Genomic DNA, 411,272 nt, shown 5'->3' on the forward strand with positions numbered 1-411,272 from the left:
TCTGGCTCAGTTTCTCTTTGCCCTGCAACTCGGTTACCTCAATCTCAAACGCGACAATGCCACGGGTTAACCCGGTTTTAAAGGCATCGGGTAACTGGTGCCACTGCGCTTTATAGGCAGGCTCATAGGCGTCTATCATTTTCTCCAGCAGGGCCTGTGCCTGGTTTAGCGGTTCTACTAAGGTCAGGTGGCCATAGGCATGCACGGCGGTATAGTTCCAGGTGGGCACATTCTGCAATTTGTTGTAGTGCGAAGGTGAAATGTAGGCGTGCGGCTCCTGGAAAATCACCAGCACCTGCTGCGTTTGCGCTTCCTTCCACTGCGAGTTGGCCCGGGCCATGTGCGACAACAGGAAGATTTTTCCGTCCCTTTCTTCGGTGACAAACGGCAAATGCGTGCCAAAAGGCCTGTTCTCCTGTACACTTACAAGGGTGGCAAAGCTGTATTCCCGCATAAAGGCCAGTAGTTTTTCCTGGTCTTTCTGATGGTAGTGCGCCGGAATGTACATAAAGCGTGAGTGGTATTTAGTGGTTGAATGTTTAGCTTGCCTGATCGCAGGAAGACAGTTGAATGCTCCCCGTACCAAAGGCAGATACAAGACAGGTAAACCTGGGTTTACCCTCTGTAGCTTCTGTCTTTTATGCAGCCAAACAGAGTAGAAGACAAAAAAAGGGGCCTTAAAGGGCCCCTTGGATAATTTCATCTACCACCGGCGGATCCAGAAGGGTGCTGGTGTCTCCCAGGTTGGAAACATCGCCCTCGGCCACTTTCCGGAGGATGCGACGCATGATCTTGCCCGAGCGGGTCTTTGGCAAACCACTCACCACCTGTATTTTGTCTGGCTTCGCGATTTTTCCGATCTGGTCTACCACCGTCTCAATAACCTCGGCCCGTAGGTTATCCTGGTTTTCAGGCGCCTCTTCGCCGCACACCACAAAGGCGTAAATGCCCTGACCTTTCACCTCGTGCGGGTAGCCCACCACGGCACTTTCTACAATGTGCCTGTTCTGGTTGATGGCGTTCTCAATCTCGGCGGTGCCAAACCGGTGCCCCGATACGTTGATCACGTCATCTACCCGGCCAATGATGCGCCACAAACCATTGGCATCCCGTTTAGCGCCATCGCCGGTAAAATACATGTTTTGGTACGTGCTGAAATAGCTTTGGCGGCAGCGCTCATGATCGCCGTAGGTAGTCCGGATGATGCCCGGCCACGGGAACTTCATGCAGAGGTAGCCTTCTACCTCGTTCTCGGTGATCTCTTCACCGTTCTGGTCCAAAAGAATAGGCTGCACCCCCGGAATAGGGAATCCGGCGTGGCTAGGCTTCATGGGGGTAACGCCGGCCAGCGAGGTCAGCATAATGCCGCCGGTCTCGGTTTGCCACCAGGTGTCTACCACCGGGCAACGTTCTTTCCCCACGTGGATGTGGTACCAGTGCCAGGCCTCCTCGTTGATGGGCTCGCCCACAGAACCCAATACTTTCAGGGAATCTAAACTGTAAGAGAGTACGTGGTCCAGCCCGGCCGCCATCAAAGACCGGATAGCGGTAGGGGCGGTATAGAAAATGTTCACCCCAAATTTGTCAATCACCTGCCAGAAACGGCCGGCATCCGGGAAAGTGGGAACCCCCTCAAACATGAGTGTAGTGGCCCCGGAAAGAAGCGGCCCGTACAGCAGATAGGAGTGACCAGTGATCCAGCCAATATCGGCGGTGCACCAGTAGATGTCGCTCTCGTTGTACTGGAACACGTTCCGGAAGGTGTAGTCTGTGTAAACCATGTAGCCGCCGCAGGTGTGCACCACGCCTTTGGGTTTGCCGGTTGAGCCCGAGGTATACAGGATGAAAAGCAAGTCCTCCGCGTCCATTTCCTCGGCGGGGCAGTGTTTATCAACGTGCTGCAGTTCCTCATGGTACCACACATCGCGGCCTTCCACCATGTTCACGGCCCAGCCAATGCGGTCTACCACAATCACTTTCTCCACGCTGGGGCAATCGGCGATGGCTTCGTCTACCACGCGTTTCACCGGAATCTGCTTAGGCCCGCGGTTGAGACCGTCTGAGGTGAGTACCACTTTGGCCTGGGCATCGTTGATGCGGTCGGCCATGGCGGTATGGGAGAAACCCGCGAAGATCACCGAATGCACCGCGCCAATGCGGGCACAAGCCAGCACGCTGAACGCCAACTCCGGAATCATGGGCATGTAAATGCACACACGGTCGCCTTTCTGCACGCCGTTGCGCTTGAGAATGTTGGCCATCTGGCACACTTTCTCGTGCAGCTCACGGTACGTGAACCGGATGAAGCGCTCCTTGGGGTCATTGGGCTCCCAGATCAGGGCCAGTTTGTTGCCCCGGGTAGCTAGGTGCCGGTCCAGGCAGTTTTCGGTGATATTGAGCTTGCCATTGACAAACCATTTCACGTTGGGTTCCTCGAAGTTCCAATCCAATACCTTGTCCCACTTCTGACGCCAGGTGAAATTCTCGGCGATGCTGGCCCAGAATTCCTCCGGCTGCTCCACACTTTTTCGGTAGGTGTCTTGGTACTCCTCAAAAGATTTTATGCGGTAATCCATTTTGTCAGTTAGTTCGGTTTATGGGCCTAAATATAGAAGTTCTGTTGAGGGAGCCAAGAAATAGACCAAGAAGTGGAGGGTTAAAGGTGTTTTTGGTGTGATTTTTTGAAAATATGGTAAAATTGGTTAGAAATGATGTAGTCGATGTCTTTGAAGCTTCTAACTAATGCGTACGTTTTTTTCTGCTGATGCTAGCGATTTGGCCGCTGATCCAGTGGCTCATGAACTGCTCGTTTCATAGGTACCCTCCGTGCGCTCACGGCCGCGAGGCCCCGTCTTCCCGCATCGCGCTGTACCAGCTTCCTTTGCTCCCTGGCGGTCGCAATGCCTGCGGCACCGGAACCTGCTAAGGCGCTCAACGGAAAGACTGGAATTGGGGAAAGATGCAGAAGCAGTAATGATGGAATCTTGTGATGTTGGAACCGTAGAGACAAGGCACTGCCTTGTCTCCTGCACGCATTGCCTTTCTTCATGGTTCAAGTCTGTGACTTGGACCTACTATGGTGGCAGTTTGTAACTGCCGTGAGGCGCTAGCCTCAATTTCAGTTTTGCTGATCCACTGGCGCGAGCCTCCGGCTCGTGTCCGCACGTATTCCAGAACGACTTCTTCTACTGGATTCCTCACCAATCAACCTCTTCCTTTTCAATATTTCTTGCCCATCAACCCAGAGTCTTTTATTTCGGAGGACAGATGGATGTTTACCTCTGCAGAGCAGGATGCAAATGAAAAAGCCGTTTCGGGGCTGCTTTTCTGTAAACAGCCCCGAAACGGCTTCCTTTAAACTACAGATTGAGGTCTATTCAGCACCCACGCCCAAATACGTTCTCAATTTTTCGGACTCAAATTTGGCGGCGGCGGTGGATTCTGGTTTTAGGATAGAAACCAGAATTCCCATCAGAAACGCACCTGACATAGAGACCATGGCCGGGTTCTTGAGCGGGAAAATAGCTTCCTCGTAGCCCATGATGTCTACCATAATGGTGGGGCTCAACACAATCAAAATGAGGGACAAAGCGGCACCGGTGGCAATGCTCCAAACCGCACCCTGCGTGGTGAAGCGCTTCCAGATGATGGACATGAGCAGGGCCGGAAAGTTGGCGCTGGCTGCAATGGAGAAAGCCAGACCCACCATGAAAGCCACGTTCTGGCCTTTGAACACCAAGCCCAGCAAAATGGAAAGGATACCCAGCGCAATGGTGGCGCGCTTGGCTACTTTAATTTCGCCTTTCTCGTCAGACACACCGTTTTTGAACACGTGCACATACAAGTCATGGGAAATACTGGAGGCCCCCGATAAGGTAAGTCCGGCTACCACGGCCAGAATGGTGGCGAACGCCACGGCGGCAATGAAGCCCAGGAAGGCAGTGCCGCCGGTTTGCTCCGCTAAGAGCAGCGCAGCCATGTTGCCGCCTTTGTCAATGCCTTCGATGGCCGGTTTGCCCACCAATGCCATCGCCGAGAACCCGATCAGAAACGTGAGCAGATAGAAGTACCCGATAAACCCAGTAGCCACGAAAACCGATTTACGGGCGGCTTTGGCATCTGGCACCGTGTAGAAACGCATGAGGATGTGGGGCAGTCCGGCAGTTCCCAGCATCAGGGCCAGCCCTAAAGAAAGCGCATCAAAGGGATTACTGATATAACCACCCGGGGCAAGCATCTCCTGGCCGTAGTTGGTGCTCACGGCTTCTAGCAAATAGGAGGGTCTGAAATCAAATTTAGAAAGCGAAAGCAGCACCAATACCGTGGCACCGCTCAGCAGCAGCACCGCCTTGATAATCTGCACCCAGGTAGTGGCAATCATACCGCCAAACAGCACGTACAGGGTCATCACGCAGCCTACTACCAGCACCGCAATCTCATAATCCAGCCCGAAGAGCGTTTTGATCAAGCCGCCCGCGCCCACCATTTGGGCAATCAGGTAGAAAGCGATGGTCATAAGCGAGCCCACTGAGGAAACAATCCGGATGGGGCGCTGCCGCAGGCGGAAGGCCACCACATCGGCAAAGGTGTATTTACCCAGGTTACGGAGCGGCTCGGCAATCAGGAACATGATCAAAGGCCAGCCCACCAGGAAGCCAATGGAATAAATCAGGCCGTCGTAGCCTTTGGTGGCCACCATGCCGGCAATGCCCAGGAAAGAGGCGGCGCTCATATAATCGCCGGCCAGGGCCAGCCCGTTTTGGAAGCCCGAGATGCTGCGGCCGGCGGCGTAAAACTCAGAGCCGGTCTTGGTTTTCTTGGCGGCCCAGTACGTGATGTAGAGCGTGACGGCCACAAAAAGGAAAAACATGCCAATGGAAACCGGGTTGGCGGTGCCCAGCGTGGACACCCCCGCAGATGCTTGCAGGAGAAGAGACAATAACATGGAAGTAGAGGCTAATTTTAGAGGTAGAAGGGAGACTATTGGATCTTGTTTTTCAGGTTTTCCACCGAGGTGTCATACTTGTTATTGGCCCAAAAAACGTAAACTCCGGTCAAAAGCCAGGCAAACAGAATGATGCCCAGCCCCACCGGAATAGCCAACGTGGTGTATTCTCCAATCCTGGTAGCCAGCACTTCCTTGTTAAACGCCACCAACAGCAGAAACCCGAAATACACCACCAGCATGGTGAAGGTAAGGACCAGCGAGACCGACCATCGCTGCTTTACCAGTTTCTTAAAATCAGGGCTCTCCAATAATTCATGAGTGGTACGGGGCTGTTGGTTCATAAGGCTAAGTGTTACATGTTAGGGTTAAAAGGAAAAAGGTAAGAGAAATAGAAAGCGTTATCTAGATTCCCGATGGAGAAAAAATCAGGAAACAGACCGCATAATTTAATGAGTTATCTCTAAACAGTAATATAGTTTAACCGAATTATTTGCCTTCTTTGCCTGTTTGTTTAAAGAATTGATAAAAATGTTTTACCATGCTAATCGCAAATCATAGCGGAAACCTGTTGGAGGTGGGTCTGGACGAGGCTGGCCGAGGATGTCTGGCCGGACCGGTGGTAGCCGCCGCGGTGGTATTGCCCCTGGATTTTTTCCACCCCTTGCTCACCGATTCCAAGCAGCTGAGCGCGAAACAGCGGGAGCAATTGCGGGAAGAAGTATGCAAGGAAGCCCTGCACTGGGCCGTGGCCGAGGTGAGCCCGCAGGAGATTGACGAGATCAACATCCTGAACGCTTCCTTTCTGGCCATGCACCGCGCCTTGGACCAGTTAACGATTACCCCGGAGTACCTGCTGGTAGACGGCAACCGGTTTAAGCGCTACAAAGAGGTGCCGCACGCCTGCATGGTGAAAGGCGATGGCCGTTTTTACAGCATTGCGGCGGCTTCCATTCTGGCCAAAACGCACCGCGATGACCTGATGAGCACCCTGGGGCTGGAGTTCCCGCACTACAAATGGCACCAGAACGCGGGCTACCCCACCAAGGCGCACCGGAACGCTATCTCGGAGCACGGCGTGTCCCCGCACCACCGGGTATCTTTCAAACTTCTGGCCGAGGACCAACCCAGCCTTTTCGCGGAGCCGTTTTAGGGCTAGTTTCTGAAAATTACTACCGTAGAGACAAGGCACTGCCCTGTCTCCCCACGTATTGCCTTGTTTCACCACGTTCCGCTGGCCTCACGAGAAAAGGAGCAGTTTTAAGGTTCGTTTGAAGAAACCAGATAAAAAGCCGAGAGGCGTTTCAGAGCCGATTTCCCAGAATCAGCCCCGAAACGCCTCTCGGCTTTAAAATAGAAAGATATTACTGGGGTTTCAGTTTCAGCAGGTCAAGGAAGAGGCTGAAGCTATCCAGGCTGGAGGCTCCATCGTTGAAGGTGTCAAAGGTGAGCGGTTTTACAATGTAACCGTTCACGCGCAGGTTCTGGGCGGCAAATCTGTCTGAGTCCTCGTTGGAGGTGGTCATGATAAATACATTCAGGTGAGAAAGCAGAGGGTCTTGCCGGATTTCGGTCAACAACTCAATACCGTTCATTCTGGGCATATTTATGTCTAACAGGATAATGCTGGGCAACGGATCTAACTTTGGGGTGCCGGGCTCACCCCGTAACATAGCTAGGGCCTCGCGTCCGTTTTTGGCTTTGTGTAGCGGCACCATCACCTTGAGTTTTCTTAACTCCCGTTCCACACTCATGGCGTCAAGGTAATCGTCTTCCACTAACAAAATACTAGGTTGCGAATCACTCATAGTTACTTTTTTAGGTACAGGTAAATTCAAATATAAAAGGTAATCAGGCGTTGGCCAACTTTACTTTTGGCCAGGTAAAGGTGAAGGTAGAGCCTTTACCTACTGCAGATGAGACTCTTATGGAGCCCCCGTGGCTGTCAATTATTTTTTTCACAATGGCCAGGCCCACCCCGGTACTCTCCACGGCATCGCGCTCCTGCAAGGTCTGGAATAGCACAAAAATGCGGTCATGGTACTCTTCTTCAATGCCGGGCCCGTCATCGGTCACTGAGAATTCATGGAAATTTTCCAGTTCCTGGTAGCCAATGGTCACGTGGCCCCGGGTGTTATGGTGGTACTTGATAGCGTTACTGATGAGGTTAGAGAAAACCTGCTGCAACTCTACCTTAGCTGCCTGCACCACCGGTAACCGTTCCGGAATGTGTACCTGGAACCCGGCGGGAGGGCTGACCATGTCTATGACTTCATACAAAATCGCCTGAACGTCTACTATTTCCTGGGGCAGGCTGGTACGACCAATGCGGGCCAGGGCCAGAATTCCGTTAATGAGGTTTTCCATGCGGTGCACCCGTATGCGCATCATCATGAGGTACTCCTGAATGTGGCCGGGCAGTTCTTTGCCCATGTCTTCCTCAACCCAGCGCGAAGCATTCTCAATGCCACGCAACGGGGCTTTCAAGTCATGGGAAACAACGTAGGCAAACTGGTCCAGCTCTTTGTTTTTGCTCTCCAGGGCCGTAATGGTCTTGTCAATGGTAGAGGCCATGCGGTTCAGGGAGTTGGTGAGGCGGGTGAGTTCGTCGTTGGCATCGTCCTCAATCTGGGTTTTGTATTCGCCGTGGGAGATTTTATCGGCCAGGTTCACCATCTTCAGGATACGGCGCGAGATAAGGCGGGTGATGTAGTACGCCCAACCCAGGCCCAGTAATACTGAGATAACCGTTAGCGTAGTGGAGATGCGGCGGGTGTTGGCAATACTTTTCTGCAGCCGTTTGTTACGCTCCTCGCGCACCTTGTATTCTATGCTGTTGAAGTCTTTGAAGTAAATGCGCATCTGGTCTGTGATGCGCTTGCCTTCTTCGTTCAAGACCAGAAAGCCGTGTTCCAGAGAGTTGATGCCCGTAATGGTATGGCCTTTCTCTACTTCCTTGGTTTTTTCCTGAATCAGGAGCTCAGAGAACTCATTGAGCCATTTCTTGTGAAGGTCTTCTATCTGTTTCACCCGGCGCAACTGCTCGGGTTCATCCTGCATGTACTTCTTGAGCAGATCAAACTGGGCGGGCAGAAGCGGGGCGGCAGTGTAATAGGGCTCCAGAAAGGTTTTGTTGCCGGTGAGCAGGTAACCACGCATACCGGTTTCCATGTCAATCAGGTTCCGGTGCAAAGAAGCCGAGGTGCGCGTAATATTCTGAGATTCTGTCACGAACGCCGAGTTGGCAATCACGTCTTCAGACAACTGGTAATTGACAATGGCTACCGAGGTAAAAAGGAGTGAAATAAGAACAAAGCCTGCGAAGAGCTTGGTTGATAGATTCATGTAGTGTGCGCTAGGAATGACGTTTCCGTCACTCGGGTAGTATACAGAAACAGCCGTTCTTTCCTGGTCTGGGAAAAGCCGGCTGCGCAAAAATAGATTTTTTACGGTACTTACACCGCCATAGGTTTATAAGAGTACTCTTCCAGCAAGGCCTGCCCAGTAGTTGTGGCGCAACCGCGCAGGTAGTAGACAATCACCCCTTTAAACAACTCCTGGTACTCAAACGCCAAAGAGGGAAACAGTTGCGGGTTAAGCAATCCCTGGAGCAGGTTCAGAAGCACCCGTACCACAATCTCCGGCCTAAGGTCTTGCTGCAGGTATCCTTCCTTCATGCACTGGGTTAGTAACGGAAGCATATAGTCCTGGGCTAGCTGCCGCATGAACAATTCCAGCCGAGACCAGGACCTAGGGTAGAAATCGCGCAGATCCTGCACAAACACGGGGCTGAAAGAATAGACCTCCTCCACGCTGAACTGAAGCAACTGCAACAAGGCTTCCATAGGGTTTTCGGCCTCTTCTACCACACTTTCGGCCACAGCCTGGCGTACATGCAGAGAGTGGGCAATGCACCGCTGCACCAGGTCTTTCCTGGAAGTCGCAATCTCATGCAAAGTGCCCCTGGAGATATCCAGCGCTTCTAACAAAGCTTCTGTTGAGGTGTTCTGGATTCCCTTTTGCTCAAAGAGGATCAACGCCTCGTTTAGTATCGTTTCCCTGAAACTCATGCCGCCACCATTAAACGTACCAGTGCGTTACCACAGAATTCCTTTGCCTTACAACTGAGAAAAGAAGATTGAAAACCAACCAGACAGATAGGGTATGCAGGAATCGTACTAACTAGAAAAGCATACGGGAGCACCTCTTGTTACGTTTTATACTATAAGGGAAAATGCTGTAACATTAAGATGAAAATCAAAGGGTTATGAAGCTGTTTTGCTACTAAAGGAGGATTTTCAACCATTGGGAGGGTATTTTACACTTGAAATGAGTTGATCTGAGAAACGCGGCCGTTGTACTTTTCTATGGAGATTGTAGCAGCGAAATCTCTTGTAATCCAACGGTTTTGGAACTGGCCCGGCACAGAGGCCGAAGGTTTAGAAACCCAACCTTATTTCATACTTTTGCCTTTCTATTACCGAGTTTCCTAAATCAATTATACATGGAATTGAAGAAAATTGCCCTGAATGATGTGCACGAAGCCTTGGGTGCTAAAATGGTGCCTTTCGCGGGTTACAACATGCCTGTCCGTTACAGCTCTGACCTGGATGAGCACCATACCGTACGGAAAGCAGTTGGTATTTTTGACGTGTCGCACATGGGCGAGTTCCTGGTTTCCGGTCCGCAGGCCCTGGACCTGATCCAGCGCATAACCACCAACGATGCCTCCAAGCTCACCCCGGGTAAAATCCAGTACTCCTGCCTTCCAAACGCTGAGGGCGGCATTGTGGATGACCTGTTGGTGTACTGCCTGGCCCCCGAGGAATACATGCTGGTGGTGAACGCCTCCAACATTGAGAAAGACTGGAACTGGATAAACCAATTTAACACCAATGGCGCCGAGCTGAAGAATGTCTCCGATGAGATGTCTTTGTTTGCCGTTCAGGGCCCTAAAGCCGTTGACGCGCTGCAAAGCCTGACTCCGGTAGACCTGAAAAACATGGTGTACTACACCTTTGACAAAGGCACCTTCGCCGGACAGCCCGACGTGATTATCTCGGCTACGGGTTACACCGGTGCCGGCGGATTTGAGATCTACGTACCCAACGAGAGCGCCAAAGAGGTGTTCCAGAAGATCATGGAAGCCGGTGCCGAATACGGTATTAAGCCGATTGGCTTAGGTGCCCGCGATACCCTCCGTCTGGAGATGGGCTACTGCCTCTACGGCAACGACATCACCGATTCTACCTCGCCCCTGGAAGCCGGTCTGGGCTGGATCACCAAATTCAACAAAGACTTCACCAACGCGCAGAACCTCAAAACCCAGAAAGAGCAGGGCGTGAGCCGGAAGCTTATCGGGTTTGAGATGATGGAGCAGGGCATTCCGCGTAGCCACTACGAGATCGTGAACGCCGAGGGCGCCACCATCGGCGAAGTGACCTCGGGCACCATGTCGCCGTCGTTGGGCAAAGGTGTGGGCTTGGGCTACGTGCAGAATGAGTTCACCGCTCCCGGCAGCGAGATCTTCATCAAGGTGCGTAACAAACAGCTCAAAGCTCAGGTAGTGAAACTGCCTTTCTACAAACCAACTGTATAAGTTCTGAGTCTTGAGTCATGAGTCCTGAGTCAATTGATTTTTCCGGCTCAAGACGCAGAACCCTCTATTGGCGTTTAGCGGCTGTTTTCCCAGAAACAGCTCCTAAACGCCAACTTTTTTAAAGACTCAGGACTCAGAACTCAAGACTCAGAACTCTTTTCCCATGCCTTCTTTAGATGTTTGTTTCAGCCCCGAGCTGTTGCACCTGTATAATTTAACCGGCAAGATTGCCGTAGTAGTGGATGTGCTGCGGGCCACCTCCAGCATGGTGACTGCGCTGTCGCACGGTGTTGCCCACATTACGCCCGTGAGCGAACTGGAGGCTTGCCTCGCTTACCGCGACCAGGGCTACCTGGTGGCCGCCGAGCGCGAAGGCCTCAAAGCCGATGGGTTTGACCTGGGCAATTCCCCGTTCCATTACCTGGAGGAAGACCGCACCGGCCGTTTCCTGGCCATCACCACCACCAACGGCACCAAAGCCATGCGCCTGTCCAGCTCCGCCGATGAAGTCCTGGCCGGCGCTTTCCTCAACGTGGGCGCCATCGCCGACTACGTGCGGAAAGCCGGGAAAGACGTGGTAGTAGTCTGCGCCGGATGGAAAGGCCTCTTCAACCTGGAAGACACCCTGTTTGCAGGCGCCCTTGCCGACCGCCTGCAAGGTGATTTCACGTTTGACCACGATGCTACCCAAGCCGCCTGGCACCTCTACACCACCGCCAAGCCCGATATGATGGGCTTCCTGGCCAATGCCTCGCACGTGCAGCGCATGAAGCGCCTGGACATCCTAAAAGACACCGAGTTCTGCCTGCAGGAAGACGTGTACACCGTGGTGCCCATCCTGAAAGGCGATTTCCTGGTGCCCGCTGAGCTCGCGTAATCACCAAGGAGCACGCGTTTGTGCCTTCTTTCTGTTTTCGGGCTGATTTTTAGAAATCGGTCCGAAAACAGAAAGAAGGCATTTTCATTTGAAAGGAAAGTGCGGGTTTCTAATGCGCCGAATGCTTTCCGAAGGGATCCTGCAACTGCACATCAAAGGCCAGGTAAGAAGTTTTGTGCCCATGCGGCTTGAACTGTTCCATCAGACCTAAATCCACACTCAGCGGCGAATGGGCGAACACATGCCGGAAATAAAGGGATAACCGGTCCTCGGTGAAATGGTAAGCAGACCAAGTGTTCTCCTTGGTTTTATCCGTCACGGTCAATACCTCGTTTCCCCCGATCAGGAAATTGCTGTGGGCCTGGTTCAGGGGAATACTGGCTTGCGCCTTCAGCCTGATCCTGATTTCCTTGGGCGTTGCGAGGGGCGTTTCTGAAGACTGATAGAAACTGCGCCACTCGGGCCGGAAAGTATAGGTTATAGCCACCCGCTTCAACTGATGCTTGTACTGTAGCCGGCTGTAAAAGCGCACTTCCTTCTTATGGGCCGGGTCCTCCCGTTCATAGGGCGGCTCCGATGAATACTCATTCTGCCGCCGAAAACTTCCCGCCACTGAGAATTGCCAGTGGGAGTTTACGCCATAACTTATTTCCTCGTTCAGCACCAGCAATCCCTGCTTCTTGAACAAAGCCCAATTGTCAGGGTCGCTTTCCCGGGCCACTCCTACATAAGTGCTGGACACCCACCGTGTTCCCAGATGTTGCGTCAATCCAATGGCTCCCCAACTGACGCCCTTGGTGGAACCTACGCCCGGCGGAGAAATCTGGGCATGCGCTGAGCTAATGAGAAGAATAAATAGAATGGCTACCAATCCCGGGCGGAGAAAGGTTAAATGTGCCGAGACGCGGTAATAGGGAGTAGGGGAGGTGTTGTAAGGAGTGGAGGTTTTACGCATAGTTTCTTTCAGTTAAAGGTTATCTCAAGGACCTTGCAAAGTCAGGTCAAAGAGACAGCCTAATACTGGAAGAAATTGGGAAGAAATAAATAAGCTTTAAGACGTGGGTTTGCCCTCTTCACAAGAACCCGTTTCAAGGCTGGTTTCAGGAAAAGCAGCCTTGAAACGAATACTTTGCTTTAAGTAAACACTTACCCTCGCTCGCGTCCCGCGAGTGTGAGTTTTCTTGCGGCCTCTGGCCGCGTTGAAGATGTACACAGCAGTTTTAGCACAGCGGCGGGACGCCGCGTAAAAGCTCACACTCGCGGGACGCGAGCGAGGACCATTAATAACTACCGCAGTTTGGGGTTGTTCTGGTGCCGGTCTTTGTCGCGGGAGGTGCGTTTCTCCATGCCTTTGGCGAAGGCCTCGGTGAGGTTTACGCCGGTTTGGTTCGCCAGCGCGATGAGCACGAACAAAACATCGGCCATCTCCGCGCCCAGGTCCACGTCCTCGTCGCTTTTCTTGAACGACTGATCGCCGTAGCGCCGTGCAATGATGCGGGCCACTTCGCCCACTTCCTCAGTGAGAATGGCCAGGTTGGTCAGTTCGGAGAAATACCGCACGCCCACGTCTTTGATCCAGGTATCTACGGCTTGTTGTGCTTCTTCTAAGGTCATTTTTTTTTGTACTAATTTGAAAATGTGCTAATGTGCTAATTAGGGAATGTGCTGAGGTGTTGATGAAGGTTGTTTTGAGGCTATTTTCTAAAAACAGTTGAAATAGAGTTCTAAAAACAATCAGCAATGAACAATCAGCAATCAAATTACTCCCGGTTCTGCGAATCCATTGTGATGGTCACAGGACCGTCGTTGACCAGAGCCACTTTCATGTCGGCACCGAAAATGCCGGTGGGGATGGGTTTGCCCAGTTCTTTTTCCAATAGCTGGTGAAACTGCTCGTACAGCGGGATGGCTACGGTGGGTGGGGCGGCGTTGATGTAGGAGGGGCGGTTGCCTTTCTTGGTTAGGGCGTACAGCGTGAACTGGCTGATGAGCAAGATGCCGCCATTTACGTCCTGCACACTCAGGTTCATTTTGTCCTCATCGTCAGAGAAAATCCGGAGCTGGGCAATCTTTTTGGCGGTCCAGGTTAGGTCCTCTTGGGTATCTGAATTGGTGAAGCCGGCAAGTACCAGCAGGCCCTGGCTAATCTGGCCGTTTATGTTTCCTTCAATGGTGACAGATGCCTCAGACACCCGTTGAATCACTACGCGCATAATCAGTTTTTAAGAGGAAGGACGATTGGTTGGTTTCACATAGTTTAAGAAAAAGAGGTGAAAAAACATTCACTTCTTCCCTCAATCACTCCTTCACTCATTCATAAAAGGGGCAAGTTAAAAAGAAAACCGGCAGGCAAGCGGGTTGGAGCGGTATTCTTCATTTTTAGGGGCAGAAAGCTGAAGCGGAGGTTTTTCCATTATTTTTGTGTTCCTAACCCTTCAAGGATGCCGAAAAAAACGATTTACTGGCTGTGTGGTGTGGTAGTGCTGTTGGCGCTGGGATTCTATGGGTTCTCAAAATGGACGGAGGCACGCGAAAAGGTGAGCCTCTGGACGCTGGTACCCGATAATGCCGTTTTCGTGGTAGAAACCAACAATGCACCTCGGTTCATTGACCACCTGAAGCAAACCGATCTGTGGACAACGGTGTCGCAGATGCCCTATGTGCTGCGGCTGGATGACCAGATAAAACTGCTGGATAGCCTTTCCACCGGGCGTAATCAGCTCCGTAATTTCCTGACCAAGAAGAACGTGCTGGTGTCTATGCACGTGTTGGGCCGCTCTGAGTACGAGGTAATTTATTACGTGCCGGTGAGTACCGTGGCGCAGCACCGTTACATCCGTACGCTGGTGGAGAACCTGAGCAAAAGCGGCGAGTACCGGCAGGAGATCAGGGATTACCAGGGCTTCCAGATCACAGACATCACCCACGTCAGCAATAACAACAATCTATCGTACTTCAGTTACCATAATAACCTGGTCATCAGCCCCAGTCCGGTGCTGGTGGAGGAGATCATCAGAAAGATCAACCGGGGGCAGCTGGAGTCGCCGGCCAAAGATTACAAGAACACCAATTACCTCACACAGCCAGACGTGTACGCCAACGTCTTCATCAACTACCAGCACCTGCCCGATTTATTGGGTGTTTTCCTGAAAAAGGACCTGATGGACGATGTAAACCTGCTCAGCAGCCTCTGCCGCAACAGCATGCTGGAGTTGAAGCTAGACAACAACCGGTTGTTCATGAACGGTTTCTCGCACCCAGAAACGGTGGAGGGCTCTCTGTTCAGCCGGGTGAAGGGGCACCAGGCTAGGTCCTTTGCCATGCGCGAGGTATTGCCGTTGCGGGCGGCTGTGGTGCTGCACATGGGCTTAAACCAGATGGGGTCTTTGCGTAAAGAACCTGGCCAACCTCAGGGTACTTTCTTGGATTCTTTGTCGGGGTCCTTTGCCGGCGAGTTGGGGCTTTGCTACCTGGAAGCCTATGATACCAAGACCAGCCCGGAGAAAATCCTGTTCGCCCAGGCGTCTAACCCGGCGTTTACCCAGCAACTGCTCAACCGACTGCAACCGGGCCGTACCGCCGGAACCGAGGAAAAACACGGAAACAAGGTCATCAGGCTGCTTACCACCAAAGAATTGCCGCAGCAACTGTTCGGGAATCTGTTCAAGGGCTTTGAGCAAACGTATTATACCACCCTGGGGAATTACATTCTGTTCACCGATGACGTGGCCACCATGCGTACCCTGCTCACCGATGTGGATGAGGGCAAAGTGTGGAGCAAATCAGAGGCCATGGAGCCTTTGCTGACCCAGTCACAGCAGGAAGACAATGTAGGGCTGTTCATCAACACCAGCCATGCCTGGAATTTGCTTTTGCGCGCCATGAGCCCGCAGCAGCAGGTGAGTTTGGTGAGGAACAGCTCGGTTATCAAGAAATTCAACTACTTCAGCGTTCAGTTCAGCGCGGCAGAGAACCGGTATTATACCAGCTACCTGATAAGGCACCAGACCGAATCGGCGGTGAAGAAAGTGCTGGCTAACCAGGGCATCCGGCAGGAGAGTGCCTTCAATTTCACTAGCCGGTTGGTGTCAGCCCCGTTTTTCACCAAGTTCCCCGTAGATAACAGCGAGGAAGTGGTGGTGCAGGACTCGGCCAATGTGCTGTACGGCATAGGCGCGGAGCAGGGCCGCCGCAACTGGACCGATTCCCTGGAGGCGCGCATTATGGGGCCGGTGCTGCAATTACCGTATGGGGCAGACAAACGGCAGAAATACTTTTTTGCCACTACTACCAGCATCCACTGCATTGATAAGAACGGAAACGAGCAGGAAAACTTCCCTTTTATCTTAGGTGATACAATCCGGTTGCAGCGCCTCACGGTGTTTGACTATGATAAGAACGGCAACTACCGCCTGGCCGCCGATGATAACCTGGGCAACCTTTTCATTCTGGACATGCAAGGCAACCTGCAGTCAGGTTGGAGCCCTATGCGCCTGGACGGTCGCTTGGCCGCTGCCCCGCAGCATGTAAAGGTGAACGGCCGCAATGTGTTGCTGGTGGTACTGGAGAATGGCCTGGTTTACGCCTTTGGCGAGCAGGGAGAACCTTATCCGGGCTTCCCGATCAACCTGAATGCGAGCCTGCGGTCCGGGTTGTTTCCTAAGTTGGGCATTTCCTTCCGCCGTTCGCTCTTCACTACTGTTACCTTGAGCGGGGAAGTGATCACGTTTGATTTGACCGGAGAGATTCTGCAGCGCCAGCAGTTATTACGCCCAGACCGACGCAGCACCTTTAAACTGGTGCCCGAGGCTAACGGAACGTCTTACATCATTGCCCGCTCAGATCCGGGTAGGGTAGCGCTCTTCGCGCAGGATGGGAAACTGCTGCTGGACCGGCGCTTTGTGACGTCTTCGGCCAAGGAGGTGCAGTATTTCCATTTCGGGGGAGACCGCAAACTGTACGTGATCTGGGAAACCGGAACGCGCAAAGCGTACCTGTACGATGTGCAGGCTCAGCCCTTGGGCCAGGACCCTATCAATACCAGCTATCCGGTGAGCGTGCGCTACAACGAGGTACAGAACCAGTTCACCGTTTTCTCCTCTTATAACAAGCTTCTGCAGAAAACCATTGTGCAAGGCCGGTAACCCAACCGCATTAGGTGGGTTGAAGCCTATCCGTTCAAGTTCTGTTTCCGGGCTGTTTTAGAGAAATCTGGCTGGAAACAGAGCAGTAGGAGGCATCTGCCTGATGGTCAGGTTTCCGGGGTTAAAAAGTCTTGTTAGAAGCAGATTTCCCGGCAGGAGAAAGGAGATAAAAATTTTTTCGATAAAAATGTATGTATATACATTAGTTGTTTATACATTTGCATCAACTTAAATACTAAGTCAAAAGAAATGAAACTGAGAAACACAGTATTATTGGCGCTGGTAGCGTTAGTAACATTTGCCTTCGCTGGTAAAGGCGTTAATTACAAAGTAGTAACCAACCAGTCTAAAGTGAACTGGAGAGGCACCAAAGTAACTGGTGAGCACTCTGGCGCCATCAACGTGGCCGAAGGTACCCTGAACAGCGACGGAAAAAACATCTATGGTGGTACGTTCACCATTGACATGAACTCCATCACTTGTACTGACATCACCGATGCCAAAATGAACGGCAACCTGGTAGGTCACCTGAAGTCTGATGATTTCTTCAGTACTGCCAAATATCCTAAGTCTACGCTGGTGATCACCAAAGTGACTCCTAAAGGAAAAGGCCAGTACCAGTTCACTGGTGATCTGACTATCAAAGGTATTAAAAACCAGGTGCAGTTCCCTGCTACTGTTTCTTTTGCCGGCAACCAGATCAAAGCCAAAGCAAACATCACCGTAGACAGAACCAAATATGACATCAAATACGGTTCAGGTAGCTTCTTTGACAACTTAGGCGACAAAGCCATCAGCAACGAATTTGAGCTGAAAGTTGATCTTGTGGCGCAAAAAGATGCCGTAGCCCAAAAATAAGCTTACCCGTTTTTCATGATTGATTGCCCCGTGGCAAGAGCGAAAGCTCCCCACGGGGCATTTTTTTGTTTCAGCCCTTCAGCAATCGGCTTTCTCCGTTTTCGGGCTATTTTGGTCATTTCCCCGCTAAACTGATTTTTCCAGATGAAAGTCAAAACAAAATAGTAATGGTTTTGTTGATGATAGTAATGCTATTATTGTAAATAGTGTTTGTATATTTGTGGGGAATTCACTGATATAGCCATGAGCGCCACCATTACCATTAAGCTAAACGAGAAGCTGTTCCTGCGGGACCCCGAACAAACGGAGTTGGGCAAAGCCATTGTAAAAGAAAGCATCAGGCTAATTGATGAACTGGGCTTTGAACAATTCACTTTCAAGAAACTGGCCCAGCAGATCACGTCCACGGAGGCATCGGTGTACCGGTACTTTGAGAACAAGCACAAGCTGTTGCTCTACCTGGTGTCCTGGTACTGGAACTGGCTGGATTACCGCATCAGCTACCATACCCACAACGTGACCGATGCCGCGGAGCGACTGCAGGTGTTCATCAAGATTCTGGCGGCCGATCCCATGAAAGAGCCGTTGACCACCTTCTTTGACGTGGAAGCGCTGGCCCGCATTGTGGTGGTGGAGGCCTCCAAAGCCTACCTGACCAAAGAGGTGGACAATGATAACCGGGCGGGCTTGTTCCGCGATTACAAGAGTCTTTGCCACAAAATGGCGTTGGTGGTGCTGGAAATAAATCCTGAGTACCCGTATCCGCATGCCCTGGTGAGCACCCTTTTTGAAGCCACCCGCAAGCACCTGTTTTTCGCCCAACATCTGCCTTCCCTCACCGAGGTGAAACTGGAGCAAGCCGGTTTAAACAGCCTCACCAGCTATTTGAACCACCTGGCTTTCTCAGCTATTGGTACTGCAGTTGTAAATACACGGGCAAATGATTAAAAAGAGAAAGATGAGCGAAATACCTGCAAAAAGAAGTCCCCTGAGCCGTTTCCTGGAGTTGCTGGCCTCAGAGAAAAAAGTGATCGGCTTCATTTACCTCTATGCCGTTTTCTCAGGATTGGTCAACCTGTCTTTGCCGCTGGGCATTCAGAGTCTGATTGGGTTTGTTTCCGGGGGGCAGTTGGTTACTTCGGTTTCGGTCCTGATTATTTTCATTGTGGTGGGGGTGTTGGTAGTAGGAGGCCTGCAAGTCATGCAACTTTCCCTGGTAGAGCACATCCAGCAGCGCATTTTCGCGACCAAGGCTTTCCAGTTTGCCACCCACCTCACCAAGATCAAAGGAAGCCAGCTGGCAACCCAGAACCTGCCCGAGCTCATGAACCGGTTCTTTGACGTGGTCTCCCTGCAGAAAGGCCTGGCCAAAATGCTGACTGATTTCTCGGCGGCCGCCATCCAGATTCTGTTTGGGCTCATCCTGCTTTCCTTTTACCATTCTTATTTCATTTTCTTCGGTTTGGTGCTGGTTTCCCTTTTAGTCTTGGTGCTGCGCCTCACTAGTCCGCAAGGCATGCGCACCAGCCTGGAGGAGTCTAAATACAAATACCGGCTGGTGCATTGGCTGGAGGAGATGGCCCACAATATCTCCGTGTTCAAGTCTGCCTCCCACGAGAAACTCTCCCTGGAGAAGACGGACTACTACACCAGCGGCTACTTAAAGGCGCGGGATGCCCACTTTAAAGTGTTGATCACCCAGTACATCAGTTTTGTGGGGTTCAAGACCATCATCACGGCGGGTTTACTGCTCATGGGGAGCCTGTTGCTTATAAACCAGGAAATCAACCTGGGGCAGTTTGTGGCCTCGGAAATCATCATCATTCTGGTCATTAACGCGGTTGAGAAGTTGCTGGTGAAGCTGGACGTGGTGTATGACGTACTCACCAGCCTGGAAAAACTGGGCGCCGTCACTGATCTGCCCATGGAAGAGGAGAAAGGCCTGGCCCAAGAAACGCCTTCTGGCAAACCCGGGGTCTCCTTGAAGGTGGAGGAGCTGACCTTCCAGTACGCGGGCTCTCCCAAACCTGCCCTGCGGGGCGTTTCCTTCTCCGTGAATGCCGGCGAGAAAGTTTGTCTGATGGGTTCTGAAGAGGCCGGGAGATCTACCTTGCTGCAGGTGATTGCGGGCATCTTAACCGATTATGAAGGCACCGTGGTCTGCAACGGCTTATCGCTGCGGGACTATACCCCGGAGGCCATCCAGAACCAAACGGGCTATTTTCTCTTTCCCAGCCTCTTGTTTGAAGGAACCATTCTGGAGAACATCTCCATGGGGCAGCCAGACGTGAAACTGGAAGATGTGCTCTGGGCGCTGGAGACCGTGGAGTTAACCGACTATATTCACGCGCAGCCCCAAGGCCTTTATACGCCCATCCGCAGCCATGCACCCAATATTCCGGCAGGAGTGGCCCAGCGCCTGGCCCTGGCCCGCAGCATTGCCCGCCGGCCCAACCTGCTCTTGCTGGATTCTTTCCTGCCCAATGTCAATAAACATCTGCGGGAGCGGATAGGTAAGCGGCTGCTTGGGCAAGAGACCACCTGGACCGTGCTTTTGATCTCCAATGACTCCGCCATCATGCGCCTGTGTAAGCGGGCTGTTTTACTGCGGAATGGCCGGGTAGAACGCGATGAAGTGGGTGAATTTACCAATGCCGAGGAGTTAACCAGTTTGATGTCATGATAAGGCAAGCGAAAAAGTATCCGTTTACCCAGGAGTTGGAGCAGTATGAATCTTTTCGGCTGGTAGGCAAGCCGCGGCTGGGCAAAAGCGTGGCGTATTGGTGCGTGGGGCTGTTCAGTCTCCTGTTTCTGGCCTCCTGGCTACCTTGGACCCAGAATATCCGCTCGGCGGGCAGCGTCACCACGTTGCAGCCCCAGGACCGGCCGCAAACGGTGCATAGTACCATTGCTGGTCGTATTGAGCAGTGGCGGGTGCAGGAAGGGCAGAAAGTCAAAAAAGGCGATACCCTGGTGCTGCTCTCGGAGATAAAGGAGAAGTATTTTGATCCCCAGCTGTTGCCGCGCATGCAGGAGCAATTGCAGGCTAAGGAAGGAAGCCTGCAGGCCACCCAGGCCAAAGCCGAGGCGCTCACCCAGCAGATTGCCGCCTTACAGGAAGGGCTTCAGTTCAGTTTGCAAAAAGCCCGGAACAAGGCCCGCCAGGCGTATCTGAAAGTCCAGAGCGACAGTGCTGATCTGGTGGCTATCAAAGCCGAGTATGAGGTGGCTCAGGCGCAGTTCGGCCGGCAGGAGAAACTGTATGCCCAAGGCCTGAAATCCCTGACCGAGCTGGAAACTCGTAGGCTGAAATTCCAGGAAGTCCGGGCCAAGCTGCAGAGCACCCAGAACAAACTAAGCATCAGCCGCAACGACCAACAGAACGCCCGCCTGGAACTAGCCTCATTGCAGGCCGAGTACCAGGACAAAATCTCCAAAGCCCAGTCTGACCTGAACGCCACCCTGGCCTACGTCAATGACACCAAAGGTGAGATCTCTAAGGTGAAGAATGAGTACGCCAACACCCAGATACGGAACTCCTTTTACCAGATCACGGCCCCGCAGGACGGGTACGTAGTGCGGGCGCTTAAATCTGGGTTAGGGGAGACCATCAAAGAAGGGGAGGCGGTGTGCAGCATCATGCCCGCCAATCCGCAGCTGGCTGTGCAGCTCTACGTGCACCCCATGGATATTCCGCTGTTGGACGTGGGCCGACCGGTGCGGCTCCAGTTTGAGGGATGGCCGGCCTTGGTTTTCTCGGGCTGGCCCAACGTCGGATTCGGGACGTTTGGCGGAAAAGTGGCCGTCATCGATAACATTGACAGCCAGGGCAAATACCGGGTGCTGGTGGTGCCCGAGAACGCGGAGACTCCCTGGCCAGAGGCTATCCGGATTGGGTCCGGGGCTTACGGGTGGGCCATGCTCAATGATGTGCCCATCTGGTATGAGTTGTGGCGCCAGTTGAATGCTTTCCCGCCAGATTTTGTGGGAGCCGTGGACGGAGCGCAAAAGGGCAGCAATAAAGAGACAACACCAAAGGCAGAAGACAAGAAATGAAAGCGAAACTCGTCCTTCTCGTTTTTCTGATGGGGTGCCCGGCGGTATTTTCCCAGGCCGCAGCCCAAGAGGCTGACAGCACGGCCGTATTCACCATCCGAGATCTCATGGAGCAGCTGGTGGTGCACCATCCCGTGGCCCGTCAGGCGCAGCAGCTAACCGAGCAGACCCGGCAGGAAGTCCGCATGGCCCGTGGCGTTTTTGACCCGGTTTTGGCGTCTAAGTACTATAACAAGGAACTGAGCGGCAAGAACTACTTCACCCTCTGGGACAACGTGCTCAAGGTTCCGCTTTGGGTAGGGGAACTGAAAGCCGGGTATGAGCGCAACAGCGGCGTCAATGTCAACGGAGAGAACATCACACCTCCCTCGGGGCTGAGCTATTTTGGGGTTTCGGTACCGCTGGGGCAAGGCCTGTTGATTGATGAGCGGCGGGCCATGCTTCTGCAGGCCAGGCAGGCGCAGGACCTCGCCGAGGCCGATCGGGTGAAAATGATCAACAAATTACTTTTGGAAGCCGCCAAAGCCTACTGGGACTGGGCCGCTACTTATGAGCGTTGGCAACTGCTGGAGCAAGGCTTTCAACTGGCCCAGGTACGGTTGCAGGCGGTGAAGGAGCGGGTAATTCAGGGCGATCTGGCTGCTATAGATTCAGTGGAGGCCCAGATTGAGGTTCAGAACCGACTGGCTTTGTTGCAGCAGGCCAGAACAGAATACCAGAACGCGGCCCTAGTGGTCTCCAATTTCCTGTGGGGCGAAAACGCTACGCCCCTGGAGATACCAGAGAATGTCAGGCCTTCTTTGCGGGGCTCCGAAACCGAGCCTCTGGCTTCTGATGCCCTGTCTGAATTATTGGCAACGGCCCGGGAGCAGCACCCCGAGGTTCAGAAACTGGAGATCAAAACCAGGCAACTGGAAGTGGAACGCAGGTTCACCCAAAACAAGCTTCTGCCTAAGCTCAACCTGGAATATAACCTCATAGGGCCAGGAAATTCTTTAAGCGGCCAGTGGCTGGAGGGAGGTTATGCCTCCAATAATTTCAAGGTGGGAGCCAGTTTCAGTGTGCCGATCTTTTTGAGGCAGGAGCGGGGAAAGCTGCAGGTAACGCGCCTGAAACTGAATGCCACCCACCTGGAACTACAGCAAACCACCCGTGAGAACCTGAACCTGGTACAGGCGGCCTACAATGAACGGCAGATGCTGGAAGACCAGATCAGCTTGCAGGAGCAGATCATTGCCAACAGCACCCTCATGCGGAACGGCGAGCAGCAACGCTTTGAAAACGGCGAAAGCTCTCTCTTCCTGATCAACACCCGCGAATCGAACCTGATTAGCCAGCAAATCAAACTCTACGAACTGAAAGCGAAGTACGGCAAAGCCAAATACTACCTGCAGTGGACCGCCGGCAACCTGAGCAGCACCCTGAACCAGTCAGCCAGTTCTAGGTAGGGGCTCTCAAACGAGGTAGGTTTTGAGAGCAGTCTTGCAGACGTCAGGGAAGTACTACGCCTGCAACCGAGCCTAATAACAATTTAAGGCTCTTTTACCGAAAACAGCTTAAAAACGGCTTCTGCCTGTTCTCTTCTTGCAGAACAGAAGCTATCTCTGCTTAGTGAATCCCGCAGAAGCAAAGGTTTGTCGCCCAAAGAGAATCAGTCCGTCATCTAAAAAGTTGTTTTTAGAAAATTAGTCTTTCGTGAGCCAGCCTTTTCGGTAGAAGTAGTACACCATGCCAATCACCACCAAAGCCATGAAGCCTAACAGAGTGACATACCCATAAGGTTGGTAGAGTTCCGGCATGTTCAATGGGTTGATGCCGCCCTCAGGGTCTTCCCGGGAGAAGTTCATGCCGTACACCCCCACAATAAAGCTCAAGGGAATGAAAATAGTGGAGATCATGGTGAGTACCTTCATGACCTCGTTCATGCGGTTGCTCACGTTGGAGAGGTAAAGATCGGTGAGGCTGCTGGTGGTCTCGCGGTAGTTGTCTACCAGGTCCATCAGCTGCACGCAGTGGTCATAGATGTCCTTGAAATACAGTTTGAGTTCATGCGGCACCATCTGGTCATCCATGCGCAGGATCTCGTTGATTTTATCGCGCTCAGGCCAGACAATGCGCCGGATTTTTACCACTTCGCGCTTTAGGTCCAAAATCTGGCTGAGCAGCTCTTTGTTCGGGTTCCTGAAAAGGCAATCTTCCAGATCCTCGGCGTACTCGCCCATTTGGGCCATGGCAGGGAAATAGTTGTCCAGGACCACATCCAGGATGGCGTAGGCCAGGTACATGACCGGTTTCCGGCGGATGGCGCCCTTGCCGCCTTTGATCCGCTCCCGCAGAATATCCAGGCAATCTTCATAATCGCTCTGGAAGGTAAGCACGTAGTTTTCGCCGGTGAAAAGCGAGAGCTGGTCGTCGTCAATCTTTTTGTCGGGGGTGAACGTGATCATGCGGGAGACGATGAACATGCGGTTGCGTTCTTCCTCTATCTTAGGCCGCTGGTAGTCATTCACCACGTCTTCCATCTGCAAGGGGTGGATCTGGAAATCTACCATCATGCGCTCCAGCAATTCACGGTTGCCATAACCCCGCACATCAATCCAGTGCCGGGCCTCGGGAGCTTCGCGGTACGCTTCCATGAGTTCATCATAGTCTGAGAATTCCCGGGCCTCATACCACTCTTCATCAAAGGAAACCAGGAAAAGGCGGGGCACCAGCGCCTCCGGCGATATGTTAAGCGACCCGGGTTTTTGGCCAACGGTTCTTTCTAAAATGCTCTTGGTGGGCTGTTTGGAAGCTGGTATGGTCTGCATGGAGCTTTGAAAAACTAACTAATCTGAAAGGTACGTAAGTTGTTGCAATTACCTCTGAAAGGTAGCCTGATGGTTCGCCTGTTTTAGACCTGTTTTCTCTGAAAAAGGCCAAAAACAGACGGGGCAACCTTATTACGGCTACAGGATAGTTCCGTTTTTCTGAAGCAAGGCAGCGGCCTGCGGAGCCAGACTGGTGCGCACTTCCACGGTGAGCCGGCAGTCCAGCCCGAAGTCCTGCTGGCGCACGGGTAAGTCCAGGTCTTTGACCACTTTCATGATGTCATTCATCTGTTCGTAGGAGAACTGAACCGTCAGCAGCGTGGTTTCGTGGCGTTCAATAATCTGGGCTTGGTCCAGGGCATCGGCGGTGGCGGTTTTGTACGCATGAATGAGGCCGCCCACGCCCAGCTTAATGCCGCCGAAGTACCTGATCACCACTACCAGCACGTTGCTCAAGCCCATTGATTTGATCTGCCCCAGAATAGGATCGCCGGCCGAGTGGTTGGGCTCCCCGTCGTCATTGGCTCGGTAAATGGCCCGGGCCGCACCTAGCAAATACGCATAGCAATGGTGTCGCGCATCATAATACTCTTTCCGTAACCCGACCAGGATTTCCTTTATCTCTTCTTCAGAGCGCACCGGATAGGCCTTGGCGATGAACTTGCTGCCTTTCTCCTTGTACAGTCCCTCTACGGGCGCGGCGATGGTGCGGTAGGTATCCTCCATGGGCTGCAAAAGTACGAAAGGTTTTACAATGGGTGTAACGGCCGTTTCAAGCCTCTTTCCCAGAAAACAGGCCTGAAATAACTTATGCGGCTCGGTTCATTATCGGTCTGGCTCGGGAAGACGGTATCCATTTCCGGGGCTTTGCGTAACTTCGCGGTAATGAATTACACTGAGCCTTACCTCTTACCATTTCTAAGATTGTCTGATGCCTCTGGCACATTAATCTCCACCCAAGATGAGAAAGGGCTTCCTTTCCCGGCCAAGCGCATTTTCTGGGTCTTTGCCTCAAGCCAGGGAGATGAACGAGGCGGACATGCGCACCGCACCACTGAGGAAGTACTAGTAGTTCTGCAAGGAACCGTAAAGGTGGTAACCGAGACTGCCCAAGAAAAGCAATGCTTTGAGTTAGGTGCCGCAAATCAGGGGCTTTACATTCCGCCGTTTTGCTGGATCACAGTCCATCCCTCTCCCGGAGCTATTCTGTGCTGCATAACCTCCACCGTTTTTGAGGAAGCCGATTATATTAGAGACTACGCCGAGTTCAGAGCTTTAACATCAGGTAGTTATCAGGAATAACTTGATGTAAGATAATCTATGAATATAAGGTAGAATGGAAGTTATAAGATACAGTGCAATTTTGGAACATGACTGGGATAGATTCGTGAGCTCAGCGAAGAATGGCCATTTCATGTTTCTGAGGCGGTATATGGAATATCACTCTCATCGTTTCAAGGATGAATCTATTTTGTTTTATCACAAACAGAAATTGGTAGCCGTACTGCCCGCTCATTTGGAAGATGACATGCTTGCTACTCATAAAGGACTCACCTTTGGAGGAATTATATGCGATGAGGCAATGACATTTTCATTGATGCAAGAAGTGTTCAGAACTTTGCTGAGTTACCTTCAGAGTAAAAGAATTTTCAAAGTTCATTATAAAGTAATACCTGTTTGTTATCATCAGATTCCAGCTTGCGAGGATGTTGCGGTATTAACAAGACTAAGGGCAACGCTAGTAGAAAGAGATTTGGTGAGTGTAATTAACCTGGCTGCTCCTAAGATTGAATACTACAGGGGAGTTCGTTGGTCAATCCGGAAAGCACATAAACTGGGCCTGATTGTTCGGCATAGCGATGATTGGGAAAGCTTCATGAACATTATGAAAAATCTGCTTGAGGAAAGATATGGACTAAGCCCAGTGCATACTACTGAGGAGATTATCAAGCTTGCCAACCTGTTCCCAAGTAATATTTTGTTGTATGGAGTTTATAATGAGGATACACTATTGGGAGGAACCATCCTTTATGTTTCAGATCAGGTTGTTCACGCCCAATACATGGGAATGGGTTCAGAAGGCAAGAGATTGAGAGCCCTTCCCTTTCTACTTGATACTCTATTTAAAAAGTACAGAGGTAAGAAGCAATATTTTAGTTTTGGTACATCCCAAGATGGAGACTATATCAATGAAAGTCTATATTATTTCAAAGAAAGCTTAGGAGCTAGGGCTATGCTGCAGGACCAATACTTACTTTCATTCAACTAAAATAGAAGTAAAGGTATGCGCATTCCTTTTTTCCAATTCAGAGATTTTCCCGTAGGCCTTCATAGCCGAGTGGAGCAGGCGTTAATAGAGGAACTCCACAGAAATCAACTGATTTTAGGACCAACCGTTACAATGTTTGAGCAGGAGTTCAGCCGATTCTTGGGCGGTGGTGAGGTCATTGGGGTAGGAAATGGATACGATGCCTTGGTTTTGAGTCTGAAAAGCCTGGGAGTGGGACCAGGCGATGAAGTGATTGTTCCAGCCAATGGGTACATTGCCACCATCAATGCGGTACAGCAACTTGGTGCCAAACCAGTGTTTGCAGAACCAGATCGGCAGTCCTTTAACCTCACAGCCGCTTCTGTTGCCCCAATGCTCACACGCAAAACCAAAGCAATTCTGCCTATTCATTTGTACGGGCAGAGTTGCGAGATGGAGGAACTGCTGCAGCTTTGCAAAGCGAACGGTATAGATCTGGTAGAGGATTTTGCCCAGGCGCAAGGGGCCTTGTACAAAGGAAACCTCGTGGGTACATTCGGGAAGATCAACGCTACCAGTTTCTACCCGACGAAGAACCTGGGCGCTGCCGGTGACGGAGGGGCAGTGGTCACCCAGGATGAAGAGTTAGCTCATTGGGTACGGCAGCACCACAATTACGGTCAGTCAAAGAGGTATGAGTACGCACAGGTAGGGGTGAACTCACGGTTAGATTCGCTGCAAGCTGCGGTGTTACGTGAAAAGCTTCAAAGTCTGCGGGAATTGAATACGGAGCGAAGAAGACTGGCCAAACGCTACCACCAAGCCTTGACAGAAATAGGTGATATTGCCGTTCCAACGGCCTCGTCCGCTAATATTGAGCACATTTATCACTTGTACGTAATCAGGACCCAGCGGCGCAATGAACTTAAACAATTATTAGCCCAGCAGCAGGTTCAAACTCTCATCCATTATCCAATTCCGCCCCATTATCAGAAGGCATACGAGCATCTTGGCTACAAAAAAGGCGATTTTCCCATCGCTGAGGAATTGGCTGAGACTTGCCTTAGTTTACCGCTTTTCCCCGGAATGACCGATTCAGAACAGGACTACGTTATTGAGCAAATCCAAAGGTTTTTCGCTTCCTGATGTGAAGGCACGAGCCCCGTTCCTGGGCCGTTTTTCTAAAATCAGCGGTAAACCAGATGCTGGAAGGTTCGCGTTGGTCAGGGGTGTACAGCCTGAATTGAAGTAATTTCTTTGTAGTTTGCGAAATGGCTCGAAAGCAGCACGTGCGGCAATTTCTGGGGAATTCGGTTTGGTCGGGGCTTTCCACGGTGGCCCGGGCAGGCAGTTCGCTTCTCATCAACAAGTTGTTTGCCGTTTATTATGGCCCACTTGGGATTACGCTGTTAGCCCATTTCCAGAACCTCATCGCGCTGCTTACCACTCTTCCCAACAGTGGCATCAATGTGGGACTCATCCGGCATCTGGCCCCACATGAGCCGAATTCCCCTGAGTATCGCTCTTACTTTTGGACGGGCCTACTCCTTAATGCACTCACTTTCCTAGTTGTATTGGGTACCGTTTTCTTATTCCCAAGCTTTTTTCTGGAACGTTTCGGGGAGCAACTGCTGGCACAAAAAAGCCAGTTCAGCCTTTGGTTGTTTTTGGGCTTGTTTGTCCTGCTTTTACTCCAATTGTTTTGGTTAGCGGTGCTACTGGCCCGCCAAGCGCTGCAACCCTACGTCTGGCTGGGTTTGTTGACTAGTCTCACCAGTATTGCCGTGACGTGGTGGGCCGTGGGGCGGGTGGATTTGACCACCGCGTTGGTTCTTTTCCTAACTGGCCAGTCTTTTAGTGGGTTGGTGGGAATGGGTGTGGTTTTCTACAAAAGACTGATACCTGGCTGGCAGATTAGTTTTCCTTCTGGTGTGCTGCGGGATTTGGGCAAGTTCCTTGTAATGGCGCTCTCCACGTTGGTAGGTGCCAAATTGGTTGACTTTATGGTGAGGGAAATGGCCATTCAGCAATTCTCTTTGGTGGAGACAGGACTCTGGCAAGCGGTAGCCAAGATCTCTGATAGCTATACCATGGTTTATATTTCCATTCTTGGCATGGTGTACTACCCAAAGATTGCAGCGTTGCTACCCCAGCCTGAGCTGCTAAGAGAATATGTTAGAACAGTGTTTTTCCTGCTGGTGCCTACGGTGGGCCTTGGATTGCTCACCTTTGGGTGGCTGCGGGATTTCTTTATCCAATTCCTGTTTCATCAAGACTTCCTGGCCGCCCGGGAGCTCATGGACTACCAGTTGGTAGGCGATTTCCTGAAAATGACGGCTTGGGTGCTCTCGTATATCGTGACGGTGCAGGCCCGCGTGAAATTGTATGTCTTTACGCAGTTGGCTTCCGGGGCGGTTTATGTGGCTTTAGTAGCTTGGCTGATGCCCCTGCTGGGCGTGGAAGGTTTGCCTCTGGCGCATGCACTCCGGTATGTTTTGTACCTGTTGTTTCACTTATATCTCTTTCGGTCGTATTTCTCTGCGTCATGAATCAGCCCTTGGTTTCTATCATCTGCCTCTGCTATAATCACGCGCCTTTTTTGCGGGAGGCCCTGGATTCGGTTCTGGCTCAGACGTATTCCAACTTGGAGATATTGTTGGTGGATGACCTGAGTACCGATGACAGCGTTACCATCATTGAAGAATATGTGCGGCAATATCCTCAAATCCGCTTCATCCGGCACCAAGAGAACAAAGGGAATTGTGCCTCCTTCAATGAGGCCCTGCAACTGAGCAAAGGCGAGTTCATCATTGATTTCGCGACCGATGATGTTCTGGCCCCGGAGCGGGTAGCTAAGCAGGTAGAGGCCTTTCAACAATTGTCCCCTACATACGGCGTAGTCTACACCGATGCCGAGTTGATTGACGAACAATCTGTTCATTTGGGGTACTTTTACAGTAGAACCGCCAATGGCCACCCGCAGCCTGCGCCTGCGCAAGGCGAGGTATTCTCAGAGGTATTAGGGCGTTACTTCATTTGCCCGCCCACCATGATGATGCGCCGGCAGGCGTTGGAAGAGTTGAAGGGCTATGATCCCGAGCTGGCTTATGAAGACTTTGACTTTTGGGTGAGATCTTCCCGAAACTTGCAGTACCATTTCTTGGATCAGGTTCTTTGCAAACGGCGGATGCACCCGCGTTCCCTCTCCAGGCAAGTATACCAGAAAGGCGACAAGCAACTGGCATCTACCATCAAGGTGATTCAGAAAGCCCAAAGGTTGGTCCGTACCCCGCAAGAAAAAGAAGCACTACGGGACAGAATCAGGTACGAGGCCCGGCATGCCTACTTCACCGGTAATTACCCTGAGGCTGCTCAATTGTTAACCCTGCTGAAGGAGGAACAGGGAATGACGGTTACTTACCAGGTGCTCCAGGTGCTGGCGCAGAAACGGGTGCCGCTGCAATTCCTGCGGAAGTGGTATCACCACTGGAAGTACGGCAATACCGTTGCATGAAATTCTGGATCAACTGCGTGAACACCCTATCGGTACCCAGGCCTGACCCGCTTTGGATGGAGCCAGTGTTCAGGACGGCATGCTTGTTTGAAAGCTCTGTCAGGGTGATTTCTCCGCCGCCCGAGCCATTCCAGGTAGGATCTCCGGCCACGTAAGTGTGAGGGACCGTGGCTTCGGTTTTGTTCAGGCCTTTGGCGATGACCACGGTTTGGGCAGGAGAACTCCAGGTGGTTTTGTCGGTTTCATCCCCGCAGATGGGCAAGCCATCTAACCCATGTTCCCCAAAGAGATCGCCTTCTTTTGTTTCTGTGCCCTCAAAAAGCCAATGGAAAGGAGCCAGTACCTTGTACGGAGCGAAAGTGCCTATGCCCGGTTCAGAGAAGTGGGCCCCCAATAATTGCGCCTCCGGGTGGGGAGTATGGCGCCAGAGGCAACCTCGTTTTGCCTCATTTTGGAAAAAAGAGCCGTTTTTCCGGCATTCCAATTGGGTGAAATTCTGGTGGCAGCGCACTTGCCAATACACCTGGTTGCCTCCCAACGCTAGCAATGATTTTTGTTTCTGAAACACCAGTTCCCGCAGGGCCTGGTACATTTTGTCAGAGAAGTACTCAGCGTGGTAAGCCAGTACCAGCACCTCGTACTCTTGGAAAAGTTCTGGGTGCGCCTCCAGGTAAAAATCAGGGTAAAGGTCTGCCTGGTGGTGCCGGGAAAACCACTGAAAAATGTTGGCTTCTATCTGTAGGTTATGCTGATAAGAGGTTGTGCATTGATAGGAGAGGGCCGTGTTGGGCCGCAACGCCGAGGCAAAAGGCACATACCCGTCAAAGATGGCATTCCGGTACAGAGACTGACCGCCGTAGGCATTGTAGGCCAACCAAGTAGTCATCGGAGCAAGAACGGCAACTTTGCTTCCGGAAACAGGAGAACCCACCAGAAAATGGATTTCAGAGGTTTGCTCCAGGGCACGGCTTGAGAGCAACGCCCGGTAATACCCTGCAGGACTTTCCGGAGCCAGTGCGTAGTGCCAGCCAACCGCCCAATGGCAGCCACTCTGAGCCTCATCTATGGTTTCTTCCTGAGGTAGTTCGTCAAAGGAATGGATAGCCAGGTCTTCCCATTTGCCATGTGCCACGTAACGCTGCACCAGGAGCTGGTTCTGGGGCTGAAGGGCTTTGAGGTGGAACGAGACAGTTTCCCCGGGTTTATAGTACAGTTTGTTGGTGTAGCCTTCCAATGGTTGGGGCACCATGTCGGGGGTGACTTCATCAACGGTGAAGGTGGGTCTGGTTCTGAGTCGCCAGAGAAGGTGTTTCAGCGGACCCACGGTTTTAAGCAGAATTGGCAAAAGCGCCGGGAAAACGTGGCTAACTCTTCTAGCTAACCTCATGTGGCTCTGGTGAGGCTACAAAAATCACTTCTTTCTGGCCCAAGCCTAGCCGCGCCTGATCTTCGGGGGCAAAGGTTTGGGCGTACTCCACGGCTTCCACCTTAAAGCCTTCAGCTGCTACCCGCTGGGCAAAATCCTGCCCGTAGTTCCGGTAGCGGTCGGCCTGGCCGTAGGCCTGCAGGCGCTGCTGGGGAGTAACGGCATCGGGCTTTTCCAGGGTAGCGGCAGATAAAGTGAGCCGGGCTTGCAGCAGAAGCCTACCTGTGGGTTTTAATACTCGCCTGAGTTCACGCAGCGCTTTTTGGTCATCTGGCACGTGGGCCAGCACATGAGAGCAAAGGATGAGGTCAAACGTCGCATCGGGGTAGGGCAGGGCCTGGATGTCCACGTGGTCCATGGCTACGGGTGAGGTAAGATCGGCGCTGCGGTATTTCAGGTTCAACAATCTTTTCAGGCGCTGCTGCAAAATAGGTTCGGGGGCCATGTGCAGTACTTCCAACGGGCGTTCCGCAATGCTAACCTGCTCCTGTAAGTAAAGCCACAAGAGCCGGTGCCGCTCTACGGTGTGGCAGCGGGGGCAAAGGGCCTGCGGCCGGCGCTCTGAGCCAAACGGCAGAAACGTTCTGAAAGAGCCTTCGCAGAGAGGGCAATACACCTTGTTGCCCAGATACAGCCAGCTTCTGGAAAGCCAGAACAGCTTCCGTAAAGAGAGCCGGGTGTGGGCCGGAAGGATTTTCTTCAGCAAAAGCAAAGACATAGAGGCAGGCAAGGTCTGTCCAAAGATAAAAATTACTGGTTGTTTTTCTAAGTGCCGGCAAATACTGACACCCTGCCCGCCGATTTACGTAGGGATAATTCTACTAATAGGTGTTGAGGAGACAGTTGGTTCACCACTCGGGAACGCATCTGTCGGGCATTCTGCGCGAAAAGTGATATATTTGTTCTTCCATATCTAACAGACATATGATTGAAAAGGCCATACACACCCGTACCGAGGTGATGAAATACTTAGAGAACTTCCTGGATAAAGCTCTTCCGGAGTTCCTAAAATCTGTGGAGGATAGCTGGCAACCCGCCGATTTCTTGCCAGATGCTCGCCTGGACTCGTTTTTTGACGAGCTGCGTGATCTGCGGGAGCGTGCCCGCGAGCTTTCTTATGACTTGCTGGCCGTCTTGATTGGCGACACCATCACGGAGGAGGCCCTGCCTACCTACGAGAGCTGGATCATGAGCATCAAGGATGTGAACCGCGACCCAGACTCTTCCTGGATGAAATGGAACCGCGGCTGGACCTCTGAGGAAAACCGCCACGGCGATCTGCTCAATCGTTATCTGTACCTGACCGGCCGCATTGACATGCGCCAGATGGAGGCGTCTACCCAGTACCTGATCGCCGACGGCATGGACATTCAGACCGATGACGACCCGTACCGCAGCTTTGTGTACACCTCGTTCCAGGAAACGGCTACCAACGTATCGCACCGCCGGGTGGGCGCTTTGGCCAAGAAAGCCGGCGAAACCACGTTGTCCCGGATCTGTAACTACATCGCCGCCGACGAAGGACGCCACGCCAAGGCGTACAAAACCTTTGTGAAGAAAATCTTTGAGGTAGACCCGTCTGAGATGATGATCGCCTTTGAAGACATGATGCGCAAAAAGATTGTGATGCCGGCGCACTACCTGCGCGAACTGGGCATTGACCAGGGGCAGACCTTCGGGCATTTCACAGACGCCGCCCAGCGTATTGGGGTGTACACCTCCTCAGACTACGTGGAAATTATGGAAACCCTCATCAGAGAGTGGAAAATCTCCAGCATCACTGGGCTGAACGAAGCTGGTGAGCGCGCCCGTGACTACTTAATGGCCTTGCCAAACCGTTTGCGCCGCGTGGCAGAACGCCTGCGCGTACCAGAACTGCAGTACAAGTTCAAGTGGATTGACAGCTAAGAAACGCCATTTCTGGCCTCTTTTCAGGAAAATAAAACAAAAACGCCCTGCAGAAATCTGTAGGGCGTTTTGCTTCCAACTTCACCATTTATGTAAGAACGGCAGGTGCTACCAGTGGTTTTAAGAATAGGAATTTAATTGGTTCCCACCACTTGTACTCCTTTCCAGAAAGCAATAAACCCTTCAATTCTCTTCGCTTTCTCTTGGGGGTGAGGGTAAGTCCAGGCAGCATCTGGGTTCTCAAAATGCCCAACCTGTACTGAATAATAAGAGGCTTCTCCTTTCCAGGGGCACATAGAATGCCTGCTGCTGGGCTTAAAGAACTCCCAGTTCAAAGAAGACGGCGGAAAATAGTGGTTCCCTTCAACTTCAATGGTCGTTTCACTCTCCGCTAGAACTGTATTTCTCCAAATGGCACGCATACTGGTAAGTAATTTGTATTTTTATTATAAATTGATAGGATTAATTATTCTTGTTTACTCGTTTACGGATAGAAGGTTACCTTTCATAAGAACATTTGCGTTTACACGTTGTTAAAGGAATAGACAATTAAAGCCCATGGCAGCCGGATATAGATTCACCAATTTTGTACCGGAGGAGCCCCAAGACAAGGGGTTTGAGTCTTTGCTCAAGATTTTCCTCCAATTGATTACCCTTACCTCCGGAGACGTAGCCGAAGCCATGTCCTGGATGAGCGAGCTGGACAAGCGCTACAAGCTCACCGATGACTCCTATGGCTTAGGAGACTTCTTCGAGGACCTGAAAAAGAACGGGTACATAGACGACAAAGGCCCAGACGGGCAATTCAAGCTGCAAGCCAAAGGTGAGCAGAAAATCAGGAAAGACGCGCTGGAAGAAATCTTCGGGAAACTGAAGAAAGGCGGCAAAGGCAACCACACCACGCCTAAAACCGGCATTGGGGATGAGCCCTCCGCTGACCGCCGCGAGTTCCAGTTCGGAGATGCGCTGGAGCAGATTGAATTGACTGAGTCCATCCGCAACGCGCAGGTACACCACGGCCTGGAAGATGACTTTTTCCTCACCGAAAGGGATCTGGAGGTAACCGAGCGCGAGCACAAAAGCCTTACCAGCACCGTGCTCATGATTGACATCTCGCACTCCATGATTCTGTACGGCGAAGACCGCATCACGCCCGCCAAAAAAGTAGCCATGGCCCTGGCCGAGCTGGTCAAGATCAAGTACCCCAAAGACAACCTGGACATTATTGTGTTTGGGAACGATGCCTGGCAGATCAGCGTGAAAGACCTGCCGTACCTCATGGTAGGGCCGTACCACACCAACACCGTAGCCGGTCTGGAACTGGCCATGGATTTGCTGCGCCGCCGCAAAACCGCCAACAAACAGATTTTCATGATCACCGACGGGAAGCCAACGTGCCTGAAAGAAGGCCTGAAATACTACAAGAACAGTTTCGGGCTGGACAGAAAGGTGGTCAATAAGACCCTGAACCTGGCCGCCCAGTGCCGCCGCTTAGGTATTCCTATTACCACGTTCATGATTGCCTCAGACCCGTATCTGCAGCAGTTTGTGGAGGAGTTTACCCAGGTGAACAACGGACAGGCCTACTACAGCAGCCTGAAAGGATTGGGGAACCTGGTGTTCCGGGACTACGGCCGAAACAAAAAGAAGCGGTTCTAGTTAACTAGAAAGCCTGTGTTTCGGGGCTGTTTTCTCAAAAGCGAGTTCAAAACGGACTTTGGGGCTTATCGCTTGGAGCCAGATTCCAGTTCTCGCTTGCGCAGCAGGTTGCCTACGGTTCCCAGGACAATACAGACGCCCATCAGACTGTAAAAGAGGGACTGATCAATCATGTGGGTGATGCGCAGGAAAGCGCCTGTAATGGCAAGGACAGTGGCTCCAAAATAGGCAAGAGAGGAACGTTTCATGTGTGTTAAGTAAACGTAAGATTTGATTTGAATGCGTTTCAGGGCTGTTTTATGAGAAATAGGCGCGAAACAGAAAAGGCTATTACGCAGGTTTTCTGTGCTGAACAAGGTAAGAGACAAGGCTGAGCGCACCTCCTGTCATGATGAGAAACAACGCTAGATACGCAGGAGCAGCCTTAAACAGGCACAGACCAAGACCCAGGAATACCAGCAAACGAGCCAGTACCATAAGCCAAACCGAAGACCTGAGAACGCGCATACCAAGTTTATTTTTGTTTTCTTCAAGGTACTCATTTTAACTTAAAACAAATTCACCACTAGACATCAACCAGATGCTTTATTCAGATATACCGGCAGAACAACTGCAAAAAATCAAGACCCTTGGCCAACTGAAGGCCGCCGGCTATGAGCCGCGTTCTGTGAAAGAAGAATTACGCGCCAACCTCATCCAGAAGCTGAGCAGCGGCGAGGAGGTGTTCCCGGGCATTTACGGCTACGAGGAAACCGTGATCCCAGACCTGCAACGCGCCATCCTGAGCCGGCACCACATCAACCTGCTGGGCTTGCGCGGTCAGGCTAAAACCCGCATTGCCCGCCTTATGGTGCAGTTGCTGGACGAGTACGTGCCCGTAGTGGCCGGCTCTGAGCTGAACGATGACCCCTTGCAGCCGCTTTCCCGCTATGCCCTGGACCAGATTGCCCACCACGGCGATGACACGCCCATTGCCTGGATTCACCGGGACGAGCGATACACCGAGAAACTGGCCACCCCAGACGTATCAGTTGCAGACCTGATTGGCGATGCCGATCCTATCAAAGCCGCCACGTTGAAACTGCCTTACTCAGACGAGCGCGTGATCCACTTCGGGTTGATCCCGAGGGCCCACCGTGGTATTTTCGTGATCAACGAGCTACCCGATCTGCAGGCCCGTATCCAGGTATCCTTGTTCAACATTCTGCAGGAAGGCGATATCCAGATCAGGGGTTTCAAAATCAGGTTGCCGCTGGATATCCAGTTTGTGTTCACGGCCAACCCAGAGGACTACACCAACCGTGGTTCTATTGTGACGCCGCTCAAAGACCGGATAGATAGCCAGATTATCACGCACTATCCTAAGAACATTGAGATTGGGAAGCGTATCACCAAGCAGGAGGCGCGTATCACTTCGGCGCAGAAAGACCGCGTGAAAGGCCATGAACTCATCCATGACCTGGTAGAGCAGATTGCCTTTGAAGCCCGCGAAAGCGAGTACGTGGATGCCAAGTCCGGCGTATCGGCTCGTTTGACCATCTCCGCGTACGAAAGCGTGATCAGCGCCGCCGAAAGACGCGTGCTGCTGAACGCTGAGCCCAAATCGCACATCCGCATCGCGGATTTTTTGGCGGCGGTTCCGGCCGTGACGGGTAAAGTGGAACTGGTGTACGAGGGCGAGCAGGAGGGAGCCGGCGGCGTGGCTTATCGCCTCATGGGCAAAGCCATCCGCACGCAGTTCCTCAACTACTTCCCGGACCCCGATAAGTTCAAGAAGCAGAAAGACAAAGACCCGTACAAGAAAGTGACGGCGTGGTTCTCAGACGGCCACACCCTGGACCTGCTCAACGATGCCTCCGATGCCGAGTACAAGCGTGTGCTGAACCAGGTGCCGGGCCTTTCAGACGTGGTGAACAAATACCAGCCTACGCCCCAAAGCGAGGCCGAGCACCTCTTCTGGATGGAGTTCTGTCTGCACGGCTTAGCCGAGTACAGCCTCATTTCCCGCAACCGTCTCACCGCGGGGCTGCAGTTCAAAGACCTGCTCAGCAGCATGTTCTCCGGCGGCAGCTTCAGTCTGGATGACGATGATGATGAGGAAGACAACCGCCGTTATTAGGCTGTTTTCCGTACACCAGCCCTAAAACGAAAGTTAAAGGCCCGGACCAACCTTGGTTCGGGCCTTTAACTTTTAAGCGGCGTAGAGAGTACAAACCATACCCGTTTGTTTCACGCTAAGCCTATTCTATGCCCCATTTCATAGCAACTCTGCTGCCCCTGCTGGGACTCATGGTAGTTCATGTGTTCGGTTACCGATTGAAGTTCCTGGAAGGGGTGCCGCGGAGCGTTTGGTTGTCTGGGGCGGGAGGTGTTTCGGTGGCGTATGTGATTCTGCACCTGCTGCCCGAACTGCAGGAAGGGCAGGGCCACGTGGAACGGGCGGCCGAGAGCGGAGGCCTGTATTTCCTGAAACACCACATGTACCTCATGACCTTGGTGGGGCTGGTGGTGTTTTACGGCATAGAGCGGATGGCCGTCACTTCCCGCCGGGGTGGCAAAGGCACCGAAGACAGCACCCCGCCTTCGGTGTTCTGGATTCACATCGGGTCTTTCGCGCTGTACAATGCCCTCATTGGGTATCTGCTGCACAAACGCGAAGAACAGGATGCCGAGGAGCTCTTGTTTTACTGGGTAGCCATGGCACTTCATTTCCTGGTCAACGATTTCGGACTGCGCGAGCACCACAAAGAACGCTACCAGGCGGCCGGCCGATGGTACCTGATCATCGCCCTGGGTCTGGGTTGGACTTTAGGATTACTGGTAGAATTCTCAGAGGCAGCCACGGCACTTCTGCAGGCCTTTCTGGCCGGTGGCATTGTGCTGAACGTGCTCAAAGAAGAACTGCCCGAGGAGCGCGAAAGCAGGTTTTCTGCTTTTCTGGTAGGAACGGCGGTGTACGCGTTTGTACTGCTTTTGCTCTGATTTCCTGAAAACACCCGCAAATCACCCTAGCCTCAATAACCACTCCAGGGTACGCCCGTACTTCTGAAAGGCTCAGCCTGGAGTTTGGAGTTTTCACCTAAGAATAAACAGCATGCCAGTTTGGTTACAAGCTACTTTGTGGGGCTTTTTGGGCGGCGCAGCCTTGCTCATCGGCTCGGCGATTGGGTATTATGCGAAAGTATCGGCGAGGGTGGCCTCCAGCGTAATGGCTTTTGGGGCGGGCGTGCTGATCTCGGCGCTGGCCTTTGACCTGATGGAGGAGGCTTTCTCAGAAGGAGGGTTTTGGGCTACGGCCATCGGATTTCTGGTGGGCGCTGTGGTGTATACCGGTGCCAACTGGTTTCTCAAAACGCAGGGAGCCCATAACCGCAAACGGTCCGGCGATCAGCAGGCCACCGAGGCCGAAGACGAAGGGAGCGGTCTGGCGTTGGCCATTGGCGCGCTCATTGACGGCGTACCGGAGTCTATCGCCATCGGTATCAGCATGATCTCGGGAAGTAAGGTGAGCTTTGCGGTGGTAGCGGCGGTGTTCCTGTCCAACGTGCCCGAAGGCCTGTCCAGCGCGGTGGGGATGAAAAAGGCCAACCGGAGCAAGGCCTATATTTTTGGCGTGTGGGGCGGTATTGCGCTCATCTCCGGGGTGGCGGCGTTGCTGGGTTACACCGTTTTCAGCGGACTTTCCCCCGAAGTGATTGCGGCTACCACAGCCCTGGCCGCCGGGGCCATCCTGGCCATGATCTCAGATACCATGATTCCCGAGGCGGCGGAGGTAACCCATGAACTCACGGGCCTCATTACGGTACTGGGCTTCTTAACGGCCTTTCTGCTCAGCCATTTGGGCGGGTAAAAAAAGAACTCCGTTTTGCAGCTGTTTTCAAAAAAGCAGCCGCAAAACGGAGTCTTAATTGCTGATTGTTGATTGCTCATTGTTTTAACAATCAGCAATCAACAATCAGCAATATTACGCCTCGTTCACCACGATTTTCTCAATGCGGTCACCGGCGCGGATGTCATCAATCACGTCCAGGCCTTCTACCACTTTCCCGAAGCAGGTGTGGTTGCGGTCCAGGTGCGCGGTGTTGTTGCGGCTGTGGCAGATGAAGAACTGTGAACCGCCGGTGTTACGGCCAGCGTGCGCCATAGACAGCACGCCACGGTCGTGGTACTGGTTTCCGCCGGTTAGTTCGCAGTCAATTTTGTAGCCGGGTCCGCCGGTGCCGGGCATGCCTTTGGCGCCTTCGCGAGAGTTAGGGCAACCGCCCTGGATCACGAAATCAGGGATCACACGGTGAAACGTAAGACCGTCATAGAAGCCTTCCTTGGCTAGTTTAGTGAAGTTCTCAACGGTTTTAGGAGCGTCTTTCTCGTAGAATTCTACTTTCATCACGCCCTTCTGGGTATGGATTTCTGCGGTTTTCATAGATGATTTTTGTGCTGTTTGTTTGAGTTCCTGGGCTGCGTTCATGTACAAGTAGGCAGCGCAGCAACAGTTTCTGCTGCAAAGGTACGTATTTTTTACACCTTAGTAGGAGGTTGGGTTTACTTCCTGTTTTGCCGCTGTTTCTGGGAAAACAAAGCCAAAACGCCGGTCACGTACGGCCGGAAGAAATTGATCAGGTGGTTCAGGAATATCATCTTCTGTTGAATTATGCCTTTGGGCCCGGCAGGAATCTGTAAATTGCCGGCATGGAGTACCTCGCCTTATTTGACCAAGATAACCAACCTTTAGGAAAAGTTCTGCCTCGCCGCGAAGTGCACGTCCTGGGCCACTGGCACCGGACTTCCCAGATTTACGTGCTCCATCCGCAACATGGTTATCTCTGCCACCAGCGCAGCGCCTTGAAAGATCTGTTCCCGTCGCTGTGGGATATCAGCATTGGGGGGCACCTTGCGCCGGAGGAGACGTATGAGACGTGCGCTTTGCGGGAGTTGTCTGAGGAATTAGGGATTGAAGTACAGCCCGATAGATTGGAGTTTGTAGCGGTGGTATCGGTAGACGGGAAAGACGAGCGGGCTCAGTTGCTGGACCGGGAGCACGCCGGCATTTTCCTGTACAAAACAGAGTTGGAGGTAACTGGATTCAATATTCAGCAGGAGGAACTGGTAGAAGTGGAGTACATCCCTGTAAAGCAATTACAGCAGGATTTGCAGAACTCAAACCCCAGCAGGGCTTACATTCCAATGCAGCAGCATTACGCTGAGATTCTCTCTTTGTTGGAGCAATACCAGCAGAAGGAAGCGAATTAGACCAGAAACGCATCTACGCCGTGGCTGGAAAGCAACTCCAGTTGCTGGGTAATGAGGGCGTTCAACTCTATTCTGTGCTGCGGATACTGCGCCCAGAAACTGGAACTGACTTTTCTGGTAGCCTGCAGGAGATCGCCTTGGTGAGAATCGCCCTGGGCCAGGATGTTCTCCTTGAGCTTCTCAATGGCGAAAGGGATCAGGTACCGCAGACCAATTCCCTGGCTGATCATCAGCCGAAGGTCCTCTATCTTGAATTTGGCCAACGGAAGTTTGCGCAGGGCATGACAGCGGGTAAGCAGATCGCTGTCATTCTCGGGTCGGCTCCATTTGTGCTTCTCCAGGGTTTCCAAGCTTTTGTTTAGCCAAGTTGTTTCCATAAGTAAACGTGGAAAGAAATGAAGTTGTAAGGCTAATTTGGCGAAAATGGCTTCAAAACGCCATTACCGATGGGTGTCTTCGTCTTGCAGCAGGCTAAGATAACTCTCGTAACGGGGCAATGCAATCTTTCCTTTTTTTACAGCCTCCTGCACGGCGCAGCCGGGTTCGTTTACGTGTACGCAGTTGTGGAAACGGCATTTGTTCAGGCGTTCACGCATCTCGGGGAAGTAGTGAGCAATTTCCTCGCGCTTCATCTCCACCACGCCCAGTTCTTTTATGCCGGGCGTGTCAATGAGGTACGTGCCGGGCGCCACTTCAAACATCTCCGCGAAGGTGGTGGTGTGCACGCCTTTGTCTGAGAACGCTGAGATCTCGGAGGTTTTCAGATCCAGGTCCGGTACCAGGACGTTCACTAACGTACTTTTCCCCACGCCGGAGTGACCCGAGAAAAGCGTCACTTTATCGGCCAGCAAGCTTTGCACCTGGTCCAATCCTTCGCCAGTGTGCGCCGAGAGGGCGTAGCACGGGTACCCGATCTGCTCATACAACTGCGCTACCTGTTTCAGGTAACCCAGGGCTTCCTCATCGTACAAATCAATCTTGTTGAAGAGCAGCGTGGCCGGAATGTCATACGCCTCGGCGGTGACCAGAAACCGGTCGATAAACCCGAACGAGGTACGTGGCGACACCAAGGTGACCACCAGAAACGCCTGGTCCAGGTTGGAGGCCACAATGTGAGCGTGGTGCGCCTTGTGCGTGGATTTCCGGATGATGTAGTTGCGGCGCGGCGTGATCTCAGTGATGACCGCCTGCTGCTCGCCGCCCTCGGGTTCCAGCGTCACTTCATCGCCCACGGCAATGGGGTTGCTTACTTTTAAGCCCTTGTTTTTGAATTTACCGCGCAAACGGCATTTGTACAGCTGCCCGTCTGCGTGCGAGCGTACCAAATACCAGGAGCCGGTTGATTTTACTACTGTGCCTTTCATGCTTGGGGCGAAGGTAACCAATATTCCAACGAAGTTAAGATACGCTCCGTAGCCCCAGCCTGTTTTTGTAGATACGCCCGCGTCGCCGATTTGATTTTCTCCCGCTTGGCCGGGTTCTGGTGCAGCTCAGTGAACGTTTTGGTCAATTCCTGGGTAGAACGTACCGAAAACGCCACGCCCGCCTCTATCAAGTCCTGCGCCTCCTGGAACTTGGCATACTTAGGCCCAAAGAAAATAGGCGGACCAAATGCAGCAGGTTCCAGCGTGTTGTGCAACCCTTTCCCGAAAGCCCCGCCCACGTAAACATAATCACTGTACTGGTAGAGGCTGGAGAGCATACCAATGTTATCAATGAGCAGAATGCGGTACTTGGCAACCGTAGCAGCATCTGCCTGGGAGTAGCGAATGGCTTGGCCGGGGAACTGCGTTTCTATTTCGCTCAGCTCTTTGTCTTTGATTTCGTGCGGCGCCAGAATGTACTTGAGCGTGGGCAGCTGTTCCTGCATGAAGGGGAGCAGCACCTCCAAGTCCTCGGGCCAGCTGCTGCCTATGACCATCATGGGAGCATTGGCTTTGAAGGCCTGCGCAATGGGAATCTGCTTCGCGTTTTGGGCGTTCTGCAGCACGCGGTCCACGCGGGTATCGCCGGCCAGGCTCACGTTGGTGAAGTTGATACCAACCAGCAGCTCCGCCGATTCCTGATTCTGCGTATAAATGTGCGTGAAGCGTTCCAGAATGCGCCGGTAGAACGCTCCATTTTTCCTGAAGTAAATCTGGTTAGGCCGGAAAATGGCCGAGATGGAAAACAGCGGAATGTTCTGTTGGCGCAGCGCACGGGTGTAATGGTGCCAGAACTCGTATTTTACAAAGACCGCCAGCTTGGGTTGCACCAGCGAGACAAAACGTTGGGCGTTCTCCTTGGTGTCCAGCGGCAGGTAGAAGATGTAATCGGCGTGGGCGTAGTTTTTCCGGACTTCGTAGCCCGAAGGCGAGAAAAACGTCACCAGAATCTTATAGGCAGGAAAACGCTGCTTGAAGGCTTCTATCAACGGACGGCCCTGCTCAAACTCCCCCAGACTGGCGCAGTGGAACCACGCCACGGGGGCGGTGTTGCCCTCCATTTTCCGGCCGATTTCCTCAAAAACCTCTTTCCGTCCATTCACCCACTGGGCGGCTTTAGGTAGAAATGGAGCCGCCAGGCGTACTCCCAATCCGTAGGCCCTTACCCCAACTTCGTACAGAATCTTTGACATCTTTTACCGGGTTAAATCTGGTGCTAACGTGGAACGCAGGGCAGCTAAGCCAATAAGAGCGGGCTGCCGATGCCGTAAAGATACGGCGGAAACTCAAGGTTGAGGCAGGAGCAACGTTATTTAACCTTGTTGTCACTCCTAACGCTATCGTTTCAGGCACGTGCAACCAACTTATTTTCGGCCTCCTTTCTGAAAAACAGCCCCAGAACAGAAGCCAAGCAAGGGCCAGAATCAGCCTCTCTGTTTCTGACCTGGTTTCGGGAAAAGGGCATGAAAAAAGCCCCCGCTGAGGGCGGAGGCTTTCTGGTTCATATACCGGGGAGGCTTAGTGTTTCGCCAGGTAGTTGGAAACTCCCTCGTGGGTAGCTTGCATGGCTTCTTTGCCTTCTTCCCAGTTGGCAGGGCAAACTTCGCCTTTCTCTTCAAAGTACTGCAGGGCGTCTACCATGCGCAGGGCTTCGTCAATGCTGCGGCCCAGTGGCATGTCGTTCACTACCTGGTGACGTACCACACCTTCTTTGTCGATCAGGAACAGACCGCGGTAAGCAACTGGCTCACCCACGAAGATCAGTTCACCGGCCTCGTTGTAGTCATAGTGACCAGCCAGCACGTCGTAGTTCGCAGAGATGGTTTTAGCAGCATCAGCTACCAGCGGATAGGTTACGCCTTCAATACCGCCTTTGTCGCGAGGGGTGTTCAACCAAGCCCAGTGCGACTGGTGGGTGTCAGTAGAGCAACCTACCACGGCCACCCCTTTGCGGGTGAACTCTTCCAGACGGTCCTGGAACGCGATGATTTCAGTAGGACACACAAAGGTGAAGTCCATTGGGTAGAAGAAGAACAGCACGTGCTGCTTTCCTACGTATTGGTCTAGAGAGAAATCCTCTACAAATTCTAGATCTGCTACCGCAGTAGCTTTGAAAGAAGGTGCTTTTTTACCTACTAAAACTGCCATGTTTACTTAAATAAAATTTAAAGTGTTGTCAGAAAAAGCGTTATGGTCCATTTGAACCATCTCCGATTTTGCGAGTGCAAAGGTACGGCACCACTGCTTACCCTGCAATAAAGAAAAAATATGAGTGCAGCGTTGGCAAACTGCCCGTGGTTTCCTCTATGAAAGCAAGGTGTGTACCTAAAGGTTTGAGTTTCGTTGGTTCTCTCACTGAACTAACCCTGTTTTAGGCCCAGTTTCGGGAAAACAGCCCCAAAACGATGCCGGTAGACAAAGAGTCAAGAGCGTAGAAGCCTCAATGCGGAAAGTCTTCGGTGGGGCGGCACACAAACTGGAAAGTGTTTCGGCTGCGCTGCTCCAGCAGAATTTCTTTTCCGTTGGTGAGTTTCTCCAGGCTGGGCTGATCGTAGTTCTTGATGGTGAACAGGTGCAGCGGTTGGTTGTAGAGGATCACGAACTCATCGGCCAGGTGAGTTTTTAAGGCTTCCAGTCGGTCGTCGTCGGTGTCCACGCAGGTGGAGAAAGAAATGGCCGAGTTCTGCATCATGTTGATCTTAAGCCGGTGCTGGCTGAGGGCCTGGAAGATGCTGCTCAGGTGCTGCTCAGAGATAAACCCGAAATCTTTGGTATGAAAGGAAAGCAGACTTTGGTTCTGTTTCAGGATGAAGGACGGCGCAATGCGGTCGTGCTGGCAGTTCCAGATCACGGTGCCGGGCTCCTGCGGGTGCAGAAAGGATTTCACGTACAGCGGAATGCACTTTTTGGCCAGTGGCTGCACGGTTTTAGGGTGAATGACCGAGGCCCCGTAATACGCCATCTCAATGGCTTCCTGGTAGGCAATTTCCTCGTAACGTATGGTGTCCTGGAACAGTTTGGGATCAGCGTTCAGCAGGCCGGGCACGTCTTTCCAGATGGTGAGCGACTGCGCCTGCAAACAATACGCGAAAATGGCAGCGCTGTAGTCTGAGCCTTCACGGCCCAGCGTGGTGGTTTCGCCTTGGGCGGTTGCGCCAATGAACCCTTGGGTAATGATGGGCTTCTCCTGTAGAATAGAGGGAATGTGCTGGCTGATCTGCTGCTCGGTCCAGGCCCAGTCAATACGGCCTTCGCGCCAGGTGTCATCGGTGCGCAGGTAGTCACGGCAATCTAGCCAGTGGTTATGGTAACCCTGGCTGCACAGGTAATAATGCAAAATCTGGCTGGAGAGCAACTCCCCCCGGCTGATGATCTGGTCATATTGCCGGTCAAAGTCCTGTGAAACCACCTCTTTCAAAAGTCGCTCTAAATCACTATATTGTTGCTGAAGGGCAGCATACACCGGATGATCTTCCTCCGGAAACAACTCCTTTACAATGCCCCCGTGGTAGTCCTTTATCTCTTGTAAAGTGCCGGAGTAGTCTTGGTTCCGGTACGCTTCTTTGAATACTTTTTCCAGTGCATTGGTGGTTTTTCCCATAGCAGAAACCACCACCAACGGTTTTTCACTACTGTCTAACCCAGAGAGGATATGAAAGATATTCCTGAAAGCTGCCGCATCTTTCACAGATGCTCCTCCAAATTTAAAAACTGTCATTTGTGAGTAGGTATTTTGATGTTTTGTTAATGATGGTGGTTTTTATTAGGTCTAAATTATTAAGTTTGTAAATAATTCATTCCGTTTATCTTTATTCTACCCATTTATCTACCTAATCCTATGACACTAAAAGAAAACCTGGCCTTACCAGTAGGCACCACCCTGGACCGTTTTATCATGCGGAAACAAGAGGATTTTCCGTTTGCCACTGGTGAATTATCTCAGTTGCTCCGCGACATCGCGTTGGCTGCGAAGATTGTGAACCGTGCCATCAATCATGCCGGCCTGACCGACATTGGAGGTGCGTACGGGAAACAGAACGTGCAAGGCGAAGACCAGCAGAAATTGGATGTGGTGGCAAATATCAGGTTCATACGGGCATTAAGGAATGGGGGAGAAGTGTGTGCCATCATTTCAGAGGAGGAAGATGAAATGATCTTGACCGGCAACAACAAAGGTAAATACATTGTGGCCATTGATCCGCTGGATGGTTCCTCTAATATTGATGTAAACGTATCCATCGGGACCATTTTCTCTATTTACCGCCGCATATCAGAGCAGGGCACAGAACCTACCCTGGAAGACTGCTTCCAGCGAGGCACCGAGCAGGTAGCGGCTGGGTACATTATCTACGGCTCCAGCACCATGCTGGTGTATACCACCGGTAACGGCGTGAATGGATTTACCTATGAAACCTCGCTGGGGGAATTCTTTTTGTCACATCCCAATATCACCATTCCGCAGAACGGCAGCATCTACTCAGTGAACGAAGGTGGTTTCAACCATTTCCCCGAGGGGATCAAGCACTACGTGGAGCTTTGCCGCGTGCGCAACTATGCCGCCCGCTATATTGGCTCTTTGGTAGCCGATTTCCACCGGAACCTCATGAAGGGCGGGATCTACATGTACCCGAACACCCTGAAATCGCCGGGCGGAAAACTGAGACTGTTGTATGAGTGCAACGCCCTGTCTTTTATTGTAGAGCAAGCCGGCGGGAAAGCCTCTGACGGAAGAAACCGCATTCTGGAGCTGCAGCCTTCTGACCTGCACCAGCGCTGCACCTTCTACATCGGCTCCAAAGAAATGGTAGACGAGGTAGAATCTTTGTTGGTAGCCAGAGAAAGAACCAGCAGAAGAACTGCCCTCTTAATGGAAGAATAGAATAACCCTGAATAAAAAGAGAAGGCCCTTGTTCATTGAACAAGGGCCTTCTCTTTTTATCTTAATAACAATTACTCGGCAGACTCAGCAGGGGCGTCTTTCTCCTCCGTTGCCGGAGTTGCCTCAGTGGCTTCTGCTTGGGTGTAAGGCACAAACTGGTTCACCAGTTGGTACCACTGCACCAGTTTCTTCATGTCTGATGCATATACGCGGTCCTCGTCATAATCTGGAAGAACCGATTCCACGAACGAAGCTAATTCTTGGGTGCTGGATTTAGGGTTCACTGGCAAATCAGAGCCGTATTTTGTTCTGATTCTGTCAAAAACCTCCGCCAGCGGAACAGTGTGGTCTGCGTCGTTGGTGTACATGGAGATTTCCTGCAGAATAGAAACACGGTTCCGGGCCTGAGCCACGCTCCGAACTGGTTTTTCGGCAAGGCTTTCTACAATGATTCCATTGCGGGTTGGCGCTACAATCTTGTAAAGGCCCGGCATACCGGAAATGGAAGCGATATCTTTCAGGTCAAATGACATACAAATAAATGAGGTTATGTTGATTGATTAGAGTTTGAAGTTTACGGGTACGCTGTACTGTTGGCTGTACCCCGGGGCGTTGAACTTAAGCAGTTTTACCACCCGCAGTGCTTCCTGGCCGGTACCGCCGCCAAATTCTTTCAGGATCTTGGCATTGGTGATGGAGCCATCTTCCTGCAGGGTAAACCCAATGATGCACTGCCCTTGCATGCGGTTACGCTTGGCTAAAGCCGGGTACTGGATGTTGCGCTGGATGTGCGCCACCAGAGAATCCTGACCGCCGGTGTAATGCTCTGCTACCGGTAATTTACCGTTTTGCGCAGCCGCTGGTTTGCCTGTCTGTGCCTGTGAAGTGAATGCGCCTGCGGTGCAGAAAGCGAAAAAGGCGCCTACTAGAATGTGTTTTACTTTCATTTTGTAAAAATAAGCTTAAAGATGCGTTACGCTTGACGCTCCTCGTGGTACCGTTTGTTTACGTCACTTATGAACTGCAGAATCTCCTCCCGGCCTTCTTTGGTAGAAGAAGAACTCTTCATGTACATAGGTAACTCCTCCCAGGTCTCCCGCAGCGACTTCATATAGAAAGCAATGTTCGCATCAGTTTTCGTGCCAGATTGCTTATCGGTTTTCGTGAAGATAAGCACAAAGGGAACACCCATGGTTCCCAGCAGTTCCATAAATTCCAGGTCGGGCTTCTGGGGTGGGAGCCTGGAGTCAATCAGCACAAAGACGCACGCCAGGTTAGATCTGTTTTGCAGGTAGTAAATAATCATTTTCCGCCATTGCTCCCTGGACTCCTTGCTTACTTTGGCCCAGCCGTAACCCGGTAAATCCACCAGGAACCATTCATCGTTGATCAGGAAATGGTTAATGAGCTGGGTCTTGCCCGGGAACGAGGAGGTTTTGGCCAACTTGAGCCGGTTGGTAAGCATGTTGATCAGAGAAGACTTACCCACGTTTGAACGGCCAATAAACGCGTATTCTGGTAGGTCTGTCTGAGGGCACAGGTCAGCACGGGTGTTGCTGGTAATAAACTTCGCTTCTTTGATGACCATATTCACTACATACGTTTATTGATAAATACAAAGGTACCAAATAAACGCGAACCCTATTAAATTAATGGAACAGGTCAATTGTAGCGGTAAATACGCAAGAAATAGTAACCATTTAGTACGTTTTGGAGTATCGTAGGGCGAATACGGCCAGTAAATATGATTATAAAAGAAGTACCTTCCGGGGCCTAGCAGGACTAAACTAATATCTTTGTTGTAATAATTTTGATATAGAAAATTAGAATTTTACGATTTTTGAATATTATTGTAGTTCTATTTACCAGAACAGGCAGCTGAAACAAAAGTAATTATAGACCTTACACATACATATTTCTCGTTTTTGCGCTCATTAGAAGCTACTATACCTAAACCTTTACACTATGAATCACTTAGACAGGCGGTTGTTTAGAACATCTTTTTTATTTCTGACACTGTTTCTCATGGCTTCCACAGTCATGGCTCAGAGTACGCGTAAGCTTATCCGGAGTGGAGATAAATTTTTTAACCAAGCAAATTTCCGGGCGGCGCTTCCTTACTATGAGCGTGCATTGGAGCGTGATCCAAATAATGCCAAGGCAATGTATCGGGCGGGTATCAGCTTGATCGCTTTTGATAAAGAGAAAGCAAGCGAGTACATCTACAAGGCTTACAGAATGAAGCCAAAAGTGGAGAAAGACGTGCTGTACTGGCTTGGCCGCGTTGACCTGGTGAACTACGAGTTTGACAACGCCATCAAGAATGCCCAGGCTTACCAGGCCACCCTTGGCAAGCGTGACGATGAAGGAAAAGAGCAGGCTGCCTTGCTTATTCAGCACGCCCGTAACGCCAAAAGAGAAGTTGGTAACCCTAAAGATGTGTTCGTGAAGAACCTGGGACCAACGGTAAACACTCCTTACTCAGAGCACAGCCCGGTTATCTCTTCAGATGATAACTACCTACTTTTTACATCTCGTAGTGCCAGCGTAACCGGTGGTAAAGAAGCAGAAGATGGTGAGTATTTTGAGGATATCTTTGAAACCCGCCGTTTAGGTCAGGATTCATGGGAAACTCCTAAATCTTTGAGCGGCCGTTTGAACGGTACCGGTCACGACGCTTCTATCCAGTTGTTTGACAATGACACCAAATTGTTGATGTACCGCCAGGATGAAGGTGGTGATATCTTCATGACCAGCCGCGATGGTGGCGACTGGGGCCAGCCACAAAAGCTGAACAGAAACATCAACTCTAAAGGTTTTGAAAGCGATGCCTTCATCACCAGAGACGGTAGCACCCTGTACTTCTCAACCAGCCAGTTCTCTCAGAACGGTGACCTGGACATCTACTACGCTAAGCGTCAGCCAAACGGTGAGTGGGGTACACCTAAAAACTTCGGTAACGGTGTAAACACTCCTTACGATGAAGACAGCCCTTACTTCACGCCAGATGGTTTGACTATGTACTTCAGCTCACGCGGTCACAACACCATGGGTGGTTATGACATCTTCACCATGAAGTTTGACACCGTGGCCCGCCGTTGGAGCAGACCTCAGAACATGGGTTATCCAGTGAATACGCCAGATGATGATACGTACTACCGCTTAAGCCCAGATGGTTCTTACGCGTACCTGTCTTCTTACCGCATGGGTGGTTACGGCGAGAAAGATATCTACACCATCAACTACATCCGCAACGCTACGGTGCGTGGTCATGTGTACAGCCTGCGTGACTCAACTATCATCCCAGGTGTAGAGCTTGTATTCTCTGGTAAAACCGCTAACAACACCCCATTGGAGTACCGCGATGTAACCAAGCCAGATTCTGGTAACTATCAGGTAAATGTGCTTTCTGCCCGTCCGTACCAAGTAACGTTGTCTAGAGACGGCAAGACTATCGCTACTGAGCAGTATGAAGTGCCTTTGTCTTTGAGCGATACCACTGTATTTGAGAAAGATTTCTACATCGCGTTTGAAGACACCACCGGAGTTGGAGTTGGCGCTTACGCCTTTAAGCGTATCTACTATGACACTGACAAATACAACCTGCGCCCTGAGTCTATCCGGGAGTTGGATAACATTGCCAGAGTCCTGAAAGCGAACCCAACCCTGCGTATCTCCATTGACGGTCACTGCGACTCTCGTGCCTCAGATGAGTACAACATCACTCTTGGTGAGAACCGTGCGTTGGCGGCTTACAACTACCTGATTCAGCAAGGTATCCCAAGCAACCGCATGATTACCGTGAGCTACGGCGAGCGTCGTCCGGCTGCTCCAAATACTTCACCTGAGAACATGCAGTTGAACCGTAGAACTGAGTTCAACGTGATCAAACGTGCTGACGAGCAGCAATAAAAAGCGTTTCTGAGCTGTTTTTCAGAAAACTGCCCATAAAAGAGCCCCGGCCAAATGGTCGGGGCTCTTTATTTATGAGGGGGCAGAACACAACATAATGCAGAAAATGTAGTTTATCCATAGTAGCTTTGCCCTCTACAATTAAACTAGTACATGTCAGTAGTTCCATATAAAGACCAGGAAGCCGGAAAGAAAACGCAGGTGGCCCAGATGTTTAACAGCATTGCCAAACGCTATGATTTTCTGAACCACTTCCTAAGTGCGGGGGTAGACATTTACTGGCGCAAAAGGGCGGTGAAACTATTGGCGCGGGTTAAACCGCAGGTGATATTGGACATTGCTACTGGTACCGGTGATTTCGCCCTGGAAACGCTTAAACTCAAACCCAGGCAGATTGTGGGCATTGATATCTCGGAGGGCATGCTGGAGGTAGGCCGCGAGAAAATCAGCAAGCGCGGGGTAAGCAATGTGATTCAGCTGCAGTTAGGCGATTCTGAGAACATCCAGTTCCCGGACAATCATTTTGATGCCATCACCGTTGCCTTTGGGGTACGTAACTTTGAGAACCTGGAGAAAGGCCTGTCTGAGATGCTGCGGGTGTTGAAGCCCGGCGGCATGGCCGTGATCCTGGAGTTTTCTAAGCCGCAAACCTTCCCCATGAAACAAGGGTATAATTTTTACTTCAAGCATATCTTACCGGTTTTCGGGAAACTGATCTCAAAAGATAATTCCGCCTACACATACCTGCCTGAGTCTGTTCAGGCGTTTCCAGACGGAAAAGACTTTATCAGCATTTTTCAGAAAATCGGCTTTAAAAACACAGAATGGCACTCTCTTACCTTCGGCATCAGCTCCATCTACATAGGAACAAAATAATTGCCTGCCTTCTTTTGGTCCTGGCAGGATTTAGCCAGCAGGCAGCAGCGCAAGGAAAACTGAAAAGCGAAAACCTACCCGGGTACGAGTTCAAAAGACTTCGTTGGGGATTTTCTCTGGGCGTGAACCATTCCTGGTATCAGTTGGAGCATTCCGATTACTATGTACAAAGGATTGATCCAAAGTCAGAAAACTATTCACCCTATTCAGCAAATCAGAAACCGGGCATTGGTTTCAATGTGAACTTTATTACAACCTATAGGTTATCTTCTCATTTTGTGTTACGGGCACAGCCTGGAGTTGGGTATCATAGCAGGGCTGTACAGTATAAGGGTCTTCCACCTGATCCAAGAATTGGTTTTGCTGGAGGAGATACGCTGCAAGAAGTAAATACCTTCTCCGGGGAGTTCCCTATTTTGGTAAAGTATGAGGCTAAACGCCGGAAGAACACCCAAATGTATTTCATTGCGGGTGTGAAGCCCTTGTTAGCAATTGGAGGTCAGAAGAAGACCGATGATGCTTTGCAAACCCGTTCTTTTGATTTTACTATTGAGTATGGAGTGGGATTAGATATGTTCTATCCGTTCTTCAAATTTGCGCCGGAGTTACGTTACTCAAGAGGAATCAGCAATATTCATAAGCCCGCTGATAACGCTTTCAACAACAGCATTCAGCAACTCAATACCAACACCATCACCCTTTACCTCAACTTTGAATAAGCTTTTATGGCGCAGAAAATAGCATTGGTAACCGGAGCCTCGTCAGGCATTGGCTGGGCAACTGCCGTTCAACTGGTACAGAAAGGATACAAAGTCATTGCCGCCGGTCGTCGGGCCGAAAGACTTCAGGAACTGATTCAGCAGTTGGGGCAGGAGAATGTATATCCCTTGCAGTTTGACGTGCGCGACAAAGACGCGGTGCACGCCGCCATTGCCGGTTTACCCGCCGAGTGGCGCTCCATTGAGGTGCTGATTAACAACGCGGGTAATGCCCACGGGCTGGCCCCCATCCAGAGCGGAAACGTGGAAGACTGGGATGCCATGCTGGACATCAACGTGAAGGGCTTGCTCTACGTGACCAAAGAGGTGCTGCCTATCATGATTGAGCGCAAAGCGGGCCACATTGTGAACATCGGCTCCATTGCCGGGCAGGAAGTGTACGCCAACGGAAACGTGTACTGCGCCAGCAAGTTCGCTGTGGATGCTTTGTCCAAAGCCATGCGCATTGACCTGGTGCACGAAGGAGTGAAAGTCTCTGAGGTAAACCCGGGCGCCGTGGAAACCGAGTTCTCTGAGGTACGGTTCAAAGGCGACAAAGCCCGGGCCGCCAGTGTGTACCAGGGTTTCGAGCCCTTAGTCGCCGATGACATCGCCCACCTGATCTTATTCATGGTCACTCGCCCCAAGCACGTGAACATTGCCGAGGTGACCATTCTGCCCACCGCGCAGGCGGCAGCTACCGTCATCAACAAACGGTAAACTCTCCCTACAAAACAAAAAGCCTCCGTTGGTTCAAATCAGCGGAGGCTTTTTGTTTTAAAGCTGTTTTGCCTAAAAGAGGCCAAAAACATTCCTGAAAAGATTTGCGTTGCAGAACCAATAAACCCCATCGCATGGAATTCAGGAAGATTAAGGAAACGTGCCTCTACGTGCAGGATTTAGACCGCACCACCGCCTTCTACACCCAGGTGCTGGGGCTTCCCGTGATTGGGCAGGTGGCCGGCCGGCACGTGTTCTTCAGGGCAGGTACCTCGGTGCTGTTATGCTTCAACTCCCAAGTGACCCGTGAGATTAAAAACCTCCCGCCCCATTACGGAGAGGGACACTTGCATCTTGCTTTTGAGTGCGAACCAGAGGAGTACCAACCCTGGAAAGACAAACTTACCCAAGCCGGAATTTCCATTGAGCACGAGCAATCCTGGCCGCACGAGCGCAAATCCTTTTACTTCCGGGATCCCGACCAGCACCTGTTGGAGATTGTGGTGCCCGGCATCTGGGGCGATTAACCCACTCTCATTTTAAGGCTATTTTCTTGAGAACGGGCCCGAAACAGCTACAAATTTTTCTTGATTTGCTGTAGAACCTCGGGGTTGATCTCGTGCTTGCCCTCAAAGGTGATGATCTCGGGTTCCAGTCCTGCGGCCCGCACGCGGGTTAACTGCTCCTGCACTTTTTCATCGGCCACGAAAGGATCTTGGAGGCCATACACGTAGGAGAGTTTGGTGTGGGCCAGTGCTTGCCGGGCCGAGGCCATTTCCATATCCTCGGGGAACATGCCGGCCCAGAGCACCAGCCTGGTAACCGGCCATTGGGCTTGCGCCAGCCAGCGGCACACAGTGGCCCCGCCTTGCGAAAAGCCCAGCACGTGCAGTGTTGCGTTGGGAGCCTCCTGCAGCGCCGTTTCCCGCACCAGATTCAGATAAGAGACGTAATCCGAGATCTCGTGCAGGCGCTCCTCCTTCGTCATCCAGGTGGCACCTACTCGGCCTGAGACGCCTTCCAGGTAAAATCTGGAGTTCGCCTCCGGGGCCAGCACGGCGGTGTGTTCATCCACCAGTCCTTCAAAGTGCCGGATGAAATAACGCGCTAACTGGCCGTAGCCGTGGCAGACTATCCAGAGGTGTTGGGTTTCGGCGGAAAGCGTTCCGGCCTGGTACAGATGCGCGGTGCGGGGTACTTGCAGCGTTCGGTGTTGAGCAGCCACTTTACAGGTTTTCTTTGGTGAAAGTAAACGGCAGCAGGTCACCGGCTGATTGGAACCGAACTACCTTGCCGTCATGGGACTGCATCAATAGTTTAAAGGGCGAGTTCTGCCGATGTTCGTACTCCGCCATTACTTGGCGGCAGGAACCACACGGACAAGCAGGCACAAAATAATCTTCATGCCGACGCCTGGCCGTCACCGCCAGGATTTCTATCTTCTGTTTGGGATAATTGGAGCCTACGCCAAACAGCAGCGTCCTTTCGGCGCAAAGCCCCGAGGGGTACGCAGCGTTTTCCTGGTTGGTGCCCTGGTGGGTACTTCCGTCTGAAAGGAGCAGGGCCGCGCCTACCAGAAAGTTGGAGTAGGGGGCGTAGGCGTTATCGGTGGCTTGCTGGGCAAGTTGCAGGATGTGGCGTTCCTGCGGAGTTAATTCTTCGGGGGAAGACACTACCTCATAGGTAATGGTAAGCTGTACTTGTTCTATCATAAGGTGCGGTTTCCGCACGGTATCGTACGGGAGCCAAAGATAATAAGTGGCTTGGAAAATGCAACCAGGGTTGTCTGGCCCGCAAAAAATGCCCATTTTAGGACGCAAACCCTTTCCCGCACTATGAAACGAATCCTGCTCCTGGGCGCTGGCCGCTCTGCCTCGGTCCTCATTGACTACCTGCTTTCCAATGCGTCGCAGCACAACTGGCAAATCGCCATTGGCGATGTTTCAGTGCATCACCTGGAAACCAAGCTGCGGCCGTACCCACAGACCAGGGCTTTCGCGTTTGATGTGCAGAACCAGGACCAGCGGATTGAGGAGATCGCCCAGGTGGAGGTGGTCATCTCTATGTTGCCCGCCTTGTTTCATCCTCTGGTGGCCGAGACGTGCCTGGCGCTGGGCAAACACCTGATCACGGCGTCGTATGTGCCGCCTCAAATCAAAGCGATGGAACCCGAGGTGAAAGCCAAAGGGCTCACTTTCCTGATGGAGTGCGGCCTGGACCCGGGCATCGACCACATGTCGGCCATGAAGATCATCCACCACATCAAGGGGCAGGGCGGCACGGTTACCTCGTTCAAATCGTTCACCGGCGGGTTGATGGCCCCGGAATCGGACACCAATCCCTGGCACTACAAGTTCACGTGGAACCCGCGCAACGTGATTCTGGCCGGGCAGGGCACCGCCCGCTACATGGAGAACGGCGCCTACAAGTACATCCCGTACCAACAGTTGTTCCGCCGCACCCAGACGTTTCAGGTAGACGGGTTCGGGGCGTTTGACGGCTACGCCAACCGCGATTCCCTCAGCTACCGCGATCCCTACGGTTTGCACAAGATCCCAACCATGCTACGGGGAACGTTGCGCCGGCCCGGCTACTGCCAGGCGTGGCAGGTGTTGGTGCAACTGGGCCTTACGGATGACTCTTATCCGCTGGAAGACTCGGTGAACATGACCTACCGGCAACTGGTGGAGAGTTTCCTGCCCGTTTCGGCTGATTCCCTCTCCTTAAGAGAACGCGTGGCGCATTACGTGGGCCTCGCCCCAGATGCTCAGGAATTGCAACTGGTGGAATGGACCGGTTTGTTTGACGAGGTACCGATAGGGGTGGAGAATGCCACACCGGCCCAGGCCCTGGAGAAACTGCTGGTACAACGCTGGAATCTTAGCCCCGGCGACAAGGACATGATTGTGATGCTGCACCAGTTTGAGTACGAACTGAACGGCGAACAAAAGAAACTGACTTCCTCGCTGGTGGTATTGGGCGATGACGAGGTGCAGACCGCCATGGCCAAAACCGTGGGCCTGCCCGTAGGCATCGCTACCAAACTGCTGCTGGAAGGGAAACTGACCTCCACGGGCGTAGTAGTGCCCCTGCAAGCGGACCTCTACGAACCCATTCTGACGGAACTGGAACAGCACGGCGTCACCTTCACCGAAAAGGAAGAATAGGATAAACCATTTCGGGGCTGATTTCTGCAAACGAGGCCCAAAATGAGGATCAGAAAATAAGGTAATAGTCTTTAAGCAACTCCCGGAAAGCCTGGGTGTAGGTATGGTCTTTTTCTCTTACCGCCAGCGTGCTTTCACTCATCGTGCTTCGTAGCCGCGAATAGGTGTGAATGGTCCGCAGCAGCTTACCACCCGGTGTAGCCTCCAGCCAAAGGATATTGTTTGTGTAAAACCCGTTGGCGTGGGCTTCCTGCTCAAATACCCGGGCCTCGTGCGGCGGCAGCAGAATGTGCAGTTTCCCTTCAGATGAGAGAAATCGGGCCGAAAACGAGATCACCTCCGTGAAAGAAAGTGTCTCGGTGTGTTTGGCCTGGTTCTTCACCGCATCCGATGATTTCAGCGAGGCCTGGAAAAACGGGGGATTGCTGATGATAATATCGAACTGACCCGGGTTGATTTGGGCAAACTCCTGCAAGCTCATCGGGAACAGGCGCACCCGGTCTGCCCACGGACTGAGGCAGATGTTTTCCTGCGCCTGCGCCGCCGCGGCCGGGTCAATCTCTACCGCTTCAATATGGGCCTCCGGTGCCCGCTGCGCCACCATCAAGCTCAGCAATCCGGTTCCAGCGCCGATGTCCAGAATGCGTTTGGCCCCGGCAACCTGGGCATAGGCCCCCAGTACGCAGGAATCGGTGCACACTTTCATGGCGCAGCGGTCCTGCCTGATGAGAAACTGTTTGAACTGGAAGTAATCGTTGGCCACGGGTTAATGTGCTAATGAATTAATGTGCTGATGTGCTAATGGCTGGATGGATGATAGAAAAGGTGCTGAGAAGCTTGGGGAATGCAACATAAGAATTAGTGCATCAATATAAGTTCATTGATTTGCTTGAACGTGCTTTCTTTAAGATAGCACATTATCTAATTAGCACATCAGCACATTATCTAATCAGCACATTAACCCATTAGAACATTACCCTGCTGTAGGGTTGGCTTCAAATCCGGCGTCGGGGGGGAGGTTGGGTTGCAGGGCGGCGGCTACGGCTAGTCTGTCGCAGCGCTCGTTCTCGGGGTGGCCGGCGTGGCCGCGTACCCACACAAATTTCACCTGGTGCTGGCGGTAGATTTTGAGAAAGCGTTGCCACAGATCGGGGTTGGCCTTGCCGGTGAAGCCCTTTTTCTCCCAGCCAAACACCCATTTTTTCTCCACGGCATCTACCACGTATTTGGAGTCTGAGTAGATGGTCACGGGAATGCCGGGCCGGGTGATGGCCTCCAGACCTTTGATCACGGCCAGCAACTCCATGCGGTTATTGGTAGTCTTGCGGAAACCTTCGCTTAGTTCTTTCACGTGCGGACCGTAGCGCAGAATCACGCCGTAGCCGCCAGGACCCGGGTTGCCTCTAGAGGCACCATCGGTAAAAATCTCAATCAAAACGTGTTGGGTTAGTGTGCCGCAAAAATACCCAATGCCCGGCAAGCGGCAGCCCTACAGGAAGAATATTTTCCAACAATACCGCAGATGTGTGTGAAGAACCTCACCCGTTTTGCGCCTGTTTTTCAGAAATAGAGCCTAAATCCCAAAGCAAATTGAAGCATCAAGCAAATTGAAGCAAGTTCTCACCTCCATTCACTCAATCACTCATTCTCTCAATCATTCATTTCGCATAACTGATGGTGGCGTTGAAGCCCAGGCCCACGATGGGGACTTTCTGCCAGTTGCTTTGGCTTGTGTGCCGGAAATAACAGTCTACGTTGAGGAAACCGCCGCTGAAGGTGAGGCCGCCTTTGCCCAGGTCGCGCACCAACTCAAGCGAAAGGAGCACATCAGACTCCAGGTAGATGTTGCGGTCGCGTAGGTCCAGGGAGACTCCGTCCCCGATGTCTTTTTTGGCCACCTGCAGGTAAATGGGTTCGCGCAGGATGTTTTCAGCGGGGCCGTCCTTGGTCATCCGGTAGACGTTGATGCGCAGGAAAAGGGTATCGTATTGGTTATGGGCCACGTTGAAGGTGACTTTCTCCAGAAAAGAAGGCTTCTTGATGTTCAGCGCGATGCCCACCTCGTGCCCCAGGTTGTTGGTTTTAAAACCCGCCATAATGGATTTGGAGGTGGTGGTATTGCCTACCACTTTGGTCACGAACTTCTGCGGACGCACCACTACTTCGCCCAAGGCTACAGCCTGTTCCTCCAAAGAGATGGTGGCGTTAGGGCCGGTGAACTGCTGTTTAAAGTCCTTGACTTTCCATTTGCGGGTGGCGTAGCCAATGGCCGAGATCTGCAGGGTTTCCTCGTCTAAAGTTGCCGGAAGCTGAATAAAAAAGGCTCCGTTGGCCGCGGAAACGGTGCCCACGTCTTTGCCCACCACGCCAATGTTCACGTACGGCAGTGGTTTGGCGTGTGCATCGGTGATGCGGCCTCTCAGGTGTTGGGCCTGGGCCAGAAATGAAAGAAGAATGAGCAAAAGCGTGAGGCAGCGGGTCATAGAGTTGGGTTTGCCAGGTAGATGCTGAAATCCCAATCTTGGTTGCCTGCTTCCCGTTTTTCTGCTCTTTTCCTGAAATCGGCCTGAAAACGGTTAGATGGAAACGTGCGTCTTGAACAGCTTAATGGCAATGGCCAGCAGAATCACGCCGAAGACCTTGCGCAGCACCTCGGTGCCGTTCTGGCCCAGTTTGCGCTCCAGCCAGTTAGAACTCTTGAGCACGATGTACACAAACAGCAGATTCAGGAGAATGCCCACAATCACGTTAGGCAGCGCATACGCCGCCCGCAGCGAAAGCAGCGTGGTCATGGTACCGGCCCCCACAATCATGGGGAAGGCCAACGGCACAATAGAACCGGTTTTGGTGTCTGGGTTGGAGTGGAACAGGTGAATGCCCAGCACCATCTCCATCCCAATCAGAAAGATGATGATGGCCCCCGCCAGCGCGAACGACTGAAAATCTATGCCGAAAAGTTTCAGGATGGCATCTCCCAGGAACAGGAACGCGATCATAAGAACCCCGGCCACCAGGGTAGCTTTCTCAGATTGAATGATGCCCTCGCGCCGGCGCAGTTCAATAATAATGGGAATAGAACCCAGGATGTCAATGATGGCGAACAGAATCAGGCTGACCGATGCAATCTCTTTAAAGCTGAATTGGAGCATAGTGGAATCTGGAAACAACGGTAGTGAGCTGTTTCCGGCACGAAATTAATGATAATGGGTAGAAATGAAATTACGCAGCACGTCATATTCGGCGTCTACAATGGCCGGGAAGTTAGCCACCCTGAAAGTGCTTTTGGCCCATTGCCCGTAGCCGTTGCCCAGGGTTATGTTCTGCGCAGCCGCGTTCCGCTTTATTTCCTGGATCCACTTATCGGTGCCCCGTACGGCAATGACGGTGTGAGCCCGTACCTCGGGGTTCTCCACCAGCAGCTGCATCTCAGTGAGTTCCTCAAAGAACGCGTACAATTCCTGCGCCCGTTGCACCAACAGTTGGTCTACGTTCTTAATGAACGGCTTATTCTCCAGCGTGCGGCGCATGAGGTACAGATTCAGTACGTTAGGCGTGTGCCCGGTCTGGTAATTGAGCATTTTCTCGTGCAGAAACAGCAGGCTGTTGTAGTGGTTGCGTTCATTCAGCACCTTGGCGCGGTGAATGGTACGCGGCGAGCACACCAGTACGCCCATGCCGGCCGGCAACCCGAAGCATTTCTGCACCGAGGCAAACCAGATATCGGCACGGATGAACTTTAAGTTGATGCCCGCCATGCTGGAAGTGGCGTCTACGGCCAGCAACGGATCTTTGAACTGGTTCTGCAGCTTAAGCAGGGTATTCATGTTCACCTGCGTACCGTTGGAGGTCTCGGTCTGGGTCACGCAGATCACATCGGTATCGTCTTCTACCGGAATGTTGGGCACGTCCAGCACATCGTCCACGCCAAATTGCTGTCCGTAGCAATCGGGCCGAAGGCGTTTGGCATATTGGCACCATTTCTCCCCAAAAGCCCCGTTGTACAAATGAAGGCTTTTGGTGGGGGTGAGGCTTTGGGCAATGATCTCCCAGCACTCCGTGGCCGAGGAGGTGAAGTATATAAAATAGTCCTGCGGAATATTCAGTTTGGTACGTAGCAGCCCTACCAGGTCGCGCATCATCTGTACAAAGCGATCGCCGCGGTGCGGAATACTGAGCATGCCTTCGTCATAAGCCATGGTCATGTATTCACGAACCTCGGGGTAAACTTTGGACGGACCCGGATAAAAGTTTAGCATGGGCAGGAAGGTGGTTGTAGTGGAACGTTGGTGAGAAAGCGGCACAAGTGCCGGTCCATTTCAGCGGCCGCAGCAGTTTTAAGGCTGTTTTCTGAAATTTAGCCCCAAATTAGGAAAACCAGGGCCATCTGAAATGTCCTACACGTTAAAAACGATGGCTGGTTACGCTTTGGTGTAACTAAATCCTACCTTATTGGGCTTTTGGCGCTCAAAGTACTGCAACGCAAGCCGATAACTTTCCAGGCCAAATCCGCTGATGCTGCCTTTGCACCGGCCCCCAATGTAGGTGACGTGGCGGGTGGCCTCGCGGGCAAACACGTTGGAGATGTGCACCTCAATCACGGGAGTTTCAATGGCGGCAATGGCATCGGCCAGGGCCAGGGAAGAATGGGTGTACGCGCCGGCGTTGAACACAATTCCCTGGTAATGGAAACCCACTTCGTGGAGTTTATCTATGAGCACGCCCTCTACGTTAGATTGGAAATACTCCAGCTCCATGTCTGGGAAAGCGGGAATCAGGTCCTTCTCCAGGTAGTCTTCAAACGAACGGGAGCCATAGATAGACTTTTCGCGGCGGCCCAGCAGGTTCAGGTTGGGGCCATTGAGTATCAATATTTTCATAATGTTAAGAATAGAAGTCTCTTTAAAAAAAAGAGCAGAACAGCATGACCAAATGTACGGAATAACTACCTTTGGGCAGTAGGCAGTTTTTGTCTTTTATAAGTTGCCTGCAAAAGGTTTTCCCCCAAACCACTGTGCCCCCATGAACTGGTCACTAAGTCTTACCCAATTTCAAGGATACCTTCAGGTTGAGAAGTCGTTATCCAGCCACTCCGTAGAGGCTTATCTGCGGGATGTCCGCAAACTGGTGCAATTTTTTGAAGTCACAAACCAGAAGGTAGGTCCGCTGGCTGTTGAGGCCAAACACCTGCAGGGTTTTCTGGAATGGATCAATACGCTTGGTATGACCGCGCATTCGCAGGCCCGCACCATCTCCGGCATCAGGTCGTTCTACAAGTTCCTGATCATGGAAGAAGTACTGGACGCCGACCCCACCGAGACCATTGAGGGTCCTAAACTGCAGCGCAAACTCCCCGATACGTTAAGCTACGAGGAAATCACCACGCTCTTTGACGCTATTGATGTGAGCACCCCAGAAGGTACCCGCAACAAGGCCATGCTGGAAACGCTCTACAGTTCTGGCTTACGGGTAACCGAGCTGATAGAGTTGAAAATCACCAATCTGTACGAAGACCTGGGTTTCCTACGGATTATGGGAAAAGGCAACAAAGAGCGTCTGGTGCCTATTGGCCGCGATGCCCTCAAATACATCAGGGTGTACTTAGATGGGGTGCGCCGGCACCAAACCATCAAAAAAGGCCACGAGGACTTTGTGTTTGTGAACCGCCGGGGCACCAGCCTGAGCCGCGTGATGGTGTTCAACATCATCAAAGACCTGGCCGCCAAAGTAGGTTTGCAGAAGAACATCAGCCCGCACACTTTCCGGCACTCCTTCGCCACCCACCTCATTGAAGGCGGCGCCGACCTGCGGGCCGTGCAGGAAATGCTGGGGCACGAGTCCATCACCACCACCGAGATCTACACCCACCTGGACCGCGATTACCTCAAGCAGGTGATTCAGGAATTCCACCCGAGGAGTTAGGGAGAAATAGGCCGTAATACATTAATGAAAAGTATGAAATATGGGTGCTGTATCCTTTTACTTTGCTTGTACCTATTGTCCTGCCAGGAAAAAGAAGTAGAAAAAAAACCTTCGTCTGGCATTAGAGAAAAATCTGGAGTAACTGAGAAAGTGGTTCCTGAAAGCCCCAAAAAATCAGCGTTTGATTTCAAGAGGTTTGAAATTGGAAAAGGCAGGATAGGGGCAATTAAAGTAGGTCAAAATATCTCCGATTTTGAATCTGAATTAACTAGTTTGACAAAGGAGGTAATTGAATCCTATGATGTTGGTTTCGATGGAGGTGGTGAGGTATATCTCTACCAATATAACAAAGAACCTATTTTAGCAATAGTACCATTTTATGACACAGATTCCATTATTGCACTTGTAGGCTTTCACAAGGAATTAAAAACATCTAGTGGCATTCATCCAAAGATGACAGCAAATGAATTGTCCAAGAAGTATCCTCAAGCTCTTTATTATCTGGACTTAATGAATGGAGGCGAGTTGTTAGAAGATACTGAAAAGGGCTGGATCTTTGTCTTCAACACAAATGAGAAGAACCAAATTGGGGTATATAAGGAAATTGAAGATGGTTCTAAGGTAAGAAATGGGAACGTTCAAATGGATTGGATTACCATTAGGTAGAGTTTGAAAATCATTTGAGTAAATCTGATTACTGTAGGATAACACAGCTTTAAGCCTACTTTTTCTAAAAATAAAGTCTAAAACAAAGGACTGTAAGAGAGCATTACCTTCTATGGCGCGGAAGTTACTTCCGTGCCTTGCATAGCAGAATAGAAAGGCACGGAAGTAACTTCCGCGCCATAGTGAGCTATAATGAACGTCAATCGTGTTTATAGGCCGATTCTCTAAAATTAGCTACAAAAGCAAAAGGCCTGCGGTACTACCGCAGGCCTTTTGCTTTTGTTATAGAATAGAAATTACTTCAACGCCAACTGGCGGGCATCGGCGGCGATTACTTTTTTGTAGAATGCTTCAAACTCGGCCATGTCTTTGGGTTGGATCATGTCTTTGGTGAACCTGAGTTCGCGGGTGAAGACCAGTTGGTTGTTCACTTTCTTGAAGGTAAGCGAGTACTCGGCTACGGGGCAGGTCAGTTTCACCTGTTGTGGGAGCTCGGCCAATACCTTTTTAGTGGGCAGGGTCATGGTGATGGTCTCGCGGTCATGGTCGGCGTACATGATCTGGGTGAGGTCCAGTGGGGTGGTGCGGGCCTCGTGGAAGGTGAAATCCCGGGCAGTGGCTTTGCTGGTCCAGGGCAGGGAGAACAAAGACATGCCGCCTACGTGCTTCACCACATCATTGGCCTGGTAAGCCAGGCGGCAACGCACCGTGTCTTTGGAGCCTTCCAGGCCCTGGAAAGATAACTCCGTCAATTTTACGCTGGGCAGTTCGGCGTGGATGGCCTGCTGCACAATGCGCTCCCGCTCCTGTTGCCCTACATCGCGGTAGCGTTGTTTGGCTTCGGCGGCCATGGCTCCGGTTTTGTAGTTTTCCTCCGTTACGGTCAAGCCGTTGCCTTCCAGTTTCAGCGTCACATCGCGGTGGATGATGTTCAGAGGGCGGGTAGTAGGATTCAGGTGCGACAACGTGCGGCTGGCCTGGCTCTGCTCATCATCGATTTCCAGAATACCCGACTGCAGCATGCCCTGATACAGACTCCCGAAGGGCAGGAAGTTAGACGTCAGCTCCACGTACATTTCTTTCTCCGGCAGGTTGATCTTGGCGATGCAGTGGTTGAAATCAATGGATGGCAGCACCAGGTCATCGTAGCCGTTGTCGCGGGTGTTTACCAGCACCAGTTGGGCCGGAACGCCAACCTCGCGACACATGGCCACAAACAGCGTGGAAACGTCTTTGCAGTCGCCAATCTTGGTGCTGAGCACGTCTGAAGGGCGTTGCGGCACAATTCCGCTCTGGCGGAACGGGATGGAGCTGTAGGTGATGTTACTGGTGATGTACTCGTAAATGGCCTGGGCTTTCTGCACAGGCGTGAGGTTCTGCTTACCCGCGAACACTTCTTCCACGGCCTGTTTCACCTCGTAATCGGGGCGGGCTTTGGAGGCGGCCAGATCGGCGTACCAGTTGGAGATGAACTTCCAGTCGGGGAACGAGGAGATGTACAGGGTCTGGCTCACGTCTGAGAGCACCGGCATTTTGTCCTCGGTTTTCAGGCCGGGCTGGTCTTTCTGCTCCCACACGTACAACTTGAACTCATCGGCGTTCTGCACCTTGGGCTCCATTGCTTTCTGGGTCACTTTGTACTGGAACTTGGTATCCTGATCCACCAGCAAACTGTAGCGGGTAGTCTGGTACGGCAGGAAATGGGTGAAGAAGTGGCGGTCCCAGAAGTGCGAGGCTAGTTTGCCCAACAGGTGGTTTTCCAGTTTATAGGTGATGTGGATGGCATCGCCGGGCTCCAGGTTGGTGAACACCAGTTGGCCTTCGTTGTTCTCGGCGGGTACTTTGCTGCCGTTTTGTTTCACCACCTCGGCTTTTTCCAGGAGCTGGCGCTGCATGTTGTGGTAGCCAATGGAGTACTCTTTCCAGAACTCCACGCCTTGCTGGTTAAAGGTCTTCACCACCAGCGTGCGTTTCTCCTCAGAGGCGCCGCCTTTGTAGACCACTTTCTGCACCTCGTCCAGCAAGACCAAACTGCTGTGTTCCGGGAAGGCCGCTGCGGCCGGGGCTTTCTTGATCAAAGAATACACATCGGTCTGCGGGAAATAACTGAACACTTCCTTTTTGTTCTCCAAAGCGCGGAGTTCCTTGAGACTGGTGTAATCGGTGGGGTCCAGGTGCACGGCTTTGCGATAGGCAGTAAGCGCTTCCTCTTTCTTTTGCTGGGCATTGAAGGTTTTGGCCAGATCGGCCCAGTATTGACCAATGTACGGCGATAATTGCAGGGTTTTGCGGTAGGCTTCCTCGGCCAGTTTGTGGTTCTGCGCCTGGGCGTAGATGTTGGCCAGGCTGTGCTGAATGCCCACGGCCACCGGCTCTTCCTGCAAGTACTGCTGGTACAGTTTGATGCCGTTGCTCATGTCCCCTTTGTCAAAATACAGGGACGCCAGCCGCTGCGACACCGCGAATGATTTGTTTTCCTTCAGGTACTTCTTGAGCACGTTGGCTGCCCCGCTCTGATTTTTGTTCACGTTCTTCTCAATCATGTACTTGAGCTCAATGAACGCCGGGTTCTCGGGGTAGGTGGTGTAGCCGCGCTCGGCCAGTTTGATGACCTCATTGTACTGTTCTTTCTTGGACAGCACTTTGATGCGCTTGGCCAGGATGGTTTCGTCAAGGCCTTGCTGGGCTTCCATCTGATCCAGCAACGCAAGGGCCTGGGTATAGTTCTCTTTCTCCAGTTCCTCTTCAAACCGAAGATCCAGGGAGAACGACAAACTAGGATCGTGCTCCTTGAGCCACTCCAAAGTGGTAGTCACCGAGGTGCGGTTTTCTTCCCGTTGATACGCTTCTAGTTGGCGCAATACCACGTAGCTGCTGTTGGGCACCAGTTTCTGGGTTTGGCGGTACACACGACGGGCATCGGCGGTTTTGTCATTGCGCAGGTAGGTTTGGGCCAGCAGTAGTTTAGGCAAAATCTGGCTGGGGTTTTCCTGCGTCTGCTTCTGGAAGAACTCCTCTACCGAGAGCGTGAGGGAAGCCGGGGTGGCGCCCGAGTCTTTGGAGTACGCTTGGTACTCTGCGGTAGAAGTCAAGCCCGAGATAGGATTGCCTTTCTCATCGGTGAGGCGCGCCAGGAAGTTTGACCGGCCGGCGTAGCTTTCGCCTACCTGCACCAGAATGCGGTTTTGGCCTTTTTTGAGCGAAACAGGCGTTAAATAGGTGTCCAGGTCGTTGTTGCGTTCCACGTCATCGGCGAAAACCAGACGGTCGTTCACCCACGCTTTCAAAGAGCCCGAAACGCCCAGGCGCAGCTGCACCTGCTGCTCTTTGGGGCTGTTCACGAAGGTCTGGGCGTAGATGGCCGCATCGTTAAAATAGAAGTGGTAAGTAAAGTCAATCCACTTATCATTACGGGTGGCCGGGGGCGTGAACCAGGAAACCGTGGCACCGTGCTTGTTGGTGAAGGTGGCGGTGCCCTCCGGCTTGGTTAACGGCCCGAATTCCTTGTGGAACCCGCTTCCTGACATGTTCTCGAACTCACCTACCACCTGCCACTTGTCCAGCGCTCCAATTCTGGCGTACGCTTCTTTGGCAGCGGCGGGCTGGTTGCTGTTTTCATAGTGGCCGCCCAGCATTGAGTACGCCATCGCTTTGAGCGTACCATCTGCCTTAGGGTCAGAAATCAACTGCTTGAGAAACGCCAACTGCGCCTCAGATTTCTTTCCGGCACCCGCCATCAAAGACGGAGTGGTCCAGAGCGCATACACGTACGGGTAAGGGTTTGAGGAGGCCTTGAAGAACTCCTGAAACTGTGCGAAGGCTTCTTTCTCGGGTTTATCCAGCGAAGCCAGCAAAGACAAACCTAAGTGCGCCTCGGCTTTGGAGGCGGGTTCCAAAGAGGCTTTCTGGAAAAGCTCCCGTGCCTCTGCCCGTTGGTTGGCGTGGAATTTCTCCCAGGCCTGGTCCAGAGTGGAGGGGGCTGCCGCAAACGTTGGGAAAGACGGTAAAAGGTAAACAAATAAGAGCACAAGGGCCGCAAGTCGGCGGGCGAAAGGGGTAGTGGTACGCATAGGCGGGTAACTGACAAAATTGCCCCTGAATTTCTGTAGAATATAGTACTGAAGCAAGAAAGCCTTAGGATTTAAAGAAATGATTATCCAAGAAGGTGTTTTTAGGCTGTTTTTCAGAAACAGAACCCAAAGGAAAGGCTGCTTCTGACTACCATTCAGTGCCTCTCATTAGTGTTAAAATAGACTATCTTGGTTGGTTCTCGGAGGAAAGTAGGATAGAACCGAGGTTTTGAACATATATACCGAGAGTCCGGAAAAGCTCACTCTTCCCAAATACAGGCCAGGAAAGTTCTGTTTCCTAAGAGAGCAACCCAAACAACTCCGCTGCGGCCGCGAAAGGAGACTTTTGGCCCTGGGTTACTTGCTGAGAGATCTGGCTCCACTGCACTTGTACGGCAGGGTTTTGGTAAAAACGTTCTTCCAGCTGCTGGCGGATGCTGTGTTTAAGCCAGTGCAGGTTCTGTTCCTGCCTGCGTTTCTGGAAATAGCCATTGCCTTGCGCAAGCTGTACGTATTCCTGCACCAATTCCCAGATGGGCTGTAAACCGGTTTTCTCGTAGGCGGAACAAACGGTTACTTTGGGGCTCCACTGTGAAGGCCCCAGCGGAAAGAGATGCAACGCGCCCTGGTACTCGGCCTGGGCGCTGGTGGCGGGATGCAGGTTGGGTCCGTCGGCTTTGGTGATGGCAATGGCATCGGCCATTTCCATGATGCCTTTCTTGATGCCCTGCAGTTCATCGCCGGCCCCGGCCAGCATCAAAAGCAGGAAGAAGTCTACCATCTCATGCACCGCTGTCTCGGACTGACCAACGCCCACGGTTTCCACAAAAATAACGTCAAACCCGGCGGCTTCGCAGAGCACAATACTCTCACGGGTACTTCTGGCTACGCCGCCCAGCGTTTTCCCGGCTGGCGAAGGCCGGATGTAGGCCTTGGGGTTTGAGGCCAGTGTTTCCATGCGGGTTTTATCACCCAGAATGCTGCCACCGGTGCGCTGGCTGGTAGGATCAATGGCTAATACCGCCAGCTTTTTGCCGTGCTGCTCCAGCAGGTGATTCCCGAAAGCCTCAATAAACGTGCTTTTGCCCACGCCCGGCACCCCCGTAATACCCACCCGCACCGAGTTGCCGGTATGCGGCAGCACCAACTCCATTACCCGGTGGGCCAGGTCCTGGTCTGAGGGGAGGGTACTTTCCACCAACGTGATGGCGCGGCTCAGCAGTACCCGGTTCCCGGACAATACTCCGGCGGCATACTCGTCTGGGGTAAATCTTTTAGGCACTCGTTTCGGGCTATTTTCTGGAAAGTACGTGAAAAATAAGAAAAGGAGGCCTAAGAATTTCAGAACGCCATGAAGGAAGCTTAACCGGAAAGCAGCATTGTAAGGTCTATAGCCTACGAACAGGCAAGGTATACATGGAGAAACTCCCTAGAAATAGGGGTAAGCATCGGTTGCCTTATCTTATTGCAAACAGATTATACCAACTATGAAAATAGCAATTATTGGAACCGGCCGCATGGGCAAAGGCCTGCTCAAAACGTTTTACCAAGCCTACGGGCAACAAGTCTTGTTTTCGGGCAGGGACGTAGCGCACGCCCAGACGGTAATAAACGAACTGGACCTTGCCCTGCAGGCGGTTCCGCTTGAAGAGGCGTTACAGGCGGATGTCATCATCCCTACCCTTTGGTTCAAAGACCTGTTGCCTTGGGCGGAGCAGCACAAAGAAATCCTGAGAGGGAAAATAGTCATTGACATCTCCAATCCCTTTAATGAGAAATTCGATGATTTCACCACTGCTTATGACACTTCTGCGGCGGAGGAACTGCAGAAGGTAATCCCAGACAGCCAGGTAGTGATTGCCTTTAAGAATACGTACTGGGTGGTGTTTGATGCGCCGGTGCTGCAAGGCCTGAAGAGCGACGTGTATGTAGCCTCCAACACTAACCAAGCCCGCGAAACCGTGATGCAATTGCTGAAACCACTGCCTTTCAGAGTTCTGGATGCCGGTCTCCTGAAAAATAGCCGCATCATTGAGCGCATGACCTTGCTGTCCTCAGAACTGGCCAGAAAAGCCGGCAATCATCCCAGAATCGCGTTTAACTTGTGGGGCCTGGAACACGAAGGCTTACCGAAAGAGCAGCAAAACGAACCTACCCACCTGGCGCAGGTTCATTAACGGAGAGCATCAGACCAAAAGCTCAAAGCCGTTTACTTGCTTGAATTCACAGCCGTGGTGGTCTGGGGCACGTTCTGGAAATAGAACCCGGGGAAGTTAGGCAGACCCAAGGCACTCTTCTGCTTGTCCAGGCTAATGCCGCTGTCTTTATAGTCGCAGGCCTCGCCCAGGGCATTGGGGTTCCGGATCACGCCCAGCCAATTGCTGTTGTTGCGGGCCACGTAAATGCGGCCGTCTGGGGCGAGTTGCAGGGCTCCAATCTTGCGGCTGATGCTTTTGGCTACCTGTTTCCCGGAATGGATGATGGCATCTGGCGTACCGGCGCTCAGATCGAACTGGAAGATGCGGGCCTCTCCGCCGGCAATTCCGTTTTTGCCGCCGTACAGCTTGGTACCGTCTGGCGAGAACTCCACACCGTAAGCCTCGTCAAACTTGCCTAAATCTACCGCCAAAGCCAGTTTGCCGTTTTCATTGTTGAAATCAAAGACCTCAATTTTGTTTACGGCGGCCCAGGTAGCTACGGCCAGTTTGTTTCCGGTGGGCGAGGCTTTCATGTAGCCAATGGTAGCGCCATTATCGCCGGCGTGGATGCTGCCCAGGTGGCTTTCCACGGGTTTGAACGTGATACCCTCGGGGCTGATGAGAAAAGCATAGAAAGCCGAGCTGTTCCAGCGGTGCGTAATCACCCAATAATCGCGGCCGTTGCGGTGCCTGATGGCCGTGAGCTTCTCGGTGACAGGGGCAAAAATGAGGTTGTTTTTGGAGACCACTTCGCCCAGGCCGCCGTTCCGGCTCAGGTCAATGAGGTGGTACTGCAAGCCGTGGCTTTGGCCTTGGAAATCAGTGGTGAAGAGATAGTACAGGTGTGGCGAACCGGGTTTAGGCAAGATCAAGGCCGATTGGGTAGACGACTCATGGCCCTTCAGGGAATCGCCGTTGGCCATGATCTGCTTGTTGCGGTTCCAGACCTGCATGCCGTTGCTGTAAAACAACAGGTTGCCCAACGCGTCTGACAATACCGCACAGCCTTCCTCGCTGAACATTTTCCCGTCTTTAAGCGGCTGCGGGTTGCTGGGATCAGCGAAAGACAAACCGGCGTTATGCCCGAAATACCAGATAGTAGCTTCTTTCTGGGCATTGGCAATGAAAGACAGCAGCCCGAAAGGAAGCAGGAGCAAAAGTTTTTTCAGTCTCTTCATCAAACAGAAAACGTTGAATCTGCCGGAAGATTTCAAAGATTAGGCCAGAATATTTTTGCTTCTCTTCGGGCCGGAGCATGCTTGTGTAAGGGTGATGTTCTTCCGTTTTCGCCTTTCTTTGCTATAAATAGCCAAGAATCAGAAACTTGCCACAACTGAGCTTAGAGCCATTGCTATCCAAGTAGAAGACGTTTTAAAGCTGCTTTGGCAAAATCTGCCTCAAAACAAATGGGAAAGGGTTTACTGCTTTTCTTGAGAAGAGAAGGTAAGGGAGGAGGTGCGGGCTGTATCCTTAGCCAGGCATTGGAGTTGGGACGCATGAAAAGGTAAATCAGAAGCATTGCTTCCGTCTGCCACGTGGGTTGCGCAACTTAAAAAGAGCATCCCTGTTAAGAAAATTGCAACCATCTTCTTCATGCTTCCTGATACTTTCCTTTGGATGAAACTAAAATGGATCAATTATCAAGCAAAAGAAAGGAATACAGTATGTAGAATTTAACTTGTACTTTGCTATATTTTGTATGATTTATTTGATGTAAGATGCCGTAGGAAGAGCTTAGCAGCAGTAAGACATTTGTAAATACTGGCCAAAAGCCATCAAGGTATCATTGGTTTGTTTCGGCTTTTCCCTTGTAAATAAAAGTAGTTGCTAGAGCTTTAGCGTTTGGAGGAAAGTTTTTGGCCTGAAAACAGGAAAGCCGCACCAAACTGGTGCGGCTTTCCTGTTGTGGGTTAGATGGAACCTAAGAATTAGCCTCTTGGATTCAGGGCTTCGTTGATGCGGTCAGAAAGATCCAGCAAGTGGTAGTTGCTTAAAGAATCTGACTGAGACGCCGCCGCCGATTTGATCAGGTTGTTGATGTTGCGCAGCTCGGCTTTGGCTACGGAGATCACGTCGCTGTCATTGATGTCCATGGCAGGAGCGGTGTTGCCGCCTCTGCCACCCATGGCAGCCTGAGCCGCGGTAGGTGCCGGAGCGGGTTTCACCAGGTCAATCAACTCCTGCACGTAGATCTTCTGCAGGTTACGGCGGTACACGTCAATGGCCTGCTTGTTTTTCACTTCCCTGAAGATAGAGTTGTTCATATCATTGAAGAAGTCGGTCACTTTGTAGGCTTTGGCACCGTCCAGGGCTTCACCGGCGATGAGTTTGGTCAACGTGGCGTTGCTGATGAGGCGGTTCAGTACGTTTTCCTGGCTACGGGAAACCACTACCATGGGGTTGGTACCAATGTTGTTCAGCACGTTAGGCGCCAGTAACCAGGTTGGCGTAGTGAACAATTGCTTGTCCAGGAACGCCAAGGCCTCTTTCTGGGTAGCCGCCGGAGTGCGCTCGTACACCGTTCCTTCCTGCTCCACGGTTTTAGGGTTCTCGTAGATACCGCCAATGTTCTTAGCCACGTGGCCCATGTAGCGGTTGAACTGACCGGTCAGCTGACCGTACATGTTCTCCAGGTTATCGTAGCCTTCGTTTTCCTCGCGGGTCCACTCAGGGAGTTTGGCCAGGATGCGCTGCAGGTTCTTAATGCCGTACTCAGAGGCTTTCATGGCGTTGTCGCTGAGGTCCTCGTTCTGTGAGTGCGGATCATCTGGGTTGGTTTCGGTCCCGAACCAGTTGCGGCGATTCTTCAGTTTCTCCACCGTCATTTTGTTCAGGACAGGTATCTCAGCCTGCGCACTCTTGGCGTTGGGCAGAACCCGGTAACCCCATTCAATCGCCCACAGGTCATAGTCACCAATCCTTGGGTAGATGCCTTTAGACGAGATGTTGTCTTCTGGCTGCGCTACGTAGTTGAAACGGGCGTAGTCCATGATAGACGGCGTGTGGCCGTGCTCTTCCACCCACTTCTTGTTGCGCAGGTTCTCTACCGGCACGGTAGAGCTGGAACCGTAGTTGTGGCGCAAGCCCAAAGTGTGGCCTACCTCGTGCGATGACACAAAGCGAATCAAATCACCCATGAGTTCATCAGAGAACTCCATTTTACGGGCGCGTGGGTCAATGGCGGCTGCCTGCACAAAGTACCAGTCGCGCACCAGTTTCATTACGTTGTGGTACCAGTTGATGTGGCTTTCCATGATCTCGCCGCTGCGTGGGTCAGAGATGCTGGGACCGCTGGCGTTGGAGATCTCAGACGGCTTGTACACGATGGCCGAGTGACGGGCATCGTCCAGGCTCCAGTTTGGGTTCTCTTTGGGAGAAGGAGCCTCTTTTCCGATAATCGCGTTTTTGAAACCGGCTTTCTCAAAGGCTTTCTGCCAGTCGTTCACCCCGGCAATGAGGTACGGCACCCACTTCTTCGGCGTGGCCGGGTCAATGTAGAACACGATGGGCTCTTTTGGCTCCACCAGCTCGCCACGCTTGTACCTGGCCATGTCTTTTTCCTTCGGCTCCAGTCTCCAGCGCTTAATCATCTGGATTTCCTTCACACCCTGTGGATTGGCGTCAAAGTCTGTATAACCCACCGTGAAGAAACCAACGCGCGGGTCAAAGTAACGCGGCTGCATAGGTTTCTTAGGTAGTACTACCATAGAAGTATTGATCTCAATGGTAGAGGAACCGTTCAGGTTAGAGTTTCCTCCGGCTCCACCGGCAGGAGCGGCCCCGAATCCAGTGGTAGGAGGGGTGAGCACGTACGTTTTCACGGTGGTCACTTCCACGTTCTGCGGAAAGCTGCGCACGTTCTGGATATAGCTGCGGTCCCCGATGAAGTTCCCCAACCGGAAACGGGTTTTGCCCGCGGCATTGCTGAAGGAGAAGATTTCGTTCTCGCCTTTGATGTAATCTGTTACATCAATAACGCTGCTCTTGTTGTTAGGTCCGTAGGCCGACACGTTGAACGCCGCCACAATGGCCTGCACGTTGGACCGCTGCACCGCCTGGTACATAGACTTGGTGCTGTCTGGGCTGTAGGTGGCGTAGGAGATCTTGCGCATGAAAATGCGGTCATCGGGACCTTTCTCAAACATGATCACGGCGCTCCCGATTTGGTCCCCGGCGTAGCCTGAGGCAGAGCGCACCTCGGCCCCTGCCTTGGAAATACGGTTCACCACCAGAATCTCACGGCCCAGCACCGAGTCTGCCAGTTCAAAGAAGTACTTGTCTTCTACTTTGTGGGTCTTGAAAAAACCAGATTTGGACTGGGCTTTGTCGGTGATGACTTCGGCGTAAGGCTTTGGCTTGGATGATCTGGCAGCGTTGCCCTGCAAGCCGGCGGCTCCGGCTACCCGGCGCGTGGAATCGGCGGGTTGGGTACGACTCTGGGCCATGGCTACTCCGGCAAAGGTAGACACCAGCCCCAGCGTCAATAAGAACTTCTTCATTCTGATGTAAGCTTGTTAGTTGTGTAAAGGGTTGCGTGTAGTGTGTGATTCACGCAGGCTTAGACCAACAGAAGGGAAGAAGGTTTAAAGAGGATAAGAGAAAAATAGAAAAATTTTGAGCAGGCGTTTTGGGCCTGTTTTTGGGAAAGAGGGTAAGAAGTAGAGATAAACCCCTGGCGCGAGTCTCCAGACTCGTGACACGGGATGGGGGTAGTCTCCAGACTACCCTCGCTGCACCGCAGCGATAGTACGCATTGTTGTTTCCAAGCATTTCCGGTTCGTGGTTCCCGGCGAGTCTGGAGACTCGCATTATCCCAAGGCACGAGTCTGGAGACTCGCGCCAGCTTTTCCTTGTGAGATTCCCTGTACTGTTTTTCTGCTGTTTTTGGGAAACAGGCCTAAAACAAGCATTTTCCTTCTGTTGCCAAATTTCGTATAAGTTTGCCATGAGCACCAAATACAAAACCCGCAATCCAGAAGGTATTTACTTTCTAAGCATGGCCGTTGTGGAGTGGGTGGATGTATTTACCCGAAGGGAGTATTGTGAGCTACTAGTGGATAGCCTCAGGTATTGCATTCAGCAAAAGGGACTGGTGCTGCATGCCTGGGTCATAATGCCAAATCACTTGCACTTGATTGCATCCTCAACAGAAAAGAGCTCTTTGCCCAATATTCTGAGAGACTTCAAGAAATTTACTTCCAATAAGTTGATTCAAGCTATTCAGGACAACCCGCTGGAAAGCCGGAGGCGGTGGATGCTTTGGATTTTCCAGAGCAATGGTCAACACAACTCTCAGAACACTCACCATCAATTCTGGCAGCAGAGTAATCATCCTATAGAGTTGGATAGCGCCCATTTGATGGAGCAGAAATTGACCTATTTACACCAAAATCCGGTAGAACTGGGCTTGGTGGAAGAACCAGAACATTGGCGGTATAGCAGCGCAGTAGATTAAGCGGGCGGCAAAGGCTTGCTTCCTCTGGTATATTTGGATTAGCTAATGTCTTGTTTCTACAACTTCTACGCTGGCCTACACTGGCGCGAGTCTCCAGACTCGTGCCTTGAGATAATGCGAGTCTCCAGACTCGCCGGGAACCACGAGCAGAAAAGCAGCCTCTTTAATCCTTCAGGCTCCTCTCCAACTGCGTTAGCAACGAGATAAACTTGCCCGATTTTTCTTCAATGGTGCTGAGGCCCTGTTGGGCCAGGTCAATCTTACCTGCTTTGTAAAGGTCAAACAGGTGGCGGGAGGTGCGTTCAATGTCTTGCTGCAGGTCATAGAGACTTACCAGGGCGGGCTGATGGCGGTACTTCTTAAGGCCGATGGTGTTGAACCACTCCGTGACGGGGTTCGCCGAGGAAAAGAACGCAGCATCATACTCCCCGCCACTCACATAAAGCACAGAACGTACTTTAGATTTGTAGAGGATATGCTTGATCCTGAGTTGCTGTATATCAATCTCGGCGTTTGTCATGCAGGGTTTACGCGCGCGTTAAGAGGCGCTGCTCTTGCTTTGGTGTTCCAGTTCCTGTAGTTTCTGGGTGCATTTTACTTGCTCTGTTACCTCATAACCAAACACCAGAATGCCCTCAATCTGCTGCGTCTCAGAGTAAATAGCCTGGTAGGTGAAGTTAATATAAATCTGTTCTAATTCATGGGCGTTGGTGCGGCCAATTAAAATGGGTACTTCTTTGGCCACAAAATCCTCGCCAGTCTGATACACCTTGTCCAAAATCTGCACGAAACCCTGCTCGGCTACTTCGGGCAGGGCCTCGGCTACGGTTTTGTGGAGCAGGTCGCGGCCGGGGAACAGCTTCTGGTATTCTGGGTTGATGAGGTCGTAGCGGTGCTCGGGCCCTTTCAGGATGCAGAAGAAAGCGGGCGCTTTCATGATGAGGCGCTCCAGGGTAGACCGTTCGGCCTGGGCTTTTTGCAGGGCCAGCTGTATCTGGTCAGACAAGAGGGCCATCTGTTCGTTGCTTTCCAGCAGTTCCTGCACCATCAGCTTGGTGTCATGAATATCGGTGTTGCTGCCTACGCGCAGTTCCACACCGCCCTCCAGGTTCACCAGCGGCAGGCTTTTCACCACATGCCACCGGTAATTGCCTTCTTTGTTTTTGATGCGCACCTCGGCCTGAAACTCCTGATTGCCGGGCAAGGCATTGTTCATTTTCTTCTGCACCGCCGTCAGATCATCGGGGTGGAAGGTATCGCGCCAGCCTTTGCCCAGGAGCTGATCAGACGTGAGGCCGGTGTAATCCAGCCAGCGCTGGTTCACGTAGGTCACGTTGCCCTGCGTATCGGCGGTATGGATGAGTTGCGGAACGGCATCGGTCATGAACTTGAACTTGTTCTCAGACTCCATTTGCGCCCTCTTTGCCAATTCACGGGCAGTCACGTTGGCTGTGCGCCGGATGATGTATTTCACATTGCCTTCCTGATCCAGCACGGGCGTGTGCGAGGCCTCCCAGTAGCGTGTTTCATAGCCGCCGCCTTCGGCCTCTGGCCGGGCAATGTCATACCGAAGCACGTCAAAGTAAATGGTCTTTTTCTCCCGGAAAGTCCGGTCAATGGATTGCCGCAGCAACGATTCGTTTTTTGAATCTTCCTCGCTGGGACTGTCTGGGAACGCTTCCAGCAGGTTCCTGCCAATCAACTGCTCCCGGGTGCGCAGCACCAGGCCCAGGTACTTATCTGTAGCTTCCAGCACCGTGTAGTCTGGTGCAATGGCAACCAGTGCCTCGGGGATATGAACAAACAGTTCGTGTAAATCCATGCGTCTTCTAAGGTTGAGCCAATGTTACGTGTACTCTGAATGAAAGTATTATAAACAAGAGTTATTCTTCTTCAAAGAAGTCTAAATCAAGTTTCTTTATCTCATATGATTTAGCCACGGAAACACCTAAGTTGTAGTCAATCATGTACTGGGCTAACTGTTGACCATCAATTAAAACAATCTTGGTTTCATTTCTTGGGGTATAGGCTTTAGCATCTGCAGAAAACCGGGAAGTAGTAATAAAGACTCCTTTCTTGGCTCCTTGCTCTGCCAATGCGCCTACGAAGCTTTGTATGTCAGGCCTGCCAACTGGGTTGTTGTCCCATCGTTTTGCCTGAATGTAAATGACATCCAATCCAAGAATATCTTCTTTGATTATACCATCAATACCGCCGTCACCAGATTTACCAAGTGCTTTTCCGGCCTCCCTGAAAGAACCACCATATCCCATCTTAACTAGCAGTTGGACTACTAGTTTCTCAAAGAAAGCCGGAGACAAGGCTTTTATTTTGCTAAGTATTTCCTCCACCAACTCTTGTTTGATTCCTTGGTAGGCGTTCTCCAGTATTTCTTCTGGAGTTGCAGTTGATTCAGTAATAGATGATTGTTGTGCTGAGCCAGATCCGTTTGAATTTGTAGCTAATTTAAATTCTATGAATTCAGGAAATTGATTTAAGAACTTGACATTGATTGCAGACGGATTTTGAGCTAAAACTTTCCTGCCTCTTTCAGTGATGTTGAAGAAAGATTTCTTTGAAGATTCTAATAATCCAGCCTTCTTAAGGTAAGTAGTTGCCCAGCCTACTCTGTTTGAGAAAGTAGGCTGGGTACCACTTGGTAAAAGTTCTGTTAAATCCTCTTGAGATAAGTTGAAATAAGTAGCAAGTGCCTCTACAGCTTCTCTTGTTTTATGTTCTTTGCTATCTGAAGTCAACTTCAGAAGTGGGAGCATGATTGACTGGTAATCAGGAATAGCCATTGTTCTTCTTTAGAACCTCAATATAGCTTTATTCCACTATCCCTTCAACAACTTCTCTAGGATCTCCTGCGCGGCCACGCTGATCACGGTGCCCGGTCCGAAAACCCCGGATACGCCGGCATCATACAGAAACTGGTAATCCTGCGCCGGAATCACGCCTCCGGCAATGACCATGATGTCCTCGCGGCCCAGTTTCTTCAACTCAGAAATCAAAGAAGGGATTAGCGTTTTGTGGCCGGCAGCCAAGCTGCTCACACCCACCACGTGCACATCGTTCTCGGCGGCTTGCAGGGCTACTTCCTCCGGGGTCTGGAACAGCGGGCCCAGGTCCACGTCAAAGCCTAAATCCGCGAAGGAGGTAGCGATGACTTTGGAGCCGCGATCATGGCCGTCCTGGCCCATTTTGGCGACCATGATTCTGGGTCGGCGACCTTCCTGCTCGGCAAATTGGTCGGCGAGCGCCTGGGCCTTGCCGAAGTTCTCGTCGTCTGAAATCTCTGAACTGTACACGCCGGATATGGATCTGATGGTGGCCCGGTGGCGGCCGAATACTTTTTCTAAGGCATACGAAATCTCGCCAAGGCTGCAGCGCACGCGGGCGGCGTTGATGGCCAGTTCCAGCAGGTTGCCTTCCCCGGTCTCAGCGGCCAAGGTAAGCGCATCCATGGCGGCGAACACAGCGTTTTCGTCCCGGTTTTCCCGAAGCTGGGCTAAACGGGCCAGCTGGGCCTCCCGCACGGCGGTGTTGTCAATGTCCAGAATCTCCAGGTGCTCTTCCTGCTCCGGACGGAATTTGTTCACGCCCATAATCACGTCTTTGCCCGCATCAATACGCGCCTGCCGGCGGGCAGCGGCTTCCTCAATGCGCATTTTGGGCAGACCCGTTTCTATGGCTTTAGCCATACCACCCAGCCGCTCCACTTCCTGGATCAAATCCCAGGCGCGGTGCGCGAGTTGGTGGGTGAGGGCCTCCACGTAGTAAGAGCCGCCCCACGGGTCTACTGTTTTGGTGATGTGCGTCTCCTGCTGCAGGTAAATCTGGGTATTGCGGGCAATGCGCGCCGAGAAATCAGTAGGCAAAGCGATGGCTTCGTCCAGGGCGTTGGTGTGCAAACTCTGCGTTCCGCCCAGGGCCGCGGCCAGGGCCTCCACGGTGGTACGGGCCACGTTGTTGAACGGGTCCTGCTCCGTTAAGCTCCAGCCCGAAGTCTGGCAGTGGGTACGCAAGGCCAAAGATTTATCGCTTTTCGGGTTGAACTGCTTGATGAGCTTGGCCCACAGCATGCGGGCGGCACGCATCTTGGCAATCTCCATGAAGTGGTTCATGCCAATGGCCCAAAAAAACGACAAGCGCGGTGCGAAGGTGTCAATGTCCATGCCCGCGGCCAGGCCGGTGCGTACGTATTCCAGGCCATCTGCCAGGGTGTAGGCCAGTTCCAGATCGGCGGTGGCGCCGGCTTCCTGCATGTGGTAGCCACTGATGGAGATGGAGTTGAACTTGGGCATGTGCTGGGAGGTGTACGCGAAGATATCGGCGATAATCTTCATGCTGGGCTCCGGCGGATAGATGTAGGTGTTGCGCACCATGAACTCCTTCAGGATATCGTTCTGGATGGTGCCGCTCAGTTGCTCCGGTTTCACGCCCTGTTCCTCGGCGGCTACAATGTAAAACGCTAGGATGGGCAACACCGCTCCGTTCATAGTCATGGAAACGCTCATCTGGTCCAGCGGAATCTGATCGAACAGAATCTTCATGTCCAGAATGGAGTCAATGGCGACGCCGGCCTTGCCCACATCGCCCACCACGCGCGGGTGGTCTGAGTCGTAGCCCCGGTGCGTGGCCAGGTCAAACGCCACGGAAAGGCCTTTTTGCCCTGCAGCCAGGTTGCGGCGGTAAAAGGCGTTGGATTCCTCGGCGGTACTAAAGCCGGCGTACTGCCTGATGGTCCACGGATTCTTCACGTACATGGTGCTGTACGGTCCGCGCAAAAACGGCGGCAGTCCGGCCGCAAAGTCCAGGTGCTCAAACGCGGCCGTGTCTTCTTTGGTATAGAAGTTCTGCAGCGGCAGGCGCTCGGCGGTTTTCCAGGTTTTCGGTTCCGTTTTTGGCTCATTCCCGAAAAAAGAGCCCTGAAACGTGAAAGGTATCTTGGTGAAATCTGGTTTCATTTTGTTCTATATCATGTAGCAGGTATCAGGTGTTTAGATTCCTGCATGAATTATCATTGATTAAGCAACTGCCCCGTGCTTCCCATTGTCATCCTTAAAGGATCTTGTGGGCAAGCTGTTATTCCGTTTGGTATGTGCAAATTGCGCATTTCAGGTTTCGTGTTGGGTAGCCCTTCTGTTTGAAAGCGAATTGCTCTTTCATCGTCTCAGTTAATCTAGTTCTGCCACAAGATCCTTTCAGGAGGACAATTGGGTGACTCAAGACTCAGAACTCCTCAAGAAGCATGCTCAGACGTAACCACCCAATGTCCTTCTATTTTCTTCCAGATCTGGGAGGAAACCCCGCCCATCAGGCGTTTGCCCACTAACTCAATCTTCCAGCGGATCACGTAGAGTACCACCTCCTCAGAAAGCTGTTCCAGGTGCAAGGCCTCGTAGGTGTACACGCCCATGGTGCTGCGGTCCTGGAAGTCTTTCTGGAACATCTCCAGCACGGGTGTGTAGCCTTTCTCTACCCCGTGCTTGTTGATCCAGAGCAGTTCGGGCGAGTTCCAGTAGAAAGCCATGGCCTGTTCCAGGTCTCCGGCGTTCCAGGCATTTACCTGGCCATCCAGCCCGTTCTTTACAGCATCAAGTGGGTTTTCAGCGTGGTTTTCCAAATGGGTGCGATTTCTGTTTTGCGTTAAAAGTAGTACTGGAAGGCTGGTGCGCGAAGGCTTACACGCCCAACCGTTCCTGAATGCGGGTGATGATTTCCTTGGTGTCACAGCCCCTGAACAGGAACTCGTCAAAGCCGTTGGCCTGCAGTTCTTCTTTCAGTTGCATGGGGTCATCGGCCAGAATCAGGGACGGACCCTGGCGGTGCTGGGCACGCATTCCCCTGGCAAAGGCTTCGGCAAAATCATGGAACTGTTTCTCGGGGGCCGCCATGACAATCACCTGCACATCCAGGCTTTTCACGCCGTTGAGCGCCTCAGGGACCGAGTTGAATTTCACCACCTGGGTAGTGAAACCGGAGCAAGTGAAGAACTCCCGGGCAAACGAGGCGTGGATGTGTTCCTGCAGGGCATTGCCCATGTGCACCACCAAAGCGTGCGGCCGGCGTTTCTTTTTCCGGAAATGCAGCTCGGTGGCCAGGCGCATCACCTCGTAGGAGTAAGCCCCGCGGGTATTGTCAAACTGCCGACTCTGGATGAGCTGCTCGGGGTCATAGTCCAGCTGCTCGTTGGGGTTGGGGAACTTGTTGGTGCCCACCAGTACTTCTTTGCCGCTGGCAATGTCTTTGAACTTCTGGTTGCTGGTGTCTTTGAGGATGTCCTGGATGTAACCCGCGTTGGAAGCCGGAATAAATCCACCTCTGGATTCAATGTCCTGGAACAGCGCCCAGGCTTTGAGGGCAATCTGCCGGGTAAGGTATTCCAGGTAATAGGAACCTGCGGCGGGGTCAATGGCTTGCTCCAGGTAGGCTTCTTCCTTCAGGATAATAGGAATGTTACGGGCGATGCGCTCGCTGAATTCATTGGCCTGCCGGAAGGTGCTGTCAAAAGGTTCTACTTCTACAGAGTTCACGCCGCCAATGATGGCGCTCATCATCTCGGTGGTATGGCGCAACAGGTTGGTGTGCGGGTCTAAGGTAGTCTGGTGCCAACGCGACGTAGAGGCGTGGATCCGCAGCGCCGAGGCCACCTCAACGGGTACCTCGTACGCTTCTACCACCTTGGCCCAGAGCAAGCGCGCCGCCCTGAACTTGGCAATCTCAAAAAAGTAATTGGTGCCTGCCGTGAGGTGGAACTGCATGTTCCGGAAAATGCTCTCGGGGGGCAAACCCTGCTCAGTGAGGCTGTTGGTATAGCATACCGCAATGGCCAGGGTGAATGCCAGTTCCTGCACCAGCGTAGCGCCTTTGTTGCTGAAGTGCGAGCCGTTGATGGTAAGCGCGTAGAAGTTGGGCGCCTCAAGGGTTTGCTCCAGCAAATGGAAAGCGTGCTCCATGTCTAACTGCTTGTAGCTCTCAGAAGACAGGATAGGCGAGCACTTCAGGAAACCGTTTAAGGCGGCAAACGACAATCGCTTGCGGTACAGCCCCGTAGTGAGGTGATGGAGGAAATTAGCGGCCTCCGTGGAAACGGTGTAAGACACCGGAACCTTGGTCAGGTCTATCTGCTGAATCAGGTAATCGGCGTCAAAGTCATGGCCGTTCTCCATGATGAAATGGATGCCATCGGCTCCGCGGGTGAGCGACTGTACCGCTTTGTTTACGGCCTCGTGGCCCTTCCCCGAGGAGAAGATAGGCTGCAGGTTAACCCAATTGTTCTTGTCTTTTTTAGCGGTACGCAGGTAAGGGAATTGCCCAGGAGTAGTATTGATGGTCTTACTCTGGGGCACCTGGTCTTTGGTATAGAAGGGGGCAACGGTGATTTCCTCATAGCTCTGCCAGTGCAGATCCGCTAGGTCGCCGCCTTTCAGGTCTTGTTTTATTTTGGCAAGCCATTGCTCAGCCGTTACCGGCCCGAACTCCGGGAATAATGCCTCTGATGAGGTAAAGTCAGTCATACAATCGCAGGCGGATGTTTGGGTAAAGATACTCTTTTGCAGAAACTGTTCTACGGCTATTCCCGGAATTACGCCACCAGTTTCAGGCCTGTTTTCAGGAAAACCCCTTAGAAACAGCTTCCATTTGCCAGGTCCTGCAGTAAAATGGATGAAAAGGCTCCTTTCGGTGGATTTCTGAGGCTCTCGCCTCAGGGCAGTTGCAAACTGCCATCATGGTAGGTCCAAGTCACAGACTTGAACCATGGAGGAAAATGCGTGCAGGAGACAAGGCAGTGCCTTGTCTCTACGGTTCCACCATCACCGTCACTGCTACTGCCTCTTTCTTTGATTCCAGTCTTTCGAGCGAGCGCCTTAGCAGGTTCCGGTGCCGCAGGCATTGCGACCGTCAGGGAGCAAGGGAAGCTGGTACAGCGCGAGCGCGGAAGACGGGGCCCCGCGGCCGTGAGCGCATATCGCTACCTATGCAAAGAGTCGTTCATAAATCCATAGACAAGCAGAAGCTACGCCAGCGAAAGCAAAGAATCCTACCAGAAAACCTCCGGCGCTTTTCTGCGTCTCTATGCACCATGAACATTCCCCAAAACCATCTGTACATCGGGACCTCGGGCTGGAGCTACGCCTGGCGCGGCATCTTTTACCCGGAAGACATTAAATCGGCGGAAATGCTGCCGTTCTATGCCCAGCACTTCAACTGCACCGAAGTCAACAGCAGTTTCTACCACTTCACCATGGAGAAAACCATTCTCAAGTGGCTGGAGCAAACCCCTGCGCATTTCAAGTTCGCGCCCAAGCTGCACCGCAGCATCACCCACGAGAACCGGTTGCAGAACATTGAAGACCCGTTGCGCAAGTGGATGGACCGTTTCCTGCTCATGGGCGACCGACTAGGGCCGGTGCTGGTGCAGTTGCCCGGTTCCTTCCACTTCAACGAACTCATCGCGAAGCACTTTTTCACCCTCCTCCGGAAATTGTACCCAGAAACGGTCTTTGCGCTGGAAGTTCGGCACGCCTCCTGGCATACCGAGGAAGTGCTGGAACTGCTGGAGGAATTCCACATCTCCTTGGTAGTGATCAGTGCCGGGAAAAAGTGGCCTGCGCTGGCAACGGCTACCACAGACACCGTTTACATGCGCCTGCACGGCCATGAACAACTTTACCGCGGTTCTTACCCCGAGGAAGAAATTGAACGGTTTGCCTACATGGCGCAGGATTGGCTGCAGGACGAGAAAAAAGTCTGGTGCTTTTTCAACAACACCATTGGCGGGAATGCCACGGCAGACGCGGCAAGGCTACAACAAGCACTGCTGAACCTTTAACTTTTCACAAACCGAATCCAAAACCAACGGCTCAGCACCCACACCAATAAAAGCCATATCAGGAGGATGATGCCTGCTGCCCATAGATTATGCTTCAGGCTGGGTCTGCCTTCGGTTGCTATTCTGTGGCGGTACTCCTGCATGAGCCCGGTAGGCAGCATTTTGATGGTGAGCCAGACGCCCAGGGGAATCAATAAGAGATCATCCAGGTAACCCAGCACCGGTATGAAATCCGGGATAAGGTCGATGGGGCTTAAGGCGTAGGCTACAGTCACCGCGCCCATGATTCTGGCCGCCCAAGGGGTTCTCGCATCTCTGATCGCCAAGGCCAGAGCCCACATCGATCTTGAGCTGTTTCGCCCACGTTTTCAGTTTCTGATACATGAGCCTTTCTTTAAAAGAACAGTTTTAGAGTCTAAGGCTGGAATACTATTGGATAAAATTAGGAGCCATTCATTTTTTAAATGAAATCCTGACACCTAAATAAAGTAGCTTTAACAGTGTATACGCGCCGATGATGACAATCGCTACGGTAGGAGCAATTAAGGAATAAACAAAGAATGGTGGAAAAATTGGTGTATGCCAGCCTGGTATAATACTGTAAGAAAAGCCTCCGGGCAGAACTTGAAAAGTTAAAAACAATTGAGGCAAAATGGAAAGTAGAAGAAGAGCTAGCGCCGCATTTTTCTCCTTGTTTGTTATTAGCTGCATGGGGGATTGGCTAGAATGTTTTTGACATGCAGGTCAGTTCATAAATACCCAACCAAAAAGACTGCTTTTCGCTTATTTTCTGGAAAGCAGGCCAAAAACGGTTTTCTTTTTAATGTCAATCGTAGGGGCAATCCCTTGTGGTTGCCCTTCTGCGGTGACAAACCTTTAAGGGCAGCCACAAGGGATTGCCCCTAGGTATTTATTTTACAAATCAGCCATTACACAAAGATTTCGGCCAGCATGCAGCGGGCGCTTCCGCCGCCGTGGGCTTCAATGGTGCGTAGATCGGCGCGCACCATTTTGGTGAGGCGGTTGAGTTCCTCAAACTGGTCTTTGCGCAGGGCTTTGTAGGCTTTCTCAGACATGACCAGTACCGGTTCCCCAACCTTATTGCGCACTTGCAGCATGTTGCCGGCCATTTTCTTCACCTGGGCTAAACTCAGGTCAATGATGTCTTTGCCGGTGTCTACCAGCGCTTCCAGCAGAAGGCCTTGCTCTTCCTCGTCTTGGATGGCTTCCAGGCACACCAGCGCGAAATCTGCGCCAATGCTTAAGATGACGTTGGTGTGGTAGATGGGCAGTCCTTTCTCATCGGTGGCGTGGAACACAACGGGCCGGAAGCCCAGTTTGTCGCAGAACTCCTGCAAGGGCTCTGGGTGGGTGCGCTCAGACAGGCAGGCGTACGCAATCTTGTGCTGGCGGTCCAGCACCAAGCTGCCGGTGCCTTCCAGGAACTTGCCTTCGTTCTCAAAGTGGGTAAGGTCAATCACCTCGGTGAAGGGTAGGCCATGCTCCTGCTGCAGTTGGGCAAGTAAGTCTGGGTGGCGCTCCAGGCGGCGGGTAGGGGAGAGCATGGGGTACAACACCACCTTGCCTCCTTTATGGAAAGAGATCCAGTTGTTGGGGAAAACGGCGTCTGGGGTGATGGGGTCCTCCACGTCGTCTAAAACAACGGCTTCAATGCGGGCGGCCCATAATTTCAACAGAAACTGATTGAACTCGTCCAGCGCTTTCTGTTGCACCTTGGCCTCGGTGCCGGCCGGAACTTCCTGCTGGAAGGCGTTGGTGGCAGCAGTCTCGGGGTTTGAGCCGAAGCGGGCGGGGCGCACCAGCAATACCTGCGTAGCGAGCGGAGCGTTGGGGTGCGTGGGGAGTTTGTTTTCAGTTTCCATAAGCCAGACGTTTGTTTGGGCGTTGCAAGATACTTTAAAACAGGAAAGCGCACACCCTTTGTGGTTAAGAACCGCGCCCCCGTTTTATGGCCGATTTTCTGAAAACTGCCTGAAAACAAACTCCCCGTTCCTGGTTTACAAGAACGGGGAGTGAGCTGTTAAACTTATTTTACTGGTTTTACCTGAGAAAAACTGCTGCTGAAAAATCAAGCAGAGGGTGCGGTTCTGTTCCGCCAGAAGTACCGGAAGCACCGTCCCATGATGCCCCTGAACCTTTTAGGAAACGTGGCCCGGCACCAGCGCTTCAGTTCCCTTATCTCATGGATGAGAAGCAGACGCAGGCATTTCCGGAATTCTTTTTCAAACAACACTACATCAAAACTAACTTTTAACAGAATGAATTTACTGTACTGCAAATAGGATGTGGTCATAGTAATGATGATTTAGGATAAGTGTTTGCGTATAACTGGTTGAAACTAAAATACCCCTTCGGGGGGAGGAGGGATAAGTGAACAATTGGTAAACGCACCTGCTGTGCCAGCTAGGTTAACATTCGCCGGAGATGCAGGTACAGCAAGGTTAGCTCGGTACGGGAAAGAGGCAGGACAGTTCCGCTGGCTGCCCTTGCCGTAACCTGCGGCGAGAAGAGAGGGAGCAACGTACCAGAAACAGATATCTGAGTAGAAGACAAATGCCTGGATCTGTTGGTCGTTCCGCCCCAGCATGATAGCGCAGCTTGTGGAAGTTGAGCCCCGGAAAGATGCAGCCACGGGTTTGCCGGCCTCAATAGGCATACGCGGCAGAGCAACCAAGCGGTTTGTGACAAGACATCTATTCCCATGAACTAACTTCAACTGGCTGTGGAGCTGAAGTGTAACAATTTTATTTAAAAACCTATTAAAAGTCAAGGGGTTAAACAAAGGATTTAAAGCTCCAATAGGCGGTTTTTATAACATTTCCGGTGCCATTATGGGCCCGGGGCCTTTAAACCGTGGTTGGTTTTTTAAGCCTACCCCTCGTATCTTTGATAAAATCAGTATTTACACATGTCTTTATTTTCTTACCTCCGTACCCGCAGCGTTGCCCTGAGTGTAGGAGTAACCCTGGCGCTGGTTGGGTGCCAGAAAGAATTAGTCCCTTCGGTTAGCCTTACCGCCCCTACTGATATTCCGGTCACTACCCAGATTACGCCAGACCCTACCGCTGAGAGCACCATTACGCCTTACCGTACCCGCGTGGACCAAACCATGAACCAGGTGATTGGGCAGGCGCCGGTGGCTCTGGAGAAAGGCGGACCAGAATCTATCCTGGGAAATTTTGTGGCCGATCTCACCCGCACCCAAACCATGGCCGCGTACGGCAAGCCCATTGACATGGGCGGCATGACCGAAGGCGGCCTGCGCAACCCCATTGACCAGGGCCCGGTGACCGTGGGCGATGTGTTTGAGTTGATGCCCTTTGAAAACGAGATGCTGGTGCTTACCCTCTCCGGGGCCACCGTGCAGGAGATGTTTGATTTTGCCGCCCGCACCAAGATTCTGACGGTAGCCAACACCACCTACACCATCCGGGACAACAAGCCCGAGAACATCACCATCGGCGGCAAACCCTTTGATCCTTCCAAAACCTACACGCTGGCCATCTCAGATTACCTGGCCAACGGCGGCGATAACATGGGTTTCCTGAAAAACGCCCTGAAAACCGAAAAAGTAGGTCTGCTGGCCCGCGATGCCATCATGAACGAGATAAAGCAGCTGACCGCCCAAGGCAAACCGGTGACCGCCCAACGAGACGGGCGGGTGAAAGTGATAAAGTAGTAGCTCGTATTGCGTATCACGCAACGCGAAATTTTTTAAAAACCTTCAGTATCGTGCTACATGCTACGCGATACTTGATACCGAATAGAAAATGAACCGCAGGGATTTCATCAAAAATACATTGGCCGGAACGGCAGGTTTGGCGGTGTTGGGCTTGCCCAGCCTGGGAACGGCCGCCTCGGGACCCATTAAGTTAACCATTCTGCACACCAATGACATGCACTCCCGCATTGATCCGTTCCCCAATGATGGGCGCAAGAACGGTGGCATGGGCGGCATGGCCCGTAGAGCAACGTTGGTGAAGCAGATCAGGGCGCAGGAACCCAACGTGCTCTTGCTGGATGCCGGCGACATCTGGCAGGGAACGCCGTATTTCAACTTCTTCGGGGGTGAGCTAGAGTACAAACTCATGACCCAGATGGGCTATGACGCCGCCACGCTGGGAAACCATGACTTTGACAACGGCCTGGAAGGACTGCAGAAACAGTTGCCGCACGCCGGTTTCCCGTTCCTCATCGCCAACTATGATTTCTCAGACACCATTCTCAAAGGCCGCTTCAATCCTTACAAAGTGTTTGTAAAAGAAGGCGTGCGCGTGGGCGTGTTTGGGTTAGGCATTCAGCTGGCCGGCCTGGTAGCCGATAACAACTTCAAAGGCACCAAGTACCTGGATCCGGTGGCTACGGCCCAAAACATGGTAAAAACGCTGAAGGAGCAGGAAAACGTGGATCTGGTTATCTGCCTCTCGCACCTGGGCTACTCCTATGAGTACGACAAGATCAGCGACCGCAAGCTGGCCCAGCAGGTGAGCGGCATTGACCTCATCATTGGCGGCCACACCCACACGTTCCTGGATGAGCCCGAGAAAATCACCCACGCAGACGGCCACGTGACCCTGGTGAATCAGGTGGGCTGGTCGGGCATTAACCTGGGCCGGATAGATTTTACTTTCAACAGAAAAACCAAGTCAAAAACGGCTACAACGGCCTCTGTGCTGCCTTTGAATGACCGTGTCATAAATTCGTAATCTTCAAGTTTTTTTCTCTGTAGTTTTTTTTCATTTTTGTAACCCCCTGAAAAATTCTACACTCAAAAAAACGCGGGATTGGAAGAAGCGATGTTAATGGTAAAAGACTGTACAACCGTCTGGAATAACTGTTTACAGGTTATCAAAGACAACATTGGCGAGCAGAGCTACAAGACGTGGTTCGAGCCCATCGTGCCGTTGTCTTTGGCTAATAACGTTCTCACCATACAGGTGCCCAGCCAATTCTTCTATGAGTGGCTGGAAGAGCATTATGTGGGCCTTCTCAAGAAGGTGGTGTTCCAGGAACTGGGCAGCGAAGGCCGCCTGGAGTATTCCATCATTGTAGACCAGGGCAACGACCACAGCAAGCCCCAGACGGTCAATATTCCCACCAAGAAGGTGCCGGCCGCGGTAGCCAACTCCTACCGACCGGAGCAGAGTTTCCTGAAGAACCCGTTTGAGTCAAAAGCCATTGACCGGCACTTCTTCAACTCGCAGCTGAACCAGAGCTACACCTTTGAAAACTACATTGAGGGTGACTGTAACCGTTTGGCGCGCTCAGCGGGGTACGCCGTGGCCAACAAGCCGGGTACCACGTCTTTCAACCCTTTGATGGTGTACGGCGGCGTAGGTTTGGGCAAGACCCACCTGGTACAGGCTATTGGGAACCACATCAAGGGCAACAACCCAGATAAATTCGTGCTGTACGTTTCCTCAGAGAAGTTCGTGAACCAGTTCATTGAGTCTTTGAAGACCAACAGCGTGCAGGACTTCGCCAATTTCTACCTGCTGGTAGACATCCTCATCATTGACGACGTGCAGTTCCTGAGCGGCAAGGAGAAAACCCAGGAGATGTTCTTCCACATCTTCAACCACCTGCACCAGAGCGGCAAACAGATTGTGATGACCTCAGACTGCCCGCCGCGCGACCTGAAAGGCCTGGAAGAGCGATTGTTGTCCCGCTTTAAGTGGGGTTTGACCGCCGATCTGCAGAGCCCGGATTTTGAGACCCGGATGGCTATCATCCAGAAGAAGATGCAGAGTGACGGCATCCATATTCCGGATAACGTGATTGAATACCTGGCCTACAGCGTGGATACCAACGTGCGGGAACTGGAAGGGGTACTTATTTCGTTGATAGCACAGTCCTCCTTGAACCGCAAAGAGATTGACCTGGAATTAGCGAAAGCTGCGCTCAAACACATCATTGAAGATGTGGAGACGGAGGTGAACCTGGATTTTATCCAGAAAACCGTAGCCGAGTACTTCCAGGTAAGTTTGGATTCTCTCAAAGCCAAGACCCGCAAGAAAGAGATTGTGACGGCGCGCCAGGTGGCCATGTATTTCGCAAAAGAGTACACCAGCCACTCGCTTAAGTCCATCGGGTACCATTTTGGCGGCAGAGACCATTCAACGGTGATTCACTCTGTGCAGACCGTATCTGATCTGATTGATACCGATAAAAAATTCAAGGCTTCTATTCAGGAGCTGCAGAAGAAGTTCAAGGTGAAGGCGGTTTAAATAACGCGTTTTCTCTTACAGACCATATGATTTCAAAAAAGGCCAAGTACGCCCTAAAAGCACTTCTTTATTTGGCAAAGCAGCATGACCGCGGTCTGGTGCTTATCTCTGAGATTGCCACCGCAGAACGGATTCCGCGCAAGTTCCTGGAAGCCATTCTGGTAGATTTGAAAGTACAGCAGATTGTGCAGAGTACCCGCGGCAAAAACGGCGGCTACACGCTGGTGAAAGACCCGGCGCAGCTTTCGGTGGGCAACATCATCCGGATGGTAGACGGCCCCTTGGCTCCGGTGCACTGCGTAAGTCACCTGTATTACCGCAAATGCGAAGAGTGCGTGGATGAGGCCACCTGCGAGATCCGCCTGCTCATGAAACGCGTTCGTGACGCCACCTGTGACATTCTGGATACCACTTTCCTGGCAGATTTCACTAAAGTGTCGGCGTTGGTAGTGGAGGAAGAAGCCAACCAGATTTAACTTTCCTTAAGATAGTTGTTGCTGCCGTTTGGGGGCTGTTTTCTGTAAAACAGCCCCCAAACGGCAGTTTCTTTTTCCGGTAGTAGGTTCCTTGTTTCAATACGAGTTGAAATCACTTGAGCGTTGATTCTCCTGATCTCTATTTTCCTGGATTTTTCTGGTTCAAGTCTGAGACTTGGACCTACCATGAACTGAAATTTGCAAATCAGTGGTCGTTAGCCCCCTTCTATGGCCTTCTATGGCGCGGAAGTTACTTCCGTGCCTTTCTTTTTTAATTGCTACTTCGCCACCAGCTATTGTCAGGGGCCTCACCAATGACTCAGCCACCATCTCCCGCCCGCCGTTGTTGGTGTTCTCACCAACAACCCAATCTGCCTCTCAAGCCGCTACTTTCTATTTCCAGACTCAGAACTCGCTCTGCGGACGTTTGTCACTTTTCTCCTTGATGTTCAACCTAACCAAAAGAATCAAGAAGAAAAGAAACTCGCTGACGTCTAGACAATCTTTTCTTCACTGTTTTTGACTCCTGGTAAAAGCTAGCTGCTGTGTAGGGAGCGTGAGCCGCTGCCACTAGGTGAGCCACTGATTGTCCCGCGCCAGGGCAAGAGACTTCTAAGTGCTTCAATTCTGGTGTTTAGAAGGATCTTGAGAAGCCGTTTAACTATAAGGCTGAATTAGTTAGTAAGTTGTCAACTTTCTCCTTAGTTAGTTGGATTTCTAGCAATTGAGTTCTTTATTTGTCTACTTCATCTATAGAGTTTACCTATGCTGTAGAGTATTTGGCGTTGTTTTGGGTGCTCCTAAAGAGAAGAAGACAGATAACCAGTAACAAACTTTCAAAATATAAAGACAAGATCATGGCATTAAGATTAGGCGATATTGCTCCGGACTTTACTGCAGAAACCTCACAAGGTACCATCAATTTCCACGAGTGGATTGGCGACGGGTGGGCGGTGCTTTTCTCGCACCCGCGTGATTATACCCCTGTTTGTACCACTGAACTGGGCGCGGTAGCCCGCATCAAGGAGGAGTTTGACCGCAGAGGGGTAAAAGTGGCGGCGCTGAGCGTAGACCCGCTTGATTCTCATCACGGCTGGATCGCAGACATCAACGAGACGCAGAACACCACCGTGAACTTCCCCATCATTGCCGATGCGGACCGTAAAGTGTCTGACCTGTATGACATGATCCACCCTAATGCCAGCGATACTTTCACCGTGCGCTCAGTGTTCATTATCGGGCCAGACAAGAAAGTGAAACTGATCTTCACGTACCCGGCTTCTACCGGTCGTAATTTCGCCGAGATCCTGCGCGTGATTGATTCCCTGCAACTGACTGCTAACCACAGCGTGGCTACGCCGGCTAACTGGGAAAACGGCCAGGACTGCGTGATTCTGCCTTCTGTGAAGCAGGAAGAAGTGGAGTCTAAATTCCCGAAAGGCCACGTGGTCATCAAGCCTTACCTGCGCTTAACGCCTCAGCCAAATTTAGACTAGTCCTTTGAAAAGCATTCTGCTCTTAGGTGAGCAGAAACACCATAAAAACAGAAGCGGCCATTCTGCAAAGAATGGCCGCTTCTGTTTTTATGGTGTTTCTGGAAAGATAGCCCTAAAACGGTGCCTATCTGCGGTTACTGGTGGTTTCGGTTACCGGAATCGCGTGCTTATCGGCTACTTCCAGAAGTTTCTCCCTTGCTATCTTCTGTCCTTTGCGGGTACTGATCAGCCTAAGGTTCACGTGGCATTTGCTGCCGTCGCGCATGGCAAAACGGGCCTGGGCTGGGCCAAGGGTAATGCCCATCACATCCTGCAGGTGAATCGCGGTTTTCTGTTTGAAGTGCCCGCGTTTCTCTACCACGTAAGCCGGCGTAATTTCCAGGTAAGACTGGCGGCCAAACAAAGAGGTATTCTGGGCCAGAATGAACAGCAAATAGCCAAATGCCAGAATCAGGAACACATAATGGATAAAGTGGCGGTCGTTAGTGGAATCAACCGGTTCGGTCAAAATCAGAAACAAGCCGTACGCCAGCCACAACAATACCAGTGCCAACTGCACCCCGAAGGAAATTTTGTGGTCACGTGACGGCCGTAACCCAACCCTAGCCAATGATTTCATGCAATAAAATTATTGGGCAAAGATAGCGAAATTTTGATATCCGCCGGAAAGTCCCGTGGGTAGAGCTTAGGCGCTTTTCAACGTGGCTTTCAAGGTCATCTCTGGCACAGAAGCCAGGGCTCTGGAGATTGGGCAACCTTCTTTCGCTTTCTGGGCCAGTTGCTGCAGTTCGTCATCAGACAGACCGGGCGCCTCCACTTCAGTGGTAAGGTCAATCTTACGGATGTACGGACCATTTTCCTGCCCTAAAAACACTTTCGCCTCGGTTCTCACCGAGGTGGCTGTTTTGCCGGCGCCTTCCAACAGGCTGCTCAGGAACATGGAGAAACAGCCCGCGTGGGCCGCGCCAATCAGTTCTTCTGGGTTTGTGCCGCTAACACCTTCCTCAAAGCGTGATCCAAAAGAGTAGCGCGCATCTAAGGTGCCGCTTTGGGTAGATACGGTTCCTTTGCCATCTTTCAGGCCGCCTTCCCAGACGCCTGTACCAGTGTTTGTTGCCATAGTTTTATCTTTTTGGTTTGGTTTCTTCAAAGTACTAAAAAAACCGGATATGGTTTTATACGGATGGTGTAAGGGAGTAAACCCATAACCTGTTTCTGGCAACCTACTGTGCGGAATAGGGCAGAGCCAACGGGTGCTCTGGTAGACGCCAGTCTGTTTTAAAGCCATTCTTCTAAAATCTGCCCAAAAACGGCTGCGCCGCCACATGAAGAGAACTAACGTAAGATTGCTATCTTTACCGCCATCAGGTACTGACCTATTCTGCGTTGTAAGCGTAGGAGGTGCCTATTTCTTTGAATGTCATTGCATGGGAATTAAAGCGTTCTTGAGTAAACCTTTGGCCGCCTGGACAGTTGCCCAGCAGAAAAGCTGGATGGAACAACCCGGCCAGGCACAACAACGGGTTTTTGAGTCGATTATCCGGAAAGGGGCTAACACCGCTTTCGGCAGAGATCACCATTTCAAGGACATTCAGACACCCAAGGATTTTGCCCAGGCCGTACCCGTGCGGGACTACGAGGCCCTGAAACCCTACTTTGACCGACTCAAGAAAGGCGAACGCGACGTGCTCTGGCCCGGTTTGCCCTTGTACTTCGCCAAAACCTCGGGCACTACCTCCGGTACCAAGTACATTCCCATCACCCAGGATTCCATCCCGAATCATATCAACGGGGCTAAAAACGCGCTGCTGAACTACATCCATGAAACCGGCCGAGCGCAGTTTCTGGACGGGAAACTGATTTTCCTGAGCGGTAGCCCGGTGTTGGAGCAAGTGGCAGGCATCAATACCGGTCGGCTCTCTGGCATTGTGAACCACCACGTGCCGGGGTATCTGCGCACAAACCAACTGCCCAGCTATGAAACCAACTGCATTGAGGACTGGGAAACCAAGCTGGACGCCATTGTGCAGGAGACCATAAACGAGCGGATGACCTTGATCTCGGGTATTCCTCCGTGGGTGCAGATGTACTTTGACAAACTCATGGCCCGCACCGGCAAGCAGATCAAAGACGTGTTTCCAGATTTCAACCTGTTTGTGTACGGTGGTGTGAACTTTGCCCCGTACCGGGCCAAATTGTTTGAGAGCATCGGGCGGAAGGTAGATTCCATTGAGACATTCCCCGCCTCCGAGGGCTTCTTCGCGTTCCAGAACCAGCAGGACGACCCCGGTTTGCTGTTGCTGGCCAACAGCGGCATCTTCTATGAGTTCATCCCCGCTGAGGATTTCCATCTGCCCAGTCCGCGTCGCCTTACCCTGGCCGAGGTGCAGGTAGGAGTGAACTACGCGCTCATTGTGAACAGCAACGCCGGGCTGTGGGGCTACTCCATCGGCGATACCGTAAAATTTATCTCGCTGTTTCCGCACAAGCTGGTGGTGAGCGGCCGCTTGAAGCATTTTATTTCGGCTTTTGGGGAGCATGTGATTGGCGAGGAGGTGGAAAGTGCCCTGCAAGCCACCATGGCCGAGTTCCCCGAGGTAGCCGTGACGGAATTCACCGTGGCCCCGTACGTGAGCCAGGGCGAAGGTGCCTCTTACCATGAGTGGCTCATCGCCTTTGACACGCCGCCGCACGAGCCCGAGCGCTTCGCTAAGGCGCTGGACCAGCACCTGCGCAGGCGCAACACCTACTATGACGACCTTATCTCGGGCAACATCCTGTCCACCCTCAAGGTGACGCCGCTACCCCCCGATGCTTTCCAGCAGTACATGAAGCGCCAGGGCAAGTTGGGCGGCCAGAACAAAGTGCCCCGCCTGAGCAACGACCGTACCCTGGCCGAGGGCTTGCTGGAACTGGTACGGTAGTCTGTTTTAAGGCTGGTTTTGGTAAACCAAGGTGAAAACGGCAGGTTGAAAAAGAATTTGTACTGGCTACTTGAGGGTGTACGGCCTGAATCAGGTCTTCTAAGCGATTAATCCTAAGTCAATCCATGCGAAACCGCTACCCGCAAGCCGCCAGAAAACTCCTACTACTGGTATTCTTCCTGCTGTTCGTGCTCCCGTTCACGTTCGGGCAGAGCAAAACCTTCACCAGAGACCAGTACCAGGAGGATTTCCTGTTTTTCTGGAAAACCATTGGCGAAGACTACGCTTACTTTGACAAAAAGCAAACCGATTGGAATAAGGTAAAAGACCTGTACCTGCGCCAACTGGACACTGTCTCCACCAACCGGCAGTTTGTCTCTTTGCTGGAACGCGCCTTCCATGAAATCTATGACCATCATGCCTCGCTGAACACCAACACCAACTTTTCTCCACGTCTGGTGCCCTCCGGAACCGATCTCTGGGCCGAGTTTGTGAACGGCAAACCCATAGTGCTGGAGGTGAGAAGAGGCTTGGGGGCCGAGAAAGTAGGAATGCAAGCCGGAATGGAAGTAGTTTCCGTCAACGATGTGCCGGTACAAGCCGCTTTGAGTCCATTTTTAGGAAAATCACTTAAAACCGTGGATGTGGAGGCGAAGAACTATGCCCTGCGCACTTTGCTGGCCGGTAACCACGTGCAGCCCCGGAAAATCACCGTCCAGGAGAACGGAAAGCTGCGCACCTTTTACCCCGATGCACCCCAGATGCTGCTGGAGGACATTCAGTACCCTTCCAAAGTGGAAGCCCGCGAACTCAACGGCATCGGGTACATCAAGATCAACAATTGCCTGTTTGACAATAGCCTCATTCCCGCCTTTGACAGTGTGCTGAACACTCTGACCAATACCAAAGCCCTGGTGCTGGACCTAAGGGAGACACCCAGCGGCGGAAACACCACGGTGGCCCGGGCCATTCTGGGTAGGTTCATCACCAAAGACGAGTACTACCAAAAGCATGAACTCACCGCCGAGGAGCGCCAGTACGGCGTGAAACGGAGTTGGGTAGAGATTGCCTCGCCGCGGGGGAATGTCTATCGCAAACCCTTGGCGGTGCTGGTCGGTCATTGGACCGGGAGCGTGGGAGAGGGTATCACCATCGCGTTTGACGGCATGAAGCGGGGTACTATCATTGGGAGCAGACTTGCCGGCCTGAGTGGCGCCATTTACTCGTATCAATTGCCCAATACCCGCCTCGGTTTCTCTTTCCCCGTGGAAAAACTGTTCCATGTGAACGGCTCACCGCGGGAAAACTATTCACCGGCCATGTTGGTTGATCTTACAAAGGAAAGTGCTGGCCCTGAAAAGGATGTGGTGCTGGAAAAAGCAATCACTTTCCTGAACGGGAAGAAAAAGTGAACTGGTTTCACCCTGTTTTCCGAGAAGTAGGCCTATAACGGGATTTGGTTCAGAATTAAAGCCTTAGGATCTTATAAGATGAAGTCTGCTTTCCCTTTCTTATTAGGCATCATTCTAATTATTGTGAGTAATATTATTGGTCACTATAAACCGTCATTTTCTCTTATGGCAACGGCTGTTTTGCCTTTTATTATTGTAGGCACCTTAAATATCAGGCTTTATAAAACAAAATTCCTTTTAACTGTGATGTATGGTTATGGAATCATACTTTTCAATGATTGGCTAGTCAGAGTATATGCTTGGGGAATTCATGATCAGTTAAAAAAAGATGTAATCTTACTGCTTTCAATAATTGCCTTTATTCTTTGTAGCGGGTGTATGTTAATTTATTCTTTTACAAGAACTGCAGCTGTAGAAAAGAAGACGGCAAACAGACTGAAAAATTCAGGTAGTGTGGTTGTGTGTGGAGCATTTGCCCAGCCTTTTACTTCGTATTTCTAATCGACCTATAAAATTACAGGCTTCCAGCAATCTATCTGAACCGAATTGCAGAGGAAAAGAAAGAAACTCCTGTTTTTAACCTAATTTCGCAGAAACAGACCGAAAATCGGTATTTAAGAAGAGTACATGAAGAAACGAGTAGCCATTCTTGGCTCAACGGGCTCTATAGGCACACAGGCGCTGGAAGTGATTCAGGCGCAGCCGCAGGCGTTTGAGGTGGAGGTGCTCACGGCCCATTCCAACGCAGATTTACTTATCGCGCAGGCCATCGCCTTCCAGCCCAACGTGGTGGTCATCACCAAAGACGAGCTGTACGACCAGGTGCGCGATGCGCTGGAATCCTATCCTATCAAAGTGTACGCCGGCATGAACGCCGTGAACGGCGTGGTGCAGATGGACACCGTGGACATTGTGCTCACCGCCATGGTAGGCTACGCGGGACTCCAACCCACCATCAAAGCCATTGAGGCGGGCAAAACCATCGCCCTGGCAAACAAAGAGACGCTGGTAGTGGCCGGGCAGCTGATTACCGATCTGGCCCGCGAGAAAGGCGTGAACATTTACCCGGTAGATTCTGAGCACAGCGCCATTTTCCAGTGCCTGGCCGGGGAGTTCCACAACCCCATTGAGAAAATCATCCTGACCGCCTCAGGCGGACCGTTCCGGGGTCGGGATAGAGCGTATCTCCAAACGGTGACCAAGGCACAGGCGTTGAAGCACCCCAACTGGGACATGGGTGCCAAAATCACCATAGATTCGGCCTCGCTCATGAACAAAGGGCTGGAGGTGATTGAAGCCAAATGGCTCTTCGGGTTGCGCAACGACCAGATAGAAGTAGTGGTGCACCCACAATCTATTGTGCATTCGCTCGTTCAGTTTGAAGACGGCTCTTTGAAGGCGCAGATGGGCTTGCCCGATATGAAGCTGCCCATCCAGTACGCCCTGAATTACCCTAATCGCTTGAAAGCAGATTTCCCCCGGTTCAACTTCCTCAACTATCCGCAACTCACCTTTGAGCAACCAGATCTGGAGACGTTCCAGAACCTGGGACTGGCGTTTGCGGCCATGGAAAAAGGCGGCAATGCCCCGTGTGTGCTGAACGCGGCCAACGAAGTGGCGGTGGCGGCTTTTCTGCGCGAGGAGATTGGCTTTTTGGAGATGTCTGATCTCATCTCTGACTGTCTCGCTAAAGTTGCGTATATTGCCAAACCTTCTTTGGAGGATTTCGTGCAAACCGATCAGGAAACGCGGCAAATGGCGTTGAGCCTGATGCAGGCGTAATTCTTTTCCAAAACAGACGACTAAAATAAACACAAACCGTTGAGGTACAGAACTGATACCTGAACGAATACCTCATAACTTCTTTCAATGGATGCATTAGTAATGGCCGGCCAGTTGATTCTGGGCCTGACCATCTTAGTAGGAATACATGAACTGGGCCACATGCTCACGGCCAAATGGTTTGGGATGCGCGTGGAGAAATACGCCATCGGGTTCCCGCCCAAACTGGTGAGCAAACAAGTTGGCGAGACGGAGTACATGATTGGCATGATTCCGCTGGGCGGATTCGTGAAGATCTCCGGCATGGTAGACGAGTCTTTGGACACGGCCATGCTGTCGCAGGAGCCGCAACCTTGGGAGTTCCGAGCCAAACCAGCCTGGCAGCGCCTTATTGTGATGATGGGCGGCATCATTTTCAACGTAATCACCGGTATCATCATCTTCGCGGCTTTGACTTACATGTACGGTGAGAGCTATTTGCTGGCCAAAGACGTGCAGTACGGCATTGAAACCAACGAGATTGGCGAGCAGATTGGCCTGCGCGACGGCGACAAGATTGTGGCCATCAACGGCAAACCCCTGGTAGAGTTCCAGGATGTGTATAGCCCCGATGTGCTGTTAGGGCAAAACGCCTCTTATACCGTAGAGCGCAACGGCCAGCAGGTTCAGGTGCCAGTTCCCGGTAACCTGATTGACAAACTAGCCGACGGTGACAAAGCGGGCTTCATCATGCCCCGTGAGCCGTTTGCCGTAGAAAACGTGAAGGCCAAGAGCCCGGCCTCGGCGGCGGGTCTGCAACCCGGTGACCGCATCACCAAAGTAGGCAACCAACCGGTGCAGTTCTTCCATGAATTCCAGCAGGCGCTGCAGGCAAACAAAGGCAAGAAAATAGCCCTGCAGGTTGAGCGCAACGGCCAGCCCGTTACCTTGAACACCACGGTAGACGAAGACGGTACCATTGGGTTCTATCCTAGAATGCTGTTGCCGCGTGCTACCCGTGAGTACGGTCTGTTGGCCTCCATTCCGGTGGGCGCAGAGAAAGCCTTTGGGGTGATCACCACCAACATCAAAGGGTTCGCGAAGATTTTCCGGGCGGAGGTTTCTCCGTCTAAGGCGTTGAGCGGCCCAATTGGCATTGCGCAGATTTTCGGGGGTAATTTCTCCTGGATCAACTTCTGGGCCATCACCGCCATGTTGTCTATGGTGCTGGCGTTCATGAACTTCCTGCCTATTCCGGCGTTGGACGGCGGACACGTGATGTTCCTGACCTACGAGATGATCTCGGGCCGCAAGCCTTCTGACAAGTTCCTGGAGAACGCCCAGAAAGTAGGCATGGTCTTGTTGCTGGGGCTTATGGGCTTTGCCATCTTCAATGACTTCTTTAAGCTGTTGTTCAGATAAGTAGTACCAAAACAGGCATTCTGTTGATAAATAATTGCCAGGGAAGACGCACGATGAGGGCGTCTTTCTCTGTTTATAGGGGAAGAGTATGAGTAAGATGAAGATGTTGGCAGTTACGCCTAAGTTCTGGCTGAGCCTGTTGGCGGCACTGTGGTTGCCGGTGGCGGCTTGGGCCCACGATTTCCACACGAGCATTACCGATGCCCGCTACAACCCCAAGAATCAAACCTATGAGCTTTCGGTGAGGGTGTTCGCCGATGACCTGGAGGAAGCCCTGAGCCGCCGGCACAAAACCACCGTTCGCCTGGACCGGTCTGAGCGGGTGAACAAGCTAATGGCCGAGTACCTGCAAACCCATCTGGCTATTTCCACGGTGAAAGGCACCCGGGCGGCGCAGAAGTTTGTAGGGGCCCAGGAAGAAGCCGATGCCATTTGGCTGTACGTGGAGATTCCGGCCGGTAAAATGCCCAGCGGACAGGTTTGGGTGCAGAATGCGCTGCTCACCGAGGTGTTTGATGACCAGACCAACATCCTGAACCTGGAGGTGGCAGGCAAGAAGCGGTCGGTGTTGTGCCGCACCGGAGAAACGCAGCAAGTGGTTTCTTTGTGAGTCTTGGAGCCCCTAGTTCCTGAAGGCAGGGTAGCAAAATAGGGCTCTTTTGTTCCGCCAAAACAATGTAAAGCTTGCGGTTTTACTTCCAATTGTGGCGGCTATTCTTTAGTTTTAGATAGGAAAAGTAGATTGAAATCAGGTAAGCCGGTGTGATTCCATCTGGCCGAGAAAGGTGCAAGAGAAACCTTGTATGTTGCATTTTCGGTCAACGTGAATTTCGTTAATGATGCTGTTTTTGTCTCAGGAGAGGAGAGGGGTAAGCGAGCGGGGAGGCATGGTTAATGTTCGTTTTAAAATTATTTTATGAGAAAAAGCTTCCTTCAGGTAGCTGGATTATTACTGGGGTTGGGTGTGAGTAGCTGTTCTTCTGTGTACATGCCCAACGTACCAAACACCCCAATGCTAACGGCCAAAGGCGAATTGAGCACCGGCGGCCATATCACCCTCAAAGGCAATGCGAGTTTCAACTCGGCGTACGCGGTCACAGACCATATTGGTGTGCTGGTAGGCGGGGCCATGATGAACAGCAACAAAGACAAAAAGGATTTCCGGCACAACCTGCTGGAGGCGGGCGGAGGGTACTTCACCACCTTTGGACCGAACAAAAACCGTATTCTTGAAATTTACGCAGGTTTGGGCCGGGGCAGCAGTGACCGTACCTACAAAGACAGAACCCCCGAGGGGCTTGTCACCTATGACCGGCAGGAAACTACTTTCAACAAGTATTTCATGCAGGTGAACTACTCTTCCAAGAAAAAACGATTGTTAAGATTATTCGGGTCTGAGCACACGCTCAACTACGGTACTGCCCTGCGATTGAGCTACCTGACCATGAATGAATTCTACCGCAACGATATTGCCCAACCCAAAGAAGACAACATTTTCTTTGAGCCCATCTTCTACACGCGCATGTCTTTGACGCCGGCCATTCAGTTGCAGTACACCAGCGGCAGTAACTTCGGGCTCAAGAACCGTGAGTTTATGACGGCCGGCAACTCAGTGTTCAGCATTGGGTTCATTGTGAACGTGGGAGGCTTGAAACTGAAGAAAGACCCGCCAAGACCAGAAGACAGAACCCCTGCCTTGCCGCAAATCAGGAAAGGAACAATCAAGCTATAGTAGGTCAACCTGTTGCATAGCAGCTAAGTAATCAATGCCATAATGCTACTCTCCATGTTCTAAAGGAGAGTAGCATTTTTGTTTTCAGGTACTTAAGCGAAAAATAAGGAAAAAATAAATCGTCCTGTTTTAAGGTTATTTTCTGGGAGACAGGTCAGAAATAGGATTATTTAGAATAAGAAGGTTTGGGAGCTAGGGCGGATTTCCCTGGTTGTTAAAACTTCATGTAAGTTGTTGCAACTCTGGTTGGATAGATGTTGGCAGAAACTAAAAAAGCGATTCGGGGGTGTTTTCGCTAAAACACCCCCGAATCGCTTCACTGTTTAAAGCTTAATTGAGTATTACCAATCTCCGCCGCCAGTGGGAGCTTCCTTCGGTTTAATGAGCTTGAATTCCACCCTTCGGTTCACGGCACGGTCTTCAATGGTAAGCTCGGGCTTGATGGGTTCTGAGCTTCCTTTCCCAATCGCATCAATCCGGCCGGGAGCCAGGTTTCCTTTGTTTTCCAGGTACTTCTGAATAGCGAATGCGCGCCATTGCGATAACTCTATGTTGGCATTGGGATCGCCGCTGCTATCGGTGTGGCCTTCAATGCTGAGGCGTACCTGCGGGTGGTCTACCAGGAAGAGCACAATGCGATCTAGGGTAGGTTTCATGGCATCTTTAATCTCGGCCTTGCCTTCGTCAAATTCCAGGTTCTTGAAAATCAATGGGATGCTATAGTCAATAAGCGTGGTCATGATCTTCAGCACGGTGTCCTGTTTCAGGTCAATCTCCTTTTCAATGGAGAAGAAATCAGGGCTCTGGATCATCATCATGTAGCGGCTGTTGTCAATGAGGTCAAAGTCAAAAGAGCCGTCTTCGCGCAGATATTTAGAGGCCACCTCAATGCCGTTGTCCAGGTCAATGATGGAGATAATGCCGTTCAGGGGTTTGTTGGTCACAGAATCGGTTAGTACTCCGGTCAGTTTGGTCACTGCCAGGGGGTGCGCCTCCATGGGCAGCGGGAAGGAGAACAAATCCAGGTTCTTCAGGTCTGATGGCTCTGAGCGGGCGTAGTACAGATTGGTGGAGTTGGCGTTGATAGTGAAGTAGTACTCGCTGCCTTTGCCGTTCACCAGCGGCCCAATGTTGCGCGGTTCCTGCCAGCGGCCGTTCACGCGGTACGATTTATAGATGTCAAAGTCCCCGAAATTGAGCAACTGGCCCCGGGAACTGAAATACAGCACCTGGTACAACGGGTGGAAATACGGGCTCACCTCACTCTCGCGGGTGTTGATGATAGGGCCCATGTTCTGCGCTGGTGACCACTGTCCGTTTTTCTGTTTGTAGGTGAAATAGATGTCAGACATGCCAAAACCACCCAGGCGGTCAGAGGCAAAATACAGGGTGTCTTCCAGCGGCGAGAGGGTGGGTTGCGAGTCCCAGGACTTGCTGTTCACGTTGGCGCCCAGGTTCTTGATCTGGCCCCACGAGCCGTCGCCTAACCGGGTGGCGCTGTACAAATCACAGTTGCCCAAACCGTCTGGGCTTTCGCAGCGGGCGAAATACAGGGTTTTACCATCGCGGCTGAGGCAGGCTGAGCCTTCGTTGTAGACGCTGTTAATGGGCTTCCCGAACGATTGGCCCTCTTGCCAAAAACCGCCCTCAAAACGCGAGAAATACAGGTCTTCATCGGTGCCTTTGCCCTTTACGCCTTTGCGGCGGGAGGTATAAATGAACAGTTCCTCGTCTGAGTGCACGGCCGGGCCGTAATCCTCGGCTTTGGAGTTGATGGCATCGCCCATGTTGGTGTAAATGCCGCGCGGAGGCTTGAACGTAGCCACCGATTTGCGGTACTCCACCAGTTCATAGTAGTACTGCAGCGGCACGTACAACTCTTTGTTTTTCGCCTCCAAGGAGTCATAGTACTGCTGCACTTGCCTGATATCGGTGCGGTGGTGTTTCAGGACCAGCCGGTAATAGGCAATGGCTTTCTCCTTTTGGCCTAAACGCTCATATAATTGGCCTAAACGCCAGAGAAGTTTTGTATCTTTATAGAAATTTTCAATCCCGAAATTGCCCACGTACTCCGCCAGCAGAGGCAAAACCTTATCCCAGGCTTTTTTCTTCTCCAGCTTCAGGATGGTTTCGTACTTTGACTTCTGGTGATAGTAGGGCAGGCGGTTTATGTTGGGGAAGTCCAGGACTATACCAGCATCAGGGGCTCGCTTCTTAAGAGAGTCATTGACAGGCTTGAGCTTCAGACGCAAGGGCGCTTTGGTTTGTCCCTCGGCGGAGAATCCAAAGCCACAGAAGAGCAGAAAAAATAGAATATAACCAGTACGCGACATAAACGGAATGGCCCGAGAAAATCATTTTTCTCAATGCAGTACCAAATGTAGTTCTTTCTTAGGTGAAATTTAACCCTCAGCCGGCAGATTTCACGGTTATATTGGCACAGCTCTTGACTAGTATAGGTAGAAAAGACAAACAACAGAACCGACGGGAGGATTGCTGCCAATTTGGCATCCTCAGAGACACGACGTATGAATTATACCCAAGAAAACTTACTGCAGCAACTCATGTTGTCCGATTTGTCTGACGATGGGAATGGCGATATCATCTCCATTATCACCTCAGAACTGGACGACGCCGAGGGCGCTGAAAAAAATAAACCCGATACCTTACCGCTATTGCCCATCAGAAACACCGTGTTGTTTCCGGGCGTGGTGATTCCCATTACGGTAAGCCGGAAAAAATCGGTGCGGTTGGTGCGCAAAGCCTACCGTGGCGACAAAACCGTGGGCGTAGTGGCCCAGAAAAACATGTCGGCCGAGGAGCCTACCCCAGAAGATCTGTTTCAGGTAGGTACCATGGCCAAAATCCTGAAAATGCTGGTGCTGCCAGACGGCAATACCACCATCATTATCCAGGGCCAGAGCCGTTTCAAGATTGAAGAGGTAACCCAGGAAGAGCCGTTCATGACGGCCAAGGTTTCCTATTGCCCTGAGACGTTCCCGAACCAGAAAAGCAAGGAAGTGAAAGCCCTGGTGGAGTCTCTGCAGGAGGCGGCTGCCAAAATCCTTAAGCTGAACCCTGAGATTCCGCAGGAGGCGCAGGTGGCGCTGGATAACATTGACAGCCCTTCGTTTCTGACCCATTTCCTGTCTTCCAACATCAATGTGGAAGTGGCCCAGAAACAAAAACTGCTGGAGATAAACGACGGCGTGGAGCGCGGCACCACCTTGCTGCAGCTCATGATGCGCGAGATCCAGATGCTGGAGATCAAGCAGGAAATCCATACCAAGGTGCACTCAGACATTGACGAGCAGCAGCGCGACTATTTCCTGCGCCAGCAGATCAAAGTCTTGCAGGATGAACTGGGCATGGACGGCCCGGAGCAGGAAGTGGAGAAAATGCGCGCCGCCGCGGCCAAGAAAAAGTGGCCCGAAACGGTGGCCAAACACTTTAGTAAGGAGCTGGACAAGTTGAGTCGCCTCAATCCGCAGGCCGCTGAGTACCCTATTTCTCTGAACTACTGCGAATTCCTGCTGGACTTGCCCTGGAGCGAGTTCACCAAAGATAACTTCAACCTGAAGCGCACCAAAAAGATCCTGGACACCGACCATTACGGTCTGGAAAAGGTGAAGGAGCGCATTCTGGAGTACTTGGCCGTTCTTAAACTGAAGAACGACATGAAGGCGCCAATCCTTTGCCTCTACGGACCTCCGGGCGTGGGAAAAACCTCGCTGGGCCGTTCGGTAGCCAAGGCTTTGGGCCGTAAATACGTGCGCATTGCCTTAGGCGGCGTGCGCGACGAGGCTGAGATCAGAGGTCACCGCAAAACCTACGTGGGGGCTATGCCGGGCCGTATCATCAGCCAGATCAAGAAAGTGAGCTCTTCCAACCCGGTGATGATTCTGGACGAGGTAGACAAGCTGACTTCTGATTTCAGAGGCGATCCGTCTAGTGCGTTGCTGGAGGTGCTGGACCCTGAGCAGAACCATACCTTCGTGGACAATTACCTGGAGGTGGAGTATGACTTGTCCAAGGTCCTGTTCATTGCTACGGCTAACTCCCTGGACACCATTCACCCGGCCCTGCGCGACCGCATGGAAATCATTGAGGTGACCGGTTACACCATTGAGGAGAAAACCGAGATTGCCAAGCGCCACCTCATTCCTAAACTAAAGGAAGACCACGGGCTGACTGCCAAAGATGTGGCCTTGTCCAACGCGGCTATCCAGAAGGTGATTGAAGATTATACCCGCGAGTCGGGGGTGCGGAACCTGGAGCGTAAGTTGGGTGCCGTGATCCGGAACGTGGCCAAATCCAAAGCCATGGAAGAGGAGTGGCCCGCCAAACTGGAGCCGAAAGACGTGGCCCGCATTCTGGGTCCGGAAATTTTTGACAAAGAGATCTACCAGGACAACGAAACCGCCGGCGTGGTAACGGGCTTGGCCTGGACCTCGGTGGGCGGCGACATTCTGTTTGTGGAATCCTTGCTGAGCCGCGGCAAAGGCAAACTGACCTTGTCCGGTCAACTGGGTGATGTGATGAAGGAATCAGCCATCACGGCGGTTTCTTACCTGCGCGCCCACGCCGATGAACTGGACATTGACTACCGCCTCTTTGACCAATACGATCTGCACATTCACTTCCCCGAAGGGGCCGTGCCGAAAGACGGACCAAGCGCCGGAATTGCTATCTTTACTTCCATCGCGTCGGTGTTCACGCAGCGCAAGGTGCGGTCGCATCTGGCTATGACCGGTGAGATCACGCTGCGCGGGAAAGTGCTGCCGGTGGGCGGCATCAAGGAGAAAATTCTGGCGGCCAAGCGTGCGGGCATCAAAGACGTAATCTTGTGCTACAAGAACCGCAAAGATGTGGAAGAGATCTCGGCCCACTACATTGAGGGCCTGAACATCCACTACGTGGACCGCGTGGACGAGGTGCTGGAAATCGCTTTGCTGGAGGAGAAAGTGGCCAAGCCGCTGGACCTGCGCGTGCGCGAAGAAGCGGTGCCGGTAAAAGCAGAAAGTTGATTTAAAGCTATTTTTCGAGAAACAATGCAGAAACGCCTTTTCCTTCTGGGACTCCTGTTAGCGGCCTTGGTGCCGCTGGCTTCGGCCCAGGTGGGAGGGCGTTATGTGTTTCGGTTCCTGGACATACCTACCCACGCCCGCGTGGCGGCCTTGGGCGGCGTGAACATTTCCTCGGGGCTGGAAGACGTGAACGCGGTGACGGCTAATCCGGCGCTGATGCACGGCAAAACCGATAACCACTTGGGGCTCACGTACCTCAACTACCTGGCCGATGTCAGCCAGAATAACCTCAACTACACGTTTGAGAGCAGCCGTTGGGGCCGCAACGCCATTGGCGTGCAGTACCTGGACTACGGCTCGTTCACCCAAACCAACGATGCCGGACTGGAGGAAGGCAGCTTTAAGGTGCGGGATTACGCGCTTACCCTTTCGCACGCGGCCACCATTGAGCATTTCACGCTGGGCGCTACGGCTAAACTGGCTATTTCCAGCATTGCCGGGGACCAAGCCGTGGCTACGCTGGTGGATTTGGGCGGCACGTTCAAGCATCCGCAGAAAGATTTTGTGGTGGGTTTGCTCATCAAGAACCTGGGCGTGATGGTGAACCCCTATGACAACGGCGAACGTGAAGAAATGCCGCTGGATATCCAGTTGGGCGCCAGTTTCAAACCCGAGCACGCGCCGTTCCGCTTATCGGTGACCGCGCATAGCCTTCATCGCTTCGACATTGTCTACCTGGACCCGAACAAGAAAGGCACCCTCAACGAGAACAACGAGGAAGTGAAGGAAGAAAAGACCTTCGGCGATAAACTGGCCCGGCACTTTGTGGTGGGCGGTGAGTTTATTCTGGGGCCGGGTTTTCAGTTGCGGGCGGGCTACAACCACCTGAGAAGAAAAGAGCTGGTGGTGGAGAACGTGGGCGGCATGGCGGGTTTTTCCTTCGGGACGTCCATTAAAGTGCACGCGTTCCGGTTTGAGTACACGTACGCCAAATTTCACGTAGCCGGGGCCAGCAATTACCTCACCCTGAACACCGACCTGAACCGTTTCCTGAAAAAGAAGCTGGATTAGGACTGTTTTGGAGCCGAATTCCTGAAAACGGGTGTAAAACAGACAGAATGCTTTCCTGTTATAGGAGATAGGCCAACAAGTTCTTTCCCTCAGTCGTTTAGGTCAGGAAGAACATTTGATTTAAAGAAAACGGAGTGGCAAGAGGCTGCTTCAGACCAGATAAATTTCATGAAATGAATGCGTGGTAAATCTCATTCACTCCACCACCCATTCACTCAATCACTCATTTAACATGTTAGATTCAAGCAAGTATTTAACCCCCAGCCAGATTGTAGCCGAGTTAGATAAATATATCATTGGGCAGCACGAAGCGAAACGGAACGTGGCCATTGCGCTACGCAACCGCTGGCGCCGGATGCACGCTGATCCTGAGATGCAGAAGGAGATTGTGCCTAATAACATTCTTATGATTGGTGCCACCGGGGTAGGGAAAACCGAGATTGCGCGCCGTTTGGCCAGCATCGCCGATGCGCCTTTCACCAAAGTAGAAGCCTCTAAATTCACGGAAGTGGGCTACGTGGGCCGCGACGTGGAAAGCATGGTGCGTGACCTGGTAGAGCAGGCCGTGAACATGGTCAAGACCAAGAAAAAAGAAGAAGTAAAGCAACAGGCCGCCCTGCAGGTAGAGGAAGTAATTCTGGATGCGCTGATCCCGCCTATCAACCAGCCGGGTAACCGCGATATGGTGGGCTTTGGCGGCAACAATCATTCTTCCACTGATATGCCCGACAGCGACCTGGAACTGAACGAGCGCACCCGCGAGCGCTTCCGGCAGAAGATCCGCAACGGTGAGCTGGAAGACCGTAAGATCGATATCAAGGTGTCGCAGCATCCGTCTTCTGGCGTGGGTGTAGTAGGCCCGGGCATGGATGAAATGTCTATGATGAACATCCAGGAGATGATCGGGAACATGATGCCTAAGAAAACCAAGAAGCGGAAAGTGACCATCGCCGAGGCCCGTAAACTGCTTCTGGAAGAGGAAGCCGCCAAGCTCATTGACATGGACGAGGTGAAGGAAGAAGCCATCTCCAAAGCAGAGAACGCCGGGATTATCTTCATTGATGAGATTGACAAGGTCGCCAGCTCCAGCAACAAAGGCGGTGGCGGTCCGGACGTGAGCCGCGAAGGCGTGCAGCGTGATTTGCTCCCCATTGTGGAAGGCAGCACCGTGAACACCAAGTACGGCGTCATCAAAACCGATCATATCCTGTTCATCGCGGCCGGGGCGTTTCACGTGGCTAAACCCTCTGATCTGATTCCTGAGTTGCAGGGCCGTTTCCCCATCAGAGTGGAACTGCAGAGCCTGAGCACCGACGATTTCTACCAGATCCTGAAGTACCCTAAAAACGCCTTGACCAAGCAGTACGAAGAGCTGCTCCGCGCCGAGGGTGTGGAACTCAGCTTCACAGATGAGTCTTTGCATAAACTCGCCGAAATCTCCTTCCAGGTGAACGCCGAAGTGGAGAACATCGGGGCCCGGAGGCTGCAGACCGTCATGAGCCGCCTGCTCAACGACATCCTGTTTGACGTGCCCGACACCATCCCCGCCAACGCCCGCCTCATGATCACCCCAGAATTGGTGGAAGAGCGCCTTCGCGACATGGTGAAAAACCGCGACCTGAGCCAATACATTTTGTAATTAGGAATTGAGAATTAGGAATTAAGAATTGAAAGAGCCGCTGCCGTAAGGTGGTGGCTCTTTTGTTTTTGGGCTCTTTTATGGAAAGCGCGGAGGAAACAGAGTTTGCGGAGACACTCGTAGGAGCTTCGCATACTACGAGGTCTTTTGAGCAGCGGCTTTTAGTCTATGGAAGGTAATATTCTTGAGCAGTTCTTGAAGGATTGCAACAGCAAAGTAAGCTATGAGAAGCTATAGAAAAGAACAAATCAACTCTACTCTCAACAATCTTTGCTTCTAGAGGATTCGCTTAAGCAGTAATAACGCTTCTCAAAAAGACCTCGTAGTGTGCGCAGCTCCTACGAGTGTCTCCACCTACGGCTTCAACCCAACTTTCCCTTCCAACTTTTGCGTATGCAGAAGAAATAGCGTTCTTACCACCCATTCCTAATTCTTAATTCTAAATTCCTAATTAGAAATATGCGCTACTACATCATCACCGGTGCCAGCCGCGGGCTGGGGAAAGCGATGGCCGAGGCCTTGCTGCAAGACGAGCAGAACTGTGTGTTGGGCGTGTCCCGCAACAGCACCATCACGCATCCCCGCTATCGGCACCAACCGCTGGATTTCTCAGACATAGCCGGGGTGGAGCATAACCTGCACAAGGTGTTTGCCCAGCTTCCCGATGCCCAGAAGATTGTGCTGGTGAACAACGCCGGAGTGATAGGGGAGATTGGCTACATTGGACAGAGCCAGAACGAGCACTTTGAGTACGTGTTTGACGTGAACGTGATTGTGCCCGCCATGTTCATGAACATGTTTTTGCAGAGTTACCAGCACCGGCAGGACTGCGACCGGATGATTGTGAACATCAGCTCAGGGGCGGGCCAGAAAGCGAAGGACGGATGGGCGGCCTATTGCGCCTCCAAAGCGGCGCTGGACATGCTCTCCCAAACCGCTCAGCTGGAGCAGGAACAATTGGGCACGGGAGTAAAGGTGTTCTCGGTGGCGCCCGGCATCATTGACACAGACATGCAGGAGCAGATACGCGAGGCCGATGTGGAGCAGTTCCGTAGCGTGCAACAGTTCCGTGACTACAAAACCCAGGGCGCGTTGGCCTCGCCGGAAGAAGCGGCCCAGAAGATTATCCGCTTAATCAACGAGCCGCAGATCGCCCGGGGCGTGGTGTGCTCAGTGCGCGACTTCTAAAAGCGTTTTCGTGCTCATTTCTGAAAAAGAAGCCAGAAACCGAAAAGGGTTGTGGAGCGGCTGCCTTTTTTAGGCTAATTTTGCAGCCATTCTTTTCAACCTTCAAAAACAGCCATGAGCGTTTTAAAAAAACTAGTAGTTATCTGCTTTTTCGTGTACCTGCCGTTGCAATCCATGGCGTGGGGCATGTTGGGTCACCGCATTGTGGGCGAGATCGCCGATCGGAATATCTCTGCCAAGACCAGAAAAAACATCAAGAAAATATTAGGCAATGAGTCTATTGCCATGGCCAGCAACTGGGCCGATTTCATCAAGTCTGACCCGTCTTACAACTACCTGAACAACTGGCACTACATTAACCTGAAGCAAGGCTTAACCCAGGCTGAGGTGGAGAACCACCTGAAGCAGGACACCACCACCAACGCTTACACGCGCATCAACTTCCTCATTGGCGAGCTGAAGAAAAAAGAGACACCGCAGGATAAGAAAGTGATGTACCTGCGTCTGCTCATCCACTTTGTGGGCGATGTGCACCAACCCATGCACGTAGGCCGTCCGGAAGATCTGGGCGGAAACCGCATCCGTTTGGAGTGGTTCAACCAGCCTTCCAACCTGCACCGCCTGTGGGACGAGCAGCTGATTGAGCACCAGGAACTGAGCTACACTGAGTACGCCACCGCCATCAACTTCGCCACCAAAGACCAGGTGAAAACCTGGCAAAGCCAACTGGCGCCGCAGTGGTTCTTTGAGTCATACCAGATCGCGAATCAGCTGTACAAAGGCATCACCAAGCCAGACGAGAAACTGAGCTACCGCTACAACTTTGATCACCTGCAAACCCTGAACGAGCAGCTGTTGAAAGGCGGCATCCGATTGGCCGGCGTGTTAACGGATATCTTCGGGTAAAAAGCGATTACTTCCGTTTTCTGGGCATTTTCCAGAAAGGCAGCAAAAAGGGCGGGCACTGTAGAAGTGTCCGCCCTTTTTGCCTTATGATCATTCCCTCGCTCGCCTCTGGCGAGTGTGAGAAATGGTGAGGCCTCTGGCCGCAATGGGAAGCTTTGAGGTATGAAGATTCCGTTCCAAGTTCCTGCAACGCGGCGGGACGCCGCCCTGTTTCACACACTCGCCAGAGGCGAGCGAGGAATTTGAAAGCAGTTTGCCTAAAAAGGAGCATTGCTTACTGTTTTACTTTCAGCGCCCGCAGCTCATCGTCAATCTTTTTGTTCCAGCGTTCCTGCGCTCCGTGGTTCATGCCGTGGCCGGTTTCGCCATCGTATTGTTTCTGCAGGCGGTCCATTTCCCATAGTGCCTCCAGGTACTGGTATTTGATAATGCTCTCGTAATCTTCCAGGGTGAGTTTCTCGGGCCGGATGCGCTGTTTGTAGTGCTCAGACACCAGTTTCACGATGTCAAAGTGGCGTTGCTCATGGTTAAGGGCGTACTCATTCCTGGCGTTTGGTAGTACTTTGGACAGGTTGCGCAAAATGTAGGGTTTGGTGGAAACCCGCACATGAATGACGCCGTCTTTCACCGTGGCGTGGATGTCGTTGGACAACCCTGGAAACACTGAGGCGGCGTAAGAACCCGAGATGCGGGAACCGCCCTGAAAATCGTTCCAGGTGAGGGGGCGCTTGGGGTCGTAGAACACGGTGTCATCGTCTTGGTTGCGTACATAATCCTCAAAATACACTTTGATTTCGCGAGCCAGTTTCTCGTTGTAGGGAGCTTCCTTGTCCACCCAGGTGGTCAGATAACGCAGCGACTCAGACAGCATTTTACGTAGTGTAGGCTCCACAACCGATTGGCTGCCGATGGTGCGGGCATAACGGGCGCCGCTTCGGTAATCGAACAGGTGAATCCGTTTGCCTTCGCGCTGCACTTCAAACCCCGCTGAGATCTGCATCTGGCCTTCCACGCGCGAGCCGGAGGTTTGTTTCTCGGTGACCTGGTACTCTTTCAGCCGCATGACAATGGGCCGAAGCTTAGGATTGTGCGAGAAGCTTTCCTTGATGTATTTCTTAATGGCGGGCACGCTGCCGCCCTGGAAGTCTACCGTCTGCGGTGTTGAACTCCCGGTGGAAGGGGTAGGCACCAGCAACCCCACGCCTTTGGCATTGGGGCGCTCGTCAATGACATCGCTGATGTAGAACTCCCTGGTCTGGAACGGAAGCTGCTCAGATTTGAGCACCAACGGGTCCATTTTAGCCGCCGGTTGCCCCGCGCCACGCATCGCTAGCAGGGAGAGTACCAGCAGGGGCGCGGCCAGGAAGAAAAGCCCGCGCCGGAAATATGTTTTCATTTCGCCTCCGTATAAAATAGAAGCAAACACAGAAGCCATGTTCGTAAAATATGGTTTTGGAGCGCGCTGCCGTTAAGAAGAAAGGCAGCCTTTGCAGGAAGAACATGCAGTACCGGGCATCGGTTCAAAAGACCGGTGCCGATGTGAACAGATTAACAGAATGGCGGCGGAAGGCAGTGATTTTAAGGCTGTTTTCAGGAAATAAGGCCTAAAACAGAGTTAGTCTATCGTTTGTTGCGATTCTCTCCTGTTTACTGTAGCTTTCCTGAAGCGACGGAGATTGAAAAGTGTTCCTGGAGCCGTGAAGCCGCCCTACTACTTGCTTTGATTCTAACAGATGTACCTCAATAATATGGAAAAGAAGATCTTACTGGGTGGTGTGCTGCTTCTGGTGGCGAACATGGCCATAGCCCAGACACCTTATGACAGTCTCCAGACGAAGCGAACTCCATCCCAAGCCCCGAAATTGAAGTTTGAGCCTTTCAAAAAGGATCATTCCTTTCAGAAGTCTCCCCTGAAACTGTACGCGGAGGTTCTCCCAAATGCCAGTGCATCTGCCCGGGAGGAAACCATCCTCTACAGTGACATGCCGCAGGCCAAATTCGGGCAGAACCAAGACGATTTACCCGTGGCTAAACCCGACAGCAAAGTGCATTACCATCTCCTGAAGAAGAAATACAAAGTACTGCCGGTTCCTAAGAACTCAGGCGTTGAATCTGAGGGATTGGAGTAGCGTTTCTACGTTTTATGGTCCTTTCCCAACTATCTATCAAAAACAAGGCCTTTCTGAGCAACTCAGAAAGGCCTTGTTTTTGATAGACGTACCAGCGGTTAGGCTTGCATCAGGTATGCTTTGATGTATTCATCCAGGTCGCCGTCCAGCACGTTCTGCACGTCTGAGCGTTCCACGCCGGTTCTGATGTCTTTCACCAGTTTGTACGGGTGCAGTACGTAGTTACGGATCTGCGAACCGAAATCAATGCGTTTCTTGGTGCTTTCCAGCTTGTCGCGCTCCTCGTTGCGCTTGTTGATCTCAATCTGGTAGAGCTGCGATTTCAGCATCCGGATGGCGTGCTCTTTGTTCATGAGCTGCGAGCGCTCAATCTGGCAGGCAATCACAATCCCAGATGGTTTGTGCTTCAGACGCACGGCAGTTTCTACCTTGTTCACGTTCTGACCACCCGCACCGCCGGAGCGGAAGGTATCCCACTCAATATCGGCGGGGTTCACGTTGATCTCAATGGTATCGTCCACGATGGGGTAGGCGAACACGGAGGCAAACGACGTGTGGCGGCGTCCGCCGGAATCGAAGGGGGAAATGCGTACCAGGCGGTGCACACCAATCTCGGCCTTCAGATAGCCATAGGCAAAATCGCCCTCAAACTGCAGCGTAGCCGATTTAATCCCGGCACCTTCACCCGGCTGGAAGTCGATCTGCTTCACGGAGTAGCCTTTGCGCTCGCCCCACATGAGGTACATGCGGTAGAGCATCTCGGCCCAATCCTGGCTTTCGGTTCCGCCCGCGCCGGAGTTCACCTCCAGGATGGCGCCCAGTTGGTCTTCCTCGTTGCTGAGCATCCGCTTGAACTCCAGGTTCTCCACGGTTTCCTCGGCGGCTTTGAACTCGGCGTTCATGTCTTCTTCAGACACCTCGCCTTCTTTGTAGAAATCAAAAAGCACTTCCACGTCGTCCACAGCCTTGGAAGTGGCCTCAAAGTCATCGGTCCAGGTCTTCAGGCTCTTGGCCTCTTTCAGCACCGATTCGGCTTTCTTGGGATCGTCCCAGAAATCTGGGGCAGTGGATTGCGCCTCAATGGCTGTTACTTGTTCTTTCTTGGCATCGTAGTCAAAGATACCTCCTCAACGCCTCTACACGGCCTTTCAATTCTTTTATCTGGTCTTGGGTCATAGGTTCAAAATAGCAGTAGTCGCAAAGATAGTAGTTATAAGGGAAGATAGGCGAAAAGGTTATGGGGGATGATGTTGGACGTTTCACCCGTTTTGCAGCCATTTTCGGGAAATAAGCCTTAAAACAGTTGGGCGCTGACTATTAAGTAGTTAATGATTAAATCACTCATTATGCTGCCGATTGTTCATGGTGGAAGGTAAGTTTTAAGATTCAAATGAGGTGAACTCTAGCCTGAGTAAAGGTTTCCACTCATAGAGGAGCTGTAATATTGCGGTGGGGTTGACTACTAATAGTGCAACATCAATAGATGACCCAGTTGATGAACCCAGTTGCTACTAAACCCCAAAAGAATATGAGAAAACTCTACCCATCTGGTATCACCTCAACATTCAAACGCAATGTCTGGAAAGGCGCCGTTCTGGCGGCGGTGGCGTTTCAGTCGTGTAACTACGCCAAATCAAATCAGCAGGTGGTCACCTCAGATGACTGCGGCATGAATTGGAAGAAAATCAAAGCCGGAGACGCCGTGCCCAAGGGAATGGGGAACCCGTGTTTCATGAAAGTGGTGATTCCTAATTTCCCCATGCAGGGCGATAGCCGGTTTATCTCCAACTTGAAAGACCGGGTAAGGGCCTCCATCCATATTGACTACGATTATTCCATCACTGAGCCTTTGGCCTTCATCAAGCAAGCCAAGTTTTTGGGCAAAGCCAACGCGAATGCTGATAGTGAGGAGGCGTTGGAGCCCACGGCTTTTGAAGGCGCCGAGAATATGGTCATTGACAAAAGAATCAGGGATGTGAGCAAAGCCCTGTTTCTGGAAGAAGATATTGTGGAGTTAGACCAGGCCGAGTTGGAGAGCCAGTTACTGGTAGAGTCCAACAAGGTTCTGGAGCCTCTGGGTGTGCACCTGAACTTCATTACCTTAACCTTTGACCTGGACGAGCAGACCCGCCAGGCCATTGACATCTCTACGGCCATGAAAATCTACGAGAGCAAAGGCCTGACCGATGTAGGCAAACAGGTAATCGTTTCTAGGGCCGGTGCTACTAAACTAACCGTGGAAAACAAGCTGGCCCCACAACCTGAGCCGCAGGAAGATTAAGGAACATAGGAACAGCAGAAAGTAAAATCCGAGAAGTATCAGTCACTCTCCGCATAGAACCTGAAATAAACAGAGAAGCCGTTTCGGGGCTGTTTTACTCAAAACAGCCCCGAAACGGCTTCTTCCTTTATAACAAACTAGCTTATTGCACCGGCACTACCCAACCGTGCGGGTCTGGTGCCAGGCCGTAGCGGATGTTATCCAGTTCAACCGCGATTTTGTTAGATAGTTCACGCTCTTCCACCGGAGGTAAGGTCATTTCCTCGCCTCTGAAGGTAATGGATTTGATGTGCGCGATGGTAGCGGCCGTACCGGTCCCGAAGGCGTCTTGCAGTTTACCGGCTTTATAGGCATCCACAATTTCCTGGATTTTGATTCTGCGCTCTTCCACCGGCATGCCCCAGTCGCGGGCTAGTTGCAGCACGCTGTCTCGGGTAACCCCGGCGAGGATGGAGGTGCTGAGGGCTGGCGTCACCAGCGTACCGTCAATCACGAACATCACGTTCATGGTACCAGATTCCTCAATGTAGTTGTGCTCGCGGCCATCGGTCCAGATGATTTGGTGATAGCCTTCTTCGTGGGCCAGTTTGGCGGGCAGCAAAGAACCACCGTAGTTACCGGCTGCCTTGGCGTAGCCAAAACCACCTTCCACAGCGCGGGTGTAGTGCTCTTCAATTTTCACGCGCACGGGCTCGGCGTAGTAGCTACTGGCGGGGCTGCAGAAAATGATGAACTTATATTCGGTGGCCGGGCGAACGCCCAACAATCCTTCGGAGCCGAACATCACCGGACGGATGTACAAGGAATAACCCGGGCGCTGCGGTACCCAGTCGGCATCCAGGGCTACCAGTTGTTTCAGGCCTTCCATGAACAGGTCCTCCGGGATCTCTGGCATGCACAGACGCTTAGCCGACTCGTTCAGGCGGGCCCAGTTGGCCTGCGGACGGAACAGCACCACTTCGCCTTCCTGGTTCTTGTACGCTTTCATTCCCTCAAACAAGGCCTGGCCATAGTGCAGCGCCGCCGTAGCCGGACTCAGCTCAATGGGCCCGAAGGGAAGGATATGGGGTTCCTGCCAGGCGCCGTCCTTGTAATCAATCACCAGCATGTGGTCAGCGAAGACTTTTCCAAATTGCAGGTTCTCTAAATCAAGGTTGGCTAACTGGCTGGCCGTGGTCACGGTCGTATGGATAGGCATGGATTCAGTTTGCATATGTTCAGTGTTATGGGTAAGTAGTATACGAAAATCCGGAGATTCTGAATAAAAAAAGCCTCAGATCCGAGGCTTCCAAGTTATTTCTTTTACTCCTAATTCAAAACTGTTGGCGCGGCTCAAAACGAAGAGAAAATCTGAGAGTCGGTTTAAGTACTTCACCACCAGGTCATCTACGTGCGACTCTTCCTGCAGCGCAATGGCCAATCTTTCGGCCCGGCGGCACACGGTACGGGCCACATGGCAGAATGAAACCGAGGGATGCCCGCCCGGCAAGATGAAATTGCGCAAAGGGGGCAGCTTTTCATCCAGTAAATCCATCTGTTCTTCCAGCAGTTTAATGTCTGAGTCGTGCAGGTCCGGGGTTTTTACTTTTCCTTCTTTGTCCGGGTCAGTGGCCAGGGTAGAGCCGATGGTAAACAAACGGTCCTGGATCTCGGAGAAAATCTGCTGGCGGTTTTGGTTTACTTCCTGGTCGCGCACCACGCCAATAAAAGAGTTCAACTCGTCTACGGTGCCGTAGGCTTCTATGCGCAGGTGCGATTTTTTCACGCGGGTGCCGCCAATCAAGGACGTTTCGCCTTTATCGCCGGTTTTGGTGTAGATCTTCATTCAGGGGAGTTCAAAGTGGCGGCCTGCAGGGCCGGAACCGTGATGTTGTGGTTGATTTCGTCAGACTCAATCAGGCCGTCGCGCAGGCGCACAATGCGATGGGCGTAATGGGCGATGTCGTCTTCGTGGGTTACCATAATGATGGTGTTGCCTTTGGAATGCAGGTTCTCAAACAAGCCCATGATCTCATAGGAGGTCTTGGTATCCAGGTTACCCGTAGGCTCATCGGCCAGGATAATGCTGGGATCGTTCACCAGGGCCCGGGCAATGGCCACGCGCTGGCGCTGACCACCCGAGAGTTCATTTGGTTTGTGTTTGGCTCTGGAACCCAGGCCCACGCTGTTCAATGCTTCCATCGCGCGTTCTTCGCGCTGAGCTTTACCATAACCGGCGTAAATGAGCGGCAAGGCTACGTTCTCCAGGGAAGAGGAGCGGGGCAACAGGTTAAAGGTCTGGAACACGAAGCCAATCTCCTTGTTACGCACCGTGGCCAGCTCGTTGTCTGCCATGTTGCTCACATCATTGCCGTTGAGAATGTACGTGCCTGCGGTAGGCGTATCCAGGCAGCCCACAATGTTCATGAGCGTGGATTTACCGGAGCCCGACGGACCCATGAACGCCACGTACTCGCCTTTCTTGATTTCGATGGAAATAGACCGCAGGGCGTGGATGGTTTCTGTCCCCATCTGGTAAATCTTGGAGATATTCTCGGTTTTGATGATGGTGCTCATACGGCTTCGGTTATTCCCAGCCCTGCAACCGTGTCTCACTGGCTTGCAGTTGGGTCTCTATTTCACTTCTAAAAGTAAGGTATTCCTGAGGACTTACCAAGGGCTCCAACTGCTCCAGGCCTTGCAGTGCGTAATCACGTAAGCCTTGGTTGAGGGCTACCTTTATGTAGGTTTTCCGCAGCACCACCGAGGTTGGATTGTAGCTGATTCCTTCCAATAGCAAATCATAGGCCCGCATGGGCTGCTTCTGGTTCACGAAGAAGGTAGCCGCCGCCAATTGGCCTTTCTCAAACCACGGCGCCCGCTGCAGCAGTTGGTTGAAAAGATTAGTCGCGGCTTTGGGGTTTTTATTACGCTCGGCCAGCAGGGCCTGGTAATAAAGCTTGGAGCCGGCATCCTGCGGCGTGAAATAGAGTTTTGGCAGTTGGGCGCTTAGTTCCTGGAACTGCTCCGTTTGCCACCACAGTTCGGCCTGCAGCACGTTGGCCTGCGATTTCAGGCTGTTTTTCGGGAAACTGGCCGGAAAATGGATGCGCAACAGGTTAGAAGCCGTGGTGATGTTCCCTTCCTTGATATAGCGTTCTACCAAAGGCAAGGCGGCCACCGGGGCCAGCGCAGGCGTGGTGATGGTATTGGCTACGCTCTCCATCTGGGCAACGGGCAACGTGGCCGCCTTTAATTGCAGGAATTGCACTTTCAGCGAATCTGGGGCCGTGACCGCCTGCTCCGGTGACATCTGCATGGCAAATGCCAGTTGCGTAGCGGCCTTTTTCTGCCAAGGCTCAGGGTAGTTCGTCTCGCCTAAGGCAATCTGGGTAGCCTGCTGGAAGTTTCCGGCCAAAGCCGAGGCTATTACCGCATGAAGGTGCGCATCGCGGTACCCCGCCTGACGGGCCTTCTGGAAGTAATCGGCTGCCAAGGGATAAAGCCTCGCCTGAAGCATCCACTGGCCCAGAATGTCAAAGTAATACCCGCCGGTTCCCTCGCTGCTGTTGGCCAGGAACTCCAGGGTGCTCTTCGCCAGAACCGGATTGGGAGAGGTGGTAGCAGATCCCTGGTGGAGCAGAAGCGCCTTGATCAGGTTCAGGTCATCCAGATACGGCTGGTTTACTTCCTGCCGGAGCAGCACGTTCAGGCGGTTGAAAATGGTCGTGTCTTTTCTGTCTGACGGGAACAGTTGGCGGTTGTAGAAATCAGCGAAGGCTTGGGTACTCAAAGTACTGTCCTGCGGCAGAGCCGCTAAGTTCTGTGGCTTTGGTGCTCCCAAAGCCAGGGAAATTGCCATGCGGTTTGCTAGCAAGGAGTTGTAGGTACCCGCGGCGTATTTCTGGGAAAACTCCTTGGCTTGCTGCGGGAAGTTGTGACTGGCCAGAAACGCCAATTGGTTTGCCTGGATCACTTCCTTTTCCTGGCTCTGCTCCAGGGCAGCGTCCAGGTAGAAGGCCGCGGAGTCATTGAAAGCGGTGGTACCGTACAGCAAACCCAGGTTGTTCAGGAGCGCGGCGTTGGTAGGGTACTTTTTCACGCCTTCCTGCAGCACTTTCAGGTGGTCAAACAGGTCAGACGAAGCGGTGAACAGGCTTTCCAGGCGCAGGTACGCTTCGGGCGAGGGCTTTCGTTCCAGTGCCTCCTCCAAACGGATCATCTCCAGCGTTCGGCTGCCGCCCTGGCGGTACATATCGGCTAAAGAAAGGCTGGAGCGTTGGTTGTTGCGGGTTTGCAGGCTGGCCTCGTTGTAGAACTGCTCGGCCAGAAGCGGGCTGTCTTCGGTTTGACGATACAAATCGCCTAAGTAGTTGTAGAAACCGGCCTGCTGCTGCATATAAGGCGCATAATTGCTGCGGAACAGCAAAATCACGGCCAGCGTGGTACCCATGAGATACACGGTGAAAAAGGCCAGTTTGCGCGGATCATAGACCACTTTGAACACCCGCAGTTTCTGTTTGATCAGCGGCCCGAAGTTGACCAGCACATACAGCAGAAACGCCGTGCCATAAGAAAGGTGCGTTAAGATAATGGAGCTGCGGTACGCCTGCACCATAGGGTCATTGGCCATCAGGAAGGCATAACTCAGGTTCAGAAACGTCAGAAACGCAAACAGCAGGTACATGGGAACTGCTTCGGTCTCAAACTGGAAGTAACGGGTATAGTGTACCTGCCGCTGTTTCAAGCCCCATAAGCCCACCAACGCAGAACAGAGAAAGACCAAAAGCGCATCCAACCCCGCAAAATCGGTCTGGATGGTGCCAATCTGACGCAGGTACAGCAGCAGCAGATTTCCTAAATAAAGGACACTGATGAGCACGAACTGGGGCAACCCAAACCTGCGCTGCGGCTGCTGCGCCTGTGTGTTGAACCACAGCAACCCGTGGATGTTCTCATAGCCTACCACCACCATGAACAGAACCGCTGCCACAAAGCTGGCAAGGGTACTGTGATTGACCACGTGCAAAGCGGTAAGCGGCGCCGGTAGCGGAGAAAAGTGGAACAAAGCCCAACTCAGCAACCCTACAAGTAAGCCGAAAATCAGAAAACGAGCCAAAAACGACAGTCTGGTCCAGAACGCCTGCAGCAGGAAACTCACGCCGCCCAGCACGCCCAGAGAGATACCCAGTAAAACGCGGCTGGTAGGAGAGAAAATGCCCAGCAGATCTAGGTTGAAGGTGGCCAGCCAGAGCATGCCCAAAGACACCGCCACGTAATACGGAATCCGTTTGAGGGTACTGGCCAGGGTCCAGAAAAAGGCCATGGCTACGGCCAGTCCGGCAAAGTAGGTCCAGGTGGCCCACAGTGGCAACTGCATGTCCCCAATGGTGTACCGTTCAGATACCAGGTAGGTGTTTACTTCCACCCGCATTGGGGTGAGCAGGGGAGAGGAAGGACTTAAATGCGCTTCGGCGGGGAAAAGCTCGGCTTGTCTCTCCAGCGGGAACACCAGTTGTTGCCCGTTGGAGAAGCCGTAAAAGCCTAATGCCATAGCGCCAATCACCAGCGCCGTTAAGAGTAGATAGAGAAATTTGCGGCCAGGGTTTACCGATGGCCAGAACGGGAAAAGCTTCATTCCCGCTTACTCCAGAACTTTAGGTACCCGGAAATAGTCTGAGTCTTTGCACGGAGCCAGACGCAGGGCATCCTCGTGCCGAACGGTGTTCTGGGCCACGTCTTCGCGCATTACGTTCAGTTCCTCAGAGATATGGATGAGAGGCTCCACGTTCTGGGTATCCAGCTGGCGCAGTTGGTCTACCCAATCCAGAATGTTGTTCAGGTCTTTGAGCATCTCCTGCTCTTTGGTCTCGTCAAACTCAAGCCGGGCTAAGTGCGCCAGCTGCCGTAAGGTTTCTATGTTGGTGCTCATGGTTCTTCTGTTGTAAAGTCTCGTTAATAATGTGGAAGGTCTGTTGCTTCAACGTCTCCAGATCCTTCAGGGTCATCCCCGCCGTAGGGATGGGTTGGTGGATGATCATTTCCAGAGGATGGTACCGGATAATAAGCTTGCCTTTCACATCGGGCAGGAACAGGTGGTTGTACGGCATGGTAATGGGAACCAGCGGCACCTGTTTCTCAATGGCCAGTTTAAACGGCCCGTCTTTGAACGGCAGCAAGGTGCGCCCCGAGTCTGGCGAGATCTTCCCTTCGGGGAAAATCACCACGCTGCGGCCCGCATCCAGGCTTTGTTTGCTGGCAATGTACGCTTTGGCGCTGCTGATGGGGCTGTCGCGGTCCACCGAGATGTACAGCGCATCATAGATCTTGCCCCACAGCGGCACTTTGGTCAATGACTTTTTGCCCACAAAGTTCAGGAAGCCCGGCACGGCCGCCAGAATCATGGGAATGTCAATGTACGAGCTGTGGTTGGGCGCAAACACGTAGCGCTGGTTTGGGTCAATCTGCTCTACCCCCTTCACGGTCACCGGCATCAGGTACATGCGTAGCTGAAACTTAGACCACAAACGGTTCAGCGTATGCGCGTGCTTCAGTCGGGTAGGTTTGGCAATCAATACCCTGAAAAGCGGGTAAGAAGTTAGAAAAGGTAGCACAAACATGGTGGTGCACCATACCGAGTAAACCTTTTTGCCGATTCCATTTAGCCTGATCATCTTTCCCAAAATTACTAATTAATAAGAAAAGCGCCACACCAACGCGTGGGTAAGCCGTTTTTGTCCTGTTTTACCAGAAACTAACTTAACACGGCAAACGCGCTTCTCCCTGACTTAGTGCCAGAAACGTTGTTTATTTAGGACGATGGGTTAAAAACGGGTTAAAAGAATCTTCTCGGCTTTGAGCAGACCGGCCACGCTGATGGCATCGGTGATCTCGCTGTCCATGGCCATGCGCACAGCCTCGTGCAAAGGCAGTTTCCAGATTTTCAGGTCCTCGGTTTCCTCAAACTCGGTCTCGCCGGCGGTCAGGTCCTCGGCCAGGAAAATGAAGCCTTCCTCATCGGTCACGGAGTTGGAGGTATGGATGCGCCCGATGTTGGTCCACTGCTCGGCGGTGAAACCGGTTTCCTCCTTCAGCTCGCGCTTGGCAGACTCCAGCGGATCAATCCCGATGGGGCCGCCGCCCATGGGAATCTCCCAGGAATATTCATTTACGGTGTAGCGGTACTGGCCCACCAGCCAGGTGTTGCCTTCCTCATCAATGGGAATGATCCCGATGGCTAAGTTCTTCATGGAAACCACGCCGTAGATGCCCCGGCCCCCGCCCGGATTGATCACCTGCTCCTCGCGCACGCTGATCCAGGGGTTGTCATAAATAGGCTTTGAATCTAAGGTTTTCCAGGGGTTTTCTTCTGAGTGCTGTGGTTTATCAAATGGCATGGGCTGTGGCGTTTTGCTACGGTAGTTGATGTTATAAAATGTTTTATGGTTGTTTTCTTAAAAGTAGCCTCAAATCAGGATGTAAATACTTATTTCTAAATTTGATTATAGACTAAGGAGAAACGCGTTTTGTTTTTTCTTCTAGCCACTGCCTGATTTCATCAAAGGAAACTTGTCCGGTGGCAATGGAAATCACAAAAGCATACTTCTCATCCTGAGAGGCTACAATGTCCAACCCGGCCTGTAACAGAATAAGCCGCATGAGCACGTAACCGGTACGTTTGTTCCCGTCTATGAAAGGGTGGTTCACCAGGATGCTTTCCATGATGGCCGAGGCTTTCTCAACAGGGGAGGAGTAAAGCTCCTGCTGGTCAAACGTAGCGAAAGGGCGGTTCAAAGCTGCATCCAGTGCCCCATAGTCTCTAATCCCTTTAGCGCCCCCGAACTGCTCAATGAGCAAGTTATGGATTTGCTCCACCTTGTTTAATGGAATCATTGTGCCAGCTTCTTCAGGAGCTCTTTATCCTCGGAGAGAATCTTTTCCAGATGCTCTGAATTCCCGAACTCTGGCTGACTTTTTCTCTGTACTTCACGCACGTAAGCCAACACGTCTTCCAGGCGGTCTTCCGGAACCGTATCCAGTGCCTTCTGGATCTCGTCTTTCAATTCTTTCGCCGTCATAGGGCAATTCCTTTTGTTTCTGGGTTTATAGCGCGTTTTCGCCAAAATAGGCTTAAAACGCATATGAAGAAGTAAGCTCCGCCAGATTACACATGCGACCGAACGGCCTCAGCGGCTTGCTGGTACACCTGCTCGTACAGAGGCACAATCTTGCTGATCTCAAACTCCTGGGCGCGGGCCAGCGCGTTTTCTTTGAATTTGGGTAGTTGGTCGTCTTGCAGGAGGAAGAGCGTGTTCTTCACCATGTCTTTCACATCGCCCACTTTGCTCACGAAACCGGTGACGCCGTGCACGTTCAGTTCGGGCAGACCACCGGCATCTGAGGAAATGACCGGCACCTCGCAGGCCATGGCTTCCAGCGCCGCCAACCCGAAACTCTCTTTCTCAGAGGGCATCAGAAAGACATCGGCTACGGAGAGCAGTTCTTCCACGGCTTCCAGCTTGCCCAGGAAACGCACGTCCTGGCAGATGCCCAGCTTGCGGCACAGGTTCTCCATTTTGGGCCGCTCAGGGCCATCGCCTACCAGCAGCAGCTTGGACGGAACTTTCTCCCGCACCTTGGAAAAGATCTTGATCACGTCACCAATGCGTTTCACGCCCCTGAAGTTGGAGGTGTGCACCAGCAGTTTCTCGCCAAACGGCGCGATGGCCGATTTGAAGTGTTCTTTCCGCTGTTTCTTGAACCGCTCCAGGTTGATGAAGTTAGGAATGACCACAATCTCCTTCTCAATGGGGAAATACTCGTAGGTTTCGCGCTTCAGGTCCTCAGACACCGAGGTCACCGCATCTGACTGGTTAATGCTGAAGGTCACCACCGGCTCATAGGAGGCGTCTTTGCCTACCAGGGTGATATCTGTGCCGTGCAGCGTGGTAATTACCGGGATGTGGATGCCTTTGGTAGCCAGAATCTGCTTGGCCATGAACGCCGCCGATGCGTGGGGGATGGCGTAGTGCACGTGCAGCACATCCAGGTGCTCAAACTGTACAATGTCTACCATCTTGCTGGCCAATGCCAACTCATAGGGCGGATACTGGAACAGCGGGTAATTAGGGATATTTACTTCGTGGTAAAACAGGTTCTCATTGAAGTGGTCCAGACGGGCGGGTTGGCTGTAGGTGATAAAATGCACCTTATGTCCTTTTTGCGCCAGGGCTTTGCCCAGTTCTGTGGCCACCACACCACTACCGCCAAATGTAGGGTAGCATACAATTCCAATCTTCATGCGCGTAATTGTTTGCCGCGAAGTTACGGTTTCGGCTCTAACGATTGATATACTACGTCATGAATCCGGGTGCGGATGTTGTATTTGAGTAGCTTATCGTTCTCAGAGGTAGGGTAAACGCGGTTAGACAGGAAAATATAGATCAGGTTGTTCTCTGGGTCTATCCAGGCACCGGTGCCGGTAAAGCCGGTGTGGCCAAAGGTGTTCAACGGAGCTAAGTCTGAGGTTGGGCCGTTTCCGGCAGGATCTGGCTTGTCCCAGCCCAGCCCGCGGCGGCTGTTTTGGGCCCCGTTTTGGGAAAACTCCGTTACAATGGGAGATTTGAAGAACTGCTGCCCGCCGTAGTTCCCGTTCTGGAGATCCATTTGCATGAGAATGGCCAGGTCATTGGCGTTGGAAAACAAACCGGCATGCCCGGCTTTGCCGCCCAGCATGGCGGCGTTGGCGTCATGCACGGTGCCTTGCACCGGAGTGCCGGCCTTGAAGTCAGAACCGGGGGCAGTAGGGGCAATCTGCTCTTTCAGGAATTTGTTTAGCGGGTTGAACGTGAGGGTGGAGGTGCCCAGCGGTGCGTAGAAGTTCTGTTCCAGGAAATCGGGGAGAGATTGGTTCAGCAGCCGCTCAGTAATGCGTTTCATGATGTGCAAACCCAGATCTGAGTAGCGGTACTCAAACTTACCGGCAGAATTGCGTTTGCCTACCAGATCAGACTTTACTACCCATTTCCAGACCAGGTCTTCCAGCTTCTTGTTGGCATATACCCCCGGCACTACCAGGTTGGGGTAGGTGTCAGAAGGCAAACTGTCATAATACATGTGGTCTGGCTTGCCTTCAACAAAGGTCTGTTTCCAGAACGGGATGTAAGAGGCCAAACCGGCCTGGTGCAGCAGCACATCGCGCACCAGCAGATTGGCTTTGTTGGAGCCCTTTAACTCTGGTAAGTAGGTGACCAATTTCTCGTCCAGTTTCAGCCGGCCCTGGTCTTTCAGGAACATCACCGCCTGCAGGGTAGCGGCCACTTTGGTGATGGAAGCCAGGTCATAGATGGTTTTCTCGGTGACCGGCTGGGTACGTTCATAGGTGTAATAGCCGTAAGCCTTCTCCATCACCACAGTGCCGTCTTTCACCACCAACACCTGGCAACCGGGAGTGGCGGCGTAGGCAATGGCTTCGGTGGCGATGTTGTCAATCTGCTTCAGAATGTGGGAGTTCATGCCTACGCTCTCTGGTACCGAGTATTTCAGGCGGTTGAGGGACGGCGTGGAGACTCCGGTTCCGGCTTTGAACTTGGGCGAGGCGGTCACGGGCAATCGGCCGTTGGCCGGCAGCGCCCCAAACAGCACCTGCGGGATTACCTTACGCGAGGTCTCATTGTCTTCGTAGCCGCACACCAACCAGTCACTGGCCTCAAAGTTCTTGAGGCTGTATGCGTTGCCCATTACCACCACCACTACTTTCTTGGTAGGATCGCGCTGGATGTCCCGGATAAACTCCAGAGCGGTGCCAGATAAGTTGTAGTTGCTGTTGGGGTTGTTGTTGAGTTTATGCAGGGAGATTACCACTACATCGGCTCCCGCCAGGTCACGCTTAATGGCCGCATACACCGTATCTGCCGCAAACCGGCTGGTCACGGCAAACTTCTTGAAAGGAGCGTATTTCTCTAAAGTCTGGGTAAAAGCGTTGTTCAAGTCAGCGCCTACAGAAACGGACGCAAACTGGACCGTATCCAACGCTCTGAAGGGCAGCAAGTCGTTTTTATTGGCTACTACCGTGGCCGCTTGTTCATACAACTGCTGCTGTAAAACGTGGCTAACGGGTCGGCTCAAATCCTCTGACAGGTTTTCCAGCTCAATGGGTTTGTAGTTGCTCAAACCCGCCCAGTACTTGGCGTGAAGCATCTTACGCACGCGCAGTTCCACTTCCTGCTGGCTGATGGTGCTATCTGCGATGGCCTGTTTGATGTTGGCGATAGCTTTGGGCACGTCTTCAGAGAACAGCAACACATCGTTCCCAGCCTTCAGGGCCAACGCATCTACCTCACCGGGCTTGTGGTAGCGGGTTACGCCCTTCATGTTCAAGGCATCGGTGAACACCAGACCATCGTACTGCATCTGGCCTTTGAGCAGGTCACGCACCAGGTAGGGCGATAAGGTAGCCGCGCGGTTCGCGATGGAATCCAGCTTGGGTACGTGCAGGTGCGCTACCATCACGCCCATTACGCCGGCATCAAAAGAGCGTTTGAAGGGATACAACTCCACCTCGGTAAGGCGGGCCATGTCATGCGAAAGAACCGGTAAGGAGAGGTGTGAATCGGCATCGGTGTCGCCGTGGCCGGGGAAATGTTTGGCTACCGCAATGATGCCGTGATCCTGCAAGCCTTTGATGTAGGCAATGCTGCGCGCAGTCACCTGCTCTTTGCTCTCCCCGAAAGAACGGTTCCCGATAACCGGATTGTTGGGGTTGCTGTTGACGTCTACTACCGGGGAGAAATTCACGTGAATGCCCAAACGCTTCAGCTTCAAGGCAATCTCGCGGCCCATGAGGTACACGTAGCGGTCATCGGGCAGGGCTCCCAAAGTCATCTGCTTGGCAAAGTGCATGCTGCTGTCCAGGCGCATATCCAGGCCCCACTCGGCGTCAATGGCCACCAGCAAGGGCACTTTGGCGAGGCTCTGGTACCGGTTGGTGAGCTTGGCCTGGCGCACGGGCCCGCCCTGCATGAACATCACTCCCCCAATACCGTACTGGGTGATCAGGTTTTCTACTTCCCTGATGTGGCTCTGCGGTTTGTTGGAGTAGGCGGCCACCATGAACAGCTGCCCGAGGCGCTGATCTGGGGTAAGAGACTGATAAACACTGTCTACCCAGCGCTGCTCCTGAACGGAAATGTTGCCCCGGCCCTTGGGCCCAAAGCCCGATAAGAACCACCAGGTGCCCATTACTACCGTCAGCAGCCCCAGGCTATATCGCTTTAGCATTTCGCAACGCGTAATTTAATTTGAATAACTGTTTCATAGGGCTAATTTCGCAGAGCAAAACTAGCCGGCGGCTGAAGAAGCTTTGAACTGTTTTAAGCGCGTTTTTTGCAAACGGCTTAAAAACCAGAATTGTTCAACGCTACTCCCCCAGATTCTTGTCTTCTAGCCTGTTTGTGCATTTTAGGGCGAATAGCGCCCCAAAGCAGCCAGGATAAATGAGACAATAAACAGAAGACGAGGGAGGTAAGCCCGCTGTTTAAGCTGGTAATATTACTGAAAAAAATGCTTTTGCGCCGTAAAAATAGGTGAGACCGGGTGGTTTCTCCGTTGAACACAAAAGGGCAGAAGCTAAATTATACTACGCAGGGAAGTTTGTATGGCAGATATTATCCGTTTGTTACCCGAGCACTTGGCCAACCAGATCGCCGCGGGCGAGGTGGTGCAGCGCCCGGCCTCGGTGGTAAAGGAGTTGTTGGAAAATAGCGTAGACGCGCGCAGCACCAGTATTCAGTTGATCATCAAAGATGCTGGCAAACAGTTGATTCAGGTGGTGGATGACGGCGTGGGCATGACAGAGACCGATGCCCGCATGTGCTTTGAGCGCCACGCCACCTCCAAGATCAAAACCACCGAAGATCTGTTCCGCATCCGGACCATGGGGTTCCGCGGCGAGGCCATGGCCTCTATTGCGGCCGTGGCTCAGGTAGAGCTGAAAACCCGCGCCCATGGTCAGGAACTGGGCACCTGCCTCACCATTGAAGGCAACGAGGTGATCAAACAGGAACCCGTGGCTATGGCCGAGGGAACGGTGGTAAGCGTGAAGAACCTTTTCTTTAACGTGCCTGCCCGCCGCAATTTCCTCAAGACCAACCCGGTAGAGATGCGCCACGTTCTGGATGAGTTTCAGCGAGTGGCCCTGGCTAACCCCGAGATTTCTTTTGCCCTGTACCAGAATGAGGTGGAGGTGCTCAACCTGCCTGCCGGCAAGCTGAGCCAGCGCATCGTGAGCATGTTCGGGCGGGACTACAAGGAACAACTCGCTTCCTGTGAGGAAACCACCCCCTTCCTGACCGTGCGCGGCTACATCGGCAAACCTGAGTTCGCGAAGAAAACCCGCGGCGAGCAGTTCTTCTTTGTGAACAACCGCTACATCAAAAGCCAGTACCTGAACCACGCGGTGCTCACGGCCTATGAAGGCTTGCTGCCCAAAGACTGCTTCCCGTTTTATGTCTTGTTTCTGGAAATCGCGCCGGAAACGATAGACATCAACGTGCACCCCACCAAGACCGAGATCAAGTTTGAGGACGAGAAAACCGTGTATGCCATTGTGCGGGCGGCCGTGAAACAGAGCCTGGGTTTGCACAACATCGCGCCGTCTTTAGATTTTGGGGCCGATGTGAACTACATTCCGCTGCAACCCATGAAACTTCCGGCGTCCATGGACTTTGAAGCGGCTCCGGCGCAGGCACCCAGAACACCGACTAAAGAACCCCACACCACTACCTTCCCCAGCCGGGCCTCAGGCTCGGAGCGGAGCGGTCGGTACGCCGAGGTCTTCAAAGAGCACCGGGGTTATTTCCCGGTAACGGAAGAAACCAACGATCCTTCCACGGAAAGCAGTCTTTTCCCAGAGGAGGAATCCATTGCCGCCGCGGCCACCAGCGCCACTGGTGGTTCCAAAGCGTTGCAGGTGCACCAGAAATACCTGATGGTACAGGTGAAATCTGGGTTGATGGTGGTAGATCAGCAAGCAGCCCAGGAAAGGATTCTGTACGAGAAATACAGCCAGGCTTTGGGAAAACGCACCGGGGCCTCGCAGCAGTTGCTCTTCCCGCAGGCCCTGCAGCTTTCGCCCGCCGATTTCTCGTTGGTGATGGAGCTGGCCGAAGAGTTCAGCGCGCTGGGCTTTGTGTTCAATGATTTCGGGAACAACACCTTGGTAGTGAACGGGATTCCCGCGGAGATTCCGCTGCGCGATGAACGGGAACTGATAGAGGGGCTGCTGGAGCAATATAAAAACAACCTCTCGTCGTTAAAGGTAGACCGGCAGGAGAACCTGGCCCGCGCCATGGCCAGGCGGGTGGCCTCGCGCCTCACCGGCCGCCTGAGCGACCAGGAGATGAATGCCCTGGTAGACCGGTTATTTGCCTGCCAGGTGCCAAATTATACGCCCGGCGGACAGAAAACCCTGGTGATTCTGCAAACCGAGCAATTACAGGATCTGTTTCTGAGAAATTAAGGAGGTTGGCTTAAGAAAAGCGCTGGAAAACTACGGTAGACAGGCAAATTAATGGGAGAAGGGTACCAATTGTAGGCTTTCCTCCGTACAGTTTGGAGCAGAACCTTTACATTCACGGCCTGTTTGGGAGAGGAAGCGATTGGGTGCGTCAGCAACGCCCGGTTGCTTTGGTCTCTTAACTCGTATATACATAACGCTATTCTATGCCACCCATCACGCCCATGGTGCGGAACCTGATTATCCTCAACGTAGTCATGTACTTCTTGAGCGATAGGCTGTTCCCCACTGAGCTTTTTGCCCTGCATGATGTCCGGTCAGACCTGTTTCGGCCGCATCAGTTTGTCACCCACATGTTTATGCACGGGAGCGTTATGCACCTGTTCAGTAACATGTTCAGTTTGTTTATCTTTGGTCCGCTGCTGGAGCGGTACTGGGGAGAGAAGCGCTTCCTCATTTTTTACCTGATCACCGGCTTTGGCGCCAGTTTGCTGTATCTGGGGGTACGCTCTTATGAGATTACCCAGATGCAGGAGTTGGTGGCTGCCTATATGCAGAACCCAGATCCGTTTGTGTTCAGGGATATTCTGGAGGTGCACGGCTCCGCAGCCAACAATACGGCGTTTCTGCGGCAGTTTCAGTTGAACCCAGACAATCCGGCCATTATTGCCGAGACCAAGGCGTATGCCCAGGAGTTGAACCAACGGGTACTCAACGGGGCTATGTTGGGGGCCTCCGGCGCAGTGTTCGGGATTCTGATGGCGTTTGGGATGCTTTTCCCTAACACCGAGCTTATGCTGCTGTTTTTCCCAATCCCCATCAAGGCCAAGTACTTTGTATTTATGTACGGCGCGTTTGAATTGTACTCAGGACTGAACCGGGCGCCGGGAGACAACGTAGCCCATTTTGCGCATTTGGGCGGGATGCTTTTTGCGTATATCTTGCTGAGATTATGGGAGCGCCAACGCAACAACTTTTACTAAACCATGACTAGTATTTTTGACGATATCCGTTCAGCGTTCAGCAGAGGAAACAATGCCCTGCACCAGCTCATTTTCATCAATGTGGTGGTGTTTGCGGTTCTGATCATCCTTAGAACCATTATGACCCTGAGCGGCTCAGGCGGTATGTTCTCGTACCTGATGACGTTCCTGAGTCTTCCCTCTAACCTGGATCTTTTCATCTTCCGGCCCTGGACCCTCATCACCTACTTCTTCACGCACCTGGAGTTCTTCCATATCCTGTTCAACATGCTCAACCTGTACTGGTTTGGGATGCTGATTAGGGAGTACCTGGGCGATAAACGTTTAGTGAACCTGTATATTCTGGGTGGTCTGGCCGGTGGCCTGGTGTACCTGGTAAGCTTCAACACGATCCCGTACCTGCAGCTAAGAGCCGAGGGGTCTTTTATGATGGGCGCCTCTGGTAGTGTGATTGCCATTATGGTAGCCGCTGCCACCTTGTTGCCCAATTACACCTTCAACCTGATTCTGATTGGCCCGGTAAAGATCAAGTACATTGCCCTGGTGATGGTGCTGCTCTCTATTTCCGGGGCAACCGGCGGAAACGCGGGCGGAAACATTGCCCATTTAGGCGGGGCTATCCTGGGTTTTTTCTATATCCGTCAGTTGCAGCGCGGCTCAGACTGGGGAAGACCGGTGCAAGCGGTACTAGGGCTTTTTAGAGGCATGTTCCAGCGCCGCTCCAGACTGAAAGTGGCGTATAAAAACCCGAACCGGCCGTTCTCCGGCGGCTCTTCTGCGCCTATGAGCGGAGTGTCTTCTACCGGCAGTACTCCTTCTCAGCTGGAGATAGATGCCATTCTGGATAAAATATCGGTGTCTGGGTATGAAAGCCTGACCAAAGAAGAGAAGCAGAAACTCTTTAAAGCGAGCCAGAAGTAGAGGTTAGGTGGTAGTTGCTGGTTTTTAATAATTTGTTTTTGGGGTGTTTTCCTGAAACGGGGCCTAAAACAGGTAGCTTGATTTTACAGGGAATGCATTAGATGGTTCCTGCTGACGCTTAAACAAATGGAGCTATGCATTCTGTCTCCCTTGGAAGGGGGTAGAAGGATGATTACTCTTTCTGATCATTCCATTTCCAGTCGTTCGTAGGCTAATCCCTTGTAGATACCTGCTATGGCGCGGAAGTTACTTCCGTGACTTTTAAATTGACTGTAAGTCACGGAAGTAACTTCCGCGCCATAGTATCTGTTTAATAACACAGAAAACGGTTTTTAAAACAGCCTTGTCATCTCTCTACCCCCTTCCAAGAGGAACCGAATGCATGAACTGGATTTCCCTTCTGAGAGCTTGTATCAACGTTGAAGATTTAATCTAAAAAAGAACGCCTCGCAGACGATTGCTGCGAGGCGTTCTTTTTATGTGCTTTCTTTTTAGGAAACCTTGTCTCCGTTTTGGGCGGGTTTTCTGGAAATCAGCCCAGAATCAACTTTGTCTCGGCTATTCTTGAGCATATCGCCAATGGCGCCTATGTTTCCTAAGGTTTCCACCGCCGAAGTAGGCAGGAAGATCTTGTTGGCGGGGCCCATGGCTATTTGCTGCAGCGCCTCGAAGGATTTGTAGGTGAGCACCCGCTCGTCCAGGCCGGCTTCAATGAGCAAACGGATACGGGCTTTCTCGGCCTCGGCAATCTCGGTGATGGCTTTGGCCTGGCCCAGGGCTTCCAGCTCGCGGGCGGCGCGTTCCCCTTCAGCCCGGAGGATCTTGCTGGTTTTATCGCCTTCAGAGCGCAGAATCATGTCCTGTTTGGCGGCTTCGGCTTCCAGGATAGTAGCCCTACGGTTCCGCTCGGCTTTCATTTGCTTGTCCATGGCTTCCTGGATATCCACCGGTGGTTTGATATCGATGACTTCCACCCGTTCAATGCGCACGCCCCACTTCTCGGTGGCTTCGTCCAGCGCAGTTCTGATCTCGGCGGAGATCCGCTCGCGCCCCGAGAGGGTTTCGTCCAGCTCCAGGTTGCCTATGATCTGGCGCATGGTGGCCGTGGTGATGTTGCGCACCCCCAGCACGTAGTCTGAGATGCCGTAGGTGGCCTGCTCTGGCCCCACCACCTGGTAGAACACAATGGTGTCAATGAGCACCTGCACGTTGTCGCGCGTGATCACGCTCTGCGGCGGCACGCTGGTCTGCTGGATGCGCAGGTCATGGTAGGTGCGCACCCGGTCCACAATAGGAATGAACAGGTTCAGCCCGGGATGCATGAGGCGTTGGAATTTACCCAGACGCTCTACCACGCCCACCCGCTGCTGCGGAATAATGCGGATGGATAGCGCCATGAGCACAACAACGGCGGCCAGAATAATGAGAGAGGTAGTCATAGGTGTAGGTTATATAGAGTTAGTTTGTTTCTGGAGGACTTAATAGTTTCTCCTGGTTGCTCATCTTTTCCCAGGCTTCCTTGGACATGGTGACAAGCTTGCTTGCGCTGCAATCCCAGATAGAGACGTTGTTGGGGGTAAGGACAAGGTGCTGTTTCCAGGTGGTGAATTTCTGGTACAAGAGCAGGGTGCAGATATCTGTGGCGGTGATATGGTCACCAGACTCAGGCAGATGCGAGTGCATGGTGGTGACAATTTGTTTCCCAAGCTCTTTGCTGTCTGCCGCAGACTGGACTGGAATGAGGTTCTGGTGAAGTTTCTTCACCGAACGTATCTTGTTATCCTTGTCAAAGGTGAGCAGGTAATCGTTCCCGAAAAGGACAACGCCGTGTATCTTAGGTCCGGTAAGTACATAGACTTTCTTGCTGCTTTTATCTATAAGAGGTACAAGGTTCAGGCTGGCGTTATTGTAGTTCCTGAATAGCGTATCTGCGTTGATTCTAGCCAGGGCCGTTTGCCTGATGGTTATCAGATCCTCCTCCAGGCTGGTCAAAGGGCGCTGTTGATCTTCTATTTGGACTTTCTGCAAGTTGAACGTGCTGTCAAACGTAATTACGACCAAGGCCGAAGGTTTTTGATCTTTGGTGAAGAAGACGCATTTCATTTGGTTGCCCTCCTGGTAAGAAAGGTAGCCGCCCAGCAAAGGGGCTTTGTCTTGGAGCCGTTCCATGAAAAGATCGGTGCCGTACCAGGAGGTAAGTTCTGACCGGTATAGCCGAAGCCCTTCCTGCAAGACTTCATCATCTTTTTTTCCAATGGCTTTACTCTGGCCAAACAAAGTGTGACCTAACAACAGGAGGGCAATGAAAGGGAATAAATGCTTCATGTATGGGGGATTATTTAATTGGCACTACTTGCAGTACCGTGCTGCTCTGATTGATGACCAACACCCGTTGTCCCGGGGCCAGGTCTTCCTGGGCACTCGCCGACCATACCTCGGTACCCACGCGCACAATGCCCAGCCGGGTAGAAGAGATGGGTTCCAGTACCTCGCCTTGTTTGTTCGTGAGTTGTAGGACCGGGTCGGTGTACCCTTTCACCTGGCGGGCGCGGGCAGCCAACGGTTTGGTCAGAAGAATCAACAGAAAGCCCGAGATGCTGGCGGCCAGCGGCGGCAACCAGTAGTTGTCGGGGAAGAAGTACGCAAGCGAGGCCGCTACCATAGCCGAGATGCCCAGCCAGAGCAGGTAAAACGTGCCCGTCACCATCTCTGCCACCAGTAACAGAATGCCTGCTATAAGCCAAAACCACCAGAATGCCAGCTCCATAATTCTTTTGATTACTGGATTAATATACTCATTTTAAGAGAAATTTGCTCTTTATTGCATTAGTCGTTTGCACTGGGAAAATATAACAGGAAGACCGAACTGTTTTACAGGTATTTACCGGAAATAGGCCCGAAAACAGGTGCCTTGAAACTCTCTGAAGCACGCTGGTTTTTTCTGTCCGCATCCTCCGGAATTTCGCTATTTTGGACATCCGAAAACTCCAGACATAATCCACCCTTTATGAAGAAACACCTTTACGCAGCAGCGGCGGTGACGCTGATGGCTCTCTCTAGCTTTCAGGCAGCGGCGCAAAGAACCTACCTGCATTGCGGCAGGTTGATTGACGGCCTCCGGAACCAGCCCCAGACCGAGATGACGGTAGTGGTGGAAGGAAACCAGATTGTAGGCGTAGAGAAAGGCTATACTGCGCCCGCGGCCGGTGCCAGGGTCATTGATCTGAAAAACCAAACCGTGCTGCCCGGCTTCATGGACATGCATGTGCATTTTGAAAGCGAGACCAGCCCCAACCAGTATGCCGAGGAGATTTCCTTAAACCAGGGCACAGTAGCGTTCCGGTCGGTGAACTACGCGGAGCGCACTTTGATGGCCGGCTTCACCACCGTGCGTGATCTGGGCGGCAGCGGTATCAATGTGCAGTTGCGCAACGCCATTAACCAGGGCCTGGTGAAAGGACCCCGCATGTTTGTGGTAGGCAAGGCCATCTCGGCCACCGGTGGCCACATGGACCCCACCAATGGCTACCGGGAAGATCTGCAGGGTGACCCAGGGCCGGCGCAAGGTGTAGCCAATGGCCCCGATGAGTGCCGGAAAGCCGTTCGGCACCAATATAAAAACGGAGCAGATTTAATCAAGATCGCTTCCACCGGCGGCGTACTGAGCGTGGCCAAAGACGGATCTGCCCCGCAGTTTACCGAGGAAGAAATCAGGGCCATTGTGCAGACGGCCAAAGATCTGGGCATGAAGGTGGCGGTGCACGCACACGGCGCCGAGGGCATGAAGCGGGCAGTGAGGGCCGGTGTAACCTCCATTGAGCACGGCACGCTCATGGATGAGGAAACCATGGCCCTGATAAAGAAGAACGGAACCTGGTACGTGCCTACCATTACCGCCGGTAAATCTGTGGCAGACTCCGCTAAGATTGCAGGTTACTATCCTCCATTAGTGACTCCCAAAGCATTGGCCATTGGGCCGCAGTTGCAGGGTACTTTTGGCAAAGCCTACAAAAAAGGGGTGAAAATCGCCTTCGGAACCGATGCCGGCGTGTTCATGCACGGCAAGAACGCCAAGGAATTTGAGTATATGGTAGAAGCCGGTATGCCCGCCATGGAAGCCATCAAAGCCGCCACCGTTTACGCCGCTGATTTGCTGGGCATGACCGAGAAACTAGGTACCGTAGAAAAAGGCAAGTTTGCTGATCTGGTGGCGGTTAGCGGAGATCCATTACAGGACATCAAACTGTTGCAAAATGTGTCTTTCGTGATGAAAGACGGGAAGGTGTACAAGCAGTAGCCCTGGTAATTCCACGCTCGCCTCCGGCGAGTGTGCGGTTTCTCGCGGCCTGTGGTCACTGTGCGGATGTGATGCGCAGTTGATAAGCAAAGCGGCGAGACGCCGCCTGATTACTCACACTCGCCAGAGGCGAGCGAGAGAGTTGTGTTAGGCGGTAATACTTTCGCTATAATGTCTTTCTCGTTAGCCCGCAAGATCTTTCTAGGATGACAATAAGGGTAAGGATAGAGTCTAATAGTGAGTCTTTAGACTTTATGCGCACTGTATGGCCCGGAATTACCTCCATGTCTAAAGGGGGGCGATAAAGGGCGTTTTGTCTTTTTATTGTGAAACGAGCCCTAAACAACTAACATGGGCCGTCATGCCAACTGTCTTTCGCCTTTCAGCGGGTTCTGACTTTCTCACTTTTCCCTCGCTCGCCTCCGGCGAGTGTGAGGTATGGGGCGGCGTCCCGCCGCTATGGGTGATATTCGGAACCACTATGTACCGGTAACTAACCCGATCTTCGGCATTGCGCGATTTTTAGTTGCTTGGTAATAATGCTTAAAGAAGCTGCGGCAGTATGTCCTAGAAAATTATAACTGCAAAGCGGCGGGACGCCGCCCGATACCTCACACTCGCCGGAGGCGAGCGAGGGAAATCATTCCCTTATTTAGGAAATTGGGTTAAAAACAAAGAAGCCCGGTCAATTGGCCGGGCTTCTTTGTCAAACAATGGAAGTAACAGCTTACGCTTCGGTAGGCATGTTGTCCAGCACGTCCATCACCTCACGGACGGCTTTTTCAGAGGCTCTCAACAAAGCCATCTCGTCTTCGTTCAGTTGCAGTTCAATCACTTTCTCAATGCCGTTTTTGCCCAGCACTACCGGAACGCCCAGGTACGTACCATCAATGCCGTACTCGCCTTCCAGTTTAATACAAACCGGGAACACGCGTTTCTGGTCACGCACAATGGCTTCCACCATTTGCGCCGCGGCGGAGCCTGGGGCATACCAGGCCGAAGTGCCCATCAGTTTCACCAGCTCGCCGCCACCGTTTTTGGTGCGGTCTACAATGGCGTCTAGTTTGGCAGGGTCAATCAGTTCGGTTACCGGAATACCGCCTACGGTGGTGTAGCGCGGAAGCGGCACCATGGTGTCGCCGTGGCCGCCCATGAGCACTGCCTGGATATCTTTTGGAGAAACGTTGAGCTCTTCGGCCAGGAACGCGCGGTAGCGGGCGGTATCCAGAATACCGGCCATGCCCATCACCTTGGTGCGGGGCAGTTTAGAGGTGAGGTGCGCCTGGTAAGTCATCACGTCCAGCGGGTTGGAAACCACAATGATGATGGCCTCGGGCGAGTGCTTGATCACGTTCTCGGTTACGGAACGAACAATACCGGCGTTGGTGCTGATCAGGTCGTCGCGCGTCATGCCGGGTTTGCGGGGCAAGCCTGAAGTAATCACCACCACGTCTGAATTGGCGGTACGCGTGTAATCATTGGTGACGCCCACGGTGCGGGTGTCATATAAATTGATAGGCGATTTCTGCCAGATATCCAATGCCTTGCCTTCGGCGAAGCCTTCTTTGATATCTACTAACACTACTTCATTGGCGATTTCGCGGTACGCTAAAACGTCGGCACACGTGGCGCCTACATTACCGGCTCCAACTACGGTTACTTTCATTCTTTTTAGGTTTGGTTAGACGGATATACTACTAGACTACGTGGTGAAATTAGAAAAAAGGGCGTCACCTGAAAATTATTTCCTCATTATCTGATTAATTGTTGATTTCCAAGGACTAATTGTTCATTGCTGATTGTCGATGGTTCATTGTTGATTGCTCATTGATGATTGCTCATTGATGATTGCTGATTGCTGATTGTTGTTTCAGGCCTGTTTTCCTGAAAACAGCGGTAAAACAGCTTTTCTCCAAAATCTCCCCGAAGCCGCTTAACTTGAAGACCCTAACTGATTAACAACAATCATCAATCATCAATCACGCCCTGGTTACGGTGATCTCCACTACTTCCTGCGTATTCTCGGTTACCTTGAAGCGGTTGTCCAATTGCTGCCCAATGACCCAGGTAAGCGAAGCATCTGACACCAGCACCCAAACGTCGGGCTTCAGGTTGGCGGGTACCTTTTTGTCAATGAGCAGGTCGCTCACTTTTTTCTTGCCGTTCATGCCCAGCGGGATAAACCAGTCGCCTTCCTTCCAGGGTCTTAATTTAAGCGGAAGCTTGAGCAGGGCGGCATCCAGGGCGGCGGTGTCTTTGGAGCGGGGCACTTTGTAGCCCTCGGCGGGTTTCCGGGCTATTTTCGCCAGATAAGGCCCAAATCGGATTTCGGTGGCGTCTTCTGGTACCAGCACACTGCCAAATTTCTCCAATGGCTTAGGCGTGATGACCAGGTCCTCGCGGTCTTTCACCAGCAGGTGGGTAGGGGAGGCGAACGTCTTACCCGGGATGCCCTCCCAGGCGGCGGCAATTTCCTGCGCCTGCACATAGGAGAAATGGAACGGTTTTAGCAGTTCGTGAAGCAAAACCACCGGGGCGGGGCTGGCCTGCAGCGGAGCAATAGAAAGGTGCGTGGCGCCGTTCTCCTCACGTTGCGTTTTGGCCTTCAGTTCCTGAAAAGAGGCCAGAAACACGGCCTCGGCGCCTTGCAGGCGTTCCAGGGTCTGGGTGAAGGTCTCTTCCAGGTTGGGGTTGAGCTGCTTGAGCACCGGAATTACCTCGTGGCGTACCAGGTTGCGGTTGTATTTGCGGCTCTCGTTGCTGGAATCTTCCCGCCACGCCAGGCGTTTAGCTACTAGCCAGTCGTACAGGTCATCTTTGGTGAGGCTGAGGAGCGGGCGGATGAGGTTTCCGTTTTTGGGCAGAATTCCGTGAAGTCCGGCCAAACCGGTGCCGCGCACCAGGTTCAGGAGCACGGTTTCCAGCGCATCGGACTGATGATGAGCCGTGGCGATGACGTCGTAGCCCAGTTGCTGGCGCATCTGCTCAAACCACTGGTAGCGCAGGGTGCGGGCCGCCATCTGGATGGAAATGCCTTCCTGCTCGGCGAAGGCCTGGGTCTGGAACTGCTCACTGTAGAACGGGGCATCATACTGCTTGGCCAGTTTGCGCACAAAGAGCTCATCGGCATCAGATTCCTCGCCGCGCAGCCCAAAGTTGCAGTGCAGTACCGCAAATGGCAGTTTGAGGCGGTGCAGGACATCGGCCAACACTACAGAGTCAAGGCCTCCGCTTACGGCGGCCAGGATTCTGGTGTCAGAGGTGGCTAACTGGTGGGCATTTATATATTGTAAAACTTTCTGGAGCATCGGTGAAGGAAGGGTATTTTTAGTATTTTCGCAGCTATTGCAATTATTGATGAAGTTCACAAAGATAGTTTTAGTATCTCTTTTCTCCCTGTTTTCTGTGGTGTTGGCTTTTGGCCAGGGAACACAGCCGCAGTTACAGCCGCAAGGAGGCGGGCAGCCGGTGGATGTGTCGGCGAATACGCTCCAATCTGGCCGGTACAACGGGGAAGAGGTAAGGCGCTTGCTGGGTAACGTGGTCATGCGCCAGGGTGCTACCACGCTCACCGCAGATTCTGCTTACCAGTACGCCAGCGACCGCAACCGGTTAGAGGTTTTTGGGAACGTGCACATCACCCAGCCGGGCATGGACGCCACCAGCGCCACCGCCAGTTATGACGGTACCCGCCGCATTGCCAACATGCGGGGCGGCGTAACCCTGCGCGATGAGCAGATGACCCTCACCACACCCTCATTGGATTACGACCTCAACGCCAAGAAAGCGTTCTATACCACTACCGGTAACATTGTAGGACCAGACTACACCATTCAGAGCCAGTTGGGTACCTACACCTCAGATGATAAAGTCCTTACGTTCAAAAAGAACATCAAATACGTGGGCCAGAACGCCGAGGTGCTGTCAGATACCATGGCTTATAACACGGTGACCAAGGTGGTGGAGTTCTTTGGGCCTACTACCATCAAGTCGCCAGACGGTACACTGTTTGCCAACCGCGGCACCTACAACACGGTCACCCGTGAGTCTAATTTCAGGGGCAACGCCAGCATCAAAACCCCGGATTACCTGATCAAAGGCGAAATACTGACCTACGACAAAACCAAGGAGTATTATACCGCTTCCCGTAATGTGTCTATGACGTCTATCAAAGACACCACCATTATTACGGGGCAAACGGCTTTGTACTGGCGGGCGAGGGGAAGGGCCAAGGTCTTTGGCTCACCGGTGATGCGCACCATAGAAAAGCGGGATACCATGTACCTCTCCGCGGATACGCTGGTTTCGGTGGAGAACGTGAAAGACAAGACTAAAAAGGGCAAGCTGTACGCCTACAATGACGTGCGTATCTTCAAGTCAGATTTGCAGGGCCTCTGTGATTCGCTCACCTATGACCAGCAGGACTCCACCATCTACATGAACTTGAACCCGCGTTTGTGGGCGAACAAAAACCAGATGACGGCTGATAGTGTAGTCATCAAAATCCGGAACAATACCGTGGACCAGATGCGGATGTTCGGGAATTCCTTTGCAATCTCAGTGGATACGCTGGATAACTACAACCAGGTGAAAGGCCGAACAATGGTGGCCTTTTTTGCTGATGGCAAGATCAGGCGTATTGACGTGAACGGAAACGGCGAGAGCCTCTATTTCGCCTTGCAGGGCGACACGTCTACCATAGGCATGAACCGGGCCGTGTGCAGTGACATGCGCATGATTTTCCAGGACGGGCAGGTACAATATATCACGTTCATGGAAAACCCAGACGCCAAACTGATTCCGCCACATGAGTTGCAGGAGCCTGATAAACGGCTGAAAGGCTTTGTCTGGAGAAGCGATGAGAAACCTACCCGGGCTATGGTACTGGCCAAACGGACCCCAGCCAAGAAGAAAACAACGCCTGCCAAAGGCAGTGGCACCCAGGCCAAAAACGCAAAGCAACCGGCTAAGCCAGACAAGAAAGCCAAAACCACCGCGGCCCAAGACAAAGGAGCCAAGAAACGGGCACCTAAAGTGACCAGCGCCCGGTAAAAACCAGGCGCTATACTGAATGGAAAGGCCCAACGTTCTGTTACATATAAAAAAAATCGTTATTTTTGCGCGCTTATGACTAAACGCATTCTTTCCTATTTGCCCATCATGCTCATGGTAGTAGTACTGGGCGCTTGTGGGAAATACAATAAAATCCTGAAAAGCGACGACGTAGACAAGAAATACGCCGCGGCTCTTTCTTATTATGAGAAAGAAGATTATGACAAAGCCGGTGCTTTACTGGAAGACCTGATGCCTCTGTTAAAAGGACGCAGCGAGTACGAGCGAGCTAACTTCCTGTACGCCTATACCAAATACCACCAGGGCCTGTACCTGGAAAGCTCTTTCCACTTCACTTCCTTTGGGCAGACTTTCCCGCGGAGCCAGTACGCTGAAGAGGCAGCATTCATGAATGCCAAATCACTGACCAACGAGTCTCCAGATCAGAACCTGGACCAGCAGAGCACTTCGCAAGCCATGACTGCCCTGCAGGAGTTCATGCGCCGGTATCCGCAGAGCAAGTACATGCAGGAAGCCAACACCATTTATGATGAGCTTTCCCGTAAGATTGAACTGAAGGCTTTTGACAACGCCAGACAATACTACAAGCTTACCAACTACGATCCTCAGTACTACAAGGCAGCGGTTGTGGCCCTGGAGAACTTCCGGAAAAACTTCCCTTCTTCCACGTACAATGAAGAAGCTGCTTACCTTCGCTTAGATGCCCAGTTCAACTACGCCAAGGAAAGTATTGAGACCAAGCAACGCGACCGCTACCTGGAAGCCGTTGCCATGTACCAGGCGTTTGTAGATGCATATCCGCAGAGCAAGTTTTTGCGTAACGCCGAAGAGCGCTACGATGCCAGCCGTCAGGCCCTGGAGAGACTGAGCAAGAGTCAGCCAGCCGCCGCCACGGCAACCAACCAATAATTTTTCATTTGTAAACCCAATTCACTAGCTATATGGCCCAAGTACCAGCATCCATTGTAACGCGTAATATCTCTGACCTGGCCACTGAAACCGGTAACGTATACGAGTCTATCTCTATCATCTCTAAGCGTGCCAACCAGATTGCCGTAAAGGTGAAAGAGGAGTTGAACTCTAAACTAGCCGAGTTTGCTACTACCGTAGATAACCTGGAAGAGGTGTTCGAGAACCGCGAGCAGATTGAGATCTCTAAATACTATGAGCGTCTTCCTAAGCCTACCAACATGGCTATTGAAGAGTTCATTGAAGGCAAAGTGTATTTCCGCAAAGCCGACGACGAAGCGCAAACTTCATCTGCGCTTTAATCCACCGTTTCTGAATGCTTCGGCATAAGAAAATACTCCTGGGGGTTTGCGGTAGCATAGCAGCATACAAAGCGGCTTTGCTGGTGCGGCTCCTCATCAAAGCAGAAGCAGAAGTGCAGGTAATCCTGACCACTTCTGCTTCTGCTTTTATAACCCCTGTAACGTTAGCCACCTTATCCAAAAGACCGGTCTTAACCGAGTTCGTGCGTGATGACAACTCCGGTCTGTGGCACAACCACGTGGAACTGGGCCTTTGGGCCGATGTCATGCTGGTGGCACCCGCCAGCGCCAATACGGTGGCCAAGTTTGCCCGGGGTTTGTGCGACAATCTTCTATCGGCTACGTATCTCTCGGCCCGGTGCCCGGTGTTTGTGGCGCCCGCCATGGACCTGGACATGTACCAGCACCCGGCCGTGCAGGAGAATTTCCGGTTGCTGCGCTCCTACGGAAACCACATCATTGAAGCCGGTCACGGAGAGTTGGCCAGCGGCCTGGTAGGGCAGGGACGCCTGGCGGAGCCCGAGGAGATTGTTCAGGTTTTACAACAGCATTTTATTTCTCATAACATTGTTTAGCGGCAAGAAAGTCCTGATCACCGCCGGGCCTACCTATGAGCCTTTAGACCCGGTTCGTTTTATTGGCAATCATTCCACCGGCAAAATGGGGTATGCCCTGGCCCGCACCCTGGCCGAGCAAGGAGCAGAGGTTTTCTTAGTTTCTGGCCCTACCGCCCTGAAAATGGAGCACCCCAACGTGCAGGTAACCCCCGTGATGACCGCCGATGAGATGTACGCCGCCTGCCAGCAGATAGCTCTCGAGGCAGACCTCTGGATCTTTGCCGCCGCCGTGGCCGACTACAAACCCAGCCAGACGGCTACTTCTAAAATAAAAAAAAGTGACGCCACGTTTACCATTGAACTGGTGAAGAACGTTGATATAGCGGCTGCCTTAGGTCAACAGAAGCGTACAGATCAGTTTGCGGTAGGCTTCGCCCTGGAAACTGATCAGGAACTGGAGAACGCCCGCACCAAACTTCTCAAGAAAAACCTGAACATGGTGGTGCTGAACTCCCTGCGTGATCCCGGGGCTGGTTTCAAGCACGACACCAACAAGATCACCATTGTGAAACCCACCACGGTAGAGGAGTTTGCGTTGAAGACCAAAGACGAGGTAGCCTTGGATATTCTGGAATCTATAAAAGCTGAATGGGCATGTTTGCAAAGAAAATAGCCGGGGTGGCGTTGTGGCTCTTGTTGCCATTGTCTGCCTGGGCGCAGGAACTACGGTGCGAAGTGATTGTGAACAGTGAGCAGGTGCAGGCCACGGATAGGCAGGTGTTCCAGCAGATGCAGAACGCTATTTCCGAAGTTATGAACAACACCCGTTGGACCAGCGATGTGTACCAGAACGAGGAGCGCATCCGCTGCAAGATGTTCATCACCTTACGCGCTATGCCGCAGATTGGCGTGTACGAGGCCAATACCCAGATCATCTCCAGTCGACCTACTTACGGAACCGGCTACGAGACCACGGTGCTTTCCTTCGTGGACACCAACTTCGGGTTTGAATACAATCCGGCCCAGCCGCTGCAGTACTCTCCCAATACCTACACCACCAACCTCATGGCCATTCTGTCTTTCTATGCCTACACCATCATCGGGATGGACAATGACAGCTTCTCCCGCTTGGGCGGAGCCAATGCCTTGGCCGAGGCCAGCAACATCCTGAACCTGGTAACCTCAGCCGGGACAACGGCTGGAGGCTGGAGCGCCACCGCTGATACCCGTAACCGCTATTGGCTTATCAATAACCTCCAGGATCCGCAGTTTGAGCCGTTCAGAAGCGCCGTGTACCTGTACCACCGTCAGGGATTGGACATGATGGCCCAGGACCCCGAGAAAGCCCGGCAGAACATTCTGGAAGCGTTGCGCAACATTCAGCAAGTGGCGCGCATCAGACCGGGAGCAGCCGCTTTGCGCTCGTTTTTTGAAGCCAAAGCAGCAGAATTGAGCAGCGCGTTCGCCTCGGCCACACCGCCCCAGAAGCAGCAAGCCTACGATATCCTCTCGCAGATGGACCCAACCAACCGCGCCCGGTATGAATCGTTGCTGAAGCGTTAAGTTGCTGTTTCGGGCTCATTTTCCGGAAAATGCCGTTAAAACGCCAAGCCGAAATCAACTGCTCCAAAACCCGCATGTAGCAAATATGAGCCTTCAGGTTTTCGCAACTTCTGCTTTCTGGCTTGGTCTCAGATAAAAACATAAGTCAGCCGTTTTTAAGCTGATTTCCGGAAAATACCTTTAAAACCGTGAAGCCCTCAACACTATCAAAATGTGGTGAGGGCTTCGCGGTTTTTGCTTGTAGGGCAGTTATATTCTCTCTTCAAATGACCAAATCACCGGAGTTTACCTGTTCTACCCTCCATTTGCCTGATCCTTTAATCCAGCCGATAGGATTGACAAACTCCTGCTTCTTTGTATATTAGGTTTCTGCTATGTGCCGAGAATCCTGCGGAAGTGAAGGGTGGTTTAATCAGTAGATTGGAGAACTCTGTTCCGTGAGGATTGGTTTACCTTATACCTCCAAAGCACGTAGAGAAACAGGTCAGTCCTGAGCTGAGTTTTCAGAGGATGATCAGGAAATCTCAAGAGTAAATTTTTGGCTATATTTATTAGTTGTGGAAACTAAATAAATTAGCATCTTTGTCTATTGGAGTACATCAACACAACAAACCAGATAGAGGCATTCCTACCTTATGCTCGTAGATCTTAAGATAAAAAATTACGCCTTAATTGAGCAGTTAGAGCTGCAGCCTTCGCCGTTGCTGAACATCATTACTGGTGAAACGGGAGCCGGTAAATCCATTATGCTGGGCGCCATTGGGTTGCTGCTGGGGAACCGCGCAGATTCCAAACTGCTGTTCAACCAGAACGAGAAGTGCGTGATTGAGGGCTCCTTTAATATTGCCGAATACAACCTGCAGGGTTTCTTTGAAGAGGAAGACCTGGACTATGAACCCGTGAGCTTGCTGCGCCGTGAGATTAGCCCGAGCGGGAAATCTCGCGCCTTCGTGAACGATACTCCGGTCACGCTGGAACAGCTGCGCCGCATTGGCGATCAGCTCATGGACATTCACTCGCAGCACGACACGCTCCTGCTGGGCGATCCGGCGTACCAGTTGAACATCCTGGATTTGTACGCCCAAAACGAGGAGCTACGGACCCAATACGGCACCGCGTACCGCACCTACCGCAAACTGGAGCGCGAGTACAAAGACCTGGAAAACCAATTGGCCCAGTCACAGAAAGAGCTGGACTATAATACCTATTTGCTGAACGAACTTTCTGAGGCCAACCTACAGGCCGAAGAGCAGGAAAGCCACGAGGTAGAACTGAAGCAACTGGAGCACGCCGAGGAAATAAAACTGAAGCTGAGCCAGGCGTTGCAATACATCTCTGAGAGCGAGTACAACGCAGCCAGTGCCCTGAAAGACGCCAGCCATTTGGTAGGACAGGTAACTGAATACGGTGAAAGTTTCCAGACCCTGAAAGAGCGCCTGGACAGCTGCCTCATTGAACTGAACGACATAGCCGGCGAACTGGAAGATGCCGAGCGCAAAACCGAAGCCGATCCGCAACGCGCCGAGCAACTGCAGGAGCGCCTGGATCTGATTTACACCCTCCAGCGCAAGCACCAGGTACGCACCGTAGAGGAGTTGCTGGCCCTGCAAGCCGAACTAGAGATTAAAGTAGGCAGCGTCCACAACCTGGATGCCGCCATTGAGAAAACCAAGAAAGCCCTGACGGCCGCTTTGCAGGAAGTGGAAGCCCGCGCCCAGGAACTGTCAGAGAGCCGTACCCGCGTGTTCACTACCTTCCAGGATGAATTGCACAGCCTGCTTTCTGAACTAGGCATGCCGAACGCTCGCGTGGTGATAGAGCACAAAACCGCTGCACCGGCTCCAACCGGTATTGACGTGGTGAACATCCTGTTCAGCGCAAACAAAGGCGCCGCGCCGCAGACCCTGAGCAAAGCTGCTTCGGGTGGTGAGTTCTCCCGCCTCATGCTCTGCGTGAAGTACCTGCTCGCCGACAAAACCGCTCTGCCCACCATCATCTTCGATGAGATTGACACCGGTATTTCCGGCGAGATTGCCGTGAAAGTGGGTAAAATGATGCAACAGATGTCGCAGAAGCACCAGTTGATCTGTATCTCGCATTTGCCGCAGATGGCTGCCCAAGGCGATACGCACTACTTTGTGTACAAAGAAGACCGGGTAGATAGAACCATCAGCCGAATCAGACAACTGAGCCACGAGGAACGGGTGGTAGAGATCGCGCAGATGATTGCCGGGGCCAATCCGTCAGAGAACGCTTTCCAGAGCGCGAAGGAATTGTTGGCCCTCAGTGCCTGATTTGGATAGGAACGTTTAGGGGCTATTTTGTCCAAAGGAGGTCTAAAACGACCTAGCATGAATTACCAAGGATTGCATACCCTGTAGAGACAAGGCCCGCCTTGTCTCACGGTTTAAGTCTGAGGTAGGTACCATTTCTTGTAGTAGCAAAAGGCGGGTTTAAACGCAATTTTGGTTGTTGGTGATAACACCAACAACGGCGGGCTGCTGAAAATCATGGGCTACCTCCATACGGGAAACATCAGTTAGATTCCATGCTCCTATAAAACAAGAAACCCTCTGCAGCTCTGCAGAGGGTTTCTTGTTTATGCTTCTTTTAAGAAAATAGGGCTAAAACATCCTTAATTCAAAACTCTCACCAAGTCTCATCAGCCTTACCGCTCCAGTTTAAAGTTTGGATCAACGGTGGGGCGTTGCGGAGTATTGGAGATGGCCCAACCGGTGGCGTACATCCAGTGGGTCATGCGGGTGAGTTTCCTGTAGTCAATTCGGTCGGCTTCGTCTTTGGCGGTGTGGTAATCGGGGTGGAGGAGGGTGGTGAAGAAGATAGCCGGGATACCTGCACGGGCGTAGGGAAGATGGTCGCTGCGGAAGTACCAACCCTCGGGGTGACGCACGTCGTCCCAGGAGGTGTCAATGCTGAACTTTGAAAAATTTTGGTTTGCCTGTAGGGCCATGTCTACCAAAGCCTGTGAGTTGCGGTGGGGCAAGGTAGAACCAAGCAGGGCCGCAGAATCGGGGGCGTTACGGCCAATCATGTCTCCGTTGAGCACGGCCACAATGGATTCCTTTTTTACCGTTGGGTGCTCAGCGTACCAGCGGGAGCCCAGCAAGCCGCGTTCCTCTGCGCCGTGCCACACAAACAAGGCCGAGCGTTGCCCCGGGTTCTGTTTCCAAGCCCTGCCAATGGCCAGCATGGCCACACTTACGGTGCCATTGTCATCGGCGCCGTTCCAGATAGAATCCCCTTGCACCTGATCGGCTACGCCGTCGTGGTCATGGTGGCCGCTGAAAAGAACGTATTCATTTTTGAGCGAAGCATCGGCTCCGGGAGCTTTGGCCACCACGTTGATGGAAGGGTATATGAAACTGTCATACCTCAGATCGGCTTTGATGCTGGCTTTACCCGTGCGCAAAGGAGCCGCTATGGATTGCCGAACCAGGACCACCGGAACCGTTGAGGTTGGGTGGGCTTGGGCAGAACCTTCCAGACCGTAGGTGCCTTCTTCAAAGCCGTGCCCCACAAATCCTATCTGTTGCTCTGAGGTAGCATCGGTGAGCAAAATCACGGCAGTGGCGCCCTGTCGCCGTAAAATGGTACTTGCCTGCCTAACTGCTGACAAGGTGTACCGGTAGCCCCACAAACTCATACCGGGCGCTGGTAAGGGGTTGGGAGCCTGCAGCGGCATAGCCACTATTTTCCCTTTTAGGCTTTGTTTGGCAGTGTCTGCGTAAGTGGTAAGCCACACCGCAGGGCCATCCAGGTTGGCTTCTACCGGTGAGGTAACCCAAGCGTCTTTCCAAAGCGGTATGTTATGGCCGTTAATCTGGAAACTGCTGTTGCTGGAGACTTGCACCCGACGGAGCGGAAAAAACTGAAAATAGGTGCCATCATCTCCGGCAGGTTCCAGGCCTGCCTCACGGGCCCGTTCTGCCACCCAGGCTGCGGCTCGCAACTCTTCAGACTCACCCGCCCGTCGGCCTCTAAGGCTGTCACTGGCTAAAATGAACAAGTCTCGGCGCAAGTCTTCTTCTTTTATAGAGGAAAGGGCGGGCGGGTTGGTAGGCGCCGCTGGGGTGCTCTCAGAAACAGTGGCAGGCCGGGTGCAGCTCGCCAATGCCAGCAGGGGCAAGGCGCAGAAGGAAACAAAGTGCCTCCGTTTAAATAGGGTAGAAAAATACGAGTGTATCATGAAGGTAGGTTTGGGAAAGCCAATGAACCAAAAAAATGCTACAACAGAAAATCAGCGGCCATAGATTTAGTGGAATTGACTTACTGGTGACATACAGATAGGCTAACCTTTCTTGATGCTACCTGATTTCAAGGTGAATGAACCCATAGGAATCAAACCCTACGAGGGAGGGTAGTGAGTTGGGGAAGCATTAAAATTTGAAAACTACTGAGAGTAGTTTGATAAGCAGGGAGCTTATTTGAACTGGTGGTAGAAGTTGCGAAACTGGAAGCAAAGAAATCAACTCTTCCTCTATTGAGCTCTCTAAGCGTATAAAGTCTTCTTCGGGAAGTAGGTCTGTTTTGTATTGCTATGGTTCTTATTGCTCACTCAACATTAGAGTAAGACTGAACAGGCTCAATTCGTTCTAATCGCTTGGCAGGTTGGCCAACACCTTCTATCTCACTCATGGTAAAGAGTGGTCGGCCTTTTACTTCTTCATAAATTCTGCCAATGTATTCTCCTAGAATACCTACGCTAATCAATTGAACTGCCCCTAAAAAGAATACAGCTATCAGGATGGTAGCAAACCCAGTAAATTGCGAGCTTGGCTGAAAGAAACGCCAATAAAAGATCAGGCAAGCCATGATTAGTGCCACCGTAGCTGACACCAGCCCCAGAAAAGTGGAGATTCTAAGGGGAACTTTAGAAAAGGAGAAAATACCATTAAACGCCAAGCCCACTAGTTTACCAAAAGTGTATTTTCTCTCTCCGGCAAACCTGGGGTCTCTCTCAAAGGGCACCGCCACCTGCTTAAAGCCTACCCAAGTGCGCAAGCCCCTTATATAACGATTTCGCTCGGGCATAGAATTCAACACTTCTACCACCTTATGGTCCAAGAGGCAGAAGTCACCAGTATCGGCGGGGATATCAATATCTGAGAGCTGCTGCAGTATTCTATAGTAGAGGTATGCGGCAAACCGTTTGTAAAGAACTTCTTTATGGCGTATTGTTCTTTGCGCATACACCACCTGATATCCCTGCTTCCATTTTTTTATAAGTTCAGGAATCACTTCCGGTGGGTCTTGCAAATCGGCATCCATCACAATCACCGCACTGCCTCGTGCATATTGCAAGCCAGCAGTAACAGCAATCTGGTGACCGAAGTTACGGGCCAGGTTGATATAGCCGATTCTACCGTCTTTCTTTCGCAATTCTCTGATAATCTCAAGGGAATTATCCTTGCTACCGTCATTGATGAAGATTACCTCTGCGGTTTCATCTAAGCTCGCTAATAATCCATTAATCCTTTGGTACAAAGTATAAAGGATCTCTGCTTCATTATAAATGGGAATAACTAAGGAGTAGCAAGGTGTCATATCAGCAAATAAGAAGCGGACTATACAAACTTTAAAGCTTCTTGTAGTAGGTTTTGCTTAATGCTCATTCTGGGATTTCACCCTGAATGTCTTTATGGTCGCAAAAAGCTTGCCCAGTTCTATATGGCTCTACATGCCCTGTACCAAAGAGGCTTTCATTTACTAAATATAAGATTTATTGAAAATAATATCCAAGATTATAATTGAAATATTATATTTAAGTAGTTCTTGTAAGTACTTCTATAAAACTAATCCGCTTGTATGCCTACCCTCAAGAATGCTCCAAGTACAACTTGGGCTACTAACTCATTGAGTAAACCTAAGGATGAGAAAAGAATCATAAAAGACTGCTTCTTTCTGGGAGGGATTGTCCTGATTTTACAAGCATCTATGATTTGGGATTTAGGCATGTATAGTGATGATTGGGCATTCTTGGCAATCTTTCACCATGCTGATGATCAAAGTATTCAGGGCCTGATACATAGTTTCTTTTCTCAGGATCGGATTGCTCGTATGCGTCCTGTGCAGATAGTGAATCTGGCTGTCATGTACTGGTTTTTTGGGGAACAACTGTTAGGGTACCATATTACTAATTCTGTTTATATCCTGGCAATAATCCTGCTCTTTTACCAGAGCCTCCGGCTGCTCAACTTGCCACGTCTGTTAGTGATTACAATACCCCTGGTTTATGGATTACTTCCGCATTATTCTACTGATAGGATCTGGATGGCCACCTTCCAGACAAACATCAGCATCTTAATGCTCTTTCTAAATTTCATCGCTCTTGAAAAATACGCGACTACAGCAGGAGGTAAATCTTGGGCTTGGGAAATCACAAGCCTCCTTAGTCTTGCGGTAAGTATCCTTGCTTATGAGATTGCACTGCCGCTGTTTGTGTTTAGTTTTTCTATTTTCATGTGGAGGCGGAGAGTTGGGCCTGGCATCTTTTCAATGCTTGCTAGTCACAAAGTAAGAGCCATCCTTTTTGCCAACTTTCTGGTTTTTGGTTTGTGCATCGTCTTCAAAGCTTGGATCTCTATCAGAACCGGAGGATTTGAATCAAGCTACTGGAGCCATGTTACCTATGTGTACATCGCAGGCTTCCTTAATGATTTTATTATCTATGGGTTACAATCTCCATTGATTGCGTGGCAGATTTTTTCTAACTACTCCAGTGTTCCTTTGCTAGGTATTGGGCTATCCATAGGAGTTCTGATTTTCCTTTACCTTAAAGGAGAAGACTTGCCAAACTATAGTTTCTTGGATTGGTGTAAGATAAGCCTGATTGGACTCTTGGTTTACCTGGCTGGTTACGCCATTTTCCTTACCACGGTACAGTTCATGGTTCACCCCACTGGATTAGCAAACAGAGTAACCATGGCAGCTTGTATTGGGGTAGCCATTTGTTTTGTAGCGGCTATTTGTATTGCGTCCTCATTGATCTCCTCTGTGAGACTCAAGAGATACTTTATGGCTATATCAATTGCTCTGGTAGGAACATTCGGATTCATCACTAATTATACCATAGCTACCTTTTTCCACAAAGCATATCAGACCCAATTAGATGTTATCAGCGATATACAAAAGAACATCCCAGACCTGAAAGATAATTCTGTACTAATAATTGATGGTTTTTGCCCTTTTAATGGACCAGCACCAGTGTTTGAATCTTACTGGGACGTTACCGGTGCTCTAAGAATCACTTATAATCTTGAGAAGGTAAGAGGAGATTTCCGTGGTGAGGGTTTCAGGTTTGATGAGAAAGGGGTGACCTCCATTGTCTATGGAGAGGAAAAGTTTTACGCCTTCAATAAAGACCTAATCATCTACAACCTTTATAACAAGCAAAAAGTGGTTCTAGATAGTTTTGAAGCCGCAAAGGGGTATTTTGGAAAGGAGCAATCTTCCATCGCAAATGCGTGTCCTGAGGGGGAGCCAGGGAATGGGGTTAATATCTTCTATACATATTGATTGAGTACCTGCTTTAAACAAGGTGAAAATCTTCCCGCTGTCTTGTTTACCTACTCTCACTATCTGTTTCCTATGAAAAGGAACTTGGAAAGGTCTCTTTCTTGATAACTTCCACTGGAAAAATAGAAAACAAAAACACAAAGGGTGCCTTTTGAGGCTGTTTTTAGGAAAAGAAGGCGAAAACAGCAAAGCCACTGCAAAGTAGAAGTGGCTTTGAACAAATATCTTTTTGGGTAAGCTTATTCCTCGTCTTCGCGGTTCACCGTGTTGATATCAAAAGCCGGTACGCACACAGACCAGTATTCGCATTCCTCGTCAAAGGGATTGGAGTACCGCACGCGGGCCCCGGCTTTCACGTGAAAAGTCTGGCCGGCCAAAATGGTGACCGGTTCCCCATCCACCTCAATCTGTTTCCTGCCCCGCAGCACAATAGTGACTTCATCAAACTCAGGGGTTTGGTGCGGTTCACCCCAACCAGGAGGAGCAATCATGTGCGCCACGCTGAACGCCTCTGTACGAGTGCTGGCCAGGCCAAAATGCTCCTCAATGAGTTTGCCATCTGTGGTGGGCACCCGGTAAGGGGCTGTTTGCAGGTAATATTTTTTCTCGCTCATAGATGATTAGTTGTTGGTGCCTTTGGCGGCACATTCTCCTTTGGTATAAGAGGTAACACCAGCGCTCTCAGCCATGCAAGCATTGCCGTACGTTTTGCCATCGCAGCCGCACACCGGGTCATACTGCATGGTGCAGGCGCGTTCTTTATCAATTCTGGAGGGATCAATACAAGCAGAAGCGGTTTGCTGGGTGCTCTTACAACTGAAGGCGCACAGGCCCAAAAGAAGAGCAGATGCAAATAGGTGTTTTTTCATAGTGGTTGTTGCTTGGTGAAATATACGTAAATAGGACGTTACAATCTATGCCTCCCCTTTACCAAGCGGTTTTGGGCATAAATTTCAGGAAATAGGGGTAAACCGGTTAACCCCTGTCAGTATATATGCGTACACCGTATATATATGTTATAATATATAGTTAATGTTTAGCATATTGCCTTAGCAACAATCATCGTTCTACAGATGGTCTGCTGCGAAGACCTTACCATTACATCAACCCTTATTTTTTAATTACTATGAAAACTGACAATTCTAAAATCTTGATTGCTGCTGCCGCTGGTGCTGCCGCTGGTGTAGTTGCTGGTATCTTAATGGCCCCGGGCAACGGCAAAGAGTCACGCGAAAACCTGTTGAGAGCTGCTGGCCAGCTAGCCGATAGCGTGAACGGACAGATTGCTCCTTATCTTGAAAAACTGAATGGTTTGACCAGCTTGTTGGGGAACTCAGATAACAAAAACGGAGGCGATGCCGCTGCCGGTACAGACAATACCACCGGTACTGCCGTAGGCGGATCAGGCGCAGGCATCTAAACGCAGACACGTCCCCGCAAAAGACAAAGCTTTACCGGGATAACCAAATGGTTTTGCTCTCGTTAAGTAACAGAAAACAACTGTTCTTAGAACAAACTGAGGCACGTATTCCTAATTACAAAAGCTATGAAAGAAGATAACGGAAAAATAATTCTGGCAATGCTCGCTGGAGCCAGTGCCGGTTTGGTGGCTGGTATCCTGATGGCTCCCGAAAGCGGAGAAGCTACCCGTGATAGTCTGAAAAGATCGGCTTCTAAACTGGGTTCTGGTTTAGGCTCAAAGCTGCAAGCGGTGGGTTCCAGCGCCGGAGCGTTGCTGGGCCGTAAGTCTGGAGGCGGGGACCCTTCTGTCGTAAACACTGGTTCTAATACCACCCCCACTTCTCACCTGGATAACAACCCCACCGGTGGCAATGTGGAATTAATGACCGGCGATGATCCCCGCGACACGGCCACCGGTACCGGTGTGTCAGACGTGGGAGCCGGGATTGATGCCGGTGCGCTTGGAACCGATGCCGGTACGCTGGGCGCTGATACAGATTTGAACGCTACCACAACCCCGGCTGGTACTACCACCGGCGGTACTACCAAGCCTAAGCGGGCCAGTAGAGCCAAAGGAGCGTCTAAATCTGGTAGCACCGGTACCGGAGCCGATACTTCTCCCACAACTTAATTCCTAAAATTTACCTTTAACTGTAACCTTGCATTGGCAGATTCGTTAAAGAAAGTAAGATTGGTTAAATAAGAAATCGCAAAACAGATAAGTTAAGGCAAAGCTGTTTGATGACGTTGAAACTCAAATAAAATTGACCGAATGGTTAAGCTTTTTGGGGGATACTAGAATAGTTTTGTGAAACAGACGAAAGTCAAATCATGGAGTAGCGAGTAGAAGTTATTTAACCAATATAAGAAAGCCTTTCCAGACGGGGAAGGCTTTCTGCTTTTATAGGCTTTCCGTTTCAGAGCCGTTTTCTTAAAAAGAGGCTATAAACCCTCCGCTGTTTTTACATTCGCTCCCCCGCTGGCGCGAGCGTCCCGCTCGTGTCCGCACGCATTGCTGGTACTTTCTGTGGTTCAGAAAGCAGTTACCCTGCACCTGTATGGCGCGGAAGTAACTTCCGTGCCTTTTATTCACAAGTCAGGGAAGTAACTTCCGCGCCATAGTAAGAGTAGCTTTGGGTTATTCTTACAAATCAGTAACCTCTATTTTGTCATCCTGAAAGGATCTTGTGTGCAAACGGTAGTAGCGCTTGAGCAAATGCCTTTCTAGTTCGCCCACAAGACCTTTCCAAGATGACAGAAGGAGAAAAGACGTGATAGAATATGCGTTAATCTCTTTGTGAAGCGAAGTATGAACAATCTGGAATGCGTGCGGACACGAGCCGGAGGCTCGCGCCAGCGAGGCTAGAACAGACTTATCCCTGATCAGCGTTTTAAGCCTTGAATTTCAAAAAAGGGCCATAAACAGAAAAGCCGCTCTTACCGGAGCGGCTTTTCTGTTTATGAATGCTGGTGCTCATCAGCACATTATCTGATTAGCACATTAACTATCCTGACGGTGCTCTGGCTTCATCTGCGGGAAGAACAACACATCCTGGATAGAGTGGGAGTTGGTCATGATCATGCTTAGGCGGTCGATGCCAATACCCAGACCGGCGGTTGGTGGCATGCCGTACTCCAGGGCGCGCAGGAAGTCCTCGTCCAGTACCATGGCCTCGGTGTCGCCGCGTTTGCCCAATTCCAACTGCTCCTCAAAGCGGGCGCGCTGGTCAATCGGGTCATTCAGCTCAGAGAAAGAGTTACAGATCTCTTTTCCGTTACAGATAGCTTCAAAGCGCTCTACCAAGCCTTCTTTGCTGCGGTGCTTTTTGGCCAGTGGGCTCATTTCCACCGGATAGTCGGTGATGAAGGTTGGCTGGATCAACTGGCCTTCGCATTTCTCCCCGAAGATCTCGTCAATGATCTTGCCTTTCCCGATGTTCGGGTCAAGTTTAATGCCTAAACCAGTGGCAGTTTCACGCAGTTGCGCCTCGTCCATCTCCGAGATGTCAATACCGGTAAAGTGCTGGATAGCTTCAAACATGGTGAAACGCTTCCAGGGACGGGCGAAGTTGATTACGTTTTCGCCTACTTGCACCTCTGTGGTGCCGTGCAAGGCAATGGCCACGCGCTCTACCATTTCCTCCACCAGGTCCATCATCCAGTAGTAGTCTTTGTAGGCCACGTACAACTCTACCTGGGTGAACTCTGGGTTGTGGAAACGGCTCATGCCTTCGTTCCGGAAGTCTTTGGAGAACTCGTACACGCCGTCAAAACCACCCACAATCAGACGCTTCAGGTACAGCTCATTGGCGATACGCAGGTACAAGGTCATGTCCAGAGTGTTGTGGTGCGTCTTGAACGGACGGGCGGCGGCGCCTCCGTACAGCGGCTGCAGAATAGGCGTTTCCACCTCCAGGTAACCACGCTCGTTCAGGTACTCACGCATGGTGTTCACCAGCTTGGTCCGCTTGATGAAGGTATCGCGCACGTCTGGGTTTACCACCAGGTCTACGTAGCGCTGACGGTACCGCAGTTCTGGGTCAGAGAAGGCATCGTACACGTGCTCCACGCCGTTCTCGTCTACCTCGCGCTTCACAATAGGCAGCGGTTTTAATGACTTGGCCAGCAATTTAAGCTCCGTTACGTGCACCGAGGTTTCGCCCACCTGGGTTTTGAATACGTAGCCTTTTACCCCGATGAAGTCCCCGATGTCCAGCATCTTTTTGAACACCGTGTTGTACAGGTCCTTGTTTTCGCCCGGGGCGATGTCATCACGGGAAACATAAATCTGGATGCGGCCCGAACTGTCCATGAGCTCGGCAAACGAGGCCTTGCCCATGATGCGGCGGCTCATGAGACGGCCGGCCAGGCTTACCTCCTGGTAGTTGTTCTGCTCTGGATCGAAGTTATCTTTTATTTCCTTAGCCGTGGCGGTCACATCAAAAAGTTCGGAAGGGTAGGGGTTGATGCCCATCTTCTGGAGCTCTTCGCGCTCATGGCGCCGGCGTAGTTCCTGTTCGCTTAATTGCATGGAAACGTTCTTTCAGTGTATTCTATAGGTCAAACCGCAAATTTCGGAAATTATTCCCATACATAGAGAAGTTGCCGGCTGAAATAGAGGGAATTGCCGGAGGGCGTTTCTATAGCGGGAATCACAAGCTAGGGAAGCCATTAAAAAAGCGTTTTGGGGCTGTTTTCCTGAAAACCGCACCGAAACGCTTTAAGTAAGCTTTGGGTCTAAGCGTAGGTTTGGTGCGGATTTACTTCCGTGGCTCGCTGAAACAGTAAGCCACGAAAGTAATCCGCGCTAGGGAAAATTGCGGTTTCCGGCGGGTCTGGAGACTAGCGCCATCCTAAGTCACGAGGCTAGTGTCTCGTGCCAGCGTTTTTGAGTTGTTTTTTGTTAAACAGCCCGAAAACAACCAACAATCAGCAACCAGCAATTAACAATTAATTACTTAGGCAGGTCCAGTTTGTTCAGTTCCTCGGTGATGAAGAAGAGTTCGTCCTGGGTGAGCTGCACGTCCATGGCTTTGGCGTTCTGGATAGTTTGCTCGGCGTTGCGGGCGCCTACCAGCGCAATGGTGATGCCCGGCTGCGCGATGGTCCAGCGGAGCACCAGTTGGCCCAAAGTGGCGTTTTTATCATCGGCCAGAGGCTTGATTTTGTTCAGGAACTCGTTCACTTTTACCAGGTTCTCGGGCTGGTAAACGGGTAGTCCCGCGCGGTGATCTCCTTCGTTGAAGTGGTGGCCGGGCTTGATTTTCCCGGTGAGCAACCCACGTTCCAGCGGGCTGTAGGCCAGAATAGCTTTGTTGTTCTCCAGGCAGTAAGGCACCACATCGGCCTCAATGCCGCGGTTCACCATGCTGTACGGCACCTGGTTAGAGGCCAGTGTCACGTACTTTTCGGCTTCCTGCATCTGGGCCACGTTGTAGTTGCTCACGCCCGCCTGCCGGATTTTCCCTTCCTTGATCAGTTGAGCCACCGTTTCCATGGTTTCCTCAATGGGCGTGGTGGTGTCTGGCCAGTGGATCTGGTACAGGTCAATGTAATCGGTGCCCAGACGGCGTAGGCTGTCTTCGCATTCTTTGATGATGCTCTCGCGGCCGGCGTATTTGTAGATATCTATTTTGTTGCCCTGGTTGTCTTCGCTCTTCATGGCGAAATCGCCTTTGGCCAGGTCCCAGCGCATGCCGTATTTGGTGAGAATCTGCACTTTGTCGCGCGGAATGCCTTTGATGGCTTCGCCTACAATCTCTTCGCTCAGGCCCTGCCCGTAAATAGGGGCGGTATCAATGGATGTCATGCCGTGGTCATACGCGGCTTTGATGGCGTCTACGGCTTCCTGGCGCTCGGTTCCGCCCCACATCCAGCCGCCCGCGGCCCAGGCCCCGAACGTAAGCACCGATACTTCCAGGTCAGATGCTCCTAATTTTCTAAACTCCATGTGTCAATTGTTAAAGAATAAACATTGATGAAAGCTTCTCCTGCAGAGATGCTTTGTTTCTCTTACGAGGGTCAAAGAAAAGGATTCAATATTTCTTTCTGTCCTTGGGCCCGGTAGTCTTGGGTATACCATGCTGAACTGCCGAAAGTTAACCTCTTAGGAAGGATGGGCGAACTCCATCATTGGGCAATTACTTGCGTAGAAGTAGGAAGGAGAAAGGAGCGGTTGGAAAACGTTCACCTTAAAACCTACCCACATGGAACAAGAACAAAGCAAATCTTTGGCTGATAAGGTGGTGGTCATTACCGGAGCCTCCAGCGGAATTGGCAGAGCCACCGCCGTGGCGTTCGCCCGGGAAGGAGCCTCGCTGGTATTAGCCGCCCGCAGAACCGAAATCCTGGAGCAGGTAGTCGCTGATTGTACACAATGGGGCGGCAAGGCGGTGGCCATCACCACCGATGTCGCCCAAACCCACAGCATGCAGGCGCTGGCGGAGGCGGCTTTGGCTTTCGGGGGCAAAATAGATATCTGGATTAATAACGCAGGAGCCGGTGCGCTGGGTGCGTACGATGAAACCCCGATGGCTGCGCACGAGCAGGTGGTTCAGATCAATCTTTTGGGGCACATGCGGGGAGCGCACGCGGTACTGCCCATCTTTAAGCTGCAGGAGCATGGGCACCTGATCAACACCATTTCCATTGGAGCCTTTGCACCTATGCCGTATGCGGTAGCGTATGCAGCCAGCAAGTACGGACTCAGAGGGTTTTCAGAAGCATTGCGGGCAGAGCTCTCCAAGTTCCCACACATTCAGATCAGCGATGTGTTTCCGGCCTTTATTGACACTCCGGGCTTTCAGCACGCCGGGAATTACATCGGGAAAAAGATTAAGCCCGCTCCCCCGGTCTATGAACCCCAGTTAGTAGCCGAGGCCATTGTTTCTTTGGCTCGCAAGCCAAAACCAAGTGTGATGGTAGGTGGTTTTGGGTATGTTGCCCGGTTGTATTATGCTCTTTTCCCTAAGCTTACCAGAACAGGCACCGCCCGGTTTATGGAACGGTACTTTGAAAGGGCAGAGTCTGTGCCTATCACTGACGGAAGCTTGTTCCAGCCCTCCAACGTTGGGGCAGATATCTCCGGTGGCTGGCGAAAACCCAAATCTGGAGTGGGTAGCGTGGCCGTAGCTTCTCTGTTGGCGGGAGGTATAGCCACCTCCCTCTTTTATCTAGCCAAGAAAAGGTAAGCAGTTGTTATTAGAAGCAAGCACTTGACGCGTAAGTAGAATTAATTGAAGGGAACACAATGGGGCAGGGGATTAAATCCTTCAGAAGCTTTCGCCGTTAAAGTCAAGAACAAACCCCAATCTATGAAATGTGAATTAAGCCTGGTTTTTGAGGAAAACGACGGAACCCTCCGTTGGATTTTCAATATCCTGATTTATGCCCATCAGATCAGTGATCCGCATGTGCGTAAGATGTTGCAGCCTACTTTAAAGGAGTTCCTGCACAAACGCAGTTATCAGGAGGTGATAAGACTGGCCGAAACAGACATTGATGAGGGCGATTTCGTGCGCGATTACCTGAAGCAGAACCTTATTAAATTCAACGCGAGCCAGGTACGGGTGAAAGGCGAGAAGGTAAAAGCCATGTGCTTCACCATTGAGCAGGCCGGCCACATGCAAGCCGCCGCTGAGCCGGGTACGGTAGACCCAGAGGTGCTGGCCCTGTTTGAAGGCCATGAACTAAAGTTGCACCAGATTAAGCATTGCGCCATTGAGGCGTTGAAGGAAGCCGGGGCCAAGGGCGTACAGATTGAAAGATTCAGCCATGAATAGAGGCTAGAAAAATCCTGTTTTAAGGCTGATTTCTTGAAATAAGGCTTGAAACAGGATTACCCATAAAAAAAAAGCGGCATCGTTTTAACCGGTGCCGCTTTGTTGTTTTAAGTAGAAATCTATACCATGTTATGCCGCTGCTGAAAGTTGCATGGTTGGTCCTTCGGTGAACAGCGGTTCTACCTGTTGGTGCAAGCGTTCTTTTACAAAGCCGTTGCTCAGGTGCTCCGGAAGCTCCGCCACTAGTTTGCGGTATTTCTCAATACCCAAGGCTTGGGCCACATAACTCTCATGCAGACCGTTCAGGTAACTCACAATAGCCAGAAGGCTCTCGTGGAACAGCTTGAAGTCAATCTGGGCTTCCACAAACCGGTCAATCTCTTTCTGTGACGAGGAGATGCGGAGTCTGCTTAGCAAATCAAACAGTGTGGTATACCCCATCCGCCAGGTGATCTGCTGCCAATGCTGCGCCGACCATTTGTCTAGAATCTGACCAGTCTTGCTGCTTCTGATGGCCGTAGCCGGGTTATTCTGTACCTGCTGCCGAATAGCATTCGCCGTCAGTTTTCTGGTGGTACGCAGGAACTGGCCAATCTGGGCCTGCGCTTCAATTTCTTTCCCAGCTATCTGCAACCCAGGTTTGTAGCCCGCCAAAGGCAACCGATGGATGCTGAAGTCATTGTAAGCCCCCGCCGCGTAGAAGCCTACTGCCCTGGGGTATGCATTCTTCACCACCAATCTACCGGCTTCTCTTCTGATTGCGGCCTCATTGTTCGTCTTGATGCCCAGCGTGTACAGAAAAGCCTGCAACCCCGCGAAAACTGAGTAATAGGCCTGCGGAAACGTCCAGTGCAGGGCATTGCGCAGATACGTTTCATCGCCTAACTCAGCAGTGGCACGCAAAGCGTATTCTGTGCTCCAGCAGTTGTGCAGAATTCTGGTAAGCGCCTGTAAATCCTGTTCTGAAAGGTCCGCCTTATGCTGACGAAAGAACACGTGATTTCGCAAGCCAGATTCTTCTGCACTGTGGTTGATGTGGTAGTTGATGGCAAAAAAATAGTTCAGGAACACCTGCGCCGGAATTGATTTTCGCCAGGCAGAATCCTGTGGTTTTTGCTCTTCCTGAAAGAGCGGAATCACATTTTCTTCTAATACCTTCTTCATATTTTATGAACACGTTTTCAGAAGGTTAGGTTGCATTTAAATGGCTTTTTATCAATGTGTAATCTGCTGTTTATCAATATGTTGTAAAATATTTTTAGCCTCTACTGAATGCTTGAAAACAAGTAAAAATCAAGGCTTGATTCCTCTTGGTTAGAAGTCGTAAATGAAGCGTTTTAAGGGTGTTTTTCTCAAAAGGGAATTTAAGCATATTTGTTAATGACTCATGTAGCAACCCCAGCGGCAGTGGTAGACATGGGTGTGGTCTGAAGGGTCGTACAGGCAAGAATAAGATTGATTTAGGTCTATTTTTCTCTAAATAGGTCAAAAACAACTTGAAGTTGATTGTTGGAATAATCACATTTAAAGTAGGTCTATTACCACGTAAATGTTAACTTAATTTTAACAAGTTATAGTAGGGGTTTGTGTACTTTTGAGGAAAAATTCAATCACAGGGAAAGCTTTTGCCTGAGGCTTCTCTGCCGTCTTTTACCTCAATATCAGCTCAATGAGAAAACATTTACCCACATGTAGCCTGCTTCTTGCTGCACTGCTATGGTTCAACAGCAACAAAGCGTCAGCACAAATCAGCTTATCAGGAGGAAATCACCAGGAAAACTTTGATGGGATGGGAGCTACTGGTACCAGCCTTCCTGCAGGTTGGGCAGCCATCCGCTTATCTGGCTCCAAACCTTCAGGCGAAATCCTGAATCCTCAGGTGACTGATGGCTCCTCAAATAGTGGTGCAGTGTACAATGTAGGCACTTTAGATGCTTCTGACAGAGCCATTGGTACATTGGCTTCAGAATCAACAGTGCCGGCCTTTGGGGTAAGTTTGACTAACGCCTCAGGATCAGATATCACCAAATTGGAGCTTTCAGGGGTGATGGAACAATGGAGATCTGGTTCGCGGGCCGATCGTTTAGAAACCGTTGTTTTTGAGTACAGCACCGATGCTGCCAACTTGAATTCCGGTACCTGGACCTCCGTTGCCTCCCTTGATTTGGTGGAGAAGTTGGTAAATACTACAGTAGCCGAAAAAGTGGACGGAAACGATCCTGCCAACAGAACCGAGATTTCCGGAGTAATCACCCTAAGGTTGCCAGCCGGCGGAACCATCTGGTTACGATGGAAAGATGCAGATGCAACCGGGAGCGACGGCCTCTACGCACTTGATGACTTCCTGGTAAAGCCCACCTACTCCGCCGTAGATAATGCCGCTCCCACCTTGGTGTCAGGAAATCCCGCTCATGGGGCAACTAACGTTCCTACTAGGTTAGATTTAGTTCTCACGTTCAATGAGCCTGTTACGGCAGGGACCGGTCAGCTGTCTTTTGTCTCCAGCAATGAAACCGTTTCCTTGGGTGTAACAGACGCTGATATTCAATTCAACGGGAACGAGGTAACGGTGCGTAATATCCTGCTGAAGCCAGCCCAGACCTACTCCTTAACCATTGACAATGCTGCTTTTAAAGACGCATCCGGTAATTTCTACGCCGGAATAGCCTCGGGTTCCTACACCTTCACCACGTCGGCCTCGGGAACTCCTGTACTGTCGGCCAGTGTAGGGTCTTTTGATTTTCCGCTCACGCAAATAGGCATTACTTCCGCTGTAAAAGAGTACGATCTTTCTGCGCAATACTTGCAGGAAGGTGTGACTGTTTCGGTAAGCGGTCCTTTTGAGATCTCCAAGAGTTTGGAATCCAATGTTTTCACCTCCACTTCTTTGACGTTTTCAACGGCAGAGTTGGCTACCTCCAAAAAAGTGTATGTCCGGTTCAAGCCATCGGCTGTTGCGGGTAACACTGGTGCCATTACGCACAGTACCGCTGGCGGGCAAACCATAACCGTTTCCCTAACCGGAACCGCTTTCAACCCCAATGTCCAGAATTTTGAAGCCTGCGGTACAGAACTGCCCGGTGGCTGGAAACAGTACAGCGTTGCCGGTGCCCAAACCTGGGGATGTACCACCTACGGACGCACCGGCAACGCCGTGCAGGTAAGTGGGTATAGCTCCGGAAATCAGGAAAACGAAGACTGGTTGATTTCCCCGGCCATAGACTTGACCACGGGATATCAGTTTCCGCTGCTCTCTTACTGGACCAGAACCAATTACAATGGGGCAACCTTACGCCTGATGGTGTCTGCCAATTACAGCGGCAGCGGTGCTCCCAACGCAAACGGCGTAACCTGGACCGAACTCAAGGGGCGTTTCCCGGAGGCCAATTCCGATGCCTGGACCGAAACCAAGGACATTGACCTCTCACAGTTCAAGGGAAGCAACGTGTACATCGCCTATGTGTACACCTCCACCACCAGTGCCGCCGCCAGATGGACCCTGGATGATTTTGAGGTGAAAAACTCTGTCGTGGCTCCGCCCGCCGTGCTTACCTCCAGCCTAAATGTGCTGGCGAACGCTGATTTTGGAATCGTGAGCCCCGGCACCACCGTGGAGAAGACCTTTACTTTCTCCCTGGAGAATGTGACCTCTGGTGTCGCCCTGGAAGTAGCCGCTCCTTTCAGCCTCTCTAAAAACGGAGCCGATTTCACCCAGTCTATTTCTTTTACTCAGGCAGAAATCGCTTCCAACTCCTTTACAGTGCGGTTCACGGCCCCTGTTGCCGTCAGCAAAGCATGGTCCGGCAGAGTAACTTTCTGGGCCGATAACCTGAATCAGCAGGTCGGTTACCTTACCGGTGCGGTGCTGAACAAAGACAACACCTTTGATGTGGTTACCTGGAACATTGAATGGTTTGGCTCAACTGGCAACGGCCCCAGCGACGAGGACCTGCAAAAAGCCAATGTGAAGAAAGTAATTGAGGCGCTGGATGCTGATGTGTATGCCTTCCAGGAAATCTCTAACGCTGATGCCTTCAATAGCCTGAAAACTTTGTTGCCAGCGTACGAAGGGTTCATGTCTGAATATGCTTCCAATACCCAGGAAGTGGCTTTCTTCTACAAAAAGGCCACCGTAACTGAAGTAAAACGCAAATACCTGTTAAAGGGTGGGACCGGCGTGAGCAACTTTTGGGCTAGCGGACGTTACCCGTATCTGCTGGAAGTGGATGCCACCGTCAACGGCGTTATCAAAAGGCTTCACCTGATTAACATCCACGCCAAAGCCAACGAAAGCGATACCCCAGAAGCAGCTTTAACGGCCTATAACCGCCGCAAAGACGATGTGCGTATCCTCAAAGATTCACTAGACGCGTACTATCCAAATGCCAGCATCATCATGGTAGGCGATTATAATGATGACATAGACTTCACGGTAGCAGATCTTACCGGCACCACAGAGTCAACCTACAAAGCCTTTGCCGAGGATGCAGCCCGTTACACCTTTGCCACTATGCCGCTGAGCCTGGCAGGCTTGCGTTCTTATGTTAGCCGGGAAAACGTGATTGACCACGTCCTGTACTCCAATGAGCTGGCTGATTTCTACATTGCGAACTCCGCCCGAATCGTGATTCCGTTTGAAGCCGTGGGCACTACCACCGCAGAAGCATACGCCAATACCACCTCAGACCATTTGCCCACCATCGCTCGGTTTAACCTGGCTGGTCCGTTGGGTGTGGAAGAAGAAAGCTGGGCTGCGGGTTTCCGGGTGTATCCTAATCCTACAAAAGGTACAGTAGCCCTTAAGTTACCGGCTGAGGCTGCGGCTAAACGAGTAGAGTTAACCCTGTACTCGGTACGGGGCGAGGTTCTGTTGAAAACTTCGGGCACCCAGCAAAACATCACGGAGCAGCTTTCCCGGAAACTAGGCGCCTCCGCTGCCGGAATGTACCTGGTGAAAGTACAGGCGGGGAGCCAGACGTATCAAACCAGAATCATCAGGAACTAAGAACATAGTAGCCTTCAGAAAGCCTGCCGCACCAACCCGGCAGGCTTTTTTTATGCCCTTAAATTTCCTTACTTACAGGCTGGTTTACTCCGTTTCTAAGCTGTTTTTACTAAATCTGCCTCAAACCACGCCATGAAAAAGATTTCCCTTTTCCCACTTCTGTATGTTCTGCTTTTCTGCCAGTACATGGGTTGCAAACCCGCTGACAAACCCAGTGCTTCCCGTAGCAAGGAGCAAGGCATCACCGGCAGGAAAGGAATGGTGGTGAGTGCCCATCCCGAGGCCTCGCGTATAGGATTGGAGATTCTGAAGAAGGGCGGTAACGCGTATGATGCCGCTGTAGCTACCGGATTAGCGTTGGCGGTGGCCTATCCGGTGGCTGGGAACATTGGCGGCGGTGGATTCCTGGTGTACCGCAAGCACGATGGAGAAACCGGAGCCTTGGATTACCGAGAAAAGGCGCCCAAAGCGGCTACGCGTGATATGTACCTGGATGCCCAGGGCAATGTGATTGCCAATGCCAGTATCCTGGGGCATTTGGCCGTGGGAGTGCCCGGAGCGGTGGACGGAATGGTCAAAATGCACCAGAAACTGGGAAGTCTGCCTTGGGCGCAGGTAGTGCAACCGGCCATTGACCTGGCCCGCAACGGGGTAGTCTTAACTGAACGCGAGGCCCGCTTACTTAACGGTGCCAAAGAAGAATTCCTGAAAGTCAATAAATTCAAACCCAATGTAGTAAGAGATACGCCCTGGCAAAAGGGAGACGTGCTGCACTTGCCTGAACTGGCCAAAACCCTGGAGCGCATTCGGGATAAAGGGCGGGCAGGGTTCTATGAAGGAGAAACCGCTGACTTGCTGGTGAAGGAAATGAAGCGAGGCAGAGGCATCATCAGTCACCAGGACCTGGAAGAGTACCAGGCGGTTTGGCGACCTGCAGTTTCAGGCACTTACCGGGGCTATAAAGTGATTTCCATGTCGCCGCCCTCCAGCGGAGGCATTGCCCTTCTGCAGTTGCTCCAGATGGTGGAACCGTACGAACTGCGGGAATGGGGCTGGCAGCAACCCAATACCGTGCATGTGATGGTAGAGGCGCAAAGAAGGGTGTATGCAGACAGGGCGGCTTACCTGGGAGACCCAGATTTCTATAAGGTACCGGTAGCCTCGCTGCTTAACTCAGCTTACCTGAAAAAGCGGATGTCTACTTTTGATATGGACCGGGCCACGCCTTCCACCCAAATACAGGAAGGGCAACTGCTAGCGCACGAAAGCGACCAAACCACCCATTATTCCATTGTGGACCAGTGGGGAAACGCCGCTTCTGTCACTACCACCCTGAACGGGAATTTTGGATCGGCGGTAATGGTAGAAGGCGCTGGTTTCATCCTGAACAATGAAATGGATGATTTCAGCGTGAAACCGGGCGTGCCTAACATGTTTGGTCTGATTGGCGGAGAGGCTAACGCCATTGTGCCGGGCAAACGCATGCTCAGCTCCATGACTCCTACCATTCTGGAAAAAGACGGCAAACTTTTCATGGTAGTAGGTACGCCGGGCGGTTCTACCATTATCACCTCTGTGTTCCAGGCTATTCTGAATGTAATTGACCATGGCATGGGCATGCAGCAGGCGGTGGCTGCTCCAAGGTTCCACCATCAATGGCTGCCAGACCAAATCCAGTCTGAAGCAACGGCACTTTCGCCTTCGGTACGGGAAGCGCTGCAGAACAAGGGGCATAAACTGCAGAACAGAGGAAATTACGGCGCGGTAGACGGAATCCTGAAACTCCCAAATGGTCTTTGGGAAGGAGGCGCGGACCCCAGGGGCGATGATACGGCCATGGGGTACTAATCTTTTAAAAGTCACAAATTTCAGGCAGCTTTCCTGCAGTACCCCCTAAACGGCATGGGGGTACGATGATACTTTCTTGTCTTTTTATTTAGCAATCCCTGTGTTCGTTTTGGGCTTTATTTTATAAAAAAGTTCAAAAATGTAACTTCTTTGTAGTATGTAATTCTATTGTTAATCAATAATTTACATAAGTCTGCTTGCAGATGTGAAGATAAGGTTACATTTTTGATGAACTTTAGTGGGAGGTGAATAGTTGTTTCAACATTAATTGCACCTACAATAACTTTAAAAGTATAGCTTATCTTCTATTTCTAGCACAACTAATTAAAATCCCTTTATTAACACGTTACGCATAATGAATCTGAAGCACATTGTTGCTGTTGGCTTGCTATTGCTTGTTGCCAGCATTTCCAAGGCCCAAGTGACACCTCAGCGAATGGTGATCCCACGTTTATACCAGCAGAACTACTTTTACCTGAACCCGGCATTTGCCGGCGCAGAAGGCAGAAGAGAGGTTGGCTTGAACGGACACCTTAACTCCATTACTGGTAACTCCTCATCGGCTCCTTTGTCTGTCATAGCGCATTATCAGGGGTATGTAAGCAAAGAAAACCCCAACGGAATTGGCGTTGTAGCCATGTATGATCAGTTTGGTCCATATTGGTTAGGAAAAATCGGGTTTTCTTATGCCAAGCGTTTCCGGTTAGGGGAGCAAAGCAGCCTTTCTTTTGGTGCCCAGTTGGCAGCAGAGTACTTCAACGTAGACTTAGCTGAGTTGACCCGTGGCGAAGAGAAGAAAATGGTAGGCCATGACAATGACCTGAGACCAGACGTAGACGCCGGTTTTTGGCTGAAGATCCGTAACTTCTATGCGGGTGGTTCCGTGGCCAGCATTCTGCAGCCTACCTATAACCTGGTAGGCGTTGCCGAGCACGAAGGTGTACGGGAAATGATTCTGACTGCCGGTTACAAGTTCTCCTTCGCCCCTGAGTTTAGCCTGACACCATCGGTGTTAATGAACAAGCCATTGAAAGGCGGAGAGCAGGAATACCATTTTGGGGCTGTGGCTAACGCCAAGTTCCTGACCGGTGGGGTTATCTACAGAGGCCAGTTTGATGAAGTAGCCCCCTGGACGGTATCTGCTGGTGTGAACATCAAAGACAACGTACAGCTGACTACTTCTTATGACATTACCAAAGAGACTGCCGGGGTGGCCAAACCAGATGCCCAGGTAGAAGCCAACCTACGCATTAGGTTTTAAGTAAGCAGTACATACAGAATAAAAGAGCGGGCTTGCCTTATGGCAAGCCCGCTCTTTTTGCATTATAGGCAACGTTAGGTAACTTACCAATACAACAATGGCAGAAGGGGAGGGTAGAAGGGGAACACAAAACCTATTGTCATGGAGCTCTCATACATCCTGAACGAACTAGCCGAGGACCGGACCGCGTACTTTAATGCCGTGGCGCCTCCCATCATGCAGACCAGCAATTTTGCGAGCCGTACGGTGGCCGAGATGCGCCATAAACTGCAGAATGAAACCGAATCTGATTTCTATACTCGCGGCAATAACCCTACGGTGCGGATGCTGGAGCAGAAAATTGCAGCCTTGGAGGGAACCGAGGAGGCGATAGCCTTTGGCAGTGGTATGGGAGCTGTTTCCGCGGCGGTTTTGTCTCAGGTGAAAGCCGGTGATCATGTGGTCTGCGTGAAAAGGCCTTATACCGGGGCCAATAAATTGATGCGCCACTTGCTGCCTCGGTTTGGGGTGGAAGTCACCATGGTAGACGGAAGAGAGATCCAGAACTTCTTCCAGGCTGCCAAGGAGAATACCACCCTTTTTTATCTGGAAAGCCCCAGCTCTTTTACGTTTGAATTACAGGATATTGAAGCCATCACCGCCTTTGCACGGGAAAGAGGTATTAGCACAGTGATTGACAACAGCTTTGCCTCACCCTTGTTCCAGAGCCCCGCCGCCATGGGGGTAGATCTGGTGGTACATTCGGCAACCAAATACATTAGTGGGCACGGAGATGTGCTGGGAGGCATTGTGTGCGGCAGCCGCGAACGTATTAACCGGATATTCCTGTCTGAATACATGACCCTGGGCGCAGTGCTATCACCGCATGATGCCTGGCTCCTGGTCCGGGGACTCAGAACCTTGCCCATCAGGATGGAGCGGGTAGCTCAAACAACCCGGCAGGTGGTGGCTTTCCTGCAGCAGCGAAAAGAAGTGGCTGAGGTTATCTGGCCTTTTCTGCCAAACCATCCGCAGTACCAGCTGGCCAGAAAGCAGATGCGGAACAACACCGGGCAATTCTCCATCCGGTTGCAGGCTGATACCCTTGAGCAGGTAGAAACGTTCTGCGATAGCCTGCAGCACTTCACCATGGCAGCTTCCTGGGGCGGGTATGAATCCCTGATCTTCCCCGTTGCCGCGTCTTACACTTCCGGAGGGTTCAAGCCTTCTCTGCCGTTCACCTTCATCCGGTTCTACATAGGCCTGGAAGATGCGGAATACCTGATGAGGGATTTGGAACAGGCTTTTCAGAAAATGAATCAACAGCCGTTTTAGAGCTATTTTCCAGAAAAGGCAATAAAAAAGACCACTACTTATGGGTAGTGGCCTTTTTTGTTTATGGGCAGAATTACATACCGCTTCTCAGGATAGAAACTGCTTCCTGGATGTACAGGTCCTTCTTGGCGTTGCGGGTGAAGGCCTGGAATCTGGCTGAGGCAGCGGTGTCGCTGGCCAACTTAGCCATGTCTGGCTTAAGGGTGGCAACGTCTAACTGCGGAATGTTTTTCCGGAGGTTTTCCAGTTTCTTAGACTCCTCTTGCGCGCGGCGCTCCTCCGCCAGGTAAGTGGTCAGTTTAAGGGAGCGAGTAGAAGTCTCGGTTCTCTCTTTCAGACGAAGCGCGTTGTCGTTGATCAGCTTGAACGTTGGGCTGGCCTCAATTTTAGATTTAGCAGTAACTTTCAGCTTATCAATCGGGAAATTCTGGCTGTTCCAGGCGTTGAATCTGGCTGGCTGAATCTCATCGAACGGAAGCGCATATTCCTGCTCTTTCTCGCCGTATTTCAGGTACGTATAGGTATCTGGCAGCACTACATCTGGGGTTACCCCGCGCAACTGCACGGTTTTCCCGCTGATGCGGTAGTACTTCTGGGTAGTCAGTTTCAGGTGACCCAGTGGTTTCACGGCATCAAAAGAAGCCGGCAACACCTGGTCCAGGTCAAAGAACTGCTGCACGGTACCTTTACCGTAAGTAGAGCTACCCACAATAAGACCGCGTTTGTAGTCCTGGATAGCGGCGGCCATGATCTCAGACGCCGAGGCGCTGTTCTCGTTCACCAGCACCACCAACGGACCACCAAACTGTACCTGGGCATCTCTGTCTTCCAGCACCGCAGCAGGGCCATTCGCCGATTTTACCTGCACTACCGGGCCAGACTTGATGAACAAGCCTACCATGTCTACCACGTCTTGCAAAGAACCACCGCCGTTGTTCCGCAGGTCAAGGATAATGCCCTGGGCGTTCTCGGCTTTCAGTTTTTCCACCTCCGCGGCTACGTCTTTCCCGCTGTTGCGTCCGCCCTGGTTTTTGAAGTCAGCGTAGAATGCAGGCAAATGGATGTACCCGATTGGTTTCTGGCCTTTGATGAGCAGTGATTTGGCGTAGCCTTCTTCCCTAACCACCACGTCACGGATGATAGGAATCACTTTCATGGTGCCGTCTACTTTTTTCACGTGCAGGCGAACCTCGGTGCCTTTTTTACCTCTGATGAGGGAAACGGCTTTGTCAATGCGCATGCCCGAGATGTCTACCGGCTGCTGGTTGCCCTGGGCTACTTTCAGGATCACGTCGCCGGGTTTCAACTCACCTTGCAGGTAAGACGGGCTACCCGGGGTAATTTCAGAAACTTTGATCACCCCGTCTTTTTCCTGCAACAGGGCACCAATACCCTCTAAACGTCCGGAGAACTCGTAGTCAAAGTCCTCTTTCTCTTTAGGCGCGTAGTACTCAGTGTGCGGATCGTAGATGTTGGCGAAGGAGTTCAGGTAAGAAGAACGCCAGTCTTCGTTCTCCAGCTGGCCCATGCGCTTGAACAGGTCATCGTAGTTTTCTTTGAGCTTTTTGCGGGCATCGGCCTCAATCTCCTGCTGGGTTTTCTTAGGCTCTTTGGAGGCGGCAGAATCAGCTTTCTGCTGGCTGTCAATGGCATCGGCCACTCTGATGAGGGCCTGGTATTTGAGGTATTTTCGCCATTCTTCCTTCAAAGCAGCAGGAGAGGTGGCAAACTTCAGTTTCTCTGGCTTCACCTCAATGGTTTCCTCGGTGGTGAAATCAAAAGGTTTTTCCAGGATCTCTTTGTAGTAGCCCTCGGCCTCTTTCAGGCGTTTCTGGAAGATGGTCATGGACAAGTCAAAGAACTTGAAAGATCCGTTCTTGAACTCATCGTCCAGCTGGGTCTGGTAGGCTCTCAGTTGGTCCACGTCTGACTGCAGCAGGAATTTCTTGTTGTAGTCCAGGCGCTCCAGGTAGAGGTCAAACGCTTTTTTGGAAAAATTATCATCTAAGCGCTCCGGCGAGTAGTGAGCAGAGCTCAATCCTTGCACGAGCACTTTCGTCAGCACTTCGTTTTTCTGGTCCTTTAGAGCACCATCCGTCTCCAGCAGCTTATAGGAGGCAATGCCAAATACCACAGAGGCGGCAGTACCGTAAGCGACCAGTTTTGTCTTGAATGAAAACATATTAAGTCTGTAGTAATGTCAGTTAGTGTATATACAAAAGTAGTGCCTGATTTGTAGGAGCATTACTCACTTAAACGTACACCCTACACAGAAAGGTGTACCTCTCAGGGGATAATTTATAAAAGAATTGCAAGTAAGCAGAACCTGGCAGTTCTGATACTTTTTGCCCCTCTTTTTTTTAACAACCGACAGGTGGTATTTGTTTCTCTTTGAGCATCAAGAGCCTGAAAACAAAAGGTCAGATGCAGACAATTTTGGGAAAGGTGATGTGGAATTTTTCTGGTAATGGCATCATGGGGGAAAGGACACAATCTTATACCCAAACGCAAGCACCATGGAAACCAACACAACCCACCCCGCCACCCTAGATGACATGATTTTTGAAGGCCGCAACAAAGCCTACGGGGCCTACGTGCTCCGCAAGCTGTATAACCGGCATATCACCCAGGCTTCTTTGTATGCCATTACTATCTCGCTCATCGGGTTTTCCATTCCCACGGTGGCCAACATGCTGTCAGAAAAGGCACCTGTGATAGCCGCCAAAACAGATTCAGGCATCATTAAGATTACCCCAGTGGAGTTGCCATTGGTAGAAGAAGCGAAACAGGTGAAGCCTGAGCCACCTGCGGCCCCAGCCAAACCCTCGGCCCCAACAGTGAAGAATACCACCATCAAAGTAGTAGAAGATTCTAAGCCCGTGGTTGATGAAGTGCCCAGCCAGGATCAGCTTAAAGAAGCCAACTCAGGATTGGAAACTACTCCCGGTGACGGCAGCGGGAACCTGAACAACCCAGAACCCACCGGAGGAACCGGCACCGGCACCGGTGATGGAACCGGCTCTACTTCTGGTGCCGCCGAGACAACGGTCTTTGTAAGCGTGGAGCATATGCCCGAGTTTGACGGCGGCTTATCTAAACTGATGGAGTATGTAGGCAAAAATCTGCGCTACCCCAGAGCGGCTCAGGCCCACGGAGTGGAGGGAACGGTAGTGGTGAGTTTTGTAGTCTCCACCACCGGCGACATTACCGATATTCAGGTGCTCAAAGGGCTGGGCTACGGCACCGAGGATGAAGCCATCAGGGTCATGAAGAAACTGCCCCGCTGGAAACCCGGTTACCAGAACGGAAGATCGGTTCCGGTGAGAATGACCTTGCCCATCCGGCTGGAACTGAAATAAGATCGCTTAATCGGTTCTTTGTATAACCAGTGTCCTGTTTTTGCTCCGTATTTCCTAAAACGGGCTGAAAACAGGACACTGGCCCTTCTCAGGAGAAGTATAAAAACAGAAAAGCCCCATCTCAAACCAGAGGCGGGGCTTTTCCAGGAGGAGTGTCTAACGATTAACGGTAGATGTGCTCACCACGGTTGGTGCGCCACTCATTCTCAAAGTATTCGGCATCTTCATGTGAGCGAGGAGTTACGCCCATCACAATATTTCCTTCTTTGATGCCAGACTCATACACTTTGGCTCTGTCTTCAGGAATTCCAGAACCTACCAGGGCGCCCAGCAAACCACCTGTAAGCCCACCAGCTCCGGCACCTGCCAAACCAGCTGCCAATGGACCGGCAATTACTAATCCCAGACCAGGCAGGGCAACAGAAGTACCAATAGCGGCAATGGCGCCTACAATGGCTCCTAAGGTACCACCAATGGCAGAACCTGCCCCGGCACCTTCCAGGGCTTTGCTGCCCAGTTCAGTGTCATTGTCACGGTTGTCTGCGAAGTGGCGCTTGCGGGCGTCATCGCTCATGATTACGTTGATATCATCTCTGCTGTATCCGCGGCTGTGTAGGGCGTTATACGCGCGCTCTGCGCTGTCTCTGTCTCTGAACATTCCCGTCATCATGCGGGAGTTGTGGGTGTTTCCAGTGTGATTTTCCATAGTTCGATTTTTTCTACTTAGCAGGTGTAACATAGTGGTAATTGCTAGGGCCAGTCGCTAAACCGGCAACTGGCAATTAGACTATGATAAACGCATTTAATACGTATTAGTTACATGTACCCGCACTGTAGAAAACAGAAATACCCGTGTTGGGCACGGGCGTTTCAATTGTATTTTTACCGAAAGAGCTTGAAAACGGGCCAGTTGAATTTTAGTTATACACCTTTACCATGTACACAAAATCCTGCAATTTCTTCAATTGTTGCGGACGGCTGGTACCCGCCAGGTTGTTCACTTTAGGCAGGGAAATAGGCTTAGGCAAACGGTGTTCTGGTAACTGCTCCAGCAGGGTGAGCAGGTAAGCCGATTTCACCGCGAAGGCGGCACCGTCTACCCCCAGCATTTTACCGCTGATCACCCCAATCATGTTGCCACGGTCATCCAGCAAAGGGCCGCCGCTGTTACCCGGGTTCAACGGAACCGAGATCTGGTAAGAAGCGGTATCGCCGTACACACCGGAACGGGAGCTCAGCGTACCCTCACCAAACACGATGTCCTCTCTTGGGTAACCCAAGGTAAAGACGCGCTCACCCAGATCGCTTTCCTTTTGTTTGAACGAGTAAGGCAGCTTACCAAAACCGGTGAACGCAGTATCGGTCACGCGCAGCAGGGCCAGGTCACGCACTTGGTCTGAGTAGATTTCCTCTACTTTGTATTTGGTACCGCTCTTGTTCTCAATCATCAGCGAATCGGCGCCTTCAATCACGTGGTAGCTGGTCACGAAATAACCATCCGAGGTCAGCACGAAACCGGTACCCGAGAACTGCCCCGGATTAACCGACGCGTTTTTAGGCGTGGTGGTACTGGAGCTCAGGATAGCGTTCTGCTTGCGTTTAAGGTCTTCCACCTCGCGGCGCAGTTCCACGTAGCGGGCGGTTTGCTGCTGGGTGGCTGAGCGCCACATTTCCATGCCCAGCAAACTGCTGAACACCGTGACAATAGCCACCGTAGCTGCCACCGCCATGGTAGCCGAGTACCGGCGCATGAAGATCTGGATGGGCGTTCTACGCCGCAACACCGGAGCCGCCGCAGGGGCTGCTTTCTGGTTTTCCTGTTGCCACGCCTGATGGTGTTGGTTCAGGCGGTCCCGGAGAGACTTCTGCTGGCCGTGGTTCTGCAGCGCGGCCGTGAACAGCTCCGCCTCCCGTACGCGCTGGGCAAACACGGGGTCAGCAGCCATGCGCTCCTGCAGCTCTCTTTTCTCTGCCGAGGTCACCTGGTGCTGGTGGAAGCGTTCCAGTAATTCTAATAGTTCTCTGTCACTCATATATAGGTAGCATCCGCTTGCAGATGTCTTTTTATTTGTTGCCTTTCTCAAGAGGGCACCTGGTAGTCCAGGAAGAACAGTTTCTTAAGGCGCATGAGGCACTTGTACTTCTGGTTCTTGGCCGAGTCTACGTTGTTGTAGCCAAACTTCTCGGTGATCTCGGGCATGCCCATGCTTCTGAGGTAGAAATCTTCCAGCAGGGTTTTGCAGGGTTCCCCCAACTGACCCAGGGCATTGGCCATGGCCTCAAACTTCAGCTCATTCTGCTCAGCGCGTTCCACGTCATCTTCTACCTGCGGGGCCAACTCAGACTCGGTGTCTTCCACCATACCATGGCTAAAGCGGCTGCTTCTGGACAGCCGTTTCAGCCATAATCTCCTGCAGATGGAATACAGGTAGGTTTTGATCTGGCAGTTAAGTTCCAACTGGCCGGCCTTGATCTTCTCGTAGAATACAATCACCGCCTCCTGGAAAATATCTTTGGCATCATCCTCCGTCCCGCTGTTGCTCTGCACAAAGAACAACACCATGGGAAAATGGAGTTTGTATAACCTGCTCAGTGCCATGTCATCGTCCTGTAGAATTCCTTCTATGATGGCCGCATCGGTCACTAGTGCCTTATGAATCATGCTTGTCAATTAATACAGTTTCAGCCATTTAGTAACCCACAGAAAAAAAATAAAAATTTTTTCAAAACCATGGGTTACCTCTGGTGGGGTAGTGGTATAAAGGTTCAAATTAACGCTAAAACCCTTAAAAAAAATTACAATGAAAAAGGTATTTTCTCTTGCCCTGGTAGCTGGTATGTTCGCTTTCGCTTCTTGCGAGTCTAAGCCTGCTGAAGGAACTGAAGGAGCTGCTGGAACTGAAGCTACTTCTACTGAAGGTGCTACTGGTACTGAAGGTGCTGCTACTACTGACACTACTGGAACTGCAACTGGTACTGACACCACTGCTACTACTACTGACTCTACTGCCGCTACTACCGGTACTACTACTGCTCAGTAATTTGTCGTGTGCGAGAGCACACTTCCAAGTACAAGATAAAACGTCTCTTACATTTGTGAGAGACGTTTTCTTTTTCAGGGGAGTCCGTTTTAGACCTGTTTTCTGTAAACCAGGCCTAAAACGGACTTTTTAGGTTTAGTTTATCTTTTTCTGCGGCGTTCCAGTTCCCGTTTCACCAAGGTGAACTCGCGGCTGCTCTGGCCGGCAATGGCGGTATTCTCATCGGCGCGGCGCAACAGGTAAGGCATTACAGCCTCAACCGGACCATAAGGTACATATTTTGCCACGTTATAGCCAGCGTGCGCCAGGTTATATGATAAGTTGTCGCTCATGCCTAGTAGCTGGGCGAAGTACACGCGCTCATCGTTGGGCTGAATGCCGTGTTTCTCCATCAGGTCCATGAGCACGTAGCAGCTGCGCTCGTTGTGGGTACCGGCACAGATGGCAATGCGGTCAATGCGTTCAATGCAGTAGAGGAGGGCCTCATCGTACAGGGAATCTGTGGCTTCTTTGCTGGGGTTGATGGGGTTTTGATACCCGTTCTGCTGCGCCACCCGGCCTTCTTTCTCCATGTAGGCACCGCGCACCAGTTTGCCGCCCAGGTAATAGCCGTGTTTCCTGGCCCGCTCGTAGTCGCGTTGGATTACCTCCAGGCGGTCGTGGCGGTAGAGTTGGTAGGTGTTGTACACAATGGGGCGCTCCTGGTTGTAGAGCTCCATCATGTCTATGCAGAGTTGGTCAATGGTTTCCTGCAGCCAGCTTTCCTCGGCGTCAATGAACACGCGCACGCCATGCTCAAAGGCGCGTTGGCAGATGGCTTTCACGCGGGCCCGTACCCGGCCAAAGGCGGCTTTCTCCGCTGAGGTCAGCTCCTGATCGGTCTGGGCTTTGGCCAGTAAGCCAGAATCGGCTACGCCGGTTACCTTAAACACGCTGAAGGGAATGTGGTTGGAGGTGGCGGCCATCTCAATGGTGGCGATGATCTCCTGCACGGTATGGTCAAAGCTGGCCTCGTTGCTTTCGCCTTCCACGGAGTAGTCCAGGATGGTCCCGATGCCCGATCTGCCCAGCTTTTCAATGGTGGGCCGGCATTCCTGGATGGTCTCGCCGCCGCAAAACTGTTCAAAAATGGTTTTCTTGATCAAGCCTTTCACCGGCAGGTTCCAGCCCAGGGCTTTCTTCATCATGCCGCCTCCCATTTTCACCAGGGAGTTGTTGTTCATGGCCGCGAAAAGGAGGTAGGTCTTGTAAAGTTCTGAATCTGATTTATCAGCAAACGCAATAGCGGTATCTTCAAAGGAAACTTTTGGTGCAGGATTCATATATTAGGTGCTACAATTAAGCGCTGCAAAGATAACGTAAAAACGGTTGTTAGTTGTTTCTTGGCCGGTTTTCAAAAAAAGCCTTTAAAACAGCTAATCGCCTCAAACGCAAAGCCATGGAACGGAAAAAGGAACGCAATTATTTTCACCAGCTGAGTAAGCTGCGCCGCAGACCATTGGCCATTGCCGGGCCTTGCAGCGCCGAAACCCTGGAGCAGGTCTTGGAGACCGCCCGCCAATTGAAAGACCTGCAGGTAGACATTTTCAGGGCCGGAGTCTGGAAGCCGCGGTCCAAGCCGGGCAATTTTGAAGGCGTGGGTACCGAGGGCATGAAGTGGCTGCACGAGGTTAGGCAGCAGTACGGCATGCCGGTAGCCACCGAGGTAGCCAAACCGCACCACGTGGAAATAGCCCTGCGGCACAACATTGACGTGCTCTGGATTGGCGCCCGCACCACCGTGAACCCCTTTGATGTGCAGGAACTGGCCGAAGCCCTGCGCGGAACCCATGTGCCCGTGATGGTGAAGAACCCCGTTAACCCAGACCTTTCGCTTTGGGCCGGGGCCATTGAGCGGCTGTGGGCCGTGGGCGTGCAGGATGTGGCGGCCATCCATCGCGGCTTCTCTACGTATGAGCCCACCCAGTACCGCAACGTGCCGCTCTGGCAAATTCCCATCCAGCTCAAAGGTCTGTACCCAAGTTTGCCGGTGGTGGTGGATCCCAGCCACATCGGGGGAAACCCAGAGTTGATTTTGCCTCTTTCCCAAAAAGGCCTGGATCTGGACTTTGAAGGAGTCATGATTGAAACGCACCCAAGCCCCACCGAGGCGCTGTCTGACAGCGAGCAGCAAATCACGCCCTCGGTTTTAGGCGAGATCCTGGAGAAACTGCAGGTGCGTAGCCTGCCTGATGCCGCTTTCATCAGCCGTACCGAAGAACTGCGCCAGAAAATTGACCGCGCCGACCGAGAAATCATTGAAGCCCTGGCCCGCCGCATGCGCCTGGTGGAGAAGATTGGCGAAGACAAAAAGGAAAACAACATTGCCGTGCTGCAACCCGACCGCTGGAAAAGCATTTTTGAGACCCGCAAAGAATGGGCGCGGCAAATGAACGTGAACCCTCAGTTTGCGGCTGAGCTTTATGAGCTGATCCATCTGGAGTCCATCAGGCTGCAGACCGAGATTGTGGAAGGCGAGTAGGCTTTGGAAGAGAAATGAAAGCTTTTGCCATCTAATTACAATGTTGAGAGTATCTTGCGGTATTCTTTTGCAGAATGTCGGCCGTAGGGGGAACATTTCTGAAGTTTTTCCTTTGAACTGGCCCAGACATTCCCTTCTTTAGAGCATCAACCTGTTTTGGGGCTGTTTTCAAGAAATCGGCCGCAAAACAGCTTTAACTGAAAGTACATTGACCGAAGAAATATTCATTGGGCAGGAAGCCGTAAGCCAGCTGCAGGAGTTGCTGCAGAACCGGGCTTTCAAGAAGACGGTGGTGCTGGTAGACGAGAACACGCACCGGCACTGCTATCCGCTGCTGAAACCGTATCTGCCCCAGAACCATCATGTGGTCCAGATCCAGAGCGGCGAGGAAAACAAGAACCTGGCTACCTGTGAACACGTTTGGCGTGAACTCACCGAGCAGGGCCTGGATCGCTGGAGCTTGCTGGTGAACCTGGGCGGCGGCGTTCTCACAGATTTAGGCGGTTTCTGCGCTAGTCTCTATAAACGCGGCATCAAGTTCGTGAACGTGCCCACCACGCTCTTGTCGCAGGTAGATGCCAGCGTGGGCGGTAAAACCGGCGTGGACTTCATGGGTTTTAAAAACCACATCGGGGTGTTCCAGGAGCCGCTGGCGGTGCTGGTGAATCCTGAGTTTCTGAAAACCTTGGACCTGCGTCAGATGAAATCCGGCTACGCCGAAGTGATCAAGCACTGGCTCATCATGGATGCCGACAAGTTCTTTGAGCAGCGCTACATAGGCTTGTTCACCGAGGACTGGACTGACCTCATCCGCCATTCCATTGACATCAAAAGCCGGGTGGTGACTGCTGACCCATTGGAGAACGGCCTTCGCAAAATCCTGAACTTCGGGCACACCATCGGCCACGCGGTGGAGAGCTTCTACCTGGAGAAACCGGGCCAGATGCTGTTACACGGCGAGGCCATTGCCGTAGGTATGATCTGTGAGGCCTGGCTTTCGGTGCAGCACCAGTTGTTGTCACCGGAGGAACTGAGCCAAATTGAGACGTTCATTACGTCCATTTACGAGAAAGTAAAACTGCCCGAGGCAGACGTGCAGGCTATCAGCCAACTGTGCCTGCATGATAAAAAGAACAGCGGCGCCACCATCAACTGCACGCTGTTGCAGAAGATAGGGGAGGCCGTGTATGACAGACCTATCACTTTAAGCGAGGTGCAGAGTGCCTTGCGCTATTACCAGTTACTATGATTTCAGCTGCTGCCGTGCGCGTGTCGCACCCAACGGGCGTGGTGCGCGGGCGCGTGACCTTGCCTGCCTCCAAAAGCGAAGCCAACCGGGCCCTTATCATCCGGGCTTTATCGGGGAAAGATTTCCCTATTCATAACCTGTCAGATGCCAATGACACCCAGCTCCTGAACCGGCTGCTTTCCACGCCCGCCGGCGAAGAAGTAAGCGCCGAGGATGCGGGTACCGTCATGCGTTTCCTGACCGCCTACTATGCCGCCACGGGCCAGAAACTGGTGCTCACCGGTACCCCTCGCATGTGCCAGCGCCCCATCGGGGTTTTGGTAGATGCCCTACGTCAGTTAGGCGCCCAGATTGAATACCTAGGTCAGGAAGGCTATCCGCCCATGAGAATGAACGGCTTTGAACCCAGTGGCACCAATCAATTGACCGTCCGTTCCGACATCAGCAGCCAGTACATCTCGGCCTTGCTTATGATTGGCCCGTTGTTGCCGGACGGGTTGGAACTGACCCTGGAAGGAAAAATCAGCTCAGAGCCCTATATAAGGATGACTCTGGCTCAGATGGCGCATTTTGGCGTGCAGGCCACCTTTGAAGGGCAGAAGATCTCCGTGCCTAAGCAGGAATACCAGGCCAAAGAATACACCGTGGAGTCTGACTGGTCAGCGGCCAGTTACTGGTACAGCATCGCGGCCTTGGCCAGGGAAGCAGACTTGTTTTTGCCTGCCCTCCGGAACGATTCTCTGCAAGGCGATAGCGTGTTGCCTACGCTCATGGCTCCGTTTGGCGTGCAGACACAGTTCACCCCCGAGGGCGTGCAACTGACCAAGCAGCCGGTGCAGGAACAGTTGGAGCGCATTGATTTCTTTGCCTGTCCAGACCTGGCCCAGACCGTTGCTGCGCTGGCCGCTGGCTTGAAAGTAGAAGTAGAGATGACCGGCCTGGAAAGCCTCCGCATAAAAGAAACCGACCGTATTGCTGCCCTTCAGGCAGAACTGGTGAAAGTAGGAGCCGAGTTAAAGGAAACAGAGCCCGACGTTTTCAAGGTCTTTTTAACAAATCAGCCCGAAAACGAGGCTTCCATCCACACCTATGAAGACCACCGCATGGCCATGGCTTTCGCACCCTTGGCCTTGAAACAGCCGTTGGTGATTGAAGAACCCAAGGTAGTTCGTAAATCCTACCCCAGGTATTGGGATGAACTCCAAAAGGCAGATTTTAAGGTAGAGGAATTGTAGTTTTTTCCGCCAAAAAGCAGAAGGTCCCACATTTGTTTGGGGCCTTCTGCTTTTTGACTTGAAATGTCTCTTTAAAGAAAGCAGACCTGCATTTATAGCTACTTACTTGTAAGTAGAACATGACTTTTTTTATTCAGATTTCAAGTATTATATTGTACTGCGGGTTTGAATATGAACTTTTCTAATAGTGGGTTCGTTTTATTGTTAGATGATCATTCATCAACGCAACTAAAACTACAACTATGAAAAAGGTAAATAAGTGGATGCTGGCTTCTTCTTTCTTTATGAGTAGCCTGGCAATGTTTTCTTGTTCTAAAGTAGACAAGGAAGCTTCCGCAGCCGAAAAAGTAAAAGTTCAGGAGTTCTTGCAGCAAGCTGCTTCCACAGATAACTTCCAGTTGATGGCCGGTATGATGGCCGGAGACCAAGGCAGGAAAGCAGATGTGGGCGCTCTGGGACAAAAGATATACCACGTTCACTCCAGAACAAACCCCGTTCTGGCCGAAATAGCCAAGAAAAAGGACATCCAGCTTCCGGCCGAGATGGGAACTGAGAAGAAGGCCATGGTAGACAGCTTGGAAGCTAAAAAAGGCGAGGATTTTGACCAGGCCTTTGCCGACGCAGAAATAGCCGCCCATAAAGAGGCTATCGCCCTGTATGAAAAAGCCGATAAGGAAGTGAATGACCAGGATGTACAGTCTTTCATTGACCAGGTGCTGCCGGTATTGAAAGAGCACCTGACCGAGGCGCAGGAATTGAAAACTGAGTTGAGCAGCCCTAAATAATTTATCTTTTTATATAAAAGTACAGCAAGGCCCTTCCAAACAGGTTTGGAAGGGCCTTGCTGTTTCTGCTATAGGGGTAAGCTTATTCTGCTAACCAAGCAAAAGTGACTCTCTAAAGGAAGAAGAGACTTCCTCAATCAACCGGTTTAGATAGGGCACACTGTACAACAGGCGGCTGCCGTACCAACTGAAAAGCTCTCCGTCCACTACTTTCACCAACGCCTGCGGGCAGATAGCCTGGAACTCAGCAATATGTTTTTCCTTGAAAGGGTAGGGCTCTGAGGAAAGTAAAATCAGCTTGGGGTTAGCTAACCGTAATTGTTCAGCAGTGACCTCGGGGTACCTTGAAAGGTGTCCCAGCACATTCTGAAAACCGCATCTAGAAAGCATATGGTCAATGAAGTTGTTGGAGCCCACGCCCATATAAGGTTTTCTCCAGATAAAGTAAGCAGTGGGTACAGGCGGCATGGCGGGCTGCAAAGAGGCAAACTGTTGCGCAAGCACTGAGACCAATTCTTTCGCCTTCTCCTGGGTACCGGTTAGTTGCCCAATGCCTTCCATCATGGCAAGGGAATCTTCCAGCGTGAAGATGTCGCTCATCCAGACCGGGTACTGCTGCGCTAGTTGCTCAATACCATCCTGGTAATTCTCTTCCTTGTTCCCGATGATCAGATCAGGTTGAAGTTGCTGAATTGCCTCAAAGTTGAAGTTCTTGGTGCCGCCTACTTTTGTTTTTCCGGTAGTCTGCTCTTTAGGGTGAATGCAGAATTTAGTCACGCCAACTATCCTGTCACCTAAACCGAGGTGAAAAAGTAACTCGGTTTGGGAAGGCACCAGAGACACAATCCGCTGGGGAAGACTAGGCAGCCAGATCTGCCGGTTCATTTGGTCAGTAAAAAGCAAATCTGATTTGAAAACTTAGGTTGTACTTTGGTTGAAACGGGGTATGTGGCTACAGGAAAAGCAATCCGTTTTTCGCTTGATTCTCAGAAATCAGCCTAAAGAAACGGTTGACTAAGAGCGTTCACCTGGCAGCCTCTGCGACTATTTTTTGCCGCCACTCCCAGTCCAGGATGGCGTAGATGTAAGAATCGCACCATTCGCCTTTGATGAAGATGTTCTCTTTGAAATGAGCCTCGCGGCGCATGCCCAGTTTTTCCATGATGCGGTAAGAACCGATGTTCCTGGGGTCGCAGTCGGCCCAGATGCGGTGGAGTTTCAGTTCCTCAAACCCGAATCTCATCAGGGCGGCGGCGGCTTCTGAAGTGTATCCTTTGTTCCAGTAGGTTTTGTTGAGAATGTACCAGAGAACTGCCTCCTCGGCGTCATAATCTACTTTCATGCCTACTCTGCCAATGAGCATGCTGGTGGTTTGCAGCACAATGGCCAGGTCAAATAAGGTGCGGGGAACATCTTTGGCTTCTTCCAGACACCTCTGGATGTACTCCCGGCTTTCTTTGCTGGTACGCACCTCGCTGGTCTGATAGCGCATGACCTCCTCGTTAGACTCATAGAGATGAGTAAAGTGCCAATCGTCTTCCTGGAACTCGCGCAGGAGCAGACGGGGGGTAAGCAGTTGCATGCATCTTGGCTTAGGTTCACTTAAAAGTAAACGGTAGAAGTATAAATACCTAGTGTTTCCTTGCAAGCAGGTAGGCCAGAAACAAAGACGCCTCAGCGGGAGCGTTCCCTGCTGAGGCGTTTCAATGTTCTGTTTTAAGCTTCTTTTCTGCTAAACAGGTCCAAAAAGGCTATTTCAGATAACGGAAATCATGGCCGCTTTCCAGCTGCGTCAGGAAGTGGTAGAAGAGCTGAATAATGCTTTCCACGTCGTCTCTGTGCACGGTTTCCACGGTTGTGTGCATGTATTTCAGCGGAAGGGAGATCAAGGCAGACGCAACCCCTTCAGAAGAGTAGGCAAAAGCATCGGTGTCAGTACCGGTAGCCCGGGTAGCAGCCGCGCGTTGGAACGGAATCTCGTTTTTCTGAGCTACGTCAATGAGCATGTTGAGCACGTTGTTCTGTACCGCCGGACCATAGGTAAGTACCGGACCTTTACCGCAGTGCAGGTCGCCGTTGGTTTTTTTCTCGTAGCCCTGTGATTGGGTGTCATGGGTTACGTCTGTGATGATGGCCAGGTCTGGCTTAATGCGGTGCGCAATCATCTCGGCACCACGCAGGCCAATCTCTTCCTGTACCGCATTCACAATGTATAGCCCGAAGGGTAGCTTCTTGTCGTTCTCTTTCAGCATGCGGGCCACCTCGGCGATCATGAAGCCCCCGATGCGGTTGTCCAATGCGCGGCCTACGTAGAACTTCTCGTTCATTACCCAGAACTCGTCATCAAAAGTAACTACGCACCCTACGTGGATGCCCATGTCTTCTACTTCCTGCTTGTTGGCCGCGCCGCAGTCCAGGAAAATGGTTTCAACGGTTGGGGCTTTGTCCTGGTCTGGTTTGCGCACGTGAATGGCAGGGTACCCAAACACCGCTTTCACCGGACCGTTTTTAGTATGGATGTTCACTCTCTTGGAAGGCGCAATCACGGCATCGGAACCGCCGTTGCGGCGCACGTAGATATAGCCTTCTGGGGTGATATAGTTTACAAACCAGGAAATCTCATCGGCGTGAGCCTCAATCACCACTTTATAGGTGGCCTCAGGGTTGATGACGCCCACCACGGTGCCGTAGGTATCCACGAAGTACTCGTCAATGTACGGTCTGATGTAGTCTAACCACAGTTTCTGGCCCGGTGACTCAAAGCCGGTTGGGGCGGCATTGTTGAGGTAGGTCTGCAAAAATTCAAAGCTTTCTTCTCTCATAGCTTTCTGTTTAGTCGGAGCAAAGCACTCTCCGGATGTTGTTTGTCAGTTGAAGTAGTTTTGGCTGGGGTGCTTTGAGGTCACCAACCAATAGGTAATTGAATATTGAATAAGAGATGTTAGACGGTAGATAACAGAAATTAGATTTTTCAATTTAATACCATGACCTAAAATCTATTATCTAAATACCAACGTCTTTATAGGGGAATATTTCCGTGCTTTTTCTTAGGTAATTGGTCTACTTTGTTTTCCAGCATCTTGAATGCTTTGATGAGCTTGGCCCGGGTCTGTGACGGGTAGATCACTTCATCTACGAAACCACGGTGCGCAGCGCGGTACGGCGTAGCAAATTTCTCCTGATACTCGGCAACTTTCTCGGCTAGTTTGGCCTCGGGGTCTTCGGACGCGGCAATCTCGCGTTTGAAGATGATCTCCGCGGCCCCTTTGGCACCCATTACGGCAATCTCGGCGGTTGGCCAGGCGTAATTCAGGTCGGCGCCAATGTGCTTGGAGTTCATCACGTCGTACGCCCCGCCGTAGGCCTTGCGGGTAATCACGGTAACACGGGGCACGGTAGCCTCGCAGAAAGCGTACAGCAGTTTAGCGCCGTTGGTGATAATACCGCGCCATTCCTGGTCAGTACCGGGCAAGAAACCGGGTACGTCTTCCAGGACCAGCAATGGAATATTGAAAGAGTCACAGAAGCGCACAAACCGGGCGGCTTTGGTGCTGGCGTTGATGTCCAGAACCCCGGCCAGAACCGCAGGCTGGTTTCCTACAATTCCTATGCTGCGGCCAGCCAAACGGGCAAACCCTACCACAATGTTTTCGCCGAAATTCTTGTGCACCTCCAGGAACGAACCTGCATCAATGATGCCTTCCACCACTTCCCGAATGTCATACGGCTGATTGGGGTTTTCCGGAACGATGGAGTTCAGCACTTCACGGGTTTCGTCGGCCTGAGGCTCATACGGCAGGGCAGGAGGGAGTTCCTCGCAGTTCTGCGGCATGTAGCTCAAAAGTTGCTTTATGTTCTGGATACACTCTACCTCGTTGGCGCAGGAGAAGTGCGTTACCCCACTTTTGGTGCTGTGGGTGCTGGCCCCGCCTAATTCTTCTGAGGTAACAGTCTCATGCGTTACGGTTTTTACCACGTTAGGGCCCGTCACAAACATGTAAGACGTGTTCTCCACCATCAAAATAAAGTCTGTGATAGCGGGAGAGTACACGGCACCACCGGCACAAGGCCCCATAATAGCCGATAGCTGCGGCACCACACCAGAGGCCAGGGTGTTTTTGTAGAAGATATCGGCGTAACCGCCCAGAGAAACCACCCCTTCCTGAATACGGGCTCCGCCGGAATCGTTCAGGCCAATCACGGGGGCGCCGTTTTTCATGGCCAGATCCATGATCTTGACAATTTTCTCGGCGTGGGTTTCAGAGAGGGAACCGCCAAAAACAGTAAAGTCCTGTGAGAAAACATACACCAGGCGGCCGTTCACGGTACCGTATCCGGTCACTACGCCATCGCCCAGGTAATATTCCTTGTCCAACCCAAAGTCTTTGGAGCGGTGCATCACAAACTTGCCAATCTCCTCAAAGGAACCTTCGTCCATGAGAAGGTCAATGCGCTCGCGGGCGGTAAGTTTTCCTTTTTTATGTTGGGCATCAATGCGCGCCTGGCCACCACCTAAAAGCGCTTCGGCATTTTTGCGGTCTAATATCTCAAATTTACTGTTCTGGGAGTTCTGGTCTGACATTGAAGCGGGTCGATGTTGGTACAAGAAATCAAATTTAGAAAAGTTTAGGGCAGTGTGAAATTTTTGTTAAGGATTTCTTGAGGTACAGGTGTGTCATGGCAAAATAATATTTCTTTGAAAGACTATGGTGTTAAACAAACGTTAGCTTTAAAAAAGCTAAGGCCATTTTGTATGTTTCAGGCTCCTTTTTGAAATTTCGGTCCAAAAACAAAGGCTACCTGCAGCTGGGAGAAAGTAATGTTTCACTGCGTATTGGGGTGAGGGAAAGGCGTACTTAGGCCATTTTAAGTATTTTTCCGCTCTGTGTGTGTTGGTTTCATCTGCTAGTTCTTTGATTATGAGCTGTTTTAGATACAACTTTGCTAAACTGGCCCAACTTGTTTTTAGGATAATTTTTTAAAAGTAACCAGAAAATAAAAAAGGCTGACAGAATGTCTGCCAGCCTTTCAATGTTGTCATTAAGTTTATTCTTTCGTCTTGTTATCTGTTGGAGAAGTTTCCTCCTCTGCAGAAGAAGCTGAATCCTCTGGAAGATCATCTGAAGTATCTCTGCTTACACCTTCGCTTTTGCGGTGAGTGAAAGTGAGCTCTTCTTTGCCATCTTCGTAGTCAATCACAATGGTATCACCGTGGCCTAGTTCGGCTTTCAGGATTTCCTCTGCAATTGGGTCTTCCATGTACTTAGTGATGGCACGGTTCAACGGACGGGCACCGTACTTAGAGTCATATCCTTTCTCAGCCACAAAGTCTTTGGCTTTGTTAGTGATCTCCACGGTGTAGCCCAGCGTCTTAATACGAGCCAACAGCTTGGCAAGAGAGATATCAATGATTTTGTGGATATCTTCTTTGGCAAGTGAGTTGAACACGATCACGTCATCCAAACGGTTCAGGAACTCAGGAGAGAACGTTTTCTTCAAGGCAGAAGCAATGGTGCCTTTCATGATGTCGTCCATGTTCTCCTGGCGGGTTTTGGTAGCGAAACCAACCCCAGCCCCGAAGTCCTGCAGGTCACGGGCCCCAATGTTGGAGGTCATGATGATGATGGTGTTTCTGAAGTCAACTTTACGGCCTAAACCATCGGTCAACACACCGTCATCCAGTACTTGCAAGAGCAGGTTGTACACGTCTGGGTGCGCTTTCTCAATCTCGTCCAGCAATACCACAGAGTATGGTTTGCGGCGGATTTTCTCCGTTAACTGACCACCTTCTTCGTAACCTACGTAGCCCGGAGGCGCTCCCACTAAGCGAGATACGCTGAATTTCTCCATGTACTCACTCATGTCAATACGTACCAGGGCGTCTTCCTTGTCAAAAAGGTAGGTAGCCAGCACTTTGGCAAGCTCGGTTTTACCAACCCCGGTAGGGCCTAAGAACACGAACGAACCGATCGGGCGTTTTGGATCTTTCAGACCAACGCGGGTCCGCTGGATGGCTTTCACCAACTGCTGGATCGCTTTGTCCTGGCCAATCACTTTGCCTTTCAGCTCTTCGCCCATCTTGAGCAGCTTCTGGCTCTCGTTCTGGGCCACGCGGCTTACCGGAATACCCGTCATCATGGCGATTACCTCGGCCACGTTCTCTTCTTTTACAGCGTAACGCTTTTTCTTGGTTTCTTCTTCCCAAGCTTTCTTGGCAGCGTCTAACTGATCAAGCAGTTTTTTCTCTTTATCACGTAGTTGAGCGGCCTCTTCGTATTTCTGGCTTTTCACTACGCGGTTTTTCTCATCCTTGATGTTCTCGATCTGCTGCTCGAGTTTCAGGATATCATCTGGCACCACAATGTTGTTGATGTGTACGCGGGCACCGGCCTCATCCAGAATGTCAATAGCCTTGTCTGGTAAGAAACGGTCGCTCATGTAGCGGTCGCTCAACTTCACACAGGCCTCAATGGCTTTGTCTGAGTAGGTTACATGGTGGTGATCCTGATACTTATCTTTGATGTTGTGCAGGATCTCAATGGTTTCCTCTGGCGTGGTTGGGTCTACCATCACAATCTGGAAACGACGGGCTAAGGCACCATCTTTCTCAATGTACTGACGGTATTCATCCAGGGTAGTCGCGCCAATGCATTGGATCTCACCGCGCGCCAAAGCAGGTTTGAACATGTTAGAGGCATCCAGAGAACCAGACGCTCCACCAGCACCCACAATAGTGTGCAGCTCGTCAATGAACAGGATCACGTCAGGAGATTTCTCCAGCTCGTTCATCACGGCTTTCATGCGCTCCTCAAACTGACCGCGGTATTTAGTACCTGCCACCAATGAGGCAAGGTCTAAGGTTACCACGCGCTTGCTGAACAGCACACGGGATACTTTCTTCTGAATGATGCGCAGGGCCAGACCTTCGGCAATCGCCGTTTTACCAACACCTGGTTCACCAATCAAGATTGGGTTATTCTTCTTGCGGCGGCTCAATACCTGGGCCACGCGCTCAATTTCTTTCTCACGACCAACAATAGGGTCAAGTTTGCCTTCCTCGGCTAACTTAGTCAGATCACGACCGAAGTTGTCCAGCACCGGGGTGCGGGATTTCTCAGTACCCTTTTTGGCAGCAGAGCCAGCGCCTCCTTTAGAAGAGGAGCCAAAGAGTTTATCGTTATCGTCGTTATCGTCTGTATCTGAGGAGGCGAGAGGGTTGTTAGCATGATAGTCTAACGAATCCCGGATAGCTTCATAGTTCACGTTGAATTTGGCTAAGGTTTGCGATGAAATATTATCCTCATCCCGCAAAATAGACAGCAACAGGTGCTCAGTACCTATGATGTCTGACTTGAAGATTTTTGCCTCCAAATACGTAATTTTCAGGACCTTCTCTGTCTGCTTGGTAAGCGGAATGCTACCAGTAATATTTGTATTAGGGCTGGCGGTATTCTTGGTGGCCTGCTCAAGTGCGTACTTAAGTTCCTCCATGGGTACCCCCAGTTTTTTAAGCAAGTTAATGGCAGTGCCTTCTCCTTCGCGAATCATACCCAGAAGCAAATGCTCGGTGCCGATGTAGTCGTGCCCCAAACGGATGGCTTCCTCGCGACTGAGAGAGATCACCTCTTTCACTCTATTTGAGAATTTGGCTTCCATGTAGTCTAGTCTAGTAATTTGTTGTTGTGCGTCTGCAACTAGTTGTTGCCTAGGCTTCTGCTATATTATTGTAAACAAGCTGAGTGGGGCAAATGTTCAACAGAAAGCCGCTGAGTTCTGTAGGTAAATAGATGCCTCTGGGCCAAGGTTAAACAACAAGTCCAGTATACTCAGGTTTGATGCAAATTGTTTGCCAAACACTTGCCGGTACGGCCTTAGGTGCAAAATGTCAGGCTCCTTCTTTGGGTGAAGTTTCCCGCGCCAATCCAACACCGGCTCCTCATAGGTTTTTACATACGTCTGAGTAGCGCTTATGGGTTTGCTTAGCTTCAGGAATTTAGCGAAAATTTTGAACAATTCCATATTGAGCTCAAAAAGCAGCCCGGGCCTGCGGTCATACACGTCTTTGAGGTAGTCTGCGTAGTACTCAAAGAAGGGGGCGCTGCCGTAGGCGCTCTGGATGGTACGCCAGTGAATGTCTGTCCACCGTTGCCCGTAATCTATCTCCAGCTCCGTGACCAGAGTCTTGCTGTTGCCCTTCACTACCGGGATGGAGAGGGGAACCACGCCCTGGGCCGTGAGAATGTGGCAGCGGTTACGGTAGCTCTGTTTCTGGTAATGTTCATGTGCCTCTACCAGCAGCTCTTCTGCTTCAAAGGCCTTCTGAAAATATAATATACAAGGGTTATACTGTATCTCGGTTAAAAGGTGCATGAAAAAGTGCTATTGAACGGCTGCAAGTAAAGAAGAATTTAAAGACTTGCAATTTCTGAAGAGCCTGACCAGTGGCCCAGTAATATAGAACAAGCAGCTGGGGCCAAATTGTTCCGCCTGGTTTACCTTAGGTCAGGCAAGTGTTGCTGGTTGCTTCTGACTTGGTAATCAAGGGATAGACGCTTGGATAGAGAACGATGACAAGGCTGTTTTGGTGCCTTTTAAGGGAAAACAGCCCGGAAACAGAAAGCAGGTATCCTGGAAGATACGGCCCAAATGAACTCGCGCCGAACTTTAAGCCCTTACTTTGGCCTTTTAGAAAAACGCTCGTAAGAGTGGTAAATGCAATTCTTAAACATCATGAGTACAAAGAATCTTTCTGATATACACGTTTCTGTGCTGGACCTGGTCCCTATTCTGGATGGCAAGACCGCCGCAGACTCCTTCAAAAGCACCGTAGATCTGGCCCAGCACGTGGAAAGACTGGGCTACCGCCGGTACTGGATGGCCGAGCACCACAACATGGCCGGTATTGCCAGTTCTGCCACGGTGGTATTGATTGGCCACATGGCGGGTGCCACCTCTAAAATTCGCGTTGGCTCCGGCGGGATCATGCTGCCCAACCACGCACCGCTGGTTGTGGCTGAGCAGTTCGGGACCTTAGGCACGCTGTACCCCGGCCGGATAGACCTGGGGCTGGGCCGCGCACCCGGCACTGACCAAATGACCGCCCAGGCCCTGCGCCGCGACCTGAGAGGCTCCGTAGACGATTTCCCGCAGAACGTGGTTGAGCTGAAAAGCTACCTGGGGCCCGTAGACCCAACTGCCAAGGTAAGAGCCGTGCCCGGCGAGGGAGTGTACATTCCCATCTGGATTCTGGGGTCCAGCACGTTTGGCGCCCAGTTGGCCGGAATCCTGGGGATGCCGTACGCCTTCGCCAGCCATTTTGCCCCATCGCACTTGCACGCTGCCCTGCAGGTGTACCGCGACAGTTTCCAGCCCATTGGTGAACTGAAAGAGCCGTATGCCATGGCCTGCGTGAACGTGATCGCCGCGGACACCGATGAAGAAGCCATTCATTTGTCAACCTCGCTGTACCAGTCATTCCTGAACGTGGTGCGGGGCACAGCCAAACCCATGCAGCCACCCGTGAAAAGCATGGACGGACTTTGGGATGCCTCTGAGCGCTACGCCGTGCAGCAAATGCTGCGCTACTCCTTCATTGGCGGACCTAAGACGATAGAGGAGGAGCTGAAAGCCTTTGTAGACCAAACCGGCGTGGACGAGATCATGGTAGGTTCCAACATCTATGACCACGCGGCCCGGTTGCGTTCTTACGAGATTGTTTCCCAGTTCTTCAAGAAGTCACTGTAACTCCGCTTAAAAGTATTCAAGAGAAGTCGCCCGGGATTGATGACATGCAATCCTGGGCGACTTCTCTGTTTTACTCCTGGCTGAAGCCAGGGAGTTGATTGCTGTCACAAAGAAAAGGAGCAGGGGAATTTCTAATTGCGTGTTACCTTTGTAGGCGCAGAGAATGGCTTGCCCGTTTTCGGCCTGTTTTCCTGAAAATGCATCATAAAGAATCAACCAACCCTTTTTCGCGTCCTGAGTTTACGCCCGGTCAACTGCCTTTGTGGTGGCTGCTGAAGGGGATCTCGTTGTTGCCCTTTCCGGTGCTGTATGCTTTTTCCACGTTTTTGTACGTAATCATGTACCACGTGGTGGGCTACCGGAAAAAGGTGGTGCGGCAGAACCTGGAGCGCTCTTTCCCGCATAAAAGTGCAGCGGAGCTAAAGAGGATTGAAAAACAGTTCTTCCTGAACTTAACTGATCTGATTGTAGAATGCCTGAAACTAGTTTCTCTTTCGCCTTCAGATTTGCGAAAGAGAGTGACCTCAACCGGAAGTGAGAAGGTAATTCAGACGCTTTCCAGCGGAAGTCCGGTCCTGATTTTAGGGGCGCATTTGGGCAATTGGGAATATATGTCTGCTGCCGGAAACAGCATTTTCTCCTTTCCTATTGATGGCGTGTACAAACCGCTGGCCAGTTCCTTTTTTGAGGAGTTCATGAAGTTTATGCGTGGCCGGTTCGGGATCAACCTGGTTCGCATGAAAGACACCTTGCGCCATATCCTTAGGCACAGAGGGGAGCAACGAATCCTGACCCTGCTATCAGACCAGGTTCCGCCCTACGGCGAAATCCAGTACTGGACCACTTTCCTGCATCAGGACACTCCCTTTTATGTGGGGGCTGAGAAACTGAGAACGTCCTTCAACTACCCTACTTTTTTCATTGGCATGCGCCACCTCAGGCGCGGGTATTACCAGATTGAGTTTCAGGAGTTGCTGCCTGCCCCATCAAAGGGAGTTCAGGAAGAGGGGCACCCGGTGACAGATGCCTTTGCCCGTAGACTGGAGGAATGGATAGAGCAATACCCGTCTGAATACCTGTGGTCGCACAAGCGCTGGAAGCACAAGCGGCCGCAGTCCGAGGCCGTGGCTAGTCCTGAGTCTTGAGTTCTGAGTCCAGAGTTAGGCGAAAATTCAATACCACATAAAAACAAAGCAGCCCTGGCAAGTACTTGCCAGGGCTGCTTTGTTTTTGAGCTCTTCTTGGAAAATCAGCCTAAAAACAACTTAGGCTTCTTCTTGACTCAAGACTCAGAACTCAAGACTCATGACTGACTTACAGGTAATCCTCAATAATGCCTGCGCCCTGGCGGAGGACCTCAAATTCATCGTTCTCGCAGTTCACTACCGTAGAAGCCACGTTGTTCCCGTAGCCGCCGTCAATGACTAAATCTACCAGGTTGCGGTATTTCTCATAGATCAATTCGGGATCTGTGGTGTACTCAATCACCTCGTCATCGTCATGGATGGAGGTAGAGATAATGGGGTTGCCCAGCTCCCGCACAATGGACAGGGCAATGTTGTTATCCGGGATCCGGATGCCCACGGTTTCCTTCCGCTTGCCGCCAATCTTGGGCACCTTGCTGCTGGCCTCTAGTACAAACGTGAACGGTCCTGGCAGCGCTTTCTTCATCACTTTGTAGGTCTGGGTAGAAATCTTGGCGTAGTCTGAGATGTGGGTAAGATCGTGGCAGATAAAGGAAAGGTGCACCTTGGCCGGGTTAAAGCCCCTGATCTGGCAAAGGCGCTCCACCGCGCGGGCGTTGTGCAGATCACAGCCTAAACCGTAAATGGTGTCTGTGGGGTAAATCACCAGACCGCCTTTTCTAATGATCTCCACCGCTTGCGCAATGCCTTTGGGTTGGGGGTTATCAGGATGAATCCGTAGCAAGTTCGCTTGTGCCATGTTGTAATGAGTGAATGAGAGAGTGATTGAATGAGTGAATTGAAATGGAGAATGCCTCAATGCCCTTGGGTTGCATTGCAGCTGCGTGGCTTCCTGGAAAATTTCTGTGCCATGCCTTTCCATACGCTCAAACCAAAATTTGCGTTTTCAGGTTGAATTTCCAAAAACCAGAGAAAAACAGAACAACTGAGGAGTACGCGTCTTTCAGGTGAGATTTCTGCCTGGCGGGTTTCCACCAGGGGATTGTCTGCAAACACTCCTGCGCGCGATTATTCCTCCAAAAACATTCACTCCTTCTCTCAATCACTCAATCACTCATTAATTTGTACCTTTGCGTACTATGTCAGAGCAAAACATACCTGTAACGCCCGGCTCCAGAAGGTCGGCGCGCAAACCTCGTAAAACCAGTAAGTGGACGTATGTCCTGGTGGTGTTCATGTTCCTTTTCGTGTGCTTCTCCTACTACGCCTACCAGATTGTATACACGGCCAACGTAGAGAGCAAAGGAGAGCCCGTGTACGTGCTCATTCCCAGAGGGGCAACCTATGAGCAGGCCATGGATTCCATTGACGCCAAAAAGGTGATCATTGACCGGCTGTCTTTCCGGTTCATGGCCAAGCTCATGGATTATCCTGAATTGGTGAAACCCGGCCGCTATGAACTGAAAGACGGCATGACCAACTACAAACTCATCGCCAAACTGCGCTCCGGCGACCAGGACCCCGTAAAGCTCACCTACACCAACGTGCGCCTGAAAAAGGACCTGGCCCAGAAGCTGAGCACGTTCATTGATTCCTCGCCCGCCGAGATTGACTCTCTGCTCAACAGCCCGTCTTTCACCAAAAAACTGGGCTTTGACACCACCACTATCCTGACCATGTTCATCCCGAACACCTACGAAATCTACTGGACCACTTCGGCCCCGGACATGATGGACCGGATGAAAAAGGAATACGACAATTTCTGGACAAAGGAGCGTGAAGCCAAAGCCAAAGACCTGGGCTTGAGCAAAGTGGAAGTATCTGTTCTGGCCTCTATTGTACAGGCCGAGCAGTCTGTGCACGCCGATGAGCGGCCGCGCATTGCCGGGGTGTACCTGAACCGGTTAGAGCGCAACATGCCCCTGGAGGCCGACCCTACCGTAGTGTATGCCGTAGGCGATTTCAGCATCCGCCGGGTGTTGAACGTGCACCTGCGCACGCCATCGCCTTACAACACGTACCTGAACAAAGGCTTGCCTCCCGGGCCCATCAACCTGCCGTCTATTTCCTCTATCAACGCGGTGCTGAACCCTGAGGAACACGAGTACCTGTATTTCTGCGCCAAAGAAGACTTCTCGGGCTATCATGCTTTTGCCACCACCATGGCCGAGCACAGGCAAAATGCCCAGCGTTTCCACGCGGCCATGAACCAGCGCAACATCATGCGGTAATATCTTCCGTTTCGGGGCTGATTTCTGTAAATCAGCCCCGAAATGCCCATCCGCTTACGCTTGTAAAAACCACTGTATATGGGAAAAGCCTACTCCATGGTGCTTCTTTTCTTTTGCGTCTTGATGACAGCCTGCGGGCAGTCTGAACCCAAGGCGCCTGTGCCAGTTCCGTATGATTCGCTGCGGGCGGAATTAGAGAAAATACATGATACAGACCAAACCGTAAGGCAGGGGTTTGACCAGGTGAAGGAAGAGGACCGGAATGCTTTTTTCAGGAAGATGCAGCGGGTAGACTCCGTGAATCAGATTGCGGTAATAAAGATGTTGGAGAAGTATGGCTGGTTGCCCCAAAGCAAGATAGGAGGGAAGGCCGCCGATGGTTTGTTTCTGGTGGTGCAGCATTCTCCGGCCCCGGTCATCAGAAAGTACCTGCCTTCTTTGAAAAACATGGCCCAGAAAGGGGAAGCCAGTGCCACCGATGCCGCCATGATGGAAGACCGGTTACTGATGTTTGAGGGCGAGAAACAGATCTACGGCACTCAGGCCACCTCTATGGGCCGGGAAGACGGAAAGATGTACATCTGGCCGATAAAGGAAAGTGAGCACGTGAATGAGCGCCGCAAGGCCGTCGGGTTCAGAGTCACCGTAGAAGAATACGCTAAACTCATGAACGCCATCTACAACCCAGAAGAGGCACTGCCAGAGAAAAAGCAGGTGTTTCACTAATCCCACAAAACCTAGTCAAGGAAAGACATCGCTTCTCTTTCCAGGTAAAATCACTCCCTTATCCGTTTAGGAGGCGTTTCCTTAAAAATAGGCGCTAAACGGAAAGTACCTAAAGAAGAAAAACTGTGTTTGAATCTAACGTGCAGATACGCGTACGCTACGCTGAGACTGACCAAATGGGCTACGTGTACTACGGAAATTATGGGGCGTACTATGAAGTGGCCCGCACCGAGGCCTTCCGCCAACTAGGCATCAGCTACAAAGTGATGGAAGCCGAGGGCGTGATGATGCCGGTGCTGGAGATGCGCTGCAAGTACATCAGGCCCGCCCGCTATGATGACCTGCTCACCGTGAAGCTGTTCCTGAAAACCAAACCGCACGGCGCCCGCATCAAGTTTGAGTACGAGGTGTACAACGAGGAGCAAACCCTTCTGAACGTGGGGGAGACCATCATGGTGTTTGTGGATATGAAATCTGGCAGGCCTACGGCCATTCCGCAGTACATCCATGAGAAGTTAGACGTTTACTATACGGCATGAACATTTACGAACGCCTGGCCGATCAACGGTGGTACCGGAGACTCATTGTCTTCCTGAAGCGGTTGCGCTTTGGGGAAGGGAATGTGTCTGTGTACCATGTGCTCAAGGTGATGATTGATGAGCTGAAGATGGACTCGCTCACCAAGCGTTCTTCGTACATGGCCTTCAACTTTACGCTGGCCATTTTCCCCTCCATCATCTTCCTGTTCACGCTCATTCCCTACATTCCGGTGGGCCACCTGGACCAGGACATCCTCATGCTCCTGAGCGACATGATGCCGCCCGAGATCTACACCGCCGCCGCTGATACCATCAAAGACATTGTAAACAAACCCCGGGGCGGGTTGCTGTCTTTCGGTTTTCTCTTCGCGCTGGTGCTGTCTACCAACGGAATCATGAGCCTCATGGATGCCTTTGACAAAAAGTACAAGACTTTCAGAAAGCGGACGTACCTGCGCAAACGAGTCATTGCCACCCTGCTTACCATTGCCCTGGCCTTGATCCTGTTTCTGGCCATTGGGGCCATATTCTTCGGGACGTATATTCTGGATGCGCTGGTGTTCTATGAAGTTGTCACCGAGTCTTTCACCTACGGGCTTATTGTCTCGGTGAAGTACGTGGCCGTGGCCTTGCTGTTCTTCCTGGCTACGTCTATGATCTATTACTACGTGCCGGCGGTGCATGACAAATGGCCTTTTGTAAGCGCGGGCTCTGTGGTGGCCACCGTGCTGATCTTTCTTGTTTCCTGGCTGTTTTCCATCTATTTGGGCAAATTCGATTCCTACAACAAGTTCTATGGTTCCATTGGCGCCCTCATTGGTTTGATGGTCTGGCTGGACTTTGTGTGTATGATCCTCATTGTAGGGTTTGAGGTAAACATCAGCATTGATGCCCTCACCAAGCGGTTAGAGAAGGGGAAAGGAGAGTTGGCCCCTAGAAAAACTCGGAAAATCTGAAAAAAAATTTTAGCTGTTTCTTCTTGAGAATCATTCGTTTCTGCCTTTGAAAGGCTTAGGCGATAGCGTTTCTGAAGAAAATATAGATAAAAAATAAGCGCTCCCTCTTGACAGGTACAGGTTCAGCCATTACTTTTGTATCACATTTAGAGAGATGGCAGAGTGGTCGATTGCGGCGGTCTTGAAAACCGTTGACCTTTGCGGGTCCGGGGGTTCGAATCCCTCTCTCTCTGCGAGTAAATAGAAAAAGCCCTGTAGGTGAAAACTTACAGGGCTTTTTGTTTTAGTTCAGACATATATCGGAAACTTTTAGATGTGTATTTGAATCTAGTCTCTCATTTTAGATATCAAAAGAACTCATGGCTGGCCCGTTTTATATCTATGGACAAAGTAGTAGATCTTGCTTGACGGCGTTGGTGTCCGACTACTTGCTTAACCAAAGCCATAATTTAAAATGCCTGTAAGAAGATTCTTGCAGGCATTTTTCTTTTAGTACCTGGTTCTTTAGACTTTCAATAATGCAGAGAGTGCAAGAAGTGCAACTCAGTGAAAGTGTTGTTTGCAGGTTCATTCCCCGGGAATCGTTAGCAGCCACCCTCTTTATTTAATTAGGTTCAGGTCCACCAACTCATCCAATAAAAGTTGTGACACTTCTGTAAGGTGCTTCAATTCTAACATTTGCTAGACTTGAGGCGAAAGCAAAAGTCGTAAACTCCCTAAACAAGGAGTTTAAGCAATAGTTGAAATAGGGGTTATTTTGAAACAAAAATCCAGGGTACGGAATGCATTCACAAAGATGAATATAGTACTTTCGGTGGTCCGGTACCGTTTACCCAGCTTTCAATGGTAGGATCAGGGAATCGATGACTCCGGACTAAGGACCAACTGCCGGAGCCCCCTTGATGTTGGGGGTAGCGGCGGCACCGAAGACCAAACTATCCGATACCTAATCAAACAGCAGGGCATGTACGGAACCATAAGGTATTCCTGATTCGGGCCGAAGCCCCAATATCCGGATGTGCCCCATATACACTGCAGTCTCCACCAATGCCAAAAAGATGAAAAACCCGATTCTGATTGTTCTTCTCATTCTAGTCTGCCTTAAGGCCGCGATTGCCCAAAACAGCTTAACCGAGACCGAAAAACTTGCGGCGACAGCAAAGGTTTGGGGCTTCCTGAAATACTACCATCCGACTGTGGCTGCCGGAAAATACAACTGGGATGAGGAACTGTTCAGGGTTTTGCCAAAAGTCAAGGAGATATCCACCAGGGAAGGACTCTCCCGGGTCTATATGGATTGGCTGGACGGTCTGGGGAAAGTAAAAGAATGCAAGGGTTGCAGCCAAAACAGCAATCATGACTATTTCGACGACAACTTCGATCTAAGCTGGCTGGATGACGGTAAGGTTTTCACGGCCGGACTCTCCGAAAGGCTTAGGTTCATTGAGCGGAACAGGCACCAGGGGAAGAAGTTCTATGTGTCCTCGGCCAATGTAGCCAGGAATGTCATTGTCACCAATGAAATCACCTATAGGGGTTCAGATTGGAGCGATGCCAGGCTGAGATTACTCTCCTTGTTCCGGTACTGGAATATCGTCGAATACTTCTTCCCCTATAAATACCAGGCCGACACGGATTGGGATGTGGTTCTGGACAGGATGATCCCCGAATTCCTGTACGCCAAAAACGAATCCGATTACCATATGGCGATGCTCGGGTTGATCGTCAGCGTGGATGATAGCCATGCCGGGTTTTCCACTGACCGGACAAGGGCCCACTTCGGGCTCTATTGGATACCGGCGAACTTCCATCTGATAGACGGGAAAGCGGTTATCACGGGCTTCTACGATGAGGCCCTGGCGAAAAAAGACGACCTGCGGATCGGGGATGCCATCACCAAAGTCAACGGCCGAGACGTCGGAACCATCTTCAGGGAAAACGAGAAATACATAAACGGCTCGAATATCCCGAAGAAGATGTCCAACGCGTATTATACCATCTTCAACGGGCCTTCTGATTCGGTAAGGGTTGAATACACCAGGGGCGGCGTAACATCCTCCAAAACCATAAAGAGGTATCTGGCAGGTGAGCTTAAGCCGGGAAAGCAGGAGAGCGAGAAATTCAAGATACTTGACGGCAATATCGGCTATGTCAACATGGGTGCACTGGAAACCAAGGACGTGGCTGAGGCGATGGGGGCACTGAACAACACGAAAGCCATCATCTTCGACATCAGGAACTACCCGAAGCAGACCCTATACGCCGTGGCGGATTACATCAGCTCGAAAAGCAATGACTTCTATAGGGTCACCTATCCCGACCTGGACTATCCCGGGAGGTTTATCTGGAAAAGCGGCCGCCAGAGCGGGCAGAGCGGTGAGCTTAGATACAAGGGCGAAGTTGTCCTGCTGGCAAACGAGAGGACCCAGAGCCATGCTGAGTTCACGGTGATGTGTTTGCAGACGGGCGACAACGTGACGACGATAGGCAGTCAGACCTCAGGGGCCGACGGAAATGTTAGCACCATCGAGATGGTGGGCGGGTACAAAACAGTGATAAGCGGCATCGGCATCTTCTACCCCGACAGGACAGAAACGCAGAGGAAAGGGGTGAGAATCGACCTCGAGGCCAGCCCTACCATCCAGGGGATCATAGACGGGAGGGACGAGGTACTGGAGAGGGCCATCGAGTTTGTGAACAGAAAATAGGGATGCTTCTGCCTGTTGGCTCATAATGGCTGTTGTACTATATAGGGGCCTTCAGACTACCAGAATAATCAAGGGAGTATTTATATCAGTGGCTTGTATGTGATGGGTGGGCGATGGAAACGCTTTGGGTCAGACTGGGTCGGCCGGGTTTTGGCAGGCCTGGTTCTTTAGACCTTTCAATTGTGCAGGAAGTGCAAGAAGTGCAACCTCCCATGGAATTATCCTTTGCAGGTTCATTCCCCGGCAGAGGTGAGAGGTTCCTTCCTTTGGTAAGCTTCAAACCATGACAAAGGTCTTATCTTATTTGAAATGCAGCATCTCCTTTCTTTGAAAAATAAATAGGGTGCTTTTCAGTTATATCGTGGTAGCATCAATGACGTAGCGATAGCGAGCTTCTTTGTTTACCACCTTTTCTCAGGCCTCGTTTATTTCCCCGGCTTTGATGCCAATCCTGATCTGCGGGCCTAACTGATTCGGGGATTGCGCAACTCCTGCAACAGTCCTTCGATGTTTTGATTATTCACCATAGGGAATATAGTCTTCCCAAAGCCAAGGCGTATAGATATCGCCGATTCCTATTTCCAGGACCTTTTTGAAAATGCTCTCCGCATTGTCACTGTTTGACATAAGCAGAATCCCCATCCCTTTCTCCGGGAAAATGATGGAGTAGTGCTGAAAGCCCTCTCCGTGCCCCTCCTTGAAAGCGGCTTTCCCGTAAGGTGTTTCGTTCAGCAGCCCCCAGCCAAGCCCGTAGCTTAGCCCCACAGTATCATTCTCGCCGGTTGTTTTAAGTGCTCCCGGGCCAAACTGCTTTTTTGATCGGATCCGGATGTTAGGGGTAAACATCAACCTGGTTATCGGGGATCTTGAGCGTGACAGTTCAAGGATTCGCCGCATGAAGTTGGAATAATCCACAACCGTCGTGCTCATTGAGCCTGCAGCTGCTGCCTCATCCGCGATATCTATTTTGAAAACCTTCTGGTCTTTTGCATGGCCATTACAGGTCCTATCCTTGAATCTTTCCTGCCACAGATAGCTGGTCATTTCCATCCCTATTGGATCGAAGACATACTCCCTGGCCAATTGCTCCAACCCTTTTCCGGTTATCTTCTGGAGGACATACTGCAGTAATTGCATCCCTTCCCCGGAGTAACTGAAGGAGGTACCCGGATCAAAGTAAAATTGGAGCTTGCCCTCCGGCTGAAACTCCCCGGTTCTGCTTATCCATCTCCAGTTCGGGAAACCTGTGGTGTGCGCCAGGCACATCCTGGCCGTTATTTTCCTGTAGCGCCCATCACCGGTTAGCTCTTTAAAGCCCCTCCATTCCTTCTCGAATTCCAATTCCGGGATGGGGACATCCAGATAGTCCTGCAGGGGTCTGTCGAGGTCGATTATTCCTTCCTGGGCCAGCTGCGCCACAAGATACCCGAAGACCGACTTGCTCAAGGAGGCCCCGTAAAACACATGGTCTATGGTAAGGTAGTCCTTGGCATCATAGTTCGAATAGCCGAATGCCTTCTGGTAGACGACAGCGTGCTGGTTGAATATAGTCAGCGTGAAACCTGTCACCTTAGCCTTCTCCACAAGAGCCTGGACCTGTTTGTCAAGTTTGGAGTGGTGTATCCGGGAACCATCCAGACGATGGATTCGCCTTTTCTTCCTCGGGGTTTCCGCCCCCCTGTCAGTCGCCGGAGCGAACGTCAACATTCCCTTTCGTATCTGGATATCACCGCCTTGCCCAAGCAAGGAATTGATGCAGAGAAGTGAGATTGCCAGGAGAGCCAGGGGTGTTTTTAACATGCCGATTCCTATTTGCTGTTTGAGGGAGTATGATGCCTGGGCTATGCTTAGGAAGAAGGCAGGCTAGCGACTCATCTCGTACTTAAAGTGACAGTTGCTTAAATTCCTAAAAATTTATATCAATTCCTTCCTAAATGGTTTTATTATGGTGTCCTGGATCTGCATTAGATGGACCCTTCCGCCATGTCTCCTCCTTTTTCTGATCAGGAACAACCCGGAGGTAGGGAACGGATTCCCGGTGAAGTTCCGCTGGGCGATGGCCAGGTTGTTCTCTGTATCCACAAGCAGGAACTGCCCTCCGTACCCGTCTGCCCGGATAGGGCCGATGCCCCTGCCCAGCCGGCAGGGCCACACAGGCGGATAAGGCAAGAGACACATGGAGGAGTCTGAGCTTGACAGCCTTGCTTCTCATTTTCTAACCATTTCAGCATAAGAGGCGTGAAAACGGTGTTTCCCGCTCTCATCATAGGTTTAGGGCGTAGATATTCCCGAGCATGGGGCAGAAGGCCTTCCCGGGAAGGGGGAATCGGGAAGCTGTTACTCCACCTTGGCGGCCCACTGCTCCATGCCGCCGCCCTTGATGTGGAATCCGTGTACCTTTCCGTCCTTATCCCTGGAGAAGACCTGGTCCACCCAACGGGCCTCGTGCATGAAGCTGTCAGTCGGGGAGGTGAAGAAAATCTCCCACTCCGTTCCCGCGTGGCTGTCTTTCAGATACAGCACCCCTTCCCTCATCGTGACCGTGACATAGTCATCGGGGCCGCCCTTGAACTGGTATTTCCCCACGTATCTCTTGAGCTCCCCCTCCGGAAGTTCAACGACCGTCTTGAGGGCGTACGGCGCGAAATCCTTCCAGCCATACACCGTAGCCACGCTGTTGACCACTTCCTGCGCGAACCTGGTGTTATCAGAGTTGACAAGTATGACTACCCCTTTGCCGCCCTCCACCGATCCGTAATACTGGCTGCTGAAACCCTCGTTGAGTCCGCTGTGCTGGAAATACCGGTTGCCGCCCCTTTTCTCCAGGAAGACCCCTAACCCACTGGTGGAGTCAGGCGTGGTGGGTGACACCATCAGCCTAGCCATTTCTTTTGAAAGGACTTTGTTTGATTCCCCTTTCAGCGCGAGCTGCACCCCGAGCACGAAGCGGGCGATGTCTCCGGCCGTGGCCCAGAGGCCCGCCCCGCAGGCCTTCTCGGGGTACACGTGGAATCTGCCGCCTATGTCTTTACCGTCGGCACGGTACCCGGTGGCAAGCCGTCCCTGGAATCTGCCCGAAGGGATTTCCTCGTAGGTGCTGCTGCGCATACCCAAAGGCCTGAACACCTCCCTTTCCATATAGTCCCGGTAGGGCAGGCCGCTGAGGTCCTCCACCATGAGCTCGCTGATCTCATATCCGCCGCCCGAGTACTGGAACCTTATGCCCGGCGCGAATTCTGATCTCACAGCCGGAGAGTTGGCCGGTTGCTCCCCATCCAGCACCTGCAGGAGGGAGGGCAGCCGCGCCCCAACCTTGTAGCCATCGAACCCGTGGACAGTTAGCCCGGCGGTATGGCCCAGCAGGTGGGCCAGGGTGATGGGCGTGCCGCGGGAAAGGGTGTCGTAGGGGAACTTCCAGGAACGCAGGTAGGCGTTTATGTCCTCCCCAAGGCTTACTTTCCCCCGTTCAACCAACCGAAGGCACCCCATGGCGTGCAGCGATTTCCCGATGGAGGCGGCCTGGAACAGGGTGGCGGGGGTGGCCGGCCGTCTCTCGGCCGTGTCCGCCCATCCGTAGGCCTTCACCCACTCAACCTTAAAGTCATCTATAACGGCTATGCTCATCCCTTTGACTTTGTGGTAAGCCATCCTTTCCCCTAGGGCCCAGTTGGGCTGGTCTTTGATCTGGACCCAATTGAATAGGTTCTGCTCCACCAGCTTTATCTTCCGCTCGATTTCGGGGGAATAGCCGGCTCTCTGACGGCCCGCAGCGGACAGGCAGAGGGAGAGACATAGGGCCAGGGCCAAAGGGAGCCTGGCAAACACTTCATTCTTTTTTAGTTTAGGCATATCTTAAGGATTGCGAACGTGAGGTGATCCGATGGGCTAAGCTAGGCGCATCTGGTGGATTCGGGTATATAGAAAACCTTTAGAAAACCTTTAGAAATCCTTTAGAAGCTTTTCAGGGTCCTTAACATCAACCTTTTTGCCCCATTTAATATGACAGACGGGAGTTTTACCATCAATAACAGGTTCCGGGTTATCCCTTCGCTTAACCTGGTGCTGGATACGGAAAGCGGCCAGGAGAGAAGGCTGGAGCCGAGGCTGATGCAGTTGCTCTGCATTCTTTCGGCAAACGAGGGGAAGCTCGTGACCAGGGAGGAGTTGGCGAAGGAGATTTGGCAGGGGTACGGCGGGGCAGACGAGGGTCTGAACCAGGCCGTCTCCTTTCTGAGGAAGGCCCTGCATGACTCCGGGCGGGTGCTGATTGAGACGGTGCCTAAGAAAGGATACATCCTTCACGGCTCCATTGCCCAGGCAGGTGACCTTCCCGAGGAGACGGAGGCTGCCTACGGGAAGGGAAAATACCGTAGGTGGGTGATGATAGCCTGTGCTGTGGTCCTGGTCATCGCGGTGGCCCTTCTCTCCAAAAGCATGCCCCCCGGGTTCACCGCCGCCGCCCCTGACGGGAAAACACCCCCCCAAGAGCCTGCCTTATCCGTAGAGACCGCGTTCCCTGATCTTTCCGCCTCGGGGAAGGAAACCTATCTGAATACCATTGAAACCATCGGGTCGGACGGGACCAGGTACCGCCTCTTCATGGAGGGGGATAGGAGGCCGGAGTTCTACGTCAATGACTCGCTGGCCCAAGACACGGCTTTGGAGAGATACTCCCTCCTTATCTCCAGTCTTAAGAGGCAACTATGGGAAAGAAGGGAGAAGCCTGGCCACTGAAGTTTGATCCCAGAAAACTGGCCATCGCGTAAACCCCTGAGGCGAAAAGGAGGTACTTTTTAGAAAACGGTGCAAAACGGAGGCACCTTTTTACATCAACTTCAACCTAAGACACCACCATGAATCATATAGCATTAGTAGTGGGTTCCAGCGGGATTGTGGGCAGCAATCTGGCCCAGGAGTTCATTTCACAGGGATGGACCACCTACGGGCTGGCCCGCAACCCCAAAACCGATGTACCCGGCCTGCAACCCGTGGCCGCTGATCTGCAAAGCCCCGAGAGCCTGCAGACCGCCCTGGCAGATATTGCGCCTACGCACGTGTTTTTCACCAGCTGGATGCGCCAGGAAACCGAGGCCGAGAACATCAGGGTGAACAGCGCCATGGTCCGGAACCTGCTGGATGTGTTGTCGCCGAAGAAATCGGTGCAGCACGTGGCGCTGGTGACCGGCCTGAAGCACTACCTGGGGCCGTTTGAGGCCTACGCCACCGAAGGGTTCCTGCCCGAGACGCCGCTGCGCGAGGAGCATCCGCGCCTGGACATGGAGAACTTCTACTATGCCCAGGAAGACGAGGTATACGCCGCCGCCGAGCGCGATGGCTTTACCTGGAGCATCCACCGGCCGCACACCATCATCGGCAAGGCCGTGGGCAACCTTATGAACATGGGCACCACCCTGGCCCTCTACGCTACCATTTGCAAAGAAACCGGTCGGCCGTTCCACTGGCCAGGTTCCTCCGCGCAATGGAACGGCCTCTCTGACGTGACCGATGCCCGTGTGCTGGCCAAGCACCTGGTGTGGGCCGCCACCACTGAGGCCGCCCGCAACGAGGCCTTCAACGTGGTCAACGGCGAGTACTTCCGCTGGAACAAGTTATGGTACCAGTTGGCCCAATGGTTCGGCGTGAAGGCCGTGGGCTATGACGGCACCATCCATCCGCTGGAAGCCGAATTAGCCAATGATGGTCCGCTCTGGCAGCAGATCGCAGAGAAATACAACCTGGCAGAACCCAACCTGGACCGCCTGGCCTCGGCCTGGCACACCGACCTGGACCTGGGCCGCCCCATCGAGGTCATGACCGATATGTCTAAAAGCCGCCAACTGGGTTTCCACGTCTACCAAAAAACCGACGAATCTTTCTTTAACCTGTTTGAGCAGTTGCGAAAAGACCGGTTGATACCGTAGAAGTATTTGGCCTTGGACCTGCTAAAAGAAAGAAGTATTTACGAAGATTTACCTCTTGATAAAAACAAAGGAGGAGCAGCTACAGGGTTGCTCCTCCTTTGTTTTTAGTACGTTTTAGAAAAAAGAAGCCGAAAATAGAAAGGGCTCATATAATGTTTGTAGGATATAGTATATTCGGCAGCGCGGTTCCGTTTATCTAACTACCGTTGGATGGATAAACGGAAGTTTGCCTCTGTCCAAGGTGTCAATAACCGGAACAGTTCCTTATACAATGTAGTTAGGGTTAATTTTAATAATAATCAGGTAGGTATAATAAGTTAATCTCAGATTAACTAGAAAAGACCAGATGCTTACTACTTAGATTCAAATAAGCTAATAGAGAATATTCTATAAATAAATGGCAAATAAGTTTATCGGGCTTTTAAGCTTGGTGATTCTTAGCTCTTGTTCAGGAGTGAAGAATTATAGTAATGCCTATGGCGTGACAATAGATCAACAATCTTATATAAAAGTTCTAGGCAAAAGAAGGTATATGGCCCACGACCCTATATCGCTTATCTTCAATGGTACATACAAGGACAGTGTATTGATTCCTGTTCCTAGCTTTTCTGACGGAACAATCAAAGGTGAAAGTATTCCTACAAAAAAAGGCTACTATAGTTATTCTGGCAGTTTGATGATAAAAGGCGACTATCTAAAGATAAGCTTACTTGTCAATAACACAGATGACAACAAACAACAAGATTATTCTTGGAATGGTGAGTATAAATTGTTTTTAATTGAAAACAAGAACAGGAACTCAAAGAAAAACTAAACCCTAACAACACCTAAACGTCAGCCTTCGGCCGACGGCCTCGCCCGTCGTTTAGCTTAGTACGTCGCCAGTAATTCCCTTAATAAAGAAAACCTAAAAATGCAAAAATTAATGTCTGTTAAAGTATTTATTAATGGGAATTATTATCTCTTAGCTTAAGCTTGTTAGAATCACCAAAATAAAAACCATGATTAAACTATCACCACTAGTTAAGACAGATGTCACTCCCTTTTATAGCTGGATTAATGATGAAGAAGTTATAAAGTACTCCCTATCTTCTTTCAAAGAAATCAATACAAACCAAGAGGTAGACAGATGGTTTGAGAAAACGCTGGAGGATACCAGAAGTATTAACCTTGGCATCTATCTCAATCAAACTAATCAATTAATTGGATACGCGGGAATATCAGGTATTTCAAAATTAAACAGGTCTGGTGAATTTTTTATCTTCATTGGTGAGAAGCAGTATTGGGGACAAGGAATTGGAACAGAAGTTACTAAACAAATCCTCAAACTAGGATTTAGCGATTTTGACTTCAATAGAATCATGTTAACCGTTTCTGAACCTAACATTGGGGGTATAAAAGCATATGAAAACGCTGGATTCAAAATTGAAGGACGTTTAAAGCAGGCGTGTTATAGGGATGGTGAATTTCATGATAAAATAGTAATGGCTGTGTTAAAATCAGAGTGGGAAAAGTAAAAGAACTTCTGGCAACAACAGCTAAACGCCAGCATCGGCCAACGGCCGCCGTCGTTTAGCCAAACCGTTAGCAGCAACCTTAAATGAAGAAGCTCACCAAGCAAATATTACTCTATTTGATTACCAGCTTATCGGTGATTGGGATTTGGAAAATATTGACCTCGACTGACAATTACGCTTGGAGTCCAGAAGGGAAAGAATTGCTAATGCTTGAAATTGCTCTGAATGCAATATTCTTCTACAAGTCAATTTTTTGGTTGGTAACAGTAAACCTCATTGTATGTGGGCTTCTACAGCTTAGAAAAAAGAATTTTAGAACAGCAGGAGTAGTAGTAGCACTTATCTTGACCTACCACTTCTTTGTTGGTAAAGTAATTGACAACAAATGCGCTTTCCATTACTATTCCGTCTTTCAAAACCAATCTGTTGCCGAAGGATATATTGTTAGACCTATTGAAGAAGCAGGTTACGAAATTGGACCGATTTTAACGGGAAAAATTGAAAAAAAGGAAATGAAGTCCAGAGTTTATGCAATGCTAGGACTTCAAAGAATAAATTACAAACCTGCAATTGAGACAATGAAAAGGATTTTACTTGACAGTTCAGAAAATGTCGAGTACAGGGCAAACGCTTACGAGTTTCTAAGAACGGTTGAGTCAGACAAATCCAAACAAGTAATTAAAGACTATAAATTAAGAGCGACTGACTCTGTAGCCAAAGAAGTAGTTAGATTTGGAGAATATTTCTACGGCAGTAGATAAAAAATAAAAAAGGCAGCTGCTAACATTGTATAAAAAACATGCTACGGCCGACGGCCTCGCCGTCTTTTATACTAGCCGTTAGCAGCAAGCAACAAGAACAAAAGGATGGCATGGTTACCAATGTATTTGGCGCAACAAGACGTTGAGCTACTTAATAAATAGCTCAATCAAGAAGAGGAGCTGGCATTCCTTATTTCAAACGGTAACAGAAAATGGATTGCCAAAAAAGAACACGACATCAGTGCAGATTTAGCCACACAAAAAACAGGGTTAGGTTATGTAGAGTATAAATTTTTGCATGTACCTTCTGGGCCGTTACCACTTCTGGACTTGACTTCTGCAGCAAGCGCACAAATATCAGACCCATGGGTAGGATGGACAGAAATAAGGCCAGGAGCCAATACTACTATTCCGTATTTTGGCGCGAGCCATCCTGGAGTTATTCACCTTCAAATCAAAATTACCGACGAAGGCGAAATTCCTATATCTAACTTTGGTTGGATAGGAAACCACTACAAGATAATCGGAAACGGTGCCGACAAGACGACAGAGAAGTTCTGGAATAAATTGAAGCGCATGGCTAAAAAGGAAGCGACCCACATCCAAAGGTGTAATGATTCCAATGGCAAAAAAGAAATTTTCGCTTTCCCAGCAGCTTATAAAGAAATAGACAATAAACGTCTTTGTTCACTAAACTAAAAAGAAATGCCTGCTGCTAATATTGTATAAACGTCAGCCTTCACACTACGGCCTCGCCAGTCGTTTAGCCAAGCCCGTTGTGTGAAATTTATAAGAATGAAAATATTCTATAAAATATTAGGGTTAATAGTAATTGATGTAACTCTCATTTGGCTATGGGTTGAAGATTTAGACCCAGACCCAAGTATTTCCATTTTTGTATTCATTTCAATTCCTGTTGTCTTTATTTTCAATCTATTACTTGCTGTTCTTTTTTATTTGCTTAAAAAACTGGATTATGCCAAATCCTTTCTGATTAATTCAATTCTCGCTTCTATAATAATGGGTAAGCTTTTTGGAGCAGGGATAGACCGACACCAAAGGAACAGTTTGGAAAGTTGGGAATTCACAGAGGCTGATACAACCTTTCATATTACTAGGTGGAAAAAAGAAAGTGAGTTTAGCTTCTCTTCCAGTACAAACATTGGCTCTTCTACAGTGTTTTTAGAAGGAAGATGTGAAATGAAGAATGGGGAGTTTATTCTATCTACAGCCTCAACAGTATATAAGATTAAAGATGATTATCTGATTGGCTTTAGAAAACCAAATCAAAGAATAAAGCTGGAGAAAATAGAAAGGTAAAAAAACTTCACACAACACAGCAACGGCATCTCGGCCGACGTTGAGCCTAGACGTTGGTTGTCATATTAAATAATAGAAATGTCTTTTGAGGAATTCATAAAATTTGTAGACAAGACATTAGGTGAGCTTATTCTGTATGCGGAATTACATGCAGGAAGAAGTTTTAGTGACCATGAACTGATATTTGAATGGATGTCTTATGACCGCGGTTCCACCAATGGAAGAGAATACATTGTTTATGAAATTACCGACAAGGTATTTGTTTCTGAAGAAGAGATTTATCCATGCGTGGACTTAATCATCGAGAAACCTGATTCAAGGGCAAACATATTAAAGATATTAGGCAGAAGGGCAGGATATGAACCACGACCTTTTGGGACGGGCTGGAGTAACAGGCCTGGACCTTTTATTTACGGAATCGGAAAAGGAATAAAAACTAAGTTAGTGAATACACAAGACCCTGAATTTAAGAAGAAGCTTAGGGAACTTGGCCTCATCCACTATGAAATGAATGAGTAATAAAAAATAAGTCTACCAACGTCTAGTGTTAGCGACGGCTCGCCCGTCGCTAACACTAGACGTTGGCGCACAGTAATAGGATGATAGAATTATATCAACGACATATAAACAGCGACGAGTCAACGTTGTTGCTTTCACGTCAACCTTCTGCATGGAAGAAGTTTGAGAGGGCTACTATGAAGTTTATTGTAGTGTCGTTAATCTTTCTGGCCCCTTTACTTGTAATAGACTCTTTCTTTGTTAGAGTAGGGCAGTGTGGAACAGAAAACGGTAGTTCCGCTTTTGAAGCCCTTGCTAAATCGGAAATTGCAAGAAATGTAGTCCTTCACTGAAGTACTATCGCATGGGCCTGGGTGGTTGTCCCGCTTTACATTGAATCCGCTCAAACGGATAGACCTTTAGAGATCAATTGGAATCGTATTCATACACGGAATACCCCCAAGGCTGCATGATCCACTTCTTGCTACTTACAGGCTCCTTTGCACCCTTGAAAACATTGTAGGCGCTCCCGATCAACGATTTCTCTTTTATGGTGATCGGCTGTGGGGCACCGGAAAGGTTAAGGATCACCAATACCTTTTTCTTCTCTTTTTCCCGCACGAAGGCATATACTGCTTTCTCATCCCCTGCGCTCACTTTCCGAAAAGACGCATCGGCAGATAGGGCGGCGTTCCTTTTCCGGAGATCAAGTAGGGTTTTATAGAACGCGGCTCTTTGGAATTTACCGAAAGCCATGGGGTCCTTGTCAAAGAATTTCAGGGCCCTCAGGACCGGCTCTTCCTGGCCGCCGTAGATCAGGGGGACACTGCTGGCCATGGTTTGGGTGAATACCGCGAAGGGCGCATGCACCGGGCCGGGGAAAGTACCGTAGTCTGCCTTATTCCAGCTGTTCTCGTCGTGGTTGCTGGTAAAGTACATCTGGATGGTATGGGCAGGGTACATCCGGTCATTCTCCTGCTTCACGCTATCCAGGCTGAAGGCCGGCCTTTCGCCCTTGGCCACCTTCTCCATCATCTTGAACATGTGCCAGGGGTAGACCGCGTCAAAACCACTCTTGGGCAGGTAGGCGCTGTCGCCCTCGGCCAGCATGAAAAGGCTTTTCATCTCCTTCAGCTGGGGGATGCACCGGCGCCAGAAGGAAGCAGGAACGTTCCAGGCCACGTCGCACCTGAAGCCGTCTATGCCTGTGCTGGAGACCCAGTATTTCATGGCGGCGATCATGCTGTCCTGCATCACCGGGTTCTTGTAATTCAGTTGTCTCGTATCGGCCCAGTCTACCGCCATGGTCGCCTTCCCAGTGCTGTCCCGCACGAAGAAATCCGGGTGCTGGGTAAGCCACCGGTGGTCTCCGCCGGTATGGTTGGGTACCCAATCAATGATGACCTTCATGCCCCTATCATGGATAGCCTTTACCACCTGTTTGAAGTCTGCCATCGTTCCGAACTCCGGGTTGACGGCGGTATAATCTGAGACGGCATAATAGCTCCCCAGCGACCCTTTCCGGTCCACCTTGCTGATGGGGTGAAGCGGCATAAACCAAACCGTTTGTACCCCCATCTGCTGTAAACGGTCAAGGTGCTTGGCGAAAGCGTTCAGGGTGCCTTCGGGCGTGTACTGCCGGATATTCACCTCATAGATGTTGCCCTGCATGATCCAGGCCGGAGGATCGCTGGTGGTTCCACTTGTGCCGCCGATGGAGGCTTTATCCTGGCAAAAACAGGAAAGCACAAGCAATTGAAGCAGGAGGGTGCTGAGTACTTTCTTCATCTTAGATAGGCTTTAGATAATCAGGATATGTTCGCCCTAGGCCTAGTTTATATACGGCGCCCTCGGGCTTGAGGCGAAGGCCTATTTATCTCTTGCACAGCATTGTAGGGCACCTGCCACACGCACCCTTTTTCTGTTATGGAGGTGTTTTTAGAAAAGCAGCCTGAAATCAGCCTCCTGGTAATTTCCTTCGCCAACTGCTTGTCCATCCTGCTCTATTTTTAGAAAATCAGGCCGGAAACAGCTTTTATACTTCCCTTTAAAATACCCAATAGAGCCATTGAGTGGTTAGCTCTTCAAGCCATCCATTTGTTCCATAGATTCCGGATCCGCCGTTGTAACCCTTAAACCTCCAGGGCTTTTTGTTCCAGGCCAGGCATCCATCAGATACTTCCTGTTCTGGTGGCCTGGTTCAGTAAAAGAAGTGATGCAGTGGATTGCTTCTTTTAGTCAGGTGGGAGAGGAGCTCACCTTATGAAAACGTGGTGTGTCTTTCAGACTAAGTCAGATTTCCGGTAGGGCTGCTATTTTTGTGCCCAGCCATCCAGAGAAAAAGTGCTTGAAGAGAAAGCTGTGCGGTATGGTTTCATTCTTCCGGGAACCTAGTGGTTTTAGGTGCAGCAATAAGCTACGGGCTGGTTGATGGCGATTTAGGTAAAAAGAGATACAAGTAACTACATGAGCAAGCCGGTGCAGGAGCAATCCATTGGCGAGTACTTTGCAAGGGTGAACAAAGCTATTGACTACATCCGGCTGCATCTGGGGGAGGACCTATCCCTGGATGCCGTGGCCGAGCGGTCCCATTTTTCCAAGTTCCACTTTCACCGGGTCTTCAAGGCCACTACCGGCAAGACTCTCAGCCGCTTCATGCGGGACGCGCGGGTAGAACGGGCCGCTTTCTACCTCACCCATTCCCCTTCTGCCCCAGTGGGCGAGATCGCCTTCCTCAGTGGCTTCGCCAACGAGACTTCCTTTTTCCGGACGTTCAAAGACGCCCGCCGCATGACCCCGATCGAGTACCGGGAAAGCCTCCAGGGAGAGGATAGCAAGATTTGTAAGGAAGAGGGCAACAAGCGCGACCTGCACGAAAAGATGGAATCCTACCTTGCCTCCAGAATCCATAACCTAAAAGAGACAAGTATGGAAAAAGGCATTTCAATTGAAGTAGAGGTGAAAGACCTGCCCGAGCTGCACGTGGTGTACCTGAGGAACCTGAACATCCACCTGCACGACAGCGAGGCGTTCGGGAGCATGTTTGAGGCATTGATGCGGTGGGCGGCACCCAGGGGGCTGGTCAATTTCCCCGAAACCAAGGCCCTGACGGTATACCGGAGCAACCCCAACCCTAGCGGGTTCATCCAGGCAGATGTGTGCCTGACGGTGCCAGAGGGAACTTTGGGCGAGGGCATCATCGGCAGTACGGTTCTGACGGGCGGCAAATACGCGGTGGTCCGAAAGGAGGCTACCATGGCCGAGTGCTTCTCGGCCTGGGATTACGTCTTCCAGGAGTGGCTCCCCGGCAACGGCTACCAGCCCGACAGCCGGAACTTCTACATCAGCCACCTGAATGAGCCTGAGAAGCACCCCCAGAAGCTGCACATCTTTGACATGTGCATCCCGGTTAAGCCGCTGTAAGCCCATTTTTTGATGTTACCACAAGGAGCAGCTGCCGGAGAGGGGAGAACCCTTTTCCGGCAGCTGCTCCTTGAAAGGCAGACTGGCACAGGAAAGCAGTTGAAGAAATCAACACATAAGCGTGAATACAAAGGTACTGCCCTGACCTACTGTACTTTTCACCCAGATACGACCTCCCTGCGTCTGGATGAACTCACGGGAAATAGAAAGCCCCAGACCTGAGCCACCTTTATAAGCTGTTTTTCCTGGAATTTGCACAAAACGCTGGAAAATCCGCTCGTGCTGCTGCGGCTCTATGCCCGGACCATGGTCTGTGACACGCACCACAACTTCGTTTTTTTCCGTCTTTGCCGAAACAGTAATCTTATCGTTTTGGGCCGAATACCGGATGGCGTTGCTCAGGAGGTTCAGCAGCACCCAGGCGGTTTTCTCCACATCGGCTTTCACTGGGGGTAACTGCGGCGGCAGGTCAACTTCTAACCCCAGGTTCTTCTCCCGCAGCTGGAGCCGGATGGTCTCCGCGGCATACTGCACTATGTCCGCCACATTGGCGGTGGTAATGTTGAGTTGGATGTTCCCGTTCTCCAGGCGGGCCACGTCCAGCAGCTCCGTGACCATTTTCTGCAGGCGCTGGTTCTCGGTTTTGATGGTGGAAATGAGTTGTTGCTGCTCCCCGTTCAAGTCCCCGATGCGCTGGTTCTGCAGCAGCCTTAAAGAGTAGTTGATGGAGGCCAGCGGGGTCTTGAGCTCATGCGAGACAGTGGCCAGAAAGTTGGATTTCACCTGGTCCAGTTTCTTGAAATCGCTTACGTTGCGCAGGGAGAGAATGTAGCCGGCAAACTCCTGTTGCTCCAGTACCTGGTTGTAAGCCAGCACCTGGAAGACGGCCAACCGGTAAAAAGCCTCCTCTCCCTGGTCTGTGATGCTCAGGACCCTTTCCGGCGAAGCGGCTTTTCCTGTTTCCATCGCTTTTGCCATCTCCCGGAACAAATCATTCTGAGCTGCCACTTCACCCGCCAGCGCCCCCTCCAGTTGTTCTGCGGGCATAGCGAGCAACCGACAAGACACGGGATTTGCCAGGATGATGCGCTGGTCTGCGTCCAGCAGCACAATAGCCTCATCCAGGTTGGTGATGATGGATTGGATGCGGTTCTTTTCGGTCATCAGTTCGGCCAGGGTAGATTTCTCGTATTCGCGCAGGCGTACCAGCATCCGGTTGAACACCTGAGCCACCGTACTAAACTCGTCGTCGCGTTGGATAGGCAGGGTCTGGGAAAAATTGCGCTGGGCCACAAACTCCAGCGAGGCCGTGAGCCGCTGAATGGGTTGGGTCAACGCCTCGGGCACGCTGAAGCAGAACGCCAGCGTAAAAAGCACACTGAACACCAGCAACGCGATGGTGTACTGCCATACCTGTTTGGCGGTCTCGCGGGCCTCCAGGTTTTTCTGCAGGAGGGCATCGGTGTTCAGGGAAACCATCTGGCTGATCTGCTCGCGCAATACCTCATATTTAGGCAGCACCGATACGAAATAGTCATTGGAAGTTGCCCCCGCAGAGGATTCAAGCTGCACCTTCAGTTCCCCGAAGTTCTGCCGCATAGAAGCCGCCAGTTCGCCTTCCCCGGGCTCAGTGACGTTCTGGCTTTCTTTCTGCAGACTGACTTCCAACTGGTCCAGGTCAGCCCGCAGGGAAGTGCCGTGCAGTTCTGAATCGGATTGGAGGAAGACCCGTTGCTGCTGATTTACGAGCAGATTGTCCAGTGACCTGGTCATCTGCTGGCCCAACTGCACCGAGTACAGGTTATCTTTCAGGATGTTCTGGGCGGCGCGGTCCAACTGGTGCAGGGTGTAGAGGTGGAAGCCACCCAGCCCCAGCAGCAGGGCCAGCACCACCAGGTACCCCAGCAGAATTTTGGTTTTGAGTTTCATGTGTTCTTGTGTCGCTAAGGAACCAGAGCGGTTTAGGTATCCCGTTTTCAACCTTTTATTCGGAAATCAGCCCGGAAACGCCATGGCTTCTCGTTCTTTAGGGAATGCCCTAATAATTCACCAAGTAAATATCCGTATCGGTGTTGGCCGCGGTAAGGCGCGAAATTATTTCACCCGTGATGCTTTTGCGCCACCAGCGTTGCCAGAAGGAGCCGGTGGTGATGCCCAGCGTGACCAACGTGATTTGCCTTTCCTGCACCACCCGCAACACTTCCTTGGCCACGTCCTCAGCTTTCACTTTCAGCACCTGCGCGCCAAGCTCGGTGGCTAGTTGCAGGTTGTTGATCAGGTGCCGTTGGGTGGCCAGGTTGATGTTGAGGCTCGTCTCGCGGGAGGTCTGCACGTACAGCAGATACCATTCGGCGTGGTAGCGGTCGGCCAGGCGGGCGGATTTGCGGATGATTTCCCGCGCCCCGTTGGCATTGGTGCCGATGCAGGTGAGCAACTTCTCGGTATTCCGGCGGTCTGGGGTGATGTGGGCCGTGTCAATCTGCCGCTCCAATTGATTTGCTACTTCGCGCAGTGCCAATTCCCTCAGTTGCAGCAGATGGTCTTTCCGGAAGAAGTTTCTTAGCGCGGCTTCCACCTTGGCGGGTTCGTAGATCTTACCAGCCTGCAGACGCTCCAGCAGCTCGGGAATGGTCAGGTCGATGTTCACCACTTCATCGGCCAGGCGAAGCACGCTGTCGGGTACGCGCTCGGACACTTCCACGCCCGTGATTTTCTCCACCTGTTGATTCAGGATTTCCAGGTGCTGAATGTTCACGGCACTGATCACGTGAATGCCTGCCTCCAGCAACTGCACTACATCCTGCCAGCGTTTCTCGTGGGCCGAGCCCGGCACGTTGGTATGGGCCAGCTCGTCTATCACCACTATCTCAGGCCGGCGTTGCAGGATGGCGGGCACGTCCATCTCCTCCAGGGCACGACCCTTGTAGAAAACGGCTTTGCGCGGAATGACCGGCAGCCCTTCCAACTGCTGCACCGTCTCTTTGCGGTTGTGCGTCTCCACGTAGCCCACTACCACATCCACGCCTTGCGCCAAAAGGGCGTGCGCCTCCTGCAGTATGCGGTACGTCTTGCCCACGCCCGCCGCCAGCCCAATGTACACCTTGAACTTGCCGCGCCGGGCATGCCGGATCAATTCCAGGAAACTCTCCTCCGCGGCGCTTCCGCCTGAAACCATAAGCGTATTGGGTAAAGGTTAAAAAGCAAAAGACAAAGAAGTGGTCAAAGCCGTGTTCTTGTCAGTGGGGTTGCCGTTTTCCTTGGTGAAGATGTCGTCTTTAGAATCCAGCAAACGGGCCTCCACGCGCCAGAGCACCTGCTGGGTGGGCGCGAAATCCAGGTTCAGGGAGTAGCCTGCCGTCTGAAAACCGTTATCGGTTTCGGTCCCGATGATCACGCCATGCCGGTCATGGTAGTACTCGCCGCGGGCTGCTACGCCCAGTTGCGGTAGTACCTGGTATTTTACGGCTAGTGTTGGGTTCCACCAGCGGTTGTAGCCGTCTTCATCTCCTGCTTTTTCCTCCAGCCCGTAGTCAAAGGCGGCAATGAGGCTCCACTTATCCGAAGGCGAGACCGAGGTGTAGAAGTTGTGGAAGTATCGCCGCTGTTTGACCTTGTCAGGCTTCTCGTTCCCGAAGAACGTGCTGGAGTTGAGCACTACGTTGCTGGACGGTTTAAACGTGATCTGCGTACCCAGCGCCTTATTCTGGTTTCCCTCGGCTTCGCGGATGTTCTGCCAGCCATTGAGCACCAACCCCGTGAGCGTCCATTTCTCCGAGACTTCAAATGTTACCTTCGCGCCCGCTTCATAATAGGGTGTGTTCTCGGCGCTGAGGGAACGGGTGAGCGTCAGATTATCGCGAGAGATAGCCGATTCAGCGCCAATGTGGGAAGGGAAAATACCCGCGTCCAGCCACACCCTGGGCAGCAACTGCACGCCCACGTTGGCCTCAAACACGTGCCGCAGCAACTCCTGCTCGGCGGCCAGGTTGTACTGGGCGTAGGTGCCCGCCATCAGCCCCAAATTCCCGCGCACTTTATCCTGGGCGTAGTTTACCCGCAGCAACGCCAGGTTCACGTTGAACTCGTTGTGTCGGTTGTGGTTGTACAGAAAGCCCGGCCGGTGATGGTCTTCCGGTTGATGGAAGTCATAGGCATAGTACACATCCACAAAGCCGCTCAGTTGCCAGGCCCTGGCAGGCGCTTCTTCCGGCGTTATCGAGGCGGCAGTAGAAGTGGTATCAGAAACGGTTTGCGCCTGGGTAGGAACGGCTAAGCATAGACAAAGGACAATGGAAAAAGAGAACCTGGTTCTCATGGGCGTTGTAACTTTCATGGGGATAGGAAGAGGCTGTGCCTCTGTTATACGTGTGTTGAAGTTTATTCTTTGAAAGGAGGGTAGGGGAGTAAACTCATGTTGAGTTACCGTTCTGAGACTCTTCTTGAGTAGTCAATCACATTAAGCCCTGTTATGGCGCGGAAGTTACTTCCGTGACTTGTGAAGACGGTTCAGAAAGTCACGGAAGTAACTTCCGCGCCATAGAAACAGAAATCTTATCCTCCGCAAGAGTCATCATCCCCCTACCCCCTTCAAAGGGGGACGGAAGGTGTGAAGCTGTACTTTCCGTTTAGCGGCTGCTTTTTTGAAAAAAGGCCAAAAGCTCAAAGGACTTTTAAGCTTTATTTCAGCGCGTCTAGGGCTAGGTTGAGTTGTAGTACGTTCACTTTCTCGGGGCCTAAAATGCCTAAGAGCGGCGCTTCTACCTGTTGCTCAACAAGGGCGCGGACTCTCTGCTCGGGTAGGTTTCTGGCTTGGGCGACGCGGGCTACTTGGAGGTAAGCGGCCTGGGGCGAAAGGTGCGGGTCCAGGCCGGAGCCGGAGGCGGTTACCAGTTCCGCAGTGATTTGGTCACGTTGCACGGTGGGGTTGTGGGCCAGAAACGTGTCGATGCGGGCTTGCACGGTGGCCAGGTAATCGGGGTTAGAGGGGCCTTTGTTGGAACCCGCGGAACCGGCCGCGTTGTAGTTTACCGCCGAGGGTCTTCCCTGGAAATACCTGTCCTGGGTGAAGGCTTGCCCCACGTTGGCGAAGCCTACCACTTTGCCGTTGCGCGAAACGGTTTCCCCACCTCCGCCGCCCGGCGAAAGTTTACCGATGCCCGCCACCAGCGCGGGGTACACGCCTGCCAGCAACACCAGCAGCACCAAGGTCAATTTAATAGAGGCGGTTAAATACGTTTTCATGTGATTACGTTTTTGAGCTGTTTTTAGAAAAAGAGGCCTAAAACGGCGTCTATGAGTTTAATGCCAATGAACGGGGCCACCACGCCGCCCACGCCGTAAAGCAGCAGGTTCCGGCGCAACAACGCACTTGCCCCGATGGGCTTGTAAGCTACGCCGCGCAAGGCCAATGGAATGAGCGCCGGAATGATGATGGCGTTGAAAATGACTGCACTCAGAATGGCGCTCTCGGGGCTGTTGAGGCTCATGATGTTGAGGCCCTGCAATGCGGGAATGGCCACAATGAAGAGGGCGGGCACAATGGCGAAGTACTTGGCCACGTCGTTGGCGATGGAGAACGTGGTGAGCGTGCCGCGGGTGATGAGCAGTTGTTTGCCAATCTCCACAATCTCAATGAGCTTGGTGGGGTCGTTGTCCAGGTCCACCATGTTGCCCGCCTCTTTGGCCGCCTGGGTACCCGAGTTCATGGCCACCCCCACATCGGCCTGGGCAAGGGCGGGCGCGTCATTGGTGCCGTCGCCCATCATGGCTACCAGCTTGCCCGCCGCCTGTTCTTTCTTAATGTAATTGAGCTTGTCTTCGGGCGAGGCCTCGGCGATAAAATCATCTACGCCCGCTTTCTCAGCGATGAATTTGGCGGTGAGTGGGTTATCTCCGGTCACCATCACGGTTTTCACGCCCATCTTCCGGAGGCGCTCAAAACGCTCCTGAATGCCGGGTTTGATGATGTCTTCCAGCTGAATCACGCCCTGCACTTTCTCGTTCTCGGTGACCACCAGCGGCGTGCCTCCGTTGGCGGCAATCTCGTTCACTTTCTCGGCCACGGCCTTAGGATAGGTGTTGCCCGCGTTTTCGGTGAGGCGGCGCATGGAGTCAGAAGCGCCTTTCCGGATGCGTAGGCCGTTGGGCAAATCCAGACCGCTGGAACGGGTTTCGGCGGAGAACTTGATGAACTGCACCTGCCTCAGATCGGGCATGAGCACTTCCACGCGCTGTTGCTGGGCCAGCTCCAGAATGGATTTCCCCTCGGGCGTATCATCAGCAATGGAACTGAGCACGGCTTTGGACACGAACTCCCGCTCCTCCACGCCGGGCGCGGGCCAGAATTTGGTAGCCTTGCGGTTCCCGATGGTGATGGTGCCCGTTTTGTCCAGCAGGAGCGTGTCAATATCACCCGCAGTTTCCACGGCCTTGCCCGATTTCGTAATCACGTTCGCCCGCAGGGCCCGGTCCATGCCCGCAATCCCAATCGCCGACAGCAAGCCCCCGATGGTGGTGGGAATCAAGCACACGAACAGGGCAATGAGCGAGGCGATGGTGATGGGCGTGTTGGCGTACTCCGCGAAGGGTTGCAAGGTCACGCACACAATGATGAATACCAGCGTGAAGCCCGCCAGCAGAATAGTAAGCGCAATCTCGTTGGGGGTTTTCTGACGGCTTGCACCTTCCACCAGGGCAATCATCTTGTCCAGGAACGACTCGCCGGGGGCGGTGGTCACGCGCACCACAATGCGGTCTGAGAGCACCTTGGTGCCGCCCGTCACCGACGATTTATCGCTGCCCGCTTCTCTGATCACGGGAGCAGATTCACCCGTGATGGCTGATTCATCAATGGAGGCCAGGCCTTCCATGATTTCGCCGTCGGTAGGAATAATATCGCCGGGTTCGGCCAGGAAAATGTCGCCTTTCTGGAGCGCGGCTGAACTGACGGTTTCGATTACTTCAGACTGGTTTCCGCCTCTTTTGGTGAGTTTTTTGGCGGGCGTGTCCTGACGCGTTTTCCGCAGTGATTCGGCTTGGGCCTTGCCCCGCGCCTCGGCAATGGCCTCGGCGAAGTTGGCGAACAAGAGCGTGAGCAGCAGAATGAGAAACACCAGGAAGTTGTAGCCCAGGCTTCCCTGGTTCTGGCTGCCCAGGGCCACGCCCACCGTCACCAGCAGCATGATTACGGTGCCAATCTCCACAGTGAACATCACGGGGTTCTTTATGAGGTAGCGGGGATTGAGTTTAATCACCGACTGCTTGAGCGCCTCGCGTACAAGCGGACCTTCCAGCAGCCCCATTTGTCTTTTTTGCACAGACATGTTTTCTAGGATTGAATAAGTGAAGAGGATGCCCGCCCGGGAGTTTGCGTTTTTGGCCTGTTTTGGGAAAAAGAGCCGCTAAACGCAAACCTCCGCCGGGGCACACTAGAGTTATTGGTAAATGGTGAAATATTCGGCCAGCGTCCCCAGCACCAGGGCGGGGAAGAACGCCAGCGCAGCGATGATGAGAATAACGGCCAGCGTCATGAACCCGAAGGTGGCGGTATCGGTGCGCAGCGTACCCGCCGATTCCGGCACGTAGCGTTTGCGCGCCAGCAGACCCGCAATGGCCACCGGCCCGATGATGGGCAGAAAGCGCCCCAGCAGCAGCACAAAGCCCGTGCTCACGTTCCAGAACACGTTGTTATCGCCCAGCCCTTCAAACCCGGAGCCGTTGTTGGCCGCCGAAGACGTGAATTCATACAGCATCTCGGAGAAGCCGTGGAAACCCGGGTTGTTGAGCCAGGCCGAAGGTTTGACGGTCCAATCGGCATCGGGGTAACTGGTGAGCGTGAAGCAGGCCAGCGCGGTGCCCGCCAGAATGAGCAGCGGGTGCAGCAGCGCAATAATGGTGGCTATTTTCATTTCGCGGGCCTCCACTTTCTTGCCCAGGAATTCGGGCGTACGCCCCACCATCAAACCCGAGATGAACACCGCAATGATGAGGAAGATGAAGTAGTTGAGAATGCCCACGCCGCAGCCGCCGTAGAAACAGTTAATGAACATGCCCAGCAGTTGCATAGTCCCGCTCAGCGGCATGGTGCTGTCATGCATGGCGTTCACTGAGCCCGTGGAGATGATGGTAGTCACCGTACTCCAGTACGCCGAGATGGCCGGCCCGAACCGCACTTCCTTGCCTTCCATGGCGCCCGTGGGTTGCAACAGGTGCAGCTGGGCCAGGGTGGGACTGCCGCCCGTTTCGCTCAACAGCATGGGCACCAGCAGCAACAGCATGCCCACCGTCATGACCCCGAAGATGGTCCAGGCCAGTTTCTTGCGCCGGATGTACACGCCAAAGGCGATGACCATGGCGATGGGGATGAGCACCTGCGCCACCAGTTCGGTCATGTTAGTGAGGTAATTGGGGTTCTCCAGCGGGTGCGCCGAGTTCACCCCGAACCAGCCGCCGCCGTTGGTACCCAAATGCTTGATGGCAATCATGCCCGCCGCCGGACCTCTGGACACCTGCACCGAGTCGCCTTGCAGCGTCACGATATCGGCTTTGCCGTCAAAACTGGTGGGTGTGCCGTTGAAGGCCAGAATAGCGGCAATAACCAAACAGAGGGGCAGCAGAATGCGGGTGCAGCTCAAAACCAGGTACCGGAAGAAGTTGCCCAGTTTCTCTGAGCTTTTCTCTTTGAAGGCGTTAAACAGCACCACCACAGCCGCCATCCCCGTCGCCGCCGACACAAATTGCAGAAACGTAATCACGGTGAGCTGGGAAAAGTACGTGAGGCCCGATTCGCCGGAATAGTGCTGTAAATTACAGTTCACCAGAAAGGAAATGGCGGTGTTAAACGCTAAATCTGGGCTCATGGACGGGTTGCCATCAGGATTCAGCGGCAGGTTGCCCTGGGTGAGCAGCAAGACCATGGCCAGCACAAACCACACCAGGTTGATGGTAAGCAAGGCCAGCAGGTGCTGTTTCCAGTTCATTTCTCGGGTGGGGTCAATGCCCGAGGCGCGGTAGAGCAGGCGCTCCAGCGGCGCCAGAAAGTCCAGCAGGGTTTTCTGGCCCTGGTACACGCGGGCAATATATTTCCCCAGCGGAATGGCCAGCGCCAGGGTGAGCAGGTACGTCACCAGGACGCCTAGTAGTTCAGTTGACATTCTAACTTGTCTATTTTACAGTAGATTAAAGGAAAAGGCCTTAGAATTTCTCGGGCCGCAGGAGCACGTAGCACAGATACCCGAAGGTGGCCAGGCTCAGGAGAAAAAGAAGGAGCATCATGGTTTGGGGCTCTTTTAGGAAAAACAGGTTGAAATCAGAAACAGGAATTTTTGGGTTGCCCTCAGACTTTGTCAAAGAAGTCAACAGACCGGAAGAACAGCCAGAAGCACAGCAGGCCGCTGGCGAGCAGCAATGGGATGAAGAGAGTCGCACTCATAGAACAGGTAATTGGTTGTGCCACTCCATTGCCAAGGGCTGTGCCAGAACCTGGGCTCGCGCTGTGTTATCCGCTAAGGTGTTGATTTGCAAGGGTGTTTTGGACCTATTTTCAGAAAACAGCCCGAAAACAAAAAAGACCACCCTTCCATTTTGGTAGGGTGGCCTTTCCGTTTTGAAAAGCGAAGGATAGATTACGCTAAGAAGCGTCGCCCAGGTTGTACTCCTGGATTTTACGGTACAAGGTGGTGAGCCCGATGTGCAGTAGGCGGGCAGTTTCGGTTTTGTTGCCGCCCGTCTGGGCCAGAACCTTTCGGATGTGGTTTTTCTCTATTGTGCTCAGAGCGGTATCGCTTTCGGGTGCGCCAGGGGTAGTGCCTAAAGACCAGAACTCAGAGGGCAGGAATTCAGGGGTGAGGGTATCGCCCTCGGCGAGGATGACGGCGCGTTCCAGCACGTTCTTCAGTTCGCGTATGTTGCCCTTCCAGGGATAAGCCTGCAGTTTCTGCACAAACTCGGGGCTGAGGTGCCGCAGCCGCGGGTTCATTTTGGCGGCGTAGAGGTGCAGAAAGTGTTTGGCCAGAGTAGGAATGTCCTCTTTGCGTTCGCGCAGCGTGGGCACCCGCACCTTGAACACCGAGAGGCGGTAATACAGATCCGGACGGAAGTGGCCCGCTTCAGCCTCAGCGGCCAGGTCGCGGTTGGTGGCGGCCACCAGCCTCAGGTTTACTTTGAGGGGTTTGGTGTCGCCCAGTTTGGTGAAGGTCTGGGTTTCCAGCACGCGCAGGAACTTGGCCTGCAACTCGGCGGGCATTTCGCCTACCTCATCCAGGAACAGGGTGCCGGTATGGGCTTCCTCCAGCAGGCCTTTCTTATCCTGCATGGCTCCCGTAAAAGCGCCTTTTTTATACCCGAACAACTCCGACTCCAACAAATCTTTGGGGAAGGCGCTGCAGTTGATGGCCACGAACGGCTTCCTCCGCCGGGTGCTGGCCTGGTGGATGGCCTGCGCGAAAAGCTCTTTGCCGGTGCCCGTCTCGCCCTCCAGCAGCACCGTGGAATCAGTAGGGGCTACTTTGGCGGTGAGGTCTTTGGCCTGGCGCAACGCGGGCGAGGCACCCAGAATGCTGTCCAGGCTGTACTTCACGCCCACCTGCTTCTCCAGTTCCTGGATGCGCCGTTGTAAACCGGCCTTCTCCATGGCCCTGTCTACCGCCACCAGCAACTGATCGTCTGAGTCGCCTTTGGTGAGGTAGTCAAACGCGCCCATTTTCATGGCCGTGACCCCGTCCTGAATGGTGCCGTAGGCGGTCATCAGGATCACTTCCACCTGCGGGTACTGGCGTTTTATCTTCTGCAGAATGTTCAGGCCGTGGTCATCGGGTAGCTTTACGTCGGTGAGTACCACCCCCACTTCCTGGGCGTGTTGTTGCAGCAGTTCCAGCCCCGCGTGCGCCGTGGCGGCCTGCCGTACGTGGTAACCTTCCAGTTCCAGCACCCGCCCCAACACGTGGCGCAGGCGCTCTTCGTCATCAATCAGCAGCAGTTCTCCTTTGTATTCGGCCATGTTCTTTCGTTCACAGCCGCTAAACTACGTTTCCTGGTTCAATAAGTGAATAGCTTGAAGCTGGCTTACGGATTTTATCCGGCTCGTCAGTTTACGCTGATACATCATAGAGGCTTCGTGTATTTCTGGAGGGTTTTCTTCCTTATACCCCTTTTCTGTTCGATCTTGGGGTTTTAATCAGTACCGCACGGAAGCTGGTATGGCAGCTGACCGCGCATGAAAGGGAATTAAACCTGTAAGACAGATGAACTTCAGCCTACAACCAACCCTGGAGAACGAAAGGGTAGTCCTTTACCCGCTACAGGAAAATGATTTCGAGGCTTTGTATGCCGCAGCCTCAGACCCCAAGGTCTGGGAACAGCATCCCAATAAAGACCGGTGGAAGAGGGAGGTGTTCCGGACCTTCTTTGACGGAGCCATGCAAAGCCAAGGGGCTTTCAGGATAGTGGACAAAGCCACCGGGAACACCATAGGCAGCACCCGGTTCTATGACTATAACCAGGAAGAGAACAGCATCCTCATAGGCTATACGTTCTACGCCACAAGCTGCTGGGGCAAGGGGATCAACCAAGCCGTTAAAGCGATGATGCTGGAGTACATCTTTCAATACGTTTCAAGGGTGTTTTTCCATATTGGGGCAAAAAACATCCGCTCGCAGATTGCCATTGGTCGGGTTGGCGCAGAGAAAGTCGCTGAGCAGGAAGTAACCTACTTTGGGGAGGTGCCTAAACTGAACTTTGTGTATGAAATCACCAAAGAGAAGTGGGAAGCATTAAAAGCAACCAGACAGGCTGCCGCTAACCACTGAATGTAGGCCCGACTGGTGGAGGCTATCCTCGCTAAGTTTGCTTATGGGGCAGGGCTGCCTGGTTAGAAAATGAAGAAAGGGCAGTTCCGCTAAAGGTAAGAAAGCAGGTCCTTTCCCTGCAGCATGGAGCCTTCACCTGCCTGGTTGTACTTCAAGAGTAGCCTACTTGATATAAACAGGGAATGATCTGATTTGCAGAAAGGCTCCTGGAGCAAGAATGTTTCAGATTTCAGGGGCTAGACCTAAAAGCAACTTGCCCTTTTCACAATCTTAACGATTGATTATAGGAAGACCCAGCAGGTAGATCTTTTTAGCCTTGCCGGGAATGATCCCTTTTTCCCATCGGTAGTTATCAGAGCTTAGCCCTTCCAGAAGCACATCCAGATCCCGCAGGGTGTAGGTCCGGACGTTAGATACGGCCCCATCCCAGGCGAAGAACAGCGGGATAAGAGGAATCAGGTAAGTAAACAAAATCTGCCTCCAGGTCAAAGGCCGCGCGAAGGGGGTAATCAGGAGAGCCATGATGAAATTCAACGGCAGGGCTACCCACCACAGGAAGGTGGGCAGGCTGTTGTCGCTGATCTCATAGATGCAGATGGGCTGTTTTCTTTCTTGCGCATTGATGAGGATGTGCCTGGCGGTTTGGGGTTTCATATGATGAAAACTGCACACCATGGTCCTGACACCAACCAGATCTGAGGGCATGTTGGCGGCATCTATGGGCGTGGTTACATAAGAAATACCCGAATGGCTGTGCCGGTTGATTTCATAAGCTAAGTCTTTGTTGGGGTATAGATCGGTGAGGGTCAGGGTCAGGTCCGGGAGGTGGTATTCTCTCTTCAGCGCATCGGCTACGGCCAACATGGGGCCCCCGCTGCCGGAACACAGATCAACGATGGACGGTCGGGAAGAATATTTGATGGCCTCGCTCACCAATTTGGTCAGTTCTTTGGTAGTGCCCAGCAGCCGGTGCATGACCACCATCAGCCGGGTTAGACAGGTCCTGAGCCAACCCGGGAACCACGGGAAGTCCTCAAACTCGAAAAGGTGTATTCTCTTCATCCTGGTAATGGTTACGCCGGTTTGGTGTAGCGGTAAACAGTTGCCCCTCAGGGATGCTTGGCCACGGTCATGTTTCCAATGCCCGCCTCAGGTAGTTGATCTGACCTAAATGGTAAGACAGGTGCGCTATCAGATGAATCAGAAAAAACCTGTTTGACATGTTGTACCCCAGGACCTCTTCCCGGTGAGGTGCTTCCAGGCTCTCGGCACTTAGTTGGTTCAGTGATGCCAGAACAATTTCTTTTGTTTCCCCAATCTGCTCTAAAAGCTGCTGCCTTGGTATCCCTTTTGAATTAAACTCAGCATCGCGGTCTCTTGTGTACGCATGGTTACCCATGTTCTTCCCGATGTAGGTTCTTAGGTTCCCAACCAGGTGTAAGCAGAGGTTGCCGGCAGAGTTTTTGATTTCCCCGGTCGTTTCCCAGATGGTACTCTCTGCTTTGAAAGCTTTGATCTCATCTGCCAACCTGTCAAGGTCCCGGTGGTAAATCTTTATGAACTCAGCTTTCATCTATGGTAACTAGTATGTCTGATGACTGACCGACGGCCAATCACCGTGTGGCTATGCACATAAGGTGAGTGTCCGGCTACTGGTATTGGCAGCGGTGACCGTTGCGGTCTGGTTTCCTGCTGCCCTATGCTCCTGGTATAGCTAATGTAACAGATACTTAGAGATTGTCAAAAAAGGCCAGGTTACCCCTTTAAAGGTCGCCGTAATTTACTCTCTGGTTTCTGCGGTATGTTACGGAAATAGTACCATTTGAAGCAGTGGGCTCAGGCGGAGTTTTCTGTCAGTTTTAGTGGGGAAAAGCACCCGTTTCTTACCGGTGAATCTCCCTGTCGGGCACCCGCCCAAGCCTGAGGAAAACTGATGGTAATTTATTGCGCACTAGATATTTACTGAGGAACGTAACCTAATTTTTCCAGTGCGGTATAGGGCTTGAGATAAGGATATGTCATGGAAAAAGTTAGGGAGTTAAGGGTAGGGGACAAGGTGGTGTACCTGCCCATGCCGGAATATTGGTTCGTGATCATTGCCGGAAAAACCGCTACCCTTCCGTCGGCAGAGGAGGAGAGCCTGGAGACACCCTCCCTTCCTCTGGGGTACGACTATCTACTGAAGAGACTTTACTTCCCCAGTGAACCCGTAGAGGAGCGTATGGAGCCCTACCGGGCCGCTCACCGCTACGATCTATTGCGGATCAATTCCTGAAGTCGTTCGTGGGATTTCCCAAGGCCTTCCCCCTCCGGGAATCAACTGGCTGGGCTCACCTCTTTTCATGAAAAGATGTCACGTAAGAGGTGAATACGCCCATGCCAGGCCATCAGGCTGTGCCTGATAGTCCTGGAGGCCATAGGTAATCCCCACGTTCTGCTGTATAGGTCAATGGCTTTTGTGCCTGATTTCTTTGCCGTGTTTTCCCAGTTCATCTAACGCTGCCCGGAAGCCCCTGGCCAGCGTAGTGGCGGAGCCTTGGCCATAGTAATGCAGGAAAACCATGCGGGGATCGTCGCCTAACATGTGGTGGTGTAAGGCCACTACCTCCAGCCCGTTTCTCCTGAGGGTGGCAATCACGGGGTTCACTTCCGGCTCCAGCATGGCGATGTCTCCCGCTATGTGGGCCTTCTCGTCCTTGCCGGCAAAGGAGGCCCAGGAGTTCAGCCCAATGGAGGCGGTCATCTCCGTACCCATAGCCATCACCGTCAGGTCATCCCGGCCTACGGTGTACTTGTAGGTGGGGCCGTTCACGGTTCCTTTGTACTTCACCAGGGCATCCAAAGCCGGGATGTTGAAGTTCTGGCTGGCGGTGGGGGCGGCTGCGGTACCGGGGGAAGTATTGCCGCTCTGGGCGGCGGGGTTTGGGGCCGGGGAAGAAGGCTGGTTGGCCGGGGAAATCTTGCTCTGCCGGATGGTGGCTGCAAACTTTTGGGCCAGCTCCTCGGGGGTGCCCATGCCGTGCAGGTGCATGTAGAAGATGCGGGGCTCCTCGTAGAAGAAGTGGTTGTGGATGGCCCCAATCTCCAGTCCGTTCGCCTGGGCGGCAGAAATGAGCGGGTTTACCTCCTCCTGCAGCAACACCGTGTCACTCATGAGCATGGCGGTCTTGCCGTCCACGGTCCTCTTGATGGACACCCACCCCCCAAAGCCAAATGCAATGGGCACGGGTTCTCCCTTTACCTTCACTTTAAGGTCATTGCGGGGAAGGGGAGTGGTGTGGGTAACCTCCGCCTCTTTGTAGGTGCCTTTCTTGCCCATGGTAGTTTCTATGGCCTTTATCTCGGCGGGGGTGAGCGGGGGCGTTTTCCCTTTCTCCGGGGCGGCCTTTAGCTCTGGCAGCCCCAGAAAAGAGGCTGCTCCCATCAATGCGGTGGCCTTCAGGGCCTGGCGGCGGTTTACTGTCTTTTTGCTCATGAATGTCTGGTAACTTGGGTTACAGATTCTGGATTCCGGTGCCACCTAAGATAAGACGGAAACAGGTCAATTACCTCCCTTCAAAGAAGCGGCCTCAGGAATATAAGTACTGTACGGAACAGGGCAGGAGGACAGACAAGTCTAACCGGTTGATTTACTGAAGATAGAGGAAGCTGCTTACATGCTGCATGGAATGGATCAGCAGGAAAGAACCTAACCTCAACTCGCATCTATCTCTAAAGAAAATATGGTGGGCAACGGGGCTTCCTTGCCAGGGAAAAGGAGTAGGCGCGTTGCTCCACTGGTTGGCTATTCCTTGTTTTGGGGCTGTTCTGGCGTAAACGGCTTTAAAACTGGCAAGCCCTATGGAGAGTTACCATAGGGCTTGCCTGTTTCATTATCCAAGAGAAAGGTTAGTTCATTCTACTGATCTTCTCCTTTGCCATTTCCATTGCCTGAAGCATAATTCCCACTTCCTGCTGGGCAATCTCCTGCCTGATCAGGCTTTTCTGCAGGCGCTTGTTCATTTCGTTCAGTTCTCTCTCTTTGGCCGCCAGAACTAATTCCTGCCGTGCCAGGCTTTTTTGGAGCTTCTGGTTCAAGTCAGTCAGTTCATTGGTTTTGGCCGACCAGGCCGCTTCCAGCGCGTTTTTTTCTTTTTCTCTTTTAGTGATTTTGGCCTGGAGCTTACCGGACACAAGGGCCATCCGCTTGGCTTCCTCTTTAGAGTAAACTACCACATCCTCGGCGTACTCCACTTCAGACTGCATGTTCTCCCGGTAGAGGTTGTAAGCAAATTGCTGTAATAACCCGGCGCTACGGTTCCACTCTTTGGGGGTGTTCTGCTGGCTTAGGTTCTGGCCACCCGTTTGGAGAGACCACCACACCAGGGTACTGTCTGGGCCGCCCTCCACTTTAGAGACAATGGTGATAGGGCTGCTGCTTATTGTTTCTATCTTGCCCTGTTTAACGGTGTAAATTCCCTTAGGCGAGTTTGCTTTGGTAAAAGGCCAGAAAGAGAAGCCGTTTACCGGTTTTTTTGCCTGGTTTTTCAGGTAGGTTTTCCAGGCACGCTCTACCACCGCACGGTCTACCTGGAGGGTAATGCGCTGCCCCTTGTGGCTGATGCCGTTGACAACCACCTCGGCTTCTTGTATGCCAGGGCCCTGCGCCCAGGCAGAAGGTGCTTTTCCCCATAATACTAATAATACTATTACTGACATTAACAGAGTAGAAGTTTTACGCATATAGGAATCTTTCATTGTTGGTGAATTTAAATATACAAGTTTAATGGATATCTAAACACATTTTCAATATTTCTTTTGTGTTAATAATTGCACTATATTAACATAGCAAAACTTAATTGTATTTACTCTGGCTCACCCGCCAAACGGGCGCGCTATCCTCCCCTCCAAGAGGATGGATAGCGCGCCCGGCGGTTGCCTGGCTGTCACCAGGCTCCTGAACAGAATCAGAAAGGGTGGGAGGTGGGTAACAAGTCAGGCCAGTATAGCCAGGGATGTCCCGCCGTCCTTCAAGCCCACTGTTTGGCTGAAAACGGCAACAACATTCAAAAAGCACGGCTTCTCTGGTGCCCCCAGGGAGGGGGCATTTCTATGAATTGTAACCTCATCTGGCTGCGTTTCTAAGCAGCCGTTTCAGGGTACGCTTCTCCCCTGGAGGACAAAAGCAATGTTTTGGCCCGAACTTCCTGAAAACACCTCAAAAACGGGCCGGCACCTTGATGGTGATTAAGGTGCCTTTTCCGGATTTTGGCGCGGAAACGGTAAGCGTTCCGTTGAGCAGCTTCACCCGGTCCTGGATGGACCGGAGCCCAATCCCTTTCAGGTTAGCCGCCACGTTCTGGATGCCGCGCCCGTTGTCCTTGGCCTGAAGCAGCACCTGCTCTCCTTCCTTGCAGATGGACAGCGTGGCGGCGGTGGCTCCGGAGTGTTTTACGATGTTGTTCACCAGTTCCTGGCTCATCCGGAACAGGGCGATCTCCAGGTAGGGCTCCAGCCTTTGCTCCAGGCCTTCCACCTTGCACTGCAGGAACAGGGCGCTTTCCTCAAACTTACGGCACATGCTCTCCAGGGCCACCTGCAGCCCGAACTCCTGCAGCAGCATGGGCACCAGCTCATGCGATACCCGCCGGGTCTCGTTGATGGCCTCGGTGAGCAGGTCTTCCACAGTCTGGAGCGGTTGGTTTTCCTCTTTGCCGCTTTCCACGTCCTGTTCTTTGGCCCGGCCCAGGTTCAGTTTGGTGGCATACAGAATCTGAGCCACGCCGTTGTGCAACGACTCTGAGATGCGGCGGCGCTCCTCTTCCTGCGCCTCCAGAATGGCCAGCAGCAGGGCTTTCTGCTGCTCCAGTTTAATCTGCAGGTTCTCCTGCTCCAGGCGGTGCACCTCTGAAAGGTCCAGGTCCACGCCCAGCACTTTCTCCACCTGCCCCTGTCCGTTGCGCAGGGCGATGCCTTTTACCTTAAGGAGAAGTTCTCCTTCGCCCACCTTCACCCGGAAGGTGTCCTCCTTCGGCTCCCGGCCCTGGCGGAGGCCCTCCACCATTTTTTGGGCCGTGGCCCGGTCTTCCTCCACCACGTACTCCAAGTAGGTCTCGGGGTGTACCAGGGTCCCGAGGGGCAATCCGAACAGACGGTACATGCCGTCTGACCAGCGGTACGCGCCGGTCTGCAGGTTGTACTCCCAACTGCCCATGCGGGCCACCTCCTCAGACTGACGCAGCAGGGTGAGGTGCTCGGCCACCGATTTCTCGGCTTTCTTCCGCTCGGTGATGTCCTCCACGGAGATAAACAGCCCGTCGTCCAGTTTGGCGGCCAGCCACCGGAACCAACTTTGGGTAGGGGAGAAGTATTCCTCGAAGTCTACCCGGCCGTCCTGCTCCACGGCTTGCACGTAGGCGGCAAATAAACCAATGTCTTTGATGTGCGGGTATTTCTGCAGCATCCGGCACCCAATTACGTCCTCGCCCGCCATTTCCTGGCTTACGGCGTTGAGCCACACGTACTCGAAGTCAACGATGCGGCCGGAGGCGTTGCGGATGCTTTTCACCACCACCATACCCAGCGGTGAGGTGTTGGCGGAGGTTTCCAGCAATTCCTTGCTTTCCTGCAGAGCTTGGGTACGCTCGGCTACCTGCTGCTCCAGCTGGGCATTGAATTCCTGCAGTTGCTCCTCGGCCCTGCGGCGCTCTGTGATGTCCACGGCCATGCCCACAATGAAGCGGCGCCCGTCTTTGAGCGTGCCCGGCGAGGAGGCGCTGAAGCTCCAGTGCCGCACCTCGCTGCGGAGGGTGCGGACCGGGAAATCAATGTCCACGGTGCGCCTGTGGCCCGTGAACAGGTGCTGCATATGGCTGCGCACTTTATCGGCCCCCTCGCCGTAGGCTTGGGTGAGCCAGTGGTCAAAGGTGGGCACCTCCTCCTGCCGATAGCCGGTCAGCTCGGTCCAGGAGTGGCTTATCTGCAGCACCTCCCCGTCCTCGGCGTGCATGATCACCGGGATGGGGGCATCCTCTATGGCTCTGCGGAACTGCTCCTCTGAGTCGGCCAGGGCCCTTTCCGCCTGGGCTCTCTCCACGGCCGCCCAGGTGCGCTCTACCGTTTCCTCCAGCAGCATACGCTCATGGTAGGTCCAGGGGCGGGGCGTGGTCATGGAAGCCGCGAGCGCCCAAATGACCTGGCTCTCGCCCTTCCGGAGCGGAACGACCAATATGGCCCGCAGCTGTAACCCGGCCAGCAGCTCTTTCTCAGAGTCAGAGAAGCTCGGATCGTGGGCCGCGTCCTCAATGACCATGGGTTGCGTCACGAGCTGGCGCATCGTCTCGGGATAATCTGATAGTTGGAAGACGCCGGACATGGAAGAAAGACCCGGGCGAATATGCTCCGGACCGACGGTGGAGATTCCTTTCTGCTCGAAGACCTCGCTGATCCAGCAGCGGTCAAGGCGCAGGTGCCCGGCAAGCATTCTGACGGCCTGGTCTTTGATGGATGCCGCATCAGGTAGGGCCCGCAGCGTATCGCTGAGCCTGAGCAGAAAGGCTTGCCGCTCCTCGCTCTCGCGCAGGGCGTCCTCGGCACGGGCCCGTTCCACCGCCGCCCAAGTGCGCTCGGCGGTTTCCACTGCCAGCTGTACGTCTACCCCGGTCCAGGTCCGGTGGATGGATTGCACTAGGCAGAGGATGCCGGTCGCTTTCCCGTTCTTTACTACTGGCACGTCCAAAAAGGAGACCACCTGCCATTGAAGGCACAGTTCGTGCAGGGGCTCATCCAACAGATCGGTGGCATTGGTGTCGTGCACCACTAAGGGCACGCCGCCCTCCACGGCTTTCCTGAAAAGGGCGAAGCTGCTCAAGGGGTAACTCCCGGCCACGGAGGGCAGACCATCCCGGCGGGCATCGCGCCTGATGAAGGCCTGGTCTCCTTCTATGGTGCAGTAATAACAGCGGTCAGCACCGAAGTGCTCCATGGCCAGGCGGGTAACTTCCTCCTCTATCTGGATGGGGTCACCGGTGGAGCGAAGGATCTCATTCAATTTGAGCAGATATTTCTGCTGCTGCTCCCGTTGCTTGCGTTCAGTGATTTCATTGAACAGAATGGCCACGTGGTGTCCCTGCGGAGCATCCATGCGGAAGGCATACACATCATAGTGAAATCCCAGGGCTTTGGCGGGGGCATTGAAGCGCTCTGGGGTGCCCGTTTTGGCGATTCTGCCGTAGATTTCAAACCAGTGCTCCTCATGGGCCGGCGCCAACTCTTTCATGGTGCGCCCAATGGCGTTCTCCAACCCCGTTTGCTTCACAAAAGAGGCGTTCGCTTCCAGGAACCGGTAGTCATAGGGTGCTCCCGCTTCATCAAAGAGTACTTCAATGATGCAAAAGCCCTCATCTATGGAGTTGAACAATGAAAGGTATTTTTCTTCGCTTTTCCGCAAGGCCTCCGCGGTTTGTTTCAATTCTGTGATATCTGTGATGACTGCCACCGATCCTTTGATGGTTCCAGCCTGGTCTTTCACCGGCGCAGCAGCCACTCGGGTCCAGATTTGGGTTCCTTCTTGCGGGTGGTAGCGCATTTCTAAGCCAGGCACCACATATTCTCCCCGCAAGGCACGGGCACCAGGGTAGTCAGCCCGCCCCACCAGCGTGCCGTCTGCCTGGTGGGCCTCCCAACGGTTGGCATGGCGTTCATCCTGCGAAGGCATGATGTTGTTAGGCAGGTAGTAACGCATTTCCTCGTTTGACAAGAGCATCTGCCCTTTGGTGTCCATAAACCCGATACCCACGGGCAAGGCGCTGAAAATGGCGTTGAGTTGCGCTTCCCGCTGACGCAGGGCTTCCTCGGCTTTGGCTTTTTCTACTGCCACCCAGGTACGCTCAGTAACTTCTTCTATTAACTGAATCTCACTATCCGTCCAGACTCTTGGAGTAGCCGATACGGCAACGATCACCCAATGTGGATTGTTCTCGCCCTTGCGCAGGGTAGCGGCGACTAGTGCACCCAAGCCAAGAGCACCCATGTTACTCCGGTCCGTGCTGGACAGGCTTTCCGTCTTTGAGGAGTCGTCAATCACCAGCGTCCGGTCAAACACTACATGAAAGGCTTCGGGAAAGTCGGAGAGGCGAATACCGCCTTCCGGCAGTGGCGGCACCCGGTCGTTTCCTACCTGATGCGTGATGTCAGCGCGGTCTGCATCCAATTGGTAAAATGCAATGTAGCAGCGGTCTAGCCCTAACTGCTCAGAGAGAATTTGGAGCGAACGCTTTGCCACGGCGTCTGCGTTTGGTTCTGCCCGCAAGGCATCAGAAAATTCTAAAAGGAATTCCTGTTGTTGCTCCCGTTGCTTGCGTTCAGTGATGTCTTTGAACAGGACAGCCAGACGGTCGCCACCTGAGGCCAGCGGAAACGCATAAAGTTCCAGCACACGACGCGTTGTGAGAAATTCACGTTCGAAACGGAGCGGCTCGCGGGTGCGCAACACCTGGTCATAAATGGCTAACCATTCCTCCGATTCCCCGCGTGCGACCTGCCGGAGAGTTTTACCCACTACGTCTGGCACACCGGACTGCGTGGCAAACGCCGGGTTGGCCTCAAGGTAACGGAAGTCCAGCGGTTCCGTTGACACCCGTTCAATGAGGCAAAAGCCTTCATCAATGGATTGGAAAAGGGAGCGGTATTTTTCTTCGCTTTTCCGCAGGGCCTCCTCGGCACGGATGCGCTCAACAGCCATCCAAACCCGCTCCGCTGTCTCGCGGATTAACTCCATTTCCAGGTCGGTCCAGGGGTGCGGGTGCATGTCATGAACGGCAAGAATGGCAACCAGCTTCCCACCCCGGAGCAAGGGAATGCCGGCACCCGCCCAGATTTGGTAGGTGCGGTAGGCTTCCTGCTCTGCGGCAGTGGGCCGTGGATCTTCCCACAAGTCGCCGATTCTGAAGGGGCGGCCAGCTTCAAAATCCTCGGCCACGAAGGTTCCGAAATCGTCGATCCGGTACTTTAACTCCAACAGCGGCAGACCATCGGCGTAGCCCACCCCATCCGCACTGTAATACTCGCCACTGCTGTCGCACTCGTGGTACTGCGCACGGCTCACGCCAAGATGCTTGCCCAGCAACTGCATGGCCGCCGTTTTTATGTCGTTGGGTTGTTCTAGCCTTTGCAGGATATCACTAAGCTTCAGCAAAAATTCCTGTTGTTGTTCCCGTTTTTTGCGTTCAGTGATGTCGTTGAAGACTACAGCAATAAACGGACTGCCTGCCTCGCCGATACGCGAATAGTGATAGGTAAACCAGCGATCCAGATCTGCGGAATAGTTTTCGCCACGCAAAGGCTTGCCTGTCTGGTAAACCTGGGTTAAGGCATCGAGCCAGTGTTGTTCCAGACGGGGAAGAATTTCACTTACCTTCTTGCCAGGCACATCCTTCATTCCGGAGATCTGTTCGAAAGCTTTGTTAACCTCAAGGTAAATCACATCAGTAACGTTTCCATTTTCATCTGTAACCACCTCCTGTATGGCGAATCCTTCATCTATGGAATTAAAAAGTGCCTGGTATTTATCGGTTGCTTTCTGGGCTATTTCATTTTTCAGGCCAATAATTTCCTGTTCATTTTTCTTCCGTTCGGTGATGTCCAGGGCGGTTGCCACCAGGCCGTCGTTGAGCTTTACGGCCATGAACTGAAACCAATGGTCAGTGCCTTTTATGGGGACCTGTACTTCGGTGTTCAGGGTATTGCCGGTTTCTACCACCTCTGCGTACAGCCTGAATATGTCGGTGTCCTTTATGCCAGGATATGCTTCTGAATATTTCTGCCCCCGGCGCTCTTGCAGAGCGTATTGGCGGGCTACCCGGTTTTCCAGCTGGAACTCAAAATCTACAATTTTGCCGTTCTGGTCACGTACGGCTTTATGATAGGCAATGGGGTTCAACGACACATCAAACACCGTTTGTACCAGTTCTTTGCTTTTCCTTAGCTCCTCTTCGGCTTTTTTGCGCTCCGTGATATTGGAGGTAGTGGTAGCCACGCCATCGTTCAGTTTCACCACAGATTGGAAAAACCAGCCGTTAAACTGCTCGTGCATATAGTGCCGCTCAGACTGCTCAGGCTGGCCGGTTTCCATCACCCGTTTGAAGGTGTCAAAAATTCCCGTTTCCCGCACCCCGGGGTTAGCTTGCAGCAAACTCTGCCCGATGACGTTGCCGTAACATTTTTCAGAGGTATGATTGTTTAACACCCATTTAAAGTCAACGATCTCGCCACTTTCATCCCGTACGGCTTCAAACACCTGAATCATGTCCTGGGAGCTATCCAGGGTGGCCTGCAGCAATTGCTGGTTCTGCTTTAGTTCTTCCTCTGCTTTTTTCAGTTGGGCCGTGTCACGGGTGATGGCCTGTACCGTTTCCCGGCACAAGAGGAGCTCGGTCTGGTCCTCCACCTTCACCAGCAGGTACTGGAGTTCCTGGTGGCCGTTGAACCCAGGCGTGAGGTGCAGGCGCAGGAACTTTTGTCCTGCGTTTGTGGTGCCGTTGGTGCAGGGAAATTCACTGTGGAGTTGCATGGACAACTGGTGCGGCTCTTTGCCGGAGAGCACCTGCCGGAAGGCATCTTCCACTTTTGTGGGGGAAAAAACATACTGCTCCAGGTTGCCTGGCAAGGTTTCCCCGAACAGGTTTTTGCCCACCCACTCTTCCCGGCCAGACCGGGAAGCCCGCAGGAAGGCATCTGAGGCAGTTAGTACCTCCAACTCCGGAGACAGCACCAGGTATAGGTCTGGAACGGTCTCAAATGCTTTCAACACTTCCAAAGGCACTAAGGCGGCAGGCTTCATATTCAAGTCTGGAACTTATTACATAAACAAAGGAACATAATTCTTTAAGCCGATATTCCTCCGTTGGTTGACGAACAAATACGGTATTTTAGGAGGAAAACACGTTCTCGGGGGCAACGAGATTAGTTTTCAAAAATCCTGGGTTCAGGTCCTGCCCTCAAGTTCTGAAAAAAGAGTCCAAAAACACAGGCCGGAAAGGGAACGGGATGACAGAAACAAGTACTTGTACGATTTGTAACAGGACCGAAGCTAGGTAAGAATGCATTGGGTAATACCCTTCATGAGTAACCAGCAGAGGAGTAGGGGCCTGGCCCTAAACGTGAGGTGGCTATGCAAGGCAGGCTATTCCTTAGGCAGGAATTTGAGCAATTGCTGTACCATTGTCTCGGCGGTTTTGCCGTAGTCCTGCTCGTATTTCTCAAACAGTTCCTCCCGACTGGTTTCCACGCCTTTCGCCTGTTTTTCCCACAGAACCGATAGCGTAGCATAGGGAGGCAGGATAACCCCGATGGCGTTGAAAAAATTGCTGATGTTGGCAATGACGTGTTGGGCCCCGTCAGAATCGCCGGTGATAACAATACCGCCTACCTTGCCCTCAAGCCTGGAGGGCTTACCGGCCAATACTTCATCGTGGAGCTCGTCTAGCCGTTCAATCACCCGTTGTATTTCAGAGGACTGGTTGTTCCACCAGATGGGGGTGGCAAAGATGAGGATATCGGCTGAAAGCAGTTGACTTAATATGCCTGGCCAGTCATCTCCGGGTCCCATGTTGCTGTAAGTGCCGGGCAGGATGTTGTGTTCCACTAACTTGATGAGGTGGCATTCTACCTGATGCTTGCGGAAGACCCCCGCCAGGAACTCAGATAACGCTTGGGTGTTAGACAGGCCTTCTTTTTTGAGGGTGCCCTGGAGAATGATGGCTTTCATGGCTTGTGGGAAGTTAGGCTTGAAACATAATCTTGCAAAAAGTCTCTGGATAAGAATGTATTATGGGTTTTCCTGCACCAGAAGGGCTTTCCTGCAGTTGCAGGTTCGCTGGAGCAGTTGCCTTCCTTTGCTTTGAAGAGAGGGGGAGGCATGCTGGGTTTCTCTACCCGTTGGGGGGCAGATAGATAATGAACTCCGTGCCTCTCCCAACCTCACTGTTCACTTCTACAGACCCGTTCATGGCATTCAGGTGGCTTTTGACCAGATACAATCCCATGCCTCTGCCTTCTTGTTTGGGGTGGAACCGCTTGTAGAGTTTAAACAGGTTTTTCTCCTCTTTCTGCACATTGAACCCCGTTCCGTTGTCAGAGAACCGGATGGTGGTACCGCGCTCAGGGGCAGAGAAGCACCTGATGTGTATCTCCAGTTGCCGTTGCTCAGCTCTGTACTTGATGGCATTAGAAAGCAGGTTGTAGAAAATGCTGTGCAGGTAGGCCTTGCTTCCTCTTACGCGCAGCCCCTCTTCCATGTCTGTTTGTACCCTTGCCCCAAGGCGGTCTATCTGTTCCTGGAACGAGGTAAGCGCCTGCCCAAAGACATCCCTTAGATCTACCAGTTCCCACGTGAGGTTAGAGGTGCCTTCTCTTATGCTAAGGATGGTGCCCATGTCTCTGACCACCGTGTCTAACTGGTAGATACTCTGCCGGAGGTACGCCAGCGAGGTGTTAAACCGGTCAGAATCCTTGTCCAGGGTAAGCAGGTGGTCTGCCAACCCCATGGCATTTGCCACGGGTGCCCTCAGGTTATGGGAAACCAGGTAAGTGAACTGCTGTAAATCTGCATTCTGCCGGTAGAGGTCCTTGGTGAGTTTAGAGAGTTCCAGTTCAGAGTTTTTCAGGGCGGTGATATCGGTCTGTACAATCACGTACTTGTACCGGTCATTTCCATCTTCCAGAATTGGGCTTATTTCCACGCTGGACCAAAGTTCACCCCCGTGTTTATCGCGGTTAAGGATATCAAACGAAGCCGACTCTCCGCGGAAGAGCTTGTCGCGGATGGGTACGTAACTGGCGGGATCAACAGAAGGGTGGTGCAACAGGTCAAACGCTCTTCTGCCAATGGCCTCCTCTATGCTGTAGCCAAACATCCTGGTGAAGCCTTCGTTCGCCCACTCGGTTACGCCCTCTTCATTGATGATCATTACCCCGTTATTTGTTTTGCTGGCCACCAGGGAGAGCTTTCTGATTTCCTGCTGCGATTTTACCCTCTCGGTGATGTCTACCTGTACGCCTATGTGCCTGATCAACTCGCCCTGTTCATTGAAGACGGGGGTTATCTCTACCTCAAACCATTTCCGCTCACCTGATTTGGTGCAGACCGGTAACTCTTCTTTGAACGGTTTGTTCTGCTCTAATTGGTTAAGTATAAGATCAGTGGTAGGAGCCTGGAGAGCCGGGGCCAGGAAAAGTTCAAAGGGCGTCTTGCCGCGGGCCTCGTTGAAGGAGTAACCGGTATGGGTGGTGAAACTGTCGTTTACCCATTCAATTTGGCCCTGGCTGTCCATCAGCACCACTGAGTTGACCGTCTTGCTTGCCACCAGTGACAGGTTTTCCAGTTCCTGGCTTGCCGTAACCTGCTCTGTGATGTCGTCAAAGAAGATGGAAAGTCCTTCCCCGGATGGGTAGGCTTTTACCTTGAACCATTTGGCAAACCTCTTCAGCTGGAAGGTATAGGTAACGGTCTGGCCCGTTTCCATGGCGTGCAGGCATTGGATATAGGAAGTATGGCCAACTTCCTCCGGGAAGAGTTCCCATATGTTGGCTCCAATGTGCCGGGTTCTGTCAAAGGGCAGCATTTTTTCTGCCTCTCCATTAAGATAAGTGATTCGCCACTGCCTGTCTACCGCCAGAAAACCGTCTGTGATACTTTCCAGGATGGAGTTGAGGTTATGGGCTTGCTGCTGGATGGTGGCATAGGAATCTACCATGGGCGTGATGTCCTTGGAGATGGTCTGCGCACCCACTACCTCGCCGTTCACCGAGACCGGGAACTTGATGGTGTCGTAGAACCTCCGTTCGTTCCGGAGCACCATGTCTACGGTATTCCTCTGCGGGGTGCCGCTTAAGGCGTCTTGCAAAGATTTTTGGGCGGCAACTGCCAGGTCCTTGGGGAAAAAGGAAGCGGTAGAGCGGTTTACTGCCTCTTCTCTGGTAATGCCCCACTTTTCACAGAAGGCCTTGTTTACTTCCAGCAAAAGCCCGTCGGTACTTTCCAGGAAGATGACATCTGGGTTATTCTCAAACAGGGCCTTGTAGCGTTGCTCGCTCTCAATAAGCTTCTGCCGGTTAAGTTCAAATTCAGTTAAGTCACGCGCCACGCAGTACATGGTTCCGTCTTCCTCGTCCCAGGAGGCAGACCAGAGAACATAAACTGTTTGGCCGTTTTTATGCAGTAAGCGGTTCTCAAAGCTTTTCTGCCTTGAGCCTGCGTAAATGGAACGGGAGGTCTCCTCTGTGATAGCAATGTCTTCCGGATGGACCAAGTCCAGGTAGTGGCGGCCCACCATCTCGCTGCTCTGGTATCCCAGCAGGTCATAGCACGCCTCGCTGGTATACGTATAGAACCCCTCGCCATTGAAAGCACAGATCATGTCCAGAGAAACCCGAGCCAGCTTTTCCCATTTCATCGGGTGATTCACTGGCGATTGACCAGCTTCCAAATCCTTTGCAGACATACTTTTATATTTTATCCTATAAAGGTACAACAAATATAAAAGGCCTGTGTTGCCAGGAAGCTGATAGAAGAAAGGAGAAGGTGCCCGAGATCACTAGATTCTAGACCCGGCAGGTGGTAGGAAAAAGTAGTACAGGAGGATTTTTTTCAACAAAGAGCAGGGGATACTAGCCCTCCTTGTTTTTCCTGCGGCTCCCTTTAATGTGAGCATCGCTCTATACGCCTGGCAACGGTGAATGGATGAATACTTGCCGGGGATCAGGAGAACCTTACGCTAAAGGAAAGAAATCTGGTGGCGCGGATTTTCCCTTTTACAGGCCGATTACTGAATGGCAAGATAAACTTAGGTGAACCTCAAGGCCAAAGCGGTAATGCCCCTGGCTTAGAGGGTAAAATTACTTTGGAAAACCTTTTATTGCTTTTACAGCCGTTTGGCTCTGGCAATGCCCGTTAAGGTCAGGTAAAGTAAGGGTGGTTCGGCCAGAACGCTGATCTTCAGCATTCCTTCCTCTGAGAGGCTGCGGTATTCTGGCAGCATTTTCTCCTGTACCTGGCCCAGGGCATCGCTTACCTTAGAAGATTCCACCGGGAAGTCCTCGGGTTTCTCCATCCACCCAACGTTGCCATACATCTCCCGCAAAATATCATCCATCATATCCATTTGGTGCAGAACTCTTCCTGTTTTAAAGTTAAAAGGGAGCCTTCTGAGAAGAAACAAAACCGGGACTCAATTGTTAGGGCTTTCCTGCGGATAAAAACAAATACTTTACCGCCAGCGCCCGTTGGTTTTCTGCAGTTTCTGAGGTTTGCTCCTTCTTTCAGGACTTCCTGCTTCTCTAAGCAAATATCCATCCAAAACCGTCCTGAAAAATAGATACTTACTGCCTGAAGCCCTGGTGCTCTGCTAAACCTTGCTAGGTCGATCAGCTTTGTGGCTTTGGCAAGCCAGCAGTTGGAAAAACAGGTGTTTTCTGAAAAGGAGGCTGAAATCAAATGCTGCTGAAAAGATGGTGTCTATGAGCAGTAAACGATCTATCAGATTTCATTTCCTCTAAGCCAACATCATTTAAAGTTGAAGCAGGGTTTTACCGGCATTTCTGCTGAGGCACCCCGGTTTTTGGTTCGTTTTGCTAAAAACAGGGCAAAAACAAAAGCCCTGGCTTAGCCGGGGCTTTTGACCACGAACCTGAAAGCAATTCTTTCAGGATTCCGGGGAGAACATGTATTTTCTACCAGAGTTCCCTTACCGATGGATGGTTTTCCGTTTCACGTCTTGCAGGCGGGTAAGGTGCGCCATGTTAGCGGCTCTTGCCTTTGCTTTGTCTGCAATCTCTCCTTTGAAGTTTTCATCAATGGCTAAAAAGAACAAATGAATCCACTGGCCAATGTGCTCTGTAGGAAGAAGCAGGAACGCATACTCTAAAGAATGATGGTGCTGGAACGGTTTAGAATCAAAAAGGGCGGAGCACCAGAAGCTAGCCATCATCCATTCGTCTGAGGCCAGGGTTGCTTCGTTGTAGGTTCTCGGGAACAACGGATTCTGTTTTGCCTTCTTAGAGAAAGCTTTGACCAGCAAGTGAACATCCATATCTGATTTGATGTCACGCTGAGGAAAAGGGAATTGAATCATTGTGAAAGGATATAGGGTGAAAATGTAGAAAGCAGAGTAGCAGGGTGGGGGAACTTTATTCTGCCTTTCTCAGGGTCTAGAATAAAGACGGTGGTTTCAGTAATTCCAGAGCCGTTTCAGTACAGCTCCTTATATATCCGTTGTGTACCAGGATCAGTTGCTAACCGGCACAGGAATGACCGGGAATGACTTGCCTTACAAAAGTAACCTCCGGTAATTTAATGTAGTTCAATTCTTAGATAAGATTTGAATAATTCAGTATTTGTCCTTGCCTGCAGCGGTTTTATACAGATAAGATAAGGGATAATACAAACCCCAAAGCACCAGCTACCTTCGTTTGCCTGCCAGTAAGTTGGCTTACTCATGAAAGCTGATACGCCTGTACAAAGCCTAAAAAGAGGTGGCTCCCGGGAGCAAGAGCAGTATTGTGAGTACGGAGCGTAGCATCCTGCGATATGATTTAGTCCTGGAATTCCACCTTATCCAATACTCAGTGCCTGGTTCCTGCCTTAGCTTGAAGAACATGATAAAGCTAGGAAAGATGCAGTAGGCCTGAGATGATGCCCATCAGGTAGGTAAATGATATTTGTCATGTAACCCGCTGGGAGTCAGAAAGAACATATTGGAATAAGCGCGAGCGCAGCAGAAACCTGCCGCCTTATTTTGGAGGCCAGCTTACAGGAGAGAGTAGGGGCTAAACACTGTTTTAAGGCTGGTTTGGGTAAAAGAGAATGAAAACGGTATTTGTCACCGTATCAGTTTCCCGGGTACTTTTTTAAAATTTTGATGAAAGCGTAACCTGCAGGTACTTGTTATTTCAGGATTTGATTTTATTTTAAAGCTTTCAAAGGCATGTTCCTATCTTACCCAAGAGATATGCCGCTTTTCTCTTAGCTTATATTAGAAGGTGCGCACCAGCGGGTCGCTGCCCTTAGAATTCAATACCTCTTACTGCTGAACCATGCAGGTGTGGCAGGGAATTTAATTGTATAAACTATACTCTATAAATGCTCATTACCCGGATAGTACCCCTAAAGAAAAGTGCCTTTTCTGGTCTGGTAGGAGCCTGCCTGGCGTTGGCCGGTCCCGTTTTGGGGCAAACCACTGCCGTTCCGCTTCAGGATCTTTCCTCGTTTAAAGCGCCCGGCAAAAGCTGGCAGGTAACCGGAAACGTAACCGCCGATCTAACCCAGGACAACAAATTGGTTCCTGGTAACGGAGCCGGCATCCTCCTGAACCTGCCGGGCAAGAAAGCCAAAGGCGAGGACCTGTTCACCAACTTTGAACACGGCGACTTGGACCTGGAACTTGACTACATGATGGCCAGAGGCTCCAACTCCGGTATCTACCTGCAGGGGCGCTACGAACTGCAGCTGCTGGACAACTGGGGCTTTTCTGACCTCACGGCGGGCAGCAACGGCGGCGTGTATGAGCGGTGGGACGACAGCCGCCCCGAAGGCCAGAAAGGCTACGAAGGCTATGCCCCGCGCCAGAACGCGAGCAGAGCCCCGGGGTTATGGCAGCACCTGAAAATCGCTTTCCAGGCCCCACGGTTCGATGCCAGTGGCAAAAAGATTGAAAATGCCCGGCTGTTACGCGTAGAGCTGAACGGTGTTACTATCCACGAGAACCTGGAACTGTTCGGGCCTACCCGAGGGGCCATCAGCAACGACGAGAAAGCCTCCGGGCCTTTGCGTTTCCAGGGAGATCATGGGGCAGTAGCTTTCCGCAACATCAAGGTAAGCCACTACAGCAAGCCTCGTCCTGAACTCAAGAATCTGACTTACCGCATTTACCGGGGCCGGTTTGATAAAGTGCCCAAGTACGACAGCCTGCCGCCCGAAGCGGAAGGTCCGCAGGGACCCTCCAACGTGCTCACCGCCAACCTCAACGAGAAAGCCAAACAGTTTCTGGTACGCTACAACGGAACCCTGGCGGTACAGGAGCCCGGGGAATATGTCTTCAGCTTGAACACCCCCGGCGGAGCGGGCCTGATCAAAGTGAATGGCCAGGAGGTGCTTCCTTTGCGTGCCTGGAACGGAAGAGGCGCTGTTACCTTACCGGCCGGTGAGGTACCTTTTGAGTTGCTCTACTCCAAGTACATGGACTGGCAACAACCATCCCTGGCCTTGCAGGTGGCGGGCCCCGGGGTGCGTGAGTTCCTGATCAGCGAAAAGGAAATGAACCAGACAGAGGCAGATCCTATCCTGGTAGATGCCCGCGAGCGGCCCGTGCTCAGAAGCTTTATTGACCTGCCCGGCAACTTCCGCGTTACCCATGCGGTGTCGGTGGGGAACCCCAGCCAGTTGCATTACACCTATGACCTGGACCATGGCACCCTGGTGCAGCTCTGGCGCGGCGATTTCCTGGACGCTACCCCCATGTGGCACGAGCGCGGCGATGGCTCCTCAAGGGCGTTAGGATCGGTGCAGCGCTTTGGCAAGCCCACGGTTACGCTGGCCAGGCTAGCCTCTGAGCAAGACGCCTGGGCCACGGACACCGCCGGTACTGCTTATCGTCCCAAAGGCTATTCCCTGAGCCCTGCTTCAGAGCCTACCTTCCGGTACCAGATCTACGGTTCCACCGTGCAGGATGCTATTAGAGTGCTGGAGAATGGAAAAGTGCTGCAGCGCGAGATAACCGTGCAGAACCCCGCCCAGAATGTGTACGCCCGGCTGGTGGAAGGTGCTAAAATTGAAGACGCCGGCAAAGGCATGTACTTGGTAGATGACAAGGCCTACTACGTGCGGCTGGATGATGCCGCCAATGCCAAACCCGTGGTGCGGAGCGTGAACGGCCGGCAGGAACTCATCGTTCCGGTGCGCGAAAAGCTGGTGTATTCCATTCTATTCTGATTTCTAAAGAGCCTTACAGATGAAACAAGCTGGCAAAAAGATATTGCGGAACCTGTTCCTGGCCGGAGCCCTGTTTTCGGCCCCTTTTCTGGGAAATGCGCAGGAATCGCCCATGGAAGAAGACTTTTTCAAGATCCTGCGGATTCCTTCGCCCGAAGGGGCTTTGCTGGAAGTTGGTGGTCTGGCGGTGTTGCCCAACGGTGATCTGGGTATCTCTACCCGCCGGGGCGATGTCTACATCGTAGAAAACCCCACCAGTAACCGGCCGCACTTCCGGAAATTCGCCTCGGGGCTGCACGAGGTACTGGGACTGGCCTACAAAGACGGTGCCCTGTACTGCGCCCAGCGCGGCGAACTCACCAAACTGGTAGATTCAAACCATGACGGCAAAGCCGATGTGTTTGAGACCGTGTACGCCTGGCCTCTGTCTGGGAACTACCATGAATACAGTTTTGGGCCTAAGATTGCCCCAGATGGATCGTTCTTCGTGACCACCAACCTGGGTTTTGCCGATCCGTGGTGGCATGCCGTCAGCATTGTGCCCTGGCGCGGCTGGACCCTGCGGATCACCCCAGACGGCAAGATGCAGCCCTGGGCTACGGGCATGCGCTCCCCGGCCGGTATTGGCATGGTGAACGGCGAAATGTTCTACTCTGAAAACCAAGGCGACTGGGTAGGCTCCGGAGGCGTGTGGCACGTGAAAGAAGGCGCGTTCACTGTGCACCCGGGTGGTTTGCGCTGGACCAACATGCCCAATTCACCGCTCAAAATGCGTATGGAGCAGATTCACGCCAAAATAGATCCCCGCAACGGCAGAGATGCCAAAGGCGATTACGTGAAGCCCGAGAACCGGATCAATGAGCCGGTAGTGACCATGTTTGACCTGAAAAAGCAGTTCCCAGACATGCAGTTGCCAGCCGTTTGGTTGCCGCACGGGGTGTTGGGTATTTCCAACTCAGAAGTACTGCAGATCCCGGAGGGGCATTTCGGGCCGTTTGAGGGGCAGTTGCTGGTGGGTGACCAGGGGCAGAGCAAAATCATGCGCGTGGTGCTGGAAAAAGTAAACGGCGAGTACCAGGGCGTAGCCTTTGATTTCAGAAGCGGTTTCCAGTCTGGGGTGCTGCGCATGGCCTGGGCCAATGACAAATCCTTGTTCGTGGGCGAAACCGCCCGGGGCTGGGGCTCTGCCGGCGATGCCAATGAAGGCTTGCAGCGCCTGGTCTGGAACAACAAGGTTCCGTTTGAGATGAGAACCGTGAAAGCCATGCCCGATGGGTTTGAGGTGGAATTCACCACACCGGTAGAGAGAAAATCTGGGGAGAACCCGGCTTCTTATACGGTGGAGAGCTTTACCTACAAATACCACCCGGTATACGGCAGCCCCACCGTAAATTCCAAAAAACTGCCCGTCAAAGGAGTGAAGCTTTCGGATGACGGTATGAAAGCCCGGGTAGTGGTAGACAACCTGCGCGAGGGATACATCCACCTGCTGCGGCTAGACGGAGTGCGGGCCAAAGAGAACTACTATACCCTGGTGCATCCGGCGGCTTACTACACTTTGAACAGCATTCCTACGGGTCCAAAGCTGGCGCTCTCAGAGATCAATCGAGGAACAACAAACGCCGCCGCAAAAGCATCTACCCCCAAAACCACTCCCAAGGCTGCGGCTTCTGTTAAACCCACCGGGACAAAACCTGCTGCTAAACCAGTAGCCAAAACCGGGGCAACTAAAGCCAAACCCGCTGCCAAAGCCAAGCCCGCCGACGTGGTGCTCACGTTTAATGAGGTGCAGCCCCTGCTGGCCAAGAACACCTGTCTGGCCTGCCACAACATTGACAAGCGGCAGGTAGGACCACCGTTCAAGGAAGTGGCCCGGCGCAATTACTCTAACCAACGCATTGTAGAGTTGATCCATAACCCCAAACCAGAGAACTGGCCTAATTACGCTACGCCTATGCCGCCTATGCCGCAGGTGCCCAAAAGCGAAGCCCTCAAAATAGCCGCCTGGATCAACTCTTTAAATTAAAGTATTACCCAACGTAAAAGGGCGCTGGTCTTCATGACCCAAGCCTTCTGCTTATTCAAAGACCTTTATGAAATTCCAACCCTCTTTCACCAGGAAACTCGCTTTCGGCGCGGCCGCGCTTACCTTTTTCTCAATTACCGAATCCCAGGCTCAGGAGGTGCCCAAGCCTCCTAAAATGGTACCCGAAATGACCGAGTTCTGGGAGCCCGAGCCCCGGAAAGTAACCCCGGGTGTAAACAACTCGGCTCCCTCAGATGCCATTGTGCTGTTCAACGGAAAAGACCTCTCTGAATGGAAAGCGAAGGGCGATGGCTCAGACGCCAAGTGGCAGGTGAAAGACGGGGCGTTTACCGTGGGCAAAGGAGACATCTCTACCAAACGGCAGTTCAATGATTTCCAGCTGCACATTGAGTGGAGCGCCCCAGACGAGGTGAAAGGCACCAGCCAGGGCCGGGGCAACAGCGGCATTTTCCTGCAGGACCGCTACGAGGTGCAGGTGCTGGATTCTTACAACAACCGCACCTACTCCAACGGGCAGGCGGGGAGTATCTACAAACAGCACCGTCCGTTGGTGAACGCCATGAACAAACCCACCGAGTGGAACGTGTACGACATCATTTACACCGCCCCGCGCTTCAAGGAAGATGGCACGCTCTTTTCACCGGCAAGGGTAACGGTACTCCACAACGGAGTTCTGGTGCAGAACAACACAGAGATCAAAGGCCCTACGGAGTACATCGGGTTGCCCGAGTATAAGCCGCACGGCAAAGCTTCCATCACGCTCCAGGACCACGGCAATCCGGTAAGCTTCCGCAATGTCTGGATCAGGGAATTGTAATAAGCGGAGGCTTCAATGATGGCACATCTGCCTTGAGTTCAGGAAGGGGTACTCCCGTTTTTGGCCTGATTAAAACAAAACAGGCCAGAAACGGGAGTTGCTGTGTTGGTATCGCAAGCTGCCTGCTTCCCCTCAGAGTGAACTTTCTGTGCTCAGCTTTTAACCGGAAATCGTTGCCCGCACGTGTTCCGGGGCGATAAGCCGGAGAAAGCATTTTGCGTTTTTGGCATTCTTTGGCAAAAAGAAGCCTTAAACGGAGAAAAATATTCTGAAAAGTGATAGATGTTAGTAAATTTAGCAATACCTGTAGTCTGTTTCTTCTTTAACCGGGCTTAACGCCTGTATTATAATGAAATCATCCGTCAAGTCCTTGCTGATTTTAGGCAAGCCCTTCTTTACCCTAATACGCTTATTATGCACCAAAACGCCTGTTTCTACCGGGCAGAACCTAAGTTGGCTAATGGCTTGTCTGCTGGGCTTTCTGCTTTTCTCCTGCGGGAACAAGCGGGAGGGCGATCCAAGAATCCTGGTCTTCAGTAAAACGAGTGGGTACCACCATGCCTCCATCGCAGATGGCAACCGGGCCATTGTAGAGCTTGGGAAAAAGAATGGTTTTGCCGTGGACACCACCACCAATGCCGAGTATTTCCAGGAGGACTCTCTTAAGAAATACGCCGCCGTTGTTTTCATGAGCACCACCGGAGATGTCCTGAACCATTACCAGGAGGCCGACTTTGAGCGCTACATCCAGGCGGGCGGCGGCTTTGTGGGTGTTCACTCCGCCACCGATACCGAGTATGGCTGGGGTTGGTACGGTAGATTGGTGGGCGCTTATTTCGCCAGTCACCCAGACCAGCAAGAAGCCATTGTGCGGGTAACGGATGAAAAGCACCCGGCCACCGAGGGCCTGCCCAAAGAGTGGAAACGGAAAGACGAGTGGTACAACTTCAAAAACCTGAGCAAGGATGTAAAAGTGCTGCTTACCCTGGACGAGAAAACCTACAAAGGCGGCACCAACGGAGCCAATCACCCTGCGGCCTGGTACCATGAGTTTGAGGGTGGCCGGGCGTTCTACACTGCTCTGGGCCATACCGAAGAATCATACAAAGACGATCTTTTCCTGCAGCATCTGTTAAAAGGCATTGAGTATGCCATGGGGGATAACGAGGAACTGGACTATGAAAAAGTAACCGCGCTACGGGTGCCGGAAGAAAACCGGTTTGTGAAAACGGTGCTTACCCAAGGTAAGTTTACGGAGCCCACAGAGATGACCATCCTGCCTAACCTGGATGTTCTGGTAGCCCAGCGCCGGGGTGAACTGATGCTGTACAACCAAAGCAACGGATCGTTGCAGCAGGCAGGCTTCCTGGATGTGTACCATACCTCCAGTTCTGATGCCAATGCCGAGGAAGGTCTGATGGGCTTGGCCAAGGATCCTGACTTTGAGAAGAACAACTTCATCTATCTGTACTACAGCCCGGCCGACACGTCGGTGAACCGGCTTTCCCGCTTTGTCTTCCAGAACGGCAAATTAGACATGGCCTCTGAGAAGATCATCCTGCAGCTGTATTCTCAGCGCCAGATCTGTTGCCACACGGGTGGCTCCATTGCCTTCGGGCCAGATAAACTTCTGTATCTGTCTACCGGTGACAACAGCACGCCTTTTGATGAAAAAGGCCAGACCTATACCAACCAGGGGTACGCGCCTTTGGATGACCGTCCGGGCCACTTGCAGTATGACGCCCGAAGAACATCCGGCAACACCAATGATCTGCGCGGAAAGGTGATCAGAATCAAAGTAAACGAGGATGGGTCTTATGACATACCCAAAGGCAATCTTTTCCCTAAAAACCAGGCGAAAACCAGACCCGAGATCTATACCATGGGGCACCGCAACCCGTACCGGATTTCGGTGGACCAGAAAACAGGCTTCCTGTATTGGGGCGAAGTAGGGCCCGATGCCAAAACCGATAGCTTAGCCACCAGAGGACCCAAAGGATACGATGAAGTGAACCAGGCCCGTAAAGCCGGTAATTACGGCTGGCCGCTTTTCGTAGCGAATAACTATCCTTATCACCGGTATAACTATGGTACTGGGGTTTCTGGTGAAACCTTTAATCCTGCCAGGCCGGTGAATGACTCACGCAATAACACGGGTATTGTGAATTTGCCACCGGCTCAACCCGCCTTTATCTGGTACCCGTATGACGCTTCCCCAGAGTTTCCGCAGGTGGGTACGGGCGGCCGTAATGCCATGGCTGGTCCTGTCTACTACACCGATATGTTCCCGGAAAAGACCCGGTATGCCCAATACTATCATGGCAAGCTCTTTATCTATGACTGGATCAGGGACTGGATCAAAGTAGTGACCATGAAAGAAAACGGCGACTTTGATAAAATGGAGCCATTTATGGAAAATGAAAAGTTTGCCGCCATCATGGACATGGAAGTAGGGCCTGACGGGAAACTCTATATCCTGGAATACGGAAAAGGGTGGTTTACCGGAAACCCAGATGCTGCCCTTTCCAGAGTGGATTACCTATCCGGGAACCGGCCTCCTAAAATCACGAACCTATCGGTAGACCGCCAAAGCGGTATGCTTCCGTTCACCGTGACCGCTACCGTAGAAGTGGCAGACCCGGAGAAAGATAATTTAAGATACCTCTGGACCATTAACGGGCTTAAGAAGCTGACGGATACCCCGCAACTGGAGCATACGTTCACTAGGGCCGGAGATTATGACATACAGGTAGAAGTGACCGATGTAGAAAAGGCAACCTCCGGAACCAGGACCGTAACCGTGTACGCCGGTAATGAGCAGCCTGATGTGGTGGTGGCTTTGCCGGGCAACCGAAGCTTCTATTTTGAGGGAACCCCTATCAAATACCAGGTGCACGTAGTTACGCCGGGCGGTCAGGTGAAGCCACAAAACCTATTCGTGTCTGCTGAATATGTAGAAGGAAAAGACTTAGCCGGAGCCTCCATGGGGCACCAGGTAGCCTCCGCTACGTTGGTGGGCAGAACGCTCATGGAAAACTCAGATTGCAAAGGCTGCCATAAAATAGACGAGAAGTCTATAGGGCCGGCTTACGTAGACGTGTCTAAACGATACCTCAAAGATCCTAAGGCCACGTCGCATCTTACCAACAAGATCATCAAAGGCGGCGGCGGCGTGTGGGGAGAGAATGCCATGCCTGCTCACCCAGACATGTCTGAGGCAGATGCCCGGCAGATTGTCTCCTGGATTCTATCGCTGGCCAGCCCAACCAGCACCAAGCCTTCGCTTCCGGCCAAAGGAGAGATTGTGCCCAAGGTAGCCGAGCAGAAGAAAGAGAACACCGTTCTGAAACTCACCGCCACCTATACCCACGAGGGCGGCACGGGGCTCAAGCCTTTGATGGGCTCCAACGCTGTTCAACTAAGAAGCAACCGGGTAGATGTTTCTGACTTCAAGCAGGTAAAGGGTTTTGCCAGCAGAGATTCCTCAGGCAGCAAGTACCTGGTGTTTCCTACCAGTGAAGGCTGGATCAAAGAGACGCTGGATTTGACAGACATTGCTTCTATTGATCTGGTAGCGGTGAACAGCGGTTACCTGGGCACTTATGCCGTGGAAGTGAGAATTGGGCAGGTAAACGGCCAGAAAATAGGAAGCGGACGCATGGCCTTCGGGATAAAAGGGCAAATCGTGAGCACTTCTATTCCTATCCGGGTTCCTCTCAATTTGCGCACCACCGATGTGTACATCATCTGTAAAGAAGTAAAGGCCGGCGGAAATAACAGGCCGCTTTTGAAGACGGTCATTTTTACCCCACAGGGTAGAAACATCTGATCTTAACCGGGCTTCAACAAACCAAAAGATACCCATTATTCCTATTTCAATAAGTAAACACAAACCAGGAAAAAATGACAAACCAGAAACTCAGGCTGGGGATGATAGGTGGAGGGCAGGGAGCCTTTATCGGAGCCGTTCACCGCATTGCCGCCCGCATAGACGGAGAGTACGAATTAGTATGTGGTGCTTTCAGCAGCAACCCAGAGAAATCAAAAGCCAGCGGCGAACTGCTGGGCCTTTCCCCCGAGAGAGTCTATGGTTCCTATCAGGAGCTTTACGAGAAAGAAAAGCAACTCCCCGAGGACCAGCGCGTGCAGGTCATCAGCATTGTGACCCCCAATCACGTGCACTTTGAGCCCACCAAGCTGGCGCTGGAAAGCGGCTTCCACGTGATCCTGGACAAGCCCATGACCTTCTCTTTGGCCGAGGCGCTGGAACTGCGCGAAGTGGTGCAACGCACGGGCAACCTGTTCTGCCTTACGCACACCTACACCGGCTACCCCATGGTGAAAGAAGCCAAACAACTGGTGGCCTCTGGTAAGCTGGGCAAAATCAGGAAAGTGTACGTGGAGTATCCGCAGGGCTGGTTGAGCACTTTTGAGGAAGGTGGAGACAACAAACAAGCCGCGTGGCGCACCGATCCGAACCAAAGCGGGATAGCCGGTGCCATGGGAGACATTGGTACGCACGCCTTTAACTTGGCCGAGTACGTGTCTGGCCTGGAAGTAACCCAGATCTGCGCCGACATCAACACCGTGGTGGAAGGCCGCCTGCTGGACGATGACGGCGCCGCCCTGCTCAAATTCAACAACGGGGCCAGTGGCGTGCTGTTTGCTACCCAGATTGCGGCCGGTGAGGAAAACAACGTCAGAATCAGGGTCTATGGCGAGCACGGCGGCCTGGAGTGGCAGCAAGACATCGCCAATACCTTATTGGTGAAATGGCTGGACCGCCCCGCCGAGATTGTGCGCACCGGCAGCGGCTACGTGGGTTCCTATGCCAAACACAACAGCCGTACGCCCGGCGGTCACCCCGAGGGGTACCTGGAGGCCTTTGCCAACCTGTACCGCAACTTCGCTTTGACCATCAAGGCCAGACTGCAGGGCCAGGAGCCGCAGCCCGAGTGGCTAGATTTCCCCGGCATAGAAGAAGGGGTGCGCGGCATGGCCTTCATTGAAAACGTGATTGCCGCCGGCCAATCAGAAACCAAGTGGAACCAATTCACCATCTAGCATAAACTATGACTACCATAAAAGGACCCGCCATTTTCCTGGCCCAGTTTCTGGGAGATCAGCCGCCGTTCAATGATTTAAATTCTATTTGCCAGTGGGCCAAAAGCCTGGGATTTATAGGCATTCAGATTCCTACCTGGGCTACCAGCTACTTTGACCTGCAGAAAGCCGCCGAAAGCAAAACCTACGCCGATGAAATCAAAGGCCTGGTGGAAAGCCACGGCTTGCAGATCACCGAGCTTTCTACCCACCTGCAAGGGCAATTGGTGGCCGTGAACCCGGCCTATGACCAATTGTTTGACGGCTTCGCGCCCGAGGCGTACCGCAACAACCCCAAAGCCCGCACCGAGTGGGCCGTGCAACAACTCACGTATGCCGCGCAGGCATCCCGAAACCTGGGCTTAAACGCCAGTGCTTCGTTCAGCGGGGCTTTGCTGTGGCACACCGTATATCCCTGGCCGCAACGCCCTGCCGGTCTGGTAGAGGCGGGTTTCACTGAACTGGCCAAACGCTGGACACCTATCCTGGATATCTATGACGAGCATGGCGTGGACCTTTGCTATGAGATTCACCCCGGCGAAGACCTGCACGACGGTATTTCCTATGAGATGTTCCTGGAGAAGGTGAACAACCACCCGCGCGCGTGTCTGCTGTATGATCCATCGCACTTTGTGTTGCAGTGCCTGGATTACCTGGCCTACATTGATCACTACCATGAGCGCATCAAGATGTTCCATGTGAAGGATGCCGAGTTCAACCCCACCGGCAAACAGGGCGTGTACGGGGGCTACCAGAGCTGGATCAACCGGGCAGGCCGTTTCCGTTCCCTGGGCGATGGACAGGTAGATTTCAAGGCTGTTTTCAGTAAACTGGCCGCTTACGATTTCAAAGGCTGGGCCGTGATGGAGTGGGAGTGCGCCATCAAACACCCCGAAGACGGAGCCCGCGAAGGTGCTATCTTCATCAAGGACCACATCATCCGGGTTACCGAGAAAGCCTTTGATGATTTCGCCGCCTCTGGAATTGATGAGGCTTTAAACAAGCAGATTCTGGGCTTGTCATAGCCCAACGTGCATCGCGGCCACCGCGGAAATTGCACCACCTAAATTGGCTTTTTACCTGAATCTGAGATCAGGTTCAGATAGTGTTTGCTTAAAAGATGATGGAGTTGCTTTCTGGAACTGCCGGTGCAGGACCAGAAAGCAATTTCCTGTTGCCTGTCTATTCTTCACGCGTCTAACCATCCAACAAACAAAGCCTTATGCAAAACATCCAACGTTCAAAGCTCTTTTGGGCAAGCTGTTTAGCCCTTTTGGTGACTTCATTGTCTTTCGGGATCAGGGCCGGTATCCTGAGTCAGTTAGGGGTTGATTTTCAATTGAATGCCTCTCAGTTGAGTACCATCACCGCCACAGCATTCTGGGGTTTTCCCCTGGCCATTGTGGTAGGAGGCTTTGTAGTGGATGCCATTGGCATGAAGCGCCTGTTGGTAGCTGCGTTTGTCCTGCACCTGCTGGGTATTCTGCTCACGATCTTTGCCCAGGGGTATTGGACGTTGTTTCTCTCTACTCTATGCGTGGGCCTGGCAAACGGAACGGTAGAAGCTGCCTGTAACCCTTTAGTGGCCACCCTGTACCCAGACAACAAAACCACCCGCCTTAACTACTTTCACCTGTGGTTCCCCGGTGGGGCAGTGATTGGAACCCTGCTGGTGTTTCTCTTCACCAGCCTGGGCATTAGTTGGCAATTGCAGGTAGCTGTGATGCTCATTCCCACTTTGATTTACGGCTTCCTGTTCTTCAAGCTTGATTTCCCGGTGACCGAACGCGTGGCCTCAGGGTACACCACCGCTGATATGTACAAGGCCGTATTATCACCCTTGTTCATCTTCATGTTCATCTGCATGTTTGGAACAGCCATTACCGAGCTGTTTACCGGCCAATGGATTGATGTGCTCCTGAAAAACGTCACCGACAACGCACTTCTGATCCTGACGCTTACCGCTGGGGTACAGGTATTGGGCCGTGGTTTAGCGGAGCCAGTGGTGCACCGGTTGAGTCCGTCTGGGGTGCTGTGCATTTCGGCCGTTCTATCGGCGCTGGGGCTGTATTTGTTGAGTACCTTAACGGGTAGTTCTATTTTCCTGGCCGCCATCATCTTTGGTTTAGGGGTGACCTATTTCTGGCCTACCATGATCGGGTTCGTGGCCGAGAATATCCCTAAGTCCGGGGCCTTGGGGCTGAACCTGATGGGCGGAGCCGGGATGTTCGCCGTTTCTGTCTACACCATGTTTATGGGTACCTTCTATGATAACATCCTGATCAGCCGTTTGCCCCAGGGCGCAAGCCTGGAGGAGTACATGAAAGCTGCCCCTGGCACCGAAATGGCCACTGCCCTGAACGGTGCCAAGAACCTGGCCGGGCCCGAGGTGCTACAGGCCACCCTGGTCATTCCTATTTTCCTGGCCTTCGCCTTCGGCGGATTGTTTTTCTACATGCGGGGCCGGCGAAACAAAACTCCAAAGAATACCACCTACGCCACCGCCTCCTAAGGCGAGTGCAACTGGCAACTCTCTACAAATCAAACCAATGAATTTCCTGTCCTGATTTGGTGCTGTTTTAGAGAAAACGGCCCCAAATCAGGAATACTGTGAGGTTTCAGGAATACTGGAAACCTCTTTGTCAAGCTCAGATCCACATGTTCAAGTTAACCGGAAAAGTTGCCGTTGTGACGGGCGGCGGAAGCGGCATAGGAAAAGCCATCTCGCAGGTATTTGCCCGGCAGGGAGCCGAGGTGCATATTCTGGAGCTTCAGCAGGAAAACGGCCAGGAAACAGCCTCGGAGATTGAAGCTGCCGGGGGCACTGCCCATGTCCATGCCTGTGATGTGAGCCAACAGGAGCAGGTCAAAACCGTATTCCAGACCATCGGGAAGGTGGACATTCTGGTGAACAACGCCGGCATCGCGCACATTGGCAACGTGGAAACCACCTCTGAGGAGGACCTGGACCGCATTTACCGGGTGAACGTGAAAGGCGCGTACAACTGCCTGCAAGCCGCGGTGGAACAGATGAAAACCCAGGGCAGCGGGGTGATTCTGAACATGGCCTCCATTGCGGCACACGTGGGCCTCTCAGATCGGTTTGCGTATTCCATGAGTAAGGGTGCGGTGTATGCCATGACCTTGTCGGTGGCCAAAGATTACCTGCCGTTCAACATCCGGTGCAACAGCGTTTCGCCGGCGCGGGTGCATACGCCGTTTGTAGATGGGTTCATCTCCAAAAACTACCCCGGCCAGGAACAGGAGATGTTCCAGAAACTCTCCAAAACCCAGCCCATCGGCCGGATGGCCAAACCCGAGGAAGTAGCTGCCTTAGCCCTGTACCTCTGCTCAGACGAGGCCAGTTTCATCACCGGCTGCGACTACCCCATAGACGGCGGTTTCATCAAACTGAACAGCTGACTTGTTTTACGGCCGTTTTCCGGAAATCAGTACCAAAACAGACATCATCTACTTAAACAAAATACATCCCTCTTGTCATCCTGAAAGGTTCTTGTGCCAGACTAGAATAGCCATGATGAACTGCTACTGCCGCTTGTTGCCAGGAATATTTCAGGAGGATAAAGTAAAAAATAATAGAAGTCGGGTTCTCAGAACCTACCCATATTCCAGTTTCATCTTACCCCTAGTACATGAAATTATTCAGATTTGGCGAACCCGGGCAGGAAAAACCGGGCGTGATCCTAAACGATGTTCTATATGACGTTTCTGCCTTCGGCGAAGATTACAACGAGGGTTTCTTCCAGCACGATGGCCTGAACCGGCTGCAAACGTATGTGCGGGAAAACGAAGGAAACCTGCCGCAGGTACCGGAAGGCGTTCGCCTGGGATCGGCTATTGCGCGGCCTTCCAAGATCGTCTGCATCGGGCTGAACTACGCCGACCACGCCCGCGAAACGAACGCCAACATCCCCAGGGAACCCATCATCTTCTTCAAAGCCACTACCGCCCTCTGCGGCCCTAATGACGACGTAATCATTCCCCGGGATGCCGAGAAGCTGGACTGGGAAGTGGAACTGGGCGTGGTGATCGGGAAGAAAGCCAGCTATGTCTCCGAGGCCGAGGCGCTACACTACGTGGCCGGTTACGTGCTGCACAACGACTACAGCGAGCGCGGTTTCCAGCTGGAGCGCGGCGGCCAGTGGGTGAAAGGCAAGAGCAATGATACCTTCGCGCCGGTGGGTCCATTTTTAGCCACGGCGGATGAGTTAAGTGACATCAATAACCTGCGGCTGTGGCTCACGGTGAACGGGGAAACCATGCAGGACGGCTCCACCGCTAACCTCATCTTCAACGTGCCGTTTCTGGTGTCATACCTGAGCCAGTTCATGACATTGCTGCCCGGCGACCTCATCTCCACTGGTACCCCGGCGGGTGTGGGTTTGGGCATGAACCCGCCCGTGTACCTGAAGCCCGGCGACGTGGTGGAACTGGGTATTGAGGGTTTGGGCACCTCGCGGCAGACCGTCAGAGCCTATGCCCAGGATTGACGCCCACCAGCATTTCTGGCAGTACGATCCCGTGCGGGACACCTGGTTCACCGAGGAAATGTCGGTGATTCGGCGTGATTTCCTGCCGCAGCATTTGCAGCCCATTCTGGAGAAGAACGGCTTTGACGGGTGCGTGCTGGTGCAGGCCAACGAGGACAATGACTTTCTGCTGGAGATCGCCGGGAAGCATGATTTTGTGAAAGGCGTAGTGGGCTGGGTAGAGTTTCAGGACGAAAAGGTTGCCGAACAATTGGCTTACCTGAAGCAGTACAAGAAACTGAAAGGATTCCGCTATATCCTGCAGAGCGCCCAAGACAGAGCGTTGATGCTGCAACCGGCGTTCAAGCGGGGCATCGGTGCTTTGCGGGAGTACGGCTACACCTATGACATCCTCATCTACCCGGATCAGTTGAGTCATACGCTGGAGTTCGTGTCCGCTTTCCCGGACCAGCCCTTTGTGATAGATCACCTGGCCAAACCCAATATCAAGGAGGGAAAGGTAGACGAATGGGCGAGGCAGATGAAAGCCTTCCAGAGCCACGAAAACGTCTATTGTAAGATTTCCGGCATGGTCACCGAGGCCGATTGGCGAAACTGGAAAAAAAGCGATTTTAAACCTTACCTGGATGCCGTGGTGGAGACCTTCGGCCCGAAACGGATCCTATACGGTTCTGACTGGCCCGTCTGTCTGGTGGCCGGGGCGTACGAAGAGGTGCTGGGCATTGTGGAAGAGTATTTCACTACGTTCAGCCGAGACGAGCAAGCCTTGTTCTTCGGGGGGAACGCCACGCGTTTCTACGGGTTAAACGCCTGACCAACTCTGAAGCGGGCCAAAAACAAGAAAACTATGGATCTAAGTTTAAGGGATAAAGTCATCCTCGTTTCAGGCGGAGCCAAAGGCATCGGCAAGGGCATCGTGAAAGTGCTGGCGCAGGAGAATGCCGTTCCGGTGATTATTGGAAGGAGCGAGGAAGATAACCTGGAAGTGGTTCGGGAAATAGAACAGGAAGGTGGGAAGGCGTTTCAGGTAGTGGCCGAGCTGAGCAAACCCGAGGAATGCGAGGCGGCGGTGAAAACCGTTATTCGGCAGTTTGGGCGGATTGATGGGTTGGTGAACAATGCCGGCCTCAACGATGGCGTGGGCCTGGAGAAAGGCAGTTACCAGGACTTCATGGCTTCTTTGCACCGCAACCTGGTCCACTATTACCTGCTGGCGCACCACGCCCTGCCCGAGCTCATCAAAGCCAAAGGAGCCATTGTGAACATCTCCTCCAAGGTGGCCGAGACGGGGCAGGGCAACAACTCGGCGTACGCGGCGTCTAACGGCGGGCGCAACGCGCTCACCCGCGAATGGGCGGTGGAACTGCTCCCGTACGGCATCCGGGTGAACGCCATCTCCGTGGCCGAGTGCTGGACCCCGCAGTACGAGAACTGGATCCAGACCTTGCCTAATTCGGAGGAAAAGCTGAAGGAAATCACCTCCCGCATTCCCCTTGGGCAGCGCATGACCACGCCCGAGGAGATCGCTAACATGGCGGTGTTTCTTTTGTCAGAGAGATCCAGCCACACCACCGGGCAGATCATCTACGTAGACGGCGGCTATGTGCATCTGGACCGGGCTCTATAACCAGGAACCCAGGGTTCAATCAGGCGGTATTTTCTGGAGAAGATTCTGGGGCGTTTTACCTGCCTTTTCCTGAAATTACCGCTAAATCATTTATCCGTAAGGTGCCAACTTCTTCAAGCTATGAAAATGTATCTCCTCCTTTTTCTTTTGAGTCTTTTGTCTATGATCCAGGCATCGGCTCAGTCCCCGGTGCGGGTGGCGGTAGCGGGTTTAAGCCACGGGCACGTAGACTGGGTTTTTAACCGCCCGGGCAAGCAGGATATTGTGGTGGTTGGTATTTATGAACCTAACCCGGTTTTAGTGGAGCGGTACACCAAACGCTACAAGCTGGACCCAAAGCTGTTTTATAATGACCTTGCCAGGATGCTGGATAAGGTGAAACCGCAGGCAGTGACGGCGTTTGGCGCCACGAGCGAGCACATCACCGTGGTGCGGGCGTGCGCCCCCCGGAAAATCCACGTCATGGTAGAGAAACCGCTCGCCACCACGCTGGCAGATGCAAAGGAAATCCAGGCCCTGGCCCAGAAGCACGCTATACAGGTGCTCACCAACTTTGAGACCTCCTGGTACGCCAGTAACCAGCACGTGGCCGGTTTGTATGCCGATGGAAAGCTGGGCGAAATCCGAAAAGTGATGGTAAACGACGGCCACCAGGGACCCAAGGAAATTGGGGTGAGCCCGGAGTTCCTGGAAATCCTGACAGATCCGGTGAAGAACGGGGCGGGCGCTTTGATGGATTTCGGCTGCTACGGCGCTAACCTGATGACCTGGCTCATGAAAGGCGAACGGCCGCTCTCGGTAACGGCGGTCATCCGGCAGAACAAGCCTGAAACCTACAAAAACGTTGACGACGAAACCTCTATCATTCTGCAGTACCCAAAGGCCCAGTGCATCATCCAGGGCTCCTGGAATTGGACGTTCCCGCGCAAAGACATGGAGGTGTTCGGCACCAAAGGCTACGCCGTAGCGGTAGAAGCCACCACCGTGCGTCAGCGCCTGAAGGATACCTCACCGGAAGAATTCTTAAAACTGGACCCTCGGCCGGAGCCTTTTCCGGATCCTTTCTCCGTATTGGCCTCGGTGGTAAGCGGTAAACTGACCCTGGACCAAAATGATTTGTACGGCCTGCCCCTCAACGTAACGGTGGTGGAAATTCTGGAGGCTGCCAAAGAATCGGCGAAGACCAATAAGACCGTTTTCCTGAAATAAGGCTTAAAAATTACCTGTCCCTGTATTCCTGTGGGCGTAAATCCAAAGCAAATGCCCAAGACCCGGAAGTGGTCTTGGGCATTTGCTTTGGGTTGGTAAACCGGGTTAGTTTCTCACCCGGTTCTGCTCGCTTTCAGAACTTCCGGTTTGGCGCTGGCGCTGATTCTGGGCCGTTTTCCCGAAACGATACGAAAACGACATGGTCACTACCCGCGAGTCGCCGGCGTTGCGCCACCAGGCCTCGGTGTTGATGAGGTTGTTGATGACACCATTGGTGATTCTGGTGTAGAAAATATCGGCTACGTTCAGGCGCAGGGTGGCTTTTTCCTGCAGGAAGCGCTTCTGCACGCCGGCGTTCGCCTGCCAGTAACCGCCCACTTTGAACTGGGTATATATGAGATCAGTGCGGTACAGACCACTCACCTCGGCGCTCCAGCCTTTCTTCAACGTGATCTGGTTGTTGAGCGAGGCGTAGAAGAAGTTGCCGCTGGTTTTCAGGTAAGTGTCATACAACTTGCTGTCAAAGCGGTTGTGGCTGAGTTCGGCGTACAGGTTGGCCCGGAGCCATTTCACGGGGTTGTGCGTGGCGTTGAGGGAAACCACGAAGGACTCGCCCAACCTGAGGTTACCGGGGCGGCTGTAGTAGCGGTTCACTAATTGGCCATCGTCTTCGCGCTCTTTCACTATCTCAATGGTTTCGTTGATGAGATCGGTGGAGCGGCTGTACCGCGCCGAGGCCGTCACCAGACCGTGCGTGTACGACACCTCCAGGTTATGCGAGATGGTAGGCTGCAAAAACGGATTTCCCGAGTAGTAGGTGAGTTTGTCCAGCGGCGACAGGAACGGGTTCAGGTCCTGGAAAACCGGGCGGTCAATGCGTTTGCCGTACGAGAACGTGACGCTTTTGGCCCCGGCAGTATCCAGTTTGTACTGCAGGTACAGCGTGGGAAACAGGTGCGTGTAGTTGCGGCTGAAGGAGGAGTCTTTCTTCTCGGCGTTGCCCAGTTGGTGGCCTTTGGAGACGGTGTTCTCCAACCGTAGCCCGGCCTGCAGCGCCCATTGTTTGAAATCCTTGTTCATGTTCAGGTACCCGGCGTTGATGTTCTCGCGATACTTAAAATGGTTGCTCAGATTGAAATCTGGGGCGGTGATACCACCCACAGTGGAGAGGTAGTCGGCTTTGTTGTCGGTTTTGATGTAGCTGGCCTTGGCACCCATTTCCAGGTTCACCCCGTTTTTCAGCGGATGGCTGTAATCAGTCTTGGCGGTGTAGATGTTAATGCGGGCGGGCAGGGAACCGTCTAACTGGTCCTGGCCGGAGAGTTCGCCGCCCGATCCGTAAATGAAGTTTTTGTAGACTTGGTCGGCATCGGTTCTATAAACCAGGTAGTCCACGTCGGCGGCCAGCGAGCGGCCAGTTTTGCCGAACTCGTGCCGCAGGTTCAGGTTCACGCTCCCGTTCTGGAAGTCGTTGCGGCTCACGTTGTCGGCTACAATGGTGGAGGTGAGCAGCCCGTTGGCATCGCGCAGGCGGCTGATGTTTTCGGTATCGTTGTCGGAGGGGCGAGTGAGGCCGTTCACCACCAGGCCCAGCGTAGTGGTAGGGGTGGCGTAGAAATCAAGACCTACTTTGGCGGAATAGGATTCAAAACCGCGCAGCAGGTAGGAGTACTGACTGAACATAGATTCCAGCTGATTTCCTTCAGTTTTGTACCGGCGCTCAATGTTCAGATCGGTGAAGTTGTTTTGGGCCGTTTGCGAAAAAGTAGCAAATAAATTGAGCTTGTTTTTGCGGTAGTTCAGGTTGAGGCTGTTACTGGTCTTACCCATCCTACCCCGGCCGTAGCTCAGGTTCAGGTTGCCGTTGAACGCCTCCACCGCCAATTTCTTCGTTCTGATGTTGATGACCCCGGCATTGCCCGCCGCCTCGTACTTAGCCGGTGGGTTGGTCATGATTTCAATCTTGTCCAGCGTTTCGGAAGGAAGGGAGCGGAGGTAATTTTCCAGATCGGTTCCGGCCAGGTACGTGGGCCGGTCATCAATGAACACCACCACGCCCGCTTTCCCTTTCAAACTGATGGCCCCGTTCTCGCCCACCAACACGCCCGGCGATTTCTCCAGCACCTCCAGCGCACTGGTGCCCGCGTTGGAAAGGAGCGCATCCACGTTCACCACGGTACGGTCAATTTTCTGCTCCACAAACAGTTTCTGGCTGGCCACGGTCACTTCCTGCAGCACCTGCCCGCCGTTCTGCTCCAGTTGGATGGTGGGCAAGCTGAGTTGGGCGTTGGCGGCCTCCAGGGTAAGGGCGGCGCTCTGGTGAAGTTTGTAGCCCATGGCATTGACCACCACCAGGTACCGGTTGAATTTAAGGTTCTCCAGCTCAAACTTGCCCGCGGCATCGGTGATGCTGATTTTCACCAGCGAGCTGTCCTGCGCTTTCAGGAGAGAAACCGTGGCCGCCTCCAGTGGTTTGTTGCTCTGGTCTTGGACAGCTCCGGTGATTTTGACGGTTTGCTGGGCCCAAGCCAGCGGAGAAAGTAACAGGAGAAGGAAGGGGAGAAAGAGTTTTTTCATGGGTTTATCAGGTAGAAAAGATTGGCGATTTGGCTAGAACTGCCCCTCTGGCTGGAATTTAAAGGCACAGCTAGGGCTGGCACTCCTGTTTTTAGGAGGCGAAAGGTGGAAATCAGCAGGAAAATGGTACTTATATGATTGGCGGCAGTGCTTCCCGGGTTTTTTCTGGTTGGTGGAGCGCCTGGTATTGGTTGGCCTTGGTTTTGGGCAGGTAGGTGTATTCGTATTCCTGCGGGGTAAACCTGTGGCCCGGCATCAACTCAGCGTCTGGCCCTACCGAGGGGTTCCGCAACTGCTCGGCGGCTTTGGCAGACAGCTCCGCATATACCCGGTCGGCCTCGGCTTCTTTGACCAGCTCCTGGATCAGGGCTTCATGCAAGGGCAGGTGGTCGTGGGCTATGGTTTGGTCATTGATCTGGAACTGCACGGTTTTGTGGTTTTTCACTTTCACCACGTACACGGTTTCGTTGTGGGTAGTGGTAATGGTGCCGTTTTTGATAAAACCCACCAGAATCAGGTGCTTAGGCTCGGTGGCTACCTCGGGAATAATTCCTTCTACCACCACTTTGAGGGCACCTTGTTCATATTGGCGCATCAGGTTTTGCATCAGGCTTTTGTACTGCGCTACCTCCTGGGGGCTGGCCTTCTCTCCGTTTATGCTGAGGGCTAAAACGTCTACGCTGTCTTTTTCAATTTCATAGACTATTCCGTTTCGCTCAAAGCTATACCTCTGGATTGCCCCCTCGCAGGATTTCTGGGCAGCACCAGATACGCGCAATTCTCTTGGGGCTGTCTGACTCTGCAAGGCAAGCTGCCCGCCGGTTTTTGCAGATGCCTGTGCTTTTACTTTGACGGGAGGTAGGGCTTTGACTTGAGCAACTGCCTCTGGGATGCTTGCGGTCGTCTTTTTGGGGAGCAGAATCTCCAGGGCTTGCGCGGGCAACTTCTCTGCAAAAGCCGGAGCGTTTTGGCGCGCAAAACCCAAAAACAGCATGGAAACGAGCACCAGGCAAGCGCTTACAAACACCTTCTCGGTCCGCTGCAAGGGCACGTTGTCTTTGTAAATGATTCGTTTCACGCGGTCGGTGAGGGAGGTGCGTTTGTCGGCGAAGCCGGGGGCCAGGCCAAACTGGGCGAAGTTGTATTCCTGGAAAGAGACCAGCGCCTGCAGGAAATTGGTTTTGCTTTGCAGCGCCTGGATGGCCAGGTCATCGCAGCAATTCTCGCGTTCCTGCCGCAGACGCGCCGATAACCACAGCACTCCGGGATTGAAGAAATACAGCACCTCGGCTACGGTTTGCAGCAGGTTTACCAGGTAATCGCGGCGGCGGATGTGAGCCAGCTCGTGCAGTAGAATGGCCTCTACCTGCTCTGCGGGTAATTGCGCCAGCATGCCCGTGGGTACCAGCACCAGCGGCTTCAGGAACCCGATGACCACCGGCACCTTCACCAGGCCAGATTCCAGCAAAGAAATAGGCCACCTAATCTGCAGGCGAGCTCCTAACTCAGCAACTCGGGCACTCCAGAAGGTAGACGCCGGGCTAGTCTGTTCCTTGCGTAACCGTCCCACGTACTGCAGGCCGCTCAGGATCTGGAGGCTCTTGAAGGCGAACACCAGAAACCAGACCAGCACTATGGTAGAGGCGTGACTGGTGCAAAACGAAACAAAGGTTTGGGTAAGCGATGGGGCAGGGTTTTCCGTAGAAAGTAATCCCGAAGAAACCACCATCACCTCAGAAAAAATAGGCAAGATGGAAGGACCAGCCAAAGCAGGGGCTTGCGCAACTCCGGTTTTCAGTTCAAGCCAGAACGTAAGGCCGTTGGTGCCCAGAAACACTGCAAACAGACCCGCCAGCAAGTTGTACCGCAAGGCCGGGGTAGATTTGCGGGTGACCTGTACAATCAGTCCGGCGGCAATGGCCAGGACCAGGCCCTGCCAAAGCGAGTGCACCAAAGTCCAGCAAAGGGCCTGAACGAAGTCTGAAGAAAGAATCTGGGCTGGCAGAAATGGCATATCCGTTCTGGTGAGGGTTATTCTTTCGGCATGTTTTTGATCATCTCCTTAATGGCTTCCAGCTCTTCCTTGGAAGTCTTCTGGTTGCCCAACAGCTGCATCACCAGTTTACCCGCCGAGCCGTTGAACAGGGTATCCACAAATTTATCTACCAGGTGGTCTTTGGTTTTCTGCTCGGCCTCTGCTGCCCGGTAAATGTGCTTCATGCTGCTCTCGTCGCGGGTCAGGAGCCCTTTCTCCACCATAATCTGCATGAGCTTGAGGGTGGAGGTGTAGTTCACCGGCCGCTGCAGATTAAGCTCATCGTTCACGAAACGCACCGTGGAGGGACCGTGCTGCCACAATACCTGCAAAATCTCCAGCTCCGCCTTGGTGGGTTCCGGTAACTTGTTTTTTGATTGATCTTTAGCATTCATGCGATAAAGGTAGGAAAGATTTCGTACCATACAAGGGTTAGGTCTGTATTCGTACGAAATTTTTCCTACCTGACAGCTAACTTCATCTCAACCCCTATGCCTAAGGAATTATTTCTTCTGAATGTTTTCTGGTAAAAGCAGCGAAACGCCTCTGCTAAACACCTAAACCTATGAAGTAGTGAATATGGTTTATTGGGGAAAGCTCTTCTGAGGAGAAGGTGAAATTGCTTTATTTTTAGAAAATTGAGAGATAAACAAAAGAACTTGCTGTAATTAGAAATTGTAAAATTATGGGTAGGGGAAATTGTTGTACCTTCGGCCTATTGAAGTTCAGTAGTGCGTAATGTCCGCTTTCCTTTCCCTTTTCAGCAACTCTTTAGTACCAGCTTTTAGAAAGAAGTTCTTCCGGGTTCTTTTTACAGTAACGGCTTTTCTGGTTTGGTTTCCCGCTCTGGTGCATGCCCAATCCCTTTCCCCCGATGACTATTTTCAACAAGCCCGCAGGTTGGCGTTTGAAGAAAAGAACTATCCTGCGGCTATCCAGAATTGCCGGCTAGCCCTGCAGCAAAGCCCCGATTACCTGGACATCAGGATCTTCTTAGGTCGTTTGTATTACTGGAACGGTCAGCCCGATTCTTCTTTGGTGGTTTTGCAGGAAGCCCTGCAAGCCAAACCGGAGTATGAAGACGCTGCCATTGCCTTAGCCGATGTTTTCTACTTTGAGCAGGAGTTCTCTAAGGCGCTCACCACCAGTAGCCAGGGGTTAACCTTTCATCCCGCGTCCAGGGAACTGGCCCTCCGGAAAGTCAAAAGCCTGGCTGCCTTGGAGCGAACCCAGGAAGCCTTCGCCTTCGCCGATAGTTTGCTGCGCGTGAACCCAACAGATGAGCAACTTCGGTCTTTCACAAACCAGCTCAGGGAGTTCAGTTACGCAAACAGGATTGGCGTGTCATACGAATACACCTACTTCAACAAGCAGTTCTCCAATGCCTGGAACATGATGAACGTGGATTATGGCCGCAAAACCAAGGCTGGAGCATTTACTGGCCGCGTGAGTTACGCCAGCCGCTATGCCCGGAACGGATTCCAGTTTGAGGCCGAGGCTTACCCGCGTATCTCCAAGACCTTCTATGCCTATACCAATATTGGGTTTTCGCCAGACTTACCGGTGTTTCCAAAGTTCAGGGCCGGGTTTTCTCTGTACGCCAACCTGCCCAGAGCCTGGGAAGCCGAAGGTGGTTTCCGTTACCTGAATTTCAGCAGCAGCACCTGGGTGTATACCCTCTCGGCGGGGAAATACTACCGCAATTTCTGGTTCAACGCCAGAACCTACCTTACCCCAAGAAACAGTAGTGTATCCCAATCCTGTGCGTTGACCGCCCGGTATTACCTTAAAGGGGCCGATGATTTCTTTTCTTTGTCGCTGGGCCGGGGTGTCTCACCGGATGACCGCATGCAGGCCAACCGCCTGAACAGCGTTTATCAGCTGGAAACCTACCGCATTGGGGCAGGATACAGGTTTACCTTAGCCAAACGGCACCTGATTTCCTTTGTCTCTACCTTTGAACGGGGAGAGTACATGCCCGAAACCAAAGGAAATCAGTTTAACTTCTCCACCGGGTACCAGCTTCGGTTTTAGATACAAGCCGGGAACAGGTCTTAACCATTTGTGCCAAGACCTCCCGCTTAAAAAATCAGGATCGTTTTAGGCGACTTAAGGAAGCAAATAACGCGCCCCAGTTTTGAAGCTGATTTCCAGGAATCAGCCTTAAAACAGAGTTGTGTCTTTTTTAGGGGTTTGATGACAGAGGCTTTCGCGTTGCCTCACCTGCAGGATCAAGCGCCGGTGTCTGGTTTTGCAACGGGTGGGGCCGAAAAGCCTTGCCGGGTCATCTCGCCCCAGCTGTTCTTTTTCCGGACCAGATCCACAATGCCCCGGATAGACGACCATACCACGAAGGGATGAAACAGGAACGGTTCCAGGATGGCGGTCAGGATAAGCTTGCCTACTTCGCCTTTCTTTTTGTATTGGTTGAAGGTGGCTACTTCCATCAAGATGGCGAAAATGGAAAACAGCCACCCAAAGATGAAGATGAAGCCTGTAAGCGCCAGGAAAAAGGGCCAGTTGATGAGTCCAGCCAGCGCCAGAACCACAAACAGCACAAACCCGGTGAATTCTACCACGGGGGCCAGGAACTCAAAGAAAAACCAGTAAGGGTAACTCAGCATCCCCAGCAGTCCATATTTGGGGTTGAAAAACAAGCCCCGGTGCATGCGCAGGGTTTCTATGGTGCCGCGCATCCAGCGGTTACGCTGGCGGCCCAGGATTTGGTAGGTGGCGGGAGCCTCGGTCCAGCAGAGCGGGTCTGGGATGAAGGTGACTTTGTAAGGCAGTTTCCGGTCGGCCATGTAGCGGCGCATCCGTACCACCAGCTCCATGTCCTCGCCTACGGTTCTGTGATCATAGCCACCGGCTTCAATGGCTATTTTTCGGTCAAAAGCGCCAAAAGCCCCCGAAATCAGGAGCAGGCCGTTCAGGCGGCTCCAGGCCATTCTGCCCAGCAAAAACGCCCTGATGTATTCCAGAGCCTGAGCCCGCGGCAGAAACTGTTTGGGCAGGTTAACCTCAACCAGTTTTCCGTTCTCAAACAAGCAGGAGTTGGCAATGCGCACCACGCCGCCGGTGGCAATGACCTTCTTTTCTGTGCTCTCCATGAACGGTTTCAGCAGCTTCAGTAAGGCATCCTGTTCCAGAATACAGTCTACGTCAATGCACACCAGGTACTGGTGCTTGGCTATGTTAATGCCGGTATTCAGGGCATCGGCTTTGCCGCCATTTTCTTTGTCAATGACCACCAGTTTGCCGAAAACCGAATTGGTGCTTTTGTAAATGGCCTTTACTTTTTTGGTGGGTATGCGCGGGTGATAGGAGATGTTCACCGGCTCCAGTTGGTAAGCGGCTATCAGTTTGGCCATGGAATCATCTTTGCTGCCGTCATTGATGATGATGAGCTCCAGGTGGTTGTAGTAGATGTTGAGCAAAGACCGAACATTCTCCACAATGTTGGCGCCTTCATTGTAAGCGGGAGCCAGGATGCTCACCGAAGGCGCAAAAGGGGAGGAGGCCAGCAGGTTGTAATCGGTTAGTTTGCTTTTGCGCAGGTAGGTAATTGCCTCTGCAATAGCCAGGGTGCCTAAGAAAATATAACAACTGAGCATGCAGACGGCATAAACCAGCAAGCCGCTGTTGAAGAAATGGTACAGGTACTCCATTAAGAATTAGATGCGGTTTTCTCTTCAGGCAAGGTGTTGGTAAGCTTCTGCCTGCGTTTGTAAGTGGCGGATGGCCTGGTCCGCCGCCAGGCGGATGTCAGCGTCTGAGTTTTGCTGCAGTTCCTGTAAAAACGGAAGATCCTCGGGGGCGCCGGTTTTGCTGAGTTCAGTCAGAATGGTCATCTGCAGGTCTTTGTCTGCTTCGGTAAGGAACAGCTTTTTAAGGGCCGTAGATGCCAGGCCAGACGGAATTTCGCCTAAGCAGGAAATGGCCTGCCGCCGCACCGTTTCATCAGGGTGGCTCAGGCAGGCGATTACCTCGTGCTGGAAGTTGCTGGCGTGTTGCTCTCCAATCAGTTTCAGAGCGAATTGCACCACGCTGGCGTTAGAAGAGTGAAGCCAGCGGGTAATCACTTCCTCTGATGGAATTTGCTGGCTGGCCAATAACTGCAGCAATTTAACCTGGTGCCATTCGGTGAGCGGATAGGCCAGTTCCTCAAAGAAGTGAAGCCCTTCGTATTGTTGCAGAAACACCATGGCTATCTGGGCCTCCATCCGGACGGCTGGGTGCCGGTGGTTGGTTAGAGGATAGATTTCCGGCATTAATTCCGGCACGTTCATAATGGCGATGTCCTGGATGCCTTTTGCTTTCAGGTGCCACTGGCTGCTGTGCAGGTTCCGTAAAGACAATTCTGGCAGGCCTAGTTGCCGGTACAGTTTCTCCAGGTTCTCGCCGGGTTGCCCGCTGAGGCTTTGCTTCAGGCTTTTGAGTTCCTGCAGCAGAACACGCCGGGCAAAGCCTTTTTTCAACAGCCGGGCAATATCCTGGGGTACGTCAAAGGCATGGCCTGCCTCAACGGCTTCTTCCAGCAGAATGCCCACCAGCCAATCTTTGAACTGGTATTGAAGCCTGAGCTGTCTTGCCTGGGCGGCGTTTTTGAGGAGTAACAGGGCCAGCATGCACCCCACCAATACCAGAATCAACCCAGAGGTGATTCCTATGGCAACGTAAAAGAACCTGGGGCTGGTAAACGCCTCTATCTGCAAAAGAACCATGGAGCCGGAGTAAGGTTGCGCCAAACTGTAATGGGTTAAATTCTGTTCAAATCTTGTTTCTGGTTAAGACGCTCTCAGGGCAAAGCGCCTCACTCTTAGCGCCAGTTCATTAGGGCTGAAAGGCTTGGTAATGTAGTCATCGGCCCCCAGGGTGAAGGCTTCCACCACTACGTTTTCCTGGCCCATGGCCGAGAGCACAATCACCGGTACCGGGTTTTCCTGTTGCTTCACATAGGTCAACACTTCCAGGCCAGAGGCAAACGGCATCATGATGTCTGTGATCACCAGTTGGGGTTTGTGTACTTTCAGCAGGGCCAGGGCTTCCTGCCCGTTACTGGCGGTTAATACTTCGTGCCCATCTTTTTTCAGCCGGAACTGCATGGTGGCTAAAGTGATGGACTCGTCTTCGGCAATTAAAATGGTCATGGTATTTAAAAACTAGCTTCTAAGGCGTTCAGTTGTTTTTCCACTTCCCGGCTGATGGCGGGAATGAGACTGTCATACAGGGCAAGGCACCTTTCCAGCAAGGGCTCCACTCCGGCTAAACTGCTCTGGGTCCTTACCTTTTCTTCCATGGCCAGGATAAGCCGGAAGATCTCGGGGATCTGCACCGAGGAAAAGCTGCCTTTTATTTTATGGGCCTTTTCCAGAAATTCCTGCCAATTGTCTGTTGCCTGGCTTTGCTTCAGCTCCTGAAAGTATGGAGGCAGTTTTTCCAAAAACAGGCCGAAAATCTGCCGGATGAATTCCGGGTCTTCCAGCTCCATCAAGCGGCTGATGTCAAAATCCCTGGAAGCTGGTTCCTGCTGAGTTGGGGCAAGGGGAGTTGGTTCCTCGGGCTGGTGCACATGGCTTTGTTCTGGTATGGGCACAAACTGCTCCAGCGCCCGGGCCAGGTCTGCAATGGCAAACGGTTTGGCCATGTAGTCTGAAGCCCCAATCTCCAGGCATCTGTCCCGTTCATTGCGCAGTACACTGGCGGTGAGCACCACAATAGGTACCTGCAAGCGGAGTTTCTGCCGGATGTAAGCAGTAGTCTGGAACCCATCCATCAGGGGCATGCGCAGGTCCATGAAGATGATGTCAAACTGCTCGCCGGTTTCCAGAATCTCAATGGCTTCCTGTCCATGGTTGGCGATGGCGTACTCCATGTGGTGCTGCTTGAGGCTGGACGCCAGTACCGCCTGGTTGATGTCATTGTCTTCCACAATCAGGGCCCGTTTGCCGTCATAGTACTTCTTCACCGGCTCCAATTCATTCTGATGGTAAGGCGCTACTACTGCATTGGTGTCTCTGATGATGGTGAAGGGAAGGTGGAAAGTGAAGGTAGTTCCTACGCCTTTGGTGCTTTCCACCGTAATCTCTCCGCCCTGCATCTCAATCAACCTTTTGGTGATGGCCAATCCCAGGCCGGTGCCACCGTACTTGCTGGAGATGTCTGCCGAGGCCTGCGCAAAGTTGTCAAAGATGAGCGACAGCCGGTTAGAGTCAATGCCAATGCCTGAATCTCTCACCACAAATTCAACTACTGCCTGGTCTTCTGTTTCGGTCAGCAGCGAGGCCTCCAGCCTAACAAAGCCCTTATCAGTGAACTTGATGGCGTTGCTCAGGAGGTTGTTCAGAATCTGGTTTAACCGGTGCGGGTCGCCGGAAAGCAACCGCGGAATAAACGGATCAGCTGAAACGGTTAGTTTCACGCCCTTCTCTTTGGCCCTTTCCTTGAACATGAGGGCAGTGCCTGCAATTGACTCGTTGAAGTCAAAGTTTACTTTCTCAATGGTGAGCATACCGGCTTTTATTTTGGAGAGATCCAGAATGTCATTGATGAGGCTGAGCAGCGTGTCTGAAGACCGCTTGATCACCTGAAGCCGGCTTTTCTGGTCTGGCTGCAGGGAAGAAGAGGTTAATAGCAGGTTTACCATCCCAATGATGCCGTTCATGGGCGTGCGTAGCTCGTGGCTCATGTTGGCCAGGAACTGCTCCTGCAAGCGTTCAGCGTTCTCCGCGTTTTCCCGGGCTTCAATCAACTGCTGCTGGTGCTTCATCTGCTCTGTGATGTCTTTGCAAATGGTACAGATACCAAACAGGCGTTTCTGCCGGTCATAGAGCGGGAATTTGATGATTTCCATGGCCAGGGTCTGACCATTGGGCAGGTACACCTGTTGTTCCCATTCCTTCGCCTTGAGGGTGTTGAAATCGGCTCCTTTAGCCACGGCCCGGAATTCCTCGCGGGCAATCTGGTCATCAAACACCTCCTTGAGCTGATTGCTTACCTCATGGTTCTTGTCCAGATCAAACAGGGTTAGGAAGGCCTTGTTTGAGAAGATGTACTTTCCTTCCATGTCCTTGATCAGGATGGCCTGCGGCGAGTAGTCAAGAATGGCCTTGAAGCGATACTGGTATTCCTCTTTCTCAGCGTTCGCCACTTTCATGGCATCTTCAATCTTCTTGCGCTCAGTAATGTTTTTAGAAGAGCAGCAGATGCCAAGAATTTTCCCTTCAGTATCTCTAACCGGGAAGTAGTTGGAGTGATAGTACTGTTCTTCTCCCTGGATTGGGACGAGCCTTTCAGATTCCCATTTTTCGCCGGCTAATACTTTCTGGTAGATCTCGGTTAACATGGCCCCAAAATCTGGTGCAAACAAGGAGGCAAATTCATCGCCGGGCCTGCAGTCTACCCCGTAACCCCGTTTGATCAAATCGCGGCCGTGTTCGTTCACCAGCACCAGGCGGCAGTTCAGGTCCAGCAGATAGATAGCTTCCTGCGAGCTGCTCAGGATGGCTTTCAGGTTCTTCTCAGATTCTTTCAGTTGCAGCTCCGCCCGTTTCCGTTCGGTGATGTCTCTGACGCTGGCAATCACAATCTTGCCTTTGTTGGAGTGTAACAGGTTCATGCGCACGTCTACCGGGAATTCTGCCCCGTCTTTCCGGCGGGCTACCATCTCGCGGTTGCTGGCCTGGATCTTCTTCTCAGAAGGGTTGGTGAAGAAATCTTCCTGGCGGTACAGGTGCATGGCATGCGTTCTTTCCGGCAACAGGGTAACCAGGGGAGAGCCAAGGATCTCTTCCTGGTGGTAGCTGAATAAACTCTCTGATTTCTTGTTGAACAGCAGAATTTCGCCGCGCTCATTAAAGCCCACAATTCCGTCTGGGCTGGCCTCCAGCAGGGTTTCTGAGAAGACTTTTTCTGCCAGCAGGTTTTCCTCGGCCAGTTTGCTTTCGGTTACGTCGCGCAGGGCGCCAATCATGCGTTGCGGCAAGCCGTTCTCGTCTCTGATCAGGATGCCCCGGTTTGTGCAGTACGCAAATTCCCCGTTGGCTTTCAGGAAACGGTACTCTTCCTGCCAGGTGGTTTCCTGGCTTTGCAGGAATAAATCCATACTCTGGGTAACCCGTTGTTTGTCCTGCGGGTGCAGGAAGCTGGTCCAGTCCTCGTAGTTCCCTTTAATGTTCTGCACCGGGTACCCAAACAGGTCTTCAAAGTTGTCGGCCCATAGAAAGGCATCGGCCTTCAGATCCCAATCCCAGATGGCATCATAGGTTACTTTGGAAAGAATCTCCCACCGCTCTATGCTTTCTTTGAGGGCATTCTCGGCTTTTACCTTCTTGGTAACATCATTGGCTTCTACCAGGAGGCAAGCCCGGCCGTCGAACTGCAGATGGTGGCCCGATATTTCTACCTTAATGATGGTGCCGTCTTTCTTGAGGTGGTTCCACAGGCCTAACCGGATGATTTCTTTTCCGGTGCGGTTGTCCAGGATGGAGTGGAGCATGGCCTCCACGTCTTCTGCCGGGCGCAGATCATGGGCCGTTAACTGCAGGAATTCTTCGCGGGTGTAGCCGTAGTGATCAATGGCGCTTTGGTTTACATCCAGAATGCGCAGCGTTTGCAGGTCATAAATCCATTTAGGAAGCGGTGCCTGGTAGAACAGGAGTTTGTATTTCTCCTCAGAAGCCAACAGGGCAGTTTCAGATTGTTTCCGCTCAGTGATGTCCTGGGCAGTGCCAAACAGACGGATTACTTCTCCTGCTTCATTGGTTTCGGTGCTGCCAATGACCTCAATAATGCGTCTTTCTCCTTTTCCGGTGGTAATGGTGTACTCTACCTCAAACGGCTTGCCGTCATACGCGGCTTTGTAAGTGGTTTCCCAGGCAAGGCCGTGCTCAGTGGCATCCACATAGTTCAGGAAGGACGCAAAGGTGCCGGTAAAAGCTTCTTTATCGGTATCGAACACGTTGTAAAGCTCTTCAGAGCAGGTTAATTCCTGCGAGATCAAATCCATGTTCCAGGACCCGATTTTGGCAATGCGCTGGGCCTCTGCTAAAGCGGCCTCGCTCCGGCGGATCTTGTCTGAGGCTCGTTTGCTTTCGGTGATATCAAATAAAATATTGACTCCGCCGGTGACCTTTCCTTTGGTGTTGTAGCTGAGAACCGTGTGCGGCATGATAAACCGTCTTTCACCGGTGGGTTTTTCAAGGATGATTTCCTGGCCAAGCACCGGAGACTCGTGCTGGATGGTCAAGGCCATGGGAGTGGATTCTTTGGAGATGGGCTGACCATTCTGGTTATACAGCTTCCAGGACCCGCACCACCGGTCAGTGTCTGCTTCGGGAGTCTGGCCCCACAGTTCTACCGCGGCTTTGTTGAACAATTTAATGCGCCCGTCTGCCTTGCAGGTGTACACCGCCGCAGGCAGGTCTTGTAACAACTGCCGGAAATTGCGTTCGCTCGCTTCAATCTTTTTGCGGGCTTTCACCTGTTCGCTTACATCAACGCCAAAGAAGAAAATGCCTTTTATTTCTCCGTTGGCATTGGTGTAGGCCTGGTAGACCATGTTCAGGTAGATGTCGGTAAGCTGGCCGTTGCCTTTTCTGTCTAACCTTACCAGTTGTTCCTGGCCAATGAAGGGCTCGCCGGTCTGGTAAACGGTATCCAGTAATTCAAAAAAGCCCTGGCCTGCCAGCTCCGGGAAAACCTCTCTCACGGTTCTGCCTTCCAGAGGCTGTTCCTTGCCTACCATTTGCTCATACAAAGGATTGGCGGAAACAAACCGATGCTCGGCTCCTTTCAGAACACAGATAGCTGTGGGGGCCTGCAGGAACAGCTCGTTGAAACGCTTCTGTTCTGCCTGAAACGCTTTCTCCAGCTTCTTTTTCTCGCGGGCGTCTTTGGCCACGCAGTACATGACCTGATCCTGGTCATTCCATTTAGCCGACCAAAGCACGGGTACAGTGCTGCCGTCTGGGCGCACGTAGTGGTTCTCAAAGGTGGTTACCGGGTGTCCGGCTTTAATGGACTCGGCTGTTTTCAGGGTGATTTCCTTATCCTGTTCAAAAACGAAGTCCATGAACGGTTTGCCCTGCATCTGGTCTGGGGTGTAGCCCCACACGGTAGCAGAGGCGGCGCTTACCTGAACAAAGCGTCCCTGCCCGTCAATGGTGCAGATCACGTCTACCGATGAGTCCAGGATGCGGCTGAGTTTGTGGTAGGTTTGCTCCAGTAGTTGGTTTGCTTTCTGGGCCTCCAGTTCTGAGTTGATCCGGTCAGAGACATCTCTAAAGTTTGAGACAATGGCCTTGACGTTGCTCTGGTGCAACAGATTGACCGATTCTCCTTCTACCCAGATGTAGTGCCCCTTTTTATGACGCGCTCTTTTGAGGCCATTAACCGCTTTGCCAGGATGGGCGAACAGTTCATGGCGCTGCTGGTTTATGATTTCACTGTCTCCCGGATGGTCCAGAACGGTGAACCCTGGCTGGAATGCTTCTTCACTTGTCCAGCCTAGCATTTTCTCTGCCGCCGGGCTCCAATAGAAGATCTTGAATTGCTCATCTCGCAGGACAAGGGCCTCGTTGTTATTCTCAATCAGGGCCCTGAAATGTTCTTCTCTTTGTTTAAGCAGCTCTTCGGCGGCTTTTCTTTTCCTTTCCTGTCTCCAGGCTCTCCATAAGATGAACCCAAGTAGCAGGAAAAGAAAACTCATGCAGGAGATCAGGATCTGGTTGGTTACTTGGGTAGCCTGCGCGCTTTCTTTTTTTCGGGCCTCCAGTTCCTGTGCTTCATGGGCGTGCATGGCGGCGGCAATCTGCCTTATTTTTTCCATGTACACCAAGCCCAGGTTCTGGTGAAGGATTAGGTTGTTTGCCGCAGCCTGGCCTTGTTCCCGGCGGGTCTGGATTACTTTTTTAGAGAACGCTACCTTGTTGTAGAGGTAAAAGGAAAGAGAATCCAGGTGCCTTCTTTGAACGGTGTCATGGGCAATGAGGCGGCTTAAGTGAACCAGCACGTTGTCCAGGTTTTGAGCAGCCTGGGTAAGCGGTTTCTCGTATTGGTCCTGGTTGGTGATGATAAAACCCCGGGAACTGGTTTCGTAGTCCTTGGCAAGCGAAATAGTCTTCTCAATCAGGTAAATTTCTTCCTGAGAGTGCAGGGCCCACTGCGAGATCTCATTCTTGCGTTTCAGGTTATAGGATACCCCAAAAAGCAGAATACTAAGCAACAGTACACCAGAGAAAAGTCCCGCCAGCAGGCGTTTAAACTCAAAAGCTTTAGCAAATGCTTTGTAAACGTTTATCATGCAGTACTACATGGCTAGCTGCCTGTATCCTTTAAGAGAGCCCGCCCTTCGTGGAATCACCGGGTGAAGGTCTCAGAAAAGACATAGATAGCTTTGGTTAAGCGTAAGAAAAATTCAAAAACAAAAATAACGAGTTGTAAATTTGATATTGAAATTATGTAGGCATAATGCAATAAGTTGTTTGAAAGAAGCTATGTAGTTGGGTGTGTGAAGTCTGTTTTAGCTTTGTTTTGCAATAAGTTGTTCAATTTTGTTTTCTGTTTGAATGGGGTGCTGGATTTTGGCTGTATAGATAATGTGATATTTTAATGATTTATATATGGTTTAGGTTAGTAGGGTTGAACCAAACCCAAACAGAACCGTGTATATTCTCGGGCAGTACCTTCCCCGATTCTGGAGATGGGGGAAGTTGGCCTGGAAAGAAAGCCATTGTTTTTAGCTTGGTTTTTAGAATTGGGACCAAAACAGATGTAAATTTGTGGTTCGCTTTGCTAAAAGTAATAGCTCTTGCGAAGTTTGCAGAAGAATGAAAGAAACAAAGCCCGGTTCAGAACCTAAAGAGTTTTTCAGGCAGAAAAGGAGTGCCGCAGAGGTGAAGGTGGAAATCCTGTCTAAGTTTTTCCCCGTCTGGGCCGAGATGGCGGTTGCGACCCAACCTTCCTGTCTTTATGTGGAGCTGAACGCCGGAACCGGGCAGTTAGAAGTCGGTAAGCCTGCTGCTGCTCCAAAGGTTTTGCGCCACATTTTTGCGGCTCCCGGCTCTAGGTTCAACCTGAATGCCGCCTTTCAGACCTTCTTTGCAGATTCAAACAAAGCTAATCTGGCCGCCTTGCCGCAGGTTCTTGAGGAACTGCCTTTCTACCAGGAACTGGAGAATGCTCCCTTGCTTTTGAAAGACCAGGAAAGCCAGGCTAGTTTACGGGCAAAGCTGAGCGCTAAGACGCCGGCTCTGGTAGTGGCAGATCCGTTTGGGTACAGGTTCTCGCAGGAGGTGTTGCTGCAAACCCTGGAGAACGGAGCCGGTGATTTGTTTTTGCTGTTTGAGGCAAGCAAACTAAAGGCTTCGGTAAAAAGCGCGGCTGCGCCCGGTGCTTTGCAGAACCTGTATGGAACCCAGCTAACTGCCTTGCAAACCTTTTTTGAGCGTACCCCACAAGCCCAGCGGCGGGAAGACTTCGCCCTGAAAAGCCTGGAGAGTGCCATCAGGGAAAGAGGCTACCGTACGCTGGTTTTCAAGATTGGGGCACCAGGCAAAGACCAGCCGTACCAGTATCTGCTGTTCGCTTCCCCGTCAGAGATTCTCTGCACCAAACTCAAGGAGATCTTGCTGGAATACAGCGAATACCAGGAAGACGGGGTGCCACTCATGAGCGGTGGTCTGATGCCGGTAAGGTTGTTGGTGCCAGAATATGCCCAATATCTCCCGTTTTCCATGTACAAACTTACCCAGGACCTCCTGCAGAAAGCATCGGTTTACAACCGCATGAGCCTGGAGAAAATCTACGAGAAACACAACGTAGAAACCAACTACTGCCGGGCTAACTACATGACCGTGATGGAGAAGCTGAAAGAGGAAGGCAAAATCTTGCTGCTGAACCCTAAAACTGCCCAGCAGGTGCACAAGCTCTCCTACAGCTGCCTTATCAAATTCAAAGGGTAAGCAGCTGCGTTTCAAGGTAAAACCAGAGGACTGCCGTTTTAAAGCTGTTTTCCGGGAAATATGCCGGAAATGATCTGCGTTTTACAGTAGGAAGGGAAACTTTGGTTTCCTTGCCCTTTTCTGGTAATTGAGACGAAAACGCTTGTAAGATTTACTAGACATCCGTTGCCGGCCTCCCTATATTTGCTTCCCAATTTCAAGAATATGACCGCCCCATCCATTTCTGCCTTCGCTGAACTTGAAGCTTCGCTCACCGGTGAGTTGTTTTACAATATAGAGTCTTCCTTGCATCAGGCCCAACGGCGGGTGTACGCCACCGATGCCTCGGTGTACCAGGAAATGCCTACCGCGGTGGCCATCCCCAGGACGAAGGAAGACCTGAAAGCCCTGATCAAGTTTGCGAACCAGCACCAGATTACGCTCATCCCCAGAGCGGCCGGTACTTCTTTGGCCGGGCAGGTGGTAGGCAACGGCCTGGTGGTAGACATCTCCAAACACTTTACGCAGGTACTGGAAGTAAACCCGCAAGAGCAGTGGGTACGGGTGCAGCCCGGCGTAATTCGGGACGATCTGAACGTTACGCTTCGTCCGCATGGGTTGCTGTTTGGCCCCGAGACGTCCACAGCCAGCCGGGCCATGATTGGCGGCATGATTGGCAACAACTCCTGCGGGCTGCACTCCATTGTCTGGGGCGATACCCGTACGCATTTGCTCTCGGCTAAAGTGTTGTTGAGCGATGGCTCGGAGGCCGAATTCAAGCCGCTCACTCACCAGGAACTCCAGCAGAAACTCACGCTGCAGAACCTGGAAGGCGAGATTTACCGCAAGATCTTCGGGCTGATCAACGACCAGGACAACCGCGCACTCATTCAGCAGAACTACCCCAAAAAGACCTTGACGCGTCGCAACACCGGGTATGCTTTGGATTTCCTGATAGATGATGCCGCCGGACCCGAGGGGCAAACCACTCTGGACCTTTGTAAAGTCTTGGCCGGCTCTGAAGGCACGCTGGCCTTTGTGACCGAGGCCAAACTGAATCTGCTGCCGCTGCCGCCTAAAGAGGAGGGCTTGGTGTGCGTGCATTTCAATTCCCTGCAGGAGGCGCTGGAAGCCAACATTATCATCCTGAAGCACCATCCCATGTCCTCAGAGTTGGTGGACAAATACATCATGGACTTCACCAAAGGTCACCGCACCTATGACGCCAACCGCTTCTTCATTGAAGGCGATCCCGCGGCTTTGCTCATGGTAGAGTTCATGGCCGACAGCCAGGACATCATCACCCAGAAAGCCGAAGCCCTCATTGCGGATCTGAAAGCTGCCGGCTTGGGCTATGCCTACCCGGTGGTGCGCGGAGCACTCACCAAACCCGTGTGGGACGTGCGCAAAGCCGGCCTGGGCTTAATTAGAAACCTGCCCGGTGATACCCAGCCCGTAAACCTCATCGAAGACTGCGCCGTGTCTCCCGAGGATCTGCCCGCTTATGTGGCCGATCTGCAAAAAGTATTGGAGAAACATAAGCTGCAAGCCTCTTACTATGCGCACGCCGGAGCCGGAGAACTGCACATAGAACCCATGATCAACCTCAAGACCAACGAGGGCAAAAGAGTATTCCGGGAAGTGCTGGCCGAAACCACTGAACTGGTCAAAAAATACAACGGCTCCCTCAGCGGCGAGCACGGCGATGGCCGTTTGCGTGGCGAGTTCATCCCGCAGGCCTTGGGGCAGGAGGTGTACGAACTGCTGAAAGAAGTGAAGCAAATCTTCGACCCGAAGCATATTTTTAATGCAGGCAAGATTGTGGACACCCCGCCTATGAACGAGTTCCTGCGGTACGAGGAACGACCCGCCCAGCAGCTTATTCCGGTAGAGACGCTGTTTGACTTCTCCCGCCAGGAAGGCATTCTGCGGCTTGCTGAGAAATGCTCCGGCTCCGGCGATTGCCGCAAAACCCACGTAACCGGCGGTACCATGTGCCCCAGTTACATGGCCACCCGTCAGGAAAAAGACACCACCCGGGCCCGCGCCAACATCCTGCGCCAGTTCCTCACCAACTCAGACAAGGTTAACAAGTTTGACCACAAGGAGATCAAAGAAGTGATGGACCTGTGCCTGAGCTGCAAAGCCTGCAAATCTGAGTGCCCCAGCAGCGTGGACGTGGCCAAAATGAAAGCCGAGTTCCTGCAGCACTACCATGATGCCAACGGCGTGCCGCTGCGTACCCGCATGATCGGGAACTTCACAAAGATGCAGCAACTGGCCTCCGTGGTGCCCAGCGTTTACAACTTCATGATCAGCAACCCGATGACCAGCAAGCTGATCAAGAAAACGGTGGGCTTTGCCGTTGACCGCTCTTTGCCTGAAGTGGGGAAAACCACCTTGAAAAGCTGGTTTAAGAAATGGCAGAAGGAGAACGCTGGTGCCGCAAAGGTTGGCAAACCAGTGTATCTGTTTTGTGATGAGTTCACAAACTACAACGACGTAGAGATTGGCCAGACCACGGTGAAGTTGCTCTCTGCCTTAGGGTATGATGTGCAGATACCGGAGCACCTGGAAAGCGGCCGTACCTACCTCTCTAAAGGTCTGGTGCGCGATGCCAAGGAAATCGCCATCAAAAACGTGCAACTGCTGAGCAAAGCCATGGCCAACGGTACGCCCATCATCGGCATTGAACCCTCCGCTATTCTAACCTTGCGCGATGAATACCTGGATTTAGTACCGGCTGAGTTAGTGTCTGCTGCCCAAAACGTAGCGGCCAACTCGTACCTTTTAGAAGAGTTTTTGCTGAAAGAAGCCGAAAACGGAAACATTACTTCTTCAACTTTCACGCAGGAAAAAAAGCACATTAAACTGCACGGGCACTGCTACCAGAAAGCGCTGCAGGTGCTCACGCCTACGCAAAAGATTTTATCGTTGCCGCAGAACTATGAGGTGGAGATGATCCCATCGGGTTGCTGCGGCATGGCGGGCTCGTTTGGGTATGAAGAAGAGCACTATGACGTCTCCATGCAGATTGGCGAGCTGGTGCTGTTCCCCGCCGTCCGGAATGCCGCCCCAGAAACCATTATTGCCGCCGCCGGTACCAGTTGCCGCCACCAGATCAAAGATGGAACCGCTAAGAAAGCCTTACACCCCGCCGAGATTCTGTGGCAGGCATTGAAGAAGTAAGCACTTGTTGAGTAAAACAGAAAGGCCTTTCCAGATGGAGAGGCCTTTCTGTTACAAGGCTGTTTTCAGAAATACAGGTTGAAAATGGCTTAAAGCTTTAAGTGAAAACGTGGGACAAATGAGCGGGAGAGGAGCATAATACAGGTGGTAGAAAATATTTATCACAAAATTATTTGAAATAATACCGATTGGTATAATTTTGCATCGTCTAGAACAGGTACCCATGAGCAAGGCAGAAAGAACCCGGCAATTTATCATTGAGAAAACCGCCCCCATCTTCAACACGAAGGGGTATGCCGGTACTTCTATCACGGACATAACGTCGGCCACGGGCCTGACCAAGGGCAGCGTGTATGGCAACTTCGCGAACAAAGACGAGGTGGCGCTGGCTGTTTTTGACTACAACCTGCAGAAAGTACAGCGTATTTTACAGGCCGAGTTGGAGAAGCAAACCACTGCCCGGGAGAAGTTGCTGGTGTACGTGCGGGTGTATGACAATTTCCTGCAGTATCCGTTTCCCGAAGGCGGTTGCCCCATCCTGAACACTGCCATTGAAGCGGATGATACCCATGAAGCCCTGAAAAAGAAAGCTGCCGATGCTATCCAAAACTGGAAAGTAAAAATTGAAAAGGTGATTTCTGAAGGCATTGCCCAAAAGGAATTTAGTCCGGAGGTGAACCCAGAGCAGATTGCCTTAACCATCATTGCTATGATTGAAGGCGCCATCATGATTACCAAAATCTCGGGCAAAACCAATTACCGGAAAGCCATTATGCAGTCGGTTGAAAAACTGGTAAATGAGTTAGCGTAAAAATTTTTAAACAAAAATATACCGATAGGTATTATTTTATATGGAAGACGTGAAAAGTATTAGCCCTGACCTGGAAGAGAAGAAGGCCGCTCAGGCTTTCGCTGGGATGGAATATTTTGAGGCCATTGAACGGGGCGAACTCCCTTACCCGCCTTTGTTGCAGACGCTTGATTTCAAGGTGATTTCGGTAAAGGAAGGAGAAGCGGTGTTTGCATTCCAACCGCAGCAGATGCACTACAATTCTCTGGGAACCGTGCACGGCGGGGTAATAGCCGCCCTCTTGGACACGGCCATGGGCTGTTCCCTACACACGCTTCTGCCCGCCCACACCACCTACACCACGCTTGAACTGAAAACCAATTTTCTCAAAGCCGCCACCATAGAAAGCGGGGAACTGACTGCTGTGGGAAAGGTGATTCACCGGGGCCGCACCACTGCCTTTCTGGAAGCCCAGTTATTGAACCAGGCCGGCAGCGTCTTCGCGCACGGCGTGAGCACCTGTTTACTTCTAAATTCTTAACGAATCATATACTTATGAAAACCACTCAAAACACAATCCTGATAACTGGCGGAAGTGCCGGAATAGGTCTTGAAATAGCAAAGCTTTTCGCCCAAAGGGGAAATCAGGTCATCATCACCGGCCGTGACGAGGTCCGTCTGCAACAAGCCGCTGCCCAGATTCCCAACGGGGTTGCCCTGGTGTCTGATGTCTCTAAAGAAGCCGATGTTCATCAGTTAACTCAGCGCCTGACAAAGGACTTCCCAGCCCTGAACATGGTCATCAACAATGCGGGCCGCGCGCTCATCTATGACATTGCAGACCCAGAGGCCAATGCCTATGAAAAAGCCTATGAGGAGATGTATACCAATTACCTGTCGGTGGTGCGGCTGAATGAGAAACTGCTGCCGTTGTTGAAGAAGCAACCAGAAGCCGCCATCGTGAACGTCTCTTCTATTGTGGCGTTCGTGCCTAGTCTTCTGGCCGGGTACTCGGCCAGCAAAGCCGCCCTCCATTCCTACACCCAAGCCCTGCGCATCGCGCTGGAAGACAGTTCTGCCATTAAAGTATTTGAACTCATGCCACCCCTGGTGAACACTGAGTTCTCCAAAGAGATTGGTGGACACAATGGAATCTCCCCGGCCCTGGTGGCGCAGGAGTTACTTTTGGCGCTGGAGCACAATACATATGAGATAAGAGTGGGCCAGACCGAGGATATTTACCGCCTGTACCTTTCTTCTCCGGAGCAGGCATTACAAGCTATGAACAGTAGCCGAAAGCTCATCCAGAAGCAACCTGAACTGAATTAGTCTTTTGTTCCAGAAAATGTGAGCGGCCTGCTAACAAGGTGGGCTGATAGAATGGATGAAACGAGTTGTCATTACCGGTCTGGGCGCCATTACGCCCTTGGGGAACACCGTGCAGGAGTTCTGGGCGAACCTTCTGGCGGGCAAAAGTGGGGCCGGGCCCATCACCAAATTTGATGCGTCTAAGTTCAAGACCCACTTTGCCTGTGAGGTGAAAAACTTCAACCCTGAGGCATACCTGGAGAAAAAGGAAATCAGGAAGTATGACTTGTTTACCCAATACGCCATCGCGGCCAGTGACCAGGCCATCCAGGACGCCGGTCTAGATTTCACGCGCATGACACCGGAAGAACGGTACGAAGTGGGCGTTATCTGGGGCTCTGGCAACGGCGGCATTGGCACGTTTGAGGAGCAGTTGCGGGATTTCCATTTAGGCGATGGCAGCCCCAGGTTCAACCCGTTCTTTATCCCGAAGATGATAGTGGACATCGCCGCAGGCGTTATCTCCATCCGGCACCAGTTGTATGGCCCTAATTACTGCACGGTATCGGCGTGCGCTTCTTCTAATACTGCCATCATCAATGCTTTTGATACCATCAGAATGGGCAAGGCGACCATCATGATTGCGGGCGGTTCAGAAGCGGCTATCACCGAATCGGCGGTGGGTGGTTTCAACGCGGCGCAGGCGTTGTCAAAGTTCAACGAAGACCCAACCAGAGCATCGCGCCCGTTTGACCAGCAACGCGACGGCTTTGTGGTGGGCGAAGGAGCAGGAGCCTTGGTATTAGAGGAGTGGGAACACGCCATACAAAGAAACGCCCCTATTTATGCCGAGTTGGTAGGAGGAGGCATGGCGGGAGACGCCTATCATTTAACGGGTACCTCGCCCAACGGATTGGGTGCCGCTTTGGGCATGCAGCGAGCCTTGAAAGACGCGGGGCTGTCTCCTGAGCGCATTGACTACGTTAATGCCCATGCAACTTCCACCGGCATTGGAGACCTGAGTGAGCTGCAGGGTATCAAAACCGTTTTCGGGAACCGACCGGTGCCCATCAGTGCCACCAAGTCCATGACGGGGCATTTGCTGGGAGCAGCAGGTGCCATTGAAAGTATTGTGTGCGCCTTAACGGTAAAGCATGATATGATTCCGGCAACTGCCAATACTCTACAGCTGGACGCACAAATCCCCGAGGGAATGGACCTGGTGCTAGGAAAGCCTCGGTCTCAAACGGTGGAGTATGCCCTCAACAACACCTTCGGCTTTGGTGGGCATACGGCCAGTTCTATTTTCAAAAAGTACCGTGATAGCTGAAACGGGTAGGCTGCCTGTTTTCGGGCTGTTTTCTGGAAATCAAGCCAGAAAATTGCTTCAACTCTCCTGGATCTTAGCCTGGGGGAAGATTCTGCTTCCTTTAGTACGTTGGCGCCTTTCCCATTCAATCTGCTGAGCTTTCTCTGCTTTACTTAAAATTCCCTATTCACCTTTAACCTTAAGGCTATGCTATTAACGCAAGTAGGCGAAACTACCTCCAACAAATGGCTCCAGCATGTGATTCTGCTCACTGGTCCCCTGTTGTCGGTGATGGATGTATTTATCATCAACGTGGCCATTCCGTCTATCAAACACGGGCTGGCCGCTACTGATGGAGAAATACAGCTGGTGATTGCCAGTTACCTGCTGGGTTATGCCTCCTTTCAGATTACGGGAGGCAGGGCTGGGGATTACTTCGGGCGGAAGAAAGTCTTTTTCTGGGGCATGTTCTTCTTTACTTTTTCCTCTATGTTGTGCGGTGTGGCGCTCAGCCCGGAGCAATTAATTGCCGCCAGGTTCCTGCAAGGGCTGAGCGGGGCGTTCATGATGCCGCAGCCTTTGTCTTACCTGCAACTACTGTTCCCAGAGCAGAAGGAGCGGACCAAAGCCTTCGGGTTGGTGGGCATCACGTTGGGCATAGCCTCAGTGGGTGGGCAGTTTTTGGGTGGGTATTTGTCTGAGGTGCAGGCAGTGGTGGACGGCTGGCGGCTGATTTTTTTCATTAACGTGCCCATTGGTATGGTGGCGCTTTGGGCCATTCAGGCTTTTCTGCAGGAAACCGTGAAAACTCGCCAGGGACAGTTTGATTATGCGGGAGTGGTACTGGTCACGCTGGCTTTGTCTTCTATGATTTATGCCCTCATTCAGGGGCGGGAGGAAGGCTGGCCGGCCTGGAGTTTCTGGCTCCTGTTGCTGTCTGCCGGGATGCTTTTCTACTTTATCATCCATCAGAAACAGAAGCTTACCCAAGGCAAAACGCCTTTGGTCAATCTGAACCTGTTCCAGATAAAGGACTTCAACATTGGGCTTTTGATGGTTTCCTTTTACTTTATGATGCACGCCTCTTACCTGCTCATAGGCACGGTGCATCTGCAACTGGATCTAGGTTTTTCGCCGTACCAGTGCGGGCTATTCTTCGTGTTGGCAGGTGTAATGTTCATGCTGGCTTCGGTGCTGTCCATCAAACTGGTGCTGCATCTGGGGAAGTGGGCGCTGCAGGTGGGCGTGGTGTTGCTCATTACCAGTTTTGCGTTACAGGCTATTTTATTCAAGCCCGGAATACAGCTGCTGCACATCTATCTGGTGATGGGGCTGTACGGGCTGGGAGGTGGACTGGTGATGCCGTCTCAGATGAACATGGCCCTGAAAAGCATTCCGCCGCATTTTTCGGGGGCAGCCACGGGCATTTACAACACCCTGCAACAAGCCGCGGCGGCAGTGGGCATCAGCTTGGTGGGTGGTCTGTTTTACTACGTGGCCCAACAGAATCCTTCGTCTAAAATGTTGGCCTTTCAATATGCCATGTGGGCAGAAATAGCTTGTCTGGTGCTGGTGGGATTGATGATTATCCTGCTGCCGTATAAGGTGAAGAAAGTGGTTTGAACCAGTGCATAAGCAAGAATCTAACCTCAAGACAAGACCTAATAGCCCCTGATTAAAAGCCTTCGTAGCGTTTGGGGAACTTGCGAGCGACTGTGCCAACTCCCGAATTCTTACCTCACAAAAAAGCCCTCACAGTTTTTCAAAACTGTGAGGGCTTTTTTGTGTTTCGGGCTTCTTTTTCAGAAAACACATTCAATTGAGGGCTGTTTTGCAAAGCAACCGCTATGCTTTTACCCGTACCAAAGCTGCTTCCCGCAACTCATCTTCTGCTTGAAACAATTCTTCCAGCATAATCACTTTCTTCTCCAGTTCTTCCGATGTGAATAAAGAGGGCAGCAGTTCTTTGTAGTAGCTGATGCCAGCTTGCAGGTTTTGCCAGAAGGTTTGCAGGTACTTGAATTGTTTGTCGGGGAGGGTGTCCAGTTGCTCGGCTTTCTTGGTTTTCCAGTAATCAATGTACAGCTTCAGCTCATTGATGAAGAGGTGCGGCCGGTAAGTTTGGTTCAGGGCGTTGAACCGACCGTAGATGTGGTCTACCATTTCCTGCAGCTTGAAAATGCCCGAGAAGAACGCCAGGTTTGGTCCGGGGCAAATGGCTACCGGTTTGCTCAACGCCTTCTTCCCGAAGTTATACAGCAAAGCAGCTGTGTTGGCCAGCCCCTCGCAGAGACATTCCTTGGCTAGTATTTTGTTTTCTTCGGCTTTCAAGGCTTCTGGCGTTAAACCTTGTTGTTGCAGTTGCTCCAGTTTGCGGCGCTGGAACTTGCGGGAGGCGGTGCAAAGGGGCTCTTCGGTGAATTCTGTACTAGAAACCAGGTGCTTTTTCACGCAGGGGCTGCCGGGTTTGCCTTTGTCTATGCGGGCGTGGGTCAGTTGTTCGCTGGTGGTGCCACGCAGGGCATTGAACGGAACGCCCAGCGGCGAGATGGGGCTCAGGTACAGATCCTCGGCTTTCGCTTTGGAAAGTTGGGTGAGCGTATCGGCATCTACGGTGGTGGCTTCCGGTACCAGCAGGAACGGCGTACCCCAGCCGGTAGCGTCAAAGCCGTAGTACTTGAGCAGGAAGTTGTGTTCTTCGGCGGTGCCGATGCCCCCTTGCACAGTAAGCCTTTGCACCGGAGCCGTAACGGGAACTGCTAGCCCTTTGGCAGTAAGCGCCTGCTGGCACATAGCCCAGAGCTCGGCCTTTAGGGCCTGGCGATTGGTTTTGAACTCCTCCAGAATAGGGCCCATCAGCAGACCATCGGTGGCGAAGGCGTGGCCGCCGCAGTTCAAGCCAGATTCTACCCTGAACTCAGACACCCAGATGCCTTTCTTAGCCAGAATCTTGCCCTGCACCGCCGCCGACCGGTAATCGCTTACCTTGATGATGACCTGCTTTTCAAACTCGCCCTGTTCATTGGGAAAGAAACCCGCAAACTGCTCCAGGTAACTGAACAGCCTTGGGCTCATGCCCGCCGAAAACACAATAGATGACTTAACGGTGCTGTTGGCATACCCGCGGAGCGCTGCCATGGCATCGGAGTACTCCGGGGGGAGCAAGGAGCCGTTTGCGGCGTAGTTGGTCTTGTCCAGCTTGGTCATGATGTTCACGTCTATGCTGCCGGGTTGCATGGCTTCGCGCAGTTGGTTCTGCAAAAACTCACAGAACGGCTCGTCGGGCGTTTGCAGCATTTGCTTGTACAGCAGGCGCAGGGGTGCCGCATCTGGCAGCATCTCAAAGTACTTGGTAAGCTGAGTGCCAGGCGCAAATTCCTCGGCCTTCACTTTTTCCAGTTGCTCACGCACCAGCTCGTCTACCAGGTTCAGGTAAGCGGTGACCCGCCTGGCCCGATAATCATCTTCTTTTTCAGAAATAGGTACAAACTGCCTTTGGTACAAGGCCGCGTAGTAAAGCCGCATTTCTTCCAGCAGTTTGTCATCGGCCAGCGAAAGGACGGAGGAAATGCCGTAGCGGGCTACTTTCAGGGGAGAATCAATGGAGAAGGCCAATCCCATGACCGGGATGTGGAACGAGTGGAGGTTATTGAATGCCATGCGTATTTGAAGGGGTACGGTTAGGTGCTTTCTGCAGGCGTGCAAGGTAGCCGTGGCCGAAAGGGTTGAAGATGACGAGCCTCAGCAGGAAAGATGACAATTGTCATTTTTAAAGCACCTGTAGCCAAGGACAACTAGGTAGCCGCTGTGTTATAGCTACTTACCTTTGCTTCCAGTTTGGGGTAGTTTTCAGGAAAGCAGCCCGGAAATAAAGAAAATAGCAACCTGGCCGGTAAACTCATTTTACGCGCGCGTCTCCTGAAGATTTTTCTTCATCTTTGTAGATAGCTTCAAAAGGTTGCTGGCCACGGGCTTACGCCAGGGCTACGTTCAACCAGGCAGTACCAGGCTCTGTCTCTATGTCTTCTGACCAGTCACTTCAGGATATCCAGCACTTGTTCATGGCCCACTACACGGCGCTGTGCCACAGGGCTTTTCAGTTGGTGAATGATGAAGACGCCGCCAAGGATGTGGTTCAGGAGGTGTTCATAAGGTTATGGAAGCAGATGGAGAATGGGTTCATGGCCCTGGAGAACCCCGAGGCTTATTTGCACCGCGCCGTCCGGAACCAGGCTCTGAATTACCTGGACCGGGAGAAAAGGCAGCTGTCTTTTGCAACCGAACTACAGGCTACCTCCGCCATCTCCTCCAATGATACCGAAGATAATTTAGGGCTGGAAGAGCTTCAGCAGAAAGTACAGACTGCCATTGAAAGCCTGCCGTTGGGCTGCCGCAAAGTGTTTCTCCTGAGTAGGTATGGGGGCTTGAGCCACAAAGAAATAGCCGAGCAACTGCAAATCTCCCCCAATACCGTGGACAATCACATCAAAAAGGCGTTAAGCATCCTGCGCAAATACCTGGTGAGTGGCTTACTGATAATTTTTAAAATTTTTTTGGGTGAGGCGTAGCGGTTGTGTCAATAGGGTATGTCTAGAGGGAAAACCACTAAACCCTTTGGTCCAAATGAAAAAACTAAAAGTAACCCTGGCTAGCCTTTGCTTTCTTGGCTTATGGGCATGCCAAGGCATCGAGAAGGAAGAAGAAACCATTTCACCCAATGCGCCGCTGCCCAGAGCCGTGACCACCACCCGTGAAACCGAATTACTGGTAGGCAAATGGTGGCGCCTGGAGCAAGCCATTGTGACCCCGGCGTATCCCAAACCTAACGGAAGCACCAACAACTGGCTGGAGGGCAAGCAGACCTGTGAACTGGACAACCGCATCCGGTTTAACCTGGACGGTACCATGACCTGGGATGAAGGTGCTATCCGCTGCTCTGGCACTGAGCAAACCACTCCCGGCGCCTGGACCTACAACACCAAAACCGGCGAGGTGGAGCTGTACGAGCAGGAAGGCAGCAAATACGCCCACCGCACAGATTTAACCGTGACGCAGGTAAATGTTACCACATTCACCGCGCTGAGCATGAAAAAGGAAGGTCCAGGGTACACCATCACCTCCACTTACGTGCTGGAGCCATAGAACACGCTTTGCCGCAGGGTGAAAGCAAAGACACGAAAAACGGAATGGACAAAGACGCCACTTTTTTCTGGGACTTGACCGCCAGGCACCTCGCCGGTACTACTACGCCGGAGGAGGAGCAGCTTCTGGCGGCATGGCTCCAGGAAAATCCAGAGCAGAAACAAGCCTTTGAAGAGCAGCGCCGTTTATGGCAGTTATCAGAAAAGCAGCCTAAAAACGCGTTCTCGCCAGAAGAAGGATGGCAGGAATTCCTGCAGCGGGTGCAAGCCGAAAAGCAAGCCAATGCGGCAGAAACTGTTTCTCCGGCTTTCCCCTGGATGCGGGTAGCCGCCGGGCTTGCGTTGTTGCTGGTGTCAGTGTTTCTGATCAGGTACTTCCTGTTTCCGCCGGTACAAACCGTGACCCTTGCCGCTACAGATGCCAAGCGCCTGTTCACGCTACCGGATAGCAGCCAGGTCTGGCTGAACAAAGGAAGCTCGCTCACTTACCAGTCTGATTTTGGCGAGGAAGACCGGCCGGTCACGCTGCAGGGCGAGGGCTACTTTGAGGTGCAGCACAATGCCCACAAACCGTTTCTGGTAACAACTTCGGGCACAGAAACCCAGGTGCTGGGGACTACTTTCCAGGTGTCTACCCAAGATTCTGCGCAGGTGGAAGTGGTGCTTTTTACCGGAAAAGTGGCTTTTAGGGCTAAAACAGGCCAAAAACAGGAAGTTACCTTAGCACCGGGGCAAAAGGCAGTTTATTCCGCAACTACCGGACAAATAGAGACCGCTTTCAATCAGGATCAGAACGAACTGGCCTGGAAAGAGGATCGGTTTCAGTTTCAGAATACCCCTCTGGAGCAGGTGGCGCTGACCCTGAACGCGTATTACGGGGTGTCCATCACGTTTGAGAAACCGGTGCTTGCCCAATGCCACTTTACGGGTTCTTTCAGAGATGCCCCTGCTTTGGAAGAAGTGCTGGTGGTACTTACCAAATCACTTCAACTGTCTTATAACGAAGTGCAGCCAAACGTCTTTCGCCTGAGCGGAGAAGGCTGCCGCTAAAAATTAAAGCATTCAAAAAATGTATAGATATCTCCTTTGCATTTGCCTGGGCTGGCTGTGCTGTGTCTTCAGTGTGGCGGCGCAAACACCGTTACTGCAAAAAAAAGTAAGCCTTTCGGTACAAGGCAGCACCCTGGAACAGGCTCTGAAAACCTTGTCAGAACGCTACCAGGTTGATTTCTCCTACAGCAACGAGGTAATCAACGGGGCCAAAAAGGTAACGGTTAACGCCCAGAACCAACCCTTGAGTGAGGTGCTGAACCAATTGCTCAGACCTACCGGTTTGCGGTACAGCACCATCGGGAACCAGATTGTGATTGAACCCGCCCCTAAAAAGAAGGAACGCAACAAGGTAACGGTTAGCGGTACCATTAGGGACAAAGCCTCTGGAGAGGCACTGGCCGGTGCCACGGTGCTGGTGATGGGCCAGGAAGAACTGGGTACCGGGGCAAACGCCTATGGCTTTTATTCCCTCACCTTACCCGAGGGGCGTTACACCCTCAGAGCGAATTACCTGGGCTATGCAACCCAGGATGTTTCGCTGCAGCTAAACCAAAACCAAACCGTGAGCATTGAGCTGAGCCCCATGGCAGCGGTCTTGCAGGAAGTAGAGGTTTCTGCTGACAAGGACGAACAGCAGGTGATGGATAGCCGTGGCGGGCGGCACCTTTTGCCCATGCAAACCATCAGGAAAATGCCGGCCATTGGCGGTGAATCTGATGCCGTGAAAAGCCTTCAGATGCTGCCGGGCGTGCAGACGGCCAATGAAGGCACCACTAACCTCTCGGTGCGGGGCGGCTCTTTTGACCAGAACCTGATTCTGCTGGATGAGGCACCAGTGTACAATCCGGCTCACTCCCTGGGGTTTTTCTCGGTGTTCAATCCAGATGCCATCCAGAGCGTGGAGTTGTACAAAGGCGGCATTCCTGCCATGTACGGCGGACGGTTGTCCTCGGTAGTAGACATCCGGATGAAGGAAGGAAACCGGAAACAGAACATGGCCAGTGGCGGGGTGGGGCTGCTGGCTTCCCGGTTGACTTTGGAGGGACCCACTTTCCAGGGAAATGGCTCTTTGATGATTGCCGGGAGGTATAGCAACCCGGGAGTGTTGGTGAACGGCATAGGAGAGTTAGGGCAGCTGGCGGGGCTTTATTCCTTCAATAATTTCACGGGCGGCAACGAGATCAGTTTCTATGACCTTAACCTGAAAACCAATTACAAACTCACCCAGAAGGACCAACTGTATTTCTCTGCCTACACCGGGCATGACCACTTCTTTTATTTTGATGTGAATGGCCGAAGCAGCATGGACTGGGGTAACACTACCGCCACTTTCCGGTGGAACCACATCTACAATGAAAAGCTGTTCTCCAATGCCACCGTGCTTTTCAGCCACTACAACTACGCTTACATCCTGAAAGACGAGGTGCGGTACTTCCGCTGGACTTCCAACCTGCAGGAAGTGGATGCCAAGATTGATTATGACTACTTTGTCAGCCCCGCCTTGCATTTGCAGTTTGGGGGAGCCTTGAACTTTCACCGGTTCTTCCCCGGAAAAGTAGCGCCCCGCAATGACCAGTCGGTGACCAAAGAGGTTCTGCTGCCCGAGAAGCAAGCCCTGGAGCCTGCCTTGTACGCCTCGGCTATTCACCAGGTGTTGCCCCGGTTGCGGGTAGAATACGGGTTGCGGTACGTGCCGTTTCTTACCTTGGGCCCCGGTCAAAGTTACGTGTATGCATCTCCGGAGAGCGATACCCCACAGGATACGCTGCACTACCAGTCCGGCGAGGTCATGCAATCCTACCAGCGTCTGGAGCCCAGGGTATCGGTGCAATACAACATCAGTGAAAAAGGCACCTTCTCGCTGTCCTACAACCGTACCAACCAATACCTGCATTTGGTCACCAATTCCTCGGTGGGGTTGCCCACCGATGTGTGGCTGCCTTCGGACCGTAACATCAAACCCCAGATAGCAGATCAGGTGGCGGCGGGCTACATGCATCAGTTCAAAGAAAAGATCTGGCAAGCGGCGGTGGAAGTCTTCTACAAAGACATGCAGCACGTGGTGGATTATAAAGACAACGCTGATCTGTTTATGAACGGGCAGATTGAAACCCAGATGCGGAGCGGGCGCGGCTGGGCCTACGGGGCGGAGTTCCTGCTAAGGAAAGAGCAAGGCAGAACCACGGGTTGGCTTAGTTATACCTGGTCAAGATCAGAGCGCAGCATTGAAGGCGTGAACAACAACCGCCCGTACTTCTCCGGGTTTGACAAACGCCACAACCTGTCAATTACCCTGGCGCACCAGCTGAGTGCCCGGAAAGCCTTGAGTGCCAATTTTGTGTACACCTCGGGCAGGGCTACCACCATTCCGGAAAGTGTGTACTTCTACGGCGACAAGCCCTTTGTGCAGTACTCTGAGCGAAACGGCTACCGTTTGCCTGCCTACCATAGGCTAGATGTGTCCTACACGCTGCAGCAGAAACGGAACGACCAGCGCCGTTGGAAAGGTGAGTGGGTTTTCTCGGTGTACAATCTTTACAACCGGGAGAATTACTTCAACATGTTCTTTAAGCAGGAAGATTACAGCTACAGCTCCATCAAAGCCTATAAAACCTTTTTGTTTGGGGTGCTGCCTTCTGTCACTTATAATTTCAGATTCATTTAAGCGTATATGAACCTACCAAGAATATCAATGGGCTATAACAAGCTGACCAGGCTGTTTCTGGTGCTGTCAGCTCTCTTCTATTGGGGTTGTACCGAAGAAGTGGCCATGCCAGAGATTTCCTCTTCCAGTAAACTGGTGGTAGACGCCTGGATCACCGATAAAGGCGGGCCTTACCAGGTAAAGCTAACCCGAAGCCTGCCTTTCAAATCCCTGGCCTCGGGCGTTAATTACACCTATGAAGAAGGTTTGAACCTCATCGGGATCCCGGATGCCCAGGTCACCATCAGTGATAACACCGGTTTTGAGGAGGTTTTGAAAAAGGAGCCCAATAACACTTACGGCTACGTCACCACCAACCTGGTGGGTAAAGCCGGCCGCACGTATTACCTCAAGATCAAGCTCAAAGGACAGGAGTATACCGCTACCGCCTACATGCCGCCGGTTCCTAAAATTGACAAGGTCTCCTATTTTTTCCGCCCCACCGAGATAGTAGGAAAAGAAGATTCCTACGTGCCCCTGGTGTACTTTCAGGAGCCCACTCATGAGAAGAACTATTACCTGTTCAAGTACTGCTACCAGGATTGGTGCGGCCCCATTAACGGCGGGTCAACCGGTGGCCGTAACTGGAATGTCTCCATCATGAACGATGACCTGATGCCCGCCTACGTCAACGGCCTGAGCATTGATGACGGTCATTCGGTTAGCGGGATGGACTTTTACCCGTTTAGCGGTGTCAATACCCTGCAGATGTATTCCTTGACCAAAGAAGGCTACCAGCATTTTGATGCGCTGATCCGGCAGTTCCTGAACGATGGCGGAACCTACCAACCGGCACCCGCATCGGCCCCCGGTAACATCAGCAACGGTGCCCTCGGCTTTTTTGGCGCTGCCGCTGTTTCAGAGATGAAGGTGCATATTCCGTAACCAGCTTGTTTAGGGCCTGTTTTCTGTAAAATGGGCTAAAAACAGGATTTACTTTCTATCACAAAGGCTTCTTTCTCAACAGAGAAAGGAGCCTTTCTTTTTGCTGAATGGCACCCCAACCAGGCACGCCTTGCCTAACCAAATGTTAAAATGCTTGGAAAAAATAAACCAATTGGTTTATTTGCCGGCATGAAACGTCCTCAGACTTCCAAAGCCGAACAGACCAGAAGCCTCATTGTGGAACGGGCAGCCGTCCTTTTCAACCAGAAAGGCTTTGCGGGTACGTCGTACAAAGACCTGATGGAAGCCACCGGCGTCACCAAAGGCTGTTTGTACGGGCACTTTGCCAGCAAGGAAGAGTTGGCGGTGGAAGCCTTTGAATATGCGGCCCAAACCCTGATTGACCGGGTAGGAGAGGCGATGGCTCCTTATGAGCATGCGGGAGAAAGGCTGCGGGCCTTGCTGAACTTCTACCGCACCTATCTTTCAAACCCCGTTATTGCCGGAGGCTGCCCTCTGCTCAACACCGCCGTAGAAGCAGATGACAACCAGCCCGCTCTGCATGACCGCGTGGTTAAGGTCCTGAACCGGTTGCACAAAGGCGTATTCAAGCTGATAGAGTTGGGTAAGGCCCAGGGAGTGTTCCGGGAAACGGTGAACACGCAAGATGTGGTTACCTTTTTTGTGGCCACCGTGGAAGGCGGTATCATGCTGGGAAAAGCCTACAGCCACGACCAGCCCCTGCAGACCGTACTCCATCAGCTTGAGCGATGGCTGCAATTTGAATTAGGCGACTTCTAAAATTTTTATTCCCCTATAAACCAATTGGTCTATTTTAAGCTATGAAAGAACAAACCTCCGCACCCAAACCCTCGGTATTAGAAAGCCAAACCCGCATCCGGTTCGATCACTGTGATCCGTTCGGGCACCTGAACAACAGCGCTTTCCTCAATTACTTCCAGAATGAGCGCGAAGACCAGGTAGAAGCCGCCTACGGACTAGACATTCATGCTTTCTTCCGGAAAACCGGTAGGGCCTGGGTGGTAGGCCAGAACCAGATTGTGTACCTGAGCCCTGCTTTGGTGCGCGAACTGGTCACTATTGAAACTAGCATCCGGCACTTTAACGAGACCAGCATGCTGGTGGAGCATATCATGTATGACGCGGAAAAGACGAAAATTAAAGCCATGCTCTGGACCAGGTTTGTGTACATTGACGTGCGCAAAAACGAGCGTGCCCAGCACGAACCGGAACTGATGGAACTGTTTGGAGAAGTGGTGGTGAAAGAGGAAACCCCGGCGCTTTTTGAGGAGCGGGTGAAGCAACTCAGAGAGCAGATGAAGGCTCTTCAAGCCAAGGCCGTATAAAAGCAGAGATGCAATTTGCGGTATCCTGCGGTTGCCGCATCATCTATTAGCGCCGGGCTGTTTAGAGGCTGTTTTCCAGGAAATAGCCTCTAAACAGCCCGGTGTTTGTTTTGTGATTTATCGCTGCACTTCATTCAGCCAATCAGTGATTAGGCGGTAGGAGATGGAGAGGGCAGGCGGCAATTTGATTTCCCCTGAGGCCACAAGCTCTTTCAGTTCAGGACGGATGAACCAGCGGGCATCGTCAATCTCGGCGGGGTCAATCTTGATTTCGTCGGTTTCTGCCTCGGCCATAAAGCCCACCATAATGGAAGCCGGAAAAGGCCAGGGCTGCGAGGAATGGTATTCCACATGGTTGACCGGGAGGCCCACTTCCTCCAGCACCTCCCGGACGACGGCACTCTCCAGCGTTTCACCGGGTTCCAGAAAGCCCGCCACGGAGGCATACATGCCCGCGGGCCAGGAGGCTTGCCGGGCTAATAGGCCTTTGCCCTGATGCGTGACCATGGTAATAACGGCGGTATCGGTCCGGGGGAAATGGGAGGTCTGGCAGTCTGGATTAGTGCATTTGCGGAGGTGCCCCGCCTCTTTGGATAGGGCAGGGGAGCCACAGACGCTGCAGAATTGGTGTTGCCGGTTCCAGTGTACCATGGCTTTCGCGTACGCCAGCAGAGAACTATCGGGCCGGGCCAGTTGCAGGGTGGCTTCGCGTAATTCCTGGAAGCTGCCGGTTTCATGAGGAACGATATGCTCTTCCAGTAGATCCACGGCAAAGTAGGCCCTCTCTTCCCGTACTCCAAGCAAAATAGGCGTAAGGTCAAGTTCTTGCAATGGCAACTCCTTGATGGAGAGTGGCACCAGCCGGCGGTCTTCAGAGAGGAGCGACTTCTGGCCTTTGAAAGGCAGAATAACCGTAGTTTGTTTGGTTAACTGTTCTTCCAGCCAGACCGCGTTTTTCCGGAGCAGGTGCACCCGGTCCAGGTCAGATTCTCCAAAGTAGTTAAGTGCCGAGTATGCAAGATGGTTAGGCATAGTCTTTTCTTTAAGCCGTAAAAGTAAGAAGCGTTTTTAGGCCGTTCTCAGGAAAACAGCTTAAAAACGCTTTGCCTTTGTATGTACTGGTAAGAGCCAGAAAAGTTGATGAGCAGGGATAGTGTTCGAAAGCGTCTTCTTCGGCAAGCCGAATTAGAGGCTTAAGTCTGTTGTTCCTCTTCTTAAAAAGGTATTTCCTCGCTCGCCTCTGGCGAGTGTGCGTTATCTTGGTGGCCTCTGGCCACCGGAAACCGCTTTGCAATACCGTTGTCTTGTTTTAGGCATAGCGGCGAGACGCCGCCCGGTTACTCACACTCGCCGGAGGCGAGCGAGGGCAGGGCTTAAAACAAAAAAGCGCTTCTGGGCTGATTTCATGAAATCAGCCCAGAAGCGCTTCAAAGAAGAAAATAAATCTTCTACAGGTTAAGGGAACCGGCTAGTTCTTTCAATGCAATCTCGCCGATCTTGGCTAAGTATTGCGCGTTGCTGTAGCGCACGGTGGCGTTCACGTAGTTGAGCTGGGCATCGCGCACCTCTACGGTGGTGATGCTGCCCAGGCGGTATTTCTCCATGGTGATTTCCAGGTTCTGGCGGGCGATGCGCTGGTTGTTTTCCTCCAGTCTCACCAAGCTCAGGTTGGTCAGGTAGGTCTGGTACGCCGAGGCCAGTTGCGAGTTGATGCTCTGGTTTACCTGGTCTAGCTGCAACTGCGCGCTGTTGATCTGGATGTTGGCGTTCTGCTCCATGCGGCGCTGGTTGAACCCGTTGAAAATGGGCACCGAGGCCGTAACCCCGTAAGATAAGCCATTCCCCGTGGAAAGGGTGGAGAAGCCCAGGGCAGACCGGTTGCGGTTGAAGTTGTAGCCGGTATTCAGCCCCACCACGGGGTACCGGTTGGCCTTCACAATTTTGGCATCCAGCTCGGCCACTCTGCGGTTCAGGATGGCTGCCTTCAAAGACGGGTTCTGCTGAGAAGCCTGGGTGGAAAGAGTTTCCAACGTTAGCTGATCATCAATCAAGATGTTGTCTGGTACACTGAACCGGATGTTCACGTCGCGGGCCATCAGCTCGTTCAGTCTGATCTGGGTGTTGCGGTACAGTTCCTGCTGGCGCAGCAGGTTGGTGGTGTCGGTGTTGTAGTCTACCTGGGCGTTCAGCACTTCCAGGCGGGCCGCTTTTCCAATCTGGAACCGGTTCTGGGCCGTGGTCACCCGCAAACGGGAGATGGCCATGGCGGTGTCATAGGCTCTCAACTGATGCTGTTGCTGCACCAGTTCATAGAACGTGTTCATCACGTCGCCCACGCGGGTAAGAATGGTCAGCTGCAGGTTGGCTTCGCCCAGTTTTTCCAGTTCCTGTAACTGCTCATAGCGGGCAAACATGGCAAAGCCGTTGAATACCGTCCAGTTCAGGCCCACCCCGTAGTTCAGGGTAGAGCCCTGGCCCCAGCTTACTTCGTTCACCTGCCCATCGGCACGGGTTTGGGAGCTGTTCTGAATGGTATTGTTGTTGGTTAAGTTACCTGTGACAGTAGGTAACATGCCTGCGTTGCCGCGGGTCACGTTGTTCTCGGCAATGCGCTCGTCATTGGCAGATAGCTTAATGTCATAGTTACGTTCCAGTGCTATCCTGACGGCGTTTTCAAGGGTTAGTATCTCCTGAGCTTTCGCCTCGCCTGCCCCTAAGAACAAGCTGAAAAGTAAGAGGCTCAGGAGACCAAATCTGTATTTTAACATATTAGGGTTTCTTCAATCAAATAATTAGTGGGCCACTGCTTTCTCGTACTCTTCAATGCGGTCAAACTCTGGGCGGTGTTTGCGGGCCCGTGACCACATAGAATAGATAGCCGGAATGATGAACAGGGTAAGCACCAAGGAGAAAATGGTACCTCCCACAATCACTACCCCCATCCCAATCCGGCTTTGGGCGGCTGCACCTAAGGCCAGGGCAATAGGCAAAGAACCCAGGGCAATAGCCAAACTGGTCATCAGGATAGGGCGCAGACGGGCCTCAGAGGCTTCCAGAATGGCCTCCATCTTAGACCTGCCTTCCTCGCGCAACTGGTTCGCAAACTCCACAATCAGGATACCGTTTTTGGTCACCAGACCAATCAGCATAATGGTCCCGATCTGGCTGAAGATGTTCCAGGTCTGGCCGAACAGCCATAGAGACAACATCGCCCCGGCCACCGCCATCGGTACCGTTAAGATGATGATGAACGGATCCACGAAGCTCTCAAACTGAGCCGCCAGAATCAGGTAAATCAGCAACAAGGCCAACCCGAAGGCGAACATGGTGTTGGAGCCACTTTCCACGAAGTCACGCGATTCACCACCCAGGTCAGTAGAGAACGACTCGTCCAATACCTGGTCTCTGATGCGGTCCATGGCCTCAATACCGTCCCCGATACTTTTGCCTGGAGCCAGACCGGCCGAAACGGTGGCCGACAAATACCGGTTGTTGTGGTATAACTGCGGCGGGCTGCTGCGCTCTTCCATGGTCACCAGGTTGTCCAGCTGAATCAACTGGCCGGTAGAACTGCGCACGAACAAGGACGTTAAGTCCATGGGGTCGTTGCGGTCTGGGCGGTCAAACTGACCCATTACCTGGTACTGGCGACCGTTCATCAGGAAGTACCCAAAGCGCTGGCCGCTCAATGACAATTGCAGCGTCTGCGCCACGTCAATCACCGATACGCCTAAGCTCTGGGCTTTCTCACGGTCAATAGAGATGTTGATCTCTGGTTTGTTGAATTTCAGGTTCACATCGGCCATCACAAACGTGGGGTCGTTGTTCACGGCTTCCATGAATTCAGGGATTTTTTCCTCCAGTTTCTGGAAGTTAGGTGCCTGAATGATATACTGGATAGGCTGACCACCCCGGCGGTTCACCGAGATAGTGGGCTGCTGAATCACATTGGTTCTGGCCTCCGGGAAGCGACGCACCACTCTGGAAAGCTGATCAGCGATCTCTTTCTGGGACCGCTCACGTTCTTCCTGCGGCTTCAGCGCCAAGCGCATCATCCCGCTGTTCACCGATCCGGAACCCCCAAAACCAGGCGACGTGATCACCAGGTTTACTTGTTTCTCAGGTACAGAATCCTCCACCACCTGGGTTAATTCCTCCATGAAGCGTTCCATGTATTCATAGGAAGAACCTTCCGGCGCCGTGGCCATGATGCGGAGCATTCCGCGGTCATCGTACGGGGCGGTTTCTTTCTGCAGGATGGTGTAGAATAAGCCAATCAGACCAAAACACGCGAAGATGATAGGGAAACTCAGCCATCTTCTCTTCATAAAGCTGCTCAGGGCATTGGCGTAGCCCGAGTTCATTTTCTGGAAGAACGGCTCAGTCCACTCGTAGAATTTAGAGCGTTTGTGCACGTCTCCTTTCATCAGATAGGCATTCAGCATAGGCGTTAAGGTCAGTGACACGAACGCCGAGATCAACACGGCTGCGCCAATCACTACCCCAAACTCCCGGAACAACCTACCCACGAACCCTTCCAGGAAGATCACCGGCAGGAACACCGCCGCCAATGTGATGGAGATGGAGATAACCGCCAAAAAGATCTCATTAGAACCTTTGATAGCCGCCTCAATAGGAGACATGCCTTCCTCTACTTTTTTGTAGATGTTCTCGGTTACCACAATACCGTCATCCACCACCAGACCGGTTGCCAGCACGATGGCCAGCAGGGTCAATACGTTGATGGAGAAACCAGCCAGGTACATGATGAAGAACGTGGCAATCAACGACACCGGAATGTCAATCAACGGACGGAAGGCGATACCCCAGTCCCGGAAGAACAGGTAAATGATCAGGATTACCAGCACCAGGGAGATGAGGATGGTCTCGGCCACCTCCGTCACGGATTTCTTGATGAACACGGTGTTGTCCATGGCAATGTCCAGCACCAGGTCACTTGGTAGTTCGTTTTTGAGCTTGTCAAACTGGTCGTAGAAGTTGCCGGCAATCTCCAGGTAGTTGGTACCCGGCTGCGGAATGATGGCCATCCCCACCATGGGCACGCCAGATTCTGTCATCTTGGTTTCCAGGTTCTCAGGACCAAGTTCGGCCCGACCAATGTCACTGAACCGAAGGATTTTGTCGCCTTCAGAAGAAATGATGAGATCGTTGAATTGTTGCGCGCTAGACAGGTTACCCAGGGTTCTTACCGTTAGCTCGGTGTTCTGGCCGCTCACCTTACCAGTTGGTAATTCCACGTTCTGGCGGTTAAGGGCGGTACGCACATCGGCAACGGTTAAGCCGTAGGAGGCCAGTTTCATGGGGTCCAGCCACAGGCGCATGGCGTAGCGTTTCTGCCCCCAGATCTGCACACTACTCACGCCAGGAATGGTTTGCAGGCGCTGGGCAATCACGTTCTCGGCGTAGTCAGAAAGCTGGAGCGCATCGCGGTTTTCGCTGCGCACCGTCATGGTGATGATCGGCTCAGAGTCAGCATCGGCTTTAGACACTACCGGCGGCGCGTCAATGTCCTGCGGTAAACTTCTCACCGCCTGCGATACTTTGTCGCGCACGTCATTGGCCGCCTCTTCCAGGTTCTTGTCCAGGTTGAACTCAATGTTGATGTTGCTTCGGCCCTGGTTACTGGTAGAGGAAATGTTCCGGATACCGTCAATGGAGTTAATGGCTTTCTCCAGCGGCTCGGTGATCTGGGATTCAATGATATCAGAGTTGGCCCCGGCATAGCTGGTGCTCACGGAGACAATAGCCGGGTCAATGGACGGGTATTCCCTGATCCCCAGGAACGTGTACCCAATCACCCCGAACAACATCAGGAGAAGGTTCAACACGATGGTGAAGACCGGCCGTTTAATACTTGTGGTGGATAAACTCATTTTGTAAGCGTTTATTTAAAATTATGGCTTCGCCAGGGCTACACGCACTGGGCTTCCTTCTTTCAAAGACATCACACCCGTGGTCAGAACGGTATCACCGGGGTTCAGGCCGGCTGTTACCAGCAGGTCTTTCTCGGTGCGGGTGCTGGTTTCAATCATCACTTCTTTGGCTTTTCCATCTCTGGCAATGAATACCTTTTTCCCGTTCTGTACCGGTACCACCGCCTGGGTTGGAATCAGGAGCGCATCAGGAATAACCGTCAAAGGCAGTTCAATGTTGGCGAAAGAACCAGGCAATAACACGCCGTTCGGGTTATCGGCCCGGGCACGTAATTGCAGGGTTCTGGTGGTGGCTTCAATATTAGGCTCAATGGCGTACACCCGGGCCGTGAATTTGTCTGGTGAGCCAGCTACCGTGAAAGTAAGCTCTGTGTTCACTTTCACCTGGTTGGCATATTTCTCAGGCACCGCAAAGGTGATTTTCACGGGGTTGGTGCTTACCAGGTTCGTAACCACGGTTTCAGGAGTAAGGAACGTACCCACCGATACGGCTCTTAAGCCTACTTTTCCGGAAAACGGTGCTACAATGGACGTTTTGGCCAATTGCGCCTGCACCAGCTGAATCTGGGCCTGGGCGGTTTTCAGTTCGGCGCGGGCTACGTCGTATTCCTCGCGGCTGATGGCTTCTTTCTGCAAAAGCAGACGGGCGCGTCTTTCATTTTCGGCGGCCAGCGTCTGGCGAGTCTGGGCCTGGGCCAGCTGGGCCCGCAGTTCAGAATCGTCTATTTTCACCAGCACCTGTCCTTTACGCACGTTGCTGCCCTCCTGGAAGGAAATGCTGCGCACCTGGCCAGATACCTGTCCTCTTACTTCTATCTGTTCATTGGCTTCAATGGAACCGGTCACGGCCAGGGAATTGGCAAACTCCCGGGGGGTAGCCACCACACCGCTTACGCGCATAGGCATGCCACGACCAGCACCACCTGGTCCGCCCGGGCCTCTTCCGCCGCCGGGACCGCCCGCTCCAGCCTGTTCTTTGTTGCTGGAGATACGGTAATACACCAAGGCCCCGAAGCCGATAATCAGTAGCGCATATACAATGTGTTTGATTTTCATAGATTTAGAAATACGAAAATTCTTTCGTTTGTTGAGATTAAAGTGGTTAAAGGTTTAGTTAGTTCATGGTTGGTGCAGCTATAGATAACCCTAAGCGGTGGCTGCATGGTTCCCCTGGCCTTGGAAGAAGAGGTAAAGACATTCTCCTGACAGCCTCCTCAGAAGCAAAATGGCTATCTAGTGGAAACCTGAAAGGGAAGCGTTTTCCTGGGATAAGTTCCCAAACAAGCGCTTTTGGCCGCGAAAGCCGTTTTGCCGGAGAACCAGCGGAGGGAGAAGCAACTTTTTCATTTCCGAAATCGGATTAGGGGGATATATAAACACGTTTACACTGCCAGGCAGGCCTCTAAGAGCCTTTCTCACCGTGGCAGTGGGTAAAATTATTCCGTTTTTTGGCTATTTTTAAAAATTAGACCTAAAAACAGACTGAAGGTTTAAAAGGAACCTGAAAAAAATAAATTCCCCTGCAAATTACCCATTGTGGCAAGGGAGAAAGCCTGTCAATTCAAGCGTATGCCTAAAACCGAAGCCACCGATAAAAAGACCAACTTCTTCCAGGATGTCTATGAAGTAGTGAAACTCATTCCGCCGGGCCGGGTGACTTCCTACGGAGCCATAGCGGCGTACCTGGGGGCCAAAGGATCGGCCCGCATGGTAGGGTGGGCACTTATTGCTTCCCATGCGCAGCAGGGCATTCCTGCCTACCGCGTGGTGAACCGCAACGGCATGCTCACCGGCAAGCAGCATTTTGAAGCCTTTGACGCCATGCAGGCCCACCTGGAGAGTGAAGGCGTGCAGGTGAAAGACGATAAGGTTGTTGATTTTGACAAACTGTTCTGGGACCCCGCCAAAGAGTTGTTGTAGCATGGCCCAAACCAAAGACCCCAACCAGATTTCCAAAAAGAAGCAGTACTATCCGGTTACGGAGCCCTTGCGCCGGTACCTGCGGGAGTATGACCGCTCGGCACCGCTGCCCATTTCTTACCAGGACCTGCTGCACTTCTCAGATGCCTATCCGCTGTACGACCGCTGGGGCCATGACACGCTGTGGCAAACGGTGGTGTATGACCAGGGCATGATGCAGGAAATCTACGAGGGGCTCACGCGCATCTACATCCAGCTGAAATCCAACGGGAACGAGAGCCTCATGGAGCAGCTTTCGGTACAGCGAGTAGATTACTGCACCTTCGGGAATTCCAACCCGTTCCGCATCCGGATTGTGAACCTGCTCAATGACAACTTCGATTACTTCTACTTCAAGAAAGCCGATGCCTCGCGCATTTACGGCCTGGAACTGGAGCACGTACTCTCGCCTAACCGTATCAATTACCTGGTGCATGGCAGCTCGCTCATAGAAGAGCACATTGCGGGCATTCCCGGCGATGAGTTCATCAAGCATTACCTGGGCCGGCCTAACCTGAACAAGGTACGCCTGGCCAAAGAGTTTGTGAAGTTCAATGAACGCTGTTTTGCCCTTCTCCTGGGTGACATGCGCTCTTATAATTACGTGGTGGCCGTTACCCCAGACTTTGAGGAAGAGCAGTACCGCGTACGGCCCATTGATTTTGACCAGCAGAGCTACGAGGGCCGCAAAACCATGTACCTGCCCCAGTACTTCAAAGACAACAACCCCATTGTGGCGCTCTGCATCCAGTGGCTTCCCGTGGAAACCATGCGCCAGTACCAGAATGAGGAGCGTACCTTGCTGTTCCGCCGTATCCGGGCCGCACGCTACCGCCTTAAAGACCTGATTGACTGCATGCGCAAAGACACCATCTCCACGCAGGAGAAAGTAGAGCAGCTACGCCATGAGCTGGCGCTTCACCACAAAAACGAGGAGTTCCGCCAATGTAAATCCATGGGCGATATTGTTCGGCTTCAGTTGAAGTTGATGGTAAGACACTTGTAACCCGTTTTCACCTTCTTTTCCAAAAATCAGCCACAAAACGGCATTTTACGTAATGGGGCTGATGATTGCTCTTATGCCTGCCCACCTGACCTCCAGAGTACAGCCATTTCTACGTCTCTTCAAGGATGCGTTTGACTTGTTTCGGCAAAATGACCCGCTGCGCCTGGCTTCCTCCACGGCTTTTTTTACGTTGTTTGCGCTGCCGCCTATTCTGATCCTGATCATTTCTCTGCTGAGCGTGCTCTTTAACGATGCCCTCATTACCGGCGAGTTGTTTGAGAAGCTAACCAGTCTGGTGGGGGAGAATGTGGCAGGACAGATTGAGCTCATTCTAACCAATTTCCTGGAACTGCAGGGCAACGGCTGGGCGGCTATTTTAAGCTTCCTTTTCCTGACGTTCGTTTCCACCACGCTTTTCACCGTTATTCAGAATTCCTTGAACCAGCTGTGGAGCATCAAGATAAAAGGACATCAGCATTTGCGGGGGGCGCTGCGCAATCGGTTCAGGGCTTTGCTTATTATCTTTTCCAGCGGATTGCTCTTCCTGGCGTTTCTGGTGATAGATGGGTCTCTGGCCTTTCTTAATGACCATTATATTTTCTGGGATGAGCATGTGCAGCTGCACGTGCTTCAGTTCATCAACCGTGTGATTGGTTTTGCGGTGGAGACCGCCTGGTTTGCCATTATCTTCCGGTTTTTGCCGTTCGGGCACATGCCTAAGCGGGCGGTTTGGGTAGGGGCGGCGGTAACGGCTTTGCTGTTCCTGTTGGGCAAAATGGTGCTGGCCCGCGTGCTGGTGAACAGTGATCTGGGGTCACTTTATGCCACCTCGGGCTCTATTGTGGTGCTGTTGCTGTTCATTTTCTACTCGGCCATGATCTTCTTCTTTGGAGCCTGCTTTACCCTGGTGTATTCAAGGTACATCAACCAGCCCCTGCGGCCAAAACATTTTGCTACCTTCTTTGAGTGGCGCGACACCGAGCAGGCACCGCTTCTTTAACCCTTCTTTTGCTTTTAGAGAATAAATAGGGTTTGGACGGCGTTGAAGCCTTGTTTTTCAATGGTTTATACAATCGTTTGTTTGATTTCTCTTGCTTTACGGAGGACGTAGCTTTAACTTGCTGTTCTTAATAGTCTATCCAAAAGACAAGCATTCTTAATCTCATTCATTTTTATGAAGAAAACCCAAATACTTTGGCTGGCCTCTGCCTTGACCGGAGTGGTTGTGGCGGGCTGTTCTAAACCTGCGGTACAGCAGGCGTCTACCACCCAAACTCCTGCGGCTAGTGCCTCTGAACCAGAGGTAAAAGGAATTGGCCTGAACATGGCTAACCTGGACCGTAGCGTTTCGCCTTGCGAGGATTTTAACCTGTTTGCCAACGGTGGCTGGCTGAAAGCCAATCCTATTCCGGCCTCGGAAAGCCGCTGGGGCAGCTTCAATGAGCTAGCCGATAACAACAACAAAACCTTACGCTCCGTGGTAGATGCCGCCGTGCGCGTAAACAATGCGTCTAAAGGTTCTTCTACCCAGTTGGTAGGCGATTTCTACGCTGCCGGTATGGACTCTGCCGCCATTGAGCAAGCCGGGCTTACCCCCTTGAAGCCGGAGTTGGACCGCATCAACGCGGTGAAAGACCGGGCATATTTGCTGCAGACCATGGCGCATTTGAAGACCATTGGCAGAGGAGGCGTTTTTGGCTTCTATGTGGGCCAAGACGATAAAAACAGCACCCAGTACATTGTGAACATCACACAAAGCGGCCTGGGACTGCCAGACCGGGATTATTACACCAAAACCGATGCCCGTTCACAGAGCGTGCGCCAGGAGTACCAGAAGCACGTAGCCAACATGTTTCAGTTGCTGGGCGACAACGCCGCCACGGCACAGAAGAACGCGGCCAAGGTGATGGAGCTGGAAACCCGTCTGGCCAAAGCGTCTATGACCCGCGTGGAGCAGCGCGATCCGCACGCTACCTACAACAAAATGACGGTAGCCCAACTGCAGAAACTGGCGCCTAACTTCAACTGGCCTACGCTGCTGAAGAACCTGAACACTGCCAGCGCCAAAGAAGTAATTGTGGCTCAGCCTAACTTCCTGAAAGAAGCCAACACCATGCTGGCCTCAGTGCCAGTTTCAGACTGGAAAACCTACCTGCGCTGGCATCTGGCCCGCACCTCGGCGGCGTATCTGCCCCAGGCCTTTGTGCAGGAAAGCTTCAACTTCAACAGCAAATTCCTGAGCGGCGCCAAAGAAATGCAGCCCCGTTGGAAGCGCGTGCTGCGCATGACCGATGCCACCATCGGTGAAGCCCTTGGGCAGGAGTACGTAGAGAAAGCCTTCTCGCCGGAGGCCAAAGCGAAAGCCCTGGAGATGGTGAACAACCTGCGCGCGGCGTTCCAGGAGCACGTGAAAAACCTGGACTGGATGAGCGATGCCACCAAGCAACAGGCGTTGAACAAGCTGAATGCCTTTGCGGTGAAGATTGGCTACCCAGACAAGTGGGAAACCTACGAAGGCCTGAGTGTAAGCCGTACTTCTTACCTGCAGAACGTTCTCAATGCGTCTCGGTGGGCTTACCTGGACAACGTGAACAAACTGGGTAAACCGGTAAACCGCGCAGAGTGGGGCATGACACCGCCTACCGTGAACGCGTACTACAACCCGTCTATGAACGAGATTGTGTTCCCGGCCGGTATTCTGCAGCCTCCGTTCTTTGACCCCAAAGCCGATGACGCCGTGAATTACGGGGGTATGGGCGCCGTAATTGGTCACGAGTTGACCCACGGGTTTGATGACCAGGGAAGCCAATATGACCCGGAAGGGAACCTGCGAGACTGGTGGACCGCCGAAGACAAAGCCCGCTTTAAGGAGCGCACCAACCTGGTGGATCGTCAGTACAGCGCCATGCAGCCATTGGACAGCGTGTTTGTGAACGGTAAACTGACCATGGGCGAAAACATCGCCGATATTGGTGGTCTGAACATTGCCTTCACCGCTTTGCAGAAAGCCATTGCGAACAAAAACGTGGGCAAAATTGATGGTTTCACCCCAGAGCAGCGTTTCTTCCTGGCCTGGGCCCAGATCTGGAGAACCAACGCCACGGAGAGCTTCCTGCGCCAGCAAGTATTGACCGATCCGCATTCTCCGGCTTCTTTCCGGATCAACGGACCATTGTCTAACATGCCGCAGTTCTACAAAGCCTTCGGTTGCGGACCGGGCAACAAGATGTACCGTCCGGAAGCAGAGCGGGTACACATCTGGTAATCCCATTTCAAGGCTTATTTAGCTAAACCACACAAAAAACGCACCTCAGAAATGGGGTGCGTTTTTTATTGTAGCCTACAGGAGATGTTACCTGATCACCCGAACCTTCATCCCGATGTCTTTCACCGGCCATTTGGTTTGGTCTACCGGTACGGCGGCAATGCTGTCTACTACTTCCATGCCTTCCACCACTTCCCCAAAGACCGTAAAGGTCTGGTCCAGGTTAGGGGCTCCGCCTACCGTTTTATAGGTGTTTTTCTGAGCCGGGGTGAGTTTCAGTTTGTATTCCTGGATATTGGCCTGCAGTTCATGCTCGGGCAGTTTGTGGCCCTGCACAATGTAGAAGTCTTTGTTGGAAGACATGCGCTCAGGGTTTTCCTTGTCGCCATAACGGGCCATGCCCACCGCACCACGTTTGTGGAAGTAGTGGGGCTGTATCTCGGGCGGAATGCGGTAGGAGCCAATGCGCATGGTCTGGAAATCGGAGCGGCCGCCCTGGATCATGAAATCCTTCTCTACCCTGAAGAACACCGTTTTGTCAAAGAACCCATAGTTAGCCAACCGCACAAAATTGGCGCGGTGCAGCGGCGTGTCTTTGTACAGCCTGATTTTGATGTCGCCTTTGGGTGTGCTGATGAGCACCAGGGTATCGTTAGGGTGGGCGTTGCCATAGGCGGTAAGAGTATCTACCACTATCTCTTGGGTTAACTCAGTGGGCACAAAAGGAGCGGGCTTTTGGACCACCGGGGCTTGCTCCTGTTTCTGCTGGCACGCAGCCAAAGCCGCCAGGCCAAGTAGAAAAGGTATTTTCTTGGAAAAGAGAAAAGACAAAGAGGCCATTTGCTAGTTTTTATCTGCTTTCTGGTGTTTGGTAAAGCTATACGTTGCGGGGCAAAAACCCAAAAGAGGGAGGCTAAGCACGATTTCTTTAAATCTTATAGTTCAGGAGAGTTCGCAGGGAAGGATTAAAGAATATAGCATTATTGAATTTAAGGCGGCTGTTTACGTTGAAAATAATTGAAAGATTCAAAGAAATGGGGTTGTGCTAAAGGTTTCTTTCTTCTATATTCGTTAAGCTCAGTTGAGCTATAAATCCTATTCCAACCTAACAAACAAAACAACCCCTTCTATGTTAAAAAATTACATTTCAGTAAAGCAGTTAAAATTCTTTATTGGGGCAGCGATAATTGCGGCCTCGTTTTCCTTACAGAGCTGCGAGCAGGTAGAAGACGCTGCCCAGCCAGAAGAAATTGTAGCGCAGTCTAACAGCGGCGACCTGATTGCCGGTAAGTACATTGTAGTGTTGAAAGGCAACAGCGGCTTGCGTTTAGCGGCCAACGCGACTTATGCCGAGCGCCTGCGCCAGGTAAAAGGTTTCGGGCAGCAGATTCTTCGTGAACGCGGAATCAGGGCAGAGGCCATTGAGCAGTCTTTCGGGAAAGTATTGCAGGGCTTTAGCGCTGACCTGTCAGATGCCGAAGTTGAAAAGTTACGCCGCGACCCGCGTGTAGCCTATATTGAACAGGATAAAATCATCAGCTTAGGCAAGCCGGCCGGGGGAGGGACAGCGCAACCCGCGCAGGAAGTGCCGTACGGCATCAACCGCGTAGGCTACGCCGATGGAACCGGTAAAACGGCCTGGGTAATTGACTCCGGCGTAGACTTAGACCACCCAGACCTGAACGTAGACGTGGCCCGTAGCCGCACGTTCATCACCTCCGGCTCAGATGCAAACGATGCCAATGATGGTAACGGGCACGGATCACACGTAGCGGGCACTATTGCCGCCAAAAACAACACCATTGGTGTTGTTGGAGTAGCTTATAACGCTACAGTAGTGGCTGTGAAGGTATTGAATTCAAGAGGAAGCGGCTCTACGTCTGGCGTTATTGCGGGAGTTGACTATGTGGGCGCTAACGGCAAACCCGGCGATGTAGCCAACATGAGCTTAGGCGGTGGTGTGTCTACCACCCTAGACAATGCGGTGATCAATGCCGCCAAAAGCGGAGTTATCTTCTGCTTGGCCTCTGGTAACGAGACCGATGATGCCAACAACCACTCTCCGGCCCGCGCCAACGGTGTGAACATCTACACCATCTCGGCCATGAACAGCACCGATACTTGGGCTTCGTTCTCTAACTACGGTAACCCGCCGGTAGATTACTGCGCCCCTGGGGTAAACATCAAATCTACTTGGAAAGACGGTGGTTATAATACCATCAGCGGTACCTCAATGGCTACACCGCACGCTGCAGGGGTGATGCTCATCACGGGCGGCAACCCAACTACCAGCGGGTTTGTGAAAGCTGATCCAGATGGCAACGCAGATCCTATCATCCATCTGTAATCTATGGGATAGACATAAAAAAGGGAGCCTTGTATAAGGCTCCCTTTTTGTTTTGCGCCAGTTCTGGAAAAACCGGGCTGTAAACGGATGTAGTTCTGGCGTTGGTGTTTCAATGGCTGATACTCAGGAATGTGCAAGAAATAAGTTAACCTGATTTGCGGCAGAGACTCTAAGCAAGTTCCTATTTTGGGGTTGGTTTTTAGAAAGTAGCCCTGAAATAGAAGATTATTCAGCTTTAGGATCTTCGCAGTTGATGTCGCGGAACACCTGGGTGATGGCATCCTCGGCGGTGCGAAGTTTCTGCTTGCATAGCTTGATCAGCTCAGACGAGCGCTGCACCTTTTGGGTGAGTTCATCCACGTCTACATCGTCGTTCTCAATGGCCTTCAAAATGGCCTCTAGCTCCTGGGTGGCTTGTTTATAGGTAAGATTGTTCATATCGGTTCTATCTTTGAATTAAGAATTGGTTCTGCAATAAGAGGTCAAAAGAAGTGTTTTTGATTCTCAATTGTCCATTCTTAATTCTGGGTTAATTAAAAAGGTCTGGTTCTTTGGTTTTGGTGACTTTACTGATCACGGAGCCCGCCAGCAACCTGGTTTGCAGGACATCGCCGGGAGTTACCTGGTCTAAAGACCTAAGCAGTTTTCCGTTCACGTAAGTGAGGGTGTACCCGCGCATCAGCATAATTTCCGGGTCGTTGGACCGCACGTCCATTTCCAGCAATTGCAGTTGGTGGGTTTTGATCTGTAGATGGTCTTTGGCCCCGTAAATTAACCGCTGCTGGTTTTTCTGGAAATGCAGCTGCGCCTGCTGGATGCGCTGTTTGGCCGATAACTGCAGGCAATGCTCCACGTGGGTGAGCTTTCGCTGGCCAGCTTCCAACTTTTTAAGGGTGTTAGTTTCCAGTTGCAGGAGGTAATGCTCTTGTTTCACCTCTTTCTGCTTCAGCAATTGCTCCACCGCATGAGTGAGGCGTATTTCCTCGCACATGACATGCCGCTGTTCCTGGGTAAGGTACTTTTGCGGTTTGTCAGACAGGGTGCGCGTCTGGCATTCCAGTTGAAACTGGCGGCGGTGCAGGTAGCTGTTGGTGCGTTGCTGAATCTGGGCGGCCAGTAATGCCACGCGGCGTTCTTGCGCTACGGCCAGGGCGGTGGCAGCATCCTTGATTTGGAGAAAAACACCTTCTACGGCAGCTTCAAACTCATTCAGGCGGTCAATGAGGTAGGCCGCTACGGCGGTAGGCGTCTTCAAGGGCGTGTGCGCCACCAGATCTGTGATGGACTCATCGCGCTCGTGCCCAATTCCGGTTAAAATGGGCAAAGGCATCTGTGCCACGGCGGAAGCCAGCTCATAATGGTCAAAGCACAGCAAATCGGTCTGGGAACCTCCGCCCCTGATGATGATGACCGCGTCAAAGGCCTGCCGTTGCAAGGCTACCCTGGAAAGCGCCGCTTTAATGGAGGGAACCGCTTCAATGCCCTGCACACTGGCTTCAAACAGGGTGAGCTGGAACGCATACCCAAACGGGTTGTTAGCCAACTGCGAGACAAAGTCCTGGTAACCGGCAGCAGTAGGCGAGGAGATAATGGCCAGACGTTGCGGCACCTCGGGTAAAACCTGCTTTTTGTTTAGCTCCAGCAAGCCCTCGGTTTGCAGGCGGGCAATGGTTTCCTGCCGCTGCCGGGCCAGATCGCCTAACGTATAGGTAGGATCAATGTCATGGATCTCCAGGCTGAACCCATATAACTCATGGAACCGGGGGCTGGCGTTGAATAGGATCTTAAGCCCCGCCCGGAGCGGATGCCCGGTCTGCGCCTCAAAATACTGGGCAATTTCCTGGTACTGGCGTTTCCAGATGGTACCCCGGGCCTGAGCGGTTAAAGTGCTTTTAGAGCCGGGTTCTTTGTCGGTGAGGGTGAGATAGCAGTGGCCGCTTTGGTGATGCACCCGGGCCTCGGAAATCTCCGCGATGATCCAGTACCGGTGCGGCAGCGCGTTCTCAATTTCCTCGCGCAGGCGGCGGTTGAACTCATAGAGCGTAAAGGGCCGGTTTGTGCTAACCGTAAACGATATTTCTTCGCGATAACTCTGAAAATATGTCCCCATTCCGTGCGCTCCTCTTAATTTCCGTCACCTAAATTACGGTTTTTATGAATGCTGCCAATTGATTGGCTAAAATTTTAAGCATTCTTTCTGCCGGATTAGTAAAGGTGAGAAAGATGAAAAGATGGTTAAGTTAAGTTTTCAGTTGTTCGCAAAATATGCTTTCCCTTTGCATTGTTTTAGGCTACCTTCTGACTACCAAATAGTTGATGTATACGGCGCTTCAGGGCGGTGACCGTTTCAGAGCTGTTTTATACAAATTAGAGCAAAAACGGAATTCCGGAGAAACGCACCATCCAGGAAAAGCAGACCAACAGCCCTGATTAAAAAAAGTTGGTCATGGAAGTTCAGGGCTGATGTATTCCGGGCATTAAGGAATTAGCTGGCGGAGAGGCAGCTTAAAGAATAGTTTTGCTTAATGTTGAAATTATTTCTAAAGTGCAAATCCTTAGGGGGCCTCTTCGCGTTTTAGGAATCATTCCTACCTTTGGTAACCCATAGACCTTAGAGGCCACGCTTCTCAGCAGAAACTGTATGTCAACACTAGTACTTAGCGAAATTTATATTTATCCTATTAAATCCTTAGGCGGCATTTCCCTAACCTCGGCGGAAGTAGAGGAACGCGGACTGAAATATGATCGCCGGTGGATGCTGATTGATGAGAGTGGCATTTTCCTGACCCAGCGTAAACTAGCCGGCATGGCGCTTCTGCAGGTATCCCTGGCCCCCGAAGGCCTGGTAGTGACGCATAAAACCAAAGACATTCCTGCGCTGGTGGTGCCGTATGAAACGCACAGCACCCGTTCTACCCTGGTTACCGTTTGGGACGATATCTGCTTTGCCTACATTGTAAGCCCCGAGGCGAATGCCTGGTTTTCTGAAGTGCTGGAAATCAGCTGCCGCCTGGTGTACATGCCGGAGAACTCCATCCGATTGATTGACCCAAACTACGCCAAGCACAACGAGAAAGTGAGTTTCTCAGACGGGTATCCCTTCCTGGTGATAGGGCAGGAGTCTTTGAATGACCTGAACAGCCGTCTGGAGCAGCCGGTGCCTATTAATCGGTTCAGGCCCAACTTTGTATTTACCGGCGGATTGCCTTACGCCGAGGAGAAGTGGAAAACCTTTAAGATTGGCAATGTGCTGTTTTACGGAGCCAAGCCCTGCGGCCGCTGCACCGTGACCACCATAGACCAAAACACCGCCCAGGCTAGCCAGGAACCGCTGAAAACCCTTTCTACGTACCGGAAACAAGGAAACAAGGTAATCTTTGGGATGAACCTTATTGGGTTGTCTACCGGCACCATTGCCGTGGGTGATCGCATTACGGTTATGGAAGCAGCCTCTTAGTTTGCGGAGTCTGCCGCTCAGTTTCCTCAGGAAGGTTACCTGCCGTTGTTTTAGCCTTGTTTTACAGAAAACAGCTGCAAAACAAACGTGCGTTCAGTGCTTGCTAAGAGAACCGTTCTAGTGTAATTTGCGTGCTTTTAAGCCAACTCCCAACCACTTCTTTACATGGTGCACACAGATGATGCCTATGCCACCACAGGCTATGATGAATTGCTGGATGCTGTTTACCTGAGATACAAACGCAAGGGAACGTCGGCGGAATTCAGAGACGCAAACCTGCGCGTTGTGGCCAGTATGGCAAAAGCCCCCTCGCACCGGTTGTTTGTGGATGTGCGGGAGATGGGCATAGTAGCCCCGGAAGACCAGAAATGGGTGGCAAACGTGATTATTCCCCAACTGGCCCAGCATGCCCCGGAAAATTACGTGTACATTGCCCTGGTGGTGCCAGAGAACATCTTTACCAAATTAGCGGTAACAACGGTAGAGGAAATCTCTAACGGAAAAGGCATCTGCCTGAACCGGCACTTCGCTTCCCAAACTGAAGCCAAGCGCTGGCTTGCCGGGCAAACCATGCAGGTCAGCAAATAAATTATTTTACATTCTTTAGCCGCCATTCGTCATGACGCAGCATAGCCTTTACCTCATCAAGACAACTACCGGAGAAGAGCTGGACTTAACGTACGCCAAGGAACTCCGCAGTAATAACCTGTATCCCTTCGGGATTCATAATTACGCTATTTACCGCACGCCCGAGGGTGTGTATGTGAAAGGAACCAACAACGGCAACGTGCACCTCATGCTGGACCAGTACGAGGTGCTGGATGAACAAGCCGCCACTACGTATGTGCACCCCCATCATCGGATAGAAGACTAGCGCCTGCGTCTACTTACAGGGTTATCCTGCGTACAATAAACCCGGTTGCGGCAGAAGGAATCTTCTCTGGCGTAATCGGGTTTATTGTATATAAAGTAGTACATCAAAAATGCGATTTCAGATTCATTATAAACGCCCCCACACGTCGCTTCTTTTCATAGTGTTAGGCATTCTTTTCTTATCTTCCTGTAGTCCGCAGCAAACGCTGCGGGGAGTTTTCAAGAAGCAATCTCCTTACGAGAAATATGAGGCCGGGCTGAAAGAAGCCAAACTAGACCAAACCGCCTTGGGGCAGCAATGGAAAACAGCCGGTGAGCGCGCCCTGCAGCAACCTGTACCGGTAACGCTTCCCTTCAAAGAAACCGGCTATTTCCCCGCCGATAAACCCATGGCGGCCGGTTACCAGTTCTCCATAAAGAAAGGACAAAAGGTAGCGGTGAAGGTGGAGACCCAGGGGAATAATGCCCCGCAGGTTTTTGTTGACCTCTTTGAGGCTAACCCAGATAACGCCGCTGATCCTAAGCAGGTCTCCTACGCAGACTCTACCGCTACTTCCCTGGAGTACGAGGTAGAGGAGGAACTGCCGCACTTGCTGCGGGTACAACCTGAGTTGCTGAGAGGCGGGCAATACACCGTCACCATTGAAACCATGCCTACACTGGCTTTCCCGGTGAAGGGCAAAGACAGCCGCGCAGTGCAAAGTTTCTGGGGAGCTGACCGAGATGCCGGCGCCCGGAAACACGAAGGCATTGACATCTTTGCCCCACGTAATACGCCGGTGGTAGCCTCGGTGGAAGGAACTGTGACCAGGGTGAACACCACGCCCATTGGAGGGAAAGTGGTTTGGCTAACTGATATGAAACGCAGGCAAAGCCTGTACTATGCGCACCTGGATAGCCAATTGGTACAGCCGGGGCAGCGGGTTTCCATTGGAGACACGCTTGGGTTGCTAGGAAACACCGGCAACGCCATTTCTACCCCGCCGCACCTGCATTTCGGGATTTACCGGTTTGGAGAAGGCGCGGTTGATCCGTTCCCGTATGTGCATAAAGACCGTACAACTCCTGCTTCTTTGAAAGTGGACGAGAAAAAGTTTGGAGACTGGGCCCGGATTGCCAAGTCCAATGCTGCCCTTAGGGTAGCCCCCACTTCAAAGGCTGCTACTTTGCGCACGCTTTCTCAGCACGCCCCGCTACAGATCTTGGCGGGTTCTTCTTCCTGGTACCGCGTAATGCTCCCAGACGGGCAACAAGGCTATTTAGCGGCTTCTTTGGTAGAAACCCTGGAGAAACCGATCAGAGCCGTACGCTTACGCCAGCAGGCTCCTTTACTGGATGCTTCTACCCCGGAGGCGGCTACTCAAAAAAATCTGCAGCCAGATTCAACGGTTAGAGTGCTGGCCAAGCAGGATACTTTCCTGCTGGTGAAAGATTCTAACGGAACCACCGGCTGGATTTCGGCCGATATGGCACAGTAAACCTTCCTGATTTATCTTGTTTTTCCATCGGTCCAAGGGGGAACATTCCCCCTTGGTTGCCGTACCTTCCCAAAATGAACTACTGGCAAAAAGTAGTCTTTTCTATTCCTCTTTTTACGTTTTAGAAGTAGTATGTAGACCTAAACTTCCTGCTATGGCCAATATCTGGGCAGTAAACAGCGCTCACTCCTACATTTCTGTGGAATATGTAGCCGAACATGATTGGTTCTATGTGAAGTGGTCTGGGCACATTAACCCCGATGATGTGGTCAAAGCCGCCAATACCTACCTGAAGCTGCAGGAAGAGAAACGCTGCGCTAAATTACTGAACGATAAAAGCGAAGTAACCGGCGACTGGCAGGAGGCCAATGACTGGCTGCAGTATGACTGGATGCCCCAGGTGAGCGAAGCCGGCCTGAAGTACTTTGCCATGGTACTCTCCCGCGATCTGCATGATCTGGCTCCCGCCCAGGATCTGCAGCAAAGGCTAGCTCCCATCTGTACCGTAGAACTCTTCCGGGACCTTGCCTCCGCTGAACAGTGGCTGGATGCCCAGCCTGAATAACCCAGGTCTATTTTACGCCCTTATACAAATCTTTGGCGTCTTTTCCGGTTTCCAGGGCCAGGTACTCTGCCTGCAGGGCTTTTATCTTAAGCTTGTCTTTGGCCGGAATCTGGTCTTCTACCTGGTCTTTCTTCTTGTTTAACTGAGAGTAAATCTCGTCTACGTAATCCCAGTCAGAAGCCGTCCAGGAATCGCGGCGCATGCGCACGTTCTGCACAAACTGGGTATATACGTCCCGCATCTGCTCCGCCGTGAGATGCGCTGCCAGGGCATTCGCAGAGCCTAGTAATTCCTGGTTGAACCGCTTGAGCGTATCCTGACTTAAGGGCGTGCTGGTGCGTTTCTGGTTGTTGGCCTCCCAGGTCTCGTATTTCCGTCTCAGTTCTTTGTATTCCTCTTTAGACTCCGCCGAAAGGCTGTCAAGCCGGGTGTCTAGTTTGGCGGTTTTCTGCTTGAACTCTTCTTTGATATCTGACCACTTGGCGTTAGCCGTGTCGCCGTCTGCTTTGCTGGTCTTTCCCTCAATCCAGTCCCTGAACTCCGCTAAATCTTCTTCTGCCCGGGTCTTAGGCTGGTTGTTAACCTCTGTGTTGGCAGGGGAGGTGCGATCACAGGCGCTGCCGCCTGCTAAAGCAATCAGAAATGCCAATATGCCGATGTATCTGGTGGTTCTCATATAGATATCTCTTTTTCTCTATGTATACGGGAATCTTAGGACCTGGATAATTATATCTCCGTACTTTCCGCAGAAAGAAGGTGGCCGTAATGCAAATACTAGAAGTACGCACCTTTGCGGAAACCAAAATCTGCCCTAAACAAAAAGAGCGTTTTCAGGCCCTTTTTGAGGAAGTAGCCTAAAAACGCTCTTCAATTAATTCTTGCTTTCTGGTCTAAAACAGACCGAACAGCTCAATGTTGATGCGGTCAATGATGGTTCCCAGATCTTCTGGGTTCTGCACGAAGTCCATCTGGTTGACGTCTACCACCAATAGTTTTCCGTGCTTGTAACCGGCTATCCATTGGTCATAGTGCTCGTTGAGGTTCTTCAGGTACGCCAGGGAGATGTTGTCTTCGTAGTCGCGGCCGCGTTTCTGAATCTGGCCAATAAGTTTCGGTAGATCGGCTTTGAGGTAGACCAGCAGATCAGGGGCTTTCACCATCCTGGTCATGGAGGTGAACAGGTTGAAGTAGTTCTGGTAATCGCGGTCGCTCATCATGCCAGACTGGTGCAGGTTTTTGGCAAAAATGTACGCGTCTTCGTAAATAGTGCGGTCCTGCACTACGCCGTTTGTACGTTCATTGATCTGCAGCACCTGGTTAAAGCGGCTGTTCAGGAAGAAGACCTGTAAGTGGAATGCCCAACGGGGCATGTCTTCGTAGAAATCTTTTAAGTAAGGGTTATCGTCAACGGCTTCCAGGAAAACCTCCCACTTGTAATGCTGGGCCAGTTTAGTGGCTAAGGTGGTTTTTCCGGCGCCAATGTTGCCTACAATTGCAATATGCATGTGCTCTATCTGCTGGTGTTAAATGCGGACGGCAAAAGTACGGCTTTCAGCGCAGATTTTTCTAGCCCATCCTTCATCTAAAAGGCAAAAAAGCAGTGGTTTTGCTAACAGGCTCAGGCAATTTTTTCCTGTACCCACTCCACCACGTTCATGAGGGAGATCCTGATTTTGGTCAGAAGCAGGTCCTTTTCCTGTAGGTTGCCCTTTTTCCAAGCTTTCAGTTCACGCTTCAGTTGCTTGTTTTCGGTTTTGGTACGCGGGGTGGAGAGCAGCTTATCCAGGTCAGGTTTGCCGCCGTCTACCCAGCAGGTGTACCAGAAAGAAGCGGTCCGCTCGGCGGCGGCTCTCATGCGGTCCTGCACCATGGTGCCCAGGGCTTGGTGGTAGGCGCTGGCGAAAGCATCGGTATAGTTTTTACGGGTACGGCCGTTGCGTTCTGTAATGGTGAACTTGGTAGCGTCTGTAAAGTTCTGGCTGGCTTGTTTTTCAAAGGACAATACCTGGGGCACCAGTTTGTGCGACTCCCGCACTACTTGCCAGATCTCGTGCTCTGGGTTGCTCAGGTACTGCGCTTTGGCATGCTTGAGGTTGTAAGTGGCCAGGTGTTGTTCTGGTAGCTTGGATTCCCACAAGCTGTGCAAGCCGTGCTGGCCGGTGAGTTGCCCGTCATGGTTCAGGCTGGTGTGCAGGGGAACGTGCGCGTCCTGAATGTAGTGGGCCAGGTCAGCGGAGTAGTAGAGAATGCTATCGGTGTCTTTCCGATAGAAGGCTTGCGTTAAGAGACCTTTGATCCTCACCACTTCCCAAGGCACAATGCCGTATTTGTTTAAGCTGTCTTTGCTGTATTTGGCCGCGGCGGCAGACCAGGCCTCGGGCATTTCCTGCAATACATTGGATCCGAAGGCCTCCAGGTCTATGTAGTGCTTATGGGCTTCCTCCGGGTCTGAGTTTCGGCGCTCATCTGGCCGCACGGCAGTTTCCACCAAAGTAGCCATGTGCCGGTGGTAGAAAGCCTGCATGGCTTTGGGGAGCGCGTAAATGGCCAGTTGCTGAATAACTTTGTGGCCGAAGAAGCCCCAGCTATATCCTAAAACAGAACAACTTAAAACTAAAGCTAAGACTAATAGAACTTTACGCATTGCCTCTAATGGTGTAATTCTTAAATATTACAATTATTATTGAAATATTGATACGCGTACTTCCTCTTGTTCTAGGTAACCAACAGCCCGGGTTTTTACAGATTCAGATGCATAATGTAGTCATTCAAGGTGAATCTGCCAAAAGGAATGTCTACAATCTGTGAAATCTTGAACCCGTTCTTTGAATAGAAGTGCTGGGCCGGATTCTCCCGGTGCACGTTTAATTCCAATTTAATTCCGCCTTGGCTTTTAACTCGTTCTTTCACTTCTTCCAGAAGTTGTTTGCCAAAGCCTTTTCCTTGAAAATCAGGGTGTATGTAAATTTTGTTGAGCTTGAAAAGCTGCTGTTCTGCATCAAGGAGAGAGAAAGCCGCGAAGGCTGCAGGGGTTCCGTTGTCCTGAAGCAGGAGAAAGGTTTGCCCTTCATCCATTTGTTTTTGCAGAGAGTCTATAGAGTAGATTTCCTCCAGCATGAACTCAATCTGTTCCCGGGATAAAATGCTTTGGTAGGTGGGGTACCAGGTGGCATGAGCAAGTTGCCGGATAAGAGCTGCATCAGTAGTAGGCCGAACCACGATAGATTCGGTGGAAAAGGAAGAAGTATTCATTACCTGTATTAATAGGTTTGTAAGTAAGACCCACCTGGCAGGACTGAGGCTAAACTGATGAAAAGTATCTAAGCCACAATCTCTTACAAGCGGGCGTAATCTTTCTGCCTGCGTAGAGCTATGACAAAAATAGAGAGGAAAACCCCTAGGTGAGCTGAAAAACTTTGCCCGCCATGAGTTTTCTGTGAAGATTCTTTATAAGGTCCTTTTCCATCTTAATTTCAGGCTACTCTTCCGGGTATCGGCAAACAGAGCTGTTTACAGGCTCTATTCTTCAGAAAAGGAGGAAAATGAAAAAGCTGCTTTCTGGCTCATTGAGGCCGGAAAACAGCTTTTGAAAAATCGGGAGGGAGTCGCTTACCTGAACTTGTATCCCAGTGATAGCTGGAACACGTTGTTTGCGTGGCTTATGCCGCTGTCACTGTTATCTCTGGTATCTGAAAGCCCCAGGTTGTACCTGGCCGAAACCTGCCAGCTGGAGACATCATAGCCCAGGCCTAAGGCAATGGCACCATCGTACCGGTTCCGGTTCTCCGTAATATCACGCGAAACTTTTCCTTCTCTGCGATTAGCGGCCAGCAAAACCCCGAACTGCGGCCCTACCTGCGCGTGCAGTCCGCCGGAGATATAGCCTTTGAAAATCAGGGGTACGTTGAGGTAATGGTAGGTATACACAAAGTCATCTGTTTCCACACCCTGCTGTGAGTACAGGACTTCGGGCTGTAACGCAAAGCTCCGGGAGATAGGAGTGGAGGCGAAACCACCCACATGAACCCCCAAACGAGGGTGTAACTCGGTATTTGGTATTCTGACGGAGGAGACGTTCAAACCTCCTTTAATTCCCAACCTGGTTTGAGCCTCGGCCCCAAATGCACCCAATACCAACAGGGCTCCTGCCAACAACAACTTCTTCATAAAATTAAAATTCTGGTATCAGTGGTACGGCTAAAAGCCGGTGAAAGATGCTTTTTCAAAAAGTTTTCCCTAAGCAACTGAAACCCTGTAAAAAGTATCCCGTTAAAGAAGCTGTATATGTTGGTTAAGTAGTGAAAAGCGAATTGATGAAGTAAAAATTGAGCGTTAAAACTGACGTTGAATCTTAAATAAGAGAAGCCGAATTGGTTTAGTTTTTTAAGGGATACGATAGTAGCTTGGTTACACTTTGACAATAGTCACATCAGAAGTAGCATAAACGTTATTTAACCAATATTTTGAAAAGCCTTCCCAGACGGGGAAGGCTTTTTGCTTTTACAGGCTATCTGTTTTCGCTTCCTTTTGCCCAAAGAAGGCCGAAAAAAAAACACCGCTGCCTCCCTGCAAAGGAAACAGCGGTGTCTTCTGATCTGGTAAAAAGGTTTCTTATTCCTCAATCTTCCGGAAGCGGTTCCCGAAGAGGTAATACACAGGAATTCCCACGCCCACCAGAATCAGGCCGGGCCAAGAGTAATTGGGTTTGTAGATCAACAGGATAACGCAGATAAACGTGGCCATGAGGATGTAGAGCGCGGGCAATACCGGGTATCCAATGGCTTTGTATGGCCTGGGAGCGTCTGGCATGGTGCGGCGCAGCACAAAAATGCCGGCAATAGTGAGAATATAAAAGAGCAACACGGCAAAGATCACGTAGTCCAGCAGGTCTGAGTACCGACCCGACAGACAAAGCAGGCTGGCCCACACGCACTGAATAGCCAAGGCCGCGCCCGGTACGCCATTCTTGTTCAGTTTGGCCATGTTTGGGAAAAACAAGCCGTCTTTGGCCATGGCGTAATACACCCTCGGCGCCGAAAGAATGACCCCGTTATTGCAGCCAAACGTGGAAATCATGATCAAAATAGCGATGGCGATGGTAGCTGGTGCGCCGCCAATCACCTCGGCCACGGCGGTGCCCACGCGGTCATTGCTGGCAAACTGCAGGCCTCGGGTTAGTGCATCGGTGCCGGTTGGGTCACCCTGTAACGGCAGAATGGTGAGGTACACCACGTTGATCAGTACGTACAGAATGGTCACAATTCCCGTCCCGATGGCCATGCTGAGCACGATGGTGCGTTTGGGGTTCACAATCTCATCGCCGGAGAACCCGATGTTGTTCCAGGCATCGGAAGAAAACAACGACCCGATCATGGCCGTGCCAATACCCACCATCAAGGCCCAACCCGACAAGGTGGTGCGCGTGATGGCTCCGGTTTCTTTGTCCAACACCACCGATTGGGCATCCCACAGGTTAGAGAAGTTCAGGTCAATCACCTCAGGGTTAGTACCCAGCAACAGACCAAAGCCCAACAGCGCAAACAGCGCGATAAGCTTGGTGCTCCCGAAGATGTTCTGGATAATAGTTCCGTTCTTTACGCCTTGCTGGTTCACCAGCGTGAGCAGCACAATGGAGGCAATGGCCAGCAACTGCACCGAGGTAAATATGAGGTGAATAGGGGTTTCATTTATATAGATGTAACCCAAATCAATCAGCACGTTGTCTTCTGAGAACCACGGCACCAGCACGCCGGTAAAACGCGCAAACGCCACGCCCACAGCCGCAATGGTGCCGCTCTGGATCACCAGGAAAAGGGTCCAGCCGTAGAGGAACGCCACCAGTGGGCCATAGGACTCCCGCAGATACACGTACTGGCCGCCCGCGCGCGGCATGAGGCTTGTGAGTTCGCCGTAACTCAGGGCCCCGGCCAGGGTCATCAGACCCGTGAGCGCCCATACCAGCAGCAGGTAACCCGCGCTGCCCACAGACCGCCCAATATCGGCGGAGACAATAAAAATACCGGAACCAATCATGGAACCGGCCACCAGCATCACGGCATCAAATAACTTGATCTCGCGTTTGAATCCCGTAGAAGTTTGGGTCATAGAAGGATGTAGCTATTGAAAAGAGGTTGAATTTGGAAAAATAGCCTGTAAAAAGAAAAGGCGAAGACATAGCCTCCGCACCTTTCAAGATTCTGGGTTGCTTTTCAGCCTGTACCTTAGACTTTGCGCGGTGGTAATTCAAACGCCACGGCATCGTGCTCAAAATGGCCTTTGTGAGAACCGTCGCAGAACGGCTTGTTTTTGGAAAGACCGCAACGGCAGAAAGAAACAACTTCTCTGCCTTGCAGGTTGTACTCGTTTCCTTGCGGATCAACTACGTAAAAATCGCCTTCTACCTTCAGAGAGCCGTTATTGTTGACAGTTATTTTGGTTTTCATGCTGTTTTTCAGAAATAAAGGGTAAAACGGTAAGTGAATCTGAGACACAGAACCCGGCCAATTCCTGGGTAAACCGGATTGACTGGTTTTGCCTCGTTTCAAAGATAAAGCTTTTGCCTAAAGCGTAACATCAAATCAGAGGTTTCTGGGCGTAAACGGGCTATTTCAGAATCATTCTAAAGGAAGTTGGGGTACTGGGTGGGCAGCACGGCGGAACAGATTATAAGAGCAGAGTTTGCATGGCGTCCGTATTTTTCGCTGTTTTAACCCGTACAACAAGCCTTGCGTAAGTAAAACCGCAGGGTTTGATGAAGTAAATACCCTGTTTAACCTTTAAAAGCATTATGAAAAACAGACTTTTTACCCAAGCCATGGCCGCTTGTGTGGCTGTAGGAGTATTAGGTTCCTGCGTATCTTCCAAAAAATATAAAGCCGCGTTAGCCGAGAACAGATCGTTGGTGGTGCTTCAGGACGAGCTTACCCGCCAGAAAGCCGAGCTGGAGAGCGAGCGAGCCCGCCTGCAGCAAGACAAAGAGCGCCTGAACCAGGAGAAAGCTGATCTGGCCGCCCAGAACGCTTCCACGGAGGCTTCCCTGAGAACCAACCTCACAAACAAAAGCCAGCAGGTAGACAAGCTGAGCGCCGACCTGAAAGCCCGCGAAGCCCGCCTGGCCGAGATGCAGCGCATTCTGGACGAGAAAGACCGCGCCGTAAACAACCTGCGCAAAACCGTGAGCAACGCCCTGCTGGGTTTCAAAGCCTCTGACCTGACCGTAGATGTGCGCAACGGCAAAGTGTACGTGTCTTTGTCAAACCAACTGCTGTTCAAGTCTGGCTCCACCAAAGTAGACGCCCAGGGGCAGGAGGCGCTTAAGAAACTGGCCAGCGTGTTGCAGAACCAGCAAGACGTAAACGTGCTGGTAGAAGGCCACACCGATGATGTTCCCGTAGCCAAAGGCACCGCCGGCATGCAGGATAACTGGGACCTGAGTGTGCTGCGCGCCACTGAGATCACCCGCATCCTGACTGAATCCGGGGTTTCGCCGCAGCGGGTAACGCCATCGGGTCGTTCCAAGTACGTGCCTATTGACCCGGCTACCACCGCCGAGGCCCGTCAGAAAAACCGCCGCACGGAGATCATCCTCACGCCAAAACTAGACGAGCTCTTCCAGATTCTGGAGCAGAACTAATCATTGACTACTGGCTAAGCTTTGCCTCATGCCCGGCAATTTTGACAGTCTCTATAAATGCAGTGAACCCCGCCAAGGTGAAATACCTCAGGCGGGGTTCACTGCTTTTAGCGTGTTTAAAGGAAATCTGGCCAGAAACAAAATAAGGCTTCTATAAACAAAATGCCCGTGCTATTCTGGCGTTGTTCTTGCTGTAAGCTAAAGGTGCTTTCAGAAAAATAGATACCTTTGATTAAGCTACCTACAACCCTTTATTAGAAAAAACTATGCAAAAAGGAAAGATTTTGGCGCTGCTGCTGGGGCTGACGGTTTCCTTCGGAACCACGGCCTGGGCTCAGGAAAGTGCTGTCAATAAACCAGCCACCTCTCAGGATACCGGGGCAGAGCAGGATTTACGCAACTTCAAAGAATGGGTGAAAACCCAGTCAGACAAGATTGCCACCACCACCCGCGCCGAGTGGCCTACCATCAAAAGTGATTTCAACCGGCAGGCCAATAAAATTGAGAACAGTTTCCAGAACCTGTCAGAAAACTCCAAGCGGGAATTTCTGGAGCTGAAAACCAGGTTCCAGGAGCTGGAATCCCGGCCCATGGCCGATGAGGTTCCGTTACAGGCTGAGGAAGTTAGGTTGCGGGAGAAGGAGTTGCTGGGCTCGTTCGGGAATGTGCAGAACATCAGTTCCATCCACATGCGTGAAGCCTATATCCGGTTTATGCAGAACGTGCGCACCAAGCGCCACAACTGGACCGCCCGCGACTGGGATTACGCCGAGTACATCCTCCAGAACCTGGGCAAGCGTAAGGCCGCCGTGGAAGAGAAACTCTCTACTCTGGATGAAATCAAAATCAGGACCCTGGTTGGCGAGTTCTACACTTTGCGCTCTGGGCAGGAGTTCAAAGAACAGCAAAGAGCTAAAAAACAGACTCCTTAGGCAGGAGTTTGGACTTTATAAAAAAGACCGGAAGCTGTTTCGGGGCTGTTCTCAAAGAAACAGCCCCGAAACAGCTTCCGGTTTATAGAGATAACGGTTATTGTTGCGGTTGGGTGCTGTCGCCTAACTGCTGATTTTTAGTAGTTCGGGAGTCTGAGTTATTCTGTTCGCCGCGGGTGTCTGAATTACCCACGCTGGTTTGGGTTTTCTCGGTAGCAGATGCACCGGTTGTATCGTTTTGGTTGGCGTTTACAATACTGGTATTGCTGTTAGGGTTGCTGGAGTTCTGCTCGGCATCAGTAGCCGCAGAAGTAGTGTTCTTTCCAGACTGGGCATCGCAGGCAACGAAACCGGTCATGCCAGCCATTGCCAATATCATCATTAGCTTTTTCATAGTCAGTATAATTTAAGGCTTTGCTTCAGCTTCTCTTAACTGATAAACCCCCTAAAAAGTTATAAGAGCCTTACCTCCTGATGATAAAGATTCAGCAATAGCTTTGTTCTTCCAAGATAGAGCAATTCAAAGGTGGGTGGTGCTGGTTTCCAGTTAGTTTTAAGCTCCTTTTCAGAAACAGGGCCGCAAAACAGCCAAAGTGGGCAGTGGGGTAGAAAAGGATACCAGATTGAGGCGTAAGAACCAGCGCAAATCCTCGTTTTACTATCCTCAGTTGATGTAAAAATCCATAGCTTTACCGTGGGATGTCCTGGGCAGTTCCTGTGCCTGGCTTTCCGTTTACTTTGACCTTCTTTTTTTAATTGATATGACATCTGTACGTGCTCTGGTAGCCGGTTTTCTTCTGACCTGCGGAATGGGCGTTTCTGTGGCTAAGGCGCAGGCCCCCAGAAAACCCGATGCCGCCGATATCAGGCTGGCGCTGGAGAAATTGAATGTGCTGGGCAGTGTGCTCTATTTTGCCGCCCACCCCGACGACGAAAACACCCGCCTCATTGCCTACCTGGCCAACGAGCGGAAATACCGCACCGGTTATCTTTCCCTCACCCGCGGCGATGGTGGCCAGAACCTGATTGGGCCGGAGATCCGCGAGGAACTGGGTATCATCCGGACGCAGGAACTGTTGCAGGCCCGTAGGGTAGACGGCGGCGAGCAGTTTTTCAGCCGCGCCAATGACTTCGGGTTTTCCAAGAACCCCGCCGAGACCTTCACCATCTGGGACCGGGAACAAGTACTGGCCGATGCCGTGTGGGTGATCCGCAAGTTTCAGCCCGATGTGATCATTACCCGTTTCTCGCCGCAGCCAGGCGGTACGCACGGGCACCATACGGCCTCGGCCATCATCGCCCTGGAAGCCTTTGAAGCCGCCGCCGATCCCAAGCGTTTCCCAGAACAGTTGAAAACCGTACAGCCCTGGCAGGCCAAGCGCATTCTGTGGAATACCTCCTCGTTTTTCTACGGCCAGGGCCAGAAGTTTGACACCTCTGATAAATTGATGGTGGATGCCGGCGTGTACAATCCGCTGCTGGGTAAATCGTACAACGAGATTGCCGCCCAGAGCAGAAGCATGCACAAAAGCCAGGGCTTTGGCAGCAGCGGTTCCCGCGGCGAAGCGGTGGAATATTTTGAGTTCCTGAAAGGGGACCGGGCCCAGAAGGATTTGCTGGAAGGCGTGACTACCACTTGGAGCCGCGTTCAAGGCAGTACCGAGGTGTCTAGGTTGTTGCAACAGGCTTTGAAAAGCTATGATGCGGCCAACCCCGCGGCCTCGGTTCCATTGTTGCTGAAAGCCAACACAGCCTTAGCCAAACTACCAGATACTTACTGGAAACAGGTAAAACAACGGGAATTGCAGGACGTGATCAAAGCCAGCCTGGGATTGTACCTGGAGGCAGCTTCGGCGCGTGATTTCACCGTAACGCCGGGTGAGCCGGTGGCCCTGCAACTGGAAGCGGTGAACCGTTCTGCCGTGCCGGTCACGCTCACCAAAGTAGAGTACCTGTTTTCCAAAAAAGACACCACTCTGCAGCAGAAGCTGGAGATGAACAAGCCCTGGATTGTGCGTACCTCGGTGCCCATGCCCACCGCTACGCCGTATTCCCAGCCGTACTGGCTGCAGGTTCCCGGCACCACCGGCATGTTCCGGGTAGATGACCCGGCGCTGATTGGCTTAGCCGAGAACCCGGCTGCTGCGCAGTTACGGATGTATTTGACAGTACAAGGCCAGCCCTTCATGTTTACCGTGCCCGTGGTCTATAAACGCACCGACCCCGTGGAAGGCGAGCAATACCGTCCGTTTGAAGTCACGCCGCCGGTTTTTGTGAACATCACCGAGAAAGTGTATGTCTTCGCCGATGCCCAGCCCAAGCCGGTAACGTTGCGGGTGCGCGCCGGACAAGACAACCTGGAAGGCCAGGTAAGCCTGCGCCTGCCCGAAGGATGGCGCGCTGAACCGGCTTCGGCTCCTTTCAAACTTACCCAGAAAGGGGAGGAGCAGACGTTTACGTTTCAATTGTTCCCGGGAGGTGCCCAGACCGAGAGTACCATCAGTGCGGCCGTGACCACCCGGGGCCGTACCTACACCCAGGGGCTTAATACCATCAACTATCCGCACATTCCGGCCCAAACCCTGTTCCCGGAGGCTGTAGCCAAAGCGGTAAAACTAGACCTGAAACGCAAAGGGCAACGCATTGGCTATCTTATGGGAGCTGGCGATGAAGTGCCCGCCAGCTTGCAGCAGATTGGGTATGACGTAGAACAACTGCAGGTAAACAACCTTAGTGCCGCTTCTTTGCAGAAGTACGATGCCGTGGTGGTAGGAGTTAGAGCCTATAATACCCTGGACCGCCTCAAGTTCCAGCAGCCGCAGTTAATGGAGTACGTGCAGAACGGCGGTACGCTGGTGGTGCAATATAATGTAAGTAACGGCTTGGTGACCTCGTCCATTGGTCCGTACCCCATCAGGCTCTCCAATGACCGGGTGACGGTGGAAGATTCTGAGGTCCGTTTCCTCAAACCGAACCATCCGGTGCTCAACTCGCCCAACAAAATAACCGAGCAGGATTTCCGGGGCTGGGTGCAGGAGCGTGGGCTGTACTTCCCTAACCAGTGGGGACCTGAGTATGAAGCCATCCTCTCATCCAATGACCCAGGCGAATCACCCAAAGACAGCGGCCTGTTAGTGGCTAAGTACGGCAAAGGCTACTTTGTGTACACGGGTTACTCATTCTTCAGGGAATTGCCCGCCGGGGTTCCCGGGGCTTACCGCCTGTTCGTGAACCTGCTTTCTTTGGGCAAATAACGTTTCGGAGCTGATTTTCAGAAATCAGCCCCGAAATGGCTCACCGTTCACCTCTGCAAAGAAGGAGGTTAGCATACAAAAGGAGGGCAAAGCACGTTCTAACAAGGTGCGCCGGTTTTCGGCCTGTTTTCTGCAAAAAGCGCCCAAACCAATCATCAAAAATTTATTACCAGATAAGAACCCCACTACTATGACCAAAGGCGATATAGATCCACCTCCTTTCTTTAAAAGCTGGACTGCTATGTATTGGTTGGTCATAGGTGTGCTGGCGGGGCTGGTGGGTTTGTTTTACCTTATCACCATCGCCTATCAATGAGCACGCTGGATTGGGGAGTACTCATAGGCACTATTGCGTTCATTGTGCTGTACGGCGTCTGGAAAACCCGCAAAACCCAGCACATGTCTGGGTACCTGCGGGCCGATAACACGGAGCGCTGGTGGATGATGGGCCTTTCGGTGATGGCCACGCAGGCCAGTGCCATTACCTTTTTGTCTACTCCAGGGCAGGCTTTTGATGACGGCATGCGCTTCATTCAGTTCTACTTTGGGTTGCCGTTAGCCATGGTGGTGCTGTCAGTAACGGCCATTCCGCTGTATTACCGGCTCAAAGTATACACCGCCTACGAGTACCTGGAAAGCCGATTCGATCTGAAGACCCGTTCTCTGGCAGCTATGCTTTTTTTGCTGCAGCGGGGGCTCTCTACCGGTATCACCATTTACGCCCCGGCCATTATTCTTTCGGCCATTTTAGGTTGGAACCTGACGGCTACCATTCTGTTTATTGGCGTGGTGGTAACGTTTTACACCGTGGTAGGCGGCACCAAAGCCGTGAGTCAGACCCAGCGCCTCCAGATGGCCGTGATGCTGGGTGGCATGCTGGTGGCGGCCATTGTAGTGGTACGATTGCTGCCCAACGGGATTGGCTTCTCTGAGGCCATGGAAGTAGCCGGCCAAGCTGGAAAACTGAACCTGGTTGATCTGAGCTTTAACCCCAGTGATCGGTACAATCTATGGTCGGGGCTGATTGGCGGTTTTTTCCTTTCGCTCTCATACTTCGGTACAGACCAATCGCAGGTGGGGCGCTACCTGGGCGGCGAAACCATCGCCCAGAGTCGTTTGGGATTGCTCATGAACGGGCTGGTAAAGGTGCCCATGCAGTTCCTGATTTTGCTGGTGGGAGTATTGGTGTTTGTTTTTTACCAGTTTTATGCGCCTCCGCTATACTTCAACCAGCAACAGGCCGCCAATGTCTTAGCCTCAGATAAAGCCCCGGAGTGGCAGCACCTGGAAACCGAGAACCAACGGGTTTTCCAGCAGAAGAAGACCGCTTCCTTAGCCCTGGTACAAGCACACCAGGCCGGCGACGAAGAGGCGGAAGAAGAAGCCGCTGCTTTGATGAACCAGGCGGAGGAGAAAAGAAAGGAGCTTCGGGCAAATGCCCAGAAATTGGTGAAAAACTATAACCAGGGCACTGACCTGAAAGACACCGATTACGTGTTTCTCACCTTTGTGACGCAGCAACTGCCTAACGGGTTGGTGGGGCTGCTCTTGGCGGTGGTGTTGTGCGCGGCCATGGGAAGCACCGCCTCGGCGTTTAACTCTTTGGCCTCCACTACGGTGGTAGACGTTTACAAACGCTCCCTGTACCCCAAGGCCTCTGATGACCATTATGTACAGGCTTCCCGCTGGTTTACGGTGGGCTGGGGGGCGGTTTCCATCTTATTTGCCTTGTTTGCCTCGCAACTGGAAAATCTTATTCAGGCGGTTAATATTTTGGGTTCTTTGTTCTACGGTACTATTCTGGGAGTCTTTATCGCCGCCTTTTACTTCCGGCGGTTAACGGGTAGTGCGGTGTTCTGGGCAGCCATTATCACACAGTTTATTATATTCTTGCTGTACTTCACCACTCAGATTGCGTATTTGTGGTACAACCTCATTGGTGTGGCATTGGTGGTAGGCATTGGATTTATGCTGGTACCCTTGCTCCCCAAGCGGGGTTAAGCCGTACCTGTCATTTAACTGAACCTACTTCCATGAGTACATGCTTCCAGGAGTTACAGCACCTTATCCAAAACCGAAGGACCGTTAAACCGCCCCAGATGAACGGCGAGGAGATTCCGGATGACCAGATCCGGCAAATCCTGGCACTCGCCGATTGGGCTCCCACGCATGGCCACACTGAGCCCTGGCGCTTTGTTGTGTATGCCGGCCCGAAGGTGAAGGATTTCTGCGCTGCCCATGCGGCACTCTACCGAAGCGAAACGCCCCCAGACAAGTTCATGGAGATGAAGTTTGTGAAACTACTCCATATGGGCGATATGGCCTCGCATGTGCTGGTGGCCTATATGCGACGGGGCGACTTGCCCAAAATACCCGCTCTGGAAGAAATTGCCGCCACCTCCTGCGCCATTCAGAACTTGCTTTTGGGCGCAACTGCCTTGGGTATTGCCACCTATTGGGGTTCAGGAGGCATGGCTTACCACCCGGCTATGAAAGAGATGCTGCAGTTGCGGGAAGAGGATCTGGTGTTGGGTATCCTGTACCTGGGATACACCGATAAAGCCGTGCCGGAAGGGAAAAGGACGGTTGCCCTGGAAGAGAAGGTGCGTTGGATGTAACCGGTTTATTTGTACTATGCCCATAAAAACAAAGCCCGCTGACAGAACATCAGCGGGCTTTGTTTTTTGCCTGTTTTAAGGGAAACACCCCTCAAACGTTATTTTTTGTTTTTGATCTCAGCCAGCAGCTTTTCGTTCAGGGCTACGTAGTCGCTGTTGTTTTCTTTTTTAGCCAGTTCAATAGACTTCTGGGCAGTGGCAGTAGCTCCTTTGTAGTCGTTCAGTTTCGCCTGGATTTTGGCTTGTTGGTGCAGCGTCCAGAATTTAGGATCTTTCTCATTGGCTTGTTTCATCCAAGCCAAAGCCTGCTTCAGGTCTTTGTTGTTGTCTGCGTAATAGGATGCTGCCGCCGCGTACAGACCAGGCGTTACATTGGTGCCGTTCACTACTTTCTCCTGAATCTGAGCCATTACTCTGGTATCCACATCGGTGGTGATTTTCACCGGAACCAGCGTGTTTTCCCACATGATTTGCATGGTACCGCCATTGTTGGTCAGGTCAGCAAAACCGATGGTGAACGTCTCTACTTTGTCGCTCAGTTTTTTTGCGTTCACTTTGAAGCGTACCAGGTCTTCTTCTGGTTTGTAGTCATTGCCGCCATCGCCCCAGTGCTTGGTGTTCTTGTGGATGATAACTGTCCACTCTTTCTCACCCGGAATGGTGTACAGGGCATACTGACCAGCCGGAACCTTGTTTCCTTCCAGCATCACCTCATCAGAGAAGGTAAGTTTGGTAGAGGCGTTTGCCCCTGTGCGCCAGATATCGCCATAGGCCTCCAGATCACCGAAGATCTTACGCCCTTTCATGCTCGGGCGGGAGTATTCCACGGTTACATCGGTCAAGCCGATAGTCTGCTTGATGGTGGCTGCCGGGCTGGCAGATGGCATTTTGATCTGGGCAGAGGCTTCAGCCCCCATCAGAAACACGGCAAGGGCAATGGCCCATACCATCTTAAGAGAAAATAGGTTTTTCATGGTGCTATATGTTCAGATTTCAGTACTAGATCTGGCTGTAATATTAAGCAAAATCTGGCAAATATGATGAGAACATAAGCCTAGGAAGCCGTCTTTCTACTGCTTAATAACGCAGCATCCATTGGTGACTGTTAGTCCCTATCTGTTCTGTGATGTGGTTTGATGGCTATGTGCCCCTTTATAGAAATCAAATAGCAAAGTATGATATAAGATTCTTATTTATGTGCTACCATTTTTTGGTAAGTGGCTGCAGTTCTGTTGAATTTACCTTTAGGTATGCGCGTAAGCTGTATAAGATTTCATCTGAGACTACGGTATAAAAGTTTTCATTTCTTTGAATAAATCTTAAAGAATATCTATATTTCATTTAAAATCACAAGTTTCATTTTAATCAAACACATGAAAAAATTATTACTCTTGTTTTCTCTTTTGCTGAGCGTGCTAAGTTTTAGTGCGTTTGCGCAAAGTAGAACCATTTCGGGAAGAGTGACCTCTGCCTCAGATGGAACCGCACTTCCTGGTGTAAGTGTGGTAGTGAAAGGGACAACTACCGGGGCTAGTACAGACGCTAATGGTCGCTATGAATTGAGCGTAAGCGGTACACCTACGCTCGTGTTTTCATTTGTAGGATTTCTCAACAGAGAAGTACAGGTAGGTACTAGTTCAACTATTGATGTGCAGCTATCTGAAGATGCCAAAGCAATCAGTGAAGTAGTGGTAGTTGGATACGGAACCCAGGAATCCAGAGATTTGATTGGTTCTATTGCCAGTGTAAAAGGGGAAGAAATTGCTGATATCCCTACTCCAAGCATTGAATCTGCTATTCAGGGCCGTGTGGCTGGGGTGCAGATTACCTCTGGGAGTGGTAAGGTAGGACAAGGCATCAAAGTGCGTGTGCGCGGGTCTTCTTCTGTTACTGCCAGCAACCAGCCTCTTTATGTAGTAGACGGTATTCCAATTACATCTGAAAGCCAAGGTATTTCAAACAACGAGCCAACTAACCCATTAGCAGATCTTAACCCTAATGACATTGAGTCAATTGAGATCCTGAAAGATGCCGCCTCAGCTGCAATTTATGGTTCAAGAGCTTCCAATGGGGTTGTCATTATCACGACCAAGAGGGGTAGAGCTGGAAAAACCGCCTTTGATTTTGGGTATACCAATGGCTTCAGTAAACCTACCAACAAGGTAGAATTCATGAACAGCTCTGAGTACCTGGAACTCTTCAATGAATCAATGGCCAACTCTGGATATGCTGCATTCCTGATTGATGTAGGCTTCTTCGATAATCTGGATCAGGTGAAAGATTACTTCATGCCAGATTGGCGAAATCCTGCCAACTCTAACTGGCAGGATGAGGTGTTCCGGACGGGCGCTTACCAGCAATATGATCTGACTGCGAGTGGGGGAACCGATAAAACCCGTTTCTACGTAGGCGGTTCTTATACAGATCAGGACGGTATTTTGAAAGGGAACTCCTTTGAGCGGATGAGTGCCCGCTTAAACATTGACCACAATGCTACCGACAAACTAAAACTGGGTGCAAACTTCAGTCTGGCTCGCACGGTAAATAACCGGGTGGCAGATGACAATGCCTTTGCAACGCCACTTCAGATTGTAGCGCTTCCTCCTATACAACCTATTATTGATCCTGAAACTGGGGAGTACAACACCAATACCGCTTATTACAACGGTTTGATTGAGATTAGAGACGCTTTCAGAAAATCGGTATCATACCGCAATCTGAGCACCTTATACGCCAGTTATACCATCATTCCTGGCCTTACTTTTAGAAGCGAATTGGGTCTTGACCTGCTAAACCAGGATGAAAACACTTACCAAGGCCGTGAAACGCAGGATGGTGCTCCTGAAGGAGCCGCAGAAAGCCGTTCTGTTACCGTTGTGAATTATACCACCAACAACTTCTTGAATTATAACAAGCGTTTTGGTGAGATTCATGATATAGATGCAGTGCTAGGGATGAGTTTCCAGAAATCCAGCACAGAATCAAATTATGTATCGGGTATTGGTTTCCCAAGTGATGAATTCACCCGTATTGCCAATGCCGCAGAGATAAACTTTGGTTCATCTGAAGGAACCGAGTATTCTTTGCTTTCCTACTTTACCCGCGTTAACTATAAATTACTGGATAAGTACCTCCTGACGTTCAGCGGACGGGTAGACGGTTCTTCCAGATTTGGTGCGAACAACCAATACGGCTTCTTCCCGGCAGTTGGTGCTGGCTGGATTCTTTCTGAGGAGGCTTTCCTGAAAGATGTAGAGTTCCTAAGCTTATTGAAACTAAGAGCTAGCTATGGTTTGACGGGTAATGACCAGATCGGGAACTTTGATGCAAGAGGTTTGTATTCTTCAGGATCTTACGCAGGTGTACCAGGTACTTATCAGTCTTCTGTAGCAAACCCTGACCTGAAATGGGAATCAACTGCTCAGTTAGATCTGGGAATAAGCTTTGGTTTGTTCAATAACCGCATTAATGGTAGCGTAGACTTATACCGCAAAAAGACTTCTGATCTTTTGTTAAACGTGCAGGTACCTGCTACCAGTGGCTTCACTACAATTACTAGAAACGTTGGTAAACTGGAGAACAAAGGAATTGAAATTGCTTTGAACACTGATAACTTGACTGGTCCTTTCTCTTGGTCTACCAACTTTAATATTGGTTTCAATAGAAACAAAATCACAGACCTGCAAGGGCAAGTGATCTCGTCTGGTGCAATCAACAGAGCCATGGAAGGCGAACCTATCGGGGTATTCTATACAGTGAAATATGCCGGCGTAGATCCTAATAATGGAGATGCCTTGTACTACCTGAGAGCAGGTAGCGATGAAACCACAAATGATTACAGCGCGGCAGAGCAGCAGGTAGTAGGTAATCCTAATCCTGATTTTACCGGTGGTTTAAACAACTCCTTTTCTTTCAAAGGCTTTGACCTATCTGTATTATTACAATTCTCCTACGGGAATGAAATCTTCAACAATGCGGGTCGCTACCAATCTGCTAACATGGACTGGGTTGATAACCAAACAAGAGATCAGTTAGACAGATGGCAGAAACCAGGTGATATCACCAGAGTACCTCAGGCAAGATTTGGCGACTCTAACGGCACAGGCAATTCCTCACGTTGGATTTATGACGGATCTTATTTAAGAGGTAAGACCCTGACTTTAGGTTATACCCTTCCTTCAGGTTTTGTGAGCAGATATCACTTAACCAGAGTGAGAGTGTATGCATCTGCTCAGAACTTCTTCACTGTCACAGATTATCCAGGATGGGACCCAGAAGTTGATACGCCTGGTTCAGGTCCAAGTGCTCAACGCCAGAACGTAGGGCTTGGAACAGACTTCTATACTACCCCACAAGCCAAGACTTTCTCCTTTGGGGTTAACATTGGCTTTTAATTAACCTTAGTTATTTAATTGAATTGAAGATGAACAGATTCAAATATATTTCCAGAGTAGTTCCCGCCTTGGGGTTTTGCCTTTTTCTAGGCACCAGTGGCTGTGACCAAGAACTCGATCTATCCCCTCAACAGTCTATAGATGCCAATGAAGCCCTGAGAACCTCTCAGGGAGTGGAAAGTGCCTTGATTGGCGCATATTCCATTCTTCAAAGTGGATCGCTGTACGGTGGAGATTTGAACTTAACCAGTGAATTGCTGGGTGGAACACCTAGCACCATTTCTTGGGCCGGTTCCTTTGCTACGTATCGTCAGATATCGCAAAGAAGTATTACCGCTGAAAATGGTATAGTGACCGGTACTTGGATTACAGCTTATCAAGCCATTAATGCCGTTAACAACGTGATTAACGCAATAAATGTGGTGGATGAAGCTAGGAGAGAACGAGTATTAGGTGAAGCCCACTTTATCAGAGGCATCATGTACTTTGAATTGGTGCGCCTGTTTGGTTTACCATATGAACCGGGCCAAACTAATTCGCAGTTAGGGGTTCCAATTGTTCTTACACCTACTACTATTATCACCGATGAGAATAAGGTGTCAAGAAATACGGTTGAGGAAGTGTATGCACAAGCTATAGCAGACCTTACACAAGCCAAGAACTTGTTGCCAGAAAGTAACGGCTCCCGGGCAGATACTTATGCAGCAAGTGCTTTCCTTGCCAGGGTGTATTTGCAGCAGGCAGGTGCCGGAAACAACGCGGCTGCTAACCAATTCTTAACGAAAGCAGCGGAAGAAGCCGATAGAGTAATTAGTGAAGGTGGCTTTAGCTTAGTGCCTGAGTACGAGAATGAGTTTAACAATAGCCAAAATACCAGTGAAGATATCTTTGCCATTCAGCAGACAGTGCAAAGCAATGCTGGTAGTGCTAATGCAGGTTTGGCTACGTTCTACTCAGCCAATGAACGGGCCGAAATTGAGATCTCTCCTTCCTTTGTGGCTTCCTTTGAGCCTGGAGATGAGCGTGCAGATGTTTACTTCCTATCAGAAGATGACATCTTGTTCAACCACAAGTACGAGGACTATGCTGCCAATATACCAGTAGTTAGATTGGCCGAAATGTACCTGATCAGAGCAGAAGCGAATCAGCGTCTTGGTGGTGCTCCTATTGGTGGGGTTACTCCAGTGGAAGATATCAACACAATCCGTGAGCGGGCAGACCTTGATCCAGTTGCTTCGGTTACTTTGGACGATATCTTAAGAGAGCGTTCATTTGAATTGGCCTTTGAAGGACAAGCACTTCATGATGCTAAACGATTAAGAAGAAATGTGGCTAACCAGGCTTACAATTCTCCTCGTTTGGTACTGCCAATCCCACTGCGTGAAATTAATGCTAACAGCAACCTGGTACAAAATCCTGGTTATACAGGTTAATCATTGAACCTGGTTGAATAAAAAAGAGGCGCTATTTAGCGCCTCTTTTTGTATATGATCTATTAAGATTTCAAATGCAATAATTCTTATTCTTGAGTACAGCCATCAGGATACTGCAGGCAGCAATAACGAACTATCCCCATAGCTCAGGAAACGGTATCCGTTTGCCAAGGCATGCTTGTATACTTTCTGCCAGGAAGGGCCTATCATGGCTGCTACCAGTAACAACAAGGTGCTTTGCGGCTGGTGGAAGTTAGTGACCAACCCAGTACAAACTTTAAACTGATAGCCGGGGGCAATGAGGATGCGGGTAGTGGCCTGTAAATGGGTGAGTTTATGACTATCCAGGTGGTACAGGAGTGCTTCTAAAGCTTCTTGTAAGGATAAGGTAGTACGCACATCGTAAGGGAACCACTGCGGCACGAATAACTCGTCGCCTTCTAAAGGAAGAAGGCCTAAGGAAAGTCCGGCTCCTAGCCAGTACAGGCTTTCCAGCGTACGCATGGAGGTAGTACCTACGGCAATCACGGGTTTGCCGCCATGGTGCAGAAGCTGCTCTATGAAGGCCCTGCTCACCGATAGCTGTTCCCCGTGCATGTAGTGGTATTCCATCAGCTCCGCTTTCACGGGTTTGAACGTTCCTGCGCCTACATGAAGCGTGACAAAGCCCTGCTGATGTCCTTGGGCGGTTAGTTGTTTGAGCACCTCGGGGGTGAAATGCAGACCTGCGGTTGGAGCCGCTACCGCACCTGCTTCAGAAGCGTAAACGGTCTGGTACCGATCCTGGTCTTCTTGTTCGGCATCCCGGTTCATGTAGGGAGGCAGCGGCAGCATGCCGGCCAGTTCCAAAATCTCGGCAAAGGTTTTCTCGCCCGGCGACCAGGTAAAGTGAATGGCAAAACCCTCCTCGGCGGGCGCAAGGCGCTCGGCCCAGAGAGAACCATCTTCGGGGTAGGGGCCCAAAGGCATCTCCAACCTTCCATCGCGCCAGCGTTTGTTGTTGCCCACCAGACACTTCCAGATCACGGAGTAGGTCTGCTGCATGGCCAGTTGGACCTCACGGATGGGTTCCAGGGGCTCAAGGCAGAAAAGCTCAATAACACCACCCGTTGCTTTTTGAAAACGCAGACGCGCCTGAACTACTTTGGTATCGTTGAAAACAAGGAGTGACTGCGGCGGTAATGCCGTAGGCAGATCTCTGAATTGGGCATCTGAAATTCTATTATTCTTATACAGCAGAAGCTTGGACTGGTCTCGGTTCTCCAGCGGGAACTGAGCTATTCTGTCTTCAGGCAAATCGTAGGTATAGTCTAAAATAGAAATTTGACGCGGGTGAGGTGTAGGCATGTAAGTCAATCAGAAATAGTAAGGCAAAGGTATAAATACGAATCAATCATCTGCCACACTTATGTAAATATTCCTTCTTTCTCATTGTAAATAAAATTTTTAAAAAAGTAAGAGAGAATGTAGAAGGAATGAACTAGGATCTTTTCAAGAAAGAAGAGCATAAAGAATACTCTGTTTTTCTAAGCTTGTGTGCTTTTTCCAGACTAGCCTATCTCAGAGTTTCAAAAGCTTTTATCCCTAAGGCGAAGGGTACAGCACCTCTGATAGAAATCTCCGTTTTAGGGCTGATTTCGGCAAAACAGCGCTAAAACGGAGATTTTCATGCACCAGGCTTATGCCTTGGAATCAAGGGGAGCGATTTCTTCGTCTTGCTCCAAATCACTCAGTTCCAGCTCCAAGGCATTTACCGAGATCTGGATTTCCCATAAGGAAAGCGCCATGGAAATCATCAATAAGATGAGACTCAGGCCGAAGATGATGGTGCCCGCTGTTTGCCAGCCCGCGTAAATCATGAACATGCAGAGCACGCAGGAGAACATACTGGCAATGCCAAAGGCCTGCATGTTCCGGATCAGGAAAAGGCGCGTTCTCAGGTTCTGGATCTGCCCGTACACCAGGTGGCTGTGGGTGGTTTTGTACACAGATTTTAAGTTCCTGATCAAGGAGGCCAGGGACAAAAAACGGTTGGTGAACGCCAGCAGCAACAGCGAAAGCGCCGGAAACAAAAGGGCAGGGGTTGTCAGCGTAACTTCCATGGCAGGAACTTAACAGGTGAACCGAGGAAGATCTGGTTTAGGCTTCGGGTGAATCATCTTCGTCGTCCTGAAACTCCAGGTCCTCGGCCAGGTCCAGGGCTCTTTCTATGATGTCATCGGTTTCCTCTTTAGAAGAAGCGTTAAGGGTTTCCTCAAACAAGGCCAGCACCTGCTCGGCATCGGCGTTCACGTAAAGATCAGTGTAGAGCTCCTCAAACAGGTGTGCTTTCTTCTGAATGATCTGGTCAATGGCTTGTACAGATTGGGCCTGGAGCGCATCCTGCATCAGATTGCGGAGCTGGGCACTTTCTTCGTCTCCGCCCAGATCGGTGAGGAGTTGCAGCAGCGTAATGCCCAGGCCTAGTCTCAGGCGTTCAAACCTGAAACTTACTTCTTCCTGGCTTTTCCTGCCTGGGCGTGCTTCTTTCAGGGCTTTCTCCAGGTCATAGTAAAGCGGCGTAATCTGGGCACTCAGGCTGGTTTCTGCAGAACCAAATACCTGTTGTATCAATTCTTGGTACAGGGTGTCATTCATAGTCTCAAGAAAAAAGGTTGGCTTCTCTCAGGCTCCATAGCAGGGGAAACCAACGCGGTTTGGGGCAAATTTCTCAAAAACAGCCCGAAATCAAAACCGGACCATCAGGCCTTGCCTACCCAAATAAACCGGAAAAACCTTAACAGGGTTGCTCTGAGATTTTCTGTACCCCTTTTTCTTGCCCTAGGGCCACTTTATCCAAAGGGTTCTCCAGTATCACTTTAGCGTAATCTGGCGCTTTTTCTGGGGTAAAAAGAAGTCATTTTCGCGCCTTTAAATCCACATAAATTACTGCCGCAGAACCCTCTGATATTATGTAAAATTTTATAACTTACTTGGACTGAACGGGCTTTCTATGGGAAAAATGTTGCATATAATGCCATTTTTTAGATGCTTTTTGCTGATTGTCTTATTTTCTTCACTTGTAATGCCAGCCCTTACGGTGGCACAGGCTTTACCCGTGGAAGAAGATGAGCTGAAGTTCAAGCATGGCCGGAAGAAAGTGAAAATTCCATTTCAGCTGATCCATAACCTGGTGGTAATTCCGGTGCAGATCAACAATTCCAAGCCGCTGAACTTTGTGGTAGATACCGGGGTAGACCGCACCCTTCTGATGGAGATAGGGCAGTTTGACACCGTTTCGCTGAACAACGTGGAAAACCTCTACCTGAAAGGATTGGGGAAGGGAGCCGGTATTCAGGCCATCCTTTCGTCTGGTAACCGCATGCAATTTGCCGGGGTGGAAGCCAACAACCAGAAGGTGCTGCTGCTGGAGGAGAATATCTTTGACCTTTCCGGCCGCTTGGGGATTGAGGTAAACGGAATCATAGGCTACCCGCTGTTCAAAGCCTTTGTGGTGGAAATTGACTACCAACACAAAATCATGACGCTTTACAAGCCAGGAACTTATCCTGAGAAGAAGCGGCAGAAAAGCTCTGTGGTTCCCCTGATCATTGAAGGCTCCAAACCCTATGTAGAAGTGCAGGTGGAGTTCCCCGATGGCAAAAGATATCCCTTGCGCCTGATTGTAGACAGCGGTATGAGTACCTGCGTGCTTTTGTATCCGCCTACCTTGCCGGGGGCTAAGATTCCGGAGAAACGGGTGAAAGCATTTCTGGGCAGGGGACTGAACGGCGATATCCATGGCGAGATTGCCCGCGTGGAAACCCTGGAGTTGGGTGAGTTCAAGATGAAAAAACCACCGGCTTCATTCCCGGATACCATGTCTATCAGATATGCGTTGGGTTTGAATAACCGCCACGGAAACCTGGGAGCCGATGTGCTGCAGCGGTTTAAGGTGGTGTTTGATTACGGAAACGCCCAGATGCTCTTGAAACCAAACCACCGGTACAAGAAGCCTTTCTACTACAACCTGAGTGGCTTGGAGCTCTACAGCCCAATTCCGGGCCTTAATTTCTACACCATTGCGCAGGTGCTCCCTGATTCTCCGGCCGAAAAAGCGGGCCTGGAACCCGGCGATGCCCTCATCAGCATCAATGGAGTGAAGTGCATTGACAAAACGTACGGCGAGATCCTGGACCTGTTCCAGAATTATCCCGGCCGAAGGCTCCAACTGAAAGTAAGCCGCAGATACAAGTCGTTTGACACCATCCTCCACCTGAAAGACCTGATTTAAAAAGCTGTTTCGGGCCTGTTTTGCTGAAAAGAGGCCCGAAACAGCCTCTATTATTTAGGATTCACAAACTGGTAAATGGCAGAGAAGTCTTCCTCGGCTAAGCCGGCTTGCTTGGCTTGGGCAAAAAGTTCTTTCACCGTGGCCAGGGTAGGCAGGGCCACCCCTTGCTCATAAGCGGTAACGCTGGCTAAATGCAGGTCTTTGTGCATCCACTCCAGCGGGAACTCTGCGGAGAAATCGCGGTTCAGGATTTTCTGTTCTTTCAGCTTGAGGAAAGGCGCGCCACCCGGACCGTTCATCAGGGTCTGGCATAGTACTTCCTCGGTAATGCCTAAGGCTGTTCCCAGGCGCAACGCTTCTGAGAAAGCTGCCATAATCTGCCCGAACAGCATGTTGTTCACCATCTTCATGCTGGCGCCTTGCCCGTGCGGGCCAATGTGCAATACCGCCCGGCCCATCACATCCAGCATAGGGCGTACTTCCTCCAGGTCTTTAGCCTCGCCGCCTACCAGGAAAACCAATTGGCCGGTTTCGGCGGGAATCAAAGAGCCAGAAACGGGCGCATCCAGAAAGCGATGTCCCATTTTGAGCGCTACCTGCGCCATGCGCTTGGTGAAAGACGGGTTTACGGTGCTGCAGTCAACCCAAAGCGAGTTGCCGGGCAGTTCTTTCAGGAAACCGTCTTTGCCCAAGGCTACTTCTTCCACAGATTCTGGGGTGGCCAGCATGGTGAATACCACGCGGCATTGTCTGCCCACTTCCTCCGGGGTGTTGGCCAGGGTGGCTCCGTTGGAGACGAGTTGTTCTGCTTTTTCTTTGGTGCGGTTGTACACCACCAAGTCATGGCCGGCTTTCTGCAGGTTGGCCGCCATGCGGCTTCCCATAATGCCCAGCCCTATAAATCCTACTTTCATCTGTTTCTCTTTTAGTGAAGCACGAAAGTAAGGATTTACGCACCGCGCGAACAAGTGGCGGCCTCAGAATCGGTTTTCGCCTCATTTTCCGGGAAACAAGGGAAAACGGATTCAAGGTGATTCAAGGAAACCTGAACAGGAACGTAGAGCCTTCGCCCAGCGTAGATTGCACCGATAAATCTATGTGGTGGAACGTGGCAATGGTGCGCACAATGGTTAAACCCAAGCCGTGGCTTTCTCCGTCTGGGGCGTGGAGCCGTTTAAACCGGCTGAAAATGTGAGGCAATTGCTCCTGGGCAATGCCAACGCCAGTATCTATGATGGCAAGCTCATAACCTTTGGCCAAGGGCTGACCTTTAAGGGTGATAGTACCCTCGGGCTTGTTGTATTTAATGGCGTTGTTCACCACGTTAAACAGCATGGTGAACAGCAAACTCTGGTTGGCTTTGGTCAGGGTGTAATCGCCGGTTAACTCCACCTTAAGGCATACCTCGCGGGCTTCGGCGCGTTCTTTTATTTCTTCGGCAACTTCCTCGGCCAGGTGCACAATGTCCACCGATTCATTGCGGAGATACTGCTCGTTCTCAATGCGCGAAACCAGCAGCAACGACTGGATGATGTTCTTCAGGCGGTGCAGCGTACGCAGGTTATCTACCAGTTTCTCCAGTTGGCTGTCCGGCGTTTCGGGGTCAGAAAGGAGGTTCTCCAGACGGGTTTGCAGAATGGATACGGGCGTAAGCAGCTCATGCGATACGTTGCCAATAAACTCTTTCTCTTTCTGGAAAGCCTCCTGAATCTGCCCCATCATCTGGTTGATGGTGTTGTTGAGGTACCGGAAATCATCGGTGGAGGTGTTGAGTTCTTTGGGCGTAAAGGCGCTGGGGTGCTCCACCCGTTGCAACCGCTTAATGATAAGCGTAAGCGGGCGCAGCAGGATTTTGCTGAAAGCCAGATCGGTGAAGACGGTAAGCAGCACCACGGCTGCCAGAAAGTACAGCGCGTAAGTTTGCAGGGTATTGCTGTTGTTTTCAATGGCCGCCAAAGACCGACCAATTTCCAGCAGATACCGTTTTTCGCCCAGATCAAAAGTGGAGGAAAGCACCCGGTAGTTCACAATCTCGTTGTCTACCTTGCGGAGGCTGTTCTCTATATTGTTGACCACCCGGTCTGAGGAGATTTCCTCCAGAGAGATAAACTCCTCCCGGAACAGGTTGTAGCTACCGTAAGCGTCACCCTCAGTGATGAAAGACTCAATGCCCTGTTTTTCAATGATCTGGTACATCCTTTCTTCCTTCTGCATGAGGCGCGCATCGGTGTTGAGCAAAGCTACCTTGTGCACAATGGTAGGCAAGCCTAACACCAGCAGAAGCAGAATAATGACCTTAGAGGCCGCACTAAAGAGGGCTAGTTTTGTTTGAAGCCGCATTAAGTGAATGTGCTGATTTTATAAGGTGCAATTGTGTAAATAAATCCGGCTATAAGCAGATTGGAAGGTGTTTTTACAAGTTGTCCTGCTTAAGCAAAATCATTAAAAATTAGTTTCTGACTTATTTTGATCAAAACTGGCCAGAAACGCCAAACCTCCAACCTTGGCCTCTCCCAACTTTCGAAAGAAAAAGCCCCTTAAACTGTTAACCGATAGCCCACTCCGCGTACGGTCTCCAGCCAATCGGTGGAGGCGTGGGTGGAGAGTTTCTTGCGCAGGTTTTTGATGTGCACATCAATGTAGTTGGAATCATAATCGTCTTCCAGGATATTGCCCCAAATGTGCTCAGTGAGCTGCAGGCGTGTCAAAATGCGGTTCTTGTGCAGCAACAGGTAATGCAGGATATCGAACTCCTTTTTGGTGAGTACAATCTCCTGCGATCCATAAGTAACCCGGCGGGCGCTGCTGTCTATCTCAAACCCGTGGAAGGCAACGGAAGATGATTTGAGTTTGAACTTGCGGCGCAACACGGCCTGCATGCGGGCCTGCAGCTCCAGCAAAGAAAAAGGTTTGGCTAAGTAATCATCGGCGCCCAGGCCCAGTCCTTTGATGCGGTCTTCCAGGGCACCACGGGCGGTTAGGATGATGATGGCCGGGTCATGGTCTACCTCTTTTATTTCCTTGAGCAGATCCATGCCTTCGTAATCGGGCAGGCCCAGGTCTAATAAGATGAAATCATACCGGTTCACGGCTATTTTCTCGGAGGCTTCGCGCCCGTTTGAGGCCCAATCACAGAGGTAGTGTTCCTGGGCCAGGAAGTGCATCAATTCAGTAGCCAGACCAGTTTCGTCTTCTACAATCAACGTGTGCATAGGGGAGTGGTTTGGTAGAGGTTAGAACGTGTAGCTTAGATTTAGGGAGGCGAAGGACTGCGCTTTGGACTCATCGCCCTCCAGTTTATTCACGGGCAAGGAAAACCGGTAAGCAGGCTCAATGTCAACGTTCCATAAGCTGAAAACCAGTGGCACCGTGATAGAATAATTCAAGACCCTGAAACGCTTGGTAGTGCTGGTGGTAGTTGTGGTGGTGGTGCCGTTTCCGTTCCCTTTGCCATTTCCATTGCCCTTCCCGTTGCCATTGGGGTTGAGGGGATCTAAGATGGTTTCCACGGGGTTTTTCTTCTTCTGGGTGACCACAGTATGGGTCTCGGAGAACTCCTGGGTACCCGCAATGATGGTGAACTTAGGGTCAATGCCTACCGGATTCTTGCCCTTCCAGAGTTTTTCCAGCCCAATGTAACGTGAGTTGTCCAGCACGGTAAACACATCACTGCTGCCACCAAAAATGTAACTAGTTGAAAGCCCCGTGAGCAGATAGCCCCAATCCAGTTGTCCGGCCACGGTGGCGGCGTTAGAGGTCACAGATTTCACCAGAGGCGTGTTGGGCCCGAAGAAAAAGTGGGAGTAGCTCACCGACCCATCGAACCGCTCCCCAAGCTTGAATGCGTAGCCCGCAGTAACATCGGTTTCGTCTATGAAGTCCTCGGTGTTGAACAACTGGTAAGACATGGCCGAGATGAACAGCCCCGAGGTGTGGGTATAGGTCAACGATGCCGCCACGTACGGATATTGGGTAGCCGTATTCCGCCCGAAGAAGGAGGCATTGTTGGCGGTTTCCAGGCCTACCGTCCACCAGCCTTTTTTAGAAGCGGTGTCCTGGGCTGCTGTGGCAGAGGGCTCGGTTCCAGCGGGTGATTTTGCTTCGGCAAATGCCGGAAAAGCCACAATTGATCCGAAAAGCAAACAGAATCCAAGTAGTTTTTTCATCTGAGTCAATGATACGTTAGTAAGGGTACAGAAAGCCCCGGCTTTAAAGCCAGAAGTACGTGGTACCAGAAGGTACCGGATTCAGGCTGCGCCGATGACTTAGTTTTTGCCAACCTTTAGGCGGCCCACGCCAACTTTCACGGGTTTAACGGCCTTGGCGGCTTTGGTCACATTGCCCGCTGATTTGACGGCATTGCCTACGGCGCCTCTTCCCGGCCGGGCGGCGCTTCTTGGCCTACCCGCTGAGCTGCGGGCGGTTTCCACGGCGTTTACCTCAGCATTGCCAGAAACTTTCTCGGGTTTCTCCTGGCGTTTGGCGGTGGCAACCTCTTTCACCTTTTGGGAGGTGGTTTCTTGCTGATCGGGCTTGCCTTTCTGTTTCTGGGCTTTTTTGGGTTTCTCCTGACCCAGCGCCTCAGAGCTCACCACTTCGGCAGGGTTTAACCCGGCGGTTTCAGTTGTAGCCTGAGATGCTGCAGGGGAAGCCGCAGCCGCAGCAGACCCAGCATCAATTCCTGTGGTTGCTTTAACCAAAGGCTCGTTTATGACTTCCTTTGCCAAAACCTTGGCCGAAAGCGGCTGCACAGAAGTAATAGCGACCGAAAAGAAAAGAGCCGCCAGAAAAGTATTTAATTTCATAGAAGTAAAGCGCATCAGGCAATTACAATCCAAAGCTACTGCTGAAAGCTGAAGAGAAGATGAAAATATTAGAATCTTCTTAATTTTCTACGGTAGTCTTTGGGTGGAGTGTGATTTTTGGCTGTTTTCGCAAAAAAAGGTGAAAAACTGCTTTAGTAGTAAGACGTTTGGTTACCGGTTGGTTCCAGACACTATGGGAAGTTGTAATCTTTGTTTACTTACCCCAAAGGCAGGAGCTGAGGTGGCCAGCAGCCAATTCATGATAAAGCAGACGCTGATAATAAATTTCATAGTGGTTTTGTGTTAAGGAAGGTGAGTGAAGTAGCCGCCTCTGCTTAGCAGAGACGGCAAGTAGTTTATAGTCTTATTTGCCACCCACTTTTAGGTTGGCACCGGCGTTCACTTTTACCGGTCTTATTCCTTTGGTTGAAAGGCCGGTGGTGACTTTGGTTTTGCGGGCGGCAGAAGCGTTGGCTTTCACGGTTGCGCCTGATTGGGTTTGCACCCGGCCGGCTCTGGCTTTGCGTTTCTCAGAAGCAGCCTCTTTTACCAATTGGCCTTTCTCTTTGCCCGTCTCTACGGTGCTCTTGGCTACGGCGCTTACTCTTTCGCCATGCGATTCTAATTCAGGTTTTGACGCTTCCAGGTCGGCATCGGCTTTAACCTTTGCCTCGGCTCTGGTTTGAGCGGCGGCTTCCTTGAGTTCTCTTTTCTTTTCCTTGGCTTGCTCTATCTCGGCTTTGGTTTTTACCTGGGCTTCTGCGCTTGTCTGGGCGGTAGCATCCTCGGCTTTCTGTTTCTGCGCCTTTACTTCTTCTTTCAGTTCTTCTTTGCGGGCTTTGGCAGCCTCTTTCTGCTCCTGTACCTGCGCCTTTTTGGCTTTGGCTACTTCGCTCACTGCTTCGCCTTTGGCAGATACATCGGTGGTAACATTGGCATTGAGGGTGCTGTGAGCAGCGGTGCTAACCGTTTGGCCGTGGTTGGCCTTTGCAGTGGTTTTCTGAGTACCCGTAGCAGTGGTAGTTTGGGCAAATGAAGCGGCAGACACTAACAGAGCGGCGATAACAAAAGTCAATTTTTTCATATTCCGGGTGGTTTTAAATGATTACTGCGTCAAAACTATCCTGTCAAGATGAAGAGAAGATGAAGAAACCGCTTCATGTAAATTTTTTTTCGAAATTTTTTCTGGTAAAGGGTGAAAAGCCTGTTTCTAGCTCATTTTGGCCGAAATGAATCAGAAATAGAGCCCCTGGTTTTTTTCTGTTCTGCAATGAAAGTGAAGAAAACTTCATCTTCAGTTCATGAAGAAGTAGTGGTGGATGTTGCGGGCTTGCCCTTTAATGTCCTATAGTGCGCTTCAACAGGATAGATGAAACGGAACGAAGAGAGGCAATAAAAAAGTAGTTGGCATGCCGTGTTGAGCTCATTCTGTTTTGAGGTTCCTTTTAAATAAACAGCCCTAAAACAGCAAGGCCGCTCTTGTTAGGAGCGGCCTTGCTGTTTTCTGAAGGAATAACCTGCTAGAGCACTTTTACCTTTATGTAAGAAGGTTGCTGGGCACTGTGGTACACGCGGTGGGTGGCTTTCTGGAAGTCTTCGGCTTTGGCCTGGTAGATGTTGGGCACAAACTTCTGCGGATTGCGGTCTACCAGCGGGAACCAGGTGCTTTGTACCTGTACCATGATGCGGTGGCCTTTTTTGAAGGTGTGCAGCACATCCTGCAACGGTACATTCACGGCCGTTACCTGGTTAGGGGTAAAGGCCTCGGGTTTCTCGTAGCTGTTCCGGAAACGGCCCCTTAACACCTCGCTGCGCACCATTTGCTGGTACCCGCCCATTTTCACGGTGGATGGGTTATGAGCATTCTGGCGGGCGGTGTCTGGGTGCACGTCTATCAGTTTCACTACCCAATCGGCGTCTGAGCCGGTGGTAGACACGTTGAGCGTACTCAGGATCTCGCCGGCCAGGGTGATGTCCTCGGTCAGCACATCGGTTTGGTAGGTCAGCACATCGGGGCGACGGCTGGCGAAACGCTGGTCATCGGTCATGTACTCGCGGGTCATGCCCACGGTGGTCTCCTCAGAGAACGGCACGGGTTTGTTGGGATCGCTGATGAACTCGTCAAAGCCGGTTCCGGTGGGTTTCTCAAAGCTGAGTTTTCCGTTTTCCCCGAAGTACAGCATGCGCTCCTGCGTATTTTTTGGTGGCCAGGCCGCAAACTCACGCCACTGGTTAGCACCCGTGTTGAACATGTAGGCCTCAGGGAGTTTTGGTTTGCCTTTGCTGTTTTCTTTCAGGTAGTGGCGGAAGAACCTGGCTTCAATGTTAGGCCGGTAGAACTCAGAAGTGTTCTGGCGGAAAGAGACTTTGCCCAGGTTTTCGCCCGTAGAACGCGCCCAGCCGCCGTGGAACCACGGACCCATCACCAGGGTGTTGTAGGTTTTCGGGTTGTTTTTCTCAATGGTTTTGTAGGTTTCCAGCGCCCCGAACAGGTTCTCGGCATCAAACCAGCCACCTACCACCATTACCGCCGGTTTAATGTTTTTCAGGTGCGGACGGATGTTCATGGCTTGCCAGAAAGAATCATAGTTGGGATGTTCCATCATCTGGTTCCAGAAAGCCACATTGTTCTTAAAGTACAGCGCGTTGGCGTTGCTCAACGGGCCCATGCGCAGGAAGAAGTCATAACCGTCTGGCGTACCGTGGTTGAACCGGGGCGCACCAGTAGGCGAAGGCTGTGGCCGCGGTTGCCCAAAACTGGCCAGGAAGTTAAAAGCGTGCGGCAGGAAAAACGCGCCGTGGTGGTGGAAATCGTCCCAGAACCAATCGGTGACCGGGGCCTGCGGCGAGGCGGCTTTCAGGGCTGGGTGGTTGCTCAACAGACCCACGGTGGTGTAGTAACCAGGGTAGGAGATACCCCACTGTCCCACGCGGCCGTTGTTATTGGGCACGTTTTTCACCAGCCAGGCAATGGCGTCATAGGAATCGGTGCTTTCGTCCACGTCTTTTTTGCCTTTCTGGGCAATGATGGGCTTCATGTTGATGAACTCACCCTCGCTCATGAACTTGCCGCGCACATCCTGGTAGGCAAAAATGTAGCCTTCGCGGAGCATGTCTGAAGACGGCCCGATGCTGGTTTTGTATTTATCCTCGCCGTACGGCCCCACCGAGTAAGGCGTGCGGTTGAGCATGATAGGGTACTTCTGGCTTTTGTTTTTGGGCGCGTACACAATGGTGTAAAGCTTCACGCCATCGCGCATGGGTACCTGGTGCTCGGTTTTGGTGTAGTTCTGCCGGATGTACGCCGAGTCAGAGAGGGTCTGGGCAGTGGCAGTCAGCGAAGTCCAGAACAGGACCAGCAGCAGCCACTGCCAACGGATTGATTTCATATGCGGTTTGTTTGAATAGGTTGGAGCGGGAAATTAGCCATTTCCCGCTCAGAGGCCAAATTCAAATAAGCCAAGGTATTAGAAACCAGCCCCCACTACTGCCTTACCTGACTCTTTTTGCTCCACCGCTACCGGAGACATGGCCGGAACTGCTGGCTTCCTGGGCGCTAACCCAAACGGAACCCGAAGCCAGTTGACCGGCATGATCACGTACCTAACCAGAAGAAAGCATATGGCAAACGTACCGCCGGAAATCAGGGCGAATTTGGGGAAAATGGCCCAATCCAGATCACGCAGGTAAAATGCCAGCGCCACAATCACCGTCTGGTGCAGAATGTAAAACGGATACACCATCTCATTGGCCTGCGCCAGGTACTTCCCTTTAAAGCTAAGGTGCGTCATGGCAAACCCTAGAATGGTCATCAGCCAGAACCACCGGTTACAGGATTTGAGGACGAAGTACATTGCCTGCTGCGTTTGGGAAAGGTCCTCAAACTCCCGGTCATGCATAAAGAAAAGCAGCAAACTGAACGCAGAAACAGCCAAAACCAGATTTCCAAAGCGCACTTCCTTGATCTTCTGCTGTAGCTGGGGCAATTTCATGAGCAGAAACCCGAACAGGAACATGGTAATGTACAGGAAGTGATTGGCCCAGTCGTCTAGCAAGGCATTGGTAGCTGGAAACCTGTTGTTCAGCAACACTGCCCCTACAGAAAGCCACAAAGCCGGAGCCACCAGCAGCAACCAAAGTTTGCCGGCCGTTTCCTGGATCTGGGTCTTGCGGAGGTACAGTAGCACGGGCAACAGCAGCAGGCTATAACACAGCACGTACGCCAGATACCAGAGGTGGTGCCAGCTAAAGTTCCCCTCAGGATATGGTTCAAACTCGAAAATGGAAGGGAAGAACTGGAAGTAGTTGCCCTGAAAACCTTGGGTCAACCGTTCAAAGTACACCTGGGGCGGCACCACTACCAGCATCCCAATCACCAGGGGCAACAGAATCCTTTTCAGGCGGTCTTTGGTGAAGGTACCCGCCGGCCGATAGCCTAAGGCATAATACACGCCCACCCCCGATACCAGAAAGATAAGCGACATGCGCCACTGGCTCATGAACTGCATGGGCAGTTCCAGGGCTTCGCTGAGTTGATTGTTCTTGAGGTGCCACTCCCAGGCCACGAAGAACATACCCGTATGGTAGAAAATGAGGAGGCTAAACGCCAGCACCCGTAGCCAGTCAAATTCATACCGGCGTGTTTTGATGAGGTTTTCCATAGTCGTTTGTTTTTGAGCAAATGTGACCAGGAAAGGCTGAAAACGCGGAATTTGCCTATAAGTACGGAGTGCTATCTTATAAAGTAGTACTAAGCGGCTGGCCGTTTTTGCGGTATTGCCCGGGCGTTTGTCCGGTGGTTTTCTTAAAAGCGGCCATAAACGCAGACTTGGATAAATAGCCACTCAGCTCGGCTACTTCTTCCACTTTCAGGTGCGGCTGGTTCAACAAGATTGACTTTGCCTCTTCCACGCGCAACTCGGCCAGGTATTCAAAGAAACTTTTGCCCAGGCACTCGTTCAGGAGCTGGGAAAGGTAATGTGGCGTGGTGTGGAGCTGTTTGGCCAGGGCGGGTAACGAGGCCGAGGTTTGGGTGTAGAATCTGGCTTCCTCGGCGGCTTTCAGTTTCTCCAGGAGGGCATCTTTGGTTTCCTGGGTCATGGTAGATTTCTCGTACTTCACCAAAGACACTGTGTTTTCTTGCGCCACCGGCTGAAAAAAAGCGGCCCCGCTCAGCATTTTATAGGTGAAGTAGAAAAACTGGCCCGTGATAAAAACCGCCATAAAATGATCGCCCAGGTCTTCCTGGAACAGGAGCTTTACCGCTATGAACAGCCCCGTTATGCCAATGAAGAACCACAGAAGCAACTTAGCCCAGGCCTGGAACGGGGCCGGGGAAACCTGCGGTTGCTTCCGCATGAACACCACGGAAAAAACCACATACAAGGTGATGTGCGCCAGCGTGAGTTCATTGACCCATTCGGTAAGGTGGAGCGGATCAAAGTCAAATGAGGCGGCTTGGCGGGCAACGTTGGCCAGCTGATTAGGGAAGTAGGCATGCAGGTAGGCCTGGTATTTGAACGCCTCGGGCTGCAATAGAAACGGAATGTGGTATACCAGGTAAAACCCGAACGGAGCCAGATGCCACCATTGCCGCCTGGTCCAGGAACAGCCCGTAAAGCTTCTGAGCAGCAGATAGGTGAGCGGCCCTACCGCAAAATTGGTGGGCTCAGAAAAATCTACCAGCGCCAGCGTATGGAACATGAGGCCGGAGTAGCAAAGAAAGATCTCCAGCAACGCGCAAGACAGCAGAAACGTCCAGGCGGCTAACAGAAGCTGTAAAAACGGTTGTTGGTGAGGTCTTTTGGAAATGAAAAGGACGGACAGAAAGAAGCCCTGTACCGTTCCGGCCAGCAGAAGAGCCGCATACAAATCAAAGCGTAGAAACCCGTTTGCCATGAGTAAAGGTAGTGAAAGCGCGCAAAGCTTTCAATGCCTAAGATGAATTGAGGATTGTGGCAGTTTTCTGCCTGATTTCCTGAAAATAAGCTAAAAACTGCCGAGGGCAGAGTTCTGCCTTTGGGTTATGCCTTCACTGGCAAAAGGAAGAAGTTCGACTAAAACTGCAAAGCAATGTAGGGTTGTAAAAACACAAAAGCCCGGTGGTGCCGGGCTTTTGTGGGTAAGCTTGGTACAGGCTATTTACAGCTGTAATCAAAGACAGTTACGCTCTTTACTCCGTTCTGATTGGTTTTTTCTACTTTGGAAGGATATCCGCTTGCATTGTAGGTATAGACATTTGTGAAAGATGCCGCCTTGTCAACGTTGCCTGCTGCATCTTTTTTAACCTCTGTACGGGGATTGTTAGGGCTTGCCGGGCCAAACAGGGAGTGAAGGAGGCTGCCAGGGTTCACTTTATCATCATAGTCAGATTTCTCTGTGGTAGACACTAAGCTGTTCTGAGCGTTGTACTCCTTTACTACTGTTATATTTCCTTTCGCATCATAGTTGTACGTAGTGTACCCTCTTGGCATAGGTATAGTAGACGGTCCGGAGGATGGCCGGAAGTAAACACTGTTTGTAGCTTTCGTGATCTGATTATTGGTGTATTCATACTGCGTGGAGAGCATTCTTACCCCACCTTCCGCTGCTTCAGAAACGCTCATGGACGTTAGTTTCCCTTGCGTGTCGTAGGTATACACCACCTCGTTACTACTTCCTGAATAGGTTAGCTTACTAGGCTTCCCGGCCGGATTGTACACAATTGTGGCGGTTTGGGAGCCCGCGGTAAAGCTGGCGAGTTTATCTGCTGAGTAGGTTAGGTTAGTGATTTGCTGCCCTTCGGTTGCTTTGGTGAGGGAGCAAGTCTGAGCAATTGGTTTTGGATCTGTGTCTTTTTCATCTTCATCACAGGAAGTAGCCAAGAATAAGGCGCTGGCTAGAAAAAGAGCTATTCTATTGATTTTCATAAAGTGCTAAGGAATAGTGGATGGAAGAAGGCTTTATTGTGCCCACTGAGGTAAAGGGCAGGCACTACTTCTATTAAAGGTGGGTGTTTGGTAAAGGGAGCCCGACTGGTTTTTCCAGTAATTAGAGCATTGATTCTGTTTTGGAGCTGTTATAAGAAATCAAGCCCTTAAACAGAGATGTTGGCAAAAAGAAAGGCCCGTTTATTCAGGCCTTTCTTTGCTTTAGAGCATGTTGCTATTAGTTGCAGCTGTACTCAATGTTGGTTACCGTTACGGCTCCGTTCTGGGTTGTCTGCGTGGTTTTGGTGGCATACCCATTTTCATTGAACACGTAGGCATTAGAGTAAGAAAGGTTCTTGTTAACTGTTGCCCCATCTTTATGTACCGCTGTTAACACGTTGTTTACACCGGCCGGATTGATGCCTGGCATACCTATGAACATAGCTTCCAGGATTGCCATTGTGCTGGTTTTAGAGTCATAGGTGTACTCTACAGTGGCTTTCACTTCGTTTGACTCATCTTCTTCCGTCATCGGGTTGTCCATATACTCTCTCACCCGGGTAACATTACCCTTAGAATCATATTCATAAGTGGTGTGACCGAAAGGAACAACCATTGGCTCTCCGCCTTCTTCTTCTGATGGGAAAGCTAAAGCGCGGGTGGTTTTAGAGATACGGTTTCCGGTGTATTCAAATTCAGATACCATGGCGGCACCCATGAATTCTTCTGATTCTGAGGCGAAAACTGTCCCGATCAGTTTGCCTTGCTCATCATATACATATTCAAGGCTACCGTCGCCCTCTTCACCGGCGGAGAAAGTCAGTTTAGACAGTTTGCCCGCTTTATTTCCAGAGCTATGGTAACTAACTGCTACGGTTCCAAACTCCTCGTTAGAAAATGAACTGATTTTGTCGTTGTTGTACGTGATGGCTGTAACACCGTCCTCATCCGTTACTTTTACCGGTTTACAGGTTTTGTTTCCGGTAATTGGACCTGTTTCTTCATCGTCAGTACAAGAGCTGAATACCAATAATGAGCAAGCAAAAAACAAAGAAAATAACTTAGTTAATTTCATGGTGATAGTGGTTGGGTTAAGAATTAGTGAATAGTGAGTTTGCTTTAATTTGTTTCTAATACCTAGACATGAAGTCTCTATTTAACCCCTATTTAATTCTGGAAAAAAAGTGGTTATTTTTAGGTGTAGATACATTGAATTACTGGGGGTGTAGCTGAGATTGAATGATTGTTTAGGTCGTAAACCCTTATTTCTGCCTCAGGTAGAGCCAAGTAGGTGGTTTTGTATAAGACGCTAAAGGTATTTGATGCTTGTGTATTGAAATAAAAAAAACATACTTAGATGAGCTTTTGTTTAGATGATTAAATGAATTAGTTGCTGAATAGTTTGATTTATTAAAACAAATAATTAGCCTGTGTTAAGCTATTAATGAAGTGAATAATAGTAGGTTAAAAGGAAGTGATTTGCTCTTGAATTAGAGAATAGATAGGAGGTGTTTCTAAGGCAATTACCTGGCTTGAATCTTTATTGATTTTATAAATTCCCCTATTGGCTTGTTGGCCTGTGGTCATTCAGGGCATGGGTAAGACAGGCGTTGCCGCGAGTACCCCTATTTTCTGGCTTATTTTCCTGCTTTAAACCCAAAGGACCGTTCTCCCTGGTTTATGTTAAACTTTAGGTAAGAACCTATATCTTTACCTTCATTCAGTTTGAACAATAAGAATAATGTCTTTGAACACCTCTTTAAAGAAGAAACTGCCCTGGCTTTTGTGGATTATGGCAGTTTTCATGGCCTCACCAGGTCAGGCGCAAAACACCCTGCAGACTCCCGAACAGTTTCTGGGTTACAGGCTTGGAGACCAGTTTACTTTTCATGGCCGCATTGTAGACTACGTGCGGTACCTGGCCAGTCAGAACCCAACCAAGATGCAGTTGCAGACCTACGGCCATACATATGAGAAAAGACCGTTGTTGCTGGCTACCATTTCCTCACCCGCCAACATGCAGCGCCTGGAGGAGATCAGAACTAATAACCTCAAGAATACCGGCCTGATGAGCGGCCAGCCCACCGGCGGAAAGCAACCGGCCATTGTGTGGCTCAGCTATAATATCCACGGAAACGAATCAGTAAGCTCTGAGGCGGTGATGCAGGTGTTATATGACTTGCTGAACCCTAACAATGCCCAGACCCAGAAATGGCTGGAGAATACCGTAGTGTTGATTGACCCTTGCGTAAACCCCGATGGCCGCGACCGCTATGCCCAATGGTACAACCGCGTCCGCAACCAAGTACCCAATGCCTCGCCGTGGGCGTGGGAGCACCAGGAGCCCTGGCCCGGCGGACGCCCCAACCACTACTACTTTGACCTGAACCGCGACTGGGCTTGGCAAACGCAGATTGAATCCAAACAACGAGCAGTGGTTTACAGCCAGTGGATGCCCCAACTGCACGCCGATTTCCACGAGCAGGCCGTTGATAACCCCTATTACTTTGCCCCCTCGGCCAAGCCTTACCATGACGCCATCACGCCATGGCAGCGCGAGTTCCAGGGCATCATGGGCGAGTACAACCGCAAGTACTTTGACAAGAACAACTGGCTGTATTTCACCCGCGAGAGCTTTGACTTATTCTACCCAAGCTACGGCGATACCTGGCCTACTTACCAGGGAGCCATTGCCATGACGTACGAGCAAGGCGGTTCTGGCCGCGCCGGGGTAGTGATTCAGAAATCAGACGGAGACAGCTTAACCCTGAGCCAGCGCATTGCCCACCACCATGCCGCCAGTTTAGCCACCGTAGAAGCCATCTCAGATAAGGTAGACCAGGTGGTGAGAGAGTTCAGGAAGTTCTACGCCGATGCCCAAACAAAGCCTTTCGGCACGTACCGCAGCTACGTGTTCAAGGTGAAAGGCGAAGAAGGCCGCATCAAAGAACTAACCGATTACCTGGACCGTCAGCAGATCCGTTACGGCTACGCCAAAGGAGCAGGCAGCAGCAAAGGCTTCAACTACCAGACCGGCAAAACAGAGTCTGTCAAATATGAAAACGGCGACCTGGTGATCAGTGCTTACCAACCAAAATCTACTTTGCTGAACGTGCTGTTTGAGCCGTTTGCCCGGCTGGAAGACTCCGTGACCTATGACATCACCGCCTGGTCTTTGCCGTACGCCTATGGCCTGAAAGGAGCCGCGTTTACTAACCGGATTTCCATGACCGATGCTAAACCTGCCGCAGCCACCCCGCAGAACGCCGCTACTCCAGGTGCTTATGCTTATATCGCGCGTTGGAACGGTGTGCAGGACCTGAAGTTCATGGCCGCATTGCTTAAAGCCAAAGTGCGGGTTCGTTACTCAGAGGTGCCGTTTGAGCAGAACAAAGAAAAATATGCCCCGGGTACCCTCATCATCACGCGTACCGGTAACGAGAGCCTGGGTGCCAGATTTGACCAGATTGTGACCCGTGCCGCCGATTCTTTGGGCATCCAACTAGCCTCTACCACCACCGGTTTTGTAAGCTCAGGCGCTGATTTCGGGTCCAGAAGCATAAGGTACGTGAAAGCGCCGCGGGTAGCGTTGGTGACCGGTGAGGGCGTTTCTCCGTACGGCTTTGGCGAAATCTGGCACTACTTTGAACAGCAGATTGGCTACCCAGTAACAGTGTTGGGAGGCGATTACCTGGCCAACGTGCCTTTGCACGAGTTTGATGTCCTGATTCTGCCCACCGGTTCTTACGGCCGTATTCTGGAGGAGAGAACCCTGAACAAAGTAAAAGACTGGGTAAGAGCCGGCGGAAGACTGATTGCCATGGAAAGCGCCGTGACCTTCCTGGCAGATAAACCAGACTTCGCGGTAAAGAAGAAGGCAGCCGATACCACTAACTCCAAGAAAGGCGCTTCAGCTGATGACCTGAAGAAATACGGCGACCGGGAGCGCGAGTCAATTTCAGAGGAAGTGCAGGGCAGTATCTTCAGAATTAACCTGGACAACACGCATCCGCTGGCATTTGGCTACGGAGCTACTTATCCGGCCCTGATCAGAACCAGCACTCTGCCTCAGTTCCTGAAAGACGGCTGGAATGTGGGCTATATAAGAGAAGAGGCACCTGCCACCGGCTTTGTGGGGGCTAAAGTGAGCAGCAACCTGCAAAACGGCTTGGTATTAGGCGTTCAGGAACTGGGCCGCGGCCAGGTGGTGTACTTAGTAGACAATCCGTTATTCAGAGCTTTCTGGCAAGGCGGTAAATTGCTTTTCGGGAATGCCGTGTTTATGGTAGGCCAGTAAGTGCATTGCTTTACAAGATCAACAGGAACGCCCGCTTTTAGCGGGCGTTCCTGTTTTAGGGCTGTTTTCCTGTGAATAGCTTGAAAACGGAAGAAGCATAGGCCAACCGTAGTACATCTATTTTCGATATATTTAAGTACGTTAGTAAAAGCTAATCCAGAACCTATGCGCCTTTCTCTTCCATTTGCGGCCTCTTTGCTCATTGGCACTTCCATCTTCTCGGCTTGTACGAAGAAGAACTCTTCTGCCTCAAAACAGATGGGAGCAGAGATAACCGGAACCCAGCAACTGACCGAAGCTCAACTAGCCTCCGCCAGAAACAACTACGTGAATTACTGCGGCGGATGCCACGGCCGGGAACTGGAGACCTTCGTGAACCGCAAATGGCAGCACGGCGACTCCCCCGAGGCGCTGTTTAAAGGAATCAAACACGGGTACCCCGAGCAGGGCATGCCGGCGTACGCCACCACGTTCTCAGACCAAGAGATCCAGCAATTAGTAGGCTTCATCAGGGAAGGGATTGTGCGGCAAAAAGGAAAACCAGCCCAGAAACAGAATGCCGCCGTGCACCAGTCAGAGAAAGTCAGCTTTCAGCTGGATACCGTAATCACAGGCTTGGACGTGCCCTGGGGCATGGCGTTTCTGCCCAACGGCGACATGCTGGTAACCGAGCGCTCTGGCACTTTGTACCGCCTCACCAAAGATAGACAGCTACAGAAAGTGGAGGGAGCCCCAGAGGTACTGGCCCAAGGGCAGGGCGGATTACTGGATGTAGAACTCCACCCAGATTTCAAGAAGAACAATGTTGTTTTCCTGTCTTACTCGGCGGTGAAGAAGGAGGGAGGGCAGACGCTTTCCACCACGGCCATTATGCGCGCCAAACTGGACGGCAACAATTTAACAGACCAGAACGTGATCTTTGAAGCCCAGCCTTACGCCCGTACCCGCCACCACTACGGCAGCCGGATGGAGTTTGGCCGCGATGGCTATCTCTATTTCACCATGGGCGACCGGGGCGGCACCAAAGTGAATCCGCAGAACCTGAGCGTGCACGCCGGCAAAACCCACCGCATCAAAGAAGATGGCTCAATTCCCGCAGATAACCCGTTTGTGAACAAAGAAGGAGCCATGGCGTCTATTTACACCTTCGGGAACCGAAATGCCCAGGGAATGGCGCTAAACCCGTCTACCGGCGAGATGTGGCTGCACGAACACGGCCCAAAAGGCGGCGACGAGGTGAACATTGTAAAGAAAGGCGCCAATTACGGCTGGGCCGATGTCACCTATGGCATTGATTACAACGGCTCCAAGATCTCTGACCTAAAGCAGAAAGCCGGCGTCACGGATCCTATCCACTTCTGGGTGCCTTCTATCGCGCCCTCGGGCATGGCGTTCATTACGTCAGACAAATACAAAGGCTGGGAAGGAGACTTGCTGGTGGGTTCTTTGAGCTTTAAGTTCTTAAGCCGTCTGGAAGTAGACGGCAACAGAATTGTAAGAGAAGAGCGCCTGCTGAAAGACATTGGTCGGGTACGGGATGTGCGCCAGAGCCCCGATGGCTTCGTGTACATCGCCGTTGAGAACCCGGGCGTGATTTACCGGCTGGTTCCCGTACAGCAATAAACCTGGAATTTCCATTTACCGCCTGCTTTTGCAATAAGAGCCTGAAAATAAGAGTGGTAAGCAGCAAAGGTGTGTTGCGTGCTGGCTATTGCGGAGCAGAAGCTTAGGTTTTCGGTTCACTTTCCGGAAACTGCACGTAAACGCCGTCTTCCCTGATCTCCAGCGGAAAGCGTTTCAAGGGACGAGTTCGGCCTTTGCATTCCTCGCCCGTGACCAGATGGAACCGGTAGCTGTGCCAGGGGCAGATGATCTCGTTGAGGTAATTGGTGGTGCCGCGGCTCAGGGCATCGCCCAAGTGAGGGCAGACGTTTTCCACGGCAAAAAGCCCCGCCGGCGTATGCGCAATACAGATTTCCTGGCCTTGAACCACATAGGCCTTCGCCTTGGTTTGCGAAATCTGGGCTTTGGCCTGGGCCTCACTCTCAAAAAGTTTTATCCATTGCATAGGCTTGGGGTAAGAAAGCAGCTTTGGGCCTAATTTCCAGAAAATACCTCTGAAACGGAAGCCTTGGGTTAGGAAAGGCCTATAAATGAAAAAGCCCGGAATAACCGGGCCCCTTACACCAAACTAACAAACAAAACTTTTAAACAAACCTAAATAACTAAACCAACCTGCTTGGGGGACAGCAATCTGAGAGGGAATCAGGTGCCGTGGTTGCGTTTAGTGATACAAATATGCAGCGACTTTGCCCCGTCCACAACCCAAACAAGAAGAAGCAGGCCTTTTTCTGACTGAACCCCGATAAAGGTGGAGTGAAATGGGTAAAGCGGGGATGAAACCGGATAAACCCGCCCTGAAACGGAGAACCCAAAATCTGGAAATTCCTGAAAAAGGATGAAAAAAAGTGTCAGTTCTACCTATAAAAGCTTTGCAGGTTCTACCCAAAGAAGAAAAAAAGCCGGTTTCGCCCGAAAATTGTTAAACATAATCCCAAAGGTTGAAATTGACTTTGCCCGAAAACCAGCTACCCAAAAGTGATTTTGCCCGATGAACCGGGAACTACCTACACCCAGAATGTCTGAGTGAAAAGACTGAACACGGATAGGTTGCATGGGCAAGGGAGCAAAGGACACTTCTGTGAAACTGAAGCAGAACCAAACCTAAAATTTGAGAGGGTTCTCCTGCTCCAAAAGGGTTTCCCGTTTATGGTTTGGTTTTGCTGAAACAGGTGAAAAGGCTTTTGCCATTAGAAAGGCCTATAAATGAAAAAGCCCGGAAAGACCGGGCCCCTTACACCAAACTAACAAACAAAACCTAAATTCTTTTGAAGGGCTGAACTGAATCAGCGGTCAAACAGCGGTTGGGGAATCTTGCTCTTTCCAGGCGACTCAACCTCTTTCTGCCTGCTTGACGATACAAATATGCAGCGACTTCTTAGGGTTGGCAACGCAAAAGAGAGGAAGTAGGCCTTTTCCTGACTGAACCCTGAAAAAGAGGGAGTGAACCGGAAATGAAGGGACTGAAATGGAAGCGCTTTCCCGCCGAAGAAAAGAACACTCAAAAAAATTCAATAGCCATCCCGTTTGGAATGGCTTTGCAGTTGGGGCAAAAAAATTGCTTAAAAGCAGTCTATCCCAGAGCGCAAGCGGATAGCAGTAGACTACTTTTAAGCAGAAATAGAGTGTGAATGTATCTGATTTTACGGAGCCAAAACCTTAAGGTTTAAGCGAGTACAAAGAAATTTCAGATTTTTTTTCCACAACATCGGCTGGCTTCTCCAGCAACATTATTTTCATGGCTTTGGTACCGGTATTCCAGTTTTTGTAGCGGGTAAGGTCCATCCACAACCGGTCGCCGGCTTTAACGTTTACAATTTTCTCTTGTCCGTCTGTGGTTACCATGCGCAGGGTACCAGAAGTTGCTGCATAAGCCTCCTGCTCAGGTGAAGCGTGGAAATCCAGGAATTCACCGGGAGCCAGCTCCAAAGACATGATGCGCAGGTCAGTAGTTTTCAGTACATGGTGGAACACTTTTGGAGAGCGGGTGGAAGGTCCATTGTGGTTTGTTCCGGCGAAGGCAGGAGCCAGGCTGAAAAGGAAACAAACTGAAAAGAAAGCGGAGGTTAAGCGAGTTTTCATAATTTTTTTATGGTTAAGTTTTTTAAACATTCTTAGGAGCATTTGTCCGATTTTGGAGTAGCCCTTTTGATTATATAGATGCAAATTTGGGCAATACGTTGCTTAGTTGTATGTTAATGGTTTGTTAAAAGGCTTAAAACCAGTATGAAGCCGAAAAAAGCACAGCCGAGGCGGAACTTTTAAGGGATGAAGAAGACGTAAATTTTTTGTGAAATTTATCCAAATGCCTTGCGTTGGCAGTTTTGACCCTACGTTTAGAAAAAAGGCTCCAGTTTTCAGGGAAGATTGCATGCCCTAAGCAGGTGCGTACCTTAGTTCTTTAAAGCCTGAGCTACATGTTGCGCAAGCTCACAGTATCTGGTTGTCTTGGAGAAGGATAGAAAGGAAGAAGGGGCTGTTTTATGCCTGTTTTTGAGAGAACAAGCCTAAAACAGCCCCTTTTGAATTGCTAAGAGAAGCGGTGCAAAAGCAGAAGGTACCTTAAGACGGATCAACGTCAATGACTACCCGCAGATTCTTGAAGTCTTTGTTCTGGAGCAGCGCTTGGGCAGCATCGTAAATCTGAGCCTTTGAATCTCGCAGGTTCCCGCTATCCCGGTCTAATTTCACGTGAATCTCCTGTAAGTATTGGTTCCTGATTTTGAAGATATGTGGGGCTTCAGGACCCAAAACGCCACTTCTGCCTAATCTATCTACCAGGTCCCGGGCTAGGGTGATAGCTGCAGCTTCGCAGGGTTTCGCCTCGGGGTGTTTTACCGTGAGCCGGATAATACGCACAAAGGGCGGATACCGGAACTTACGGCGCTCGGCAATTTCCTGTTCGTAAAGACCCAGGTAATCGTTCTCTATCACCCGCTGGAAAATGACTTGGTTAGGATTGGCCGTCTGGATCAATACCTTCCCTTTGTTGCCTTTTCGGCCCGCTCTGCCGCTTACCTGCACAAACAACTGGTACGCCCGCTCATGCGCCCTGAAATCGGGGAAATGGATGATGCTGTCGGCGCTCAGGATGCCTACCAGACTCACGTGTTCAAAGTCCAGCCCCTTGGTCACCATTTGGGTGCCCACCAGAATGTCGGTGCGCTGCTGTTCAAAATCCTCTATGATTTGCTGGTGGCTGTTTTTGCGTTTGGTGGTATCCAGGTCCATGCGCTGGATACGGGCATCGGGTAAGATCAGCTTCAGTTCGTCTTCAATCTTCTCAGTGCCGAAGCCTACGGTTTTCAGCATGGTAGAGCCGCAGGCCGGGCAATCATTGGGCTTCTTCTCAGTGTAACCGCAGTAGTGGCAGCGCAGCTCGTTGGAGAATTTGTGGTAAGATAAACTCACCGCGCAATGCCGGCATTTGGGAATCCAGGCGCAGTCATTACAGTCAATAAAAGGAGCGTAGCCCCTACGGTTCTGGAACAGGATTACCTGCTCGTGGCGGTGCAGCGTGTCTTCAATGTCATGAACCAGCCGTTGGGAAAAGTGGCTGAGCATGTTCTTGCGCAGGCTTTCCTGGCGGGTATCTACCAGTTCTACCTGGGGCAGCGTAGCCTCGCCGTAGCGCACGTGCAGGTTCACCAGGCCCCAGCGGCCTTGTTGGCAATGGTAATAGGTCTCTACCGAGGGCGTAGCCGAGCCCAGCAGGGTTCTGGCTCCGTGGAACTGCGCCATCATGAGGGCTACCTCGCGGGCGTTGTAGCGCGGGGCAGGCTCGTGCTGCTTGTAGGAAGGTTCGTGTTCTTCGTCCACGATGATCAACGACAGCGAATGAAACGGCAGGAACACCGAGGAACGCACGCCCACCACCACCTGGAACCGACCGGAAAGGATGCCGTTCCAGACCTCTACGCGCTCATTGTCAGAGAATTTGGAATGGTACACGCCCAATCTATCGCCAAAGACCCGTTTCAGGCGGATCACAATCTGGGCCGTCAGTGCGATTTCGGGTAGTAAATAGAGCACCTGGCCACCCGCTTCCACGGCTTTCTGGATCAGGTCAATGTAGATCTCGGTCTTGCCGCTACCAGTAATGCCGTGCAGCAAAACCGTGTTCTTCTCCCCGAACAGCTCTAACACCTGGTCCCGGGCCTGGGTTTGGGCAGCGGAAAGCTCCATGGTAAGGTAAGGGCCCCGGCCCTCGGCCTCCGGGAAACGGCTCACCACCATGTCAAACTGCTCCAGCACCCCGTTCTTCAGCAAGGTATTGATGGCCGAGAGGGAAAGATGAGGGTTGGAGGTAAGCAGATTTTTCTCTACGCCCTCCTGGTTGGTGGCCAGATTGTGCAGAATAGGGGTGATTTGCACGTACTTTAGCAACACATCTAACTGTTTAGGCTTGGCGGCCAACTGGTTGAAAAGCTCCTCCAGGGTTTCTTCATCGGTGGTGAACTGCGGGGCCAAACGCACTTTCTTCACCACTTTGGGCGCGTATTTCTCGGCTATTTCCTCATAAATGATGATAATCTCTTTGAGGAGCAGCGATTTGATGATCTTATGGAAACTGGTGAGTTGCAGCAGTTGGCCTACTTCTGTAAACGTGAGGTGCTGTTTCTGGCGCAGCGCGAAGATGATTTTCTCTTCATGGCTGGTGAGCGGCCATTCGTTGGTTTCCTCGTTGAACTGCGGGTGCAGCTGGATTTTAGACTCGCTGCTAAGTTTCAGCGCCGAGGGGAGAGCCGCATTGATGACTTCTCCCAGGGTACAGAGGTAGTATTCGGCCATCCACATGAAAAGCCGGAGCTGCGGGCCAGTGACCACCGGCTTTTCATCAATTACCTCCAGAATGTACTTAGCCTGGTACTCTTTGGGCGGCTGTTCATGCACGCGGGCCACTATGCAGCTCAGGACCCGTTTGGAGCCAAACTGCACCAGCACGCGGGCACCCACCAACACCTCATCGCTCATCTGGAAAGGAACGCGGTACGTGTAGAGTTTGGGCAGGGGTAAAGGTAAAATGACGTCTGCGAACAGGGTAACCCGTTCAGAGACGTCATCTTCAGGAATATGGAATTCTAATTCAGGAGTCAAAGCAGGCAGTTTACCCCAAAGTTCGGAAAAACAGCCCGGAAACGGAAGCTTTCCTTACTTCACCTGTTTCACTTGGTAGTCTTCTACCAATAATGTCATTTGCTTCTCCTGCGGATCGTTGTCCTTCAGTACGGTGGTGTACAGAATCACTGGTTCTGTTTCGCGCACTTCAATCTGCAATTGGTCGGCCAATGAAGCTTTTACCGGTAACCAAACCTCTTTGTCGGCGGCCTTGAAAAGCACTTCTTTGCGGTACTGCCGGATGTTGCCCGGTTTAAAGCCTTTCTCCTTCATCAGCTGGATGTTCTCCATGGTGATGTTGCGGGTTTTACCGGCGTAGACCAGAGACAAACGGCAGGCATTAAAATCAGTGAGGCCAGAGGGAGCCTGAGAAACCGCGGGAGAGTTTCTTTCCAGCGCCTCAAGGGTGGTTTCTGGGTGAGTTCTCTGTAATCTTTTCCAATAACCGTCTCCGTTCTGGGCGTAGGTAGATGCTGCGCAGGCAAGCCAGAGACCGCCTAAGATGAATAACTTCTTCACGTATGAAATAGGTTTAGTTTCTGCGTGTGCAACAGTAAATTACCTAACCCAGTTCTGTCCTGAAACCAAAAGTTACAAGTTCATTCCTAAACCCAAGCAAGTTCTTTTTATTGTACTAAACTTTTTGAAAAAGTAAACTAAAAAGAGATGTAGGAGCTATATTTTGGATTTTTTACATAGATCCATTTAGATAACGGTAACTTGTTCCAAAGCTTCGGCCACAGATTGTACCGGCAACTGGCAGGCCTTATTGTAGCAGACGTACAGGGTGGTCTGGCCGCCCTGGGCAGTACGGTCTTCTAAAAGCGGCAGGATGGACTCACCTTCTTCTTTGCGACCCGCTAATATAGCGTTTGGCAGGAAATGCTGCTGTACTAGCCCCCGGAACGAATGCACGTCTGGACCCACAATGGCAATCTCGGCGGTTGGTTTCAGTTTCAGGAAATATAAACTTGCCCAGTTTGCCAGGTGCGAAGGCTCCTGTACCACCAGATCCCGAACTTTGGAGAGCATTTTCTCTGAGAGCTGCACATAGCGTTCCTTGTCAAAATAGTGCCCCAGGAAATGCAGATTCATGGCCATTACAGAATTAGAAGCCGGAATCACATTGTCAAAAATTTCTTTTTTCTTGGCAATCAACTGCTCTCCGGCGGTGCTGGTAAAGTAAAAGAGATCTTCCTGTGGGTCAAAAAAATGGGTGAGGGTATGCTCGGTTAGTTTTTTAGCCTCTTTTAGCCAATTCTCCTCAAAAGTAGCCTGGTACATGCCAATGAAAGCCTGGATGAGCAGGGCGTAGTCTTCCAGGAAACCGTCAATAGTGGCTTTGCCTTTTTTGTAGTTATGGAAGAGCTGGGTGCCTTGCTTTAGATTGTTCAACAGGAAGTTAGCATTGGTGCAGGCTAGTTCCAGCATTCTGGGTTCCCCGAAAGCCTTGTACGCATCCGTAAGACCGATCAGCATGAGCGCGTTCCAGGACGTGAGGATCTTATCATCCAATCCTGGGCGCACCCGTTCTGCCCGTACCTGCAGCAAAGTATCTTTCCAATTCTGCACGTGTTCCTGCAGTTCTTCCAGGGTCAGTCCTTGGTCAGCCGCAAACGCTTCATCGGTTTGGCGCCGGTGCAGTATGTTTACCCCGTGCTCCCAGTTTCCTTCTGGATTGGTATTGTAGTATTTGCTGGCTAGTTCTGCGTCTTCGCCTAAGGCCTCTTGCAGCTCTTCCTGGGTGAAAACATAGAACTTTCCTTCCACGCCTTCACTGTCGGCATCCAGGGAGGAGTAGAAGCCGCCTTCGGGGCTCATGAGTTCGCGCTCCACAAAGGCAATGGTCTCCTGCACCACCTGTTTGTACAATTCACTGCGGGTCACTTGATAGGCCTCAGAATACAGGCTAATTAGTTGCCCGTTGTCATACAGCATTTTCTCAAAGTGCGGCACCAGCCATTCCTCGTCCACCGAATACCGCGCGAAACCTCCGCCTACCTGGTCGTAAATACCGCCAAAAGCTATTTCTTCCAGGGTGAGGTTTACCTGTTCCAGCGCAGTTAGATCCTGGCTATGGTGGTAATAGCGCAGCAGAAAACGCCAGATGCTGGTCATTGGGAATTTGGGGGCTCCGGTGGTGCCGCCCCGTTTCAGGTCAAAACGGCTTTTCAGGCGCTGAAACATCTGCTCAAACGCCACCGGGTTGAAGTCTGGATTGCTTTTCTGCAGCCCGTACTTGGCCAGTTCGCTCTGGTTCAGGTGCTCGGCAAATTGATCGGCGGATTTGTCCAGCTCGGCCCGACTTTTCCGGTACGCTTCCGCGATGCTCTGGAGCAATTGCACCCAATTCTGCGGCGGGAAATAGGTACCCCCGTAGAAGGGTTTGGCATCGGGGTTGAGGAAAACATTCAGGGGCCAACCGCCTTGTACGCCCATCGCAGTGAGGGCATCCATGTATACCTGGTCCACATCGGGTCGTTCTTCGCGGTCTACCTTGATGCAGACAAAGTATTTGTTCATCACCTCAGCAATCTGCTCGTTCTCAAACGATTGGTGTTCCATCACGTGGCACCAGTGGCAGGCTGCGTAACCGATGCTCACCAAAATAGGCTTCTGCTCTTCTTTGGCTTTCTGCAGAGCCTCAGGCCCCCACGGGTACCAATCTACCGGGTTGTAGGCGTGCTGTAACAGATACGGGCTGGATTCCTGCGCAAGGCGGTTGGGCTTTTTTTCCATAGTTTCAATAGGTAAGTAACAGGCTGTTTCAGGCTTCTTTTCAGGGAAAGAGGCTGAAAACAGTATCAATGCATACGCAACTGGCGCTGAACGGTAGCAATTTCGGCTTCTACATCGGTATCCGTAGCCAAAGCCTGAAGCTTTTGCAGGAGCCGTTGCAGGAATTGCTGATGGGCCGGGCTATCAGGCTGGAAAGGTCTATGCGCCAGTTCACGCTGAATTTCATTCCAACGGGGCAGAAACTCCTTGAAGTACGGATCGGCGTAAGAGTCAATGAATTTTTTCCAGATGTATTCCTCTGCCATTTCGGAGGGATGGATCAGATCAGGTCCGTAAAACCGGTAATCCCGCAAGTCGTCTAACAGCAACTCGTAAGCCGGAAAGTAGGTGATGTGAGGATGAAGCTCCAGAGCTTGGTGGGTGGCTACCCTTAATAGGCTTTTACTCACGCTGTTCAGCGGAAGCGTGTCTTTGATATGGCGCACCGGGCTTACGGTTAAAATCACCTGTACCTTAGGGAACTGGCTTTGTAACAGCTGCAAGGTTTGGCGTGTGTCTTGCACAATTTCTTCTAAGGATAACAGACGCTTATAAAAAGCCTTTTGCGGCACTTTATGGCAGTTAGCTACCAAAGACCCGGTATCTTTACGCTCATAAACAAAAGAAGTGCCCCAGGTGAGCATGACCGTTTCTGCCTGATGTAGGAACTGGTGTGCCTGATCAACTTGGTTTTTTAGGGTTTGTAGCAGAACTTCTTTGCTCTGGTGCGAGAAAGAAGAATGGAAATCAAAATGATACCAAAGACCGTTTTGGTCTACCAGTCCTTCCTCCAGAATTGCATATTCCTGAGTGATGGCGGCCCGCAGCAGTTTATGGATGGAGAGCGGATTAAAGATAGTGCCAAACGGGTTCACCAGAACCTTCGCTTTTACCTGCTCCAGTTTCCGGCCCATTACCTCGGCAAAGCACGAGCCCATGGTATAGATGCCCCCGGTTCTGGAGATAAGCATAGGCGCGGCAGGAACCTGTAATTCGGTACGAAACAGCATGGCTAGAAGAGTAAATAGAAAGCAAAGCTACTCTTTATACTTGTAACGTGGCTGGGGTTACAATGGGCTGCAGTTGTGCCAGGGAGTGAATGGTAAAAGTAGGATCAGCCGCCAGGCAAACGTCTTTTGCTCCGTAACCGTACGCTGCCCAACAGGAAGAAAGCCCGGCATTGTTCGCGAAAGCCAAATCTGCATCGGTATCGCCTACCATCAAGACCTGAGACGCTGCCAGGTGCGGGTATTTAGGTTGGATCACTTCATGAAACGCCATGGGATGCGGCTTCTTCTTGAGCGGAAGGCTGGGGTTGTCGCCAATGATCAGTTCAAAATACTCCCGCAGGTTAAATCTGGCGAGAGCATCCTCAATGGCCCGTTGTCCTTTGTTGCTGATAACCACACAGGAAATGCCCAGGCTTTTGAGATAGGGGAGAAGTTCCTCAGCTCCCTGGAACAAAGTGGTTAGGCGGCCACCGTCTGTGTCATAGATGTGCCGGTAATGCAGCACCCATTCTTCTAATTCCTGGTTACTGTCTCTGCTTTGCAGCGGCGGATAAAGCAGAGGCAGCATCTCAGACAGATTGCCACCTGTGCCAATGGCCTGTTTGATGGTGTCTTCTGAAGGAGGCACAATGCCTTTTTGTTCAAACGCCTGCTGAAAGGTATAAAGAATGGCATTTTCTGTAGCGCAGAGCGTGCCGTCAAAATCAAAGATAACTACTGGGTAGGGCAACATAGGTCTGGTGAATGTGTACTTTACCAATTAACCCTAAGATAGGCAGATCTTCCTGGTAAAACCCTACCGAGAACGGAATTTAGAACTTTTTGTTTTCAAGCTGTGGGGCAAAGCTGATTTTCGGCTGCTTTTCAGGAAACACTGTTAAAACACGAAAGCAGGATAGCGCTTGATGAGACGAGCGGAATAGGGCAGGGCTAAAACAAAAACATCCTGCCGGGTTACAGCAGGATGTTTTCTTGATATAAGTACCAGCTACAATTAAGCAGCTACTACGTTGAAGCGTACTTGGTGCTTCACTTCTTTGTGCAGGTTCAAGGTAGCAGTGTACTCGCCCAAAGATTTCACCTCCTGGTCAAAATCAATGCGCTTGCGGTCTACATCGTACCCTAAAGCTTTCAGAGCCTCAGAAACCTGCAGAGTAGTTACTGCACCAAAGATTCTACCGCTCTCACCGGCTTTCGCAGGGATTTCAAGAACAGTGTCACCAATACGGTTAGCCAGTTCCTGAGCATCTTTCTGGATTTTCTCTGCTTTGTGTGCAGCCTGACGAATGTTTTCAGCTACAACTTTACGGGCAGAAGGAGTAGCCATTTCAGCTAAGCCTTGAGGAATCAAATAGTTACGGCCATAGCCAGGCTTTACGGTAACGATATCGTTTTTGTAGCCTACGCCTTTAACGTCATCTTTCAGAATAACTTCCATCTCGTTTTACCTCCTTATTTTAAAGAATCCGTTACGTAAGGCAAAATAGCCAAGTGGCGTGCTCTGGCAACGGCCTGAGAAACACGGCGCTGGAACTTCAAGCTGGTTCCAGTTAAACGACGTGGCAACAGTTTGCCTTGCTCGTTCACAAACTTCAATAAGAAGTTACCGTCTTTGTAATCAATGTACTGGATTCCGTTTTTCTTGAAACGGCAGTATTTTTTGCGCGTGTCTTGCTTGTGTACTTTTTCGTTAACTAAACTCATGACGCTTGTGCCTCCTTTTTAGATGATTTAAACTCTCCGTTTCTACGGCGCTCGTTGTAAGCAACAGCGTGCTTATCCAGGGCAGTAGTTAAGAAGCGGATGATTTTCTCGTCACGACGGAACGCCAGCTCTAACTGATCCACAATGGTAGATGGACCTTGGAATTCCACGAGGTGATAGAAACCAGTGTTTTTCTTCTGAATTGGGTACGCCAGTTTTTTTAGGCCCCAGTTCTCCTCATGGATAATGTCGGCGCCATTTTCCTTAAGCACCTGTCTGAACTTCTCGACCGTCTCCTGCATCTGAGCCTCGTTCAACAACGGGGTCATGATGTAGAGTACTTCGTAATTTTTTAAAGTCATTTGAAAAAAATGATTTTTTGGTTCGAAGGGGCAAAGGTAGAACCTTTTTTAACAAAATCCAAAGAAGCCCACACCTAAAGCGCAAAGAATGAGCTACAATTCTAGCAGAACTTAATAAGAAGAGCGTTTTCAGGGCAATTTTGCTGAGAACAGGGCAAAACAGAATACCGTGAGTGTTCAGACTTAACCAGAATCTACCAGTTAACCTTTCTCTGGTGACCTTATTTCCAACACCTATATATATAGGAGTGACTGGAAGAAGCAGTTACATCTTTAATGATAGGAGGCAGGGTTGATGGATGCTGCTTGTTTGATGTATAAATCAGGAAGTTAAACGCTGGATTGAGTTGGATGCAGCCTTGAAAAGCTTAAGGATAAGTGGGAGGACTGAAATGTCTAATAAAATTGTGCTGATGTGGTTGGATTGTAGCACCGCAAATAGTACAAACGAAGACATGGTGCAATTGCTTCTGGCTGATGCCTTTGCCAAAAATGGTAGTAAAAGTGGCTTGCAGAAGAAAATATAGTGTGAAAAGGGTTCTCAGGCATAGGACATTGTTGCATGAGTGCTGATCCTTCGTACCTCTTGAAAAGCAATTGCACAAGGAGAAAGGAATATTCATATACCTGAATATACTTCCCGTAGCTTGGTTATGAGTTGTTTATTGTTTAAATAATTGATTATTGTACTAAACAAATTTTATAGACTTGAAAGTAGTCAGGGAATGGGGTTATAGAGGAAGGGGCAGAGGGGCGCCAAAAGAGAGTCCGGAAAAGAGCAGGGAAAAAGTCAAGCTGTAATTTATAAAGGTTCTAAATAATGCCTAAACAAGCGATTAGAAGGGGTTTACCCTGATAAACCTATGTAAAAAAGGGGGTAAACCACACCCTAAAAATAAGGAATATTGTGTTTGATTAATGGTGTTCGGGTAGTAGATTTGTGCCCGTAATGTACTTTCACTATTCTTAACACTACAATTAAGCTATGATTAGCTGTAAAAAGAGAGCAAAATATACCTTCCTACTCCCTTTTCTCTTAATCTTCTTTGTTATTTCTTCTGCCTTCGCGCAGACGCCTGAGCAAAGTCAGACAGGGACGGCTGGTGTAACGCCTGGCGCCGAGACCCCGGCTGCGGGCGGAGGAGGTGCTGCTGATGCAGCCCTGATTGAAAATGGACAGACCCTGTTCAAGAACAACTGTACCCAATGCCACTCTGTAGGTTCTGATGTGGTGGTTGGACCTGGCTTGCGTGATGTTCACAAAAGAAGAAACCAGGCCTGGTTGTTGAAGTGGATCAAGAACTCAAGTGCTTTGATCCAAAGCGGAGATAAAGATGCGGTAGCGGTATTCAACCAATACAACAAGCAGCAAATGCCTTCTTTCGCTTTCTCTGATGATGAGTTAAACTCTATCATTGCTTACATCAAGAGCGCAAGCGAAACTCCTGAGAATGTTCAAAGCGCCCCTAACGAGGGTCCGGAAAGAGCAGAGGCAGGTAAGAATGTTGGTACAGATGCAGTTGGTTCAGTTGGCGGTTATGTAGACCTGTTGCTAGTAGTTTTAGTAGTGGTGTTGATCGTACTGGTAGCTACACTCCTTATTATTGCTGCAGTTCTGAAAAACTACCTGAAAAGCAAAGGTGACCTGACCGGTGCTGAGCAGGAAATGCTGGAGCGTAGAACCAACTTTGCCAATATCTACAAGTCTAAGGCTGTAAGAGTTATTGTAGGGTTGATTGTAGTGGTAGTGCTGGTTGATATCTCTATTGACAAAGTGATGGGGATTGGTATTCACCAGGGGTATGCCCCAAGACAGCCAATCGCTTTCTCCCACAAACTGCACGCTGGTGATCACCAGATCAACTGTAACTATTGCCACACCTCTGTATATAAGAGCTCCAGTGCCAATATCCCTTCTGCGAACATCTGTATGAACTGCCACAGCCAGATCAAGAAAGAGTCGCCAGAAATCCAGAAAATCTACCGTGCAATTGAGAACAACAAGCCAATTGAGTGGATCCGGGTGCACAACCTGCCAGACTTGGCTTACTTCAACCACTCTCAGCACACTAAAGTTGGTGGTGTAGAATGTCAGACTTGCCACGGCCCAATTGAAACTATGGAGGTTGTAGCACAATACTCTCCATTGACCATGGGCTGGTGTATTGACTGTCACCGCAACACTCCTCTGAATACAGAAGGAAACGCTTATTATGACAACTTGGTGAAGTTGCATGAGAAGCAATCTAAAGGCGCCTTTGTGGTAGCGTCTAACGGTGGAACAGAATGTTCTAAATGCCACTACTAATCAATTCCATATCCTGAATTTGAGTTTTTGAGATATATGCAAGAAACAATTAAATACTGGAGAGGGGTAGAGGAGTTAAACAATACTCCGGAATTCCAGAAACATGCTCATAACGAGTTTCCTGAGTTCCTGCCAGTAAGTGAAGCCAATGGAGGGGATTCCTCTTCCCCAGTGGCTCCCAGAAGGGATTTCTTAAAGCTATTGGGTTTTGGGGTAGCAGCAGCAACGCTTGCTTCCTGCGAGTCTCCGGTACGCAAAGCAATTCCCTACCTGCACAAACCAGAAGAAGTAGAACCAGGCATTCCTAACTGGTATGCCTCTACTTATTTCATGGGTGACATCTACAACCCGGTGTTAGTGAAGACCCGCGAAGGTCGTCCTATCAAAATCGAAGGAAATAATCTTTCCCCAATCACCCAGGGTGCTACGCATGCTCGTTCTCAGGCATCATTGCTGAACCTGTATGATAACAACCGTCTGAAAGGTCCGGTTGCTAAAAAGCAGCCTACTTCCTGGGAGAAAATTGATCAGGAAATCCGTACCCGCCTGACAGGTGTGCAAGGAAGAGTAGTGTTAGTTTCTAATACTATCATCAGCCCAAGCACTAAAACTGTTATCCGGGAGTTTGGAGCCCAGTTCCCTGCGTTTGAACACGTAACCTATGATGCAAACTCTGCTTCCGCTTTATTGAGAGCAAACGGCGGAGTGGTACCAGGGTACGATTTCAGCAAAGCCCGTACAATTGTTTCTATTGGAGCTGACTTCTTAGGTACCTGGATTTCACCAGTAGAATACTCAAAACAATACATCGTAAACCGGAAAGTAACTGCAGACAGACCAGTAATGTCTCGTCACTTCCAGTTTGAAAGCTTCCTGTCCATGACAGGCGCCAACGCGGATGTTCGTATTCCGATTAAACCATCTGAGTACAGCGCAGTAGTAGCAGCTATTTATAATAGAGTTGCGGCCGGTACTGGTGGAACACCAATTCAAGCACCAAACACTGCTTACGCAAAGCAAGTAGAAAGAGCTGCCACAGAATTGTTGGCTAGCCGTGGTGCTGCCCTGGTGGTTTCAGATTCTAATGATCCTGCGGTGCAGACGTTAGTAACTGCCATCAACACTGCTTTAGGTGCTAACGGAACCACTATCAATACCGCTGTACCTTCTTTTGTACGTCAAGGAGATGATGCACGCATGCTGCGTCTGATCAATGACATGAACAATGGTGCCGTAGGTGCGGTGATTTTCTACGGAGCTAACCCGGTATATGATCACCCGCTTAGCCAGCAGGTAGTAAACGGTCTGAAGAAAGTAGGAGTGAAAATCTCTTTCGCAGACAGAGAAGACGAGACTGCTGCTCACGTAGATTACATCTGCCCAGACAACCATTACCTGGAGTCTTGGAATGACTTTGAGCCTAAGAGAGGTTTCTTAGGTTTGGCTCAGCCAACCATCACTCCAATCTTCAATACAAGACAAGCTCAGGATTCATTACTGAAGTGGACTGGTTCTACAACTGATTTCTACACTGTGATTCAGCGTACATGGTCAGGTATCGTAGGGGGTGGTGCTGCCTGGGACAGAGCCGTTCATGACGGTCTTGCCACTGGTACAACTGGTGCCAATGAGCCTACCGCTCCTGCTGCTCCGCTTACACTAGCAGCAGCTGCCGTAAGCATTAACAGAGGCGGACGTGCTGGTAAAGGTACTGAGCTGGTTATCTACGAAAAAGTAGCTATTGGAGCAGGTCAGCACACCAACAACCCATGGTTGCAGGAAATGTCTGATCCAACCACTAAAGCCACTTGGGATAACTATGTGACTATCTCCAGCGCAATGGCCAACCAGTTGGGCGTTGAGCAGAATGACATGCTGAGAGTTACTGCCAACGGTAAATCAATTGAGCTTCCTGCGCTAATCCAGCCAGGTCAGGCCCAGGGTACTATTGGTATCGCGATCGGATATGGTAGAACTCATGCAGGTCAGGCTGGTAACAACGTAGGTGCTAATGTTTACCCATTAGTAACTGTAGCCGGTGATTCCTTGATCTTTGCAAACAATGTAGAGATTGCAAAAGCAGGAGGTGACAGACCAATTGCCCAGACACAAACGCACCACACTGTGATGGGACGTATTGTGGTGCAGGAGTCTACCTTGGCTAAATACCAGAAAGATCCGAAGAGCGTAACCGAATATGTGCGCATCGCTACTCCGGATGGACCACAAAAACCTCAGAAAGTATCTTTGTGGCAGGATTATGAGTACAAAAACCACCACTGGGGTATGGTCATCGACCTGAACTCTTGTATTGGTTGCGGTACTTGTACTGTAAGCTGCCAGATTGAAAATAACGTAGCCGTAGTAGGTAAGCAAGAGGTTCTGAATCGTCGTGACATGCAATGGCTGCGCATTGACCGCTACTATAGCAGTGATGCAACCCGTGAAGATGGTGGATTTGAGAAGATGGAGAACCCGTCTGAGAACCCACAGGTTATCTTCCAGCCAATGCTTTGCCAGCACTGTAACCACGCTCCATGTGAAACAGTTTGTCCGGTTGCTGCAACCATGCACAGCACAGAGGGTATAAACCAAATGGTATACAACCGCTGTGTAGGTACTCGCTATTGCGCAAACAACTGTCCATATAAAGTGCGTCGTTTCAACTGGTTCAACTACGCCAACAACGAGAAGTTCGATTACCAAATGAACAATGACCTCGGTAAGATGGTGTTGAACCCAGATGTAACAGTGCGTTCACGCGGGGTAATGGAGAAATGCTCCTTCTGCGTACAGCGTATTCAATATGGTAAACTGGAGGCGAAAAAAGACGGCCGTCGTCCGAAAGATGGAGAAATCGTTACAGCATGTGCTCAGGCATGTCCTACTAACGCCATCATCTTCGGTGATATGCTGGATCCAAACAGCCAGATTTCCCAGATCTTGAAACGTGAGCAAGGAGAGCGTGCTTTCCACGTATTGGAAGAGTTGAACACTCAGCCAAACGTTACTTACTTAACTAAAATCAGAAACTTAGCTTAATTTAACACAGAAAGATATATGCAGCACGTATCTCCGATAAGAGAGCCCCTAGTAACTGGGGGTAAAACTTATGCAGACATCACGGAGGATGTATGCCGGCAGGTGGAAGCCAAGCCGAACGTCCGCTGGATGATGGCTCTGGGAGTTTCTCTGGTTTTCCTCGGCATCTTTATCTACTCTGTATACCGGACCTTATGGTTCGGTATCGGGGAGTGGGGTCTCAATAAAACAGTAGGTTGGGCGTGGGATATCACCAACTTCGTATGGTGGGTAGGTATCGGTCACGCGGGTACCCTTATCTCAGCGATCTTGTTGTTGTTCCGCCAGAAATGGAGAACTTCCATCAACCGCGCCGCTGAGGCGATGACCATTTTCGCGGTAATCTGTGCGGCCATGTTCCCGGTTCTTCACATGGGCCGTCCTTGGTTAGCTTACTGGGTATTGCCGCTGCCTAACACGTTTGGTTCTTTGTGGGTGAACTTCAACTCCCCACTTCTTTGGGACGTATTCGCGATCAGTACTTACTTCTCTGTTTCCCTGGTGTTCTGGTACATTGGTCTTATCCCTGACTTTGCTACCATCCGTGACAGAGCTACCGGACCAATCGCTCGCAGAGCTTACGCTTTGTTGAGTATGAACTGGACCGGTTCTGCCAAACACTGGTCACGTTATGAGACTGTTTCCCTGATTCTTGCTGGTCTGGCAACTCCTCTGGTACTTTCGGTACACACCATCGTATCCATGGACTTTGCAACTTCAGTTATCCCAGGTTGGCACACCACCATCTTCCCTCCGTACTTCGTAGCAGGTGCGATCTTCTCTGGTTTCGCGATGGTATTGACCCTGATGATCATTACCCGCAAAACCTTCAAACTGGAAGATTACATCACCCTGGAGCACGTTGAATCCATGAACAAGGTAATCACCTTGACAGGTTCTATCGTAGGGGTGGCGTATATCACTGAGTTCTTCATCGCCTGGTATTCTGGGGTTGAATACGAGCAATATGCCTTCATTAACCGGGCTACTGGTCCTTACTGGTGGGCATACTGGTCAATGATGACCTGTAACGTAATCACACCTCAGTTATTCTGGTTCCGCTCTATCCGCCGCAGCTTAACCGCTACGTTCATCATCTCCATCTTCGTAAACATCGGGATGTGGTTCGAGCGTTTCGTGATCATTGTAACTTCATTACACCGTGACTTCCTTCCATCTAGCTGGGTAATGTTCTCCCCAACTAGCATTGACGTTGGAGTGTACGTTGGAACCATGGGCTTATTCTTCACCCTGTTCCTGCTTTTCGCCAAGTTCTTCCCAGTGGTAAACATGGCTGAAGTAAAATCAATTCTGAAGTCCTCTTCCGGCGTGAGCCATACTCACCACCCAGAAGCATCTATGCACGGTACAGCTCCTAAAAATCACAAACATGACTAGTAAGAAATATATACTCGGTGTATTTGAAGACGAGGATGTTCTGCTGAACGCCATTGAGTCGATTCGTGCAGCAGGCACCAAGATTTATGATGTATTCACTCCTTATCCAATCCACGGGATTGATGATGTGTTAGGAATACAGCGCTCACGCTTGCCAATTGTGGCTTTCTTCTGCGGACTTTGCGGTACTTCGTTTGCCCTCTGGATGCAGATCTACATGCTGGGTTTTGACTGGCCCATGATTATTGGTGGTAAGCCCCACGTGGCACTTCCAAGTTTTATCCCGGTAACGTTTGAGTTGACAGTACTGTGTGCGGCGTTTGGTATGGTGATTACCTTCTTTATCATAAGCGGCTTACGCCCTACGTTGAAAGTGCCAGTAATGGATGTACGTTCAACTGATGATAAATATGTAATGGCCATTGAGTTAAAGGAAGGTACAGATATCAATAAACTGAATGATCTTCTCCGTTCAAACGGGGCTATTGAAGTTAACGAGAAGGAGGTAGTTAAATAATGAACAGTTTCTTTAGAACAGGAGCTAAGGCCTCCATGATTCTTTTCTCTTCCGTTCTTCTTGCATCATGTGGTAATGATGAGCAAGATCCAGGACTAGAATATGCACCGGATATGTACTATCCGGTGGCATACGAGCCCCTGAAGCAATTAGCGGATAACAAAAACGCCATCAACCCAGGCGGTTTGAACATGCGGGTTCCCGCTGATCATACAGTAGCCAGAGGTAAACTTGGGTTTTACGTCCATATTTCAAAAGATAGCGCAGAAGCAGCTGGCCGTGAGTTGGTGAATCCCGTAGCAAGAACAACCAACAACATTGAAGAGGGTAAAACTTTGTTCCTGCGTTTCTGCTCTCCTTGCCATGGTGAAACAGGACAAGGCGACGGATTGGTAGGAGCCAAGTTCAAAGGGGTGCCAAACTTCACACAAGGACGGTACGCTACGTTGCCTGATGGACACATCTTCCACGTAATCACGAACGGACGTGGTCGTATGATGCCTCACGGAACTCAGGTGAACCCAGAAGAACGCTGGAGAATTGCCATGTACGTGAGACAATTGCAGAAAGGCATCACAGATGCAAGCGGAGCGGACGTGTCTGACACAGGCTCTACTTCAACTGACGCTCCTCAAGGCCCAAGTAAAACCGAAAACACTAATCCAGTAACAGGCACGACTGCCGATCCAACCAAGGATACGCGCAATTAACCTTAAAGGTATATTTGAAATGATAACTGAAGAAAGACTAAGTATCCCACAAAGAGCCACTAGACGGTTCTTCTTCATGATTGGTATCGGGTTGGTGCTTCTGGTAGTGGGTCTTCTGATTGCTGCAAACTCAGGCGGCGGCCACGGGGAGGCAGCTCACGGGGCTGCTCAAGCGGGTCACCATACAGCAGGATGGGGCCAACGTTTACTGGCTAACTTGTGGTTGAATAACGTTTATTTAACTGGTATCTCTGTAGTTGGTGTTCTTTTCATTGCAATCCAGTATGTAGCGTACGCTGGTTGGTCTGTTTTGATCAAGCGTGTACCTGAAGCACTAGGTAGCTACATTCTGATTGGTGGTATTGTGATGTTGGCAGTTTTCCTGTTGCCAATCATCTTCACCGGCCACAACACTTTATTACACTGGACTGATCACTCTTTACACGAAGTAGGTAATCCAAACTATGACCCAATCATTGCGGGTAAATCTGGGTACCTGAACGTGACCTTCTTTACCATCAGAATGGTAGCCTACTTCGTTTTATGGTTCCTTTTCTTTAAATGGTTAAGAAACGAGTCTCTTGCTGAAGATTTGAACGGTGGCTTGAACCACTATAACAAAAGCATCAGATTAGGAGCTACCTTCCTGGTAATCTTCGGGGTGACTTCTTCTATGTCAGCTTGGGACTGGGTTCTGTCAATTGACACACACTGGTTCAGTACAATGTTTGGTTGGTATGTATTTGCCAGCTGGTGGGTATCTGGCCTTGCTGCTACAACCCTTACGGTTATTATCCTGAAGCAGATGGGCTACATGAAAATGGTTACCTCAAACCACTTGCATGATTTGGGTAAATTCGTTTTCGGTTTCAGTATCTTCTGGACATACATCTGGTTCTCGCAGTTCATGCTTTACTGGTATGCCAACATCCCAGAAGAAGCTATCTACTTCATGGAGCGTTTAGGTGGAAACAACAATCACTACACCTGGATCTTCTTCTTTAACCTTTTGATAAACTTTGCTTTCCCTTTCCTTGTTCTTATGACAAGAGATGCAAAGCGTCAAATGATCATGCTGAAGATTGTGTGTATCGCTATCCTGATTGGTCACTGGTTTGACTTCTACATGATGATTATGCCAGGTACAATGAGAGGTGAGAGCGGCTTTGGTTTGATTGAAATTGGTACAGCATTAACCTTCCTGGGTGTATTCTTGTTAAGATTCACAAAAGAACTAAGCAAAGCTTCTTTGGTTCCTGTGAACCACCCATTCCTGGAAGAAAGTGTTCACCATCACGTTTAAGACTCATAATAAATTACACGGATAATGATAACGATTGCTGTAGCACTATCAATCATCCTTTTACTGGTCATCCTTTACCTTCTGTTTAGAATCCAGATTCTGGCTTCTATCTTCACCGGAAGCTACAGACGTGACATTGGTAAGAGTAACAAAATAAACGCGGCTCTATTCCTTATCTTCATGATTGTCATGGGAGGCCTGTTTTTCTGGTCTTTCAACTCTGCAGGTGAAGATATGATCATTCCAATTGCCTCCCAGCACGGGATTGCCATTGACAGCATGTTCTGGTTAACCATGGCCGTAATTGGTTTTGTATTTGTTCTGACCCACATACTGCTGTTTGTTTATTCTTATAAATACCAGCATAAAGAAGGTAAGATTGCTTACTACTATCCGCACAACAATAAACTGGAAATTATTTGGACGGTTATTCCAGCTGTGGTAATGGCCCTCCTGGTGTTCTCTGGATGGAAAACCTGGGCAAAAATTACAAGCCCAGCTCCAGAAAACGCCGTGGTTGTGGAAGTGATGGGTAAGCAGTTCAACTGGTTGGTTCGTTACCCAGGTGCTGATAACAAACTTGGTCTGGTGAAGCATACGTTGATTGATGCTACCAATGAGTTTGGTATTGACCTGAACGACAAGAATGCTCAGGATGACTTCCCTGGTGAACCAAGTGCTTTCCACGTACCAAAAGGCCAGCCAGTACAGTTGAAAATCAGATCAAGAGACGTAATCCACAGCGTGTTCTTGCCTCACTTCCGGGTGAAGATGGATGCGGTGCCTGGTATGCCAACTACCTTCTGGTTTATCCCTACCAAAACTACTGCTGAAATGCAGACAGAAACAGGTAATGCCAACTTTCAATATGAGTTAGCTTGTACCGAGGTTTGTGGTCGTGGTCACTTCGCGATGAAGATGACAATGATTGTAGATGAGCCTGAAGACTATCAGAAATGGGTGGCTGCCCAACAGCAGAAAACATTTGCCACTCAGTTACAACAAGGAGCTCCTGCTGACAGCACTGCTGCCGCTGGTGCTGTTGCCTCAAATCAGTAGTTATAATCTTTTAACAGTATTGTATGTCTAGTACGGATATTTCACTACATAAAGATGTGCACTCAGGACATGATGATCATCACGATGATCATCATGAACAGAGTTTCATTGAGAAGTACATCTTTAGCCAGGACCACAAAGTAATTGGTAAGCAATTCTTGTTTGCTGGTTTGTTCTGGGCAATCATAGGGGGTACTTTCTCCAGCCTTTTCCGTTTCCAATTAGGTTTTCCTGAGGCAACGTTCACTTTCCTGGAGCCGATCTTAGGGAAGTGGGTTGATGGTGGAAAACTTAACCCAGAATTCTACCTTGCCTTGGTGACGATGCACGGTACTATCATGGTGTTCTTCGTGTTAACTGCAGGCTTGAGCGGTACTTTCAGTAACTTCTTGATTCCTCTGCAGATTGGAGCCCGTGATATGGCTTCTGGATTCATGAACATGCTTTCTTTCTGGTTCTTCTTCCTGGCCAGCGTGATCATGTTCTACTCTATCTTCCTGGAAACAGGACCTGCGGCTGGTGGTTGGACGGTTTATCCGCCGCTTAGTGCCTTGCCACAGGCTATTTCCGGTTCAGGTGCGGGTATGACCATGTGGTTGGTAAGTATGGCATTGTTCATCGTTTCTCAGTTGTTAGGGGGGGTGAACTATATCACTACTGTTATCAACCTGCGTACCCGAGGCATGTCAATGGCTAAGCTTCCGCTTACGATCTGGGCTTTCTTCCTGACTGCTGTATTAGGTTTGTTAGCTTTCCCGGTACTTTTCTCAGCTGCGTTGCTTTTGATCTTTGACCGTTCTTTTGGCACCAGCTTCTTCTTATCTGATATCTATGTAGCGGGTGAGGCTTTGACTCATACCGGTGGTAGCCCAGTTCTGTTTCAGCACTTATTCTGGTTCCTAGGTCACCCAGAGGTATACATCGTTATTCTCCCAACCTTCGGTATTGTTTCTGAAGTGATTGCTACCAACGCTCGTAAGCCAATCTTCGGTTACCGTGCCATGATTGGTTCAATGTTAGGTATTTCTATCCTGTCCTTCATTGTATGGGCACACCACATGTTCGTGTCTGGTATGAACCCATTCCTGGGATCAGTTTTCATGTTCCTGACCCTGATTATTGCGGTTCCTTCTGCTGTGAAGGTGTTCAACTGGTTGGCAACCCTTTGGAGAGGTAACATCAACTTTACTCCAGCCATGCTGTTCTCTGTAGCGTTCGTGTCGCTCTTTATCACTGGTGGGGTAACTGGTATCATCCTGGGTAACTCTGCCCTTGATATCCAGATGCACGATACCTACTTTGTGGTTGCTCACTTCCACTTGGTAATGGGTAGCGCGGCTTTCTTTGGGATGTTTGCTGGTGTTTACCACTGGTTCCCTAAGATGTTCGGACGGATGATTGACGAGAAGTTGGGCTATGTTCACTTCTGGATTACCTTCGTTTGTGCGTACCTGATCTTCATGCCAATGCACTATTTAGGTATCGCTGGTTTCCCAAGAAGATATTATACCTGGACTGGTTTTGAGACTTTCAACAAGTTCCTGGATATGAATAGCTTCATCACCATTGCTGCTATCTTCGTATTCTTTGCTCAGTTCATTTTCATCTTCAACTTCATCTATAGCATTTTCAGAGGTAGAAGAGCAACTGAGAACCCTTGGAAATCTAACACCCTTGAGTGGACTACTCCTGTTAACCCAGGTCACGGCAACTGGCCAGGTCCGCTTCCAGTGGTATACAGATGGCCATATGACTATAGCAAGCCAGGTGCTCCTCAAGACTTTATTCCACAAAACGTACCTTATTCTCAGACGCAGTCTTCTAACCTGCCGTATGAGAGAGATTTCGAATAACGAATGAGAGATAAATCTTTTAGTCTTAAAAGGTTTACAAGAGTAGGAGTACTTACTATTGCTTCTGTATATTTTTTAATCTTAGTAGGGGGGATCGTCCGCAGCACAGGGTCAGGAATGGGATGTCCAGACTGGCCGAAGTGTTTCGGGTCGTGGGTCCCCCCCACTAGTTTAGAGCAGTTACCATCAGACTATCTGGAGGTTTACAAAGAGAAACGGATTCAGAAGAACGAAAGGGTAGGGAAGGTGCTTGAGAGTATTGGGTTCACCAAAGTGGCTCAGGAGATTTTTGCCCATCCCTCTCAATACATTGAAACCGAGTTTAACGCTACTAAAACCTGGATTGAATATGTGAACAGATTAGTGGGAGTAGTAATTGGAATCCTTATTTTCCTTACTGTTCTGTATTCTGTTCCTTTTTTCAAAAACGATCCAAAAGTGTTTTGGGGTGCGGTAGCCTCCTTTGTGTTAGTGGTCTTTCAAGGTTGGTTGGGTTCCCTGGTTGTTTCTACCAATCTGTTACCAGAGATGGTGACACTTCACATGGCCTTGGCTTTGTTCCTGGTGGCTTTCCTTATCTACATAGTGGTACGGGTTCAACGAACTCAGCTTTATGCAGATCTGGGTGGTAAATCAGGAATGATCATGCCAATTCTTGTGCTGGCTCTTTCCCTTTCTTTTATTCAGGTAATACTTGGTACACAGGTAAGGGAACAAGTGGATTTGGTTGCATTTAATATGAGCAATCAGCAAAGAGAAAGCTGGATTGATCAACTTGGTACATATTTCTATGTACATCGTTCTCTTTCCATCTTAGTTGTTCTTTTAAATGTTGGATTATATCTATTGGTAAGGAGAACAGGCAAACCTAACCTCATCAAAATGGCGAATGCTGTTCTATGGGTAATTGGAGCTGAGATTCTCTTAGGAATCATTTTGTCTTACCTGGCTTTACCGGCATTTGCGCAGCCACTCCATTTATTATTAGGCACTCTTTTGTTTGGGCTTCAGTACCTGTTGCTCATAAGTTATTATTACGCTCAGAAACCTAGACAACTTACCCCCGAATTGGTGGCATAACCACGTTTATGTACGTACAAGACGTAACATCCAGTGCCCAGACATCATCGTCCATGAGTAAAGCATCCGCGTATTTTCAACTTTTGAAGTTCCGGCTTTCTGCCACGATCGCTTTCTCCTGTGCTATTGGTTTTCTATTGGGAAGGCCAGATGCTACATGGGTGAATACTTCCATTGTTGTACTTGGCGGACTTCTGGTAACAGGCGCTGCTAACATCATCAATCAGATTCTTGAGAAAGACCTTGACAAACTCATGAAGAGAACCGCTAAGCGTCCTTTGCCTTCAGGAGTTTTGTCAGTGCAGGAAGCCAGTGTGTACTGTGTTCTTCTCTGTGTTGCCGGAGTATGCTTGCTCGGTTTTTATTTTAACTGGCTGGCAGCCGCGCTGTCCTTTTTATCTCTGCTTCTCTATGGCTTCTTCTATACACCTTTGAAGAGAATCTCTCCTATTTGTGTGTTTGTAGGAGCCATACCAGGTGCTTTGCCTCCCCTTATTGGTTGGGTTGCCGGAACAGGGTACATAGGAGTTGAGGCCTGGGTTCTATTTGGAATCCAGTTTATGTGGCAGTTTCCGCACTTTTGGGCTATCGCCTGGGTGTTGGATGATGACTACAAGAAAGCTGGTTTCAAGATGTTACCCATGGCCGGTGGCAAAAACCTGAAGACCGCCATTCAGATTATGATCTATACGTTACTGCTGATTCCCTTGGGCTTATTGCCTTTGCAGTTTGGAATGGCAGGGAAAACCTCTGCGTTCATTGCGGTGGTATGCGGGGTTTTATTTTTGATGCAAACCTTCTATCTCATGCATACTTGCTCTAAACGGGCAGCTATGAACATCATGTTTGGTTCATTTTTGTACTTGCCTATTGTGCAGATAGCATTTGTGGTAGACAGACTTTAAGGAAAAGGTTATGATAATGAATTCTGAAATACAGACAGAGCAGAGACGGATGAATCCGTTGATCTTCATGCTTTGGCTTTTGATTGTGAGCATCGTGATGATGTTTGCGGCTTTCACCAGTGCCTATATTGTGCGCCGCGAAGAAGGAAACTGGCTTGAATTTGACTTGCCTTCGGTTCTATTGGTGAACAGCATTGTGTTGATTCTGAGTAGTGTTTTCATGCAATGGGCTTATTCTTCTGCTAAGGCAGACAATATCAAGAATGTTAAACTGGCTTTGGTACTTACCATTGTGGCCGGTGTAGCCTTTTTGATTGGGCAGTGGGCTGGCTGGGGAGAATTGGTGAAGAATAATGTCTTTTTTGGCGGTAGTACGTCAAACCCTTCGGGTTCTTTTCTGTATGTATTAACCGGTGTACACGCTTTTCACCTTATTACCGGGTTAATATTTCTAATTATTGTAGTAATTTCGGCACTCAAGTATAAGGTACATTCCAGAAACCTGACCCGTATAAAGCTGTGCACAATTTACTGGCACTTCTTAGGGGCTCTTTGGATTTACCTGTACGTATTCCTAGTTTTGAACCATTAATAATTCTGTAACACATATGTCGCAAACAACAACCTTTGAGCAGCCTAACACCGGCACTTGGGATGGAGGGAACGAGCCGTTTAAGGCTAGTTATGGTAAACTGATGATGTGGTTTTTCCTCTTATCAGATGCCTTTACCTTTGCTGCTTTCTTAACAACGTATGGTTTAGCCCGTCACCGTCACCATGCATATGAAGGAACCCCAGAAGCGTTTACCTTCTCTACCCAATGGTGGCCTATTCCTGAAAAAGTTTTCAATGCATTCCCTGGTTTCCATGGAGTAGACTGGCCTCTGGCTTTTGTGGCATTGATGACAATGATCCTTATTCTTTCTTCCGTGACCATGGTGTTAGCCGTAGAAGCAGGTCACAGAATGGATAAGAATGATGTTCAGAAATGGTTGTTGTGGACAATTCTTTTTGGTTCTATGTTCCTTGGCTGCCAGGCATGGGAGTGGACTCACTTTATCTCTGGTACTGATGAAGGAATGAAATTGGCCAACGGTAGCGTAATCCATGGCGCTAACTTGATCGTAAACCAATACGGACCACCTTTGTTTGCTGACTTGTTCTTCTTCATCACTGGTTTCCACGGTACGCACGTTTTCAGTGGGGTAGTGTTGCTGATCATGATCTTCATCAACACGGTGAATGGTGTATACCACAGAAGAGGACACTATGAAATGGTGGAGAAAGTTGGTCTTTACTGGCACTTTGTAGACTTAGTGTGGGTATTTGTGTTTACCTTCTTCTACCTGGTGTAATTGTTTGATCTGATAAATCTTTAACTGATATGGCATCTCACGCACATCATACCGACGAGTTTGACGAAACGGCTAACCTTCCAAAGCCTCAAACAGCGGTTATCTGGAAAACCTTTTTCATCCTTTGTGGTCTTACCGCTATTGAATTCGCCTTCGCCTTCATGATGGATGCGGGTTCTCTGCGGAATGCGATCTTCATTGGTCTTACTATCTTCAAGGCCTTCTACATTGTTGGCGAGTTCATGCACTTGAAGCATGAGACAAAAGGGTTGATCTGGGCTGTTCTAATTCCTACTGTTTTATTGGTTTGGTTACTGGTAGCGTTACTGGTAGAAGGTACTTTCTACGGAGAGTCAGTTTTCAACTACTTTAAATAATGAGTCCAAAAAAAGCTCTGGTACTGGGTACTTTGCTTTTAGTACCCGTACTGGCGTTTTTGTTTTTAAAAGTGTTCGGAGTGAATAGATTTTCACTCCGAACTTATTTTCCGGCTACTGTAGATTCTACTCTGGTAGAAGGGAAGTGGCAGTATGATACTACTTATCATAGAGTACCGGATTTCCAATTTACCTCTCATGCTGGCAACACCTTTTCCCAGAAAAATCTGGAAGGTAAACTCTACGTTGCCAATTTCTTTTATACTTCTTGTCAAAGCCCCTGCGTGCAGGTAAGTACTCAACTTTCAAGGGTACAGGATGCTTTCCGGTTACAGCCCGATGTAAGGATTGTTTCCTTTTCGCTTCGGCCTCAGGAAGACTATTCCACTGCTTTGAAACAATATGCCCAAAGTTTCAGGGCTGATCCCTCTAAATGGATTTTCCTTACTGGTGAAGATGCTCAAATTCAGAACTTGGTTCAGAACGGGTACCGCTTGCCTTCTCTTTTAGAGGATACTGTTCAAGCCTCTACTGACCGGTATACCAAGCAACTGCTGTTGGTAGACAAGGATAAGCACATCAGGGGTGTGTATGACGGCACAGATGCTACAGATGTAGACAGATTGATTACAGAAATAAACGTGCTCCTTTCTGAGTACAACCTTACAAATGGAAAATAAAACAATTGGTAACGCCAATGATACCCGTTACCTTATTCTTATTACTATCCTCTCTGTTGTAGTACCCTTGTTAGTGGCATTTCTGCTTTTCATGCCACAAACAGGCAAGCTTGGCGACCTGGATGTTTCCTTCTTGCCTAAGTTGCATGCCGTACTGAATTCCCTTACCGCCATTGCCTTGATGATTGGGTACTACCAGATCAAACGTGGAAACCAACGCTTGCACCGGTTTGCCATGGTAACAGCTTTTGTTCTCTCGGCCTTTTTTCTGATTTCCTATGTGACGTACCACTACCAGGCGGCACCAACTCCGTTTGGAGGAGAAGGTACCATCAAGATGGTGTATTACTTCATTTTGATTACGCACATCATACTGGCCGCCATAATTGTACCCCTGGTGCTTTTGTCTGTGTACTTTGCCCTTTCAAAGCAGTATGCGCGCCACAGAAAAGTATCCCGGTGGACTTTTCCTCTGTGGTTATATGTGGCTGTGACAGGAGTTGTCGTTTACCTTATGATTTCGCCCTATTACGCGTGAAACTTTAGTGGGGCAATGGTGTTAAGTTAAATAGAGAAAAGGCTGGTGTGATGAAAACAAAATATAAATTTTGGTTGGGAGGGTTGTTATTGGTAGTGCTTCTTTCCTTTACGCCTACCATAAGCCAGGCGCAATGCGCCATGTGTACCGCCTCCGTAGAATCTTCTAAAAACGAATCTGGTGATAGCATCGCTAATGGCTTGAACAAGGGAATTCTTTACCTCATGGCAGTACCGTACGTGATTGCCGGATGTGTGGGCTTTTTCTGGTACAAATACAGTAAGCGCAAATAGTGGGAGCGTTGGACCATGTTAAAGCCGGGCTACTCCTGAAATGTCCGCGCTGTCACCAGGGCCCTATGTTTTCCCATTCTGCTTTCAACCTTCGCAAGTTCGATCAAATGCCTGAAAACTGCCCTGTCTGCGGTTTCAGGTATGAGGTTGAACTTGGTTTTTATTGGGGTGCCATGTACATGAGTTATGGCTTGTCTGTGGTGGTGGTGTTCCTGGTTGGTGTCTCCCTTTACTTTCTGGCCAACGACCCGCCTACCTGGGTGTACCTTACAGCCGTAGCTGCTTCGGTCATTTTGCTGACCCCATTTCTGTTCAGGTACGCCAGGGTTCTCATGCTTTACTTCTTTGGCAGCGTCTCTTTTAATCCCAAGTACAAAAAGCCCTAGTACCTGAATTCCCGTTCTTATTCTGTAGAAAGGTTTGATTTTTGCTCATGGTTTTAGGTGTGTTTTAGGAAAACGGACCTGAAACGTACAATGTGATATTATTCCTATTTTAGAGCTGACTTGCTGGCTTGTTTGTCCGTAGTATGGCTAAAATTCTAAAAAAGCAGATTTGAAGTTCAGGTATACCCTTCCTTTTCTTTTTCTACTTGCCGCCTTGTTGTTCGCAAGCTTCGCTGCGTTGGTGCAGGTGAGTGTGCAGCGCGATTTGCTGGAAGCCCCTGAAAGGCAAATGGCGCAGGAAGTGTCTGAACGCTTACAGCACAAGATCAGCCAGGCCGAATTGACCCTGACCCAAGTGGCCCGAACATTACCGCCCGATTCTGCCTTCTTTTCCCAAACTCTGCCCAAAGTATACGTTCCTATTTTCCTGTACCAGGGGAGCAGGCTTCTCTTCTGGTCAGAACACTCCCTTCGGCCGGAGTTACATCCCCGGTACCTTACCAAGCGGTTGCAAATGGTGGAAAACCGATTTGGCCGTTTTCTGGTTCTCCGTCATAAACCTTCCAGGGAATACACCCTTCTGGCCGTTATACCGCTGGAAACCCGGTACGGAATCAGTAACACCTACCTGCGGAGTGGGCTTAACGCTGAGATCTTTGAAGATCATGCCGCTACCCTGCACCAGGAGCGGATTGCCGGAAGTATCCCTATCCTGGATAGCAAAGGGAATTACCTTTTCTCCTTGAGAGTGCTGGAACCAGGTGAGTGGTTGCACGCCGGTAAGTTCACCTTTGCCCTGTATGTGTTTTCCATTCTTGCCGCTTTGCTGTTCCTGGGGTCGCTTTACCAGCGGTTGAAAAGCGCTGGCTATAGGGTTATCGCTTTGTGGGTAGTGCTCGTAGGACTTCCGGTGTTGCGGTTAGTCATGCTGCTTTCGCAATTCCCGAACAATGTACAGGAGTTGGAGTTGTTCAGCCCCAGGGTGTATGCCTCCAGTTGGTGGTCGCCCTCTTTAGGAGATTTGCTGCTGAATGAAGCTTGTTTGCTGGTGATGGCCATGCTGGTCTACCGTTTTGCCAGGAAAATCCCTTTTTCGGCTCTTTTCCTGAAATCAGACCAAAAACAACTTTGGTACTGTCTGGCCATCGGGATTAGTATTACCATCATTATCATCAGTTGGTACGAAACCTACCGTAGCCTTTTTACCAACACCCAGCTGAACCTTGATATCACCCAGAACATTCAGATTGGGGTGGAGAAGTTGCTGCTGTACCTGGTAATGGTGCTGCATACACTTTCCCTGAGTTGGATTCTCAGGTTGTTGTTGGACTGGCTACCGTTCACTCCCAAAGGAAAACTGACCTTTGCCTACGTCTGGATCACGGTTCTGGTGATGGCCCTTTGCTGGGCCTTCTGGCGGGACGCACCCAGCGGGAACTGGATTGTGCTGTTTGCGGGTGCGGTTCTGGTTGGGTGGGAGCAACTGCACCGCAGAATAGGGCAGAAGGCCAGTGTTTATGCCAGTATTTTTCTGCTAAACACGGTAAGTGCCAGTTTAGGCGCGGCTGCCTTATATGATATCTACGCGGTACAATTGCGCACCGATAAACAAAGGGTAGCTACCCAGCTGCTCAAAAACCGCGATGATCTTACAGAGTACCTGTTAGCCCAAGCAGCCCAGGACATCAGCCAGGACCATCTGGTACAGCACGTACTGAATTCCCCGTGGGTGAACCTGAGAATGGTGGAGCAGAAAATCAGGCGGCATCACCTGCGCAACATCACCGAAAACTATTCAGTAGTGGTTCGGTTGTTTGATGTGAACGGCGAAAGCTTCCATTACCTGGATAGCTTAGAAAACCTGCAGACCTACGCCCAGGAGTGGGCTCCAAAAGCCAGAAGTACCAACCAGAAAGGTCAGTTGTTGGTGGGTTCTGAGACAGACCCCGGCCGGTTTACTTACCTGCAAGAGATTAAGGTGCCCGTAAGCTTTGAGCAATGGGCTACGGTGGTTCTGGAGGTAAGTCCTAAAATCACAGCTCCCAACAGCGTTTTACCTGAACTTCTGGTAGAGCGAACTGGTGCCCAGGTAAACACCATTCCGTCCAGTAGCTATGCTCTATGGAGAGAAGGCCGGTGGCTCAAGACCGAAGGGTATTTTGAATTCAGCCAACAGTTTCCCCCGCACCTGTTCAACGTGCCTTTGCTGTATACACAGGGGTTGACCATTGCCAATTACCACCACTTAGGGGCTAAATCTACAAACGGGACAGTAGCCTTGGTGAGTACGCCTTCTTACGGGGCTCGGTCCTGGCTTTCCAATTTCTCGTTCCTGTTTCTGCTGCATACCTTCTCGCTCTTCAGCTTATTGCTATTGGTGATGCTCTCCCGGGGGCAGCTCATAGAAACCATTACCTCCACCTTCAGCGCCAAAATCCAGCTTTTCCTCAATCTTGGAGTGTTGGTGCCTTTGGTGTTGGTAAGCATTACCATTGGTAGTCTGGTGACGAATTCTTACCGGCAGGATCTGGTGCGAGGCTACACTGAGCAGGGCGATTTTATCCGGCAAAGTATTTTAACCAGTAACTGGGGCACCAACCTTTTCAAAGGAAGGCCAGATTCGCTTACTCGTCGCATTAACCGGTTGGCCATGGTAGCGCAGGCCGAACTCAATATTTACAACGCCAACGGAGAGCTGCGTTTATCTAGCCAGCCCACTTTGTTTGAGGCCGGGGTATTGTCTACCAGATTGAACCCCGAGGCGTTTGGGGTTTTGAAAGAGCAAGGCCTGAACCGGATCTTACTCCAGGAAAAAGCCGGTTCCCTGCCTTACAGTACTATTTATGTTTCGCTGCGCGATAGCCCCACCGAAAGCCCCAAGGGGTATTTAGCCATTCCATTCTTTGATTCAGAAAAGGAGCTCAACACCAAGCTCATTCAGCTTATCACTACCATTCTCAACATTTTCACGGTGCTATTTTTGGTGTTCGTGCTCATGAGTTACATGGCTACCCGTGCTCTTACGGTGCCCCTCCAGTTATTGACCGAGCGCCTGAAAAGAACCTCTTTGACCGGAAGCAACGAGAAACTGGTGTACCAGTCACGCGATGAGATTGGCTTACTGGTGCATGAGTATAACCAGATGTTGCAGAAGCTGGAAGAAAGCAAGCAGGAACTGGCCCTGAAAGAAAAAGAAGCTGCCTGGAAGGAGATGGCCCGGCAGGTGGCCCACGAGATCAAGAACCCGCTTACACCCATGAAGCTGTCTTTGCAATATCTGCGCAAAGCCATGCAGGAAGGGCGCAGTAACCTGCAGGAGCTGGTGGAGAAAATCTCCAACACCATGATCACCCAGATTGATGTACTAAGCGACATTGCTACATCGTTCTCCAGTTTCACGGCCATGCCAGATCTGAAATTGGAAATTCTGGAGTTGAATAGCCTCATTCGCCGCTCCGCTGATTTGCACTTGAATCCGCAGCAGCACCGCGTGGAAGTAGAGTTGCCCGAGGAACCCGTGTACGTGAGCGCCGATGAGAACCAACTCATCAGAATCTTCAACAATCTTTTGTTGAATGCCCTGCAAGCGGTGCCTTCTTCCCGAACTCCCGAGATCAAAATTCGGTTGCAGCTAGTGGACCCTAAGTGGGCGCTGGTGCAGGTGCAAGACAACGGGTCTGGTATTCCGGCCGAGGTACAACCAAAGATTTTTATTCCGAATTTTAGTACAAAATATTCAGGGTCAGGCATTGGCTTAGCGGTGGTGAAGAAAGGAGTGGAGGCAATTGGCGGTTCCATATGGTTTGAGACGCAGGAAAACGTGGGCACCACGTTCTTCCTGAAATTGCCCGTGGTGCAGCCATGAGGCGCTGGAGCGTCATATTCTTTCTTGTGATCGCGGCGCTGTGGGCAAGCCCTTCTCAGGCGCAGGACCTTTCTAACCGCCGGTGCAAATGGGTGCAACTGGTGCCGGGTACCTTTAAGCTGGATTCGCTCACCGTTGCCGAAAACACCATCGAAATCCTGGACCGGCGGCAGCTCCGAACTCCGCTGAGTTTCCACTATGACCCGGTAACCAATCTGTTCCAGTTCATCGGGATAACGCAGCCAACACTTTCTCAGGCGCTTCGGCCAGACTCCATTGCACGCGATAGCTCAGGGGCGTTTTTCTCCCGTTTTCCCGAAAACAAACCCAAAACAGACTCGGTGCTGGTGTGTTACCGTGTGCTGCCGCTCAACGTGGCCGCGCCCAGTTTCAAGCGCGACATCCGCACCTGGGATTCTACGTCCTTTGAGCGTTCGTACGTATTCAACCCGCCGGCTCAACGGGAGGAGCTGTTCAAAACGCCGGGCCTGAACAAAACCGGGAGCATTTCCAGGGGAGTTTCGGTGGGGAATACCCAGAACGTATTCGTGAACTCGGCGCTGAATCTTCAGTTGGAGGGCAAACTCACGGATGAGATCAGCATCACGGCCTCCATCACCGACCAGAACATTCCGTTCCAGCCCGAGGGAAATACCCAGCAACTGCAGGAATTTGACCGGGTGTTCATCACGCTGCAACACCGCCTGTGGACCCTGACCGGCGGAGACGTGGTGCTGCGGAATCGGCCCACCTCGCATTTTCTTCGGTTCTACAAAAATGTGCAGGGCGGCGCGCTGGAGGTAAACCGCGGCAAACCCGGTTGGGAAAGCGCGACTACGGTGGCGGCCTCTGTGGCGAAGGGGAAATTCGCCTCAGAGAACATCACGCCCATTGAAAGTGTGCAGGGACCGTACCGTTTGCGCGGACCCAACGGCGAGCGCTTCATCATTGTGCTGGCCAATTCAGAGCGCGTGTACCTGGACGGAAAGCTGCTCACCCGCGGCTTTGACTACGACTACGTCATTGACTATAACCAGGCCGAGATCACCTTCACGCCCAAGTGGATCATTACCCGCAACTCGCGCATCAGGGTAGATTTTGAGTATTCAGACCTGAACTATACCCGCAGCGTAGTGCACGCCAGCCATTACCAGAAAATGGGCAAGTTCAACGTGTACGGCAACTTCTACAACGAAGCCGATAACCCCAACAGCCCGCTTACCCTCAACCTGAGCAACGACGAAAAACGCCTCCTTTCACAGATTGGCGACCGGCAGGATCTGGCCGTGGTACCTAGTCAGGACTCCGTGCGGTTTGACCGGAACCAGGTGCTGTACCTGAAAAAGGACACGGTTACGGCCAGCGGCACCTACACCATCTACCAGTACTCCACCGATTCTACCCTAGCCTACTATGCCGTAAGTTTCACTGAGGTGAGTACCGGCGGGAACTACGTGCTGCAGAATAATACCGTAAACGGCCGGGTTTTCCAGTGGGTGGAACCGGTGAACGGGGTGCCCCAGGGCCGCTATGAGCCCGTTCGCATTCTGCCCACTCCCATGCAAAAGCAGATGATGACCTTGGGCGGGATCTGGTCTATTGACGAGAAATCCAGCGTTTTCCTGGAAGTGGCCGGTTCTAAAAACGACCTGAACCGCTACTCCAACCTTGATTCCCAGGATGACCAAGGCAAAGCCATCAGGGTTGGTTATCAGCTGAGCGACCGAAACGTCAAGTTTCTGGGGAATTACAAACTCCGGAGCGCCATGACCTACGAGTACACCGATCCAAACTTCGTGCCCATAGACCGCTACCGCGATATTGAGTTTGACCGTGACTGGAGCAATGTAACCAATACTACTTCGGCCAGGCAGACCCGCATTGAAGACCATATTTTCACATTCACGGTGGGTGGGGTGAAAGACGCGCTGCATTTCATGAACTACCGCATCAGCCGTAGGTACCGGCCAACGGAGGTAAACGGAACGCAGCATTACCTGGAAATGGCGCAGGAATTCAAAGGCCTGGAGCTGCGCGGGAACCTCTTTCTGCTCAACAACGAGCAAGTAGAGAGCACCTCAGAATGGGTACGCGGCGAAGTTGGCGTTCAGTACCGCACCAAGTACTTTACGCCTGGGTACGTGTACCGCTTCGATAAAAACCGGATCACTTCCAAACAGAACGAAGCCCTGTTGGGCTCGGCCAATTACTTTGATGATCACCTGTTCTACGTGGAGAGCCGCGACACCGCTAATTTCAAGTACCGCGTAGAATACAGCCGCCGCGTGGATTTCAGGCCCGAAAACGGAGAACTGGGCAATAAACAGACGGCCAACACTTTCAACTTCAGCACCAGCACGGTCATCAAGCAGAACCACCAGATTTCTGCGTTGATCACCCTGCGCAAAATTCAGGCGCGGGATAGTTTAGGCGAAACCACCGTGCTTTCAAAAATCAACTGGACCGGCGATTTCCTGAACCGGCATCTGCGCTCAGAATTGACGTACGCCATTGGCACTGGCCGGGAACTGAAACGCGAATACCAGTTTGTGGAGACTATTCCGGGGCAGGGTACGCACTTTTTTGAGGATTTGAATGATGACGGCCGCCAGGATTTAAACGAGTTCTTTGAATCGCAGCCCACTGATCCGCCGTACCGCCGCAACTACATTAAGCTGTTCATCCCCACCGATGAATACGTGATTGCCTACGTCAACAACTTCACGTATCGGCTCAACAGCAGCCTGCCCCGGGAGTGGCAGAACTCTGAGATTAAGTGGAAGCGGATCATGGCCAAGTTTTCGGCCTTATCTTTTGTGACCGTTGACAAGCGCACCACCGATGATAACCTGCGTAACCGTTTCAATCCGTTTAGTTTGAACTTTGAGGATTCCAGCTTATTGTCGCTCACACGCTCTTACCGGAACACGCTGTACTTCAACCGCAGTAATCCTAAATACGGGGTGGAGTGGACATTCCAGCAGGGTTTGCAGAAAACGCTGCTCACCAACGGCACCGATGTCAGGAACAATACCAGCCAGCAGGTGTTGGTGCGGGTGAACCTCACCGAGGTTTTCTCCAGCCGTCTGAACGTGACGCGCTCCAAGCGGGAAAGCGCCTCTAATTATCTGACCACCAAAAACTTTCTGATTCGTTCCTGGGAAGCCATGCCCGAGTTGTCTTACCAACCCAACCAAACCATCCGGTTTACCGGCAGCTACCAGTGGATGAACAAAGACAATGAGTTAGGCGATCAGGAACAGGCCCAATTTCATGAATTGGGCACAGAAACGCGCATCAGCCAGGTGGGCAAACGTACCGTGACCGGCATTGTAAAGTACATCAACATTAAATACACTGGGTTAGACACTTCGCCGGTGGCCTTTGAAATGCTGAATGGCTTCAGACCCGGCAACAACCTCACCTGGAACTTGGCCCTGCAACAACGCCTCAGCAGCGGCCTCAACATCACCCTGGACTACGACGGCCGCAAACCCCAGGGAATCCGCACCATCCACACCGGCCGCATGCAGGTATCGGTGCTGTTTTAATGAGTGAATGAGTGATTGAGAGAATGAGAGAGTGAGAGATTGAGTGAATGAGTGAAGTGGGAATGTTTTGGAGCTGTTTTCAGGAGAGAAGCCTAAAACGGGAAATAACCCTTTTTTCTGTTCTTCACTAAAAGTCCATTTTATCAATTCAAAAACATTCACTCACTCATTCACTCATTCACTCATTCTCAAGTAGTAGTGTAGTGCCGCCGGAGCCAGGCGCTGATGCCGCTGAGGCCGGGGAAGAGGACGCGCTCGGTGATGTTGGCCTGGTCTAGTTTATCTCTGATCTCCCATTTAAGTTTGGCCGGAATGATCAGGCGGTAATAGAGTTCAGGATGCTGGGTAAGCCAATCGCAAAGGGTGGCATCTGGCGTTGACATCATGGAAAAAAGCGCATACTGGTGCACAATGCGTTCATCCAGGGAAGGTGGCTCCAGGAACATGACAAAGGGTTTTTCCTGAAATTCACCCAGGCTGGAAAGCGAAGAGGCTACTGGCTCCAGCACTTCGGCGGTAAACACGTTGGAGCCTTCGTCCCGAATAGCTTTTTGCAGTTTCTCTGGCAGGTGCTCAGTAGACTTCACGTAATTTACACACCAGATCACGCCATCTGTGTGGAAGTTGTTCAGGTCTGCCGTGGCAAAATGCAGGGCAACGTAAGGCGAGTAGGTCCAGTCCAGCAAGCGGGTGGGCAGGCCATGGTGCTGGGCAACGGCAAGCCAGTTCCAGATAGAATCACCGGCTTGGGTGTTGCCGCGGGCATATTTCCGGAAGTTCCGCAGCAAATGCGGTTCCAGCTTTTGGTAATTCCCGCCAATGCGCATAAGGCTGGTCTTAAGGTTATAGCCTTTGTTCCATAACCCGCGGTAGACATAAGGAGACCGGTATCTGTTTAGTTTTTCATCCCAGGAATCCCGGAAAAGCTCTCGCTGCAGTTCTTCCCAGGTTTCTACTCTTTGATCATTGAGCATGGTCAAAGAATCGGAGGAAATAGGGGCTTCTGAACTCATGTCGTTATCTACGAAGGAGAAGGGCATAGGTGTGCTGGGCTATTACAGATTAAGGGTTAGTTCACAGGTTAGGGTATTAATACGAAAATTACCCCGGCCTGAGTTTAGAAGGAATATGCAGGCCAGGCAACGCTGTTTCTGAGCTGTTTTGGCTAGAATCGCCTGAAAACAGAAACGCCGACTTTTCTGCCGGCGTTTCTGTTTCTCTTAATAGTAAGCTCCTGTAGCTAGATAGTTCTGCACGTAATCTGTGATGCCTTCTTCCAGGGTGTGGAAGGGTTTGTCATAGCCAATCCTGCGCAGCTTGGCCATGTTGGCCTGGGTAAAGTATTGGTACTTGTCCCGGATGTCCTCGGGAGTATCTCTGAAATCAATGTTGATGTCCTGACCCATGGCAGTGAAGGTATTGAACGCCAGGTCCAGGAAGGTGCGGGCCTGTCCGCTGCCCAGGTTGTAGATACCCGAGTTTTTGCGGTGGTGCATCAGCCAGTACATCACTTCCACCACATCTTTCACATACACAAAGTCGCGCATCTGCTTGCCGTCTTCATAGTCTGGGTTGTGCGAGCGAAACAAGGTCAGGCGGCCGGTATCTTTAATGGAGTTGAACGCGTGCATCACCACAGAGGCCATTCTGCTTTTGTGGTACTCATTGGGGCCGTACACGTTGAAGAACTTGAGGCCTACCCAAAAGAACGGTTTCGCGGTTTGGGCCAGAGCCCATTTATCAAATTCGTTTTTAGACTCGCCGTAGGCGTTCAGCGGGCGCAGCAGATGAATGAGCGATTCGTCATCATCATAGCCCAGCGTGCCGGAACCGTAGGTGGCCGCTGACGAAGCGTACACCAGCGGAATCTGGTACTCGCAGCAGGCGTTCCACATCTTTTTGGAGTAGTCCAGGTTAAGAAGGTCCAGAACTTCCCAGTTGGTTTCGGTGGTATCGGTGCGGGCACCCAGGTGGAAAATGAATTCCACTTCCTCGTAGTTCTGGTCCAGCCACGTGAAAAAGTCATGGCGGTCTACAAACTCTTTTATTTTCTTGCCCTCAATGTTTGGCAGTTTCTTGGCCACGGAAAAGTTATCAACCACCACTATGTCATTGAAATTAGCGGCATTGAGTCGGGAAACAAGGCAACTGGCAATAAAACCGGCTGCTCCAGTGACTACTATCATGGAAATAAAGTTTGGTTCTGTGCTAAGCGTCTCAAAGGTACGAAAGTTTTGTTCAGACGGCTTCGCCGATGTTCAGGCAACCAAAAGACCCGCTTCCGTTTCAACCCTGTTTTCTGGCTTTCTGCCTTAAAACAGAAATTCATCCTGATTCAGTAGTCTGAATATGCCTTGGTTTCCCGAAAACAAACCGAAACCCACCAGAAGAGGAGACGCAGAAGTTTTGCTACGCACAAATGCTGTATCTTTGGCTTACTCTATATTTATGTCTTTCACTGTGAACTCTACTGGCACGCTGTCTTTTGCAAAAGCGTTTCTGCTGCTGCTTGGCCTTTCTAGCCTCCTGTCTTTTTCTGCCTGTGATTCTAACCGCGAAACTGCTCCCGCTACCGCAAAGGAAGCCTTCCACACCGTTACCGATGATTTGGGCCGGAAAGTGAAGTTGCCCGTGCACCCCAAGCGGATAATGGGCCTGGATGCCGCTATGACCGAAATGCTCTACGCCGTGGCAGATACCGCCACCATTGTGGGCCGCACCCAGAATTGTGATTACCCCAAAGCCGTGCTTTCTAAACCGGTGGTGAACAATTATCCCATGGATTACGAGCGCCTGCTTTCCTTGAAACCCGATGCCGTTTTTGCCACCGAAGGAATCATCTCCGCCGAAGTAGCCGCCCAGGTGCAGAAGATGGGCATACCGGTATATTTCCAGGCCTATGACAGCGTGTCTGATGTGCTGCGGGGGCTCCATGATTTGGGCCGATTATTGAAAAGAGGCAGAGAATCGTTGACCGTCATTGATACGCTGCAGCGTAAACTCAGAAGCTTCTCCGCAGATACCACACAGGCTCAGCAGAAACCTAAGGTATTAGCCATCATCTGGAAAGATCCCATTTACGTGTTCGGCCGCAACACCATTTTCACCGATAAGCTCCGCTACATTGGCGCAGACAACGCCGTACCCGAGGTCTTTGCCCAACAATCGCCGGCCCTCACCCGGGAATATATTCTCAAGATGAACCCAGACGTGATTATTGGCGGAAGTTTTGAGGAGTATGAGAAATCGTTTTTTACATTATATCCTGAACTTCGCCGGATCAATGCCTATAAAAACAAACGCATTTACCCCGTTACCGATGATCTGATGTCACGACCTAGTCCGCGTGTGGTAGAAAGCATTGCTGAACTTAAATCGGCAATCTGGTGAGCAGGGCCCTGGCATTACTTACTGTTTTATTGCTGCTGCTGGGCGTTACCACGTTCCTGGCATTGCGGGTAGGGAGTATTGACACCTCTTACGCCACTATTTGGCAATCCTTCACCAACTATGACCCCGCCGATGCCGCCCACTACAGCATCATCCAACTTAGGTTACCCCGTCTGCTGTTGGCTTTCCTGACGGGGGCTTCGCTGGCTTTCTCGGGGTATTTGATGCAAGCCCTCGTCAATAACGCCCTCGCCGATCCTTACCTGCTGGGCACGGCCTCTGGCGCGTCTTTGGGAGCCTCGTTCAGTTTCTTCCTGTTCGCCGATCTCACTTTCATGGGCCTGTACCTGCCACCTTTTTTCGCCTTAGCCGGTTCATTTCTGGTGACCTTGGTAGTGGTGGTGCTGGGCTCTAAACGAGGGCAGTTGGTCCCCAGTCAGATGTTGTTGGTAGGAGTGGCGCTCAGCTCTTTATTGACGGCCCTGGTGAGCCTGATCATGTTTCTGTCAGAATCAGAAAGCCAGCTGAAATCAGTGGTATTCTGGAGCATGGGCGGATTTGAGAAAGCCGATTGGAGCAATCTGGGGTATCCGGCAACGGCCCTTGCCGCCGGGCTTTTCCTTTTCTTCTTTTTGCAGCGCCACTTAAGCGTTCTTTTGCTGGGAGCAGACAGAGCCGAGACCCTGGGAGTAGATGTAAGGCAAATCAGGTGGGTAATGTTGATTGCCGTTTCGGTGGTGACAGGCTTTGCCGTGGCATTTTCCGGGCCAGTGGGGTTTGTAGGGCTTATGGTGCCGCATGTCACCCGGGCTTTGCTGGGAACCACCAACCGGTTCAATTTAATTGTCTGTGCCCTCACCGGCGGGTTGTTTCTGGTGCTTTGTGATTTGATTTCCAGAATGATTTACCCACCGGCCGGTATGCCCGTGGGTATTATTACTTCGTTCTTTGGTGTACCTTTCTTCGTATATTTGCTGCGTAGAAAGAATTACCGATTCAGTTAATGGTATACGTAAGCAGATTAGAGCATTTCAACGCGGCACACAAGCTGCATAATCCCAATTGGTCGCTGGCTAAAAACAAAGAAGTGTTTGGCCCCTGCGCCAACACCAATTGGCACGGGCATAACTATGAACTGATTGTAACGGTGAAAGGGAAGCCAGATCCTGAGACAGGATTCGTGATTGATTTAAAGAAACTGAGTACCCTCATTAGGGAGAATATCATCAAGAAAGTTGACCACAAGAACCTCAACCTGGATGTGCCTTTCATGGAAGGCAAACTGGCCAGCACAGAGAATCTGGTGATTGAGTTCTGGAACATCCTGCAACCCCTCATTCCTCGTATATCCTCCACAGCGCAATTGCACAGCTTAAAGCTGTATGAGACCCCTCGTAACTTTGTGGAATATTTTGGCGAATAGACGCTTATTCAGAACTTAATCCCAGAAGAAACAAGGCTAGGTAGAATATCTAAGTAAAACAATATCAATTAATTGGGCTTGTTTGGCATGTCCTTTGCGCTAAGAGCCAGAATTGATTTTTATTGTTTCAGCCCTGTTACTGTTCAGACCATTTTAGATGAAATATTACATTATTGCCGGAGAACGCTCTGGAGACCTGCACGCCTCTAATCTGATCAAGCAACTGCACCAGCAAGATCCTGAAGCGCACATTCGCTGCTGGGGCGGTGACATGATGGAAGCGGCAGGTGCTGAATTGGTGAAGCATTACCAGGAGATGGCCTTCATGGGCTTTCTAGAAGCAGCCAAGAACCTGTTCAAGATCAAGCGTTTCCTGAAAGAATGCCAGCAGGATCTCTTGAGCTATAAACCAGATGTGGTGATTCTGGTGGATTACGCCGGGTTTAATATGCGCATTGCTCACTTCGCCAAAGAGCATGGTCTGAAAGTTTTCTATTACATCTCTCCTAAGATCTGGGCCTGGAACCAGGGCCGGGTGCACAAGATCAAACAGCTGGTAGACAAAATGTTTGTCATCATGCCTTTTGAGAAAGATTTCTACCAGAAGTTTGATTACAAAACCGATTACGTGGGCAATCCGGTGTCTGACGCCGTGGCAGCACACCAGGTGAACGCTAATTTCCGGAAAGACAACGACCTGGATGACCGGCCCATTATTGCCGTATTACCGGGCAGCCGGCAGCAGGAAATAGAGAACATTCTCTACATCATGCTTAGTATTCTGCCTCCTTTTCAGGATTACCAGTTTGTGGTGGCGGCCGTGAGCAATTTCTCCCGTGAGTACTACGAGCATTTCAACCGCAAGCCGTTCATCAAGATCGTTTATGATCAGACCTATGATATCCTGGCGCACGCCCAGGCGGCATTGGTGACTTCCGGCACTGCTACTTTGGAAACAGCCATGTTCAACGTGCCGCAGGTGGTTTGCTACCGGACCAGCGCCGTCTCTTACTGGATTGGCCGCGCAGTGATTAAAGTTCCGTTTATCTCCCTGGTGAACCTTATTGCCGGGCGTAAGGTAGTCCCTGAACTGATCCAGGGCGATATGAACGCGCAGAACTTGGTACGTGAGCTGAAAAACATCTTGAACAACCCAGAAGGCAGGGCCGCTCAGTTAGACGGTTACGAGCGCGTGCGCAGCCTGATTGGGGACTTCAATACCTCTGAGACTGCCGCCAAACTGATGGTGCAGTACCTGCGGGAAGACAAAGCGGCACAAGGAGTGGGCAAATCTTTGAAAGGAGCTTTTTAGGGCTGTTTTCCCAAAAACTCGTCTAAAACACAAGATACATAAAGCAGAAGGCCTCCCTTACTCTGAGTAGGGGAGGCCTTCTGCTTTTATGTGCTTGCCGTTAGGCTACTTTCAGTTTCTTGAAGGAAGATTTCTCAAATTTCTCCCGGGCGTAGTCAAGGGTAATTACCAGATCACTGGTGCCTTCCTGCTCGTCTGACGGAAGGTCAAACATGGCATCGGTCATGATGCCTTCGCAGATAGAACGCAAACCGCGGGCACCTAATTTATATTCAGAGGCTTTCTCTACAATGTACTCCAGAGTCTCGTCTGGGAACTCCAGGTTGATGTTCTCCATCTCAAACAGCCGCTTGTACTGTTTCACCAGGGAGTTTTTAGGCTCGGTGAGGATGAGGCGCAGGGTTTCTTTATCCAGCGGGTTCAGGTGCGTTACTACCGGCAGGCGGCCGATTAGCTCAGGAATCAATCCGAAAGATTTCAGGTCCTGGGAAGTGATGTAGCGCAGGAAGTTCTCAGTATCCAGGTTTTCTTCCAGGTTTGTAGAAGAGAACCCGATGGGTTTGGTATTGAGGCGGCTCTTGATGATTCTGTCAATACCTACAAAGGCGCCACCGCAGATGAAAAGAATATTCTCAGTGTTCACGGAGATCATTTTCTGCTCTGGGTGCTTGCGTCCGCCTTGTGGTGGAACGTTCACAGAAGTGCCTTCCAGCAGTTTCAATAACGCCTGCTGTACGCCTTCGCCGCTCACGTCACGTGTAATAGAGGGGTTATCGCTCTTGCGGGCAATCTTGTCAATCTCGTCAATATACACGATACCACGCTCAGCGGCTTCCACGTTGTAGTCGGCGGCTTGCAGAAGGCGGGTCAGGATGCTTTCCACGTCTTCGCCCACGTAACCGGCTTCGGTCAGTACGGTAGCATCGGCAATACAAAACGGAACCTGCAGAATGCCGGCGAGCATACGAGCCAGGAAGGTTTTACCGGTTCCGGTCTCGCCCACCATAATGATGTTGGATTTCTCAATCACCACATCATCGGTTTTAGGTTTCTGCATAAGGCGCTTGTAGTGGTTATACACCGCTACAGACATCACTTTCTTCGCTTCGTCCTGGCCCACTACGAACTGATCAAGATACGTCTTCATTTCACGAGGCTTGATCAGGTTGAACTTGGGCGCGCGATTGGTAGCACGTAGCCTATTCTCCTCATTCAAAATCTGCTGGGCTTGTCCAATGCAACGCTCACAGATATGCGCATTGATGCCTGAGATCATCACAGACACCTCTTTCTTATTTTTTCCGCAAAAGGAGCACGTAATTTCTGCCATAAAACCGGGAGTGGGATGTACTTTCTGGCCCCTGATGCGGGGCCGCTACGACAAAGGTACAAAATTGGTTAAGCATAACGCCAAAATATTTATCTACACTTCATCCACATACTGCCTCAAACTGGTTGTCTACTAGTAATTTATAAAATATAGCATATGTTGTATCTGATTGAGGAAGAATATGCTGTATGATCATTTGAGGGCAGGGGAGGCCTCTATTTTTCTAACGGCTACCTCAAAAAAAATTATACAAACAAAAAGGCCCGCTGTGTAGCGGGCCTTTTCTATCAGAGAATCTGAGGTTATTACGCTTTATGACGGGTTAATACCTCATCAATCAGGCCATATTCTTTGGCTTCCTGCGCAATCATCCAGTAGTCACGATCGCTGTCTTTGTCTACTTGCTCAATTGGCTTACCGCTGTGGGTGGAGATGATCTCATACAGCTCTTTTTTCAGCTTCAGGATCTCACGCGCGGTGATCTCAATGTCAGAAGCCTGGCCTTGGGTACCACCCATTGGCTGGTGAATCATTACGCGGGCGTGTGGTAGGGCAGAGCGCTTGTCTTTGGCACCACCGCACAGCAACACAGCTCCCATAGAAGCGGCCAGACCAGTACAGATAGTAGCCACGTCTGGTTGCACGTACTGCATGGTGTCATAGATTCCTAAACCGGCGTACACAGAACCTCCTGGGCTGTTGATGTACAACAGGATATCCTTTTTGGAATCGGCGCTCTCCAGGAACAGCAGCTGGGCTGTGATGATGTTGGCGATATAGTCATCTACCTGCGTTCCCAGGAAAATGATGCGGTCTACCATCAGGCGGGAGAACACGTCAATCTCACGGAAATTGGTTGGACGTTCCTCAATTACGGAACGGGTCATGCTGGTAGGCTGCAGACGCGCAGTGCTTTCAATGTGGGTTAGGTATTGGTCAACGCCCAGGCCACTCATGCCTAAGCCTTTCACGGCAAATTTTCTGAATTCTTCTTTATTATACATAAGGGTTCTGTTTATAGCCTTAACTTAAAAAGAAACGAGTAGGTTACAAGGTTAACAAAACAGGAAACCGGAGTTTTTCTGTTCTGGGGTTGTTTTCCCAAAATCAGGCCAAAAACGGTTTTTAGTTTTTTCCTGTCATAATGGCCGATAACGGTGCACGAGGCGTTCTCTCTACTTCTCAGAAATCTTGCCCGGGGAGGGCCAATGTGAGCCGTCTATGTAGTAGTATCAGGTAGCAAGTATCTGGTATCAAGACGGATGATCTTCCAGGAAGAATCATCGCCCATTCAATCTTCAACTCCTTACCAAGCCGTCTTGTGACCAGACACGTGCTACCTGATACTGCCTGTAAACGAAAAAGTCCTTAACGTAGGGTAAGGACTTTTTCGTTACGTAAAGTATGATACCGATTATGCTCCTACTAGGTTGCGGAATTCTTCGGCGGTTACTTCTTTTTCAGTGATGGTGATCTTGTCTTTCAGGAACTCCAGCACACGCTCAGCTACCAACGCCTCGTACTCGTTCACGAAGTTACGGCCGTTGTTTTGCTTTAAGTGGTTGTCCAGGAAGTTGTTGAAAGTCTCTTCCATTTCTTCCGGTACCTCTGGCATGTTGAACTGAGCCATCATTTTCTGACGGGCACTGTTCACTACATCTTCGTTCTTGATTTTGATGTCGTTCTCTTCCACCACTTTGTTGCGGATCATAGACCACTTCAGTTCTTTCACATACTGGTCATAGAACTCATCAATCTGCTCTGGCGTGATTTTACCTTCGTTGGTAACGGCTAACCAGCGCTTGAAGAATTCATTAGGGATTTCAATAGAGGCGGTGTCTACCAGTTGGTCAATGATGGCACGGTCCAGTTGGTTCTCGGCCTCACGCTCATAGTTCTCTGTGATCACCTCACGAACTTTAGCGTCAAATTCTTCCTGGGTAGTAACGTTGCCCTGTCCGAAGATTTTGTCAAAGAACTCCTGGTTCAGCTCGGCTTTCTCAGTACGGTTGATTTTCTCTACCGTGAATTCAAAAGTACCGTTCAGGCCAGCAGTTACGTCTTTGCTCAGACCGGTTACGTGTGCCAGGGCAGCGTTGTCATCACCAAACGCTTCGCGCAGGTCAAAGGTGATGGTATCGCCAGGTTTCACGCCTACAAACTTCTCAACGCCCGCTACCACTTTGTTCAAAGGGATAAGGGTTTTGGTGTTGAAGTCACCGCCTTCAGTTTGCTTCAGCTCGCCGTACAGATAATCAGTGGCTTCAGAAACCTCTGGGTTGGTGGTTTGGCCAAACTGGTTCTGCATCTGCTCGTAGGCTTCGTCAAGAGTGGTTTGGTCAACTTCAATTTTGTATCGGTCAACAGAGATCTGGTCTAAAGGAAGCTCAAACTCTGGCAACAGACCTACTGAGTAGCTGAATTCAAACTCTTTCTGAGTATCCCAGTCAATAGCGTTCTCATCCTGACGGTCCGGAAGCGGCTCGCCTAAGATGCGCAGTTTGTTGTCTTTGATGTAGTTGTTTACAGACTCTTGCAGAATCTGGTTGATGGAGTCTACCAGAATGCCTTTGCCGTACATTTTGCGGATCAAACCAGCCGGAACCTTTCCGGGGCGGAAACCTTTAATGTTGGCTTTCTTGCTGTATTCTTTGATTTGCTCGTCTACGCGGGCAGCATAGTCAGCCTCTTGCAGGCTCACTTTCAGGCTGGCATTCTGGCCATCGGTTTGATTCAGGGTGATATTCAAGGCTATCAGTTATTAAGTTATGCAACGGTTATTAACTGAAAAACCCTCAACCCCGGTTGGGATTGAGGGTTTTTCTTTGTGCGGATGGAGGGACTCGAACCCCCATGCCTCGCAGCGCTAGATCCTAAGTCTAGTGCGTCTACCAATTTCGCCACATCCGCGTTGCTGTGTTTCGTAATGGTGCTGCAAATGTAGCAAAGTCTTTTTTGATAATGCAACTCTCTTTCGTTTTTTTTGTTGAAATTTATAAAAAACATTTCGGAATCGCTTTTGCCTAGGTTTAAAGCAGATTTTGATGTACCTACCCGTATGATTGATCACGAAGCAGAACGGAAAGAAATCCTGCGTCATTATAGAAAGTTGTTGCGTCATGCCAAACCTTTTCTCAAGGACAATGACGCTAAGATTATCAAGAAGGCCTTTAATACCTCTTTGGAGGCCCATAAAGACATGCGCCGGAAATCTGGCGAGCCTTACATTTTACACCCCTTGGCGGTAGCCCAGATTGCGGTGGAGGAAATCGGTTTGGGTACCACTTCTATTGTTGCGGCCCTGCTGCACGATGTAGTGGAAGACACTGACCTGGAGATTGCCGACATTGAGCGGGACTTCGGGCCCCGGGTTGCCAAGATCATTGAAGGCCTTACCAAGATATCCGGGGTATTTGAGTACGGAACCTCGCAGCAAGCCGAGAACTTCCGGAAGATGTTGCTCACGCTCTCAGATGATGTGCGGGTAATCCTCATCAAACTGGCCGATCGTCTGCACAACATGCGTACGCTGGGCAGCATGGCCCGTGACAAGCAGTTGAAGATAGCCTCAGAGACCATGTACCTGTACGCCCCGCTGGCGCACCGGCTGGGTTTGTACGCCATCAAGTCTGAGCTGGAAGACCTGCACCTGAAGTACACCGATACGGAGACCTATAAATTCATCTCCAACAAGATCAGGCAGACCAAGGCGGCCCGTAACAAGTTCATCGCTGATTTTATTGGCCCTATCAAGGAAGAACTGCACCGGCAAGGCTTCAAAGATTTTGAGGTGAAGGGTAGACCCAAATCTATCTACTCCATCCTCAAAAAGATGAAGAAGCAGAACGTCACCTTTGAGGAGATCTATGACCTGTTCGCTATCAGGATTATCCTCAACGTGCCGTATGAGCAGGAGAAACCAGCCTGTTGGCGGGTGTATTCCATTGTCACGGACTTCTACCAGCCTAACCCAGACCGCCTGCGGGACTGGATTAGTACACCCAAGGCCAATGGCTATGAGGCGCTGCATACCACCGTGATGAGCAAGGCCGGCCAATGGGTGGAAGTGCAGATCAGGACCAAGCGCATGGATGACATTGCCGAGCGCGGTTATGCTGCCCACTGGAAATACAAAACCGGCAGCACCGGTCCGTCTGAGTCTGGTCTGGATAACTGGATCAACAAGGTGCGCGATATGCTGGATGTGAACAACACCAACGCCATTGAGTTCCTGGATGAGTTCCGTACCAACCTGTTTGTGGAAGAGGTCTATGTCTTTACGCCCAAAGGTGAATTGATCATTTTGCCAGACAGAGCTACGGCCCTGGACTTCGCGTTCGAGATACACACCCACATTGGCTACCAAAGCTTAGGAGCCAAGGTGAACCAGAAATTGGTTCCGCTCAGTTACCGCTTGCACAACGGTGACCAGGTGGAAATTCTCACTTCCCAAAAGCAGAAGCCAACCGGCGAGTGGCTCAAGTTTGTGACCACGTCTAAAGCCAGATCCAAGATCAAGGAGTTTTTGCGGGAAGAGCGGAAAGGCAAAGCCGAGGAAGGAAAGCTGCAGGTAGAAGAGCGTCTCCGCCAGTTGGGTATTGAGCCTTCGCCGGCAAACCTGAACCGGTTGGCTGCTTACTTCAATACGCCGTCGCAGCAGGATCTATATTACCGGGTGGCCGTAAACCTGATTGACCTGAAAGAGATCAAAGACTACATCTTCAATCCGCAGAGCGAAAAGTACAGGCCAGCGTCTTTGCTGGAGGGCTCTACTTTTGACAAGGAGGTAGAAAAAATCCGGGGAGTCAATTCCCAGTTGTTGGTAATGGGCGGTAGTACAGACAAGATTGACTATGAACTGGCCAACTGCTGTAATCCCATTCCTGGCGATGATGTATTCGGGTTCCAGACCGTGGATCATGGAATCACCATTCACCGGACTACCTGCCCTAAAGCCGTTGAGTTGATGTCTAACTACGGGCATCGGATTGTAAAAGCCAAATGGACCGGGCAGCAGGAGCTTTCCTTCTTGGCTGGGGTTACCATCAAAGGTACTGATAGGGTAGGCTTGGTGAATGACGTAACCAAAGTGATTTCCAATTCCCTTAAGGTTAACATGCGGTCCATCACCGTTGATTCACACGATGGCGTGTTTGAGGGCCGCCTCATGGTGTTCGTGAACGATACAGCCCAATTAGAGAAACTGATTCAGAAACTGTTGAAGGTGAATGGCGTGTTGAGCGTTGATCGGTTTGATTCTTAAACCTCTCTGCTACTTATTTAAAATCAGAAAGCCCGGTTTTTAGCCGGGCTTTCTGATTTTATTCTTAATGGATGAGTGATCAAATTACAGCTTCTCCTGTTTTAAGCCTCTTTTTCTGAAAGTAGCTCTGAATCAATTTGGCAGAAGAAGCGATGGATTTTGCAGCTTAGAATTTATAGTTAAGACCCAGGGTGATGTGAGCCATCGGGCCGGTTTCCAGTTCCAGGTGGGCACCTACGCTTTCAGTGAAGAAGTAGCGGGCACCAACCAAAGCACCTACTTTTACCTCGCCTTCGCTTTCGTCATAATCATCGTAGAAGGAATCCTCACCGTAGCTGAACTTAGCTCTGGCGTAGCCCAGGGTTACACCAGCGTAGGTATCCAATTTATCGTTTTGGGCCAGGTTGTAGTGATAGGCTCCTTTGGCAGCAATGTACATAGCCGAGATTTTGTAATCATCGTCCCACTTTAGGTGTGAGTAAGAGAACACACCACCTACGCCAATTGTACCAGGACCTGCGGCCACATTCAAGCCTCTTTCATAGGAAAGGGTCAATGGTTTCAGCACCTTGGCGCCGCGGGTTGAATAATCCAGGTTGTCTACAATCCCAAAACCCAAGCTAATTACATTGGTGCCGCCTTCAAACGCAGCGGATGTTTGTCTTCTAGGGGCTTTTGCTGCTCTTTCTGGCGCTGCGGTTGGCTCAGAAACTGGTGCTGCGGCTTGAACCGGCGCTGCCGCAATAGTAGCCTGCGGAGTGGCTTTTTTCTGTGTGGAGGCGGTACCCGCTGGTTTGGCAGTGGTTCTAACCGGGGTTTTCGCTTTCGCCTGAGTTGAAGTAGCAGGCTTGGCCTTGGCTACGCTGGCAGTTGTTGTAGAAGTTGTTTTCGACTTTGTTGTTGTAGCCGTAGGGGTTTTTGCTTTGGTTTGCGCAGATACTGCCAAAGATGACATGGCAACCATAGTGGTTAAAGTAAGCACGCGCATGCCCTTGATAAGGGTTGACTTTTTCATAATTGTAATCGCTCTTAAGGGGTTGTTTTTGATTAAGGTGGAATAGCATACCCACCCGGAGCATCTCAGTCGTTTAGTAGACTTGCTCCCTGGCAGGCAGAATTCGCGAATGTTTGAAAGGCCTTTCTGAACTATTCTTTTATCTGCATTCCTGTTCATTAGACAGGTTTCCTCATACCTACCCCTACGGACTGGTGTTTTTTTTATAAAAAATTGCAGGTACTTGCTTGTAAGCATCTGTTATCAATGTATTTCTGCCTTAGAACCCCAAGTTGAGTGTACTACCAGGCATAGACTGGCTTTGCGTTTTTAAGGTGTTTTGGGCAAAACAGGAGTTAATTAGAGGGAAGATAAAATGCCCTGATGGGCGCGCAAGTTTTCCAAGCTACCTTTAACCCATGGCTCCTTATGGATTGGCCTTGTGTTTCCTGGAGTTTGATTAGATACTTATATAATTGAAGATTAGAATCAATGTTGAATTCAAGGATACAGTCACTTACAGTTTGTTCTCCAGAGGAAGACTTTTGATGGTAAATGAATTAGTGAACTCTTATCCATTTGTTAAGAGTTTTAGCATTACAGTTTAAAACTGTTAAGTTTGCAGCAGAAGAAGGCGTATGGCACTAGATGAAGTAAGATTTCAGGAGGTGAAAAAGATTTTCACTGCCTATTTAGAAAGTAAGGGGCTCCGGAAAACCCCGGAACGCTATGCTATCTTAGAAGAGATATACTCCCGCAACGGTCACTTTGATGTGGAGTCGCTGTACATCAGCATGAAAAACAAAAACTATCAGGTGAGCCGGGCTACTGTATACAACACCCTTGATTTGCTGGTAGAGAATGATCTTGTCAGCAAGCACCAGTTTGGCCGCAACCTGGCCCAATATGAGAAATCATACGGGCGCCGCCAGCATGACCACGTCATCTGTACGGAGTGTCATAAAGTGGTGGAGTTTTGTGATCCCAGAGTACACAATATCCAGACCATGGTAGGAGAGTTGCTGAATTTTAATATTCTGCACCACTCCCTAAATTTGTACGGCATCTGTGGAGATTGCCAGGCTAAATTAAACGCACCCATCCATGAAAATTGATCATACCACGGAGAACAACGTTCTCATCATCCGGTTGGAAGGTGACATGATTGGAGGGCCCGAGACCCAACGCCTCATGGATTTGGCAAATACCACCATAGATGATTCTCTGCTTCTCTCGGCCGTGGACCTGTCAAATGTCAGGTTCATCAACAGTACCGGTATAGGGGTTTTGGTTTCGTTGTTGACCAAATTCAGGAACAGAGGTGGGGAGTTGATCCTCATAAATCCGTCTGAACACATTCGTAAATTATTAATCATTACAAAACTGAACGCCATATTCACCATAGCGGAGAATGATACCAGCGCTGTTCAGCTTCTTAAAGAATCTCTTTAAATGCCAGTTGACATTTTAGTAGGCCTCCAGTGGGGCGATGAAGGAAAGGGTAAGATCGTAGACGTACTTGCTCCTAAGTATGATGTTGTAGCCCGTTTCCAAGGCGGCCCCAATGCCGGACACACCCTTGAGTTTGAAGGAACCAAACACGTTCTCCACCAAATCCCTTCCGGAATTTTCCATCCGCACATCACCAATATAATAGGGAACGGAGTGGTTCTGGACCCAATCGTGTTCCGTACCGAGGTAGAGAAACTGGCCGCAAGAGGCATTGATGTGACTCAGAACCTGTTTGTCTCAAAGAAAGCCCAGTTGATTCTGCCTTCCCACAAAAGCCTGGACAGAATCTCCGAGGAAGCTCTGGGAACCTCTAAAATCGGGTCAACACAAAAAGGGATAGGACCGGCCTACCAGGATAAGATTGGCCGTAGTGGTTTAAGGGTAGGGGATATCCTGTTGCCAGATTTTCAGGAACGTTACCAAAACACGGTAGCCAAGCACCAGAAAATAGCCTCTTTTTACCAAAAGTCTCTGGAAATAGAAGAGCTGGAGGAGCAATTCTTCAGTGCCGTTGAATTCCTGCGGACTTTCTCTCTGGTAGATTCTGAGTATCTGATTAACCAGGCTATCAAAGACGGCAAGAAAATCCTGGCCGAAGGTGCCCAAGGTTCTTTATTGGACATCGATTTCGGTACGTATCCTTTTGTGACCTCTTCTAACACCTTGGTGGCAGGTGCCTGTACCGGTTTAGGTATAGCGCCCAGGCACATTGGCGAGGTATACGGTATTTTCAAGGCTTACTGCACCCGCGTTGGTAGCGGCCCATTCCCAACAGAGTTGCATGATGAGGTAGGGGAGAGAATACGCAAAGCAGGAAACGAGTTTGGTTCAACTACTGGCCGTCCTCGCCGTTGCGGCTGGATCGATTTACCTTCGTTGAAATATGCCATCATGTTGAACGGGGTTACCCAATTGAACATGATGAAAGCCGATGTGCTGGATGATTTCGAAGAAATTCAGGTTTGTACGCACTACCAATTAGCCGATGGTACCCTTACTGACCAGCTTCCGCATGATCTTGACAAAGTTGAGATTACTCCTGTCTACAAAAGCTTAAAAGGCTGGGGCGAAGAACTAAGAAAGTACGAGAACTACCAAGACCTTCCAACTGCGGTTTTAGATTACGTTGCTTATTTGGAACAAGAGCTCGGAGTTCAAGTGAACATTATAAGTGTGGGACCAGATAGGAAAAGCACTTTGACCAAATAACTCGCTAGATAGAAAAAAGCTGATTATAGAAAGGAGCCTGTTCTAAACAAGGCTCCTTTTTTGTTTAGAGTAAGTTACGGCTTCTAGAGTCTAGATATAGATTCTAAAGTATGAGATATAAAGGGTTCATAAACAATAATAACTTGTATTGTAACATTGGCTATGAAAGATACAAACAGGTTATCTTAACCTGAAATAATCTCAATCCACCTGGAACTTCTGCATTCCATTATTGGTTCTCATCAAGGCTCCAGTCGGGAGCAACGACTAAGCGAGAAAAACCAACGCCGATCCGGAACTTCTGAGTACCTAATAGTGGTTCTCGTCTAGGCTCCGGTTGGGAGTCCACTCCATGAAGTAGTAGTTGAGAAAAACTCTAAGCCAGTGGAACTGAAAGGCACCTTTCCTTGGTTCTTGCTTAGGCTCCGATCGGGAGCTCTTCCAACAGCAAAGCGGACAAAAAATCTTTACAAGCCGGGAACCAATTGCCACCTCATCTTGGTTCTCCCTTAGGCTCCGCAAAGGAAAATGGGAAGCTCATAAAAAACTTTCCCTTCCCCGCTTGCAAAAAGCAAACTTCTGCTTACCTTTGCAGCCCCTTCGGGACCGGAGGGACCTTGAGGCCGACCGGGCCAAGAGGGAAGGAGAAAAAAAGATTGCCGAAGCGCTTGCAAAGAGGGAAGTTCTGCTTACCTTTGCAGCCCCTTCCGGAAGGAAGGTCCCC

Annotated in this window: 332 protein-coding genes, 2 tRNA genes and 1 pseudogene (1 of these 335 only partly in view); 171 read left to right on the forward strand and 164 right to left on the reverse strand. The window is 51.3% G+C overall.

The window, feature by feature from the left end:
* The 4 genes from JT719_RS20285 to JT719_RS20300 all read right to left on the reverse strand — a co-directional run.
* A protein-coding gene (locus tag JT719_RS20285; protein WP_207435583.1) for an FMN-binding negative transcriptional regulator crosses the window boundary here: on the reverse strand, nt 1-508 show its 5' portion. It extends 101 nt beyond the left edge of the window; the window shows 508 of its 609 coding nt (coding positions 1-508); the start codon lies at nt 506-508; its stop codon lies beyond the left edge, outside the window.
* Nucleotides 509-677: 169 nt separating this feature from the next.
* Nucleotides 678-2,576: an acetate--CoA ligase gene (gene acs / locus JT719_RS20290; protein ID WP_207435584.1), complete on the reverse strand. Its 1,899-nt coding sequence runs from the start codon at nt 2,574-2,576 to the stop codon at nt 678-680.
* Nucleotides 2,577-3,373: 797 nt separating this feature from the next.
* The gene (locus JT719_RS20295; protein WP_207435585.1) at nt 3,374-4,945 is read right to left on the reverse strand and encodes a sodium:solute symporter family transporter; all 1,572 of its coding nucleotides are present in this window, start codon (nt 4,943-4,945) and stop codon (nt 3,374-3,376) included.
* Between the two features lie 35 nt (nt 4,946-4,980).
* A complete protein-coding gene (locus JT719_RS20300; protein ID WP_207435586.1) occupies nt 4,981-5,289 on the reverse strand; it encodes a DUF485 domain-containing protein in 309 nt (102 codons plus the stop codon).
* A gap of 197 nt (nt 5,290-5,486) precedes the next feature.
* Between JT719_RS20300 and JT719_RS20305 the strand changes: the two genes are divergently transcribed.
* Nucleotides 5,487-6,098 (forward strand): ribonuclease HII, encoded by a 612-nt coding sequence (locus JT719_RS20305; RefSeq protein ID WP_207435587.1) that lies wholly within the window; start codon nt 5,487-5,489, stop codon nt 6,096-6,098.
* A 211-nt stretch (nt 6,099-6,309) separates the two neighbouring features.
* Here the strand turns inward: JT719_RS20305 and JT719_RS20310 are convergent, their stop codons facing one another.
* The 3 genes from JT719_RS20310 to JT719_RS20320 all read right to left on the reverse strand — a co-directional run bounded on the left by JT719_RS20310 (nt 6,310) and on the right by JT719_RS20320 (nt 9,015).
* Nucleotides 6,310-6,753 carry a response regulator gene (locus JT719_RS20310; RefSeq protein WP_207435588.1) on the reverse strand — a complete coding sequence of 148 codons (444 nt, stop codon included), beginning with the start codon at nt 6,751-6,753 and terminating at the stop codon, nt 6,310-6,312.
* A gap of 43 nt (nt 6,754-6,796) precedes the next feature.
* Nucleotides 6,797-8,290, reverse strand: coding sequence for a sensor histidine kinase (locus JT719_RS20315; protein ID WP_207435589.1), 1,494 nt, complete (start codon nt 8,288-8,290; stop codon nt 6,797-6,799).
* Nucleotides 8,291-8,400: 110 nt separating this feature from the next.
* The gene (locus tag JT719_RS20320) at nt 8,401-9,015 is read right to left on the reverse strand and encodes a TetR/AcrR family transcriptional regulator (RefSeq protein WP_207435590.1); all 615 of its coding nucleotides are present in this window, start codon (nt 9,013-9,015) and stop codon (nt 8,401-8,403) included.
* A 434-nt stretch (nt 9,016-9,449) separates the two neighbouring features.
* Here JT719_RS20320 and gcvT point away from each other — a divergent pair, with 434 nt between their 5' ends.
* Both gcvT and JT719_RS20330 read left to right on the forward strand, forming a co-directional pair.
* On the forward strand, nt 9,450-10,544 hold the full coding sequence (gcvT, locus tag JT719_RS20325) for a glycine cleavage system aminomethyltransferase GcvT (RefSeq protein WP_207435591.1): 1,095 nt from the start codon (nt 9,450-9,452) through the stop codon (nt 10,542-10,544).
* Between the two features lie 163 nt (nt 10,545-10,707).
* Nucleotides 10,708-11,421, forward strand: coding sequence for a 2-phosphosulfolactate phosphatase (locus JT719_RS20330; protein WP_207435592.1), 714 nt, complete (start codon nt 10,708-10,710; stop codon nt 11,419-11,421).
* Between the two features lie 109 nt (nt 11,422-11,530).
* Here JT719_RS20330 and JT719_RS20335 read toward each other — a convergent pair whose 3' ends face one another.
* The 3 genes from JT719_RS20335 to dtd form a co-directional block, all read right to left on the reverse strand.
* Nucleotides 11,531-12,376, reverse strand: coding sequence for a DUF2490 domain-containing protein (locus JT719_RS20335; protein WP_207435593.1), 846 nt, complete (start codon nt 12,374-12,376; stop codon nt 11,531-11,533).
* A gap of 332 nt (nt 12,377-12,708) precedes the next feature.
* Nucleotides 12,709-13,035 (reverse strand): nucleotide pyrophosphohydrolase, encoded by a 327-nt coding sequence (locus JT719_RS20340; RefSeq protein ID WP_207435594.1) that lies wholly within the window; start codon nt 13,033-13,035, stop codon nt 12,709-12,711.
* A gap of 146 nt (nt 13,036-13,181) precedes the next feature.
* Complete coding sequence (gene dtd, locus JT719_RS20345) at nt 13,182-13,634, reverse strand: D-aminoacyl-tRNA deacylase (RefSeq protein ID WP_207435595.1); 453 nt, start codon at nt 13,632-13,634, stop codon at nt 13,182-13,184.
* 228 nt (nt 13,635-13,862) lie between these two features.
* Between dtd and JT719_RS20350 the strand changes: the two genes are divergently transcribed.
* From JT719_RS20350 to JT719_RS20375, 6 genes are all read left to right on the forward strand, one after another.
* Nucleotides 13,863-16,565, forward strand: a complete 2,703-nt coding sequence (locus JT719_RS20350; protein WP_207435596.1) for a hypothetical protein — start codon at nt 13,863-13,865, stop codon at nt 16,563-16,565.
* Between the two features lie 249 nt (nt 16,566-16,814).
* Complete coding sequence (locus tag JT719_RS20355) at nt 16,815-17,423, forward strand: YceI family protein (protein ID WP_207435597.1); 609 nt, start codon at nt 16,815-16,817, stop codon at nt 17,421-17,423.
* Between the two features lie 243 nt (nt 17,424-17,666).
* A complete protein-coding gene (locus JT719_RS20360) occupies nt 17,667-18,371 on the forward strand; it encodes a TetR/AcrR family transcriptional regulator (protein ID WP_207435598.1) in 705 nt (234 codons plus the stop codon).
* Nucleotides 18,372-18,381: 10 nt separating this feature from the next.
* A complete protein-coding gene (locus JT719_RS20365) occupies nt 18,382-20,106 on the forward strand; it encodes a peptidase domain-containing ABC transporter (RefSeq protein ID WP_207435599.1) in 1,725 nt (574 codons plus the stop codon).
* On the forward strand, nt 20,103-21,479 hold the full coding sequence (locus JT719_RS20370) for an HlyD family secretion protein (protein ID WP_207435600.1): 1,377 nt from the start codon (nt 20,103-20,105) through the stop codon (nt 21,477-21,479). The genes JT719_RS20365 and JT719_RS20370 overlap by 4 nt, the downstream gene beginning before the upstream one ends.
* Entirely contained in the window at nt 21,476-22,927 is a 1,452-nt protein-coding gene (locus JT719_RS20375) for a TolC family protein (protein ID WP_207435601.1), read from the forward strand. Before JT719_RS20370 ends, JT719_RS20375 begins: the two co-directional genes overlap by 4 nt.
* 237 nt (nt 22,928-23,164) lie before the next feature.
* Here the strand turns inward: JT719_RS20375 and corA are convergent, their stop codons facing one another.
* Entirely contained in the window at nt 23,165-24,289 is a 1,125-nt protein-coding gene (gene corA, locus JT719_RS20380; protein ID WP_207435602.1) for a magnesium/cobalt transporter CorA, read from the reverse strand.
* 138 nt (nt 24,290-24,427) lie between these two features.
* Nucleotides 24,428-25,015, reverse strand: coding sequence for an IMPACT family protein (locus JT719_RS20385; protein WP_207435603.1), 588 nt, complete (start codon nt 25,013-25,015; stop codon nt 24,428-24,430).
* Between the two features lie 84 nt (nt 25,016-25,099).
* Here JT719_RS20385 and JT719_RS20390 point away from each other — a divergent pair, with 84 nt between their 5' ends.
* From JT719_RS20390 to JT719_RS20410, 5 genes are all read left to right on the forward strand, one after another.
* A complete protein-coding gene (locus JT719_RS20390; protein WP_207435604.1) occupies nt 25,100-25,591 on the forward strand; it encodes a sugar 3,4-ketoisomerase in 492 nt (163 codons plus the stop codon).
* Between the two features lie 130 nt (nt 25,592-25,721).
* Nucleotides 25,722-26,558 (forward strand): GNAT family N-acetyltransferase, encoded by an 837-nt coding sequence (locus JT719_RS20395; protein WP_207435605.1) that lies wholly within the window; start codon nt 25,722-25,724, stop codon nt 26,556-26,558.
* A 15-nt stretch (nt 26,559-26,573) separates the two neighbouring features.
* Nucleotides 26,574-27,683 (forward strand): DegT/DnrJ/EryC1/StrS family aminotransferase, encoded by a 1,110-nt coding sequence (locus JT719_RS20400; RefSeq protein WP_207435606.1) that lies wholly within the window; start codon nt 26,574-26,576, stop codon nt 27,681-27,683.
* 125 nt (nt 27,684-27,808) lie between these two features.
* Nucleotides 27,809-29,086: an MATE family efflux transporter gene (locus JT719_RS20405; RefSeq protein ID WP_207435607.1), complete on the forward strand. Its 1,278-nt coding sequence runs from the start codon at nt 27,809-27,811 to the stop codon at nt 29,084-29,086.
* Nucleotides 29,083-30,051, forward strand: coding sequence for a glycosyltransferase family 2 protein (locus JT719_RS20410; protein ID WP_207435608.1), 969 nt, complete (start codon nt 29,083-29,085; stop codon nt 30,049-30,051). The genes JT719_RS20405 and JT719_RS20410 overlap by 4 nt, the downstream gene beginning before the upstream one ends.
* Here JT719_RS20410 and JT719_RS20415 read toward each other — a convergent pair.
* Nucleotides 29,951-31,438, reverse strand: coding sequence for a N,N-dimethylformamidase beta subunit family domain-containing protein (locus tag JT719_RS20415; RefSeq protein ID WP_207435609.1), 1,488 nt, complete (start codon nt 31,436-31,438; stop codon nt 29,951-29,953). The two genes, JT719_RS20410 and JT719_RS20415, sit on opposite strands and share 101 nt — an antisense overlap.
* A complete protein-coding gene (locus tag JT719_RS20420; protein WP_207435610.1) occupies nt 31,425-32,195 on the reverse strand; it encodes a class I SAM-dependent methyltransferase in 771 nt (256 codons plus the stop codon). The genes JT719_RS20415 and JT719_RS20420 overlap by 14 nt, the downstream gene beginning before the upstream one ends.
* A 206-nt stretch (nt 32,196-32,401) precedes the next feature.
* On the opposite strand from JT719_RS20420, the gene JT719_RS20425 reads away from it, so the two are divergent.
* Nucleotides 32,402-33,385 (forward strand): acyl-ACP desaturase, encoded by a 984-nt coding sequence (locus tag JT719_RS20425; RefSeq protein WP_207435611.1) that lies wholly within the window; start codon nt 32,402-32,404, stop codon nt 33,383-33,385.
* 134 nt (nt 33,386-33,519) lie between these two features.
* Here the strand turns inward: JT719_RS20425 and JT719_RS20430 are convergent, their stop codons facing one another.
* Nucleotides 33,520-33,807 (reverse strand): DUF427 domain-containing protein, encoded by a 288-nt coding sequence (locus tag JT719_RS20430; protein WP_207435612.1) that lies wholly within the window; start codon nt 33,805-33,807, stop codon nt 33,520-33,522.
* A gap of 136 nt (nt 33,808-33,943) precedes the next feature.
* On the opposite strand from JT719_RS20430, the gene JT719_RS20435 reads away from it, so the two are divergent.
* Nucleotides 33,944-35,044 carry a vWA domain-containing protein gene (locus tag JT719_RS20435; protein WP_207435613.1) on the forward strand — a complete coding sequence of 367 codons (1,101 nt, stop codon included), beginning with the start codon at nt 33,944-33,946 and terminating at the stop codon, nt 35,042-35,044.
* A 65-nt stretch (nt 35,045-35,109) separates the two neighbouring features.
* Here JT719_RS20435 and JT719_RS20440 read toward each other — a convergent pair whose 3' ends face one another.
* A complete protein-coding gene (locus tag JT719_RS20440) occupies nt 35,110-35,292 on the reverse strand; it encodes a hypothetical protein (protein WP_207435614.1) in 183 nt (60 codons plus the stop codon).
* Nucleotides 35,293-35,624: 332 nt separating this feature from the next.
* On the opposite strand from JT719_RS20440, the gene JT719_RS20445 reads away from it, so the two are divergent.
* The 3 genes from JT719_RS20445 to JT719_RS20455 all read left to right on the forward strand — a co-directional run bounded on the left by JT719_RS20445 (nt 35,625) and on the right by JT719_RS20455 (nt 38,894).
* On the forward strand, nt 35,625-37,163 hold the full coding sequence (locus JT719_RS20445) for a sigma 54-interacting transcriptional regulator (protein ID WP_207435615.1): 1,539 nt from the start codon (nt 35,625-35,627) through the stop codon (nt 37,161-37,163).
* 128 nt (nt 37,164-37,291) lie between these two features.
* Complete coding sequence (locus tag JT719_RS20450) at nt 37,292-38,026, forward strand: hypothetical protein (RefSeq protein WP_207435616.1); 735 nt, start codon at nt 37,292-37,294, stop codon at nt 38,024-38,026.
* A gap of 112 nt (nt 38,027-38,138) precedes the next feature.
* On the forward strand, nt 38,139-38,894 hold the full coding sequence (locus tag JT719_RS20455; protein ID WP_207435617.1) for a ZIP family metal transporter: 756 nt from the start codon (nt 38,139-38,141) through the stop codon (nt 38,892-38,894).
* Nucleotides 38,895-39,008: 114 nt separating this feature from the next.
* Here the strand turns inward: JT719_RS20455 and JT719_RS20460 are convergent, their stop codons facing one another.
* The gene (locus JT719_RS20460; RefSeq protein ID WP_207435618.1) at nt 39,009-39,467 is read right to left on the reverse strand and encodes a peptidylprolyl isomerase; all 459 of its coding nucleotides are present in this window, start codon (nt 39,465-39,467) and stop codon (nt 39,009-39,011) included.
* A gap of 266 nt (nt 39,468-39,733) precedes the next feature.
* Between JT719_RS20460 and JT719_RS20465 the strand changes: the two genes are divergently transcribed.
* Entirely contained in the window at nt 39,734-40,294 is a 561-nt protein-coding gene (locus JT719_RS20465; protein WP_207435619.1) for an NUDIX hydrolase, read from the forward strand.
* Here the strand turns inward: JT719_RS20465 and JT719_RS20470 are convergent.
* From JT719_RS20470 to JT719_RS20490, 5 genes are all read right to left on the reverse strand, one after another.
* The gene (locus JT719_RS20470) at nt 40,291-40,671 is read right to left on the reverse strand and encodes a contact-dependent growth inhibition system immunity protein (RefSeq protein ID WP_207435620.1); all 381 of its coding nucleotides are present in this window, start codon (nt 40,669-40,671) and stop codon (nt 40,291-40,293) included. The genes JT719_RS20465 and JT719_RS20470 overlap by 4 nt on opposite strands.
* A 63-nt stretch (nt 40,672-40,734) precedes the next feature.
* Nucleotides 40,735-41,658: a ribosome small subunit-dependent GTPase A gene (gene rsgA / locus JT719_RS20475; protein WP_207435621.1), complete on the reverse strand. Its 924-nt coding sequence runs from the start codon at nt 41,656-41,658 to the stop codon at nt 40,735-40,737.
* Nucleotides 41,655-42,911: a 3-deoxy-D-manno-octulosonic acid transferase gene (locus JT719_RS20480; protein WP_207435622.1), complete on the reverse strand. Its 1,257-nt coding sequence runs from the start codon at nt 42,909-42,911 to the stop codon at nt 41,655-41,657. Before JT719_RS20480 ends, rsgA begins: the two co-directional genes overlap by 4 nt.
* 325 nt (nt 42,912-43,236) lie before the next feature.
* Nucleotides 43,237-43,866, reverse strand: a complete 630-nt coding sequence (locus JT719_RS20485) for a peroxiredoxin (protein WP_207435623.1) — start codon at nt 43,864-43,866, stop codon at nt 43,237-43,239.
* A 292-nt stretch (nt 43,867-44,158) separates the two neighbouring features.
* Complete coding sequence (locus tag JT719_RS20490) at nt 44,159-45,436, reverse strand: aspartate kinase (protein WP_207435624.1); 1,278 nt, start codon at nt 45,434-45,436, stop codon at nt 44,159-44,161.
* A gap of 120 nt (nt 45,437-45,556) precedes the next feature.
* Here JT719_RS20490 and fbp point away from each other — a divergent pair, with 120 nt between their 5' ends.
* A complete protein-coding gene (gene fbp, locus JT719_RS20495; RefSeq protein WP_207435625.1) occupies nt 45,557-46,597 on the forward strand; it encodes a class 1 fructose-bisphosphatase in 1,041 nt (346 codons plus the stop codon).
* Nucleotides 46,598-46,668: 71 nt separating this feature from the next.
* Here fbp and JT719_RS20500 read toward each other — a convergent pair whose 3' ends face one another.
* From JT719_RS20500 to yihA, 3 genes are read right to left on the reverse strand one after another with little or no spacing between them, the layout of a single operon-like run.
* A complete protein-coding gene (locus JT719_RS20500) occupies nt 46,669-47,130 on the reverse strand; it encodes a DUF5606 family protein (protein ID WP_207435626.1) in 462 nt (153 codons plus the stop codon).
* Between the two features lie 27 nt (nt 47,131-47,157).
* Nucleotides 47,158-47,544, reverse strand: a complete 387-nt coding sequence (locus JT719_RS20505) for an energy transducer TonB (protein WP_207435627.1) — start codon at nt 47,542-47,544, stop codon at nt 47,158-47,160.
* A 26-nt stretch (nt 47,545-47,570) separates the two neighbouring features.
* Nucleotides 47,571-48,185 carry a ribosome biogenesis GTP-binding protein YihA/YsxC gene (gene yihA / locus JT719_RS20510; RefSeq protein WP_207435628.1) on the reverse strand — a complete coding sequence of 205 codons (615 nt, stop codon included), beginning with the start codon at nt 48,183-48,185 and terminating at the stop codon, nt 47,571-47,573.
* Between the two features lie 437 nt (nt 48,186-48,622).
* Between yihA and JT719_RS20515 the strand changes: the two genes are divergently transcribed.
* The 5 genes from JT719_RS20515 (at nt 48,623) to JT719_RS20535 (ending at nt 53,390) form a co-directional block, all read left to right on the forward strand.
* Entirely contained in the window at nt 48,623-50,509 is a 1,887-nt protein-coding gene (locus JT719_RS20515) for an OmpA family protein (protein ID WP_242693387.1), read from the forward strand.
* 153 nt (nt 50,510-50,662) lie between these two features.
* Nucleotides 50,663-51,385 (forward strand): bifunctional demethylmenaquinone methyltransferase/2-methoxy-6-polyprenyl-1,4-benzoquinol methylase UbiE, encoded by a 723-nt coding sequence (gene ubiE, locus JT719_RS20520; protein ID WP_207435630.1) that lies wholly within the window; start codon nt 50,663-50,665, stop codon nt 51,383-51,385.
* Nucleotides 51,334-52,104 (forward strand): type IX secretion/gliding motility protein PorT/SprT, encoded by a 771-nt coding sequence (porT, locus tag JT719_RS20525; RefSeq protein ID WP_207435631.1) that lies wholly within the window; start codon nt 51,334-51,336, stop codon nt 52,102-52,104. Before ubiE ends, porT begins: the two co-directional genes overlap by 52 nt.
* Nucleotides 52,105-52,110: 6 nt before the next feature.
* Nucleotides 52,111-52,863: an SDR family NAD(P)-dependent oxidoreductase gene (locus JT719_RS20530; RefSeq protein ID WP_207435632.1), complete on the forward strand. Its 753-nt coding sequence runs from the start codon at nt 52,111-52,113 to the stop codon at nt 52,861-52,863.
* Between the two features lie 134 nt (nt 52,864-52,997).
* A complete protein-coding gene (locus JT719_RS20535) occupies nt 52,998-53,390 on the forward strand; it encodes a VOC family protein (protein WP_207435633.1) in 393 nt (130 codons plus the stop codon).
* Nucleotides 53,391-53,437: 47 nt separating this feature from the next.
* Here the strand turns inward: JT719_RS20535 and JT719_RS20540 are convergent, their stop codons facing one another.
* On the reverse strand, nt 53,438-54,088 hold the full coding sequence (locus JT719_RS20540; RefSeq protein WP_341350787.1) for an alpha/beta hydrolase: 651 nt from the start codon (nt 54,086-54,088) through the stop codon (nt 53,438-53,440).
* A gap of 1 nt (nt 54,089) precedes the next feature.
* Complete coding sequence (gene cdd / locus JT719_RS20545) at nt 54,090-54,671, reverse strand: cytidine deaminase (protein WP_423227981.1); 582 nt, start codon at nt 54,669-54,671, stop codon at nt 54,090-54,092.
* Nucleotides 54,672-54,698: 27 nt separating this feature from the next.
* On the opposite strand from cdd, the gene JT719_RS20550 reads away from it, so the two are divergent.
* Entirely contained in the window at nt 54,699-56,030 is a 1,332-nt protein-coding gene (locus tag JT719_RS20550; protein WP_207435635.1) for a saccharopine dehydrogenase family protein, read from the forward strand.
* A 49-nt stretch (nt 56,031-56,079) separates the two neighbouring features.
* Here JT719_RS20550 and JT719_RS20555 read toward each other — a convergent pair whose 3' ends face one another.
* From JT719_RS20555 to JT719_RS20580, 6 genes are all read right to left on the reverse strand, one after another.
* Nucleotides 56,080-56,793 carry a methyltransferase gene (locus tag JT719_RS20555; protein WP_207435636.1) on the reverse strand — a complete coding sequence of 238 codons (714 nt, stop codon included), beginning with the start codon at nt 56,791-56,793 and terminating at the stop codon, nt 56,080-56,082.
* 210 nt (nt 56,794-57,003) lie between these two features.
* Nucleotides 57,004-57,465, reverse strand: coding sequence for a ribonuclease HI (rnhA, locus tag JT719_RS20560; RefSeq protein WP_207435637.1), 462 nt, complete (start codon nt 57,463-57,465; stop codon nt 57,004-57,006).
* Nucleotides 57,466-57,688: 223 nt separating this feature from the next.
* A complete protein-coding gene (locus JT719_RS20565) occupies nt 57,689-58,513 on the reverse strand; it encodes a carboxypeptidase-like regulatory domain-containing protein (RefSeq protein ID WP_207435638.1) in 825 nt (274 codons plus the stop codon).
* 93 nt (nt 58,514-58,606) lie between these two features.
* The gene (locus JT719_RS20570) at nt 58,607-59,179 is read right to left on the reverse strand and encodes a MarC family protein (RefSeq protein ID WP_207435639.1); all 573 of its coding nucleotides are present in this window, start codon (nt 59,177-59,179) and stop codon (nt 58,607-58,609) included.
* 45 nt (nt 59,180-59,224) lie between these two features.
* Nucleotides 59,225-60,286 (reverse strand): aminotransferase class V-fold PLP-dependent enzyme, encoded by a 1,062-nt coding sequence (locus tag JT719_RS20575; RefSeq protein ID WP_207435640.1) that lies wholly within the window; start codon nt 60,284-60,286, stop codon nt 59,225-59,227.
* A gap of 162 nt (nt 60,287-60,448) precedes the next feature.
* A complete protein-coding gene (locus JT719_RS20580; protein ID WP_207435641.1) occupies nt 60,449-60,907 on the reverse strand; it encodes a type II 3-dehydroquinate dehydratase in 459 nt (152 codons plus the stop codon).
* Nucleotides 60,908-61,049: 142 nt separating this feature from the next.
* Between JT719_RS20580 and xerD the strand changes: the two genes are divergently transcribed.
* Both xerD and JT719_RS20590 read left to right on the forward strand, forming a co-directional pair.
* The gene (xerD, locus tag JT719_RS20585) at nt 61,050-61,949 is read left to right on the forward strand and encodes a site-specific tyrosine recombinase XerD (protein ID WP_207435642.1); all 900 of its coding nucleotides are present in this window, start codon (nt 61,050-61,052) and stop codon (nt 61,947-61,949) included.
* Between the two features lie 24 nt (nt 61,950-61,973).
* Nucleotides 61,974-62,615 carry a hypothetical protein gene (locus tag JT719_RS20590; protein WP_207435643.1) on the forward strand — a complete coding sequence of 214 codons (642 nt, stop codon included), beginning with the start codon at nt 61,974-61,976 and terminating at the stop codon, nt 62,613-62,615.
* A gap of 296 nt (nt 62,616-62,911) precedes the next feature.
* Here the strand turns inward: JT719_RS20590 and JT719_RS20595 are convergent, their stop codons facing one another.
* Both JT719_RS20595 and meaB read right to left on the reverse strand, forming a co-directional pair.
* Nucleotides 62,912-66,685 (reverse strand): transglutaminase domain-containing protein, encoded by a 3,774-nt coding sequence (locus JT719_RS20595; protein ID WP_207435644.1) that lies wholly within the window; start codon nt 66,683-66,685, stop codon nt 62,912-62,914.
* A 298-nt stretch (nt 66,686-66,983) separates the two neighbouring features.
* Nucleotides 66,984-67,967, reverse strand: coding sequence for a methylmalonyl Co-A mutase-associated GTPase MeaB (gene meaB / locus JT719_RS20600; protein ID WP_207435645.1), 984 nt, complete (start codon nt 67,965-67,967; stop codon nt 66,984-66,986).
* A 205-nt stretch (nt 67,968-68,172) separates the two neighbouring features.
* Between meaB and JT719_RS20605 the strand changes: the two genes are divergently transcribed.
* Entirely contained in the window at nt 68,173-68,862 is a 690-nt protein-coding gene (locus tag JT719_RS20605; RefSeq protein ID WP_207435646.1) for an NADPH-dependent F420 reductase, read from the forward strand.
* A gap of 32 nt (nt 68,863-68,894) precedes the next feature.
* Here JT719_RS20605 and JT719_RS20610 read toward each other — a convergent pair whose 3' ends face one another.
* Nucleotides 68,895-70,061, reverse strand: coding sequence for a YncE family protein (locus tag JT719_RS20610; RefSeq protein ID WP_242693388.1), 1,167 nt, complete (start codon nt 70,059-70,061; stop codon nt 68,895-68,897).
* A gap of 750 nt (nt 70,062-70,811) precedes the next feature.
* Nucleotides 70,812-73,382, reverse strand: a complete 2,571-nt coding sequence (locus JT719_RS20615; RefSeq protein ID WP_207435648.1) for a zinc-dependent metalloprotease — start codon at nt 73,380-73,382, stop codon at nt 70,812-70,814.
* A gap of 446 nt (nt 73,383-73,828) precedes the next feature.
* Between JT719_RS20615 and JT719_RS20620 the strand changes: the two genes are divergently transcribed.
* A complete protein-coding gene (locus tag JT719_RS20620) occupies nt 73,829-74,338 on the forward strand; it encodes an REP-associated tyrosine transposase (RefSeq protein ID WP_207435649.1) in 510 nt (169 codons plus the stop codon).
* Between the two features lie 163 nt (nt 74,339-74,501).
* Here JT719_RS20620 and JT719_RS20625 read toward each other — a convergent pair whose 3' ends face one another.
* The 6 genes from JT719_RS20625 to JT719_RS20650 all read right to left on the reverse strand — a co-directional run bounded on the left by JT719_RS20625 (nt 74,502) and on the right by JT719_RS20650 (nt 81,861).
* Nucleotides 74,502-74,858 carry a histidine kinase gene (locus JT719_RS20625; RefSeq protein ID WP_207435650.1) on the reverse strand — a complete coding sequence of 119 codons (357 nt, stop codon included), beginning with the start codon at nt 74,856-74,858 and terminating at the stop codon, nt 74,502-74,504.
* An 18-nt stretch (nt 74,859-74,876) separates the two neighbouring features.
* Nucleotides 74,877-76,160 carry a PAS domain-containing protein gene (locus JT719_RS20630; protein ID WP_207435651.1) on the reverse strand — a complete coding sequence of 428 codons (1,284 nt, stop codon included), beginning with the start codon at nt 76,158-76,160 and terminating at the stop codon, nt 74,877-74,879.
* Between the two features lie 61 nt (nt 76,161-76,221).
* The gene (locus JT719_RS20635; RefSeq protein ID WP_207435652.1) at nt 76,222-77,139 is read right to left on the reverse strand and encodes a restriction endonuclease; all 918 of its coding nucleotides are present in this window, start codon (nt 77,137-77,139) and stop codon (nt 76,222-76,224) included.
* Nucleotides 77,140-77,175: 36 nt separating this feature from the next.
* Nucleotides 77,176-79,308, reverse strand: coding sequence for a methylmalonyl-CoA mutase (gene scpA / locus JT719_RS20640; RefSeq protein WP_207435653.1), 2,133 nt, complete (start codon nt 79,306-79,308; stop codon nt 77,176-77,178).
* Nucleotides 79,309-79,583: 275 nt separating this feature from the next.
* The gene (locus tag JT719_RS20645; RefSeq protein WP_207435654.1) at nt 79,584-79,967 is read right to left on the reverse strand and encodes a YybH family protein; all 384 of its coding nucleotides are present in this window, start codon (nt 79,965-79,967) and stop codon (nt 79,584-79,586) included.
* 58 nt (nt 79,968-80,025) lie between these two features.
* Complete coding sequence (locus JT719_RS20650; RefSeq protein ID WP_207435655.1) at nt 80,026-81,861, reverse strand: methylmalonyl-CoA mutase subunit beta; 1,836 nt, start codon at nt 81,859-81,861, stop codon at nt 80,026-80,028.
* A gap of 566 nt (nt 81,862-82,427) precedes the next feature.
* Between JT719_RS20650 and JT719_RS20655 the strand changes: the two genes are divergently transcribed.
* A complete protein-coding gene (locus JT719_RS20655) occupies nt 82,428-83,177 on the forward strand; it encodes a DUF72 domain-containing protein (protein ID WP_207435656.1) in 750 nt (249 codons plus the stop codon).
* On the opposite strand, the gene JT719_RS20660 is transcribed toward JT719_RS20655, so the two are convergent.
* The 4 genes from JT719_RS20660 to JT719_RS20675 form a co-directional block, all read right to left on the reverse strand.
* A complete protein-coding gene (locus tag JT719_RS20660) occupies nt 83,174-83,503 on the reverse strand; it encodes a YkvA family protein (protein ID WP_242693389.1) in 330 nt (109 codons plus the stop codon). The two genes, JT719_RS20655 and JT719_RS20660, sit on opposite strands and share 4 nt — an antisense overlap.
* 127 nt (nt 83,504-83,630) lie before the next feature.
* Complete coding sequence (locus JT719_RS20665; protein WP_207435658.1) at nt 83,631-83,888, reverse strand: hypothetical protein; 258 nt, start codon at nt 83,886-83,888, stop codon at nt 83,631-83,633.
* Between the two features lie 218 nt (nt 83,889-84,106).
* Nucleotides 84,107-85,060 (reverse strand): citrulline utilization hydrolase CtlX, encoded by a 954-nt coding sequence (gene ctlX, locus JT719_RS20670; RefSeq protein WP_207435659.1) that lies wholly within the window; start codon nt 85,058-85,060, stop codon nt 84,107-84,109.
* Nucleotides 85,061-85,266: 206 nt separating this feature from the next.
* Entirely contained in the window at nt 85,267-85,491 is a 225-nt protein-coding gene (locus JT719_RS20675; RefSeq protein ID WP_207435660.1) for a hypothetical protein, read from the reverse strand.
* 615 nt (nt 85,492-86,106) lie between these two features.
* Here JT719_RS20675 and JT719_RS20680 point away from each other — a divergent pair.
* The 5 genes from JT719_RS20680 to JT719_RS20700 all read left to right on the forward strand — a co-directional run bounded on the left by JT719_RS20680 (nt 86,107) and on the right by JT719_RS20700 (nt 91,397).
* A complete protein-coding gene (locus JT719_RS20680) occupies nt 86,107-86,877 on the forward strand; it encodes a 5'-nucleotidase C-terminal domain-containing protein (RefSeq protein WP_207435661.1) in 771 nt (256 codons plus the stop codon).
* Between the two features lie 91 nt (nt 86,878-86,968).
* Nucleotides 86,969-87,904 (forward strand): bifunctional metallophosphatase/5'-nucleotidase, encoded by a 936-nt coding sequence (locus tag JT719_RS20685; RefSeq protein WP_207435662.1) that lies wholly within the window; start codon nt 86,969-86,971, stop codon nt 87,902-87,904.
* Between the two features lie 96 nt (nt 87,905-88,000).
* Nucleotides 88,001-89,425: a chromosomal replication initiator protein DnaA gene (gene dnaA, locus JT719_RS20690; RefSeq protein WP_207435663.1), complete on the forward strand. Its 1,425-nt coding sequence runs from the start codon at nt 88,001-88,003 to the stop codon at nt 89,423-89,425.
* Nucleotides 89,426-89,451: 26 nt separating this feature from the next.
* Nucleotides 89,452-89,901: an RrF2 family transcriptional regulator gene (locus tag JT719_RS20695; RefSeq protein WP_207435664.1), complete on the forward strand. Its 450-nt coding sequence runs from the start codon at nt 89,452-89,454 to the stop codon at nt 89,899-89,901.
* Between the two features lie 857 nt (nt 89,902-90,758).
* Entirely contained in the window at nt 90,759-91,397 is a 639-nt protein-coding gene (locus tag JT719_RS20700) for a peroxiredoxin (protein ID WP_207435665.1), read from the forward strand.
* A 124-nt stretch (nt 91,398-91,521) separates the two neighbouring features.
* On the opposite strand, the gene JT719_RS20705 is transcribed toward JT719_RS20700, so the two are convergent.
* Nucleotides 91,522-92,016 (reverse strand): hypothetical protein, encoded by a 495-nt coding sequence (locus JT719_RS20705; protein ID WP_207435666.1) that lies wholly within the window; start codon nt 92,014-92,016, stop codon nt 91,522-91,524.
* A gap of 66 nt (nt 92,017-92,082) precedes the next feature.
* Nucleotides 92,083-92,517, reverse strand: coding sequence for an OsmC family peroxiredoxin (locus tag JT719_RS20710; protein WP_207435667.1), 435 nt, complete (start codon nt 92,515-92,517; stop codon nt 92,083-92,085).
* 307 nt (nt 92,518-92,824) lie between these two features.
* Here JT719_RS20710 and JT719_RS20715 point away from each other — a divergent pair, with 307 nt between their 5' ends.
* From JT719_RS20715 to JT719_RS20745, 7 genes are all read left to right on the forward strand, one after another.
* Nucleotides 92,825-94,321 carry a GH3 auxin-responsive promoter family protein gene (locus JT719_RS20715; protein ID WP_207435668.1) on the forward strand — a complete coding sequence of 499 codons (1,497 nt, stop codon included), beginning with the start codon at nt 92,825-92,827 and terminating at the stop codon, nt 94,319-94,321.
* A 125-nt stretch (nt 94,322-94,446) separates the two neighbouring features.
* Nucleotides 94,447-95,733 (forward strand): S41 family peptidase, encoded by a 1,287-nt coding sequence (locus JT719_RS20720; RefSeq protein WP_207435669.1) that lies wholly within the window; start codon nt 94,447-94,449, stop codon nt 95,731-95,733.
* Between the two features lie 78 nt (nt 95,734-95,811).
* Nucleotides 95,812-96,234, forward strand: coding sequence for a hypothetical protein (locus JT719_RS20725; RefSeq protein ID WP_207435670.1), 423 nt, complete (start codon nt 95,812-95,814; stop codon nt 96,232-96,234).
* Between the two features lie 126 nt (nt 96,235-96,360).
* Nucleotides 96,361-97,515 (forward strand): 1-deoxy-D-xylulose-5-phosphate reductoisomerase, encoded by a 1,155-nt coding sequence (locus tag JT719_RS20730; RefSeq protein ID WP_207435671.1) that lies wholly within the window; start codon nt 96,361-96,363, stop codon nt 97,513-97,515.
* Between the two features lie 87 nt (nt 97,516-97,602).
* Nucleotides 97,603-98,916: an RIP metalloprotease RseP gene (gene rseP, locus JT719_RS20735; protein WP_207435672.1), complete on the forward strand. Its 1,314-nt coding sequence runs from the start codon at nt 97,603-97,605 to the stop codon at nt 98,914-98,916.
* An 88-nt stretch (nt 98,917-99,004) separates the two neighbouring features.
* A complete protein-coding gene (locus JT719_RS20740) occupies nt 99,005-99,526 on the forward strand; it encodes a DUF6702 family protein (protein WP_207435673.1) in 522 nt (173 codons plus the stop codon).
* A 306-nt stretch (nt 99,527-99,832) separates the two neighbouring features.
* Entirely contained in the window at nt 99,833-100,648 is an 816-nt protein-coding gene (locus JT719_RS20745) for a hypothetical protein (protein WP_207435674.1), read from the forward strand.
* A gap of 341 nt (nt 100,649-100,989) precedes the next feature.
* Here the strand turns inward: JT719_RS20745 and JT719_RS20750 are convergent, their stop codons facing one another.
* Nucleotides 100,990-102,900 carry an OmpA family protein gene (locus JT719_RS20750; RefSeq protein WP_242693390.1) on the reverse strand — a complete coding sequence of 637 codons (1,911 nt, stop codon included), beginning with the start codon at nt 102,898-102,900 and terminating at the stop codon, nt 100,990-100,992.
* A 276-nt stretch (nt 102,901-103,176) separates the two neighbouring features.
* Here JT719_RS20750 and lon point away from each other — a divergent pair, with 276 nt between their 5' ends.
* The 5 genes from lon (at nt 103,177) to JT719_RS20775 (ending at nt 110,479) form a co-directional block, all read left to right on the forward strand.
* A complete protein-coding gene (gene lon, locus JT719_RS20755) occupies nt 103,177-105,675 on the forward strand; it encodes an endopeptidase La (RefSeq protein WP_207435676.1) in 2,499 nt (832 codons plus the stop codon).
* A 24-nt stretch (nt 105,676-105,699) separates the two neighbouring features.
* Entirely contained in the window at nt 105,700-106,746 is a 1,047-nt protein-coding gene (gene porQ / locus JT719_RS20760) for a type IX secretion system protein PorQ (RefSeq protein WP_207435677.1), read from the forward strand.
* 232 nt (nt 106,747-106,978) lie between these two features.
* Complete coding sequence (hslU, locus tag JT719_RS20765) at nt 106,979-108,385, forward strand: ATP-dependent protease ATPase subunit HslU (protein WP_207435678.1); 1,407 nt, start codon at nt 106,979-106,981, stop codon at nt 108,383-108,385.
* A gap of 459 nt (nt 108,386-108,844) precedes the next feature.
* Nucleotides 108,845-109,573 (forward strand): SDR family NAD(P)-dependent oxidoreductase, encoded by a 729-nt coding sequence (locus JT719_RS20770; RefSeq protein ID WP_207435679.1) that lies wholly within the window; start codon nt 108,845-108,847, stop codon nt 109,571-109,573.
* A 114-nt stretch (nt 109,574-109,687) separates the two neighbouring features.
* Entirely contained in the window at nt 109,688-110,479 is a 792-nt protein-coding gene (locus tag JT719_RS20775; RefSeq protein ID WP_207435680.1) for a S1/P1 nuclease, read from the forward strand.
* Between the two features lie 274 nt (nt 110,480-110,753).
* On the opposite strand, the gene JT719_RS20780 is transcribed toward JT719_RS20775, so the two are convergent.
* On the reverse strand, nt 110,754-111,875 hold the full coding sequence (locus tag JT719_RS20780) for a hypothetical protein (RefSeq protein WP_207435681.1): 1,122 nt from the start codon (nt 111,873-111,875) through the stop codon (nt 110,754-110,756).
* Nucleotides 111,876-112,227: 352 nt separating this feature from the next.
* Here JT719_RS20780 and JT719_RS20785 point away from each other — a divergent pair, with 352 nt between their 5' ends.
* Nucleotides 112,228-112,608, forward strand: a complete 381-nt coding sequence (locus JT719_RS20785) for a hypothetical protein (protein ID WP_207435682.1) — start codon at nt 112,228-112,230, stop codon at nt 112,606-112,608.
* 98 nt (nt 112,609-112,706) lie between these two features.
* Here the strand turns inward: JT719_RS20785 and prfB are convergent.
* Nucleotides 112,707-113,784 (reverse strand): peptide chain release factor 2 gene (gene prfB / locus JT719_RS20790; RefSeq protein WP_207435683.1). Its coding sequence is split into 2 segments (ribosomal slippage): nt 112,707-113,723 and nt 113,725-113,784, totalling 1,077 coding nucleotides; the frame shifts between segments, so codons are not numbered across the junction.
* A gap of 352 nt (nt 113,785-114,136) precedes the next feature.
* On the opposite strand from prfB, the gene JT719_RS20795 reads away from it, so the two are divergent.
* On the forward strand, nt 114,137-114,889 hold the full coding sequence (locus JT719_RS20795) for a hypothetical protein (RefSeq protein ID WP_207435684.1): 753 nt from the start codon (nt 114,137-114,139) through the stop codon (nt 114,887-114,889).
* Between the two features lie 142 nt (nt 114,890-115,031).
* Here the strand turns inward: JT719_RS20795 and JT719_RS20800 are convergent, their stop codons facing one another.
* The 12 genes and pseudogenes from JT719_RS20800 to JT719_RS25675 all read right to left on the reverse strand — a co-directional run.
* Nucleotides 115,032-116,102, reverse strand: a complete 1,071-nt coding sequence (locus JT719_RS20800; protein ID WP_207435685.1) for a branched-chain amino acid aminotransferase — start codon at nt 116,100-116,102, stop codon at nt 115,032-115,034.
* A 60-nt stretch (nt 116,103-116,162) separates the two neighbouring features.
* Nucleotides 116,163-116,714 carry a cob(I)yrinic acid a,c-diamide adenosyltransferase gene (locus tag JT719_RS20805; protein WP_207435686.1) on the reverse strand — a complete coding sequence of 184 codons (552 nt, stop codon included), beginning with the start codon at nt 116,712-116,714 and terminating at the stop codon, nt 116,163-116,165.
* Entirely contained in the window at nt 116,711-117,445 is a 735-nt protein-coding gene (locus JT719_RS20810; protein WP_242693391.1) for an ABC transporter ATP-binding protein, read from the reverse strand. The genes JT719_RS20805 and JT719_RS20810 overlap by 4 nt, the downstream gene beginning before the upstream one ends.
* Nucleotides 117,446-117,455: 10 nt before the next feature.
* Nucleotides 117,456-120,506 carry a tetratricopeptide repeat protein gene (locus JT719_RS20815; RefSeq protein WP_207435687.1) on the reverse strand — a complete coding sequence of 1,017 codons (3,051 nt, stop codon included), beginning with the start codon at nt 120,504-120,506 and terminating at the stop codon, nt 117,456-117,458.
* Between the two features lie 6 nt (nt 120,507-120,512).
* Nucleotides 120,513-120,800 (reverse strand): Asp-tRNA(Asn)/Glu-tRNA(Gln) amidotransferase subunit GatC, encoded by a 288-nt coding sequence (gene gatC, locus JT719_RS20820; protein ID WP_207435688.1) that lies wholly within the window; start codon nt 120,798-120,800, stop codon nt 120,513-120,515.
* Complete coding sequence (locus JT719_RS20825; protein ID WP_341350788.1) at nt 120,748-121,482, reverse strand: lysophospholipid acyltransferase family protein; 735 nt, start codon at nt 121,480-121,482, stop codon at nt 120,748-120,750. The genes gatC and JT719_RS20825 overlap by 53 nt, the downstream gene beginning before the upstream one ends.
* A 210-nt stretch (nt 121,483-121,692) precedes the next feature.
* Nucleotides 121,693-122,265 (reverse strand): NUDIX domain-containing protein, encoded by a 573-nt coding sequence (locus JT719_RS20830; RefSeq protein ID WP_207435689.1) that lies wholly within the window; start codon nt 122,263-122,265, stop codon nt 121,693-121,695.
* A 112-nt stretch (nt 122,266-122,377) separates the two neighbouring features.
* The gene (locus JT719_RS20835) at nt 122,378-122,761 is read right to left on the reverse strand and encodes a type II toxin-antitoxin system death-on-curing family toxin (protein WP_207435690.1); all 384 of its coding nucleotides are present in this window, start codon (nt 122,759-122,761) and stop codon (nt 122,378-122,380) included.
* Nucleotides 122,758-122,946, reverse strand: a complete 189-nt coding sequence (locus JT719_RS20840; protein WP_207435691.1) for a hypothetical protein — start codon at nt 122,944-122,946, stop codon at nt 122,758-122,760. Before JT719_RS20840 ends, JT719_RS20835 begins: the two co-directional genes overlap by 4 nt.
* Nucleotides 122,947-123,032: 86 nt before the next feature.
* Nucleotides 123,033-124,169, reverse strand: coding sequence for an N-acetyl-alpha-D-glucosaminyl L-malate synthase BshA (gene bshA / locus JT719_RS20845; protein WP_207435692.1), 1,137 nt, complete (start codon nt 124,167-124,169; stop codon nt 123,033-123,035).
* A 23-nt stretch (nt 124,170-124,192) separates the two neighbouring features.
* Nucleotides 124,193-126,067 carry a serine hydrolase domain-containing protein gene (locus JT719_RS25670; RefSeq protein WP_423227983.1) on the reverse strand — a complete coding sequence of 625 codons (1,875 nt, stop codon included), beginning with the start codon at nt 126,065-126,067 and terminating at the stop codon, nt 124,193-124,195.
* A gap of 6 nt (nt 126,068-126,073) precedes the next feature.
* Nucleotides 126,074-127,147 (reverse strand): annotated as a pseudogene (locus JT719_RS25675) (glycoside hydrolase family 3 protein); the annotation flags it as partial.
* A 376-nt stretch (nt 127,148-127,523) separates the two neighbouring features.
* Between JT719_RS25675 and mutL the strand changes: the two are divergent.
* The 3 genes from mutL to JT719_RS20865 all read left to right on the forward strand — a co-directional run bounded on the left by mutL (nt 127,524) and on the right by JT719_RS20865 (nt 131,287).
* Nucleotides 127,524-129,386 carry a DNA mismatch repair endonuclease MutL gene (gene mutL, locus JT719_RS20855; RefSeq protein ID WP_207435694.1) on the forward strand — a complete coding sequence of 621 codons (1,863 nt, stop codon included), beginning with the start codon at nt 127,524-127,526 and terminating at the stop codon, nt 129,384-129,386.
* A gap of 203 nt (nt 129,387-129,589) precedes the next feature.
* Entirely contained in the window at nt 129,590-130,366 is a 777-nt protein-coding gene (locus JT719_RS20860; protein ID WP_207435695.1) for a rhomboid family intramembrane serine protease, read from the forward strand.
* Between the two features lie 3 nt (nt 130,367-130,369).
* A complete protein-coding gene (locus JT719_RS20865; RefSeq protein ID WP_207435696.1) occupies nt 130,370-131,287 on the forward strand; it encodes a rhomboid family intramembrane serine protease in 918 nt (305 codons plus the stop codon).
* Between the two features lie 491 nt (nt 131,288-131,778).
* On the opposite strand, the gene JT719_RS20870 is transcribed toward JT719_RS20865, so the two are convergent.
* From JT719_RS20870 to JT719_RS20880, 3 genes are read right to left on the reverse strand one after another with little or no spacing between them, the layout of a single operon-like run.
* Nucleotides 131,779-132,726, reverse strand: coding sequence for an SPFH domain-containing protein (locus tag JT719_RS20870; RefSeq protein ID WP_207435697.1), 948 nt, complete (start codon nt 132,724-132,726; stop codon nt 131,779-131,781).
* Nucleotides 132,727-132,745: 19 nt separating this feature from the next.
* Nucleotides 132,746-133,612: a hypothetical protein gene (locus JT719_RS20875; RefSeq protein WP_207435698.1), complete on the reverse strand. Its 867-nt coding sequence runs from the start codon at nt 133,610-133,612 to the stop codon at nt 132,746-132,748.
* A 10-nt stretch (nt 133,613-133,622) separates the two neighbouring features.
* A complete protein-coding gene (locus tag JT719_RS20880) occupies nt 133,623-134,054 on the reverse strand; it encodes an NfeD family protein (RefSeq protein WP_207435699.1) in 432 nt (143 codons plus the stop codon).
* 240 nt (nt 134,055-134,294) lie between these two features.
* Here JT719_RS20880 and JT719_RS20885 point away from each other — a divergent pair, with 240 nt between their 5' ends.
* The gene (locus JT719_RS20885; protein WP_207435700.1) at nt 134,295-135,584 is read left to right on the forward strand and encodes an amidohydrolase family protein; all 1,290 of its coding nucleotides are present in this window, start codon (nt 134,295-134,297) and stop codon (nt 135,582-135,584) included.
* A gap of 727 nt (nt 135,585-136,311) precedes the next feature.
* Here the strand turns inward: JT719_RS20885 and mdh are convergent.
* Together mdh and tilS are read right to left on the reverse strand one after the other, a co-directional pair.
* A complete protein-coding gene (mdh, locus tag JT719_RS20890; protein WP_207435701.1) occupies nt 136,312-137,250 on the reverse strand; it encodes a malate dehydrogenase in 939 nt (312 codons plus the stop codon).
* A 313-nt stretch (nt 137,251-137,563) separates the two neighbouring features.
* Nucleotides 137,564-138,892: a tRNA lysidine(34) synthetase TilS gene (gene tilS / locus JT719_RS20895; protein WP_207435702.1), complete on the reverse strand. Its 1,329-nt coding sequence runs from the start codon at nt 138,890-138,892 to the stop codon at nt 137,564-137,566.
* Nucleotides 138,893-138,941: 49 nt separating this feature from the next.
* Here tilS and JT719_RS20900 point away from each other — a divergent pair, with 49 nt between their 5' ends.
* The 7 genes from JT719_RS20900 to recN all read left to right on the forward strand — a co-directional run bounded on the left by JT719_RS20900 (nt 138,942) and on the right by recN (nt 146,342).
* The gene (locus JT719_RS20900) at nt 138,942-140,636 is read left to right on the forward strand and encodes an OstA-like protein (RefSeq protein ID WP_207435703.1); all 1,695 of its coding nucleotides are present in this window, start codon (nt 138,942-138,944) and stop codon (nt 140,634-140,636) included.
* 75 nt (nt 140,637-140,711) lie between these two features.
* Nucleotides 140,712-141,566 (forward strand): outer membrane protein assembly factor BamD, encoded by an 855-nt coding sequence (locus tag JT719_RS20905; protein ID WP_207435704.1) that lies wholly within the window; start codon nt 140,712-140,714, stop codon nt 141,564-141,566.
* A 32-nt stretch (nt 141,567-141,598) separates the two neighbouring features.
* Entirely contained in the window at nt 141,599-141,928 is a 330-nt protein-coding gene (locus tag JT719_RS20910) for a DNA-directed RNA polymerase subunit omega (RefSeq protein ID WP_205502885.1), read from the forward strand.
* 14 nt (nt 141,929-141,942) lie between these two features.
* Nucleotides 141,943-142,503, forward strand: coding sequence for a flavoprotein (locus tag JT719_RS25585; protein ID WP_205502886.1), 561 nt, complete (start codon nt 141,943-141,945; stop codon nt 142,501-142,503).
* Nucleotides 142,496-143,158 carry a phosphopantothenoylcysteine decarboxylase domain-containing protein gene (locus JT719_RS25590; protein ID WP_341350789.1) on the forward strand — a complete coding sequence of 221 codons (663 nt, stop codon included), beginning with the start codon at nt 142,496-142,498 and terminating at the stop codon, nt 143,156-143,158. Before JT719_RS25585 ends, JT719_RS25590 begins: the two co-directional genes overlap by 8 nt.
* The gene (gene porD, locus JT719_RS20925) at nt 143,140-144,048 is read left to right on the forward strand and encodes a type IX secretion system protein PorD (protein ID WP_207435705.1); all 909 of its coding nucleotides are present in this window, start codon (nt 143,140-143,142) and stop codon (nt 144,046-144,048) included. The genes JT719_RS25590 and porD overlap by 19 nt, the downstream gene beginning before the upstream one ends.
* A gap of 635 nt (nt 144,049-144,683) precedes the next feature.
* Nucleotides 144,684-146,342 carry a DNA repair protein RecN gene (recN, locus tag JT719_RS20930; protein ID WP_207435706.1) on the forward strand — a complete coding sequence of 553 codons (1,659 nt, stop codon included), beginning with the start codon at nt 144,684-144,686 and terminating at the stop codon, nt 146,340-146,342.
* A gap of 374 nt (nt 146,343-146,716) precedes the next feature.
* Here the strand turns inward: recN and JT719_RS20935 are convergent, their stop codons facing one another.
* The gene (locus tag JT719_RS20935) at nt 146,717-148,255 is read right to left on the reverse strand and encodes a M28 family metallopeptidase (RefSeq protein ID WP_207435707.1); all 1,539 of its coding nucleotides are present in this window, start codon (nt 148,253-148,255) and stop codon (nt 146,717-146,719) included.
* A 365-nt stretch (nt 148,256-148,620) separates the two neighbouring features.
* Complete coding sequence (locus JT719_RS20940; RefSeq protein WP_207435708.1) at nt 148,621-149,613, reverse strand: glycosyltransferase family 2 protein; 993 nt, start codon at nt 149,611-149,613, stop codon at nt 148,621-148,623.
* A gap of 261 nt (nt 149,614-149,874) precedes the next feature.
* Between JT719_RS20940 and JT719_RS20945 the strand changes: the two genes are divergently transcribed.
* Nucleotides 149,875-151,584, forward strand: coding sequence for a hypothetical protein (locus JT719_RS20945; protein ID WP_207435709.1), 1,710 nt, complete (start codon nt 149,875-149,877; stop codon nt 151,582-151,584).
* A 239-nt stretch (nt 151,585-151,823) separates the two neighbouring features.
* Here the strand turns inward: JT719_RS20945 and JT719_RS20950 are convergent, their stop codons facing one another.
* Together JT719_RS20950 and JT719_RS20955 are read right to left on the reverse strand one after the other, a co-directional pair.
* The gene (locus JT719_RS20950) at nt 151,824-152,198 is read right to left on the reverse strand and encodes a cupin domain-containing protein (RefSeq protein WP_207435710.1); all 375 of its coding nucleotides are present in this window, start codon (nt 152,196-152,198) and stop codon (nt 151,824-151,826) included.
* Between the two features lie 6 nt (nt 152,199-152,204).
* Complete coding sequence (locus JT719_RS20955) at nt 152,205-152,453, reverse strand: Kazal-type serine protease inhibitor domain-containing protein (protein WP_207435711.1); 249 nt, start codon at nt 152,451-152,453, stop codon at nt 152,205-152,207.
* A gap of 257 nt (nt 152,454-152,710) precedes the next feature.
* Here JT719_RS20955 and JT719_RS20960 point away from each other — a divergent pair, with 257 nt between their 5' ends.
* Both JT719_RS20960 and JT719_RS20965 read left to right on the forward strand, forming a co-directional pair.
* Nucleotides 152,711-153,004 carry a YtxH domain-containing protein gene (locus JT719_RS20960; protein WP_207435712.1) on the forward strand — a complete coding sequence of 98 codons (294 nt, stop codon included), beginning with the start codon at nt 152,711-152,713 and terminating at the stop codon, nt 153,002-153,004.
* Nucleotides 153,005-153,130: 126 nt separating this feature from the next.
* Complete coding sequence (locus JT719_RS20965; RefSeq protein WP_207435713.1) at nt 153,131-153,676, forward strand: YtxH domain-containing protein; 546 nt, start codon at nt 153,131-153,133, stop codon at nt 153,674-153,676.
* A gap of 870 nt (nt 153,677-154,546) precedes the next feature.
* On the opposite strand, the gene lysS is transcribed toward JT719_RS20965, so the two are convergent.
* Both lysS and JT719_RS20975 read right to left on the reverse strand, forming a co-directional pair.
* Nucleotides 154,547-156,076 carry a lysine--tRNA ligase gene (lysS, locus tag JT719_RS20970; RefSeq protein ID WP_207435714.1) on the reverse strand — a complete coding sequence of 510 codons (1,530 nt, stop codon included), beginning with the start codon at nt 156,074-156,076 and terminating at the stop codon, nt 154,547-154,549.
* A gap of 423 nt (nt 156,077-156,499) precedes the next feature.
* Nucleotides 156,500-157,495: an aldo/keto reductase gene (locus JT719_RS20975; protein ID WP_207435715.1), complete on the reverse strand. Its 996-nt coding sequence runs from the start codon at nt 157,493-157,495 to the stop codon at nt 156,500-156,502.
* A 256-nt stretch (nt 157,496-157,751) separates the two neighbouring features.
* Here JT719_RS20975 and JT719_RS20980 point away from each other — a divergent pair, with 256 nt between their 5' ends.
* Nucleotides 157,752-158,735, forward strand: a complete 984-nt coding sequence (locus JT719_RS20980) for an SDR family oxidoreductase (RefSeq protein ID WP_207435716.1) — start codon at nt 157,752-157,754, stop codon at nt 158,733-158,735.
* A gap of 123 nt (nt 158,736-158,858) precedes the next feature.
* Nucleotides 158,859-159,326 carry a hypothetical protein gene (locus JT719_RS20985; protein ID WP_207435717.1) on the forward strand — a complete coding sequence of 156 codons (468 nt, stop codon included), beginning with the start codon at nt 158,859-158,861 and terminating at the stop codon, nt 159,324-159,326.
* A 129-nt stretch (nt 159,327-159,455) separates the two neighbouring features.
* Here JT719_RS20985 and JT719_RS20990 read toward each other — a convergent pair whose 3' ends face one another.
* Nucleotides 159,456-160,490, reverse strand: coding sequence for a hypothetical protein (locus JT719_RS20990; protein ID WP_207435718.1), 1,035 nt, complete (start codon nt 160,488-160,490; stop codon nt 159,456-159,458).
* A gap of 505 nt (nt 160,491-160,995) precedes the next feature.
* Between JT719_RS20990 and JT719_RS20995 the strand changes: the two genes are divergently transcribed.
* The 4 genes from JT719_RS20995 to JT719_RS21010 all read left to right on the forward strand — a co-directional run bounded on the left by JT719_RS20995 (nt 160,996) and on the right by JT719_RS21010 (nt 168,754).
* The gene (locus tag JT719_RS20995; protein ID WP_207435719.1) at nt 160,996-164,331 is read left to right on the forward strand and encodes a T9SS-dependent choice-of-anchor J family protein; all 3,336 of its coding nucleotides are present in this window, start codon (nt 160,996-160,998) and stop codon (nt 164,329-164,331) included.
* 132 nt (nt 164,332-164,463) lie between these two features.
* The gene (gene ggt / locus JT719_RS21000) at nt 164,464-166,179 is read left to right on the forward strand and encodes a gamma-glutamyltransferase (RefSeq protein ID WP_423227982.1); all 1,716 of its coding nucleotides are present in this window, start codon (nt 164,464-164,466) and stop codon (nt 166,177-166,179) included.
* Nucleotides 166,180-166,534: 355 nt separating this feature from the next.
* Nucleotides 166,535-167,440: a PorP/SprF family type IX secretion system membrane protein gene (locus JT719_RS21005; RefSeq protein ID WP_207435720.1), complete on the forward strand. Its 906-nt coding sequence runs from the start codon at nt 166,535-166,537 to the stop codon at nt 167,438-167,440.
* A 141-nt stretch (nt 167,441-167,581) separates the two neighbouring features.
* A complete protein-coding gene (locus JT719_RS21010) occupies nt 167,582-168,754 on the forward strand; it encodes a trans-sulfuration enzyme family protein (RefSeq protein ID WP_207435721.1) in 1,173 nt (390 codons plus the stop codon).
* A 73-nt stretch (nt 168,755-168,827) separates the two neighbouring features.
* On the opposite strand, the gene JT719_RS21015 is transcribed toward JT719_RS21010, so the two are convergent.
* Nucleotides 168,828-170,936: a carboxy terminal-processing peptidase gene (locus JT719_RS21015; RefSeq protein WP_207435722.1), complete on the reverse strand. Its 2,109-nt coding sequence runs from the start codon at nt 170,934-170,936 to the stop codon at nt 168,828-168,830.
* A 334-nt stretch (nt 170,937-171,270) separates the two neighbouring features.
* Here JT719_RS21015 and JT719_RS21020 point away from each other — a divergent pair, with 334 nt between their 5' ends.
* Nucleotides 171,271-172,113: an energy transducer TonB gene (locus JT719_RS21020; protein ID WP_207435723.1), complete on the forward strand. Its 843-nt coding sequence runs from the start codon at nt 171,271-171,273 to the stop codon at nt 172,111-172,113.
* Nucleotides 172,114-172,276: 163 nt separating this feature from the next.
* On the opposite strand, the gene JT719_RS21025 is transcribed toward JT719_RS21020, so the two are convergent.
* The 3 genes from JT719_RS21025 to JT719_RS21035 all read right to left on the reverse strand — a co-directional run bounded on the left by JT719_RS21025 (nt 172,277) and on the right by JT719_RS21035 (nt 174,775).
* The gene (locus JT719_RS21025; RefSeq protein ID WP_207435724.1) at nt 172,277-172,819 is read right to left on the reverse strand and encodes a hypothetical protein; all 543 of its coding nucleotides are present in this window, start codon (nt 172,817-172,819) and stop codon (nt 172,277-172,279) included.
* A gap of 211 nt (nt 172,820-173,030) precedes the next feature.
* Nucleotides 173,031-174,146, reverse strand: a complete 1,116-nt coding sequence (locus JT719_RS21030) for a S1C family serine protease (RefSeq protein WP_207435725.1) — start codon at nt 174,144-174,146, stop codon at nt 173,031-173,033.
* 47 nt (nt 174,147-174,193) lie between these two features.
* The gene (locus JT719_RS21035; protein ID WP_207435726.1) at nt 174,194-174,775 is read right to left on the reverse strand and encodes an RNA polymerase sigma factor; all 582 of its coding nucleotides are present in this window, start codon (nt 174,773-174,775) and stop codon (nt 174,194-174,196) included.
* Nucleotides 174,776-174,914: 139 nt separating this feature from the next.
* On the opposite strand from JT719_RS21035, the gene JT719_RS21040 reads away from it, so the two are divergent.
* The gene (locus JT719_RS21040; protein WP_207435727.1) at nt 174,915-175,154 is read left to right on the forward strand and encodes a hypothetical protein; all 240 of its coding nucleotides are present in this window, start codon (nt 174,915-174,917) and stop codon (nt 175,152-175,154) included.
* Between the two features lie 140 nt (nt 175,155-175,294).
* On the opposite strand, the gene JT719_RS21045 is transcribed toward JT719_RS21040, so the two are convergent.
* Nucleotides 175,295-176,476, reverse strand: a complete 1,182-nt coding sequence (locus JT719_RS21045; RefSeq protein ID WP_207435728.1) for a proline dehydrogenase family protein — start codon at nt 176,474-176,476, stop codon at nt 175,295-175,297.
* A 116-nt stretch (nt 176,477-176,592) separates the two neighbouring features.
* Between JT719_RS21045 and JT719_RS21050 the strand changes: the two genes are divergently transcribed.
* From JT719_RS21050 to JT719_RS21065, 4 genes are all read left to right on the forward strand, one after another.
* The gene (locus JT719_RS21050) at nt 176,593-177,675 is read left to right on the forward strand and encodes a bifunctional 3-deoxy-7-phosphoheptulonate synthase/chorismate mutase type II (protein WP_207435729.1); all 1,083 of its coding nucleotides are present in this window, start codon (nt 176,593-176,595) and stop codon (nt 177,673-177,675) included.
* Between the two features lie 208 nt (nt 177,676-177,883).
* Complete coding sequence (gene aroB / locus JT719_RS21055; protein ID WP_207435730.1) at nt 177,884-178,924, forward strand: 3-dehydroquinate synthase; 1,041 nt, start codon at nt 177,884-177,886, stop codon at nt 178,922-178,924.
* A complete protein-coding gene (locus tag JT719_RS21060) occupies nt 178,921-180,159 on the forward strand; it encodes a 3-phosphoshikimate 1-carboxyvinyltransferase (RefSeq protein ID WP_207435731.1) in 1,239 nt (412 codons plus the stop codon). The genes aroB and JT719_RS21060 overlap by 4 nt, the downstream gene beginning before the upstream one ends.
* A 242-nt stretch (nt 180,160-180,401) precedes the next feature.
* Entirely contained in the window at nt 180,402-180,944 is a 543-nt protein-coding gene (locus JT719_RS21065; protein ID WP_207435732.1) for a DUF4142 domain-containing protein, read from the forward strand.
* 90 nt (nt 180,945-181,034) lie between these two features.
* Here JT719_RS21065 and JT719_RS21070 read toward each other — a convergent pair whose 3' ends face one another.
* The 6 genes from JT719_RS21070 to JT719_RS21095 form a co-directional block, all read right to left on the reverse strand.
* On the reverse strand, nt 181,035-181,829 hold the full coding sequence (locus JT719_RS21070) for an ABC transporter substrate-binding protein (protein ID WP_207435733.1): 795 nt from the start codon (nt 181,827-181,829) through the stop codon (nt 181,035-181,037).
* Nucleotides 181,830-181,968: 139 nt separating this feature from the next.
* Nucleotides 181,969-182,526, reverse strand: a complete 558-nt coding sequence (locus JT719_RS21075; protein ID WP_207435734.1) for a GNAT family N-acetyltransferase — start codon at nt 182,524-182,526, stop codon at nt 181,969-181,971.
* 169 nt (nt 182,527-182,695) lie between these two features.
* Nucleotides 182,696-183,766, reverse strand: a complete 1,071-nt coding sequence (locus JT719_RS21080) for a M42 family metallopeptidase (RefSeq protein WP_207435735.1) — start codon at nt 183,764-183,766, stop codon at nt 182,696-182,698.
* A 197-nt stretch (nt 183,767-183,963) separates the two neighbouring features.
* Nucleotides 183,964-185,526 (reverse strand): acyl-CoA carboxylase subunit beta, encoded by a 1,563-nt coding sequence (locus JT719_RS21085; RefSeq protein ID WP_207435736.1) that lies wholly within the window; start codon nt 185,524-185,526, stop codon nt 183,964-183,966.
* A 464-nt stretch (nt 185,527-185,990) separates the two neighbouring features.
* A complete protein-coding gene (locus tag JT719_RS21090; protein WP_207435737.1) occupies nt 185,991-188,600 on the reverse strand; it encodes an ATP-dependent Clp protease ATP-binding subunit in 2,610 nt (869 codons plus the stop codon).
* A gap of 96 nt (nt 188,601-188,696) precedes the next feature.
* Complete coding sequence (locus JT719_RS21095) at nt 188,697-189,314, reverse strand: WbqC family protein (protein WP_207435738.1); 618 nt, start codon at nt 189,312-189,314, stop codon at nt 188,697-188,699.
* A gap of 360 nt (nt 189,315-189,674) precedes the next feature.
* On the opposite strand from JT719_RS21095, the gene JT719_RS21100 reads away from it, so the two are divergent.
* Nucleotides 189,675-190,688: an LLM class flavin-dependent oxidoreductase gene (locus tag JT719_RS21100; protein WP_207435739.1), complete on the forward strand. Its 1,014-nt coding sequence runs from the start codon at nt 189,675-189,677 to the stop codon at nt 190,686-190,688.
* A 197-nt stretch (nt 190,689-190,885) separates the two neighbouring features.
* Entirely contained in the window at nt 190,886-191,833 is a 948-nt protein-coding gene (locus JT719_RS21105) for a lysophospholipid acyltransferase family protein (RefSeq protein WP_242693392.1), read from the forward strand.
* Nucleotides 191,834-192,002: 169 nt separating this feature from the next.
* Here the strand turns inward: JT719_RS21105 and JT719_RS21110 are convergent, their stop codons facing one another.
* Entirely contained in the window at nt 192,003-192,632 is a 630-nt protein-coding gene (locus tag JT719_RS21110; RefSeq protein ID WP_207435740.1) for an L-threonylcarbamoyladenylate synthase, read from the reverse strand.
* Nucleotides 192,633-192,972: 340 nt separating this feature from the next.
* Here JT719_RS21110 and mltG point away from each other — a divergent pair, with 340 nt between their 5' ends.
* From mltG to JT719_RS21140, 6 genes are all read left to right on the forward strand, one after another.
* Nucleotides 192,973-194,064 carry an endolytic transglycosylase MltG gene (gene mltG, locus JT719_RS21115; protein ID WP_207435741.1) on the forward strand — a complete coding sequence of 364 codons (1,092 nt, stop codon included), beginning with the start codon at nt 192,973-192,975 and terminating at the stop codon, nt 194,062-194,064.
* Nucleotides 194,065-194,142: 78 nt separating this feature from the next.
* Nucleotides 194,143-194,790 carry a DUF6624 domain-containing protein gene (locus JT719_RS21120; RefSeq protein ID WP_207435742.1) on the forward strand — a complete coding sequence of 216 codons (648 nt, stop codon included), beginning with the start codon at nt 194,143-194,145 and terminating at the stop codon, nt 194,788-194,790.
* A 125-nt stretch (nt 194,791-194,915) separates the two neighbouring features.
* Nucleotides 194,916-195,329 (forward strand): YbgC/FadM family acyl-CoA thioesterase, encoded by a 414-nt coding sequence (locus JT719_RS21125; RefSeq protein WP_207435743.1) that lies wholly within the window; start codon nt 194,916-194,918, stop codon nt 195,327-195,329.
* Entirely contained in the window at nt 195,326-196,285 is a 960-nt protein-coding gene (locus JT719_RS21130; RefSeq protein WP_207435744.1) for a YihY/virulence factor BrkB family protein, read from the forward strand. The genes JT719_RS21125 and JT719_RS21130 overlap by 4 nt, the downstream gene beginning before the upstream one ends.
* Before the next feature lie 148 nt (nt 196,286-196,433).
* Nucleotides 196,434-196,518: transfer RNA gene (locus JT719_RS21135), tRNA-Ser, on the forward strand.
* Nucleotides 196,519-197,343: 825 nt separating this feature from the next.
* Nucleotides 197,344-198,993: a S41 family peptidase gene (locus JT719_RS21140; RefSeq protein ID WP_207435745.1), complete on the forward strand. Its 1,650-nt coding sequence runs from the start codon at nt 197,344-197,346 to the stop codon at nt 198,991-198,993.
* A 516-nt stretch (nt 198,994-199,509) separates the two neighbouring features.
* On the opposite strand, the gene JT719_RS21145 is transcribed toward JT719_RS21140, so the two are convergent.
* From JT719_RS21145 to JT719_RS21155, 3 genes are all read right to left on the reverse strand, one after another.
* Entirely contained in the window at nt 199,510-200,793 is a 1,284-nt protein-coding gene (locus JT719_RS21145; protein WP_242693393.1) for a serine hydrolase domain-containing protein, read from the reverse strand.
* Nucleotides 200,794-200,907: 114 nt separating this feature from the next.
* Entirely contained in the window at nt 200,908-201,147 is a 240-nt protein-coding gene (locus tag JT719_RS21150; RefSeq protein ID WP_207435746.1) for a hypothetical protein, read from the reverse strand.
* A 183-nt stretch (nt 201,148-201,330) separates the two neighbouring features.
* Nucleotides 201,331-202,842, reverse strand: coding sequence for a serine hydrolase (locus JT719_RS21155; RefSeq protein ID WP_207435747.1), 1,512 nt, complete (start codon nt 202,840-202,842; stop codon nt 201,331-201,333).
* Between the two features lie 150 nt (nt 202,843-202,992).
* Between JT719_RS21155 and JT719_RS21160 the strand changes: the two genes are divergently transcribed.
* From JT719_RS21160 to JT719_RS21195, 8 genes are all read left to right on the forward strand, one after another.
* Entirely contained in the window at nt 202,993-203,727 is a 735-nt protein-coding gene (locus JT719_RS21160) for a winged helix-turn-helix domain-containing protein (protein WP_207435748.1), read from the forward strand.
* Nucleotides 203,728-203,846: 119 nt separating this feature from the next.
* On the forward strand, nt 203,847-204,914 hold the full coding sequence (locus JT719_RS21165; RefSeq protein WP_207435749.1) for an SDR family oxidoreductase: 1,068 nt from the start codon (nt 203,847-203,849) through the stop codon (nt 204,912-204,914).
* Nucleotides 204,915-205,311: 397 nt separating this feature from the next.
* Nucleotides 205,312-205,728 carry a hypothetical protein gene (locus tag JT719_RS21170; RefSeq protein WP_207435750.1) on the forward strand — a complete coding sequence of 139 codons (417 nt, stop codon included), beginning with the start codon at nt 205,312-205,314 and terminating at the stop codon, nt 205,726-205,728.
* A 187-nt stretch (nt 205,729-205,915) separates the two neighbouring features.
* Nucleotides 205,916-206,431: a GNAT family N-acetyltransferase gene (locus tag JT719_RS21175; protein ID WP_207435751.1), complete on the forward strand. Its 516-nt coding sequence runs from the start codon at nt 205,916-205,918 to the stop codon at nt 206,429-206,431.
* 83 nt (nt 206,432-206,514) lie between these two features.
* A complete protein-coding gene (locus JT719_RS21180; RefSeq protein ID WP_207435752.1) occupies nt 206,515-207,192 on the forward strand; it encodes a hypothetical protein in 678 nt (225 codons plus the stop codon).
* Between the two features lie 330 nt (nt 207,193-207,522).
* Nucleotides 207,523-207,891 carry a hypothetical protein gene (locus JT719_RS21185; RefSeq protein ID WP_207435753.1) on the forward strand — a complete coding sequence of 123 codons (369 nt, stop codon included), beginning with the start codon at nt 207,523-207,525 and terminating at the stop codon, nt 207,889-207,891.
* A 96-nt stretch (nt 207,892-207,987) separates the two neighbouring features.
* A complete protein-coding gene (locus tag JT719_RS21190; protein ID WP_207435754.1) occupies nt 207,988-208,512 on the forward strand; it encodes a hypothetical protein in 525 nt (174 codons plus the stop codon).
* Nucleotides 208,513-208,590: 78 nt separating this feature from the next.
* Nucleotides 208,591-209,031 (forward strand): hypothetical protein, encoded by a 441-nt coding sequence (locus JT719_RS21195; protein ID WP_207435755.1) that lies wholly within the window; start codon nt 208,591-208,593, stop codon nt 209,029-209,031.
* Between the two features lie 405 nt (nt 209,032-209,436).
* Here JT719_RS21195 and JT719_RS21200 read toward each other — a convergent pair whose 3' ends face one another.
* Nucleotides 209,437-210,798, reverse strand: a complete 1,362-nt coding sequence (locus JT719_RS21200; RefSeq protein WP_207435756.1) for an alpha-amylase family glycosyl hydrolase — start codon at nt 210,796-210,798, stop codon at nt 209,437-209,439.
* Between the two features lie 678 nt (nt 210,799-211,476).
* Between JT719_RS21200 and JT719_RS21205 the strand changes: the two genes are divergently transcribed.
* Nucleotides 211,477-212,433, forward strand: a complete 957-nt coding sequence (locus JT719_RS21205; RefSeq protein ID WP_207435757.1) for an AraC family transcriptional regulator — start codon at nt 211,477-211,479, stop codon at nt 212,431-212,433.
* 108 nt (nt 212,434-212,541) lie between these two features.
* Here JT719_RS21205 and JT719_RS21210 read toward each other — a convergent pair whose 3' ends face one another.
* The 8 genes from JT719_RS21210 to JT719_RS21245 all read right to left on the reverse strand — a co-directional run bounded on the left by JT719_RS21210 (nt 212,542) and on the right by JT719_RS21245 (nt 223,429).
* On the reverse strand, nt 212,542-214,362 hold the full coding sequence (locus JT719_RS21210; RefSeq protein WP_207435758.1) for a HAMP domain-containing sensor histidine kinase: 1,821 nt from the start codon (nt 214,360-214,362) through the stop codon (nt 212,542-212,544).
* A gap of 109 nt (nt 214,363-214,471) precedes the next feature.
* Nucleotides 214,472-215,608 (reverse strand): sensor protein KdpD, encoded by a 1,137-nt coding sequence (locus tag JT719_RS21215; RefSeq protein WP_207435759.1) that lies wholly within the window; start codon nt 215,606-215,608, stop codon nt 214,472-214,474.
* Between the two features lie 18 nt (nt 215,609-215,626).
* On the reverse strand, nt 215,627-216,766 hold the full coding sequence (locus tag JT719_RS21220; RefSeq protein ID WP_242693394.1) for a porin: 1,140 nt from the start codon (nt 216,764-216,766) through the stop codon (nt 215,627-215,629).
* A gap of 344 nt (nt 216,767-217,110) precedes the next feature.
* A complete protein-coding gene (locus JT719_RS21225; RefSeq protein ID WP_207435760.1) occupies nt 217,111-217,674 on the reverse strand; it encodes a K(+)-transporting ATPase subunit C in 564 nt (187 codons plus the stop codon).
* 23 nt (nt 217,675-217,697) lie between these two features.
* Nucleotides 217,698-219,755, reverse strand: coding sequence for a potassium-transporting ATPase subunit KdpB (gene kdpB, locus JT719_RS21230; RefSeq protein WP_207435761.1), 2,058 nt, complete (start codon nt 219,753-219,755; stop codon nt 217,698-217,700).
* A gap of 111 nt (nt 219,756-219,866) precedes the next feature.
* Nucleotides 219,867-221,585, reverse strand: coding sequence for a potassium-transporting ATPase subunit KdpA (kdpA, locus tag JT719_RS21235; protein WP_207435762.1), 1,719 nt, complete (start codon nt 221,583-221,585; stop codon nt 219,867-219,869).
* 40 nt (nt 221,586-221,625) lie between these two features.
* Nucleotides 221,626-221,781 (reverse strand): K(+)-transporting ATPase subunit F, encoded by a 156-nt coding sequence (gene kdpF / locus JT719_RS21240; RefSeq protein ID WP_207435763.1) that lies wholly within the window; start codon nt 221,779-221,781, stop codon nt 221,626-221,628.
* Between the two features lie 280 nt (nt 221,782-222,061).
* A complete protein-coding gene (locus tag JT719_RS21245) occupies nt 222,062-223,429 on the reverse strand; it encodes a sigma-54-dependent transcriptional regulator (RefSeq protein ID WP_207435764.1) in 1,368 nt (455 codons plus the stop codon).
* A gap of 244 nt (nt 223,430-223,673) precedes the next feature.
* Between JT719_RS21245 and JT719_RS21250 the strand changes: the two genes are divergently transcribed.
* On the forward strand, nt 223,674-224,237 hold the full coding sequence (locus tag JT719_RS21250; protein WP_207435765.1) for a GNAT family N-acetyltransferase: 564 nt from the start codon (nt 223,674-223,676) through the stop codon (nt 224,235-224,237).
* 270 nt (nt 224,238-224,507) lie between these two features.
* On the opposite strand, the gene JT719_RS21255 is transcribed toward JT719_RS21250, so the two are convergent.
* Together JT719_RS21255 and JT719_RS21260 are read right to left on the reverse strand one after the other, a co-directional pair.
* Entirely contained in the window at nt 224,508-225,299 is a 792-nt protein-coding gene (locus tag JT719_RS21255; protein ID WP_207435766.1) for a hypothetical protein, read from the reverse strand.
* 67 nt (nt 225,300-225,366) lie between these two features.
* Nucleotides 225,367-225,810 (reverse strand): DinB family protein, encoded by a 444-nt coding sequence (locus tag JT719_RS21260; protein ID WP_207435767.1) that lies wholly within the window; start codon nt 225,808-225,810, stop codon nt 225,367-225,369.
* Nucleotides 225,811-226,257: 447 nt separating this feature from the next.
* Between JT719_RS21260 and JT719_RS21265 the strand changes: the two genes are divergently transcribed.
* Entirely contained in the window at nt 226,258-226,512 is a 255-nt protein-coding gene (locus tag JT719_RS21265; RefSeq protein WP_207435768.1) for a hypothetical protein, read from the forward strand.
* Between the two features lie 171 nt (nt 226,513-226,683).
* Here the strand turns inward: JT719_RS21265 and JT719_RS21270 are convergent, their stop codons facing one another.
* From JT719_RS21270 to JT719_RS21300, 7 genes are all read right to left on the reverse strand, one after another.
* The gene (locus tag JT719_RS21270; RefSeq protein WP_341350790.1) at nt 226,684-227,712 is read right to left on the reverse strand and encodes a DUF1259 domain-containing protein; all 1,029 of its coding nucleotides are present in this window, start codon (nt 227,710-227,712) and stop codon (nt 226,684-226,686) included.
* Nucleotides 227,713-228,125: 413 nt separating this feature from the next.
* Complete coding sequence (locus JT719_RS21275) at nt 228,126-228,935, reverse strand: hypothetical protein (RefSeq protein ID WP_207435769.1); 810 nt, start codon at nt 228,933-228,935, stop codon at nt 228,126-228,128.
* Nucleotides 228,936-229,434: 499 nt separating this feature from the next.
* Nucleotides 229,435-236,055: a PAS domain S-box protein gene (locus JT719_RS21280; RefSeq protein ID WP_207435770.1), complete on the reverse strand. Its 6,621-nt coding sequence runs from the start codon at nt 236,053-236,055 to the stop codon at nt 229,435-229,437.
* A 342-nt stretch (nt 236,056-236,397) separates the two neighbouring features.
* On the reverse strand, nt 236,398-236,982 hold the full coding sequence (locus JT719_RS21285; RefSeq protein WP_207435771.1) for a flavodoxin family protein: 585 nt from the start codon (nt 236,980-236,982) through the stop codon (nt 236,398-236,400).
* Nucleotides 236,983-237,145: 163 nt separating this feature from the next.
* Nucleotides 237,146-239,716 (reverse strand): PAS domain-containing sensor histidine kinase, encoded by a 2,571-nt coding sequence (locus tag JT719_RS21290; protein WP_207435772.1) that lies wholly within the window; start codon nt 239,714-239,716, stop codon nt 237,146-237,148.
* A gap of 420 nt (nt 239,717-240,136) precedes the next feature.
* Entirely contained in the window at nt 240,137-240,370 is a 234-nt protein-coding gene (locus JT719_RS21295; RefSeq protein WP_207435773.1) for a hypothetical protein, read from the reverse strand.
* A gap of 588 nt (nt 240,371-240,958) precedes the next feature.
* Entirely contained in the window at nt 240,959-241,345 is a 387-nt protein-coding gene (locus JT719_RS21300) for a globin family protein (protein WP_207435774.1), read from the reverse strand.
* 1,007 nt (nt 241,346-242,352) lie between these two features.
* Between JT719_RS21300 and JT719_RS21305 the strand changes: the two genes are divergently transcribed.
* The 12 genes from JT719_RS21305 (at nt 242,353) to JT719_RS21360 (ending at nt 259,514) form a co-directional block, all read left to right on the forward strand.
* Nucleotides 242,353-244,200 (forward strand): 3-keto-alpha-glucoside-1,2-lyase-like domain-containing protein, encoded by a 1,848-nt coding sequence (locus JT719_RS21305; RefSeq protein WP_207435775.1) that lies wholly within the window; start codon nt 242,353-242,355, stop codon nt 244,198-244,200.
* A gap of 19 nt (nt 244,201-244,219) precedes the next feature.
* The gene (locus tag JT719_RS21310; RefSeq protein WP_207435776.1) at nt 244,220-246,226 is read left to right on the forward strand and encodes a c-type cytochrome; all 2,007 of its coding nucleotides are present in this window, start codon (nt 244,220-244,222) and stop codon (nt 246,224-246,226) included.
* A gap of 67 nt (nt 246,227-246,293) precedes the next feature.
* Entirely contained in the window at nt 246,294-247,064 is a 771-nt protein-coding gene (locus tag JT719_RS21315; protein WP_207435777.1) for a 3-keto-disaccharide hydrolase, read from the forward strand.
* A 460-nt stretch (nt 247,065-247,524) separates the two neighbouring features.
* Nucleotides 247,525-250,893 carry a ThuA domain-containing protein gene (locus JT719_RS21320; RefSeq protein ID WP_242693395.1) on the forward strand — a complete coding sequence of 1,123 codons (3,369 nt, stop codon included), beginning with the start codon at nt 247,525-247,527 and terminating at the stop codon, nt 250,891-250,893.
* A 74-nt stretch (nt 250,894-250,967) separates the two neighbouring features.
* Nucleotides 250,968-252,128, forward strand: coding sequence for a Gfo/Idh/MocA family protein (locus tag JT719_RS21325; RefSeq protein WP_207435779.1), 1,161 nt, complete (start codon nt 250,968-250,970; stop codon nt 252,126-252,128).
* An 8-nt stretch (nt 252,129-252,136) separates the two neighbouring features.
* Entirely contained in the window at nt 252,137-253,192 is a 1,056-nt protein-coding gene (locus JT719_RS21330; RefSeq protein WP_207435780.1) for a sugar phosphate isomerase/epimerase family protein, read from the forward strand.
* 197 nt (nt 253,193-253,389) lie between these two features.
* The gene (locus tag JT719_RS21335; RefSeq protein WP_207435781.1) at nt 253,390-254,679 is read left to right on the forward strand and encodes an MFS transporter; all 1,290 of its coding nucleotides are present in this window, start codon (nt 253,390-253,392) and stop codon (nt 254,677-254,679) included.
* Between the two features lie 146 nt (nt 254,680-254,825).
* On the forward strand, nt 254,826-255,590 hold the full coding sequence (locus JT719_RS21340) for an SDR family NAD(P)-dependent oxidoreductase (protein WP_207435782.1): 765 nt from the start codon (nt 254,826-254,828) through the stop codon (nt 255,588-255,590).
* Nucleotides 255,591-255,820: 230 nt separating this feature from the next.
* The gene (locus tag JT719_RS21345; RefSeq protein ID WP_207435783.1) at nt 255,821-256,678 is read left to right on the forward strand and encodes a fumarylacetoacetate hydrolase family protein; all 858 of its coding nucleotides are present in this window, start codon (nt 255,821-255,823) and stop codon (nt 256,676-256,678) included.
* Entirely contained in the window at nt 256,665-257,492 is an 828-nt protein-coding gene (locus JT719_RS21350) for an amidohydrolase family protein (protein WP_207435784.1), read from the forward strand. The genes JT719_RS21345 and JT719_RS21350 overlap by 14 nt, the downstream gene beginning before the upstream one ends.
* Before the next feature lie 33 nt (nt 257,493-257,525).
* Complete coding sequence (locus JT719_RS21355; RefSeq protein WP_207435785.1) at nt 257,526-258,305, forward strand: L-fucose dehydrogenase; 780 nt, start codon at nt 257,526-257,528, stop codon at nt 258,303-258,305.
* Between the two features lie 120 nt (nt 258,306-258,425).
* Nucleotides 258,426-259,514, forward strand: coding sequence for a Gfo/Idh/MocA family protein (locus JT719_RS21360; RefSeq protein WP_207435786.1), 1,089 nt, complete (start codon nt 258,426-258,428; stop codon nt 259,512-259,514).
* Between the two features lie 105 nt (nt 259,515-259,619).
* On the opposite strand, the gene JT719_RS21365 is transcribed toward JT719_RS21360, so the two are convergent.
* The 3 genes from JT719_RS21365 to JT719_RS21375 all read right to left on the reverse strand — a co-directional run bounded on the left by JT719_RS21365 (nt 259,620) and on the right by JT719_RS21375 (nt 264,521).
* The gene (locus JT719_RS21365) at nt 259,620-262,091 is read right to left on the reverse strand and encodes an outer membrane beta-barrel protein (protein ID WP_207435787.1); all 2,472 of its coding nucleotides are present in this window, start codon (nt 262,089-262,091) and stop codon (nt 259,620-259,622) included.
* Between the two features lie 130 nt (nt 262,092-262,221).
* Entirely contained in the window at nt 262,222-264,105 is a 1,884-nt protein-coding gene (locus JT719_RS21370; protein WP_207435788.1) for a M56 family metallopeptidase, read from the reverse strand.
* A gap of 17 nt (nt 264,106-264,122) precedes the next feature.
* Complete coding sequence (locus JT719_RS21375; RefSeq protein ID WP_207435789.1) at nt 264,123-264,521, reverse strand: BlaI/MecI/CopY family transcriptional regulator; 399 nt, start codon at nt 264,519-264,521, stop codon at nt 264,123-264,125.
* Between the two features lie 343 nt (nt 264,522-264,864).
* Here JT719_RS21375 and JT719_RS21380 point away from each other — a divergent pair, with 343 nt between their 5' ends.
* Entirely contained in the window at nt 264,865-266,160 is a 1,296-nt protein-coding gene (locus JT719_RS21380) for a YaiO family outer membrane beta-barrel protein (protein WP_207435790.1), read from the forward strand.
* A gap of 197 nt (nt 266,161-266,357) precedes the next feature.
* Here the strand turns inward: JT719_RS21380 and JT719_RS21385 are convergent, their stop codons facing one another.
* From JT719_RS21385 to JT719_RS21400, 4 genes are read right to left on the reverse strand one after another with little or no spacing between them, the layout of a single operon-like run.
* Nucleotides 266,358-267,794 (reverse strand): glycosyltransferase family 2 protein, encoded by a 1,437-nt coding sequence (locus tag JT719_RS21385; RefSeq protein WP_207435791.1) that lies wholly within the window; start codon nt 267,792-267,794, stop codon nt 266,358-266,360.
* A gap of 24 nt (nt 267,795-267,818) precedes the next feature.
* Nucleotides 267,819-268,874: a HEAT repeat domain-containing protein gene (locus JT719_RS21390; RefSeq protein ID WP_207435792.1), complete on the reverse strand. Its 1,056-nt coding sequence runs from the start codon at nt 268,872-268,874 to the stop codon at nt 267,819-267,821.
* Nucleotides 268,875-268,913: 39 nt separating this feature from the next.
* Nucleotides 268,914-269,276 (reverse strand): response regulator transcription factor, encoded by a 363-nt coding sequence (locus tag JT719_RS21395; RefSeq protein WP_207435793.1) that lies wholly within the window; start codon nt 269,274-269,276, stop codon nt 268,914-268,916.
* Nucleotides 269,277-269,281: 5 nt separating this feature from the next.
* Nucleotides 269,282-275,428, reverse strand: a complete 6,147-nt coding sequence (locus tag JT719_RS21400; RefSeq protein ID WP_207435794.1) for a PAS domain S-box protein — start codon at nt 275,426-275,428, stop codon at nt 269,282-269,284.
* 526 nt (nt 275,429-275,954) lie between these two features.
* Here JT719_RS21400 and tcmP point away from each other — a divergent pair.
* The 7 genes from tcmP (at nt 275,955) to JT719_RS21435 (ending at nt 285,286) form a co-directional block, all read left to right on the forward strand.
* Complete coding sequence (tcmP, locus tag JT719_RS21405) at nt 275,955-277,088, forward strand: three-Cys-motif partner protein TcmP (RefSeq protein WP_207435795.1); 1,134 nt, start codon at nt 275,955-275,957, stop codon at nt 277,086-277,088.
* Nucleotides 277,089-277,292: 204 nt separating this feature from the next.
* Nucleotides 277,293-280,256 carry an FAD-binding and (Fe-S)-binding domain-containing protein gene (locus tag JT719_RS21410; RefSeq protein WP_207435796.1) on the forward strand — a complete coding sequence of 988 codons (2,964 nt, stop codon included), beginning with the start codon at nt 277,293-277,295 and terminating at the stop codon, nt 280,254-280,256.
* A 223-nt stretch (nt 280,257-280,479) separates the two neighbouring features.
* The gene (locus JT719_RS21415) at nt 280,480-281,067 is read left to right on the forward strand and encodes a TetR/AcrR family transcriptional regulator (RefSeq protein ID WP_207435797.1); all 588 of its coding nucleotides are present in this window, start codon (nt 280,480-280,482) and stop codon (nt 281,065-281,067) included.
* A gap of 49 nt (nt 281,068-281,116) precedes the next feature.
* Nucleotides 281,117-281,587 carry a hotdog fold thioesterase gene (locus JT719_RS21420; RefSeq protein WP_207435798.1) on the forward strand — a complete coding sequence of 157 codons (471 nt, stop codon included), beginning with the start codon at nt 281,117-281,119 and terminating at the stop codon, nt 281,585-281,587.
* Between the two features lie 14 nt (nt 281,588-281,601).
* Nucleotides 281,602-282,375 (forward strand): SDR family oxidoreductase, encoded by a 774-nt coding sequence (locus tag JT719_RS21425; protein WP_207435799.1) that lies wholly within the window; start codon nt 281,602-281,604, stop codon nt 282,373-282,375.
* A 55-nt stretch (nt 282,376-282,430) separates the two neighbouring features.
* Nucleotides 282,431-283,684 (forward strand): beta-ketoacyl-ACP synthase II, encoded by a 1,254-nt coding sequence (gene fabF / locus JT719_RS21430; RefSeq protein WP_207435800.1) that lies wholly within the window; start codon nt 282,431-282,433, stop codon nt 283,682-283,684.
* 186 nt (nt 283,685-283,870) lie between these two features.
* Nucleotides 283,871-285,286, forward strand: coding sequence for an MFS transporter (locus JT719_RS21435; RefSeq protein WP_207435801.1), 1,416 nt, complete (start codon nt 283,871-283,873; stop codon nt 285,284-285,286).
* A 222-nt stretch (nt 285,287-285,508) separates the two neighbouring features.
* Here JT719_RS21435 and JT719_RS21440 read toward each other — a convergent pair whose 3' ends face one another.
* Entirely contained in the window at nt 285,509-287,323 is a 1,815-nt protein-coding gene (locus JT719_RS21440) for a hypothetical protein (protein ID WP_207435802.1), read from the reverse strand.
* 359 nt (nt 287,324-287,682) lie between these two features.
* On the opposite strand from JT719_RS21440, the gene JT719_RS21445 reads away from it, so the two are divergent.
* The 7 genes from JT719_RS21445 (at nt 287,683) to JT719_RS21475 (ending at nt 294,813) form a co-directional block, all read left to right on the forward strand.
* Nucleotides 287,683-288,231 (forward strand): RNA polymerase sigma-70 factor, encoded by a 549-nt coding sequence (locus tag JT719_RS21445; protein ID WP_207435803.1) that lies wholly within the window; start codon nt 287,683-287,685, stop codon nt 288,229-288,231.
* 55 nt (nt 288,232-288,286) lie between these two features.
* Nucleotides 288,287-288,805 (forward strand): hypothetical protein, encoded by a 519-nt coding sequence (locus JT719_RS21450; protein WP_207435804.1) that lies wholly within the window; start codon nt 288,287-288,289, stop codon nt 288,803-288,805.
* A gap of 44 nt (nt 288,806-288,849) precedes the next feature.
* Entirely contained in the window at nt 288,850-289,854 is a 1,005-nt protein-coding gene (locus tag JT719_RS21455; protein WP_207435805.1) for a FecR domain-containing protein, read from the forward strand.
* 19 nt (nt 289,855-289,873) lie between these two features.
* On the forward strand, nt 289,874-292,522 hold the full coding sequence (locus JT719_RS21460; protein WP_207435806.1) for a TonB-dependent receptor: 2,649 nt from the start codon (nt 289,874-289,876) through the stop codon (nt 292,520-292,522).
* Between the two features lie 6 nt (nt 292,523-292,528).
* Nucleotides 292,529-293,446, forward strand: a complete 918-nt coding sequence (locus JT719_RS21465) for a DUF4249 domain-containing protein (protein WP_207435807.1) — start codon at nt 292,529-292,531, stop codon at nt 293,444-293,446.
* 189 nt (nt 293,447-293,635) lie between these two features.
* Entirely contained in the window at nt 293,636-294,247 is a 612-nt protein-coding gene (locus tag JT719_RS21470) for a TetR/AcrR family transcriptional regulator (RefSeq protein ID WP_207435808.1), read from the forward strand.
* Between the two features lie 41 nt (nt 294,248-294,288).
* Nucleotides 294,289-294,813 (forward strand): acyl-CoA thioesterase, encoded by a 525-nt coding sequence (locus JT719_RS21475; RefSeq protein ID WP_207435809.1) that lies wholly within the window; start codon nt 294,289-294,291, stop codon nt 294,811-294,813.
* Between the two features lie 117 nt (nt 294,814-294,930).
* On the opposite strand, the gene nudC is transcribed toward JT719_RS21475, so the two are convergent.
* From nudC to JT719_RS21495, 4 genes are all read right to left on the reverse strand, one after another.
* Nucleotides 294,931-295,845, reverse strand: a complete 915-nt coding sequence (gene nudC / locus JT719_RS21480; RefSeq protein ID WP_207435810.1) for an NAD(+) diphosphatase — start codon at nt 295,843-295,845, stop codon at nt 294,931-294,933.
* A 416-nt stretch (nt 295,846-296,261) separates the two neighbouring features.
* Nucleotides 296,262-297,581: a TolC family protein gene (locus JT719_RS21485; RefSeq protein ID WP_207435811.1), complete on the reverse strand. Its 1,320-nt coding sequence runs from the start codon at nt 297,579-297,581 to the stop codon at nt 296,262-296,264.
* Between the two features lie 24 nt (nt 297,582-297,605).
* Nucleotides 297,606-300,707, reverse strand: a complete 3,102-nt coding sequence (locus tag JT719_RS21490) for an efflux RND transporter permease subunit (RefSeq protein ID WP_207435812.1) — start codon at nt 300,705-300,707, stop codon at nt 297,606-297,608.
* A gap of 21 nt (nt 300,708-300,728) precedes the next feature.
* Nucleotides 300,729-301,823 carry an efflux RND transporter periplasmic adaptor subunit gene (locus JT719_RS21495; RefSeq protein WP_207435813.1) on the reverse strand — a complete coding sequence of 365 codons (1,095 nt, stop codon included), beginning with the start codon at nt 301,821-301,823 and terminating at the stop codon, nt 300,729-300,731.
* A 513-nt stretch (nt 301,824-302,336) separates the two neighbouring features.
* Between JT719_RS21495 and JT719_RS21500 the strand changes: the two genes are divergently transcribed.
* The 4 genes from JT719_RS21500 (at nt 302,337) to JT719_RS21515 (ending at nt 306,997) form a co-directional block, all read left to right on the forward strand.
* The gene (locus JT719_RS21500) at nt 302,337-302,687 is read left to right on the forward strand and encodes an MGMT family protein (protein WP_207435814.1); all 351 of its coding nucleotides are present in this window, start codon (nt 302,337-302,339) and stop codon (nt 302,685-302,687) included.
* 1 nt (nt 302,688) lies between these two features.
* Nucleotides 302,689-303,732, forward strand: a complete 1,044-nt coding sequence (locus JT719_RS21505; protein WP_207435815.1) for a hypothetical protein — start codon at nt 302,689-302,691, stop codon at nt 303,730-303,732.
* Between the two features lie 52 nt (nt 303,733-303,784).
* Nucleotides 303,785-304,732: a YihY/virulence factor BrkB family protein gene (locus JT719_RS21510; RefSeq protein WP_207435816.1), complete on the forward strand. Its 948-nt coding sequence runs from the start codon at nt 303,785-303,787 to the stop codon at nt 304,730-304,732.
* A gap of 174 nt (nt 304,733-304,906) precedes the next feature.
* Nucleotides 304,907-306,997, forward strand: a complete 2,091-nt coding sequence (locus tag JT719_RS21515; RefSeq protein ID WP_207435817.1) for a M13 family metallopeptidase — start codon at nt 304,907-304,909, stop codon at nt 306,995-306,997.
* A gap of 87 nt (nt 306,998-307,084) precedes the next feature.
* Here the strand turns inward: JT719_RS21515 and JT719_RS21520 are convergent, their stop codons facing one another.
* Nucleotides 307,085-307,837, reverse strand: a complete 753-nt coding sequence (locus tag JT719_RS21520; protein ID WP_207435818.1) for a peptidylprolyl isomerase — start codon at nt 307,835-307,837, stop codon at nt 307,085-307,087.
* Between the two features lie 289 nt (nt 307,838-308,126).
* On the opposite strand from JT719_RS21520, the gene JT719_RS21525 reads away from it, so the two are divergent.
* A complete protein-coding gene (locus JT719_RS21525) occupies nt 308,127-309,344 on the forward strand; it encodes a S8 family peptidase (protein WP_207435819.1) in 1,218 nt (405 codons plus the stop codon).
* 225 nt (nt 309,345-309,569) lie between these two features.
* Here the strand turns inward: JT719_RS21525 and xseB are convergent, their stop codons facing one another.
* Both xseB and xseA read right to left on the reverse strand, forming a co-directional pair.
* The gene (xseB, locus tag JT719_RS21530) at nt 309,570-309,782 is read right to left on the reverse strand and encodes an exodeoxyribonuclease VII small subunit (RefSeq protein WP_207435820.1); all 213 of its coding nucleotides are present in this window, start codon (nt 309,780-309,782) and stop codon (nt 309,570-309,572) included.
* Between the two features lie 91 nt (nt 309,783-309,873).
* Nucleotides 309,874-311,454: an exodeoxyribonuclease VII large subunit gene (gene xseA / locus JT719_RS21535; protein WP_207435821.1), complete on the reverse strand. Its 1,581-nt coding sequence runs from the start codon at nt 311,452-311,454 to the stop codon at nt 309,874-309,876.
* A 531-nt stretch (nt 311,455-311,985) separates the two neighbouring features.
* Between xseA and JT719_RS21540 the strand changes: the two genes are divergently transcribed.
* The 5 genes from JT719_RS21540 (at nt 311,986) to JT719_RS21560 (ending at nt 315,717) form a co-directional block, all read left to right on the forward strand.
* Nucleotides 311,986-312,801: an MOSC domain-containing protein gene (locus tag JT719_RS21540; protein WP_207435822.1), complete on the forward strand. Its 816-nt coding sequence runs from the start codon at nt 311,986-311,988 to the stop codon at nt 312,799-312,801.
* Between the two features lie 165 nt (nt 312,802-312,966).
* Complete coding sequence (locus tag JT719_RS21545) at nt 312,967-313,389, forward strand: hypothetical protein (protein ID WP_207435823.1); 423 nt, start codon at nt 312,967-312,969, stop codon at nt 313,387-313,389.
* Between the two features lie 31 nt (nt 313,390-313,420).
* A complete protein-coding gene (locus tag JT719_RS21550; protein WP_207435824.1) occupies nt 313,421-313,675 on the forward strand; it encodes a hypothetical protein in 255 nt (84 codons plus the stop codon).
* A gap of 109 nt (nt 313,676-313,784) precedes the next feature.
* Nucleotides 313,785-315,152 (forward strand): M23 family metallopeptidase, encoded by a 1,368-nt coding sequence (locus tag JT719_RS21555; protein WP_207435825.1) that lies wholly within the window; start codon nt 313,785-313,787, stop codon nt 315,150-315,152.
* Between the two features lie 154 nt (nt 315,153-315,306).
* Nucleotides 315,307-315,717: a hypothetical protein gene (locus tag JT719_RS21560; protein ID WP_207435826.1), complete on the forward strand. Its 411-nt coding sequence runs from the start codon at nt 315,307-315,309 to the stop codon at nt 315,715-315,717.
* Between the two features lie 7 nt (nt 315,718-315,724).
* Here JT719_RS21560 and JT719_RS21565 read toward each other — a convergent pair whose 3' ends face one another.
* The 7 genes from JT719_RS21565 to JT719_RS21595 form a co-directional block, all read right to left on the reverse strand.
* Nucleotides 315,725-316,393: a DUF6565 domain-containing protein gene (locus JT719_RS21565; RefSeq protein ID WP_207435827.1), complete on the reverse strand. Its 669-nt coding sequence runs from the start codon at nt 316,391-316,393 to the stop codon at nt 315,725-315,727.
* Between the two features lie 214 nt (nt 316,394-316,607).
* A complete protein-coding gene (locus tag JT719_RS21570; protein ID WP_207435828.1) occupies nt 316,608-317,222 on the reverse strand; it encodes a deoxynucleoside kinase in 615 nt (204 codons plus the stop codon).
* 113 nt (nt 317,223-317,335) lie between these two features.
* Nucleotides 317,336-318,361: a zinc dependent phospholipase C family protein gene (locus JT719_RS21575; RefSeq protein ID WP_207435829.1), complete on the reverse strand. Its 1,026-nt coding sequence runs from the start codon at nt 318,359-318,361 to the stop codon at nt 317,336-317,338.
* Between the two features lie 95 nt (nt 318,362-318,456).
* Complete coding sequence (locus tag JT719_RS21580) at nt 318,457-318,969, reverse strand: GNAT family N-acetyltransferase (protein WP_207435830.1); 513 nt, start codon at nt 318,967-318,969, stop codon at nt 318,457-318,459.
* Between the two features lie 357 nt (nt 318,970-319,326).
* Nucleotides 319,327-319,884 (reverse strand): porin family protein, encoded by a 558-nt coding sequence (locus JT719_RS21585; protein ID WP_207435831.1) that lies wholly within the window; start codon nt 319,882-319,884, stop codon nt 319,327-319,329.
* A gap of 444 nt (nt 319,885-320,328) precedes the next feature.
* Entirely contained in the window at nt 320,329-321,822 is a 1,494-nt protein-coding gene (locus JT719_RS21590) for an APC family permease (protein ID WP_207435832.1), read from the reverse strand.
* A 116-nt stretch (nt 321,823-321,938) separates the two neighbouring features.
* Complete coding sequence (locus tag JT719_RS21595; RefSeq protein WP_207435833.1) at nt 321,939-322,160, reverse strand: CDGSH iron-sulfur domain-containing protein; 222 nt, start codon at nt 322,158-322,160, stop codon at nt 321,939-321,941.
* A 344-nt stretch (nt 322,161-322,504) separates the two neighbouring features.
* Between JT719_RS21595 and JT719_RS21600 the strand changes: the two genes are divergently transcribed.
* Together JT719_RS21600 and JT719_RS21605 are read left to right on the forward strand one after the other, a co-directional pair.
* Nucleotides 322,505-323,350, forward strand: a complete 846-nt coding sequence (locus tag JT719_RS21600; RefSeq protein WP_207435834.1) for an OmpA family protein — start codon at nt 322,505-322,507, stop codon at nt 323,348-323,350.
* A 266-nt stretch (nt 323,351-323,616) separates the two neighbouring features.
* On the forward strand, nt 323,617-324,282 hold the full coding sequence (locus JT719_RS21605; RefSeq protein ID WP_207435835.1) for a hypothetical protein: 666 nt from the start codon (nt 323,617-323,619) through the stop codon (nt 324,280-324,282).
* Between the two features lie 97 nt (nt 324,283-324,379).
* Here the strand turns inward: JT719_RS21605 and JT719_RS21610 are convergent, their stop codons facing one another.
* On the reverse strand, nt 324,380-324,676 hold the full coding sequence (locus tag JT719_RS21610) for a hypothetical protein (RefSeq protein WP_207435836.1): 297 nt from the start codon (nt 324,674-324,676) through the stop codon (nt 324,380-324,382).
* 367 nt (nt 324,677-325,043) lie between these two features.
* Between JT719_RS21610 and JT719_RS21615 the strand changes: the two genes are divergently transcribed.
* From JT719_RS21615 to JT719_RS21625, 4 genes are all read left to right on the forward strand, one after another.
* Nucleotides 325,044-327,536, forward strand: coding sequence for a PIG-L family deacetylase (locus JT719_RS21615; protein ID WP_207435837.1), 2,493 nt, complete (start codon nt 325,044-325,046; stop codon nt 327,534-327,536).
* A 190-nt stretch (nt 327,537-327,726) separates the two neighbouring features.
* Complete coding sequence (locus JT719_RS25450) at nt 327,727-327,852, forward strand: hypothetical protein (protein WP_278251894.1); 126 nt, start codon at nt 327,727-327,729, stop codon at nt 327,850-327,852.
* Nucleotides 327,849-329,537 (forward strand): sodium:solute symporter family protein, encoded by a 1,689-nt coding sequence (locus tag JT719_RS21620; RefSeq protein WP_207435838.1) that lies wholly within the window; start codon nt 327,849-327,851, stop codon nt 329,535-329,537. The genes JT719_RS25450 and JT719_RS21620 overlap by 4 nt, the downstream gene beginning before the upstream one ends.
* A 32-nt stretch (nt 329,538-329,569) precedes the next feature.
* Nucleotides 329,570-330,154, forward strand: coding sequence for a nitroreductase family protein (locus tag JT719_RS21625; protein WP_207435839.1), 585 nt, complete (start codon nt 329,570-329,572; stop codon nt 330,152-330,154).
* Between the two features lie 98 nt (nt 330,155-330,252).
* Here JT719_RS21625 and JT719_RS21630 read toward each other — a convergent pair whose 3' ends face one another.
* A complete protein-coding gene (locus JT719_RS21630; RefSeq protein ID WP_207435840.1) occupies nt 330,253-331,128 on the reverse strand; it encodes a DUF2911 domain-containing protein in 876 nt (291 codons plus the stop codon).
* Between the two features lie 399 nt (nt 331,129-331,527).
* Between JT719_RS21630 and JT719_RS21635 the strand changes: the two genes are divergently transcribed.
* A complete protein-coding gene (locus JT719_RS21635) occupies nt 331,528-334,548 on the forward strand; it encodes a SusC/RagA family TonB-linked outer membrane protein (RefSeq protein WP_207435841.1) in 3,021 nt (1,006 codons plus the stop codon).
* A 29-nt stretch (nt 334,549-334,577) separates the two neighbouring features.
* A complete protein-coding gene (locus JT719_RS21640) occupies nt 334,578-335,981 on the forward strand; it encodes a RagB/SusD family nutrient uptake outer membrane protein (RefSeq protein ID WP_207435842.1) in 1,404 nt (467 codons plus the stop codon).
* A 105-nt stretch (nt 335,982-336,086) separates the two neighbouring features.
* Here JT719_RS21640 and JT719_RS21645 read toward each other — a convergent pair whose 3' ends face one another.
* The 3 genes from JT719_RS21645 to JT719_RS21655 all read right to left on the reverse strand — a co-directional run bounded on the left by JT719_RS21645 (nt 336,087) and on the right by JT719_RS21655 (nt 338,618).
* Nucleotides 336,087-337,328, reverse strand: coding sequence for an S-adenosylmethionine:tRNA ribosyltransferase-isomerase (locus JT719_RS21645; protein ID WP_207435843.1), 1,242 nt, complete (start codon nt 337,326-337,328; stop codon nt 336,087-336,089).
* A 332-nt stretch (nt 337,329-337,660) separates the two neighbouring features.
* Nucleotides 337,661-338,083, reverse strand: coding sequence for a DUF2721 domain-containing protein (locus tag JT719_RS21650; protein WP_207435844.1), 423 nt, complete (start codon nt 338,081-338,083; stop codon nt 337,661-337,663).
* A 37-nt stretch (nt 338,084-338,120) separates the two neighbouring features.
* Nucleotides 338,121-338,618 carry a hypothetical protein gene (locus JT719_RS21655; protein ID WP_207435845.1) on the reverse strand — a complete coding sequence of 166 codons (498 nt, stop codon included), beginning with the start codon at nt 338,616-338,618 and terminating at the stop codon, nt 338,121-338,123.
* A 427-nt stretch (nt 338,619-339,045) separates the two neighbouring features.
* On the opposite strand from JT719_RS21655, the gene JT719_RS21660 reads away from it, so the two are divergent.
* Complete coding sequence (locus JT719_RS21660; RefSeq protein ID WP_207435846.1) at nt 339,046-340,254, forward strand: retropepsin-like aspartic protease; 1,209 nt, start codon at nt 339,046-339,048, stop codon at nt 340,252-340,254.
* A 50-nt stretch (nt 340,255-340,304) separates the two neighbouring features.
* On the opposite strand, the gene JT719_RS21665 is transcribed toward JT719_RS21660, so the two are convergent.
* The 11 genes from JT719_RS21665 to JT719_RS21715 form a co-directional block, all read right to left on the reverse strand.
* On the reverse strand, nt 340,305-341,168 hold the full coding sequence (locus tag JT719_RS21665) for an NAD(P)-dependent oxidoreductase (RefSeq protein WP_207435847.1): 864 nt from the start codon (nt 341,166-341,168) through the stop codon (nt 340,305-340,307).
* A gap of 121 nt (nt 341,169-341,289) precedes the next feature.
* Nucleotides 341,290-342,594: a sensor histidine kinase gene (locus tag JT719_RS21670; RefSeq protein ID WP_207435848.1), complete on the reverse strand. Its 1,305-nt coding sequence runs from the start codon at nt 342,592-342,594 to the stop codon at nt 341,290-341,292.
* A 197-nt stretch (nt 342,595-342,791) separates the two neighbouring features.
* Nucleotides 342,792-343,466 carry a response regulator transcription factor gene (locus JT719_RS21675; RefSeq protein ID WP_207435849.1) on the reverse strand — a complete coding sequence of 225 codons (675 nt, stop codon included), beginning with the start codon at nt 343,464-343,466 and terminating at the stop codon, nt 342,792-342,794.
* A 21-nt stretch (nt 343,467-343,487) separates the two neighbouring features.
* Entirely contained in the window at nt 343,488-344,420 is a 933-nt protein-coding gene (locus JT719_RS21680) for a hypothetical protein (protein WP_207435850.1), read from the reverse strand.
* 99 nt (nt 344,421-344,519) lie between these two features.
* Nucleotides 344,520-345,059, reverse strand: a complete 540-nt coding sequence (locus JT719_RS21685; RefSeq protein WP_207435851.1) for a hypothetical protein — start codon at nt 345,057-345,059, stop codon at nt 344,520-344,522.
* Between the two features lie 364 nt (nt 345,060-345,423).
* A complete protein-coding gene (locus tag JT719_RS21690) occupies nt 345,424-346,143 on the reverse strand; it encodes a hypothetical protein (RefSeq protein ID WP_207435852.1) in 720 nt (239 codons plus the stop codon).
* Between the two features lie 436 nt (nt 346,144-346,579).
* Nucleotides 346,580-348,448 carry a CocE/NonD family hydrolase gene (locus tag JT719_RS21695; protein WP_207435853.1) on the reverse strand — a complete coding sequence of 623 codons (1,869 nt, stop codon included), beginning with the start codon at nt 348,446-348,448 and terminating at the stop codon, nt 346,580-346,582.
* A gap of 78 nt (nt 348,449-348,526) precedes the next feature.
* Nucleotides 348,527-349,720 (reverse strand): acyltransferase family protein, encoded by a 1,194-nt coding sequence (locus JT719_RS21700; protein ID WP_207435854.1) that lies wholly within the window; start codon nt 349,718-349,720, stop codon nt 348,527-348,529.
* Between the two features lie 76 nt (nt 349,721-349,796).
* Nucleotides 349,797-350,957: a helix-turn-helix domain-containing protein gene (locus JT719_RS21705; protein WP_207435855.1), complete on the reverse strand. Its 1,161-nt coding sequence runs from the start codon at nt 350,955-350,957 to the stop codon at nt 349,797-349,799.
* A 239-nt stretch (nt 350,958-351,196) separates the two neighbouring features.
* On the reverse strand, nt 351,197-351,967 hold the full coding sequence (locus JT719_RS21710) for a hypothetical protein (protein WP_207435856.1): 771 nt from the start codon (nt 351,965-351,967) through the stop codon (nt 351,197-351,199).
* A gap of 238 nt (nt 351,968-352,205) precedes the next feature.
* Nucleotides 352,206-353,042 carry a hypothetical protein gene (locus tag JT719_RS21715; protein WP_207435857.1) on the reverse strand — a complete coding sequence of 279 codons (837 nt, stop codon included), beginning with the start codon at nt 353,040-353,042 and terminating at the stop codon, nt 352,206-352,208.
* A 666-nt stretch (nt 353,043-353,708) separates the two neighbouring features.
* On the opposite strand from JT719_RS21715, the gene JT719_RS21720 reads away from it, so the two are divergent.
* The gene (locus tag JT719_RS21720) at nt 353,709-356,264 is read left to right on the forward strand and encodes a M14 family metallopeptidase (protein WP_207435858.1); all 2,556 of its coding nucleotides are present in this window, start codon (nt 353,709-353,711) and stop codon (nt 356,262-356,264) included.
* A 165-nt stretch (nt 356,265-356,429) separates the two neighbouring features.
* Nucleotides 356,430-357,887, forward strand: coding sequence for a PQQ-dependent sugar dehydrogenase (locus JT719_RS21725; RefSeq protein WP_242693396.1), 1,458 nt, complete (start codon nt 356,430-356,432; stop codon nt 357,885-357,887).
* A gap of 103 nt (nt 357,888-357,990) precedes the next feature.
* Here the strand turns inward: JT719_RS21725 and JT719_RS21730 are convergent, their stop codons facing one another.
* The 10 genes from JT719_RS21730 to rpsF all read right to left on the reverse strand — a co-directional run bounded on the left by JT719_RS21730 (nt 357,991) and on the right by rpsF (nt 368,856).
* Entirely contained in the window at nt 357,991-358,332 is a 342-nt protein-coding gene (locus JT719_RS21730; protein ID WP_207435859.1) for a Rieske (2Fe-2S) protein, read from the reverse strand.
* A 1,211-nt stretch (nt 358,333-359,543) separates the two neighbouring features.
* Nucleotides 359,544-359,966: a cupin domain-containing protein gene (locus JT719_RS21735; protein ID WP_207435860.1), complete on the reverse strand. Its 423-nt coding sequence runs from the start codon at nt 359,964-359,966 to the stop codon at nt 359,544-359,546.
* 480 nt (nt 359,967-360,446) lie between these two features.
* Nucleotides 360,447-362,981: a replication restart helicase PriA gene (gene priA / locus JT719_RS21740; RefSeq protein ID WP_242693397.1), complete on the reverse strand. Its 2,535-nt coding sequence runs from the start codon at nt 362,979-362,981 to the stop codon at nt 360,447-360,449.
* Nucleotides 362,982-363,035: 54 nt separating this feature from the next.
* Entirely contained in the window at nt 363,036-363,521 is a 486-nt protein-coding gene (locus JT719_RS21745) for a hypothetical protein (protein WP_207435861.1), read from the reverse strand.
* 186 nt (nt 363,522-363,707) lie between these two features.
* Complete coding sequence (locus tag JT719_RS21750) at nt 363,708-365,741, reverse strand: thioredoxin domain-containing protein (RefSeq protein ID WP_207435862.1); 2,034 nt, start codon at nt 365,739-365,741, stop codon at nt 363,708-363,710.
* A gap of 65 nt (nt 365,742-365,806) precedes the next feature.
* Nucleotides 365,807-366,790 carry a GSCFA domain-containing protein gene (locus JT719_RS21755; RefSeq protein ID WP_207435863.1) on the reverse strand — a complete coding sequence of 328 codons (984 nt, stop codon included), beginning with the start codon at nt 366,788-366,790 and terminating at the stop codon, nt 365,807-365,809.
* A 34-nt stretch (nt 366,791-366,824) separates the two neighbouring features.
* Nucleotides 366,825-367,523 carry an HAD family hydrolase gene (locus tag JT719_RS21760; protein ID WP_207435864.1) on the reverse strand — a complete coding sequence of 233 codons (699 nt, stop codon included), beginning with the start codon at nt 367,521-367,523 and terminating at the stop codon, nt 366,825-366,827.
* Nucleotides 367,524-367,784: 261 nt separating this feature from the next.
* Nucleotides 367,785-368,228, reverse strand: coding sequence for a 50S ribosomal protein L9 (rplI, locus tag JT719_RS21765; RefSeq protein ID WP_207435865.1), 444 nt, complete (start codon nt 368,226-368,228; stop codon nt 367,785-367,787).
* A gap of 14 nt (nt 368,229-368,242) precedes the next feature.
* Nucleotides 368,243-368,494 (reverse strand): 30S ribosomal protein S18, encoded by a 252-nt coding sequence (gene rpsR / locus JT719_RS21770; protein ID WP_205503025.1) that lies wholly within the window; start codon nt 368,492-368,494, stop codon nt 368,243-368,245.
* Nucleotides 368,491-368,856 carry a 30S ribosomal protein S6 gene (rpsF, locus tag JT719_RS21775; RefSeq protein ID WP_207435866.1) on the reverse strand — a complete coding sequence of 122 codons (366 nt, stop codon included), beginning with the start codon at nt 368,854-368,856 and terminating at the stop codon, nt 368,491-368,493. Before rpsF ends, rpsR begins: the two co-directional genes overlap by 4 nt.
* Before the next feature lie 985 nt (nt 368,857-369,841).
* Between rpsF and JT719_RS21780 the strand changes: the two genes are divergently transcribed.
* The 19 genes from JT719_RS21780 to JT719_RS21870 all read left to right on the forward strand — a co-directional run bounded on the left by JT719_RS21780 (nt 369,842) and on the right by JT719_RS21870 (nt 394,115).
* Nucleotides 369,842-371,164, forward strand: a complete 1,323-nt coding sequence (locus tag JT719_RS21780; RefSeq protein ID WP_207435867.1) for a c-type cytochrome — start codon at nt 369,842-369,844, stop codon at nt 371,162-371,164.
* Between the two features lie 36 nt (nt 371,165-371,200).
* A complete protein-coding gene (locus JT719_RS21785; RefSeq protein WP_207435868.1) occupies nt 371,201-374,206 on the forward strand; it encodes a TAT-variant-translocated molybdopterin oxidoreductase in 3,006 nt (1,001 codons plus the stop codon).
* Nucleotides 374,207-374,224: 18 nt separating this feature from the next.
* Nucleotides 374,225-375,643, forward strand: coding sequence for an NrfD/PsrC family molybdoenzyme membrane anchor subunit (gene nrfD / locus JT719_RS21790; RefSeq protein WP_207435869.1), 1,419 nt, complete (start codon nt 374,225-374,227; stop codon nt 375,641-375,643).
* A complete protein-coding gene (locus JT719_RS21795) occupies nt 375,636-376,160 on the forward strand; it encodes a DUF3341 domain-containing protein (protein WP_207435870.1) in 525 nt (174 codons plus the stop codon). Before nrfD ends, JT719_RS21795 begins: the two co-directional genes overlap by 8 nt.
* Nucleotides 376,160-376,870 (forward strand): c-type cytochrome, encoded by a 711-nt coding sequence (locus tag JT719_RS21800; RefSeq protein ID WP_207435871.1) that lies wholly within the window; start codon nt 376,160-376,162, stop codon nt 376,868-376,870. The genes JT719_RS21795 and JT719_RS21800 overlap by 1 nt, the downstream gene beginning before the upstream one ends.
* Before the next feature lie 19 nt (nt 376,871-376,889).
* Entirely contained in the window at nt 376,890-378,173 is a 1,284-nt protein-coding gene (locus tag JT719_RS21805; RefSeq protein WP_242693398.1) for a quinol:cytochrome C oxidoreductase, read from the forward strand.
* 24 nt (nt 378,174-378,197) lie between these two features.
* Complete coding sequence (locus JT719_RS21810; protein ID WP_207435872.1) at nt 378,198-379,232, forward strand: cytochrome c oxidase subunit II; 1,035 nt, start codon at nt 378,198-378,200, stop codon at nt 379,230-379,232.
* 23 nt (nt 379,233-379,255) lie between these two features.
* The gene (locus JT719_RS21815; protein WP_207435873.1) at nt 379,256-381,085 is read left to right on the forward strand and encodes a cytochrome c oxidase subunit I; all 1,830 of its coding nucleotides are present in this window, start codon (nt 379,256-379,258) and stop codon (nt 381,083-381,085) included.
* Between the two features lie 3 nt (nt 381,086-381,088).
* Nucleotides 381,089-382,165, forward strand: a complete 1,077-nt coding sequence (locus tag JT719_RS21820; protein WP_207435874.1) for a COX15/CtaA family protein — start codon at nt 381,089-381,091, stop codon at nt 382,163-382,165.
* Nucleotides 382,166-382,218: 53 nt separating this feature from the next.
* Entirely contained in the window at nt 382,219-383,070 is an 852-nt protein-coding gene (gene cyoE, locus JT719_RS21825; protein WP_207435875.1) for a heme o synthase, read from the forward strand.
* A 16-nt stretch (nt 383,071-383,086) separates the two neighbouring features.
* Nucleotides 383,087-383,662, forward strand: a complete 576-nt coding sequence (locus tag JT719_RS21830; protein ID WP_242693399.1) for a cytochrome c oxidase subunit 3 — start codon at nt 383,087-383,089, stop codon at nt 383,660-383,662.
* 16 nt (nt 383,663-383,678) lie between these two features.
* Nucleotides 383,679-384,425: a cytochrome c oxidase subunit 3 gene (locus JT719_RS21835; protein ID WP_207435877.1), complete on the forward strand. Its 747-nt coding sequence runs from the start codon at nt 383,679-383,681 to the stop codon at nt 384,423-384,425.
* 29 nt (nt 384,426-384,454) lie between these two features.
* On the forward strand, nt 384,455-384,802 hold the full coding sequence (locus JT719_RS21840) for a cytochrome C oxidase subunit IV family protein (RefSeq protein ID WP_207435878.1): 348 nt from the start codon (nt 384,455-384,457) through the stop codon (nt 384,800-384,802).
* Nucleotides 384,803-384,882: 80 nt separating this feature from the next.
* Entirely contained in the window at nt 384,883-385,482 is a 600-nt protein-coding gene (locus tag JT719_RS21845) for an SCO family protein (RefSeq protein WP_207435879.1), read from the forward strand.
* Nucleotides 385,472-386,020 carry a DUF420 domain-containing protein gene (locus tag JT719_RS21850; RefSeq protein WP_207435880.1) on the forward strand — a complete coding sequence of 183 codons (549 nt, stop codon included), beginning with the start codon at nt 385,472-385,474 and terminating at the stop codon, nt 386,018-386,020. The genes JT719_RS21845 and JT719_RS21850 overlap by 11 nt, the downstream gene beginning before the upstream one ends.
* Before the next feature lie 50 nt (nt 386,021-386,070).
* Nucleotides 386,071-386,313, forward strand: a complete 243-nt coding sequence (locus tag JT719_RS21855) for a hypothetical protein (RefSeq protein WP_207435881.1) — start codon at nt 386,071-386,073, stop codon at nt 386,311-386,313.
* Nucleotides 386,314-386,378: 65 nt separating this feature from the next.
* Nucleotides 386,379-386,699 carry a DUF983 domain-containing protein gene (locus tag JT719_RS21860; RefSeq protein WP_242693401.1) on the forward strand — a complete coding sequence of 107 codons (321 nt, stop codon included), beginning with the start codon at nt 386,379-386,381 and terminating at the stop codon, nt 386,697-386,699.
* Between the two features lie 169 nt (nt 386,700-386,868).
* On the forward strand, nt 386,869-390,564 hold the full coding sequence (locus JT719_RS21865; protein WP_207435882.1) for a sensor histidine kinase: 3,696 nt from the start codon (nt 386,869-386,871) through the stop codon (nt 390,562-390,564).
* Entirely contained in the window at nt 390,561-394,115 is a 3,555-nt protein-coding gene (locus JT719_RS21870) for a hypothetical protein (RefSeq protein WP_207435883.1), read from the forward strand. The genes JT719_RS21865 and JT719_RS21870 overlap by 4 nt, the downstream gene beginning before the upstream one ends.
* A gap of 188 nt (nt 394,116-394,303) precedes the next feature.
* Here the strand turns inward: JT719_RS21870 and JT719_RS21875 are convergent, their stop codons facing one another.
* Together JT719_RS21875 and rfaD are read right to left on the reverse strand one after the other, a co-directional pair.
* Nucleotides 394,304-395,155, reverse strand: coding sequence for an FRG domain-containing protein (locus JT719_RS21875; RefSeq protein ID WP_242693402.1), 852 nt, complete (start codon nt 395,153-395,155; stop codon nt 394,304-394,306).
* Nucleotides 395,156-395,335: 180 nt separating this feature from the next.
* Entirely contained in the window at nt 395,336-396,301 is a 966-nt protein-coding gene (gene rfaD, locus JT719_RS21880) for an ADP-glyceromanno-heptose 6-epimerase (RefSeq protein ID WP_207435884.1), read from the reverse strand.
* A 262-nt stretch (nt 396,302-396,563) separates the two neighbouring features.
* Between rfaD and JT719_RS21885 the strand changes: the two genes are divergently transcribed.
* From JT719_RS21885 to lpxB, 4 genes are all read left to right on the forward strand, one after another.
* Complete coding sequence (locus tag JT719_RS21885) at nt 396,564-397,505, forward strand: ABC transporter substrate-binding protein (RefSeq protein WP_207435885.1); 942 nt, start codon at nt 396,564-396,566, stop codon at nt 397,503-397,505.
* The gene (locus tag JT719_RS21890; RefSeq protein ID WP_207435886.1) at nt 397,502-398,509 is read left to right on the forward strand and encodes an iron chelate uptake ABC transporter family permease subunit; all 1,008 of its coding nucleotides are present in this window, start codon (nt 397,502-397,504) and stop codon (nt 398,507-398,509) included. Before JT719_RS21885 ends, JT719_RS21890 begins: the two co-directional genes overlap by 4 nt.
* Nucleotides 398,509-398,928: a 6-pyruvoyl trahydropterin synthase family protein gene (locus JT719_RS21895; protein ID WP_207435887.1), complete on the forward strand. Its 420-nt coding sequence runs from the start codon at nt 398,509-398,511 to the stop codon at nt 398,926-398,928. The genes JT719_RS21890 and JT719_RS21895 overlap by 1 nt, the downstream gene beginning before the upstream one ends.
* Before the next feature lie 157 nt (nt 398,929-399,085).
* Nucleotides 399,086-400,240: a lipid-A-disaccharide synthase gene (gene lpxB, locus JT719_RS21900; protein ID WP_207435888.1), complete on the forward strand. Its 1,155-nt coding sequence runs from the start codon at nt 399,086-399,088 to the stop codon at nt 400,238-400,240.
* Between the two features lie 100 nt (nt 400,241-400,340).
* Here lpxB and clpX read toward each other — a convergent pair whose 3' ends face one another.
* The 4 genes from clpX to JT719_RS21920 all read right to left on the reverse strand — a co-directional run bounded on the left by clpX (nt 400,341) and on the right by JT719_RS21920 (nt 404,480).
* On the reverse strand, nt 400,341-401,570 hold the full coding sequence (clpX, locus tag JT719_RS21905) for an ATP-dependent Clp protease ATP-binding subunit ClpX (RefSeq protein ID WP_207435889.1): 1,230 nt from the start codon (nt 401,568-401,570) through the stop codon (nt 400,341-400,343).
* 305 nt (nt 401,571-401,875) lie between these two features.
* Entirely contained in the window at nt 401,876-402,574 is a 699-nt protein-coding gene (locus JT719_RS21910; protein ID WP_207435890.1) for a ClpP family protease, read from the reverse strand.
* A 410-nt stretch (nt 402,575-402,984) separates the two neighbouring features.
* Nucleotides 402,985-404,319, reverse strand: coding sequence for a trigger factor (gene tig, locus JT719_RS21915; RefSeq protein WP_207435891.1), 1,335 nt, complete (start codon nt 404,317-404,319; stop codon nt 402,985-402,987).
* 79 nt (nt 404,320-404,398) lie between these two features.
* Nucleotides 404,399-404,480: transfer RNA gene (locus JT719_RS21920), tRNA-Leu, on the reverse strand.
* Between the two features lie 148 nt (nt 404,481-404,628).
* Between JT719_RS21920 and JT719_RS21925 the strand changes: the two genes are divergently transcribed.
* Entirely contained in the window at nt 404,629-406,833 is a 2,205-nt protein-coding gene (locus JT719_RS21925; RefSeq protein WP_207435892.1) for a RelA/SpoT family protein, read from the forward strand.
* A gap of 166 nt (nt 406,834-406,999) precedes the next feature.
* Here JT719_RS21925 and JT719_RS21930 read toward each other — a convergent pair whose 3' ends face one another.
* On the reverse strand, nt 407,000-407,848 hold the full coding sequence (locus JT719_RS21930) for an outer membrane protein (RefSeq protein ID WP_207435893.1): 849 nt from the start codon (nt 407,846-407,848) through the stop codon (nt 407,000-407,002).
* 617 nt (nt 407,849-408,465) lie between these two features.
* Here JT719_RS21930 and JT719_RS21935 point away from each other — a divergent pair.
* Genes JT719_RS21935 through JT719_RS21945 form a run of 3 tightly spaced genes read left to right on the forward strand, consistent with a single transcriptional unit; the run spans nt 408,466 to nt 410,548 of the window.
* A complete protein-coding gene (locus tag JT719_RS21935) occupies nt 408,466-408,942 on the forward strand; it encodes a Fur family transcriptional regulator (RefSeq protein WP_207435894.1) in 477 nt (158 codons plus the stop codon).
* Nucleotides 408,932-409,279, forward strand: coding sequence for an STAS domain-containing protein (locus JT719_RS21940; RefSeq protein WP_207435895.1), 348 nt, complete (start codon nt 408,932-408,934; stop codon nt 409,277-409,279). The genes JT719_RS21935 and JT719_RS21940 overlap by 11 nt, the downstream gene beginning before the upstream one ends.
* On the forward strand, nt 409,280-410,548 hold the full coding sequence (locus tag JT719_RS21945; protein ID WP_207435896.1) for an adenylosuccinate synthase: 1,269 nt from the start codon (nt 409,280-409,282) through the stop codon (nt 410,546-410,548).
* Nucleotides 410,549-411,272 lie beyond the last annotated feature (724 nt).

Origin of the sequence: Sabulibacter ruber, assembly GCF_017355955.1 — a bacterium.
Classification (GTDB): Bacteria; Bacteroidota; Bacteroidia; order Cytophagales; family Hymenobacteraceae; genus Nibribacter; species Nibribacter ruber_A.

Coding starts and splice junctions, on each gene's coding strand:
- acs (WP_207435584.1), bottom strand. CDS start 2,576: ATGGATTACCGCATAAAATCTTTTGAGGAGTACCAAGACACCTACCGA.
- JT719_RS20295 (WP_207435585.1), bottom strand. CDS start 4,945: ATGTTATTGTCTCTTCTCCTGCAAGCATCTGCGGGGGTGTCCACGCTG.
- JT719_RS20300 (WP_207435586.1), bottom strand. CDS start 5,289: ATGAACCAACAGCCCCGTACCACTCATGAATTATTGGAGAGCCCTGAT.
- JT719_RS20305 (WP_207435587.1), top strand. CDS start 5,487: ATGCTAATCGCAAATCATAGCGGAAACCTGTTGGAGGTGGGTCTGGAC.
- JT719_RS20310 (WP_207435588.1), bottom strand. CDS start 6,753: ATGAGTGATTCGCAACCTAGTATTTTGTTAGTGGAAGACGATTACCTT.
- JT719_RS20315 (WP_207435589.1), bottom strand. CDS start 8,290: ATGAATCTATCAACCAAGCTCTTCGCAGGCTTTGTTCTTATTTCACTC.
- JT719_RS20320 (WP_207435590.1), bottom strand. CDS start 9,015: ATGAGTTTCAGGGAAACGATACTAAACGAGGCGTTGATCCTCTTTGAG.
- gcvT (WP_207435591.1), top strand. CDS start 9,450: ATGGAATTGAAGAAAATTGCCCTGAATGATGTGCACGAAGCCTTGGGT.
- JT719_RS20330 (WP_207435592.1), top strand. CDS start 10,708: ATGCCTTCTTTAGATGTTTGTTTCAGCCCCGAGCTGTTGCACCTGTAT.
- JT719_RS20335 (WP_207435593.1), bottom strand. CDS start 12,376: ATGCGTAAAACCTCCACTCCTTACAACACCTCCCCTACTCCCTATTAC.
- JT719_RS20340 (WP_207435594.1), bottom strand. CDS start 13,035: ATGACCTTAGAAGAAGCACAACAAGCCGTAGATACCTGGATCAAAGAC.
- dtd (WP_207435595.1), bottom strand. CDS start 13,634: ATGCGCGTAGTGATTCAACGGGTGTCTGAGGCATCTGTCACCATTGAA.
- JT719_RS20350 (WP_207435596.1), top strand. CDS start 13,863: ATGCCGAAAAAAACGATTTACTGGCTGTGTGGTGTGGTAGTGCTGTTG.
- JT719_RS20355 (WP_207435597.1), top strand. CDS start 16,815: ATGAAACTGAGAAACACAGTATTATTGGCGCTGGTAGCGTTAGTAACA.
- JT719_RS20360 (WP_207435598.1), top strand. CDS start 17,667: ATGAGCGCCACCATTACCATTAAGCTAAACGAGAAGCTGTTCCTGCGG.
- JT719_RS20365 (WP_207435599.1), top strand. CDS start 18,382: ATGAGCGAAATACCTGCAAAAAGAAGTCCCCTGAGCCGTTTCCTGGAG.
- JT719_RS20370 (WP_207435600.1), top strand. CDS start 20,103: ATGATAAGGCAAGCGAAAAAGTATCCGTTTACCCAGGAGTTGGAGCAG.
- JT719_RS20375 (WP_207435601.1), top strand. CDS start 21,476: ATGAAAGCGAAACTCGTCCTTCTCGTTTTTCTGATGGGGTGCCCGGCG.
- corA (WP_207435602.1), bottom strand. CDS start 24,289: ATGCAGACCATACCAGCTTCCAAACAGCCCACCAAGAGCATTTTAGAA.
- JT719_RS20385 (WP_207435603.1), bottom strand. CDS start 25,015: ATGGAGGATACCTACCGCACCATCGCCGCGCCCGTAGAGGGACTGTAC.
- JT719_RS20390 (WP_207435604.1), top strand. CDS start 25,100: ATGCGGCTCGGTTCATTATCGGTCTGGCTCGGGAAGACGGTATCCATT.
- JT719_RS20395 (WP_207435605.1), top strand. CDS start 25,722: ATGGAATATCACTCTCATCGTTTCAAGGATGAATCTATTTTGTTTTAT.
- JT719_RS20400 (WP_207435606.1), top strand. CDS start 26,574: ATGCGCATTCCTTTTTTCCAATTCAGAGATTTTCCCGTAGGCCTTCAT.
- JT719_RS20405 (WP_207435607.1), top strand. CDS start 27,809: ATGGCTCGAAAGCAGCACGTGCGGCAATTTCTGGGGAATTCGGTTTGG.
- JT719_RS20410 (WP_207435608.1), top strand. CDS start 29,083: ATGAATCAGCCCTTGGTTTCTATCATCTGCCTCTGCTATAATCACGCG.
- JT719_RS20415 (WP_207435609.1), bottom strand. CDS start 31,438: ATGAGGTTAGCTAGAAGAGTTAGCCACGTTTTCCCGGCGCTTTTGCCA.
- JT719_RS20420 (WP_207435610.1), bottom strand. CDS start 32,195: ATGTCTTTGCTTTTGCTGAAGAAAATCCTTCCGGCCCACACCCGGCTC.
- JT719_RS20425 (WP_207435611.1), top strand. CDS start 32,402: ATGATTGAAAAGGCCATACACACCCGTACCGAGGTGATGAAATACTTA.
- JT719_RS20430 (WP_207435612.1), bottom strand. CDS start 33,807: ATGCGTGCCATTTGGAGAAATACAGTTCTAGCGGAGAGTGAAACGACC.
- JT719_RS20435 (WP_207435613.1), top strand. CDS start 33,944: ATGGCAGCCGGATATAGATTCACCAATTTTGTACCGGAGGAGCCCCAA.
- JT719_RS20440 (WP_207435614.1), bottom strand. CDS start 35,292: ATGAAACGTTCCTCTCTTGCCTATTTTGGAGCCACTGTCCTTGCCATT.
- JT719_RS20445 (WP_207435615.1), top strand. CDS start 35,625: ATGCTTTATTCAGATATACCGGCAGAACAACTGCAAAAAATCAAGACC.
- JT719_RS20450 (WP_207435616.1), top strand. CDS start 37,292: ATGCCCCATTTCATAGCAACTCTGCTGCCCCTGCTGGGACTCATGGTA.
- JT719_RS20455 (WP_207435617.1), top strand. CDS start 38,139: ATGCCAGTTTGGTTACAAGCTACTTTGTGGGGCTTTTTGGGCGGCGCA.
- JT719_RS20460 (WP_207435618.1), bottom strand. CDS start 39,467: ATGAAAACCGCAGAAATCCATACCCAGAAGGGCGTGATGAAAGTAGAA.
- JT719_RS20465 (WP_207435619.1), top strand. CDS start 39,734: ATGGAGTACCTCGCCTTATTTGACCAAGATAACCAACCTTTAGGAAAA.
- JT719_RS20470 (WP_207435620.1), bottom strand. CDS start 40,671: ATGGAAACAACTTGGCTAAACAAAAGCTTGGAAACCCTGGAGAAGCAC.
- rsgA (WP_207435621.1), bottom strand. CDS start 41,658: ATGAAAGGCACAGTAGTAAAATCAACCGGCTCCTGGTATTTGGTACGC.
- JT719_RS20480 (WP_207435622.1), bottom strand. CDS start 42,911: ATGTCAAAGATTCTGTACGAAGTTGGGGTAAGGGCCTACGGATTGGGA.
- JT719_RS20485 (WP_207435623.1), bottom strand. CDS start 43,866: ATGGCAGTTTTAGTAGGTAAAAAAGCACCTTCTTTCAAAGCTACTGCG.
- JT719_RS20490 (WP_207435624.1), bottom strand. CDS start 45,436: ATGACAGTTTTTAAATTTGGAGGAGCATCTGTGAAAGATGCGGCAGCT.
- fbp (WP_207435625.1), top strand. CDS start 45,557: ATGACACTAAAAGAAAACCTGGCCTTACCAGTAGGCACCACCCTGGAC.
- JT719_RS20500 (WP_207435626.1), bottom strand. CDS start 47,130: ATGTCATTTGACCTGAAAGATATCGCTTCCATTTCCGGTATGCCGGGC.
- JT719_RS20505 (WP_207435627.1), bottom strand. CDS start 47,544: ATGAAAGTAAAACACATTCTAGTAGGCGCCTTTTTCGCTTTCTGCACC.
- yihA (WP_207435628.1), bottom strand. CDS start 48,185: ATGGTCATCAAAGAAGCGAAGTTTATTACCAGCAACACCCGTGCTGAC.
- JT719_RS20515 (WP_242693387.1), top strand. CDS start 48,623: ATGGCTTCCACAGTCATGGCTCAGAGTACGCGTAAGCTTATCCGGAGT.
- ubiE (WP_207435630.1), top strand. CDS start 50,663: ATGTCAGTAGTTCCATATAAAGACCAGGAAGCCGGAAAGAAAACGCAG.
- porT (WP_207435631.1), top strand. CDS start 51,334: ATGGCACTCTCTTACCTTCGGCATCAGCTCCATCTACATAGGAACAAA.
- JT719_RS20530 (WP_207435632.1), top strand. CDS start 52,111: ATGGCGCAGAAAATAGCATTGGTAACCGGAGCCTCGTCAGGCATTGGC.
- JT719_RS20535 (WP_207435633.1), top strand. CDS start 52,998: ATGGAATTCAGGAAGATTAAGGAAACGTGCCTCTACGTGCAGGATTTA.
- cdd (WP_423227981.1), bottom strand. CDS start 54,671: ATGGGCATTTTTTGCGGGCCAGACAACCCTGGTTGCATTTTCCAAGCC.
- JT719_RS20550 (WP_207435635.1), top strand. CDS start 54,699: ATGAAACGAATCCTGCTCCTGGGCGCTGGCCGCTCTGCCTCGGTCCTC.
- JT719_RS20565 (WP_207435638.1), bottom strand. CDS start 58,513: ATGACCCGCTGCCTCACGCTTTTGCTCATTCTTCTTTCATTTCTGGCC.
- JT719_RS20570 (WP_207435639.1), bottom strand. CDS start 59,179: ATGCTCCAATTCAGCTTTAAAGAGATTGCATCGGTCAGCCTGATTCTG.
- JT719_RS20575 (WP_207435640.1), bottom strand. CDS start 60,286: ATGCTAAACTTTTATCCGGGTCCGTCCAAAGTTTACCCCGAGGTTCGT.
- JT719_RS20580 (WP_207435641.1), bottom strand. CDS start 60,907: ATGAAAATATTGATACTCAATGGCCCCAACCTGAACCTGCTGGGCCGC.
- xerD (WP_207435642.1), top strand. CDS start 61,050: ATGAACTGGTCACTAAGTCTTACCCAATTTCAAGGATACCTTCAGGTT.
- JT719_RS20590 (WP_207435643.1), top strand. CDS start 61,974: ATGAAAAGTATGAAATATGGGTGCTGTATCCTTTTACTTTGCTTGTAC.
- JT719_RS20595 (WP_207435644.1), bottom strand. CDS start 66,685: ATGCGTACCACTACCCCTTTCGCCCGCCGACTTGCGGCCCTTGTGCTC.
- JT719_RS20605 (WP_207435646.1), top strand. CDS start 68,173: ATGAAAATAGCAATTATTGGAACCGGCCGCATGGGCAAAGGCCTGCTC.
- JT719_RS20610 (WP_242693388.1), bottom strand. CDS start 70,061: ATGAAGAGACTGAAAAAACTTTTGCTCCTGCTTCCTTTCGGGCTGCTG.
- JT719_RS20615 (WP_207435648.1), bottom strand. CDS start 73,382: ATGAAGAAGTTCTTATTGACGCTGGGGCTGGTGTCTACCTTTGCCGGA.
- JT719_RS20620 (WP_207435649.1), top strand. CDS start 73,829: ATGAGCACCAAATACAAAACCCGCAATCCAGAAGGTATTTACTTTCTA.
- JT719_RS20625 (WP_207435650.1), bottom strand. CDS start 74,858: ATGACAAACGCCGAGATTGATATACAGCAACTCAGGATCAAGCATATC.
- JT719_RS20630 (WP_207435651.1), bottom strand. CDS start 76,160: ATGGATTTACACGAACTGTTTGTTCATATCCCCGAGGCACTGGTTGCC.
- JT719_RS20635 (WP_207435652.1), bottom strand. CDS start 77,139: ATGGCTATTCCTGATTACCAGTCAATCATGCTCCCACTTCTGAAGTTG.
- scpA (WP_207435653.1), bottom strand. CDS start 79,308: ATGAAACCAGATTTCACCAAGATACCTTTCACGTTTCAGGGCTCTTTT.
- JT719_RS20650 (WP_207435655.1), bottom strand. CDS start 81,861: ATGACTGACTTTACCTCATCAGAGGCATTATTCCCGGAGTTCGGGCCG.
- JT719_RS20655 (WP_207435656.1), top strand. CDS start 82,428: ATGAACATTCCCCAAAACCATCTGTACATCGGGACCTCGGGCTGGAGC.
- JT719_RS20665 (WP_207435658.1), bottom strand. CDS start 83,888: ATGCAGCTAATAACAAACAAGGAGAAAAATGCGGCGCTAGCTCTTCTT.
- ctlX (WP_207435659.1), bottom strand. CDS start 85,060: ATGGAAACTGAAAACAAACTCCCCACGCACCCCAACGCTCCGCTCGCT.
- JT719_RS20675 (WP_207435660.1), bottom strand. CDS start 85,491: ATGACCACATCCTATTTGCAGTACAGTAAATTCATTCTGTTAAAAGTT.
- JT719_RS20680 (WP_207435661.1), top strand. CDS start 86,107: ATGTCTTTATTTTCTTACCTCCGTACCCGCAGCGTTGCCCTGAGTGTA.
- JT719_RS20685 (WP_207435662.1), top strand. CDS start 86,969: ATGAACCGCAGGGATTTCATCAAAAATACATTGGCCGGAACGGCAGGT.
- dnaA (WP_207435663.1), top strand. CDS start 88,001: ATGGTAAAAGACTGTACAACCGTCTGGAATAACTGTTTACAGGTTATC.
- JT719_RS20695 (WP_207435664.1), top strand. CDS start 89,452: ATGATTTCAAAAAAGGCCAAGTACGCCCTAAAAGCACTTCTTTATTTG.
- JT719_RS20700 (WP_207435665.1), top strand. CDS start 90,759: ATGGCATTAAGATTAGGCGATATTGCTCCGGACTTTACTGCAGAAACC.
- JT719_RS20705 (WP_207435666.1), bottom strand. CDS start 92,016: ATGAAATCATTGGCTAGGGTTGGGTTACGGCCGTCACGTGACCACAAA.
- JT719_RS20710 (WP_207435667.1), bottom strand. CDS start 92,517: ATGGCAACAAACACTGGTACAGGCGTCTGGGAAGGCGGCCTGAAAGAT.
- JT719_RS20715 (WP_207435668.1), top strand. CDS start 92,825: ATGGGAATTAAAGCGTTCTTGAGTAAACCTTTGGCCGCCTGGACAGTT.
- JT719_RS20720 (WP_207435669.1), top strand. CDS start 94,447: ATGCGAAACCGCTACCCGCAAGCCGCCAGAAAACTCCTACTACTGGTA.
- JT719_RS20725 (WP_207435670.1), top strand. CDS start 95,812: ATGAAGTCTGCTTTCCCTTTCTTATTAGGCATCATTCTAATTATTGTG.
- JT719_RS20730 (WP_207435671.1), top strand. CDS start 96,361: ATGAAGAAACGAGTAGCCATTCTTGGCTCAACGGGCTCTATAGGCACA.
- rseP (WP_207435672.1), top strand. CDS start 97,603: ATGGATGCATTAGTAATGGCCGGCCAGTTGATTCTGGGCCTGACCATC.
- JT719_RS20740 (WP_207435673.1), top strand. CDS start 99,005: ATGAGTAAGATGAAGATGTTGGCAGTTACGCCTAAGTTCTGGCTGAGC.
- JT719_RS20745 (WP_207435674.1), top strand. CDS start 99,833: ATGAGAAAAAGCTTCCTTCAGGTAGCTGGATTATTACTGGGGTTGGGT.
- lon (WP_207435676.1), top strand. CDS start 103,177: ATGAATTATACCCAAGAAAACTTACTGCAGCAACTCATGTTGTCCGAT.
- porQ (WP_207435677.1), top strand. CDS start 105,700: ATGCAGAAACGCCTTTTCCTTCTGGGACTCCTGTTAGCGGCCTTGGTG.
- hslU (WP_207435678.1), top strand. CDS start 106,979: ATGTTAGATTCAAGCAAGTATTTAACCCCCAGCCAGATTGTAGCCGAG.
- JT719_RS20770 (WP_207435679.1), top strand. CDS start 108,845: ATGCGCTACTACATCATCACCGGTGCCAGCCGCGGGCTGGGGAAAGCG.
- JT719_RS20775 (WP_207435680.1), top strand. CDS start 109,688: ATGAGCGTTTTAAAAAAACTAGTAGTTATCTGCTTTTTCGTGTACCTG.
- JT719_RS20780 (WP_207435681.1), bottom strand. CDS start 111,875: ATGAAAACATATTTCCGGCGCGGGCTTTTCTTCCTGGCCGCGCCCCTG.
- JT719_RS20785 (WP_207435682.1), top strand. CDS start 112,228: ATGGAAAAGAAGATCTTACTGGGTGGTGTGCTGCTTCTGGTGGCGAAC.
- JT719_RS20795 (WP_207435684.1), top strand. CDS start 114,137: ATGAGAAAACTCTACCCATCTGGTATCACCTCAACATTCAAACGCAAT.
- JT719_RS20800 (WP_207435685.1), bottom strand. CDS start 116,102: ATGCAAACTGAATCCATGCCTATCCATACGACCGTGACCACGGCCAGC.
- JT719_RS20805 (WP_207435686.1), bottom strand. CDS start 116,714: ATGAAGATCTACACCAAAACCGGCGATAAAGGCGAAACGTCCTTGATT.
- JT719_RS20810 (WP_242693391.1), bottom strand. CDS start 117,445: ATGAGCACCATCATCAAAACCGAGAATATCTCCAAGATTTACCAGATG.
- JT719_RS20815 (WP_207435687.1), bottom strand. CDS start 120,506: ATGAAGCTTTTCCCGTTCTGGCCATCGGTAAACCCTGGCCGCAAATTT.
- gatC (WP_207435688.1), bottom strand. CDS start 120,800: ATGAGCACCAACATAGAAACCTTACGGCAGCTGGCGCACTTAGCCCGG.
- JT719_RS20830 (WP_207435689.1), bottom strand. CDS start 122,265: ATGCCATTTGATAAACCACAGCACTCAGAAGAAAACCCCTGGAAAACC.
- JT719_RS20835 (WP_207435690.1), bottom strand. CDS start 122,761: ATGATTCCATTAAACAAGGTGGAGCAAATCCATAACTTGCTCATTGAG.
- JT719_RS20840 (WP_207435691.1), bottom strand. CDS start 122,946: ATGACGGCGAAAGAATTGAAAGACGAGATCCAGAAGGCACTGGATACG.
- bshA (WP_207435692.1), bottom strand. CDS start 124,169: ATGAAGATTGGAATTGTATGCTACCCTACATTTGGCGGTAGTGGTGTG.
- JT719_RS25670 (WP_423227983.1), bottom strand. CDS start 126,067: ATGCTTCACGCCAAGTACTGGGCGGGTTTGAGCAACTACAAACCCATT.
- mutL (WP_207435694.1), top strand. CDS start 127,524: ATGGCAGATATTATCCGTTTGTTACCCGAGCACTTGGCCAACCAGATC.
- JT719_RS20860 (WP_207435695.1), top strand. CDS start 129,590: ATGCCACCCATCACGCCCATGGTGCGGAACCTGATTATCCTCAACGTA.
- JT719_RS20865 (WP_207435696.1), top strand. CDS start 130,370: ATGACTAGTATTTTTGACGATATCCGTTCAGCGTTCAGCAGAGGAAAC.
- JT719_RS20870 (WP_207435697.1), bottom strand. CDS start 132,726: ATGACTACCTCTCTCATTATTCTGGCCGCCGTTGTTGTGCTCATGGCG.
- JT719_RS20875 (WP_207435698.1), bottom strand. CDS start 133,612: ATGAAGCATTTATTCCCTTTCATTGCCCTCCTGTTGTTAGGTCACACT.
- JT719_RS20880 (WP_207435699.1), bottom strand. CDS start 134,054: ATGGAGCTGGCATTCTGGTGGTTTTGGCTTATAGCAGGCATTCTGTTA.
- JT719_RS20885 (WP_207435700.1), top strand. CDS start 134,295: ATGAAGAAACACCTTTACGCAGCAGCGGCGGTGACGCTGATGGCTCTC.
- mdh (WP_207435701.1), bottom strand. CDS start 137,250: ATGAAAGTAACCGTAGTTGGAGCCGGTAATGTAGGCGCCACGTGTGCC.
- tilS (WP_207435702.1), bottom strand. CDS start 138,892: ATGCTCCAGAAAGTTTTACAATATATAAATGCCCACCAGTTAGCCACC.
- JT719_RS20900 (WP_207435703.1), top strand. CDS start 138,942: ATGAAGTTCACAAAGATAGTTTTAGTATCTCTTTTCTCCCTGTTTTCT.
- JT719_RS20905 (WP_207435704.1), top strand. CDS start 140,712: ATGACTAAACGCATTCTTTCCTATTTGCCCATCATGCTCATGGTAGTA.
- JT719_RS20910 (WP_205502885.1), top strand. CDS start 141,599: ATGGCCCAAGTACCAGCATCCATTGTAACGCGTAATATCTCTGACCTG.
- JT719_RS25585 (WP_205502886.1), top strand. CDS start 141,943: ATGCTTCGGCATAAGAAAATACTCCTGGGGGTTTGCGGTAGCATAGCA.
- porD (WP_207435705.1), top strand. CDS start 143,140: ATGTTTGCAAAGAAAATAGCCGGGGTGGCGTTGTGGCTCTTGTTGCCA.
- recN (WP_207435706.1), top strand. CDS start 144,684: ATGCTCGTAGATCTTAAGATAAAAAATTACGCCTTAATTGAGCAGTTA.
- JT719_RS20935 (WP_207435707.1), bottom strand. CDS start 148,255: ATGATACACTCGTATTTTTCTACCCTATTTAAACGGAGGCACTTTGTT.
- JT719_RS20940 (WP_207435708.1), bottom strand. CDS start 149,613: ATGACACCTTGCTACTCCTTAGTTATTCCCATTTATAATGAAGCAGAG.
- JT719_RS20945 (WP_207435709.1), top strand. CDS start 149,875: ATGCCTACCCTCAAGAATGCTCCAAGTACAACTTGGGCTACTAACTCA.
- JT719_RS20950 (WP_207435710.1), bottom strand. CDS start 152,198: ATGAGCGAGAAAAAATATTACCTGCAAACAGCCCCTTACCGGGTGCCC.
- JT719_RS20955 (WP_207435711.1), bottom strand. CDS start 152,453: ATGAAAAAACACCTATTTGCATCTGCTCTTCTTTTGGGCCTGTGCGCC.
- JT719_RS20960 (WP_207435712.1), top strand. CDS start 152,711: ATGAAAACTGACAATTCTAAAATCTTGATTGCTGCTGCCGCTGGTGCT.
- JT719_RS20965 (WP_207435713.1), top strand. CDS start 153,131: ATGAAAGAAGATAACGGAAAAATAATTCTGGCAATGCTCGCTGGAGCC.
- lysS (WP_207435714.1), bottom strand. CDS start 156,076: ATGCAATTAAGCGAACAGGAACTACGCCGGCGCCATGAGCGCGAAGAG.
- JT719_RS20975 (WP_207435715.1), bottom strand. CDS start 157,495: ATGGAGTTTAGAAAATTAGGAGCATCTGACCTGGAAGTATCGGTGCTT.
- JT719_RS20980 (WP_207435716.1), top strand. CDS start 157,752: ATGGAACAAGAACAAAGCAAATCTTTGGCTGATAAGGTGGTGGTCATT.
- JT719_RS20985 (WP_207435717.1), top strand. CDS start 158,859: ATGAAATGTGAATTAAGCCTGGTTTTTGAGGAAAACGACGGAACCCTC.
- JT719_RS20990 (WP_207435718.1), bottom strand. CDS start 160,490: ATGAAGAAGGTATTAGAAGAAAATGTGATTCCGCTCTTTCAGGAAGAG.
- JT719_RS20995 (WP_207435719.1), top strand. CDS start 160,996: ATGAGAAAACATTTACCCACATGTAGCCTGCTTCTTGCTGCACTGCTA.
- ggt (WP_423227982.1), top strand. CDS start 164,464: ATGAAAAAGATTTCCCTTTTCCCACTTCTGTATGTTCTGCTTTTCTGC.
- JT719_RS21005 (WP_207435720.1), top strand. CDS start 166,535: ATGAATCTGAAGCACATTGTTGCTGTTGGCTTGCTATTGCTTGTTGCC.
- JT719_RS21010 (WP_207435721.1), top strand. CDS start 167,582: ATGGAGCTCTCATACATCCTGAACGAACTAGCCGAGGACCGGACCGCG.
- JT719_RS21015 (WP_207435722.1), bottom strand. CDS start 170,936: ATGTTTTCATTCAAGACAAAACTGGTCGCTTACGGTACTGCCGCCTCT.
- JT719_RS21020 (WP_207435723.1), top strand. CDS start 171,271: ATGGAAACCAACACAACCCACCCCGCCACCCTAGATGACATGATTTTT.
- JT719_RS21025 (WP_207435724.1), bottom strand. CDS start 172,819: ATGGAAAATCACACTGGAAACACCCACAACTCCCGCATGATGACGGGA.
- JT719_RS21030 (WP_207435725.1), bottom strand. CDS start 174,146: ATGAGTGACAGAGAACTATTAGAATTACTGGAACGCTTCCACCAGCAC.
- JT719_RS21035 (WP_207435726.1), bottom strand. CDS start 174,775: ATGATTCATAAGGCACTAGTGACCGATGCGGCCATCATAGAAGGAATT.
- JT719_RS21040 (WP_207435727.1), top strand. CDS start 174,915: ATGAAAAAGGTATTTTCTCTTGCCCTGGTAGCTGGTATGTTCGCTTTC.
- JT719_RS21045 (WP_207435728.1), bottom strand. CDS start 176,476: ATGAATCCTGCACCAAAAGTTTCCTTTGAAGATACCGCTATTGCGTTT.
- JT719_RS21050 (WP_207435729.1), top strand. CDS start 176,593: ATGGAACGGAAAAAGGAACGCAATTATTTTCACCAGCTGAGTAAGCTG.
- JT719_RS21060 (WP_207435731.1), top strand. CDS start 178,921: ATGATTTCAGCTGCTGCCGTGCGCGTGTCGCACCCAACGGGCGTGGTG.
- JT719_RS21065 (WP_207435732.1), top strand. CDS start 180,402: ATGAAAAAGGTAAATAAGTGGATGCTGGCTTCTTCTTTCTTTATGAGT.
- JT719_RS21070 (WP_207435733.1), bottom strand. CDS start 181,829: ATGAACCGGCAGATCTGGCTGCCTAGTCTTCCCCAGCGGATTGTGTCT.
- JT719_RS21075 (WP_207435734.1), bottom strand. CDS start 182,526: ATGCAACTGCTTACCCCCCGTCTGCTCCTGCGCGAGTTCCAGGAAGAC.
- JT719_RS21080 (WP_207435735.1), bottom strand. CDS start 183,766: ATGAGAGAAGAAAGCTTTGAATTTTTGCAGACCTACCTCAACAATGCC.
- JT719_RS21085 (WP_207435736.1), bottom strand. CDS start 185,526: ATGTCAGACCAGAACTCCCAGAACAGTAAATTTGAGATATTAGACCGC.
- JT719_RS21090 (WP_207435737.1), bottom strand. CDS start 188,600: ATGGAAGCCAAATTCTCAAATAGAGTGAAAGAGGTGATCTCTCTCAGT.
- JT719_RS21095 (WP_207435738.1), bottom strand. CDS start 189,314: ATGCACCTTTTAACCGAGATACAGTATAACCCTTGTATATTATATTTT.
- JT719_RS21100 (WP_207435739.1), top strand. CDS start 189,675: ATGAGTACAAAGAATCTTTCTGATATACACGTTTCTGTGCTGGACCTG.
- JT719_RS21105 (WP_242693392.1), top strand. CDS start 190,886: ATGCATCATAAAGAATCAACCAACCCTTTTTCGCGTCCTGAGTTTACG.
- JT719_RS21110 (WP_207435740.1), bottom strand. CDS start 192,632: ATGGCACAAGCGAACTTGCTACGGATTCATCCTGATAACCCCCAACCC.
- mltG (WP_207435741.1), top strand. CDS start 192,973: ATGTCAGAGCAAAACATACCTGTAACGCCCGGCTCCAGAAGGTCGGCG.
- JT719_RS21120 (WP_207435742.1), top strand. CDS start 194,143: ATGGGAAAAGCCTACTCCATGGTGCTTCTTTTCTTTTGCGTCTTGATG.
- JT719_RS21130 (WP_207435744.1), top strand. CDS start 195,326: ATGAACATTTACGAACGCCTGGCCGATCAACGGTGGTACCGGAGACTC.
- JT719_RS21140 (WP_207435745.1), top strand. CDS start 197,344: ATGAAAAACCCGATTCTGATTGTTCTTCTCATTCTAGTCTGCCTTAAG.
- JT719_RS21145 (WP_242693393.1), bottom strand. CDS start 200,793: ATGTTAAAAACACCCCTGGCTCTCCTGGCAATCTCACTTCTCTGCATC.
- JT719_RS21155 (WP_207435747.1), bottom strand. CDS start 202,842: ATGCCTAAACTAAAAAAGAATGAAGTGTTTGCCAGGCTCCCTTTGGCC.
- JT719_RS21160 (WP_207435748.1), top strand. CDS start 202,993: ATGACAGACGGGAGTTTTACCATCAATAACAGGTTCCGGGTTATCCCT.
- JT719_RS21165 (WP_207435749.1), top strand. CDS start 203,847: ATGAATCATATAGCATTAGTAGTGGGTTCCAGCGGGATTGTGGGCAGC.
- JT719_RS21170 (WP_207435750.1), top strand. CDS start 205,312: ATGGCAAATAAGTTTATCGGGCTTTTAAGCTTGGTGATTCTTAGCTCT.
- JT719_RS21175 (WP_207435751.1), top strand. CDS start 205,916: ATGATTAAACTATCACCACTAGTTAAGACAGATGTCACTCCCTTTTAT.
- JT719_RS21180 (WP_207435752.1), top strand. CDS start 206,515: ATGAAGAAGCTCACCAAGCAAATATTACTCTATTTGATTACCAGCTTA.
- JT719_RS21190 (WP_207435754.1), top strand. CDS start 207,988: ATGAAAATATTCTATAAAATATTAGGGTTAATAGTAATTGATGTAACT.
- JT719_RS21195 (WP_207435755.1), top strand. CDS start 208,591: ATGTCTTTTGAGGAATTCATAAAATTTGTAGACAAGACATTAGGTGAG.
- JT719_RS21200 (WP_207435756.1), bottom strand. CDS start 210,798: ATGAAGAAAGTACTCAGCACCCTCCTGCTTCAATTGCTTGTGCTTTCC.
- JT719_RS21205 (WP_207435757.1), top strand. CDS start 211,477: ATGAGCAAGCCGGTGCAGGAGCAATCCATTGGCGAGTACTTTGCAAGG.
- JT719_RS21210 (WP_207435758.1), bottom strand. CDS start 214,362: ATGAAACTCAAAACCAAAATTCTGCTGGGGTACCTGGTGGTGCTGGCC.
- JT719_RS21215 (WP_207435759.1), bottom strand. CDS start 215,608: ATGGTTTCAGGCGGAAGCGCCGCGGAGGAGAGTTTCCTGGAATTGATC.
- JT719_RS21220 (WP_242693394.1), bottom strand. CDS start 216,766: ATGAAAGTTACAACGCCCATGAGAACCAGGTTCTCTTTTTCCATTGTC.
- JT719_RS21225 (WP_207435760.1), bottom strand. CDS start 217,674: ATGAAAACGTATTTAACCGCCTCTATTAAATTGACCTTGGTGCTGCTG.
- kdpB (WP_207435761.1), bottom strand. CDS start 219,755: ATGTCTGTGCAAAAAAGACAAATGGGGCTGCTGGAAGGTCCGCTTGTA.
- kdpA (WP_207435762.1), bottom strand. CDS start 221,585: ATGTCAACTGAACTACTAGGCGTCCTGGTGACGTACCTGCTCACCCTG.
- JT719_RS21245 (WP_207435764.1), bottom strand. CDS start 223,429: ATGGCCGAATACAAAGGAGAACTGCTGCTGATTGATGACGAAGAGCGC.
- JT719_RS21250 (WP_207435765.1), top strand. CDS start 223,674: ATGAACTTCAGCCTACAACCAACCCTGGAGAACGAAAGGGTAGTCCTT.
- JT719_RS21255 (WP_207435766.1), bottom strand. CDS start 225,299: ATGAAGAGAATACACCTTTTCGAGTTTGAGGACTTCCCGTGGTTCCCG.
- JT719_RS21260 (WP_207435767.1), bottom strand. CDS start 225,810: ATGAAAGCTGAGTTCATAAAGATTTACCACCGGGACCTTGACAGGTTG.
- JT719_RS21265 (WP_207435768.1), top strand. CDS start 226,258: ATGGAAAAAGTTAGGGAGTTAAGGGTAGGGGACAAGGTGGTGTACCTG.
- JT719_RS21270 (WP_341350790.1), bottom strand. CDS start 227,712: ATGAGCAAAAAGACAGTAAACCGCCGCCAGGCCCTGAAGGCCACCGCA.
- JT719_RS21275 (WP_207435769.1), bottom strand. CDS start 228,935: ATGTCAGTAATAGTATTATTAGTATTATGGGGAAAAGCACCTTCTGCC.
- JT719_RS21280 (WP_207435770.1), bottom strand. CDS start 236,055: ATGAAGCCTGCCGCCTTAGTGCCTTTGGAAGTGTTGAAAGCATTTGAG.
- JT719_RS21285 (WP_207435771.1), bottom strand. CDS start 236,982: ATGAAAGCCATCATTCTCCAGGGCACCCTCAAAAAAGAAGGCCTGTCT.
- JT719_RS21290 (WP_207435772.1), bottom strand. CDS start 239,716: ATGTCTGCAAAGGATTTGGAAGCTGGTCAATCGCCAGTGAATCACCCG.
- JT719_RS21295 (WP_207435773.1), bottom strand. CDS start 240,370: ATGATGGATGATATTTTGCGGGAGATGTATGGCAACGTTGGGTGGATG.
- JT719_RS21300 (WP_207435774.1), bottom strand. CDS start 241,345: ATGATTCAATTCCCTTTTCCTCAGCGTGACATCAAATCAGATATGGAT.
- JT719_RS21305 (WP_207435775.1), top strand. CDS start 242,353: ATGCTCATTACCCGGATAGTACCCCTAAAGAAAAGTGCCTTTTCTGGT.
- JT719_RS21310 (WP_207435776.1), top strand. CDS start 244,220: ATGAAACAAGCTGGCAAAAAGATATTGCGGAACCTGTTCCTGGCCGGA.
- JT719_RS21315 (WP_207435777.1), top strand. CDS start 246,294: ATGAAATTCCAACCCTCTTTCACCAGGAAACTCGCTTTCGGCGCGGCC.
- JT719_RS21320 (WP_242693395.1), top strand. CDS start 247,525: ATGGCTTGTCTGCTGGGCTTTCTGCTTTTCTCCTGCGGGAACAAGCGG.
- JT719_RS21325 (WP_207435779.1), top strand. CDS start 250,968: ATGACAAACCAGAAACTCAGGCTGGGGATGATAGGTGGAGGGCAGGGA.
- JT719_RS21330 (WP_207435780.1), top strand. CDS start 252,137: ATGACTACCATAAAAGGACCCGCCATTTTCCTGGCCCAGTTTCTGGGA.
- JT719_RS21335 (WP_207435781.1), top strand. CDS start 253,390: ATGCAAAACATCCAACGTTCAAAGCTCTTTTGGGCAAGCTGTTTAGCC.
- JT719_RS21340 (WP_207435782.1), top strand. CDS start 254,826: ATGTTCAAGTTAACCGGAAAAGTTGCCGTTGTGACGGGCGGCGGAAGC.
- JT719_RS21345 (WP_207435783.1), top strand. CDS start 255,821: ATGAAATTATTCAGATTTGGCGAACCCGGGCAGGAAAAACCGGGCGTG.
- JT719_RS21350 (WP_207435784.1), top strand. CDS start 256,665: ATGCCCAGGATTGACGCCCACCAGCATTTCTGGCAGTACGATCCCGTG.
- JT719_RS21355 (WP_207435785.1), top strand. CDS start 257,526: ATGGATCTAAGTTTAAGGGATAAAGTCATCCTCGTTTCAGGCGGAGCC.
- JT719_RS21360 (WP_207435786.1), top strand. CDS start 258,426: ATGAAAATGTATCTCCTCCTTTTTCTTTTGAGTCTTTTGTCTATGATC.
- JT719_RS21365 (WP_207435787.1), bottom strand. CDS start 262,091: ATGAAAAAACTCTTTCTCCCCTTCCTTCTCCTGTTACTTTCTCCGCTG.
- JT719_RS21370 (WP_207435788.1), bottom strand. CDS start 264,105: ATGCCATTTCTGCCAGCCCAGATTCTTTCTTCAGACTTCGTTCAGGCC.
- JT719_RS21375 (WP_207435789.1), bottom strand. CDS start 264,521: ATGAATGCTAAAGATCAATCAAAAAACAAGTTACCGGAACCCACCAAG.
- JT719_RS21380 (WP_207435790.1), top strand. CDS start 264,865: ATGTCCGCTTTCCTTTCCCTTTTCAGCAACTCTTTAGTACCAGCTTTT.
- JT719_RS21385 (WP_207435791.1), bottom strand. CDS start 267,794: ATGGAGTACCTGTACCATTTCTTCAACAGCGGCTTGCTGGTTTATGCC.
- JT719_RS21395 (WP_207435793.1), bottom strand. CDS start 269,276: ATGACCATTTTAATTGCCGAAGACGAGTCCATCACTTTAGCCACCATG.
- JT719_RS21400 (WP_207435794.1), bottom strand. CDS start 275,428: ATGATAAACGTTTACAAAGCATTTGCTAAAGCTTTTGAGTTTAAACGC.
- tcmP (WP_207435795.1), top strand. CDS start 275,955: ATGAAAGAAACAAAGCCCGGTTCAGAACCTAAAGAGTTTTTCAGGCAG.
- JT719_RS21410 (WP_207435796.1), top strand. CDS start 277,293: ATGACCGCCCCATCCATTTCTGCCTTCGCTGAACTTGAAGCTTCGCTC.
- JT719_RS21415 (WP_207435797.1), top strand. CDS start 280,480: ATGAGCAAGGCAGAAAGAACCCGGCAATTTATCATTGAGAAAACCGCC.
- JT719_RS21425 (WP_207435799.1), top strand. CDS start 281,602: ATGAAAACCACTCAAAACACAATCCTGATAACTGGCGGAAGTGCCGGA.
- fabF (WP_207435800.1), top strand. CDS start 282,431: ATGAAACGAGTTGTCATTACCGGTCTGGGCGCCATTACGCCCTTGGGG.
- JT719_RS21435 (WP_207435801.1), top strand. CDS start 283,871: ATGCTATTAACGCAAGTAGGCGAAACTACCTCCAACAAATGGCTCCAG.
- JT719_RS21440 (WP_207435802.1), bottom strand. CDS start 287,323: ATGGCATTCAATAACCTCCACTCGTTCCACATCCCGGTCATGGGATTG.
- JT719_RS21445 (WP_207435803.1), top strand. CDS start 287,683: ATGTCTTCTGACCAGTCACTTCAGGATATCCAGCACTTGTTCATGGCC.
- JT719_RS21450 (WP_207435804.1), top strand. CDS start 288,287: ATGAAAAAACTAAAAGTAACCCTGGCTAGCCTTTGCTTTCTTGGCTTA.
- JT719_RS21455 (WP_207435805.1), top strand. CDS start 288,850: ATGGACAAAGACGCCACTTTTTTCTGGGACTTGACCGCCAGGCACCTC.
- JT719_RS21460 (WP_207435806.1), top strand. CDS start 289,874: ATGTATAGATATCTCCTTTGCATTTGCCTGGGCTGGCTGTGCTGTGTC.
- JT719_RS21465 (WP_207435807.1), top strand. CDS start 292,529: ATGAACCTACCAAGAATATCAATGGGCTATAACAAGCTGACCAGGCTG.
- JT719_RS21470 (WP_207435808.1), top strand. CDS start 293,636: ATGAAACGTCCTCAGACTTCCAAAGCCGAACAGACCAGAAGCCTCATT.
- JT719_RS21475 (WP_207435809.1), top strand. CDS start 294,289: ATGAAAGAACAAACCTCCGCACCCAAACCCTCGGTATTAGAAAGCCAA.
- nudC (WP_207435810.1), bottom strand. CDS start 295,845: ATGCCTAACCATCTTGCATACTCGGCACTTAACTACTTTGGAGAATCT.
- JT719_RS21485 (WP_207435811.1), bottom strand. CDS start 297,581: ATGTTAAAATACAGATTTGGTCTCCTGAGCCTCTTACTTTTCAGCTTG.
- JT719_RS21490 (WP_207435812.1), bottom strand. CDS start 300,707: ATGAGTTTATCCACCACAAGTATTAAACGGCCGGTCTTCACCATCGTG.
- JT719_RS21495 (WP_207435813.1), bottom strand. CDS start 301,823: ATGAAAATCAAACACATTGTATATGCGCTACTGATTATCGGCTTCGGG.
- JT719_RS21500 (WP_207435814.1), top strand. CDS start 302,337: ATGCCTAAAACCGAAGCCACCGATAAAAAGACCAACTTCTTCCAGGAT.
- JT719_RS21505 (WP_207435815.1), top strand. CDS start 302,689: ATGGCCCAAACCAAAGACCCCAACCAGATTTCCAAAAAGAAGCAGTAC.
- JT719_RS21510 (WP_207435816.1), top strand. CDS start 303,785: ATGGGGCTGATGATTGCTCTTATGCCTGCCCACCTGACCTCCAGAGTA.
- JT719_RS21515 (WP_207435817.1), top strand. CDS start 304,907: ATGAAGAAAACCCAAATACTTTGGCTGGCCTCTGCCTTGACCGGAGTG.
- JT719_RS21520 (WP_207435818.1), bottom strand. CDS start 307,837: ATGGCCTCTTTGTCTTTTCTCTTTTCCAAGAAAATACCTTTTCTACTT.
- JT719_RS21525 (WP_207435819.1), top strand. CDS start 308,127: ATGTTAAAAAATTACATTTCAGTAAAGCAGTTAAAATTCTTTATTGGG.
- xseB (WP_207435820.1), bottom strand. CDS start 309,782: ATGAACAATCTTACCTATAAACAAGCCACCCAGGAGCTAGAGGCCATT.
- xseA (WP_207435821.1), bottom strand. CDS start 311,454: ATGGGGACATATTTTCAGAGTTATCGCGAAGAAATATCGTTTACGGTT.
- JT719_RS21540 (WP_207435822.1), top strand. CDS start 311,986: ATGTCAACACTAGTACTTAGCGAAATTTATATTTATCCTATTAAATCC.
- JT719_RS21545 (WP_207435823.1), top strand. CDS start 312,967: ATGGTGCACACAGATGATGCCTATGCCACCACAGGCTATGATGAATTG.
- JT719_RS21550 (WP_207435824.1), top strand. CDS start 313,421: ATGACGCAGCATAGCCTTTACCTCATCAAGACAACTACCGGAGAAGAG.
- JT719_RS21555 (WP_207435825.1), top strand. CDS start 313,785: ATGCGATTTCAGATTCATTATAAACGCCCCCACACGTCGCTTCTTTTC.
- JT719_RS21560 (WP_207435826.1), top strand. CDS start 315,307: ATGGCCAATATCTGGGCAGTAAACAGCGCTCACTCCTACATTTCTGTG.
- JT719_RS21565 (WP_207435827.1), bottom strand. CDS start 316,393: ATGAGAACCACCAGATACATCGGCATATTGGCATTTCTGATTGCTTTA.
- JT719_RS21570 (WP_207435828.1), bottom strand. CDS start 317,222: ATGCATATTGCAATTGTAGGCAACATTGGCGCCGGAAAAACCACCTTA.
- JT719_RS21575 (WP_207435829.1), bottom strand. CDS start 318,361: ATGCGTAAAGTTCTATTAGTCTTAGCTTTAGTTTTAAGTTGTTCTGTT.
- JT719_RS21580 (WP_207435830.1), bottom strand. CDS start 318,969: ATGAATACTTCTTCCTTTTCCACCGAATCTATCGTGGTTCGGCCTACT.
- JT719_RS21585 (WP_207435831.1), bottom strand. CDS start 319,884: ATGAAGAAGTTGTTGTTGGCAGGAGCCCTGTTGGTATTGGGTGCATTT.
- JT719_RS21590 (WP_207435832.1), bottom strand. CDS start 321,822: ATGACCCAAACTTCTACGGGATTCAAACGCGAGATCAAGTTATTTGAT.
- JT719_RS21595 (WP_207435833.1), bottom strand. CDS start 322,160: ATGAAAACCAAAATAACTGTCAACAATAACGGCTCTCTGAAGGTAGAA.
- JT719_RS21600 (WP_207435834.1), top strand. CDS start 322,505: ATGAAAAACAGACTTTTTACCCAAGCCATGGCCGCTTGTGTGGCTGTA.
- JT719_RS21605 (WP_207435835.1), top strand. CDS start 323,617: ATGCAAAAAGGAAAGATTTTGGCGCTGCTGCTGGGGCTGACGGTTTCC.
- JT719_RS21610 (WP_207435836.1), bottom strand. CDS start 324,676: ATGAAAAAGCTAATGATGATATTGGCAATGGCTGGCATGACCGGTTTC.
- JT719_RS21615 (WP_207435837.1), top strand. CDS start 325,044: ATGACATCTGTACGTGCTCTGGTAGCCGGTTTTCTTCTGACCTGCGGA.
- JT719_RS25450 (WP_278251894.1), top strand. CDS start 327,727: ATGACCAAAGGCGATATAGATCCACCTCCTTTCTTTAAAAGCTGGACT.
- JT719_RS21620 (WP_207435838.1), top strand. CDS start 327,849: ATGAGCACGCTGGATTGGGGAGTACTCATAGGCACTATTGCGTTCATT.
- JT719_RS21625 (WP_207435839.1), top strand. CDS start 329,570: ATGAGTACATGCTTCCAGGAGTTACAGCACCTTATCCAAAACCGAAGG.
- JT719_RS21630 (WP_207435840.1), bottom strand. CDS start 331,128: ATGAAAAACCTATTTTCTCTTAAGATGGTATGGGCCATTGCCCTTGCC.
- JT719_RS21635 (WP_207435841.1), top strand. CDS start 331,528: ATGAAAAAATTATTACTCTTGTTTTCTCTTTTGCTGAGCGTGCTAAGT.
- JT719_RS21640 (WP_207435842.1), top strand. CDS start 334,578: ATGAACAGATTCAAATATATTTCCAGAGTAGTTCCCGCCTTGGGGTTT.
- JT719_RS21645 (WP_207435843.1), bottom strand. CDS start 337,328: ATGCCTACACCTCACCCGCGTCAAATTTCTATTTTAGACTATACCTAC.
- JT719_RS21650 (WP_207435844.1), bottom strand. CDS start 338,083: ATGGAAGTTACGCTGACAACCCCTGCCCTTTTGTTTCCGGCGCTTTCG.
- JT719_RS21655 (WP_207435845.1), bottom strand. CDS start 338,618: ATGAATGACACCCTGTACCAAGAATTGATACAACAGGTATTTGGTTCT.
- JT719_RS21660 (WP_207435846.1), top strand. CDS start 339,046: ATGCCAGCCCTTACGGTGGCACAGGCTTTACCCGTGGAAGAAGATGAG.
- JT719_RS21665 (WP_207435847.1), bottom strand. CDS start 341,168: ATGAAAGTAGGATTTATAGGGCTGGGCATTATGGGAAGCCGCATGGCG.
- JT719_RS21670 (WP_207435848.1), bottom strand. CDS start 342,594: ATGCGGCTTCAAACAAAACTAGCCCTCTTTAGTGCGGCCTCTAAGGTC.
- JT719_RS21675 (WP_207435849.1), bottom strand. CDS start 343,466: ATGCACACGTTGATTGTAGAAGACGAAACTGGTCTGGCTACTGAATTG.
- JT719_RS21680 (WP_207435850.1), bottom strand. CDS start 344,420: ATGAAAAAACTACTTGGATTCTGTTTGCTTTTCGGATCAATTGTGGCT.
- JT719_RS21685 (WP_207435851.1), bottom strand. CDS start 345,059: ATGAAATTAAATACTTTTCTGGCGGCTCTTTTCTTTTCGGTCGCTATT.
- JT719_RS21690 (WP_207435852.1), bottom strand. CDS start 346,143: ATGAAAAAATTGACTTTTGTTATCGCCGCTCTGTTAGTGTCTGCCGCT.
- JT719_RS21695 (WP_207435853.1), bottom strand. CDS start 348,448: ATGAAATCAATCCGTTGGCAGTGGCTGCTGCTGGTCCTGTTCTGGACT.
- JT719_RS21700 (WP_207435854.1), bottom strand. CDS start 349,720: ATGGAAAACCTCATCAAAACACGCCGGTATGAATTTGACTGGCTACGG.
- JT719_RS21705 (WP_207435855.1), bottom strand. CDS start 350,957: ATGGCAAACGGGTTTCTACGCTTTGATTTGTATGCGGCTCTTCTGCTG.
- JT719_RS21710 (WP_207435856.1), bottom strand. CDS start 351,967: ATGAAAATCAATAGAATAGCTCTTTTTCTAGCCAGCGCCTTATTCTTG.
- JT719_RS21715 (WP_207435857.1), bottom strand. CDS start 353,042: ATGAAATTAACTAAGTTATTTTCTTTGTTTTTTGCTTGCTCATTATTG.
- JT719_RS21720 (WP_207435858.1), top strand. CDS start 353,709: ATGTCTTTGAACACCTCTTTAAAGAAGAAACTGCCCTGGCTTTTGTGG.
- JT719_RS21725 (WP_242693396.1), top strand. CDS start 356,430: ATGCGCCTTTCTCTTCCATTTGCGGCCTCTTTGCTCATTGGCACTTCC.
- JT719_RS21730 (WP_207435859.1), bottom strand. CDS start 358,332: ATGCAATGGATAAAACTTTTTGAGAGTGAGGCCCAGGCCAAAGCCCAG.
- JT719_RS21735 (WP_207435860.1), bottom strand. CDS start 359,966: ATGAAAACTCGCTTAACCTCCGCTTTCTTTTCAGTTTGTTTCCTTTTC.
- JT719_RS21750 (WP_207435862.1), bottom strand. CDS start 365,741: ATGGAAAAAAAGCCCAACCGCCTTGCGCAGGAATCCAGCCCGTATCTG.
- JT719_RS21755 (WP_207435863.1), bottom strand. CDS start 366,790: ATGCTGTTTCGTACCGAATTACAGGTTCCTGCCGCGCCTATGCTTATC.
- JT719_RS21760 (WP_207435864.1), bottom strand. CDS start 367,523: ATGTTGCCCTACCCAGTAGTTATCTTTGATTTTGACGGCACGCTCTGC.
- rplI (WP_207435865.1), bottom strand. CDS start 368,228: ATGGAAGTTATTCTGAAAGATGACGTTAAAGGCGTAGGCTACAAAAAC.
- rpsR (WP_205503025.1), bottom strand. CDS start 368,494: ATGAGTTTAGTTAACGAAAAAGTACACAAGCAAGACACGCGCAAAAAA.
- rpsF (WP_207435866.1), bottom strand. CDS start 368,856: ATGACTTTAAAAAATTACGAAGTACTCTACATCATGACCCCGTTGTTG.
- JT719_RS21780 (WP_207435867.1), top strand. CDS start 369,842: ATGATTAGCTGTAAAAAGAGAGCAAAATATACCTTCCTACTCCCTTTT.
- JT719_RS21785 (WP_207435868.1), top strand. CDS start 371,201: ATGCAAGAAACAATTAAATACTGGAGAGGGGTAGAGGAGTTAAACAAT.
- nrfD (WP_207435869.1), top strand. CDS start 374,225: ATGCAGCACGTATCTCCGATAAGAGAGCCCCTAGTAACTGGGGGTAAA.
- JT719_RS21795 (WP_207435870.1), top strand. CDS start 375,636: ATGACTAGTAAGAAATATATACTCGGTGTATTTGAAGACGAGGATGTT.
- JT719_RS21800 (WP_207435871.1), top strand. CDS start 376,160: ATGAACAGTTTCTTTAGAACAGGAGCTAAGGCCTCCATGATTCTTTTC.
- JT719_RS21805 (WP_242693398.1), top strand. CDS start 376,890: ATGATAACTGAAGAAAGACTAAGTATCCCACAAAGAGCCACTAGACGG.
- JT719_RS21810 (WP_207435872.1), top strand. CDS start 378,198: ATGATAACGATTGCTGTAGCACTATCAATCATCCTTTTACTGGTCATC.
- JT719_RS21815 (WP_207435873.1), top strand. CDS start 379,256: ATGTCTAGTACGGATATTTCACTACATAAAGATGTGCACTCAGGACAT.
- JT719_RS21820 (WP_207435874.1), top strand. CDS start 381,089: ATGAGAGATAAATCTTTTAGTCTTAAAAGGTTTACAAGAGTAGGAGTA.
- cyoE (WP_207435875.1), top strand. CDS start 382,219: ATGAGTAAAGCATCCGCGTATTTTCAACTTTTGAAGTTCCGGCTTTCT.
- JT719_RS21830 (WP_242693399.1), top strand. CDS start 383,087: ATGAATTCTGAAATACAGACAGAGCAGAGACGGATGAATCCGTTGATC.
- JT719_RS21835 (WP_207435877.1), top strand. CDS start 383,679: ATGTCGCAAACAACAACCTTTGAGCAGCCTAACACCGGCACTTGGGAT.
- JT719_RS21840 (WP_207435878.1), top strand. CDS start 384,455: ATGGCATCTCACGCACATCATACCGACGAGTTTGACGAAACGGCTAAC.
- JT719_RS21850 (WP_207435880.1), top strand. CDS start 385,472: ATGGAAAATAAAACAATTGGTAACGCCAATGATACCCGTTACCTTATT.
- JT719_RS21855 (WP_207435881.1), top strand. CDS start 386,071: ATGAAAACAAAATATAAATTTTGGTTGGGAGGGTTGTTATTGGTAGTG.
- JT719_RS21860 (WP_242693401.1), top strand. CDS start 386,379: ATGTTTTCCCATTCTGCTTTCAACCTTCGCAAGTTCGATCAAATGCCT.
- JT719_RS21870 (WP_207435883.1), top strand. CDS start 390,561: ATGAGGCGCTGGAGCGTCATATTCTTTCTTGTGATCGCGGCGCTGTGG.
- JT719_RS21875 (WP_242693402.1), bottom strand. CDS start 395,155: ATGCCCTTCTCCTTCGTAGATAACGACATGAGTTCAGAAGCCCCTATT.
- rfaD (WP_207435884.1), bottom strand. CDS start 396,301: ATGATAGTAGTCACTGGAGCAGCCGGTTTTATTGCCAGTTGCCTTGTT.
- JT719_RS21885 (WP_207435885.1), top strand. CDS start 396,564: ATGTCTTTCACTGTGAACTCTACTGGCACGCTGTCTTTTGCAAAAGCG.
- JT719_RS21895 (WP_207435887.1), top strand. CDS start 398,509: ATGGTATACGTAAGCAGATTAGAGCATTTCAACGCGGCACACAAGCTG.
- lpxB (WP_207435888.1), top strand. CDS start 399,086: ATGAAATATTACATTATTGCCGGAGAACGCTCTGGAGACCTGCACGCC.
- clpX (WP_207435889.1), bottom strand. CDS start 401,570: ATGGCAGAAATTACGTGCTCCTTTTGCGGAAAAAATAAGAAAGAGGTG.
- JT719_RS21910 (WP_207435890.1), bottom strand. CDS start 402,574: ATGTATAATAAAGAAGAATTCAGAAAATTTGCCGTGAAAGGCTTAGGC.
- JT719_RS21925 (WP_207435892.1), top strand. CDS start 404,629: ATGATTGATCACGAAGCAGAACGGAAAGAAATCCTGCGTCATTATAGA.
- JT719_RS21930 (WP_207435893.1), bottom strand. CDS start 407,848: ATGAAAAAGTCAACCCTTATCAAGGGCATGCGCGTGCTTACTTTAACC.
- JT719_RS21935 (WP_207435894.1), top strand. CDS start 408,466: ATGGCACTAGATGAAGTAAGATTTCAGGAGGTGAAAAAGATTTTCACT.
- JT719_RS21940 (WP_207435895.1), top strand. CDS start 408,932: ATGAAAATTGATCATACCACGGAGAACAACGTTCTCATCATCCGGTTG.
- JT719_RS21945 (WP_207435896.1), top strand. CDS start 409,280: ATGCCAGTTGACATTTTAGTAGGCCTCCAGTGGGGCGATGAAGGAAAG.